The 442,743-nt window shown below is 67.7% G+C and carries 428 protein-coding genes, 5 tRNA genes, 1 other RNA gene, 1 pseudogene and 1 riboswitch (1 of these 436 only partly in view); of the genes and pseudogenes, 177 read left to right on the top strand and 258 right to left on the bottom strand.

Annotated elements, in window-relative coordinates; translation table 11 throughout:
* The 4 genes from ACSFA5_RS23145 to ACSFA5_RS23130 form a co-directional block, all read right to left on the bottom strand.
* On the bottom strand, positions 1-453 hold the 5' portion of the coding sequence (locus ACSFA5_RS23145) for a sulfonate ABC transporter substrate-binding protein (RefSeq protein ID WP_435446377.1). Its footprint begins 504 nt before the window's first position; the window shows 453 of its 957 coding nt (coding positions 1-453); its start codon is at positions 451-453; its stop codon lies off the left edge, out of view.
* A gap of 31 nt (positions 454-484) precedes the next feature.
* Positions 485-1,534 carry a sulfonate ABC transporter substrate-binding protein gene (locus ACSFA5_RS23140; RefSeq protein ID WP_435446376.1) on the bottom strand — a complete coding sequence of 350 codons (1,050 nt, stop codon included), beginning with the start codon at positions 1,532-1,534 and terminating at the stop codon, positions 485-487.
* 181 nt (positions 1,535-1,715) lie between these two features.
* Positions 1,716-2,300: an NADPH-dependent FMN reductase gene (ssuE, locus tag ACSFA5_RS23135; protein WP_435446375.1), complete on the bottom strand. Its 585-nt coding sequence runs from the start codon at positions 2,298-2,300 to the stop codon at positions 1,716-1,718.
* Positions 2,301-2,306: 6 nt separating this feature from the next.
* Positions 2,307-3,359 (bottom strand): sulfate ABC transporter substrate-binding protein, encoded by a 1,053-nt coding sequence (locus ACSFA5_RS23130; RefSeq protein ID WP_435446374.1) that lies wholly within the window; start codon positions 3,357-3,359, stop codon positions 2,307-2,309.
* A gap of 147 nt (positions 3,360-3,506) precedes the next feature.
* Here ACSFA5_RS23130 and ACSFA5_RS23125 point away from each other — a divergent pair, with 147 nt between their 5' ends.
* Both ACSFA5_RS23125 and mnmC1 read left to right on the top strand, forming a co-directional pair.
* Complete coding sequence (locus ACSFA5_RS23125) at positions 3,507-3,782, top strand: oxidative damage protection protein (protein ID WP_435446373.1); 276 nt, start codon at positions 3,507-3,509, stop codon at positions 3,780-3,782.
* A 14-nt stretch (positions 3,783-3,796) separates the two neighbouring features.
* Positions 3,797-5,545 (top strand): FAD-dependent 5-carboxymethylaminomethyl-2-thiouridine(34) oxidoreductase MnmC1, encoded by a 1,749-nt coding sequence (gene mnmC1 / locus ACSFA5_RS23120; protein ID WP_435446372.1) that lies wholly within the window; start codon positions 3,797-3,799, stop codon positions 5,543-5,545.
* Positions 5,546-5,560: 15 nt separating this feature from the next.
* Here mnmC1 and ACSFA5_RS23115 read toward each other — a convergent pair whose 3' ends face one another.
* A complete protein-coding gene (locus tag ACSFA5_RS23115; protein WP_435446371.1) occupies positions 5,561-5,890 on the bottom strand; it encodes an antibiotic biosynthesis monooxygenase family protein in 330 nt (109 codons plus the stop codon).
* Between the two features lie 128 nt (positions 5,891-6,018).
* Between ACSFA5_RS23115 and ACSFA5_RS23110 the strand changes: the two genes are divergently transcribed.
* Together ACSFA5_RS23110 and ACSFA5_RS23105 are read left to right on the top strand one after the other, a co-directional pair.
* The gene (locus tag ACSFA5_RS23110; protein ID WP_435446370.1) at positions 6,019-6,918 is read left to right on the top strand and encodes a transglutaminase family protein; all 900 of its coding nucleotides are present in this window, start codon (positions 6,019-6,021) and stop codon (positions 6,916-6,918) included.
* 178 nt (positions 6,919-7,096) lie between these two features.
* The gene (locus ACSFA5_RS23105) at positions 7,097-8,629 is read left to right on the top strand and encodes an alpha/beta hydrolase family protein (protein ID WP_435446369.1); all 1,533 of its coding nucleotides are present in this window, start codon (positions 7,097-7,099) and stop codon (positions 8,627-8,629) included.
* A 56-nt stretch (positions 8,630-8,685) separates the two neighbouring features.
* Here ACSFA5_RS23105 and ACSFA5_RS23100 read toward each other — a convergent pair whose 3' ends face one another.
* The gene (locus ACSFA5_RS23100) at positions 8,686-10,176 is read right to left on the bottom strand and encodes a sensor histidine kinase (protein ID WP_435446368.1); all 1,491 of its coding nucleotides are present in this window, start codon (positions 10,174-10,176) and stop codon (positions 8,686-8,688) included.
* A gap of 73 nt (positions 10,177-10,249) precedes the next feature.
* Positions 10,250-10,975 carry a response regulator transcription factor gene (locus ACSFA5_RS23095; protein ID WP_435446367.1) on the bottom strand — a complete coding sequence of 242 codons (726 nt, stop codon included), beginning with the start codon at positions 10,973-10,975 and terminating at the stop codon, positions 10,250-10,252.
* Positions 10,976-11,074: 99 nt separating this feature from the next.
* Between ACSFA5_RS23095 and ACSFA5_RS23090 the strand changes: the two genes are divergently transcribed.
* The 4 genes from ACSFA5_RS23090 (at position 11,075) to msrA (ending at position 13,729) form a co-directional block, all read left to right on the top strand.
* A complete protein-coding gene (locus ACSFA5_RS23090) occupies positions 11,075-11,725 on the top strand; it encodes a cytochrome b/b6 domain-containing protein (protein ID WP_435446366.1) in 651 nt (216 codons plus the stop codon).
* Between the two features lie 23 nt (positions 11,726-11,748).
* On the top strand, positions 11,749-12,540 hold the full coding sequence (locus ACSFA5_RS23085) for a molybdopterin-binding protein (protein ID WP_435446365.1): 792 nt from the start codon (positions 11,749-11,751) through the stop codon (positions 12,538-12,540).
* A gap of 109 nt (positions 12,541-12,649) precedes the next feature.
* Positions 12,650-12,916 carry a pentapeptide MXKDX repeat protein gene (locus ACSFA5_RS23080; RefSeq protein ID WP_435446364.1) on the top strand — a complete coding sequence of 89 codons (267 nt, stop codon included), beginning with the start codon at positions 12,650-12,652 and terminating at the stop codon, positions 12,914-12,916.
* A gap of 111 nt (positions 12,917-13,027) precedes the next feature.
* Entirely contained in the window at positions 13,028-13,729 is a 702-nt protein-coding gene (gene msrA, locus ACSFA5_RS23075; RefSeq protein WP_435446363.1) for a peptide-methionine (S)-S-oxide reductase MsrA, read from the top strand.
* Between the two features lie 28 nt (positions 13,730-13,757).
* On the opposite strand, the gene ACSFA5_RS23070 is transcribed toward msrA, so the two are convergent.
* From ACSFA5_RS23070 to ACSFA5_RS23020, 11 genes are all read right to left on the bottom strand, one after another.
* Positions 13,758-15,056 (bottom strand): acetyl-CoA hydrolase/transferase family protein, encoded by a 1,299-nt coding sequence (locus ACSFA5_RS23070; protein WP_435446362.1) that lies wholly within the window; start codon positions 15,054-15,056, stop codon positions 13,758-13,760.
* Positions 15,053-16,078, bottom strand: coding sequence for a class I fructose-bisphosphate aldolase (locus ACSFA5_RS23065; RefSeq protein WP_435446361.1), 1,026 nt, complete (start codon positions 16,076-16,078; stop codon positions 15,053-15,055). The genes ACSFA5_RS23070 and ACSFA5_RS23065 overlap by 4 nt, the downstream gene beginning before the upstream one ends.
* Positions 16,079-16,128: 50 nt before the next feature.
* On the bottom strand, positions 16,129-17,178 hold the full coding sequence (locus tag ACSFA5_RS23060) for a GntR family transcriptional regulator (RefSeq protein ID WP_435446360.1): 1,050 nt from the start codon (positions 17,176-17,178) through the stop codon (positions 16,129-16,131).
* Between the two features lie 48 nt (positions 17,179-17,226).
* Complete coding sequence (locus ACSFA5_RS23055) at positions 17,227-18,417, bottom strand: ABC transporter substrate-binding protein (RefSeq protein WP_435446359.1); 1,191 nt, start codon at positions 18,415-18,417, stop codon at positions 17,227-17,229.
* A gap of 10 nt (positions 18,418-18,427) precedes the next feature.
* Positions 18,428-19,519, bottom strand: a complete 1,092-nt coding sequence (locus ACSFA5_RS23050; RefSeq protein ID WP_435446358.1) for a CobW family GTP-binding protein — start codon at positions 19,517-19,519, stop codon at positions 18,428-18,430.
* Entirely contained in the window at positions 19,516-19,821 is a 306-nt protein-coding gene (locus tag ACSFA5_RS23045) for a hypothetical protein (protein ID WP_435446357.1), read from the bottom strand. Before ACSFA5_RS23045 ends, ACSFA5_RS23050 begins: the two co-directional genes overlap by 4 nt.
* A 16-nt stretch (positions 19,822-19,837) precedes the next feature.
* Positions 19,838-20,593: an SDR family NAD(P)-dependent oxidoreductase gene (locus tag ACSFA5_RS23040; RefSeq protein WP_435446356.1), complete on the bottom strand. Its 756-nt coding sequence runs from the start codon at positions 20,591-20,593 to the stop codon at positions 19,838-19,840.
* Between the two features lie 18 nt (positions 20,594-20,611).
* The gene (locus tag ACSFA5_RS23035; RefSeq protein ID WP_435446355.1) at positions 20,612-21,391 is read right to left on the bottom strand and encodes an SDR family NAD(P)-dependent oxidoreductase; all 780 of its coding nucleotides are present in this window, start codon (positions 21,389-21,391) and stop codon (positions 20,612-20,614) included.
* Between the two features lie 12 nt (positions 21,392-21,403).
* Positions 21,404-22,840: an MFS transporter gene (locus ACSFA5_RS23030; protein ID WP_435446354.1), complete on the bottom strand. Its 1,437-nt coding sequence runs from the start codon at positions 22,838-22,840 to the stop codon at positions 21,404-21,406.
* A 46-nt stretch (positions 22,841-22,886) separates the two neighbouring features.
* Complete coding sequence (locus tag ACSFA5_RS23025; RefSeq protein ID WP_013541066.1) at positions 22,887-23,765, bottom strand: polysaccharide deacetylase family protein; 879 nt, start codon at positions 23,763-23,765, stop codon at positions 22,887-22,889.
* 269 nt (positions 23,766-24,034) lie between these two features.
* A complete protein-coding gene (locus tag ACSFA5_RS23020) occupies positions 24,035-25,207 on the bottom strand; it encodes an NAD(P)/FAD-dependent oxidoreductase (RefSeq protein ID WP_435446353.1) in 1,173 nt (390 codons plus the stop codon).
* 40 nt (positions 25,208-25,247) lie between these two features.
* On the opposite strand from ACSFA5_RS23020, the gene ACSFA5_RS23015 reads away from it, so the two are divergent.
* A complete protein-coding gene (locus ACSFA5_RS23015; protein WP_435446352.1) occupies positions 25,248-26,141 on the top strand; it encodes a LysR substrate-binding domain-containing protein in 894 nt (297 codons plus the stop codon).
* Between the two features lie 18 nt (positions 26,142-26,159).
* Here the strand turns inward: ACSFA5_RS23015 and ACSFA5_RS23010 are convergent, their stop codons facing one another.
* Positions 26,160-27,188 (bottom strand): aldo/keto reductase, encoded by a 1,029-nt coding sequence (locus ACSFA5_RS23010; RefSeq protein ID WP_435446351.1) that lies wholly within the window; start codon positions 27,186-27,188, stop codon positions 26,160-26,162.
* Positions 27,189-27,324: 136 nt separating this feature from the next.
* Between ACSFA5_RS23010 and ACSFA5_RS23005 the strand changes: the two genes are divergently transcribed.
* Positions 27,325-27,777, top strand: a complete 453-nt coding sequence (locus tag ACSFA5_RS23005; RefSeq protein ID WP_435446350.1) for a GNAT family N-acetyltransferase — start codon at positions 27,325-27,327, stop codon at positions 27,775-27,777.
* On the opposite strand, the gene ACSFA5_RS23000 is transcribed toward ACSFA5_RS23005, so the two are convergent.
* Positions 27,755-28,231: a helix-turn-helix domain-containing protein gene (locus tag ACSFA5_RS23000; protein WP_435446349.1), complete on the bottom strand. Its 477-nt coding sequence runs from the start codon at positions 28,229-28,231 to the stop codon at positions 27,755-27,757. The genes ACSFA5_RS23005 and ACSFA5_RS23000 overlap by 23 nt on opposite strands.
* A gap of 78 nt (positions 28,232-28,309) precedes the next feature.
* Here ACSFA5_RS23000 and ACSFA5_RS22995 point away from each other — a divergent pair, with 78 nt between their 5' ends.
* Positions 28,310-29,173 (top strand): class I SAM-dependent methyltransferase, encoded by an 864-nt coding sequence (locus ACSFA5_RS22995; protein ID WP_435446348.1) that lies wholly within the window; start codon positions 28,310-28,312, stop codon positions 29,171-29,173.
* 146 nt (positions 29,174-29,319) lie between these two features.
* On the opposite strand, the gene ACSFA5_RS22990 is transcribed toward ACSFA5_RS22995, so the two are convergent.
* Positions 29,320-29,877 (bottom strand): hypothetical protein, encoded by a 558-nt coding sequence (locus ACSFA5_RS22990; protein ID WP_435446346.1) that lies wholly within the window; start codon positions 29,875-29,877, stop codon positions 29,320-29,322.
* Entirely contained in the window at positions 29,874-30,452 is a 579-nt protein-coding gene (locus ACSFA5_RS22985; protein WP_435446345.1) for a ComF family protein, read from the bottom strand. The genes ACSFA5_RS22990 and ACSFA5_RS22985 overlap by 4 nt, the downstream gene beginning before the upstream one ends.
* 281 nt (positions 30,453-30,733) lie before the next feature.
* Here ACSFA5_RS22985 and ACSFA5_RS22980 point away from each other — a divergent pair, with 281 nt between their 5' ends.
* The 8 genes from ACSFA5_RS22980 (at position 30,734) to ACSFA5_RS22945 (ending at position 40,281) form a co-directional block, all read left to right on the top strand.
* On the top strand, positions 30,734-31,738 hold the full coding sequence (locus ACSFA5_RS22980; protein WP_435446344.1) for a MurR/RpiR family transcriptional regulator: 1,005 nt from the start codon (positions 30,734-30,736) through the stop codon (positions 31,736-31,738).
* Positions 31,735-32,697 carry an isoaspartyl peptidase/L-asparaginase family protein gene (locus ACSFA5_RS22975; RefSeq protein WP_435446343.1) on the top strand — a complete coding sequence of 321 codons (963 nt, stop codon included), beginning with the start codon at positions 31,735-31,737 and terminating at the stop codon, positions 32,695-32,697. The genes ACSFA5_RS22980 and ACSFA5_RS22975 overlap by 4 nt, the downstream gene beginning before the upstream one ends.
* A gap of 44 nt (positions 32,698-32,741) precedes the next feature.
* Positions 32,742-34,619 carry a dipeptide ABC transporter ATP-binding protein gene (locus ACSFA5_RS22970; protein ID WP_435446342.1) on the top strand — a complete coding sequence of 626 codons (1,878 nt, stop codon included), beginning with the start codon at positions 32,742-32,744 and terminating at the stop codon, positions 34,617-34,619.
* Between the two features lie 96 nt (positions 34,620-34,715).
* Entirely contained in the window at positions 34,716-36,269 is a 1,554-nt protein-coding gene (gene gsiB, locus ACSFA5_RS22965) for a glutathione ABC transporter substrate-binding protein GsiB (RefSeq protein ID WP_435446341.1), read from the top strand.
* Between the two features lie 85 nt (positions 36,270-36,354).
* On the top strand, positions 36,355-37,275 hold the full coding sequence (gene gsiC / locus ACSFA5_RS22960) for a glutathione ABC transporter permease GsiC (RefSeq protein ID WP_435446340.1): 921 nt from the start codon (positions 36,355-36,357) through the stop codon (positions 37,273-37,275).
* Between the two features lie 123 nt (positions 37,276-37,398).
* Positions 37,399-38,325 carry a glutathione ABC transporter permease GsiD gene (gene gsiD, locus ACSFA5_RS22955; protein WP_435446339.1) on the top strand — a complete coding sequence of 309 codons (927 nt, stop codon included), beginning with the start codon at positions 37,399-37,401 and terminating at the stop codon, positions 38,323-38,325.
* Between the two features lie 20 nt (positions 38,326-38,345).
* A complete protein-coding gene (locus ACSFA5_RS22950) occupies positions 38,346-39,446 on the top strand; it encodes a P1 family peptidase (RefSeq protein WP_435446338.1) in 1,101 nt (366 codons plus the stop codon).
* A gap of 16 nt (positions 39,447-39,462) precedes the next feature.
* Entirely contained in the window at positions 39,463-40,281 is an 819-nt protein-coding gene (locus ACSFA5_RS22945) for a M55 family metallopeptidase (RefSeq protein ID WP_435446337.1), read from the top strand.
* Between the two features lie 25 nt (positions 40,282-40,306).
* On the opposite strand, the gene ACSFA5_RS22940 is transcribed toward ACSFA5_RS22945, so the two are convergent.
* On the bottom strand, positions 40,307-41,947 hold the full coding sequence (locus ACSFA5_RS22940; RefSeq protein WP_435446336.1) for a methyl-accepting chemotaxis protein: 1,641 nt from the start codon (positions 41,945-41,947) through the stop codon (positions 40,307-40,309).
* A 411-nt stretch (positions 41,948-42,358) separates the two neighbouring features.
* Between ACSFA5_RS22940 and ACSFA5_RS22935 the strand changes: the two genes are divergently transcribed.
* Genes ACSFA5_RS22935 through ACSFA5_RS22905 form a run of 7 tightly spaced genes read left to right on the top strand, consistent with a single transcriptional unit; the run spans position 42,359 to position 48,919 of the window.
* A complete protein-coding gene (locus tag ACSFA5_RS22935) occupies positions 42,359-44,137 on the top strand; it encodes a nitrite/sulfite reductase (RefSeq protein WP_435446335.1) in 1,779 nt (592 codons plus the stop codon).
* Complete coding sequence (locus tag ACSFA5_RS22930) at positions 44,134-44,529, top strand: DUF934 domain-containing protein (protein ID WP_435446334.1); 396 nt, start codon at positions 44,134-44,136, stop codon at positions 44,527-44,529. Before ACSFA5_RS22935 ends, ACSFA5_RS22930 begins: the two co-directional genes overlap by 4 nt.
* Before the next feature lie 13 nt (positions 44,530-44,542).
* Entirely contained in the window at positions 44,543-45,175 is a 633-nt protein-coding gene (locus ACSFA5_RS22925; RefSeq protein WP_435446333.1) for a phosphoadenosine phosphosulfate reductase domain-containing protein, read from the top strand.
* Between the two features lie 40 nt (positions 45,176-45,215).
* The gene (cysD, locus tag ACSFA5_RS22920) at positions 45,216-46,169 is read left to right on the top strand and encodes a sulfate adenylyltransferase subunit CysD (RefSeq protein WP_435446332.1); all 954 of its coding nucleotides are present in this window, start codon (positions 45,216-45,218) and stop codon (positions 46,167-46,169) included.
* Positions 46,169-47,506 (top strand): sulfate adenylyltransferase subunit 1, encoded by a 1,338-nt coding sequence (locus ACSFA5_RS22915; protein ID WP_435446331.1) that lies wholly within the window; start codon positions 46,169-46,171, stop codon positions 47,504-47,506. Before cysD ends, ACSFA5_RS22915 begins: the two co-directional genes overlap by 1 nt.
* 43 nt (positions 47,507-47,549) lie before the next feature.
* Complete coding sequence (gene fdxA, locus ACSFA5_RS22910; protein ID WP_007839295.1) at positions 47,550-47,879, top strand: ferredoxin FdxA; 330 nt, start codon at positions 47,550-47,552, stop codon at positions 47,877-47,879.
* Complete coding sequence (locus tag ACSFA5_RS22905) at positions 47,837-48,919, top strand: NAD(P)/FAD-dependent oxidoreductase (protein WP_435446330.1); 1,083 nt, start codon at positions 47,837-47,839, stop codon at positions 48,917-48,919. The genes fdxA and ACSFA5_RS22905 overlap by 43 nt, the downstream gene beginning before the upstream one ends.
* Before the next feature lie 6 nt (positions 48,920-48,925).
* Here the strand turns inward: ACSFA5_RS22905 and ACSFA5_RS22900 are convergent, their stop codons facing one another.
* Entirely contained in the window at positions 48,926-50,239 is a 1,314-nt protein-coding gene (locus ACSFA5_RS22900) for an aspartate aminotransferase family protein (protein ID WP_435446329.1), read from the bottom strand.
* Positions 50,240-50,352: 113 nt separating this feature from the next.
* On the opposite strand from ACSFA5_RS22900, the gene ACSFA5_RS22895 reads away from it, so the two are divergent.
* Complete coding sequence (locus ACSFA5_RS22895) at positions 50,353-51,093, top strand: TetR family transcriptional regulator (RefSeq protein WP_435446328.1); 741 nt, start codon at positions 50,353-50,355, stop codon at positions 51,091-51,093.
* On the opposite strand, the gene ACSFA5_RS22890 is transcribed toward ACSFA5_RS22895, so the two are convergent.
* Positions 51,080-52,021 (bottom strand): LysR family transcriptional regulator, encoded by a 942-nt coding sequence (locus tag ACSFA5_RS22890; protein WP_435446327.1) that lies wholly within the window; start codon positions 52,019-52,021, stop codon positions 51,080-51,082. The two genes, ACSFA5_RS22895 and ACSFA5_RS22890, sit on opposite strands and share 14 nt — an antisense overlap.
* A gap of 84 nt (positions 52,022-52,105) precedes the next feature.
* Here ACSFA5_RS22890 and ACSFA5_RS22885 point away from each other — a divergent pair, with 84 nt between their 5' ends.
* The 3 genes from ACSFA5_RS22885 to ACSFA5_RS22875 are packed head-to-tail and all read left to right on the top strand — an operon-like array spanning position 52,106 to position 55,325.
* Entirely contained in the window at positions 52,106-53,116 is a 1,011-nt protein-coding gene (locus ACSFA5_RS22885) for a Bug family tripartite tricarboxylate transporter substrate binding protein (protein ID WP_435446326.1), read from the top strand.
* On the top strand, positions 53,113-54,354 hold the full coding sequence (locus tag ACSFA5_RS22880) for a Rieske 2Fe-2S domain-containing protein (protein ID WP_435446325.1): 1,242 nt from the start codon (positions 53,113-53,115) through the stop codon (positions 54,352-54,354). The genes ACSFA5_RS22885 and ACSFA5_RS22880 overlap by 4 nt, the downstream gene beginning before the upstream one ends.
* Complete coding sequence (locus ACSFA5_RS22875; protein WP_435446324.1) at positions 54,351-55,325, top strand: PDR/VanB family oxidoreductase; 975 nt, start codon at positions 54,351-54,353, stop codon at positions 55,323-55,325. The genes ACSFA5_RS22880 and ACSFA5_RS22875 overlap by 4 nt, the downstream gene beginning before the upstream one ends.
* Here ACSFA5_RS22875 and ACSFA5_RS22870 read toward each other — a convergent pair.
* Complete coding sequence (locus tag ACSFA5_RS22870) at positions 55,314-57,224, bottom strand: adenylate/guanylate cyclase domain-containing protein (protein ID WP_435446323.1); 1,911 nt, start codon at positions 57,222-57,224, stop codon at positions 55,314-55,316. The two genes, ACSFA5_RS22875 and ACSFA5_RS22870, sit on opposite strands and share 12 nt — an antisense overlap.
* A 366-nt stretch (positions 57,225-57,590) precedes the next feature.
* Between ACSFA5_RS22870 and ACSFA5_RS22865 the strand changes: the two genes are divergently transcribed.
* Entirely contained in the window at positions 57,591-58,931 is a 1,341-nt protein-coding gene (locus ACSFA5_RS22865) for a purine-cytosine permease family protein (RefSeq protein WP_435446322.1), read from the top strand.
* Here the strand turns inward: ACSFA5_RS22865 and thiD are convergent.
* Entirely contained in the window at positions 58,870-59,724 is an 855-nt protein-coding gene (gene thiD / locus ACSFA5_RS22860) for a bifunctional hydroxymethylpyrimidine kinase/phosphomethylpyrimidine kinase (protein WP_435446321.1), read from the bottom strand. The two genes, ACSFA5_RS22865 and thiD, sit on opposite strands and share 62 nt — an antisense overlap.
* A gap of 185 nt (positions 59,725-59,909) precedes the next feature.
* Here thiD and ACSFA5_RS22855 point away from each other — a divergent pair, with 185 nt between their 5' ends.
* The 7 genes from ACSFA5_RS22855 (at position 59,910) to ACSFA5_RS22825 (ending at position 65,486) form a co-directional block, all read left to right on the top strand.
* Entirely contained in the window at positions 59,910-61,001 is a 1,092-nt protein-coding gene (locus ACSFA5_RS22855) for an FAD-dependent oxidoreductase (RefSeq protein ID WP_435446320.1), read from the top strand.
* Positions 60,998-61,201, top strand: a complete 204-nt coding sequence (thiS, locus tag ACSFA5_RS22850) for a sulfur carrier protein ThiS (protein WP_435446319.1) — start codon at positions 60,998-61,000, stop codon at positions 61,199-61,201. Before ACSFA5_RS22855 ends, thiS begins: the two co-directional genes overlap by 4 nt.
* Positions 61,202-61,221: 20 nt before the next feature.
* Positions 61,222-62,031, top strand: coding sequence for a thiazole synthase (locus ACSFA5_RS22845; RefSeq protein WP_435446318.1), 810 nt, complete (start codon positions 61,222-61,224; stop codon positions 62,029-62,031).
* The gene (gene thiE / locus ACSFA5_RS22840; protein WP_435446317.1) at positions 62,028-62,966 is read left to right on the top strand and encodes a thiamine phosphate synthase; all 939 of its coding nucleotides are present in this window, start codon (positions 62,028-62,030) and stop codon (positions 62,964-62,966) included. The genes ACSFA5_RS22845 and thiE overlap by 4 nt, the downstream gene beginning before the upstream one ends.
* Before the next feature lie 5 nt (positions 62,967-62,971).
* A complete protein-coding gene (locus tag ACSFA5_RS22835) occupies positions 62,972-65,098 on the top strand; it encodes a TonB-dependent siderophore receptor (protein ID WP_435446316.1) in 2,127 nt (708 codons plus the stop codon).
* An 83-nt stretch (positions 65,099-65,181) separates the two neighbouring features.
* Positions 65,182-65,257: transfer RNA gene (locus ACSFA5_RS22830), tRNA-Asn, on the top strand.
* Positions 65,258-65,410: 153 nt separating this feature from the next.
* Positions 65,411-65,486 (top strand) — tRNA-Asn (locus ACSFA5_RS22825).
* A gap of 92 nt (positions 65,487-65,578) precedes the next feature.
* Here ACSFA5_RS22825 and ACSFA5_RS22820 read toward each other — a convergent pair.
* Positions 65,579-65,896 carry a YnfA family protein gene (locus tag ACSFA5_RS22820; RefSeq protein WP_435446315.1) on the bottom strand — a complete coding sequence of 106 codons (318 nt, stop codon included), beginning with the start codon at positions 65,894-65,896 and terminating at the stop codon, positions 65,579-65,581.
* 351 nt (positions 65,897-66,247) lie between these two features.
* Here ACSFA5_RS22820 and ACSFA5_RS22815 point away from each other — a divergent pair, with 351 nt between their 5' ends.
* From ACSFA5_RS22815 to ACSFA5_RS22800, 4 genes are all read left to right on the top strand, one after another.
* Entirely contained in the window at positions 66,248-66,649 is a 402-nt protein-coding gene (locus tag ACSFA5_RS22815) for a GreA/GreB family elongation factor (RefSeq protein WP_435446314.1), read from the top strand.
* 161 nt (positions 66,650-66,810) lie between these two features.
* The gene (locus ACSFA5_RS22810; protein ID WP_435446313.1) at positions 66,811-67,698 is read left to right on the top strand and encodes a CsgG/HfaB family protein; all 888 of its coding nucleotides are present in this window, start codon (positions 66,811-66,813) and stop codon (positions 67,696-67,698) included.
* A gap of 238 nt (positions 67,699-67,936) precedes the next feature.
* Positions 67,937-68,614, top strand: a complete 678-nt coding sequence (locus tag ACSFA5_RS22805; protein WP_435446312.1) for a response regulator — start codon at positions 67,937-67,939, stop codon at positions 68,612-68,614.
* Between the two features lie 124 nt (positions 68,615-68,738).
* The gene (locus ACSFA5_RS22800; protein ID WP_435446311.1) at positions 68,739-70,508 is read left to right on the top strand and encodes a sensor histidine kinase; all 1,770 of its coding nucleotides are present in this window, start codon (positions 68,739-68,741) and stop codon (positions 70,506-70,508) included.
* A gap of 20 nt (positions 70,509-70,528) precedes the next feature.
* On the opposite strand, the gene ACSFA5_RS22795 is transcribed toward ACSFA5_RS22800, so the two are convergent.
* From ACSFA5_RS22795 to ACSFA5_RS22775, 5 genes are all read right to left on the bottom strand, one after another.
* Complete coding sequence (locus tag ACSFA5_RS22795; RefSeq protein ID WP_435446310.1) at positions 70,529-70,831, bottom strand: hypothetical protein; 303 nt, start codon at positions 70,829-70,831, stop codon at positions 70,529-70,531.
* Positions 70,832-70,859: 28 nt separating this feature from the next.
* Entirely contained in the window at positions 70,860-72,344 is a 1,485-nt protein-coding gene (locus tag ACSFA5_RS22790; protein WP_435446309.1) for a DegQ family serine endoprotease, read from the bottom strand.
* 73 nt (positions 72,345-72,417) lie between these two features.
* Positions 72,418-73,770 carry an ATP-binding protein gene (locus tag ACSFA5_RS22785; protein WP_435446308.1) on the bottom strand — a complete coding sequence of 451 codons (1,353 nt, stop codon included), beginning with the start codon at positions 73,768-73,770 and terminating at the stop codon, positions 72,418-72,420.
* Positions 73,767-74,426 (bottom strand): response regulator, encoded by a 660-nt coding sequence (locus ACSFA5_RS22780; RefSeq protein WP_435446307.1) that lies wholly within the window; start codon positions 74,424-74,426, stop codon positions 73,767-73,769. Before ACSFA5_RS22780 ends, ACSFA5_RS22785 begins: the two co-directional genes overlap by 4 nt.
* A gap of 63 nt (positions 74,427-74,489) precedes the next feature.
* Positions 74,490-75,260 (bottom strand): IclR family transcriptional regulator domain-containing protein, encoded by a 771-nt coding sequence (locus ACSFA5_RS22775; RefSeq protein WP_435446306.1) that lies wholly within the window; start codon positions 75,258-75,260, stop codon positions 74,490-74,492.
* A gap of 164 nt (positions 75,261-75,424) precedes the next feature.
* Here ACSFA5_RS22775 and pobA point away from each other — a divergent pair, with 164 nt between their 5' ends.
* A complete protein-coding gene (pobA, locus tag ACSFA5_RS22770) occupies positions 75,425-76,606 on the top strand; it encodes a 4-hydroxybenzoate 3-monooxygenase (RefSeq protein WP_435446305.1) in 1,182 nt (393 codons plus the stop codon).
* A gap of 41 nt (positions 76,607-76,647) precedes the next feature.
* Here the strand turns inward: pobA and ACSFA5_RS22765 are convergent, their stop codons facing one another.
* Positions 76,648-78,978 (bottom strand): xanthine dehydrogenase family protein molybdopterin-binding subunit, encoded by a 2,331-nt coding sequence (locus ACSFA5_RS22765; protein ID WP_435446304.1) that lies wholly within the window; start codon positions 78,976-78,978, stop codon positions 76,648-76,650.
* A 225-nt stretch (positions 78,979-79,203) separates the two neighbouring features.
* Here ACSFA5_RS22765 and aat point away from each other — a divergent pair, with 225 nt between their 5' ends.
* Genes aat through ACSFA5_RS22750 form a run of 3 tightly spaced genes read left to right on the top strand, consistent with a single transcriptional unit; the run spans position 79,204 to position 81,574 of the window.
* Positions 79,204-79,959: a leucyl/phenylalanyl-tRNA--protein transferase gene (gene aat, locus ACSFA5_RS22760; RefSeq protein ID WP_435446303.1), complete on the top strand. Its 756-nt coding sequence runs from the start codon at positions 79,204-79,206 to the stop codon at positions 79,957-79,959.
* A gap of 4 nt (positions 79,960-79,963) precedes the next feature.
* Positions 79,964-80,713, top strand: coding sequence for an arginyltransferase (locus tag ACSFA5_RS22755; RefSeq protein WP_435446302.1), 750 nt, complete (start codon positions 79,964-79,966; stop codon positions 80,711-80,713).
* A 30-nt stretch (positions 80,714-80,743) separates the two neighbouring features.
* On the top strand, positions 80,744-81,574 hold the full coding sequence (locus tag ACSFA5_RS22750) for an IclR family transcriptional regulator (RefSeq protein WP_435446301.1): 831 nt from the start codon (positions 80,744-80,746) through the stop codon (positions 81,572-81,574).
* 86 nt (positions 81,575-81,660) lie between these two features.
* Here ACSFA5_RS22750 and ACSFA5_RS22745 read toward each other — a convergent pair whose 3' ends face one another.
* The 8 genes from ACSFA5_RS22745 to ACSFA5_RS22710 form a co-directional block, all read right to left on the bottom strand.
* Positions 81,661-82,866 carry a serine hydrolase gene (locus ACSFA5_RS22745; RefSeq protein WP_435446569.1) on the bottom strand — a complete coding sequence of 402 codons (1,206 nt, stop codon included), beginning with the start codon at positions 82,864-82,866 and terminating at the stop codon, positions 81,661-81,663.
* A gap of 117 nt (positions 82,867-82,983) precedes the next feature.
* Positions 82,984-84,522: a 2-isopropylmalate synthase gene (locus tag ACSFA5_RS22740; RefSeq protein ID WP_435446568.1), complete on the bottom strand. Its 1,539-nt coding sequence runs from the start codon at positions 84,520-84,522 to the stop codon at positions 82,984-82,986.
* A gap of 58 nt (positions 84,523-84,580) precedes the next feature.
* Positions 84,581-86,284, bottom strand: a complete 1,704-nt coding sequence (gene leuA, locus ACSFA5_RS22735) for a 2-isopropylmalate synthase (RefSeq protein ID WP_435446300.1) — start codon at positions 86,282-86,284, stop codon at positions 84,581-84,583.
* Between the two features lie 206 nt (positions 86,285-86,490).
* Complete coding sequence (gene pssA, locus ACSFA5_RS22730; RefSeq protein ID WP_435446299.1) at positions 86,491-87,315, bottom strand: CDP-diacylglycerol--serine O-phosphatidyltransferase; 825 nt, start codon at positions 87,313-87,315, stop codon at positions 86,491-86,493.
* A 187-nt stretch (positions 87,316-87,502) separates the two neighbouring features.
* On the bottom strand, positions 87,503-88,519 hold the full coding sequence (gene ilvC / locus ACSFA5_RS22725; protein ID WP_435446298.1) for a ketol-acid reductoisomerase: 1,017 nt from the start codon (positions 88,517-88,519) through the stop codon (positions 87,503-87,505).
* 55 nt (positions 88,520-88,574) lie between these two features.
* The gene (locus ACSFA5_RS22720) at positions 88,575-88,838 is read right to left on the bottom strand and encodes a DUF4282 domain-containing protein (RefSeq protein ID WP_435446297.1); all 264 of its coding nucleotides are present in this window, start codon (positions 88,836-88,838) and stop codon (positions 88,575-88,577) included.
* Between the two features lie 52 nt (positions 88,839-88,890).
* Positions 88,891-89,382 carry an acetolactate synthase small subunit gene (gene ilvN / locus ACSFA5_RS22715; protein ID WP_435446296.1) on the bottom strand — a complete coding sequence of 164 codons (492 nt, stop codon included), beginning with the start codon at positions 89,380-89,382 and terminating at the stop codon, positions 88,891-88,893.
* Between the two features lie 104 nt (positions 89,383-89,486).
* Positions 89,487-91,271, bottom strand: a complete 1,785-nt coding sequence (locus ACSFA5_RS22710) for an acetolactate synthase 3 catalytic subunit (RefSeq protein WP_435446295.1) — start codon at positions 91,269-91,271, stop codon at positions 89,487-89,489.
* 281 nt (positions 91,272-91,552) lie between these two features.
* Here ACSFA5_RS22710 and ACSFA5_RS22705 point away from each other — a divergent pair, with 281 nt between their 5' ends.
* The 6 genes from ACSFA5_RS22705 to ACSFA5_RS22680 are packed head-to-tail and all read left to right on the top strand — an operon-like array spanning position 91,553 to position 95,021.
* Complete coding sequence (locus ACSFA5_RS22705) at positions 91,553-92,119, top strand: RNA polymerase sigma factor (RefSeq protein ID WP_435446294.1); 567 nt, start codon at positions 91,553-91,555, stop codon at positions 92,117-92,119.
* Positions 92,116-92,541, top strand: coding sequence for a DUF3619 family protein (locus ACSFA5_RS22700; protein WP_435446293.1), 426 nt, complete (start codon positions 92,116-92,118; stop codon positions 92,539-92,541). Before ACSFA5_RS22705 ends, ACSFA5_RS22700 begins: the two co-directional genes overlap by 4 nt.
* 32 nt (positions 92,542-92,573) lie before the next feature.
* A complete protein-coding gene (locus ACSFA5_RS22695; protein ID WP_435446292.1) occupies positions 92,574-93,410 on the top strand; it encodes a DUF3106 domain-containing protein in 837 nt (278 codons plus the stop codon).
* A gap of 12 nt (positions 93,411-93,422) precedes the next feature.
* On the top strand, positions 93,423-93,995 hold the full coding sequence (locus ACSFA5_RS22690; protein ID WP_435446291.1) for an RDD family protein: 573 nt from the start codon (positions 93,423-93,425) through the stop codon (positions 93,993-93,995).
* Positions 93,992-94,399: a diacylglycerol kinase gene (locus ACSFA5_RS22685; RefSeq protein WP_435446290.1), complete on the top strand. Its 408-nt coding sequence runs from the start codon at positions 93,992-93,994 to the stop codon at positions 94,397-94,399. Before ACSFA5_RS22690 ends, ACSFA5_RS22685 begins: the two co-directional genes overlap by 4 nt.
* A 31-nt stretch (positions 94,400-94,430) precedes the next feature.
* Positions 94,431-95,021 carry an LOG family protein gene (locus ACSFA5_RS22680; RefSeq protein WP_435446289.1) on the top strand — a complete coding sequence of 197 codons (591 nt, stop codon included), beginning with the start codon at positions 94,431-94,433 and terminating at the stop codon, positions 95,019-95,021.
* 44 nt (positions 95,022-95,065) lie between these two features.
* Here the strand turns inward: ACSFA5_RS22680 and ACSFA5_RS22675 are convergent, their stop codons facing one another.
* Together ACSFA5_RS22675 and ACSFA5_RS22670 are read right to left on the bottom strand one after the other, a co-directional pair.
* On the bottom strand, positions 95,066-95,404 hold the full coding sequence (locus ACSFA5_RS22675; RefSeq protein ID WP_435446288.1) for a P-II family nitrogen regulator: 339 nt from the start codon (positions 95,402-95,404) through the stop codon (positions 95,066-95,068).
* On the bottom strand, positions 95,401-97,098 hold the full coding sequence (locus ACSFA5_RS22670) for an NAD+ synthase (protein WP_435446287.1): 1,698 nt from the start codon (positions 97,096-97,098) through the stop codon (positions 95,401-95,403). The genes ACSFA5_RS22675 and ACSFA5_RS22670 overlap by 4 nt, the downstream gene beginning before the upstream one ends.
* 19 nt (positions 97,099-97,117) lie before the next feature.
* On the opposite strand from ACSFA5_RS22670, the gene ACSFA5_RS22665 reads away from it, so the two are divergent.
* The gene (locus ACSFA5_RS22665) at positions 97,118-98,272 is read left to right on the top strand and encodes a GNAT family N-acetyltransferase (protein ID WP_435446286.1); all 1,155 of its coding nucleotides are present in this window, start codon (positions 97,118-97,120) and stop codon (positions 98,270-98,272) included.
* A gap of 82 nt (positions 98,273-98,354) precedes the next feature.
* Here the strand turns inward: ACSFA5_RS22665 and ppa are convergent, their stop codons facing one another.
* Positions 98,355-98,882 carry an inorganic diphosphatase gene (gene ppa / locus ACSFA5_RS22660; protein ID WP_435446285.1) on the bottom strand — a complete coding sequence of 176 codons (528 nt, stop codon included), beginning with the start codon at positions 98,880-98,882 and terminating at the stop codon, positions 98,355-98,357.
* Between the two features lie 253 nt (positions 98,883-99,135).
* Between ppa and ACSFA5_RS22655 the strand changes: the two genes are divergently transcribed.
* Together ACSFA5_RS22655 and ACSFA5_RS22650 are read left to right on the top strand one after the other, a co-directional pair.
* Entirely contained in the window at positions 99,136-101,652 is a 2,517-nt protein-coding gene (locus ACSFA5_RS22655) for a sodium-translocating pyrophosphatase (RefSeq protein ID WP_435446284.1), read from the top strand.
* Positions 101,653-101,700: 48 nt separating this feature from the next.
* The gene (locus ACSFA5_RS22650; RefSeq protein WP_435446283.1) at positions 101,701-103,602 is read left to right on the top strand and encodes a YhgE/Pip family protein; all 1,902 of its coding nucleotides are present in this window, start codon (positions 101,701-101,703) and stop codon (positions 103,600-103,602) included.
* A gap of 91 nt (positions 103,603-103,693) precedes the next feature.
* Here the strand turns inward: ACSFA5_RS22650 and ACSFA5_RS22645 are convergent, their stop codons facing one another.
* Complete coding sequence (locus ACSFA5_RS22645; protein WP_435446282.1) at positions 103,694-104,323, bottom strand: TetR/AcrR family transcriptional regulator; 630 nt, start codon at positions 104,321-104,323, stop codon at positions 103,694-103,696.
* 129 nt (positions 104,324-104,452) lie between these two features.
* Here ACSFA5_RS22645 and ACSFA5_RS22640 point away from each other — a divergent pair, with 129 nt between their 5' ends.
* Positions 104,453-105,298: a metal-dependent hydrolase gene (locus ACSFA5_RS22640; protein WP_435446281.1), complete on the top strand. Its 846-nt coding sequence runs from the start codon at positions 104,453-104,455 to the stop codon at positions 105,296-105,298.
* A 31-nt stretch (positions 105,299-105,329) separates the two neighbouring features.
* Here the strand turns inward: ACSFA5_RS22640 and ACSFA5_RS22635 are convergent, their stop codons facing one another.
* The 8 genes from ACSFA5_RS22635 to ACSFA5_RS22600 form a co-directional block, all read right to left on the bottom strand.
* The gene (locus tag ACSFA5_RS22635) at positions 105,330-105,917 is read right to left on the bottom strand and encodes a hypothetical protein (RefSeq protein ID WP_435446280.1); all 588 of its coding nucleotides are present in this window, start codon (positions 105,915-105,917) and stop codon (positions 105,330-105,332) included.
* 254 nt (positions 105,918-106,171) lie between these two features.
* On the bottom strand, positions 106,172-106,402 hold the full coding sequence (locus ACSFA5_RS22630; RefSeq protein WP_116907419.1) for a hypothetical protein: 231 nt from the start codon (positions 106,400-106,402) through the stop codon (positions 106,172-106,174).
* Positions 106,389-106,751: a hypothetical protein gene (locus tag ACSFA5_RS22625; RefSeq protein ID WP_435446279.1), complete on the bottom strand. Its 363-nt coding sequence runs from the start codon at positions 106,749-106,751 to the stop codon at positions 106,389-106,391. The genes ACSFA5_RS22630 and ACSFA5_RS22625 overlap by 14 nt, the downstream gene beginning before the upstream one ends.
* 26 nt (positions 106,752-106,777) lie before the next feature.
* A complete protein-coding gene (locus ACSFA5_RS22620; RefSeq protein WP_435446278.1) occupies positions 106,778-107,698 on the bottom strand; it encodes a DUF6999 family protein in 921 nt (306 codons plus the stop codon).
* The gene (locus ACSFA5_RS22615; protein WP_435446277.1) at positions 107,682-109,598 is read right to left on the bottom strand and encodes an iron-containing redox enzyme family protein; all 1,917 of its coding nucleotides are present in this window, start codon (positions 109,596-109,598) and stop codon (positions 107,682-107,684) included. The genes ACSFA5_RS22620 and ACSFA5_RS22615 overlap by 17 nt, the downstream gene beginning before the upstream one ends.
* 4 nt (positions 109,599-109,602) lie before the next feature.
* The gene (locus ACSFA5_RS22610) at positions 109,603-110,547 is read right to left on the bottom strand and encodes a fatty acid desaturase (RefSeq protein WP_435446276.1); all 945 of its coding nucleotides are present in this window, start codon (positions 110,545-110,547) and stop codon (positions 109,603-109,605) included.
* On the bottom strand, positions 110,525-111,301 hold the full coding sequence (locus tag ACSFA5_RS22605; RefSeq protein ID WP_435446275.1) for a sterol desaturase family protein: 777 nt from the start codon (positions 111,299-111,301) through the stop codon (positions 110,525-110,527). The genes ACSFA5_RS22610 and ACSFA5_RS22605 overlap by 23 nt, the downstream gene beginning before the upstream one ends.
* A 9-nt stretch (positions 111,302-111,310) precedes the next feature.
* Positions 111,311-112,885: a phospholipase D family protein gene (locus ACSFA5_RS22600; RefSeq protein WP_435446274.1), complete on the bottom strand. Its 1,575-nt coding sequence runs from the start codon at positions 112,883-112,885 to the stop codon at positions 111,311-111,313.
* A gap of 131 nt (positions 112,886-113,016) precedes the next feature.
* Between ACSFA5_RS22600 and ACSFA5_RS22595 the strand changes: the two genes are divergently transcribed.
* A complete protein-coding gene (locus tag ACSFA5_RS22595) occupies positions 113,017-113,574 on the top strand; it encodes a peroxiredoxin (protein WP_435446273.1) in 558 nt (185 codons plus the stop codon).
* A gap of 67 nt (positions 113,575-113,641) precedes the next feature.
* Complete coding sequence (locus ACSFA5_RS22590) at positions 113,642-115,075, top strand: aldehyde dehydrogenase family protein (protein WP_435446272.1); 1,434 nt, start codon at positions 113,642-113,644, stop codon at positions 115,073-115,075.
* A gap of 33 nt (positions 115,076-115,108) precedes the next feature.
* On the opposite strand, the gene ACSFA5_RS22585 is transcribed toward ACSFA5_RS22590, so the two are convergent.
* Together ACSFA5_RS22585 and ACSFA5_RS22580 are read right to left on the bottom strand one after the other, a co-directional pair.
* Positions 115,109-116,029: a ZIP family metal transporter gene (locus ACSFA5_RS22585; RefSeq protein ID WP_435446271.1), complete on the bottom strand. Its 921-nt coding sequence runs from the start codon at positions 116,027-116,029 to the stop codon at positions 115,109-115,111.
* Between the two features lie 11 nt (positions 116,030-116,040).
* Positions 116,041-116,676, bottom strand: a complete 636-nt coding sequence (locus ACSFA5_RS22580; protein ID WP_435446270.1) for a superoxide dismutase — start codon at positions 116,674-116,676, stop codon at positions 116,041-116,043.
* Positions 116,677-116,869: 193 nt separating this feature from the next.
* Here ACSFA5_RS22580 and ACSFA5_RS22575 point away from each other — a divergent pair, with 193 nt between their 5' ends.
* From ACSFA5_RS22575 to moeA, 5 genes are all read left to right on the top strand, one after another.
* Positions 116,870-117,568 (top strand): hypothetical protein, encoded by a 699-nt coding sequence (locus ACSFA5_RS22575; RefSeq protein ID WP_435446269.1) that lies wholly within the window; start codon positions 116,870-116,872, stop codon positions 117,566-117,568.
* A gap of 78 nt (positions 117,569-117,646) precedes the next feature.
* Positions 117,647-118,930: a serine hydrolase domain-containing protein gene (locus ACSFA5_RS22570; protein WP_435446268.1), complete on the top strand. Its 1,284-nt coding sequence runs from the start codon at positions 117,647-117,649 to the stop codon at positions 118,928-118,930.
* A gap of 57 nt (positions 118,931-118,987) precedes the next feature.
* The gene (gene moaA / locus ACSFA5_RS22565) at positions 118,988-120,142 is read left to right on the top strand and encodes a GTP 3',8-cyclase MoaA (RefSeq protein WP_435446267.1); all 1,155 of its coding nucleotides are present in this window, start codon (positions 118,988-118,990) and stop codon (positions 120,140-120,142) included.
* Complete coding sequence (mobA, locus tag ACSFA5_RS22560) at positions 120,139-120,798, top strand: molybdenum cofactor guanylyltransferase MobA (RefSeq protein WP_435446266.1); 660 nt, start codon at positions 120,139-120,141, stop codon at positions 120,796-120,798. The genes moaA and mobA overlap by 4 nt, the downstream gene beginning before the upstream one ends.
* On the top strand, positions 120,795-122,114 hold the full coding sequence (gene moeA / locus ACSFA5_RS22555; RefSeq protein WP_435446265.1) for a molybdopterin molybdotransferase MoeA: 1,320 nt from the start codon (positions 120,795-120,797) through the stop codon (positions 122,112-122,114). The genes mobA and moeA overlap by 4 nt, the downstream gene beginning before the upstream one ends.
* Here the strand turns inward: moeA and ACSFA5_RS22550 are convergent.
* The 13 genes from ACSFA5_RS22550 to ACSFA5_RS22490 form a co-directional block, all read right to left on the bottom strand.
* Positions 122,111-122,602, bottom strand: coding sequence for a GAF domain-containing protein (locus ACSFA5_RS22550; RefSeq protein WP_435446264.1), 492 nt, complete (start codon positions 122,600-122,602; stop codon positions 122,111-122,113). The genes moeA and ACSFA5_RS22550 overlap by 4 nt on opposite strands.
* Before the next feature lie 28 nt (positions 122,603-122,630).
* Complete coding sequence (locus ACSFA5_RS22545) at positions 122,631-123,620, bottom strand: acetamidase/formamidase family protein (RefSeq protein WP_435446567.1); 990 nt, start codon at positions 123,618-123,620, stop codon at positions 122,631-122,633.
* 20 nt (positions 123,621-123,640) lie between these two features.
* Complete coding sequence (locus ACSFA5_RS22540) at positions 123,641-124,351, bottom strand: ABC transporter ATP-binding protein (RefSeq protein ID WP_435446263.1); 711 nt, start codon at positions 124,349-124,351, stop codon at positions 123,641-123,643.
* Positions 124,341-125,066, bottom strand: a complete 726-nt coding sequence (locus ACSFA5_RS22535; protein WP_435446262.1) for an ABC transporter ATP-binding protein — start codon at positions 125,064-125,066, stop codon at positions 124,341-124,343. The genes ACSFA5_RS22540 and ACSFA5_RS22535 overlap by 11 nt, the downstream gene beginning before the upstream one ends.
* Positions 125,063-126,157, bottom strand: a complete 1,095-nt coding sequence (locus ACSFA5_RS22530) for a branched-chain amino acid ABC transporter permease (protein WP_435446261.1) — start codon at positions 126,155-126,157, stop codon at positions 125,063-125,065. The genes ACSFA5_RS22535 and ACSFA5_RS22530 overlap by 4 nt, the downstream gene beginning before the upstream one ends.
* A gap of 38 nt (positions 126,158-126,195) precedes the next feature.
* Complete coding sequence (locus tag ACSFA5_RS22525) at positions 126,196-127,062, bottom strand: ABC transporter permease subunit (protein ID WP_435446260.1); 867 nt, start codon at positions 127,060-127,062, stop codon at positions 126,196-126,198.
* Between the two features lie 37 nt (positions 127,063-127,099).
* Complete coding sequence (locus tag ACSFA5_RS22520) at positions 127,100-128,323, bottom strand: urea ABC transporter substrate-binding protein (RefSeq protein WP_435446259.1); 1,224 nt, start codon at positions 128,321-128,323, stop codon at positions 127,100-127,102.
* Between the two features lie 46 nt (positions 128,324-128,369).
* Positions 128,370-129,770, bottom strand: a complete 1,401-nt coding sequence (locus tag ACSFA5_RS22515; RefSeq protein WP_435446258.1) for an amidase — start codon at positions 129,768-129,770, stop codon at positions 128,370-128,372.
* A 127-nt stretch (positions 129,771-129,897) separates the two neighbouring features.
* The gene (locus ACSFA5_RS22510) at positions 129,898-131,334 is read right to left on the bottom strand and encodes an amidase (protein ID WP_435446257.1); all 1,437 of its coding nucleotides are present in this window, start codon (positions 131,332-131,334) and stop codon (positions 129,898-129,900) included.
* A 49-nt stretch (positions 131,335-131,383) separates the two neighbouring features.
* Positions 131,384-131,620 carry a hypothetical protein gene (locus ACSFA5_RS22505; RefSeq protein ID WP_435446256.1) on the bottom strand — a complete coding sequence of 79 codons (237 nt, stop codon included), beginning with the start codon at positions 131,618-131,620 and terminating at the stop codon, positions 131,384-131,386.
* Between the two features lie 118 nt (positions 131,621-131,738).
* On the bottom strand, positions 131,739-132,674 hold the full coding sequence (locus ACSFA5_RS22500; protein WP_435446255.1) for a helix-turn-helix domain-containing protein: 936 nt from the start codon (positions 132,672-132,674) through the stop codon (positions 131,739-131,741).
* A gap of 69 nt (positions 132,675-132,743) precedes the next feature.
* Positions 132,744-133,193 (bottom strand): ribonuclease HI, encoded by a 450-nt coding sequence (rnhA, locus tag ACSFA5_RS22495; RefSeq protein WP_435446254.1) that lies wholly within the window; start codon positions 133,191-133,193, stop codon positions 132,744-132,746.
* A 39-nt stretch (positions 133,194-133,232) separates the two neighbouring features.
* Positions 133,233-134,009 carry a class I SAM-dependent methyltransferase gene (locus tag ACSFA5_RS22490; RefSeq protein WP_435446253.1) on the bottom strand — a complete coding sequence of 259 codons (777 nt, stop codon included), beginning with the start codon at positions 134,007-134,009 and terminating at the stop codon, positions 133,233-133,235.
* Between ACSFA5_RS22490 and gloB the strand changes: the two genes are divergently transcribed.
* Both gloB and ACSFA5_RS22480 read left to right on the top strand, forming a co-directional pair.
* Positions 134,008-134,787, top strand: coding sequence for a hydroxyacylglutathione hydrolase (gene gloB / locus ACSFA5_RS22485; RefSeq protein ID WP_435446252.1), 780 nt, complete (start codon positions 134,008-134,010; stop codon positions 134,785-134,787). The two genes, ACSFA5_RS22490 and gloB, sit on opposite strands and share 2 nt — an antisense overlap.
* A complete protein-coding gene (locus ACSFA5_RS22480) occupies positions 134,784-136,382 on the top strand; it encodes a transglycosylase SLT domain-containing protein (protein ID WP_435446251.1) in 1,599 nt (532 codons plus the stop codon). The genes gloB and ACSFA5_RS22480 overlap by 4 nt, the downstream gene beginning before the upstream one ends.
* Positions 136,383-136,418: 36 nt before the next feature.
* Here ACSFA5_RS22480 and ACSFA5_RS22475 read toward each other — a convergent pair whose 3' ends face one another.
* From ACSFA5_RS22475 to dnaX, 8 genes are all read right to left on the bottom strand, one after another.
* Positions 136,419-137,600 (bottom strand): low temperature requirement protein A, encoded by a 1,182-nt coding sequence (locus ACSFA5_RS22475; protein ID WP_435446250.1) that lies wholly within the window; start codon positions 137,598-137,600, stop codon positions 136,419-136,421.
* A 76-nt stretch (positions 137,601-137,676) separates the two neighbouring features.
* A complete protein-coding gene (locus ACSFA5_RS22470) occupies positions 137,677-138,513 on the bottom strand; it encodes an ABC transporter permease (RefSeq protein WP_435446249.1) in 837 nt (278 codons plus the stop codon).
* Positions 138,513-139,328 (bottom strand): ABC transporter ATP-binding protein, encoded by an 816-nt coding sequence (locus tag ACSFA5_RS22465; protein WP_435446248.1) that lies wholly within the window; start codon positions 139,326-139,328, stop codon positions 138,513-138,515. The genes ACSFA5_RS22470 and ACSFA5_RS22465 overlap by 1 nt, the downstream gene beginning before the upstream one ends.
* Before the next feature lie 55 nt (positions 139,329-139,383).
* The gene (locus ACSFA5_RS22460) at positions 139,384-140,421 is read right to left on the bottom strand and encodes an ABC transporter substrate-binding protein (RefSeq protein ID WP_435446247.1); all 1,038 of its coding nucleotides are present in this window, start codon (positions 140,419-140,421) and stop codon (positions 139,384-139,386) included.
* Between the two features lie 181 nt (positions 140,422-140,602).
* Entirely contained in the window at positions 140,603-140,995 is a 393-nt protein-coding gene (locus ACSFA5_RS22455) for an MAPEG family protein (RefSeq protein WP_435446246.1), read from the bottom strand.
* A gap of 15 nt (positions 140,996-141,010) precedes the next feature.
* Positions 141,011-141,601, bottom strand: a complete 591-nt coding sequence (gene recR, locus ACSFA5_RS22450) for a recombination mediator RecR (protein WP_435446245.1) — start codon at positions 141,599-141,601, stop codon at positions 141,011-141,013.
* A gap of 7 nt (positions 141,602-141,608) precedes the next feature.
* A complete protein-coding gene (locus tag ACSFA5_RS22445) occupies positions 141,609-141,941 on the bottom strand; it encodes a YbaB/EbfC family nucleoid-associated protein (RefSeq protein ID WP_007836669.1) in 333 nt (110 codons plus the stop codon).
* 76 nt (positions 141,942-142,017) lie between these two features.
* Positions 142,018-143,907 carry a DNA polymerase III subunit gamma/tau gene (dnaX, locus tag ACSFA5_RS22440; RefSeq protein WP_435446244.1) on the bottom strand — a complete coding sequence of 630 codons (1,890 nt, stop codon included), beginning with the start codon at positions 143,905-143,907 and terminating at the stop codon, positions 142,018-142,020.
* 133 nt (positions 143,908-144,040) lie between these two features.
* On the opposite strand from dnaX, the gene ffs reads away from it, so the two are divergent.
* Positions 144,041-144,137, top strand: an RNA gene (gene ffs, locus ACSFA5_RS22435) — signal recognition particle sRNA small type.
* Positions 144,138-144,231: 94 nt separating this feature from the next.
* On the opposite strand, the gene ACSFA5_RS22430 is transcribed toward ffs, so the two are convergent.
* From ACSFA5_RS22430 to ACSFA5_RS22420, 3 genes are read right to left on the bottom strand one after another with little or no spacing between them, the layout of a single operon-like run.
* On the bottom strand, positions 144,232-145,470 hold the full coding sequence (locus tag ACSFA5_RS22430; protein ID WP_435446243.1) for a TIGR03862 family flavoprotein: 1,239 nt from the start codon (positions 145,468-145,470) through the stop codon (positions 144,232-144,234).
* On the bottom strand, positions 145,467-148,727 hold the full coding sequence (locus ACSFA5_RS22425) for a UvrD-helicase domain-containing protein (protein WP_435446242.1): 3,261 nt from the start codon (positions 148,725-148,727) through the stop codon (positions 145,467-145,469). Before ACSFA5_RS22425 ends, ACSFA5_RS22430 begins: the two co-directional genes overlap by 4 nt.
* Positions 148,724-151,369, bottom strand: coding sequence for a PD-(D/E)XK nuclease family protein (locus ACSFA5_RS22420; RefSeq protein WP_435446241.1), 2,646 nt, complete (start codon positions 151,367-151,369; stop codon positions 148,724-148,726). The genes ACSFA5_RS22425 and ACSFA5_RS22420 overlap by 4 nt, the downstream gene beginning before the upstream one ends.
* Positions 151,370-151,528: 159 nt before the next feature.
* Between ACSFA5_RS22420 and trxA the strand changes: the two genes are divergently transcribed.
* Together trxA and rho are read left to right on the top strand one after the other, a co-directional pair.
* Entirely contained in the window at positions 151,529-151,861 is a 333-nt protein-coding gene (gene trxA / locus ACSFA5_RS22415; protein WP_042578306.1) for a thioredoxin TrxA, read from the top strand.
* 179 nt (positions 151,862-152,040) lie between these two features.
* Complete coding sequence (gene rho / locus ACSFA5_RS22410; RefSeq protein WP_435446240.1) at positions 152,041-153,306, top strand: transcription termination factor Rho; 1,266 nt, start codon at positions 152,041-152,043, stop codon at positions 153,304-153,306.
* A 54-nt stretch (positions 153,307-153,360) separates the two neighbouring features.
* Here rho and ACSFA5_RS22405 read toward each other — a convergent pair whose 3' ends face one another.
* Entirely contained in the window at positions 153,361-154,428 is a 1,068-nt protein-coding gene (locus ACSFA5_RS22405; protein ID WP_435446239.1) for an oxidoreductase, read from the bottom strand.
* Between the two features lie 183 nt (positions 154,429-154,611).
* Here ACSFA5_RS22405 and ACSFA5_RS22400 point away from each other — a divergent pair, with 183 nt between their 5' ends.
* The 3 genes from ACSFA5_RS22400 (at position 154,612) to ACSFA5_RS22390 (ending at position 158,037) form a co-directional block, all read left to right on the top strand.
* A complete protein-coding gene (locus tag ACSFA5_RS22400) occupies positions 154,612-154,881 on the top strand; it encodes a type B 50S ribosomal protein L31 (RefSeq protein WP_435446238.1) in 270 nt (89 codons plus the stop codon).
* A gap of 76 nt (positions 154,882-154,957) precedes the next feature.
* Entirely contained in the window at positions 154,958-156,697 is a 1,740-nt protein-coding gene (locus ACSFA5_RS22395) for a hypothetical protein (protein ID WP_435446237.1), read from the top strand.
* Complete coding sequence (locus tag ACSFA5_RS22390; RefSeq protein WP_435446236.1) at positions 156,694-158,037, top strand: MATE family efflux transporter; 1,344 nt, start codon at positions 156,694-156,696, stop codon at positions 158,035-158,037. The genes ACSFA5_RS22395 and ACSFA5_RS22390 overlap by 4 nt, the downstream gene beginning before the upstream one ends.
* Positions 158,038-158,060: 23 nt before the next feature.
* On the opposite strand, the gene phoR is transcribed toward ACSFA5_RS22390, so the two are convergent.
* The 7 genes from phoR to pstS are packed head-to-tail and all read right to left on the bottom strand — an operon-like array spanning position 158,061 to position 164,709.
* Positions 158,061-159,401 carry a phosphate regulon sensor histidine kinase PhoR gene (phoR, locus tag ACSFA5_RS22385; protein WP_435446235.1) on the bottom strand — a complete coding sequence of 447 codons (1,341 nt, stop codon included), beginning with the start codon at positions 159,399-159,401 and terminating at the stop codon, positions 158,061-158,063.
* 50 nt (positions 159,402-159,451) lie between these two features.
* The gene (gene phoB / locus ACSFA5_RS22380; protein ID WP_435438081.1) at positions 159,452-160,144 is read right to left on the bottom strand and encodes a phosphate regulon transcriptional regulator PhoB; all 693 of its coding nucleotides are present in this window, start codon (positions 160,142-160,144) and stop codon (positions 159,452-159,454) included.
* 27 nt (positions 160,145-160,171) lie between these two features.
* Positions 160,172-160,873, bottom strand: coding sequence for a phosphate signaling complex protein PhoU (phoU, locus tag ACSFA5_RS22375; protein ID WP_435446234.1), 702 nt, complete (start codon positions 160,871-160,873; stop codon positions 160,172-160,174).
* A gap of 10 nt (positions 160,874-160,883) precedes the next feature.
* A complete protein-coding gene (gene pstB, locus ACSFA5_RS22370; protein ID WP_409168336.1) occupies positions 160,884-161,666 on the bottom strand; it encodes a phosphate ABC transporter ATP-binding protein PstB in 783 nt (260 codons plus the stop codon).
* Positions 161,667-161,679: 13 nt separating this feature from the next.
* The gene (gene pstA, locus ACSFA5_RS22365) at positions 161,680-162,564 is read right to left on the bottom strand and encodes a phosphate ABC transporter permease PstA (protein WP_435446233.1); all 885 of its coding nucleotides are present in this window, start codon (positions 162,562-162,564) and stop codon (positions 161,680-161,682) included.
* Positions 162,561-163,643, bottom strand: coding sequence for a phosphate ABC transporter permease subunit PstC (pstC, locus tag ACSFA5_RS22360; protein WP_435446232.1), 1,083 nt, complete (start codon positions 163,641-163,643; stop codon positions 162,561-162,563). Before pstC ends, pstA begins: the two co-directional genes overlap by 4 nt.
* A 31-nt stretch (positions 163,644-163,674) precedes the next feature.
* On the bottom strand, positions 163,675-164,709 hold the full coding sequence (pstS, locus tag ACSFA5_RS22355) for a phosphate ABC transporter substrate-binding protein PstS (RefSeq protein WP_435446231.1): 1,035 nt from the start codon (positions 164,707-164,709) through the stop codon (positions 163,675-163,677).
* A 262-nt stretch (positions 164,710-164,971) separates the two neighbouring features.
* Here pstS and ACSFA5_RS22350 point away from each other — a divergent pair, with 262 nt between their 5' ends.
* Positions 164,972-166,492: a Ppx/GppA phosphatase family protein gene (locus ACSFA5_RS22350; protein ID WP_435446230.1), complete on the top strand. Its 1,521-nt coding sequence runs from the start codon at positions 164,972-164,974 to the stop codon at positions 166,490-166,492.
* A gap of 10 nt (positions 166,493-166,502) precedes the next feature.
* On the opposite strand, the gene ACSFA5_RS22345 is transcribed toward ACSFA5_RS22350, so the two are convergent.
* The 3 genes from ACSFA5_RS22345 to ACSFA5_RS22335 all read right to left on the bottom strand — a co-directional run bounded on the left by ACSFA5_RS22345 (position 166,503) and on the right by ACSFA5_RS22335 (position 170,464).
* A complete protein-coding gene (locus ACSFA5_RS22345; protein WP_435446229.1) occupies positions 166,503-166,964 on the bottom strand; it encodes a SixA phosphatase family protein in 462 nt (153 codons plus the stop codon).
* 285 nt (positions 166,965-167,249) lie between these two features.
* Positions 167,250-169,388 carry a polyphosphate kinase 1 gene (gene ppk1 / locus ACSFA5_RS22340; RefSeq protein WP_435446228.1) on the bottom strand — a complete coding sequence of 713 codons (2,139 nt, stop codon included), beginning with the start codon at positions 169,386-169,388 and terminating at the stop codon, positions 167,250-167,252.
* Between the two features lie 188 nt (positions 169,389-169,576).
* Positions 169,577-170,464, bottom strand: coding sequence for a GNAT family N-acetyltransferase (locus ACSFA5_RS22335; RefSeq protein ID WP_435446227.1), 888 nt, complete (start codon positions 170,462-170,464; stop codon positions 169,577-169,579).
* A 166-nt stretch (positions 170,465-170,630) separates the two neighbouring features.
* Between ACSFA5_RS22335 and ACSFA5_RS22330 the strand changes: the two genes are divergently transcribed.
* Positions 170,631-172,310 (top strand): FAD-dependent oxidoreductase, encoded by a 1,680-nt coding sequence (locus tag ACSFA5_RS22330; RefSeq protein WP_435446226.1) that lies wholly within the window; start codon positions 170,631-170,633, stop codon positions 172,308-172,310.
* Between the two features lie 61 nt (positions 172,311-172,371).
* Here ACSFA5_RS22330 and ACSFA5_RS22325 read toward each other — a convergent pair.
* From ACSFA5_RS22325 to ACSFA5_RS22315, 3 genes are all read right to left on the bottom strand, one after another.
* Positions 172,372-172,448 (bottom strand) — tRNA-Arg (locus ACSFA5_RS22325).
* A 185-nt stretch (positions 172,449-172,633) separates the two neighbouring features.
* Positions 172,634-172,710: transfer RNA gene (locus ACSFA5_RS22320), tRNA-Pro, on the bottom strand.
* 47 nt (positions 172,711-172,757) lie between these two features.
* Entirely contained in the window at positions 172,758-173,462 is a 705-nt protein-coding gene (locus tag ACSFA5_RS22315) for a glutathione binding-like protein (RefSeq protein WP_435446225.1), read from the bottom strand.
* Between the two features lie 133 nt (positions 173,463-173,595).
* Here ACSFA5_RS22315 and ACSFA5_RS22310 point away from each other — a divergent pair, with 133 nt between their 5' ends.
* Positions 173,596-173,853, top strand: a complete 258-nt coding sequence (locus ACSFA5_RS22310) for a hypothetical protein (RefSeq protein ID WP_435446224.1) — start codon at positions 173,596-173,598, stop codon at positions 173,851-173,853.
* Positions 173,854-173,920: 67 nt separating this feature from the next.
* On the opposite strand, the gene ACSFA5_RS22305 is transcribed toward ACSFA5_RS22310, so the two are convergent.
* The 18 genes from ACSFA5_RS22305 to ACSFA5_RS22220 all read right to left on the bottom strand — a co-directional run bounded on the left by ACSFA5_RS22305 (position 173,921) and on the right by ACSFA5_RS22220 (position 187,502).
* On the bottom strand, positions 173,921-174,244 hold the full coding sequence (locus ACSFA5_RS22305; RefSeq protein WP_435446223.1) for a hypothetical protein: 324 nt from the start codon (positions 174,242-174,244) through the stop codon (positions 173,921-173,923).
* Positions 174,245-174,392: 148 nt separating this feature from the next.
* Positions 174,393-174,815, bottom strand: a complete 423-nt coding sequence (locus ACSFA5_RS22300; protein WP_435446222.1) for a hypothetical protein — start codon at positions 174,813-174,815, stop codon at positions 174,393-174,395.
* A 209-nt stretch (positions 174,816-175,024) separates the two neighbouring features.
* Positions 175,025-175,222, bottom strand: a complete 198-nt coding sequence (locus ACSFA5_RS22295; RefSeq protein ID WP_435446221.1) for a hypothetical protein — start codon at positions 175,220-175,222, stop codon at positions 175,025-175,027.
* A gap of 69 nt (positions 175,223-175,291) precedes the next feature.
* Positions 175,292-175,591, bottom strand: coding sequence for a hypothetical protein (locus tag ACSFA5_RS22290; RefSeq protein ID WP_435446220.1), 300 nt, complete (start codon positions 175,589-175,591; stop codon positions 175,292-175,294).
* A gap of 71 nt (positions 175,592-175,662) precedes the next feature.
* Complete coding sequence (locus ACSFA5_RS22285) at positions 175,663-175,923, bottom strand: hypothetical protein (RefSeq protein WP_435446219.1); 261 nt, start codon at positions 175,921-175,923, stop codon at positions 175,663-175,665.
* A gap of 209 nt (positions 175,924-176,132) precedes the next feature.
* Complete coding sequence (locus ACSFA5_RS22280) at positions 176,133-176,399, bottom strand: hypothetical protein (RefSeq protein ID WP_435446218.1); 267 nt, start codon at positions 176,397-176,399, stop codon at positions 176,133-176,135.
* A gap of 52 nt (positions 176,400-176,451) precedes the next feature.
* A complete protein-coding gene (locus ACSFA5_RS22275) occupies positions 176,452-177,402 on the bottom strand; it encodes a cupin domain-containing protein (RefSeq protein ID WP_435446217.1) in 951 nt (316 codons plus the stop codon).
* Positions 177,399-178,694: a Zn-dependent hydrolase gene (locus ACSFA5_RS22270; protein ID WP_435446216.1), complete on the bottom strand. Its 1,296-nt coding sequence runs from the start codon at positions 178,692-178,694 to the stop codon at positions 177,399-177,401. The genes ACSFA5_RS22275 and ACSFA5_RS22270 overlap by 4 nt, the downstream gene beginning before the upstream one ends.
* On the bottom strand, positions 178,694-179,575 hold the full coding sequence (locus ACSFA5_RS22265) for an alpha/beta fold hydrolase (protein WP_435446215.1): 882 nt from the start codon (positions 179,573-179,575) through the stop codon (positions 178,694-178,696). The genes ACSFA5_RS22270 and ACSFA5_RS22265 overlap by 1 nt, the downstream gene beginning before the upstream one ends.
* Positions 179,576-179,586: 11 nt before the next feature.
* On the bottom strand, positions 179,587-180,762 hold the full coding sequence (locus tag ACSFA5_RS22260; RefSeq protein WP_435446214.1) for a pyridoxal phosphate-dependent aminotransferase: 1,176 nt from the start codon (positions 180,760-180,762) through the stop codon (positions 179,587-179,589).
* Positions 180,759-181,592 carry an SDR family oxidoreductase gene (locus tag ACSFA5_RS22255; RefSeq protein WP_435446213.1) on the bottom strand — a complete coding sequence of 278 codons (834 nt, stop codon included), beginning with the start codon at positions 181,590-181,592 and terminating at the stop codon, positions 180,759-180,761. The genes ACSFA5_RS22260 and ACSFA5_RS22255 overlap by 4 nt, the downstream gene beginning before the upstream one ends.
* Before the next feature lie 52 nt (positions 181,593-181,644).
* Complete coding sequence (locus ACSFA5_RS22250) at positions 181,645-182,379, bottom strand: GntR family transcriptional regulator (protein ID WP_435446212.1); 735 nt, start codon at positions 182,377-182,379, stop codon at positions 181,645-181,647.
* Positions 182,380-182,449: 70 nt separating this feature from the next.
* On the bottom strand, positions 182,450-183,289 hold the full coding sequence (locus ACSFA5_RS22245) for a TauD/TfdA dioxygenase family protein (RefSeq protein ID WP_435446211.1): 840 nt from the start codon (positions 183,287-183,289) through the stop codon (positions 182,450-182,452).
* 41 nt (positions 183,290-183,330) lie between these two features.
* A complete protein-coding gene (locus tag ACSFA5_RS22240) occupies positions 183,331-184,104 on the bottom strand; it encodes a class II aldolase/adducin family protein (RefSeq protein WP_435446210.1) in 774 nt (257 codons plus the stop codon).
* Entirely contained in the window at positions 184,104-184,856 is a 753-nt protein-coding gene (locus ACSFA5_RS22235; protein ID WP_435446209.1) for an ABC transporter permease, read from the bottom strand. The genes ACSFA5_RS22240 and ACSFA5_RS22235 overlap by 1 nt, the downstream gene beginning before the upstream one ends.
* Before the next feature lie 8 nt (positions 184,857-184,864).
* Complete coding sequence (locus ACSFA5_RS22230) at positions 184,865-185,623, bottom strand: ABC transporter permease (protein ID WP_435446208.1); 759 nt, start codon at positions 185,621-185,623, stop codon at positions 184,865-184,867.
* Entirely contained in the window at positions 185,620-186,471 is an 852-nt protein-coding gene (locus tag ACSFA5_RS22225) for an ABC transporter ATP-binding protein (RefSeq protein ID WP_435446207.1), read from the bottom strand. The genes ACSFA5_RS22230 and ACSFA5_RS22225 overlap by 4 nt, the downstream gene beginning before the upstream one ends.
* 23 nt (positions 186,472-186,494) lie before the next feature.
* Entirely contained in the window at positions 186,495-187,502 is a 1,008-nt protein-coding gene (locus tag ACSFA5_RS22220; RefSeq protein WP_435446206.1) for an ABC transporter substrate-binding protein, read from the bottom strand.
* Positions 187,503-187,640: 138 nt separating this feature from the next.
* Between ACSFA5_RS22220 and iaaH the strand changes: the two genes are divergently transcribed.
* A complete protein-coding gene (gene iaaH, locus ACSFA5_RS22215; protein WP_435446205.1) occupies positions 187,641-189,083 on the top strand; it encodes an indoleacetamide hydrolase in 1,443 nt (480 codons plus the stop codon).
* A gap of 79 nt (positions 189,084-189,162) precedes the next feature.
* Entirely contained in the window at positions 189,163-189,495 is a 333-nt protein-coding gene (locus ACSFA5_RS22210; protein WP_435446204.1) for a hypothetical protein, read from the top strand.
* Here the strand turns inward: ACSFA5_RS22210 and ACSFA5_RS22205 are convergent.
* Genes ACSFA5_RS22205 through ACSFA5_RS22180 form a run of 6 tightly spaced genes read right to left on the bottom strand, consistent with a single transcriptional unit; the run spans position 189,416 to position 196,044 of the window.
* Positions 189,416-190,210, bottom strand: a complete 795-nt coding sequence (locus ACSFA5_RS22205) for an ABC transporter ATP-binding protein (protein WP_435446203.1) — start codon at positions 190,208-190,210, stop codon at positions 189,416-189,418. The genes ACSFA5_RS22210 and ACSFA5_RS22205 overlap by 80 nt on opposite strands.
* The gene (locus tag ACSFA5_RS22200) at positions 190,203-192,017 is read right to left on the bottom strand and encodes a branched-chain amino acid ABC transporter ATP-binding protein/permease (protein ID WP_435446202.1); all 1,815 of its coding nucleotides are present in this window, start codon (positions 192,015-192,017) and stop codon (positions 190,203-190,205) included. Before ACSFA5_RS22200 ends, ACSFA5_RS22205 begins: the two co-directional genes overlap by 8 nt.
* Positions 192,014-192,874 carry a branched-chain amino acid ABC transporter permease gene (locus ACSFA5_RS22195; protein WP_435446201.1) on the bottom strand — a complete coding sequence of 287 codons (861 nt, stop codon included), beginning with the start codon at positions 192,872-192,874 and terminating at the stop codon, positions 192,014-192,016. Before ACSFA5_RS22195 ends, ACSFA5_RS22200 begins: the two co-directional genes overlap by 4 nt.
* Positions 192,874-194,106, bottom strand: coding sequence for an amino acid ABC transporter substrate-binding protein (locus ACSFA5_RS22190; protein ID WP_435446200.1), 1,233 nt, complete (start codon positions 194,104-194,106; stop codon positions 192,874-192,876). The genes ACSFA5_RS22195 and ACSFA5_RS22190 overlap by 1 nt, the downstream gene beginning before the upstream one ends.
* Positions 194,107-194,156: 50 nt before the next feature.
* A complete protein-coding gene (locus ACSFA5_RS22185; RefSeq protein WP_435446199.1) occupies positions 194,157-195,011 on the bottom strand; it encodes a fumarylacetoacetate hydrolase family protein in 855 nt (284 codons plus the stop codon).
* A 46-nt stretch (positions 195,012-195,057) separates the two neighbouring features.
* Positions 195,058-196,044 (bottom strand): VOC family protein, encoded by a 987-nt coding sequence (locus tag ACSFA5_RS22180; protein WP_435446198.1) that lies wholly within the window; start codon positions 196,042-196,044, stop codon positions 195,058-195,060.
* Between the two features lie 137 nt (positions 196,045-196,181).
* On the opposite strand from ACSFA5_RS22180, the gene ACSFA5_RS22175 reads away from it, so the two are divergent.
* From ACSFA5_RS22175 to ACSFA5_RS22160, 4 genes are all read left to right on the top strand, one after another.
* Entirely contained in the window at positions 196,182-196,871 is a 690-nt protein-coding gene (locus ACSFA5_RS22175; RefSeq protein WP_435446197.1) for a GntR family transcriptional regulator, read from the top strand.
* A gap of 160 nt (positions 196,872-197,031) precedes the next feature.
* Positions 197,032-198,177, top strand: coding sequence for a DSD1 family PLP-dependent enzyme (locus ACSFA5_RS22170; protein ID WP_435446196.1), 1,146 nt, complete (start codon positions 197,032-197,034; stop codon positions 198,175-198,177).
* A 121-nt stretch (positions 198,178-198,298) separates the two neighbouring features.
* Entirely contained in the window at positions 198,299-199,570 is a 1,272-nt protein-coding gene (locus ACSFA5_RS22165; protein WP_435446195.1) for an acyl-CoA dehydrogenase family protein, read from the top strand.
* A gap of 51 nt (positions 199,571-199,621) precedes the next feature.
* A complete protein-coding gene (locus tag ACSFA5_RS22160) occupies positions 199,622-199,846 on the top strand; it encodes a hypothetical protein (protein ID WP_435446194.1) in 225 nt (74 codons plus the stop codon).
* Positions 199,847-199,861: 15 nt separating this feature from the next.
* On the opposite strand, the gene ACSFA5_RS22155 is transcribed toward ACSFA5_RS22160, so the two are convergent.
* Together ACSFA5_RS22155 and ACSFA5_RS22150 are read right to left on the bottom strand one after the other, a co-directional pair.
* The gene (locus tag ACSFA5_RS22155) at positions 199,862-200,176 is read right to left on the bottom strand and encodes a hypothetical protein (protein WP_435446193.1); all 315 of its coding nucleotides are present in this window, start codon (positions 200,174-200,176) and stop codon (positions 199,862-199,864) included.
* Positions 200,177-200,541: 365 nt separating this feature from the next.
* Positions 200,542-201,372, bottom strand: coding sequence for a crotonase/enoyl-CoA hydratase family protein (locus tag ACSFA5_RS22150; protein ID WP_435446192.1), 831 nt, complete (start codon positions 201,370-201,372; stop codon positions 200,542-200,544).
* 97 nt (positions 201,373-201,469) lie between these two features.
* On the opposite strand from ACSFA5_RS22150, the gene ACSFA5_RS22145 reads away from it, so the two are divergent.
* Both ACSFA5_RS22145 and ACSFA5_RS22140 read left to right on the top strand, forming a co-directional pair.
* A complete protein-coding gene (locus tag ACSFA5_RS22145) occupies positions 201,470-203,362 on the top strand; it encodes a PhoX family protein (RefSeq protein ID WP_435446191.1) in 1,893 nt (630 codons plus the stop codon).
* A 17-nt stretch (positions 203,363-203,379) separates the two neighbouring features.
* Positions 203,380-203,778, top strand: a complete 399-nt coding sequence (locus ACSFA5_RS22140) for a DUF488 domain-containing protein (protein WP_435446190.1) — start codon at positions 203,380-203,382, stop codon at positions 203,776-203,778.
* A 10-nt stretch (positions 203,779-203,788) separates the two neighbouring features.
* On the opposite strand, the gene ACSFA5_RS22135 is transcribed toward ACSFA5_RS22140, so the two are convergent.
* Positions 203,789-204,397, bottom strand: a complete 609-nt coding sequence (locus ACSFA5_RS22135) for a glutathione S-transferase family protein (RefSeq protein WP_435446189.1) — start codon at positions 204,395-204,397, stop codon at positions 203,789-203,791.
* Between the two features lie 126 nt (positions 204,398-204,523).
* Here ACSFA5_RS22135 and ACSFA5_RS22130 point away from each other — a divergent pair, with 126 nt between their 5' ends.
* The gene (locus ACSFA5_RS22130; protein ID WP_435446566.1) at positions 204,524-205,000 is read left to right on the top strand and encodes an Lrp/AsnC family transcriptional regulator; all 477 of its coding nucleotides are present in this window, start codon (positions 204,524-204,526) and stop codon (positions 204,998-205,000) included.
* A gap of 23 nt (positions 205,001-205,023) precedes the next feature.
* Here ACSFA5_RS22130 and ACSFA5_RS22125 read toward each other — a convergent pair whose 3' ends face one another.
* Positions 205,024-205,926 carry an SDR family oxidoreductase gene (locus tag ACSFA5_RS22125; protein WP_435446188.1) on the bottom strand — a complete coding sequence of 301 codons (903 nt, stop codon included), beginning with the start codon at positions 205,924-205,926 and terminating at the stop codon, positions 205,024-205,026.
* 165 nt (positions 205,927-206,091) lie between these two features.
* On the opposite strand from ACSFA5_RS22125, the gene ACSFA5_RS22120 reads away from it, so the two are divergent.
* A complete protein-coding gene (locus tag ACSFA5_RS22120) occupies positions 206,092-206,991 on the top strand; it encodes a CoA transferase (RefSeq protein WP_435446187.1) in 900 nt (299 codons plus the stop codon).
* Positions 206,992-207,009: 18 nt separating this feature from the next.
* Here the strand turns inward: ACSFA5_RS22120 and ACSFA5_RS22115 are convergent, their stop codons facing one another.
* Complete coding sequence (locus ACSFA5_RS22115; protein WP_435446186.1) at positions 207,010-207,918, bottom strand: hypothetical protein; 909 nt, start codon at positions 207,916-207,918, stop codon at positions 207,010-207,012.
* On the opposite strand from ACSFA5_RS22115, the pseudogene ACSFA5_RS22110 reads away from it, so the two are divergent.
* Positions 207,888-208,556, top strand: a pseudogene (locus ACSFA5_RS22110) (DUF1294 domain-containing protein); the annotation flags it as partial. The gene ACSFA5_RS22115 and the pseudogene ACSFA5_RS22110 overlap by 31 nt on opposite strands.
* A gap of 161 nt (positions 208,557-208,717) precedes the next feature.
* Here ACSFA5_RS22110 and ACSFA5_RS22105 read toward each other — a convergent pair.
* Complete coding sequence (locus tag ACSFA5_RS22105; protein WP_435446185.1) at positions 208,718-211,129, bottom strand: YgiQ family radical SAM protein; 2,412 nt, start codon at positions 211,127-211,129, stop codon at positions 208,718-208,720.
* Between the two features lie 141 nt (positions 211,130-211,270).
* On the opposite strand from ACSFA5_RS22105, the gene ACSFA5_RS22100 reads away from it, so the two are divergent.
* On the top strand, positions 211,271-212,227 hold the full coding sequence (locus ACSFA5_RS22100) for a bifunctional helix-turn-helix transcriptional regulator/GNAT family N-acetyltransferase (RefSeq protein ID WP_435446184.1): 957 nt from the start codon (positions 211,271-211,273) through the stop codon (positions 212,225-212,227).
* A 145-nt stretch (positions 212,228-212,372) separates the two neighbouring features.
* Here ACSFA5_RS22100 and ACSFA5_RS22095 read toward each other — a convergent pair whose 3' ends face one another.
* From ACSFA5_RS22095 to ACSFA5_RS22080, 4 genes are all read right to left on the bottom strand, one after another.
* Positions 212,373-213,155: a 3-hydroxybutyrate dehydrogenase gene (locus ACSFA5_RS22095; protein ID WP_435446183.1), complete on the bottom strand. Its 783-nt coding sequence runs from the start codon at positions 213,153-213,155 to the stop codon at positions 212,373-212,375.
* A gap of 48 nt (positions 213,156-213,203) precedes the next feature.
* A complete protein-coding gene (locus ACSFA5_RS22090) occupies positions 213,204-213,953 on the bottom strand; it encodes an acetoacetate decarboxylase (protein WP_435446182.1) in 750 nt (249 codons plus the stop codon).
* Between the two features lie 70 nt (positions 213,954-214,023).
* Complete coding sequence (locus ACSFA5_RS22085) at positions 214,024-215,229, bottom strand: patatin-like phospholipase family protein (RefSeq protein WP_435446181.1); 1,206 nt, start codon at positions 215,227-215,229, stop codon at positions 214,024-214,026.
* Between the two features lie 73 nt (positions 215,230-215,302).
* A complete protein-coding gene (locus ACSFA5_RS22080) occupies positions 215,303-215,752 on the bottom strand; it encodes a CHRD domain-containing protein (RefSeq protein ID WP_435446180.1) in 450 nt (149 codons plus the stop codon).
* 129 nt (positions 215,753-215,881) lie between these two features.
* Between ACSFA5_RS22080 and ACSFA5_RS22075 the strand changes: the two genes are divergently transcribed.
* Complete coding sequence (locus ACSFA5_RS22075) at positions 215,882-216,433, top strand: DUF924 family protein (RefSeq protein WP_435446179.1); 552 nt, start codon at positions 215,882-215,884, stop codon at positions 216,431-216,433.
* Positions 216,434-216,439: 6 nt separating this feature from the next.
* Here the strand turns inward: ACSFA5_RS22075 and ACSFA5_RS22070 are convergent, their stop codons facing one another.
* Complete coding sequence (locus tag ACSFA5_RS22070) at positions 216,440-217,366, bottom strand: YihY/virulence factor BrkB family protein (protein ID WP_435446178.1); 927 nt, start codon at positions 217,364-217,366, stop codon at positions 216,440-216,442.
* Between the two features lie 85 nt (positions 217,367-217,451).
* Here ACSFA5_RS22070 and ACSFA5_RS22065 point away from each other — a divergent pair, with 85 nt between their 5' ends.
* The 4 genes from ACSFA5_RS22065 to ACSFA5_RS22050 are packed head-to-tail and all read left to right on the top strand — an operon-like array spanning position 217,452 to position 220,156.
* Positions 217,452-218,057: a chromate transporter gene (locus ACSFA5_RS22065; protein ID WP_435446177.1), complete on the top strand. Its 606-nt coding sequence runs from the start codon at positions 217,452-217,454 to the stop codon at positions 218,055-218,057.
* Positions 218,054-218,653, top strand: a complete 600-nt coding sequence (locus ACSFA5_RS22060; protein WP_435446176.1) for a chromate transporter — start codon at positions 218,054-218,056, stop codon at positions 218,651-218,653. Before ACSFA5_RS22065 ends, ACSFA5_RS22060 begins: the two co-directional genes overlap by 4 nt.
* Positions 218,654-218,697: 44 nt before the next feature.
* Positions 218,698-219,666, top strand: coding sequence for an aldo/keto reductase (locus tag ACSFA5_RS22055; RefSeq protein WP_435446175.1), 969 nt, complete (start codon positions 218,698-218,700; stop codon positions 219,664-219,666).
* 13 nt (positions 219,667-219,679) lie between these two features.
* The gene (locus ACSFA5_RS22050; protein WP_435446174.1) at positions 219,680-220,156 is read left to right on the top strand and encodes a DUF3237 domain-containing protein; all 477 of its coding nucleotides are present in this window, start codon (positions 219,680-219,682) and stop codon (positions 220,154-220,156) included.
* 4 nt (positions 220,157-220,160) lie between these two features.
* Here ACSFA5_RS22050 and ACSFA5_RS22045 read toward each other — a convergent pair whose 3' ends face one another.
* Positions 220,161-220,682 (bottom strand): GNAT family N-acetyltransferase, encoded by a 522-nt coding sequence (locus tag ACSFA5_RS22045; RefSeq protein ID WP_435446173.1) that lies wholly within the window; start codon positions 220,680-220,682, stop codon positions 220,161-220,163.
* A gap of 172 nt (positions 220,683-220,854) precedes the next feature.
* On the opposite strand from ACSFA5_RS22045, the gene ACSFA5_RS22040 reads away from it, so the two are divergent.
* The gene (locus tag ACSFA5_RS22040; protein ID WP_435446172.1) at positions 220,855-221,025 is read left to right on the top strand and encodes a hypothetical protein; all 171 of its coding nucleotides are present in this window, start codon (positions 220,855-220,857) and stop codon (positions 221,023-221,025) included.
* Between the two features lie 93 nt (positions 221,026-221,118).
* Positions 221,119-222,327 (top strand): NAD(P)/FAD-dependent oxidoreductase, encoded by a 1,209-nt coding sequence (locus ACSFA5_RS22035; RefSeq protein ID WP_435446171.1) that lies wholly within the window; start codon positions 221,119-221,121, stop codon positions 222,325-222,327.
* Between the two features lie 9 nt (positions 222,328-222,336).
* On the opposite strand, the gene rlmB is transcribed toward ACSFA5_RS22035, so the two are convergent.
* From rlmB to ACSFA5_RS22015, 4 genes are read right to left on the bottom strand one after another with little or no spacing between them, the layout of a single operon-like run.
* The gene (gene rlmB / locus ACSFA5_RS22030; protein WP_435446170.1) at positions 222,337-223,083 is read right to left on the bottom strand and encodes a 23S rRNA (guanosine(2251)-2'-O)-methyltransferase RlmB; all 747 of its coding nucleotides are present in this window, start codon (positions 223,081-223,083) and stop codon (positions 222,337-222,339) included.
* 22 nt (positions 223,084-223,105) lie between these two features.
* Complete coding sequence (locus ACSFA5_RS22025; RefSeq protein ID WP_435446169.1) at positions 223,106-224,086, bottom strand: hypothetical protein; 981 nt, start codon at positions 224,084-224,086, stop codon at positions 223,106-223,108.
* Positions 224,087-224,090: 4 nt separating this feature from the next.
* Entirely contained in the window at positions 224,091-224,585 is a 495-nt protein-coding gene (locus tag ACSFA5_RS22020; protein WP_435446168.1) for a hypothetical protein, read from the bottom strand.
* 51 nt (positions 224,586-224,636) lie between these two features.
* A complete protein-coding gene (locus ACSFA5_RS22015) occupies positions 224,637-225,347 on the bottom strand; it encodes an ABC transporter ATP-binding protein (protein WP_435446167.1) in 711 nt (236 codons plus the stop codon).
* A gap of 36 nt (positions 225,348-225,383) precedes the next feature.
* Between ACSFA5_RS22015 and ACSFA5_RS22010 the strand changes: the two genes are divergently transcribed.
* Positions 225,384-226,019 (top strand): arylesterase, encoded by a 636-nt coding sequence (locus ACSFA5_RS22010; RefSeq protein WP_435446166.1) that lies wholly within the window; start codon positions 225,384-225,386, stop codon positions 226,017-226,019.
* Between the two features lie 77 nt (positions 226,020-226,096).
* Here the strand turns inward: ACSFA5_RS22010 and ACSFA5_RS22005 are convergent, their stop codons facing one another.
* Positions 226,097-226,300, bottom strand: coding sequence for a hypothetical protein (locus ACSFA5_RS22005; RefSeq protein WP_435438625.1), 204 nt, complete (start codon positions 226,298-226,300; stop codon positions 226,097-226,099).
* A 114-nt stretch (positions 226,301-226,414) separates the two neighbouring features.
* Positions 226,415-227,608: a PLP-dependent transferase gene (locus ACSFA5_RS22000; protein WP_435446165.1), complete on the bottom strand. Its 1,194-nt coding sequence runs from the start codon at positions 227,606-227,608 to the stop codon at positions 226,415-226,417.
* 109 nt (positions 227,609-227,717) lie between these two features.
* On the opposite strand from ACSFA5_RS22000, the gene ACSFA5_RS21995 reads away from it, so the two are divergent.
* Together ACSFA5_RS21995 and ACSFA5_RS21990 are read left to right on the top strand one after the other, a co-directional pair.
* Positions 227,718-228,566 (top strand): helix-turn-helix domain-containing protein, encoded by an 849-nt coding sequence (locus ACSFA5_RS21995; protein WP_435446164.1) that lies wholly within the window; start codon positions 227,718-227,720, stop codon positions 228,564-228,566.
* An 87-nt stretch (positions 228,567-228,653) separates the two neighbouring features.
* The gene (locus tag ACSFA5_RS21990; protein WP_435446163.1) at positions 228,654-229,106 is read left to right on the top strand and encodes a VOC family protein; all 453 of its coding nucleotides are present in this window, start codon (positions 228,654-228,656) and stop codon (positions 229,104-229,106) included.
* A 15-nt stretch (positions 229,107-229,121) separates the two neighbouring features.
* Here ACSFA5_RS21990 and ACSFA5_RS21985 read toward each other — a convergent pair whose 3' ends face one another.
* From ACSFA5_RS21985 to ACSFA5_RS21890, 20 genes are all read right to left on the bottom strand, one after another.
* Positions 229,122-229,646, bottom strand: coding sequence for a phosphoribosyltransferase (locus ACSFA5_RS21985; protein ID WP_435446162.1), 525 nt, complete (start codon positions 229,644-229,646; stop codon positions 229,122-229,124).
* Between the two features lie 17 nt (positions 229,647-229,663).
* A complete protein-coding gene (locus ACSFA5_RS21980; RefSeq protein ID WP_435446161.1) occupies positions 229,664-230,995 on the bottom strand; it encodes an adenylosuccinate synthase in 1,332 nt (443 codons plus the stop codon).
* Between the two features lie 24 nt (positions 230,996-231,019).
* Positions 231,020-232,180: an ATP phosphoribosyltransferase regulatory subunit gene (locus ACSFA5_RS21975; protein ID WP_435446160.1), complete on the bottom strand. Its 1,161-nt coding sequence runs from the start codon at positions 232,178-232,180 to the stop codon at positions 231,020-231,022.
* 44 nt (positions 232,181-232,224) lie between these two features.
* Entirely contained in the window at positions 232,225-232,413 is a 189-nt protein-coding gene (locus tag ACSFA5_RS21970; RefSeq protein WP_435446159.1) for a DUF2065 domain-containing protein, read from the bottom strand.
* A 13-nt stretch (positions 232,414-232,426) separates the two neighbouring features.
* Positions 232,427-233,326: a protease modulator HflC gene (gene hflC, locus ACSFA5_RS21965; protein ID WP_435446158.1), complete on the bottom strand. Its 900-nt coding sequence runs from the start codon at positions 233,324-233,326 to the stop codon at positions 232,427-232,429.
* Between the two features lie 16 nt (positions 233,327-233,342).
* Positions 233,343-234,707, bottom strand: a complete 1,365-nt coding sequence (hflK, locus tag ACSFA5_RS21960) for an FtsH protease activity modulator HflK (RefSeq protein WP_435446157.1) — start codon at positions 234,705-234,707, stop codon at positions 233,343-233,345.
* 74 nt (positions 234,708-234,781) lie between these two features.
* Positions 234,782-235,951 (bottom strand): GTPase HflX, encoded by a 1,170-nt coding sequence (gene hflX / locus ACSFA5_RS21955; RefSeq protein WP_435446156.1) that lies wholly within the window; start codon positions 235,949-235,951, stop codon positions 234,782-234,784.
* Positions 235,952-236,006: 55 nt separating this feature from the next.
* A complete protein-coding gene (gene hfq / locus ACSFA5_RS21950; protein WP_435438615.1) occupies positions 236,007-236,252 on the bottom strand; it encodes an RNA chaperone Hfq in 246 nt (81 codons plus the stop codon).
* Positions 236,253-236,424: 172 nt separating this feature from the next.
* A complete protein-coding gene (gene der, locus ACSFA5_RS21945; protein ID WP_435446155.1) occupies positions 236,425-237,768 on the bottom strand; it encodes a ribosome biogenesis GTPase Der in 1,344 nt (447 codons plus the stop codon).
* A 54-nt stretch (positions 237,769-237,822) separates the two neighbouring features.
* A complete protein-coding gene (gene bamB, locus ACSFA5_RS21940) occupies positions 237,823-238,965 on the bottom strand; it encodes an outer membrane protein assembly factor BamB (protein WP_435446154.1) in 1,143 nt (380 codons plus the stop codon).
* A gap of 7 nt (positions 238,966-238,972) precedes the next feature.
* Positions 238,973-239,665, bottom strand: coding sequence for a YfgM family protein (locus ACSFA5_RS21935; RefSeq protein WP_435446153.1), 693 nt, complete (start codon positions 239,663-239,665; stop codon positions 238,973-238,975).
* A gap of 6 nt (positions 239,666-239,671) precedes the next feature.
* Positions 239,672-240,982, bottom strand: coding sequence for a histidine--tRNA ligase (hisS, locus tag ACSFA5_RS21930; RefSeq protein ID WP_435446152.1), 1,311 nt, complete (start codon positions 240,980-240,982; stop codon positions 239,672-239,674).
* Between the two features lie 16 nt (positions 240,983-240,998).
* Positions 240,999-242,288: a flavodoxin-dependent (E)-4-hydroxy-3-methylbut-2-enyl-diphosphate synthase gene (ispG, locus tag ACSFA5_RS21925; protein WP_435446151.1), complete on the bottom strand. Its 1,290-nt coding sequence runs from the start codon at positions 242,286-242,288 to the stop codon at positions 240,999-241,001.
* Positions 242,285-243,250: a helix-turn-helix domain-containing protein gene (locus ACSFA5_RS21920; protein WP_435446150.1), complete on the bottom strand. Its 966-nt coding sequence runs from the start codon at positions 243,248-243,250 to the stop codon at positions 242,285-242,287. Before ACSFA5_RS21920 ends, ispG begins: the two co-directional genes overlap by 4 nt.
* Positions 243,243-244,097, bottom strand: a complete 855-nt coding sequence (gene pilW / locus ACSFA5_RS21915; protein ID WP_435446149.1) for a type IV pilus biogenesis/stability protein PilW — start codon at positions 244,095-244,097, stop codon at positions 243,243-243,245. The genes ACSFA5_RS21920 and pilW overlap by 8 nt, the downstream gene beginning before the upstream one ends.
* 4 nt (positions 244,098-244,101) lie before the next feature.
* Positions 244,102-245,250 (bottom strand): dual-specificity RNA methyltransferase RlmN, encoded by a 1,149-nt coding sequence (rlmN, locus tag ACSFA5_RS21910; RefSeq protein WP_435446148.1) that lies wholly within the window; start codon positions 245,248-245,250, stop codon positions 244,102-244,104.
* Between the two features lie 20 nt (positions 245,251-245,270).
* Positions 245,271-245,696 carry a nucleoside-diphosphate kinase gene (gene ndk / locus ACSFA5_RS21905; RefSeq protein WP_435446147.1) on the bottom strand — a complete coding sequence of 142 codons (426 nt, stop codon included), beginning with the start codon at positions 245,694-245,696 and terminating at the stop codon, positions 245,271-245,273.
* A gap of 153 nt (positions 245,697-245,849) precedes the next feature.
* The gene (locus tag ACSFA5_RS21900) at positions 245,850-247,700 is read right to left on the bottom strand and encodes a pseudouridine synthase (protein ID WP_435446146.1); all 1,851 of its coding nucleotides are present in this window, start codon (positions 247,698-247,700) and stop codon (positions 245,850-245,852) included.
* Positions 247,697-248,491 (bottom strand): SMC-Scp complex subunit ScpB, encoded by a 795-nt coding sequence (gene scpB / locus ACSFA5_RS21895; protein WP_435446145.1) that lies wholly within the window; start codon positions 248,489-248,491, stop codon positions 247,697-247,699. Before scpB ends, ACSFA5_RS21900 begins: the two co-directional genes overlap by 4 nt.
* Before the next feature lie 129 nt (positions 248,492-248,620).
* Entirely contained in the window at positions 248,621-249,619 is a 999-nt protein-coding gene (locus tag ACSFA5_RS21890) for an RluA family pseudouridine synthase (protein WP_435446144.1), read from the bottom strand.
* A gap of 50 nt (positions 249,620-249,669) precedes the next feature.
* Here ACSFA5_RS21890 and ACSFA5_RS21885 point away from each other — a divergent pair, with 50 nt between their 5' ends.
* Positions 249,670-250,476 (top strand): outer membrane protein assembly factor BamD, encoded by an 807-nt coding sequence (locus ACSFA5_RS21885; RefSeq protein ID WP_435446565.1) that lies wholly within the window; start codon positions 249,670-249,672, stop codon positions 250,474-250,476.
* A 30-nt stretch (positions 250,477-250,506) separates the two neighbouring features.
* Here the strand turns inward: ACSFA5_RS21885 and ACSFA5_RS21880 are convergent, their stop codons facing one another.
* Positions 250,507-252,591: a DNA repair helicase YoaA gene (locus ACSFA5_RS21880; protein ID WP_435446143.1), complete on the bottom strand. Its 2,085-nt coding sequence runs from the start codon at positions 252,589-252,591 to the stop codon at positions 250,507-250,509.
* Positions 252,588-252,791, bottom strand: coding sequence for a YdcH family protein (locus tag ACSFA5_RS21875; RefSeq protein ID WP_435446142.1), 204 nt, complete (start codon positions 252,789-252,791; stop codon positions 252,588-252,590). Before ACSFA5_RS21875 ends, ACSFA5_RS21880 begins: the two co-directional genes overlap by 4 nt.
* A 107-nt stretch (positions 252,792-252,898) precedes the next feature.
* Between ACSFA5_RS21875 and ACSFA5_RS21870 the strand changes: the two genes are divergently transcribed.
* Positions 252,899-253,669 (top strand): PP2C family protein-serine/threonine phosphatase, encoded by a 771-nt coding sequence (locus ACSFA5_RS21870; RefSeq protein WP_435446141.1) that lies wholly within the window; start codon positions 252,899-252,901, stop codon positions 253,667-253,669.
* A gap of 28 nt (positions 253,670-253,697) precedes the next feature.
* On the opposite strand, the gene ACSFA5_RS21865 is transcribed toward ACSFA5_RS21870, so the two are convergent.
* From ACSFA5_RS21865 to ACSFA5_RS21830, 8 genes are all read right to left on the bottom strand, one after another.
* Positions 253,698-254,360 carry a hypothetical protein gene (locus ACSFA5_RS21865; RefSeq protein WP_435446140.1) on the bottom strand — a complete coding sequence of 221 codons (663 nt, stop codon included), beginning with the start codon at positions 254,358-254,360 and terminating at the stop codon, positions 253,698-253,700.
* Positions 254,357-255,457 (bottom strand): cell division protein ZapE, encoded by a 1,101-nt coding sequence (gene zapE / locus ACSFA5_RS21860; RefSeq protein ID WP_435446139.1) that lies wholly within the window; start codon positions 255,455-255,457, stop codon positions 254,357-254,359. Before zapE ends, ACSFA5_RS21865 begins: the two co-directional genes overlap by 4 nt.
* A gap of 13 nt (positions 255,458-255,470) precedes the next feature.
* Positions 255,471-256,901: a dihydrolipoyl dehydrogenase gene (gene lpdA / locus ACSFA5_RS21855; protein WP_435446138.1), complete on the bottom strand. Its 1,431-nt coding sequence runs from the start codon at positions 256,899-256,901 to the stop codon at positions 255,471-255,473.
* A 14-nt stretch (positions 256,902-256,915) separates the two neighbouring features.
* Complete coding sequence (odhB, locus tag ACSFA5_RS21850; RefSeq protein WP_435446137.1) at positions 256,916-258,178, bottom strand: 2-oxoglutarate dehydrogenase complex dihydrolipoyllysine-residue succinyltransferase; 1,263 nt, start codon at positions 258,176-258,178, stop codon at positions 256,916-256,918.
* Between the two features lie 54 nt (positions 258,179-258,232).
* Positions 258,233-261,112: a 2-oxoglutarate dehydrogenase E1 component gene (locus ACSFA5_RS21845; protein WP_435446136.1), complete on the bottom strand. Its 2,880-nt coding sequence runs from the start codon at positions 261,110-261,112 to the stop codon at positions 258,233-258,235.
* 179 nt (positions 261,113-261,291) lie between these two features.
* Positions 261,292-263,205, bottom strand: coding sequence for a propionate--CoA ligase (locus ACSFA5_RS21840; protein WP_435446135.1), 1,914 nt, complete (start codon positions 263,203-263,205; stop codon positions 261,292-261,294).
* Positions 263,206-263,353: 148 nt separating this feature from the next.
* The gene (locus tag ACSFA5_RS21835) at positions 263,354-263,959 is read right to left on the bottom strand and encodes an isochorismatase family protein (protein ID WP_435446134.1); all 606 of its coding nucleotides are present in this window, start codon (positions 263,957-263,959) and stop codon (positions 263,354-263,356) included.
* Positions 263,960-263,993: 34 nt separating this feature from the next.
* Entirely contained in the window at positions 263,994-264,644 is a 651-nt protein-coding gene (locus tag ACSFA5_RS21830; protein WP_435446133.1) for a TetR/AcrR family transcriptional regulator, read from the bottom strand.
* Between the two features lie 112 nt (positions 264,645-264,756).
* Between ACSFA5_RS21830 and ACSFA5_RS21825 the strand changes: the two genes are divergently transcribed.
* Positions 264,757-266,388 (top strand): 4-hydroxyphenylacetate 3-hydroxylase family protein, encoded by a 1,632-nt coding sequence (locus tag ACSFA5_RS21825; protein WP_435446132.1) that lies wholly within the window; start codon positions 264,757-264,759, stop codon positions 266,386-266,388.
* Positions 266,389-266,398: 10 nt separating this feature from the next.
* The gene (locus ACSFA5_RS21820) at positions 266,399-267,193 is read left to right on the top strand and encodes an alpha/beta fold hydrolase (RefSeq protein ID WP_435446131.1); all 795 of its coding nucleotides are present in this window, start codon (positions 266,399-266,401) and stop codon (positions 267,191-267,193) included.
* A gap of 18 nt (positions 267,194-267,211) precedes the next feature.
* Here the strand turns inward: ACSFA5_RS21820 and ACSFA5_RS21815 are convergent, their stop codons facing one another.
* Positions 267,212-268,294 (bottom strand): PQQ-dependent sugar dehydrogenase, encoded by a 1,083-nt coding sequence (locus tag ACSFA5_RS21815; protein WP_435446130.1) that lies wholly within the window; start codon positions 268,292-268,294, stop codon positions 267,212-267,214.
* A gap of 289 nt (positions 268,295-268,583) precedes the next feature.
* Here ACSFA5_RS21815 and ACSFA5_RS21810 point away from each other — a divergent pair, with 289 nt between their 5' ends.
* Entirely contained in the window at positions 268,584-269,159 is a 576-nt protein-coding gene (locus ACSFA5_RS21810; protein ID WP_435438589.1) for a C40 family peptidase, read from the top strand.
* A 78-nt stretch (positions 269,160-269,237) separates the two neighbouring features.
* Here the strand turns inward: ACSFA5_RS21810 and lpdA (ACSFA5_RS21805) are convergent, their stop codons facing one another.
* From lpdA (ACSFA5_RS21805) to aceE, 4 genes are read right to left on the bottom strand one after another with little or no spacing between them, the layout of a single operon-like run.
* Complete coding sequence (lpdA, locus tag ACSFA5_RS21805) at positions 269,238-271,067, bottom strand: dihydrolipoyl dehydrogenase (RefSeq protein WP_435446129.1); 1,830 nt, start codon at positions 271,065-271,067, stop codon at positions 269,238-269,240.
* Entirely contained in the window at positions 271,064-271,657 is a 594-nt protein-coding gene (locus ACSFA5_RS21800) for an Ntn hydrolase family protein (RefSeq protein WP_435446128.1), read from the bottom strand. The genes lpdA (ACSFA5_RS21805) and ACSFA5_RS21800 overlap by 4 nt, the downstream gene beginning before the upstream one ends.
* Positions 271,654-273,327, bottom strand: a complete 1,674-nt coding sequence (aceF, locus tag ACSFA5_RS21795; RefSeq protein ID WP_435446127.1) for a dihydrolipoyllysine-residue acetyltransferase — start codon at positions 273,325-273,327, stop codon at positions 271,654-271,656. Before aceF ends, ACSFA5_RS21800 begins: the two co-directional genes overlap by 4 nt.
* A gap of 49 nt (positions 273,328-273,376) precedes the next feature.
* A complete protein-coding gene (gene aceE, locus ACSFA5_RS21790) occupies positions 273,377-276,091 on the bottom strand; it encodes a pyruvate dehydrogenase (acetyl-transferring), homodimeric type (RefSeq protein WP_435446126.1) in 2,715 nt (904 codons plus the stop codon).
* A 218-nt stretch (positions 276,092-276,309) separates the two neighbouring features.
* On the opposite strand from aceE, the gene ACSFA5_RS21785 reads away from it, so the two are divergent.
* The 5 genes from ACSFA5_RS21785 to ACSFA5_RS21765 all read left to right on the top strand — a co-directional run bounded on the left by ACSFA5_RS21785 (position 276,310) and on the right by ACSFA5_RS21765 (position 283,278).
* Complete coding sequence (locus tag ACSFA5_RS21785; RefSeq protein WP_435446125.1) at positions 276,310-278,850, top strand: PAS domain-containing sensor histidine kinase; 2,541 nt, start codon at positions 276,310-276,312, stop codon at positions 278,848-278,850.
* Positions 278,847-279,479 (top strand): response regulator transcription factor, encoded by a 633-nt coding sequence (locus ACSFA5_RS21780; RefSeq protein ID WP_012747279.1) that lies wholly within the window; start codon positions 278,847-278,849, stop codon positions 279,477-279,479. Before ACSFA5_RS21785 ends, ACSFA5_RS21780 begins: the two co-directional genes overlap by 4 nt.
* Positions 279,480-279,559: 80 nt before the next feature.
* Positions 279,560-280,411 carry a bifunctional methylenetetrahydrofolate dehydrogenase/methenyltetrahydrofolate cyclohydrolase FolD gene (gene folD / locus ACSFA5_RS21775; RefSeq protein ID WP_435446124.1) on the top strand — a complete coding sequence of 284 codons (852 nt, stop codon included), beginning with the start codon at positions 279,560-279,562 and terminating at the stop codon, positions 280,409-280,411.
* Between the two features lie 128 nt (positions 280,412-280,539).
* Complete coding sequence (locus ACSFA5_RS21770) at positions 280,540-282,588, top strand: M3 family metallopeptidase (protein ID WP_435446123.1); 2,049 nt, start codon at positions 280,540-280,542, stop codon at positions 282,586-282,588.
* 30 nt (positions 282,589-282,618) lie between these two features.
* Complete coding sequence (locus ACSFA5_RS21765) at positions 282,619-283,278, top strand: glutaredoxin domain-containing protein (protein ID WP_435446122.1); 660 nt, start codon at positions 282,619-282,621, stop codon at positions 283,276-283,278.
* Positions 283,279-283,323: 45 nt separating this feature from the next.
* Here the strand turns inward: ACSFA5_RS21765 and rpiA are convergent, their stop codons facing one another.
* Complete coding sequence (gene rpiA, locus ACSFA5_RS21760; RefSeq protein WP_435446121.1) at positions 283,324-284,034, bottom strand: ribose-5-phosphate isomerase RpiA; 711 nt, start codon at positions 284,032-284,034, stop codon at positions 283,324-283,326.
* A gap of 40 nt (positions 284,035-284,074) precedes the next feature.
* Between rpiA and ACSFA5_RS21755 the strand changes: the two genes are divergently transcribed.
* Positions 284,075-285,151, top strand: coding sequence for a quinone-dependent dihydroorotate dehydrogenase (locus ACSFA5_RS21755; RefSeq protein ID WP_435446120.1), 1,077 nt, complete (start codon positions 284,075-284,077; stop codon positions 285,149-285,151).
* A gap of 21 nt (positions 285,152-285,172) precedes the next feature.
* Here the strand turns inward: ACSFA5_RS21755 and ACSFA5_RS21750 are convergent, their stop codons facing one another.
* The 14 genes from ACSFA5_RS21750 to uvrB all read right to left on the bottom strand — a co-directional run bounded on the left by ACSFA5_RS21750 (position 285,173) and on the right by uvrB (position 296,492).
* Complete coding sequence (locus ACSFA5_RS21750) at positions 285,173-285,907, bottom strand: phage holin family protein (protein WP_435446119.1); 735 nt, start codon at positions 285,905-285,907, stop codon at positions 285,173-285,175.
* A gap of 48 nt (positions 285,908-285,955) precedes the next feature.
* Positions 285,956-286,252, bottom strand: a complete 297-nt coding sequence (locus ACSFA5_RS21745) for a glycine zipper domain-containing protein (RefSeq protein ID WP_007828200.1) — start codon at positions 286,250-286,252, stop codon at positions 285,956-285,958.
* Positions 286,253-286,382: 130 nt separating this feature from the next.
* Positions 286,383-287,486 carry an NAD(P)/FAD-dependent oxidoreductase gene (locus tag ACSFA5_RS21740; RefSeq protein WP_435446118.1) on the bottom strand — a complete coding sequence of 368 codons (1,104 nt, stop codon included), beginning with the start codon at positions 287,484-287,486 and terminating at the stop codon, positions 286,383-286,385.
* Positions 287,487-287,522: 36 nt separating this feature from the next.
* Entirely contained in the window at positions 287,523-287,645 is a 123-nt protein-coding gene (locus ACSFA5_RS21735; RefSeq protein WP_435446117.1) for a stereocilin, read from the bottom strand.
* A gap of 187 nt (positions 287,646-287,832) precedes the next feature.
* A tRNA-Val gene (locus tag ACSFA5_RS21730) sits at positions 287,833-287,907 on the bottom strand.
* Between the two features lie 60 nt (positions 287,908-287,967).
* On the bottom strand, positions 287,968-288,690 hold the full coding sequence (gene dnaQ / locus ACSFA5_RS21725; RefSeq protein WP_435446116.1) for a DNA polymerase III subunit epsilon: 723 nt from the start codon (positions 288,688-288,690) through the stop codon (positions 287,968-287,970).
* The gene (gene fdx, locus ACSFA5_RS21720; RefSeq protein WP_435446115.1) at positions 288,690-289,028 is read right to left on the bottom strand and encodes an ISC system 2Fe-2S type ferredoxin; all 339 of its coding nucleotides are present in this window, start codon (positions 289,026-289,028) and stop codon (positions 288,690-288,692) included. Before fdx ends, dnaQ begins: the two co-directional genes overlap by 1 nt.
* Before the next feature lie 9 nt (positions 289,029-289,037).
* Positions 289,038-290,903, bottom strand: a complete 1,866-nt coding sequence (gene hscA / locus ACSFA5_RS21715) for a Fe-S protein assembly chaperone HscA (protein WP_435446114.1) — start codon at positions 290,901-290,903, stop codon at positions 289,038-289,040.
* 6 nt (positions 290,904-290,909) lie between these two features.
* Positions 290,910-291,428, bottom strand: a complete 519-nt coding sequence (hscB, locus tag ACSFA5_RS21710; RefSeq protein ID WP_435446113.1) for a Fe-S protein assembly co-chaperone HscB — start codon at positions 291,426-291,428, stop codon at positions 290,910-290,912.
* 63 nt (positions 291,429-291,491) lie between these two features.
* Positions 291,492-291,815 carry an iron-sulfur cluster assembly protein IscA gene (gene iscA / locus ACSFA5_RS21705; RefSeq protein WP_007828190.1) on the bottom strand — a complete coding sequence of 108 codons (324 nt, stop codon included), beginning with the start codon at positions 291,813-291,815 and terminating at the stop codon, positions 291,492-291,494.
* A 1-nt stretch (position 291,816) separates the two neighbouring features.
* Positions 291,817-292,236, bottom strand: a complete 420-nt coding sequence (iscU, locus tag ACSFA5_RS21700) for a Fe-S cluster assembly scaffold IscU (protein ID WP_435446112.1) — start codon at positions 292,234-292,236, stop codon at positions 291,817-291,819.
* A gap of 50 nt (positions 292,237-292,286) precedes the next feature.
* Complete coding sequence (locus ACSFA5_RS21695) at positions 292,287-293,507, bottom strand: IscS subfamily cysteine desulfurase (RefSeq protein ID WP_435446111.1); 1,221 nt, start codon at positions 293,505-293,507, stop codon at positions 292,287-292,289.
* Between the two features lie 75 nt (positions 293,508-293,582).
* A complete protein-coding gene (gene iscR, locus ACSFA5_RS21690; RefSeq protein ID WP_093237517.1) occupies positions 293,583-294,119 on the bottom strand; it encodes a Fe-S cluster assembly transcriptional regulator IscR in 537 nt (178 codons plus the stop codon).
* 255 nt (positions 294,120-294,374) lie between these two features.
* Entirely contained in the window at positions 294,375-296,492 is a 2,118-nt protein-coding gene (uvrB, locus tag ACSFA5_RS21685) for an excinuclease ABC subunit UvrB (protein WP_435446110.1), read from the bottom strand.
* A gap of 105 nt (positions 296,493-296,597) precedes the next feature.
* On the opposite strand from uvrB, the gene ACSFA5_RS21680 reads away from it, so the two are divergent.
* From ACSFA5_RS21680 to ACSFA5_RS21670, 3 genes are all read left to right on the top strand, one after another.
* The gene (locus ACSFA5_RS21680) at positions 296,598-297,794 is read left to right on the top strand and encodes an amino acid aminotransferase (protein ID WP_435446109.1); all 1,197 of its coding nucleotides are present in this window, start codon (positions 296,598-296,600) and stop codon (positions 297,792-297,794) included.
* 157 nt (positions 297,795-297,951) lie between these two features.
* Complete coding sequence (locus tag ACSFA5_RS21675) at positions 297,952-299,391, top strand: polyhydroxyalkanoate depolymerase (RefSeq protein ID WP_435446108.1); 1,440 nt, start codon at positions 297,952-297,954, stop codon at positions 299,389-299,391.
* 20 nt (positions 299,392-299,411) lie between these two features.
* A complete protein-coding gene (locus ACSFA5_RS21670; RefSeq protein WP_435446107.1) occupies positions 299,412-300,047 on the top strand; it encodes an RnfABCDGE type electron transport complex subunit B in 636 nt (211 codons plus the stop codon).
* A gap of 69 nt (positions 300,048-300,116) precedes the next feature.
* On the opposite strand, the gene ACSFA5_RS21665 is transcribed toward ACSFA5_RS21670, so the two are convergent.
* From ACSFA5_RS21665 to scpA, 7 genes are read right to left on the bottom strand one after another with little or no spacing between them, the layout of a single operon-like run.
* Positions 300,117-300,614, bottom strand: a complete 498-nt coding sequence (locus ACSFA5_RS21665; protein WP_435446106.1) for a VOC family protein — start codon at positions 300,612-300,614, stop codon at positions 300,117-300,119.
* Positions 300,611-301,648 (bottom strand): biotin synthase BioB, encoded by a 1,038-nt coding sequence (gene bioB / locus ACSFA5_RS21660; protein ID WP_435446105.1) that lies wholly within the window; start codon positions 301,646-301,648, stop codon positions 300,611-300,613. The genes ACSFA5_RS21665 and bioB overlap by 4 nt, the downstream gene beginning before the upstream one ends.
* Positions 301,648-303,696, bottom strand: a complete 2,049-nt coding sequence (locus ACSFA5_RS21655; protein WP_435446104.1) for an acetyl-CoA carboxylase biotin carboxylase subunit — start codon at positions 303,694-303,696, stop codon at positions 301,648-301,650. The genes bioB and ACSFA5_RS21655 overlap by 1 nt, the downstream gene beginning before the upstream one ends.
* A gap of 20 nt (positions 303,697-303,716) precedes the next feature.
* Positions 303,717-305,261, bottom strand: coding sequence for an acyl-CoA carboxylase subunit beta (locus ACSFA5_RS21650; protein ID WP_435446103.1), 1,545 nt, complete (start codon positions 305,259-305,261; stop codon positions 303,717-303,719).
* Between the two features lie 53 nt (positions 305,262-305,314).
* Positions 305,315-306,364, bottom strand: coding sequence for a methylmalonyl Co-A mutase-associated GTPase MeaB (meaB, locus tag ACSFA5_RS21645; RefSeq protein WP_435446102.1), 1,050 nt, complete (start codon positions 306,362-306,364; stop codon positions 305,315-305,317).
* Positions 306,358-306,849 (bottom strand): GNAT family N-acetyltransferase, encoded by a 492-nt coding sequence (locus ACSFA5_RS21640; RefSeq protein WP_435446101.1) that lies wholly within the window; start codon positions 306,847-306,849, stop codon positions 306,358-306,360. The genes meaB and ACSFA5_RS21640 overlap by 7 nt, the downstream gene beginning before the upstream one ends.
* 14 nt (positions 306,850-306,863) lie before the next feature.
* Positions 306,864-309,026 carry a methylmalonyl-CoA mutase gene (gene scpA / locus ACSFA5_RS21635; RefSeq protein ID WP_435446100.1) on the bottom strand — a complete coding sequence of 721 codons (2,163 nt, stop codon included), beginning with the start codon at positions 309,024-309,026 and terminating at the stop codon, positions 306,864-306,866.
* A gap of 127 nt (positions 309,027-309,153) precedes the next feature.
* Here scpA and ACSFA5_RS21630 point away from each other — a divergent pair, with 127 nt between their 5' ends.
* Positions 309,154-309,795: a GntR family transcriptional regulator gene (locus tag ACSFA5_RS21630; RefSeq protein ID WP_435446099.1), complete on the top strand. Its 642-nt coding sequence runs from the start codon at positions 309,154-309,156 to the stop codon at positions 309,793-309,795.
* Between the two features lie 14 nt (positions 309,796-309,809).
* On the opposite strand, the gene ACSFA5_RS21625 is transcribed toward ACSFA5_RS21630, so the two are convergent.
* Both ACSFA5_RS21625 and dusA read right to left on the bottom strand, forming a co-directional pair.
* Positions 309,810-310,595: an IclR family transcriptional regulator gene (locus tag ACSFA5_RS21625; RefSeq protein ID WP_435446098.1), complete on the bottom strand. Its 786-nt coding sequence runs from the start codon at positions 310,593-310,595 to the stop codon at positions 309,810-309,812.
* 148 nt (positions 310,596-310,743) lie between these two features.
* Entirely contained in the window at positions 310,744-311,745 is a 1,002-nt protein-coding gene (gene dusA, locus ACSFA5_RS21620; RefSeq protein ID WP_435446097.1) for a tRNA dihydrouridine(20/20a) synthase DusA, read from the bottom strand.
* Between the two features lie 258 nt (positions 311,746-312,003).
* Between dusA and ACSFA5_RS21615 the strand changes: the two genes are divergently transcribed.
* From ACSFA5_RS21615 to ACSFA5_RS21585, 7 genes are all read left to right on the top strand, one after another.
* Complete coding sequence (locus tag ACSFA5_RS21615; protein WP_435446096.1) at positions 312,004-313,176, top strand: acyl-CoA dehydrogenase family protein; 1,173 nt, start codon at positions 312,004-312,006, stop codon at positions 313,174-313,176.
* 6 nt (positions 313,177-313,182) lie between these two features.
* Positions 313,183-314,316, top strand: a complete 1,134-nt coding sequence (locus ACSFA5_RS21610; protein WP_435446095.1) for an acyl-CoA dehydrogenase family protein — start codon at positions 313,183-313,185, stop codon at positions 314,314-314,316.
* Positions 314,317-314,377: 61 nt separating this feature from the next.
* Positions 314,378-315,256, top strand: coding sequence for an enoyl-CoA hydratase-related protein (locus ACSFA5_RS21605; protein ID WP_435446094.1), 879 nt, complete (start codon positions 314,378-314,380; stop codon positions 315,254-315,256).
* A gap of 218 nt (positions 315,257-315,474) precedes the next feature.
* Positions 315,475-316,998 (top strand): acyl-CoA synthetase, encoded by a 1,524-nt coding sequence (locus ACSFA5_RS21600; RefSeq protein ID WP_435446093.1) that lies wholly within the window; start codon positions 315,475-315,477, stop codon positions 316,996-316,998.
* Between the two features lies 1 nt (position 316,999).
* Positions 317,000-317,998, top strand: a complete 999-nt coding sequence (locus ACSFA5_RS21595; protein ID WP_435446092.1) for a phosphotransferase family protein — start codon at positions 317,000-317,002, stop codon at positions 317,996-317,998.
* Between the two features lie 5 nt (positions 317,999-318,003).
* Positions 318,004-318,330, top strand: a complete 327-nt coding sequence (locus ACSFA5_RS21590; protein WP_435446091.1) for a DUF6285 domain-containing protein — start codon at positions 318,004-318,006, stop codon at positions 318,328-318,330.
* The gene (locus ACSFA5_RS21585; protein WP_435446090.1) at positions 318,327-319,466 is read left to right on the top strand and encodes an acyl-CoA dehydrogenase family protein; all 1,140 of its coding nucleotides are present in this window, start codon (positions 318,327-318,329) and stop codon (positions 319,464-319,466) included. The genes ACSFA5_RS21590 and ACSFA5_RS21585 overlap by 4 nt, the downstream gene beginning before the upstream one ends.
* A gap of 46 nt (positions 319,467-319,512) precedes the next feature.
* Here the strand turns inward: ACSFA5_RS21585 and ACSFA5_RS21580 are convergent, their stop codons facing one another.
* The 8 genes from ACSFA5_RS21580 to ACSFA5_RS21545 form a co-directional block, all read right to left on the bottom strand.
* Positions 319,513-320,649 (bottom strand): acyl-CoA dehydrogenase family protein, encoded by a 1,137-nt coding sequence (locus ACSFA5_RS21580; protein ID WP_435446089.1) that lies wholly within the window; start codon positions 320,647-320,649, stop codon positions 319,513-319,515.
* 57 nt (positions 320,650-320,706) lie between these two features.
* Positions 320,707-321,675, bottom strand: coding sequence for an NADPH:quinone oxidoreductase family protein (locus ACSFA5_RS21575; protein ID WP_435446564.1), 969 nt, complete (start codon positions 321,673-321,675; stop codon positions 320,707-320,709).
* 20 nt (positions 321,676-321,695) lie between these two features.
* A complete protein-coding gene (locus ACSFA5_RS21570; RefSeq protein WP_435446088.1) occupies positions 321,696-322,562 on the bottom strand; it encodes a MaoC/PaaZ C-terminal domain-containing protein in 867 nt (288 codons plus the stop codon).
* Between the two features lie 37 nt (positions 322,563-322,599).
* A complete protein-coding gene (locus ACSFA5_RS21565; RefSeq protein WP_435446087.1) occupies positions 322,600-323,394 on the bottom strand; it encodes an enoyl-CoA hydratase/isomerase family protein in 795 nt (264 codons plus the stop codon).
* Positions 323,391-324,431, bottom strand: coding sequence for a DUF7064 domain-containing protein (locus ACSFA5_RS21560; protein ID WP_435446086.1), 1,041 nt, complete (start codon positions 324,429-324,431; stop codon positions 323,391-323,393). Before ACSFA5_RS21560 ends, ACSFA5_RS21565 begins: the two co-directional genes overlap by 4 nt.
* Positions 324,432-324,529: 98 nt before the next feature.
* On the bottom strand, positions 324,530-325,498 hold the full coding sequence (locus ACSFA5_RS21555) for an NAD(P)H-dependent flavin oxidoreductase (RefSeq protein WP_435446085.1): 969 nt from the start codon (positions 325,496-325,498) through the stop codon (positions 324,530-324,532).
* A 10-nt stretch (positions 325,499-325,508) separates the two neighbouring features.
* Positions 325,509-326,282, bottom strand: a complete 774-nt coding sequence (locus ACSFA5_RS21550; RefSeq protein WP_435446084.1) for an SDR family NAD(P)-dependent oxidoreductase — start codon at positions 326,280-326,282, stop codon at positions 325,509-325,511.
* A 58-nt stretch (positions 326,283-326,340) separates the two neighbouring features.
* Positions 326,341-327,987: a long-chain-fatty-acid--CoA ligase gene (locus ACSFA5_RS21545; RefSeq protein ID WP_435446083.1), complete on the bottom strand. Its 1,647-nt coding sequence runs from the start codon at positions 327,985-327,987 to the stop codon at positions 326,341-326,343.
* 239 nt (positions 327,988-328,226) lie between these two features.
* On the opposite strand from ACSFA5_RS21545, the gene ACSFA5_RS21540 reads away from it, so the two are divergent.
* A complete protein-coding gene (locus ACSFA5_RS21540) occupies positions 328,227-329,396 on the top strand; it encodes a thiolase domain-containing protein (RefSeq protein WP_435446082.1) in 1,170 nt (389 codons plus the stop codon).
* A gap of 1 nt (position 329,397) precedes the next feature.
* Positions 329,398-329,796, top strand: a complete 399-nt coding sequence (locus tag ACSFA5_RS21535) for a Zn-ribbon domain-containing OB-fold protein (protein WP_435446081.1) — start codon at positions 329,398-329,400, stop codon at positions 329,794-329,796.
* Positions 329,797-329,863: 67 nt separating this feature from the next.
* Here the strand turns inward: ACSFA5_RS21535 and ACSFA5_RS21530 are convergent, their stop codons facing one another.
* The 5 genes from ACSFA5_RS21530 to ACSFA5_RS21510 all read right to left on the bottom strand — a co-directional run bounded on the left by ACSFA5_RS21530 (position 329,864) and on the right by ACSFA5_RS21510 (position 334,920).
* Positions 329,864-330,883, bottom strand: coding sequence for a Bug family tripartite tricarboxylate transporter substrate binding protein (locus ACSFA5_RS21530; RefSeq protein ID WP_435446080.1), 1,020 nt, complete (start codon positions 330,881-330,883; stop codon positions 329,864-329,866).
* 36 nt (positions 330,884-330,919) lie between these two features.
* Positions 330,920-332,119, bottom strand: a complete 1,200-nt coding sequence (locus ACSFA5_RS21525) for a CaiB/BaiF CoA transferase family protein (RefSeq protein WP_435446079.1) — start codon at positions 332,117-332,119, stop codon at positions 330,920-330,922.
* Positions 332,120-332,132: 13 nt separating this feature from the next.
* Positions 332,133-333,023, bottom strand: a complete 891-nt coding sequence (locus ACSFA5_RS21520) for a CoA transferase subunit A (RefSeq protein WP_435446078.1) — start codon at positions 333,021-333,023, stop codon at positions 332,133-332,135.
* A gap of 14 nt (positions 333,024-333,037) precedes the next feature.
* Positions 333,038-333,832, bottom strand: a complete 795-nt coding sequence (locus ACSFA5_RS21515; RefSeq protein ID WP_435446077.1) for a CoA-transferase subunit beta — start codon at positions 333,830-333,832, stop codon at positions 333,038-333,040.
* Between the two features lie 146 nt (positions 333,833-333,978).
* Positions 333,979-334,920 (bottom strand): FadR/GntR family transcriptional regulator, encoded by a 942-nt coding sequence (locus tag ACSFA5_RS21510; protein ID WP_435446076.1) that lies wholly within the window; start codon positions 334,918-334,920, stop codon positions 333,979-333,981.
* 137 nt (positions 334,921-335,057) lie between these two features.
* Here ACSFA5_RS21510 and ACSFA5_RS21505 point away from each other — a divergent pair, with 137 nt between their 5' ends.
* Together ACSFA5_RS21505 and ACSFA5_RS21500 are read left to right on the top strand one after the other, a co-directional pair.
* Entirely contained in the window at positions 335,058-337,301 is a 2,244-nt protein-coding gene (locus ACSFA5_RS21505; protein ID WP_435446075.1) for an acyl-CoA dehydrogenase family protein, read from the top strand.
* Between the two features lie 119 nt (positions 337,302-337,420).
* On the top strand, positions 337,421-338,392 hold the full coding sequence (locus tag ACSFA5_RS21500) for a Bug family tripartite tricarboxylate transporter substrate binding protein (RefSeq protein ID WP_435446074.1): 972 nt from the start codon (positions 337,421-337,423) through the stop codon (positions 338,390-338,392).
* 18 nt (positions 338,393-338,410) lie between these two features.
* On the opposite strand, the gene ACSFA5_RS21495 is transcribed toward ACSFA5_RS21500, so the two are convergent.
* A complete protein-coding gene (locus ACSFA5_RS21495) occupies positions 338,411-338,914 on the bottom strand; it encodes a nitroreductase family protein (protein WP_435446073.1) in 504 nt (167 codons plus the stop codon).
* Positions 338,915-338,989: 75 nt separating this feature from the next.
* On the opposite strand from ACSFA5_RS21495, the gene ACSFA5_RS21490 reads away from it, so the two are divergent.
* Genes ACSFA5_RS21490 through ACSFA5_RS21455 form a run of 8 tightly spaced genes read left to right on the top strand, consistent with a single transcriptional unit; the run spans position 338,990 to position 347,165 of the window.
* Positions 338,990-340,309, top strand: coding sequence for a Rieske 2Fe-2S domain-containing protein (locus ACSFA5_RS21490; protein WP_435446072.1), 1,320 nt, complete (start codon positions 338,990-338,992; stop codon positions 340,307-340,309).
* 10 nt (positions 340,310-340,319) lie between these two features.
* The gene (locus tag ACSFA5_RS21485) at positions 340,320-341,288 is read left to right on the top strand and encodes a PDR/VanB family oxidoreductase (protein ID WP_435446071.1); all 969 of its coding nucleotides are present in this window, start codon (positions 340,320-340,322) and stop codon (positions 341,286-341,288) included.
* Positions 341,289-341,302: 14 nt separating this feature from the next.
* The gene (locus tag ACSFA5_RS21480; RefSeq protein ID WP_435446070.1) at positions 341,303-342,028 is read left to right on the top strand and encodes a FadR/GntR family transcriptional regulator; all 726 of its coding nucleotides are present in this window, start codon (positions 341,303-341,305) and stop codon (positions 342,026-342,028) included.
* Positions 342,029-342,072: 44 nt separating this feature from the next.
* The gene (locus ACSFA5_RS21475) at positions 342,073-343,053 is read left to right on the top strand and encodes a Bug family tripartite tricarboxylate transporter substrate binding protein (protein WP_435446069.1); all 981 of its coding nucleotides are present in this window, start codon (positions 342,073-342,075) and stop codon (positions 343,051-343,053) included.
* A gap of 11 nt (positions 343,054-343,064) precedes the next feature.
* A complete protein-coding gene (locus tag ACSFA5_RS21470; protein ID WP_435446068.1) occupies positions 343,065-344,357 on the top strand; it encodes a CaiB/BaiF CoA transferase family protein in 1,293 nt (430 codons plus the stop codon).
* A complete protein-coding gene (locus tag ACSFA5_RS21465; protein WP_435446067.1) occupies positions 344,354-345,535 on the top strand; it encodes a thiolase C-terminal domain-containing protein in 1,182 nt (393 codons plus the stop codon). The genes ACSFA5_RS21470 and ACSFA5_RS21465 overlap by 4 nt, the downstream gene beginning before the upstream one ends.
* Positions 345,532-345,999 carry a Zn-ribbon domain-containing OB-fold protein gene (locus ACSFA5_RS21460; RefSeq protein ID WP_435446066.1) on the top strand — a complete coding sequence of 156 codons (468 nt, stop codon included), beginning with the start codon at positions 345,532-345,534 and terminating at the stop codon, positions 345,997-345,999. The genes ACSFA5_RS21465 and ACSFA5_RS21460 overlap by 4 nt, the downstream gene beginning before the upstream one ends.
* 14 nt (positions 346,000-346,013) lie before the next feature.
* On the top strand, positions 346,014-347,165 hold the full coding sequence (locus ACSFA5_RS21455; RefSeq protein WP_435446065.1) for a CaiB/BaiF CoA transferase family protein: 1,152 nt from the start codon (positions 346,014-346,016) through the stop codon (positions 347,163-347,165).
* On the opposite strand, the gene ACSFA5_RS21450 is transcribed toward ACSFA5_RS21455, so the two are convergent.
* The 3 genes from ACSFA5_RS21450 to ACSFA5_RS21440 all read right to left on the bottom strand — a co-directional run bounded on the left by ACSFA5_RS21450 (position 347,160) and on the right by ACSFA5_RS21440 (position 349,256).
* Complete coding sequence (locus tag ACSFA5_RS21450) at positions 347,160-348,008, bottom strand: helix-turn-helix transcriptional regulator (protein WP_435446064.1); 849 nt, start codon at positions 348,006-348,008, stop codon at positions 347,160-347,162. The genes ACSFA5_RS21455 and ACSFA5_RS21450 overlap by 6 nt on opposite strands.
* 28 nt (positions 348,009-348,036) lie before the next feature.
* On the bottom strand, positions 348,037-348,816 hold the full coding sequence (locus ACSFA5_RS21445) for an acetoacetate decarboxylase family protein (protein ID WP_435446063.1): 780 nt from the start codon (positions 348,814-348,816) through the stop codon (positions 348,037-348,039).
* A gap of 98 nt (positions 348,817-348,914) precedes the next feature.
* Positions 348,915-349,256, bottom strand: coding sequence for a response regulator (locus tag ACSFA5_RS21440; protein ID WP_435446062.1), 342 nt, complete (start codon positions 349,254-349,256; stop codon positions 348,915-348,917).
* A gap of 231 nt (positions 349,257-349,487) precedes the next feature.
* Between ACSFA5_RS21440 and ACSFA5_RS21435 the strand changes: the two genes are divergently transcribed.
* Positions 349,488-349,871, top strand: coding sequence for a response regulator (locus tag ACSFA5_RS21435; protein ID WP_435446061.1), 384 nt, complete (start codon positions 349,488-349,490; stop codon positions 349,869-349,871).
* A gap of 14 nt (positions 349,872-349,885) precedes the next feature.
* Positions 349,886-350,281 carry a hypothetical protein gene (locus tag ACSFA5_RS21430; RefSeq protein ID WP_435446060.1) on the top strand — a complete coding sequence of 132 codons (396 nt, stop codon included), beginning with the start codon at positions 349,886-349,888 and terminating at the stop codon, positions 350,279-350,281.
* Positions 350,282-350,323: 42 nt separating this feature from the next.
* Here ACSFA5_RS21430 and ACSFA5_RS21425 read toward each other — a convergent pair whose 3' ends face one another.
* Positions 350,324-351,247 (bottom strand): GntR family transcriptional regulator, encoded by a 924-nt coding sequence (locus ACSFA5_RS21425; RefSeq protein WP_435446059.1) that lies wholly within the window; start codon positions 351,245-351,247, stop codon positions 350,324-350,326.
* Between the two features lie 178 nt (positions 351,248-351,425).
* Between ACSFA5_RS21425 and aptA the strand changes: the two genes are divergently transcribed.
* The 6 genes from aptA to ACSFA5_RS21395 are packed head-to-tail and all read left to right on the top strand — an operon-like array spanning position 351,426 to position 358,996.
* A complete protein-coding gene (gene aptA / locus ACSFA5_RS21420; protein WP_435446058.1) occupies positions 351,426-352,790 on the top strand; it encodes an omega-aminotransferase AptA in 1,365 nt (454 codons plus the stop codon).
* 20 nt (positions 352,791-352,810) lie between these two features.
* Positions 352,811-353,911: a C45 family autoproteolytic acyltransferase/hydrolase gene (locus ACSFA5_RS21415; RefSeq protein WP_435446057.1), complete on the top strand. Its 1,101-nt coding sequence runs from the start codon at positions 352,811-352,813 to the stop codon at positions 353,909-353,911.
* A 35-nt stretch (positions 353,912-353,946) separates the two neighbouring features.
* On the top strand, positions 353,947-355,560 hold the full coding sequence (locus ACSFA5_RS21410) for an ABC transporter substrate-binding protein (RefSeq protein ID WP_435446056.1): 1,614 nt from the start codon (positions 353,947-353,949) through the stop codon (positions 355,558-355,560).
* Positions 355,561-355,578: 18 nt separating this feature from the next.
* Positions 355,579-356,523, top strand: a complete 945-nt coding sequence (locus tag ACSFA5_RS21405; RefSeq protein ID WP_435446055.1) for an ABC transporter permease — start codon at positions 355,579-355,581, stop codon at positions 356,521-356,523.
* On the top strand, positions 356,520-357,335 hold the full coding sequence (locus tag ACSFA5_RS21400) for an ABC transporter permease (RefSeq protein WP_435446054.1): 816 nt from the start codon (positions 356,520-356,522) through the stop codon (positions 357,333-357,335). Before ACSFA5_RS21405 ends, ACSFA5_RS21400 begins: the two co-directional genes overlap by 4 nt.
* Entirely contained in the window at positions 357,332-358,996 is a 1,665-nt protein-coding gene (locus ACSFA5_RS21395) for an ABC transporter ATP-binding protein (protein ID WP_435446053.1), read from the top strand. Before ACSFA5_RS21400 ends, ACSFA5_RS21395 begins: the two co-directional genes overlap by 4 nt.
* A 183-nt stretch (positions 358,997-359,179) precedes the next feature.
* On the opposite strand, the gene ilvB is transcribed toward ACSFA5_RS21395, so the two are convergent.
* Entirely contained in the window at positions 359,180-360,973 is a 1,794-nt protein-coding gene (ilvB, locus tag ACSFA5_RS21390; protein WP_435446052.1) for a biosynthetic-type acetolactate synthase large subunit, read from the bottom strand.
* 65 nt (positions 360,974-361,038) lie between these two features.
* On the opposite strand from ilvB, the gene ACSFA5_RS21385 reads away from it, so the two are divergent.
* Complete coding sequence (locus tag ACSFA5_RS21385) at positions 361,039-361,533, top strand: Lrp/AsnC family transcriptional regulator (protein ID WP_435446051.1); 495 nt, start codon at positions 361,039-361,041, stop codon at positions 361,531-361,533.
* Between the two features lie 27 nt (positions 361,534-361,560).
* Here ACSFA5_RS21385 and ACSFA5_RS21380 read toward each other — a convergent pair whose 3' ends face one another.
* Positions 361,561-362,550, bottom strand: a complete 990-nt coding sequence (locus tag ACSFA5_RS21380) for an OmpA family protein (RefSeq protein WP_435446050.1) — start codon at positions 362,548-362,550, stop codon at positions 361,561-361,563.
* 345 nt (positions 362,551-362,895) lie between these two features.
* Between ACSFA5_RS21380 and ACSFA5_RS21375 the strand changes: the two genes are divergently transcribed.
* Positions 362,896-364,122, top strand: coding sequence for a PQQ-dependent sugar dehydrogenase (locus tag ACSFA5_RS21375; protein ID WP_435446049.1), 1,227 nt, complete (start codon positions 362,896-362,898; stop codon positions 364,120-364,122).
* 63 nt (positions 364,123-364,185) lie between these two features.
* Here the strand turns inward: ACSFA5_RS21375 and ACSFA5_RS21370 are convergent, their stop codons facing one another.
* From ACSFA5_RS21370 to ACSFA5_RS21355, 4 genes are all read right to left on the bottom strand, one after another.
* The gene (locus ACSFA5_RS21370; RefSeq protein WP_435446048.1) at positions 364,186-365,028 is read right to left on the bottom strand and encodes a dienelactone hydrolase family protein; all 843 of its coding nucleotides are present in this window, start codon (positions 365,026-365,028) and stop codon (positions 364,186-364,188) included.
* A 150-nt stretch (positions 365,029-365,178) separates the two neighbouring features.
* Positions 365,179-366,144 carry a Bug family tripartite tricarboxylate transporter substrate binding protein gene (locus ACSFA5_RS21365; RefSeq protein ID WP_435446047.1) on the bottom strand — a complete coding sequence of 322 codons (966 nt, stop codon included), beginning with the start codon at positions 366,142-366,144 and terminating at the stop codon, positions 365,179-365,181.
* Positions 366,145-366,197: 53 nt separating this feature from the next.
* Entirely contained in the window at positions 366,198-366,566 is a 369-nt protein-coding gene (locus ACSFA5_RS21360) for an AtuA-related protein (protein ID WP_435446046.1), read from the bottom strand.
* Positions 366,563-367,954, bottom strand: a complete 1,392-nt coding sequence (locus tag ACSFA5_RS21355) for an acyclic terpene utilization AtuA family protein (RefSeq protein WP_435446045.1) — start codon at positions 367,952-367,954, stop codon at positions 366,563-366,565. Before ACSFA5_RS21355 ends, ACSFA5_RS21360 begins: the two co-directional genes overlap by 4 nt.
* Positions 367,955-368,036: 82 nt before the next feature.
* On the opposite strand from ACSFA5_RS21355, the gene ACSFA5_RS21350 reads away from it, so the two are divergent.
* Positions 368,037-368,966, top strand: a complete 930-nt coding sequence (locus tag ACSFA5_RS21350) for a LysR family transcriptional regulator (protein WP_435446044.1) — start codon at positions 368,037-368,039, stop codon at positions 368,964-368,966.
* 26 nt (positions 368,967-368,992) lie between these two features.
* On the opposite strand, the gene ACSFA5_RS21345 is transcribed toward ACSFA5_RS21350, so the two are convergent.
* Positions 368,993-369,961, bottom strand: coding sequence for a Bug family tripartite tricarboxylate transporter substrate binding protein (locus ACSFA5_RS21345; RefSeq protein WP_435446563.1), 969 nt, complete (start codon positions 369,959-369,961; stop codon positions 368,993-368,995).
* A 104-nt stretch (positions 369,962-370,065) separates the two neighbouring features.
* Here ACSFA5_RS21345 and ACSFA5_RS21340 point away from each other — a divergent pair, with 104 nt between their 5' ends.
* Together ACSFA5_RS21340 and ACSFA5_RS21335 are read left to right on the top strand one after the other, a co-directional pair.
* Positions 370,066-370,947, top strand: a complete 882-nt coding sequence (locus tag ACSFA5_RS21340) for a class I SAM-dependent methyltransferase (protein WP_435446043.1) — start codon at positions 370,066-370,068, stop codon at positions 370,945-370,947.
* A 124-nt stretch (positions 370,948-371,071) separates the two neighbouring features.
* Complete coding sequence (locus ACSFA5_RS21335) at positions 371,072-371,461, top strand: DUF427 domain-containing protein (RefSeq protein WP_435446042.1); 390 nt, start codon at positions 371,072-371,074, stop codon at positions 371,459-371,461.
* A gap of 122 nt (positions 371,462-371,583) precedes the next feature.
* On the opposite strand, the gene ACSFA5_RS21330 is transcribed toward ACSFA5_RS21335, so the two are convergent.
* A complete protein-coding gene (locus ACSFA5_RS21330; RefSeq protein ID WP_435446041.1) occupies positions 371,584-371,964 on the bottom strand; it encodes a helicase SNF2 in 381 nt (126 codons plus the stop codon).
* Positions 371,965-372,126: 162 nt separating this feature from the next.
* Positions 372,127-372,780, bottom strand: a complete 654-nt coding sequence (locus tag ACSFA5_RS21325) for a TetR/AcrR family transcriptional regulator (RefSeq protein ID WP_435446040.1) — start codon at positions 372,778-372,780, stop codon at positions 372,127-372,129.
* 155 nt (positions 372,781-372,935) lie between these two features.
* Here ACSFA5_RS21325 and ACSFA5_RS21320 point away from each other — a divergent pair, with 155 nt between their 5' ends.
* The 9 genes from ACSFA5_RS21320 to ACSFA5_RS21280 all read left to right on the top strand — a co-directional run bounded on the left by ACSFA5_RS21320 (position 372,936) and on the right by ACSFA5_RS21280 (position 382,455).
* Complete coding sequence (locus tag ACSFA5_RS21320) at positions 372,936-373,787, top strand: uracil-DNA glycosylase family protein (protein WP_435446039.1); 852 nt, start codon at positions 372,936-372,938, stop codon at positions 373,785-373,787.
* Positions 373,766-375,427 carry a GMC family oxidoreductase gene (locus ACSFA5_RS21315; RefSeq protein ID WP_435446038.1) on the top strand — a complete coding sequence of 554 codons (1,662 nt, stop codon included), beginning with the start codon at positions 373,766-373,768 and terminating at the stop codon, positions 375,425-375,427. The genes ACSFA5_RS21320 and ACSFA5_RS21315 overlap by 22 nt, the downstream gene beginning before the upstream one ends.
* Positions 375,428-375,455: 28 nt before the next feature.
* A complete protein-coding gene (locus tag ACSFA5_RS21310) occupies positions 375,456-375,776 on the top strand; it encodes an NIPSNAP family protein (RefSeq protein WP_435446037.1) in 321 nt (106 codons plus the stop codon).
* A gap of 68 nt (positions 375,777-375,844) precedes the next feature.
* Positions 375,845-376,897 carry a BMP family ABC transporter substrate-binding protein gene (locus tag ACSFA5_RS21305; protein WP_435446036.1) on the top strand — a complete coding sequence of 351 codons (1,053 nt, stop codon included), beginning with the start codon at positions 375,845-375,847 and terminating at the stop codon, positions 376,895-376,897.
* Positions 376,898-376,922: 25 nt separating this feature from the next.
* Positions 376,923-378,473 carry an ABC transporter ATP-binding protein gene (locus tag ACSFA5_RS21300; RefSeq protein ID WP_435446035.1) on the top strand — a complete coding sequence of 517 codons (1,551 nt, stop codon included), beginning with the start codon at positions 376,923-376,925 and terminating at the stop codon, positions 378,471-378,473.
* Positions 378,470-379,519, top strand: coding sequence for an ABC transporter permease (locus ACSFA5_RS21295; protein ID WP_435446034.1), 1,050 nt, complete (start codon positions 378,470-378,472; stop codon positions 379,517-379,519). The genes ACSFA5_RS21300 and ACSFA5_RS21295 overlap by 4 nt, the downstream gene beginning before the upstream one ends.
* Positions 379,516-380,418: an ABC transporter permease gene (locus tag ACSFA5_RS21290; RefSeq protein WP_435446033.1), complete on the top strand. Its 903-nt coding sequence runs from the start codon at positions 379,516-379,518 to the stop codon at positions 380,416-380,418. Before ACSFA5_RS21295 ends, ACSFA5_RS21290 begins: the two co-directional genes overlap by 4 nt.
* 8 nt (positions 380,419-380,426) lie before the next feature.
* The gene (locus tag ACSFA5_RS21285; protein WP_435446032.1) at positions 380,427-381,935 is read left to right on the top strand and encodes an amidohydrolase family protein; all 1,509 of its coding nucleotides are present in this window, start codon (positions 380,427-380,429) and stop codon (positions 381,933-381,935) included.
* Between the two features lie 127 nt (positions 381,936-382,062).
* Positions 382,063-382,455, top strand: coding sequence for a VOC family protein (locus ACSFA5_RS21280; protein ID WP_435446031.1), 393 nt, complete (start codon positions 382,063-382,065; stop codon positions 382,453-382,455).
* Positions 382,456-382,502: 47 nt separating this feature from the next.
* Here ACSFA5_RS21280 and ACSFA5_RS21275 read toward each other — a convergent pair whose 3' ends face one another.
* From ACSFA5_RS21275 to ACSFA5_RS21260, 4 genes are all read right to left on the bottom strand, one after another.
* The gene (locus ACSFA5_RS21275) at positions 382,503-382,919 is read right to left on the bottom strand and encodes a hypothetical protein (protein ID WP_435446030.1); all 417 of its coding nucleotides are present in this window, start codon (positions 382,917-382,919) and stop codon (positions 382,503-382,505) included.
* Between the two features lie 79 nt (positions 382,920-382,998).
* Positions 382,999-384,123: a 3-deoxy-7-phosphoheptulonate synthase gene (locus ACSFA5_RS21270; RefSeq protein WP_435446029.1), complete on the bottom strand. Its 1,125-nt coding sequence runs from the start codon at positions 384,121-384,123 to the stop codon at positions 382,999-383,001.
* 107 nt (positions 384,124-384,230) lie between these two features.
* On the bottom strand, positions 384,231-384,461 hold the full coding sequence (locus ACSFA5_RS21265; RefSeq protein WP_435446028.1) for a hypothetical protein: 231 nt from the start codon (positions 384,459-384,461) through the stop codon (positions 384,231-384,233).
* A 114-nt stretch (positions 384,462-384,575) separates the two neighbouring features.
* The gene (locus ACSFA5_RS21260; protein WP_435446027.1) at positions 384,576-384,863 is read right to left on the bottom strand and encodes a hypothetical protein; all 288 of its coding nucleotides are present in this window, start codon (positions 384,861-384,863) and stop codon (positions 384,576-384,578) included.
* 646 nt (positions 384,864-385,509) lie between these two features.
* Between ACSFA5_RS21260 and ACSFA5_RS21255 the strand changes: the two genes are divergently transcribed.
* Entirely contained in the window at positions 385,510-385,779 is a 270-nt protein-coding gene (locus ACSFA5_RS21255; RefSeq protein ID WP_435446026.1) for a hypothetical protein, read from the top strand.
* 232 nt (positions 385,780-386,011) lie between these two features.
* Here the strand turns inward: ACSFA5_RS21255 and ACSFA5_RS21250 are convergent, their stop codons facing one another.
* A complete protein-coding gene (locus tag ACSFA5_RS21250) occupies positions 386,012-386,335 on the bottom strand; it encodes an antibiotic biosynthesis monooxygenase family protein (protein WP_435446025.1) in 324 nt (107 codons plus the stop codon).
* Between the two features lie 115 nt (positions 386,336-386,450).
* Between ACSFA5_RS21250 and ACSFA5_RS21245 the strand changes: the two genes are divergently transcribed.
* The 7 genes from ACSFA5_RS21245 to ACSFA5_RS21215 all read left to right on the top strand — a co-directional run bounded on the left by ACSFA5_RS21245 (position 386,451) and on the right by ACSFA5_RS21215 (position 392,978).
* Entirely contained in the window at positions 386,451-387,359 is a 909-nt protein-coding gene (locus ACSFA5_RS21245) for a LysR family transcriptional regulator (protein WP_435446024.1), read from the top strand.
* A 207-nt stretch (positions 387,360-387,566) separates the two neighbouring features.
* On the top strand, positions 387,567-387,926 hold the full coding sequence (locus ACSFA5_RS21240; RefSeq protein ID WP_435446023.1) for a DUF2845 domain-containing protein: 360 nt from the start codon (positions 387,567-387,569) through the stop codon (positions 387,924-387,926).
* A 320-nt stretch (positions 387,927-388,246) separates the two neighbouring features.
* On the top strand, positions 388,247-389,374 hold the full coding sequence (locus ACSFA5_RS21235) for a GNAT family N-acetyltransferase (protein ID WP_435446022.1): 1,128 nt from the start codon (positions 388,247-388,249) through the stop codon (positions 389,372-389,374).
* Positions 389,371-390,222: a PA4780 family RIO1-like protein kinase gene (locus ACSFA5_RS21230; RefSeq protein WP_435446021.1), complete on the top strand. Its 852-nt coding sequence runs from the start codon at positions 389,371-389,373 to the stop codon at positions 390,220-390,222. The genes ACSFA5_RS21235 and ACSFA5_RS21230 overlap by 4 nt, the downstream gene beginning before the upstream one ends.
* 34 nt (positions 390,223-390,256) lie before the next feature.
* Positions 390,257-391,186 (top strand): ABC transporter substrate-binding protein, encoded by a 930-nt coding sequence (locus tag ACSFA5_RS21225; protein ID WP_435446020.1) that lies wholly within the window; start codon positions 390,257-390,259, stop codon positions 391,184-391,186.
* A 72-nt stretch (positions 391,187-391,258) separates the two neighbouring features.
* Positions 391,259-392,461 carry a GAF domain-containing sensor histidine kinase gene (locus ACSFA5_RS21220; RefSeq protein ID WP_435446019.1) on the top strand — a complete coding sequence of 401 codons (1,203 nt, stop codon included), beginning with the start codon at positions 391,259-391,261 and terminating at the stop codon, positions 392,459-392,461.
* A 28-nt stretch (positions 392,462-392,489) separates the two neighbouring features.
* Entirely contained in the window at positions 392,490-392,978 is a 489-nt protein-coding gene (locus tag ACSFA5_RS21215; RefSeq protein ID WP_435446018.1) for an SET domain-containing protein, read from the top strand.
* A 52-nt stretch (positions 392,979-393,030) separates the two neighbouring features.
* Here the strand turns inward: ACSFA5_RS21215 and ACSFA5_RS21210 are convergent, their stop codons facing one another.
* From ACSFA5_RS21210 to ACSFA5_RS21170, 9 genes are all read right to left on the bottom strand, one after another.
* Positions 393,031-393,363, bottom strand: coding sequence for a DUF1090 family protein (locus tag ACSFA5_RS21210; RefSeq protein WP_435446017.1), 333 nt, complete (start codon positions 393,361-393,363; stop codon positions 393,031-393,033).
* Positions 393,364-393,405: 42 nt separating this feature from the next.
* Entirely contained in the window at positions 393,406-394,140 is a 735-nt protein-coding gene (locus tag ACSFA5_RS21205; RefSeq protein WP_435446016.1) for a vWA domain-containing protein, read from the bottom strand.
* The gene (locus ACSFA5_RS21200; RefSeq protein ID WP_435446015.1) at positions 394,044-395,129 is read right to left on the bottom strand and encodes a magnesium chelatase ATPase subunit I; all 1,086 of its coding nucleotides are present in this window, start codon (positions 395,127-395,129) and stop codon (positions 394,044-394,046) included. The genes ACSFA5_RS21205 and ACSFA5_RS21200 overlap by 97 nt, the downstream gene beginning before the upstream one ends.
* A complete protein-coding gene (gene cobN, locus ACSFA5_RS21195; protein ID WP_435446014.1) occupies positions 395,126-398,962 on the bottom strand; it encodes a cobaltochelatase subunit CobN in 3,837 nt (1,278 codons plus the stop codon). Before cobN ends, ACSFA5_RS21200 begins: the two co-directional genes overlap by 4 nt.
* A gap of 19 nt (positions 398,963-398,981) precedes the next feature.
* A complete protein-coding gene (cobW, locus tag ACSFA5_RS21190; protein ID WP_435446013.1) occupies positions 398,982-400,049 on the bottom strand; it encodes a cobalamin biosynthesis protein CobW in 1,068 nt (355 codons plus the stop codon).
* Between the two features lie 107 nt (positions 400,050-400,156).
* On the bottom strand, positions 400,157-400,834 hold the full coding sequence (locus ACSFA5_RS21185; RefSeq protein WP_435446012.1) for an energy-coupling factor ABC transporter permease: 678 nt from the start codon (positions 400,832-400,834) through the stop codon (positions 400,157-400,159).
* Positions 400,835-400,880: 46 nt separating this feature from the next.
* Positions 400,881-402,428, bottom strand: coding sequence for a PepSY domain-containing protein (locus ACSFA5_RS21180; protein ID WP_435446011.1), 1,548 nt, complete (start codon positions 402,426-402,428; stop codon positions 400,881-400,883).
* An 8-nt stretch (positions 402,429-402,436) separates the two neighbouring features.
* Entirely contained in the window at positions 402,437-404,629 is a 2,193-nt protein-coding gene (locus ACSFA5_RS21175) for a TonB-dependent receptor (RefSeq protein ID WP_435446010.1), read from the bottom strand.
* A gap of 129 nt (positions 404,630-404,758) precedes the next feature.
* Positions 404,759-405,034, bottom strand: a riboswitch (cobalamin riboswitch).
* 37 nt (positions 405,035-405,071) lie between these two features.
* Positions 405,072-405,305 carry a hypothetical protein gene (locus ACSFA5_RS21170; protein WP_435446009.1) on the bottom strand — a complete coding sequence of 78 codons (234 nt, stop codon included), beginning with the start codon at positions 405,303-405,305 and terminating at the stop codon, positions 405,072-405,074.
* Between the two features lie 169 nt (positions 405,306-405,474).
* Between ACSFA5_RS21170 and ACSFA5_RS21165 the strand changes: the two genes are divergently transcribed.
* Positions 405,475-405,879, top strand: coding sequence for a hypothetical protein (locus ACSFA5_RS21165; RefSeq protein WP_435446008.1), 405 nt, complete (start codon positions 405,475-405,477; stop codon positions 405,877-405,879).
* 26 nt (positions 405,880-405,905) lie between these two features.
* Here the strand turns inward: ACSFA5_RS21165 and ACSFA5_RS21160 are convergent, their stop codons facing one another.
* The 3 genes from ACSFA5_RS21160 to phbB form a co-directional block, all read right to left on the bottom strand.
* Complete coding sequence (locus ACSFA5_RS21160) at positions 405,906-407,612, bottom strand: cation:proton antiporter domain-containing protein (protein WP_435446007.1); 1,707 nt, start codon at positions 407,610-407,612, stop codon at positions 405,906-405,908.
* Positions 407,613-407,715: 103 nt separating this feature from the next.
* Positions 407,716-409,059, bottom strand: a complete 1,344-nt coding sequence (locus ACSFA5_RS21155; RefSeq protein ID WP_435446006.1) for a dicarboxylate/amino acid:cation symporter — start codon at positions 409,057-409,059, stop codon at positions 407,716-407,718.
* A 125-nt stretch (positions 409,060-409,184) separates the two neighbouring features.
* The gene (gene phbB / locus ACSFA5_RS21150) at positions 409,185-409,922 is read right to left on the bottom strand and encodes an acetoacetyl-CoA reductase (RefSeq protein WP_435446005.1); all 738 of its coding nucleotides are present in this window, start codon (positions 409,920-409,922) and stop codon (positions 409,185-409,187) included.
* Between the two features lie 227 nt (positions 409,923-410,149).
* Here phbB and ACSFA5_RS21145 point away from each other — a divergent pair, with 227 nt between their 5' ends.
* Together ACSFA5_RS21145 and ACSFA5_RS21140 are read left to right on the top strand one after the other, a co-directional pair.
* Positions 410,150-410,797, top strand: a complete 648-nt coding sequence (locus tag ACSFA5_RS21145; RefSeq protein ID WP_435446004.1) for a DJ-1/PfpI family protein — start codon at positions 410,150-410,152, stop codon at positions 410,795-410,797.
* Complete coding sequence (locus ACSFA5_RS21140; protein WP_435446003.1) at positions 410,794-411,324, top strand: CinA family protein; 531 nt, start codon at positions 410,794-410,796, stop codon at positions 411,322-411,324. The genes ACSFA5_RS21145 and ACSFA5_RS21140 overlap by 4 nt, the downstream gene beginning before the upstream one ends.
* Positions 411,325-411,365: 41 nt before the next feature.
* Here the strand turns inward: ACSFA5_RS21140 and ACSFA5_RS21135 are convergent, their stop codons facing one another.
* From ACSFA5_RS21135 to ACSFA5_RS21115, 5 genes are read right to left on the bottom strand one after another with little or no spacing between them, the layout of a single operon-like run.
* A complete protein-coding gene (locus ACSFA5_RS21135) occupies positions 411,366-412,376 on the bottom strand; it encodes a tripartite tricarboxylate transporter substrate-binding protein (protein ID WP_435446002.1) in 1,011 nt (336 codons plus the stop codon).
* A 42-nt stretch (positions 412,377-412,418) separates the two neighbouring features.
* Positions 412,419-413,279 (bottom strand): HpcH/HpaI aldolase/citrate lyase family protein, encoded by an 861-nt coding sequence (locus ACSFA5_RS21130; protein ID WP_435446001.1) that lies wholly within the window; start codon positions 413,277-413,279, stop codon positions 412,419-412,421.
* The gene (locus ACSFA5_RS21125) at positions 413,276-414,457 is read right to left on the bottom strand and encodes a CaiB/BaiF CoA transferase family protein (RefSeq protein WP_435446000.1); all 1,182 of its coding nucleotides are present in this window, start codon (positions 414,455-414,457) and stop codon (positions 413,276-413,278) included. The genes ACSFA5_RS21130 and ACSFA5_RS21125 overlap by 4 nt, the downstream gene beginning before the upstream one ends.
* A gap of 18 nt (positions 414,458-414,475) precedes the next feature.
* Complete coding sequence (locus tag ACSFA5_RS21120) at positions 414,476-415,378, bottom strand: HTD2 family dehydratase (RefSeq protein WP_435445999.1); 903 nt, start codon at positions 415,376-415,378, stop codon at positions 414,476-414,478.
* A 12-nt stretch (positions 415,379-415,390) separates the two neighbouring features.
* Positions 415,391-416,389, bottom strand: a complete 999-nt coding sequence (locus tag ACSFA5_RS21115) for a tripartite tricarboxylate transporter substrate binding protein (RefSeq protein ID WP_435445998.1) — start codon at positions 416,387-416,389, stop codon at positions 415,391-415,393.
* Positions 416,390-416,479: 90 nt separating this feature from the next.
* On the opposite strand from ACSFA5_RS21115, the gene ACSFA5_RS21110 reads away from it, so the two are divergent.
* Positions 416,480-417,391 (top strand): LysR family transcriptional regulator, encoded by a 912-nt coding sequence (locus ACSFA5_RS21110; RefSeq protein ID WP_435445997.1) that lies wholly within the window; start codon positions 416,480-416,482, stop codon positions 417,389-417,391.
* Positions 417,392-417,842: 451 nt separating this feature from the next.
* Here ACSFA5_RS21110 and ACSFA5_RS21105 read toward each other — a convergent pair whose 3' ends face one another.
* Together ACSFA5_RS21105 and yghU are read right to left on the bottom strand one after the other, a co-directional pair.
* The gene (locus ACSFA5_RS21105; RefSeq protein WP_435445996.1) at positions 417,843-418,433 is read right to left on the bottom strand and encodes an NADPH-dependent FMN reductase; all 591 of its coding nucleotides are present in this window, start codon (positions 418,431-418,433) and stop codon (positions 417,843-417,845) included.
* 22 nt (positions 418,434-418,455) lie between these two features.
* A complete protein-coding gene (gene yghU / locus ACSFA5_RS21100; RefSeq protein WP_435445995.1) occupies positions 418,456-419,340 on the bottom strand; it encodes a glutathione-dependent disulfide-bond oxidoreductase in 885 nt (294 codons plus the stop codon).
* Between the two features lie 28 nt (positions 419,341-419,368).
* On the opposite strand from yghU, the gene ACSFA5_RS21095 reads away from it, so the two are divergent.
* Complete coding sequence (locus ACSFA5_RS21095) at positions 419,369-420,001, top strand: glutathione S-transferase family protein (protein WP_435445994.1); 633 nt, start codon at positions 419,369-419,371, stop codon at positions 419,999-420,001.
* Positions 420,002-420,035: 34 nt separating this feature from the next.
* Here the strand turns inward: ACSFA5_RS21095 and ACSFA5_RS21090 are convergent, their stop codons facing one another.
* Positions 420,036-421,214, bottom strand: a complete 1,179-nt coding sequence (locus ACSFA5_RS21090) for an acetyl-CoA C-acetyltransferase (RefSeq protein ID WP_435445993.1) — start codon at positions 421,212-421,214, stop codon at positions 420,036-420,038.
* A gap of 53 nt (positions 421,215-421,267) precedes the next feature.
* On the bottom strand, positions 421,268-423,028 hold the full coding sequence (gene phaC, locus ACSFA5_RS21085; RefSeq protein ID WP_435445992.1) for a class I poly(R)-hydroxyalkanoic acid synthase: 1,761 nt from the start codon (positions 423,026-423,028) through the stop codon (positions 421,268-421,270).
* Positions 423,029-423,163: 135 nt separating this feature from the next.
* Here phaC and ACSFA5_RS21080 point away from each other — a divergent pair, with 135 nt between their 5' ends.
* Positions 423,164-423,496 (top strand): hypothetical protein, encoded by a 333-nt coding sequence (locus tag ACSFA5_RS21080; protein ID WP_435446562.1) that lies wholly within the window; start codon positions 423,164-423,166, stop codon positions 423,494-423,496.
* On the opposite strand, the gene pgeF is transcribed toward ACSFA5_RS21080, so the two are convergent.
* From pgeF to ACSFA5_RS21065, 3 genes are read right to left on the bottom strand one after another with little or no spacing between them, the layout of a single operon-like run.
* Complete coding sequence (gene pgeF, locus ACSFA5_RS21075) at positions 423,428-424,198, bottom strand: peptidoglycan editing factor PgeF (protein WP_435445991.1); 771 nt, start codon at positions 424,196-424,198, stop codon at positions 423,428-423,430. The two genes, ACSFA5_RS21080 and pgeF, sit on opposite strands and share 69 nt — an antisense overlap.
* 5 nt (positions 424,199-424,203) lie before the next feature.
* Entirely contained in the window at positions 424,204-424,842 is a 639-nt protein-coding gene (gene maiA, locus ACSFA5_RS21070) for a maleylacetoacetate isomerase (RefSeq protein ID WP_435445990.1), read from the bottom strand.
* 33 nt (positions 424,843-424,875) lie between these two features.
* Positions 424,876-425,805, bottom strand: coding sequence for a tetratricopeptide repeat protein (locus tag ACSFA5_RS21065; RefSeq protein ID WP_435445989.1), 930 nt, complete (start codon positions 425,803-425,805; stop codon positions 424,876-424,878).
* Between the two features lie 111 nt (positions 425,806-425,916).
* Here ACSFA5_RS21065 and ACSFA5_RS21060 point away from each other — a divergent pair, with 111 nt between their 5' ends.
* The 4 genes from ACSFA5_RS21060 to ACSFA5_RS21045 all read left to right on the top strand — a co-directional run bounded on the left by ACSFA5_RS21060 (position 425,917) and on the right by ACSFA5_RS21045 (position 428,330).
* On the top strand, positions 425,917-426,618 hold the full coding sequence (locus ACSFA5_RS21060) for a fumarylacetoacetate hydrolase family protein (protein WP_435445988.1): 702 nt from the start codon (positions 425,917-425,919) through the stop codon (positions 426,616-426,618).
* Between the two features lie 17 nt (positions 426,619-426,635).
* A complete protein-coding gene (locus ACSFA5_RS21055) occupies positions 426,636-427,187 on the top strand; it encodes an NUDIX hydrolase (protein WP_435445987.1) in 552 nt (183 codons plus the stop codon).
* Between the two features lie 14 nt (positions 427,188-427,201).
* On the top strand, positions 427,202-427,684 hold the full coding sequence (locus ACSFA5_RS21050) for a CreA family protein (protein WP_435445986.1): 483 nt from the start codon (positions 427,202-427,204) through the stop codon (positions 427,682-427,684).
* Positions 427,685-427,820: 136 nt separating this feature from the next.
* Entirely contained in the window at positions 427,821-428,330 is a 510-nt protein-coding gene (locus tag ACSFA5_RS21045) for a murein hydrolase activator EnvC family protein (protein ID WP_435445985.1), read from the top strand.
* 75 nt (positions 428,331-428,405) lie between these two features.
* Here ACSFA5_RS21045 and ACSFA5_RS21040 read toward each other — a convergent pair whose 3' ends face one another.
* The 3 genes from ACSFA5_RS21040 to ACSFA5_RS21030 all read right to left on the bottom strand — a co-directional run bounded on the left by ACSFA5_RS21040 (position 428,406) and on the right by ACSFA5_RS21030 (position 430,847).
* Positions 428,406-430,322, bottom strand: a complete 1,917-nt coding sequence (locus ACSFA5_RS21040; RefSeq protein ID WP_435445984.1) for a hypothetical protein — start codon at positions 430,320-430,322, stop codon at positions 428,406-428,408.
* Positions 430,323-430,483: 161 nt separating this feature from the next.
* Complete coding sequence (locus ACSFA5_RS21035) at positions 430,484-430,612, bottom strand: hypothetical protein (protein WP_435445983.1); 129 nt, start codon at positions 430,610-430,612, stop codon at positions 430,484-430,486.
* A gap of 4 nt (positions 430,613-430,616) precedes the next feature.
* Positions 430,617-430,847 (bottom strand): hypothetical protein, encoded by a 231-nt coding sequence (locus ACSFA5_RS21030; protein ID WP_435445982.1) that lies wholly within the window; start codon positions 430,845-430,847, stop codon positions 430,617-430,619.
* A gap of 227 nt (positions 430,848-431,074) precedes the next feature.
* Between ACSFA5_RS21030 and alkB the strand changes: the two genes are divergently transcribed.
* On the top strand, positions 431,075-431,731 hold the full coding sequence (gene alkB / locus ACSFA5_RS21025; protein ID WP_435445981.1) for a DNA oxidative demethylase AlkB: 657 nt from the start codon (positions 431,075-431,077) through the stop codon (positions 431,729-431,731).
* Between the two features lie 5 nt (positions 431,732-431,736).
* Positions 431,737-433,575, top strand: coding sequence for an ABC transporter ATP-binding protein (locus ACSFA5_RS21020; protein WP_435445980.1), 1,839 nt, complete (start codon positions 431,737-431,739; stop codon positions 433,573-433,575).
* Between the two features lie 3 nt (positions 433,576-433,578).
* Here ACSFA5_RS21020 and ACSFA5_RS21015 read toward each other — a convergent pair whose 3' ends face one another.
* A complete protein-coding gene (locus ACSFA5_RS21015; RefSeq protein ID WP_435445979.1) occupies positions 433,579-434,643 on the bottom strand; it encodes a LacI family DNA-binding transcriptional regulator in 1,065 nt (354 codons plus the stop codon).
* 113 nt (positions 434,644-434,756) lie between these two features.
* Here ACSFA5_RS21015 and ACSFA5_RS21010 point away from each other — a divergent pair, with 113 nt between their 5' ends.
* The 5 genes from ACSFA5_RS21010 to ACSFA5_RS20990 are packed head-to-tail and all read left to right on the top strand — an operon-like array spanning position 434,757 to position 440,896.
* Entirely contained in the window at positions 434,757-435,785 is a 1,029-nt protein-coding gene (locus ACSFA5_RS21010; RefSeq protein ID WP_435445978.1) for a TRAP transporter substrate-binding protein, read from the top strand.
* A 6-nt stretch (positions 435,786-435,791) separates the two neighbouring features.
* Positions 435,792-437,687, top strand: coding sequence for a TRAP transporter large permease (locus tag ACSFA5_RS21005; protein ID WP_435445977.1), 1,896 nt, complete (start codon positions 435,792-435,794; stop codon positions 437,685-437,687).
* Between the two features lie 52 nt (positions 437,688-437,739).
* Positions 437,740-438,279 carry a VOC family protein gene (locus tag ACSFA5_RS21000; RefSeq protein WP_435445976.1) on the top strand — a complete coding sequence of 180 codons (540 nt, stop codon included), beginning with the start codon at positions 437,740-437,742 and terminating at the stop codon, positions 438,277-438,279.
* A 2-nt stretch (positions 438,280-438,281) separates the two neighbouring features.
* A complete protein-coding gene (locus ACSFA5_RS20995; protein ID WP_435446561.1) occupies positions 438,282-439,553 on the top strand; it encodes a ribulose-bisphosphate carboxylase large subunit family protein in 1,272 nt (423 codons plus the stop codon).
* 5 nt (positions 439,554-439,558) lie between these two features.
* Positions 439,559-440,896: a four-carbon acid sugar kinase family protein gene (locus ACSFA5_RS20990; protein ID WP_435446560.1), complete on the top strand. Its 1,338-nt coding sequence runs from the start codon at positions 439,559-439,561 to the stop codon at positions 440,894-440,896.
* Between the two features lie 332 nt (positions 440,897-441,228).
* Here the strand turns inward: ACSFA5_RS20990 and ACSFA5_RS20985 are convergent, their stop codons facing one another.
* The 3 genes from ACSFA5_RS20985 to ACSFA5_RS20975 form a co-directional block, all read right to left on the bottom strand.
* Complete coding sequence (locus tag ACSFA5_RS20985; protein ID WP_435445975.1) at positions 441,229-441,597, bottom strand: hypothetical protein; 369 nt, start codon at positions 441,595-441,597, stop codon at positions 441,229-441,231.
* A complete protein-coding gene (locus ACSFA5_RS20980) occupies positions 441,594-442,193 on the bottom strand; it encodes a hypothetical protein (RefSeq protein WP_435445974.1) in 600 nt (199 codons plus the stop codon). Before ACSFA5_RS20980 ends, ACSFA5_RS20985 begins: the two co-directional genes overlap by 4 nt.
* Before the next feature lie 57 nt (positions 442,194-442,250).
* Positions 442,251-442,743: ShlB/FhaC/HecB family hemolysin secretion/activation protein (locus tag ACSFA5_RS20975; RefSeq protein WP_435445973.1), on the bottom strand; the 493-nt coding region annotated here is incomplete at its 5' end.

Here is a 442,743-nt window from a genome sequence, read left to right as displayed (position 1 = left end):
GACGATGAAGTAATGCACGTTCGAGCCCTTGTTGAGCGCGATTTTCTTGCCCTTCAGGTCGGCCACGGTCTTCACGGCGGAGCCCTTGGGCACCAGCACGGCCTCGGTCTGCGGGCGGTGCTGCGTGGCGGCCACGTAGGCCAGCGGCGCGCCGGCGGCCTGCGCGAAGATGGGGGGCGCTTCGCCCACGTCGCCGAAGTCGATGGAGCCGACGTTCAGCGCCTCGAGCTGCACCGGCCCGGCGGTGAACTCGGTCCACTTGACCGTGACGCCCAGGGGCGCGAGCCGCTTCTCGAGCGTGCCGCGTCCCTTGAGGATGTTGAGCGTGCCCTTCTGGTTGCCGATGCGGAACTGCCGCGCGGGCGCCTGTGCCAAGGCGGCGAACGAAGGCAGCACGATGGCGGCTGCGGCGCCCTGGATCAGGCGGCGACGGGGAACGGAAATGCGTGTCATGGCGGTGTGCTTGAAAGAGGTGGAGACCGGTTCAGGGCTGCGCGGTCACGATGGCGTCGCTGACCTTGATGGCCTTGGGAATGAGCTTCAGCGCATGGAAGGTGTCGGCGATCCTTTGCTGGTCGGCCGCGACGGCCGGCGTGATCGGCTTCACGTTGAACTCGTAGCGGCGCAGCGCCAGCTCGACCACGTCGACCGGCAGGCCCTGCAGCGGCGCGATCAGCTCGGCCGCCTGGCGCAGGTTCTTCTTGAGCCAGATGCCCTGCTCCACCGAGTCGGCGAACAGCGCGTCGATGACCTTGGGATTGTTCTTCACGAAGGCGCGTTCGCCCAGGTAGTACTGGTAGTTGTTGACGACGTCGGGCGTGCCGGCACCGCCCCCGGTGCCGTCTGCCAGCACCCGGGCGCCGGTGGCCTTCTCGGCGGCGGCCTGGAACGGATCCCAGATCACCCAGGCGTCGACGTTCTTGCTCTCGAAGGCGGCGCGGCCGTCCGCGGGCGCCAGGTAGATGGGCTGGATGTCGGAGAGCTTCAGGCCGTTCTTCTCGAGCTGCTTCACGAGCAGGTAGTGCACGTTGCTGCCCTTGTTGAGCGCCACCTTCTTGCCCTTGAGGTCGGCGACCGACTTGATGGGCGAGTCCTTGGTGACGAGGATGGCCTCGGCGCGCGGCGCGGCCGGGTCGAAGCCGAAGTAGACGAACTTCGCGCCCGCGGCCTGCGCGAAGATGGGCGGCGCCTCGCCGACGAAACCCACGTCGACGGCGCCGACGTTCAGGCCTTCGAGCAGCTGCGGGCCGGCCGGAAACTCCACCCACTTGACGCCGAAGCCCAGCGGCGCGAGCCGCTTCTCCAGCGAGCCCTGTGCCTTCTGCAGCACGAACAGGCTGGCCGACTTCTGGTAGCCGATGCGCAGTTCGCCCTTGTCCTTGCCCTGGGCATGGGCCGACGCGGCGGAGATGAAGCTCACGATGAGCGCGATGGCACTCACCACAAGGGCGCTGATCAGCAGATCGCGCAGGCCGCGCAAGAAGGAGCGCGGCGGTACTTCGAGCACGGAGTCTTCGGTGGCGACGGGGTTCATGCGTGGATTCCTTGGGTTCCAGAAACTTCAGGCCAAAGCGCTCCCTCAGCGGCTCTGAAGGCAGCTGGGAAATCTTTAGTGAAACACCGAGGAACCGGCTTTGCCGGTCCTCAGGTGTTGCCCCCGGCAGGGGGAAGGCGCCGCGACACGACGTGCGCGCAGCCTGGGGGCGAGCCTTGTTTCAGACGCTACATCGCACGCGCGAGAACGGCACCGACTCGAAACCGTGCACCGGCGGCAGCTTCAGCCCTTCGGTGGCGAGCACCTCGACGGCCTCGTTGAGACGCTCGGCCAGCTCGGGGTGCACCTGGTAGGCGTTCTCGGGCGTCAGCGTGATCTGCGAATCGCTGGCATACACGCCCGGCAGGATGTGGCGCGCCGACAGCGACTGCAACACGGGCCGCAGCGCGTAGTCGAGCGCGAGCATGTGGTGCGGGCTGCCGCCGGTGGCCAGTGGCAGCACCGTCTTGCCCTTGAGCGCGTTCTGCGCAAGCAGGTCCAGAAAGACCTTCAGCACGCCGCTGTAGGCCGCCTTGTAGACCGGCGTGGCCACCACGATGGCGCGGGCCTCGGTCACCTTGGCGATCGCGGCGACGATGGCCGGGTGGTTCCAGTCGGCCAGCAGCAACGCCTGCGCCGGAAGGTCGCGGATCCAGAGGCGCTCGATGCGCGCGTGGCGGCTCGCCAACCGCTCGCCCACCGCCTCGAGCAAGGCGGTGGAACGCGAGGGTGCGGAAGGGCTGCCGGCAATCAGAAGAACGGACACGGCGATTTACTTTTGCTTGGGTGCGTAGATCTGGTCGAAGGAGCCGCCGTCGGCGAAATGCTCCTTGTCGGCCTTCGCCCAGCCGCCGAAGGCCGAGTCGATGGTCACCAGCGTCAGCTTGGGAAACTGCTTGTCGTACTTGGCCTTGGCGGCGTCGGACGTCGGGCGGTAGAAGTTGCGACCGGCAATGTCCTGGCCTTCGTCGGAGTACAGGTACTTCAGGTATTCCTCGGCCACGGCGCGCGTGCCCTTCTTGTCGACCACCTTGTCGACCACCGCCACGCTGGGCTCGGCCAGGATGGAGATGGACGGCACCACGATCTCGAACTTGTCGGGGCCGAATTCCTTCAGCGCCAGGAAGGCTTCGTTTTCCCAGGCCAGCAGCACGTCGCCCACGCCGCGTTGCACGAAGGTGATGGTCGAGCCGCGCGCGCCGGTGTCCAGCACGGGCACGTTCTTGAACAGGTTGCCGATGTATTCCTTGGCCTTGGCGTCGCTGCCGTACTTGCGCTTGGCGAATTCCCACGCGGCCAGGTAGTTCCAGCGGGCACCGCCCGAGGTCTTGGGGTTGGGGGTGATCACCTGCACGCCGGCCTTGGTCAGGTCGTCCCAGTCCTTCAGGCCCTTGGGGTTGCCCTTCTTCACCAGGAACACGATGGTCGAGGTGTAGGGGGCGGAGTTGTGCGGCAGGCGCTTCTGCCAGTCGGGCTTGACGAGGCCACCGTGGGTGACGAGCGCGTCGACGTCGCCGCCCAGCGCCAGCGTGGCCACGTCGGCATCGATGCCGTCGATGATCGAGCGGGCCTGCTTGCCCGAGCCGCCGTGCGACTGCTTGACGGTCACTTCCTGGCCCGTCTTGGCCTTCCAGTACTTGGCGAAGGCCTGGTTGTAGTCCACGTACAGCTCGCGCGTCGGGTCGTAAGACACGTTCAGCAGCGTCACGGGGCCCTTGTTGGCAGCCGCGGCGCCTTGCGCGAACGTCGGCAACGCCGACAGGGCCAAAGCACCGGCCACGCCGGCACCCAGGGAAAGCTTGATAAAGTCGCGGCGAATGCTCATGGTGTCTTGCTCTGAAAAGGCATATCGATGAAGCTGTGTATTCTCAATACGGCATATAGAAACTGGAACGACCAAGTTCTCAGTTCTAAATAGCTAAATCAACTAAGCACCCGCTTACCCCACTTTTCCCGTTCAAAGGCAATCGAAATGGCACGCATGGTTCAGTGCATTAAACTCGGCAAAGAGGCCGAAGGGCTCGACTTCCCGCCCTACCCAGGCGATCTGGGCAAGCGCCTGTGGGAAAACGTGAGCAAGGAGGCCTGGGCCGCCTGGCTCAAGCAGCAGACGATGCTGGTCAATGAAAACCGGCTCAACCTGGCCGACCTGCGCGCCCGCCAGTACCTGGCACGCCAGATGGAAAAGCATTTCTTCGGCGAAGGCGCCGACGTCGTCCAGGGCTACGTGCCGCCCCCGGCCGCCTGAGCCCCTTCCCCGCCGTGGCCGCCGAACCGGCGCAAGCGCGCCCTGTGTTCCTGGACGGTTGCGGATTGCCCAAGGCGTGGGCCGGACAGCCGCAATGGCTGATTCTCGAAACCGGCTTCGGCCTGGGCCTCAATTTCCTGACAACGTGGCACGCGTGGCGCTCCGACCCCGAGCGGCCGCGCATGCTGCATTTCGTGTCGGTCGAGCCGCGCCCGGTTTCGGCTGACGCCTTGCTGCGCGCCGCCCAGGCGCACCCCGAACTCGCAGCGCTTGCCACGGAGGTGGTCGCGCAATGGCACGGCCTGCTGACCGGCTTTCACCGGCTGGCGTTCGACGACGGCCATGTGCTGCTCACCCTGTGCGTCGGCGATGTGCAGCCGATGCTGCGCGCCCAGCGCTTCGAGGCGGACAGCCTCTTCCTGGACGGCGCCGGCGCGCAGCAGGACCCGGCGATGTGGTCGGGCGACACGCTGAAAGCCGTCGCGCGCTTTGCGCGGCAAGGCACGGGCATCGCCACCTGGAACGCGGCACATCCTGTGCGCGATGCGCTCGCGCAGGCCGGCTTCACGATCGTCGAGGCGGCCGATGGCCTGCGCGGCGTGTTCGCACCCGCCTGGACGGTGCGCCGGCGCGGGCCCGCGCCGCAGCGCATCGACGCACCGGGCCGCTGTGCCGTCATCGGCGCCGGGCTGGCGGGCGCCGCTGTCGCGGCGAGCCTGGCGCGGCGCGGCTGGCAGGTCACGGTGCTGGACGCCGCCGTGCAGCCGGCCGGCGGCGCGTCCGGGTTGCCGGTGGGCATGCTCGCGCCGCACGTGTCGCCCGACGACGCCTTGCTGTCGCGCCTGACGCGTGCCGGCATCCGCGCCACCTGGGCCGAGCTGACGCGGCTGCTGGAAGAAGGCCACGACTGGCGCGCCACCGGCGTGCTGGAGCGCCGGCCGGACGGCGATGTGCGCGTGCCCCCGGGATGGAGCGCCGACGGTCCCAATGAATCGTGGCCTGCGAATGCCGACCGGTTGGAGGCGGCAGGCCTGCCGGGCGATGCGCCGGCACTCTGGCATGCGCGCGCGGCCTGGGTGCGGCCGCACCGGCTGATCGCGCAGTGGCTGCGTCAGCCGGGCGTCGTGTTTCGTGGCGGGGCCCGCGTGGCGCGCCTGGCGCACGACGCAAGCGGCTGCCAACTGTTCGATTCGTCCGGCGAGTTGCTGGTCGACGCGGACCGCGTGGTCGTCTGCGCCGGCTTCGAGTCGGGGCAATTTGCGCCAGGACTTCCTCTGCAACCGGTGCGTGGCCAGGTCGCCTGGGGACGGATGACCGAAAGCATCGCCCTGTCCGCCACGCCGATCAACGGCGACGGCCATCTGGTCGCGCAGGTGCCGCACGGCGACGGCCACCCGATCTGGCTGGCGGGCGCGACCTTCGACCGCGACAGCACCCGCCTGGCCCCCAGCGCGGCGGACACCGAGGCGAACCGCGCACGCCTGGCGCGGCTGCACCCGGCGGCGGCCTGCGCGCTGGCCCCGGCCTTCGACCACGCCGAAGTCCGCACCTGGGTCGGCATTCGCTGCGCCTCGGGCGACCGCCGTCCGCTGGTGGGTGCCATCGATGCGCAGGCACCGGGCCTGTGGGCCTGCACCGCGCTGGGTTCGCGCGGCCTGAGTTTCGCGGCGCTGTGCGCAGAACTGCTCGCCGCGCAATGGCATGGAGAGCCGCTGGCTTTGCCTGCAGCGCTGGCCAAGGCACTCGGCACGCAAAGGCTCTGAGCGAGCGCCCCGAACTCAGGCCACCACCACGGGTGCCAGCAGGTGATCGATCCGCTCGTCGCCATAAGTGCGCACCACCTGCGAAATCACGACCTTGTACCCATCGAGCCAGTTCGCCTGCCCGGCCTTGGCCTGCTGGTGCACGGGATGCCGGATCAGCGCCTGCAGGCTTTCCAGCGACTCCCAGTAGTACACGTTCGACACCAGCCCGTTGCCCGCGTTCTCCCAGGTCTCCTCGCCCAGGTAGCCGGGCAGCGATTTCGCGGCTTCGGCGATGGTCTGGTCCAGGCGGTGGAACGTGTCGTCGAATTGCTTCTTGGCGAAGATGAAGGTGGCGCAATACATGGTTCCCCTGTGAGCGAAAGGATGAGGGCGAGCGGGCCGGAACACCGGGCGGGCGGCGATTGTGCGGCATGCGTGCCCCTATTCCACTATTCGCCCGCTTGCCTTGCGCAGGCCCCAGAATGCAACGCATGGCCACCCAGTACGACATCCTGCACACCACCGTCTATCGCTACAACAAGCCGGTCACTTTCGGCCTGCACCGCGTGATGTTCCGCCCCCGCGACAGCCACGACCTGCGCGTGCTGGCCACCGACCTGCAGGTGAGCCCGCAGGCGTTCACCCGGCTCATTCAAGACCCTCACTCGAATTCCGTGGCCCTGGTACAGCCCATGGGCGAGGCGACCGAACTGCGCATCGTGTGCTCGTTCACCATCGAGCACGTGCCGGCGCAGCAAGACCAGCTGGCGCTCGACCCGGCCGCCGAGTTCCTGCCCTTCGCCTACACGCTGCAGGAGCGCCTCGACCTGGAGCACTACCTGCGCCCGCACCACGAAGACGACAACCAGGGCACGCTCATTCGCTGGGCCCACCAGTTCCTGCACACCGACAAGCCCAACAGCACCCGCGAAGTGCTCACCCGCATGAACGCGCACATCGGCCAGAGCCTGGCGTACAAGGCCCGCGACGAGGAAGGCACGCAACCACCGCTGGAAACGCTGGCGCTGGGCAGCGGCAGCTGCCGCGACTACGCGCTGCTGATGATGGAAGCCACCCGCCGCCTGGGCATTGCCACGCGCTTCGTGTCGGGCTACATCTACGATGCCGCGCTCGACAACGCGGCCCACGCCCAGGGCGACTCGATGACCGGCGCCGGCACCACGCACGCCTGGCTGCAGGCCTACCTGCCGGGCGTCGGCTGGCTGGCCTTCGACCCGACCAACAACCTGATGGGCAGCGGGCAGCTCATTCGCGTGGGCGTTTCGCGCGACCCGGCGCAGGCCGCGCCCATCTCGGGCAGCTGGTATGGCGACGCCGAGGCCTACGAAGGCCTCGAGGCGACGGTGGTCGTCACGCGCCGCAAGAACTGACACCGTCCCTGTCGCGCAGGCGATAGCCGCTGCGGGAAACCCCGCAGCGCCACACACCCCAAGCACCCTACGCTGCGCCGCCGGCTCAGCGAAATAGCACGGTCGTTCTTTGCGACCGGGTGAGAGGTGCTGCGTCGGTTTTTCTTCCCAAGACCCACAAGAACGGAGAGAGACACCCATGCATTCAGCGCGCCTGACACTTCTTGCCCTGGCAGCCAGCCTCGTCGTCGCATCCTGCGGCGGTGGCAGTGGCAGCGGCGGCGGCAACGGTTTTGCCTTCACGCCTGTCCCGCCAGCCCCTGCACCGAACCCGCCGGCGCCGCCACCGCCGCCCCCCGCACCCGCTCCCGAAGAAACCCGCGTGCAGGACAGCCGCACGTCCTTTGCACCGGCGGACCCCACGGCCACCACCTTCGCCGCACTGGCCGCCGACGTCAGCGACACGGTCGTCAACAGCAGCACCAGCCGCTGGGCCGGCATGCTCGGAGGGGCCCAGTACCACGTCGAGGTGCCCGCCAACTGGAACGGCGAGCTCGTGATGTATGCGCACGGCTACGCCGGCGAAGGCAACGTGCTGAGCGTCACGGACCCGTCGATCCGCCGCTACCTGATCCAGAACGGCTACGCCTGGGCCGCCTCCAGCTACAGCAAGAACTACTACGACGTGCGCGTGGGCGTGGAAGACACCAACGCGCTGGCGCTGCAGTTCGCCGCCATCGCCAAGGCCAACGGCCGCACCCTGGCCGCGCCGTCCAAGACCTTCATCACCGGCCACTCGATGGGCGGCCACATCACGGCGGCCGCCATCGAGGACGAGGCCTACGCCACCGCCAACCACAAGGTGAAGTACAACGGCGCGGTGCCGATGTGCGGCGTGGTGGGCGACACCGAGCTGTTCGACTATTTCGCGGGCGCGCAGGTCGCGGCCCAGGCGCTGGCGAGCCTGCCGAAGTACCCCACCCCCAACTGGGCCGACATCGCCGCGCAGGTGGGTGCCCGGCTGTTCACCAACTTCACCACCTCGCCGCCCGACATCAGCACCACGGCGACCGGCACCAAGTACGCCTCGGTGATCCAGAACCTCACCGGCGGCCCGCGCCCGATGTTCGACCTGGGCTTCAAGTCGGGCGGCTCCTTCGCCGCCGTGTGGGGCGTGTTCGGCAGCGACGGCACGGTCACCGGCATCCTGAACAAGAACACGCTGGACACCAACCGCTTCACCTACACCATCGACGCCGACATCCCGGGAACCAACACGCTGAACGCCTCGGTGCTCAAGCTCACCGCGGCGACGGACGCGAACCGCCTGCGCACCGACGGCCTGCGCTGGATTCCCAAGGCCAACGGCGAATTCAAGATTCCGGTGGTCACGCTGCACACCCTGGGCGACCTGTATGTGCCCTTCAGCATGGAGCAGATCTACAACAAGCGCGTGGCCGCCAAGGGCAACAGCCAATGGCTGGTGCAGCGCGCAGTGCGCGGCATCACGCATTGCGACTTCACGCTGAAGGAGCAGGTCGAGGCCTTCGACGCGATGGTCCAGTGGGAGCGCAACCCGTCGGTGAAGCCGGCCGGCGACGACGTGCTCACGCCGGCCACGGTGGCCGACGTGCACTACGGCTGCACGTTCACGCGCCCGCTCGGCACGGTCGACGAGAGCACGACGAGTTCGGCAACGCGCCCGGGCGCTGCGGCCGCGCGCCCCTGCTGAATCGGGGGACTGCGCACGGCGCGCGTGCGGGGGCCTGACGAACCCCTGAGGCCCCGTCAGGCCCCCGCCACGCCGCCGAGCTGAAAGCGGAACACCGCCCCCTTGTCGGGCTGCTGCACCAGGCGGATGTCGCTGCCGTGCAGCTGCAGGATGCGCTTGACGATCACCAGGCCCAGCCCGCCGCTGCTGGCGCTGTCGGTGCGCGAGCCGCTCATGAACACGGGCCGCATGAACAGCGCCTTCTGCAGGTCGCCCGGAATGCCCGGCCCCGTGTCGCTCACATGCACCGTCACGCCCGCGTTCTCCGCGCGCAGCTGCACCGTGATCTCGCCGCCCGCGGGCGTGTGGCGAATGGCGTTGTCCAGCAGGTTCGTCAGCACGCGCTCGATCATGCCGAGGTCGGCCGACACCACCGGCAGGCCCGGCGCGATGTCGGGCTTCAGGCGCTGGTGGCGCGCCTCGGCCGCCAGCTCGAACTTCTGGAACACGTCCTGCACCAGGTCGGCCAGCGCGAAGTTTTCTTTCTCGGGCTTGACCACGCCGTATTCGAGCCGCGCCAGCTCGAACACTTCCTGCGCCAGGCGGCCGACCTTGCGGCTCTGGCCCAGCGCAATTTCCAGATAACGCCGTCGCTCCGCTTCGTCGAGCGTGCCGGCCTTCAGCAGCAAGGTCTCCAGATAGCCGTGCAGCGAGGTGAGCGGCGTGCGCAGGTCGTGCGAGATGTTGGCGAACAGCTCACGGCGCTGCTGGTCCTGCAGCGTGAGCTCGCGCCATTGCTCGGCGATGCGCCGCGTCATCTGCGTGAAGGCCTGGCCCAGCTGCGCGATCTCGTCGGTGCCTTGCGACAGGCGCTCCAGCGTGGGCGTTTCGCTCTCGAGCGAGGCGATGCCCTCGGTCTCGAAGCGCTTCACCGCCGTGGTCAGTTCGCGCAGCGGGCGCGTGATGAGCCGGAACGCCGCCAGGCCGGCCAGCAGCCCGAGCAGCGCCACCAGGCCCATCGACCACAGCATGGTGCGCAGCACGTTGTCGGCTGCGGCGTTGGCGACCAGCGCGTCGAGGTCCTCGCCCTGCAGCACCACGTACACATAGCCCGCGTCGCGTCCGCCCATGCGCAGCGGCGCCACGCTGAACACCTTCGACGCCGTCGGGCTGCGCGGATCGTCGCCGGCGATGGGCAGCGGTGCGCCGGCCAGCAGCTTGCGAACGGGGCCCAGATCGACCTTGTCGCGCTTCAGGTGGCCGGGCGGCGCGGCCTGCGCCTCGATGCGGCCGTCCAGCCCCAGCAGGTAGACCTCGACGCTGGGGTTGACCGCCATCAGCTTGTCGAACAGGTCCTTCACCGCGTCCTGGTTCAGGCCGCCGGGCTTCATGAGCTCGGTGTTCTCGGCGATGTGGGCCGCCAGGCCGCTCGACAGGCGCTGGACCACTTCCTGCTCGTGCAAGCCGCGCGAGCGCACCTGCAGCCACACCGAAGCGCCGCAGCACACGAGCAGCAGCACCGCGAACACGGCCGAAAGCCTGCGCGAGAGCGTGGCCCAGGCGATCATCGGTGCACCCTTGGCGCTGCGCGCCTTCCCGCCGAGCGGGAGCGAGCTTGCTCGGGGCGGCCCGGCGCGGCGCTCACGACACGTCCTCCGCGCTGCCGGAGGCCGACAGCTTGTAGCCGCGCCCCCACACCGTCAGGATGCGCCGCGGCTCCGCAGGGTCGGCCTCGACCTTGGTGCGCAGGCGGTTGATGTGCGTGTTCACCGTGTGCTCGTAGCCGTCGTGCTGGTAGCCCCACACCTGGTTGAGCAGGTCGAGCCGCGAGAACACCTTGCCCGGGTTGCGCGCGAAGAAGTACAGCAGGTCGAACTCGCGCGGCGTGAGCTCGATGGGCTTGCCGTCCAGGCGCACCTCGCGCGCCAGCGGCTCGATGTCCAGGTTGCCCAGCGTGAGGCTGCCCGACTCCATGCGCGCATTGCGCGCCAGCGCATCGGTGCGCCGCAGCAGCGCCTTCACGCGCGCCACCAGCTCCAGCACCGAGAAGGGCTTGGCCAGGTAGTCGTCGGCGCCCAGCTCCAGCCCCAGGATGCGGTGCACCTCGCTCGAGCGGGCGCTGATGATGATGATCGGCGTGTAGCGCGTCATGGCGCGTGCGCGGCGGCAGATTTCGAGCCCGTCGACGCCGGGCAGCATCAGGTCGAGCACCAGCGCGTCCCAGTTGCCCCGCTCCAGCTCGCGCAGCCCGGCGTGGCCGTCGGCGGCGTGCTGCACCTCGTAGCCCTCGTCGCGCAGGTGCATGCGCAGCAGTTCGGCGATGTGGGCGTCGTCCTCGACGATCAGCACGCGTTTGGGGGTGTCCATATGGAGCCGATTGTCCTGCGATACGGCTCGGGGAGTTATCACGATTAATTGAACTTTGCGTGATGAATCGGCCATGGGGTGCGCCCAACAATCCGCTCCATGAACAGCACAGCCATCGCCCCTCTTGCCGCACCGGTGGACGCACGGCCCATCCACCCGCTTTGGATGCGCATCACGCACTGGCTCAATGCGCTGGCCGTGGTGATTCTGGTGACCAGCGGCTGGCGCATCTACGACGCGGCGCCGTTCTTCCCCTTCACCATCCCCACCGTGGTCACGCTCGGCGGCTGGCTCGGTGGTGCGCTGCAGTGGCACTTCGCGGCCATGTGGCTGCTGGTGTTCAACGGCTTCGTGTACCTGGCGGTGAACATCGCGAGCGGCCGGCTGGCGGCCAAGTTCTTCCCTGTGACGCCGAGCGGCGTGCTGCACGACGCGCTGGCCGCGCTGAAGGGCAAGCTCTCGCACGCCGACCCGCGCCGCTACAACAACGTCCAGAAACTGGCCTACCTGTTCGTGATGCTCGACCTGGTCGTCATCGTGCTGTCGGGCCTGGTGCTGTGGAAGTCGGTGCAGTTCGCGGTGCTGCGCGACCTGCTGGGCGGCTACGAGTTCGCACGCCGCATTCATTTCTTCGCGATGGCGGCCATCTTCGCCTTCGTTGTCGTGCACCTGGTGATGGTGGCGCTGGTGCCCCGCACGCTGCTCACCATGCTGCGCGGCCGCACGCCACGGCACCTGCCCAAGGCCTGAACCGCACCCCCCGGACCCGTCTCATGAACATCTTCAAAGCCCCCACCCTCACCGGCGTCGACGGCGACGCCGTGCTGCGCGAAGCCCGCACGCTGATCGCGAAGAAGCTCGACCAGCCCGCGCGGCGCGCCTTCCTGCAGCGCTCGCTGACACTCGGCGGCCTGTCGCTGCTCACGGGCTGCAGCATCAGCGACAACACCCAGGTCGAAGCGGCGCTCACGAAGATCTCGCGCTTCAACGACAAGGTGCAGGGCCTGATCTTCAGTTCGAGCCAACTGGCACCGACCTACACCGAGGCTGAAATCACGCGCCCCTTCCCTTTCAACGCGTACTACGGCGAAGACGAAGTGCGCGAGGTGGACGAGGCCAGCTACAAGCTCGAAGTGACCGGCATGGTCGCCGACAAGCATGCCTGGACGCTGGCCGAGCTTCGCGCGATGCCGCAGCACGACCAGATCACCCGGCACATCTGCGTGGAAGGCTGGAGCGCCATCGGCAAATGGGGCGGCGTGCGCTTTGCCGACTTTCTGCGCCACATCGGCGCCGACACCACCGCCAAGTACGTCGGCTTCAAGTGCGCCGACGACTACTACACCAGCATCGACATGCCCACCGCGCTGCACCCGCAGACGCTGCTCACGCTGAGCTACGACGGCCAGCCCCTGCCGCCCAAGTACGGCTTTCCGATGAAGCTGCGCATGCCGACCAAGCTTGGCTACAAGAACCCGAAGCACATCAAGGCGATGTTCGTCACCAACACCTACTCAGGTGGCTACTGGGAAGACCAGGGCTACAACTGGTTCGGAGGGAGCTGAGGGGCCGCCACAGCCGCTCGACTGCCGAAGAAAGCGCGAGGCCGAATGCACTTGTCGTGTAACCAGGCCGATCTTTGAAACGAAATCCAAACACTACCCAGGACTCCCAATGAACAAGCTCACCGCAACCCTGCTCGCAACCTGCATGGCCTTTGCCGGCGCCTCGGCCTTCGCCGCGGACGAAATGGCGAAAGACGGCATGGCCAAGGACTCGATGTCCAAGGACGGCATGAAGAAAGATTCGATGGCCAAGGACTCCATGTCGAAGGACGGCATGAAGAAGGACTCGATGGCCAAGGACTCCATGGCGAAGGATTCGATGTCCAAGGACGCCATGAAGAAAGACAGCATGGGCAAGGACGAGATGAAGAAGTAAGCGCCCTTCCCGAGCGCCGCAAACGACATTGACGCCCGGCCGGTTCGGCGTCAATGTCGCGAGAACCCGCTTTCCACTGCCTACCAAGGCATTCCTCAAGGAACTCACCTCATGAAATCCATCGCACTCACTGCCGGCACGCTGGCCGCTGCCGCCCTGGTGTGGCACGCGGTGCCCTCCTTCGCCGAAACCGCCCGCCGCGTGCCTGCCCCCACCGCCGACCTGACGGCGCCGGCCGCCGCCAAGACCGAGACCGCCGTGTTCGCGGGCGGCTGCTTCTGGGGCGTGCAGGGCGTGTTCCAGCGTGTCAAGGGCGTGAGCAATGCCGTGTCGGGCTACGCCGGCGGCGACGCCAGGACGGCGCGGTACGACGAAGTGGGCTCGGGCCGCACCGGACATGCCGAATCGGTGCGCATCACCTACGACCCGCAGCAGGTCAGCTACGGCAAGCTGCTGCAAATCTATTTTTCGGTGGCGCACGACCCGACAGAGCTGAACCGCCAGGGCCCCGACAGCGGCACGCAGTACCGCTCCACCGTGTTCGCCGAGAACGCCGACCAGGCCCGCATCGCCAAGGACTACATCGCGCAGCTCAACCAGGCCAAGACCTTCGGCAAGCCCCTGGCGACCACCATCGAGACCGCCAAGCCCTTCTATGCGGCCGAGGACTACCACCAGGACTACCTGACGCTGCACCCGAGCCAGCCCTACATCGCGATCAACGACATGCCGAAGATCGACGACCTGAAGAAGCTGTTCCCGGAGAGCTACAAGGCCACGCCTTCGCTGGTGAAGGCGGCCAAGGCGGGCTGACCGCCCCGGCCCGGCGGGCCTGGCAGGCCTAAAGCAGCTTCAGCCGCTGCGCCTGCTCGGTCAGTTCCGCCCGGAAGGCCGGGTGCGCGATGCCGATCAGCTCGCGCGCGCGCTGCTTGGCCGACTTGCCGCGCAGCTGCGCCACGCCGTACTCGGTGACCACGTAGTTGATGTCGTTCTTGCTGGTGCTTACGTGCGTGCCGGGCGACAGCGACGGCACGATGCGCGAAATGGTGTCGTCCTTGGCCGTCGAAGGCAGCACGATGAAGGCCTTGCCGCCGCGCGAGCGATTGGCCGCGCGCACGAAGTCCGACTGCCCGCCCGTGCCCGAATACGGCGCGTAGCCCAGGCTCTCGGAGCCGCACTGCCCCAACAGGTCGATCTGCATCGTCGCGTTGATGGCGATGAGGTTGTCGTTCAGCCCCGCCAGCGCCGGGTCGTTGGTGAAATTCACCGGGTGCATCTCCAGCGCCGGGTTGCGGTCCATGAAGCGGTAGAGCTTGCTCGAGCCCAGTGCGAAGGTGGCGATCGACTTGCCCGGCAGGTAGTTCTTGCGCCGGTTCGTGACCGCCCCGCTTTCCACCAGCGTGAGGATGCCGTCGCCGATCATCTCGGTGTGAATGCCCAGGTCCTGCTTGCCCGTGAGCTGCATCACCACCGCGTCGGGAATGCCGCCGTAGCCGATCTGCAGCGTGGAGCCGTCGTCAATCAGGTCGGCCACGTACTTGCCGATGGCTTCCTGCACCATGCCGATCTTGGGCAGGCCGACCTCCATCACAGGCGCTTCGTTTTCCACCAGCGCGGCCACCTGCGAGATGTGCACATGGCAGGCGCCGCAGGCAAAGGGCACGTTCGGGTTCACCTCCAGCACCACGGCGCGGGCCCGGGCGACAGCGGCCATGGTGTAGTCGGCGCCCAGGCTCAGGGCGAAGTAGCCGTGCGCGTCCATGGGCGAGGCCATGCTGAAGACCACGTCGGCCGGTATCTGTCCGCGCTCGATCTGCGCGGGAATCTCCGAGAAGTAGTTCGGCAGGAAGTCGATCCAGCCCGCCTGCCCGCCCGCGCGCGTGGCGCCGCCGAAGAACAGCGCCACGTGGCGCACATGCGCGACGGTCTCGGGGTCGAGGTAGGCGTACTTGCGCATCGCCAGAATCTGCGCCACCTTCACGTCGCGAAAGTCGCGGCGCTGCTCCGACAGCGCCGCGAGCAGCGTGGGCGGCTCGCCGACGCCGGTGGGCACGACGATCATGTCGCCGTTGCGCACCTGGCGCACGGCATCGGCGGGAGCGGCCAGCTTCTGGCGGTACAGGTCCTGGGGCGTCGTCATGCGCGGGTCTGTGCCTGTTCTTGGTAGTCGCCACGGCGCGCGGCCTGGTTGGCGCGGGTGCGAAGCACCAGCGCCTGCTGCGCCGCGGCCACGTTGGCGGCATCGCCCTTCCACGCATCGAGCGCGGGCTGCTGCACTGCGCGCGAGAACGAGAAGGTCAGCGCCCACGGCATGCGCGACCTGAACCTGAGGTTCATTGCATTCAGCCGGGCAGAAGCCAGCTGCGCCGACTGGCCGCCCGAGAGAAAGGCCACGCCTGGCACCGCAGCGGGCACGGTGCGCAACAGGCAGTTGACGGTGGCTTCGGCCACCGCCTCGACCGGGTCCTGCACGGCGGCCTTCTGCCCCGGCAGCACCATGTTCGGCTTCAGCAGCATGCCTTCGAGCAGCACGCCCTGCGCGCGCAGGTGCACGAAGGTCTGGTGCAGCACTTCTTCGGTGACCTCGGCGCAGCGTGCGAGCGAATGGTCGCCGTCCATCAGCACCTCGGGCTCGATGATGGGCACGATGCCGGCCTCCTGGCACAGCGCGGCGTAGCGTGCGAGCGCATGGGCGTTGACGTCGATGCAGGCGCGCGTCGGCAGGCCCTGTGCAATGGCGATGACGCCGCGCCACTTGGCAAAGCGCGCGCCCATCGCAGCGTATTCGGCGAGCCGCTCGCGCAGGCCGTCCAGGCCTTCGGTGACGGTCTCTCCCGGGTGCGCGGCCAGCGGCTTCGCCCCCATGTCGACCTTGATGCCGGGGATGATGCCCACGCCCTCCAGCGCCTTGGCGAAGGGCAGGCCCGCGTTCGTCTTCTGGCGGATGGTCTCGTCGAACAAAATGGCGCCGCTGATGCTGTCGCCCAGCCCCGGTGCGGTGACGATCAGCTCGCGCCAGTCGCGCCGCGCCGCCTCGGTCTGCGGGATGCCCAGCGCCGCGAAGCGCTTGTTGCAGGTGGCGTTGCTCTCGTCCATGGCGAGCAAGCCCTTGTCGCCGGCGACCAGCGCGCGGGCGGTGGCTGTCAGTGTCTGTGCGGTCATGAGTGGGTGTACCTCCGTTGAGAAGATCGTACGCCTCGCACCGCCCGCGGTCAGGCCACGCGCACGAGATAGTCGGGGAATTGCGGTTCGGGCAGCACCGCCAGAACCTTCAGTTGCTGCTGGGTGCGCTTGCGCGCGGCCTGCAGATGCGCCGCGAGCGCCTCGGCCGCCAACGCGAACTGGCGTGCGCAAAGATGCTCGACGATCGCCCGGTACTCGTCCAGCAGCAACGCATTCGTCGATTGCTCGAACATGCGCACGAAGGTGCGGTTGACGATCAGCGGCATCTGGCACTGCCGAAGGATGCCGCGCATCTTGGTGTTGGGATGCTTCGAGAGGCAATCCCCATGGATCTGGCTTTCGATGCGCAGCAGTTCTTCCGTGCCGACGGCCTCGGGATCGCTCAGGGATGCGCGCAGGCCGAGCAGAAACTGTTCGTCGAGCTTCGGTGCGCTGTCCAGCAACGCGGCCGGCGCAAGCAGCAGCAGCACCTCGTAGTCCTGAGCAATGGCGCGCGCCGTGAGCGGGCCGGCCAGCCAGGCCGCATAGGCGCTCTTTTCGACCAGGCCGCGGTCCACCAGCCGGCTCAACACCTCGCGCAACGCCACCCGGTTCACGTTGAAGTGCTTCATGGCCCGCGCTTCGTCGATGCGAAAGTGACCGAACACGACGGCGGCGGAAATCGATCGCTCGAACTCGCCGAGGATGCGCTCGCTTTCCGAGGGAATGAAGATGGTTGCGCCCTGAGCGCCCTGCGCGTCCTGCCCGAGCGAAGCTTCGTCGATGGCCAGCCGCTGGGGCGCCACCTGCTGGCCGCGCGGCGCCACCATGTAGCCGCGGCCCGAGAATTTTTGCAGCAGCCCTTCTTCGTGCAGCAGATGAAAAGCCTTTCGCACCGGGACGCGGCTGGTGCCGAACACGTCGGCCACCGGCCCCTCCAGCAGCACCAGGCCGCGCACGATGCGCTTGTCGGCAATGGCCTGGCGCAGCCGGTTGCGGATCACCTCGTAGCGCAACTTCCGCTCGCCGGCTTCGGCGGCTGGGGACACCGAGGGGTCGGGTTCGATGGTCAGCCCCCGGTCGCTGGCTCGCGGACTCATTTGCTTTTCGTCACTGTCGTGCAGTCCTGTCTCTTGTCTCGATGGTGGTCAGCCGCTGCGCAGGAACTCGGTCCATTTGCGCACCAGGTAGTTGTGCTCGTCCATGACGGTGTCCCAGACGGCGACGTTGCTCATTCGCTGGGTGTAGGAGCCGCCGTCGCGCAGGCTGCCGCGGCGGATCAGGATACTACCGTCAGGCCCCGGAAGGTCTTCGCTGGCCGGCTCGCCTTCGTACCAATAGCCCCATTCCGCCGCGCTCAAATGCGCGCGCGAGCGCTGCGGGTTGGAGATGTAGAAGCCCTGCCGCGCCATCGCCGCGCCGGCCCAGCCCGAATGCCACCAGTTCAGGTAGCGGTAGGCCGCGTCGAGCTTCGGGCCCTGTGCGCGGCGAGCGATGCCCATGCCGCCGTACCAGGCGCGGTAGCCCTCCCTGGGGCAGGCCAGCCTGTAGGCCAGCCCGGCTTTCTCGTAGGCCACGATGGACGGCGACCAGTTGCTCTGGATGGCCACGCGGGCATCGATCATCATCCGCGCGGCATCGGCGTAGTTGGCCCAGAAACCGCGGAACAGGCCGGCCTTCTTCTTGGCCATGAGCAGCGCAATCATCTGGTCGATCTCTTCGATCTCCAGGTTGCTGATGTCGCGAAACGCCATCTCGCCGCTCGCGCGCAGCGCCAGCACCGCGTCGAGCGCGCCGATGGCGGCGTCCGCCTGCAGCGCCACACGGCCGGTGCATTGGGGCGACACCAGCCACGACCAGCTTTCCTGCGTGGTGTCGAACAGCTGCGAGACCTCGCCCGGCAGGTAGACGAAGCTGTCCGCGTTGTGCGTGAGCGGCAGCATGCTGATGCGCGCGCTCGGCGCGTCGCCCACGCTGCCGTCCGCCTGCACGTACAGGCGCGTGACCGGGTTGCAGCCTTGCCCGTAGCGGGAATCCGGTGCGAGCCGGCCGGTCTTGGGCAGGGCGTTGACTTCCGGCCAGTGCGCGATGCGCTCCAGTTCGATCGCCTGCAGCGCGCCGGCCGGCCACAGGCAGTCGACGCTGTGGAACCACTGGTCGTACACGTCGAAGCTGCCCTGCTCCATCACGGCTTGGCGCTGAGCGTCGAAACCGTCGAGCACTTCGAAATGAATGCGCAGCCCCAGGTCCGCCATGGCCTGCTTGCGCACCGCCTCGGTCAGCGTGACCGAGGTGCCCAGGACGCGCAGCTCGGTTCTCTTGGACGACGGTGTGGGCATGGCTACGCTTTCAAGATGGAAAAACACCCGCCGGCAGGTCGGCCGGCGCGTAGAAGCGCTCGAACGCCCGCCACGACGCGGTCACGGCCTCCTCGGACAACCCCTGCGTGATGAACACGAGGCGGGAACGTCGATCTTCGTCGGGCCAAGCCTCGAGGTGTTCCGGAGGATGCATCAAATGCCCGATGCCGTGCAAAACCGTGGGCTGTCCATGCGCGAATCCATCGGCCGCGATGCCCAGCAGTCCCTTGATGCGCAGCAACCGGTCGCCATGCCGATGCACCAGCAGGGTCAGCCAGACGGTGAGCGTGAACCATTCGATGGGGCGCTCGAACACCATGCAGAAAGAAATTGCGTGCGTCCGCTCCAGGTGTTGCGCGTGGTCGCCGCCCAGGCGCGCGGGTGCGAGCTTCTGGCCGGGTGGCGCGCGCATGGTGCCCGCGCTCACGCGTGCAATCCATCGTGCGGTGTCGTCGGACGCTTCATGCGCAAGGTCGCCGTGCCAAGGCGCCGGCCCCGTCGGTGCTTCGAGTTGCCGCGCCAGGGGGTTGAGCGCTTGCAGCGTGTCGCGCAACGCCTTCGCCTGGTCCGCCGTCACCAGGTCGGTCTTGCTGAACCACAGCGTATCTGCCGCGGCAACCTGCGCGGTCCATTCGGGGTGCAGCGCCTGCTGCTGCCCGGCATGCACCGCATCGACCACGGTCGACACAAAAGCCGGCCGGAAGTGATGGCGCAGTTGCGCATCGCCCAGCAACGTGGCCAGCACCGGCCCGGGCGTGGCAAGGCCCGTGGTCTCGATCACCACGCGGCGGAACGGCGGCAGCTCCCCGCGCTGGCGGCGCGAGAACAGGCGAATCAGCGCCTCCTTGAGTTCGCCCCGGACCGAGCAGCAGATGCAGCCGTTGTCCAGCAGCACGGTGTCGGTGTCGATGGCGCCGACCAGCAGGTGGTCGAGCCCGACGTCGCCGAACTCGTTGATGAGCACGGCCGTGTCTCCGGCTGCGCTCCCCTGCAGCCAGCGCCGCAGCAGCGTGGTCTTGCCGCTCCCTAGAAAGCCGGTGAGGATGCCGACGGGCAGCACGTCGAAGGCGACATCCGTCATGGCGCGTCCCGACCTGCGTCCGGCGCGGGCCACGGCATGGCCAGCGGATCGATCTCGCGGCCCAGCAGCTGCTCGGCCGCGCCCCACAGCGCTCTGAAGTCGGGCACCAGCACGCTCGCGCCCGTCGGCCCGAGCAGCACATACGACTGCCCATGGAAGTCCTGCAGCTCCAGCCTGAACAGCTTGAGCAACCGGTTGGCCCGCGCGATCTGGAGCAGGCGCTGGCGCCGTCCCTGCACGGCGCCGCCGGCCGCATGGCTCCAGTGCGCCGCGCCTTGCATCAACCCGCACATTCCGCACATGGTCGGCCGCCTTTCTTCAGGGCATCACGTCGCCGGAGTTCGGCCCCAGCGTCTGGCCCACGTACAGGTTGCCACCGGGGTCGGACGCCAGCAACACGGCGGTCGGCGCCACCTCTTCCGCACGCCCGAAGCGGCCCAGCGGAAGGCTGGCTTCCTTGGCCCGCTTCCAGTCGGCGCTGATGCCGTCGACCAGCGGCGTGGCGATCGGTCCGGGTGCAATGGCGTTGACCAGCACGTTGGCCGGCGCCATCTCCAGCGCCAGCGATTTGGTGAAGCCGATCACGCCCGCCTTGGCTGCCGCGTAATGGCACAGCTCCACACCGCCCTTGATGCCCAGCTGCGACGCCACGTTGATCACACGGCCCCAGCGCTGCGCGCTCATGTGCGGGATCGCCCTGCGCGCGCACAGGAACACGCTGCGCAGGTCGACCCGCATCATGTCGTCCCACATTTGCGTGGACATGCTGGCGCACGGCGACTGGGTCAGCATGCCGGCGTTGTTGACCAGGATGTCGATGCCGCCCCAGGCTTCGACACAAGCGTCGATGGTGCGGTTCGCCACCGCTTCGTCGCTGATGTCGCCCACGACGATCTCGACGCGGCTGCCGGCGTCGCGGCAGCGGTAGCCCACGTCTTCGACGCGCGCGCGGTCGAGGTCGGCCAGCAACAGATGGGCGCCGGCGCGCGCATAGGCCAGCGCAATGGCCGCGCCGATGCCGCTGCCGGCGCCGGTCACCACGGCGCGCCGTCCCTGCAGGAGTGCTTCGTTCATGTCGGTTACCTCGGGGGTTCAGCCGGGCCAGCGCACGGTCAGGCCGCCGTCGGCAATCACCGATTGGCCGGTGATGTAGGACGCATCGTCGCCGGTCAGGAAGCGGATCAGCGTTGCGACTTCGCGCGCCCTGCCGACGCGCCCCAGCGGAATGCCCTTGGCTGCGTGCTTCAACCCCTCGGGCCCCAGCGAGTTGTCGGGGTCCAGCGATTGCGGCGTTTCGACCAGCCCGGGAATCACGCAGTTGCAGCGGATGCCGCGGGGCGACAGTTCCATGGCCACCGCACGGCACAAGCCGGTGACGCCCGACTTCGCGGCCGAGTAGTGCACATGGTTTTCCCACCCGTACACGCCGCCGGCAATCGACGACACCGCGACCATCGAGCCGCCATCGCTCATGTGGCGGGCCGCGGCGCGAAAGGTGCGCATGACGCCGCTCAGGTCGACGTTGATCACGTCCATCCATTGCGCGTCGCTCATGGCCGTGAGCGACGACTGGCGCAGCAGGCCGGCGTTGGCGACCGCATGGTCGATGCGCCCGAAGCGCTCGATGGCGACTTGGGCGAAGCGCTCGACCTGCTCGGTATCTCCCACGTCCACAGCCACCATGGCGCAGCGGCCGCCAGCCTCGGCCACCAGCCGCTCGGTCTGCGCCGGGTCGTGCGGGTCGCCCGGAAAATAGCCGCCCACCACCGCCACGCCGGCCTGCGCGTAGGCCACCGTCAAGGCCTGGCCGATGCCGCTGGCCGCGCCGGTGACCAGCGCCACCTTGCCCGCGCCCGATGTCGATGAAGTCATGTCGCGCGCTCCTTACTTGACGGACGTCGGGTCGACGTGCGGCACCAGCATCATCACGACGCCGGAAATCACGCAAGGCACCGCGCCCCAGTAAACCGCCGCCTGCACCCAGTCGGCACCGTGCGACAGCGTGTAGGTCACGCCGAAGCCGGCCGCGATGGCGCCCACCTGCCCCATCGCATTGACGAACGACCCGGCGGTGGCGCGGATGTGGCTCGGAAAGCTCTCGCCGACCAGGAAGAGCACGGCCGCATAGGGACCGATCAGGAAGAACAGGCCCAGCGAGTACAGCGGCACGATGCGCCAGAAATCGCCCTGCGGTGCCTGCAGCATCAGGTAGAACGCGATGCCGCCCAGAACCCAGCCGATGGCGACGGCGGTGCGGCGTCCGATGCGGTCGCCCAGCCAGCCGTGGAACATGTAGCCGAGGAAGCCGGCCAGGTTGGACAGGATCAGCACCTGCAGCGCGTTGGAAAAATCGATGCCCTTGCCCGGCGTGCCGCCCGACCCGCCGAGCACCGAGGTGCCCAGCACGGCGAAGATCACGATGGCGAACCAATTGAGAAAGAAGCTCAGCGCCAGCGACAGCGTCGGCCGCAGGGACGCGCCCTTGAACATCGCGGAGATGCCGGTGTGATGCCGCGCGCCCAGGTCGATGCCTTGCGCCTGCGCCAGCCGTTGCGCATCGCCCGCGCGCCCTTCCTGCTGCAGTTGCGCGATGCGCTGGCCGGTCAGGAACTGCGGGGTTTCGACCAGCCTGCGCCCGAGGATCGCGATGACGACGGCGGGGAACATGGCGAACACGAAAGACAGCGCCCAGCCGCCGCCCGTGCCGAACCAGCGCTCACCCAACGGATACAGCACGGCCACCAGCACCGCGGTAAGCACCGCGCCGACCGGCCATCCGCCCTGCACCAGCGAATAGATGAAGCCGCGCCGCTTCGTCGCCGCCGGGTCGGTGTGCACCAGCGAGAACAGTTCGCTGAGGTAGGTGGCGTTGATGCTCTGCTCGGCGTAGCCCAGGCCGGCCAGCGAGCGCACCAGGATCAGCAGTACGAAGCCCATGCCGGCCGACACGCCGATCACCCAGCCCGCAAACGCCGTCAGTCCCGAACACAGCGCCGCGCCGGCCACGGCGATGATGATGCCCTTGCGCCGCCCCAGCTTGTCGGCGATGGGGCCGATGCCGAACGCGACGATCACCGTGCCCAGCGTGACCCAGGTGTTGAGGTGGGTCTGCTGGTCGGCCGTCCACTTGAAGTGATCGCCGAGCCTGGGCAGCAAGGTGCCGAACAGAATGAAGTCGTAGACGGCGAAGACCCAGGCGAAGAAGCACACCCAGGTGGCGTAGGTCACCTGCTTTTTCGTGACGACGGGCGGCGTCCAGGCGGTCGCTGCAGCGGCTTGGGCGGCGGCCGCCGCGGCATGGGGAGGCGTAGAGGCGTTCATGGCTGTTGTTCGTTTTCTGTAGGGGGTGCCGTGCGATGCGGGTGGCTCAGCCGCGCGGGCTGCGGCGCAGGAAGTCGTCCGCGATCTGGTCGCAGGTCATGAAGCGCACGCCGTCGTGGGCCTTGAAATGCTCGATCAGCCGCTCGAGCATCAGCAGCACCTGCGGCCGGCCGGACACGTCGGGATGGATCGTGATCGGGAACACCGCGTAGTCGTGCTCGCGGTAGACCCAGTCGAACTGGTCGCGCCACATCTGCTCGATGTCGCGCGGGTTCACGAAGCCGTGGCTGTTGGGCGACTTCTTGATGAACATCATCGGCGGCAGGTCGTCCAGGTACCAGTTGGCCGGAATCTCGACCAGCGAGGTCTCGGTGCCGCGCTCCAGCGGCTTCATCCAGGTGTCCGGGTGCTTGCTGTAGTCGATGCGGGTCCACTTGTCGCCCACGCGCACGTAGTACGGATGAAAGTCGTTGTGCATCAGGCTGTGGTCGTACTTGATGCCCTTCTTGATGAGCAACTCGTTCGTGATGGGGCTGAACTCCCACCACGGCGCCACGTAGCCGGTCGGCGCCCTGCCCGCGAGCCGGGTGATGACGTCGATGCTCTTGTCGAGCACGGCCTCTTCCTGCTCGGGCGTCATCGCAATCGGGTTCTCGTGGCTGTAGCCGTGGATGCCCAGCTCGTGGCCGGCGTCGACCACCGCCTTCATCTGGTCCGGAAAGGTCTCGGCCGAGTGGCCGGGCACGAACCAGGTGGTGGTGAGGCCGTATTTCTTGAACATCTTCAGGAGGCGCGGCGAGCCCACCTCGCCGGCGAACATGCCGCGCGAGATGTCGTCGGGCGAGTCTTCACCGCCATACGAACCGAGCCAGCCGCCGACGGCGTCCACATCGACGCCGAAGGTTACGAAGATTTCCTTGGTCATGTTCACTCCTTGAAGTTGAGGGAAGAAAGCACGGGGTCGCGCTGCGCGCCGACGTGAAACGCAAGGTCACTTGCGGCTATTTTTGTACTTTGATATCAAAGTACATTTTTTGGAATGTAGAACCTTTTGTTCTTTCTTATTTAGGTGTTAACCCTTGGCTTTTGGGCGCAAGGCAGCGCAGCGCGGCCGGCGGCATGCGGCGCTGAAGTGCTTGGAGGAGAGGAAATCTGATCGCGCGACGCGGCTCGTTCGCGGTCGCGGCGGAGCCGTCAGATCACGTTCTTTTCGAGCAGCGGCGTGTTGTCCAGCACGCGCATGAACGACAGCGCGGACAAGTCGAGGCTGCGGTAAGCACCGAATCGAATCAGCTCCGCCACCCCTCGCCCCACCGCCGGGCACTGCTGCAGCCCATGGCCCGAGAAACCGTTCGCGAAGTACAGGTTGTCGCAGCCCGGGTGCCGCCCGAGGATCGCGTTGTGGTCGAACACGTTCATTTCGTAGTAGCCGGCCCACGCACCGGTCATGCGGATGGCCTCGAAGGCCGGCACGCGCGCGGCCAGCGCGGGCCAGATGAAACCGTCGAAAGCCTGGTAGTCGACCTCCAGCGGCATGTCGTCGGGGTCCTGGTCTTCGGGCGGCGCGAAGCCGAAGATGAACTGGCGGCCTTCAGGCCGCAGCCAGATGCCGGACGTGTCGATCACCAGCGGACAGCCGGGCAGCGTGTGGGGACACGAAAAGCTGAACACGCTGCGGCGGCGCGCGTGCACCGGCAGGTCGATGCCCGCCCACTGCGCGACCTTCGCGGCCCAGGCGCCCGCCGCGTTGACGACGACGTCGGCCTGCAGCGTCTCGCCGGCGCCGAGCTGCACGCCGGTCACGCTGCGCCCCTCGAGGCGAAGCCCCGTCGCATGCGCCTGCACATAGCGCACGCCCTGCGACGTGGCCTTCTTGCGGAAGGCCTGCAGCAGGCTGTAGCCGTCGTACCAGCCCTCGCCCGACAGACCGAGCGATGCCAGCGCCACGCCGTCGGTGGAAATCCACGGAAAGCGCGCCCTCAGTTCAGCGGGCGTCATCAGCGCCACGTCCACCGCATGCGCCTTCTGCATCGCGTGGTTCTCGCGCAGCACTTCGACGCCCGCGGGCGAGGCCAGGTAGAGGTAGCCGGGTTCGACCAGGCCGATGTCGGGCACGTTGCCGCCCACGCGCAAGGTCTCGCCCAGCGCGCGGAAAAACGCGATGCCGTACAGCGACATCTCGATGTTGATGGCCGTGGAGAACTGCTGCCGTATCGAGCTGGCCGACAGCGCCGAAGAGGCTTGCGTATAAGAAAAATCGCGCTCCACCACCGTGACGTCGAAGGCCTCGCCCTTCGGGTCCGCGGTCAGAAAATATGCGATGGCCGAGCCGATGGCCCCGCCGCCGATGATCGCTACACGACGCATGAAATGCCTTTCGTTGCTGCCCGCCCGCAGAATAGCGCCGATGAGAAAAGACATTCCCAACCTGGGCGCGCTGCAGGCCTTCGAGGCCTCGGCGCGGCTGGGGAGCTTTACCCGCGCGGCCACCGAACTGGCGCTCACGCAAAGCGCGGTCGGCCGCCAGGTGGCCATGCTCGAACAGCGCCTGGGCGTGCCGCTGTTCTCGCGCGTGCGCCGGCGCCTGACGCTCACCGACACGGGTCGCGAATATGCGGCGCGCATCCGCCACCACCTCGACCAGATCCGCCGCGACACGCTGGAGATCAGCGCCGGCCACGAAATGGGCTTCGTGCTCGAGCTGGCCGTGGTGCCGACCTTCGCCACGCAATGGCTCATTCCGCGGCTGCCCGATTTCAGCCGGCTGCACCCGAACATCACGGTGAACCTGTCGGCGCGTTCGCAGCCCTTTTCCTTTCAAGAAAACGCGTACGACGCGGCCATTTATTTCGGCGACCAGTTCTGGCCCAACACGCGCGGCGGGCTGATCTTTTCCGAAGGCGAGATGGTGCCCATCTGCAGCCCCGCCTTTCGCGACGCGCACGGGCCGTGGGACGAGGCCGGCTTCGAGCGCTGCCGCCACGTGCACCTGAGCACGCGTGCCCATGCCTGGCGCGACTGGTACGCGCAGCAGGCGTGGGAGTACACGGTGCACGCCTCGCGCGGACCGCGCTACGAGCTCTTCACCATGGTGGTGGCGGCCACGGCGGCCGGCATGGGCGTGGGCCTGGCGCCGCGCATTCTGGTCGAGCACGAACTGCGCACCGGCGAACTCGTGATTCCGGTGGACCGGCACCTGGACGTGCGCCAGGGCTACTACTTCGCTTACCCCGAAGGCCGGCCGGCCTCCGGGGCGCTGGAGCATTTCAGGCAGTGGGTGCTGGGGCTCACGCCCGGTTGACCCGCCGCTCGAACGGGCTCAGACCGGGTTCGGGTTGCGCTCCAGAAAGCCCTGCTGGTGCCAGTAGGGATAGGTGCGCGGCGTCGCGCTGGCCGCGTCCAGTTCGGCAACCTGCGCGAGCGTGAGGTTCCAGCCCACCGCACCCAGGTTCTGCCGCAGTTGCGCCTCGTCGCGCGCGCCCACCACCACGCTGGACACCGTCGGGCGCTGCAGCAGCCAGTTCAGCGCCACCTGCGGCACCGTCTTGCCGACTTCGGCTCCCACCTTTTCCAGTGCATCGACCACGCGGTACAGCAGCTCGTCGGGCACCGGCGGGCCCATGTCGGCCGTCACGTGCAGTCGGCTGTTGGCGGGCAGCGGCTGGCCGCGGCGGATCTTGCCCGTGAGGCGGCCCCAGCCCAGGGGGCTCCACACCACGGCGCCCACGCCCTGGTCCTGTGCCAGCGGCATCAGCTCCCATTCGTAGTCGCGGCCCACCAGCGAGTAGTACGCCTGGTTCGCCACGTAGCGCGAATAGCCGTAGCGCTCGGACACGGCCAGCGACTTCATCAGATGCCAGCCCGAGAAGTTCGACACGCCGATGTAGCGCAGCTTGCCCGCGCGCACCAGGTCGTCGAGCGTGGAGAGCGTTTCTTCCACCGGCGTGCTGGCGTCGAAGCCGTGCAGCTGGAACAGGTCGATGTAGTCGGTGCCCAGGCGCCTGAGTGCGTCGTCGACCGCGCGCACCAGGTGGTGGCGGGACGACCCCACTTCGTTCGCGCCCTTGCCGCTGCGGAAGGTGGCCTTGGTGGAGATCAGCAACTGGTCGCGCGCCCGGCCCTTGATGGCCTCGCCGAGCACCGACTCGGCCGAGCCGGCCGAATAGATGTCGGCGCTGTCGAACATGTTGACGCCCGCGTCGAGGCAGATGTCGATGAGCTTGCGCGCCTCGGCCACGTCGGTGCTGCCCCACGCGCTGAAGAACTCGCCCTTGCCGCCGAAAGTGCCGGTGCCGAAGCTCAACACGGGGACCTTGAGGCCCGATTTGCCCAGATGACGGTATTCCAAAGTGGTGCTCCTTCGCGCATGCGGATTCATGAAACCGGCACGCCGACCGGCCTGCCATCGAGGGCCATTGTTGGGCGAAGCATTGAACCCTGCGCCCGGGTGGGCTTTGCTGATTTCGGCTAAGTAATATCGGGCGATGCAGATCTCTCTTGAAAGCCCTGACCAGGCCGACGTCATCCACCTCATCGACGAGCTGGATGCGTACCAGAAACCGCTGTACCCGCCCGAGTGCCATTACGGCATCGACATTGCGGCGCTGTCCGCCGCGAACGTGCTGTTCGCTGTCGCGCGCAATGACGAAGGCATGGCCGTCGGCTGCGGCGCCGTCGTCGTGGGGGCCGAGTTCGGCGAACTCAAGCGCATGTTCGTGCGGCCCGAGAACCGCGGGCAAGGCGTTGCGGTGAGGCTGCTGGGCTTTCTGGAAGGCGAAGCGACCGCGAAGGGCTGCACGACGTTCATGCTGGAGACGGGGCCCAGCCAGTCTGAGGCGCTGTCCTTCTATGCACGATCCGGCTACGAACGGCGCGGACCGTTCGGGGCGTACGCGCCGGATCCGTTCAGTGTGTTCATGCAGAAGACGTCGGTCTGAGCGTCGGCCTGAGCGCCGTCTTCAGACCGGCCTTCTTCTTTTTCGTCGTCCGGTCGCCGAGCGCCCCGGCCTGGGCCGCCCGCAGGATGCGCCGGAACTTGGGGCATTCCATGTGGCTCGGCGCGGAACACACGGCGGCATGCCGCAGGCCGTCGCGCATCACGCTGAGGTTGCGGATCGTCCGGTCGAGGTCGTCCGCCTTGGCCGTGAGCATCAGCCGGTCGATGCACGGCTGGCCATCGGCGCCGAACATGCGCGCGATCTCGTCCAGCGAGAAGCCGGCCGTTCGCCCCAGCGCGATCAGCACCAGGCGCTCCAGCACGCCCGCATCGAACAGGCGCTTCAGGCCGCGCCGTCCTGTCGAAACGATCAAGCCTTTCTCGTCGTAAAACCGCAATGTGGAGGCCGGCACGCCCGAGCGCTGTGCGACCTCGCTGATATCCAGATGCATCACTCTCTTGACCTCAAGTCGACTTGAGCTTGCATAGTGCGGTTTCCGCCTTCGCAAGGCAAGCCAAAAAAGGAAACGAACATGACCACGCAGCCCTCCGGCACCGAGCAGGCCCGACTCTGGAACGGTCCCTCCGGACACACCTGGGTCGACATGCAGGCGACGCTCGACCACCTCTTCCAACCCTTCGAAGACCTGTTGGTCGAAGCGGTCGCAGACGCCGGCGCGCACCATGTGCTCGACGTCGGCTGCGGCACCGGCGCGACCACGCTCGCCATCTCGCGTTCGGCGCGCTCGCAAGGCGCCGAAGGCCGCAGCACAGGCATCGACATTTCGCAACCCATGATTGCCACGGCCCGCTCGCGCGCTGAACGGCAAGGCACCCAGAGCACCAGCTTCGTCTGCGCCGACGTGCAGGCCCACGCTTTCGAGGCGGGCGCGTTCGACATGCTGGTGTCGCGCTTCGGCGTGATGTTCTTCGACGACCCGGTGCGCGCGTTCTCGAACCTGCGGCGCGCCGCCACCGACCACGCATCGCTGAAGTTCATCGCCTGGCGCAGCGCCGCCGAGAACCCGTTCATGACGACCGCCGAGCGCGCCGCCGCACCGCTGCTGGACCTGCCCGCGCGCCAGCCCGGCGCGCCGGGGCAGTTCGCCTTTGCCGAGCGGCAGCATGTGCTCGGCATCCTGCAGCAAAGCGGCTGGCAGGACATCGATATCGCGCCCATCGACGTGCCCTGCACGCTGCCCGAGAAGGACCTGCGGGGCTACCTGAGCCGGCTCGGCCCGGTCGGGATGAAGCTTCGGAGCGCGGACGAGCGCACGCGCGAGAAGGTCATCGACACGGTTCGCGCGGCGTTCGATCCGTTCGTGCACGGCAACGAGGTGCGCTTCACCGCCGCGTGCTGGTCGATCGGTGCGCGCGCGGGCAAAGGCGCGGCTTGACCGAAGCGTGCGCTCGGCAGCCTGACGGCTTGGCAAGAGCGGACTGGATCGTGAAGAGCCGAGCGCATTGCACTCAAAAGCAGCAGAGCCCCTGCGGAGAATCTGCGGCCTTCCTCGCTCAAGCAATACAGGCCGGCCGGCCGCGGTCAAGCAAAGATCGAAGCCTGCTCGTGCTTCAGCGCATCGAGGCGCTCCGAAAGCCGAATCTTCTCATCGGCCCTGTGCCGGGCATGGTCTGACATGCAGCAGGTCAGCAATTCGAGGTCTTGCGCAGTGCCGACATTCTTGAAGACCTTGTCCTTGTGCACATAGACCACGGACTTCTTCTTGCGTGCCAGCAGCTCGATCACATTGCTCAACGTCCCCGTGCTCTTGCCGTCCCAGACCATCAATCCGAAGTCTGCAAGCCTGGCCATCTGCAAGTCCTTGGCCGTGAAGAACGCTCGCGAACCTGGCGCCAAGGACGTTCCGGCCACGTGAGTCGGCCAGCCACCGACGTTGTTTCGAGGAACCGGACCGCTGCAGTAGACGGTCGCGTTCTTGGCGCCGATGTCGAGCAAATGAAACTGGATGGCCGCATCGGCACCGTCTGCATCGCCGACAACGATGTCGAAACCGGATTCGACCACCTTGTCGATGCGCGCCTTCACCCGAGCGTCGACGCGCTTGATGGTGATCGAGCCGGCGATGAAAACGGTCGTCATGCGGATCTCCAGGTGAACGCTGCCACGTAAATACCCCGGACTTTGGGGCACGCCCGCAGCACTGTACATGCCTTCTCCATCGAGGCGCCAGTGTGGAAAAGATCGTCAACCAAGAGCACGTTCCAGCGTCCCTCGGGCAGCACATCGCGAATCCAGAGGCTGTCTCCGATGGCCGCCAGCTTCTGCGCCTTGCTTTTCATGTCCTTCATCGAGGGGCCGACTTGCGTCTTGCGCAGCAAGCCCGTGAACACAGGCTTCCCGACAAGCTGCCCCAGTGCGCCGGCCACTGCGGCGACCGGCTGGCGCGGCCTGGCTGTCGATGCCGGCATGGGAACGACGAGTTCGACGGCGGTAAACAGTGGGTAGATGTGCGTGGCAATGGCCTGCGCGAGGGGCAGGGCCTGAGTGAAGTCGTTTCTGTTCTTCAACAGAAAAGTGGCTTCTCCCGCATCCGTTCGCACCGTTGTGAACTGCGGGTGCCCCCACTCGTTGTCGCCGGCGTATTCACTTTTCAAACTGTGTTTGTCCAGTACATACCCGTCGTCCCACGGCCCGGTGATTTGCTTCAAATTCACTTGCACGACTCCCCTCCGCTGCTTTTTTGATCTGGCGAGCACCGTCGCACGACACAGGGCATGGACGGGCTCCAGCCAACTCAAAAAACTCGCGTTGGCGTGGCATTCATCGCAATCGAAGCCTTTCGATCGGAGGCGCTCACCAGTAACCTAGGGAAATCCCTCGGTCCTGGCCCGTTACTTGCGATCACGATCAAAAATGACCGAAAATTTTCTTATCTGACTTATATTTGTAAACTGGTTTTCAAAAAACGCACACTTTCGGGCACCTCGCACCCCTCATGAGCACCACCGTCGACACCCCAGGCACCACCGTGGCCCAGCGCATTGCGCAGGCGTTGCCACGGCTGACGCGTTCGCACCGCCAGGTGGCCGACTACGTGCTGGAGCACCCGCTGCAAGTGGCCACGCTGCCCATCGACGAGCTCGCCGCCGCGGTGGGCGTGTCGGTCGCCACGGCCAACCGCTTCGCGCGGGCGCTGGACTTCGACGGCTACGCCACCTTCCGCGCCGAGCTCGTGCGTGGCTTCGAGTCGCTGGTGGCGCCGGTGGAGCGCCTGCGCGGCAACCTGGAGCGCCCGACCACGGTGGCCGAGGTGTTCGCCACCGCGCTGGACGAGAGCCGCCGCAACATCGAAGCCACGCGCCAGACGCTGGACTACGCCGCCTGCGAAGCCGCGGTGGAGCGCATCGGCAAGGCGCGCTCCATCTACATCGGCGGCTTCGGCGCCAGCGCCTGGCTCGCAGGGCTGCTGCAGCACGGGCTGGACGGCTCGTGCAACGACGTGCGCATGCTCTCCAGCGTGAGCGGCGTCACGCATGCGGCGCGCACGCTGATGCATGCCGGCCCGCAGGACCTGTTCATCGGGCTGACCTTTCCGCGCTACCTGACCGACACGGTGGCGCTCGCGCAGATTGCACGCGCCCAGGGCTGCGCAGTGCTCGCGCTGACCGACCGACCGAGCTCGCCCATTGCCCCGCTGGCCGACGTGGCGCTGTACTGCCAGACCGAAACCAACTACCGCCCGAACTGCGAGACCAGCGTGCTCGCGCTGATCGAGGCGCTCACCAGCGCCGTCTCGCTGCGCGCGCCCGACCCGGTGCAGTCGGCCGGCCGCATCCTGCACGCGGTGCGCCCTTGGCTGCACGGCGCCAACGGGCTGCCGCGCATCAGCGGCCCCGACACCAGCGCGCGCCTGCACGACACGCCCGGCACCGCCGACAAACCCGACGCTCATGCCCTGAACGGCGAGCGCAACGGCAAGAAAAAGAAAGCTCCCCGATGACCCCGTCTCATGTGCCCGTGATCGCCATCCACGGTGGCGCCGGCACCATCAGCGCCGCGACCACCAGCGCAGAGCAAGCCCAGGCCTACCACGACGCGCTGAAGAGCATCGTGGCCGCCGCGCAAGCCGCGCTGCTGAAAGGTGCCTCGGCACTCGACGCCACCTGCCTCGCGGTGGAGCTGCTCGAGGACTGCCCGCTCTTCAACGCCGGCCACGGCGCAGTGTTCACGCACGACGAAACCCATGAGCTGGACGCCGCCGTGATGGACGGCGCCACGCTCGCCGCCGGCGCCATTGCCGGCGTGTGCCACATCCGCCGCCCGGTGCGCGCCGCGCGCGCCGTGCTCGAAGACGGCGCCCACGTGCTGCTGGCCGGCGCGGGCGCCGAAGCCTTCGCGCGCGAGCACGGGCTGGAGATGGTCGAGCCCTCGTTCTTCTCCACCGATGCGCGCCGCCAGCAGCTCTACCGCGTGCGCGACACGGGCCGCGTGGTGACCGACCACGAAGGCGCCTCGATGGCCGCGGCCCCGCTCGACGAAGACAAGAAGATGGGCACCGTCGGCGCGGTAGCGCTCGACATGCACGGCCACCTGGCCGCCGCCACGTCCACCGGCGGCATGACCAACAAGCGCGTGGGCCGCATCGGCGACTCGCCGTTGATCGGCGCGGGCACCTATGCCGACGACCGCACCGCCGCGGTGTCGTGCACCGGCAGCGGCGAAATGTTCATTCGCGTCGCCGCCGCTTACGACGTGTGCGCCCGCATGGCCTACGGCGGCGCCACGCTGGCAGCCGCCACGCACGCGGTGGTGCAGCAGTCGCTGCCCGCGCTGGGCGGCACCGGCGGGCTGATTGCCGTCGACCGGCACGGCAACCTGAGCCTGGCCTTCAACACCGAAGGCATGTACCGCGGCCACGCGCGCGGCACCGACGCGCCGCACACGGCCATCTTTGCCTGACAGCCTGACTGACGCCGCGCGTTCCCCTTTTCTCTCGCATTCCCATGTCCACCCCTTCCCTCGCCCTGCCGGACGGCCGCGTTCTCGCCGTCGACGACCTCACCGTTCGTTTCTCGACCTCCGAGCGCACGGTCGATGCCGTGAAAAAGCTGTCCTTCCACATCGACCACGGCGAAACGCTCGCGGTGGTGGGCGAATCGGGTTCGGGCAAGTCGGTCACCTCGCTGGCGCTGATGCGCCTGGTGGAGCACGGCGGCGGCCGCATCCTCGACGGGCGCATGGCGTTTCGCCGCCGCAACGGCGAGGTGCTCGACCTGGCGCAGGCACGCGACCAGACGATGCGCGGCATCCGCGGCGCGGATATCGCCATGATCTTCCAGGAGCCGATGACCTCTCTGAACCCGGTGTTCACCGCCGGCGACCAGATTGCCGAGGCCATCCGCATCCACCAGGGCAAGAGCAATTCGGCCGCGCGCGCGGAGGCGCTTCGCATGCTGGACCTGGTGCGCATTCCCGAAGCGCGCAACGTGCTCGACCGCTTTCCGCACCAACTGTCGGGCGGCATGCGCCAGCGCGTGATGATTGCGATGGCGCTGTCGTGCAAGCCGCAGCTGCTGATTGCCGACGAGCCCACCACGGCGCTGGACGTGACGATCCAGGCGCAGATCCTGCAGCTCATTCGCGAGCTGCAAAAGGAAATGCACATGGGCGTGCTCTTCATCACGCACGACATGGGCGTGGTGGCCGAAATTGCCGACCGCGTGCTGGTGATGTACCGCGGCGACAAGGTGGAAGCCGGCACGTCGGACGCCGTGTTCGCGGCGCCGCAGCACCCCTACACCCGCGCCCTGCTGTCCGCGGTGCCCAAGCTGGGTGCCATGCAGGGCACCGACCTGCCGGCCAAGTTCGAGCTGCTGCGCACCGACGATTCGACCGACACCACGCCTGCCGAGGCCGCCACGCCGCAAGACACGGTGCGCGAAGGCGCGGGCCCGATCCTACGCGTGCGCGACCTGGTCACGCGCTTCGACGTGCGCAGCGGCATCTTCGGGCGCGTGAAGCGCCGCGTGCACGCGGTGGAAAAGATCAGCTTCGACCTGTATCCCGGCGAAACGCTGGCGCTGGTCGGTGAGTCGGGCTGCGGCAAGTCGACCACCGGCCGCTCGCTGCTGCGCCTGGTGGAGAGCCAGAGCGGCGCCATCGAGTTCGGCGGCCAGAACATCCGCGAGCTGCCCACGCGCGAGCTGCAGGCGCTGCGCCGCAACATCCAGTTCATCTTCCAGGACCCGTTCGCTTCGCTCGACCCGCGCGTGACGGTGGGCTTCTCGATCATGGAGCCGCTGCTGATCCACAACATCGCCAAGGGCGCCGAGGCGCAGCAGCGCGTCGACTGGCTGCTGCAGAAGGTCGGCCTGCCGGCCGAGGTGGCGCAGCGCTACCCGCACGAGTTTTCGGGCGGCCAGCGCCAGCGCATTGCCATTGCACGCGCCCTGGCGCTCAACCCCAAGGTGGTGGTGGCAGACGAATCGGTGTCGGCGCTGGACGTGTCCATCCAGGCGCAGATCGTCAACCTCATGCTCGACCTGCAGCGCGAACTGGGCGTGGCCTTTCTCTTCATCTCTCACGACATGGCCGTGGTCGAGCGCATCAGCCACCGCGTGGCCGTGATGTACCTGGGCCAGATCGTGGAAATCGGCCCGCGCCGCGCGGTGTTCGAAGACCCGCAGCACGCCTACACGCGCAAGCTGATGGCCGCGGTGCCGGTGGCCGACCCGTCGCGCCGCCACAAGCCGCGCGCACTGCTCGAAGGCGAGATTCCCAGCCCCATTCGCGCCGTGGGCGACGAGCCCGTGGTGCCGCCGCTGGTGCAGGTGGCCCCCGGCCATTTCGTTGCACGCCACGCCGTAGGCGGGGCTTTTTGATTCTTCACGCCGTAGGCGGCGCCTTCTGATCCCGACCTGATTTTTTCAACCGGCAGGCCTCCCTGCTTTTTTCCACGAACCGACTGGAGTTCTTCCATGACGCAATCTTCTTCCTCCCTGCGATGGGCATCCGCACTGCTGGGCCTGGCCGCGCTCGCCGCATCAGGCACGGCACTGGCCGCCAAAGACGTGGTGCTGTCGATCGGCTACCAGCCGGAAACGCTGGACCCGTACAACACCAACACCACCATCACCACGGCGGTGACCAAGACCTTCTATGAAGGCCTGTTCCAGTTCGACAAGGACCTGAAGGTACAGAGCGTGCTCGCCGAGAGCTACGACGTGACGAAGGACGGCCTGGTCTACACCATCAAGCTGCGCAGCGGCGTGAAGTTCCACGACGGCACCGACTTCAACGCCGAAGCGGTGAAGTTCGTGCTCGAGCGCGTGCTCAATCAGGACAACAAGCTGCTGCGCTACAACCAGTTCAACCGTGTGAGCAAGGTCGAGGCGGTGAACGCCACCACCGTGCGCATCACGCTGAAGGAGCCCTTCGGCCCCTTCATCAACTCGCTGGCGCACGCCTCGGCCGCCATGATTTCGCCCACCGCGCTGAAGAAGTGGGGTAACAAGGACATCGCCTTCCACCCCGTGGGCACCGGCCCCTTCGAGTTCGTCGAGTGGAAGCAGACCGACGCGGTCAAGGCCAAGAAGTTCGACGGCTACTGGAAGAAGGGCTTCCCCAAGGTCGACACGGTGTCGTGGAAGCCGGTGCTCGAGAACAACACGCGCGCGGCCATGCTGCAGACCGGCGAAGCCGACTTCGCGTTCCCCATTCCCTACGAGCAGGCCGAGCTGCTGAAGAAGAGCGACAAGCTCGAAGTGGTGGCCACGCCGTCGATCATCACGCGCTTCCTGGCCTTCAACATGCTGCAGAAGCCCTACGACAACCCGAAGGTGCGCGAGGCCATCGGCTACGCCATCAACAAGGAAGCGCTGGCCAAGGTCGCGTTCGGCGGCTATGCCTTTCCCGCGCAGGGCGTGCTGCCCCAGGGCGTGAAGTACGCCGAGAAGATGGCGCCCATTCCCTACGACGTGAAGAAGGCCAAGGAACTGCTGGCCGAAGCCGGCTACCCCAACGGCTTCGAGTCGGTGCTGTGGAGCGCCTACAACAACACGACCAGCCAGAAGACCATCCAGTTCGTGCAGCAGCAGCTCGCGCAAGTGGGCATCAAGCTGCAGGTGCAGGCGCTCGAAGTGGGCCAACGCACCGAGATGGTCGACGCATGGCCCGATGCCAAGACGGCCAAGGTGCGCATGTACTACACGGGCTGGTCGTCGTCGACCGGTGAAGCCGACTGGGGCCTGCGCCCGCTGTTCGCCTCGGAAGCCTGGGCGCCCAAGCTGAACAACATGTCGTTCTACAAGAGCGACGTGGTCGACAACGCACTGGCCAAGGCACTGGTGACGGTGGACGAAGCCGAGAAGGCTGCGCTGTACAAGACCGCGCAAGAGCAGATCCGCAAGGACCTGCCCCGCGTGCCGATGGTGACGGAGCAGAACCTGTCGGCGAACTCCAAGCGCCTGTCGGGCGTGTTCGTGATGCCCGACGGCAACATCAACATCGACGCCATCGCGGTGTCGAACTGATCGCGCGTTCTTTCGTTTCCTGACTGACTGACCGTCCGACGGGCGGAGGCATGTTGCCCCCGCCCGTACGCGACCACCGCACCCCATGCTGAATTACTTTCTCAAACGACTGTTGGGCCTGATCCCGACACTGCTCATCGTGGCGGTGCTGGTGTTCCTGTTCGTCCACATGCTCCCCGGCGACCCGGCGCGCCTTGCCGCCGGCCAGGAGGCCGACGAACAGACCGTGGCCATGGTGCGCGCGGAGCTCGGCCTGGACAAGCCGCTGCCACAGCAGTTCGTGAGCTTCTTCACCCACATGGTGCAGGGCGACTTCGGCACCTCGATCCGCACGCGGCGGCCGGTGTCGGTGGAGATCGGCGAGCGCTTTTTCCCGACGGTGATGCTCACCATCACCAGCATGGTGTGGGCGGTGATTTTCGGCATGGGCATCGGCATTGTTTCTGCCGTGTACCGCAACAAATGGCCCGACCGCATCGGCATGACGCTGGCCGTGTCGGGCATCTCCTTTCCTGCATTTGCACTCGGCATGCTGCTGATGCAGATCTTCTCGGTCCAGCTCGGCTGGCTGCCCACGGTGGGCGCCAGCACCTGGAAACACTACATCCTGCCCTCGGTCACGCTGGGCGCGGCCGTGGCGGCCGTGATGGCGCGCTTCACGCGAGCCTCGTTCGTCGAGGTGATCCAGGAAGACTTCGTGCGCACCGCGCGCGCCAAGGGCGTGCACGAGTCGGGCGTGATCTTCAAGCACACGCTGCGCAACGCGCTGATTCCTGTGGTGACGATGATGGGCCTGCAATTCGGCTTTCTGCTGGGCGGCTCCATCCTGGTGGAGGCGGTGTTCAACTGGCCCGGCCTGGGCCGCCTGCTGGTGGACGCGGTGCAAATGCGCGACTACCCCGTCATCCAGACGCTGGTGCTGCTGTTCTCGCTCGAGTTCATCCTGATCAACCTCGTGGTCGATGTGCTGTACGGCTACATCAACCCCACCATTCGCTACAAATGACCTCCCCCAGGCTACGCGCACTTCGTGTCGCTTCTCCTTCCCCCTCACCGGGGGCAACACCTGCGGCCCGGCAAAGCCGGTTCCGCGGTGTTCCACGAAAAAGCGCTGCAACGAACGACTGACATGACTCAAGCTCCAGGCGTTTCCGCCGACATCATTCTTCCGACCTCCCCGGTCGCCACCCTTCAAAGCGCCGGCAAGGTGCGCACGCCGTGGGGCGAATGCCGGCGCCGCTTCAAGAAGCAGCCGTTGGGCATCGTGGCCGCGCTGTTCGTGGCGCTGCTGGTGTTCATCGCGGTGTTCTCGCCGTGGATCGTGCCCTTCGATCCCGAGAACTTCTTCGACTACGACATGCTCAACAGCGGCCCCTCGGCCACGCACTGGATGGGCGTGGACCCCTTGGGCCGCGACATCTTCAGCCGCATCCTGGCGGGTGCGCGCATCTCGCTGATGGCGGGCTTTCTGTCGGTGCTGGTGGGCGGCTTCATCGGCACGGCCTTCGGCCTGCTGGCGGGCTACTACGAAGGCTGGTGGGACCGCATCGTGATGCGCATCTCGGACGTGCTGTTCGCCTTTCCCGGCATCCTGCTGGCGCTGGGCGTGGTGGCCATCCTGGGCAGCAGCATGACCAACGTGGTGGTGGCGGTGTCGGTGTTCAGCGTGCCGGCCTTCGCGCGACTGGTGCGCGGCAACACGCTGGTGCTGAAGCAGCAGACCTACATCGAGGCCGAGCGCAGCATCGGCGCGTCGGACTGGACCATCATCGTGCGGCACATCCTGCCGGGCACCATCTCGTCGATCGTGGTGTATTTCTCGATGCGGGTGGGCACCTCGATCATCACGGCGGCCAGCCTGTCGTTCCTGGGCATGGGGGCGCAGGCACCTACGCCCGAGTGGGGCGCGATGCTGAGCGAAGCGCGCGCCGACATGGTGACCTCGCCGCACGTGGCGCTGTTCCCCAGCCTGGCCATCTTCTTCACCGTGCTCGCCTTCAACCTGCTGGGCGACGCACTGCGCGACGCGCTCGATCCCAAGATCGACCGCCAGTAAATTCCCGGTTTCCGGCTCCCATGTCTTCCAGCACGCAGCACGCCCCCCTTCCCTTCATCGGCCACCTGCTCCAGGGCGAACGCAACGCGATCACCGACGTGGCGGGCGTCACGGTCGGCCACCGGACGTTGAGCGACGACGGCGTGCAGACGGGCGTGACGGTGATCCGCCCGCACGCCGGCGACCCGTTCCGCGACAAGGTGCCGGCCGCCGCCGTGGTGCTCAACGGCTTCGGCAAAAGCGTGGGGCTGGTGCAGCTCGAAGAGCTGGGCGTGCTGGAAACACCCATCGCGCTGACCAACACCTTCTCGGTGGGCACGGTGGCCACGGCGCAGATCCGCGATTGCGTGGCGAACAACCCCGAGACCGGCCGCGCGCTGCCCACGGTGAACCCGCTGGTGTTCGAGTGCAACGACGGCTACCTGAACGACATCCAGCGGCTGGCGGTGAAAGAGGCGGACTACCTGCAGGCGCTGCAAGGCGCCTGCGCCGATTTTGCGCAGGGCTCGGTCGGCGCGGGGCGCGGCATGTCCAGCTTTCAGCTCAAGGGCGGCATCGGCAGTGCCTCGCGGCGTGTGTCGTCGCGAAGCGCCGGCCCCGGTTCCCCGGGCTCTGCGTGCGGCTGCCACACGGTCGGCACGCTGGTGCTGGCGAACTACGGGCGCCAGCCGCAACTGCTGCTGGCCGGCCATGCGGTGGGCGAGCGGCTCGCCGCGCTGCAAGCCTCGCACCGACCCGCGCCGCTGGACGAAGCCGAGAAGGGCTCGATCATCATCGTGGTGGCCACCGACGCGCCACTCGACGCGCGCCAGCTGCGCCGCCTGGCGCTGCGCGCGGGGGCCGGACTGGCCCGCACAGGCTCGGTCTTCGGCCATGGCAGCGGCGACATCGTGCTGGCCTTTTCCACCGCCTACACCGTGCCCGACCGCGTCGAGCGGCCGATGCCGGCCGTGGCGATGCTGCACGACGCACTGCTCGACGGCTTGTTCCAGGCCGCGGCCGACAGCACCGAGCAGGCGATCCTTCATGCCCTGTGGCGCGCCACGCCCGTGACGGGGCGCGACGGCAACCACCGCGCCGCGCTGGCCGAGCTGCTGCCTCCGTCTTCCCTCTCTTCCTGAACCGAGCCCAACGCCCATGAAAGTCCTGATCTCCACCGACATCGAAGGCGTCGCCGGCGTCTACCACCCCGAGCAGACCCGCCCCGGCAACCCCGAGTTCGAGCGCGCGCGCCTGCTGATGACGCAGGAAGCCAACGCGGCGATTGCCGGCGCGTTCGACGCAGGCGCCACCGAGGTGCTGGTGAACGACTCGCACGGGGGCTTTCGCAACATGCCGCCCGACGTGCTCGATCCGCGCGCCCGCGTGGTGCAGGGCAAGCCGCGCTACCTGAGCATGGTGGCCGGCGTGGAAGAAGGCGTGGACGCGGTCTGCATGGTGGGCTACCACTCGCGCGCGCAGGGCCGCGGCATCCTGGCGCACACCATCAACAGCTTCGCCTTCGCGAGCATCGCGCTCAACGGGCAGGAGCTGGGCGAAGCCGGGCTCTACGGCGCGCTGGCCGGCGAGTACGGCGTGCCCGTGGTCATGGGCAGCGGCGACGATGTGTTCATCGCCGAGAACCGGCCGCTCTTTCCGCATGCGACCTTCGTGGAAACCAAGAAGGCCACGGGCTTCGGCAGCGGCATTTCGCTGTCGCCCGAGCAGTCGCGCCGTGCCATCCGTGCCGGCGTGGAAGAAGCCTTGGCTGCACGTGCCGGCGCGAAGCCGCTGGTGCTTGCAGGGCCGCAGGCCGTGACGCTGCGCACCCAGTCGACCGCGCTGACCGACCTGTTCTGCCAATGGCCGGCGTTCGAGCGCGTGGACGGCGTCACGCTGCGCTTCACCGCCGCAACCGTGGAAGCGGCGGTGCGCATGCTGAACTGCTGCTCGGCGATGTCGTCGATGCTGCGCTGAGGCGGCACCCAGGCGACCTTGCGCTCTACTGGAAAGCGACGTCGCGCATGCCGATGCCGCGCGTTGCGCCCGACGCGACTGCGCGCGGGGCATGGCCCAGGGCGGGAGCGCCGCTGCCCTGCTCCAGCTTGAACTGACCCACGATCTGCGACAGGCTGCCCGCCTGCTCCTGCAGCGACTGCGCGGCGGCCGAGGCTTCTTCCACCAGCGCGGCGTTCTGCTGCGTGGCCTGGTCCATCTGCGTGATGGCCTGGTTGATCTGCTCGATGCCCGAGGTCTGCTCCTGGCTGGCGGCGCTGATCTCGCCCATGATGTCGGTCACCCGCTTCACGCTGCCCACGATCTCTTCCATGGTGCGCCCGGCGTCGGCCACCTGGCGGCTGCCCTCCTCGACCTTTTCCACCGAATCGCCGATCAGCGTCTTGATTTCCTTGGCCGCTGCCGCCGAGCGCTGCGCCAGGCTGCGCACTTCGGACGCCACCACGGCGAAACCGCGCCCCTGGTCGCCCGCGCGGGCCGCTTCCACCGCGGCGTTCAGCGCCAGGATGTTGGTCTGGAACGCAATGCCGTCGATCACGCTGATGATGTCCACGATCTTCTTGGACGACGCATTGATCGAGCCCATGGTCTCCACCACCTGGAACACGACGCTGCCGCCGCGCACGGCCACTTCCGAGGCCGAGGTGGCCAGCTGGTTGGCCTGGCGCGCGTTGTCGGCGTTCTGCTTCACCGTGGAGGTCAGCTCCTCGATGGAGGCCGCCGTCTGCTCCAGCGAACTCGCCTGCTCTTCGGTGCGCGAGGACAGGTCCTGGTTGCCGGTGGCGATCTGCGTGCTGGCGGTGGTCACGTTCATCACCACCCCGTGCACCTGCGACAGCGAGCCCTGCAGGGCGCTGCGCATCAGGTCGAGCGCGCGCAGCAGGTGGCCGGTTTCGTCCTTGGCGTAGCCGGCTTGCGGGGCGCCGGTCAGGTCCATGTCGGCGATCGACTGGGCGATGGTCTCGGCGCTGCGCAGCGGCAGCACAATGCTGCGTGCCAGCATCCAGGCCAGCAGCGCACCGGCCACCAGGCTGACGGCGGAGCACACGATCAGCAGCGTGCTGGTTTGCGCGCGCAGGTCGTTGGCGCGCGCGGCGGCCGCGTCCAGGTGGTCGCGCTGCATGTCCACCACCTGCTGCACACCGGCGATGTAGCTGACCGACGTGGGCTGGAACTGGTTGTCGAAGGCGCGGTTGGCGCCGGCCAGGTCGCCCGTCAGCTTGAGCTTGCTGACTTCTTCACGCGAGGCGAGGTAGGCCTTGCGCAGGCTGCCGACCTTTTCGAGCAGCGCCTTCTCGTCGGGCTTGACCAGCTTGCCTTCGATGAATTTCTGCAGCTCGTTGGTGTCCTTGATGGACTTGGCCGTGGCCGGCGCGAAGTAGTCGATCAGGCTGGAGTCGCTGCTCTTGGCGATCGCCGCGGCGCGCTGCACGCCCGAGGTGGTGTGGCGCAGCCAGTCGGAGCCGGCGCGCTCGGTCTTCACGTTGTCCTGGATCATCGTGTCGATCTCCTGGCTCAGTTGCTGCAGCTTCAGCACCGCGGCCAGGCTGGTGGCCAGGAAAAGCGCCAGGATGGCGCCCAGCACGATGGCAAGGCGCTTGCCAATTGAGACGTTGCTCAAGAACATGATCGGACTCCGGGACTCAAGGGGAATGGAAAGATGGCCGTCGCGACACGCGCGGCGGCATCGAATCTGAAAGAAGCGGCCACCGCGGCCGCTCTCCTTGGCTGGATATCGGCAGTTCGGGTGAAAACTTGAGGCCACGATGGCCAAACGTGCGCCGCCGGCTGCGAGGGATTCGTTCTGTTCCTAGAATTCCCGGGTCGGACACGCCTTTTGCGGCCCGCCGCCTTATCCGGAATAAGCATCCAACCGTCCTGCAACCCGCATGGACACTGGTGAATAAGCTTATCCGCATAAAGCGCGAACCAAAAAATAGTTTGTTTCCATAAGGCGAGCTTTCAGAATCTCGGCTTCTTGCTGGGGCGCCCCGTTTCACGTTCGGCACCGCACTTCCTCAAGACACACGCACGCACGATGTACCAATACACAGAATTCGATCGCCAGTTCGTTCATCAACGAGCCGCCCAGTTCCGAGACCAGCTCGAGCGCTGGCAAAAGGGCCGCCTCCATGAAGACGAGTTCCGCCCGCTTCGGCTGCAAAACGGCTGGTACGTCCAGCGCTACGCGCCCATGCTGCGCGTGGCAGTGCCCTACGGCGAGCTCTCGAGCCGCCAGATTCGTGTGCTGGCGCGCATTGCCCGCGAATACGACGAGCCGGAAGCCGAGGTCTACAAGAAGGCGCTCGAAATCCAGGGCGGCATGGGCAGCCACAAGCTCCCCACCCACTACGCCCACTTCTCGACGCGCCAGAACGTCCAGTACAACTGGATTCCGCTGGCCAGGTCGGCCGACGTGATGGACCTGCTGGCGTCGGTCGACATGCACGGCATCCAGACCAGCGGCAATTGCATTCGCAACATCACCAGCGACGAGCGCGCCGGCATCGCCGTGGACGAAATTGCCGATCCGCGCCCGTTCGCGGAAATCATGCGCCAGTGGAGCACGCTGCACCCCGAGTTCGCCTTTTTGCCGCGCAAGTTCAAGATCGCCATCACCGGCGCCACCGAAGACCGCGCGGCCACCGGCTGGCACGACGTGGGTCTGCACGTGGTCAAGAACGAGGCCGGTGAAGTCGGCTTTCGTGTGCAGGTGGGCGGCGGCATGGGCCGCACGCCCATCATCGGCACGGTGCTGCGCGAGTTCCTGCCGTGGCAGCAGATCATGAATTACCTCGAAGCGGTGATTCGTGTCTACAACCGCTACGGCCGCCGCGACAACATCTACAAGGCGCGCATCAAGATTCTGGTGAAGGCCGAAGGCCAGCGCTACATCGACGACGTGGACGCCGAGTACAAGCAGATTCTGGAAGTCGACGGGGCGCCGCACACCATCACGCAGGCAGAGTACGACCGCGTGGCCGCTTCCTTCGTGCCGCCGACGCTGGCCACCCGCGTGCTGCAAAGCGCCGAAAAAACCGATGCCGAGCTGCGCGCCCGCGCCGCCGACGACGTTCAGTTCGCACGCTGGCTCGCGCGCAACGTGGCGCCGCACAAGAACCCCGCGCTGCGCGCCGTCACGCTGTCGTTCAAACGCCTGAAGCAGGCCCCCGGCGACGCGGATGCCGACCAGCTCGACACGCTCGCGCAACTGGCCGACCGCTTCTCTGCCAGCGAAGCCCGCGTGACGCACGACCAGAACGTGGTGCTGCCCTGGGTGCATGCCGAAGACCTGCATGCGCTGTGGCTCGCCGCCCGCGCCGCCGGCCTGGCCAGCGCCAACGTGCACCTGCTGACCGACATGATCGCCTGCCCCGGCGGCGATTTCTGCGCGCTGGCCAATGCACGCTCCATTCCCATCGCCGAAGCCATCACCGAGCGCTACCAGGACCTGGACGAGCTCGACGACTTGGGCGAGATCGACCTGCACATCAGCGGCTGCATCAATTCGTGCGGCCACCACCACAGCGGCCACATCGGCATCCTCGGCGTCGACAAGGACGGCAAGGAGTGGTACCAGGTGTCGCTGGGCGGCTCCGACGGCTCCGCGCTCAGCGGCGCGCCGGTGGCCGGCAAGGCCGTGGGCCCCTCGTTCTCGGCGGCCGAAGTGCCCGGCGTGATCGAGGCCGTGCTCACCACCTACCGCGACACCCGTGTGTCGGGCGAGACCTTCATCGACACGCTGCGGCGCGTGGGGCCCGACCCGTTCAAGGCCGCGGCCAACGGTGCGCGTTTCAAGGTGGAGGAAGCAGCATGAACAAGACGCTCAATATCCTCTCGGCCGAAGACCACATCGACGACGGCGACCCCAAGGTGCTGCAGCTCGCCAACGATGCCGACCCGTTCGCCATCGAGGCCTGCCTGTCGGACATCGAGCGCATCGACCTGAACTTTCCGAAGTTCACCGACGGCCGCGCCTACAGCCAGGCCTTTTTGCTGCGCCGCCGCCTGGGCTTCACGGGCGACATCCGTGCCACGGGCGATGTGCTGATCGACCAGCTGGTGCAGATGGAACGCACCGGCTTCTCCAGCGCCGTGCTGAAGGAAGGCGTGGACGCCTCCGACGCGCAGCGCCAGTTCGACCGCTTCTCTGCCTTCTACCAGGGCGATGCGGTGAAGACCGCGCCGCACTTCGTGGCCGGCAACTGAGAAAGTTTTCGACATGAGCATCGCCACGGACATCGACTTTGCACGCATCAACACCGAACTCGGCCGCAACGCCGAGGGCCTGGTGGACTGGGCCGTCGGCCTGGGCCAGCCCGCGATCATCACCACCAACTTCCGCCCGTTCGAGGCCGTGATCCTGCACATGGTCACGCGCGCCAAGCGGGACGTGCCGGTGATCTGGATGGACAACGGCTACAACACCGAAGCCACCTACCGCTTTGCCGACGAGGTGACGAAGCAGTTGGGCCTGGACCTGCACATCTACCTGCCGCGCCGCTCGCGCGCGCACCGCGAAGCGGTGGAGGGCACCACGCCCGCGCTCGACGATCCGCGCCACGCCGCGTTCACGCAAGAAGTGAAGCTGGAGCCCTTTGCCCGCGCATTGCGCGAAACGGCACCGAAGGTCTGGTTCACCGCGCTTCGGGCCACCGACACGGCGGTGCGCGCGCAGATGGACCCGGTGTCGGTCAACCCCGATGGCCTGATCAAGGTCGCGCCGCTGCTGCATTGGTCGTCCAAGGAGCTGTACGCCTACTGCGAGGCGCATGGCCTGCCCAACAACTTCGACTACGTGGACCCGACCAAGGGCGAAGACAACCGCGAGTGCGGATTGCACCTCGCGCACTGAGCGCCACGCCTCACCGACTCTCCGCATTGAGCCCCCTTTGATGAACGCCCGTACCGAAACCGAACTGCTGCAGCCCTCCATGCACTCTCCCGCGCGCCTGTCCGACACGCACCTCGATGCGCTGGAGGAAGAAACCATCTTCATCCTGCGCGAAGTGGCGGCCGCCTTCGAGCGCCCCACCCTGCTGTTCTCGGGCGGCAAGGACTCGCTGGTGCTGCTGAAGTGCGCGGAAAAGGCGTTCGGCGCGGGCCGCATTCCCTACCCGCTGCTGATGATCGACACGGGGCACAACTTCCCCGAAGTCACGGCCTATCGCGACCAGCGCGCCAGGGAACTGGGTGCCGAACTCATCGTGCGCAACGTGGAAGACTCGATGAAGCGCGGCACCGTGCGCCTGGCCCACCCGGGCGAGTCGCGCAATGCGCACCAGTCGGTGACGCTGCTCGAAGCGATTGAAGAGTTCCGCTTCGACGCGCTCATCGGCGGCGCCCGCCGCGACGAGGAAAAGGCGCGCGCCAAGGAGCGCATCTTTTCGCACCGCGACAGCTTCGGCCAATGGCAGCCCAAGGACCAGCGCCCCGAGCTGTGGACGCTGTTCAACACGCGCCTGGCCCCGGGCGAGCACTTTCGCGTGTTCCCCATCTCGAACTGGACCGAGCTCGACGTGTGGCAGTACATCGAGCGCGAGCACGTCGGCCTGCCGTCGATCTACTACACGCACAAGCGCGAAGTGGTCGAGCGCCGCGGCCTGCTGGTGCCGGTGACCGAACTGACCCCGCCGCGCGACGGCGAAACGGTGCAGGTGCGCGACGTGCGCTTTCGCACCGTGGGCGACATCACGACCACCTGCCCGGTCGAGAGCCTGGCGGCCGATGCCGGCGACGTGGTGCTGGAGACGCTCACGGTCGACGTGAGCGAGCGCGGGGCCACGCGCATGGACGACATGACTTCGGAAGCTTCGATGGAGAAGCGCAAGAAAGACGGGTATTTCTGATGAGCACGACGACAGCCACCACCAACGAAGCCGCCATCCACGGCGACACCGGCACCGCCCTGCGCTTCATCACCTGCGGCTCGGTCGACGACGGCAAGAGCACGCTCATCGGCCGCCTGCTGGTGGACAGCAAGACCGTGCTGCAAGACCAGCTGGCCGGCGTGCAGCGCGGCGGCGAAACCGACCTGGCGCTGCTGACGGACGGCCTGTCGGCCGAGCGCGAACAGGGCATCACCATCGACGTGGCCTACCGCTACTTCTCGACCGCGAAGCGCAAGTTCATCATCGGCGACGCGCCGGGCCATGAGCAGTACACCCGCAACATGGTCACGGCCGCCTCGGCCGCCGACGCCGCCGTGGTGCTGGTCGACGCGACCAAGCTGGCCTGGGCCGCGGAAGTGGAAGACGGCACCGTGGTCTCGCGTGAACTGCTGCCGCAGACGCGCCGCCACACGCTGCTGTGCAACCTGCTGCGCGTGCAGTCGATCGTGTTCGCGGTGAACAAGCTCGACGCCATTGCGGACGCCGGCCTGGCCTTCGAACGCATCTCGACCGCGCTGAACGCCTTTGCCGAAGCGGCCGGCGTGCAGGTGGCGGCCATCGTGCCGATCTCGGCCCTGAAGGGCTGGAACGTGGCCACGCGCCATGCCGACTGGGTCGGCTACGAAGGGCCCAGCCTGCTCGAGCTGCTCGAAGAGCTGCCGGTCACGGTGCAGGACGAGGCCGTGCCCTTCGCGTTCCCGGTGCAGTGGGTCGAAAAGTTTTCTGCGTCCGCCGACACCTCGCAGGGCCGCCGCGTGTTCTGGGGCCGCGTGGCCTCGGGCCATGTGGAACCCGGCCAGCGCGTGACCGTGCTGCCGAGCAACCAGACCGCCACCGTGGCCCAGGTGCTGAACCACACGCGCCAGCCGCAGGCGGTGCATGCGGGTCACAGCGCGGGCATCGTGCTGGACCGCGAGGTCGACGTGTCGCGCGGCGACTGGCTGCTGGCGCCCGAGGCCTTCGAGCCGGTGCGCGAAATCACCGCCACCGTGGCCTGGCTGGACGACGAACCGCTGGTCGCGGGCCGCGTGTACTGGGCGCTGCAGGGCCATCGCTGGGTCAAGGCCAAGGTGGCGCGCATCGTCGACCGGGTGAACATCACCACGCTCGAATCGGAGCCGGCCACGCAACTGGAAGCCAATGCCATCGGCGACGTGGTGCTGGCGCTGCAGCAGCCGCTGGCGGTGCTGCCCTTCTTGCAATCGCGTGCGCTGGGGTCGCTGGTGCTGGTCGATACGGCCTCCCACAAGACCGCTGCGGCCGTGCTTGTGCAGCCCGCCGCCGCGAAGGCCTAAAATCTCGGGTTTTCCCCGATCACTTTCTGACGTCAAAAAACAAATGACCCACGTCGTCTCCGAAGCCTGCATCCGCTGCAAATACACCGACTGCGTGGACGTTTGCCCCGTCGACTGCTTCCGCGAAGGTCCCAACATGCTGGTGATCGACCCGGACGAGTGCATCGACTGCGCGGTCTGCATTCCCGAATGCCCGGTCAACGCGATCTACGCCGAAGAAGACCTGCCGGCCAACCAGATCGCCTTCATCAAGATCAACGCCGAGCTGGCCTTGGCCGACGGCTGGAAGAGCATCACCAAGCGCAAGCCCGCGCTGCCTGATGCCGAAGAATGGAAAGACAAGACGGACAAGGTCGGGGAGCTGGTGCGCTGAACCAGCCCACCGCCCCTGCCGTTGCCGCCATCGAAACCGACGCCCTGATCGTCGGTGCCGGCCCTGTCGGGCTGTTCCAGGCCTTTCAGCTGGGCCTGCTTGAAATTTCCTGCCACATCGTCGATGCACTGCCCGCCGCGGGCGGCCAGTGCGTGGCGCTGTATGGCGACAAGCCGATCTACGACATTCCCGGCACGCCCCTGACCAGCGGGCGCGACTTGGCGCAGTCGCTGCTCGCGCAGGTGGCGCCGTTCAAGCCGCAGTTTCACTTCGGCGAGCAGGTCGCCACGCTGGAGCGGCAAGCCGACCAGCGGCTGCTGCTGACGACCTCGGCCGGCACGGCCTTCCTGGCGAAAACCGTGTTCATCGCGGCGGGCGTGGGCGCCTTCGTGCCCAGGCGCATGGCCATCGACGGCATCGCGCAATTCGAGGGCACCTCGCTTTTCTATCACCCCGAATCGCTGGACCGCTTCGCGGGGCAGACCGTGGTGGTGAATGGCGGCGACGACATCGCGCTGGAAACCGCCGTTGCGCTCGCGGCCATCGCGAAGCAGGTCACGCTGGTGCACCGCCGCGACGGCTTCCAGGCCGACGAGGCGAACATAGCCGCCATGCGCGCCCTCGTGGCCTCAGGCAAGCTGGCCTTCCACGTCGGCCAGCCCACCGCCTTCGACGGCAAGCAACTGCAGATCACCACGCCCGACGCCAGCACGCTCGACGTGCCGCTGGACGCGCTGGTCGCCTGCCTGGGCATTTCGCCGCGCCTGGGGCCCATCGCCGACTGGGGCCTGGAACTGGAGCGCAAGCAGGTGCCCGTCGACACCGAAAAGTACGAGACGCGCGAACGCGGTGTGTTCGCGGTCGGCGACATCAACACCTACCCGGGCAAGAAGAAGCTCATCGTCTGCGGCTTCCACGAAGCCACGCTGGCCGCCTGGGGCGCCACGGCCATTGTTTTTCCGGGCAAGGCCGTGCCGCTGCAGTACACGACCACCAGCACGCGCCTGCACGAGCTGCTGGGCGTGGCCAAGCGCAGCTGAGCCGAATCAGGCGCGGGGCAGCAGCGCCCCGTACGCGCCGATGAAGCTGCCGATGGCGGCGACGAAGCGGTCGATGTCCGCATCCGCCACCGGCAGCGACAGCACGACGAACCCGCGCGGCGAGGCATAGATGCCCTGGGCCAGCAGGTGGAAGAACAGCAGCTGGCGCAGCCGCCCGTCGACACCGGCCAGGTCTTCGCTGCGCACCACCTCGCCCTTCACGAAATGCGCATTCATCAGCGAACCCAGGCCGGTGAACTGCAGCGCAATGCCCTCCTTCTCGCACAGTGCGTTGAGCCGCGCGCGCATCGCCTCGCCGCGCGCGGCAAGTGCGCCGGCCGCCTCGGGCGGGAACAGCTTGGTGAGCCCCGCGTAGCCCGCCGCCATCGTCATCACGTTGTTGTTGAAGGTGCCCGAGTGCGACAACGGCCCGGTGCGCGGGTCGAACAGCGCCATCACGTCGGCCCGGCCGCCGAACGCGCCGAAGGACATGCCGCCGCCGATGTACTTGCCCAGCGTGGTCAGGTCCGAGCGGATGCCCAGCTGGTTGGCCAGCCCGTGCGGCGCAAGGCGCGACGTCATCACCTCGTCGAATATCAGCAAGGCGCCCACGCGCGTGGCCGATTCGCGCAGGGCCTGCAGGAAGTCGAGCCGGCCCGGAATGCAGCCGCTCGCGCCCTGCATCGGCTCGACCAGCACGGCGGCCACGTCGGCGCCGTGTTTCTCGATCTGCTCGCGCGCCGCCTGCGCGTCGTTGTAGGGCAACACCAGGAAGTCGAACGGCACCGTCGTCGGCAGCGGTTTGACGCCGAAACCCAGCACACCGCCGTGGTAGCCGCCCGAGAACACCACGATCTTGCGGCGGCCCGTGAAGTGCAGCGCCGCGGTGAGCGCCATCAGGTTCGCCTCGGTGCCCGAGTTGGTGAAGCGCAACTGCTCGACCTGCGGGAAGCGCTGGCAAATGAGCTGGGCCAGCCGGCCTTCGAGCAGGTTGTGGCCCGTGAGGTTGATGCCGCTCTTCATCGCCTCGATGACCGCGTCGCGAATCTCGGGGGCGGAGTGGCCGTAGACGCCGGCCGTGTACTCGGCGATGAAGTCGGCATAGCGGTGGCCGTCGGCGTCCCACAGCGCGGCGCCCTCTCCCTTTGCGATGGTCAGCGGGAACGGGGCGTAGAACAGCACCGAGCGGCTGTTGGCGCCCGGCATGTAGCGCGCCTGTTCGTCGAACTGGCGGCGGCTGGCCGGGTTACCGTCGACGAAGCGTCGGTGGGCTTGGCTGACAGCCTGGTCGATGGCCTGGTCGATGGCGGAATGCGTCATGGCGAAATGTTCTCCGGGTGATGTGGCGCAGGTCACTGACTCTTATTTTTATTGATCACTGCTCAATTAATATTATTTATACAGCCAATTGCACTGCCGCACAATAGCGGCCAATGCCGACACAGACAAAGAAGAAAGCCTCGCCCAAGACGGCCGGCCGCCCCCTCGGCGGCGCGGCCCTGACGAAACAGCGCATCGCCGAAGCCGCGCTCGAACAGATCGACGAGTTCGGCCTGGGCGCCTTCAGCATGCGCGAACTGGCGGCGCGGCTGGGCGTGTACCCGGCCACCGTGCACTGGCACGTGAGCACGCGCGAAGCGCTGCTGGCCGAGGTGGCCGCCGCCGTCATGGCGCAGGTGGCGCCGCCGCCGGGCAAGCTGGCCTGGCAGGCGTGGATCGCCGAGCTGTTCCGCCGCAGCCGCGCCGCCGTGCGCCTGCACCCCAACGTGGCGCAGCTGCTGGGCGCCCAGCTGGTGTCGAACGGCAGCCTGCCGATCGAGCTGGTCGAAGGCGTGCTGGCGGCACTGACCGAAGCCGGCTTCGAAGGCGAGGCGCTGCTGGAGGCCTACAACTGCGTGATCGCGGCGATGCTGGGCTTCCTGACGATGGAGTTCTCGCCCCTGCCCGCCGACAACACCCAGGCCTGGGCCGAAGAGCTGCGCGAGCGGGTGCACACCATTCGCCCGCTCGACCATCCGGTGCTCACGCGCAACCTGCCGCTGATGGCCAACAAGGCCTTCATCCTGCGCTGGGACAACGGCACCACCGTGCCGCTGGAAGGCAGCTTCGAGCGGCACATCCAGATCACCGTCGACGGGCTGGAGGCGTTCGCGCGGAGGGTCAGGCCGGGCTGAGGGGCGTTGCGTCAGCCTCGTTGCCGCGCCCGATGCGCAGCAGCGCGTCTTTCAGCCACAGCACGCCGGCATCGGAATTGGAGCGCCGGTTCCAGCACACGACCGAGCGGTAGCCCTGCAGATCGAACGGCAACGGGTGCACCGCGAGCACATCGCGGAAGCGGTCGGCCACGCGCAGCGGCATCACGGCGACATGGTCGGTGTGCGCCAGCAGGTCGACGATCTGGCCGAAGCTGGTCATGGCTACGCTCATGGTGCGCGTGCGCCCCATGCGCGCCAGCACCTGGTCGATGAGGTCGTCCAGCGCCGAGCTGCCATACCCCAGGAAGACGTGCGGCGCACCGCAGAAGGCGTCGAGCGTCGCTTCGGCGCCCAGTGCCGGATGGCCTCGCCGCACCGCGACCACATAGCGGTCTTCGTACAGCAGCGCAGATTCGCAGTCGCTCGGCGGCTCCAGGCGCGGCAGCACGGCGATGTCGAAGTCGCCCTTGCGCAGGCGCTCGGTCAGCGTCAGGAAGGAGCTGGTCTCCCAGTAGATGCGCACGAGAGAACCGCACGCCACCAGCTCGTTGGCGAGCGTGGGCAGCAGCAGGTGGCTGGCGTAGTCCCCGCCCGAAATGCGAAAGATGCGTTGTGATGCCGCCGGGTCGAAGCCCTCGCCCGGCTCCAGCATGGCCGACAGGTCGGCCAGCACGCGCTCCACCTGGCCGGCCAGCGCCTGCGCGCGCGCCGTGGGTTCCACGCCGTGCGCGGTGCGGGTGAACAGGGGGTCGCCGAAGGTGTCGCGCAGCCGGTTGAGCGAGGCGCTCACCGCCGGCTGGCTCAGGAAGAGCCGGGTCGCCGCGCGCGACACGCTGCGTTCGCGCATCAGCGCATCGAAGGTCCGCAGCATGCCGACGTCGAGGCTGCGGATATCACGTAGGGCCATATCTCATATCCAAAGCTTCGAATTGCCCGCGGGGCGGGCTGTCCGTATCGTCCAGCGCACAAGTACAACACGACTGGAGACACGATGAATCGGTTCAGACCCTCGCCGCGCGGGGGGCCCACGCGCCGCCGCACGCTCGGCATCCTCGGTGCCGGGCTTGCCACGCTGGCGGCCGGCTCCGCCTTTGCGCAGGCCCCGCGCTTTCCGAGCCGCGTGGTGCGCATCGTTCCCTTCGGCTCGCCCGGCGGGCCGATGGACGTCATTGCGCGCATCTATGCAGAGAAGCTCAAGACACGCTGGAGCCAGCCGGTGATCGTCGAGGCCAGGCCGGGCGCCAGCGGCACCATCGCCGCCGACATGGTCGCCAAGGCCGCGCCCGACGGCTACACGGTGCTGCTCACGCTGCCGCTCACGCACATCAACAACGTGGTGCTTCAGCCCCGGTTGCCCTACGACCCGGTGAAGGACTTCGAGCCGCTGTCGCAGCTGGCCACGGGCGGGCCGATGCTGATTGCGCGCGCCGCGGCGCCGTTCTCGAACGTGCGCGAGTTCGTGGCCTACGCCAAGGCCCACCCCGGCGTGTCCTACGGCACCTGGGGCAACGGCTCCAACGCGCACCTGTTCGGCGAGCTGCTGGCGCGCCAGACGGGCATCGACCTGGTCCACGTGCCCTACAAGGCGGAAGCCGCGGCGCACAACGACATGTTCGGCGAATCGCTGGGCGTGGCCTGGGCCAACCCGTCGACCGCGCGCGCACTGGCGCAGGCCGGCAAGATCAAGGTGCTGGGCATCACCGGGCGCAAGCGCGTGCGCTCGATGCCCGACGTGCCGACCTTCACCGAGCAGGGCTTTGCCGGCTTCGACCTCGACAGCTGGATCGGCATGTACGCCCCCGCCAAGACCCCGCAGCCCGTGCTCGACGAATGGTCGAGCGCGTTGCGCGACATCACGAAGATGCCCGACGTGCAGGAGCGCCTGGTCGGCTTCGGCTTTGAACCCCTGGGCAGCACGCCTGCCGAGTTCCGGGCCAACTACAAGGCCGACTTTCCCCGCGTCGCGGACCTGATCAAGGCCGCAGGAGTCACCCCCGAATGAGCGCCGTCGCACCCTCCTCCCCCTCGTCCTCCACGCCTGCCGCAGGAGAGTGGCAGGCCGTCGTCATGGATACCGGCACGGCCTACGGCCGCAAGCCGCCGAGCCACAAGCCGGAACTCACCGAAGTTGGCGCGGGCACGCCCATGGGCGAGTTGCTGCGCCGCTACTGGCACCCGATCGGCCTGGCCGCCGATGCCGGCGACACGCCGCGCCAGGTGCGCGTGCTGGGCGAAGACCTGATCCTGTTTCGCGACAAGAGCGGCCGCGCGGGCCTGGTGCACTGGCGCTGCGCGCACCGCGGTGCTTCGCTGTACTACGGGCGCGTGGAAGAAGAAGGCATTCGCTGCTGCTACCACGGCTGGATGTTCGACGTGCAGGGCCACTGCGTCGACCAGCCCTGCGAGCCCGACGGCGGCGCGCGCAGCCGCGCCCGGGTGCGCCAGCCCTGGTACCCGGTGCAGGAACAGTACGGCCTGGTGTGGGCCTACCTGGGCCCGGCCGACAAGAAGCCCGTGCTGCCGCGCTACGACTGCCTGGAGACCATGGACGAAGGCGAAACCCTGGAGGCCGACGGCAACAGCATCGGCGGCGGCGGCCCGCAGGTCATTCCGTGCAACTGGCTGCAGCACTACGAGAACGTGGCCGACCCGTTCCACGTGCCGGTGCTGCACGGCAGCTTCAGCGGCACGCAGTTCGTGGCGCTGATGGGCCAGATGCCCGAGGTGAGCTTCGAGAGCACCGAGACCGGCGTGACGATCACCTCGATCCGCACGCTGGAAGACGGCGCCACCTTCCGGCGCGTGGCCGGCCCCGTGCTGCCGACGCTGCGCGTGGTGCCTAACCCGCGCGTGGCCGCCTACGGACGGGTGGAATCCATCGGCTGGGTGCTGCCGATCGACGACCACAGCTTTCGCATCTACACCGTGGGCCGCGTGAAGACCCCGGGCGACCTGGCCCGCGTGCGCTCGCGGCTGAACGGCAAGCTGTGGGAAGACCTGAGCGAGGCCGAGCACCGCGCCTTTCCGGGCGACTACGAGGCGCAGGTGAGCCAGGGCGCGATCACCGCGCATTCGGAAGAACACCTGGCCACGTCGGACCGCGGCATCGTGATGCTGCGCCGGCTGCTGCAGCGTCAGCTCGACGCGGTGCGCGAGGGCCGCGACCCGGCCGGCGTGAGCTTCGACCCCGCGGCGGCACCGGTGCGCTTCGAGGCCGGCAACTTTCTCGTGCGCGAATGAGCGGCGCGACGGACGCAGGCATCGCGGTTCGCGTGGCGCGCAAGACCGTCGAGGCCGAAGGCGTGGCGGGCTTTCGCCTGGTCGCCGCCGACGGACAGCGCCTGCCGGCCTTTGCACCGGGCGCGCACATCGAGGTAACGCTGCCCGGCGGCCTGGTGCGGCCGTACTCGCTGTGCAGCGCATCCGCGCAGGACGACCACTACGAGATCGGCGTGCTGCGCGACGCCGGCTCGCGCGGCGGCTCACAGGCGATGCACGACACCGTCCATGAAGGTGCCGTGCTGCAAATCAGCGCGCCGCGCAACCACTTTCCGCTGGACGAGCGCGCTGCACACAGCCTGCTGCTGGCGGGCGGCATCGGCGTGACGCCGCTGCTGTCGATGGCGCAGCGGCTGGCCGCACTGGGGGCAGACTTCGCGCTGCACTGCTGCAGCCGAACGGCTGCGCGCGCACCCTACAGGCGGCGGCTGCAAGACAGCGCATTCGCGCGCCGGGTGCTCTTCCACCATGACGACGGACCACCGCTGCAGCAGCTGGACCTGGCCGCGACCATCGGCCAGTCGGCCCTCGGCAAGCACCTCTATGTGTGCGGCCCGCAAGGGTTTCTCGACGCGGTGCGCACGACCGCGCGCAGCCTGCAATGGGCAGAAGGGCAAGTGCACTTCGAGTACTTCTCGGGCGCCGCGCCATCGGCCGATGGCCAAGGCAGCTTCGAGGTCGAACTGCGCAGCTCGGGCCGCGTGGTGCGCGTGCCCGAATCGCTCAGCGTGGTGGACGCGCTCGCGGCCGAAGGCATCGGCATTCCGGTGTCGTGCGCGCAGGGCGTGTGCGGCACCTGCCTCACGCGCGTGCTGGCAGGCCACATCGTGCACAACGACCTCTACCTCACCCCTGCGGAACAGGCCGCCAACGACCAGTTCCTGCCCTGCTGCTCGCGGGCCCGCTCAGCGCGGCTGGTGCTAGATCTCTAGCAGCTCGTAGAGCACCATGCGCGTTTGCCGGCCGCGCAGTTCGGCCAGCTCCTCGATGCGCCGCGTTGCGAGCCGCCCGCCGAGCCCCTCGAAGGTCGCCTGCGAAATGAGCGTGCGCGTGCCCATGTCCTTGTTGGCGCCCTCGATGCGGCTCGCCACGTTGATCACGTCGCCCACGGCCGTGTACGACAGCCGGTCGCTCGAACCCAGCACGCCCGCGATCGCCATGCCGGTGTGAATGCCGATGCGGGTGCGGAACTCGCGCATGCCTCGGGTGCGCCACCGGGCATTCAGTTCGTTCATCTCGGCATGCAGTTCCAGGGCGGCCGTGCAGGCGCGGTATTCCGCGTCTTCCAGGTCCGACGGCGCGCCCCACAGCACCATGATGCCGTCGCCCATGAACTTGTCGACCACGCCGCCGTGCCGCGCGAAGATGCGCGCCGCCAGGTTGAAGTACTCGGTCAGCTGCTTCACGAGCACGTCGGCATCCAGCGACTCCGAGATGGAGGTGAAGCCCTCCACGTCGGTGAACATCGCGGTGATGCGGCGCGGCGAGCCGCTGGGCGCGAGCGCATGCCCCTCGGCGATGAGCTGCTTGACGACGTCCACCGGCACGAACTTGCTGAAGGCCTTGAGGCTGCGCGCCGATTCGTCCAGCGCCTGGTTCAGGTGCTGGATCTCCAGCACTCGGCTCGATTCGAGCGGCAGGTTGTCCAGCTCCAGTCGTCCGATGCGGCGCGCCACGCGCGCGAGGTTCTCGATGGGCATCGTCACCAGCTTGGACAGCCGCAGCGCGATGAACAGCGCCACCGCCAGGAAGCTCAGCGTCAGCAGCAGGGCCAGCGCCACGGCGCGCTGCAGGCCGCCGAGCAGCACGTCTTCATGCTCCCAGCTCACCAGCAGCCAGCCCGTGGGCGCGATGCGCGAGGTCTGCGCCATGTAGCGCTCGCCTTCGTGCACGAACGAAAAGGCCGAGTCGTCGGTGCCGGCCACCGTGCCGTCGGCCAGGATGTGCGCATGCAGAGCGCCCAGCACGCCGCTGTCGGGCAGCGCCAGCCGCCGCACCGGGTCGGGGTGGTCGCTGCGCGCGAGCACATGGTCGTCGGCGCTCAGCAAGGCGCTGTCGCCGTGGCCCGTGCCGCCGAACACGCGCATTAGGCGCGACAGGTGGCCCAGCGACACATCGGCTCCAAGCACCAGCGCCTGCACACGGCCCTCGTCGTCGCGCCGCAGGCTGGGCAACGCGTAGGTGATGTTGAGTTCGCCGCTCTCGGCGTCCACGAAGGGGGCGGTCCACAGCGCGCGCCGCACCGCCAGGGCCTGCACCACCCATTCGCTGCGCGCGGGGTCGTGGTTGCTGCGGAAGGCCTCGATGCGCGTGGTGGCGTAGCGCTCGCGCGGGTCGCCGTCGCCCACCGCGTCGGGCGGTGCCTTGAACGCCCAGGTCTCGGTGCCGAAGGCCGCGTCGCGCAGCACCTGCCACACCGCGGAGACGGGATAGCGCTCGGCCATCATCTGGTGCCCGTCGTCGCTCACGACGCCGATGCTGTCCAGCTCGGGCGATTGCTCCAGCGCGGCCCACAGCAGCTCGGCCGTCTGCTCGCCGTCCTGGCCCGCGGGGTGCAGGCCGGGCGTGTGGCCGAGGGCACGCACCAGCGCCTCGGTCTTGCCCAGAAAGGCGAGCACGTTGTCTTCGACGCGGTCGTGGTTGACCTTGTGCGCCGATTCGCCGACGCGCGCCACCAGCCGCTGCGCGCCCCAGTAGCCGAAGGCCACCAGCAGCAGCGACTGCACCAACGCGACCAGGCAGATGATGGTGCCCACGTCGACCCTGAAGCGCCGCATGCGCGCAGGCGGCGATGCCGCCCTTTCGTCCGGACGACCCAAATCGTCTGCCATGGCAGTTCCCCTGTCTCGCTCCTGCATCCGCTCCCTGTTCTTTTTCGACGCCTGCGGGCAGCCGGTGGCTCCCTCGGCCGAAGGTGGGCGCCATTCTGGCCCCACTTCGGCGAGGCACGGCGCGTTCCCGAGGGTGATTTGCGGCAGGGGATAAAATCCGGCCCGCACCGCAGTTCGCCGCGGTGCATTGCTAGGGGTGTCGAGCCGGAACGCGTTCCGGGGCTGACTGAGAGAGTCCCTTTGAACCTGACTGAGGTAATCCTCGCGCAGGGAAGCTGGTCCGGCGGCCTGTCGCGTTGTCTCGCGCGACGGCCGAGCCGCTGGAGCCTCGCCCACCTGCCAAACCTTTTGCACTGGAGCAAACGGATGGCACAAGACAACCACATCGGATCCTTCCCCGCCAACGAGGCGCTCACGCCGCTGCCCGCGTCGCAACGCGTGTTCGGCTGGCACGACCACGCCTCGCTGTGGTTCAGCCTGGGCGTGGGCCTGCTGGTGATGCAGATCGGCGCCTACCTGGTGCCGGCCGTGGGCACGCGCGACGCGGCCTTGGCCATCGTGCTGGGCTCGTGCCTGGGCGCCGGCCTGCTGGCCTGGACCGCGCGGCTGGGCTGCGAGAGCGGACTGGCCAGCGCCGGCCTGATGCACGCCACCTACGGCAGCACCTTCGCGCGGCTGCCGGTGCTGCTGAACATTGTGCAACTGGTGGGCTGGACCACCTTCGAGCTGGTCATCATGCGCGAGGGCACCCAGGCCATCGGACAGGCGGCCTTCGGCCCCGCGCTGGGCACGGCGTGGGGCGGCGTGCTGACCACGCTGCTGTGGGGCGCGGTGCTGTTGGCGCTGCTCGCGGGCTCGATGGTGAAGCTGGTGCGCCGCTTCGTGAGCCGCTTCGGCCTGCCGCTGGTGGTGCTGTCGCTGCTGTGGCTCAGCTGGCAGTTCGCCACCCGGCTGCAGGCCAAGGGGCTGGACGCCTTCTGGGCGCGGCCCGGCGACGGCAGCTTGGGGCTGTTCGGCGCGCTGGATCTGGTCATTGCCATGCCGGTGTCGTGGCTGCCGCTGGTGGCCGACTACGCGCGCCACGGCAAGCGCAGCGCGGGAGGCTTGAGCAGCGCCTTCAGCGGCACATGGATCGGCTATGCGCTGGCCAATGTCTGGTGCTATGCGCTGGGCGTGATGGTGGTGAGCGTGGCCGAGCCGGGCACCGAACTCGTGATGGCGCTGCTGCTGGCGCAGGGCGGGCTGGTGGCGCTGGGCCTGATCCTGATCGACGAGCTCGACAACGCGTACGGCGACGTGTATTCGGGCTCGGTCTCCACGCACAGCATGCTGCCGCGCTGGAGCGTGAAGCGCTGGGGCCTGCTGCTGGCCGCGCTGTGCATCGCACTGGCGCTGGTGCTGCCGATGCACACGCTGGAGCCCTTCCTGCTGCTGCTGAGCTCGGTGTTCGTGCCGCTGTACGGCGTGATCATCGGGCGCATGGGCAGCGGCCGTTCGGTGTCGCTGGCAAGCGGGCGCAAGGTCGATGTGATTGCGGCGCTGATCTGGATCGCGGGCATCGCGGCGTACCACGCGCTCGCCAAGTGGGCGCCGCAGTTCGGCTCGGCCCTGCCGACGCTGGCCGCGACCTTCGCGCTCGCCTGCCTCAGCCGGCCGAGGCCTGCAACGGCAGGCGGTGCATCGGCACTGGCGCGAAACCGTGGTTGAGCGGGCCATGACCGGCACCGACCTTCACGCCCGCGCCGGCCGCCATGGCGCCGAGGATGTAGGCGCGCGCCTGCTCGACCGCATCGGGCAGCGTCGCGCCCAGTGCCAGGTGCGCGGCAATGGCGGACGACAGCGTGCAGCCCGTGCCGTGCAGGTTGCGGCTGGCGATGCGCTTCGAGGCCAGGCGCTTTCTTTGGCCACCGGCTTGCAGCAGCACGTCGACCACGTCGTCGCCGGGCAGGTGGCCTCCCTTGAGCAACACGGCCTTCGCGCCGAGCGCCAGCAGCTCGTCGGCCGCGGCGTCGAGCGCGTCTATGCCGTCGATGGCATGGCCGATCAACAGGGCCGCTTCGTCGAGGTTGGGCGTGACGACCAGCGCGCGCGGGAACAGCTCGCGCACCAGCACCTGCACCGTCTCGGCCGCGATCAGGCGGTCGCCGCTGGTGGCGACCATCACGGGGTCGAGCACCACGTTCTTCAGCTGGTAGCGGTCGATGGCCCAGGCCACCACCTCGACCACTTCGGGGGCGTGCAGCATGCCGAGCTTGACGGCATCGACGCCGATGTCTTCCACCACGGCCTGGATCTGCGCTTTCAGGAACTCGGGCGGCACACCGTGGATGCCCGACACGCCCAGCGTGTTCTGCGCGGTGAGCGCGGTGATGGCGGTCATGCCGTAGCAGCCGAGGGCCGCGAAGGTCTTCAGGTCGGCCTGGATGCCGGCGCCGCCGCCGCTGTCGGAGCCGGCGATGGAGAGCACGCGTGCGTAGCGCTGGGTGGGTGCTTGGGTCATGTCGAAAATTATCGGCGACGTGCGCTTTGTCCAGCGCCGCGGCTGCCTTGCTCCCTCTCCCCTTGGGGAGAGGGTTGGGGTGAGGGCATGGGCCTTCGCAAGCATCCGGCGTTGGCCATCGCCGCTGGCCCTCACCCCAGCCCTCTCCCCAAAGGGAGAGGGAGCAACAACCGCAGAGCAAGACCATGAGCCTTCCCTTTCAATCGGCCGCCATCCTCGGCGCCGGCCTCATGGGCCGGCTGCTGGCCGTCACGCTTGCGCAGGCCGGCTGCAAGGTCGACCTGTTCGAGGCCGGCAGCCCCGAAGCCGAAGGCGCGGCGGCGCGCGTGGCGGCCGCCATGCTCGCGCCGCTGGCCGAATCGGCTGTCGCACCAGTGCCGGTCGTGCGCATGGGCCAGCATGCGCTGTCGCGCTGGCCCGAACTGCTCGCGTCGCTGGCGCAGCCCGTGTTCTTCCAGCGCGAAGGCACGCTCGTGCTCTGGCACCGTCAGGACGCCGCCGAAGCCGCGCGGCTGGCGCGCGTGCTCGCGAACACCGGCACCCAGGTGCCCGAGCTCGCGCCGATGCGCACGCTCGACGGCCCCGCCATCGCCGCGCTGGAGCCTTCGCTGGGCCCGCGTTTCGCGCAGGGCCTGTTCCTGCCGGGCGAAGGCCAGCTCGACAACCGCGCCTTGCTGGCCGCGCTGCTCGCCACCCTGCAGGCCGACCCTCGCGTGTCGCTGCACTGGCAATCGCCGCGCGCACCTTCGGACTTCGCGCCGGGCACGGCCGGCCAGCCCGACTGGGTCGTCGACTGCCGCGGCCTCGGCGCCAAGCCCCAGTGGAACGCGCTGCGCGGCGTGCGCGGCGAGGTGATCCGCGTGCATGCGCCCGAAGTGAGCCTGCGGCGCCCCACCCGCCTCGTGCACCCGCGCTATCCGCTCTACATCGCGCCCAAACCCGACCACCTGTTCGTGATCGGCGCGACCGAGATCGAGTCGGACGACATGTCGCCCGCCAGCGTGCGCTCCACGCTCGAACTGCTGAGCGCCGCCTACGCGGTGCACAGCGGCTTTGCGGAAGCGCGCATCGTGGAGATCGCCACGCAATGCCGCCCGACGCTGCCCGACAACCTGCCCGCCGTGCGCCGGCCGCAACCCCGCGCGATGCAGATCAACGGGTTGTACCGCCACGGTTTCATGATCGCGCCCGCCTTGCTCGACGTGGCGATGGAACTGCTTACGACCGGGCGTTCCGCCCTCGCGCAGGACTTCGGCATGGAGACCCCGGACACATGACGATGAACATTCTGATCAACGACCAGCCCTTCGCGCTGCCCGACAACGCCCTGCTGACCGACGCGCTCGCCGCGTCGAACGCCACGCCGCCTTTCGCGGTGGCCGTGAACCGCGAGTTCGTGCCGCGCTCGGCCTACGCGGCGCGCGCGCTGCGGCCCGACGACCGCATCGAAGTGATCCGCCCCGTGACGGGCGGCTGAAAAAGATGGAGACGACGACCATGACCCTGAACGACCCGCTGGTTCTCTACGGCGAAACCTTCCAGAGCCGCCTGCTGCTCGGCACCGCGCGCTACCCCTCGCCCGACCTGCTCGAAGCGGCGGTGAAGCGCGCGAAGCCCGCGATGCTCACCGCATCGCTGCGCCGCCAGACCGCTCACCAGGGCTCCGGCGGCAACGACACCGGCAACGGCTTCTGGGCACTGCTGCGCGAGCTCGCCGTGCCGGTGCTGCCCAACACCGCCGGCTGCCACAGCGTGCAGGAGGTGGTCGCCACCGCGCAGATGGCGCGCGAGCTGTTCGACACACCGTGGATCAAGCTGGAGCTCATCGGCGACGACTACACGCTGCAGCCCGACACGCTGAACCTGGTCGATGCCGCCTCGCAGCTGATTCGCGACGGCTTCAAGGTGCTGCCGTATTGCACCGAAGACCTGGTGCTGTGCCAGCGGCTGGTCGACATCGGCTGCCAGGCCGTGATGCCCTGGGCCGCGCCCATCGGCACCGGCCGCGGGCCCGTCAACCCCTACGCGCTGCAGGTGCTGCGCGACCGGCTCAAGGTACCGATGCTGGTCGACGCCGGCCTGGGCCTGCCGTCGCATGCGTGCCAGGTGATGGAGTGGGGCTACGACGGCGTGCTGCTCAACACGGCTGTCGCATTGGCGCAGGACCCGGTGGCAATGGCCGGCGCCTTCGCCGATGCGGTGCAGGCCGGGCGAACGGCGTACCGCGCCGGCGCCATGGCAGCGCAGGACGCCGCGCAGTCCAGCACGCCCGTGCTCGGCACCCCCTTCTGGCACCACGCGCCATGAGCACCGCCCTCGACCCCCGCGCCATGGCGCAAGCCATCGTCGCGACCCACGGCCTGCGCTTCGGCGCCATCACGTCGGCGCCGGTCAGCGCGCCGGTCTTCTCGTCGGACGACCCGATTTATCGCGGTGCCAAGCAGGGCTGCACGGCGCTCGGCTTCATCGAGATCGATGCCGAATGCCTGGCCCTGGCCTGGCGCGCGCAGACGCAGCGCCGGGGCAACTTCGACGCCGCGCTCTGGCCCGACGCGCCGGAAGACTTCGGCCTGCGGACGTTTCCGCCGGCCGCGCGCGCCGATGCGTTTCCGCCCTGCCCCGAACGCCTCGGCCTCTACGCCGTGCTGCCCGATGCGCAGTGGGTCGGCCGCATGGCGCGCGCCGGCGTGCCGACGGTGCAACTGCGCTTCAAGTCCGACGATGCGGCGGCCGTCGAGCGAGAAGCGCAGGCCGCCGTCGATGCGGTGCAAGGCACGGGCGCCCTGCTCTTCATCAACGACCACTGGCAAGTCGCCATCGCGGCCGGCGCGTACGGCATTCACCTCGGCCAGGAAGACCTCGACGCGCTCACGCCCGACGAGCTGGCGCAGTTGCGCGCCAGCGGCCTGCGGCTGGGCGTCAGCACGCACGGCTATGCGGAGATGGTGCGCGCCGACCGGGTGAGCCCGAGCTACATCGCGATGGGCGCGGTGTACCCGACCACGCTCAAGAAAATGGCGACTGCGCCGCAGGGCGTCGCCCGGCTGGCCGCCTACGCGCGCCTGCTGCGCGGCTACCCGCAGGTGGGCATCGGCGGCATCGACGCCGTGCGGCTGCCCGAGGTGCTGGCCACCGGCGTCGGCTCCGTCGCCGTGGTGCGCGCGCTGGTCGCGGCGCAAGACCCCGAGGCCACGGCCGCGCAATGGATGGCGGCAATGCGTGCCGAAGCGGCACGCCACTGAACCCGATGAAACAACACACACTCTCCCCCCTTTCGTGCGCCATTGCCGCCGCTCTTCTCGTCACCGCCTGGAGCGCTCATGCGCAACAGGCCGCGCTGCGTGAAGTCACCGTCAACGACGCGGCCGCCGCGCCGCAGGCCGACATCAGCGGCTTCGGCGACGTGCCGCTGCGCGAGCTGCCGATCTCGGCCACCGTGGTCGACAGCAAGCAGTTGCGCGACAGCGGCGCACGCCGGCTCGCCGACCTCACGCAGTTCGACGCCTCGGTCACCGACGCCTACAACGCCGCCGGCTACTGGGACTACCTCACGGTGCGCGGCTTCGTGCTGGACAACCGTTTCAACTACCGGCGCGAGGGCCTGCCGATCAGCGCGGAAACCTCGATTCCGCTGGACAACAAGGAGCGCGTGGAAATCCTGCGCGGCACCAGCGGCATCCAGGCCGGCACCAGCGCGCCGGGCGGACTGGTCAACTACGTCGTGAAGCGGCCGACCGAACAGGACCTGCGCACGGTGCGCATCGAGACCACGAGCCGCGGCAGCGTGCTGGGCGCCGTCGACCTCGGCGGGCGCTTCGGCGAGAACCGCGAGTTCGGCTACCGGCTCAACGTGGCGAGCGAAAACCTCAAGCCGCTCACGCACAACCTGGACGGCAACCGCAACCTGTTCTCGCTCGCGGCCGACTGGCGCATCACGCGCGACTCGGTGCTGGAGTTCGAGGTCGAGCAAAGCCGCAAGACGCAGCCGAGCCAGAACGGCTACAGCCTGCTGGGCAACGTGCTGCCCGCGCCGGTGGACCCGCGCATCAACCTGAACAACCAGCCGTGGTCGCAGCCCTCGGTGTTCAAGGCGCTGACGGGCACGGTGCGCTTCAGCCAGGCGCTGAACGCCGACTGGCGCTGGAGCGCGCAGATCGGCCAGCAGCGCCTGAAGAGCGACGACCGGCTGGCCTACGCCTTCGGTTGCAGCGCCGAAGGCAACTACGACCGCTACTGCGCCGACGGCACCTTCGACGTGTACGACTTTCGCAGCGACAACGAGCGCCGCACGCAAACCGCGGGCAGCCTGAACCTCAAGGGCAACGTGGCGACCGGCAGTGTGAAGCACGAGCTGGGTTTCGGGCTGCTGCAAAGCCGCGTGCGCAACCGGTTCGGCAACCAGGCCTACAACTACGCGGGCACCGGCAACATCTGGGGCACGGCCATCGTGCCGGCGAACCCGGACGCCACCACGCCGCAGACCAACCGCGACGAGCGCTCGACCGAGCTGTCGGTGCAGGACGCGATCCGCTGGAACGACCGCTTCACCACCTGGCTCGGCGTGCGGCACACGCGGCTCGACCGCAGCAGCATCGGCAACGACGGCTCGAACACGACGGGCTACAGGCAAGGCGTGACCACGCCGTGGCTGGCCGCCAGCTACACCGTGCAGCCGGGGCTGCTGGGCTACGCAAGCTGGGGCCAGGGCGTGGAGTCGCAGGTGGTGCCGAACCGGGCCGACCAGTACGGCAACGCGGGGCAGGCCTTGCCCGCGCTGCGCTCGCGACAATGGGAACTGGGGCTGAAGGGCGGCACCGACGCCTTCAACTGGCAGCTGGCGTACTTCGACATCTCGCGCCCGATGACCAACATCGACCAGTGCGGCCCCTTCTGCGACGTGCGCAACGACGGGCGTGCGGTGCATCGCGGCCTGGAGGCCGGCGCGCAATGGATGCAGGGGCCGTGGCGACTCGGCGGCAGCGTGACGCTGATCGATGCGAAGCGCCGCGACAGCACGGCGAACCCGGCGCTCAACGGCCAGTCGCCGACCAACGTGCCCAAGCAGGTGCTGCGCGCTCAAGCTGCCTACCGCGTGGCGGCAGTGCCGGGCCTGGAGGTTGCGGGGCAGCTGTCGTACGAAGGACGGCGCAACGTGCTGCCCGACGGCTCGGTCACGCTGCCTTCATGGACGCGCGTCGATGCGGTGCTGCGCTACGACACCCGGCTGCGCGGCGTGAACACGACGTGGACGCTGGCCGTGGACAACCTGTTCGACCGCCGCTACTGGAAGGAATCGCCGTACCAGTTCAGCCACGTCTACCTGTTCCCAGGCGCACCGCGCACGCTGCGCCTGGGGTTGACCGTGGCGCTTTGAACCCCGCGAGGCTCGCAAATTGGGTGAGGCTGTGATCGGCGCTTGAGAAGGCCGAAAAAATCACGCTATAATCTAAGGCTTGTTCCTCGATAGCTCAGTTGGTAGAGCGCCGGACTGTTAATCCGTAGGTCCCTGGTTCGAGCCCAGGTCGAGGAGCCACAAAAAGCCGCAAGGCCACTGGATGCTCCGCTACTCAAAAGGTAGCGGGGCATTTTCATTTGCGTCGTCGCATCGAAGGTGTTGCACAACGTCAAAAAATCGAGGCGTCGAGTTCAGAATCGGCAAATCCATTGCATATAATTTAAGGCTTGTTCCTCGATAGCTCAGTTGGTAGAGCGCCGGACTGTTAATCCGTAGGTCCCTGGTTCGAGCCCAGGTCGAGGAGCCAAAACAAACCACCCCGGTGGTTCCTGAATGCCTCGCTACTCTCAAGGTAGCGAGGCATTTCCTTTTGTGGCACAGCTTGGGCTTGCTGCGCGCTCATCGCGGCTGGAACGCGATGAGCCCCATGCCGACGAAGCACACCGCCACGCCGGCCGCATCCCACGGCGTCGGGCGTGTGCCGTCCACCGCCCACAGCCACGCGATCGCCACGCCGATGTACACCCCGCCGTACGCCGCATAGACACGCCCCGCCGCTGCGTCGTGCAGGGTCAGCAGCCATGCGAAAACGGCAAGGCTGATGGCCGCGGGCACCAGCAGCCACACCGAGCGGTCCTGCTTGAGCCAGAGGTAGGGAAGGTAGCAGCCGATGATTTCGGCCAGGGCCGTCGCAACGTAGAGCAGAAAGGTTCGCATGCACGAATTGTGCGGGGACGCACTGCGCTTACCGGCAAGGCACGTGAGGCCATTGCTTGGTGGCTTCGTGCCAGCGCACCTACACTGGCCTGAATGTCCCCCTGGTCCACGTCCTGCAAACACCCTGCGCCACGCACAGCGCTGCCCCTGGCAGCGGCCGTTCGTCGCACGGGTGCCGCCGCAGCGGCGACCACGGAAGTCTTGCGACGCATCGGCGCACTTTCCTGAGCCCGGCGGTCCGCTACCTTCCTTCTTGATGCGCGAACCATTGACCGTCGGGCACCCGCCGCGCGGTCGCGACGCCGCTCCCTTCCTCTTTCGGAACGGCGACGCCTTCAATTGGAGTGCTTCATGCTTGCAACCATTCACGGGGAGCGCACGCTCACCAAACTCGACGTCGTTCGCCTCGAAAAACTGACCGGCCATGCGCTTCCCGCGGCGCTCGCCGAGCTGCTCGATGCCGCGGACGTGCTGCCCTCGCGCGAGATGCCCGCCGACGTCGTCACCATGAACTCGCAGGTCGAGGTCGAAGACCCGTCCACGCGGGAGCGCCAGAAAATCACCGTCTGCTATCCCGGCGACGCACAGCCCGGCGCCGGCTTCGTCTCGGTGCTGTCGCCCGTGGGCATCGGGCTGCTCGGCGTGAAGAGCGGCGCGCTCGCCACATGGGACATGCCCAACGGCGCGCAAGGCGCGGTGCGCGTGGTCGCCGTGTTGTTCCAGCCGGAGGCCAGCGGCGACTACGCGGCGTGACTTTCGGCACTGGTGCGCCGAACGCCCGGGCCATATCGTGGCGCGGTCGCCGGCGGCGCGTCGAATCAGGAGGCCGTGCAGGCCGTGGCAACGCCATCTTCGGTTTCGAGAAGCAACGCCCGCCAGGAGCGCGGCATTCTTTTCACTCGACAGATCGGGACATGGCTTTTCTCAAACTTTCTCTCGCAAGCGCACTCGCCGGCATGCTGGCCCTTTCGGGCTGCCAGACCATGGACATGCAGATGGGCAGCCCGTCGGCCAAGACCGTGGCCACCGGCAGCGCCGCAGGGGGCGCCACCTCTGGCGAAAGCAGCCAGCTCGAGCGCTGCGAATCACCGCTCGGCACGGTCTCGCTGATCGAGAACCAGAGCGCCGGCTGGTACACCGTGCTGACCGGCGAATACAAGCTGCCTCCCACCGCCAACCTGCTGCGCCTGCTGGTGCAGCAATCGAACTGCTTCGTCGTCGTGGAACGCGGCGTGGCCGGCATGAACGCCATGACGCGCGAGCGCGCGCTGCAGCAGTCGGGCGAAATGCGCGGCGGCAGCAACTTCGGCCGCGGCCAGATGGTCGCTTCCGACTACGGCCTGTCGCCCGAAATCGTGTTCAGCAACAGCGACGCGGGCGGCCTGGGCGGCGCGCTCGGCGGCCTGGTGGGCGGCGGCCGCGGCCGTGCCATTGCCCAGCTCGGCGCGAGCATGCAGACCAAGGAAGCCAGCGCGCTGCTGACCCTCATCGACAACCGATCGGGCGTGCAGGTGGCTGCCGCCGAAGGCAGCGCTTCCAAGACCGATTTCGCGGGCTTCGCCGGTCTGGGCGGCCTCTCGGCGGCCGGTGGCGTGGGCGGCTACACGCGCACGCCGCAGGGCAAGGTGATTGCGGCTGCGTTCATGGACGCGTTCAACCAGATGGTGCGTTCGCTGCGCAGCTACAAGGCGCAGACCGTGCGCGGCCAGGGCCTCGGCGGCGGCGGCCGCCTGGGCGTGGACGGCGGCGCCGCGCCGTCGCAGACCTCGGCACCGGCCGCCACGACCCGCCGCCGCAAGTAGGCGCGCGACCTGCCGGCGCCGCGCCCGTCCAGGCCACTGGGCGGGCGTTTTACTTGGTGGACGGGAGCCCCTGCGGAAATCGGTAGCCCGCCTCCCCCGTATATAGGATGGGCAGTGCGCGGACCGGGCTCTACGCTTTGCGTCATCCCGCCACCCTCTCCGCCCAGGACGTCCCTTTCATGCGCCTCGCCCTCCCGTCCTGTATGCGTGCATACAGCCTTCCCGCACCGGCGCGCGCATGACCGCGGAGATACAGGTTGCCCTGGTCGAAGACGACACCGGCATGCGCGAGCGCATCTCGCGCGTGGTCGATGCCGACCCTTCTCTGAGCCTGGCCTACAGCGCTTCCAACGCCAGCGAGATCCTCGCCTGGCTGATCGACAACCCGGTCGACGTGCTGCTCGTGGACCTCGGGCTGCCCGACCATCCCGGCCTGAAGGTGATCAGCCAATGCCGCCACATGCAGCCGGCCTGCGCGGTGATGGTGCTGTCGATCTTCGGTGACGAGGCCAACATGGTCCAGGCCTTCGAGGCCGGCGCCAGCGGCTACCTGCTGAAGGACGGCACCGAGGCCGACCTGGCCACCCACATCCGGCACCTGCGCGCGGGCGGCTCGCCGATGTCGCCGGTGATCGCACGCAAGTTGCTGCGCCGCTGGCAGGCCCATTCGGGTCCGGCCACGCCGCTTCCGACGGCAGCCGCCAAGCCCGCCGTCACGCCCGAGCGGTTGTCTCCGCGGGAGTTCGAGGTGCTCGACCTGGTCTCTCGTGGCTTCACCTATGTCGAAGTCGGGGTGCAGATGGGAGTCTCGACGTCGACGGTTCAAACCCATATCCGCAACATTTACGGCAAGCTGGATGTGCACAACAAATCGGAAGCCGTGTTCGAGGCCCGCAGCCTCGGTTGGCTTCCCTAGGGTGATCGCGGGAGGGCTCCGCGGGCCGCTGCTCGCAGCACTCTGGGCACTGTGCGCGTGGGCCGTTCAACCCGCGCATGCCGACGAAGCCACGCCCGCCAGGCCGCGGGCCGACACGCTGACCGTGAAAACAGCCGACGCCGTGCTCGAGCCCGACGGCCTGCCCCGCCAGACTCGCCGCGTGCAGTTGCCGTTTCGCTGGGACCACGAGTTTCCCGGCCTGGGCGGCAAGGCCACCTACCGCATCGACCTGCCCGCCACCGCCGTGCCGGGCGACGAGCCCGCCGCGCTGCTGATGTCGGGCGTGGGCAACCAGGTGAGCATCTCGTTCAACGACGCGCTCGTGGGCAGCTACGGCACGCTGGGCGACCCAGGCGACGACGCGGCAAAAAGCAACCTTCTGGTGCCCGTGCCGGCCGCCCTGCATCGCGAGGGCCAGGCGCAGTCGCTGGTGGTGCGCACCACCGTCCAGCGCCAGCGCGGCGCGGGGGTGGCCAGCATCCAGTACGGCACGCAGGCCACCCTGGCCGCGCTGTACCGCTCGCAGCAGATCTGGCGCAACACCTCGGCCATCGTGTACGCCGTCAGCCTGCTGCTGATGGGCGGCCTGGCAGGCGGCCTGTGGCTGCGCCAGCGCGATGCGCTCTACGGCTGCTTCGCGCTCGCCGCGCTCTCGGGCGTCGCGCGCAACCTCGACCGTGTGTGGCCCGACCTACCGGTTCCCTGGCCGCTCTGGGGTGCGGTGGTGGCGGTCTGCTACGCCTGCCACATCGGGCTCATTGCGCGCTTCGTGCTGCTGGTGCTCGATCGCAATCCGCCGTGGCTGGTGCGGGCTATCTACGCGGCCCTGGCGCTGTCGGTCGCGCTGGCCTGCGCCTCTTTCGCCTTCGCACTTCCGGCGCTGTGGACCGCCGGCCTGGCCATCCTGCAGCTCACTAGCATCGTCTGCCTGCCCTACGTGGTGTACGGCGCGATGGTGGAGCGGCGCCGCATCGCCGCGGTGCTGATGGCGGCGGGCACGCTGGCCATCCTGGCCGGCGCGCACGACCTGCTGCTGGTGCGCATGGCCCTCTTCGGCGGCGCCTACTACACGCTGACGGCGCACGCGATGTTCTTCTTCGTGATGATCCTGGCGGGCCTCGTGGTCGAGCGCTACAGCCGCACGGTGGACGACTACAGCGCGCTCAACGCCAACCTCGCGGCCCGTGTCGCGGAGCGCGAAGACCAGTTGCGCGGCGCCTTCGAGACCGTGCGCCAGCAGCAGCAGCAGCAAGCCGTGCTGCTGGAGCGCCAGCGCATCATGCGGGAGATCCACGACGGCGTGGGCTCGCAACTGGTGGGCCTGCTCAACCTGGTGACCCAGCCTGCGTCCGACCGCGGCGTGGTGGAAGAGCACGTGAAGCTCGCGCTCGACGAGATGCGCATGGCCGTCGACTCGCTGCAGCCCACGCACGACGACCTGCCCACCGTGCTGGCCACATTGCGCTACCGCCTGCAGCCGCGCCTGGACGCCGCGGGCATCGAGCTGGTGTGGGACGTGGCCGTGATTCCCGCCCTGGCGCCTTTCGCCGCGCAGGCCGCCCTGCAGCTGCAGCGCATCCTGCTAGAGGCCTTCACCAACGTGCTGAAGCATGCGGGCGCCACGCGCATCGTGATGCAGGCCAGCTGGAGCGGAGAGACGTCGCCGCCGCTGGTGCGCATCGTGCTCACCGACAACGGGCGCGGGCTCCCCACGGCAGCCGCGGCGCCTTCGGACCCCCGACACGCGGGTCATGGCATCGCCAACATGCGTGCGCGCGCGCAGTCCATCGGCGCGCGGCTGCACATCGAGACAGTGGACGAAACAACCGGCGGAACCCGCGTGCTGCTGGACTGGCCCTGCGCCCTTCCCTGACGCGCGGGTGAAACGCGGCGTCAGCGCAGCGCGAACGCCAGCGTGACAGCGCCGAGCGCCAGCAACGCGAGCCCGGCGATGAAGACCATCTCGCCCCAGGCCTCCAGCCGCGCGCCGGCGCGTTGTGTGCGCATCGAGATGAAAGACAGCAACGCGCTGGCCAGGAAGACCAGCGCGTCGACCGCCAGCAGGCGGTCGATCAGCAGGCGCATGTCGTCGCGCGGACCGAGGTGGCCGATCGACATCACCGTCATGCACACGCCGATCATGGTGGCCGACGTGGGCAGGATGTGCGCCGAAAGGCTCTTTGCGGAAGACGTCATCCCGAATGCCGATCAGGGCCGGGGCTTTTCAGCCGATTCGCACCGGCACGAATATCTTGTTCTCGCCGCGCTGTATCAGCAGCGCCACCGACTTGTTGGTCGCCTTGGCCACTGCCTCGCGCACCTGCTCCACGCTTTGCGCCGGCGTGCCGTTGATGGCCAGCAGCACATCGCCCGCCTGTACGCCCGCCTGCGCCGAGGGGCCCGCGGCGTCTTCGATCAGCAGGCCGATGTCGATCGAGGCCTCGCGCTTTTCCTGCGGCTGCAGCGGGCGCAATGCCAGGCCCAGCTTGCCCTGCCCGGCCGCTGCATCGGCCTTGGCGACCTGCGCCGGCTTGTCGCTCGCATCGCCGAGCCTGGCCTGCAGTTCCTGGCGTTCGCCCTGGCGCCACACCTCGAGCGTGACCTTCTTGCCCGGCGCCTGCTGACCGATCACCGCGGGCAGGTCACCCGAGGACACGATGCGCTGGCCGTCCACGCTGCGGATCACGTCGCCCGCCTTCAGGCCGGCCTTGTCGCCGGGGCCGCCCTTCTCGATGTTCGAGACCAGCGCGCCTTCGGGCTTGTCGAGCTTGAACGACTCGGCAAAGGCCTGGTTCACCTCCTGCACGGCCACGCCGAGACGCGCATGCGTGGCCTTGCCGGTGGCGACGATCTGGTCCTTCACCTGAATGGCCACGTCGATCGGAATGGCGAACGACAGGCCCTGGTAGCCACCGCTGCGGCTGTAGATCTGTGAGTTGATGCCCACCACCTCGCCGCGCGTGTTGAGCAGCGGGCCGCCGGAGTTGCCGGGGTTCACGGCCACATCGGTCTGGATGAAGGGCACATAGCTGTCGTCGGGCAGCGTGCGACCCTTGGCGCTCACCACGCCGGCCGTCACGGTGTTCTCGAAGCCGAAGGGCGAGCCGATGGCCAGCACCCATTCGCCGACTTTCAGGTCCTTGGTGTTGCCCAGTGCCAGCACCGGCAGGTTCTTCGCGTCGATCTTCAGCACCGCGATGTCGGTCTTGGCGTCGGCGCCCAGCACCTTGGCGCGGAACTCGCGGCGGTCGGTCAGCTTGACGGTGACTTCCTTCGCGTCCTTCACCACGTGGGCGTTGGTGATGATGATGCCGCCGGGGTCGACGATGAAGCCCGAGCCCTGCGCGCGCACCGGCACGTCGCGTTGCTGCTGCTTGCCTTGCGGGCCCATCTGGCCCTGGAAGCGGCGGAAGAACTGGAACATCGGATCCTCGGGGTCCACGCCCTGGATCTCGGCGGCGGCCTCGTCGTCCGACGCCTTCATGGTGCCGGTGACGCTGATGTTGACCACGGCCGGGCCGTCGCGCGTGGTGATGGTGGAGAAGTCGGGCAGCGTGACCATGGCCGCAGGTGCGGATACGGCAGCGGTGGTGGCCGGTGCGCCCACGGCACGGGCGCTGGTGTAGGCACCGGCACCGAAGGCACCGATCACACCCGCGCTCGCCAGGGCAATCACCAGGGCGCGGGGCGAAGTCAGACGGGAGTTCATGGGTCGGGTCCTTTCAATGCGTATCAACGCAAACACGATGAAAGGAATGTCGTCGCGCTGGCTTAAGCGCCGCTTAAACGCGATCGAACGCCGCTCGAACGACCGAACGAGCGAAGACCACGCGCACGCGCAGTCCACCGAGGCTGGGCGATTCGTCGAGCGCCACCGTGGCGCCGTGCAACTCGGCAATCGACTTCACGATGGCCAGGCCCAGGCCGCTGCCGGGCGCCTGCGCCTCGCCGGAGCGGTAGAAGCGGTCGAGCACGCGTTCGCGCTCGGCGGGCGGCAAGCCCGGGCCGCTGTCGTCGACGGTGAGTTCCACCGCGTCGTTGCGCTGGGCGATGGCGATGTCGACTCGCCCCTCCACGGGCGTGTACTTGACCGCGTTCTCCAGCAGGTTGCGCAGCAGCATGCGCAAGGCCTCGGGCTGGCCCTCGACCACGGCGGCATCGGCATGCGTGATGCCGATGTCGATGCCGCGCGCCTGTGCCGCCGCCACGGCGTCGGACACGGCAAGGCGCGCCACCTCCGACAGATCGACCGGCTCGGGCTTGGCGCCGGCCGCCATGCTGGCCTCGTGGCGCGCCAGCGCGAGCATCTGTTCGACCAGCCGCGTGGCGCGGTCGATGCCCGCCACCAAGCGGCTCACGGCCAGGTCCCGCGATGCGCCGTCGGGTGCGCGCTGCAGGCCCTGCACCTGGAGCTTCAATGCGGCCAGCGGCGAGCGCAGCTCATGCGCGGCATCGGCCACGAAGTGCTTCTGCGCATCGAAGGCGTGGCGCACGCGGCCGAACAGCAGGTTCAGCTCCTGCACCAGCGGGCGCACCTCCTCGGGCAGGCCCTCTTCGCTGACCGGGGACAGGTCGTCGGCCTGGCGCGACGCCACCTGCTTGCGCACGCGCGCCACCGGCGCGAGCGAGCGGCTCACCACCCACCACACGACCAGCATCAGCAGCGGCGCCATCAGCGCCACCGGCGCGATGGTGCGCAGGGCCAGCGTGCCGGCCATGTGGCGGCGCGCCGCCATGTCCTGCGCCACCTGGATCACCAGCCCGCGCGTCTGCATGGAGAACACGCGGTAGGTGGTGCCGCGCGCTTGCACATCGGCAAAGCCCAGCACCGCGAGCTGCGGCAGCGCGGCCTCTTCCGCCGACTCGAAGACGCGCGTGCCGTCGGCCGTCCACACCTGCACCACGAATTCGAAGTTCTGCTCGCCGGTGCCGATGCCGCCGACCGCCGCGCTCGGCGGCAGGCCCGCGCGCAGCGACAGCGCCATCTGCTGCATGTGGTAGTCGAAGATGTCGTCGGCCTCGGTGAGCACCGTGCGGTACGCCACCAGCGCCTGCGCACCCGCGGCCAGCACGATGGCCGCGAGCAGGAACCCCAGCAGGCGTGCGCGCAGCGAGCCGGTCAGGCTGCGCCTCACAGTTTCGGCACCATGTAGCCGACGCCGCGCACGTTGCGAATGAACTCGGCGCCCAGCTTCTTGCGCAAGCCGTGCACATACACCTCGACCGCGTTGCTGCTGATCTCGTCCTTCCAGCTGTAGAGCTTTTCCTCGAGCTGGGCGCGCGACAGCACCATGCCCGGACGCGCCAGCAGGGGCTCCAGCACGGCCCATTCGCGCGCCGACAGCACCACCGCCTGGCCGGCCACCATGACCTCGCGCGTGGCCGGGTTGATGCTCACGCCCATGTGCTCGTACACCGGCTCGGCACGCCCCGCCGCGCGGCGCAGCAAGGCGCGGATGCGGGCCAGCAGCTCATCGAGGTCGTAGGGCTTGAGCACATAGTCGTCCGCGCCGGCGTCCAGGCCTTCGATGCGCTGCTGCACCGAGTCGCGTGCGGTCGCGATGAGCACCGGCATGCGCTGCTTGCGCGCGCGCAGGTTGCGCAGCACTTCCAGTCCGTCGCGGCGCGGCACGCCCAGGTCGAGCATCACCAGGTCGTACTGCTGGGTGCGCAGCGCCGACTCGGCGGCCTCGCCGTCTTTCACCCAATCGACCGCGTACTGCTCGGCACGCAGCAGGTCGAGCACGGCTTCGCCGATCATCACGTCGTCTTCGAGGAGGAGCAGTCGCATGGTGGGGGTCTCCGTGGTTCGGATGCGAAAGGTTCGAGGCGGGCGCCGTGCCGAAAGTTCAGGTCACAGCAAGGAGCGCACTTCGCGCGCGGCTTCGAACAGCAGCGGCAGCATGTCGCGCTGCAGCGCTTCTTCCTGGTAGCGCGTGCCGGACAGCACCACGTTCAGCGCGGCCACCGTGTGGCCCTGCATGTCGCGCAGCGGCACCGCCAGCGCCTGCACGCCGAGCTCATGCTCTTCGCTGGCAAAGCAGTGGTCGTTCTTGCGTGCGCGCGCCACCAGCTGGCGCAGGCCGCGCGCCTGCGTCACCGTCTGGGGCGTGAGGCGCGCCAGGTGGCGGCCCTTGAGCCATTGCGTGAACTGGGTGGGCGGCATCGCGGCCAGCAGCACACGGCCGGTGGAGGTGGCATGCGCCGGCAGGCGCGCACCCAGGTGCAGGCCATAGGCCAGCACGCGCGTCGGCGTGCCGTAGCTGCCGCTGCGCGCCACGATGACCACCTCTTCCCCGTCGAGCACCACGGCGGAAAACGATTCGCCCGTCTGCGCCGCCAGCCGGTTCAGCGTGGGCTGCAGCGCGCGCGGCAGCCGCGACGACGCGAGGTAGCTGCCCGAGAAGCGCAGCACCTTGGGCGCCATCCAGAAATAGCTGCCGTCGGTTTCCAGGTAGCCCAGGTGCGCCAGCGTCAGCAGGTGGCGGCGGGCCGCGGCACGCGTGAGGCCGGCGCGCTCGGCGGCCAGCGTGGCATTGAGGCGCTGGCGCTCGGTGTCGAAGCTTTCGAGCACGGCCATGCCCTTGGCGATGCCCTCGATGAAGTCGGCTTTGGCGATGGTCATGCGTCGGTGGTGCGTCAGGATGTTCGCAGGTGAACGGTGCCCGGATGGAAGTGTTGCGCGATCATCGCGCACGCGTTCGCATGATCGCACACAGCCTCCATGGCCGCCGCCACAAAACCGCCCCCTCGCCCTACGCTCGGTGAAACCATTTCGGAGACACGAACATGCGCACCCAGGTCGCGATCATCGGCGCCGGCCCCGCCGGCCTTCTGCTCGGGCAGCTTCTGCACAAGGCAGGCATCGACAACGTCATCGTCGAACGCCAGAGCGGCGACTACGTGCTGGGCCGCATCCGCGCCGGCGTGCTCGAGCAGGTGACCATGGACCTGCTGGCGCGGGCCGGTGTCGACGCCCGCGCCAGGGCCGAGGGGCTGCCGCACGAAGGCATCGAACTGCTGTTCAAGGGCGCGCGCCACCGCATCGACATGCACGGCCTCACGGGCGGCAAGCAGGTCACGGTGTACGGGCAGACCGAGGTGACGCGCGACCTGATGGAAGCGCGCACGGCCGAAGGGCTCACCACCATCTACAGCGCGGTCAACGTCAGCCTTCACGACTTCGACTCGGGCAAGCCGCGCGTGCGCTACGAGAAGGACGGCCAGACGCACGAGCTCGAATGCGACTTCATCGCCGGCTGCGACGGCTACCACGGCGTGAGCCGCGCGAGCGTGCCGGCCGACGCCATCCAGACCTACGAGAAGGTCTACCCCTTCGGCTGGCTGGGCGTGCTGGCCGACGTGCCGCCGGTGTCGCACGAGCTCATCTACGCCAACACCGAACGCGGCTTTGCGCTGTGCAGCATGCGCAGCGCCACGCGCTCGCGCTACTACGTGCAGGTGCCGACCGAAGAGCGCGTGGAAAACTGGAGCGACGAAGCCTTCTGGAACGAACTGCGCGCGCGGCTGGACCCCGAAGCGCGCGAGCAGTTGGTGACCGGCCCTTCGATCGAGAAGAGCATTGCGCCGCTGCGCAGCTTCGTGGCCGAGCCGATGCGCTTCGGCGCGCTGTTCCTGGCCGGCGACGCGGCGCACATCGTGCCGCCGACCGGCGCCAAGGGGTTGAACCTGGCGACAGCCGACGTGGGCTACCTCTCGCGTGCGCTCGAAATCTTCTACGCGGAGAAGTCGGCCTCGGCGCTGGACCGCTATTCCGACCTGTGCCTGCGCCGCGTTTGGAAGGCCGAGCGCTTCTCGTGGTGGTTCACTTCGCTGATGCACCGCTTTCCGGAAACGGGCGCCTTCGGCCAGAAGATCCAGGAGGCCGAGCTCGACTATCTGGTGCACTCGCACGCAGCCTCCACCTCGCTGGCGGAGAACTACGTGGGGCTGCCGCTGGAAGACTTCTAGGCTGTCACGGGGCTTCAGGGCCAGGCCCGAGCCTGGCTTGCTCAGTCGACCGTCTGCATCGCCTGCCACACGCGCGCCGGGCTCAGCGGCATGTGCAGGCGCGGCGCGCGCGTGGCCAGGCCGTTGCGCGCGAAGGCATCGGCCACCGCATTCACGATGGCCGGCGTGGCGCCGATGGTGCCGAGCTCGCCCACGCCCTTCACGCCCAGCGGGTTGTTCTTGCATGGCGTCGACTCGTCCATTTCCATGTTGAACATGGTGTCGACGATGTCGGCACGCGGCGCGGCGTAGTCCATCAGGCTGCCGGTGACGGGCTGTCCGGTTTCGTGGTCGTACACCACCTGCTCGTACAGAGCCTGCCCGATGCCTTGCACCGCGCCGCCTTCGAGCTGGCCGCGCACGATCATCGGATTGATCACGCGTCCCACGTCGTTGACCGAGCTGTAGGCGACCACACTGATTTCGCCGGTCGGCGGATCGACCTCGACCTCGCAGATATGGCAGCCGTTGGGCCAGGTCGGGCCGGACACGGTGCTGGTGGACTCGACGAAGATCTCGCGCCCGGCCTGCTTGCCGGCCAGCGTGAACAGGTCGAGCTCGAGGTCGGTGCCGGCCACGGTGAACACGCCGCGGCTGTAGGTGATGTCGTCGATGGCGGCTTCGAACTCCTGCGCGGCGAGTTCGCGCGCCTTGTCGATGGTGCGCTCTGCGCCGATGCGCACTGCCGAGCCGCCCGTGAACAGCGAGCGCGACCCGGCGCTGCCGAAGCCGTCGCCACGGTCGGTGTCGCCGAGCACCACGCGCACCTTGTCGATGGGTACGCCGAAGGCATCGACCGCCAGCTGCGCGAGCGAGGTGGCAATGCCCTGCCCCATGGCGTTGACGGCGGAAAACACCTCGATCACGCCGTCGGCCTGCACCGAGACCGTGACGCGCTCTTCGAACACGTTGCCGCCGGTCCATTCGAGGAAGGTGGCAATGCCCAGGCCGCGGTGCTTGCCGTTGCGCGACGACTCGGCCGCGCGGGCCTCGAAGCCCTGCCAGTCGGCGAGCGTGAGCGCCTGGTCCATCACCGACTCGAAGTTGCCGGTGTCGTAGGTCTGCGCCATCGGGTTCTTGTACGGCATCTGCTCGGGGCGGATGAAGTTGCGTCGGCGCAGCACGATGCGGTCGATGCCGGTCTGGCGCGCGGCCTCGTCCATCAGGCGCTCGATGGTGAAGATGGCCTCGGGCCGCCCCGCGCCGCGGTAGGCGCCCGTGGGCGCGGTGTTGGTGAGCACCGCCTTGAAATGGAAGTCGATGGTCTGGATGTCGTAGACGCTGGTCTGCACCCAAGGCCCGATGAGCAGCTGGATCGCAACGCCGGTGCCTGTGGCGTAGGCACCGACGTTGGCGAGTGTCCTGATGCGCAGCGCCAGTATCTTGCCCTGGGCGTCGAGCGCCATTTCGGCACGCGCCTCGATGTCGCGGCCGTGCGCGCTCGACAGGAATTCTTCGCTGCGATCGGCCACCCATTTCACCGGGCGCTCGACCTGCAGCGCCGCGAAGGCGACCGCGATGTCTTCGGGATAGGCGCCGGTCTTCATGCCGAAGCCGCCTCCGACGTCGCCCACCACCACGCGCACCTTTTCCTTGGGCAAGCCGATGGCCGCGCAGACGGAATCGCGAACGCCCGAAGGCATCTGCGTGCTCATGCGGATCGTGAGGCGGCCGGTTTCGCCGTCGCGCGCGGCGAGCACGGAACGCGGCTCGATGGTCAGGGCGACCACGCGCTGGTTGTTCACGTCGAGCGCCACCACGTGGGCGGCCTTGGCGAAGGCGGCTGTGGCGGCCTCGCTGCTGCCGTGGCGCATTTCGGCGGCGATGTTGCCGGTCGCTTGTTCGCAGAGCAACGGTGCGCCTTCGGCAGTGGCATTTGCGAGGTCGACCACCATGGGCAGGTCTTCGTAGTCGACCATGATGGCTTCGGCCGCGTCGCGCGCCTGCTGCACGGTGTCGGCCACCACCGCCGCCACCGCTTCGCCGACGAAGCGCGTGCGCTCGTGCGCCAGGGCGTATCGCGGCGGGCTTGCGCTGTCGCTGCCGTCGGCCCGCTTGAAGCCCGCGGCGCCGGGCATCGGCTTGACGCCGGCCTGCGCCATGTCTGCGCCGGTGATCACGCGCAGCACGCCGGGCATGGCCGCGGCAGTGCTGGCGTCAATAGAAAGTACGCGTGCGTGCGGGTACGGGGAACGAAGAAAAACGAGGTGCGCCTGGTTCGGCAGCGTGACGTCGTCGGTGTAGCGTCCGGCGCCTGACAGCAGGCTTTCGTCTTCGAGGCGGCGTACCGCCTGGCCGCTGCCGAAGCGGGTGGGGTTGGGTTCAGTGGTCAACGTGGTCCTCTTGTGCCGATCCCCATGCAAAGCAGCCATGCCTGCCGGATCCGCCGTGGTAGTGCAAATGCAAGCTGAGCACTATATGGTTTTCAACGGGTCTTGTGGGTGTGTGATCCCGATGGTTGCATCGCGCGGCAGCGGCGTCTGTCGGACAGCCCCAGTACATACGCAATTTCCCCGGCATCGGATTCGGTCTTTCGCAAGCCGTGTATACCTGCACCCATGCGACAACTTCCCTGGCTCGAACCCGGCGATGCCCTCCCCGACCCCGCATCGGCCTGGGGCACTGCCGACCCCGTGCCCGGACTCCTGGCGGCGGGCGGCTCGCTCGACGTCGATACTTTGATGCAGGCCTACAGCCACTGCGTCTTTCCGTGGTTCAGCGAGGACCAGCCCATCCTGTGGTGGAGCCCGGACCCGCGCATGGTGCTGAAGACGGCCGACTTCAAGCTGCACCGCTCGCTTCGCAAGACCCTGCTGCACTTTGCGCAGACACCGGGCTGCGAAGTGCGGATCGACCATGACTTCGCGGCCGTCATCCAGGCCTGTTCGCGCGCGCCGCGGGTCGGCCAGTCGGGCACGTGGATCGTGCCGGACATGGTGAGGGCCTATACGAATTTGCACCTTGCAGGCCACGCCCACAGCGTCGAGACGTGGATCGACGGCGAGTTGGCCGGCGGGCTCTACTGCGTGGCGCTGGGTCGCGCGGTGTTCGGCGAATCGATGTTCACGCGCCGGCCGGACGCATCGAAGATCGCGCTGGCCGCGCTGGTGTCGCTGTGCCGGCGGTCCGGCGTCCAGATGATCGACTGCCAGCAGAACACAGCGCACCTCGCGAGCCTCGGAGCCCATGAGATGGCGCGCAAAAACTTCGTCGCGCACGTGGCTCTGGCGCGACAACAGGAGGGCCCGCGGTGGCAATTCGACCCCGTATACTGGTCCGAACTCCTCTCCCGCGCGACTTCCTCCCCGATGTGACGACGTGACGCACCTCAAGGACCTTCCGCTTCACACCCTGCAGTTCTATGCAACGGCGCCGTATCCCTGCAGCTACCTGCCGGATCGCCAGGCCCGGTCGCAGGTGGCCACGCCCAGCCACCTGATCCACAACGACGCCTACTCCGACCTGGTGCTCAGCGGCTTCCGGCGCAGCGGCATGTTCACCTACCGGCCCTACTGCGACGGTTGCCGCGCATGCATCCCGCTGCGGGTGCTGGCCAACAGTTTCCACCCCACGCGCAGCCAGCGCCGTGCCCTGAAGCAGCATGCCGACCTGCAGGCACGCGTGCTCAAGCTGTGCTTCATGCCCGAGCACTACCAGCTCTACCTGCGCTACCAGAACGGGCGGCATTCCGGCGGCGGCATGGACCACGACAGCATCGACCAGTACACCCAGTTCCTGCTGCAGAGCCGGGTGAACTCGCGGCTGGTGGAGTTCCGGGAAACGCTGCCCGACGGCAGCACCGGTGCACTGAAGATGGTGTCGATCCTCGATGTGCTGAACGACGGCATCTCGGCGGTCTACACCTTCTACGAACCCGAAACGAGCACCGGCTACGGCACCTTCAGCGTGCTCTGGCAGATCGAGCAGGCGCGCAAGCTCGGCCTTCCGCACGTGTACCTCGGCTACTGGATCGAGCACAGCCCGAAGATGAACTACAAGGCGCGCTTCTCCCCGCACGAAGTGCTGGTCGACGGCCATTGGCAGGCGTCCGCTGATTTCACAAGGTAAAATGGCGACCGGTCTTCACCGCAAAGCGCCATGAGAAAAAACCAATCCGACATTCCCGCCGTTCCAGTGATTCAGGTGATCGAGCGCATGTTCTCGCTGATCGATGTGCTGGCATCCCGCGAAGAGGCGATGTCGCTGAAAGAAATCAGCGAAAAGACCGGGCTTCACCCTTCGACCACGCACCGCATCCTCAATGACTTGGCGGTCGGGCGTTTCGTCGACCGGCCCGAAGCCGGAAGCTACCGGCTGGGCATGCGCCTGCTGGAGCTGGGTAACCTGGTGAAGGGCCGGCTCAACGTACGCGACGCCGCGCTGGGCCCGATGCGCGAGCTGCACAAGCTCACGCAGCAGCCCGTGAACCTGAGCATGCGCCAGGGCGACGAGATCGTGTACATCGAGCGCTCTTACAGCGAGCGCTCGGGCATGCAGGTGGTGCGCGCCATCGGTGGGCGCGCGGCCTTGCACCTGACCTCGACCGGCAAGCTGTTCCTGGCGGCCGACGATCCCCAGCGCGTGCGCAGCTACGCCACCCGCACGGGCCTGGCGGGCCACACGCGCAACAGCATCACCCAGCTGCCGGCGCTCGAGCGCGAACTGTCCAAGGCGCGCCAGTACGGCATTGCCCGCGACAACGAAGAGCTGGAGCTGGGCGTGCGCTGCATGGCTGCGGGCATCTACGACGACCAGGGCAAGCTGGTGGCGGGACTGTCCATTTCCGCGCCAGCCGACCGGCTGGACGAAGGCTGGCTGCCGAAGCTGCAGGCCACGGCCAACGAGATCTCGGGCGCGCTGGGGTTCAAGGACGGCATGGCCGCAACGCCCGCGCCTTCTACAGCCACCGCGCCGCAGACGGGCGCCTGACCCGCACAGCAAGGTCCTCTGCCCAAAAAACAAACAGGCCCTGAGAAGGGCCTGTTTGTTTTTGGGGGGAGTCTATCGACTGGGTATCAGCCAGCCACCTGGTAAGCAGCGACAGCGCGCGCGGCCGGTGAGCCTGCGGCATGCGTCGCCTCGACCCAGCGACGAACCCGTTCGGCGTCCGCGATGCGGCTGTATTTGCCGGCCGAATCCAGGAACACCATGATCAGCTTGCGACCGGCCACGCGGGCCTGCATCACGAGGCACTGGCCGGCTTCGGAGATATAGCCAGTCTTTTGCACACCAATTTCCCAGTCCGGGCTTTTCACCAGGCGATTGGTGGTGTTGAACTGCAGCACGCGGTTGCCGACTTCGACCTGGTATTCAGGCGAGGTGGACAGTGAACGCACCGTGGCGTCGGAATAGGCTGCATTGACCAGCAGGGCCAGGTCTTGCGCGCTCGACTGGTTGCGGCTGGACAGGCCGGTGGGCTCCGCGTAGCGCGTGTCCTTCATGCCGAGCATCTTGGCCTTGGCGTTCATGATGCTCACGAAAGTCGAAAGGCCACCCGGGTAGGTGCGGCCCAGCGCATGCGCGGCGCGGTTTTCGCTGGACATCAGCGCCAGGTGCAGCAGTTCGCCGCGCGACAGCGTGGTGCCGACCGTCAGGCGCGAGCTGCTGCGCTTTTCGGTGTCGACGTCGTCCTGCGTGATGGTGATCAGCTCTTCGTTGGGCAGATGGGCCTCGCTGATGAGCAACCCGGTCATGAGCTTGGTGAGCGAGGCGATCGGCAGCACGGCGTGGTCGTTCTTGCTGAACAGCACTTCGTGCGTGTCCTGGTCGATGACCAGGGCCACGCTCGACTTCAGGTCGAGCACGTCTTCGGTGCCATGCAAACCGGCCATCTGGCCGAAGGACTGGCGCGCGGGCGCTTCGACGCGAACCACCGAGCGGCGCTGCACGGCGACCACGGTCTTGCCGTTCTTTCTCTGCAGCGTCGCCACCACGTTGCGGCCGCCGCGAACGACCTTGTCCGCTTTTTCGGCCCGACCGCGCTGTGCGATGACGGGCGCTGCGCCACGTGCCGTTTTGGACGATGCGTTGCGCTTGACTTCGACCGGCACCGGCCCCTTCGCCTTCTTGGCGACGGCGGTCTTGGTGGCGGCGGGCTTTTCTTTCTTCGCGGCCTGGGCACCAGGCAGCAAAAACGCCGTGGCACAGAGCGCGACGGCGAGGAATCGGAAGGCGGGTAGAAACCGCTGGCTGGAAACTCGGCGGAGGCGGGCTTCAGGCATTAATAAATCTCCAGCGGCGACATACAAGGACCGCAGTGTATCGAAATCAAAAAAGGCACGCAATATCAGTTACTTGCATCCTCTTCTTCAATCGAATAGCAAGGATCGCCTGACAACCTAACCTTGTGCCGCAACTCTCTCAGCTTGGCTCTGTAACTTATTGAGGGCACTCAGATAAGCCTTCGCCGAAGCCACCACGATGTCGGGGTCTGCACCCACACCGTTCACCACCCGCCCTGCATTTTGTAACCGAACTGTAACTTCTCCCTGGCTTTCCGTCGAGCCGCTGATGGCATTTACAGAGTAAAGAACCATCTCGGCGCCGCTTTTGACCAGCGACTCGATCGCCTTCAGGGAAGCATCAACCGGGCCATTCCCGTCGGATTCGCCGGTGACTTCCTTGCCCTGGACGGTGAAAACGACCTTCGCCTGGGGGCGCTCGCCGGTTTCGCTGTGCTGGGAGAGAGAGACGAAAGCAAACTGCTCACCAACGTTCGACACCTCTTCCGCGCTGACGAGCGCAAGGATGTCTTCGTCGAAAATTTCCGACTTGCGGTCGGCCAGTTCCTTGAAACGCAGGAAGGCGGCGTTGATTTCGCCCTCGCTCGCCATGGAAACGCCCAGCTCCTGCAGTCGTTGCTTGAACGCATTGCGCCCGCTGAGCTTGCCCAGCACGATCTTGTTGGCGGCCCAGCCGACGTCTTCGGCCCGCATGATCTCGTACGTGTCGCGGGCCTTGAGCACGCCGTCCTGGTGAATGCCCGAGGCATGCGCGAAGGCATTGGCGCCCACCACGGCCTTGTTGGGCTGCACCACGAAACCGGTGGTCTGGCTCACCATGCGGCTGGCGGCCAGGATGTGCTGGGTGTCGATGTTGATGTCGAGCCCGAAGTAGTCCCTGCGGGTCTTCACCGCCATGACGACTTCCTCGAGCGAGCAATTGCCCGCGCGCTCGCCCAGGCCGTTGATGGTGCATTCCACCTGTCGCGCGCCGCCGATCTTCACGCCGGCCAGCGAGTTGGCCACGGCCATGCCGAGGTCGTTGTGGCAATGCACCGACCAGATCGCCTTGTCGCTGTTGGGAACGCGCTCGCGCAGCATCTTGATGAAGTTGCCGTAGAGCTCTGGAACGGCGTAGCCCACGGTGTCGGGCACGTTGATGGTGGTGGCGCCCTCGTTGATGACCGTCTCGAGCACGCGGCACAGGAAGTCCGGGTCGCTGCGGTAGCCGTCTTCCGGGCTGAACTCCACGTCGCCCATCAGGTTGCGTGCGAAGCGCACGGCCAGTTTGGCCTGCTCGTGCACCTCGTCGGGCGACATGCGCAGCTTCTTTTCCATGTGAAGCGCGGAGGTCGCGATGAAGGTGTGAATGCGTCCGCGAGCCGCGCCCTTGAGGGCTTCCGCGGCGCGTGCAATGTCGCGGTCGTTGGCGCGCGAAAGGCCGCACACCGTCGAGTCCTTGATGACGTCTGCAATGGCCTTCACAGCCTCGAAGTCGCCGTTCGAGCTGGCGGGAAAGCCGGCTTCGATGACGTCGACCTTCAGCCGCTCCAGCAACTTTGCGATGCGCATCTTCTCGTCGCGCGTCATCGAGGCGCCTGGCGATTGCTCGCCGTCACGCAAGGTGGTGTCGAAAATAATGAGTTGGTCGGTCATCGTGGATCTCCGTTGTTCGTTCCCACCTTGCGCTCTTGGCCAAGGTCGCAGCCTGCCTTCAGGCGATTTCAGCCCTCGATTGTGCGCTGTGGGCGTCCCGGCCCCGCGCACGCTGCACGCCCGAGACGATCGCCTTCAACGACGCCGAGATGACGTTGGCGTCGATGCCCACGCCGAACAGCGTCTGGCTTTCGTCGACACGCAACTCGAGGTAAGCCACCGACTTCGCATCGGCGCCGGCGCCGATGGCGTGCTGGTGGTAGTCCATCACGCGCACCGTGTGGCCGGTGGCCTTGCTCAGCGCCTGCGTGAAGGCATCGATGGGGCCGTTGCCGCGGCCTTCGATGGCGTGCACTCCACCGTCCCACGGCAGGTCGCCGCGCAGCACCACGGAGGCGTTGGCGCCCTCGCCTTCCTCCTCGATCACGCGGTGTTGCAGCGACTGCGCCGTCTCGATGCCGTATTCGCGCACGAACAGCTGCCAGAGGTCGGCAGCCGTAAGTTCCTTGCCAGCGACGTCCATGACGCCTTGCACGGTCTGCATGAATTCCATCTGCAGGCGGCGCGGCATCTCGATGCCGTACTCGCTCTCGAGCAGATACGCCATGCCGCCCTTGCCCGACTGGCTGTTCACACGGATCACCGCTTCATAGCTGCGCCCCACATCCTTCGGGTCGATGGGGAGATAGGGCATGTCCCAGATGTCGCCTTCCTTGCGCGCGGCGAAGGCCTTCTTGATCGCGTCCTGGTGCGAACCCGAGAACGAGGTGTAGACGAGGTCGCCCACATAGGGGTGGCGCGGATGCACCGGAAGCTGGTTGCAGTGCTCGACCGTGGCACGAATCTCGTCGATGTTCGAGAAGTCCAGCCCGGGAGAAACGCCTTGGGTGTACAGGTTGAGCGCCACGTTCACGAGGTCGAGGTTGCCGGTGCGCTCGCCGTTGCCGAACAGGCAGCCTTCGATGCGCTCGGCGCCGGCCATCAGGGCCAGTTCGCCGGCAGCGGTGCCGGTGCCGCGGTCGTTGTGCGGATGCACGCACAGCACGATGGAATCGCGGCGCGCAAGGTTGCGGTGCATCCACTCGATCATGTCCGCGAAGATGTTCGGCGTCGAATGCTCCACCGTGGTCGGCAGGTTGACGATGCACTTGCGCTGCGGCGTCGGCGCCCAGACGTCGGTGACCGCATCGACCACGCGCTTGGAGAACACGACATCGGTGCCCGAGAACATTTCGGGCGAGTACTGGAAGGTCCAGTGCGTGTTCGGCTGCTTCGCTGCGAAGTCGTTGAACATGCGCGCATGGCTGCTGGCAAGCTCGACGATCTGGTCTTCGTTCATGCCGAGCACCACGCGGCGCATCACCGGCGCCACGGCGTTGTAGAGGTGCACGATGGCGCGCGGCACGCCTTGCAGCGCTTCGAAGGTGCGTGCAATGAGGTGGTCGCGGGCCTGCGTCAGCACCTGGATCGTCACGTCGTCGGGAATGCGGTCTTCCTCGATCAGCTTGCGCACGAAGTCGAATTCGACCTGCGAGGCCGAGGGAAAGCCGACTTCGATTTCCTTGAAGCCGATCGCCACGAGGGTTTCGAACATGCGCATCTTGCGCGCGATGTCCATGGGCTCGACCAACGCCTGGTTGCCGTCACGCAGGTCCGTCGACAGCCAGATGGGCGCCTTGGTCAGCACGGCATCGGGCCAGGTGCGGTCCTTGAGGCCGATCGGGGCGAATGCGCGGTATTTGCTTTGAGGTTGCTTGAGCATGTCGATTCTCTGAGTGGTTGGAATTCAACCAGCAACCCCAAAAACAAACGGCCCGTTGCTGGTGCGAACGGGCCGTGGTGATGGGATTAGCGCGTGCGCTACCTTCTCCGCCCGTGAGGGAGGGCTAGTAGAGCCAGCAGCGAAATCTTGGTCATGAGGATTGCGAATGTAGCACAGCCTTCGCGGGCCTGTGAAGGCCCAGCGCGTCAGTTGTGCAGGCCCCGCTCGTCAGGCTCTTCGGTCGATGTGCTGATCACGCTCGCCGGCTGGCCCTTGGCCTTGCGCCAGCCATAGACCACGTAGCCGCTGAGGCCGTAGATGACGAACAGGCTGAACAGCACGGTGGGCGGATGGATGTTGATGACCGCGATGCCGAGCGCGATCAGCACGATCGCGGCAAAGGGCACGCTCTTCTTCATCTGGATGTCCTTGAAGCTGTAGAACGGCGCGTTCGTGACCATCGTGAGGCCCGCGTACAGCGTGAAGGCAAAAGTGACCCACGTGATCTGCGTCCACGACAGATACAGCACTTCGCCGCCGCGCTTGCCCCATTCGTCCACGAGCCAGATGAAGCCCGCCACCAATGCTGCAGCGGCGGGCGACGGCAGGCCCTGGAACCAGCGCTTGTCGACCACGCCCGTGTTCACGTTGAAGCGCGCCAGCCGCAATGCGGCGCACGCGCAATACACGAACGCCGCGATCCAGCCCCAGCGTCCGAGTCCCTTGAGCGACCACTCGTAGGCGATGAGCGCCGGCGCGGCGCCGAACGACACCATGTCGGACAGCGAATCCATCTGCTCGCCGAACGCGCTTTGCGTGTTGGTCATGCGCGCGACGCGCCCGTCCAGGCTATCGAGAATCATGGCGGCGAACACGCCGAGTGCAGCGAGGTCGAAGCGCGCATTCATGGCCATCACGACCGAGTAAAAACCGCCGAACAACGCGGCGAGCGTGAACAGGTTCGGCAGGATGTAGATGCCCTTGCGGCGTTTGCGCGGCTGCACCACGTCGGGAACCGTATCGTCATGCATTGAAATTGCCTCCGTCCCTCGTGGGCACTGAGCGGTCAGCTATCCAATCGATAGCATCTTGGTCTGTGAGTCGCATGGCTTGCAGTGTAGTTCAGGGGACCTCTTGGACCCCCTTCAAACAAAAGGGCCACCGCGACGGGTGGCCCTTGGGGAAGCGCCCCCGGGAGAGCGCGTTTGGACCGAAAGATCAGTTGCGCGTCTGGTCGACGAGCTTGTTCTTCTTGATCCAGGGCATCATCGCGCGCAGCTTTTCGCCGACGACTTCGATCTGATGCTCGGAATTCAGGCGGCGGCGGCTGATGAGCGCCGGCTGGCCGGCAGCAGCTTCGAGCACGAAGCTCTTGGCGTATTCGCCGGTCTGGATGTCCTTGAGCACTTGCTTCATGACCTTCTTGGTCTCTTCCGTCACGATGCGCGGGCCCGTGACGTACTCGCCGTACTCGGCGTTGTTCGAGATCGAGTAGTTCATGTTGGCGATACCGCCTTCATAGATCAGGTCGACGATCAGCTTGAGCTCGTGCAGGCATTCGAAGTACGCCATTTCGGGCGCGTAGCCGGCTTCCACCAACGTTTCGAAACCAGCCTTGATCAGCTCGACCGTACCGCCGCACAGAACCGCTTGTTCGCCGAACAGGTCGGTCTCGGTTTCTTCACGGAAGTTGGTCTCGATGATGCCGGCCTTGCCGCCGCCGTTGGCGGTGGCGTAGCTCAGCGCGAGGTCACGCGCCTTGCCGGTCTTGTCCTGGTGCACAGCCACGAGGTGGGGCACGCCGCCGCCTTGGGTGTAGGTGCTGCGAACCGTGTGGCCCGGGGCCTTGGGAGCGACCATCCACACGTCGAGATCGGCGCGCGGCTGAACGAAACCGTAGTGCACGTTGAAGCCGTGCGCGAAGACCAGCGAAGCGCCTTCCTTGATGTGCGGGGCCACGTCGTTCTTGTAGACGTTGGCGATCTGCTCGTCGGGCAGCAGGATCATGACCACGTCGGCCGCCTTCACGGCGTCGGCGACTTCGGCGACCTGCAGGCCGGCCTTGCCGACCTTGTCCCACGAAGCACCGCCCTTGCGCAGGCCGACCACGACCTTGACGCCGCTGTCGTTCAGGTTCTGCGCGTGCGCATGACCTTGCGACCCATAACCGATGATTGCGACCGTCTTGCCCTTGATGAGGCTGAGGTCGGCGTCCTTGTCGTAGTAAACCTTCATGATGCGTCTTTCCTATTTAGTCTCGATGCACCCCCCGGTACGGGGGTGCGTTCACTCACAGTTGGCCGGAAGAATTCCGGTCCTTCATTTGCTGGTTGATGGACACGAGGTTGTCGTGAATGCGGAACAGCAGGATCAGCAATTCGCTGTAGACGCGAACCATGATCGCGCCGAACACAAGAACACCGATGGCCATGAGGATGCGGCCCTGGAACAATGACACGACGGTCATCACGAGCACACCCAGCAGTCCGAGGAAATACAGTATCCGGATGATGATGGGCGTCACCATCTTGTCGAATCCCAGCAAGTCTTGCATTCACCTTCTCCTCATGTGTTGTAAACGATGGAACTGAGGGGATCTGCACCCCCTACACGCGCAGAATGCGCTCGCCGCGCCCGATGCCGCTGGCACCGGTGCGGACAGTCTCGAGGATAGCGCTACGCTCGATCGCTTCCAAGAAAGCGTCGTTCTTGCCGTGGTCGCCGGTGAGTTCGATGGTGTAGCTCTTGTCGGTCACGTCGATGATGCGGCCGCGAAAAATTTCGGCCATGCGCATCATTTCCTCGCGCTCCTTGCCGACGGCGCGCACCTTCACCATCATGAGCTCACGCTCGGTGTATGCGCCTTCGGTCAGGTCGACGACCTTCACCACTTCGATGAGACGGTTCAGGTGCTTGGTGATCTGTTCGATTGTTTCGTCTGAACCGTTCGTGACGATGGTCATGCGCGAGAGGCTCGGGTCCTCCGTGGGCGCCACCGTCAGCGATTCGATGTTGTAGCCGCGGGCCGAAAAAAGGCCCACCACGCGGGAAAGAGCACCGGGCTCGTTTTCCAGCAGCACTGCAATGATGTGTTTCATGTTTGCGTGACTCCTCTTTTCGCCGCCCTCCCCCGCGCACGGTAATGCGCGGGCTCGGCGAGCAATAGATTCGTCAGTAAAGAGTTAAGCGAATGCGCCGCAGATCAAAGATCTTCGGAGCCCAACAGCATCTCGGTGATGCCCATGCCGGCCTTCACCATCGGAAACACGTTTTCGGTCGGATCGGTACGGAAGTCCATGAACACCGTGCGGTCCTTGAGCTTGCGCGCTTCGCGCAGCGCAGGCTCCACGTCCTGTGGACGCTCGATCAGCATGCCGACGTGGCCATAGGCCTCGGCGAGCTTCACGAAGTTGGGCAGCGCGTCCATGTAGCTGTGGCTGTAGCGGCCGGAGTATTCGATCTCCTGCCACTGGCGCACCATGCCCAGGTAGCGGTTGTTGAGCGAGCAGATCTTGATCGGCGTGTTGTATTGCAGGCAGGTGGAGAGTTCCTGGATGCACATCTGCACCGAGCCTTCGCCGGTGATCGTGAACACTTCCGAGTCGGGCTTCGCGAGCTTGATGCCCATGGCGTAGGGAATGCCCACGCCCATGGTGCCCAGGCCGCCGGAATTGATCCAGCGGCGCGGCTCGTCGAAGCGGTAGTACTGGGCGGCCCACATCTGGTGCTGGCCCACGTCCGACGTGATGTACGCGTCGGCGTCCTTGGTCATGTTCCAGAGCGTCTCGACCACGTACTGCGGCTTGATCACGTCCTTGTTGCCGCGGTCGTACTTGAGGCAGTCGCGCGAGCGCCAGGCCTCGATGGTCTTCCACCACTCGGCCAACGCGCCGGCGTCGGGCTTGGTGGTGCTCTCGCGGATCATCGAGATCAGTTCGGTGAGCACGTCCTTCACGTCGCCGACGATAGGGATGTCGACCTTCACGCGCTTGGAAATGCTCGACGGGTCGATGTCGACGTGGATGATCTTGCGTTCGTTCTGCGCGAAGTGCTTGGGGTTGCCGATGACGCGGTCGTCGAAGCGCGCGCCCACCGCCAGCAGCACATCGCAGTTCTGCATCGCGTTGTTGGCTTCGATGGTGCCGTGCATGCCCAGCATGCCCAGGAACTTGCGGTCGCTCGCCGGGTAAGCACCCAGGCCCATCAGCGTGTTGGTGACCGGGTAGCCGAGCATGTCGACCAGCGTGCGCAGTTCGTTGCACGCGTTGCCCAGCAGTACACCACCGCCGGTGTAGATGTAGGGGCGCTTGGCGGCCAGCAGCAGCTGCAGCGCCTTGCGGATCTGCCCGCCGTGCCCCTTGCGCACCGGGTTGTATGAACGCATCTCGACCTTGTCGGGATAGCCTGCATAGGGCGTCTTCTTGAAGGAGACATCCTTGGGCACGTCCACCACCACCGGGCCTGGACGGCCGCTGCGTGCGATGTGGAAGGCCTTCTTCATCGTCATGGCCAGATCCTTTGGATCCTTGACGAGGAAGTTGTGCTTGACGATGGGGCGGGTGATGCCGACCGTGTCGCATTCCTGGAACGCGTCGAGGCCGATGGCTGCCGTTGGCACCTGCCCCGAGATGATCACCATCGGGATCGAGTCCATGTACGCAGTGGCGATGCCGGTGACCGCGTTGGTCAGGCCGGGACCGGAGGTGACCAGCGCCACGCCGACTTCACCGGTGGCGCGGGCGTAACCGTCCGCCGCATGAACCGCCGCCTGTTCGTGGCGCACCAGCACATGCTGGATGGTGTCTTGTTTGTAGAACGCGTCGTAGATGTAGAGAACCGCGCCACCGGGATAGCCCCAGATGTACTGGACGCCTTCGGCCTGCAGTGCCTTGACCAGCACTTCAGCGCCCATGAGTTCTTGCGTCGGGTTGCCTGCGCCTGAAGACGCGGCTGCTGCAGAAGCGATTTCCGCCTTGGACATTTCCATGATCAACCTTTGTTTATTTCGGGAACGAAATACCTTGGGTGCCCCTTGCCAACCCTTGTGAGGTCGCGCCAGGACTTGAGGCCAAAGCCATGGGCGGACTGATGTTCCGCCGGACCGTGACCCGTTTGCCTTTTGACTTGCAGTGCGGATTATGGCATTTCCCGGTCGTTCAGATTCGCTTCAGCTGGCTTGTAAAGCGACAAAGGCATAATTCGTGGCGACAAACCTCCGCGATTGCTAGACCCTTTCCCCACGCGGCGCGCCCTGCGCCCCCTTCTCGCTTGGCCACTGAACAAGAACTCTCCGACTTCCTGAAAAGCGTCGAACGACGCGCTTTCAAGCGCTCGGTCTACCACGTGCGGGACGAAGAAGCGGCGCTCGATATCGTGCAGGACAGCATGATGAAACTGGCGCAGCACTACGGCGACAAGCCGCCGGGAGAGCTGCCGATGCTGTTCCAGCGCATCCTGTCGAACTGCACGCTCGACTGGTTCCGCCGCCAGAAAACCCGTCGCGCCCTGTTCTCCAACCTCAGCGACTTCGAATCGGTCGACGACGATGGAGATTTCGACCTGCTGGAGAACTTCGTCTCGCCAACCGACTCTAGGGAAACTGAGAGCGCAGAGGACACCACGCGCCGCGCCCAGGTCTTCCACGAGATCGAAGAACAGATCGCGGCTTTGCCGGGCCGTCAACGCGAGGCTTTCCTGATGCGTTACTGGGAGGAAATGGACGTCGCAGAGACGGCCGCCGCGATGGGCTGCTCCGAAGGCAGCGTCAAAACCCATTGCTCGCGAGCCGTTCACGCTCTGAGCAAGGCGCTCAAGGCCAAGGGAATATCGCTATGAATACGAAGGTTTCAACCACATCATCCGCTGCTGCCGAGGACCGGTTCGGCGAGCGCCTGACAGCTCGCCTTTCGGTCGGCAACCGCGAGTTGCCGCACGACATCGGCGAGCGGCTGCGCGTGGCTCGCGCCCAAGCCGTGGCCGCCCGCAAGCTGCCCCCGCAATTGCGAAGCGCGCCGGTCGTGGTGCAGTCGGGCCATACGGCCACGCTGGGCGGCGGCTGGTGGACCCGCATCGGCTCGGTGGTTCCGCTGATCGCGCTCGTGGCCGGCCTCATCACCATCAGCGTGATGCAGGACGATGACCGCGCCAGCGAACTGGCCGAGGTGGATTCCGCACTGCTCACCGGCGACCTCCCTCCCGCGGCTTATACCGATCCCGGTTTCGCCCAATTCCTGAAGTCCGACAGCGCCTCCGACTGAATCTTTCCCGACTGAAATCTTTCACCGACCGAATGCGACGCCGTTCCTCCTCCAGCGCGAACACTCCCCATCCGACGCGCCCGCTCCCGGCGGGCGCGGTCGTTTGGGCTGGCGCGCTTGCAGTCGCAGCCTTCGGCCTGACGCTTGCCCACGGCCAACCTCGCACCGAGGCGGCCGCCCGATCCGCGAACGGCCCGGCAACGGCCACCTCTGCGGCAGCTTCCAGCCCAAAGGCCGTCTCCACGACCAAGCCGCTCTGGAGCGAGCTCACCGCAGAACAGCAACAGGCCCTGAAGCCGTTGGGCGTGCACTGGAACACGCTGAACGCCGGGCAAAAGAGAAAGTGGCTGGCGCTGTCGCGCAATTTTTCCAGCATGTCGGCGGACGACCAGACCACCCTGCACAGCCGCATGATCGAGTGGGCCGCACTCAGCAACCAGCAACGCACCCAGGCCCGCCTGAACTTCGCCGAGGTCAAGCGCATTCCGGCTGACGAGCGCAAGGCCAAGTGGGAGCAGTACCAGGCTTTGAGCGAGGAAGAAAGGCGCAAGCTCGCCGAACTTGCGCCGGCCAAACCACGCGGTGCGGCCGTCCCCGTGCGGCCGGTCTCGGCGCAGAAACTCGTACCGGTGCCCGCCCTCACGCCCGGCGGCCAACACACGCCCCGGATCCTGCTGGCGCCGCCCGCACCTGTCGGCGCGCCTGCCACGATCATGGTGGCGTCGCCGCTGGAACGCGCGCCAGCTACTGCAACACCCGCTGTGTCCGTCTTACCTGCCGCGCCCTCACCGTCCAAGTCGACCTCGCCGCCAGTTCCGGCCGAAGCCCAGGTGCCGGCGCCAGCCGATGCGCCCTCTTCGTCTCCCTGACACAAGGCTTCGATGGTCTCCAGTTCTCCCGAGGCGTCGGGCACCGATCCTGATTCGCCCATCGCGCCCGTCGCGCCTGCAAACACCGCTCCTGTTTCGATAGTTCCCGGCCTCTGGCGCCGAATGGCTTGCTGGCTCTACGAAGGCATGCTGCTGTTCGCCGTGGTCTTCGTCTCGGGCTGGCTTTTCAGCACGCTGGGCCAGATGCGCGACGCCATGGATTCGCGGCGCCACCTGTTCCAGGCTTTTCTTTTCGTGGTTTTCGGCGTGTACTTCGTCTGGTTCTGGACCAAGGGCCAGACCCTCGCCATGAAAACCTGGAACATCCGCATCGTCGATCTGCACGGTCGCCCCCTCACGCAGCGCCGCGCCCTGGCGCGCTACATGCTGAGCTGGATCTGGTTCCTGCCGCCGCTGGCCGCCATGGCGCCGTTCAAGCTGTCTGGCGGCGAGTCGACCGTGCTGATCGTCGGCTGGGTCGCCATCTGGGCCCTGCTCTCACGTTTTCACCCCGAGCGCCAGTTCTGGCACGACGCCTGGGCCGGTACGCGGCTCGTCACCTCCCCACCGATGAGCCGCCGATGAGTGCCTTGCCCAAGCTTCCCGATCCCGCTGTCAACCCACAAAAGGCACGCAAAGGCTTCGAGCGCGTCTTTCACGCCACGCTTATCTCCCTGCAAGGCCTTCGCGCCGGCTGGAGCGAGCCCGCGTTCCGCCAGGAAGCCATCCTGTCGATCGTGATGATTCCGGTGTCTTTCTGGCTCGGGCGCAGCTGGGTCGAAGTCGCGCTGCTCGCGGGCAGCGCGGTCCTGGTCATGATCGTCGAGTTGCTCAACACCGCCGTGGAAGCCGCCATCGACCGCATCGGCCCCGAGTGGCACGACCTGTCCAAGCGCGCCAAGGACATGGGCAGCGCCGCCGTGCTGCTGTCGCTCGCGCTGTGCGGGGGCATCTGGGTCACCGCGCTTTGGCAACGCTTCGTGTCATGAGAAGGCCTGCCGGCTGCGGCATGATGGCGGCATGAATCCTGAATTTTCGATCTGTGTGTATTGCGGCTCGCGCCCCGGCGAGCGCCCCGAGTTTTCCCAGGCCGCGCAAGCGGTCGGCCAGTGGATCGGCCAGCACCGCGGCCAGCTGGTCTACGGCGGCGGCCGCACCGGCCTGATGGGCACGGTGGCCGAGGCCACCCGCATGGCCGGCGGCCGCGTCGTCGGCATCATCCCCAAGGCGCTGGTCGACAAGGAACTGGCCAACCCGCTGTGTGACGAGCTTCATGTGGTCGACACCATGCACGAGCGCAAGGCCATGATGGGCGAGCGTGCCGATGCCTTCGTGGCCCTGCCGGGCGGCATCGGCACCTTCGAGGAGCTGTTCGAGATCTGGACCTGGCGCCAGCTCGGCTACCACGACAAGCCGACCGGCATCCTCAACACCGCCGGCTACTACGACGGTCTGCTGGGCTTCCTGGCGCACAGCGTGCGCGAGGGCTTCATGGGCGATTGGCAGATGCAGCTGATTCGCACCGGTACGGATGCGACCGAACTGCTCACCGCGCTGCGCGCCGAAGTACCGCTGCATCCGAGGGAAGACAGGCTGTCGGAAAACCTCTGACACCCGCTTCGAAAAACAGCCCCCGTCGCCGGGGGCTTTTTTATTCAGACGGCGTTTTCGTTCTCTTCGCCGGTGCGGATGCGCACGATGCGGTCCACGCTGGTAACGAAGATCTTGCCGTCGCCGATCTTGCCGGTGCGCGCGGAACTGACGATGGCCTCGATGCAGCGCTCCACATCGCCCTCGTTCACGACCACTTCGACCTTCATCTTGGGCAGGAAGTCGACCACGTACTCGGCGCCGCGGTACAGCTCGGTGTGCCCCTTCTGGCGGCCGAAGCCCTTGACCTCGGTCACGGTCAGGCCGGTGACGCCCACTTCGGCCAAGGCCTCGCGCACGTCCTCGAGCTTGAAGGGTTTGACGATGGCGGTGATCTGCTTCATGGTTTTCGTGCTCCGGCGGTTTCGTTGAATTTGCTGGTGATAGGGTAACGCCAATCCTTGCCGAAGCTTCGGTGGGTGACCCGGATGCCTACCGGCGCCTGGCGCCGCTTGTATTCGTTGATCCTGATGAGCCGCGCAACCCGCTCGACCACCGCGCGGTCGTAACCCGCTGCAATGATCTCGTCGATGCCCTCGTCGTCCTGCATGTAGCGTGCCAGGATCCCATCGAGGATGTCGTAGGGCGGCAGGCTGTCCTGGTCGGTCTGGTCGGGCCGCAATTCGGCGCTGGGGGGCCGGGTGATGATTCGCTCGGGGATCGGCTGCGCGCCGGTGCCGTACGGGTCGTGGGCATTGCGCCAGCGAGCCAATGAGAACACCGTGGTCTTCAGCAGGTCCTTGATGACCGCGAAACCGCCCGCCATGTCGCCGTAGAGCGTGCAGTAGCCGGTGGCCATTTCGCTTTTGTTGCCGGTGGTGAGCACGATCGCGCCGAACTTGTTCGACAGCCCCATCAGCAGCGTTCCGCGGATGCGCGCCTGGATGTTTTCCTCGGCCGTGTCCTCGGGCCGGCCTCTGAACTCATCGGCCAGCGCGCCCTTGAAAGACTCGAAGGTGTCCTTGATGGAAATTTCGTCGTAGCGCACACCCAGCCGCGCGGCCATGTCGCGCGCATCGATCCAGCTGATGTCGGCGGTATAGGGCGAAGGCATCATCACCGCACGCACTTTGTCCTTGCCCAGTGCATCGACAGCAATGGCAAGCACCAATGCAGAGTCGATTCCACCCGAAAGGCCCAGGATGGCGCCCGGAAAACCGTTCTTGCCGATGTAGTCGCGCACGCCCAGCACCAGCGCGTCCCAAAGCTGTGCCTGCGCCTCGCGCGGGGCCGCAATGGCGCCGGGCTGAGCCACGAACGCTACGTTGCCCTGCGCAGTGCGCTCGAGCTCGGCGAAAAGCAGTTTTTCCTGGAAGCTCTCGGCCTGCATGGCCGCAGTGCCGTCGGCCTGCAGCACGAACGAAGCGCCGTCGAACACGACCTCGTCCTGCCCGCCAACCAGGTGCGCATAGACGAGTGGCAGGCCCACGGCCCGCGCGCGGTCGGCCATGCGCGCCACGCGCTCGCCCTCCTTGCCCACGTGGTACGGCGAGGCATTGATCACCGCCAGCACTTCGGCCCCGCCCTTGCGGGCCAGTTCGGCCGGCTCGTCGAACCAGGCGTCCTCGCAGATCAGCAGGCCGACCGACACACCGTCCGCCTCGAACACGCAGGTGCCCTGCCCCGGCGTGAAGTAGCGGCGCTCGTCGAACACCTGGTAGTTCGGCAGTTCGCGCTTGGCATAGGTCTCGAGGATGCGGCCTTCCTTGATGACGCTGGCCGCGTTGTGGCGCAGTTGCACGGCCACCGAGCGGCTGCGCAGGCTGCCGCCTGTGGGATGCCCCACCACCACGACCATGTCTTTGAGGTCGGCCAGAGCGGCGGCAATGCCTTTCACGGCATCATCACAGGCTTCGGTGAAGGCGGGACGGAGGAACAAGTCCTCCGCCGCATAGCCGGCAATCGAGAGTTCGGGCGTCAGCAAGAGGCGCGCGCCCTGCGCATGGGCCTGGCGCGCGGCGTCGACGATCTTCTTCGCATTGCCGGCGAGGTCGCCCACCACAAAATTGAGTTGCGCGATGGCGAGCTTGAGCGTCATACAAAAGGAAGAAAAAGGCTTGAACGATTATGTCATTCGGGTTCTGTCGTCGCCGTCGGACGTGAGCCCGCAAGCGTGGAACGCGCTGCTCGCCGCCGAGGTCGAGCCCTCGCCTTTCATGCGTCACGAATACCTCGCGGCGCTGAACGACAGCCGCAGCGCCACGCCCGAGAGTGGATGGACGCCGCGGTTCGTCACGCTGTGGCAAGGCGACACGCTGCACGCCGCGTGCCCGTTCTACGTCAAGGACCATTCGTACGGGGAGTACGTGTTCGACTGGGCCTGGGCCAACGCCTACGAGCAGCACGGCCTGGCCTACTACCCGAAAGCCGTGGTCGCGGTGCCCTTCACGCCCGTGCCCGGCACGCGGCTGCTGGCTCGCGATGCTGCCAGCCGCACTTTGCTGGTGCAGGGCCTGGTGGCGCTGTGCAAGCAGGAAGAACTGTCGTCGCTGCACCTGCTGTTCGGGGCCGAGGCCGACATCGCCGCCTGCACCGAGGCCGGCCTCATGCTGCGCAACACCGTGCAGTTTCACTGGACCAACGCGCAGTACGCCGACTTCGACGCCTTCCTCGCCAGCCTCTCCCACGACAAGCGCAAGAAGATCCGCCAGGAGCGCCGCAAGGTGGCCGACGCGGGCGTGAGCTTTCGCTGGTCGCGCGGCACCGACATCTCGAAGGCCGATTGGGACTTCTTCTACCGCTGCTACGAGCGCACCTACCGCGAGCACGGCAACCCGCCCTACCTCACGCGCGACTTCTTCCGGCGCATGGCCGACACCCTGCCCGAGGCCTGGCTGCTGTTCGTGGCCAAGCGCAATGGCAAGCCCATGGCCGCCAGTCTGATCGCGCTCTCGACCCAGCCCGATGCGCCGCTGGTCGCCTATGGCCGCTACTGGGGCGCGCTGGAGCGGGTCGACTGCCTGCACTTCGAGGCCTGCTATTACCAACCGCTGGACTGGTGCATCGCGCATGGGGCGCAGCGCTTCGAGGGCGGCGCCCAGGGCGAGCACAAGATGGCGCGCGCGCTGATGCCGGTGAAGACCACCAGCGCGCACTGGCTGGCGCATCCGTCGTTTGCCGACGCGGTCGAGCGCTTCCTGGAACGCGAGGGTGCGGGCATCGAGAACTACATGGACCATCTGGGCGAGCGCAGCCCGTTCAAGTCCGCCTGATCCCGGCCCTGGTTGTGCCGTTCGGGACTGCCGCCCGGGGTGGCGTGACACCCCTCGGACGCTGCCTCACGGCAGCAACAACTTACTTTTGGTAGGCCGCGATGCCGTCCAGAATTTCCTTCTTGGCCGAATCGATGCCTTCCCAGCCCAGCACCTTGACCCACTTGCCGGCTTCCAGGTCCTTGTAGTGCTCGAAGAAGTGGCTGATGGCCTTCAGGCGCATCGGGTTCACGTCATCGACCGACTTCCAGTGGCTGTAAATGGGCAGCACCTTGTCTGTGGGCACGGCCAGCACCTTGCCGTCGACGCCGGCTTCGTCTTCCATCATCAGGATGCCCAGGGGGCGGCACGGCACCACCACGCCCGGCAGCAGCGGGTACGGCGCGATCACCAGCACGTCGACCGGGTCGCCGTCGCCCGACAGGGTCTGCGGCACGTAGCCGTAGTTGGCGGGGTAGTACATGGCCGTCGTCATGAAGCGGTCCACGAAGATCGCGCCCGATTCCTTGTCGACTTCGTACTTGATCGGGTCGGCGTTCATCGGGATTTCGATCACGACATTGAAGGCGTCGGGAACGTTCTTGCCGGGGGAGACTTTGTCGAAGGACATGACGTTTTTCGAGTAGTTGGAAAGTATGAGAGGGACGGGGACAAACCCTGAGTTTACTTTCCGTGTCACCGCACGGTCGCACACACGCTCGTTTTTGCCTGTAAATTGCAACCGTTGGCCAATCGGCTCCGCACCCCAGGTGCAGCGAGCTTCGAGGAAGCAACGCGGCGGAAAACATGTCCCGTACGCGTTGCACGCAGGGTCCATGGTGTCCGTCTCCACAAGTCTTGACGAACGAATGGAGAAGCAAAGCATGATTGGCAACACCCCCTTGATACTGGCCATCGTCTGCGGCCTCGTGGCCGTGGCCTATGGGTTCTGGGCCCGAAGCTGGATTCTGGCAAAGGACCCCGGCAACGCCCGCATGCAGGAGATCGCAGCGGCCATCCAGGCCGGCGCCTCCGCCTACCTTGCCAAGCAGTACACGACCATCGCGGTGGTCGGTGCGGTTCTCGCCGTTCTCATCGCCCTCTTCCTTGACCTGACCACCGCAGTCGGCTTCGTGGTCGGCGCGGTGCTCTCGGGCGCCTGCGGCTTCATCGGCATGAACGTGTCGGTGCGCGCCAATGTGCGCACGGCGCAGGCGGCCACGCAGGGCATCGGCCCGGCATTGGACGTGGCGTTTCGCGGCGGCGCCATCACCGGCATGCTGGTGGTCGGACTCGGCCTGCTGGGCGTGACCGGCTTCTACTGGTTCCTGGCCGGCAGCGCGCCCACGGCGGACCACACCCTGGCGGCCATCCTGAACCCGCTGATCGGCTTTGCCTTCGGCTCGTCGCTGATCTCGATCTTCGCGCGCCTGGGCGGCGGCATCTTCACCAAGGGCGCCGACGTCGGTGCCGACCTGGTGGGCAAGGTGGAGGCCGGCATTCCGGAGGACGACCCGCGCAACCCCGCGGTGATCGCCGACAACGTGGGCGACAACGTCGGCGACTGCGCCGGCATGGCGGCCGACCTGTTCGAGACCTACGCGGTGACGCTGATCGCCACCATGGTGCTCGGCGCGCTGATGGTCACCACGGCACCGACCAACGCGGTGCTGTACCCACTGGCGCTGGGCGGCGTGTCGATCATCGCGTCGATCATCGGCTGCTTCTTCGTGAAGGCTTCACCGGGCATGGTCAACGTGATGCCCGCGCTCTACAAGGGGCTGGCGGTGGCGGGCGTGCTGTCGCTGATCGCGTTCTGGTTCGTCACGAGCTGGATCATTCCGGACAACGCCATCGCACCGAGCGGCAGCCAGCTCAAGCTGTTCGGCGCCTGCTTCGTGGGCCTGGCGCTCACCGCGGCGCTGGTGTGGGTGACCGAGTACTACACCGGCACGCAGTACAAGCCCGTGCAGCACATCGCGCAGGCCTCGACCACCGGCCACGGCACCAACATCATCGCGGGCCTGGGCGTCTCGATGCGCTCGACGGCCTGGCCGGTGATCTTCGTCTGCATCGCGATCCTGGCGTCGTACTCGCTCGCCGGCCTGTTCGGCATCGCGGTCGCGGCAACGTCGATGCTCAGCATGGCGGGCATCGTGGTAGCGCTCGACGCCTACGGCCCCATCACCGACAACGCAGGCGGCATCGCCGAGATGAGCGACCTGCCCGCCAGCGTGCGCGCCGTGACCGATCCGCTCGATGCGGTCGGCAACACCACCAAGGCCGTGACCAAGGGCTACGCCATCGGCTCGGCCGGCCTGGCATCGCTGGTGCTCTTTGCCGACTACACCCACAAGCTCGAGAGCTTCGGGCTGAACATCAGCTTCAACCTGAGCGACCCGATGGTGATCGTCGGCCTCTTCATCGGCGGCCTGATTCCCTACCTGTTCGGCGCGATGGCCATGGAAGCCGTGGGCCGCGCGGCCGGCGCGGTGGTGGAGGAAGTGCGCAGGCAGTTCCGCGACATCCCCGGCATCATGGAAGGCACCGGCAAGCCCGAGTACGGCAAGGCCGTGAGCATGCTGACCGGCGCGGCCATCAAGGAAATGATGATCCCGTCGCTGCTGCCGGTGGTGGTACCGATCGTCGTGGGCCTGGTGCTCGGACCGAAGGCGCTGGGCGGGCTGCTGATGGGCACCATCGTCACGGGCCTGTTCGTCGCCATCTCGATGTGCACCGGCGGCGGCGCGTGGGACAACGCCAAGAAGTACATCGAGGACGGCCACCACGGCGGCAAGGGTTCCGAGGCGCACAAGGCGGCCGTCACCGGCGACACCGTGGGCGACCCCTACAAGGACACAGCCGGCCCGGCCGTGAACCCGCTGATCAAGATCATCAACATCGTGGCGCTGCTGATCGTGCCGCTGGTGGTGAAGTTCCATACCGGCGATGCGGCGGCCGCCGTGCCGACCAAGATCGAAACGCCACCTGCCGCCATGGCACCTGCCGCCGCCGTGACGCCGTCGACACCCGCGGCCGTGGTTGCGGCGGGCGCAGTGTCGGCGGCCGAAGCCGCCGCGGTGAAGGTCGAGAACGGCGTGGTGAAGTTCTACTTCGCGAGTGCCAGCGCCGAGGTCGCGCCCAATGCCAGGGAGGCGCTCGCCGACGTCATCAAGGCAGTGCAGAGCGGCAGCACGGTGCTGGTGAGCGGCTACCACGACGCCAGCGGCGACCCCGCGAAGAATGCCGAGCTGGCCAAGCAGCGCGCCATGGCCGTGAGCGACGCGCTCAAGGCCGCCGGCGCGCCCGAAGACAAGATCGAGCTCGCCAAGCCCGAGCAGTCGCAGGCCGACGGGCCGCCCTCCGAGGCGCGCCGCGTCGAGGTCAAGGTCAAGCCCTGACGCGCGCTCCCAGGCCGACCGCCATGGCGCCGCGTACACACTAGCGCCATGCATTACCTCCACGCACTGTTCTCCGGCACCTGGGCCATCGCACGGGCCGAACTGGCGATCGTGCGGCGCTTTCCGCGCATCCTGCTGGCGGTGGTGGCGGTCGGCGTGGTGCCTGCGATCTATGCGCTGATCTACCTCACGAGCGTGTGGGATCCGGCGGGCCACACCGCCGACCTGCCGGCGGCCATCGTGAACCAGGACCGGGGCGTGACCTACATGGCGCAGTCGGTGAACGTGGGCGACGAACTCACGCGCACCCTGCTCGAAAAACGCGCCTTCGGCTTTCGCACCATGACCGACCCCGAGGCCGCGCGCGCGGAAGTGCGCCGCGGCACGCTCGCCTTCGCGCTGCTGATTCCGGCGGACTTCAGCGCCAACGCCGTGCCCGGCACGCACCGCGGGGCGGGCCAGTTGGTGGTCTACACATCGGAAGGCAACAACTACAGCTCGGCCGGCCTGGCCCGGCGCTTTGCGGGCGAACTGGGGCACCAGGTCAACGAGATGCTCAACGAGCAGCGCTGGGAGCTGGTGCTGAACGCGGCCTCCGGCTCGCAGCAACGGCTGGAGCAGCTCAAGCAGGCGCTGCTGCAGCTGCGCGACGGCAGCCAGGCGCTGGCCACCGGCGCCATCCAGTACAGCGCGGCGGCCCAGCAGGTGGGCAGCGGGTTCAGGCAGGTCAATGGCGGCATCCGCACCATCCAGTCGAAGCTGCCGGCCGACCCGGACCTGCGCGCGCTGAAGTCCGGCGCGCAGCAGCTCACGGCGGGGCAGCGCGAACTGGGCAGCGGGCTCGCGCAGATCAGCGATGGCCTGGACCAGTTGAACGCAGGCGCTGGCCAGTTGGGTGACGGCGCACGCAAGATGCAGAAGGATTCGGCCGACATTCCCTTCGTCGGCGACCGGCTCGCCCGCGGCGCTAGCGAGCTGGCCGCCGGTGCGGACAAGCTGCGCGGCGGCCTCGGCCAAGCCCAGGCCGCGATGAACAAGGCCGAGGACGGCAACCAGAAACTGGTGACCGGCGCCGCCGCGCTCGAAGGCGGCGTGGGCAGGCTCACCGACGGCATGGGCGCGCTGTCTGCCGGCATTCGCACCCTGGCCGGCAAGCTGCCCGAAGACCGCAAGCTCGACGAGTTCGTGCAGGGCGGCGCGCAACTGTCGCAAGGCGCGCAGCGTCTGCTGACCGGCGTGCGCACCATCGAGGCCGCCCTGCCCGCCTCCATCACCCGCATCCAGGGCAGTGCCTCAGGCCTGGCCGACTCGGTCGAGCCGAAGGTCGAGGTGGTGGCCCCGGTGGCCAACAACGGCAGCGCCTTCGTGCCCAACATGGTGTCGGTGGCGCTGTGGATCGGCGCGGTGATGGCCGGGTATCTGTTCAACATCCGCATCGTGCTGACGGACCACACCCACTACCCGAAGCTGGCGAAGACACTCGGCAAGATCACCATGCCGGCGCTCGTCGTGCTGCTGCAGGTGGCGCTGGTGCTGGCCACGCTGCTGGGCGTGCTGCAGGTGCAGGCACCGCGCGTGGGCGCGCTGGCGCTCACCATGGTGCTGGCCTCGCTGGTGTTCCTGGTGGTGCTGTTCGCCATCCTCCATGTCTTCGGCGACTTCGGCCGCATCCTGACGGTGCTGCTGCTCACGCTGCAGCTGTCGGCCGGCGGCGGCGTGCTGCCGGTGGAGCTGTCAGCCGGCTTCTTCCGCGACGTGCACAGTTGGCTGCCCTTCAGCTGGGTGGTGCAAGCCTTTCGCGCCGTGATGTTCGGCGCCTTCGACAACGGGTGGGCGCACGCCTGCGGCGTGGTGCTGCTGTCCGGCGCGGTAGCGGTGGGGCTGATGGCGATCTTCGGCAAGTGGAAGGACGTGCTGCTGGCCGACTACAAGCCGACGATCCAGGTTTGATCCACGTGACATCGGCTGGCTACCGCCCGCTGGCACGGCTTCTGATGCCCTGAATGGCCGCCACGCCTCGCGCCATCGACGCGAAGCGGGCTCAGCGTTGGCTCTCCGCCGCCACCGCGCGCACCAGCCGCGTGGCCGGCGCCACCAGCTCGCGCAGGTCACCCGCGCGGTCCTGCTCGATGGCCTGCAGCACCAGTTCGTTGATGCCGCCGACCACCGTCATCGCCATCTCGCTGGTCAGGTGCGCCGCGGGCTCCTGGGCGCTGCCGCTGTTGTTGATCGCCCCCTGGATGAAGTTGGCGATTTCGTCGTTCACCCGGCGCCGCACCACGAGGCCCGGCATGCCAAGGCCCAAAATCTCGACGAACAGCGTGCGCAGCAGCACCGGGTCTTGCGCAAGGTAATCGAAGTACGCCGTCATGGCCTGCTCGACCTGCGCGTGCCACGGCTGCACAGGGTCGAAGGCCTCGCTCACCGCCTTCAGCGCCAGGCGGCTCGCCGTTTCGTAGAGCGCGATCAGGCACTCGGTCTTGGTGCTGAAGTGTTCGTAGAAGGTGCGGCGCGACACGGCGGCCTCGCGCACGATGTCGGCAATGGTCGTGTCCGCGTAGCCCTTGGCGGCCACGGCCTGCGCCATGCCCTGCAGCAGGCGCGCGTAGTGCTCGCTCCCGGGCCCGTCCACAGACTTGGAAGGCGCTGGCTTTTCGATGGTTTCGCTCATTGACCGTACATTTTCCTACGCTCCGGTACTTGACAGTACCGATTCACGATTGCAACATGGCAGCATGCGGTACGAAGTTGTACCAATCTTCCAGCCCACGCATGCCGTGGCTTTTTTGAGGCTTTTTCAATGACCGAACTCGTTGTCCGCCGTCTGCTGATCGACCTGCAATCGCCCTTCGCCCGCAACTGGTGTGGCGGCGATGCATTCTCGACCGCTTTCTTCAATGCCCTGTCGATGAGTTTTCCCTTCGGCGAACAGTTCTTCATCGATGCCGTGCGCGACGCCGTGGCCACGCTGCCGCCCGAGGTGCAGGACAAGCACCGCGCCGAGGTGCGCGGCTTCATCGGCCAGGAGGCGACGCACCGGCGCATTCATTCGCTGTTCAACAACCACCTCGAGAGCCAGGGTTTGGTGGACGGCTGGACGGCGCGCGCCAGCAAGCGCATGACGCTGATGGAAAACACCGATCCGCGCCACGCGCTGGCGGTGACGGCGGCCACCGAGCATTTCACGGCGATGTTCGCCGAATGGCTGCTGGCCCATCCGCGGGTCCTCGAAGGCGCCGAGCCCCGGCTGCGCACCATGTGGCTGTGGCACAGCGCGGAAGAACTGGAACACAAGAGCGTGGCCTTCGACATCTACAAGGCCGCGGGCGGCTCCGACGCGTGGCGCAAGCGCTGGTTCCGCCGCGTGACGATGATGTTCCTGGGCGACCTGATGCGCCAGACCCTCGACAACCTGCGCCACGAAAAGCAGCTGTGGAAGTGGTCGACCTGGAAGAGTGCCGCGCGCATCCTGCTGAGCCGCGACGGTCTGCTGCGCGGCAACGTGGCCGGCTGGCGCAGCTACCTGCGCGCCGACTTTCATCCGGCGCAGCAGGACAGCACCCTGTCGGAACGCTGGCTGGAGGACAACCGCGCGCAGTACACGCCCGTGGGCGCAGCGCACGAACCGACCGCGGCGGCTGCGTAAGCAGCCTCCACGGGCACGGCAGAGCCAGGAATCAGTAGAAGCTGGCGCGGTGCGGCGCGCCGTTGCCGGTCGGCTTGTGCTCCGGGCGCAGCGACAGGTCGTGCAGGGTGTCGAAGTCGGACGGGGCGTCAGGCACGCGCATCACGGTTTCCAGCTCGTGCATCGACGTGACCCAGCGGCCGGCCGCCGACTCGGCAGGCTCGTCGTTGGCGAACACGCCATCGCGGATGTAGAGGGTTTCGCCTTCGGGGCGCTCGGCGTGCAACTCGATCAGGCGCGCGATCGCGAAGTTGTACGTCACCAGCTTCTCGCGCGTCTTGCGGTCCTTGCCACCGCAGTTGAACGAGCCTTCGGCGGCGATGACGATGCAGGAGCCGTCCACGCCCCCGTCCATCTCGATCTCGTTGCCCGAGCGCCAGATGGCGTTGGGCAGTCGCACCCTCACCTTGTCGATCACCAGGTCGCGTTGCTTGTTGAGGCTGCCCAGCGGTGGCACCAGCGAACGCAACTGGCGCAGGCGCTCGGCAAAGTTGTCGTCCATGAGGAACTCGACATGGTGCGTGGCGCTCCCCGAGGAGCGCTTGACCACCTGCATGATGACGTGGCGCGGCTTAGCCATGGCGGCACCCTTTTGCAAGCGTTGAAATCCATGTCCCGCGCGGAGAATCGATGGCGTGGCTGCAATTCATTGGGAATCGACTACAAATTAGAACTTTGGAGTAAATGCAATTACTTGCATCATTTGTTTCTAACTGTATAGCGATTCAAGCCATCGTGGAAGCTATCCGTGACTTTATGCACACGGGCATGTCGCCAAAACGTCTTCCTGCCGTGCTAACGGGTTACCCCGTCAGTGGCGCAACTCCAACGGGCCTATTCGAGGGATTCGTCGAGCGCCTTGCAAGAAGGCGCGCAAACGGTTTGCGACTTGCCCAGCACCTGGCGCGTGCGCAGCTGCGAGCGCACCCGGTGCTTGCCGCACATGAAGCACGACATGGTCGCGCCGCTGAACGACGCGGAGGCACGAAACGGCGAACCCGGCGCCTTGGTCTTGTAGCGCAGGCCGTCCGCCACCACTGCCGTTTTCACTTCACCCTTCGCCATGCGTCTTTTCCTTGCTGGTCGGTTCCGCACGGCGCATGGCGCGTGCAATGGCTTCACGGGCGCTGAATTCAGCAGCCAGCGAAGCGTCGAGCGCCGAGCGGCAAAGCCCGGCGTGCTGGTAATTGAGGTTTTCGTACACCTCGGCCGCGGCCGGAAAGGCGTCGAGCAGTCGGCCGAGTTCGGCCCCCTGCTCCACGTCCTCGAACTCGTGCACCAGATGCTCGACGACGGAGCGGTACTGCTCTGCGCCGACGGGCACGGCGCTGTGCTCGAGTTTTTCCAGCAGTTGAGCCAGTACGTGGGTCACTGCCAGATCGGTCTTGGGAGACGGATTATCGGTGGTGTTCATGAGTTCCATCTGGGGGCAGCATACGCCTATGCAAGTGGCTGCTCGTAGAGGGTCGTCTCCGGCGCCCCCGCCTGCTGCACGTTCTGCGCCGCCTGCATGCGCTGGAGCAGGCTGTGGAGCATCTCGGTCGACAGCCCATGGATCACCAGCCGGTGCCCCGCGCGAAGTGTCGACAGCGGCACCAGCGGATGCTTGTTGTTGACCAGGATCAGGTGTTCCGGCGCATTCAGGATGGTCGCCGTGTAGATGCCGATGGTTTCGTCCAGTTGCAAGGAGTTGGCCGCGCGCCAGAAATCGTTGTCCGTGAGCATCAGCTGGTACAGCGGCGTGAACAGCTCGATGGCGCTCTGCAGGTCCAGGAAGTTCAGCTTGCCTTGCGGCATGTCCTCCAGCCGCAGCCCCGGCGCCTTGATCATCGAGAAGTCGACGTTCTCGGCCTTGCACAGCGCCAGCCCCTTGTCGCGCAACGCCGTGTTCAGCCGGATCACGAAGTTGAACAGGTTCAGGTCGTGCTTCAGGAACATCTCGTCCTTCAGCGCGTCGATGTCGGCCGGCTCCAGCGGGTTCGTGGCCACGGGTGCCGGCGAATTGCGCCCGATGAAAGCCAGCACCTGAGACCCCAGGTGAAAGTGCCGAAGGATCAACCAGTTGGCCTCGGGCGACACGAAGCGCTTCAGCCCCCATGCCAGGAACCGGTGCAGCAGCATCGAGTGCGACCAGTTGCGCGGCACGAACACCTTCACGATCTGGATCAGGATGATCGTCAGCCGCGCAATCGGCCGCAAAAACGGCAGCAGGTACTGCCGTGACCCCGAGCTCGAATCGGCCAGCCACGCCGCCTTCACGTTGTCGGGCAGCGGCGTGCTCTGGTCGAGGTACAGCGCTAGCCAGGGGCTGGGGTCGCGCTCGTCGTGCGCCTGGGTCAGGAAATCAGGTGTTCGGTCCATGGGGCATTCGCTCGGTGATGTGCTGGAACTGCATCAGGTACAGGGCCGCCGTGTGGCGCGCGGTGTCGGTGATCTGGCGCGCGGCGCGGGCCTGCCCCTCCACGGCCATCACCATCTCGACCGCGGTGAGCCAGCGGCTCAGGTGGTGCTCGTCGTTGTGGCCGTGGTATTCGAGGAAGCGGAAGGCATCGGGCTGCAGCTTCAGGCTGGCCTTGAGCAACGGCAGCAGCGCCGGCACGATGCGCTGGCCCGTGCCCTCGATGATGTAGATCGCACCCAGCAGCCCGATCGGGTCGCGCGTGGCGGCCAGGCCGTGCAGGTAGGCGTTGAGCGCCTCGCCGCCGGGGTTGCGGCGCAGGTCCTCGATGCGCTCGACCGTGCCGCCGGCTTGGCGGTAGTCGCTGAAGAGGATGTTGAAGTCGTTCTGCTCCTCGCCCGCGTGCACGTCGATCAGCGAGGCCAGCATCCGGTACGGCTCGCTCAGCGAGGCCGCGCCTTCGCGCATCCACAGGCTGCCTTCGCGCACCTGCGGTACCCACTGTTCCATCCAGTTCAGGTAGTCGGGCACAGCGAAGCGGCGCTCCCGGATCTGGCGGACCAGCGGCGTGCGCCACACACGCGAGCGGTAGTCGTGCCAGATGGCGGCCAGTTCGGTCAGCAAGGCGCCCAGGCCTTCGGGCGCGGCGGCCGGGTCGTGCGGGGGCGCGATCACCAGGTCGTCGTCCGGCACTGCTGCCGCACGGGGCGCCAGCGCCACCGGCGCGGCATTCACCGCCTCGACCTCGAGCAGCATGTACGCCGCCATGAAGCGGCCCGACTCCGGCACGTAGCAGAAGATCTGCTCGCCCGGCTTCAGCGTCTTGGTGTGCAGGAACTCGGCCAGCATCACGAGGATCGACGCCGCGCCGGTGTTGCCGCGCCATGCCAGGTTGCTCCACCAGCGTTCGCGCGGAATCGACAGGTCGGCCTTGGCCATGAGGTCTTCGACCACCGGAATGAATTTTTCCGACGAGTAGTGGCAAAGAAAGTGATCGACACGCTTCGGGTCGACCCAGCCGTCGCGCACCAGACCCGCGTATTCATGGATGCCGATGTCGAACAGGTGCGGCAGCAGCCGGATGTCCTGCCGCAGCGACAAGGCGCCCGCCGCTTCGGCTTCGGCCCAGGAGCCGAAGTCGAGATGACCGCGGGCGCGGTCTTCGGTCAGGCCCATCTGCATGCACACCGGGTAGTCGCCCGAGAAGGCGCGCTGGTGCACCCACTTCAGCTTCAGCCGCAGCCCCGGCGCGCCGGCCAGCGCGGGCCTGCCGTCCGACAGCAGCAAGGCGCCCGCGCCATCGGAGAGCATCCAGCGCAGGAAGTGCGAGTCGAAGTCGGCTTCGTAGCCGCGCGCCGCAAAGCGCGATCGCTTGAACAGTCGCGACGGCATCTCGCTGGCCACCGCCATGGCCGTGCGGTGCGCGCCCAGTTCGATGCCCTGCGCGGCCGTCTGGATCGCCGACACGCCCGCCGCGCAGATGCCATGCACCGAGTGCGTCTCCATCGGCTGCGCCGCCAGTTCGCCCTGGATCATGTTGGCGAAGCCCGGCATCAGCGTGTCGCCGCCCGAAGACCCGCTGGCCAGCAGCGACACGCGCGACAGCTCGGCCCCGCCGCGTCGCAGGCAGTCGCGAATGGCGCCGGCCGCCAACTGCGCGTTGGTGTGCTGCGTGACGCCCTCCGCATCGATGGCGTAGTGCCGGGTGAGGATGCCGTTCTCCGCCAGGATGCGCCGCTTGATGCGCTCCGACATGCGGTTCAGCGGCGCGATGTACGCGTCCATGCGGTCGTTGGGAATAGGCTCGCCCGGCATGAAATAGCCGGCGCTCTCGAGGTAGACGCGTTGGAATGAAACGGGCATGGGTTCAGGAGATGGATGAATCGGGAGGTATCAGCGGGCGGCTGCGAAAACGCGGCCACACGGTCCCCAGCACGAACACGCGCGCCATGTAGGGAACCAGCCCGCCCTCGTTGAGCACGGGCGCGACCTGCGCGCGGTAGCGCGTGTGATGCAGGTGCGTGAGCTCGGACCAATGGGCATGCGGGTTCTCGTGGTGTGCGGTGTGCAGGCCGATGTTGAACAGCAAGGGGTTCACCAGCCCCTCGAAATTGCGGGCGTAGTTCAGCTGGCTACCCGGGGTATCGCCGGGCGCCTCCTTGGGTGATGTCTTTCGGCCGTCCGCGTGGGCGTGCTGCAGGTAGTTGGTGGCCAGCAGCCAGTGCAGGCCATGCAGCTGCGGCACGATCACGAAGACCAGCGCGCGGCGCCAGTCGAGCGCCAGCAGCACCGCCCAGCTTCCCAGCCACAGCGCGTACTGCGCGATGCAATAGCGCCACGCGCCGCGCCGGTGCTGACGCAGGCGCGCGAGCCACGCGGCAAACACCGGCGCCAGCACCCACACCGCCTGGAACGGGTGCATCAGGTACCCCCCCAGGTGATTGGTGTCGCCACCGAAGCGGTAGGTGCGCGCCACGTCCTTCGGCCCGTGCCGATGGCGATGATGGTTGGCGACGTGCGCCGGCCAGAACACGAAGGTCGGGTGGCCCTGCAGCAGCGTGATCCAGAAGTCGGTGAGGCGGTTCATGCGCCGGCCGCGCCACATGCGCAGGTGCACATGGTTGTGATGAATCACGCCGATGCCGAGCGTGAGAAACAGCATCGGCGCATACAGCACGACGTTGAAGCCGTGCACCCACTGCCAGGCCGCCAGCGCAGGCAAGGCCACGAGGTAGGCCAGGCTCTGCCAGTCCCGCCCGTGGCGCAGCCTCGGCAAGCGATGGCGCGCGTCAGGCGGTCGTGGTAGCGCCATGCTTCTTGTCGAAAGCCTTGAAAAGCGGCTCGGCCGCATCAGCCGCGATGCGGGTGCGGAACAGCCGGTCCATGAAGGTGAACTGAAAACCGTAGTTGCCGTTGTGCACCGCATGGTGCAGGTGGTGCCGGCGGCTCGCTGCGAACCAGTGGCTGTACGACACGCGCGTGAAGAAATCGTAGTTCGAATGCCCGACGCAATTGAAGAACAGGCTGAACACCGGCACCGACGCCAGCGCCCAGAAGCTGAAGTCGTGCACCACCATCGGCAGCAGGATCACGTTGCCGAGCATCAGCGCCTCGATGGGGTGAAAGCTGTAGGTGGCCCAGGGCGTGGTCACGAAGGAGCGATGGTGCGGCCCGTGAAAGCGCCGCAGCCAGCGCGTGTGCAGCAGCCGGTGGTTGACCCAGAAATGCACGTCGTTCCACACCGCGAGCACCGGAATTTCGAGCGCGATCTGCCGCCAGCCCGCATCGCCGTCGAGCCGCGCCCAGCCCAGCTGCAGCAGGCCCCACGGAAACACCATGCCCAGCCCGAAGATCAGCACCGACACGCCCGACTGCCCCAGCTCGCGCCGCAGTTGCCCCGGCTGCAACGGCCGCGGATCAAGCACGCGCCCCACACCCAGCGCCGGCAGCACGCGCTTCGTCAAAAGCCAGGTGAGCCCGCCGAAACCAAGATAGATACCGCCGAAAAAAAGGACGCCCCACAGCATGACCTGCGGGGCGGACAACGAGGTGAAAGTCTGCGCCATCCCCCGAGGCTACAACAGCATTTCGGGAACGATGGGTGCAATGAGCATGTTGTAGAAGCGCTGGAAGAAACCCGACTCCGGCTCGTAGGTCAGCACGACCTCTTTCTCGCCGTCGTTGGTGAGCCACTGCAGCGTGCCGGTGTCCTTGGCCAGGCGCAGCCGGTAGGAGTTCTGCAGCTTGCTGATGTTGATGATGCGCAGCATCTCGCGTGCCAGCTGCGGACTGTCGACCACCAGCCCCATCTCGGTGTTCTGGCTGGCCGAGCGCGGGTCGAGGTTCATCGAGCCGATGAAGATGCGCTTCTTGTCGATGGCGGCGGTCTTGGCGTGCAGCCGGCCCAGCGACTTGCCGAACATGCCGAACCGCTCGCCCTTGCTGGTGCGCTGCGGGCTCAGCTCGTACAGGTCGGCGCCGCTTTCGAGCAGCCGCTGGCGGTAGCGCGCATAGCCGGTGTGCACCAGCGGCTCGTCGTTGGCGGCCAGCGAGTTGGTCAGCAGCGTGAGCTTCACGTTGCGCCTGGCCAGGTCTTCGAAGGCGGCCATGCCGCGCTCGCCCGGCACGAGGTAGGGCGAGGTCAGGTCGACCTCGGTCTTGGCGTCCAGCAGCAGGGCCCACACCTTCATCGTCACGCTGGTGGCGATGGCCTCGTCGGCCGTCATGGTCGCGGGCTTGGTGGGCGGGTCGGCAATGGCGCGGGCCTCGCCCCACAGCAGGCCCATGCGGCCGCCGTCCAGCTCCTCGCCGATGGGGCCATAGCCCAATATGTCGGACGGCGGCAGCACGATCTTCGGCGGCGGCGCGGCCATGCCGACCCAGCTGTCGAAGTCGGCGGTGCCGGGCTTGTGGCCGCCCTCGCCCGTCACGATGTCGGCGATGGGCCAGGCCTGCACGCTGTTCCAGTAGGCGTCGAAGATCGATTCGAGCTGCGGCACCACCTTGCCGACCACCAGCGCGTCCATGTCGATGAAGTTCTGGGCCTCGCTCAGCACGAAATACTCGTCGGCGATGTTGCGCCCGCCCACCACCGCCATCACGCCGTCGGCGATGAAGAGCTTGTTGTGCATGCGGTGGTTGAGCCGCACGATGTCGAACGGCGAGGCCGCGAAGCGCGACAGGAAGCCGTTGCGCGCGCAACAGAACGGGTTGTACAGGCGCACGTCCACGTTGGGCGTTTCGGACAGGGCCAGCAGCAGTTGCTGGCTCTTCACGGTGTACAGGTCGTCGACCAGCACCCGCACCTTCACGCCGCGCGCCGCCGCTTCGCGCAGGGTGCGCAGCAGCAGGCGGCCCACCGCGTCGTTCTCGAGCTGGTAGTACTGCACCACCAGCGAGCGCTGGGCCCGCTGCGCGAGCTGTATGCGCGCATCGAGCGAGTACACGCCCAATGGCATCAGCCGGAAGCCCGAATGCTCGCCCGGCGGGGTGGACGCGTCGACGATCTTCGCCAGCGTGGTCGAGGCATCGGCGGACGCGGAAAACTCCGCCGGCCGTTCCCGCGCCGGCTGCAGGGAGCCGCAGGCGACCAGCGCCGCGGCCAGAGCGCCTGCAAGCGCCATGCGCAGAAGTGAGGTCCAGGCGGTCATGATCGAGATTTCCCTTGCGTTGTGGTCTTGTCGTTGTCTTCTGTACGCCCGCGGGGCAGTGCCGGTTTCAGGCAAGCCCCTGCGTTCATGCCGCGGCCTAGAATTCCCGCCACACCGCACCGGAGTACATCATGGCCCGTCAGACCCCCTCGCGCATCGCCCTGATGACTGTTTTTGCAGCCCTCGCCCATTCCACTGCCTGGGCCGCGCTGGACATCGGCGACCCCGTGCCCCGCTTCACCGCCGACGCCGCCCTGGGCGGCAAGACCTTCCGCTATTCGCTGAACGACGCGCTCGCCAAGGGGCCGGTGGTGGTTTACTTTTTTCCGGCCGCCGACTCCGCCGACTGTTCCATCGAGGCGCACGCCTTCGCCGAGGCCGTCGACAAGTTCACCGCCCTGGGCGCCACCGTGATCGGTGTTTCTGCGGACGACATCGGCACGCTGTCGAAGTTTTCGGTCAAGTCGTGCCAGAGCCGCTTTCCGGTGGCCTCGGACGAAGCCAAGACCGTCATCCAGGGTTTCGACGCGCTGATGCAGACCCGGCCCGACTTCGCCAACCGCCTGTCCTACGTGATTTCGACCGACGGCAAGGTCGCCTACTACTACCAGAACCTGAACCCCGACAAGCATGTGGAACGCACGCTGAACGCCGTGCGGGCGCTGCCTAAAGCCACCGCCGCCAGGTAGCGTCCGCCCAGGGGTCGCCGCCTTGCCCGGCCACGGATTTCGCGCGCTTCGCGCAAAATCCTGCCCCATGCAGCTCAACTACATCGCCAACGCGGACGTTCCGTCCTCCTCCGGCCGCACCCTGCCGGTCATCGACCCTTCCGACGGACAGCCCTTCGACGAAATCCAGCGCAGCAACGCCGCCGACATCGACTCCGCCGTGCGCGCCGCACGCGACTGCTTCGAGGGTGTGTGGCACAAGGTCAGCGCCGCCGACCGCAGCCGCCTGCTCTACAAGCTCTCGCAGAAGATCGCCGAGCACGTCGACGAACTCGCGCTCATCGAGCAGCGCGACTGCGGCAAGCCCGTGAAGCAGGCCCGCGCCGACGCCGTGGCGCTGGTGCGCTACTTCGAGTTCTACGCCGGCGCGTGCGACAAGCTGCACGGCGAGACCATCCCCTACCAGGACGGCTACAGCGTCTTCACCTGGCGCGAACCGCACGGCGTCACCGGCCACATCATTCCGTGGAACTACCCGATGCAGATCTTCGGGCGCAGCGTGGGCGGCGCGCTGGCCGCAGGCAACGTGTGCGTGGTGAAGCCGGCCGAGGATGCGTGTCTTTCGCTGATTCGGGTGGCGCAGCTGGCGGCCGAGGTCGGCTTTCCGGCGGGCGCGCTCAACATCGTGACGGGCTACGGCCACGAGGTGGGCGACGCGCTCGCGCGGCACGAGGGCATCGACCACATCAGCTTCACAGGCAGCCCGAAGATCGGCACGCTGATCCAGCAGGTGGCGGCCGAGCGGCACTGCCCGGTCACGCTCGAGCTCGGCGGCAAGAGCCCGCAGATCGTCTTTGCCGATGCCGACCTGGACGCGGTCGTTCCGGTGGTCATCAACGCCATCGTGCAGAACGCGGGCCAGACCTGCTCGGCCGGTTCGCGCGTGCTGATCCAGCGCGACATCTACGAGCCCCTGCTCGAGCGCCTGGGCCATGCCTTCGAGGCGCTGCGCGTCGGTCCCGCCGCGATGGACCTCGACGTGGGCCCGCTGATTCGCCAGACGCAGCAGCAGCGCGTGTGGGACTTCCTGAGCGATGCCCAACACGCCGGCATTCCGATGGTGGCGCAGGGCGTCGTGGTCGACGAAGCGCCCGAAACCGGCTTCTACCAGGCCCCGACGCTGCTGCGCGACGTGCCCGTGGGCCATCGCCTGGCGCAGGAAGAGGTGTTCGGACCGGTGCTGGCCGCCATGTCCTTCACCGACGAAGACGAGGCGGTGGTGCTTGCCAATGCCACGCAGTTCGGCCTGGTGGCCGGCGTGTGGACAAACGACGGTTCGCGCCAGTTCCGCATGGCCAGGCGCGTGCGCAGCGGGCAGGTGTTCATCAACAACTACGGCGCGGGCGGCGGCGTGGAACTGCCCTTCGGCGGCGTGAAGTCTTCGGGCTACGGCCGCGAGAAGGGCTTCGAGGCGCTTTACGGCTTCACCACGCTGAAGACCGTCGCCGTCAAGCACGGCTAGAACCTGGCGCTCCCCCAGGCTGCGAAGGCAACCCTACCCCAGCGCGGTGTCGAGCAGCATCATCAGCACGAAGCCGATCATCAGCCCGCTGGTGGCAAAGGCCTCGTGCCCCTTGCGGTGCGACTCCGGAATGATCTCGTGGCTGATGACGAACAGCATCGCGCCCGCAGCGAAGCCCAGGCCCCAGGGCAGCAGCATCGCCGAATGGCCGACCACCGCGGCGCCCAGCACCGCGCCCAGCGGCTCGACCAGGCCCGAGGCCATGCCGATCAGCACCGCGAACACGCGGCTGTAGCCCGCAGCCAGCAACGCCACCGCGACGACCAGGCCTTCGGGCACGTCCTGGATCGCGATGCCGGTGGCCAGCGCGTCGGCGCGAAGGCCGTTGTTGGCCGCATAGCCCACGCCGATCGCCAGGCCCTCGGGCACGTTGTGCAACGCAATCGCGAAAACGAAGAGCCAGGTGCGGCGCAACTGTTTCGCGCTCTGGCCTTCGCGGCCCTTGATGAAGTGCTCGTGCGGCAGCATGCGGTCCATCAGCATCAGCACCGCGCCGCCCAGCAGGATGGCCGAGCCGATCACCCCGCCCGCTGCCCAACTGCCGCCGCCGAACGCGCCGATGGTCTTGGCGGCCTCCAGCCCCGGAATGATCAGCGAGAAGGCGCTGGCCGCCAGCATCACGCCGGCACCGAAGCCGAACAGCGTGTCCTGCAGCCGGTCGGGCAGCTTCTGCGAGAACAGCACCGGCAGCGTGCCCAGCGCCGTCGCCAGTGCGGCGACCGAGCCGCCCACCAGCGCGCTCCACACCAGCGGATCGGCGCGCACGAAATGCCAGAACTGCGACACCGCCACCAGCAAGCCTGCCGCGACGATGGTCAGGCCGATGCGTTCGCGCATCGGACGTGCCGGCTTCGGCTGTGCGCCGGCTACCTTGGCCTGCAGCGGGTCGTTCATGGGCCCGCTCCTCAGTCGCCGGTCGCGGCGGCGTGGCGCCGGGCCACCTCGGCCCAGTTCACCACGTTGTAGAACGCCGCGATGTACTCGGGGCGGCGGTTCTGGTACTTGAGGTAATAGGCGTGCTCCCAGACGTCCAGCCCCAGGATGGGCGTGTGGCCCGAGCCGATGCCGCGCATCAGCGGGCTGTCCTGGTTGCCGCTGCTTTCCACAGCCAGCTTGCCGCCAGCGCCTACCGACAGCCAGGCCCAGCCGCTGCCGAAGCGCGTGAGCGCAGCCTTGGTGAAGGCGTCCTTGAAGGCGTCGAGACCGCCCAGGTCGGCATCGATGGCCTGGGCCAGCGCGCCGGTGGGGGCACCGCCGCCGCCCTGGCCTACCGGCGCCATCACCAGCCAGAACAGGCTGTGATTGGCATGGCCGCCACCGTTGTTGCGCACCGGTGCGCGCAGCACCTCGGGCAGTTGCTCCACGCTGGCGATCAGTTGCTCGACCGGGGTTTGCGCATGCGGCGTGTCTTTCAGCGCCGCATTGAGGTTGTTCACATAGGTCTGGTGGTGCTTGCCATGGTGGATTTCCATCGTCTGCGCGTCGATGTGCGGTTCGAGCGCATCGAAGGCATAGGGCAAGGCTGGCAAGGTGTACGGCACGGGCTGAGGCTCCTGGGTTGGAAGAGCCCTTTGCGTTGTCGACTTGGTGCGTACTCAGGCACCCAAATGATAAGAATTCTCATTGGCCGCGTCAAGACATCGGCGCCACGTTGACGAAAACCAGCCAAAAGCGGCAAGCTTTCGGTAACGATCGATACACTGCCTGCGGTATGTCTTCAGGGAGATTCCAACGATGAAATTCAGGCACATGCGTCCCCTTGCACCGCTTCTGCTGGTCCTGGCCACCGGCCTGGCGGGCGCGCAGACCGCCACTCCCCCGGCGGGCGACTACATCTTTCAATACGGCGGCGGTGCGCTCCACGTCAAGCCGAACGGGCACTTCGAAATCGCCACCATCGGCGCCAACGCCCACACCTGCGCGCTCGACGGCACCATCGTGCGCGGCAAGGCCAAGATCGACGACACCGCCTGCGTGGTGAACTTCGCCCTCGACGCCGACAAGGTGAAAGTCACCACCAACGGGTCCGACCAGTGCCGCGAAAGCTGCGGCGCGCGCGCCAGCTTCGAGGGCACTTACACCCGCCCCACCCCGGGCTGCACCGACAAGGCGGTGGCCAATTCGCGCAAGACCTTCAAGCGCCAGTACGACGCCAAGGACTACGCCGCCGCCCGAACCACCCTGGCGCCCGTGCTGTCGGACTGCGACAAGACGCTCGACTGGATCACCACGGGCTGGATCCGCAACGACCTCGCGCTCACGCAGTTCAAGCTCAGCGACCGCGCCGCCTGCCTGAAGAGCCTTCAACCCCTGGCCGAGGACGCCGCCCTGACAGACGACGGCATCAAGGGCAACTACCCGCCGGCCGACGCCGAGATCTACCTGCCCGTGGTCCGCGCCACCCGCACGAACCTGAAGCTCTGCCGCGGATAACCCCGGGCGGGCTCGCGACAGACGGCGCTCAAGACCGTCGTGCCGGTTTTGCATTCACAACAAGACGGAGACATATCCATGAGATTCCTGAAACGCACCCTGTGCACGGCCGTGCTGGGCCTCGGCCTGGCCATTCCCCTGCTGGCCGCCGCGCAGGCGCTGCCCACCGCCACGCCCGAGCAGGTCGGCCTGTCGAGCGAGCGCCTGCAGATGCTCAGCGACGTGCTCAAGGCCGACGTGGCCGCCGGCAAGATCCCGGGCGCGGTGCTGCTGGTGGCGCGCCAGGGCAAGGTGGCCTGGTTCGAGCCGGTGGGCAAGCTCGATGCGGCCACGGGCGCACCGATGCAGCGCGACGGCATCTTTCGCATCTACTCGATGAGCAAGCCCGTCACCACGGTCGCCGCGATGATGCTGGTGGAAGACGGCCGGCTGAAGCTCGACGACCCGGTGTCCGCCTACCTGCCGGAGTTCGCCACCATGACGGTGGGCGTCGAAAAGCCCGGCCCCGACGGCAAGCCGGTGCTCGACACCGTGCCCGCGCGCCGCCCGATCACCGTGCAGGACCTGATGCGCCACACCTCGGGCCTGACCTACGGTTTCTTCGGCCCGGGCCTTGTGAAGCAGGCCTACAACGCCGCCGGCCTGGGCACCGGCGACCCGACGCTGGCCGAGTTTTCGCAGCGGCTGGCCAGGCTGCCGCTGGCCTACCAGCCCGGCACCACCTGGGAGTACAGCCAATCGACCGACATCCTGGGGCGCGTGATCGAGGTGGTGTCGGGCCAGTCGCTCTACCAGTTCGAGAAAACCCGCCTGCTCGACCCGCTGGGCATGAAAGACACCAGCTACTACGTGCCCGAGGCGGCACGCCAGCCGCGCATTGCCGAGCCGCTGCCCACCGACCGCAGCTTCGGCGTGGGGGCCGACTTCAACGATCCGCGCATCGTGCGCAAGTACGAGTCGGGCGGCGGCGGGCTGGTGTCGACCGCGAACGACTACGCGCGCTTTTTGCAGATGCTGCTGAACGGCGGCTCGCTCGACGGCAGGCGCTACCTCGGTCCGCGCACCGTGGCGCTGATGACCTCCGACCATGCCGACGCGGGCGCCGGCATCGTGCCCGGTCCGCTGTACCTGCCGGGCCCGGGCTACGGCTTCGGCCTGGGTTTCGCGGTGCGCCGCAACGACGGTGAGGCACCGTACCCGGCGGCCGGCGGCGAATACAACTGGGGTGGCGCGGGCGGCACCTACATGTGGGTCGACCCGAAGAACGAGATGTTCGTGGTGCTGATGCTGCAGTCGCCCAGGTACCGCACGCACTATCGCAGCCTGGCGCGCAACATGGTCTATGCGGCAGTGCTCAAGTAGCCTGCGGCGCGTGGGCTCATGGGCGATGGCGCAAAATCGCCCTCTCCCCCCGCCCCTATGAAGAACAGCAGCAGCACCGTCATTCCGATCTCCGCCGTCGGCCATGCGCACCCCGCCGTGGCCGTGCCGGAGGTGAGCGTGCCTGCCACCGGCCAGTTGCTCGACCGCCTGGGCCGCCCCCTGACCGACCTGCGCATCAGCGTGACCGACCGCTGCAACTTCCGCTGCAGCTACTGCATGCCCAAGGACGTGTTCGACAAGGACTACCGCTACCTGCCGCACAGCGCGCTGCTGAGCTTCGAGGAAATGACGCGGCTGGCCCGCCTGTTCGCCGGCCACGGCGTGCGCAAGATTCGCCTGACCGGCGGCGAGCCGCTGCTGCGCAAGAACATCGAAGGACTGATCGAGCAGCTCGCCGACATCCGCACGCCCGGCGGCGAGCCGCTGGCGCTCACCCTCACCACCAACGGATCGCTGCTGCAGCGCAAAGCCGCCGCGCTGCGGGCCGCGGGCCTGCAGCGCGTGACGGTGAGCCTGGACAGCCTGGACGACGCCGTGTTCCGCCACATGAACGACGTCGACTTTCCGGTGGCCGACGTGCTGGCCGGCATCGACGCGGCGCGGGCCGCGGGCCTGGGCCCCATCAAGGTCAACATGGTGGTCAAGCGTGGCACCAACGAACAAGAGATCCTGCCGATGGCGCGCTACTTTCGCCAGCACCACGGCGGCCAGGTGGTGCTGCGCTTCATCGAATACATGGACGTGGGCGCCACCAACGGCTGGCGCATGGACGAGGTGCTGCCCTCGGCCGACGTCATCGCGCGCATCCATGCCGAGTTCCCGCTGGTGCCGCTCGAGGCCTCCACGCCCGGCGAGACGGCCCAGCGCTGGGCCTACGCGGACGGCGGCGGCGAAATCGGCGTCATCAGCAGCGTGACCCAGGCCTTCTGCCACGACTGCAGCCGCGCGCGCCTGTCGACCGAAGGCAAGCTGTACCTGTGCCTGTTCGCCAGCGCGGGCCACGACCTGCGACCGCTGCTGCGCGGCAGCACGAGCGACGACGAGCTGTCTTCCGCCATCGGCCACATCTGGCAGGGCCGCGCCGACCGCTATTCCGAGTTGCGCGCCCTGCGCGGACCGGACGACGAGCACAGCGGCAGTGCCGGCGACAAGGCCCCGCGCCGCGTCGAGATGAGCTACATCGGCGGATGAGGCCGGCCGTGGCCACGCCCGCGCAGCCCGCCATCGTGCCTGCCGACATCACCGGCTTGCTGCTGGCCGGCGGCCGCGGCTCGCGCATGGGCGGCGTCGACAAGGGCCTGCAGCTTTTCCGCGGCGAGCCGCTGGCGCTGCATGCGGTGCGCCGCCTGCGCCCGCAGGTCGGTGCGCTCATGGTCAACGCCAACCGCAACCGGGCCGCCTATGAAGCCTTCGGCGCGCCGGTGTGGCCCGACAGCCTGGCCGACTACCCGGGGCCGCTCGCCGGCTTCCTGAGCGGCCTTGAACACTGCACCACGCCCTGGCTGCTGACCGTGCCTTGCGACACCCCGTTGTTTCCGCTCGACCTGGCGGCCCGGCTCGCTGTCGCAGCGGCTGCTGAAGATGCCGAGATCGCGATGGTCACCGCCCCCGAAACCGTCGACGGAGATGCTGCCGCCGCGCTGCACCCGCAGCCTGTCTTCTGCCTGTTGCGCGCCGACCTGCACCACAGCCTGCGCCGCTACACAGAAGCCGGCGGCCGCAAGGTCCACGCCTGGACCGCGCAGCACCGCACGGTGCGCGTGCCCTTCGACGGCCCCGGCGATGCGCCCGAGGCCTTCTTCAACGTCAACACCCTGATCGAGCTGCACGCGCTCGAGAACCGATGAGCCGCATCGAAGACATCGCCGCCGCCCTGCCGGGTTACGACGCAGCGGACCTGAGCGTCGAAGCGGTCCATGCCTTTCTCGCGCGACTCACCGCGCCGTGCGTCGTGACCCAGAGCGAGAACGTGGCGCTCTTCGATGCGCTGGGCCGTGTGCTGGCCGAAGACATCGTCTCGCCCCTGAGCGTGCCGCCGCACGACAACTCCGCCATGGACGGCTATGCCTTCGACGGCACCCTGCTGCACGACGACGCGCTCAGCGACGCGTCCGTCACCGTGCGCGCGGTGGGCACGGCGCTGGCCGGCGCGGCCTGGCGCGGCGCGCTGGGCGCAGGCGACGCCGTGCGCATCATGACCGGCGCGATGATGCCGGCCGGGCTCGACACCGTGGTTCCGCAGGAGTTCTGCAACGTCGAGGGTGACCGGGTGCGCTTTCCGGCGCATGTGGTGCGCCGCGGCGACAACCGCCGCTTTGCCGGCGAAGACCTCCTGCAGGGCCAGCCCGCGCTGCGCCGGGGCGAGCGCCTGTCGCCCGCCGCGCTGGGCATGGTCGCCAGCCTGGGCCTGCCCGGCGTGACCGCGCTGCGGCGGTTGCGCGTTGCGTACTTCTCGACCGGCGACGAAATCCTGAGCCTGGGCGACGCCCCCCGCGAAGGCGCGGTGTACGACAGCAACCGCTACACCGTGTTCGGTCTGCTCTCCAGGCTGGGCTGCGAGGTGATCGATCTCGGCCTCGTGCGCGACGACCCCGCCACGCTGGCCGCCACGCTGCGGCGCGCGGCGCGCGAGGCCGATGCCATCGTCACCAGCGGCGGCGTGAGCGCCGGCGCGGCCGACCACACTCGCGACGTGATGCAGCAGCTGGGCGACATGGCTTTCTGGCGCGTCGCGATGCGCCCGGGCCGGCCGCTGGCCGTGGGGCTCATTCCAAGGGAGGGGTCCGACGCCTCGGCGCAGCCGGCCCTGCTGTTCGGCCTGCCGGGCAACCCGGTGGCCGTGATGGTGACCTTCCTGGCCTTCGTGCGGCCGGCCCTGCTGCGCCTGATGGGCTGCCGCGAAAGCGCATGCGCGCCACCGCCCTTGCTGCGTGCGCGCAGCACGGGCCCCATCCGCAAGAAGCCGGGACGCACCGAGTACCAGCGCGGCTTCGTCAGGTCGGTGAACGGGGCCTTGCCCGAGGTGACAGTGGCCGCCAACCAGGGCTCCGGCGTGCTGAGTTCGATGGTCGAGGCCAACGGGCTGGTGGTGCTGCACCACGCCCAGGGCAACGTCGCGGCGGGTGACGAGGTCGACGTGATGGTGTTCGACGGGGCGATCTAAGCCGCAGCGTCGTTTTCTCGCGCCCGTTCCTCCAGCTTCGTCACCACCTGCTGCGCCAGGAAGCGCAGCTGCTCGAGGTCTTCGGGGCTGATTTCGCGCGGCTTGGTGTCGATCACGCATACCGTGCCCAGCGCTTCGCCGTTGCTCGTCACCAGCGGCGCGCCCGCATAAAAGCGGATGCCGGGGTCGCCGGTGACCAGCGGGTTCGCCTTGAAGCGTTCGTCCGCCAGCGCATCGTTGACCACCATCACCTCGCCGGGCGCCTGGATCGCATGCGCGCAGAACGCATGCGCCCGGGGCGTTTCCCTCGCCTCGAGCCCCACCCGAGACTTGAACCACTGCCGCCGTTCGTCGATCAGCGTGATCAGCGCGATGGGCGTTCCGCACATCTGCGCGGCGAGGCGGGTGATTTCGTCGTAGGCGGCCTCTTCGCTCGTGTCGAGAATGGCCACGCGGCGCAGTTCGGCCAAACGTGAGGTTTCAGTCATGCCGCGATTATCGGGCCCTCGAAAGTACTCAGGGCGCCAGGTAAGTCTTCGAAATGCCCGCCCCCACCGTGTACTTCGGGTCCACGAAGTTGCCCAGCCGCACCTTGCCGCACTGGCTCAGCATCATGTAGGCGTCCCAGCGGTCGTAGCCGTATTCGGCCTCCATCCACAGCACCAGCTCCTTGTAGGCGATGCGGGTCGCGTCTTCCAGCGGACGGGCGCTGCCGATGGCCATGATCATCTCGGCCGTCTCCAGCCGCGGCCATTCGAGCGTCCAGCCCTTGACGAGGTCCACGCGGATGGTCGTGAGGCTCGGGTACTCCACCGCCGTGCCGCAGACCTCGCCGTCGCCCTGGCAGGCGTGCGCGTCGCCGATGAACAGGCGCGCCCCCGCGGTGCGCACCGGCAGGTAGGTGATGCTGCCCGGGCCCATGTCGGGCAGGTCCATGTTGCCGCCGTGCTGGTCGGGCGTGAGGCTGTTGATGGAGTCGATTTCGGGCGAGCAGCTCAGCGTGCCGATGTGCGGCTTGTAGGGCAGCGTGACGCGCTTGCTCCAGTACACGCCCTCCTCGTCCACGTCGATCTTGCGGGTGATCTCGGGCAGCGGGTCGTTCAGCAGCGCGGTGAAGGCCGTGCCGCTGAGCGCGCCGAACGACGGGATCATGCAGCAGGTGCCGCGCGGGTTGGGGCCGCGCGGCGCCATCGACTCGATGTGCACCGCGAGGGTGTCGCCGGGTTCGGCACCCTCGACCATGATCGGTCCGTTCTGCGGGTTCACGAAGGGCATGGTCAGCACCTTCGAGGGCAGGTCTTGCTCCGTCTTTATCTTGCCGTCGAAGGCGTCGCGCGTTTCCACCACGATGCGGTCGCCGGGCTTCACCGTCATCACGGGGCTGGAGTACGGGCCGATGGTGAAGTGGAAGGTGCCCTGCTTCGCCTCGGTGAGTTCATGCGTGACGATGCTGCGTTCGCGGCCGATGCCGCGCGTGTGCATGATCGATCGGTCAAGCCAGCTCAGGGAGTTCATGGGGTTGTCCTTCAGATCATCAGGTGGTTGCGCACGGTTTGCGCGTTCATGTGGCCCGCTTCGATGCGGCCCACCACGCGGCCCTTCTCCATCACATAGGCGCGCTCGCCCACGTCCAGGATGGTGTCGAGGTTCTGTTCGACGAACAAAATCGTCGTGCCCAGGTCGCGCCGGACGGCGCGCAGCACATCGCAGATCAGCTGCACGATGGAAGGCTGGATGCCTTCCGACGGCTCGTCGAGCAGCATCAGCGCCGGGTTGCCCACCAGCGCGCGGCCGATGGCCAGCTGCTGCTGTTCGCCGCCCGACATGGTGCCGGCCAGCTGGTTGCGGCGCTCCGCGAGCTTGGGAAAGTACTGGTAGACCAGCTCGGGCAGCTTCTTGCCCCGGGGTCCGCCGACCAGCTCGCCCACCATCAGGTTCTCCGCCACTGTCATGCGCGCGAACACGTCGCGGCCCTGCGGCACGTAGCCGATGCCCAGCCGCGCGCGCACATCGCTCGGCAGCGCCGATATCTCCTGCCCGCGCAGTTGCACGCTGCCGCCGCGCGTGCGCAGCAGGCCCATCAGGCAGCGCATGGTGGTGGTTTTGCCCACGCCGTTGCGCCCGATGAGGCTCACGATCTCGCCCTTGCGCACCGTGAGGTCCACGCCCTGCAGGATCGGCGTGGCGCCGTAGCTCGCGTGCAGACCCTTCACGTCGAGAACGATCTCAGTGTTCATGTGTCTTCCCCAGGTAGATCTCGGCCACGCGCGGGTCGGCGATGACCTCGCCGATGGAGCCCTCGGCAAACACCTTGCCGAAATGCAGCACCGTCACCCGCTGCGCGATCTGGCGAATGAACGCCATGTCGTGCTCCACCACCAGCACCGTCATGCCCTCGGCGTTGAGCTTCTGGATCAGCTCGCCGGTCTTGAAGGTTTCCTCGGGCGAGAGGCCCGCCGTGGGTTCGTCCATCAGCAGCAGCACGGGCTTGAGTGCCAGCGCCATGCCGATTTCCAGCCACTGCTGCTGGCCGTGCGCCAGCTCGCCCGCGAGCTTCTTCGCATCGGCGGCCAGGTCGAGCAATTCGAGCAGCCGGTCTTCCTCGCGCGTGAGTTCGGCGCGGCCCGCCACGTGGTGCTGCAGCGCGATGTGGATGTTCTGCCGCACCGGCAGTTCCTTGAACACGCTGGGCGCCTGCATCTTGATGCTCATGCCCTGCTGCACGCGCTGGAACGGGCGCTGGCGGGTCACGTCCGCGCCCTGGAAGGCGATGTGGCCCGACGTGGCCTCGTGCGTGCCCACGATCAGCTTGAACAGCGTGCTCTTGCCCGCGCCGTTGGGGCCGATCAGGCAATGGATCTCGCCCTGCGTCACCGACAGGTCGACATCGGACACCGCCGCGTGGCCGCCGAAGTGCTTGGTGAGCGCGCGGGTCTGCAGCAAGGGGGTCATGCGCGCACCTCCTGCGCGTCGGGCACGTTCTGCACCGCACGCGCTTTCAAGGCGCTGCCGCCGCGCCTGCCGAACACGCGCCGCACCGCCTGCACCACGCCGATGACGAAGCCCTGCGGCGCCACCATCACCGTGCACAGCAGCATCGCGCCCATCAGCAGCAATGCCGCCTGCTGGCTGTAGACCGTGATGGTCTGGAAGGCCCACAGCACCAGGAAGGAGCCGACCAGCGTGGCCGTGATGTCACCACGCCCCGAGAACGCCACCCACACGATGGGCATGGCCGCCGCCGGCAGCCCGATGCTGGCCGGCGTGATGAACTGGCCCCACGAGGTGTAGAGCACGCCGCTCAGGCCCGCCAGCGCCGAGCCGATGACGAAGGTGGCCAGCTGGTACTTGCGCACGTCGTAGCCCAGCAGTTCGGCGCGCTGCGGGTCTTCGCGCACCGCGACCACCACGTGGCCGAAGCGCGAGTTCAGCAGCATGCGCAGGCCGACGTACACCACCACGATCAAGCCCACCACCAGGTAGTAGAGCGGCATGCCGTCGAAGTACAGCGTCTCGCCGCCCGGCAGCGGCAGGTTCAATGGCGCCATGTCCTTCATGCCGTTGAAGCCGTTGAGCCGCGCACTGCCGATGTGCCATTCGGGCCCCGCCGTCTGCCCCAGGAAGAAGGCCAGCACCAGCGTGGCCGACAGCGTGACGATGCCGAAGAACACGCCGCCCACGCGCCCCCAGATCATGAAATAGCCCAGCACCGCCGCCGCCAACGCCGCGAGCACCAAGGCCCCCAGCAGCGCCAGGAAGGTGGTACCCGCCTCGCCGCCCAGGTTGATGGCGAGCACCCCGTAGCCGTAGCCCGCGATGCCGAAGAACAGCGTCTGCCCGAAGGACAGCATGCCGCCGTAGCCCCACACCAGGCACAGGCCCATGGCCATGAAGACCCACGTCAGCAGGTAGGCCATGTTGCCCACGTCGTAGGCGTCGGCGACCACCGGGTACAGCAGCACCGCGGCGAGCACCGCCAGGAAGGGAAGCCAGAAGACGCGCGTGGTACCCAGCGTCTGCGGGCCGTTGATGAGTTGGAACATGAAAGGTGACTCCGTCGATTTCTGCGGGTTCAGCGCGGTCAGCGGGTTTTGCGCGCCAGCCAGCCCGACACGCCCTCGGGCAGGATGCGGATGACGACGATCACCGCGAGCAGCATGCCGATCTGTCCCACGATCTGCCCGCCCCAGCCGTTCAGCCCGGTGCGGATCACCGCCAGCAGAATGCCCGCCGGCGCGGTGCCCAGCAGCACGTTGGCGCCGCCCACCACCACGGTGACGAAGCTCTCGACCAGGAAGGCCGCGCCCATGGTCGGGATCAGCGTCATGGTGGGCGCATAGAGCGCGCCGCACAGGCCGGCCAGCGCCGCCCCGATGCCGAAGCTCAGCGCATACACCCGCCCCACGCGCACGCCGGTGGCCTGCGCAATGGACGCGTTCTGCATCGTCGCGCGCGCATGCACGCCGAAGCGGGTGCGCATGAAGATGAAGTAGATGCCGCCCAGCACCGCCACGGCCGCCGCGAACAGCACCATGCGGTACACCGAGAAGGTGTAGCCGCCGACCACGAAGCTGCCTTCGGGCGTGCCGATGCCCGTGACCGACGAGCCCACCGTCAGCAGCATGCCCTGCGTGACGATCAGGCTCAGGCCCCAGGTGGCCAGCAGCGAATCGAGCGGGCGCTTGTAGAGCTTGCGCACCAGGCTCCACTCCAGCAGCACGCCGATGAGCCCGGCGGCCAGCGTGCCGCACAGTTGCGCGAGCGGCAGCGGAAAGCCCGCATGCACCAGGCCCACCGTCACGTAGGCCCCGCACATGATGAACTCGCCGTGCGCCATGTTGATCACGCCCATCATCCCGAACACGATCGCCAGGCCGGCGGCCGACAGGATGAGGAACGCGAACACGTCCGCGAACTGGTAGAAGAACGAAAAGATTTCGGCGAACACCGCAGGGTCCTCTGAACGCTGATGAAGGGCGCGGGTGTCAGGACTTCTTCGGCAGGTCCGAAGGCGTGTACTGCTTCTTGTCGTTGTTCTTCGTCAGGTCGCAACCGATCTTGCCCAGCCAGTACGGCTGGATGGTCCCGTAGTCCTTCAGCACGTTGACCTTGTGCTTCTCGTCCACCGCAATCAGGCGCATCTGGTGCGAGGCGTGCTGGCTCTTGGCGTCGATGCAGACCTTGCCCTCGGCAGCGTCGATGCAGGCCTCGCCCGCCGCGATCACCTTGCGCAGGTCGGCCAGCCTGGTCGACTTGGCCTTCTCCACCATGGTCTTGTACATGTAGAGCGTGTTGTAGGCGTTGTAGCCCATGTCGTTGATGTACGGCTCGTTGGGGAACTTGGCGTGCCAGCGCTTCTTGAAGTCGGTGGCGGCGGGCGAATCGATTTCCTCGAACCAGTTGGCCGTGGCGTGCATGCGGTTGAGCGCCGGCGGCGCGAAGCGCTTGTGCTCGAAGCCCAGCATCACCTTCACCGACGAGCCCATCGGCAGGTTCAGCTTGGCCGCGGCCGCCTGCTCGAAGAACGAGTCTTGCGCCGCGCCCACGTTGAGCATCAGCAGCCAGTCGGGCTTGGCCTTCTGGATGTTCTGGATGGTCTGCGCGAACTGCGACACGCCCAGCGGAATGAACTCCTCGCCCACCACGGTGCCGCCGATGTCCTTCAATATCGAGCGGTTCCACTCGGCGCTGATCTGGCCGAAGTTGTAGTCGGCCGCCACCACGTAGACCTTCTTGCCGAACTTCTCGACCATGTAGGGAATGAGCGTGGAAAACTGCTGCTCGGGCACCGCGCCCATGCTGATCATGTTGGCGTCGCACACGCCGCCTTCGTACTGGTTGGTATAGAAGTAAGGCGTCTGCGTGCGGTCGACGATGGGGCGCACGGCCTCGCGCGAGGCGGATGTGATGCCGCCGATGAGCACGTCGACCTTGTCCTTGCTCAGCAGGCGCCGCGTGAACTCCTGATAGCGCGCGTTGTCGCCCTGCGGGTCGAGGTGGATCAGCTCGATCTGGCGGCCCATGATGCCGCCGGCCTTGTTGATTTCTTCCACGGCCAGCAGCGAGCCGTTGAGCTTGGGCTTGCCCATGAAGGCGAGGTCGCCCGAGACGTCTTCCATCAGCCCGACCTTCAGCGGATCGGCGGCCCATGCGGAGGTGGCCAGGGCCACCGTGCAACCCAGGGAGACAAGCGCGTGACGTAGTTTCATGGTGATGTGCTTTCGAGGGATGTGACGAAGAAAAGAAGAAAGACGCTCAAAGCGCCGGGTGCCTGCGGTGCCAGTCGGTCGCCTGCTGGAAGGCCGCGCCCGCGCGCACCAGCAGCGCCTCGTCGAAGTGGCGCGCCACGAACTGGAAGGCCACCGGCATGCCCGCGGGCGTGACGCCGCCGGGCAGCGTGATCGTCGGGCTGCCGGTCATGTCGAAGGGGCAGGTGTAGCGCAGCATCGCGGACATCAGGTCGGCGTCCACGCCCATCTGCGACATGCGCTCCATGGTCGGCGACGCGATGCCCGTGGCCGGAATCAACAGCAGGTCGATGTCCTGGAACAGCGCCCTCACCTTGCCGCTGAAGTCGTGGCGGCGCAGCACGATCTTCTGGTAGTCGACACCGCGCTGCGCCAGCCCCAGCTCGACCAGGCCGGCCACTGCCGGGCCGTACATGTCCTTGCGCGAGGGGTAGGTCTTCTCGTGCACCACCGCGGCTTCCATGCCGCACAGCGGGAACCAGTCTTCGATGGCCTGCGCGGGGTCGGGAAAGTTCACTTCGCGCACCTCGGCACCGAGTGTCTTCACGGCCGCGATGGCGGCGTCGAGCACGGCGCGCGTCGGCGCATCGACGCCTTCGGTGGTCCAGCGCGTGTCGATGCCCACGCGCAGGCCGGCCAGGCCGTGGCCGATGTCGGCAAGGTAGTCGGGCACGGGCAGCAGGCTGGCGGTCGGGTCCTTCGCGTCGGCACCGGCAATGGCACCGAGCATGGCGCCCGCGTCGGCCGCGCTGCGCGTCATCGGGCCGATGTGGTCGAGCGTGGCGGCCAGCTCGAAGGCGCCGTAGCGGCTCACGCGGCCCCAGGTCGGCTTCAGGCCGGTTAGGCCGTTGGCGGCCGAGGGAAAGCGGATGGAGCCGCCCGTGTCGGTGCCCAGCGCGCCGTAGCACAGGCCCGCCGCGGTGGCCACGCCGGAGCCGCTGGACGACACGCCCGGCCAGTGCGCCGCGTTCCACGGATTGACCGGTGGCGACACCGAGGGGTGGTGGTCGGCATAGGCGCTTTCGGTGAGCTGCAGCTTGCCGAGGATGACCGCGCCCGCCTCGCGCAGCTTGCGCACCACGGTGCCGTCTTCGGTGGGCACGAAGTCGGTGTAGAGCGTCATGCCGGCGGCGGTGGGCACGCCTTGCGTCCAGCACAGGTCCTTCACGCCCACCGGCACGCCCTGCAGCGGGCCGCGCAGCTGCCCCTTGGCGATCTCGGCATCGGCGCGCCCGGCTTCGGCCAGGGCCGAGTCGGTCATCACGCGCACATAGCTCTTCAGGGCGCCGTCGACCTGGTCGATGCGCGCGAACTGCGCCTTCGTCACCTCCACCGAAGACAGTTCCCGGGACTGGATGAGGCGGCCGACTTCAAGAAGCTCGAGGTAGTGCAGATCGTTGCTCGACATGGCGGGAGGACTCCGGTCGTTGTTGAAAAGGAAGGGCTCTGGCAGTGCGTTGAAAGCAGGTACCGAAGTTATCGGTCGGCGGCGGCAGGCGCTTTGCTCACAGCGCCATTGCGATGTGCTGGTTCGGTCAGCCGGTGGTTTCCAGCGCAGACGAGCCCAGAACCGGCGCGCGCCGATGGAAGTCGGTGGCAAGCTGGAACGCATGGCCGGCGCGCAGCAGCGTGGCCTCGGCGAAGGGCCGGCCGATGATCTGCATGCCGATGGGCAGGCCATCGGGGTCGAAGCCGCAGGGCACGTTCAGCGACGGCAGGCCCGTGAGGCTGGCCACACCGGTGAATTGCATGATGGCGGACAGCATGTCTTCGGGCTGCCCCGGAACAATTTCCACGCAGGTTTCGCCCATGCGCGTGGCCACGAACGGCAGCGACGGGCAGACGAACACGTCCACCTGGCGGAAAGCCTCGAGGAATTCGCTGCGCAGCAACGCACGGTAGCGCTGCGCCTGCAGGTAGTGCGTGGCCAGCAGCAGCTCGCCGGCTTCCAGCAAAGTGCGCACGTCGTCGCCATAGTCTTGCGGCCGCTCGCGCAACGTGCGCTGGTGGTAGGTGCTGGGCTCGGCCGACTCGATGGTGAGCTGGGCCGAGATGTTGCCGTGGATGTTGCGAATATCGACATCCACCAGCTGCGCGCCCAGGTCGACGAAGGTGGCCAGCGCCTCTTTCACCGCGTCGTGCACGGGAGCTTGCAGGTGCTCGAAGAAGTAGCCCGGCACGATGCCGATGCGCAGGTGCTTGCAGCCGCCGGCCAGGTCTTTCAGGCAGTCGTCGGTGGCGCGTGGCCCGCTGCCGGCGTCCTTCGCGTCGAAGCCGGCGATGGCGCCGAACATCAACGCACAGTCTTCCACGGTGCGCGTCATGGGACCCACGGTGTCCATGCTCCATGCGAGCGGCACCACGCCGTGGTTGCTCACGCGGCCGTAGGTCGGCCGCAGCCCGACGATGCCGTTGATGGCCGACGGCAGCCGGATCGAGCCGCCCGTGTCCGTGCCGATGGCACCGAAACAGAAGCGCGCCGCCACCGCCACGGCCGAGCCGCCGCTGGAGCCCGCCGGAAAACGCGTCGGGTCCCAGGGGTTGCGCACGGCGCCGTGATGCGGGTTGGCCGAGGTGCCGCCCCAGGCGAACTCGTGCATGTTGGTCTTGCCGATGAACACCGCGCCGGCCTGCCGCAGCCGCGTGGCGACCGTGGCATCGGCCTGCGGCAACCAGTCGGACAGCACCTTGCTGCCTGCCGTGGTGCGCGTGCCGCGCACGGCGACGTTGTCTTTCAGCGCGATCGGAATGCCCTGCAGCGGGCCGAGCTCATGCCCCGCGCCCGAGAGCAGTTCGGCCGCGCGCGCCACCTGCATCGCCTGCTCTTCGAACACGGTGATGAACGACTTGAGCACGCCGTCGTGCTGGCGGATGCGGGCCAGCGAAGCCTCGACCAACTCGACCGGCGACAGCTTGCGCTCCCGCACCATGCGCGCGGCCTGCGAGAGCGTGAGTTCGAGCACGTCGCTCATGGAAGAACCTCTGCGCTGCGCGCTTGCCTGGGGCGGCCCGGCGCGGCGCTCATGCAGCCTCCTCGGGCTGTTCATGCGCGTGCGTGAACGCGGTGACCGGCATCAGCGACTGGTAGGCAGGCTCGCTCATCTTGCGGCTCAGTTCGTTGGCCGCCGGAATCCAGGCGGACAGGATCGCCTCGACCGCCGCGAGGCGTTCGGCGCTCAGGTTCAAAGCGGCGCAGCGGGCCAGCGCCGCCATGTCGGCGTGTGCTGCGGCGTGTGCTGCGGGGGGTGGGGTTTGCATCGTCGTCTCCATGCGTGAAGGGCTGGCTTCACGATAGGGAGCAACGGCGATGAAGGCTTGGCTGCCGACGCCAATCCGATGGCCTGGAACCGCCAGCCGCGCGGTCCGTGGCGCGGGCTCAGTGCCGGCGCAACAGCGTTTGCGGCGTCAAGCCGTAGGCCTTCTTGAAGACCCGGCAGAAGTGCGACATGTCGCTGAAACCGTACTGGAACGCCGCCTGCGTGACCTGCCGCACGCGCCCTTCCATCAGCGCGCGGTGGCTGGCTTCGAGCCGTTGCTTCCACAGCCACTGGATCGGCGTGGTGCCCTGCTTGGCGAACACCCGCGCCAGCGTGCGGGCCGAGACGTTCTGCGCGCGGGCGATCTGCGCCACATCGAGCTCGCAGTCGTCCAGGTGCGCCACGATGTAGTCGCGTGTTTTCTGCAGCAGTGCACCATGCGCGGAGCGCGCCGCATCGCTGCCTTCGGCCTGCACCTGCAACGCGGCCGAGAGCATGTCGAGCAGCGAGCTCGCCAGGCTGGCCTGCATGCCGTCGCGTCCCGACAGTTCGAGCACCACCGCCTCACGGATCATGGTGCCCAGCAGCTTCGCCACGGGATGGCCCCCGGCCAGGTGCATGGCAGTGAGGTGATGGGCCTCGGGCACACGGCACAGCAGCTGCATGCGCGGAATGCGCACCAGCAGCGCCGATTCGGGCGCGAGGTCGAAGGTGAAGGGCCGCGCGGCGTCGTACAGCACGATGTCGCCGTTGCGCTGCACCACGCTGCGGCCCGACTGCGACAGCACGCCGTGGCCCGACACCATCAGGCTGAGCATGAAGTCTTCGTTGGGCCCGCTGCGCAAGTGCTGGGCGTCACGCTCCCACAGGCACTGCGGGGAAGACATTTCGGCCAGCATGAGGCTGCCCAGCGAACGCACCGAAAAGCGCGCATTGAAATGTGCGCGGTCGGGCACCAGGCTCTTGGCGGGAATGAAATGCTTGCAGACCACGTCGCTCCAGTAGTCGAAGCGATGGCCGGGGTCGACCGCGTCGGTGGTGTAGTCGAGGTTCATGCTGCAAAAAACACTCTAGCAACATCCATGCCCCTTGCGCAGGGGGGCCGACCCGGGGTCGGCCGCGCATCAAAGTCGGCCGAGTGCCTTGTCCACGCCCTTGTTGGCCAGCATGTCGGCGCGCTCGTTGCCCGGGTCGCCCGAGTGGCCCTTGACCCAGCGCCACTCGATCTGGTGGCCGCCCTCGGCCACCAGCTTGTCCAGCCGCTGCCACAGCTCGACGTTCTTCACGGGCTGCTTGCTCGCGGTCATCCAGCCCTTGGCCTTCCAGCCGCGAATCCACTCGGTAATGCCCTTGCGCACGTATTGGCTGTCGAGGTACAGCAGCACCTTGCAGGGCCGCTTGAGCGCGGCCAGGCCTTCGATGACGGCAGTCAGCTCCATGCGGTTGTTGGTGGTGTCCAGTTCACCGCCGAACAGGTCTTTCTCGGTGGCGCCGGACTTGAGCCATGCGCCCCAGCCGCCGGGGCCGGGGTTGCCCTTGCAGGCACCGTCTGTGTAGATCACGACTTCGTTCAAACTGACTTTCCTTGTGTATTCGTTGTCGGCATTTTCTTTTCAATTGCCGGGCTCGCCGGCCTCGTTGCGGTGCACCTTGCCCGCAATGGGCACGGGCGCCGTGGTCCGGGCGGCGGCGCGGCGCCAGTCGGCGCTGAGCAGGCGCATGCCGCGCACGCGCTTCACCGCGACCAGGAAGTAGGCCGCGCCGAAGATCGGCCACCAGCGCTCGCCGGCCGCGTCCATCCAGCGCGCGCGCTCCAGCCAGGCCTCGCTGCGCACGGCCGGCCGGTAGATGCCGAAGCGGCCCGACTCGACCTCGAAGCTCAGCAGCCGCAGCCAGTCGCGCATGCGCCAGTAGCCGATGAACTCCCCGCCCTCGGGCAGGTAGAGATCGCCCACGCCCAGCTTGCGGTAGAGGTGCGCCCGGCGCTGCCGCATGCCCCACAGGCTGGCCGGGTTGAGCCCGCAGATCACCACGCGGCCTTCGGGCACCAGCACCCGCTCCACCTCGCGCAGGGTGGCGTGGGGGTCAGGGCTGAGCTCCAGCGCGTGGGGCAGCACCACCAGGTCGAGGCTGTTGGCCGCGAACGGCAGTGCCGCGAAGTCGGCCAGAAGCGTCCCTCGGGCGCCGCGCGCCGGGTCGTCCAGCGCCAGCCAGCGGTGCGGCATGCGGTTGGTGCGCAGGGCGTCGACCTCGGCCGCGCCCAGCTGCAGCGCGTGATAGCCGAACACGTCGGCCACCGCCTGGTCGAACTGGGCCTGCTCCCAAGCCAGAAGGTAGCGCCCCGGGGGGGTCGCGAACCAATCGTGCAAACCTATAATTTGACCGCTCATGACCCTCGTTCCGCTGCCCGCCTTCGCCGACAACTACATCTGGATGCTGCACGACGGGTCCCACGCCATCGTGGTGGATCCGGGCGATGCCCAACCGGTGTTCGACGCGCTGGCGCGCCACAAGCTGCAGCTCGCCGCGATTCTAGTCACGCACCACCACGCCGATCACACGGGCGGCGTGGCCGCATTGCACGCGGCCACCGGCGCGCCGGTGTGGGGCCCCGCGACCGAGCGCATTCCCGAGCCTTTCACGCCGATGGCGCAGGGCGACGTGGCCGAGGTGCTCGGTCTGCGCTTCCAGGTCATCGACGTGCCGGGCCACACCGCCGGGCACATCGCCTACTTTCTTCCGGCGGCGCCTTCCCAGGCGCCGTTGCTCTTCTGCGGCGACACGCTGTTCTCCGGCGGCTGCGGCCGACTGTTCGAGGGCACGCCCGCGCAGATGCTGCATTCGCTCGACGCGCTGGCAGCGCTGCCCGCCGACACCCGTGTCTGCTGCGCCCACGAGTACACACTTTCTAACCTGCGTTTCGCCCTCGCCGTGGAACCGGGCAACACCGAACTGAGTCACTACTACGCGCACTGCGAAAGCCTGCGCGCGCAGGGGCAGCCTACGCTGCCCTCGCAACTGGCCGCCGAACGCCAGATCAACCCTTTTCTTCGCAGCCGCGAAGCCACTGTCCTTCGAGCGGTGCGTGCCCACGCCGAGCTGGCTGCCGACGCAGCCGAAGCCGACGTGTTCGCCGCACTGCGCCAATGGAAAAACGACTTCCGATGAAATTTTTCGCTGCCACCTGCCTTGCAGGTTCACTGGTGCTCGCGGGCTGCGCGGGCACGAACAACGGCTCCGCACCCTCTTCTTCGTCCCAGGCCGGCGGCACCGGCGCCTCGGCCCCGGTCTATCCCGGCAATGCCCTCTCCCCCCTTGCCAACGGCAGGGCGCAGTCGCAAAGCGTCGTCAACCTCGCCCCGCCCGTGGACATGTGGGACCGCATTCGCCGTGGCTTCAAGATGCCCAACCTCGAAAGCGACCTGGTTCGCGACCGCGAGCAGTGGTACGCCAGCCGGCCCGACTACATCCAGCGCATGACCGCACGCTCGGACAAGTACATCTTTCACATCGTCGAGGAACTCGAGCGCCGCAACATGCCGACCGAGCTCGCGCTGCTGCCCTACATCGAGAGCGCCTTCAACCCGCAGGCCGTGTCGAGTGCGCGCGCGGCGGGCATGTGGCAGTTCATGCCGGCCACCGGCAACGACTTCGACCTGAAGCAGAACATCTTTCGCGACGACCGCCGCGACGTGCTGGCCTCCACCCGCGCCGCGCTCGACTACCTGCAAAAGCTCTACGGCATGTTCGGCGACTGGCAGCTGGCCCTGGCCGCCTACAACTGGGGCGAAGGCAGCGTGAGCCGCGCCATCGCCAAGAACCAGCGGCTCGGCTTGCCCACCACCTACAGCGACCTGACGATGCCGGCCGAAACCCGCCTGTACGTGCCCAAGCTGCAGGCCGTGAAGAACATCGTGGCGAACCCGCAGGCCTTCAACACCGAGCTGCCGGTGATCGCCAACCACCCGTACTTCCAGAGCGTCACGCTCACGCGCGACCTCGACGTGGAGCTGGCCGCCAAGCTGGCCGACGTGCGGCTGGACGACTTTCGCGCGCTGAACCCCGCCGCGCACAAGCCGGTGCTCATTGCCTCGGGCACGCCGCAGATCCTGCTGCCCTGGGACAACGCGGCCGTGTTCCAGCGCAACTTCGACGCCTACTCGCAGGGCCAGTACGCCAGCTGGACCGCCTGGGTCGTGCCCACCACCATGACGGTGGCCGACGCGGCCCAGCGCTCGGGCATGAGCGAAACCGATCTGCGCGCCATGAACAACGTGCCCCCGCGCATGCTCATCAAGGCCGGCTCGACGCTGATCGTGCCGCGCAGCGCGCGTGTGAAGGAAGACGTGGCGGCGGTCGTGGCCGACGGAGGCCACCTGAGCTTCCAGCCCGAAATCGTCACCCGTCGCACCACCGTGAAGGCCGGGCGCGCCGACAACGTGGCCAGCATTGCGCGGCGCTACAACCTCAAGCCTGCCAACGTGGCCGAGTGGAACGACGTGCAGCAGAACCACGCGTTCAAGCGGGGCTACAGCGTGGTGGTGTACCTGCCGATTCGCGCGAGCGTCGCGGCCCGCGTCGGCACCGGCATCCGGCCTGTCGTCCACACGGCCACGGCCACTCCCGCGACCTCGCGGCGCGGCGCGGCACCCTCGAAGGCAGCGGCGCCGCGCGGCTCCAACGTGGTGAAGGTGCCGGCCAGCAGCAAGCAGCAGGTCGTGCGCGAGAAGCGCGGCGGCACGCCGGCGAAAAAGCAGCGCTGAGCCTCGCGTCTCGCTGCCTTTTCCGCCGTCGCCGCTTCAGTGGGTCGTGGCGGCCCACGCCCTGCGGCGCACCACCGCTTCGAGCGCGGCCACGGCAATCAGGATGACCGTGGTCAGCGTGCCCACCGCCATCACCGTCAGGTGCGAGCCGAACACGGCGAGCACGGCCAGCAGGCCCAGCCCGTACAGGTGCGACTGCGGCAGAAAGCCGCGCACCACGCGCTTGAACAGCGCATTGCCGAACAGGTAGAGCGCCGGCCCGCCGATCAGCGCACCCAGGTACTTCAGCTCGGCATGGTGCGCGCCCTCGCCGATCGTCAGTTCATCGGCGACGGCGCACACGATGATGCCGGCCACCAGGATCACGTGCGTGTAGTGGAACTTGGCGCCGATGCCGCCCGGGTCCGGCGAATGCTCGATGACGTGGGTCGCCTCCCTGGCGCTGGTGTCGAAGTACATCCACCACATCGCCAGGCTGCCTGCAAAGCCCACAAGCAGCGCGAACAGGTCGGCGGCATGCCATTCGGCGTGGTGCCCGAAGGCGATGCCGGTGGCCAGCACCGACTCGCCCAACGCCACGATCACGAACAGCTGGCAGCGCTCGGCCAGGTGGCCGCCGTCGATGGTCCAGTCGCTCGTGGACGAACGCCCCAGGCCCGGAAAGCGCAGCCCGATCATCGGCGCGATGTACTCGCACAGCACGCCGCCGAACCACAGCGCAAGGCGCAGCGGCCCGTCGGCCAGGCCGCCCGAGATCCAGAAGGCGCCCGCCACGCAGTTCCAGGCCAGCAGCCGGCGGAAGTTGGGCGTGAGCGGGTCGTCGCGGCCGATGGCGATCAGCATGCAGAAGGTGCGCCCCGCCTGGATGCCCACGAAGCACAGCGCGAACACCAGCCCGCGCTCGGCAAAGGCACCGGGCAGCGCCGAGGCCATCACCAGGGCCAGCAGCATGATCGCGAAAAGCACGCCGCGGATGCGCAGCGTGCCGGGGTTGAACCAGTTGGTGGTCCACGCCGTGTACTGCCAGCCCAGCCACACGGCGAACCACATCACCAGCGTCTGGAACGCACCCAGCAGCGTGAGGTGGTCCAGCAGATAGTGGGAAAGTTGCGTGACCGAGAACGCGTAGACCAGGTCGAAGAACAGCTCTTCGTTCGACACCCTGGCCGCCTGGTCGCGCGAGCGCAGGGTGGTGGCCCGCCTGTGGTCCTGATTCATTGCTCAACCCCGTGGATTCGTTGCAGCGCCCGCGGCGCCGCGCGGGATCATCGCACGCAAGACCGCGCCGCACGCACTACAGTTTTTCGGTTTCGCCCGACCGGGGTTGCCACTTCATGAGCCGCTTCTCGACCAGGCCCACGATGCCGTCGAGCACCAGCGCAAAGGCGGTGAGCACCACGATGCCGGCGAACACGGTGTTGACGTCGAAGGTGCCCTCGGCCTGGAGAATCAGGTAGCCCACGCCGCGCGCCGAGCCCAGGTACTCGCCCACCACCGCACCCACGAAGGCCAGCCCGACCGACGTGTGCAGGCTGGAAAACACCCAGCTCGTCGCGCTCGGCAGGTACACGGTGCGCAGCAGCTGGCGCTGGTTGGCGCCCAGCATCTTCGCGTTGGCCAGCACCACCGGACTCACCTCGCGCACGCCCTGGTAGACGTTGAAGAACACGATGAAGAACACCAGCGTGACGGCCAGCGCCACCTTGCTCCAGATGCCCAGGCCGAACCACAGCGCGAAGATGGGCGCAAGAATCACGCGCGGCATCGAGTTGGCGGCCTTGATGTAGGGGTCGAGGATCAGGCTCGCCGTGGGCGCGAGCGCCAGCCACAGCCCGCAGGCCAGCCCCAGCACGGTGCCGATGCCGAAGGCCAGCACCGTCTCCAGCAGCGTGGTGCCCAGGTGCAGGTAGATGTCGGCGTTGCCCTTGAGCCCTTCGGGAAAGAACACGTTGGCCGGCACCGCGAACGGCAAAAACCAGCTCCAGATGCGCCCCGCCACCTGGATGGGCTCGCCAACGAAAAAGGCAAACTGCTGGTTGCGCGAGGCCACGTGCCACGCCACCAGAATGACCACCAGCAGCGCCAGCTGCCAGAAGCGCGCGTTGCGTTCGTTGAGTCCGAGGCGGGCCATCAGGCGGCCTTTCTCAGTTGCTGCGCATAGCCCTTGAGCACCTCGTCGCGCAGCACTTCCCAGATCTGCGTGTGCAGCTCGACGAAGCGCGGCTGCGTGCGCACCTCGGCCACGTTGCGCGGGCGTGCGAGGTCGATCGCGAATTCGCCGATGGGGTGCGTGGCCGGCCCGGCCGACAGAACCACCACGCGGTCGCTCATGGCAATGGCCTCGTCGAGGTCGTGCGTGATGAAGAGCACCGCTTTCTTCTTGGCGCTCCAGAGTTCGAGCACCTCGTTCTCCATCAGCTGGCGCGTCTGGATGTCGAGCGCGCTGAAGGGCTCGTCCATCAGGATGATGTCGGGGTCGAGCACCAGCGTCTGCGCCAGTGCCACGCGCTTGCGCATGCCGCCGGAGAGCTGGTGCGGGTAGCGGTCGCCGAAGCCCGAGAGGCCTACGCGCGAAAGCCACGCCTCGGCCTGCCGGCGCGCCTCGGCATCGGGCACGCCACGGTACTGCAGCCCCACCATCACGTTGTCGACGGCGCTGCGCCAGGGCATCAGCGCCTCGGTCTGGAACATGTAGCCCGCGCGCGCGTTGACACCCGCGAGCGTCTTGCCGAAGACCTTCACGGTGCCCGACGAAGGCGCGAGCAGGCCCGCGCCCACGTTCAGCAGCGTCGACTTGCCGCAGCCCGTGGGCCCGACCACCGACACGAACTCCCCCGCCCTGATGCGCAGCGTGGTGTCGGCCACCGCCGTGTAGCGCTGGCCGGGGTCGTCCTTCGAGTGGAAGGTGCAGCAGATGTCGAGGAGTTCGAGTGCGTGGTCTTGCATCGTCGGGCGGGGAAGAAAAAACCCGGCCAAGGCCGGGTCGCGGGGACGTTCGTCGTCAGGCTTTGAACCTGTCTTTCGCGCGCCTAGCAAAATCGTTGGTGTAGGTTTTCGCAAGGTCGATCTTGTCGGCCTTCACGGAAGTGTCGAAGCTCGCGATGGCGGTGAGCGCCGTCTTGGGGCCGTCGGTGGGCACGAGGCCGTCGGTGGCGATCGATTCGCGCACCTTGTCGAAGGACGCGAGGTACAGCGCGCGGTCGCCGAGCAGATAGGTCTCGGGCACCGTCTTGATGATGTCGCCCGGCCCCGCCGTCTGCAGCCACTTCAGCCCGTGCACGATGGCATTGGCCAGCGCCTGGCAGGTGTTGGGGTTCTTCTGGATGAAATCGGCCGACGCGTACAGGCAGGCCGCCGGCATCGTGCCGCCGAACACCTGCTGCGTGCCCTTGAGGGTGCGCGTGTCGCTGATGATCTTCACGTCGCCCTTCTGCTCGAGCATGGTCATCACCGGGTCGGTGTTGCTGATGGCGTCGATCTGGCCCGAGCGCAGCGCGGTGAGGGCACCGGCTGCCACGCCCACGCCGATGAAGCTCACGTCGCTGGCCTTCAGGCCGCCGCGCGACAGCACCAGGTTGGCCACCATGTTGGTCGACGAGCCCGGCGCCGAGACGCCGATCTTCTTGCCCTTCAGGTCTTGAATGCCGGTGTAGCCCGCCATGTTTTTGGTCGACACGCCCACCGCGATCTGCGGTGCGCGGCCCTGCAGCACGAAGGCCTGGAAGAACTGGTTCTTGGCCTGCAGGTTGATCGTGTGTTCGTACGCGCCCGAACAGACATCGGCCGAACCGCCGACCACCGCCTGCAGCGCGCGCGCGCCGCCGGCGAAGTCGGAGATTTCGACCTCGAGCCCTTCGGCCTTGAAGTAGCCCAGCTGCTCCGAAATGGTGAGCGGCAGGTAGTAGAACGCCGCCTTGCCGCCCACGGCGATGGAGATCTTCGTCTTCTCCAGCTTCGCCTGCTGCGCAAAGACACGCGGCAACGCGATGGTTGCGGCGGCAATGGCGGAGGCTGAAATGAGGGTGCGGCGATGAAGCATGAAACGGTGCCTGTTACGGGGCTTGCGGACTCTGTGATTCGTGTGAACTGAATCGAGCTTAGGGGCCGCACCACGCCACTGCATCGGGGTCATCCCGTGCGGGTTTTCACGTAAGCACGAAGGCCTCCAGGAGGCCCGTGGCAAACCGCTCTTCTGCGCTTGTCTTGCGCGCCCACCGCGCTCAGCGCGCGAGGAAAAGAATCGCTATGTTCACCAGGAACGCCAGCGCCCAGACCGCGCTGCGAGCGCCGCCGATGCCCTTGATGTAGAGCCCCAGGTAGATCACGCGCAGCACCACGTAGGCCACGGCGAGCATGTCCAGGCGCGACTGCGCGGCGCCGAGCTGGTGCGCGATGATCACCGCGCCGACGAAGAACGGCAGGCCTTCGAAGCTGTTCGCCTGCGCACTGTTGGCGCGTGCGCGCCAGCCGCTCTGCTTCGCGGCCCAGTCGCGCGGGTGCTGGTTGTCGCGCGGCCCGAAGCTGCCTGCCTTGGCAAGCCACGCCGAAAAATACGGCAGCACGCAGGCGATCAACACGCACCAGTAGGCGACGGTGAGCAATGAGAAGGTCATGTGAAGGGGCCTGTGTTACCTGCGGTCGACCAGGGCGTGGGCGATGGTGCCGAGGTCCACGTATTCGAGTTCGCTGCCGGCCGGCACGCCGCGCGCGAGGCGCGTCACGGTCAGGTCGTGCTGCTTGAGCGCTTCGCCGATCACATGCGCTGTGGCTTCGCCCTCGGCCGTGAAGTTCGTGGCCAGGATGACTTCGCTGACCGTGCCGTCGCGGGCGCGGTCGAAGAGCTTCTGCAGGCCGATGTCGTTGGGCCCGATGCCGTCGAGCGGGCTGAGCTTGCCCATGAGCACGAAGTAGTAGCCGCGAAACGCACCGGTGCGCTCCAGCGCGGCCTGGTCGGCAGGCGTCTCGACCACGCAGAGCTTGGTACCGTCGCGCCGCGAATCCATGCAGACATTGCAGATCGGCGCTTCGGTGAAGGTGTTGCACAGCTCGCAGTGCCGCACATGGCCCGCAGCCTGTTGCAGCGCGCGCGCAAGCAACTGCGCGCCGTCGCGGTCGTGCTGCAGCAGATGGAATGCCATGCGCGAGGCCGACTTGACGCCGACACCCGGCAGGCGGCGCAGCGCATCGACCAGCGCGTCGAGCGAGCTTGCGTCTGCCATGTACCGCTTAGAACGGCAGCTTCATGCCGGGCGGGAGGCCGGGCATGCCGGCCGTAAGCTTGCCCATTTTCTGTTCGCTCGTTTCCTCGGCCTTGCGCACGGCGGCGTTGAAGGCCGCGGCCACGAGGTCTTCGAGCATGTCCTTGTCGTCCGCCAGCAGGCTGGGGTCGATGGTGATGCGCTTCACGTCGTGCTTGCAGGTCATGACGACCTTCACCAGACCGGCGCCCGATTCGCCCTCGACCTCGATGTGCGCCAGTTCTTCCTGGGCCTTCTTGAGGTTGTCCTGCATTGCCTGCGCCTGCTTCATGAGGCCGGCGAGTTGTCCCTTGTTGAACATCGTGTGGTCCTAGTCGATTGAGATGGGTTGGAAAGTGGGGGAAGGATAAGAGAGACGGGCCGTCAGTCCGGTGCTATCAGACCGGCTTCAGCGTGCCGGGAACGATCTTCGCATCGAAGTCGCGCATCAGCGCCTGCACCTCGGGGTCGCTCAGGATGGCGTCTTCGGCCACCCGCTGGCGCTCTTCGGAGGCCTGCTTGTTACGGCGCGCGGGGCTGTCGACCACGCCGCCGATCTCGATGGCCAGCTTGACATCGTGGCCGATGGCTGCGAGCGCAGTGGTCAGCTTCTCGCGGCTGGAAGGCTGGCTGAGCGTTTCCCGCTCGATGCGCAGCAGCCACTGGTCGGTGTCGCGACCAATCAGTTGCGACTGCAGCGCCAGTTCGCGCGCCAGTGCCGTGATGGCCTCGGACGCGACCAGCTGGGTGACCGTGGCGTGCCAGAAATCGCCGTCCTCGCTGGGGGGAATGGGCGTGAAGGTGCCGCGTTGCCCTTCGGCGTTCGGCACGTCGCGCGCACCCGCCGGGGGCTGCACGCGAATCGGTACGCCGTAGACGTTGGCAGGTGCGTCCGTGTGCGCCGCACGGGGGTCGGCATGCCGGGGTTCGTCGACCACCGAGAGGCGTTGGCCTGCGGGGGCTGGCGCGATGGGGGCGACGGGGGCGGGAGGGACGGAGGCCGGCGGCTCTGCGGGAGGACTAACGGCGGCGGAAGCGTGTGCGGGTGGCGGGGCAAGGGGAACGGCGGGCGTGGTTGCCGATGCAACGGGCGCGGCGCGTGCCGGAGCCTGCGGCACGACCGCCGCAGCTTCATTCAGAGTTTTTTTTTCCGTGGAGGCTGTCGAAGCAGCCGCGTGGGACGGTTTGAAGGCCAGCAGCCGCAACAGCACCATGGTCAACGCGGCGTACTCGTCGGGCGCCAGGCCCAGCTCGCCGCGGCCGTGCAGGCAGAGGCTGTAGAGCAGTTGCGTTTCGTCGGCGGGCATCAGCGCGGCGAGGCGCGCGGTGTCTGCCGCGTCGGGGTCGGTCGCCGAGTCGGCCGATTCCGCCCGCGAGGGCACGGCCTGCAGCACCGCCATGGCCTGCAGCACGGCCGTCATTTCTTCCAGCGTGGAGGCGGCGGACATGCCGTCGACGCGCAGCGCCTCCGAGGTTTCGACCACCGTCTTGCCATCGCCTTGCGCCAGCGCCTCGATCAGGCGGAACACATAGCCGCGATCGACGCTGCCGAGCATCTGGCGCACGCCGGTTTCGAGCAGCTCGCCGTTGCCGAAGGCGATGGCCTGGTCGGTGAGCGACAGCGCATCGCGCATCGAACCACGCGCCGCGCGGGCCAGCAGGCGCAGCGCCTGCTGCTCGGCCGGCACCTGCTCGGTCTGCAGCACGCTCGTCAGATGTTCCAGCACCGTCTCGGGCGCCATCGGCCGCAGATTGAACTGCAGGCAGCGCGACAGCACCGTGACGGGTACCTTCTGCGGATCGGTGGTGGCCAGCACGAACTTGAGGTACTCGGGCGGCTCCTCGAGGGTCTTCAGCATCGCGTTGAACGCGGTGTTGGTGAGCATGTGCACTTCGTCGATCATGAAGACCTTGAAGCGGCCCTGCACCGGCTTGTAGACGGCTTGCTCGAGCAGCGACTGCACCTCGTCCACGCCACGGTTGGACGCCGCGTCGAGCTCGGTGTAGTCCACGAAGCGGCCCGAATCGATGTCGCGGCAGGCCTGGCAGACACCGCACGGCGTGGCCGTGATGCCGCCCTGCCCGTCCGGCCCCTGGCAGTTGAGCGACTTCGCCAGGATGCGCGAGACCGTGGTCTTGCCCACGCCGCGCGTGCCGGTGAACAGATAGGCGTGATGCAAGCGTTGCGTGGTCAGTGCGTTCTCGAGTGCCTGCACCACGTGCCCCTGGCCGACCATCTCGGCGAAGGTTTTGGGGCGGAACTTGCGGGCGAGCACGAGATAGGACATTGCGGGCATTCTAAAAGGCCCAAGGCGCCGATCCGGGCCGCCGGCCAAGAAACGCCATGCGACACCCCGGCGCTGAAAAGGGTTGTCGGCGCGGCATGAAGTGCGCGAAAAACTGAGGGTTAGAATGCAAGTTGACGGGCCTCCCTGCATGGTGAAGTGGCCAACCGGGTCAGGTGGGGAACCAAGCAGCCCTAACTGCGTAGTCAGTGCCAGGGGTAAGGCTCGTCAACCTCTTCAGCAGCCTCGTTTCAGTCCGTGCGAATTGAAACGAGGCTTGCAAATTCACTCAGCCAGGCAGCAGAAACACCCAGCGCTTCAGGGCCTTCACAGGCCCAGCCGCTGGATCGCGCCGCGCGCAGCCGCCGCGCCGCTGGCCATCGACGCGGTGAGCAGGTAGCCGCCAGTCGCCGCTTCCCAGTCCAGCATCTCGCCCGCCGCAAACACACCCGGCAGCGCATTGGCCATCAACTGCGCATCGAGCGCGTCGAAGCGCACGCCGCCGGCCGTGCTGATGGCCTCGTCCACCGGCCTTGTGGCGACCAGCTTCAGCGGCACCGCCTTGATCGTGGCCGCCAGTTGCGCTGCGTCCTGCATCGCTTCGCGGCTCAGCGTTTCGTGCAGCACGCCGGCCTTGATGCCCTCCAGGCCCAGCCGGCTCTTGAGGTGGCTGCTCAACGAACGCGCACCGCGTGGATGCGTCACCGCCGCCAGCACCTGCTCTGCAGTGCGGTCGGGCAGCAAGTCCAGCAACAGCGTCGCGCTGCCCTTGGCTGCAATCTCATCGCGCAGCAACGCCGAGGCCGCATAGACCAGGCTGCCTTCGACGCCCGTGGCGGTCGCCACGAACTCGCCCTTGCGCGCGAAGTGCCGGCCCTGGCTGTCGGTAAAGGCAATCGCCACCGACTTGAAGGGCTGGCCGGCGAAGCGGCTGGAGAAATGCTCGCTCCAGCCCGCGCCGTCGAAGCCGGAATTGGCGGCCAGCAGCGGCGCCACATCCACGCCCTGTGCCTGCAGCCACGGCGCCCAGGCGCCGTCGGAACCCAGTCGCGCCCAGCTCGCGCCACCCAGCGCCAACACCACCGCATCGGCCTTCGCCGTGACATCGCCACCGGGTGTCGCGAACCGCAACGCGGCCAGGTCCATCGCCCCGTCGCCCTGCCAGCGATGCCGCATGTGAAATTGCACGCCCGCCGCGCGCAGCCGCTGCAGCCAGGCGCGCAGCAGCGGCGCCGCCTTCATGTCGGCCGGGAACACGCGCCCCGAGGTCCCGACGAAGGTCTCGACACCCAGCCCCGCCGCCCATTCGCGCACCTGCTGCGGACCGAACTGCGCAAGCATCGGCTCGAGCTGCGCGCGCCGCTCGCCGAAGCGGCTCATGAACACGGCCAAAGGCTCGGAGTGCGTAAGGTTGAGTCCGCCGCGCCCGGCCAGCAGGAACTTGCGGCCCACCGAGGGCATGGCGTCGTACACATGCACCTGCGCACCGGAGGCGCTCAGCACTTCGGCCGCCATCAGGCCGGCAGGTCCGCCGCCGATCACGGCAACGGTAGAGGAAACAGTCATTCGAGATTTACCAGTTCGCCCTGCCCGGTCAGGAACGCGACGCGCACCGTGGCACCGGGGTAGGCATGTTGCACTGCGGCGCGGTAGCGCTGCATCTGTGCGATCAGCGCGGCGTCCCGTTCGGGGCGCGCCGCGGATTTGTAGTCGAGGATCCACCAGGCGCCGCCGTCGCGCTCGCGCACCAGACGGTCGATGCGCAAGGTCTCGCCTTCATGCACCAGCGTGACTTCATTGCCATGCCAGTCGACCCTGCGATCGTCCCACACCCAGGCGCCCTCACCCGCGCGGATGCGCTGGGCCAGTGCCGCCGCGCCGCGCGCCTGCTGCGCGTCGAGCATGAATTCGCGCGCCGCCGCACGCACATGCGCCGCCGGCAGCGCCTCGCCCGGCACGGCCCATTCGAGCAGCCGGTGCATGGCCTGGCCGAAGGCGGCGGCGCGCGCGTCGACGGTCGCGTCGGCGGCCTTCTTCGCGGTCGGCGGCTCGGCGAATACTGGCACCGCAGGCATCTGCTTCATGCCGAAGGTGACCGCGCCCGTTGCCGCAGGCAACGCCACCAGCGGCTCGTCGGCTTCGGTGGGCTCGCACAACGGCGCCAGCCGCGACCACCAACTGCTTTCGTTGGCCCGCGCGGGACGCACCGACGACAGCACCAGCCGCTCTCGCGCCCGCGTGGTCGCCACGTAAAGGCCGTTGAGCTCTTCGCGATGCCGCGCGCGCTGTTCTTCCTCGAGCAGCGACACCGCGCAGGCGGGCGGTGCCTTTTCGCTGGCGAGGAACACGAAGCGCGTGGGCGCGCTGTCGCTGCCCTTCCATTCGACCAGCACGCCCATGGTCTGGGCACGCGGTGGCGCGGCGTCGCAGTCGAGCATCAGCACCGTGTCGGCCTCGAGGCCCTTGGCGCCGTGCACGGTCAGCAGTTGCACCGCATCGGGCGCGGCCACGGTCGGTGCGCGCACCCCGCCGGCGCGCAGCGCACGCACCAGCGCGTAGGGCGTGACGAAGCGCGCGCCATCGATGTCGAGCGACGCCGTCAGCACGCCGCGCAGGTTGGCCAATACGCCCTGGCGCATGGTGGCAGGCACGGCGGCGCCGAATTTCGCGAGCAGGTCGCCGTCGTGAAAGATCGCGTCCAGCGCGTCGTGCGGCGGCTGCGTCATCAGCCAGCGCTGCCACTTCTTGAGCTTCACACCCGCCTCGGCCAATACCGTCGGCAGGCTTTCGTCCTTCTGCACCAGCGCGAACCAGCTGACCATGCCGCGCTCGCGCTGGCGCAACGCCAGCTGCACCAGCACCTCGTCGCCGATGCCGAACACGGGCGACTTGAGCGCGCGCGCCAGCGACAGGTCGTGCGCGGGCGACACCAGCGCGTCGATGAGCGCGACCACGTCCTGCACCTCGGGCGCGTCGTGCAGCTCGTTCTTCTCGGGCTGCTGCACGGGGATGTGGCGCTGGCGCAAGGCGTCCTGCATGGCGGACAGGCGGCTGCGACGGCGTGCCAGGACCATGATCTGCCGCGGCGGCGTGCCGTCGGCGATACGCTGCGCCACCCATCGGGCGGCCTGCTCGCATTCCTTCTGAAGCAGTTGCTCCTCGGGCAGCACGCGCGGCGTGACCAGGCTGTCGCGCCAGTGCAGCATGCCGTCGTCCGCCGGTGCCGCTTGGGCCGATTCACCGAGCGCATCGCGGTCGATGGCCGGCAGCTTGAGCAGCTCGCCCTCGTCGCCGCGTTCGGTGGTGTGGGCGCGATAGCCGTCGAACTCGCCGGCCTCCTGCGCGGCCAGCATCGCCGCATTGACCAGGCCGACCACCTTGCGCGCGTTGCGGTGGGTGTGGTCGCAGTTCAGCAGTTCGCCGCCCAGCCCTTCGCGCACGAACTTCTTGGCCGCGATGAACACCTGCGGCTCGGCCCGGCGAAAGCGGTAGATGCTCTGCTTCGGGTCGCCCACGATGAACACCCGTGGCGCGCTGCTGCCCGCGCCCACGTAGGCGCTGAGCCAGCCGTAGAGCGCCTGCCACTGCAGCGGGTTGGTGTCCTGGAACTCGTCGATCAGCAGGTGCGCGATGCGCGCGTCGAGCCGCTCCTGCACCCAGCCCGACAGCGCCGACTGCCCGAGCAGCAACTGCGCGGCCTGCTCGACGTCGTTCATGTCGACCCAGCCGTGGGCACGCTTGACGTCGGCAAAGGCAGCAATCAGCAGGCGCGTGAGACGCGTCATGCGCTGCTGGTAGAGCCAGGCCGCGTGCTGCGCCTGCGCGCCGCACAGCACCTGCAGCTCGGCCTCGGCCTCCTGGGCCGCAGGGAATTTCTGCAGGTTCTTGTTGAGCCGGTCTTCGGTCGCGACGAAGAAGCTTTTGCGCAGGTGCGCGAGCGCGGACGACAGCGATGCAGCCGCAGGCTCGCCGGTGCCGAACACGTCGATGATGGCTTCAGCGGCCTTCTGTGGCGTCTTGTTGGATTCGCGACCCAGCGCGGCGGCGCGGTCGAGCCAGCGACGTCGCACAGGCTCTCCGCGCAACGCATCGGTCGGCACCTCCAGGCCTTCGAGCGACGGATAGAACGCACTGAAATGCTGCACGGCGTTTTCCGCGTCGGCCAACGAAAACTCGACGCGCTTGGACAGCGCCTCGCCCAGCGCCTTGGCCGTCTGCGAACGGCCGTGCGTGGCGACGACGGCGTAGTAGTCGGCCAGAGCGTCCTTGTCGGCGGTCACGGCCTCGAAGAAGGGGCGCCACGTGTGGCCGCGCGCCTCGGCATCGTCTTCGAGCAGCTCGTAGTTGGAAGGCAGCCCCAGTTCGCGCAGCACCGCGAGCGGCGCATTGCGCAGCAGGCCCGCGAACCAGGCGTGGAAGGTGCGGAACTGCACCGGCCGGCCGCCTTCGAGCAGGCGCCGATAGAGGCCCTTCAGGCGCGGTACGGCGGCCAGTGCGGCTGCAGGCTCGACGCCACGGATCACGAGTTCGCGCACCAGTTCTTCCGGCGGGCGCTCCGCGAAGTCTTCGAGCCACAGGTCGAGCCGCTCGCGCATTTCACCGGCGGCCTTTTTCGTGAAGGTGATCGCCAGGATTTCGTGCGGCTCGCAGGCGGATTCACCCTCTTCGAGCAGCGCGCGCAGGATGCGCGACACCAGCATCCAGGTCTTGCCCGCGCCGGCGCAGGCCTCCACCGCAACGGAGCGGCGCGGGTCGCAGGCGACGGTGTAGAAAGCCTCGCGCGCGACGTGGCGGCCGTTGTGTTCGTATGCCGCGCCGTTCATTTCGCATCGCCTCCGGCCGCCGCGCCGCCCCGAGGCGCAGGCGCTTCTCGCTCGGGGGACGGCAAAGCACACGCAGTGGCAAGCCGGGGGGCTGCATCGCCCCAGAAGTCCTTGCGGCACAAGCCGCGCGCCACGCAGTAGTCGCACACGGCGCCCTCCCCCAGAGGCGGCAACGCGGCGCCCTGCGCGATGCGGGTGAAGTCTTCGATGATGCCGGCCACCAGGGCGTCGCGCGCCTCGACCACAGCGGGCTGCTCGACGGTCTGCGTGCCGGACGATTTCTCGCCCACGTTCACGTAGGCCGCGCGCAAGGTGTCGTCGGCCACCAGCGCGGCATAGAACGCGAGCTGCGTGTCTTCGGTCGGGTCTTTCACACGCTCCTTGGTCACCGCAGAAGACTCGGTCTTGTAGTCGATCACGAAGGCCTGGCCGTCGGGCATGCGGTCGATGCGGTCCAGACGCCCCACCAGCCGAAGGGTGCCCAGCGACTGCTCCTTCCAGGGCTCGGACTCGACGAAGACCGCGCCGCCCGCCTCGTGGCCCGTGAGCCAGTTGAGATAGCCGTCGCGCACGGCGGGCCAGGCTGCGGCAAAAGGCAGGAACTCGGCGTCGGACAGCGCCATTTCGCGGGTGGCGCGCTGCGCGACGCTTTCGATGAACGCCAGGCGCTCCTGCGCATCCTGCGTCGGCGTTTCGATCAGCGCGTCATGGAAATGACCGAGCACGGCGTGCAGCCAGTTGCCGAAGTCGCGCTTGTCCACCTCGGCGTCGAGCTCGTCGGCGCTGCGCAGGCCCAGCTGGCGCAGCGCGAAGAAACGGTAGGGGCAGCGGCGCAGGTCCTCGTACACGCTGGTCGAGATGTTCTCCAGCGGCAGCATCGCGCCAGAGGGCGTCGGGTACGCGGTCGGCTGCACCGCAACCTCGCGCGGCAGGCGCGGATCGGCGGAAGGCTGCAGGGCATGGTCGAGCCGCAAGGCCTGCACCAGCGGGCTGGGACTCACCGGCTCGCCGGTGGCGTCGGACTGGCGCCAGAGCAGCTCGCAGCACGGGTTGCGCAAGGCCGCGGCCCACGCCGCGCGCTGTGCCGCTTCGAGCACTTCACGCAACGGCAGGCCGAGTTCGAGGCGTTGTGCCGCGCTCCAGTTGCCGGGCGGCTCGGGCGATGCGGGCAGGCGCCGGTCGTCGCAGCCGGGAATGACCACGGCGCCGAACGCGCGGCCCAGCAGTTGGTACAGCGGGAGCACGACGACTCGCGAGGCCTGGTCGCCGGCGGGCGGCACGAAGCTGGCGTCTTCCAGCACGTCACGGACCCAGGCGGTGAACTCGGCGAGCGTGTGGCGCCCGCCCGGGAACTCGTCGTCGTCGCCGTGCGCGCCGGCATCGAGCCACAGCGCGCCGATGACCTTGCCGCCGGCGAAATCGTCGACCAGCAGTTGCCAGTGGTCGCCCGCCTCGAGCAGTTCGCGCAATGCCCGCAACCATTCGGCCAAGGCGCGCGAGCGTGCCATCGGCATGCGACGCGCCTCGACGGCCTCGGTGAAGGGCAGCAGCGCCACGTCCTGCGCCTTCTCGCTGCGCGCCACCAGCGCGCACCAGGCGGACCAGTCGCGCAGGCCCTCGCGGCGCAGGCGGGCTTCGAGCGACTGCACGGCCGGGGCGTCACCGTCGGCGCCGCCCTTGAGCCACTCGAGCACCTGGTCGCTGCCGGCGTCGTGGGCGCAGGCGCGCAGCGCGCTCATCAGCGTGGCGGCGGCGCGAGTGGTCGACAGCTTCCAGCCGGTCTCGTCGTGCGTGATCACGCCTTGCGCGGCGAGCTGGGCGTTGATGCGGCGGGTGAGCGCCCGGTCGGTCGCAATCAAGGCGACGGGGGCGCGCTCTTCGGCCAGGTGGCGCAGCACGCAGGCGGCGGCAAGCTGGGCTTCGTCTTCGGGGTCCAGCGCCACGTGGGAAGCAGCCGGCTCCCCAGGCGTGCCCGGTGGCACGAGCGAGAAACGCAGGGCGTCGTCACCCCACAGAGCGCACAGCGACTGGGTGAGCGGGTCGGTCTGGAAGCCTTCGAGAACGATCAGCGCATCGACCTGCGCGCGCGTGGATTCGCGCATCAGCACGTCGGTCGCGTAGCCCGACGTCGAGACCCACGCGACGGCGATGCGGATCAGCGCGCTTTCCGTGCGGAACCACTCCGACTCGCTGCCCGCCTCGGCCACGCTGGCGGCACGCTGCGCCCAGTCGCCGGCACGTGCCTCGGGCGTTTCGGCTGCGGCCAGAGGCGCCAGTTGGTAGGCCAGCTCGACCACGCGCCCGGCCAGGGCGAAGCGCTCGGCGGTGAAGCCGGACTGCGAGAGCAGAGCCTGGGCCGTGACGAGGTCGCGCGCCATGTCGTGCGCGATGTCGTAGCCGGTGGCAACGAAGCCGCCCGCGCTGCGCGCCCAGTTGTGCGTTGTCTCGAAGCGAGGCACGAAGCCGGCGCTGCCGCAACGCGCCCACATGCCGCGCGCCACGCCCATCAGCTGCGCATAGGGCACCAGCACCACAGTGCGGGCGGCATGCAGCCGGCGGTCGGCGAGCGCCCGGACGATGCGCGCGACGACGCCGTCGGCGGGATCGCACCACAGGGCCTGTACAGGGTGGCCTTCGTTCATGTTCTATCGAGGGGGTTGGAGAGCGCGTGGACGTGACGGACAAGGGCTTTGGCTATCGCTGCCATAGCATGCCTGCACGGCACGCCACCCCTTGGTTTCTGTCACAATGACCAGCACTTTAGCTGCACCGAAACTCTCTGCGCACCAAGGACACATCACATGGCCAGCGAACTCATCAAACACATCTCCGATTCCTCTTTCGAGGCCGACGTGCTCAAGTCCAGCCAGCCCGTGCTGGTCGACTACTGGGCCGAATGGTGCGGCCCCTGCAAGATGATCGCCCCGATCCTCGACGAAGTGTCGGCCACCTACGAAGGCAAGCTGCAGATCGCCAAGCTGAACGTGGACGAGAACCGCGACATCCCCGCCAAGTTCGGCATTCGCGGCATCCCCACGCTGATGCTGTTCAAGGACGGCCAGCTGGCCGCCACCAAGGTCGGCGCCATGAGCAAGGCGCAACTCACGGCCTTCATCGACCAGCAGCTCGCCTGAGCGAAATCAACCGGCCAGCGCGCAATGCGTTGGCCGGCGCGCTTTTCCTGTCATAATCTCCCACAGATCACCGGTCCTTCCAGGCAACCGGTTCGAGTTCCCCGGTTAGTGAAGCAGTTCTCGCTTCACATTCAACCTCCCCCCGTTTTCCGTTCGATTACCCCGCGAGGGGTCATTCCATGCACTTAAACGAACTCAAGGCACTCCACGTGTCTGAAGTCCTCAAGCAAGCTGAAGCGCTTGAGATCGAAAACGTCGGCCGCATGCGCAAGCAGGAGCTGATGTTCGCGATCATCAAGAAGCGGGCCAAGGCGGGCGAGCAGGTCTTCGCCGACGGTGTGCTCGAAATCCTGCCCGACGGCTTCGGCTTCCTGCGCAGCCCGGACACCAGCTTCACGGCCAGCACGGACGACATCTACATCTCGCCCAGCCAGGTGCGCCGTTTCAACCTGCACACCGGCGACATGATCGAAGGTGAAGTGCGCACGCCCAAGGACGGCGAGCGCTACTTCGCGCTGACCAAGCTCGACAAGGTCAACGACGGTCCGCCCGAGCAGAACAAGCACAAGGTGATGTTCGAAAACCTGACGCCGCTGTTCCCCAAGGAACAGATGAAGCTGGAACGCGACGGTGTCAAGAGCGAAGAGAACATCACGGGCCGCATCATCGACATCATCGCCCCCATCGGCAAAGGCCAGCGCGCCCTGCTCGTGGCGCCGCCCAAGAGCGGCAAGACGGTGATGATGCAGCACATCGCCCACGCGATCAGCGCCAACTACCCCGACGTGCACATGATGGTGCTGCTCGTGGACGAGCGCCCTGAAGAAGTGACCGAAATGCAGCGCACCGTGAAGGGCGAAGTCATTGCTTCGACCTTCGACGAGCCCGCAGCGCGCCATGTGCACGTCGCCGAAATGGTGATCGAGCGCGCCAAGCGCCTGGTCGAACTCAAGAAGGACGTGGTGATCCTGCTGGACTCGATCACCCGCCTGGCGCGCGCCTACAACAACGTCGTGCCCTCCTCGGGCAAGGTGCTTACCGGCGGTGTCGATTCGAACGCACTGCAGCGCCCCAAGCGCTTCCTGGGCGCCGCACGCAACGTGGAAGAAGGCGGCTCGCTGACCATCATCGGCACCGCGCTGATCGACACCGGCAGCCGCATGGACGAAGTGATCTTTGAAGAGTTCAAGGGCACCGGCAACTCCGAAATCCACCTGGACCGCCGCCTGTACGAAAAGCGCGTGTTCCCCTCGATCCAGCTCAACCGCAGCGGCACGCGCCGCGAAGAGTTGCTGCTGGCGCCCGAGATCCTGCAGAAGACCCGCATCCTTCGCCAGCTCATGTACAACATGGACGAGATCGAGTCGATGGAGCTGATGCTCAAGAACATGAAGGCGACCAAGACCAATGTCGAGTTCTTCGACATGATGCGTCGCGGCGGCTGAGCACCACGCTCTGTCGCAAAAGCGCGTTGGCCCTTACGGGTCAACGCGCTTTTTTCATGGGCGCGCGGTGTCGATCGCGCGGCCCTCATGGGCGCTCTGGCGGCCGATGTCCAGCAGCTCCATCAATGCGACCGCCTGCTCCGGCGGCACGGGGTTCGGTCCCTGGCCCAGGATCGCGTCGCGCACCGCGGCGTAGTAGTCGACATAGTTGCCCGAGCGCGTGGGCACGGCACGCGTGCTGGTCGTCCCGTCGCAGCCGATCAGCGTGAGTTCGCCGTCGAGCGGATCGGCGCCCCACCCTTCGGACGGTGGCCGCTGGCCGGCACGCAGCGCATCTTCCTGGGTGTCGACGCCGTGCTTGACGTAGCTCCCGCGCGTGCCGTGAAGGATGTAGCGCGGCGCGGCGTGCGCCGCCAGCGTCGTCGAATGCAGCACCACGCGCAAAGGCGCATGCGGGCCGCTGTCGTAGCGCAGCACCGCATGAAAGTAGTCTTCGACCACTGCGCCATCGCGCAGGACGGCCTTGTCGAGCTGGAGCGTGTCGGGGCGGCCGAACAACTGCACGGCCTGGTCGACCAGGTGGGCGCCCAGGTCGACCCAGAGGCCCGAACCCGGCACGGCCTGCTCGCGCCAGCGCACCTTCACCTCGGGCCGGAAACGGTCGAAATGCGACGCCAGGTACACAGGGCGGCCCAACTCGCCGCTGGCCAGAACGTCTTTCAGCGTCAGGAAATCGGCGTCGAAACGCCGGTTCTGGTAGACGCTCAGCACACGCTCGTGACGTTGCGCCAACGCCTCCAGCGCCCGGGCCTGCATCGCGTCGAGGGTGAAGGGCTTGTCCACCACCACGTGCTTGCCTGCCTCCAGCGCCGCCTTGGCGACCGGAAAGTGCTCGGCATTCGGTGTGGCCACTACCACTAGGTCGATGTCCGCCCGGGCCGCGAGCGCCGCCACGTCAGGCACCACGGCCACGCCCGGCCAATCGGAGTGCACCTTGTGCGGCTGCGAACTGGCCACGGCCGCCAGTTCGAGCCCCGGCACGGCGGAAAGTACCGGGGCATGGAAGGTCTGGCCGGCAAAACCGTAGCCGACGAGGCCGGCACGCAGGGGTCTGAAAGTCATGGAGGCGTCCCGGTTTGCTCGAAAATGGGGCAGTATGCGATAATCATGGGCTCCGCGAAAAGTGCGGCTGGGCAGCTTGGTCCGGCCTCCCCGGCTTGTCTGGGGCAGCGCGCCAGACGACTGGCATGCTGGTGGCTCTCGCATCGACCGCGCATTGATTCCAACAGCGCAAAAGGAAACACCATGGCAAAAGAAGGCATCCACCCCAATTACCGCGACATCCTGTTCGTCGACATGTCGAACGGCTTCAAGTTCGTGACCCGTTCGTGCGCGAACACCAAGGAAATGGGCAAGACCGACGACGGCCGCGAGCTGCCCATGTACAAGCTGGACACCACCAGCGAATCGCACCCGTTCTACACCGGCACGCAAAAGTCGGTCGACAACATGGGCGGTCGCGTCGAGAAGTTCCGCAACCGCTTCGGCAAGACCACCGGCACGGCTTCGAAGTAAAGCACGCGCTTTTGCGTAGAGGGCAGCCCGGTTTACCGCGCTGCCCTTTTTCTTTCCGACTCCCGCCCTTCGCCACTTGAACCAGCCCACCCCCGCCATCGTTGCCCAGAATGCCGTGCGCCGCCTGCCGCGCATCGCATTGCTCCTGTTGTGCGCGGCTTATCTGCTGCCGGGCCTGGTCGGCCGGGGCCCCTGGAAGAGCGCGGACATCACCGCCTTCGGCTACATGGCCGAACTGGCCCACACCGCCGAAGGCATCGCGCGCTGGTTCGATCCGATGCTGCTGGGCCTGCGCCCGGAAACGCCCGCGCTGCTCCCCTACTGGATCGGTGCCCTGGCCATCAAGATCGCCCCGTCGTGGCTGAACCCCGACCTGGCCGTGCGCATCGTGTTCGCGTTCCTGTTGTGGGGCGCATTCACGGCCACCTGGTACGCCGTGTATTACCTGGCCCGCACCGCGCGCGCGCAGCCCGTGGCCTTCGCCTTCGGTGGCGAGGCGCGCCCGACCGACTATGCGCGCGCCATTGCCGACGGCGGCCTGCTTGCGCTGATCGCCTGCCTCGGCCTGGCCCAGCTCGGCCATGAAACCACGCCCGCGCTGGCGCAGCTCTTCTTCGCCTCGTACCTGTTCTACGGCGTTGCCGCATTGCCCTACCGCCGGGCCGGCCCGGTGACGGCACTGGCCGTGGGCACGCTCGGCATCACCCTGAGCGGCGCGCCCACCGTCGGCCTTGCATTGGCCACCGGAAGCGCGCTCTATATCGCCTACGAGCGCCGTCTGGTGGCCGCGCGCCTCGCCAAGGACGCATTCAGTGGCGACGACAGCAGCCCCGGCTACACGCGCGGCGCCTTCCTCACGATGGTCGGCGTCACGGTGCTGGCCGCCGTGCTGGTGTTCGCCCTGAAGCTGCCGACATGGAAGATCACCATGACCGGCGGCTCGCTGTTCGGCGACGTGCGCAGCCAGGCCAAGCTCCTGCTGTGGTTCACCTGGCCGGTCTGGCCGCTGGCCCTCTGGACACTGTGGCGCTGGCGGCGCCAGCTCACGGCACGCCATGTCGCGTTGCCCTTCTGGTTCGCGCTGGTGCCCCTGGCCGCCACCTGGACCACCGACTTCTCGGACCGCTCGCTGCTGCTGGCCCTGCCCGCCTTCGCCACGCTCGCCGCGTTTGCCCTGCCCACCTTCCGGCGCAGCGCGGCGGCGCTGATCGACTGGTTCAACGTGCTGTTCTTCAGCGGCCTGGCCGTGCTGGGCTGGGTCTACTGGATCGCGATGCAGACCGGCGTGCCGCCCAAGCCGGCCGCCAGCGTGGCGCGCCTGGTACCCGGGTTCGTGCCCGAGTTCTCGCTGATTGCCGTGGTGCTGGCGGTGGCCGCGACCATTGCCTGGTGCTGGCTGGTGCGCTGGCGCACCGGGCGCCACCGTGCGGCCCTGTGGAAGACGCTGGTGCTGCCGGCCGGCGGCACCGCGCTGTGCTGGATGCTGCTCATGACGCTCTGGCTGCCGCCCATCGACTATGCGCGCAGCTACGTGCCGCAGGTCGACGCTGTGGTCCAGCGCGTCGGTCGAAACGGCTGCGTGGCCGAACTGGCCCTGAGCCGCGCCCACATCGCGGCGCTGCGCCACCACGGCCAGCTCGACGTCAAGCCGCTGCTGCTGGACAACAACTGCCCGTGGCTGCTGGCCAGTCCCGAGACCATCGAGCGGCTGCACACCATCATTCCGTTCGACCAGTGGCGCTTTGCCGGCACGCTGCGCCGCCCCAGCAGCGCGGCGGACGACCTTCTTCTGTACCAGAAGATCCCGCCGCAGTGAGCGGCGAACGGGGCCTGATCGCGCGGCACGCCGGTACGGTGCTGGTCGGCCAGTTGGCCGTGATGGCCTTCGGCGTGACCGACACCATCATTGCGGGCCGCTATTCCGAAAACGCACTGGCCGCCCTGTCGGTCGGCGCAGCCGTCTTCATCAGCGTGTACGTGTCGTTGATGGGTGTGCTGCAGGCCTTGCTGCCGATCTGGGCGGAGCTGCACGGCGGCGGCCGCGGCGCGGAGGTCGGCCGTTCGGTGCGGCAATCGCTGTACCTGGCCAGCATCGCCATCGTGATCGGCATGGCGGTCCTGCTGTCGCCGGGCGCCGTGCTCCGGTGGACCCAGGTGCCGCCCGAGATGCGCGGCGAGGTCGAGGCCTACCTGATCGTGCTGGCCTTCGGCCTCGCGCCCGCCCTGCTGTTCCGCCTGTTCAGCACGCTCAACCAGAGCCTGGGCAAGCCACAACTCGTGACGTGGCTGCAACTGGGCTCCCTGCTGGTGAAGCTGCCGCTGTCGGTGTGGTTCACCTTCGGCGGCGCGGGGCTGCCGGCGATGGGCCTCGTGGGCTGCGGCTGGGCGACGCTGTGCGTCAACTGGGCCATGCTGGGCTGCGCCGTCTGGCTGCTGCGCAGCAGCCCCCTGTACCGCGGCTACCGGCTGTGGGAGCGCCTGGAGGCGCCCGACTGGCGCACGATCCGCCACTTCGCGCGCATGGGCGTGCCCGCGGGCCTGGCGGTGCTGGTCGAGGTGACCTCGTTCACGCTGATGGCGCTGTTCATCGCCCGCCTCGGCACGGCCGCTGCAGCCGCGCACCAGATCGCCGCCAACCTGATGGCGGTGGCCTACATGGTGCCGCTGTCGCTGTCCATCGCGACCAGCGCGCGCGTGAGCTTCTGGCTCGGCGCGGGAGACGCGGCCAAGGCCCGGCACGTCTGCCGGCTGGGGTTCGAGCTGACCGTGCTGTGCGCGCTGCTGTTCGCGGGGACCCTGGTTGCGCTGCGTTCGCAGCTTGCCAACGTGTATTCGGACAACCCCGCCGTGGTGGCGCTGGCCGCGGCATTGCTGCTGCCCGTGGCGGCGTTCCACCTGTCGGACGCCGTGCAGACGCTCTGCGTGTTCGTGCTGCGCTGCTACCGCGTGACGCTGGCGCCGCTGCTCATCTACTGCGCCATGCTCTGGGGCCTGGGGCTGGGCGGCAGCTACCTGCTGGCCTACCGCGGCATCGGCCCCTGGCCGGCCATGCAGTCGCCGCTGGCGTTCTGGGTCATGAGCGCCGGCGCGCTGGCGCTGACGGCATTGATGTTCATCGCGCTGCTGCGCCGCACGATGGCACGGCAGCCGGCCTGAATCGCAGCCTGAATCGCCTCCGGCTACCTGACCAGCACACGCGCTTCCCGCACGCGCGCGGCCGGAAACACCAGCGCGAAGCGCGAGCCCTTGCCCACCGTGCTTTCGATGCGCAACTCGGCGCCGTGCCGCTGCGCGATGTGCTTCACGATCGCCAGCCCCAGCCCCGTGCCGCCCGTTTCGCGCGAGCGGCTGCGGTCGATGCGATAGAAGCGCTCGGTGAGCCGCGGAATATGCTCGGCGGCAATGCCCGGGCCCGTGTCCTTCACGGCATATTCGCCGCGCCCGTCGGGCAGCACCCGCCAGCTCACGGCCACCTCGCCGCCACCCGGTGTGTAGCGGATGGCGTTGCTCAGCAGGTTCGACATGGCGCTTTGCAGCTCGGTCGGCGCGCCCGACACCTCGGACTCCGCATCGCTGGTGAAAGACAACCGGTGCCCCAGCGGCGCCAGCCGGCCCGAGAGCCCGCGCCCTTCGTCCTCGCAATGCGCCAGCAGCGCGCGAATGCGGATCCACTGGTTGCCCGAAGGGGCCGCGCTGCCTTCCAGCCGCGACAGCGTCAGCAGGTCGTTCACCAGCGTTTCCATGCGGTGCGACTGCTGCCCCATCAGCGACAGGTAGCGCATGCGCTCGTCCGCATCGAGCGGCAGGTTCTGCAGCGTTTCGACAAAGCCGGCCAGCACGGTCAGCGGCGTGCGGATTTCATGCGAAACGTTGGCCACGAAGTCGCGCCGCATCGCCTCGGCCTGCTCCAGCGCCGTGATGTCGCGCGTGAGCAGCATGCGGCGGTTGCCCGCATAGGGATGCACCTGCACCGACAGCCGCATCGCATGCCCGCGCTGGTGGGCGTGATGGCCGATGCCGGGCGCGTCGATGACCACGTCGCGGCTGTAGTTCCACGAGGCCAGGTAGGCCACGAAGGCCGGGTCGCGCACCAGGTTCGCCAGGTGCTGCGCCAGGTCGCGCTCGGCGTCGATGCCGAACTGGGCCGCCGCCGTCTGGTTGCACCACTCGATGCGGCCCTGCTCGTCGAGCAGCACCACGCCGTTGGGCGACGCCTGGATGGCCGCCAGAAATTCCTGCAGCCGGTCTTCGGCCTGGCGGGTCTGCTGCTCGCGCTCGCGCAGCAGCTTGCGGATGCGCTCCGACAACTCGCCCCACACACCCGGTCCACGCGTGGGCAGGCCCGCCGCATCGTTGCGCAGCACCTGCAGCAACCGCTCGGCGCGCCAGGCGTCCAGCGCCAGCCACAGCAAAGCGCCCAGCCAGGCACCCAGCCAACCGTATTTCCAGCCGAAAACGGCGATAACGCCCGTCGCTATTGCGAGAGACGCTATTAAAAATGTAGCAATACGAAAAGGCATCGCGGGCGATTATCCGCGCCTGCCATCGGGCGACGCCGACGGCACGGCGCTCAGACCGTGACCTGGGCCGTCAGGCGATAGCCCGCGCCGCGAACGGTTTCCACCATCGGCGCGGCCGCGCCCAGCGATTCGCGCAGGCGCTTGACGTGCACGTCGACCGTGCGTTCCTCGATGTAGACGTGGTCGCCCCACACCTTGTCGAGCAGTTGTGCCCGGCTGTGCACGCGCTCGGCGTGCTGCATCAGGTAGGCCAGCAGCTTGAACTCGGTCGGCCCGACCTTCAGCGCGCCGCCCTGCCAGGTCACGCGGTGCGTGGAGGTGTCGAGCGCGAGCTCGCCGATTTCCACGCGCTCCGTGACCACTTCAGGGGCCCGGCGGCGCAGCACCGCACGGATGCGCGCCAGCATTTCCTGCGTGGAAAAGGGCTTGGTGATGTAGTCGTCGGCACCGGCGTCCAGGCCCGCCACCTTGTCAGGCTCGTCGCCGCGCGCGGTCAGCATCAGGATCGGAATGGCCTTGGTGCGCGGGTCCTTGCGCCACTGGCGCGCGAGCTGCAGGCCGCTCTGGCCGGGCAGCATCCAGTCGAGCAGGATCAGGTCCGGCAGGAGCGCGTCGATCTCGCGCTGGGCTGCAGCGCCGTCTTCCGACCAGATCGGCTCGAAGCCGTTGTGGCGCAGGTTGACGGCAATCAGCTCGGCGATCGAGGACTCGTCTTCGACGATCAGGACTCGGGGTTTCTTCATGTTGTTTGAGGGAGTCTGCCGCCGCCGTTACAGGAGCGCCGACTCGATTTCCTGCATCGAAGTGTGCCGCACATCGGCGCCCTTGACGATGTAGATGATGAATTCGGCGATGTTCTTGGCGTGGTCGCCGATGCGTTCGATGGCCTTGGCCAGGAACAGCAGGTCCAGGCTGGCGGAGATGGTGCGCGGGTCTTCCATCATGTAGGTGACCAGCTTGCGCACGAAGCCGTCGAACTCCTTGTCGATCAGGTCGTCGTCCTTCAGGATCGACACCGCGGCGGCGGTGTCCAGGCGCGCGAAGGCGTCGAGCGCCTTGCGCAGCAGGCCCGAAGCCAGGTCGGCCGCAATGCGCAGCTCGGTGGTGGGCAGCGCGCGCGCCGAGCCGCTCTCGATGATCGACTTGACCATGCGCGCGATCTTGTTGGCCTCGTCGCCCACGCGTTCCAGGTTGGCGGTGGTCTTGCTGATCGCAATCAGCAGGCGCAGGTCGCGTGCCGTCGGCTGGCGGCGCGCGATGATCGACGAGAGCTCGCGGTCGATGTCGATTTCCATCGCATTGACACGGTTCTCGGTTTCCATCACGCGGTCGGCGGCTTCCACGTCGAACTGCAGCAGCGCGTACACGGCCGTGTGGATCTGCGACTCGACCATGCCGCCGAGTTCCATCACGCGCGACGACACGCCGTTGAGTTCGCTGTCGAACTGGCTGGACAAATGTTTTTCAGTCATGGTTGTCTCCTTAGCCGAAACGGCCGGTGATGTAGTCCTCGGTCTCCTTGCGCTGCGGCTTGAAGAACATCTGTTCCGTCGCGCCGAACTCGATCAGGTCGCCCAGGTACATGTACGCGGTGTAGTCGCTGCAACGCGCGGCCTGCTGCATGTTGTGGGTCACGATGACCACGGTGTACTCGTTTTTCAGCTCGGCGATCAACTCTTCGATCTTCGCGGTGGAGATCGGGTCGAGCGCGGAGCAGGGTTCGTCGAGCAGCAGCACCTCGGGCTTGATGGCAATGCCGCGCGCAATGCACAGGCGCTGCTGCTGGCCGCCCGAGAGGCCCGAGCCGCTTTGCTGCAGCTTGTCGCGCACTTCGGTCCACAGCGCGGCCTTCTTCAGGGCCCATTCGACGCGGTCGTCCATGTCGCTGGCCGAGAGGCTCTCGAACAGCTTCACGCCGAAGGCGATGTTGTCGTAGATCGACATCGGGAACGGCGTGGGCTTCTGGAAGACCATGCCGATCTTGGCGCGGATCAGCGCCACGTCCTGCTTGGACGTGAGCAGGTTCTCGCCGTCCAGCGCAATGGTGCCTTCGGCACGCTGCTCGGGGTACAGCTCGAACATGCGGTTGAAGGTGCGCAGCAAGGTCGACTTGCCGCAGCCCGACGGGCCGATGAAGGCCGTGACCTTGTTCTCGGGAATCTCGAGGTTGATGCCCTTGAGCGCGTGGAACTTGCCGTAGTAGAAGTTCAGGTCCTTGACCGAGAGCTTCGAGCGCGAGGGTTGGGGTGCGACGGTGGTAGGCATGAAAGCTTCTTCTTCAGTGTTTGTTGCGCGTCAGCACACGCGCCAGGATGTTGAGGGCGAGCACGGCGACGGTGATCAGGAACACGCCGGCCCAGGCCAGCTTCTGCCAGTTCTCGTACGGGCTCATCGCGAACTTGAAGATCGTGACCGGCAGGCTGGCCATCGGCTGGCTCACGTCGGCGGTCCAGAACTGGTTGTTCAATGCGGTGAACAGCAGCGGCGCGGTTTCACCCGCGATGCGCGCCACGGCCAGCAAGATGCCCGTGACCACACCGGCGCGTGCGGCGCGCAGCGTGATGCTCAGAATGACCTTCCACTTCGGCGCACCCAGCGCGTAGGCGGCTTCGCGCAGGCCCGGGGGCACCAGCTGCAGCATGTTCTCGGTGGTGCGGATCACCACTGGGATCACGATCAGCGCGAGTGCGAGCGCACCGGCCAGCCCAGAGAAGCTCTTGAAGTAGGCCACCACCACCGCATAGACGAACAGGCCGATCACGATCGACGGCGCCGACAGCAGGATGTCGTTGACGAAGCGCGTGACCGAGGCGAGCCAGCCCTTGGTGTTGTATTCGGCCAGGTAGATGCCGGCCATGATGCCGATCGGCGTGCCCACGAAGGTCGCGAGCCCCACCATCACGAACGAGCCGAAGATGGCGTTCGCAATGCCGCCCACCTCGTTGGGCGGTGGCGTCATTTCGGTGAAGGTGGCGAGCGCCAGGCCGCCCAGCCCCAGGCGCAGCGTTTCCCACAGGATCCACACCAGCCAGAACACGCCGAACACCATCGCGGCGAGCGACAGCGTGAGCGCGATCTTGTTGACGCGGTTGCGCGAAGCAAAACGCGCCTGGCGCATCTCGGTCAGCGCCTGTGCGTTCATGAGGTTTTGAGCAGTGCTCACGATTTGGTCCCTTCGCTCTTCTTCATCTGCGCCAGCAGCACCTTCGAGAGCGTCAGCACGACGAAGGTGATGAAGAACAGGACAAGGCCGAGGTACATCAGCGCGGCCTGGTGCAGGCCCGCGCCGGCTTCGGCGAATTCATTGGCCAGTGCCGAGGTGATGCTGTTGGCAGCCTCGAACACCGACAGCGAGTTGAGCTGGTTCATGTTGCCGATCACGAAGGTGACCGCCATCGTTTCACCCAGCGCCCGGCCCAGGCCGAGCATGATGCCGCCGATCACGCCGGCCTTGGTGTAGGGCAGCACCACCTTGGAAACGACTTCCCAGGTGGTCGAGCCGAGGCCGTAGGCCGACTCTTTCAGCAGCGGCGGCGTCACTTCGAACACGTCGCGCATCACCGAGGCGATGAACGGAATGATCATGATCGCCAGGATGATGCCGGCCGACAGAATGCCGATGCCCACGGGCGGGCCCGACACCAGGGCGCCGAGGTACGGCACGCCGGCGAACAGCTTCTGCAGCGGCTGCTGCACCCAGGTCGACAGGATCGGGCCGAACACCAGCAGGCCCCACATGCCGTACACGATGGACGGCACGGCTGCGAGCAGCTCGATGGCGGTGCCCAACGGCCGCTTGAGCCAGTTGGGCGAGAGTTCGGTCAGGAACAGCGCAATGCCGAAGCTCACCGGCACGGCGATCACCAGCGCGATGAACGAGGTGGCCAGCGTGCCGTAGATCATGACCAGGCCGCCGTACTCCTCCTTCACCGGGTCCCATGTGCTGTTGGTGAGAAAGCCGAGGCCGTACTTGGAAATGGCGGGCCAGGCGCCGACGATCAGCGACAGCAGGATGCCGATGAGCATCGCGAGCGTCAGCAGGGCGGCGCCCTTGGCGGCCCAGCCGAACAGGCGGTCGGCCATGGGGCCGGAACGCGGTGCCTTCACGGGCGGCGGTGGGGCGGTGGCGCGACCGCGCTCGGCCGAGAGGTCGAGAGAGGTGGCAGCGGCGGGAAAGGTGGATGACACAGGTCGCTCCGGCAAAGACGAAAGCGGCGCGTCCTTGAGCGAGGAGTTGCTCATGGGCGCGCCGGTCTGGGCTGATGGGTTGGATTTACTTGAACGCGACGGCCTTGCCCGACGCGTCCTTCACATCGCCCCACGCCTTGGCGATGGTGGCCTTCACGGCGTCAGGCATCGGCACGTAGTCGAGGTCGTCGGCCGTCTTGTCGCCGCTCTTGTAGGCCCAGTCGAAGAACTTCAGCACGGTGGTCGCATTGGCGGGCTTGTCCTGCACCTTGTGCAGCAGGATGAAGGTCGCGCCGGTGATGGGCCATGCGCCCTTGTCGGCCTGGTTGGTCAGCACCTGGTAGAAGCTCTTGTTCCAGTCGGCGGCGGCGGCGGCGGCCTTGAAGGCGGTGTCGTCGGGCGAGACGAAGTTGCCGGCGGCGTTCTGCAGCTGGGCGTAGGTCATCTTGTTCTGCTTGACGTAGGCGTACTCCACGTAGCCGATCGAGTTGGGCAGGCGGCTCACGAAGGCGGCGACGCCTTCGTTGCCCTTGCCACCCGCACCGGTGGGCCAGTTCACGGCCGTGCCTTCGCCGACCTTGGTCTTCCACTCGGCGTTGACCTTGCTCAGGTAGTTGGTGAACAGAAAGCTGGTGCCCGAACCGTCGGCGCGGCGAACCGGGGCGATGGCGGCGTCAGGCAGGGCCAGCGAACCGTTCAGCGCCTTGATGGCGGGGTCGTTCCACTTGGTGATCTTGCCCAGGTAGATGTCGCCCAGCACCTGGCCGTTGAGCTTCAGTTCGCCCGGCTTGATGCCCACGATGTTGACCACGGGAATCACGCCGCCGATGACGGTGGGGAACTGCATCAGGCCCTTGGCTTGCAGTTCGTCGTCCTTCAGGGGAGCGTCGGAAGCGCCGAAATCGACGGTCTTGGCTTCGATCTGCTTCAGGCCGGCACCCGAGCCGACCGACTGGTAGTTGATCTTGACGCCGGTGGCCTTGTTGAAGTCCGAAGCCCACTTGGCGTACAGCGGTGCGGGGAAGCTGGCGCCGGCGCCGGTCACGTCCTGTGCGAAGGCGGGAATGGTGAACATCGCGGCCAGCAGGCCGGCGGTTGCAAATTTGAACGTCGTTTTCATGAAGCTTCCTTTAGAAGTAAGAAGTAGTCCCTTTGAGGGCTTGGCACGGACTCTAAAAACCTTGTGTGACATCGGTGTGACACCCCGCTGTCGAGGGAAAATGCCGTGATTCACCCCGTGGCGCGTGTGACGCTGTCACATAACCGTCATGTGCCGCGCCTAGCCTTGCGAGCCTCGCCGCTGCGCGAAAACGGGAGGCCGCGCGCGCTGTCACGGCGCTACGATCGAACTCCAGGGCACCCGCCTTCTTCATCAGAACAACATGCAAAACGGCACCCGCCTCGCAGCAGTCGACCTGGGCTCGAACAGCTTCAGGCTCGAAATCGGACAGGTCGACCACGGCCAGATCCAACGCACCGAATACCTCAAGGAAACCGTGCGCCAGGGCAACGGCCTGGACAGCGCGCGCAACCTGACGACCGAAGCCATGCAGCGCGGCTGGGACGCCCTGGCCCGCTTCGGCGAACGCCTGGCCGGCTTCAAGCGCTCGCAGGTTCGGGCCGTGGCCACGCAAACGCTGCGCGAAGCCCGCAACCGCGAAGAGTTCCTGTTGCGCGCACGCACCATCCTGGGCTTCGGCATCGACGTGATCCCGGGCCGCGAAGAAGCCCGGCTGATCTACCAGGGCGTGGCGCACATGCTGCCGCACACCGACGCCTCGGACAGCGAACGCCGGCTGGTGGTCGACATCGGCGGGCGCTCTACTGAAATGATCATCGGCCAGGCCTTGGTGGCCGACCGCATGGAGTCGTACCGCGTCGGCAGCGTCGCCTGGTCGATGAAGCATTTCGGCGAAGGCCAGTTCACCGCCGCCGCCTTCCGCGCCGCCGAAGTGGCCGCCAAGGCGGTGCTCGACGACGCGCTCGCCAGCTATACCCGCGACCAGTGGGACGTGGCGTACGGCGCCTCGGGCACCATCGGCGCCGTCGGAGACGTGCTGGCGGCCTCCGGTGCCGAGCCCGGAAAGGTCACGCGCGAAGGCCTCGACTGGCTGCTCGACCGCCTCCTGAAGGCAGGCAGCGTCGACAAGCTGCGCATCGACGGCATGCGCGACGACCGCAAGGCCGTCATCGGCGGCGGCGTGAGCGTGCTGCGCGCGGTGTTCGACCTGCTCGGCATCGACGAAATGAAGGTTGCCCAGGGCGCGCTGCGCCACGGCGTGCTCTATGAACTGCTGGAACGCGACGACAGCGTGGCCGACATGCGCACCGCCACGGTGGCGCGGCTGGCGAATCGCTTTGCCGTCGACACGGCGCAAGCCAGGCGCGTGGGCGACACGGCCGCGGCATTGTTCGTTCAACTGGCACCCGCCGCGCGAGGCAGCAGCACGGCCAACCGCGCGGGCCGCGCGCTGCGCAAGCTGGGCTGGGCGGCGCAGCTGCACGAAATTGGCACGCAAATTTCGCACAGCGACTATCACAAGCACGGTGCCTACATCCTCGACAACACCGACGCGCCCGGGTTCGCGGTGAACGAAATGCATGCGCTGGCGCAACTGGTGCTGGGCCAGCGCGGCAAGCTGCGCAAGCTGGAGGCAGCGCTGGACGACGAGACCTTCGTCATGCAACTGCTGGCGCTGCGCCTCGCGCTCATTCTTTGCCATGCGCGCCGCGACCCCGATCCGCAGGCGCTGCATCTCGCGGCGCTGGGCGCACGGGCCTTCACGATCGTGTGCGCGCCGGACTGGGCCGACGCCTATCCGCAGTCGGCGCACCTGCTGCGCGAGGAAGTGCTGGCCTGGCAAAAAACCAGCAGCTGGCGCGTGGAGCTCAGCGGGGCCTGAGCGAAGAAAGCTAGAGCAGCTCGGGCGACTGCACCGTCACCACGATGGTCTGCACGTCGCCGTCGCGTTCGCGTGTGCGGATCCACCACAGCGCGCCCTTGCGCACCGGGCAGCTGTCCTGCTTGAGGCCCAGCAACAGCGAGATCGCCTGCCCCACCGAGGGCTGATGGCCGATCATCAGCACCACCGACTTGCCGCTGGGCCAGCCGGCCGCGCCGAGCAGTGCTTCGGGCGTGGTCTCGGGCGACAGTTCTTCCCGCAGCTTGAACTTGCGGCCCAGGGCCATCGCCGTCTGCTCGCAACGGCGCGCCGGGCTGCAGATGATGCGGGTGCCGTCGGGCAGTTGCCGATCGAGCCAGCTGGCCATTCGCTTGGCCTGCTTCTCGCCGCGTGCGGTGAGCGAGCGTTGCATGTCGTCGCAACCCTCGGTCCAGTCCTCGGCTTCGGCGTGGCGCCAGAAGATCAAGTCCATGGTCATCGTCTTTCGGTCGTTAGGGTCTGTCATCGATCAAACGCCCGCGCGAGACCCTGCTGCGCGGTGCATTGCAAGGCGCCCTGAACGCCGCGTAGCACCGCTACGCAAGTGAAGGGCAACGCCGCAATGCGCCGCGCAGCAGGGTCTCCCTCCGGGCTGGCCCCGCCATACGGCGTCCGCTTTGTCGGCCGGCTTGCCCATGGTTGACCATGGACTGCGCCGCCCTCCTCACATCCACCGCATGGCGGGGCCAGCGCGCGGGCGTTGGATCGATGACAGACCCTAGTTACTGGATGCATCTCTGAGATGCCCTAGTGATGCGTAACGGTTCATGAGCGCGGCCTGCGCGCCGTGCGCCTCGATGGCTCGCGAGGCGCCCTCTTCGCCCGGATGCGTGTCGCGGTCGACCCGCGTGTAGGTGCCGTCCGCGCCCAGGTCCCACGCGTCGCGCCCGTCGTGCAGGTACGCCACCAGGCATTCGTCGATCAGCCGCTGGCGCAGGCCCGGGTCGGTCACCGGCCAGGCGAGCTCGATGCGCCGCATCATGTTGCGGTTCATCCAGTCGGCGCTCGACAGGTAAAGCGACTCGTCTTCGCCGTTGCGGAAATAGAAGACCCGCGAATGCTCCAGGAAGCGCCCGATCACCGAGCGCACGCGGATGTTGTCGGTCAGCCCCGGCACCTGCGCGGCCAGCGTGCAGGCACCGCGCACGATCAGGTCGATCTTCACGCCCTTCTGCCCCGCGCGGATCAGCGCACCGATGATTTCCTCGTCGGTCAGCGCATTCATCTTGGCCACGACGCGCGTCGTCTGGCCGGCCGCAGCGGCCACGCCCAGCGCATCGATCTGCGCCACGATGTTCTTGTGCAGGTCGAACGGCGCCAGCCACATGCGGTTGAGCTTGGGCAACCGGCTCTGGCTGGCCAGGTGCACGAACACGGCCTCCATGTCGGCCGTCAGCAGCGGGTCGGCCGTGAGGTGGCTGATGTCGGTGTACAGCCTGGCGGTGCGCGGGTTGTAGTTGCCGGTGGACAGGTGGCCGTAGCGGCGCATCTGCTTGCCTTCGCGGCGCGTCACCAGCAGCATCTTGGCGTGCGTCTTCAGGCCGACCACGCCGTACACCACCTGCGCGCCGATCGACTCCAGCATTTCGGCCCAGTTGATGTTGGCCTCTTCGTCGAAGCGCGCCTTCAGTTCCACCACCACCGTGACTTCCTTGCCGCGGCGCACAGCCTCGCGCAGCAAGTCCATCATCTCGGAGTCCGCGCCGGTGCGGTAGATGGTCTGCTTGATGGCCAGCACCTGCGGGTCGAGCACCGCCTCGCGCAGGAAGGCGAGCACGCCCTCGAAGCTCTCGAAGGGCTGGTGGATCAGCACGTCGCTGCGCTGCAGCCGCTCGAAGAACGACTGCGAGGGCGACAGCGTGACCGGATAAGAAGCCGGATACGGTGCAAAACGCAGTTGCGGCTCTTCGAGCAGGTCGGCCAACTGCGTGAGCCGGGCCAGGTTGACCGGGCCGTGCACGCGGTACAACGACTGCGGCGGCAGGTTGAACTGCGCCAGCAAAAAGCTCGCGAGCGACTCGGCGCAGCTGGCCGACACCTCCAGCCGCACGGCCTGCCCGTAATGGCGGTGCTGCAGCCCCTGGCGCAGTGCAGTGCGCAGGTTCTTGACGTCTTCCTCGTCCACCGCCAGGTCGGAATGCCGCGTGACGCGGAACTGCGAGAAGTCGCCCACCTCGCGGCCCACGAACATGCTCGCCAGGTGCGCGCGCACCACGCTCGACAGCGCGACGAACAACGTCTTGCCGTCCGACACCTTGGCCGGCATCCGGATCAGGCGCGGCAGCACGCGCGGCACCTTGACGATCTGGATCGGGTTTTCACGCCCGAAGGCGTCCTTGCCGCCCAGCCGCACGATGAAGTTCAGCGACTTGTTGGCCACCTGCGGAAACGGGTGCGCCGGGTCGAGCCCGACCGGAATCAGCAGCGGGCGCACCTCGCGCTCGAAATACTCGCTGACCCACTTGCGCTGCGCCGGATTGCGCTCGCCGTGCGAAATGATGTGGATGCCATGCGTGGCAAAGGTCGGCATCAGCTCGTCGTTGTACAGCGCGTATTGGCGCGCCACGAGCTTGTGGGCCGCCTCGGCCAGCCGCTCGAACGAATCGACCGTGTAGGTGCCCTTGTGGTCGCCTGCGCTGCCCGCGATCAGGTGCGGCGCGGCGCGGACTTCGAAGAACTCGTCGAGGTTCGACGACACGATGCACATGTAGCGCAGCCGCTCGATCAGCGGCACCTCGGGCCGGTGCGCCCAGTCGAGCACCCGTTCATTGAACGAGAGGATGCTGTGGTCACGGTCGAGCAGCGTGAACGTGGGCGCCGCGACGGCGAGCGACCGGTCTGCGGGGGCGGATGGCATGGGCACTGATTCTGGAGCAAGGGGCACGGGAGCACACGTAAGCGGAAATGTGACAGTGTCCACACCGTTTGTGACGTTCTCATGACACCCCCGTGACGCATCCGACCCCGTTGTCGCATGCGCCTTGTGCGGTTCCATCATGCCCGGAGGCAATGCGGTCCCGTTGCCGGACGGGACGGCCGCCGGTTTCATGCGCCCAGGAAATGCTTGCGGTAGCGCGCCGGCAGGTCGTCGATGCGCATGAGCATCGGCAGGTCGGCGGCGTTGAAGTCCGGGTCCCAGGCGGGCGCGCCCAGGACCTTGGCGCCCAGGCGAAGGTAACCCTTGATGAGCGCGGGCGGCTCCACGTCGAGCGTGCTGTCCAGCCGTTCGACCGGCAGCGGCAGGCGCGGCTGCACCTGGTACTGGATGGGCGCCATGTGCTTGGCCGACACCTGGCGCCAGATGCTGGCCGCCGCGTCGCCGTTGGTCACGCCGTTGTGTGACATCGGGATGCTGGCGCAGCCGATCATCGTGTCCAGCTTGTTGCGGTGCATGAAGCCGGCCAGCGCACCCCACAGCGCGAGGATCACCCCACCCTGGCGGTGCTCGGGGTGCACGCAGCTTCGGCCCAGCTCGACCATGCGTTCGCGCAGGTCGCGCAACCGGGTCAGGTCGAACTCGGTGTCGCTGTAGGTGCTGCCGACGCGGCGGGCCTGCGCCGGCGTGAGCACGCGGTAGGTGCCGACGACCTGCTGGGTGAGTTCGTCGCGCACCAGCAGGTGTTCGCAGAAGTCGTCGAACAGGTCGATGTCGTGGCCGGCCAGCGGCGACGAGACGCGGGCGCCCATTTCGCCGACGAACACGTCGTAGCGCAGGCGCTGCGCGGCGCGCACGTCGTCGAGGTGGCGGGCCCAGCCGACCGTGATGCCCTGTCTGGACTCGACGGGCGGCGGCAGGATGACGACCGGGGCCTGGGGCACCGGAGCGCGCACCACGGTGGCGACACTGGCAGCGGTGACAACGGGCGCGGGCCACAGCGCTGCGCGCAGGCCGATCTGCGACAGCGGAAACGTCGGGTTGGGCAGTTCTTTCATGGGGAACCCTTTCTGCCGAGGGAGTCTGCGCACGTGGAATGAAGCGTGCATGTCAGGAGGATTGCAGGCGCATGACGGTGGTTACAGCACTGACATCGCGTGGAAGGCCACGCTGGCGCTACTTGGTCGTCTAATGCGGTTCACACGCGACATGGAGCTTTACCGCATGGCCACCGAAGCAAACGGCACCGACACCAGCCGCCTCCACCAGACCTTTCCCGTCTTGAGCGACACCGAGATTGCGCGCATTGCCCGCTTCGGCAGCGTGCAGCAATTTGCGCGCGGCACCCGGCTCTTCACCGCCGGCGAAACCGGGCCAGGCATGTTCGTGCTGCTCAAGGGCGTCGTGACGGTCACGCAGCGCGACGGCCTCGGCCACGTGGTGCCCATCGTGCGGCAGGGTCCGGGCGAATTCCTGGCCGAAGTCGGCCAGCTGAGCGGCCGCCCTTCCCTGGTCGACGGCCACGCCGACGAGGACGTGGAAGCGCTGCTCGTCTCGCCCGCGCAACTGCGCGCACTGCTGGTGGCCGAAGCCGACCTGGGCGAGCGCATCACGCGCGCGCTCATCTTGCGGCGGGTGGCGCTGATCGAATCCGGCGCCAGCGGGCCGGTGCTCATCGGCGCGCCGCAGTCGCCCGACATGGCGCGGCTGGAAAACTTTCTGCGCCGCAACGGCTATCCGTACCACGTGGTCGATGCCAATGAAGACCCCGACGCCGCCGCGCTGCTGGCGCAGTACGGCGCCGGCCAGCTGCTGGCCGTGTGCCCCGACGGCTCGGTGCTGGTGAACCCGACGGACGAAGGGCTGGCGCGTTGCCTGGGCATGCTCGACACCGCCGAGCACGACGCCCTGTACGACGTGGCCGTGGTCGGTGCCGGCCCGGCGGGCCTGGCGACCGCGGTGTATGCGGCCTCCGAAGGACTGCGCGTGATCGTGCTCGACTGCCGCGCCTTCGGCGGCCAGGCCGGCGCCAGCGCGCGCATCGAGAACTACCTGGGCTTTCCGACCGGCATCTCGGGGCAGGCGCTGGCAGGCCGCGCGTTCGTACAGGCGCAGAAGTTCGGCGTCGAGATGCTGATCCCGGCCAAGGTGCTGTCGCTGGACTGCGCGCGCGACAACGCGCTCGAGTGCCTGCGCATCGCGCTGGCCGACGGCCGCACGATCAACGCGCGCACCGTCGTCGTGGCCAGCGGCGCACGCTATCGTCGCCCCGAGGTGCCGCGCCTGGCCGAATTCGAGGGCCGCGGCATCTGGTACTGGGCTTCGGCCATCGAGGCGAAGATCTGCGCGCAGCAGGAAGTGGCGCTGGTCGGCGGCGGCAATTCCGCAGGCCAGGCCGCGGTGTTCCTCGCGCGCCATGCGGCCAAGGTCAACGTGCTGGTGCGCGGGCCGTCGCTGGCGGCCAGCATGTCGCGCTATCTCATCGACCGCATCGAGGCCACGCCCAACATCTCGCTGCAGCCGCACACCGAGCTCGTGCGCCTGCACGGCGGCCCCGACGAAGGCCTCACGGGCGCCACATGGCGCTGTCACACCACGGGTGTCGAGCATGACTGCCCCGCGCGCAACATCTTTCTTTTCGTGGGCGCCGAGCCCGAGACCTCATGGCTCGAAGGCTGCGGCGTGTCGGTCGACAAGCACGGCTTCGTGTTGACCGGCGAGGCGGCGAGCAGCGGCTTTCCGGCGCGGCGTGCCACGGCGCTCGAGTCCAGCGTGTCGGGCGTGTTCGCCGTGGGCGATGTGCGGTCGGGCTCGGTCAAGCGCGTGGGCGGGGCCATCGGCGAAGGCGCGGCCGCGGTGGCGCTGATTCATCAGCACCTGTCGCAGGTATCTGCCGTGGCATGACCCCGTGCGGCGGGTTTCTCGCCGCGACTCAGGGCGCATTGCACTGTGCTGGGGGATGGTTTGGCCTGCCCGGAGGGGATCGAACCCCCGACAACCTGCTTAGAAGGCAGGTGCTCTATCCAACTGAGCTACGGGCAGATTTGAGGCCGGAAAGAAGCGAGGAAAATCAATGACTTAGACGTCGTTGTTTCCAGCCGGCAGCGGCGGATTCTACCCAGTTCCATGCCTTGCCCCGCGCTGCGAGACGTTTGTTGGGCGCCGCTCGAGGCCCGAAACGAAAAATGCACACAGCCCTTTGGGAACTGTGTGCATATCGATTTCTATGGTCGGGGCGAAAGGATTCGAACCTTCGACCCTCTGGTCCCAAACCAGATGCGCTACCAGGCTGCGCTACACCCCGCCAAGCCTTCGATTCTAGCCCGAATATTGGCCCGGTCTGGGAGTTTCTCAGCGTTTCTCGTACTGCGTCTTGCCGAAAAGAACTTCTCGCTCCTTGTCGCCGGTGATCGGCTGGCGCAGGTCGGCCAGCACTTTCACACCGCGCTGCACGGCGGGGCGCGCGGCGATGCCGTCGAACCAGGCCTTCAGATGCGGGTGGTCGGTCAGCGTGATGCCCTGGTTTTCCCAGCTGCGCAACCACGGAAAGATGGCGATGTCGGCAATGGAGTAAGTCTTGCCGGCGATGAACTTGTTCTTGACCAGTTGCTTGTCGATCACGCCGTAGATGCGCTTGGCTTCGTTGCTGTAGCGCTCGATGGCATAGGCGATCTTCTCGGGCGCATACAGGCGGAAGTGATGGGCCTGGCCCAGCATGGGGCCGACGCCGCCCATCTGGAACATGAGCCACTGCAGCACGTCATAGCGTTCGCGGTCGCCCGTGGGCAGGAACTTGCCGGTCTTGCCCGCAAGGTAGACGAGGATGGCGCCCGATTCGAACAGCGAGATCGGCTTGCCGTCCGGGCCGTCGGGGTCGGTGATGGCGGGGATCTTGTTGTTGGGGCTGATCCGAAGGAACTCGGGCGCGAACTGGTCGCCCTTGCCGATGTTCACGGGGTGCGCGTGGTACGGCAGGCCGCACTCCTCCAGCATGACGTGAATCTTGTGGCCGTTGGGCGTGGGCCAGGAATAGACCTCGATGGGCGATGCGGGCATGTCTGGCACTCCGGTGGGTGTGATGCGAGCCGGCAGCTTATACGGGCGAGTTCGAACGCGCGCGGCGCTGGGAATTTTTCGATTGGCACAAAAGTATTCTTTTACGAGAATCAGGAAACTCCGCACCCCCACCATGCCGCTCGACTACCTCTGCAGCCTCGACAGCGCCCAACTCCCTCTCGAGACAAGAAACAAGACGGAGATCAGCCGAATTTCGAAACTTGTCGCCGTCGGGCTTCTTCGAGCGGAGATCAAGCCGGATTTCTTCGGGAAAGAACGCACCGTGGCGCCCGAGTCCGCGACGGTGCTCGCCATCACCGATGCAGGCCGGGCAAAGATCGCCCGACTCAGGCTCGGCTTTCAGGACACCGTGCCCGGAAGCCTCATGTGAGCGTGTGTCGGCGGTCTCGCCGCCGCCCGCTGGATGGGCCGGGTTCGCAGCGACAATCGCCTCGGTCTCAATGCAGGTCGCGCCGGGGCCCCGCCTTCGAAGTCGCATTCCGCATTCCCCACCCCAGCCCCGCGACGCTGTAAGCCCTCTCCTCGAGCGCAAAGAACCTGCACAGCCCGTTGCTCGTATCGAAGTGCCCGCCGTGCGTGCGGTGCACCGGGCGCCCGTCGAGCAATTGGTAGGTGACGCCCCCCACCATCGGGCTGTACTGCTTGTGGAGGCTGATGCGCAGGAAGAATGTCGTGTATTCGACGACCGTGCCCTGGCGGTCGTTGGCATCGACCACGTCGAACCTCGCGGTTTCGCGGGTCACTTTTTCGTAGGTTGCCATGGCTCTTCTCCCTCGTCAGGTGGAAAAAGCGGCCTGCAAGGAATGCCGTGTCGTGAAAGGTGACACCGCCCCGGAATCAGGCCATCTGCATGCTTTACGCAGTGGCCGCCGAAGTGGATTCGCTTCGCCCGGCGAGCGACGGAAAGGCTCAGACCGGCCGCACGTCGAAGAACGCCTCGTCGGTGTCTCCCAGGTCGCGAAAGCCCGCCGTGCGCGCCGCGTCGTAGGCCTTGGCCCAGCGCTTGGCCATCGCGATCTCGGCCTTCGACAGGTCGCTTTCGCTCGATTCGCTCACGTTCTGGAATGCACGCAATGCCGCGACGACATCGCCGCCGAGTTGCTTGTCGATCTCGCGCCGGAAGCGCTGCTCGGCCACCTTCGCGGCTTCGGCCGCCGGGTGTGGGTAGTCCGCGAGCCGCACGGTGTACGTGACGCGCGCTTCGACCTCGATGTCTTCGAACCGGAATGGCGCCTCGCTCGCTTCTGCCCGGGCAGCAGGTGATGGCGCAGGCAACGGCCGTGCCGGTTGTGAAAGCGGCCGCAACACCGTTCCGCGGTGCGGCACCGCCATGGGCAACACCGACGCAGTCGCGCGCGGAAAGAAAAGCTCAAATTGATTCATGGTTCATCGCCCTGCGCGTCGTGCGCTCACCAAAGGCCTGCTGCCAAAAGACTGTACGAATATACAGTTTTAAATTGCAGTTAACCAGCCCATGGCTGAGGGGCGCGGGCGCGAATCAGCCCGTCGGACCGAACGGCCGCTTGCTGCCTCTTCGCGACTCAGCGGCCGTCGTAGAGGGTTCGCCAGACGTTGCAGCCACTCGGGCACACAGGGCCCGACTGGCTGGCGTTCATCTGCGTTTCAACAACGGGTGAGGCGGAGAGGGAAACACCGGCAGGGTCGCTGCCCGGCGCTGGCACACCGCCCATGACAACGGCAGTCAACCCGGCAGCAACCACTTTTGTAACCATCAGCATGTTTGTCTCCAACAGTGGGTCACAGGTCCAACATAGACCTGTGGGAGACAAAAACCGCGGGGACTTACCCTAGTTGGTCGATGCCGGACCACCGGGCGGCGAAGGCAGATCGCCCTCTCGCAGCTTGCGGCCCACCCACATCGTTCCGTTCGCATGGTCGGCGGCGCCCACCTGGATACCGCCGACGGTTCGAAGCGCACCGGTGCCGTCGTCGGTGGCGGGGCCCTCGCCCGTGTACTCGCCCGGAACCAGCAGCCGGCCTTCCTTCAGGAAATCGGCGATGCGAAGTTCCCGCATGGCACGGCCCCAGTGCCACTGCTTCTTGATGTCGTAGGGGGCCGGTCTGGCCGGTGGTCTGGATTTCTTCATGTCGTTCAGTTCGCGCAAAAAACTGGCGCCAGCATAGCCGCGCCAGCTCACGCCCCACCACGCGACAGTGCCTACTCGGCGCAAGGCCTCCTGCCGTCCCTTTGCATCAGCGGCGCGGGCTCGGTCGCCTCGCCCGTCTCCACATAGTTGGGTTCGACCGGATGCACGATGACGGCCGCGGGCTCTCCGTCGAACTTCACCAGCAGGTATTCCCCGCTGGCCCCGGTGATGCCGCCGAACTTGCCGTGAAGCTCGATGCGCCCGCCGCGTCGTGCGGGCACCTTGAAACGAACGCGAATGTAGGGCAACCCTACGCGGAAATACTCGACCATCTGAACTCCCCGAAACTTCCCGATCCAGCCGGCGCAGCCGATAAAAGGCCTCATCGGCCTGCAATGCAGGCGGAGTGACATCCACGACTGCACGCCGCAATGTCCTCGTTCAATCGTGGGGAAGCATGTCGGCCAGAGCCTACGCTTGCTGACATCCGTTGGACATCCGCCAATTGGCTTACAGGGGGGAGCGGCGCGCCGCGCAAGCGCTAGTCGAATTCGCCGCCGGTGCCGGCTTCGACCAGGGCCGGGTCGTCGGCCTCCTCGCGGGGGCCGATGTTCAGGTCTTCCGACAGGCCTCGCAGCACCGCGTAGCCGGCCTGCAAGGCCTCGGCATAGGTGGGGAAGCCCTTGGCGGCCTCCATCAGCGACTCGAACTCCATCGAATTGTCGAAGGACTCCAGCAGCACCCAGAAATAGTCGCCACCGTCGTGTTGGTCCACGGACAGGGCGATGGAGATAAGTTGACCAGCCATGCCCGCATGGTGACCCGCCCGAATGACGGATCGAAGAAAGGGCCGTGACCCTCTATTCGGCCTGCTCCAGAAACTCGAACCCCATGGTTCGCGCGTGGTAGTGCAGCCCGCCGTCCTGCACGATCAGGAAGCGCGCGCCCTGCGGCCCGGCGTTGTGGTGCGAATGCGGCGCGCCCGGCGGCGTCACCAGCGTGGCCCAGGGCTCCCACGGGCACTGCGCGTCACCCACGACCGAGTGGCAGCCCTCGCCCTGCACCACCAGCGTGACGGCGGCCGAGTTGTGGCGGTGCGTGCGCTGGTGCGTGCCTGGCGCCAGCGTGTTGAAGCTCAGCGTCAGCGTGGGCGTGAGGTTGCGCGCGGCGGCCTGCCGGTCGGACGAGAAAATCAGCGCCCGACCCGAGGTGTCGTCGCGCGTGCCGCTCGCGAAGATCAGCGCGAACTGGCGCTCGATTTCCGCGGCCGGATAGTGCACGGCATCGATGGTCGCCTTGGCCAGCGGCGCAGGTTGCGCGCGCTCGAACGCCAGCTGCGGCTCGTTGCCGACGGTCCACAGCAGCGCGCCTTCGGCACCGGCTTCGAGCCGGTAGCCCTTCGCGCCGGGCAGCAGAAAAACATCGCCCGCGCCGAACGCAAAGCCGTCGGTGCCGCCGGCCAGGCGGCCGCTGCCCGAAATCACGTACCACACCGACCCGGTGGCGCACACGTCCAGCGGCAGCAGCGCGTCGCGTGCGGCAACGCGCACATAGCGCGCGAGCATCAGCGGCGTGGTGGCCGCGAAGCCGCAGCCCAGCGCACGCGACTGGTCGCAATCGAACACGCCGAAGCGTTCTTCCGCAGGCGGCGAAAAGAGCCGCGCCGGTACCGCGGGCAGCTTCACATCGAAGGCATTGCCCGAGTTGAAGAAGCGCGCCCGTGCCTGCGCGGCGCTGGCCGGCGCGCGCGGATGCTGCATCGGCAGGTCTGCCATGTCCATGGCAGCGGTGGCAGTGACAGTGGCATTCATGGCAAATCGCCCTCCTCGCCTGTGGCACCGGGCAACGCATACGGCAGCAACACCCGCAGCAGCACGTTCGCCCCCGCCGCCACGTGCGCAGGCTCGGCCCACTCGTGTTCCGCATGGCTCACGCCGTCGCGGCAGGGAATGAAGATCATCGCGCTCGGGCACAGCGGCGCCATGTGGCGCGCGTCGTGGCCGGCCGCCGAAAGAAGGGGCATGTGCGGCTCTCCGATGCGCTCTGCGGCGTGCGCAATCGCCTGCTGCAGCGCGGGGTCGAATTCATTCGACGGCGCATCGACCAGCGGCGTCACCGTCACCCGGCACGGCAGCGCGAACAGCTCGCACGAGGCCGCGAGCCGCTGGCCCAGAAGCTCCAGCACCGTGTTGTCGGGGTGGCGCAGGTCGATGCGCAACGTCACGCGCTCGGGCACCACCGACGGCGCATTGGGCTCGACCTGCAGCCGGCCGATGGTGAATTTCACCGCGTCGTCGTGCCCGCCGATCTGCGCGTACAGCACCATCGCCATGCGCGAGAACGCCGCCAGCGCATCGCGCCGGTCCGCCATCGCGAGCGTGCCGGCGTGGCCGCGCTCGCCCTCGATGACGATGTCGAAGGTCTTCTTGCCCTGGATGCCGGTGACGACGCCGATCACGCATTCCTCGGCCTCCAGGATCGGCCCCTGCTCGATGTGCGCCTCGACATAGGCCGCCAGCGGAAAACCCAGCGAGCGTCGGCGCAGCGTAGGAAACGCCGCGTGCAAGGCATCGAGCGCGGCGGCCACCGAGACCCCCTTGGCATCGCGCACCGCACGCACGTCTTCGAGGCTGCGCACGCCGGCAAAGGCTTCCGAGCCCATCATGCCGGGCGCGAAGCGCGAGCCCTCCTCGTTCATCCACGCCACGCACACGATGTCCACCGGCGGACGCACGCCGCGTTGCGACAGCGTGGTCAGCACCTCCAGCGCGGCCGCCACGCCGTACACGCCGTCGAAGCGCCCGCCGCCGGGCTGGCTGTCCAGGTGGCTGCCGGCCAGCACCGGCGGCGCGTCGCGGTCGGCGCCGGGCAGCGCGATGAACAGGTTGCCGGCCGCGTCGGTCGAAGGCTCCAGCCCGGCAGCGAGCGCCCAATCGATCATCGTGCGCCACGACGCGATTTCTTCCGCGCTCAGCGCCTGCCGGTCGACACCGCCGCCCGGCGTGGTACCGATGCAGGCCAGCGCCATGAGCCGGTCCCAGAGCCGGTCGGCATCGATGCGCCAGATGCCCTGCTGCGCGGCGACAGTCGCTCGGGCGTTCATCAGTCGGTCTTCATGATCTGGCTGGGCAGCGCGCGCGGGTCGCGCGGCTTCCACTGCCCGGCCTCGACCTGCGCGAAAAACTCGGCCAGCAAGGCGTTGAACGCGGCGGGCTCTTCCAGGTTGAGCGTGTGGCCGGTCTTGGGCATCACGGCCAGGCCGCACGCAGGCACCGTCTTCTTCAGGAAGATGCCGGGTTGCAGGCAGTGGTCGTCCTCGTCGCCGACCACCACCAGCGATGGCACCGTCATTGCGCGCAGGTCGCTCTCCAGGTCGTAGATCGACGGGCGGCGCGCCTGCACGCCGCGCATGGTGTTGGCCGCACCCACGGCGTCGTGCTCGCCGAGCCAGGTCGCGAACTCCTGCCAGCCGCGCGGGTCCTTGTTCTGGAACTGCACGCGGCTCGCGCCCAGCGAATAGGTGCGGGCGAATTTCTCGGAGCCTTGCGCTTCGAACTGTTTCGCGACTTCGAGCGAAACGCCGCGAAAGTAGTCTTCGTGCGCCTTCTCGGCGCCATAGCCCGCGCCGGCAATCACCAGCGAGGCTGCGCGCGTCGCATGGCGCAGGCCGAAGTGCAGCGTCGCGAAACCGCCCATCGACAGCCCCACGATGTGGGCGCGCTCCAGCTTCAGCGCGTCCATCACGGCCACGATGTCGTCGGCCGCGGTGGCCTGCGAATAGCGCTCCACGTCGGCCGGCACGTCCGAAGGCGGATAGCCGCGCGCGCCGAAGGTCACGCACTGGTGGCGCCGCGCAAAGTAGCGCATCTGCGGCTCCCAGCTGCGGTGGTCGCCGCCGAACTCGTGCACGAACACGATGGGCGTGCCGCTGCCGGCGGTCTCGTAGTACAGGCGGATGCCGTCCGCGGTGGTGGCGAAACTCATGGTTCGGCCTTTCAGAAGAGCGCCGCGGTGGCAGGCAGGCTGCGTGCGCGTTCCACCGCCTGCGGCAACACGTTGCACAGCGCCTGCGCCCAGGCCTTCGGCACGGTGGTCGATATCTTGATGAAGCGGTGGCCGAAGCGCGGCGTGTGGTACGTGCCCTGGCGCACCATGATGTCGTGCTCGCCCAGCGCGGTGACCAGCGCCTCGGGCGTCACGCCCGCCTTGCTGCACTCGACCACGATGAAGTTGGCCTGCGACGGAAACACCGGCACCTCGAAGCCCGGCAGTTTGGCGAAGGCGTCGACGATCAGCTGCTGGTTCTCGCGCTGCTGCGTGATGACTTCGGCCATCCATTCCTCCTTCACGCCCAGGCCCGCGATGGCTGCGCGCTGTGCGAGCACGCTGGCGCCCAGCGGCGCCTGCGAGTGCGGCAGGATGCGCGCCAGCAACTCGGGCGACGCCACCAGCGCGCCCAGCCGCAGGCCGGCAAGGCCCAGCCATTTCGAGAAGCTCACGATGGTCACGGTGCCTTCCGGATAGAAGCGCGAAGCCAGCGTGTGGCTGTCGGCAAAGTCGCGGTAGGTGCAGTCGTGAATGAGGATGGCGCCGATCTCGCGCGCACGGTCCGCGAAGGCGCGGATCTCGTCTTCGGTGTAGGTGGTGCCCAGCGGATTGTTCGGGTCCACCAGGTAGATGACCGACGTGTTCTCGTCGGTGGCCGCGGCCAGCGCCTCGGCCGACAGCTTGAAGCCGTACTCCGGTCCGTAGATCGGAATCTCGGTGATCACCGCGCCGGCCTTGGCCGCGAACTGCAGCGGCCACTTCCAGCCCGGGTCGGTGGTCACGAAACCCTTGCCCGCAGCGCAGAACGCACGGCACGCCAGCGCCAGCGCCGAGACAGCCCCGTCGGTCACCACGGCCAACTGGTCCGGCACGCCCAGGTCTTCAACGATGGCCGAGCGCAGCGCCTCCATGCCCAGCGGCGGCGCATAGGCATGAAAGCTCTCGTCGTCGATGGCGTCGTGCAGCGCCTTCTTCACGGCGGGATGCAGCGGAAAGTGGTTGGTGTTCTGGCCCAGCCACATCAGGCCGGGGTTGGTGAAGAGCTTGTCGAAATACCGGTTGCGGGTTTCGGCCTCGCTCGTCACCGCGGGCACCGCCGCTGCGGGGTTCAGTGCCGCGTTCATGCCACGAGCCTTTGCGCCTGCTCGGCGGCCATGGCCTTCTTGCTGGTCTTGATGATCGAGCCGCGGGAAGCGATGCCGCCGTCGATGGTCACCACCGTGCCCGTGATGTAGCCCGCGCGCGGCGAGGCCAGGAACACCATCAGCTCGGCCACTTCTTCCGGCGTGGCCGGGCGCCCGCCCGGGTAGTTGTCGAACAGTTCTTCCCAGCGGCCTTCGTCGCCGTGCGTGTCGAAGGCGCGGCGCTTCATGAGCTTGACCATGCGGTCGGTCGCCACTGGACCGGGGTTCACGCCCACCACGCGGATGCCGTCGTCCAGGCTCACGCCGCCCAAGGCGCGCGTGAAGGCCATCACGGCCGCGTTGCCGGTGGAGCCGGCGATGTAGTTGGCGTCCCAGTTCTCGCCGGAGTTGCCGATGTCGTTCACGATCACGCCGCCGCCCGCGGCCTTCATGCGCGCGTAGTAGATCTGCGTGAGTTCCATGTAGCCCAGCACCTTGAGCTGGAAGCCGCGGCGCACCACGGCGAAGTCGAGCGACTCGATGGGGCCGGCCGGAATGTCGCCCGCGTTGTTCACGAGGATATCGACATGGCCCACCGCCTCGGCCAGCTGCTGCATGGCGCCGGGCGCGGCCAGGTCCATGGGGTGGATGCGCACGTTGATCGGGTAGATCTTCTCGATCTCTTCCTTGGCCGCGGCCAGCGCCACGCCGTCGCGCGCGGCCAGTTGCAGGTGGCAGCCTTCGGCCGCGAACGCATGGGCGGCTGCGAGGCCGATGCCTTTGGACGCGCCGGTGATGAGTACGGTCTTGCCTTCGAGTTCGAGTTTCATGATGAAGTGATGTCCGGGAATGCGGTCGAAAAAATGGGGGTTGAAAAGGGGCTCAGGGCGTGCCGCCGTCCTGCTCGGACAGCGCCGCGATCAGGTCGACGATGTCGTCCTCGAGCAGGCTCACATGGTCGATGGCCGACGAAAACGCCGCGCCGGGGTCGTTGCGCCGAATGGCGTCCAGGATGGCGCCGTGCTCGCCGATGGTGGCGGTCATGCGCCCGGGCTGGAAGGTGACGTAGCGGCGGTACACGCGCACCCGCTTGCGCAGCGCGCGCGTCTGCTCGGCCAGGTAGTGCGTGTTCGAGGCCTCGTACAGCGCGTCGTGAAAGTCCTGGTTCACGTCGTAGAAGCGCGAGTGGTCGCCCGACGCCAGGATGCTGGTCAGCTCGTCGTGCAGCGCGCTCATGCGCGCCTTCTGCAGTTCGGTGGCGCGGCGCGCGGCGAACTTGGCGCACAGGCCTTCCATCACGGCCATCATCTGGAACATCTCGATGAGCATGGGCAGCGAGATGCGCGCCACGCACACGCCGCCCTGGCGGCTGCGCAGGTCGACCAGGCCCGTGGCGGCCAGCGCCTTGAGCGCCTCGCGCACCGGCGTGCGCGACACCTTGAAGCGCTCGGCCAGCTCGGCTTCGTCCAGCCGCGCGCCGGGCTTCATCACGCCGCTGACGATCAGGTCTTCCAGCGTGTCCTTCAGCTCGTCGGACAGCGTGGCGCCCTTGCCGCGCTGGCGCTCGCGTCCGCGCAGCATCGCGGGCTCCGCCATCTCGGGTTCGTTCGGTTCCATGGTCTTGCCTTCCTTGTTGTGTTTGTCTTGCAGGTCTTCGTGTCGCGGGGCGCTTCGGCGAACCGCCGGGTCAGAACGGGCGGTCGCCGGCCACCGTGGTGCGGTGCATCACGCGGCGGTACACGTTGTCTTCGTACGGCGTGGCGCGGTGCATGGTGCAGCGGTTGTCCCACACCAGCAGGTCGCCCGCGAGCCACTTGTGGCGGTAGCTGAACGCGGGCGAAATCGCGTGCGCATTCAGCTCGGCCAGCAGCGCCGTGCTTTCGTCGGCGGGCAGGCCGTCGATCTGCTTGACCACGTCTTCGCCCACGTAGAGCGACAGGCGGCCGGTTTCGGGATGCGTGCGCACCAGCGGGTGCACCACGTCGGGCGTGGCGGCCAGCTGCTCGGGCGTGAGCGGGTTGCGGTCTGCAAAGGCCTTGCCGTAGTAGTTGGCGTAGCTGTGCGTGGCCGTCATGGGGCGGATGCGCGCCTTGGTGCCGTCGTCCAGCGCCTCATAGGCGGCGTGCATCGAGGCGAAGAAGGTGTCGCCTTCCACCGGCGGCACTTCCAGCGCGTAGAGCAGCGCGCCCATCGAGGGCTCGGCCTTGTACGACAGGTCGGAGTGCCAGTTCCAGCCCTCCTTGTGGTTGCCGATGGGCTTGCCGTTTTCCGACACGTTCGACAGCACGTAAACCTCGGGGTGCTCCTTCTTCAGGAACTGCGTGAGCACGTGGCCCAGCAGCGGGCCGAAGCGGCGCGAGAACGCCACGTGCTGCGACTCGTTGAAGTGCTGACCGCGAAACAGCAGCACAGAGCGCTGGTTGAGCGTGTCGCGCAGCACGGCGAAGTCCGCGTCGCTCACGGGTTCGCGCAGGTCCAGCCCCGTGACTTCGGAGCCGATGAAGGAGGTGAGGTTCTCGAGTTGCATGGTCGAAATGTTCTCTGGGGGGAAGATGAAAAGAACGGCTTTCAGAGCCTGTAGTCGGGCTGCGTGCGCGCCAGCATGCGCAGGAACGCAGGCCATTCGCGCGTGCCGGGCGGCAGGATGTCGCCGGCGAATTCGGTGAACTGGCGCGCCGCCAGCGCGCTCACTTCGGGCTGCGGGTACACCAGCGATTCGCCGGGCGCCACGCCACCTTGCGCAAGCAGCTGCACCTTGGCCGCCTTCTCGAAGTAGTACATGAGGATGAAGGCCTCGGGAATCGTGCGGCCCACGGTCAGGATGCCGTGGTTGCGCAAGACCAGGGTGTTGTGCGGGCCCAGGTCGCGCACCAGCCGCTCGCGCTCGCCGGTTTCCAGCGCCACGCCTTCGTAGTCGTGGAACGCGGTGTGGCCCTGGTAGCGCATCGCGAACTGGCTCAGCGGCGAAAGGCCGTTCGGCATGGCCGCGATGGCGGTGCCCGCGTCGGAGTGCGTGTGCAGCACGCACAGCGCGTCGGGCCGGCCCGCATGAATGGCACTGTGAATCACGAAGCCGGCCTGGTTGACCTCGGCCTCGGTGTCGTCGATCTTGTGGCCGTCCAGGTCGATCTTCACCAGCGAAGACGCCGTCACTTCCGAGAACAGCAGCCCATACGGGTTGATCAGGAAGTGATGTTCCGGCCCCGGCACGCGTGCCGAGATGTGGTTGTAGATGAGGTCGTCCATGCCGAAGTGCGCCACCAGCCGGTAGCAGGCGGCCAGCTGCACGCGCAGCTCGTCTTCGGTGTCGGGGTAGGCCGCGGGGTTGGTCTTGATCGCCATCAGCGCCACCACACCAGTTTCTGGTCGATCCAGATGAGCAAGCCATAGAAGACCATGCTCGCCACCGATGCGACCAGCACCGCCGACCACACGCTCAGCAGGTCGACCTGCTGCGTCGATTCGTAGATCATTCGCCCGAGCCCCGCATAGGCGCCCAGCATCTCGCCGACGATCGCGACGATCATGCTGCGCGGCACGCCGATGCGCAGGGCCGTCACCACCGAGGGCATGGCCACCGGCAGGCGCAGGCGCCACACGATCTTCATGGGCCCTGCGCCGAAGCTGCGCATCAGGTTCACCGCCGCGAGGTCGGCCTGCTTCAGGCCGTGCAGCGCGTTCACCAGCATGGTGAAGCCGACCGCCAGCGCCACCAGCGCGATCTTCGAGGCCGCACCCAAACCGAACCAGATCAGGAACAGCGGCGCATAGGCCACCGTGGGCACCGCGTTCACCGCCACCGCCAGCGGCATCACGATGCGCTCCAGCGGCGGTGCCAGCAGCAGCGCCACGGCCAGCAGCAAGCCCAGCACGCTGCCCAGCGCATAGCCGCCGAGCGCCTCGCCCAGCGTGGCCAGCAGCGCGGCCATCAGGCGGGCCGTGTCGGTGAACGCGTGCTGCACGATCGCGCCCAGGCTGGGCAGCACGAAGGGAGGAATCCTGAACAACAGGATTGCGCCTTCCCACACCGCCAGCAGCACGACGATGCTCAGCAGCACCGGCACCGCGCGCGACGCCGTCAACCGTTGCTTCATGGAAGCCTTCAACTTTCGCTGCGCCACCATACGAGCCTCCTTTCCACGAAGGTGAGCAGCCCGTACAGCAGCGCACCCATGAGCCCGCAGGCAAACATCACCACCCACAGGCGCACCACGAGGTCGGCGTTCATCGCTTCCATGAGCATCACGCCCAGGCCCACGGTTTCGCCGAACCACTCGCCCACCACCGAGCCGATGAGGCTCAGGCCGATGGCCACGCGCAGCCCCACCATGATCTGCGGCAGCGCCGAGGGCACGGCCAGCTTGAAGAACATCACGAAGTGGTTGGCGCCGAAGCTGCGCATCAGCGCAATGCGCTGCGGGTCGCACGACTTCAGCCCGCGCAGCGTGTTCACCGTGACGGGAAAGAACGTCAGGAAGAACGCGGTCATCACCTTGGCCAGCAGCGAGTTGCCGAACCAGATGACGATGAGCGCACCGAAGGCCACCACCGGCACCGTCTGCGACACCACGAACAGCGGGAACACCGAGCGCTCCATCCAGCGCGAATAGGTGAACACGGTGCCGCAGAGGCAGCCGAACACCGCGCCCATGGCAAAGCCCAGCACGGTTTCGAGCAGCGTGCGGCCGAAGCCGCGCGCCAGCTGAGGCCACACCGACCAAGCGTCCTGCGCGATGGCGCTGAGCGCCGGCAGGTAGCGCGGCGACGGCGCGAAGGCGTGCACGCACAGCTCCCACACCAGCGCCAGGCCCACGAAGGCCAGCGCGGGCGAGCGCAGGGCGCGCTGCAGGTGTGCGTTCACGAGGCGGTGCCCTCCTGCGCGAAGGTCTTCTGGCTTTCTTCCTCGATCTCGGCCAGCAGCCGCTGCTTCAGGCCGATGAACTCGGGCGTGAGCACCACCGACGGGTCGCGCGGGCGCGGCAGGTCGATCACGGTTTCGCTCTTTATGGTGCCGGGGCGCGCCGTCATCACCAGCACCCTGTCGCCGAGCAGGATGGCCTCGTCGATGTCGTGCGTGATGAAGAGCACCGTGCGGCGGTGGCGCGCCCACAGCTCCAGCAGCCAGTGCTGCATGCGGGTGCGCGTGAGCGCGTCGAGTGCGCCGAAGGGTTCGTCGAGCAGCATCAGGTCGCGCTCGAACAAGAAAGTGCGCATCAGCGCCACGCGCTGGCGCATGCCGCCCGAGAGCTGGTGCGGGTGGTGGTCGGCGAAGCCGGCCAGGCCGAACTCCGGCAGCATGGCGCGGGCGCGTTCGCGCGCCTCCTTGCGCGTCACGCCTTCCACCTCGAGCGCGAGGATGGCGTTGTCCAGCACGGTGCGCCACGGAAACAGCAGGTCGCGCTGCGGCATGAACGACACCTTGCCCAGCAGCTGGCCGTCGCGCTGCGGCGCGCCGCCGAACAGCAGGGAGCCGTCGTCGTCGGGCGGCAGCAGGCCCGCGATCATGTTGAAGAGCGTCGACTTGCCGCAACCCGAGGGGCCCACGAGCGTGACGAACTCGCTCTTCGCGATCCGCAGGTTGACACCCGACACCGCGACGGTCTGGGCCTGCGCGTCGCCGAAGCGCTTCCACACGTTGACCAGTTCGAGCATGGGCGGCGCCGCGTCGGGCGCGGCGGGCGGCGTCACTTCGTGAGGCATGAATTTCATGGCGTCAGGGGTCGCGGTGCGGCTCAGAACTTCTTGTCGGCAGCAGGCACCTGCGTCCAGAAGCTGGCGTCGTAGGCCTTCGACAGGTCGGCCGGTGCCTTCAGCGCCTTGTAGCCCACGAGCTGCGTCTGCATCTTCTCGACGGTCGGCAGGTCGATGGCCAGGATGCCGTCGGTGCCGCCCTTGCCGGCCTTCACGAGCTTCTCGAACTCGTCGAGCATGGCTTCCTGGTGCGGGCGGTTCAGGCTGGGCGAGGCGGCCATGATGATGTCGATGGCCTCCTTCTTGTTCTGCAGCGCGTACTTCCAGCCCTTGACGGTGGCGTTCATGAAGGCCTGCACCTGCTGCGGCTTCTCGTTGCGGTACTTCTCGGACACCAGCACGGTGTCTTGCTGCACCACCACGCCGTAGTCGTCGGGCTTGATGAGCACCAGCTTGTCGCCCAGGCCCTGCTCTTTCAGCGTGTTGAGCTCGTTGTAATACGTGGCGGCGGCCACGTCGAACTGCTTCTCGACGAAGGGGGCCAGCGAGCCCGACTGCGGCACGATGGTCAGGTCGGCCTGCTTCACGCCGGCCGAGGCCAGCATCGAGTACAGCGTGTACTGCGTGCCTGTGAACCAGGTGGCCACCTTCTTGCCCGCGAAGTCCTGCACCTTGGTGATGCCCGAGTCCTTGTAGGCGACGTAGGTGAAGGGCGTCTTCTGCACGGTCACGCCGATGCACACCAGCGGCAGGCCCTTTTCGCGGGCGAGCAGCACGGTCTCGGTGCCGCCGGCCAGGCCGAAGGTGTCGTTACCCGAGGCCACCAGCGTCTCGACGTTGAGGTTGGGGCCGCCGGGGTTGATCGTCAGGTCGAGGCCGGCCTGGTCGTAGAAGCCCTTGGCCTTGGCCACGTAGAAGCCGGCGAACTGGGCCTGCGCCAGCCACTTCAGGCGCAAGGACACCTTTTCGGCGGCGGAGGCCGGCAGGGCCGACAGAAGGGCCATCGACGCAGCGACGGCAGCCAGGAGACGCAAGGACTTGAAAGACATGTTGAAAGCCTCTTGAATACAAAAAACTCTTTAAGCAGTATCCATGCCATGCGATTCCAGGGGGTTTTTGGCCTCAAGACGCCGAAATTGGCCCGGAACATGCACCGGCGTGCACCTCTTGCCCCAATTCGAACCCTCATGAACCGAATCCATGCGCTGACCGATCTTTCCGCGCGACAGGCCGCCGAGCAGATGTCCAGCGGCGATCTGCGTGCCGCCGACTACGCACAGGCGCTGCTGGAACGCGCCGAAGCCACCGTGTCTTTCGGCGCCCTGCTGCACGTCGAACCCGACGCGCTGTTGGCGTCCGCCGCGTCACTGGATGCAGGACCCCGCCCCGCGCCCGGCACCCTGCCCCTGTACGGCGTGCCGCTGGCCTTCAAGGACAACATCGACGTCGCTGGCATGCCCACCACCGCCGGCAGCCCGTGGATGGCCGACCACCGCCCGCGCATCCACGCCGGCGTGACACAGCGGTTGCTGGACGCGGGCGCGCTCGTGCTCGGCAAGACCAACCTGCACGAGTGGTCGCAAGGCGTCACCGGCCACAACCACGGCTTCGGGCCCTCGCGCAACCCGTTCGATGCGGCGCGCATCACGGGCGGCTCCAGCGGCGGCAATGCAGCGCTGCTGGCCCTGCGGGCCGTGCCGGCGGCCATCGGCACCGACACCGGCGGCTCGGTGCGCGTGCCGGCCGCGCTGTGCGGCCTGGTGGGCTTTCGCCCGACCGTGTACCGCTGGCCGGACGAAGGGCTGGTGCCCATCTCGCCGACCTTCGACACGGCCGGCGTGATGGCGCGCTGCGTGGACGACTGCGTGCTGGTCGACCACGCAGTGGCTGGCGGCCCGTTGCGCATCGCCGCCACACCGCTGGCAGGCGTGCGCCTCGGCGTGCCCGAGGCTTATTTCTGGCAAGACGTCGATCCGCCCGTGGCCGGCCTGGCCCGCGAAAGCCTGGAGCGGCTGCGCGCCGCGGGCGCGGTGCTGGTGCCGTGCGACCTCACCGAAGCCGGCGCGCTGTTCCAGCAAGGATCGATGTCGATCTCCCTCTACGAGATCCTTCCCGCGCTGGCCGCCTACTTCGCGCGCCACGACCGACCCTTCGACGCCCGCGCGCTCACCGACGCCGTGGCCAGCCCCGACGTACGCCCGCTGTTCGAGCGCCTGTTCGGCGACACCGCCGTCACGCCCGAGGCCTACGCACACGCGCTGCACACCCTGCGCCCGCGCATGCAGGCGGCCTACCGCGAATGTTTCGCCCGGCACGACCTGGCGGCGCTGGTGTTCCCGACCAGCCCGCTGACCGCCGCGCGCATCGGCGAGGACGTGGAAGTCACGCTGTGCGGCCGCCCGGCCTCCGCCTTCTCGGCCTACATCCGCAACACCGGCCCGGCGGGCATGGCCGGGCTTCCGGCGCTGAGCCTGCCGATGGGCCTCACCTTCGACGGCCTGCCCGCCGGGCTGGAACTGACGGGCGCGGCAGGCGACGACACGGCCCTGCTCGCGCTGGCACTGGGTGTGGAAGCCGTGCTGCCACCGCCCCCTGTCGCTGCGGTTGTGCAGAAGTTGGCAAACGGCTGAAACGGGCGTCGCTAAAACACTACGTGGCTTCGCGTAACAAGCCTTCACGGCAGGGGGTGGGATCGGCGATGCTCGATGCATGCCCATCGCAACCCCTGCCACTCCAGCACCGCCGCGCAGGCCCCTGCGCCCGGGCTGGCGCAACGCCGCGCTGATCTACACGGTCACCGGCGTGGTGTGCCTGCTGGCCAGCGCGGTGGCGCCGGACAGCGACGTGGGCATGCTCGTGGCCATCGCGGGCGGGCTGCCCTGGTCGCTGAGCCTGCTCACGCTGGGCCTGTCGCCGGGCGTGGCCAGCACCGCGCTGGCGATGCTGGCCGCGAGCTGGGCGGTCAATGCCGGGCTGCTGTGGTGGCTGGCACTGCGGCGCCCGCGTCCACCGCGCCACCCGGCGCCGTCGCACCTGACGTAACGCCGGCTTCTTCCAGCCCCAGGTAGGCGCGCCGCAACTCCGGGCGCGCCATCAGTTCCTCCGGGCGGCCCAGCGCGACGATGCGCCCTTCTTCCAGCACCGCGGCGCGCTCGGCCACGTCCATCGCCATGCCCACGTTCTGCTCCACCAGCAGCACCGCGATGCCCTCGGCATGGATGCGCCGGATGGCGGTGAACATGTCGAGCACCACGCTCGGCGCCAGGCCCAGCGAAGGCTCGTCGAGCAGCAGCAACTTGGGGCGCGCCATGAGCGCACGGCCGATGGCCACCATCTGCTGCTGGCCACCCGACAGCGAGCCGGCCGGCTGCGACAGCTTTTCCTTCAGCGCGGGGAACAGCGTGCACACATGCTCCATCGAGCGCGTGCGCTCCAGGCGCGCCGCGCGCAGGTAGCTGCCCAGCTCCAGGTTCTCGCGCACCGTCATCTCGGTGAACAGGCGCCGCCCCTCGGGCACCAGCGCGATGCCCTGCGCGCAGAAGCGATGCGGCGCCAGGCGGGAGATGTCCTGCCCTTCGAAGCGCATGCGCCCCGCGCCGATGCGGTGCAGCCCCGCCACGGCGTTGATGAGCGTGCTCTTGCCCGCGCTGTTGGGCCCGACGATGCACAGCAGCTCGCCCTTGCCGATGGACAGCGACACGTCCCACAGCGCGGTCGCCTGCCCGTAGGCGACACGGATGGCTTCGAGTTCAAGCATGGGCGAGCTCCCTTTCGATGCCGGTGGCCGGCGGCGTGTGCTGCGGTGCCGCTTCGGGCGACATCGCCTGCCCCAGGTAGGCCGACACCACCTCGGGGCGCTGCATCACGTCGTGCGGCGCGCCTTCGGCCAGCACCTCGCCGCGGTTGAACACCACGATGCGGTCGCACAGCGCCATCACCGCGCGCATCACGTGCTCGACGAAGACGATGGTCGCGCCCTGGTCGCGAATGCGGCGAATGAGCGCCACGGCCTCGTCGATTTCCGACGGCGTGAGGCCCGACAGCACCTCGTCGAGCATCAGCACCTGCGGCCGCGAGGCCAACGCCCGCGCGAACTCCAGGAACTTGCGCTGGTGCAGGTTCAGCTCGGCCGGCAAGGCGTGCGCGCGCTCGGTGAGGCCGGTGAAGGCCAGCCACTGCCACGCCTCGGCCTCGGCCGTGCGGCGGTCGAGCGCGGCGGCACCGAACATCGCGGGCAGCGCCACGTTCTCCAGCACCGTGAGGTGCGCGAAGGGCCGCGGGATCTGGTACGTGCGCGCAATGCCGCCCTGCGCGATGCGGTGCGCCGGCACGCCGGAGATGCGCCGTCCCTCGAACTCGATGAGCCCGGCCGTCACCGCGTAGTGCCCGCTCGCGACATTGATGAAGGTCGACTTGCCCGAGCCGTTGGGCCCCAGCAGCCCGAGGATCTCGCCGCGCCGCACTTCGAGGCTCACGCCGCGCAGCGCGTGCACGCCCTTGAAGGACTTGCGCACGCCTTCGGCACGAAGGAGCACCTCGCCGGCGATGCCGGTGATGCCGGCGGGCTTCTTCGCTTCGGCGGCCACAGGCGCAAGGGCCGGCGCCGAAGAAGCCGCAGGCGCGCCGCGCCTCGCGCCCCACCACTTCAGCACCTGCCCCAGCAGACCTTGCGGCATGAACAGGATCACCACGATCAGCACCAGCCCCGTCAGGCCCTTGCCGATGATCGCGCTGTCGCCGCCCGTGAAGGCGTAGAGCAGCAGCGTGATCGCCGTCGCGCCGACGATGGGCCCGGCCCAGTGCCGCGTGCCGCCGAGCACCGCCATCAGCACCACGGTGAGCGGCATCGCGATGGTGAAGGTGTCGCCCGTGGTCACGTACGAGATGAAGAGCGCATGCACCCCGCCCACCACGCCCGCCAGCCCGCACGACAGCGCGAAGGCCCCGAGCTTGTAGCGGTAGGTGGGCACGCCCATCACCTCGGCCACGTCTTCGTCGTCATGGATGGCGAACAGCCCCGTGCCGAAGCGCGAGTGGTACACCGCCAGCGCGGCCAGCACCGTGACCACGGCCACGCTCAAGGCCAGCAGGTAGAAGGTGCCCGAGGCGGTCGGCCCGATCTGCGGCACGGCCACCGCGCTCATGTACACGCCCGGGCCGCCGTCGATGGGCGTGTTCAGGATGATGGTCGCCACCACGAAGGTGGCGGCCAGCGTGAGCAGCGAGAACAGCTCGGCGCGCACCGCCTGCACGCGAAAGGCCACCGCGCCCAGCAGCGTGCCGGCCAGCGCGGCCACCACGGCGGCGGCCGGCAGCGTCCACAGAAAGGGCACGTCGAAGCGCGTCGCCAGCGTGGCCGTGGTGTACATGCCGATGCCGAAGAACGCCCCGTGCCCGAACGAAAAATACCCCGAATAGCCCGACAGCAGGTTCCACGACGTGGCCAGCGCCACCCAGTGCAGCACCAGGTAAAGAATGGATTCGTAGAACGCCGGCAGCCCGAGCCACGGCACCACGGCCAGCCCCGCGCCGGCCGCAAGAATCAGCAGGACCGAGCGCTTCATGCCACCCTCCCCGGCCGCACCAGCAGCACGAACATCAGCAGCGAGAACGACACCAGCGGCGCCCACGAGGGCGCGGTCACGGTCATGGTCACGGCCTCGGTCACGCCGATGATGCAGCCGGCAATCAGCGGCCCGAGCGGGCGGCCCAGGCCGCCCAGCATCACGGCCGCGAACACCACGCCGATCCACGCGTAGATCTGCGAGGGCGACAACGTGTACGCCAGCGCAATGCACACACCCGCCACGCCGGCCAGCGCCGCGTTCAGGCCCGAGAGCATCAGCGCCAGCGCGTGCTGGTTCACGCCGAAGGCGGCGGCAATGGGCGCGTCTTCGGCCGCGGCGCGCATCGCCTTGCCCAGGTCGGTGCGGCGCAGCGCGAGCCACACCGCCAGCGAAATGCCCACGCCCAGCCCCAGCGTGATGAGCTCGGGCACCGGCAGGTACAGCGGGCCGATCTGCAGCTTGTGCTCCGCGTAGCTCGACTCCAGCTTGCGGTAGTCGGCCGTCCAGGTCCACTGCAGCAGCGCCTCGATGATCACGGTGATGCCGAAGGTGACCAGCAGCGAGTTGAACGGGCTCACCCGAAAGCGCGTGAGCACCCAGTGCAGCGCCGCGCCCAGCACGAAGAACAACGGCACGATGACCACCAGCGTCAGCAGCGGGTCGACGCCGCGATGGCTCGACAGTTCGTACGTGAGGTAGGCGCCCAGAAAGGCGAGCGCGAAGTGCGCCAGGTTGATCTGCCGCAGCATGCCCCACGACAGGCTGAGGCCGAGCCCCAGCAAGCCGTAGAGCGCCCCGGTGAACAGGCCCGCCAGAATGGACTGGGCCAGCAGCGTGGCACTGGGAAAGCTCATCAGCCGGTCACTCCGCGCGTCTGCAGCTTGGCGCCGGGGGCGGCCCACTCCTTGGGCCACACCACCACCCACTTGCCGTTCTGCACCTGCTTCACCTTGCCGAGGTCGTCGCCGAAGTTGCCGCGCTCGTTGAAGCGCAGCTTGCCCTGGATGGTGTCGACCTTGTTGGCGCGCAGCCAGGTGGCCATGGCCTTGTCGTCCAGGCCCTGGGTCGCGACCACGGCGGCTTCGATGATCTGCCAGGCCGAGAACGAGGCCGCGGCCTGCGTCTCCACGGCCGTGTCGGGCATGCCGGCCTTGGCCGCGCGCTCGCGGTAGAGCTTGACGAAAGCGGCGGCGGTCGGGTTGTCGGTGAACGGTGGGTGGTCTTCGAAGATGGTGGTGGCCAGCGCGCCGTTGGCCTCGGGCGCCTTCAGCATCGGCGCGGGCGCGGGCACGTGATAGAAGTGATGCAGCGGTGCGTAGTCGATCTTCTTCATCGCATCGAGCAGCTGGTTGCCTTCCAGGCCGATGGCGCCGTTCCAGATGAAGTCGGGGTTGGCCTCCTTCAGCCGGCCCGCGATGGGGCCGAAGTCGCGGTTGCCGAAGTCCCACTCCAGGAACAGCACTTCCTTCAGCCCGCGCTGCTTCGCCACCTCGCGCGCGCCCAGCGCCACGAAGTGCACCGACGGAAATTTGCTGGTGACGATGGCAATGGTCTTGGGCGGCTTGGGCGACGTGGCCAGCGCATCGAACACCGTGGCGGGCATCGTCTTCTCGGGGTCGGGGCCGAGCGACCAGGCGGGAAACTGCTGGTCGTACCTGGCCATGCTGGGAATGCCGAAGGTGTGGTGCACCAGCGTCTTGTTGTAGCGCTGGGCCACGCCCATGGCCGACAGAATGGCGCCGGTGGCATACGGGCCGATGAGCAGGTCGACCTTGTCGGCCGTGACCAGTTGCTCGTACAGCGTGCGCGCGAGGTCGGGCTTGGACTGGTCGTCCTTCAGCACCCACTCCACCGGCCGGCCCAGCAAGCCGCCGCGCTGGTTGAGCGACTCCACGTAGATTTCGCCCGTGAGCTTGTGCACCAGCCCCGTGGCCGAGAGCGGCCCGGTCAGCGCCAGCGTGCCGCCCACGCGAATGGGCTTGCCCGCGGGCTGCTGCGCGGCGGCGGTGCGGCTGAACAGCGCGCCGGTGCCGAGGGCACCGACAGCGCCGGCGGCCGCGACGAAGGAACGACGATCGATGCTCATTTTTTGTCTCCGGTGATGGTTCTTTTGCAAGCGCGGCGCGGTGCCTTGCTTCAGTCCCCGTCGACGACGGGGTTCGAAAGCAGGCCCACGCCCTCGATCTCCACCTCGCACACGTCGCCGGCCTTCATGAAGACCTGCGGCTTGCGCGCCAGGCCCACGCCCGAGGGGGTGCCGGCGATGATGATGTCGCCCGGCTGCAGCGCGAAGGGCTCGGAGCACACCGACACCAGCGTGGCCACGTCGAAGATCATGTCGCGCGTGTTGGCGTCCTGCAGCACCGTGCCGTTCAGGCGCGTCTGCAGCTTCAGGCCGGCGGCGCCCGCGGGCAGTTCGTCGGCGGTGACGAACTCGGGGCCGAAGGCGCCCGAGCGGTCGAAGTTCTTGCCCATCATCCATTGCGCGGACTTGAACTGGTAGTCGCGGATGGAGCCGTCGTTGAACACCGAGTAGCCCGCCACGTGGTTCAGCGCGTCGCCCTTCTTGATGTAGCGCCCGGCCTTGCCGATGACCACCAGCAGCTCGCCTTCGTAGTCGAACTGCGTGGACACGTGGGGGCGCACGATCGGCTGGTTGTGGCCGACCCACGACGACGCAAAGCGATGGAACAGCACCGGGTAGGTCGGCGGGTCGAACTTGCTTTCCGCCGCATGGTCGATGTAGTTGAGGCCGACCGCAATGGCCTTGGAAGGCGACTGCACGGGCGCCAGCCAGTCGATGTCGGACAGCGGCAGGCGCGTGCGCGCGGTGTCGCCCGCCTTCCTCGCGGCGGCCATGGCCTCGGGGCCGCCGCGCAGCAGTTCGTCGAGCGTGGCAGGCAGGCCTTCGGCCGTGAGGTTGACGACCTCTTTGTCGAGACGCAGGCCGAGGGCCGGCTTGCCGTGGTGGTTGAAGGCGAGAAGACGCATGGGAGTTCCTTGTGATGCGGGTTGCTTGAAAGAAGAAAGGCCGGTCTCAGGCCTTGGCTTTCGCCTCGGCCTCGACCTCGAAATTGGTGACGAAGTCCTCGGGCACCTTGGGGCCCCAGGCGTAGAAGGAGTCTTCGGGCGGATGGTCGGCATGGGGCCAGTCGAAGTCGCCGGGCACGAAGTCCATGTCGCAGGAGTACTCCGAGTAGCTGCCCCACGGGTCGCGCACGTAGTGGAAGTAGTTGGAGCCGAGCACGTGGCGCCCCACGCCCCAGCCGCGCACGTGGCCGGCGGCGTACATCTGCTCCATGCCGCGCCCGACCTCGTCGATGTCGGCGACGTCCCAGCTCAGGTGGTGCAGGCCGGGGCCGGTCGAATGCGCCATGGCGACCAGGTGGTGGTCGCTGCCGTGCGCGCCGTGCATGAAAACGATGAGGTCGCCCGAGCGGTCGGTCACGCGCAGGCCCAGGGCTTCCTCGAAGAAGCGCACCGCTTCGGCCACCCTGGCGCTGAACAGCAGGATGTGCGAGAGCCGGCGCGGGTGCACCTTCGGAATGCGCGCACGGTTCGGCGACGCCCCGGTGCCGACCGGCGCGCGCGGCCTCGGCACGGGCACGCTGCCGGCGTCGGGCGCGCTCTTGGCGGCCACGACGAGCTGCACCGGGTAGCCCTCCGGATGCAGCACCCACAGGCCGCGCTCGTCACCCAGCGCATGCGGTGCGCAGCGCGGCACGCCCAGGCGCTCGATGCGCGCGGCGATGGCGTCGAAGTCTTCCGCGAAGCAGGCAAAGCGCAGGTACTGCAGCTTCTTCACGCCGTTCGCCTGGAAGAGCGAACCCCAGGCGTGGGGATGGCTGGCCGTGTACAGGTCGAGCCGGTCGCCCTCGCGCTTCGGCTGCAGTCCGAAGGCCCCGTAGAAGCGCTCGGCCTCGTCCAGGTCGGGCACGGTGAAGACGAAGGCATCGAGCGAATGAACGCTGTGCAGCGCCGCGCGGTGCGGGCTTTTCTGGGTGCGAAGCTGGATCTCGGCCATGGGGGATGTCTCCGTTCGGCTGTCCACATCGGGACAAATAATATATTCTTTGGTCGTTAGTCTATTGTTTGGCTGTTTATCCATCATTAGGGTTAACAAGTAACATCGACCGTTTTTCGCGGTGCGACGGGAGTGCAATGAACGAGAAAACGAAGGGCCTCGGCCAGACGCGCCAGGTCTTTGCCGAGCTGCGCACGGCCATCGTGGGCGGGCGTCTGCTGCCGGGCTCCAAGCTCAACATCGCCGCGCTGGCGGAAGAGCTGGACGTGAGCGCGGGCGCGGTGCGCGAAGGGCTGGCCATGCTGGAGGCCGAGGCGCTGGTGGTGTCGGAGCCCGCGCGCGGCTACCTGGTGAGCCCGATTTCGCCGGAAGACCTCGAAGAACTGGTGAACGCGCGCATCGAGATCGAGAAGCTCTGCCTGGCCGAAGCCATTCGCCACGGCGACCTGGCCTGGGAAGGCAGCGTGGTCTCGGCGCACCACCGCCTGTCGCGGCTGGCCGAGCGCGACGCGGCCATGCCCACGGTGCTCAGCACCGAATGGACCGCGAGCCATGCGGAGTTTCACAACGCGCTGGTGTCGGGCTGCCCGAACGGCTGGCTGCTGCGCATGCACCAGATGCTCTACCAGCAGAGCGAGCGCTACCGGCAGTTGTCGGCGCCGCTGTCGAAAGAGTCGCGCGACGTGGGCGCCGAACACCAGGCGCTGCTGGATGCGGTGCTGAACCGCGACATCCAGGCCGCGCAGGCGCTGATGGGCGAGCACCTGCAGACGACCGGGCGGCTGCTGATGGCCGCGCTGAAGGCGAGCCCGCCCGTCGACCGGTAGCTTTCGCCGCATCGGCACCGGCTCGGCACCGTCGGCCGGGCGTTTGGGAAACTACGAGGCATCGCACCGACCGTTCGATGCGATCATTCCGCGCCGAATACCGCCCCCCGGCCCCCGGCCCGCACCGCGGGCCCCCTCTTCCCACAAAGGCTTTTTCTCGATGTTCCAGGACCTGCAAGTCAACGCGCCCCTCATCGGCGTTCCCGGCGGCCGCCATCTGCTCGACACCCCCGCGCTGCTGGTCGACCTGCCCGCCATGACGCGCAACATCGAACGCATGGCCGCCTTCGCCAAGGCACGCGGCGTCAACCTGCGCCCGCACGTGAAGACGCACAAGTCGGTCGAGATCGCGCGCCGCCAGGTGGCGGCCGGTGCCGTGGGCGTGAGCTGCGTCACGCTGGGCGAGGCCGAGGTGATGGTCGAGGGCGGCATTCCGGGCGTGCTGATCACCTCGCCGGCCGTCACACCGAGCAAGATCGCGCGGCTCATCAAGCTGGCGCAGCGCGCGCGCCCCGGCGACGTGATGGTGGTGGTCGACAACCCGCGCAACCTGGCCGACCTGGCGCAGGCCGCGAGCGGCCTCACGCATCCGCTGGACGTGCTGGTGGACTACGGCGCCGGCTACAACCGCACCGGTGCCGCCACGCAGGCGAAGGTGCTCGAACTCGCGGCGCTGGCGGCCGCCGAACCTCGCCTGCGGCTGCGCGGGCTGCAGTCGTATGCCGGCAACCTGCAGCACATCGCGGCGCGCGCCGAGCGCAGCGCCGCGGCGGCGGGCCTGCGCGAAACCGTGGCCGGCATCGTCGCGGGGGCGAAGCGCCAGGGGCTGCATTTCGAGATCGTCACCGGTGCGGGCACCGGCACGCACGACCTCGATTCGCAAGAGAACGCGTTCACCGAACTGCAGGCGGGCTCCTATGTGTTCATGGACGCGGAGTACACGCAGGTGCTCGCCGACGCCGGGCAGGCCTCGCCCTTCGAGGTGTCGCTGTTCGTGCAGGCGGCGGTGGTCAGCACCAACGCGCCCGACTGGGTCACGGTCGACGCGGGCACCAAGTGCTTCTCGACCGACAGCGGCGCGCCGCTGGTGGCGCGGGGCGTCGATGCATCAACCCGCTATGCCTTCTTCGGCGACGAGCACGGCAAGCTGATGGTGCCGCCAGGCGGGCGTCCCGCGCTGGGCGCGCGCGTCGAGTTCGTCACGCCGCACTGCGACCCGACGGTGAACCTGCACGACACGTACCACGTGGTCGACGGCGGCACGCTGGTGGGCATCTGGCCGGTGGACGCGCGCGGCAAGCGCTAGGGTCATCGCGCACGGCATAAGAAAACGCGAAAAGCGTATTTCACAAATGCCGCGGTGCAGGGGACAGTCGCCCGCCTGTTTCCCTTCTTTCCGGGCGCGCGTCATTGCCGCCCCCGCCCCCATGGAATCCACCCAAGAAACGACGCGCCCCGCAGCGCACGTCGCCAGCGCGCACGCGCCCGGCTCGCAACAACTCGCCGAGCGCTTCCGCCCCGTCTTCCAGCGCGTCGCCGAACGCGCGACGCAACGTGAAATCGACCGCGAGCTCGCCTACGAGCCCGTGGCGTGGCTCAACGCAGAGCGCTTCGGCGCGCTGCGCGTGCCGCTGGAGCACGGCGGCATCGGGGCGTCGGTCGAGCAGCTGTACGACCTGCTGATCGAACTCGGCGAGGCCGACTCCAACCTGCCGCAGATCCTGCGCGCGCACTTCGGCTTCATCGAGCGGCTGCTGGCGGAAATCGACCCCGCCCTGCACGGCCCGTGGATGCGCCTTGCAGCCGAAGGTGTGGTGTTCGGCAACGCCACCACGGAGCTCGGCGACGGCGCCATCGGCACCATGCAGACCACGCTCAGGCGCGACGAAGCGGGCGAAGGCGATGCATGGCTGCTCGACGGAGACAAGTACTACAGCACCGGCACGCTGTACGCCGACTGGATCGCGGTGTCGGCCCAGCGGCTGAACGGCGACGGCAGCAGCGACCGCGTGATTGCGCTGGTGCCGGCCGAGGCGCTGGGCGTGGAGCGCGTGGACGACTGGCGCGGCTTCGGCCAGCGGCTGACGGCCTCGGGCACCACGCGCTTTCGCAACGTGCGCGTGAAGCCCGAGAACGTGCTGCTCTATGTGCGCGACCAGCCCACGCCGATGACCGCGCACTTCCAGCTCACGCACCTGGCCACGCTGGCGGGCATTGCGCGCGCCATCGTGCGCGACGCGGTGGCCTTCGTGCAGCCGCGCAAGCGCGTCTACACCCACGGCAGCGGCAGCACGCCGCGCGAAGATCCGCTGGTGCAGCAGGTCATCGGGCAGCTCGCGAGCACGGCGTTCATCGCGGCGTCCACCGTGCAGGCGGTGGCGCGCGGGCTCGGCGAGATCGACCGCTACCGCGTGCGCGGCGAGACGGTTCCGGAAAGCCTGTTGTTCGAAGTGGAACTGAACACGGCCAAGGCGCAGGCCGGCATCGTCGATGCGGTGCTGCAGGCGGGCACGCGGCTGTTCGACATCGGCGGCGCCTCGGCGCTGCAGGAAGACCGGCGTCTCGACCGGCACTGGCGCAATGCACGCACCCTGGCCTCGCACAACCCGACGATCTACAAGGGCCGCGTGGTGGGCGATCACCTGCTGAACGGCGCCAGGCCGACTTTCTACTGGGCGGTGGGCGCGATCGCGTCCTGAAGCGCGGGGGTGCAGCGCTTAAAGTCTCCGGTCTTTCGACTGGACCCTTTCATGCGCCGACTGCTGCTTGCCCTTGTTCCCGTGGCCCTGGCCGCCTGCACCACACCCGTGACGGGGGTGGTCCGGCTGTACGACGGCATCCTGCGCGCCGGCAGCCAGCCCGAGGCCGAGGCCTACTGCCGCAAGGACGGGAATCCGATCCGCTTCCTGGAACAGGCCGATGCGCCGAACACGCCGGTGGCGCCGAGCGAGGGCGTGCTGTTCAGGTGCGATTGAGCGCGGACTGCGCCTTCAGACGCGCGGCAGCGCAGCCAGGAAGGTGGACACGACGATCGCCGCGGCACGATCGAGTTGCAGGATGTCCGCCACCTCGAATGCGTGCGCCGTGGTGCGTCCGCTGGCGCCGCCCGGCTTGCGGATCTCGACAAGCACTTCGGCAGCCAGTTCGCGATCGCTGCGCGGCACCCCCTCGGAATCCATCACCCATTCGTCGACCTGGTCGAACGGAATGCTGCGAAAGACCCCGACGATGGGGATGTACTTGTAGCGATCCTCGCCCACCAGGATGGGCACGCTGAGGTTACAAAAAAACGTAGTGATCGACATGCAGGATCGCTGTCGCGAAACTAAAGCATCCAATTGTTGATGAGCGCGGCGTCGGGGGCCATCCTTCCAAAGTCACTGGGGAAGAAGACGTGACCTTCTGCACACAAATTGTCTCCGAATTCATTCATCTTCCCCATAAAACAACTACTTTATTCTTACATAGCGGCGCGTAAAAGGCACTTTCCATCGCTGCCGACCGTTGCAACGGCGTGAAAAAGCGAGCGCGCACGGAAAGACCGGCGCGGCTTTGCCTTGAGGGGAAAAGAGACAGAGGGGCCGCGAGGTTGCGCGAAGACGGGACCCAGCGGACTGCTGGATTACCCGAGAGCGTCGGCGCACCGCAACACAAGGCGGCGGGGCAGGCGTCAGTCGGGCTCGGTGAACTTCGGCGCGCGGCGCTCGATGTTGGCCTTCACGGCCTCGACCTGGTTCGGGCTGCCGATCAGCGCCGACTGCTCGAGAGACTCCGCCAACAACAGTTGCGCCGCGCTCTGCGACGCGCTGCCATTGAGCAGCCGCTTGCCGGCACGGATGGCCTCGGGGCTCTTCTGCGCGATGTCGTGTGCAATTTGCAGGGCCTCGGCCAGCGGGTCGGCGGCCAGGCGGGTGGCGAAGCCGATGCGCAGGGCCTCCTCGCCCGAGAAGATGCGCCCGGTGTAGGTGAGTTCGCGCACCACGTCGCTGCGCGCCAGCTCGCGCATGAGCACCATGCCGGCCATGTCGGGCACCAGACCCCACTTGATTTCCATGACCGAGAGCCTGGCGTCGGGCGCCACGATGCGGATGTCCGCGCCCAGCGCCACCTGCAGGCCACCACCGAAGGCCACGCCGTGCACGGCAGCAATCACGGGCACCGGCACGTCGCGCCAGACCATCGCCACCTGCTGGGCCGCATTGGCGATGCCGTGGGTGCGCACCAGCAGGTCGGCCCCCGCGGCCCCCTCGCCCAGCACGTCGGCACCGGCGCCTTGCTGCATGCGCTGGAACGAGGCCATGTCCAGCCCCGCGCAAAAGGCCTTGCCGCGGCCCGAGATCACCACCGCGCGCACCGTGCGGTCGCTACACAGCGCCTGTCCGGCCTTGATCAGTGCGTCGAACATCGCGGGGTCGAGCGCGTTCAACTTGTCGTCGCGGGCGAGCTGCAGTTGCACCACGCCGTCGGCGTGGCGGGTCGTTGCGATGCGGTCGGCGTTCATTCGGTGTCTCCTGGGCGGTGGTCGCCTCAGTATCGCGCCGTGCGGCGCTGGGCGATGATGGCGGCTGTCGCCTGCACAACACACTGAACACCTCGCCATGCCATTGGACCGCCGCCAGTTTCTTCTTCAATCGGGTTCGGCCGCCGCCGTGGTGGCGCTGTTCGGACAAGGCTGCACCACGGCGCTGTCGCCGGCGCCGGCCGTTCGCGGCGGCGTGCTCGGCTTCACCGGCGTGCCGGCCTCGCTGCGCGACGGGATCGTGATACCGCCCGAGTACGAATGGCAGTTGCTCTACCCCTGGGGCACGCCCACCGGCGTGGCCGGCCGGATGCCGGCCTTCGCGCCTGATGCCGGCAACAGCGCCGACGACCAGGCGGTGCAGGCCGGCATGCACCACGACGGCATGCACTTCTTCGCGCTCGATGCGCTCGGCGAGCGCGGCCTGCTCGTGATGAACCACGAATACACCGACGAGGCGCTGCTGCACACCGGCGGCATCAAGGCCGCTGCAGGTGCGCCGGGCTGGACCGCCGACAAGGTGCGCAAGTCGCTGCACGCCATGGGCGTCTCGGTGATCGAAATCCGCCGCACCGCGCAGGGCTGGCAGCAGGTGCAGCCTTCGCCCTTCGCGCGCCGCGTGCACGGCTACACGCCGATGCGCATCGCCGGCCCGGCCGCGGGCACGCCGCTGATGCGCACCGCCGCCAACCCGGCAGGCGACGCGGTGCTCGGCACCTTCGCCAACTGCGCGATGGGCGTCACGCCCTGGGGCACCTACCTGACCTGCGAGGAAAACTTTCACGGCTACTTCGGCGGCCCCAAGGAAGCCGCGCAGGCCATGACGCCCGCGCAGCGCCGCTACGGCACGGTGCCGGGCGCGCAATGGGTCGAGTACTGGCGCTTCGACGAGCGCTTCGACCTGAGCCGCCACCCGAACGAGCCGCACCGCTTCGGCTGGGTGGTCGAGATCGATCCGTTCGACGCGACCGCCACGCCCGTCAAGCGCACCGCACTGGGCCGCAAGCGGCAGGAAAGCGCCACCTGCACCGTCGCGAAGGACGGCCGCCTGGTGGTCTACATGGGCGACGACTCGCGCTTCGAATACATCTACAAGTTCATCAGCCGCGACAAGGTGCGTCCGGGCACGGACGCCGCCGCGCGCGCGGCCAACCGGCACCTGCTCGACGAGGGCACGCTGCATGTGGCGCGCTACGACGCGGGCGGGCGCGGCCAGTGGCTCGAACTGACGCACGGCCGCGACGGGCTGGACGCAGCGCACGGCTTCGCCGACCAGGCCGAGGTGCTGGTGCATGCCCGGCTGGCCGGCGACGTGGTCGGCGGCACGCAGATGGACCGGCCCGAATGGATCGCCGTGCATCCGCAGTCCGGCGAGGTGTACGTCACGCTCACCAACAACAGCCAGCGCGGCGACGCCGGCAAGCCCGGCCCCGATGCGGCCAACCCGCGTGCGAACAACTTCTTCGGCGGCATCCTGCGCTGGCGCGAAGACGGCGGCGATGCTGCGAGCGGCGCCTTCGCCTGGGACCACTTCGCGCTCGCGGGCGACCCGTCGCAGCCCGGCAGCGGCGCGCGCTATCCCAGCGCCGATGCCGACATGTTCGGCGCACCCGACGGCCTGCATTTCGACCGGGGCGGGCTGCTCTGGATCCAGACCGACATGAGCGGCCAGGCCATCGGCAAGCCGCCCTACACCTCGCTGGGCAACAACCAGATGCTGTGCGCCGACCCGGCGTCGGGGCGCATCAAGCGCTTTCTCACCGGGCCGAACGGCTGCGAGATCACGGGCTGCGTGGTCACGCCCGACAGGCGCACGCTGTTCGTGAACATCCAGCACCCGGGCGAGGCGCGCGACGACGGCGACGGCGGCCACAACAGCGCATGGCCCGACGGCACCGTGCCGGGCAGCGCGCGGCCCCGGTCGGGAACGCTGGCGATCCGCCGGCGCGACGGCGGCATTGTCGGCACCTGAACCCAGGGAACGAACCCATGAGCATCCGCATCGTCCGCCTGGGCACACCGCGCGCACCCGGCGAAGGCCTGCGCGTCGGCACCGTGCGCCGCCCGCCGCGCGGCGTTCCGAAGACCGAGTTCGCCTCGCAGGACTGGTACGACGTGTGGTTCCCGAACCTGGCGCCCTCCGCGGAGACGATGAAGCAGGCGCAGGAGGCACAGGCGAGCGGTTCGCCCGCGCAATGGAACGCCTTCGTGCGCAAGTTCAAGGCCGAGATGGCCGAACCGGACGCGAGCCGCAGCCTCGACCTGCTGGCGGCGCTGTCGCACGGCACGGCGCTGGCGGTCGGCTGCTATTGCGAGCACGAATCGCACTGCCACCGCGGCGTGCTGCGCAGCCTGCTGGCCGAACGCGGCGCGGACATCGCGGACTGAAACTCGTCGTTCAGACCTGCGGTGCGCCGAGGAACACGGGCAGGTTTTCCGCCCGCGCGGCATGCGCCGCCAACGCGGGAAAGCCGCCGGGCGAGACGAGTTCGGGCAGCATCAACTGCGTGAAGGACCACGCCACGGCGCTCGACACGCCGGCCTGCGTCATCGTCTGCTCTTCGGCCGACAGCGGCGAAGCGGCCACCTCCTTTTCCAGCCCCGAATACGCGGCCATCAATTGGCCGCGCACCCGGTCGACCCACGGCTGGTGCAGCTTCTCGGCAGGCCGCAGGTGGTGCTCGTAGACGATCTGCACGGTCTTCTCGCAGGCCGCGAGCGCGAGCCCCGTGAGACGCAGGGCACGCAATCGTCGGCCGGGGTCGGCGGGCATCAGGCTGCGCCCGCTCAGCGACTGGGCGTGGTCGATGATGAGCGTCGAGTCCATCAGCACCGTGCCGTCGTCGCACACCAGCGTGGGCGCCTTCACCACCGGGTTGATGTCGCGAAACTGCTCGAAGGTGCCGAAGACCGAGACAGGCCGGTGAACGAAAGGCACGCCGAGCAGGCGCAGCGAAATGGCGGCGCGCCGCACATAGGGTGAGTCGAGCATGCCGACGAGTTGCATGGGTTCTCCTGGAAAGATGAGAACCACGATACCGGGCGCGCCGCGCGCGCAGAAGGGCAATCCATCGAAAATCGCGGCCGCGAACCGATCGAGCATCGGTCCCGACATTCCTTGACTTCTGCCACCATGAACATCGACAAGAAAGACCGGCTGATCCTCGAAGCGCTGCAGACCGATGCGCGCCAGAGCCTGGCCGCCATCGGCAAGCGCATCGGCCTGTCGCAGCCGGCCATGAGCGAGCGCGTGCGCAAGCTCGAGGAGGCCGGCGTGATCGAGGGCTACGGCGCGCGCGTCAACCTGCGCGCGCTGGGCGTGGGCCTGCAGGCCATCATCCGGATCGAGACCACGCACGCGGGCATCGCCAGGTACCTGAAGCTGTTCGAGGCCATGCCCGAGGTGCTGAGCGCCGACCGCGTGACGGGTGAAGACTGCTTCATCGTGCGCTGCGCGATCGCCGAGCCGGCCGACCTGGAGCGCGTGGTGGACGCGCTGGCGGTCGATGGCGCGGTGACCACGTCGCTGGTGCTGTCGAGCCCGGTGAACAAGCACGTGACGGTGCACGCGGCCAGGTCGGCGGGATCGGCGATGGCGCCGAAGAAATAGGCCGAGGCAGCGAGCCCCGCAGGTCAGCGCTGGGCCTTGTCCTTCTGGTTCTGCGCCTCGATGCGTTCGCGCGCGGCCAGCCAGTCGGCGTCGCTCCACTGGCGCAGTTCGTAGAAGTTGCCACCGGTGGCCAGCGCATTGCCGCCGTCCATCATGATGCTCTGGCCCGTGAGCCAGTCGCACTGGCCCGGCGCCATCAGGAAGGCCGCGAGGTTCTGCAGCTCGCTCATGCGGCCGGTGCGCGCCATCGGGTTGTGCAGCTTGCTGCGCGCGCCGGGCTCTTCGCCCGGGTTCAGGCGCTTGCTCATGCCTTCGGTGGGAATCTCGCCGGGGCCCACGGCGTTCAGGCGGATGCCGTGCCGCGCCCATTCGACCGCGAGCGACTTGGTCATCACGTCGATGCCGGCCTTGCTCATGGCCGAGGGCACCACGTAGGGGCTGCCGTTGTCGACCCAGGTGGTGATGATGCTCATGACGCTGCGGTAGGCGTCGCCGCTTTTCCACTCGCCCGCCTTGGCCTGCGCGACCCAGCGCTTGCCCACGGCCTGCGTCACGTAGAAGCTGCCGTGAAAGACGATGTTGGCGACGGCATCGAAGGCGCGCGGCGAGAGGTTCTCGGTGGGCGAGACGAAGTTGCCCGCCGCGTTGTTGACGAGCCCGGTGAGGCCGCCGCTGTCGAACAGGCTCTGCACCATGTCGTCGACCTGCTGCGCGATGCGGATGTCCACGCCGAAGGTGTCGATGCGCCGGCCCGGGAACTGCTGGCGCCATTCGGCCGCCGTTTCTTCGCAGACCGCCTGGCGCCGCCCGCAGATGGCGACGTCGGCGCCCAGGCTCAGGAAGCGCTCGGCCATCGCACGGCCGAGGCCGGTGCCCCCGCCGGTCACCAGGATGCGCTGGCCGCTCATGAGGGAAGCTTCAAACATGTCTGTCTCCTGTTCGTTGAGGCAGCGGCAAGGTGGATGGCTGCCACGCCCGGATGCTACGCGCGGGACGGCACGGCAGCTTGCGGGAAGTGGCTTCTTGCGGGACTTCGGGGACAGGCGCCCCGGGTGAGAATGTGTGAAACAAGCTCCCTGGAGACAAGACCGATGCCGAGTTCTGCCAACGCCGCCAACGCCGCCAACGCCGTCGATGCCCCTGCCGCGCCGCTCGAAGGCGTGCGCATCGTGAGCCTCGCGCTCAACCTGCCCGGCCCTGCCGCGCTGCTGCGCTGCCGCGAGATGGGCGCTACCTGCCTCAAGCTGGAGCCCCCGGGCGGCGATCCGATGGGGCTGTACAACCGGCCCGCCTATGCGGCGCTGCACGAGGGCGTCGAGGTTCGCACCGTCGACTTGAAGAGCGAAGCCGGGCAGCAGCAGCTGCATGCCGAGCTCGCGAAAACCGACGTGCTGCTCACCTCGTTCCGCCCTTCCGCGCTCGACAAGCTCAAGCTCAGCTGGGCCACGCTGCACGCGCGCCACCCGTCACTGTCGCAAGTGGCCATCGTCGGGGCGCCGGGCGAGCGCGCCGAGGAGCCGGGGCACGACCTGACCTACCTCGCGGAGAGCGGGCTCGTCACGGGCACCGAGTTGCCGCCGACGCTGTACGCCGACATGGGCGGCGCGCTGCTCGCGAGCGAGGCGGTGCTCAAGGCCATGCTTCTGCAGTCGCGCAAGGCGGGCGGCGTGTACCTCGAAGTGGCATTGAACGCCTCGGCCGACTGGCTCGCCCTGCCCCGCACCTGGGGCCTGACGCAGCCGTCGGGCGCGGTCGGCGGCGCGCATGCGGGCTACCGCGTGTACCCCTGTGCCGACGGGCGTGTCGCGGTGGCCGCGCTGGAGCCGCACTTCGCGGCGCGCCTGTGCGAGGCGGCGCAGATCGCATCGCGCGACATGATGGCGCCGGCCACGCACGAGGCGCTGGCTGCGTGGCTGGCAGGCCGCACGCGGGCCGAGCTCGACGCCATGGGCCGCGAGCGCGACGTGCCGCTGCTCACGCTGGCCGGCTGACGGAGCCCGCCGGGCCGTTCACTTGGGCGCGCCATCGCGCTGCCGGTCTTCGCGCTTGAGGGCGAGGTAGGTGTCGAGGTCGACCTCGTGCAGCTGCCGCGGGTACTGTTCGGCGCCCGCGAACCAACGACGCTGTCGGCGGTCGAGCTGCTCCGCCCCCGGCCCCGGCGCCGCGAGGTAGGCGTCCAGCGTCAGGAAGTAGCGCATCGCATTGCGCTCCACCAGCCCGCGCAGGCCGCGGATGTAGTCGGGCTGCCCTTCGGGCGTCTTGCCCACCACGGTGAAGCCCACCTTGTCGCTGCCGAAGGTCGCCAGGTAGGCCATGGTCCCCAGCCGCACCATGGCGTTGTGGTCGTAGCTGTAGCTGAAGTGCAGAAAGCTCTTGCGTTCGTCCAGCGCAATGGCCTCCAGCGTGACGTGGTAGTTGCTGGTGCCCAGCGGCCCGCTCTGGGCCGTCAACTCGACCGACAGGTGCTCGGGCGTGGCGCTGGCCACGCGGTAGACGAAAGGCAGCTCGAAGGCCTGGTCGATCGGCTTGTCGTAGCTGCGCACCACGTACAGGGTGAGCGTCTCGCGCCCCTGCGCTGCGCCGGCTGCCACGCAGCGCCGGTTGTTGATGTGCAGGGTCAGCACGTCGCACCAATGGGCCGAGCCCTTGAGCGTGGCGCTGATCTCCGAGAGCGGATGCTCGACCACCGCGTACACGTCGCCTTGCAGGCCATCGGCCGTTTCCACGGAATCGAGCTGCACGGGCCGCCCGAAGCTGCTGTGGTCGAGCTTGTCGCTCAGCCGCTGGTGGGTGGCGCGCAGCGCCTGGGCGCTCGACGGCTCGGGCGCCGCGGCACTTGCCAGCAGCGAGGCCGAGAGCAGCAGTGCCCCCGCCAGGAGGTGCGTCCATGAAGCCGGCTGTGGGGGCGAACTGCTCATGGGGCCACACCATACAACGGCGCGGCCCCGCCTGTGCGGCACACCGCGCAACGGCGAGAATCCGGCCCATGAAACGCCAAGGCACGCTCGTTCGATGGGAAAAGGACCGGGGCTTCGGCTTCATTCGCAGCCCCGATGTTTCCGCCGATGTGTTCGTGCACCTACGCGACTTCACCGACCGCGGCACCACGCCGCAGGTTGGCATGCGGCTGACGTTCGAGGAGATCCATGTCGGCGGCAAGGGGCCGCGTGCCGTGGCGGTGCAGGCGACGACCGCCGTGCAGCAGCAGCCCCAGCCCCAGCGTGCGCAACAGCCCCGGGCGGCCGGCTCGCACCGCCCGCCCACCGCCCGCCCCACCGCAAGGCCCACGGCCCGCCCCGCCGACCGCCCGAACAGCCGCCGCCGCGACGCCGCGCCCTCTTCCTCGTCGCTGCCGATGGCCCTGCTGCTCGCGGGCTACGCCGCGCTGCTGGGCTACGGCGTATGGACCGCGCGCATTCCGCCGATCGCGCTGGGCGTGTTGCTGCTGCTCAGCCTGCTGACTTTCTTCATCTACGGCTTCGACAAGAACGCCGCCGAAACGGGCCGCTGGCGCACGGCGGAAAACACGCTGCACCTGCTCTCGCTGGTCGGGGGCTGGCCGGGCGCGTGGGTGGCGCAGCGGCTGTTCCGCCACAAGGTGCGCAAGACGAGTTTCATGGCCGGCTACTGGGCCACCGTGCTGGCCCACATGGCAGCCGTGGGCGCCTGGGTGGGCAAAGCTGCTGCCGGCGGGTCTGCCGGCCTTCTGAACAGAACTCAGCGCGGCTTGCGGATGCTGCCGCGCACCGGGCCGGCGGCCTTGCGCGGGGCCGGCGCCGAGCCGTTGTCGCGCGGCGGCAGGCCGGTGTGCTGCGTGAGGATGCGGCCCTTCATGGGTTTCACCGGCGCCAGCCTGACCGGCGCGGCCTTCGCGGCCGCTGGCGCTGCCGTCGAGTTCTTGCGCCGCGCGCTGGTGTAGCCGCCGTCGGTGAGCGGCTGCCACGTCGGAATCAGGTGCTGCTTGCCGTTGCCGATGAGGTCGGCGCGGCCCATGTTCTTCAGGGCTTCGCGCAGCAGCGGCCAGTTGTTGGCATCGTGGTAGCGCAAAAAGGCCTTGTGCAGGCGACGGCGCTTGTCGCCGCGCACGATGTCCACCGTTTCGCTCTCGCGCGTGATCTTGCGCAGCGGGTTCTTGTTGGTGTGGTACATCGTCGTGGCCGTGGCCATCGGGCTCGGGTAGAAGGTCTGCACCTGGTCGGCGCGAAAACCGTTCTTCTTGAGCCAGATCGCGAGGTTCATCATGTCCTCGTCGCTGGTGCCCGGATGCGCGGCAATGAAGTACGGAATCAGGTACTGCTTCTTGCCCGCCTCGGCCGAGAACTTCTCGAACATCTGCTTGAACTTGTCGTAGCTGCCGATGCCGGGCTTCATCATCTTCGTGAGCGGGCCCTGCTCGGTGTGCTCGGGCGCGATCTTCAGGTAGCCGCCCACGTGGTGCTGCACCAGCTCCTTCACGTACTCGGGCGACTGCACGGCCAGGTCGTAGCGCAGGCCGGAGCTGATCAGGATCTTCTTGATGCCCTTCAGCGCCCGCGCGCGGCGGTAGATCTTGATGAGCGGGTCGTGGCTGGTGTTCAGGTTCGGGCAGATGCCCGGGTACACGCAGCTGGGCTTGCGGCAGGCCGACTCGATCTCGGGGCTCTTGCAGCCCACGCGGTACATGTTGGCCGTGGGGCCGCCGAGGTCGGAGATGGTGCCGGTGAAGCCCTTGACCGAATCGCGGATGGCCTCGACCTCCTTGATGATCGAGTCTTCCGAGCGGCTCTGGATGATGCGGCCCTCGTGCTCGGTAATGGAGCAGAAGGTGCAGCCGCCGAAGCAGCCGCGCATGATGTTCACGCTGAAGCGGATCATTTCCCATGCGGGAATCTTGGTCGCGCCGTCGTGGCTGCCGTTCTCGTCGGCATAGCTCGGGTGCGGGCTGCGCGCGTACGGCAGGTCGAACACGTGGTCCATCTCGGCCGTGGTCAGCGGGATGGGCGGCGGGTTGATCCACACGTCGCGCGCCGTGGCGCCCTCGCCGTGGGCCTGCACCAGTGCGCGGGCGTTGCCGGGGTTGGTCTCGAGATGCAGCACGCGGTTGGCGTGGGCGTAGAGCACCGGGTCGCTGCGCACCTGCTCGTACGACGGCAGGCGAATCACCGAATGGTCGCGCGGCGGCACCTTGATCTTCGCGCGCGAAACCAGCGCCGGGTTGGGCATGAAGGTCAGCGGCTTGATGGCGGGGTTCACCACGGACGCGAGGATGGGCGCGCCCGAGGCTGCGGCTTCCGCGGCCTTGGCGACGGCTTCGGCCTCGTCTTCCTTGGCGCAGGTGGCGCCGTTGGCCTTGGCCTGCTCGGACACCATCAGGTAGGGGTTGACGTGCGCCTCGACGCGACCGGGCTCATCGACGCTGGTGGAGTTGATCTCGAACCAGCCCTCGGGCGTTTCGCGCCGCACATAGGCGGTGCCGCGCACGTCGGTGATCTGCTGCACCGGCTCTTTCGCTGCCAGGCGGTGCGCGATCTCGACGATGGCGCGCTCGGCGTTGCCGTACAGCAGCAGGTCGCACTTGGCGTCGACGACGACGGAACGGCGCACCTTGTCCGACCAGTAGTCGTAGTGCGCGATGCGGCGCAGCGAACCCTCGATGCCGCCGAGGATGATCGGCACGTCGTTCCAGGCTTCCTTGCAGCGCTGCGAATACACGATGGCCGCGCGGTCGGGGCGCGAGCCGCCGACGTCGCCCGGGGTGTAGGCGTCGTCGCTGCGGATCTTGCGGTCCGCCGTGTAGCGGTTGATCATCGAATCCATGTTGCCGGCGGTCACGCCGAAGAACAGGTTCGGCTTGCCCAGTGCCTTGAAGGGCTCGGCGCTCTGCCAGTCGGGCTGCGCGATGATGCCCACGCGAAAGCCCTGTGCCTCGAGCATGCGGCCGATCACCGACATGCCGAAGCTGGGGTGGTCCACGTAGGCGTCGCCCGTGACCACGATGATGTCGCAGCTGTCCCAGCCGAGTGCGTCCATTTCCTTGCGCGAGGTCGGCAGGAACTTGGCCGTGCCGAAACGCGCCGCCCAGTACTTGCGGTAGCTGGTCAGCGGCTTGGCGGCACGCGCGAAAAAGGAGACGTCGACGGGGGCGTTCATCGGTGGGGGACGGCAGCGCTGTGGGAGCGCCGTGGTGGGCAACCCTCGATTTTAGGGTTTTCCACCATCCCTGTCGCGACAAACATCCGGTGACCGCGCCGCCGGGAGGCCTTCCATTGGTTGCCGCAGGCAATCGATCGAATGACAATGGCAACCATGTCAGAGCATCCACCTATCGTCGATGCCGCCGCCGTCAAGGCGATCCGGCAGTTCAACCGCTTCTACACGCGCCGCATCGGCGCGCTCGACCCTTACCTCGGCAGCCCCATGTCGTTGACCGACGTGCGCGTGCTCTACGAGCTGGCGCACCGCGAAACGGCTGTGGCGAGCGAGATCGGCCGCGACCTCGGACTCGACGCTGGCTACGTCAGCCGCATCCTGCGGCGCTTCGAAACCGAAGCTTGGCTCACACGGGCGCCGCATCCGCGTGACGCCCGCCAAAGCGTGCTGCGCCTGACCGGCACAGGCCACGCCGCCTTTGCGCCGTTGCAACAGAGGTCGCGCGAAGAGGCCGCGGCACTGCTGGCGCCGTTGGCGCCCGCGCAGCGCCGGCAGTTGGTGCAGGCCATGGGCACGATGCAGTCGCTGCTCGACCCGCAGACCGCGCCGGCCACGCCCCAGGCTGCCGTGCTGCGCGACCTGGCGCCGGGCGACATCGGCTGGGTGGTGCAGCAGCATGGCGAGATCTACGCGCGCGAGTACGGGTGGAACAGCCAATTCGAGGCCCTGGTCGCCGGTATCGCGAGCGAGTTTCTGCTCAAGTTCCAGCCCGAATGGGAGCGCAGCTGGATCGCGGAACTCCACGGCGAGCGGGTGGGCGCGATCTTCGTGGTGCGCAAGTCGCCCACCGTCGCCCAACTGCGCATGCTGATCCTGGCGCCCGGCGCGCGCGGGCTGGGGCTGGGTGGCAAGCTGGTGGACGAATGCATCGCCTTTGCGCGCCGCAAGGGGTACAGGAAGATGGTGCTATGGACCAACAGCTGCCTGCTGGCCGCGCGCGGCATCTATGCGAAGCGGGGGTTCAAGCTGGTGCAGTCCGAACCGCACGAGGGCTACGGCAAGCAGCTTGTAGGGGAGATCTGGGAGCTGAAGCTGTAGCGGTTGCTCCGGTCTTGCTCCTTCCCCTCCCGGGGGAAGGCTGGGATGGGGGCAGGCCTTCGATGAGGCGCCGCGTTTGGACCAACGCCGTCGTACCCCCACCCCGACCCTCCCCCGGAAGGGGAGGGAGAAATTCAATTCGACGTCACTGCATGAACCAGCCGTGGCTCACGACCAGCGACTGGCCCGTCAGCGCATTCGTCGGAAAGCCCGCGAACAGCAGCGCCACGCGTGCCACGTCTTCCGTGGTCGTGAATTCCCCGTCGACCGTCTCCTTCAGCATCACGTTCTTGATGACTTCCTCTTCGCTGATGCCCAGCGTCTTGGCTTGCTCCGGAATCTGCTTCTCGACCAGCGGCGTGCGCACGAAGCCGGGGCAGATCACGTTGGCGCGCACGCCGTGCTTGGCGCCTTCCTTCGCGACCGTCTTGGCCAGCCCGATGAGGCCGTGCTTGGCCGTGACGTAAGGGGCCTTCAGCAGCGAGGCCTCCTTCGAGTGCACCGAGCCCATGTAGATCACGCTGCCGCCGCGGCCCTGCGCGTACATGTGCTTCAGGCAGGCCTTGGTGGTGAGGAAGGCGCCGTCGAGGTGGATGGCGAGCATCTTCTTCCAGTCGGCGAAGCTGAACTCTTCCACCGGATGCACGATCTGGATGCCGGCGTTGCTGATCAGGATGTCGATGCCGCCGAAGGCGGCCGCGCCCTCTTCCACCGAGGCATTGACCTGGTCTTCGTTCGTCACGTCGACCGCCACGCCGATGGCCTGCGCGCCCGTGGCCACGAGCTCGGCCGCGGTGGCGTCCGCCGCTTCCTTGTTCAGGTCGGCAATGATGATCTTGGCGCCTTCCTGTGCGAAGAGGATGGCGATTTCCTTGCCGATGCCACTGGCAGAGCCGGTGATGTAGGCGACCTTGTCCTTGAGTTGCATGTGGAGTGTCCTTGGTTGGGAGTCGGGGTTGAGAAGTGACAGAAGGAATCAGGCGAGATAGTCGTGTTCGACGGTACCGAGCGCAAGCGTCATGTCGGCGATGTAGTGCACCGCCGACTCGACCTTCAGCACCGGCAGGTCGGCCACCGGCGCCAGCGCATGCGGGTGCAGTTCGAGCGACGCCGGCCCGCCCCATGCGCCGTGCAGCGTCACGTCGACCATGTGATAGCGCACCAGTTCGCAGATGCGCGCGGTGCCGTCGACGTGCGGAATGATCTTGAGCAGGAAGTTGGGCTGCGCGATGCCCGCGAGGATCGGCTCGGCATCCAGCGTGCGGTGCTTGAAGCCCATCGTGGCCCTGGCCACGCGCACCTTGCCGTAGTCGAGCGTGCCCACCACCACGTCGGTCTCGTAGTCGAGCACCGGCGAGGCGAGCTTCTTCGGGAAGCCCCAGAGCTCGCGGCCACCGGCGATGGGCGGATGGTCGTTGAGGTACATCGCATGCACGTAGGCGCCCTTCTCCAGGCCCTTGGCCGTGCGCAGCTGCACCGGAATGACCTGGCCCGACTCGGTGTAGTCGCCGAAACCGGTGGAGTCGGGCATGCGGATGAATTCGTACTTGACCAGCGGCTCGACCACCTCGAGCGGCTCGGGCACCACGGCGCGCAATGCGTCCATGTCGGTGCGGTAGGTGACGATGAGAAATTCGCGCCGCATGAACCGGTACGGACCCGGCGGAAACGCGGGACTGGTCAGCGGCATGGCGAACGCCGTTCGCCGCACATCTTCGATGTTCATGAACATTTCCTCCTGTTGAAGTGACGCGCCCAGTCTGGCGCGCGTTTCTTAGTGGAAGCTGAACTGCGACCTACACCGACAGGCCGGGCCGCTTGACGCGCCCCGTGCCGTGCTCGCCCAGGTCGAAGGTGGTCACGCCGTTGACCGTGGCGTCGGCGCGCAGCGTCTCCGGATGCGCCAGCGTGACGCGCATGTCGCGCGCGCCCGAATCCCAGTGCTCTTCCACCGCGGCACGCGAGAACTCGTAGTCCTTCGATTCGAGCTCGTAGGGCTTGTCGCGGTAGATCAGGTGAAAGATGTCGATCGGCTCGTGCGTGAGCTGCGATTGCACCGCGAGCACGCTGGGGTCGTTGCGCAGGCCGGCCGGCAGCTTGGTGATCAGGTCGGCAATGGCCTGCTGCAGGTTCATGTTGGCGGCCATCGCGTCGGTGTTCATGCGCGTGCGGCTGGAGTAGGTGATGTCTTTTTGCCGCTCCAGCACGCCCGCCATGGTGCGCGGCATTTCGCCGCGCGCATTGAACAGGTCCACCTGCAGCACCACCAGCGGCTCGGTGCGCGGGTGCGTGTCGAGCACGTACTGCAGCGGCGTGTTCGACACGATGCCGCCGTCCCAGTAGTCTTCCCCGTCGATGGTGATGGGCGCGAAGCCCGGCGGCAGCGCGCCGCTGGCCATGATGTGCTCGGGCCCGATGCGCTGGCGCGTGTTGTCGAAGTACACCGAGTTGCCGGTGCGCACATTGACCGCGCCCACGCTGAAGCGGGCTTCGCAGTCGTTGATGCGGTCGAAGTCCACCAGCCGTTCGAGCGTGGACTTCAGCGGCGAGGTGTCGTAATAGCTGAGCAGCGGCGCCGCGCCGCCCATGAGCAGGGCCGGCGCATAGCGCGGCTCGAAGAAGCCCGGAATGCCCACCAGCGAGGCCATGGTGGCGCTGACCTGGTTCTGCGTGGCGCGGTCGCCCATCCACGATGGCAGGCGCTGAGAATGGCCTGAGGACACCAGGTGCCAGAACTCGCGCAGCCGGTCGACCCGCTGCCCGGGCGCGTTGCCAGCGATCAGCGCCGCATTGATGGCCCCGATGGACACACCGGCGATCCAGTGCGGCTCCAGTTCGGTTTCGCTGAGTGCCGCGAACACGCCTGCCTGGTAGGCGCCGAGCGCGCCCCCGCCCTGCAGCACCAGGGCCTTGCGGGCACTGCGCATGTCTTCGCGTCGCGAAGAAAAAGGGTTGAGGGGGCGGGAGGCGGCACGTGGTTTTTTCTTCGAAGGTGTCGTCATGCATTGATTTGACACCAGCCGTGCGACACCAACCTGACCAGCGGCTTCATCGGCACGAGCCCCCGCCGCGGGATCACATCTTCGGCAACAGCTGCCCGCGAATCTCGCCGCCCGGGTTGGCCGCCGTGTGCACGTTCGCGTACCACTTGCCCGAGACCAGGTCGGCAGCCTGCGCCGGCGTGAGGGTGGCCTGGCCTTCGATCGGGCTCGCCGGGTTGGCGAAGGGCAGCACCACGCCGGCGTTGGCGCCCGCGGCCGCCGGGCCGTGGAAGTGCGCCATGGTGGCGGGGCCGCTCAGGCCGGTGTAGGTGATCTTGTACTTGAGCACGTTGGTGTCGCGGTCGAGCCAGGCTTCGGCCATGCCGCTGCCGCGCGTCATGTTGGGCGGGACTTCGCTGGCTGCGTTCATCGCGCCGCTGAAGCTCGCGGTGTTCGACTTCGACATCATTCCGCAGCCGACCAGCGCGGCACTGGCCACCCCGGAAATGAGGGCTGCGCGCAAAAAAGTGCCATATCTGTTCATGAGCGTGGTCTCCTGGGTTGTGAAAGCATTTGCAGCATAGGCAGCACCGCCTGGCTTGTCTTGTCGGCCATCGTCCCGACTTGGGCGGGCTCCTGTAGCCCGGCACAGGGGCTGAAAGACAATTCACCCATGACTTCCTTCCCCCTTCCGAGCGCCCGCGACGTGGTCGATTTCTGGCGCCAGGCCGGTCCCGAGCGCTGGTTCGCCAAGAACGCCGCGTTCGACGCCGAATTCATCGCCCGCTTCGCGCAGGCCCACCAGGCCGCGGCCCGCGGCGAGCTCGATGCGTGGCAAGCCGATGCCGAGGGTGTCCTTGCCCTGCTGGTGCTGCTCGACCAGTTCCCGCGCAACGCGTGGCGCAACAATCCGCACATGCTGGCGACCGACGGCAAGGCGCTGGCCGTGGCGAAGAAGGCCGTCGACGCCGGCTTCGACCGGACGCTCGACCCCGCGCTGCGCCCCTTCTTCTACCTGCCCTTCATGCATTCGGAAACGCTGGCGGAACAGGAGCGTTCGGTCGAACTCAATGCGGCGCTGGACGCCAACACGCAGCGTTTCGCGGTGCTGCACCGGGACATCGTGGCCCGCTTCGGCCGCTTTCCGCACCGCAACAAGCTGCTGGGCCGAGAGGCCACGGCCGAGGAACAGCAGTACCTCGACCACGGCGGCTTCGCGGGCTGAGCCGGCTCACGCGTCGGAGTGCACCGCCAGGGGCACGTCGCGTGTCGGCGACGGGTTCAGCTCGCCGACGCCCTTCATGTCCTTCATGGAGCCGAAGGTGCGTGCGTAGACCCAGGTGAACTCGGCCCCCAGCAGGAAGATCTGCGCCGAGTAGTACACCCACACCAGCACCACCACCAGCGAACCCGCCGCACCGTAGCCCGACGCCACGCTGCTCTTGCCAATGTACAGCCCGATGAGGTGCTTGCCTACCGTGAACAGCAGCGCCGTCACCGCCGCGCCCACCCACACGTCGCGCCACTGCACCCGGGCGCGCGGCATGATCTTGTAGATCATCGCGAAGATCACGGTCACCATCGCAAAGCTGAAGACGAAGTTGACCACCTGCGCCGTGCTCTCCCAGGCGCCGAACATCGGCGACCACCACTTGCCCAGCGCGGCGAGCGCGGCGCTCGCCACCAGCGACACCATCAGCAGGAAGCCGATGCCCATGATCATGCTGAATGACAGCAGCCGCACGCGCAGCATGTTGAACAGGCCCCCGCTCCTGGCGCGCGCCGGTGCGCGCCAGATGCGGTCGAGCGCGTCCTGCAGTTCGCCGAACACCGTGGTGGCGCCCACCACCAGCAGGCCGATGCCGATCACCGTGGCGACGATCCCCTCGGTCGGCTTGTTCACCGCCTGCAGCATGCCCTGCACCGCCGCTGCGCCCTGCGCCCCCATCAACCCCGAGAGCTGCGCGAAGATCTCGCCGCGCGCCGCCTCTTGCCCGAACACCAGGCCTGCCACGGAGATCACGATCAGCAGCAGCGGCGCGATCGAAAACACCGTGTAGTACGCCAGCGCGGCGCCCATGCTGGGGGCGTAGTCGTTCAACCACGAATTGAAGGCTCGCCTGCAGAGGTCGAAGAGTGCGCGCAGTTGCATGATCATGCGTAAGTGTCCGTCGGGTGGCCGCCGGCATCCTGTCAGTGCGATGCCCGGTGTGTTGAAAGCCTGCCAACGATAATCGCTCCACATGCATCCGTCTCCACCAGCCTCCGGCACGGCGGCACCGCCCGCCGCCCCAGCCGTCGCGCATCCGCAGTCGCCGCGCGACCTGTTCGTTTCATTCACCTGGCTGGCGCTGCAGGGCTTCGGCGGGGTGCTGGCCATCGTGCAGCGCGAGATGGTCGAGAAGAAGAAATGGCTCACGCCCGAGCAGTTCCTCGAAGACTGGGCCGTGGCGCAGGTGATGCCCGGGCCCAACGTGATCAACCTCGCCCTGATGATCGGCGACCGCTACTTCGGCCTGCGCGGGGCGCTGGCCGCCGTGGCGGGCATGCTGACCATTCCGCTGGTCGTCATCCTCGCGCTGGCGGTGCTCTACGCCCACTACGCGGGCAACCCGCAGGTGGCGGCCGCGCTGCGCGGCATGGGTGCGGTGTCGGGCGGGCTGATTGCCGCCACCGGCATCAAGCTGGTGCCGCAGTTGCGCAAGCACCCGCTGGGCTTTGCCACCTGCCTCGCGTTCATGACGCTGGTGTTCCTGGCCATCGCGGTGTTCAAGGTTGCGCTGGGCTGGGTGCTGCTGGTGGTGGGCGGGGTGGCCTGCGTATGGACCTGGAAGAAGATCGCGCCATGACCATTGCAATGCAGTGGCACGACTGGCTGGCCCTCTTCGGGCAGTACCTGCTGCTGTCGCTGCTGTCGATCAGCGGCGCCATCACCACGGTGCCCGACATGCACCGCTACCTCGTGGCCCAGCACGGCTGGCTGACCGACGCGCAGTTCAGCTCGTCGGTGGCCATCGCGCAGGCCGCGCCTGGGCCCAACGTGCTGTTCGTGGCGCTGATGGGCTGGAACGTGGGGCTCAACGCGGGCGGCGGCATCGGTGCCGGGCCCGGGGCCTGGGTGCTCGGCTTCTTCGGCCTGATGGTGACCATGGTCGGCATCATGCTGCCCAGCACCACCCTCACCTACTTCGCCACGCGCTGGGGCCACCGCAACCGCACCCGCCGTGAAGTGCGCGCGTTCAAGCAGGGCATGGCCCCCGTGGTGGTGGGCCTGCTGGTCGCCACCGGCTGGGTGCTGTCCGCGGGTAACCATGCTGGCAATGCGCCTGCCTGGCACCTGTGGGCGCTCAGCGGCGTGGCCGCGCTTATCGTCTGGCGCACGCGCATCCACCTGCTCTGGCTGCTCGGCGCCGGTGCGGTGCTGGGCGCCGTGGGCTTCGTCTGACCGCTCAACCCTTTTCCCCTTCCCTTCTTCAGGAACACTTCGACATGTCGCAACTTCGCCCGCTCGGCCGCTCCGGCCTCCTGGTTTCCCCGCTCGCCTTCGGCGGCAACGTGTTCGGCTGGACCGTGGACGAGGCGGCCTCGTTCAAGCTGCTCGACGCCTGGCTGGACGCGGGCTTCAACTTCGTGGACACCGCCGACGTGTATTCGGCCTGGGTGCCGGGCCACACGGGCGGCGAGTCGGAAACCATTATCGGCAAATGGCTCAAGCAGACCGGCAAGCGCAACCGCGTGGTGCTGGCCACCAAGGTCGGCAAGCCGATGGGCGAAGGCAAGGTGGGCCTGTCGCCCGCGTACATCCGCCAGGCCGTCGAAGCCTCGCTCAGGCGCCTGCAGACGGACCACATCGACCTGTACCAGTCGCACGACGACGACGCCGGCACACCGCTCGAAGACTCGCTGGGTGCTTTCGACGAACTGATCAAGGAAGGCAAGGTGCGCGCCATCGGCGCATCGAACTACACCGCGCCCCGGCTCGAGGAGGCGCTGGACGTGTCCGAGCGCCTGGGCATCGCCCGCTACGAGAGCCTGCAGCCGCTGTACAACCTGTACGACCGCGCGGTGTTCGAGGACGCGCTGGAGCCGCTGTGCGTGAAGCGCGAGGTGGGCGTGATCAACTTCTACGCGCTGGCCGCCGGCTTCCTCACCGGCAAGTACCGCACCGAGGCCGATGCGTCCAAGAGCGCGCGCGGTGCCAATACCACCAAGAAGTACCTCAACGAGCGCGGCCTGCGCATCCTCGACGCGCTCGACAAGGTGGCCCAGCAGTACAACGCCAAGCCGGGCCAGGTCGCCATCGCATGGCAGATCGCACGGCCGGGCGTGACGGCACCCATTGCCAGCGCGACCTCGATCGCCCAGCTCGAAGAGCTGGTTGTGGCCACGCAGTTGAAGCTCGACGCCGGCACCATCGAGATGCTCGACCGCGCCAGCGCCGAAACCACCGCTGCCTGACAGGGCACCGGCGATGAGCGTCTTCGATTCCATCGCCGCGCCCGCGCTCGAGCACTTCGCCGACCTGCGCGTCGAGGTGGGCGTGCCGCAGGTGCTGGGCAACAGCCCGCGCGGACTGCGCCGCATCGTGCCGATCACGGGAGGCGAGGCCGTCGGCCACGGCTGGCGGGCGCGCGTGCTGCCCGGCGGCAGCGACTTCCAGCTGATCGTGAGCGACACGCTCTCGGAACTCGACGCGCGCTACGGCCTGGAGACGGATGCGGGCGACCTCGTCTACGTGCAGAACCACGCGGTGCGCGCGGCCTCGCCGGAGGTCATGGGCAGGCTGCTGCGCGGCGAACCCGTGGACGCGTCGCAGGTCTACTTCCGCTGCAGCCCGCGCTTCGAGACCGCCTCGCCTTCGCTGAAGTGGATCAACGAACGCATGTTCGTGGGCGCGGGCGCGCGCCATCCCGCCGAGGTGGTGATGCGCTTCTACGCGCTGCTGTAGCCGTTCAACCGTCGACCGGATTCAGCGGCGTCGCCAGGATGCGCTGGTAGAACGCCACGTCCAGCCAGCGGCCGAACTTGAAGCCGGCCTGGCGCACCGTGCCCGAGTGCTCGAAACCCAGGCGTTCGTGCAGCGCGATGCTGCCGGCGTTGGCCGCATCGATGGCGCCGACCATCACATGCACGTCGCGCGCGATCGCCTCGGCCACGATGGCTTCCATCAACGTGCGGCCCAGGCCCTCGCCGCGGTGGGCGCTGTCTACATACACCGAGTGCTCCACCGTGTACTTGTAGGCGGGAAAGGCGCGGAAGGCACCGTAGCTCGCGAAGCCCAGCAGCTTGCCGTCGTCGTCGACGGCACCGATCACCGGGAAGCCGCCCGCGCGTTTGGCGGCGAACCACGCGACCATGTTGGCCAGCGTGCGCGGCTTGTAGTCGTACAGCGCGGTGGAGGTGACGATGGCGTCGTTCAAGATGGCAAGAATCGCCGCGGCGTGCGCTTCTTCGGTGCAGGGGATCAGACGCATGGGGTCCTCGTTGGAAGTTTCACTGAGTGCCGCTCAATATAAGCCGGCGGGTCCTGTGTGCCGGTGCCATCCCGGAGTAGGCAGCATCCCACATGCACTGGCGACACACACCGGTGAAGCGCACGGGCTGCGTCGGGATACTGCGTGCATCTCAATTTCTGGAGGAACGACGATGTCTTTCGCGCTCTACATGATCGGTTTTCTGATTTTCCTGGGGGGACTCGTCTGGGGTGCTTCGGTGGCCGGCGTGCCCACGCTGTACATCGGCATCGGCGCGATGATCCTGCTGGGCATCGGCATCTTCAGCGCGGTCGGCCGCACGCGCGGCAAAGACCCGTCCTGAGTTCACACGGGCTTCACGCCGCGCGCACACGCGGCAGCTAACTTCGATCGCGCACTGCAGGAATGCGGTGCGCATCGAAACCGTTGGCTGCCCATGCACACTTCTTCCCGTCTTTTTTCCCCTCTCTCTTTCTCTTCCACCGCACCAGAGCCTGCCTCGTCACCTGTCGCGGGTCACGGCATCGGCAACCTCAAGGTCGACCTGCTCGTGGTGGGTGCGAGCTTTGCGGGCCTTGCATGCGCGCGGGCCGCGGCCCTTGCCGGGCTCAGCGTGATGGTGCTGGAGAAGAAGACCCGTGCCGGCGCCAAGCTGCACACCACCGGCATCATCGTCAAGGACGCCGTGGACAGTGTTCCCTGGCTGGCCGAAGTGCCGCCCGCGCTCGTGCGCCGCATCGACGGCGTGCGGCTCTACGCACCCGACATGCGCCATGTCGACCTGCACGCGCCGGGCTACTGGTTCTGGGCCACCGACGCGCCCTCGCTGCTCGACTGGATGGTCGACTCGGTGCGGGCCTGCGGCGTCGACGTGCGCCTGGGCACGCTGTTCGAGCAGGCGCTGTGGATCGACGGCCGCTGGGAGGTGCCGGTGACGCAAGGCCCCTGCATCACGGCCAGCTACCTCGTGGGCGCCGACGGGCCGCATTCGCGCGTGGCCAAGGCGCTCGGCCTGTCGCGCAACAGGCACTTCCTGTACGGCATCGAGCATGAGTACCAGGGCGCCCGCATGGCGCCCGACCTGCTGCATTGCTTCGTCGACCGCCAACTCGCGCCGGGCTACATCGGCTGGGCGCTCGACGGGGTGGGTGTCGCCCAGATCGGCCTGGCGCGGCGCATGGGGCGCCACACGGCGGGCGATGCCGGCGCGCTGAAGCTCGACCCGCTGCTGCGCAAGATCGCCGCCGTGGTCTCGCCCGGGGAGACCCCGCCCGTCGCGGTGCGCGCCGGAATGATCCCCTGCGGCGGCGTGCTGCCGGTCGTCGCGCGGGAACGGGCTTTGCTGGTGGGCGATGCGGCGGGCATGGTGTCGCCGGTGACGGCGGGCGGCATCCACACCGCGCTGCAGCACGGCGAAGGCGCGGGCAAGGCGGTGGCGCGCTTCGTGCGCGGCGAGGTCGGCGACCCCGCCACGTGGTTCGTGCGCGGCTACCCCGGCTTTAGGCTCAAGCGCACGCTGCGCTGGGCCTTCGACCGGTTCCAGAGCGACTGGCTGTTCAACCGCATGCTGGGCACGCCGCAGCTGCGGCGCGTGGCTGAACTCGTCTACTTCCACCGCAAGGGCGCACCGCTGCCCAGGGGCTGAGGCGGGCGATCAGGCGCTGCGCTGGCGCATCGCCTCGTAGAGGCACACGCCGCTGGCCACCGAGACATTCAGGCTCTCGACCGCGCCTGCCATCGGAATGCTCACCAGCTCGTCGCAGGTCTTGCGCGTGAGTTGCCGCATGCCCTCGCCTTCCGCGCCCAGCACCAGCGCCAGCGGACGCTTGAAGTCGCTCTGGTAGATCGTGCCCGGTGCATCGTCGCTGGTGCCCACGCACCAGATGTCGCGTTCCTTGAGTTCGTTGAGGGTGCGTGCGAGGTTGGTGACCATGAAGTACGGCACGGTCTCGGCCGCGCCGCTCGCCACCTTGGCCACGGTGGCGTTGATGCCGGCCGCATGGTCCTTGGGCGCGATGACCGCATGGGCACCGGAGCCGTCTGCCACGCGCAGACAGGCGCCGAGGTTGTGCGGGTCGGTCACGCCGTCGAGCACCAGCAGCAAGGGCACGGTGCCGGCGGCCTCGAGGCCTTCGAGCAGCTCGTCGAGCGAATGGATCTGCGCGGCGGGTTCCACGCGCGCCACCACGCCCTGGTGGCCATGGCTGCCGCTGAGCTTGGACAGCCGCAGGCCGTCGGCCTCGACCAGCCGCACGCCGGCGTCCTGCGCACGCGCTATGAACTGTTTCATGCGCGCATCGCGCCGGCTGGTGTCGAACATCACTTCGAGCACCGACTTGGGCGCGGTCTTGATGCGCACGCCCACGGCATGGAAGCCGAAGATCACTTTGGGAGAAGACATATACCCCCGATTATCCCTACCCTCAGGCGATCGGCAGGCCGCTGAGGGCGCGGGTGCGCTCGTCGTGCAGTTCCTGCACCGCCCGCGCGCTCGGATGCACGTTCTCGAGCTTGCCCACGCTCTCCAGATACTGGCAGGCAGCGTGGCCGTCGGCAGCCTTCTCGTAGTGCGCGATCCAGGCGTCCCGCTCGGCCAGACGGTCGGGCGACACCGGCCACACGCCGCGGCGCGGCCGCACGTGCTCGTCGATGCCGATGCGCCAGGGCTTGGCGCTCAGGCGGGCGCGAAAGCAGTTCTGGTTGCGGCACATGCGCGCGTAGACCTTGTCGACACCCAGCGCATGGAAGCAGTCGGCCACGGCGATGTCAGCGGCATTGAACACATCGTGCATGGCCAGCAGGCGAAAGCCCGCGGGTGTGCGGTAGACGCGCAGGTGCCAGTCGGGGTGCTGGTGCATGAAGCGCCCGATGCGCTCGGCTGCCAGCTTCTCGGGCGCGGGGTTGCCGCTGGGCTCGCCGCGCTTCTTGCGCCGTCCGATGACCCAGGCCACGGCGAAGACCACGAAGAATGCGATCAGCCCGCCCAGCCAGGTCTTGGCGGCCCAGCCGCCGACCACGCCGGCAATGAGCGCCGGCACCAGCGCAAAGAGAAACAGGCTGCCGCGCAGCGGCGCCTCGAAGTCGATGTCGACGAACATCACGTCGGGCGTGTTGAGGCAGCGTGCGCCGTAGGTGTTGCGCGTGACGACGGTGTCGCCCTGGCGCTCGACGATCTCTTCCCGGATCGGCACGCCGTCGGCGCCGTTGTAGGCCCTCTTGCGCTCGCGGCGGTCGAGCTTTTCACCCCCGGCGATGCGGTCGAACGCCTCGCGGGTGCGCTGGTCCGCGTGGGCCTGCGCGGCCAGCGGGCTTTCGTCGGACCAGCCGTAGCGGCGCACGGTGATCTGCTTGCCGTCGACACGCTCCTGGATGCGGCCTTCGGCCCAGTGCTGCGGAACGATCATCGCCTCAGAGCTCCCGGCCGAAATACAGCCACACCATGAGCGCCGCCAGCACGACGATCACCACCGGCAGCCACTTGTAGCCGCTGCCCTGCACGCGGCCCGGCTCGTCCGTCGACCGGCGGGGCATGGCCGTGGGCAGCGGGCCGAAACCGCCGACCGCCGGGTCGTCGTGCTGGTCGACCAGCCGCTTGGCCGCGGTCAGGCCCAGGCCGGTGGCTTCGCGCGTGAGACGCACGGCCTCGACCTTGTTGCCCTGCGCCAGGGCCTTGAGCGCGGACGACGGCATCGACGCGAAGCCGCGGTCCTGCATGGCGACGTCGGGGGCGCCGCGCCCGCCGGCGGTTTCCTCGTCCCCCGCTTCCATGCGTGCGGCATGGCGATCGACCGCTTCCTTGGCCGACTTGAGGTCCATGCCCGTGCGGTCGCGCACGATCTTGATGGCCTCGATCAGCCTTCCGCTCTGCAGTGCGCGGACGGCGTCGGGGGGAAGTTCTTCCATGCGGTCTCCTCGGATGTTCTTTGCTATTTATTTCATAGCTTATCGCGCTTGTCAGACGGGCGCTACGGCAGCTTTTTCATTAATCGCGACGCGCCCGGCCTCGATGGTGATGCGGCGTTCGCACCGGGCCGCGATGCCCTGGTCGTGCGTGACCAGCACGAGCGTGGTGCCGAGTTCGCGGTTCAGGTCGAACATCAGCCGCATGACCTGCTCGCCGGTGGCGAAGTCGAGGCTGCCCGTGGGTTCGTCGGCCAGCAGCAGAGCCGGCTGCACCACGAATGCGCGGGCCAGCGCCACGCGCTGCTGCTCGCCGCCGGAAAGCACCTTCGGGTAGTGGCCCAGCCGCTGCCCGAGGCCGACCCGGCCCAGCATCTCGGTGGCGGCCTTGCGCGCATCCTTGCGGTTGGCCAGCTCCAGGGGGAGCATCACGTTCTCCAGGGCGCTCAGGTTGCCCAGCAGCTGGAAGCTCTGGAACACGAAGCCCACGCGCTGGGCGCGCACCGCGGCGCGCTCGTCCTCGTCGATGGCGAAGATGTCCTCGCCGGCAATGCGCACCGTCCCACGCGTGGGCGTGTCCAGCCCGGCGATGATCGACAGCAAGGTGCTCTTGCCGGAGCCCGAGGCGCCGACGATGGCGGCGGTTTCCCTCGCCCCGAGGGTGAAATCGATGTCCTGCAGAATGTCCAGCGTACCGGTCGAGTCGGTGACGGACTTGAAGACATGCTCGACGGCAACAATGGCATCAGACGGGGGTTGGGACATGGAAAGGCTTTGGTTTTGAATCGACGTGACTTTATCTTGACCACCACCGCGCTCGGCAACGCGGGGCTATGGACGAGCGCGGCGCAGGCCCAGGTTTCGACAGCGGCAGGCAAGCCGGTGATCCTGGTGCTGGGCGATTCGCTCAGCGCAGAGTACGGCCTGAAGCGCGGCGAAGGCTGGGTACCCTTGCTGGAAAAAAGGCTTGCGCAGCAGAAGGTGGCAGCAACCGTGGTCAACGCCAGCATCAGCGGCGACACGAGCTCGGGCGGGCGCGCGCGTTTTCCTTCGCTGCTCACACAGCACAAGCCCAGCCACGTGGTGGTCGAGCTCGGTGCCAACGACGCCTTGCGCGGCCTGCCGCTGTCGGACACGGAGAGCAACCTGCTGCAGATCGCCAAGACCGCGCAGGCCGCGGGCGCGAAGGTGCTGATCGTCGGCATCCAGGTGCCGCCCAACTACGGCGGCGACTACACGCGGCGCTTCGAGGCGGTGTTCTCGAAGGTGGCGAGCGCGACGAAGTCGGCGCTCGTGCCCTTCCTGCTCAAGGGCGTGGCCGATGCGCCCGATGCGATGTCGCTCTTCCAGGCCGACCGCATTCACCCGACGGCGGCGGCGCAGCCGCAGCTGCTCGACAACGTCTGGCCCGAACTGCGCAAGCTGCTGCCGAAGTAAGAGACCGCCGCACCAGATAAAAAGCCGCCGCAGGCTCAGGCCTGCGGCGGCTTTTCGATCGGTACGCCAAAAACGGATCAACCGTTCTTGGTGGGCAACTCGGGCACCGTGGGTGCATCGCGCTCGAGCGAGGCCACATCGGTTTCCGGGTCTCCGGGAGCCAGACCGTCGCTGCTCGGTGAGAGTTTGCGATTCGCCTTTTCCCGGAGCTTTTCTTCCTTCTTTTTTCTCTTGGCCAGCTCTTTCTGGCGCTTCTCGTAGCCGTAATTGGGTGTTGCCACTGCTTCTCCTTGGGCGAGGCAGTCAGGGTGACTGCGCGTGGCCTACTGTAAGCGATAACGGTGCAGTCCCGAGACGGTACCCAAGGCGGGCCTCAAGGACGCGGAAGCGATCTTTTACATCCTGGCCAGCGCCTGCTGCAGATCGGCGCGCAGATCCTCCACGTCCTCCAGGCCGACCGAGAAGCGAACGAGCGTGCCCTTGTAGGGCCAGCGCGCCACGCTCGCGTCGCGCATCAGGCCGATGTCGTAAGGCACCACGAGGCTGATCGGCCCGCCCCACGAGTAGCCGAGGCGGAACAGCCTGAGGCTGTCGCAGAAGCGGTCGACCTGCTCGGTGCTGTAGCGCTCGTCGAACACCACGGAAAACAGGCCCGCGGCCAGGTCGGTCTCGCCGCACAGCGCGCGCCAGTGGACATGGCCCGGCGAGTCCTCGAGCGCCGGGTGCAGCACCTGCGCAATTTCGTCGCAGCCGTTGAGCCAGCCGGCCAGTTCGCGCGCGGCGCGGTCGTGCGCGGCGTAGCGCAGCGAGATGCTGGGCAGCGAGCGCAGCAGCGTCTCGACGTCGCCCACGCCGATGCCGAAACCCATGCGCATGTGCGTGAGCTTGAGCGCACGGTGCAGCCGCTCGTCGCGCGTGATCACGCTGCCCATCAGCACGTCGCCGCCACCGCTCGGGTACTTGGTGAGCGCGTGCACCGAGATGTCGACGCCCTGCCCCGAGTCGTTGAAATCGAAGGGTGCGAAGGCCAGGCCGGCGCCCCAGGTGTTGTCGAGCGCGGTCATGACGCCGCGCGCGCGGCAGATGTTCACCAGCGCGGGCAGGTCGGGGAACTCCATCGTCACCGAACCCGCCGCCTCGACCCACACCAGCCGCGTGCGGTGCGACAGCTTGGCCGCGAGGTCGGCCGGGTTCATCGCGTCGTACATGCGGTGCGTGATGCCGAAGTTGGCCAGCTCGCCGGTGGCCAGCGCCTTGTTGGGGCCGTAGGCGTTGTCGGGAATGAGCACCTCGTCGCCGGTCTTCAGGAACGCGAAGGCCACCAGCGTGATGGCGGCCAGCCCGCTGGGCACGAGCAGGCACTCGGTGCCGCCTTCGAGCGTGGCCAGGCGCTCCTCGAGCGTGAAGGTGGTGGGCGTGCCGTGCAGGCCGTAGGTGTAGCCGGCCTTGGTCTTCCAGTCGCGCGCGCGCATGGCGGCCACATCGGCGAAGAACACGGTCGACGCCTTGAACACGCCGGGCTGCGGCGCGGAGAAGGTGGCGGGCGGGGTGTAGGGGTGGTGGATCAGGGTCGTGGAAGGCTTGCTCATGCGGCAATGCTAGCGTCCCTGGAGAGCACCCACCTGGCCTTCAGCCGACGGTTGCGTCGCACAATGCGCCATCGGGCGACAGCACGCCCCCCCAGGAGCAGCCTTCGGCATGCAGCTGACGCGTCCCCCTCTTCCCCACTTGCGGCCCTTCGTGCGCCTGCTGTGGGCCTCGGCGCCCGACGGTGCGCCCGCACAGCGCCCGGGTGCGCGCGAGCATGTGCTGCCGACCGGTGGCATGCACCTCGTGTTCCGGCTCGGCGGGCCGCCGCTGCGGCTGTTTCGCGACGACGCCGATGCGCACGGCTTCACGGTGGGCCACGCGATGGTGGGCGGAACGCGCTGCGCATTCTTCGTGCGCGATGTGTCGCTGGAGACGCGATCGGTCGGCGTCATGCTGCAGCCGGGTGCGGCCAGGGCGCTGCTTGGTGCGCCGGAAGATGCGCTGGCCGATGCGCATACGCCGCTCGACGCGCTCTGGGGCGCGGACGCAGGTTTCGCACTGGAGCAGCTTCACGGCGCCGGCGCTCCCGCGCGGCAGCTCGCGATCGTCGAAGCCCTGCTGACGGCACGCCTTGCCGAGCGCGCGATGCATGGCATGCACCCCGCAGTGGCGCACGCGCTGTCCAGCCTGTCGAGCGCCGGCGCCCATGGCGACGCGGCGCAAGCAGGCGCCATCGGCGCGCTGGTGAAGCACAGTGGCTACAGCCACCGGCGCTTCATCGCGCTCTTTCGCGGCATGACGGGCCTGGCGCCCAAGCAGTACGCACGCATGCTGCGCTTCGACCGCGTGCTCGCGCTGTCCGCCATGAACCCCGCCCTGCCCTGGGTCGACCTCGCGCTGCAGGCCGGCTACAGCGACCAGGCGCACTTCAGCCGCGACTTCCTGGTCATTGCCGGCATGTCGCCCCAGGTGTACCGGCGGGCGGCGCCAAGGGCCTCGCGGCATGTGCGCATCTGACGGCATGCGGGCAGGTCAAATTTGTTCAAGACCTGAAGAACGGCGGCAGCCAGAATCGCGACTATCCCCACCCTGACGGACGAACCCATGGCCATCCACGAACTGTTTCCGTACCTCTGCGTCCACGACGCCGGCGCAGCCATCGACTTCTATTGCAAGGTCTTCGAGGTGAAGGAGATCTTCCGCCTGACCGAACCCAGCGGGCGCATCGGCCACGCGGAGCTGGACTTCCACAACGGCGCGATCCTGATGCTCTCGGACGAGTTTGCCGAGTTCGACATCCACAGCGCAAAGACGCTGGGCGGCACGGCCGTCACGCTGCACCTGCATGTGGACAACGCGGACACGGTGGTGGCACGCGCCGTGGCGGCCGGCGCCACGCTCGACATGGCGCCGCAGGACCAGTTCTACGGGGAACGCTCCGGCGTCTTTCGCGACCCCTTCGGCCATCGCTGGAACGTGGGGCACAGCATCGAGAAGCTGACGCCGCAAGAGATGCAACGGCGCTACACCGCGATGATGCTCAACCCCGCCGGATGACCCGGCGGGCCCGCATCAGACCGACCACTTCTCGATGAGCTTCTCGGGGCCCATGGCGTCGTAGCCTTCGAAGGGCTGATGAATCCACGGGTTGGTGGCCAGAAACTCCACCTGGTAATCGGGAGTGAAGGTCGACAGCGCCTTGGTCCAGATCACGGCGCTGCGCAGCTCGGTGATCGGCGGGTAGTTGTTGCGCAGCATGTCCATCACGGCATGCAGCGTGTGGCCCGAATCGGCCAGGTCGTCGACCAGCAGCACCTTGCCCGCGATCTCGCCCTTGGGCGTGGTGATGAAGCGGGCGATGTCGAGGTGGCCCTGCACCGTGCCGGCATCGGCGCGGTACGAACTGGTCGACATGATGGCCAGCGGCTTGTCGAAGATGCGCGAGAGCACGTCGCCGGGGCGCATGCCGCCGCGCGCCAGGCACAGGATGGTGTCGAACTGCCAGTCCGACTGGTGGACCTTGATCGCGAGCTTCTCGATCAGGTTGTGGTACTCGTCGTAGCTGACGTAGAGATGCTTGCCGTCTTCGGTCAACATGGGTTTTCGTTTCCTCTTCAGTCGGCCAGATAGGGGTGACGCATCATGATCGTGTGATCGCGGTCGGGGCTGGTCGACACCATGTGGATCGGCACCCCGGTGACCTGCTCGATGCGCTGAAGGTACAGGCGCGCGTTGACCGGCAGCTTGTCGTATTGCGTGACGCCGACCGTGCTCTCGGTCCAGCCTTCGAGGGTTTCGTAGATCGGCGTGCAGCGTTCGATCTCGTCCGCGCCCATCGGCAGGATGTCGGTGATTTCGCCGTCCAGTTCGTAGCCGGTGCACAGCTCGAGCTTTTCGAGGCCGTCCAGCACGTCGAGCTTGGTGATGCACAGGCCCGACAGTCCGTTGACCTGCGCCGAGCGCTTGAGCAGCGCGGCATCGAACCAGCCGCAACGGCGGCTGCGGCCGGTGGTCACGCCCTTTTCGGCACCGATGGTGCTCATGTGGTAGCCGGGGGTGCCGGGCGTGGTCCAGTCGAGCTCGGTGGGGAAAGGACCGCCGCCCACGCGCGTGCAGTAGGCCTTGGTGATGCCCAGGATGTAGTGCAGCATGCCCGGCCCCACGCCCGAACCGGCGGATGCATTGCCTGCCACGCAGTTGCTGGAAGTGACGTACGGGTAGGTGCCGTGATCGACGTCGAGCAGCGTGCCCTGTGCGCCTTCGAACAGCAGGTTGGCGCCGTTCCTGTGGGCGTCGTTCAGCTCGCGCGAAACGTCGGCCATCATGGGCTTGAGCAGTTCGGCGTGCCGCATCGCTTCGTTGAAGACTTCGTCGAAATCGATGGCCGGTGCGCTCAGCACCTGGGTCAGCACATGGTTGTGCAGGTCGAGCAGCACGCGCAGCTTGGCCGCGAAGCGGTCGGGGTGCTTCAGGTCCTGCACGCGCAGCGCGCGACGCGCGATCTTGTCTTCGTAGGCCGGGCCGATGCCGCGGCCGGTGGTGCCGATTTTTTCGATGCCGCCCTTTTCACGGTAGGCCTCGCGTGCGATGTCCAGCGCGGCGTGGAACGGCAGGATCAGCGGGCAGGCCTCGCTGATGCGCAGGCGCGAACGCACTTCGACACCGGCCTTCTCCAGCCCTTCGATTTCCTCGAACAGCTTGGCCGCGGACAGCACCACGCCGTTGCCGATGTAGCACTTGACGCCGGGGCGCATGATGCCGCTCGGGATCAGGTGCAACGCGGTTTTCACACCGTTGATGACCAGCGTGTGGCCCGCGTTGTGGCCGCCCTGGAAACGGACCACGCCTTGGGCGCTTTCCGTCAGCCAGTCGACAAGCTTGCCTTTGCCTTCGTCGCCCCATTGGGTACCGACGACGACCACGTTTCTTCCGGTGGTTACGCTCATGCTCGTTCCATTAACTTCAAAAATTCAGATCGCTCGGACATCCCACTGGCCTGCATGCTCGACGAGCTCGCGGTCACAGTGGAATTCATCGATTTCGCTGCCATGACCCGGCAGCACGCAGACTACCGTTTCGCCGGCCTTGCGCAATTGGGCAATGGCCTGACGCAGGCCGGCCGCGTCGCTCCAGGGTGCACGGATGGCGGCGCGCAGCGGGCGGGCCGGCAGCACGCCGACCAGTTCGCGCACGTCAAGGCTGAAGCCGACGGCCGGCCGGTTGCGCCCGAACACGGCGCCCACTTCGTCGTAGCGGCCGCCGCGCACCAGGGAGTCGACCGCGCCGGGCACGTAGATGCCGAAACGCATGCCGCTGTAGTACGCGTAGCCGCGCAGGTCGGCCAGGTCGAAACTGATCTGACGGCCCGCCACACCCTCGAGGCCGGCAGCAAGATGCTTCAGGTCGGCCAGAGCGGCGGCCACGGCTGGCGTGCCCTTCAAGGCCTTGGCGGCCTCGTCCAGCACCGACGCGTCGCCGTACAGCTGGACCAGGGCGCGCAGCCCGTCGCGGGAAGCGGCAGGAAAATCCTTGGTGAGCGAATCGAGCTCGCTCGCGTCCTTGGCGGCCAGCGCCGCGTGCACGCGCGCCAGAACGGCGGCATCGACCGGCACGTCGGCGAAAAGGGCTCGCACGATACGCGCATCGGCCAGGTCGACGATCACGCCCTCTTCCAGGCCGGCGGCCTGGAGGCAGTCGAGCGCCAGCAGGAGAGTCTCGGTGTCGGCCTCGAGGCCGGCATGACCGTAGATTTCGGCACCGAACTGCAAGGGCTCGCGGGTGGCATGCGGCCGGTCGGGCCGGGTGTGCAGCACCGGGCCGCAGTAGCACAGGCGGGTCACGCCGTCGCGGTTCAGCAGGTGGGCGTCGATGCGCGCCACCTGGGGGGTGGTGTCTGCACGAAGGCCCATGCTGCGGCCCGAGAGCTGGTCGACAAGCTTGAAGGTTTGAAGGTCGAGCGCCTCGCCGGTGCCCGAAAGCAGCGACTCGAGGTGCTCGAGCAGCGGCGGCATCACCAGCTCGTAGCCATAGCCACGGGCGGTATCGAGCAGCTGGCGTCGAAGTTCTTCGATGTGGCGCGCCTCGGAAGGCAGCACATCGGCAATGTGATCCGGGAGGACCCAGGCGGACATGGGGATCGGGGGCGTGGTTAAACCGGGATTCTACCGGGACCGCGCTACCCCAGGACCCAGAGCAGCGTCAAACCCAGCAGGATGCTGCAAAGTCCAAAGAAACGAAGCTGGCCGTCGCGCAGCTGCATGAGCTGCCCGAAACCGCGCCGCCATCCCCCCGGCGAAACGAAGGGCAGGATGCCTTCGATCACCAGCACGAGCGCAAGGGCGCTCCAGAAGACGTCGGCGCTCACGGCTCCGGACGAATCAGCGGCGAGGGGCGCTGGCGGCCGATCCCGAGCCCTGCATGGCGCGGAAGAAGTCCGACGACGGGTCGAGCACCATCACGTCGCTCTTCTTGTTGAAGCTCTGCTTGTAGGCATCGAGGCTGCGATAGAACTGCGCGAACTGCGGGTCGCGGCCAAAGGCCTCGGCATACGCGGAAGCAGCCTGGGCATCGCCCTCGCCCTTGATCTTTTGCGCATCGCGATAGGCATTCGCCACGATCACTTCCCGCTGGCGATCGGCATCGGCGCGAATCTTTTCGCCCTCGGCCGTGCCGGTCGAACGCAGTTCGTTCGCCACGCGCTTGCGCTCGGCCTCCATGCGGCGGTAGACCGATTCGGTGATCGCTTCCACATAGTCGACACGCGTGATGCGCACGTCGACCACGTCCACGCCCCAGGGCTTGGCACCCTTCACCACCGACAGCACTTCGCGCTGCACGTCTGCCATCAGGGCTTCGCGGCGCACCGAAATCAGGTCGCGCACGGTGCGCTTGTTGATGTTTTCCTGGAACGCATTGCGAACCACACGGTTGAGCTGCATGGCACCGGCGTTCTCGTCGAGACCGACGTTGCGGATGTAGGCCCGCGGATCGCTGATGCGCCAGCGCACGTACCAATCGATCACCACGCGCTGCTTTTCAGCCGTCAGCATGGGCTCGGTGTCGATACTGGACAGCGTCAGCAGACGCTTGTCGATGTACGACACGTTCTGGAACGGCGGCGGCAGCTTGAAGTTGAGGCCGGGCTCGGTGATCACGTCCTTGATCTGGCCGAGGGAATAGACCACACCGAACTGGCGCTGATCGACCACGAAAAGGGTCGAGCTCAACAGCACGAGAAGGACGAGGATCGACGAGGCGATGAATCCGATTCTGTTCATTTTCTTCCTGCCCTTTTCAGCGCACGTCGCGTTCACGCGAACGACCGTCACGCACGCGGGTGTCGTTCGTGGTCGGCGCCACCGGTATCACCGACGACTGGGCCGGCGCCGTGCCGGCCACATTGGGGTTGGCAGCATCGACCGGCGTTGCCGCGGTGTTGTTGCCACCCATCTGCATGAGCTTGTCCAGCGGCAGGTACAGCAGGTTGGAGCCCTGCTTGCTGTCGACCAGCACCTTGGTCGTGCTTGCATAGATCTGCTGCATGGCGTCGGTGTACATGCGGTCGCGCGTGACCTGGGGCGCCTTCTGATATTCGGTCAGCACGGCGCTGAAGCGGCCGGCGTCGCCCTGTGCCTGCGCCACGATGCGCGCCTTGTAGGCCTCGGATTCCTCCTTGAGGCGCGAGGACGTACCCGTGGCCAGCGGCACGACCTGGTTCGCGTAGGCTTGCGCATCGTTCTTGGCGCGCTCACGTTCCTGGCCCGCCTTGAGCACGTCGTCGAATGCGGCCTGCACCTGCTCCGGCGGGCGCACCCCACCCTGCTGCAGGTTGATGCCGACGACTTCGACGCCGATCTTGTAGCGATCCAGAATGGTCTGCATCAGCTGACGCACGCGAGGAGAGATCTGGTCGCGCTCCTCCGCGAGAGCGGCATCCATCTTCATCTTGCCCACCACCTCGCGCACGGAGCTTTCGGCAACCTGGACGATGGTCTCGGCAGGCGACTTGCTCTCGTAGAGCCAGGCTTGCGCATTGCTCAGGCGGTACTGCACGGCGAACTTGATCTCGACGATGTTCTCGTCTTCGGTCAGCATGGCCGATTCGCGCAGCCCGGTGGAACGCACGATGGCGTCACGGCCCACGTCGGTCGAACGGATCTGCGTGGTCACCACCAGCTCGTGACGTTGAATGGGGTAAGGCAGGCGCCAGTTGAAGCCCGCGTTCACCGTCGACTTGTAGCGCCCGAACTGGGTTACCACGGCCTGCTGGCCTTCGTTCACGATGAAGAAACCCGTGCCTAGCCAGATCAGGATCGCGACTGCAGCCACGAGGCCGAGGCCGAATCCTGCGTTCTTCATGTCGGGCTTGAAGCCATTGCCGCCACCGCCGCTGCTGCCGCCGTTAGGACGATTGCCGCCACCCTTGCCGCCGAAGAAACCGCCAAGCTTGCGATTGAGGTCGCGCCAGAGTTCATCGAGGTCGGGCGGGCCCTGGTTGGGCCCCTGGCCGCGGGGACGGTTGTCGTTGTTGTTGCCCGAAGGCGGGGGGGTCGGTGCGCCCGGAGGATTGGCATCGGGGGGCCGGTTCCCGGCCGGGCGATCGCCGTTGGAGGACGGCTCGTCGCCACGCCCCCATCGGCCATCGTTCAGATTGAACATGCCCAGAAACCCTCTCCACGCTGGCTTTGAATTCATTCGCTTCGTTCTCTTGTCAGTGGCGGGATTGTGCCCAATCAATCGGCGGAATCGTGCAATTCAGCGTCCGCCTCAGGGGTCATCGTATCGGCTACGGAGCCCGACTGCCGTGCGAGCTCGGCGCGCAGCAGCGGCACGCCCTCCCCGCTCTTGGCGCTGAGGAAGATGCGCGGGACCTGCACGCCGTCGATTTCCATCTCGTCCTGCAGATGCAGCGGATGTTGCGCGCTTTCAAGGGCGTCGAGCTTGTTGAACACCAGAAGCTGCGGAACGGTGTCAGCGCCGATGTCGCGCAGGACCGACTGCACCTCAGCCATCTGCTCGGGGTAATGGGGGTTGGAAGCGTCGATCACATGCAGCAGCAGGTCGGCATCGACTGCCTCCTGCAGCGTGGCCTTGAACGCATCGACCAGGCCGTGTGGCAGGTCGCGGATGAAGCCTACGGTGTCGGAAATGGATACCTGCCGACGCGCGTCGCCCAGATAGAGATTGCGCGTGGTCGTGTCGAGCGTGGCGAACAGCTGGTCGGCCGCATAGGCTCGGGCCTTGACCAGCGCATTGAACAGCGACGACTTGCCCGCGTTGGTGTAGCCCACCAGCGAGATGTTGAAGGTCTCGCGGCGCTCGCGCTGGCGACGCTGCGTGCCACGCTGCTTCTGCACCTTCGCAAGACGCTCGCGCGTGCGCTTGATCGACTCATTGATCATGCGGCGATCGAGCTCGATCTGCTTTTCGCCGGGGCCGCCTCGCACACCCGCGCCGCCGGTCTGGCGCTCCAGGTGGGACCAGCGGCGAACCAGGCGCGTACTGAGGTACTGCAGGCGAGCGAGCTCGACCTGCAGCTTGCCTTCGTGCGAACGTGCGCGCTGGGCGAAGATCTCGAGAATGAGGAAGGTGCGGTCGTAGACGGCAACGTCGAGCTGACGCTCGAGGTTGCGCTGTTGCGCAGGACTAAGGGACTGGTCGAAAATGACTTCGCTGGCCCTGTGCAGGGCAGCCAATTCCTTGATTTCCTCGGCCTTGCCGCTGCCAACGAACAACGCGGCGTCGGGGGCCTTGCGCTTGCACGCAATACGGGCGACAGGCGTAAGGCCTGCGGTCTGCGCAAGCAGGCCGAGTTCCTCGAGTTCGCTGTCGAAATGGGGCAGCCCGAAATCGACACCGACGAGAACGGCGGCGCCTTCCTGGCGGGGGATCAGTTCAGACAAGCGGGATCAGAATAGGGAAAAAGCGCGGCAACCGGGGCCGCCGCGCTCCGCGCGATCAGGCAGCGGCGTCTTCGCTCTCGGAGGCCGAGAAGTTGACGGCACGACCCGGCACGATGGTGGAAATGGCGTGCTTGTAGACCATTTGCGTCACCGTGTTGCGAAGCAACACGACGTACTGGTCAAAAGACTCGATCTGGCCTTGCAGCTTGATACCGTTGACCAAATAAATGGAAACCGGCACGTGCTCGCGACGCAAAGTGTTCAGAAACGGGTCTTGCAGAAGTTGCCCTTTATTGCTCACGATATTCTCCGTGTTCAAGAGTAGTTGTTGGAGATATGACCTTAACACAGGGTTTCCGCGCTGCAGCAACCGGGGTCAAAAGCCTTGAGAAAATAACGTCTCTCAAAAGACGGAACTTCCGTGACAGCGTCAAGTCAACAGCCGCCATCGGCGGCCAAGATACTGTCGCCGCTCAGTCGTCCTTGTCCGCAAACGGATTCGTCGAGCTCTTGAACTGGATCCGCAGCGGCGTGCCCACCAGCTCGAACTCCTTGCGGAAACGCCCTTCGAGGAAGCGCTTGTAAGCGTCCGTCACGTGCTCCAGCGAATTGCCATGGATCACGATCACCGGCGGATTCATGCCCCCCTGATGCGCATAGCGCAGCTTCGGTCGGTACATGCCGCCGCGCTTGGGCGCCTGGAACTGCACCGCCTCCAGCAGCAGACGGGTCAGCACCGGGGTCGACATCTTGCGGGTGGCCGACTTGTGGGCCTGCGCGATCGCCTGCCACACGGGGCCCAGGCCCTGACGCTTGATGGCCGAAATGAAATGCAGTGCCGCGAACTTCAGAAACGGCAGCCGGGTCTCGATCTGCCGCTGGATCTGCTCGCGCTGGTAGCTGTCGACCGCATCCCACTTGTTGATGGCGATCACCACGGCACGTCCGCTCTCGAGGATGTAGCCCGCAATGTGCGCGTCCTGATCGGTCACGCCCTGCGTGGCATCGAGCAGCAACAGCACGACGTTGGCCGACTCGATGGCCTGCAGCGTCTTGACCACCGAGAACTTCTCGATCGCCTCGAACACCTTGCCCTTGCGGCGCAGGCCGGCCGTATCGATCAGTTCGAAATGCTGGCCGTTGCGCTCGAAGGGCACGGAAATGGCGTCGCGCGTCGTGCCCGGCATGTCGAAGGCCACGAGGCGCTCTTCACCGAGCCAGGTGTTGATCAGCGTCGACTTGCCCACGTTGGGTCGGCCCGCGACGGCCAGCTTGATCGGCTTGTTGACGTCGTCTTCACCGGTCTCGTCCTCGGGGTCCGGCAGGTTCAGCGGTGCGAGCGCAAGCTCGACCAGGTCGCGCATGCCCTGCCCGTGCGCCGCGGACACGCCGTAGACGTCGCCGAAGCCGAGTTCGTAGAAATCCACGAGCTTGGTGCCGTCGAGCATGCCTTCGGCCTTGTTGGCCGCCAGCACACAGGGCTTGCCGAGTCGTCGCAGTTCGTTGGCGATGTCATGGTCTTGCGCCGATAGGCCTTCGCGGGCATCGACCACGAAGATCACCACATCGGCCTCGGCCACGGCCTGCCGCGTCTGCTTGGCCATTTCCTTGTAGATGCCGCTGCCCGCGTCGGGCTCGAAGCCACCGGTGTCGATGACGATGAACTCGTGCTTGCCCAGGCGGCCGTTGCCGTAATGGCGGTCGCGCGTGAGCCCGGCAAAGTCGGCGACGATGGCGTCGCGCGTCTGCGTCAGGCGGTTGAAGAGGGTCGACTTGCCCACATTGGGGCGCCCGACCAGGGCCACGACCGGCTTCATGGCCGGCCTTTCGATGGCGCGGTTTTCATGATCGGGCCTTGCAAAAAGTAAAAGTTATTCAGGGCGATAGCCAAACACGCCACCCTTGGCAGTCACGACCACGACCGTGTTGCCGGCCAGGACCGGCGTGACGGTGATGGCGGAGCCATCGGGCGTGACGCGATTGAGCAGCGCGCCGTCTTCGCGAGACACGAAATGCAGCGTGCCGGTGCCTTCGCCGATGATGAGCGAGCGGCCCACGGCCAGCGGCGCGGTCAGGTCGCGGTTCTTCAGGCGGGTCATCTGCCAGGCGCGTTCGCCATCCGCACGACGCCATGCCACGACGCTGCCGTCGGATTCGGTGCCGTAGACGAAGCGGTCGTCGCCGCTGAGGCCGTCCGCGCCCGAAGCCGGCTTGCTCCACACCAACGAACCACGCACGGTTTCGACGCAGCCCACGCTGGCGTAGTAAGCCCGCGCGCAGACCGTGTCGCCGAATCGGCTCACGCTGCCGGTCAGGTCGACCAGGCGTTCCACGTCGTTGGTGCCGCGCGGTGCCGCGATGGGCGACTCCCAGCGCGAAGTGCCGTTGGCCGGGTTGATGCCCACCAGACGACCGCCGATGCCGGCAACCAGCGTGTCGCCCACGGCGATCAGCACGCCCGACTTGCGCAGCACGAGGTTTTCGCCGGTACGCTGCTGGATCCAGAGGCGGCGGCCGCTCTGGCCGTCCCACGCACTGAGGCTGCGGTCGGCGGTTTGCACGAACACGCGGCGGCCAGCGACCAGCGGCGCAGTGAAGGCCTGCGCCGACAGCTTCTGCTTCCACAGGACCTTGCCGTTCTCGATCGCGACCAGCTCGTTGTTGGTGGTGACTACCGCGGCCATGGTGCCGTCGCTGCCGACACCGGCTGCCAGAGGAGCCCCGACGCTGGCGCGCCAGGTTTCGCGACCGGCGCGGGCGTCGATGGCCACCACCGTGCCGTCGCTGCCGGCCACCGTGACCGTGTCGCCGCTGATGTCGGTGGTGAGGGGGAACTTGACCTCGGGAATGCGCACCGTCCAGGCCTGGCGAACGCCCACCAGGGCCGGGTTGGCCGGAAGCTCTTCGGGCTTAGGCTTGCCGCTGCCGGAGCAAGCCGCGAGGAACGCTACCAAGACAAGAGCTGATCCCGCACGCAGGGCGGTCGATTCAGGCACGAAACGCTTGAAATTCATGATGCGGTCAGGGAGTTTTGGGGGCTGCGGGTGTGACCGTGACGACTGGCGCCAGGCTCTTGGGGTCGACGCCGACGGCGTTGAGCTTGATCTCGATCAGGCGGCGGTAGTCGGAGGTGGCGCCAAGGCCAGTCCAGGCCTTGCGGTATTCGGCTTGCGCTTCGGTGCGCTTGCCCTGGGCCAGGTAGATGTCGCCCTTGCGGTCGGCCACCAGCGGTTCGAATTCCTTCGGCACGTTGCCATCGAGCTGCTTGAGCGCATCGTCGTACGACTTGGCGTCCAGCAGTTCGGCCGACAGACGCAGCCTGGCAATGGCCTGGTAGCCCGGGTCGATGGCGCTCTGCGCCACCCACGTGAGCGCGGCACGGGAGCCTTCGGTATTGCCCTTCTCGTACAGCGTCTTGGCGACCAGCAGGCCGGCCTGTTGCGCGTACGTGGTGGAGGCGAAGCGCTCCTTCATGTCGCCCAGCACGCGCTGGATGCGCTCGACGTCGCCGGACTGCGTGCTGCGTTCGACCTCGTCGTAAAGGGCTGCGGCCTGCGTTGCCTTGCTGCGCTGGTAGTACTGCCAGCCGTTCCAGGCCACGAAGGCGCCGGCGACGAGCAGCACGGCCCAGGTGATCAGGGTGCCGTAGGTGTTCCAGAAATGCTTGAGCTGGTCGAGCTGTTCCTGTTCTTCGAGGTCGAGAGGGGTTGCCATGCGCTGTCAGATGTTGGGAGCCGGCGATTGTAGGGTGACGGCCCAGGCGGCCACTTCTGCGAGGGGCCGTGCGGTCTGCGCAACGCTTGCGTCGCGCAGCGCTTTCAGAGTCACTTCGCCGCGTGCAAGTTCATCGGCACCGAAGATCAGTGCGTGGCGGGCGCCGCTGGCGTCCGCCTTTTTCATCTGCGCCTTGAAGCTTGCAAGCCCGTCGGCGGTGGCCGCGTGCATCTGCACGCGCACGCCGGCTTCGCGCAGCTGTTGCAGCGTGCGCAGCACGACGGGCATCGAGGCGGCGTCGGGCACGATGGCGTAAGCATCGGGGACCGGCGCAGGCACATCGGCGCCCTGCTCCTTCAGAAGGTCGAGCACGCGCTCCACGCCCATGGCCCAGCCCACCGCCGGTGCGGGCTTGCCGCCGATCTGGGCGATCAGGTCGTCATAGCGGCCGCCGGCGCACACGGTGCCCTGCGCGCCGAGCCGGTCGGTCACGAACTCGAACACCGACAGGTTGTAGTAGTCCAGGCCGCGCACCAGGCGCGGGTTGATCGTGAAGGCGATGTCGTTGGCCTTGAGGATGGACTGCAACCCCTCGAAGTGCGCGAGCGATTCAGCGCCGAGGAAGTCGATCAGCTTCGGGGCCGATTCGACGATCTCCTTCATCGCCGGATTCTTGGTGTCGAGAATGCGCAGCGGATTGCTGGGCAGGCGGCGCTTGCCGTCTTCGTCGAGCTTGTCGGCATGCTGTTCGAAGTGGGCGATGAGCTGTGCGCGGTGCAGTGCGCGCTCCGCAGGCTGGCCCAGGCTGTTGAGTTCGAGCCGCACGTCGGTCAGGCCGATGGCCCTCCAGAGCGCGCTCGCGAGCAGGATCAGTTCGGCATCGACATCGGGGCCGGCGAAGCCCAGGGCTTCGGCGCCGATCTGGTGGAACTGTCGGTAGCGTCCACGCTGCGGCTTCTCGCGACGGAACATCGGGCCTGTGTACCAGAGGCGCTTGGGGCCGTCGTAGAGCATGTTGTGCTCGATCACCGCGCGCACGAGGCCCGCGGTGTTTTCGGGCCGCATGGCCAGATGTTCCGCCTGGCCGTGCTTGTCGGAACGGTCCTCGAAGGCGTACATCTCCTTCTCGACGATGTCCGTCACTTCGCCGATGCCGCGCACGAACAGCGCCGTGTGTTCGAGGATCGGCGTGCGCACGTTGCGGTACGCATAGCGCCCCATCAGGTCGCGCACGGTGGCCTCGAGCCACTCCCAGCGCGCCGATTCGGGCGGCAATATGTCGTTCATGCCTTTGACGGCATTCAATTTTTCAGCCATGGATTCCGCGGAGGTGTCAGGCCGCGACGGCGCGCTCGCCGCCGAAGCGCTTTTCGATGTAGGTTTCGACGAGCTGGTGGAACTCGTTGGCAATATTGTCGCCGCGCAGCGTGAGGGCCTTTTCGCCGTCGATGAAGACCGGTGCGGCGGGCGCCTCGCCGGTGCCGGGCAGGCTGATGCCGATGTCCGCGTGCTTGCTCTCGCCGGGGCCGTTGACGATGCAGCCCATGACGGCCACCTTCATCGCTTCCACACCCGGGTACTTCGTGCGCCAGACCGGCATCTGCTGGCGCAGGTAGTCGTCGATCTGCTTTGCCAGCTCCTGGAAGGTGGTGCTGGTGGTGCGTCCGCAGCCGGGGCAGGCGGTGACGCTGGGCACGAAGATGCGCAAGCCCAGCGCTTGCAGGATTTCGTTGGCGATCAGCACTTCCTGCGTGCGCGACTCGCCCGGCTGCGGCGTGAGCGACACACGAATGGTGTCGCCGATGCCCTCCTGCAGCAGGATCGACAGCGCCGTGGCCGAGGCCACCGTGCCCTTGGTGCCCATGCCGGCCTCCGTGAGGCCCAGGTGCAGCGAATAGTCGCAACGCTTGGCGAGCTCGCGGTACACCGAGATCAGGTCCTGCACACCGCTCACCTTGCACGACAGAATGACCTGGTTGCCCGCCATGCCCATCGATTCGGCCAGCTTGGCGGACTCGATGGCCGAGGTGATCAGCGCCTCGTACATCACCTGCTTGGCGTCCCAGGGCTGCGCGCGCTGGCTGTTGATGTCCATCAGGCTGGCGAGCAATTCCTGGTCGAGGCTGCCCCAGTTCACGCCGATGCGCACCGGCTTGTTCCAGCGCATCGCGGCGTCGATCATCTGGCCGAACTGCTTGTCCTTCTTGTCGCCCTTGCCTACGTTGCCGGGGTTGATGCGGTACTTGCTCAATGCCTCGGCGCAGGCCGGATAGTCGGTGAGCAGGCGATGGCCGTTGTAGTGGAAGTCGCCAATCAGCGGCACGTCGATGCCCATGCGGTCGAGCTGCTCGCGGATGTAGGGCACCTGCGCCGCGGCTTCAGGGGTGTTGACCGTGATGCGGACCATTTCCGAGCCGGCAATGGCCAGCTCCTTCACCTGGATCGCGGTGCCGATGGCATCGACGGTGTCGGTGTTGGTCATGGACTGCACGCGCACTGGAGCGTCGCCGCCCACGGAGACCACGCGCGAACCCCAGACCACCTGGGCCTGGCGCGAACGGCGTGCCTTGGGCGCGGCGGCCTCGATGGGACCCACGGCAACGGGAAGGCAATCGTTTGTCATGACTTCACCTCGAAACGCGCCACGCCGCCATTCTTGGTGACGGGCTTCAGGTCGAAAGGCTGACCGTGAACCTGCACGTCCACACTCGACGCGCGGCCGACCACGACGGACAGCGGCAGTGTGCCCGACACGCCGAGCGTTTCGCCCGCCTTCAGGCTGCGGCGCAGCAGTTGCTTGCCACCGGCCTCCGTCACTGTGACCCAGCACTCCTCGCGTGCCACGAGAACCAGTTGCTGGCTGCTGCTCGCGGCGGGCGCCGAGGGCGCCGATGCTGCGGCGACAGGTGCCGCAACCAAGGGGGCGCCGTTCGAAGCGGCCGGCGCTTGACCGACCGGCCCGCTCGGTGCCACGGCCTGCGCGGGAACGGTTCCGGCGACCACGCCGGAGCCATCCGCAGAGGTCGCGCCATTCGCAGAACCTTCGGTGGTCGAACCGGCGTCGGAGCCGCTCTTTGCCGTCAGGCGCGACACCGAAGCACCGACCTGGTCGAAGACCGACTGCGGCAGCCAGAACAGCGCGCCTGCACCGATCAGCAGCAGCACCACGACCGTCACCAGCGCGCGCGACGGCAGGCCGCTCGAACGGTTGCTGCTGCTGCCGTTCCAGCGCGGCGTGCCCGACGAAACGTGACTCTTGAGCGTGCGGTCCGACTCGGCCAGCGACACCCTCTGCGTGGAAGGAAGCTTTGCGAGCACGGGCGCCGGATCGATACGCAGTGCGCGGCACACGCTGCCGGCCAGCGCGCGAGCGAAGACCGCATCGGGCAGCGAGGCGATGTCGTCCGCCTCGAGCGCCAGCAACTTCTGCGGTGGCACCTTGAGCGCGGCCGCCACCATCTCGATGTGCAGGCCGTGGGCCTCGCGCGCCTCGCGAAGCAGATCGCCGGCCGTCTTGTGCGTGGTGTCGCCTTCCTCGAGCGTCTGTGCCACGGAAGTGCCGAACTCCAAAACCCGATCAGTCATTTAAATTCCCGCGTTCGTACGCGATTGCCTCCCGCGACTGTGGGAAGCGTCGTTGCAGTTGACCGCCCAGCTGCGCGGCAGCCTCGCGGTTGTTGAGCTTTCGCTCGATATTGATGCCGAGCGCGAGCGTTTCGGCGCTGGCCGATGCGCTGTTGTTGACGCGGCGAATGTAGAACTGTGCACGCGACCACTCTTCGCGCTGCGCGAGCACCGAGGCCAGGTTGAAGCCGACCACCGGGTTGCCGGCGTCGATCTCGTAGGCCTGCATGAGGCTGCGCTCGGCCTGCACGCGCTGGCCGGCCTTGAGCTCGCACACGCCCTGGGTCATCAGCGTCTTGGCGCGGTCGGGGTAGCTGGGTACCGCCAGCGCCTCGTTGAACTGCGCCGCGGCATCGCCGTAGCGGTTCTGCTGGCACAGCAGCCAGCCGTAGTTGTGGCGTGCGTTCGCATCGCGCGGGCTGATGGCGATGGCGCGGCGGAAGCTGTCCTCGGCCATCCCGGCATCGTCCAGGCGCATGTACACGAGGCCGCGCAGGTTGTAGGCGTCCGCGTTGTTGGGGTCGGCGACCAGCGCCTGCTTGATTTCGTCGAGCGCCACCGTGGTCTGGCCATGTTCGAAATAACCCGAAGCGAGCTCCATGCGCAGACGCGCGCGGCGCTGGCGGGAGCTTTCGTCCGACTCGGTCACGACCTCGACGCCCCTGCCCGAGCTGCTGTCGGCCAGGCTGGTGGTGGTCGTGCGGGTGTTCACGCAGCCCGAGAGCAAAAACGCCACGGCGACGCCGGCAAAGCTCGCGGCAAACAGCCGCTGCGCGCTCACGGTCGTCATCGGAAAGGCCATGCTCATGGGGTCAGTGCTCCTGGGGAATGGTCTTGCGAACCGGATGCATCACGATGGGACGCTCTGCCGCACGGCGCTGCGCCATGCGTTCGGCCGCACGGGTGCGGTCCTTGACGTCGCCGGCGAGCTGGCCGCAGGCGGCGTCGATGTCGTCGCCGCGCGTCTTGCGCACCGTGGTCACGAGCCCGGCTTCGCTCAGCGTCTTCGCGAAAGCGAGAACGCGCGGCTGCGGCGATCGCAGCAGGCCGGACGCCGGAAACGGATTGAACGGAATCAGGTTGAACTTGCACGACACGTCGTGCGTGCGCACGAGTTCGATCAGCTGGCGCGCATGCTCGGGCTGGTCGTTCACGCCATCGAGCATGCAGTACTCGAAGGTGATGAAGTCGCGCGGCGCGTGCGCCAGGTAGCGCTTGCAGGCCTCGAGCAGTTCGGCGATAGGGTACTTGCGGTTGAGCGGCACGAGGTCGTCGCGCAGCGCGTCGTTCGGTGCATGCAGCGACACGGCCATGGCCACGGCGCAGTCGGTGCCCAGACGGTCGATCATGGGCACCACGCCGGACGTCGACACCGTCACACGGCGGCGCGACAGCCCATAGGCGTTGTCGTCGAGCATGGTGCGCAGTGCGGGCACCAACGCCGAGTAGTTCTGCAGCGGCTCGCCCATGCCCATCATCACCACGTTGGAGATGACGCGCTCGCTGCGCTTGAGGTGCTTGCGAAGAAAATGCTCGGCAAACCACAGCTGGGCGACGATTTCGCCCGTGCTCAGGTTGCGGCTGAAGCCCTGATGCCCGGTCGAGCAAAAGCGGCAACCGACCGCACAGCCGGCCTGGGACGACACGCACAGGGTGCCGCGGTCGTCCTCTGGAATGAATACGGCTTCGACGGCATTGCCGTCACCGACGTCGAACAGCCACTTGATCGTGCCGTCCTTGGATTCGTGCTGCGTGATGACCGGCAAGGCCTCCACGCGCGCGGTGGTCGCGAGCTTCTCGCGCAGCGACTTCGCCAGATCGGTCATCTGGGTGAAGTCGCTCGCGCCACGCTGGTGGATCCAGCGGAACAACTGCGTGGCGCGGAATTTTTTCTCGCCGAGCTTTTCGCAGAACGCAGTCAACCCCTCGAGATCGAATTCGAGCAGGTTGACTGTGGTCATGGAATCGGTCGAGATGGGCTTCAGCGTGCGTAGACGTTGAGGCCCGCGAAGAAGAAGGCGATTTCGTTCGCTGCGGTTTCAGGCGCGTCCGAACCGTGCACGGCGTTGGCGTCGATGCTGTCGGCGAAGTCGGCGCGGATGGTGCCGGCGGCCGCCTTCTTGGGGTCGGTGGCGCCCATCAGGTCGCGGTTCTTGGCGATGGCGTTGTCGCCTTCGAGCGCTTGCACGAACACGGGGCCAGAGATCATGAACTCGACGAGGTCCTTGAAGAAAGGACGTTCCTTGTGCACCGAGTAGAACTGCTCGGCTTCGTTGCGCGACAGGTGCACCAGCTTGGCGGCGACGACCTTGAGGCCGGCGGCTTCAAAGCGGGAAACGATCTTGCCGATGACGTTCTTGGCAACTGCGTCGGGCTTGATGATGGAGAGGGTACGTTCGATAGCCATTGAAATGCTTCCTGGAGCTTTGATTTTGAAGTGTTTTGTCACAACTGCAACGCATTCGTTGCGTCACCTGTCGACAAAGCCTCTGATTTTAACCGGCGCAGCCTTCGTGGTTGGTGAAAACCCCGCGAAAGGCCGCGCTCCGGCGGCTGGCTTTCAGCGCCCTCGGCGCCGTCCGCCGGCCTGCCCTGCCGGACCGCCGTAGCCACCACCGCCGCTGCGGCGACCCTGGCCCGGGCGCTGTTCCTTGCGCTGACGCGAGAAGCTGTCGGCACCGATGTAGCCGAGCGACGTCTTCATCGGATCGGGCTGATTCGCACCGCTGGGTTGACGGTCGTCGCCCTGGCGATTGCCGCCACCGCCCTGGCGGTTGCCACCATTGCCGGCATTGCCGTTCCCGCGGCGCGCCTGGCCTTGCGGCGGACCGCCGTTGCCGGGGCCGGGCCCACGGTTGACACGGCCGCCGCGATCGCCCCGGTCACCGCGCGGTGCACGACCGTCGCCCAGCGGGCTCGGAATCGGGGCCTCGCGGGCGCCCTGGTCACGGCCGTCGCGCATGTCGCGCGGCTGGCCGCCACCGGCACCGCCGTTGCGGTTGCCGCGGCGCTTCTTGTTGCGGCCATTGCCGCCGCCGTCCTGTCCGGGTCCCCGCACCTGCTGCGAATCGGGCCGCGCCGCCGCGCCGCCGGACGCCTGGAACAGCGCACGGATGTCACGCTCGTCGAGCTCCATCCAGGCGCCGCGCTTCAGGCCGCGCGGCAGCACCATTGCGCCGTAGCGGATGCGGATCAGCCGGCTGACCGCATGGCCCACCGACTCGAACAGGCGGCGAACCTCGCGGTTGCGGCCTTCGGAAATGGTCACGCGGTACCAGCAGTTGGCACCCTCGCCGCCACCGTCCTCGATGGTGCCGAACTGCGCCATGCCGTCGTCCAGGCGAACGCCGTCGAGCAGCTTCTTCTTTTCTTCGGCGGTGAGCGCGCCCAGCACACGCACCGCGTACTCGCGCTCCAGGCCGAAGCGCGGGTGCATGAGCTGGTTGGCCAGATCGCCCGAGCTGCTGAACAGCAGCAGGCCTTCGGTGTTCAGGTCGAGCCGGCCGACCGACTGCCACTTGCCTTGCTGCAGGCGCGGCAGCTTGCGGAACACAGTCGGGCGGTTCTGCGGATCGTCGTGCGTCACCACTTCGCCCACGGGCTTGTGGTACGCGATGACGCGTGGCGGCGGGGGCGCGATGCGGAAGCGGATCGGCTTGCCGTTGATCTTGACCTGGTCGCCGAACTGGATGCGCTGGCCGATGTGGGCCGGTTCGTTGTTGACGGAAATGCGGCCCTGGAGAATCAGTTGCTCCATTTCGAGCCGCGAACCGAGGCCCGCCTGGGCCAGCACCTTGTGCAGCTTGGGCGAGTCGGCCTCGGGGAGCAGCACGCGCTTGAGCGGTGGTACCTCCGGGCTTTCTTCGTCGGCGTCGAACTGGCCGGAAATGACGTCGGCGAAGCGGATCGGCTCGGGCGGCAGCGCATGGCGCTGCTCGCGCTCGGCGGCGCGGCGGGCACGGTCGAGGTCGTCTTCTTCCTCGTCGGGCTCCTCCTCGTCGTCTTCGTCCTCGTCGCTACCGTCGTTACGGGCAACCTGCTCGGACTGCGTCGCCTGGCGGGCCTGCTGCGCGGGCGCCGGCTCGGCGGTTTCTTCCGCGGCAGCAGCGACGGGCGCCTCGACCTTGGCCGCTACAGCCTCCACCGGCCCGGCGACCGCAGGGGCCTCTTCAGCCAAAGCCGGCGCGTCGGTTGCAGCCGCAGCGTCGTCCGCCACCTTCTTCTTGCGAGGCGCGCGCGGCTTCTTGGGCGCTTCGGCTTCCAGAGGCGCGGATTCAGGCGTCGCGGCCTCCGTCGCTACGGCTTCAACCGCCTCACCTGCAGCCTTCTTGGGCGCGGTCGCACGTTTCTTCTTTTTGACTTCGGGTTCGGCAGGCAGCATGGCCGCGTCTTCGGTGTCGGGTGTGCTCATGGGGTTTTTCCGGAGGAAGGAGCGTGGGGGCCGGCCTCGTCCACAGACGGGGCATCGGGTTCTGGGACCGGTGGCTCGGCGTGAGCGGACGCGGGTTCCGGCTCGGCCGTGGATTCGGCTTCGGGTTCTGTTTCTGTTTCTGGGGCAGACAAGGCTTCGGGCGCCTCGGCGACTCGCGCTATTTCCGCGACGTCGACCATTTCCGGCGCCGCATCCATCGGCAGGCCCTGCTGCTCGCCGGAGGCCCGCTCGAGCGCATCGACCAGGGCCGCCTGCTGCGCCGGCGTTTCGATCAATGGCAACTGGTCGAGCGAGGCCAGTCCCAAGTCGTCGAGAAACTGGCGCGTGGTGGCGTACAGACCCGGCCGGCCCACGGTTTCACGGTGGCCGATGACCTCGACCCAGCCGCGGTCCTCGAGCTGCTTGAGGATCAGCGAATTGATCGTCACGCCGCGAATGTCTTCCATGTCGCCGCGCGTGGCCGGCTGGCGATAGGCAATGATGGCCAGCGTCTCGAGGGCGGCGCGCGTGTAGCGCGGCGGCTTCTCGGGGTGCAGGCGGTCGAGATGGTCGCGCATTTCGGGCCGGCTCTGAAAGCGCCAGCCGCTGCCGACGCTCACAAGCTCCAGGCCGCGCTGCGCCCAGTCTTCCTGCAATTCAAGCAACAGCACCTTGATGGTGTCCACACCCAGTCCGTCGTCGAACAGCACGCGCATGTCGCGCACCGGCAAAGGCTGGCTCGAACAGATCAAGGCGGTTTCGAGAATGCGCTTGGCATCCGCCGTATTCATGGTTCGCGTTATCCGGGAAAAGGCGCCTCGGGGACGCTTGTTCAGAAGGATGAAAGGAGTTGGCGCTGCAGGCACACGGCAAATGCAGCGCGAGGCCGGCCTCGGGTGGCCGGCGAGGCCCTCGGGCCGTCAGGCGCGATTGTAGTCCAGGCCCCAGGACTGCAAAGCCTGCGCCAGGTCCGGCGGCGGCGCGGAACGGAACTCGAGCGGCGCCTGCGTGACCGGATGCACGAAGGCCAGCCTGAACGCATGCAGCGCCTGGCGGGTCAGTCCGGCGCCCGGCGCGCCGCCGTAGAGCGCGTCGCCGACCAGCGGATGGCCGATCGACGCCATGTGCACGCGAATCTGGTGGGTACGGCCGGTTTCGAGGGTGCAGCGCACCGCGCAGGCTTCGGTGTTGCTGTCGAGCCGCTCGATCAGCGTGCGCGCCGTCTTGCCCGAGTTCCGCTCGAGATCGACCACGGCCATGCGCAGCCGGTTGCGCGGATCGCGGCCGATGGGCGCGTCGACCTGCCGGGCCGCGGCGCCCGCCCACGGCTTGTGCCCGATCGCCAGGTACTGCCGCTTGACGTCGCGCGCGGCGATCAGCGCCACCATCGCGTCCATGGCCGCCCGGGTGCGCGCGACCACCATCAGTCCGCTGGTGTCGCGGTCGAGCCGGTGCACGATGCCCGCCCGCGGCAGCAGCACGGCCTTGGGGTCGAGCGCCAGCAGGCCGTTGAGCAGCGTGCCGCTCCAATGGCCGGGGGCCGGGTGCACGACCAGACCGGCGGGCTTGTCGATGATGCGCAGGTGCTCGTCCTCGTGCACGGTGACGATGTCCATCGCCTCGGGCCTGAAAGCCTGGCTCTGAGGCGTCGGCCGCAACTCGATGCGGCCGGCCTGCCCGGCTTTCACCGTGGCCGAGACCTTTTTGAGCGTGTGCCCTTGCACCTCGACCGCACCGGCTTCGATCAGCTGCTGCAGGTAACTTCGGGAAAATTCGGGCACCAGCGCGGCAAGCGCGCGGTCGAGCCGCTGGCCGTGTTGGGCGGCGTCGATGACGAAGGGCCGCAGCTCGCTGGGCTCGATCGGGTCGGCGCCCTCGTCGAGTTCGGCCGCCTCCGCTGACTCGGGGGTATTGCTCAAAGGGTCGGCCGATATAATTGAGGGTAACTGTTTCACGAAAGCCGTATGTGATGTTTCGCGCCAAATTATCGGTCCCCACCTGGATCGCGCTCAGCGCGACGGCTCTGCTGGCAGCTGGCTGCTCGTCGACCTCCGTCGACAAGACCGCCAACTGGAGTCCCAACCGCATCTACTCCGAAGCCAAGGAGGAAGCCGGTTCGGGTGCCTACGACAAGGCTGTGCCGCTCTACGAGAAGCTCGAAGGCCGCGCCGCCGGCACGCCGCTCGCTCAGCAGGCCCAGCTCGAAAAGGCCTACGCCCAGTACAAATCGGGTGAAAAGGCCGCCGCCATCTCGACCATCGACCGCTTCATGAAGTTGCATCCGGCGAGCCCCGCGCTCGACTACGCGCTGTACCTGAAGGGCGTGATCAACTTCAACGACGACCTGGGCATGTTCGCCTTCCTGACGCGCCAGGACCTGTCCGAGCGCGACCAGAAGGCCGCCAAGGAATCGTTCGAGTCCTTCAAGGACCTCGCCACGCGCTTCCCCGATTCGCGCTACGCGCCCGACGCGCGCCAGCGCATGAACTACATCGTGAACTCGCTCGCGCAGTACGAGGTTCACGTGGCGCGCTACTACTACTCGCGCGGCGCCTACCTGGCAGCCATCAACCGCGCGCAGATCGCGCTGGCCGACTACCGCGAAGTGCCGGCGCTCGAGGAAGCCCTGTTCATCATGGTCAAGTCGTACGACGCCCTCGGCATGAAGGACCTGCGCGACGACGCACAGCGCGTGTTGACCACCAACTATCCGCAAAGCACCTACCTTGCGAACGGTTTCAAGGGCAAGGACGACCCTTGGTGGAAGGTCTGGTAAAGCCGGAATACGCGCCGTGGCGCGCTCAGGTCAATTCTTGAGCGCGTCCAGCGCGTCGTTGAAATCCGACTCGTTTTCGAGCCGCCGCATCGGCGGCAGCGCCGCCAGCAACCGGCGGCCGTAACCCATTGCGACCAGGCGCGTATCGCAGATCGCCAGCACGCCGCTGTCGGTTTCCCGCCGGATCAACCGCCCTGCTCCCTGCTTGAGCGCAACCGCCGCTTCGGGCAACGAATAGTCGGCGAACGAACTGCGGCCCTGCGCCTCGAGGCGCTGCGAGCGCGCCTCGACCAGCGGATCGTTCGGCGGCGGAAACGGCAGCTTGTCGATCACCACCAGCTGCAGCGCATCGCCCGGCGCATCGAAGCCCTCCCAGAACGACGCCGACGCCACCAGCACACAGCCCGCGCGCCCGGCACTCGCGCCTTCGCGGAAGCGGTCCATCAGCACGCGCTTGGGCAGCTCGCCCTGCACCAGCACCTCGGGCCGCAGCGCGGCATCGAGCAGCTCGAACTGCTGCTTCATGGCATCGCCGATGGTGCGCAAGGCCCGCAGCGTGGTGGTCAGCACCAGCGTACGCCCGCCGAGTTCGGTGGCGCCGTGCGCGGCGAGTTGCGCGACCTTCTGGCTGTGCGAAGGGTCGTTGGGCTTCGGAAAGGCGCGCGGCACATAGAGCGCTGCCTGCGAGGCGTAGTCGAAGGGGCTGTGCACGCGCAGCACCTGCGCGTCCTGCAGGCCGCAGGGTTCGGTGAACCAGCGCAAGGTGGGCTCGTCGCCCAATGTGGCGGAGGTGAAGACCCAGGCGCGGCCGCCGTTTCCCTGCCCCGGCGTCTCGCTCGCCTGGCGTTCACCGTAGGCATCGAGACCGTCGTCATCGTCATCGTCACCGTCCAGGTCGGCCTGATCGTCCACGATCTTGAGCACCCGCTTGCGCATCGCCTCGGCGATGTCGAGCGGCGACTCGATCAGCCGCAGCTGCGAGCCCACATCGACCCAGCGCACCGAGTCGACTTCGCAAGGCAGCGCGAAGCGCGCGGCTCGCTTGGCGAGTTGGCGGGTTCGCTCGTGCAGCCGCACGAAGTCGGGCGAGATCTCGCTGACCGTGGCGAGCCCTTCGGCCGCCGTTTCGAACGAATGCTGCAGATCGTCGAGCGCGCGCTGCCATGCATCGGGATCGACCCCTTCCGGCGACGCGCCCAGCCAGCGCAGCTTGGCCCCGGGCCATTGCTTGCCGACCACCAGGCGCAGCTCGCGTGCGGCGCGTTCGACGCCGGCGGCCAGCTGCTGCCAGTCGACCAGCCCGCGCGCGTGCTGCAGCCCCGCGCCGAGCATGTCGCGCGCGAAATCGAGCGCCTGGCCGCTGCCGAGCTGCGCGCCGAGGAACTGGACGCCGGTTTCGTTGAGCTGGTGCGCCTCGTCGAACACCACCACGCTCACGGTCGGCAGCAACTCCGCCATGCCCGTCTCGCGCACGGCAAGGTCGGCGAAGAACAGGTGATGGTTGATGACCACGATGTCCGCCGCCAGCGCCTCGCGCCGCGCCAGGTTGACGTGACAGGGCTTGAACTGCGGGCACTGCGCGCCCAGGCAGTTCTCGCGCGTGGACGTGATCAGCGGAATGAGCGGCGAGCGCTCGTCCAGGCCCGGCAGCTCGGCCAGGTCGCCCGTGCGCGTGGCCTTGGACCATTGCTCGATCTTGGCCAGCGTGCGCAGGCTGCCGCGCTCCGGCAGCGATGCGTCGTGGCGCGCCATGTCCAGCCGGTGCAGGCACAGGTAGCTGCCCCGCCCCTTGAGCAGCGCCGTGCGCACCGGCAGGCCGAAGGCTTCGACCAGGCGCGGCAGGTCGCGGCCGAACAGCTGGTCCTGCAAGGTCTTGGTGGCGGTCGAGAGCAGCACGCGCTCGCCGCTCAGCAAGGCCGGCACGAGGTACGAGAAGGTCTTGCCCACCCCCGTGCCCGCCTCGACCACCAGCACACCGCCCTCTTCGATGGTGCGGGCCACGGCGATGGCCATCTCGGTCTGGCCCGAGCGTTCGCGAAACTGCTCGGCGGCACGCGACAGCACGCCGCCCTGCGCGAAGGCGTCGCGCACCTTGTCCTCGAGCGCGCCGGTCACGCGGGCTCTTTCGGGTCGAGCACGTTCTCCAGGCGCGCAACCTGGTCACGCAGCGCAAGGCGGCGTTTTTTCAGGCGCCGCAGCAGCAGCTCGTCTTGCGGCGAGCTCTCGGACAAGCGGTCGATGGAGGCGTCGAGATCGGCATGCTCGATGCGCAGTTCGATCAGTTGACGGGAAAGGGAGTGAAGATTGGAGTCCAACGGTGGGGCGCGCACACTGATTTTTCGCGGCGCATGTTCATTCGATAATACGTCCTGACACGAATCCCAGCGACGACAGAAACACGCGCCTCAGGCGCCTATGCCTCATGACTCAAGGCTTTCGACTTGCCGCGGCCACCGGACTCCACAAGGGAGACCGGCCGTACCAACAAGACCAGGTGCTGGTGATGAGTCACCCGCGCGTGCCGGGCTGCGTGCTCGGTGTGGTGGCCGACGGCATGGGCGGGCGCAGCGGCGGCCGCAAGGCCTCCGACCAGGTGCTGATGACGGCACGCCAGCTCTTCACGCGCTACCAGCCCGGCCGCGACGACCCGCAGGCCGTGCTCAAGCAGATCCTGGAAGACTCGCACACCGTCATCAAGCTCACCGCCGTGTCCAGCGAACAGGAGCCGCACAGCACGCTGGCGGCCTTCCTCATGAACCCCAAAGGCGACTGCGCCTGGATTCATGCAGGCGATTCGCGCATCTATCACTTCCACGACGGCGAGCTCGTCAGGCGCACGCGCGATCATTCGTACGTGCAGGTGCTGATCGACCGCGGCCAGATCACCGAGGCCGAGGCCAACATCCACCCTCAGGGCAACATCCTGCTCGGCTGCCTGGGCATGACGACCACGCCGCCGCCGGTCGACCCGTACTACATCCCGAAACTGGCGCCCGGCGACCTGCTGATGGCGTGCAGCGACGGCTTGTGGCATTACTTCACCCCCGAAGAACTGGCGAGCGTGCTGTACGCGCATCCGCCGCGCGACGCAGCTGAGATCCTGGTCGGCGAGGCGCGGCGCCGGGCCCGCGGCACCGGCGACAACCTCTCGATCGCGGTGCTGAAGATCGAAGCGCTTCCGGCAGCCACCTGAGCGGCTGATCGCCCGCCAGCCCTGGAACTCAGGGCGCGGGCGACGAAGCCGCAGGCGTCGGCAGCGGCGCACCGCGCGGCTTGCTGCGGTCGGCGTTCTGGCGCTCCCGGCTGGCCCGATGCTCCTCGGCACGCTTCTGCTTGTCCTGAAAACGCTGCACGACGGCGGGCGCCTCGCTGCGGCGCTGGGCCGCCTTGGCCTGCTCGTCAGCATGGGCCTTCAGCTTGGACTCGAGCTGGCGTTCACGCTCCGCGCCCTGTGCCGCCGTCTCGGCCCGGCTGGTGGCGTGGTCGGCCGCGCGTTGCTCGCGGTCTTTCTGGGCCTGGCTCGACTGCTCCTGCTTCTCGCGCGTGTCCTGCGGACGCTGCTGGCCGGCCTTCTGGTCGAGCTTCTGCAGTTCGGCCGCGCCGCTGCGCTGTCGCTGGATGTCGTTGATCGCGGTTTCCTGGCGCTTGATGTTGTCGGCTTCCTTGCGGCGCCGCTCACGGCTCTCACGCAGGCAGTCTTCCACCGCGAACTTCTTGTAGCAGACAGCCCGCTCTTCCACGAAGCGCCTCTCCACGGCCTCGCGCTCCGTCGACAGCCTGCGCTTCTCGACCTCGAGGTCGGTGGTGCCCGCCGCGGCGTTGAACTGCGCCCACAGCGGCAGGCTGGCCAATGTCATGAGCAGGGCAAGGACGATTTTTTTCATGTGAGTCGGGTGTCGACGATGCGGCGTTCCAGGGCAAGAAACTCGCTCGACTGCATTTCAGTGAGCCGGGAGACCGTGCGCGGAAACTCGTGCGCCAGCGGCCCCTCGGTGTACAACGCCTCGGGCGGAACCTCTGCCGACATGATGAGCTTGCAGCGCCGGTCGTACAAGACGTCGATCAACCACGTGAAACGGCGTGCCTCCGAGGCCATGCGCACCGGCATGTGCGGCACGTCGGACAGCAGCACCGTGTGGAACTGGCTCGCGATCTCGAGATAGTCGTTCTGCGAGCGCGGGCCGCCGCACAGCGTCTTGAAATCGAACCACACCACGCCGCCGGCCTTGCGCCGCGCGCGGATCTCGCGCTGCTCGATGTGCAGGATCGGACTCTCGTCGGCCGTCTCGGCCAACTTGTCGAAGGCCTTGCGCATTTCTTTGTCGGCCGCCGCATCGTTGGGCGTGAGGTACATGCGCAGCTGTTCGAGCGTGCGGCGCCGGTAGTCGGTGCCGTTGTCCACGCTCAGCACCTCGAGCTTCTCGTTCAGAAGCGCGATGGCGGGGAGGATGCGGTCGCGGTGCAACCCATCCGGATACAGGTCGTCGGGCTTGAAGTTCGAGGTGGTGACGAAACCCACACCGTTCTCGAACAGCGACGCCAGCAAGCGATGAAGAATCATCGCGTCGGTGATGTCCGCCACATGGAACTCGTCGAAGCAGATCAGCTTGTAGCGCTTGGAGATGCGCAAGCCCAGTTCGTCGAGCGGATTGACCGTGCCCTGCAGTTCGCGCAGCTCGCGGTGCACTTCGCGCATGAACTCGTGAAAGTGCAAGCGCGTCTTGCGCCGCAGCGGCACGGCGTTGAAGAAGAGGTCCATCAGGAAGCTCTTGCCCCGCCCGACGCCACCGTACATGTAGACGCCGCGCGGAAGCTCCGGCCGGTTGATGAACTTCTTCAGCGCATTCGAACGCTGGGCCTTGTACTCGGCCCATTCGTTGGCGCAGCGGTCCAGCGCCTCCACGGCATGCAGCTGCGCGGGATCGCTGTGGAACCCGCGCGCGGCGAGCTCCGCCTCATAGGCCTGTTTGACGCTGGTCAAGAGAAACGGCGGATCAGAAGTTCAGCGTGCGCTTGTCCACGGCGAGTGCCGCTTCCTTCGTGGCTTCCGACAGCGACGGGTGCGCGTGGCAGATGCGTGCGATGTCTTCGGCGCTGGCCTTGAACTCCATCGCCACGACGGCTTCGGAAATCAGCTCGCTGACCTGCGGGCCCACCATGTGCACGCCCAGGATCTCGTCGGTCGTGGCGTCGGCCAGGAACTTGACCATGCCGGTCGTGTCGCCCAGCGCGCGTGCGCGGCCGTTCGCCAGGAACGGGAAGGTGCCGGCCTTGTAGGCGCGGCCTTCGGCCTTGAGCTGCTGCTCGGTCTGGCCGACCCATGCGATTTCCGGGTGCGTGTAGATGACCCAGGGCACGGTGTTGAAGTTGACGTGCCCGTGCTGGCCGGCAATGCGCTCGGCCACGGCAACGCCCTCTTCCTCGGCCTTGTGCGCCAGCATCGGGCCGCGCACCACGTCGCCGATCGCCCACACGTTGGGCAGGTTGGTCTTGCAGTCGCCGTCGACGTTGATCGCACCGCGCTCGTCGAGCGCCAGGCCCACGGCTTCGGGGTTCAGGCCAATGGTGTTGGGCACGCGGCCGATCGACACGATCAGCTTGTCGACGTCCAGCACCTGGGCTTCGCCCTTGGCGTTGGTCCAGGCGATGGACACGCCCTTCTTGCCGGACTTGATTTCGCCGACCTTCACGCCGAGCTCGATCTTCAGGCCCTGCTTGTCGAAAGCCTTCTTGGCTTCCTTGGCGATCTGCTCGTCCACCGCGCCCAGGAAGGTCGGCAGCGCTTCGAGCACCGTGACTTCCGAACCGAGGCGGCGCCACACCGAACCCATTTCGAGGCCGATGACGCCGGAGCCGATCAGCGCCAGCTTCTTGGGCACGCCGCCCATGCGCAGCGCGCCGTCGTTGGAGAGGATGTTTTCCTCGTCGAACGCAGCACCCGGCAGCGCGCGGGCATTGGAGCCCGTGGCCAGGATGATGTGCTTGCCAACGATGGTTTCTTCAGCGGCGCCGGCCACCTTGATCTCGTAGCCGCCGTCGGCGGCCTTCACGAACGAGCCACGGCCGTGGAAGGACGCGATCTTGTTCTTCTTGAACAGGTACGTGATGCCGTCGTTGTTCTGCTTCACGACCTGGTCCTTGCGGGCCAGCATCTTGTCGATGTCGAGCGACAGGCCCGACACGTTGATGCCGTGGTCCGCAAAGCCGTGGCCGGCATGCTCGAAGTGCTCGGACGACTGCAGCAGCGCTTTCGACGGAATGCAGCCGACGTTGGTGCAGGTGCCGCCGAGCGCGGGGCCGCCCTTGGCGTTCTTCCACTCGTCGATGCAGGCCACGTTGAAGCCGAGTTGAGCGGCGCGGATCGCGGCGATGTAGCCGCCGGGGCCGCCCCCGATGACGACGACGTCGAATTGTTTGTTTGCCATCTGGTTCTTTCGCCTCAGATGTCGAACAGCAGGCGCGACGGGTCTTCCAGCGCTTCCTTCATGGCGACCAGGCCCAGCACGGCTTCGCGGCCGTCGATGATGCGGTGGTCGTAGCTCATGGCCAGGTAGTTCATCGGACGGATCACGATCTGGCCGTTCTCCACCACCGCGCGGTCCTTGGTGGCGTGCACGCCCAGGATGGCCGACTGGGGCGGGTTGATGATCGGGGTCGAAAGCATCGAGCCGAAGGTGCCGCCGTTCGAGATGGAGAACGTGCCGCCGGTCATGTCTTCGATGCCCAGCTTGCCGTCTTGCGCCTTCTTGCCGAACTCGGCGATCTTCTTCTCGATGTCGGCAAAGCTCATCTGGTCGGCGTTGCGCAGGATGGGCACCACCAGGCCGCGCGGCGAACCGACGGCGATGCCGATGTCGAAGTAGCCGTGGTACAGGATGTCGTTGCCGTCGACCGATGCGTTGATCACCGGGTACTTCTTCAGCGCATGCACCGCGGCCTTCACGAAGAAGGACATGAAGCCGAGCTTCACGCCGTGTTCCTTGGTGAAGCTGTCCTGGAAGCGCTTGCGCAGGTCCATGACGGGTGCCATGTTCACTTCGTTGAACGTGGTCAGGATGGCGTTGGTCGACTGCGATTGCAGCAGGCGCTCGGCGATGCGGGCGCGCAGGCGGCTCATCGGCACGCGCTGTTCCGGGCGCTCGCCCAGGTCGGGCGCGCCGGTGGGTGCGCTCACCTGTTGCAGGGCGGGCTTGGCGGCCGGCGCGGGGATGGCGGCGGCAGCGGGCTTGGCACCCGAGGCGACCGCGCCGAGCACGTCGCCCTTGGTGACGCGGCCGTCCTTGCCGGTACCGGACACGTCACCGGTCTTCAGGTTGTTGTCGGCCAGCAGCTTGGCTGCGGCGGGCATGGCAACGTCGGACTTCGAACCACCGGTGGCGACAGCAGCGGCGGCTGCCGGTGCTGCAGCGGCCGGGGCGGCCGCGGGAGCAGCAGCTGCCGGTGCGGCTGCCGAGGCCTTGCCTTCGGTGTCGATCTTGGCGATCACCTGCTCGGCGAGCACCGTGGCGCCATCGGGCTGCACGATCTCGGTCAGCACGCCGGCCGAAGGCGCGGGCACTTCCAGCACGACCTTGTCGGTCTCGATCTCGATCAGGATTTCATCGACGGCGATGGCGTCGCCGACCTTCTTCTTCCAGGTGAGCATGGTGGCTTCGGCCACGGATTCGGAAAGCTGGGGGACTTTGACTTCTACGATAGACATGTGGAGTGAGCTCCGTTTTGTTCTTGAGGGTGTTCGTGTGAAAAGGAACGGGTTTTACTTGGTCAGCACGAAGCCCTTGAGCTTGCCGAACGCGCCATCCACGAGCGCCTTTTGCTGTTCCTGGTGCAGGTGCGAGTAGCCCACCGCCGGAGATGCCGAAGCGGCACGGCCGGAGTAGCCGAGCTTCTGGCCGTCCTGCATGTTTTCGTGGATGTAGTGCTGCACGAAGAACCAGGCGCCCTGGTTCTGCGGCTCGTCCTGGCACCACACCACGTCCACGAGGTTGGGGTACTTCTTGATTTCCGCGGCAAACGCCTTGTGCGGGAACGGATAGAGCTGCTCCACGCGGATGATGGCCACGTCGTCGGTGCCCTGCTCCTCGCGCCTCTTGGCCAGGTCGTAGTAGACCTTGCCCGAGCAGGCGACCAGGCGCTTGACCTTCTCGGCCTTCAGGCCCTTGCTGTCCGGAATGACGGTCTGGAAGCTGCCCTTGGTGAATTCGGTCAGCGGCGAGGTGGCGTCCTTGTTGCGCAGCAGCGACTTCGGCGTGAGGATGACCAAAGGCTTGCGCAGGTTGCGCACCATCTGGCGACGCAGCACGTGGAAGATCTGGCTGGCCGTGGTGGGCTGCACCACCTGCATGTTGGTGTCCGCGCTCAGCTGCATGAAGCGCTCCAGGCGTGCCGAGCTGTGCTCGGGGCCCTGGCCTTCGTAGCCGTGCGGCAGCATCATGGTCAGGCCGTTGACGCGGCCCCACTTCACTTCGCCCGAGGCGATGAACTGGTCGATCACCACTTGCGCGCCGTTCACGAAGTCGCCGAACTGGGCTTCCCAGATCACGAGCGTGTTGGGGTCGTTCGAGGCGTAGCCGTATTCGAACGCCAGCACGGCTTCTTCCGACAGGATCGAGTCGATCACGACGAACGGGGCCTGGTTCTCGGCCACGTTCTGCAGCGGCGTGTAGGTGCCGGTGTCGAACTTCTCGCGGTTCTGGTCGTGCAGCACCGCGTGGCGGTGCGTGAACGTGCCACGGCCCGAGTCTTCGCCCGACAGGCGGATCGGGTAGCCCGAAGCCACCAGCGAGGCGAAGGCCATGTGCTCGCCCATGCCCCAGTCGACGTTGACGTCGCCGCGGCCCATGGCGGCGCGGTCGTCCAGCACCTTCTTCACCAGCGGGTGCACCGTGAAGCCTTGCGGCACGGTGGTGATCTTCTCGGCCAGGCGCTTCCACTCGCTCGAGGGAATGGCGGTGTCGCCGGCGTCGGTCCACTTCTTGTTGAGGTAGGGGCTCCAGTCGACGGCGAACTTGCTCTTGAAGTTGGTGAGCACGGGGTCGACCGTGTTCTTGCCTTCGTCGAAGGCCGCGCGCTGCGCCTTGACCATGTCGTCGCCGAGCGTGTCGCCCAGGCCTTGCGTGGCCAGCTTGTCGGCGTACAGCTTGCGCGTGCCGGGGTGCTGGGCGATCTTCTTGTACATCAGCGGCTGGGTGAGCGAGGGGGTGTCCTGCTCGTTGTGGCCCAGCTTGCGGAAGCAGATGATGTCCACGACCACGTCCTTCTGGAACTCCATGCGGAAGTCCAGCGCGAGCTGCGTGGCGAGCACCACGGCTTCGGGGTCGTCGCCGTTCACGTGCAGCACCGGCGCGTCGACCATCTTGACGATGTCGGTGCAGTACAGCGTCGAGCGGCTGTCGCGCGGGTCGCTGGTGGTGAAGCCGATCTGGTTGTTGATGACGATGTGCACCGTGCCGCCGGTGGAGTAGCCACGGGTCTCGGCCAGTGCCAGCGTTTCCATCACGACGCCCTGGCCTGCGAAGGCCGCGTCGCCGTGCACGATCACAGGCAGCACCTGCTTGCCCAGCGGGTCGCCGCGGCGGTCCATGCGGGCACGCACCGAGCCTTCGACCACGGGATTCACGATTTCAAGGTGCGACGGATTGAACGCGAGGCTCAGGTGCACCGGGCCGCCGGGGGTGGTCACGTCCGAGCTGAAGCCCTGGTGGTACTTGACGTCGCCGCTGGGCAGTTCTTCGGGGGCGGTGTGGTCGAACTCGGCGAACAGGTCGGCCGGCATCTTGCCGAGCGAATTGACCAGCACGTTCAGGCGTCCGCGGTGGGCCATGCCGATCACGATTTCCTGCACGCCCTTGACGCCGGCCTGGTTGATCAGCTCGTCCATCGAGACGATGAAGCTCTCGCCGCCTTCGAGCGAGAAGCGCTTCTGGCCGACGTACTTGGTGTGCAGGAAGCGCTCGAGGCCTTCGGCCGCGGTCAGGCGGTTGAGCACGTGCTTCTTCTGCTCGGCGCTGAGCTTGGGATTCGTGCGGGCGCTTTCGAGGCGCTGCTGCCACCAGCGCTTGTGCGTGTGGTCGGTGGTGTACATGTACTCGGCGCCCATCGTGCCGCAGTACGTCTCGCGCAACGCGTTCAGCAGGTCGCGCAGGGACATGGTGTCCTTGCCGAAGAAGGTGTTGCTGGTGTTGAACACCGTCTCGAGGTCGGCGTCGGTGAAGCCGTAGAACGCGGGCTCGAGCTCCGGAATGGACGGACGCTCGGCGCGCTTGAGCGGATCGAGGTCGGCCCAGCGGGCGCCGACGTTGCGGTAGGCGGCGATCAGCTGCTGGACGGCGGTGCGCTTGCGCCCGAGTTCGGAGTCGGCGCCGCTGGCCACCACGACCTTGGTCGTGCCCTGCTTCGCGCGTTCGGCGAAGGCGTTGATGACCGGCAGATGCGGGACATCGCGGGAGTTGGTGCCGTCGGCGGCGGGAACGTTCTGCAGGGCATCGAAATACGAACGCCAGTTGTCGGGCACGCTGCCGGGGTTGGAGAGGTAGTTTTCGTACATCTCTTCGACATAGGGCGCATTGCCGCCGAAGAGGTAGGTGTTGCCTTGATAGGCGCTGTACGCCGATGGCGTAGAGGAGGAATCGCTCATGATCCGCTGACCTTCGCTTCCCTGAAGGAAGCACTAGCTGGTTAAGAAACCTTCCGCGACACGGCTGAACCGATTGGCGGATGCGACTGTGGCTGGGGAAGGGCCTGAGTACCTTGGCATTGTGCCACGTCAACCATATGACGATTCAAAGGGGCCGTGCAACCCCCTTGCGGTCTAACTCAGGGGGAAGAGAGTAACTGTTTGATCTGCTGCAGCGTCGCGGGGTCGTCGATGGTGGTCAGGTCGCCGGGGTCGCGCTGCTCGCACACGGCCTGGATGGCGCGGCGCAGCAGCTTGCCGCTGCGGGTCTTGGGCAGGCCGCCCACGAAACGCACGCGCGCGGGCCGCGCGAGCGCGCCGAGCTGGTCGGCCACCACCTTCATGATCTCGCCTTCGAGCTTGAGCGCCGCCTGCGCATCGGTCACGGCGAGGCCGTCCTTCGGCACGACGAAGGCCATCGCCACCTGCCCCTTCAGCGCGTCGGCCACCCCGACCACCGCCACCTCGGCCACGTTGGCGTGCCCGGAAATGCTCTCCTCGATCTCGCGCGTGCCCAGGCGGTGGCCCGCCACGTTGATCACGTCGTCGGTGCGCCCGAGGATGTAGAAATAACCGTCGGCGTCGCGAATGCCCCAGTCGAAGGTCGAATAGACCATCTTGCCGGGCACGCTTTTCCAGTACGTATCGACGAAGCGCGCGTCGTCTTTCCAGATGGTCTGCATGAAGCCGGGCGGCGTCGGGCCTTCGACCACGACCACGCCCTTCTCGTTGGCGCCAGTCAGTTCCTCGCCGGTCGACTCGTGCAGGATCTTGATGCGGTAGCCGTACATCGGCACGCCGGGGCTGCCGAACTTGCTGGCCTTGGGCTCGACGCCGTTGGCGATGGTGATCATCGGCCAGCCCGATTCGGTCTGCCAGTAGTTGTCGATGATCGGCACGCCCAGGCCCTCGCTGATCCAGCGCGCGGTGGGCTCGTCGAGCGGCTCGCCCGCCAGGAACAGCGCGCGCAGGCTCGACAGGTCGTATTTCTTCAGCAGCGCCGGGTCCTGCTTCTTGAGCACGCGCACGGCCGTGGGCGCGCTGAACATCACCGTCACCTTGTACTTTTCGACCAAGCGCCACCAGATGCCGCCGTCGGGCTGCTGGTCGATGCCCTGCGTGGGCAGGCCCTCGTACAGGATCGTCGCCATGCCCGCGATCAGCGGGCCGTAGACGATGTAGCTGTGACCCACCACCCAGCCGATGTCGCTGGTCGAGAAGTACGTTTCGCCGGGCCGGCCGTCGAAGATGTGCTTCATGCTCGCGGCCAGCGCCACGGCGTAGCCGCCCACGTCGCGCTGCACGCCCTTGGGCTTTCCGGTGGTGCCGCTGGTGTAGATGGTGTAGCTGATGTCGGTCGAGGCCAGCCAGGTGCAAGGCACCTCGGAATTCAGGTGCTTTTGCCGCAACTCGGCCGCCAGATGGTCGCGTCCTGCTACCAGACTCATAGCAGCAAGACCTCGGTCGGCGAGCAGCACCGCCAACGGCTTGTGCGCGGACAGCCGGATCGCCTCGTCGAGCAGCGGCTTGTATGCGATGACCTTGCCGCCGCGCGAGCCCGCGTCGGCGCTCACGATCACCTTGGGTTCGGCGTCCTCGATGCGCGTGGCCAGCGAGCCGCTGGCAAAACCGCCGAACACCACGCAGTGCACCGCCCCGATGCGCGCGCAGGCCAGCATGGCGAAGGCGGCCTCGGGAATCATCGGCATGTAGATGAGCACGCGGTCGCCCTTGCCCACGCCCAGCTCGATCAGGCTGGCCGCGGTGCGCTGTACCTCGGCGTGCAGCTCGGTGAAGCTGTAGCTTTGCTCGACCCCGGTTTCGGTCGAAACGAAGATCAGCGCAGGCTGGTCGCCCCGCGTCGACAGATGCCGGTCGACGGCGTTGTGGCACAGGTTGGTCGTGCCGCCCACGAACCAGCGCGCAAACGGCGGGTTGCTGGCGTCGAGGATCTGTTGCGCGGGCGTGTGCCAGTCGATCAGCTTCGCCTGCTCGGCCCAGAAGGCCTCGGGCGCGTCGACGGACTGGCGATGGAATTCTTCGTAGCGGCTCATCGGGTTGTCTCCTGTTCATGTGCATTCCGTTCCGGCGGGCTCCGCCAAAACTGAATTCATAATTATGGAGACCGATCTTGCAGCAAGCTGACGGCCGCTACAACCGGGTGCTGCCCGCTCCGGCCCGCCTGCGCGGGCTGCTTTCAGCTCAGCGGATCAGCGCTTGCAGCTCATGGAATGCCGGGTGCTCGGCAGTGCGCAGCCATTCGAAACCGACCATCTCGGTGGTCACCAGCTCGGCACCGGCACCGGCCAGCCGGTCGAAGGCGGCGTCGCGGTTGCGCTCGGTGCGCGAGCCGCAGGCGTCGGTGACGACCCAGACATCGAACTCGTCTTCCAGCAGATCGAGCGCCGTCTGCAGCAGGCAGACATGGGCTTCGCAGCCTGCGATCACGATGGTGTTGCGCTCTTCGGCCGCAGCCTGGGGCTTCTGCAGGTGCTTGGGCAGGCTGCGGGCATTGCCCTGCGGCGCGGCCTTGGCCGGCGCGCGCAGCCATTCGCCGAGCCCCTCTTCCACGCCGCTGAAATGCATCTTGGCCAGCGTTTTCCTGCAGAGCGCGCGAATGTCCGGCAGGTTCTCGCCCAGCTTGGACGGGTTCTGCTCGGTGCCCCAGACGGGCACCTCGACCAGTTGCGCCAGCTTGCCGAGGCGCACCGCATTCTTCGCAACGGCCTCGTTCTCGAAGACGGCAGGCATCAGCCGCGCCTGGTAGTCGATCAGCACGAGTTGGGATTGCGAAGCGTCGAGCAGCATGAACAGGTTCTTTCTTGGGGGAGTTTGGACGGGGCTAAACCGTACCACCGAAAACACCGCCTGCGCCCGCCGCGCCGCCGATGCGCCCGACGAGTTGCGCCACGTAGGTCTTGAACAGCGCGTCGGCCGACTGCCTGAACATGCGGATGCGACCCGTGTGCTGCATCAGCAGCAGGCCGACGCCGTGCGCGAACAGCGAGGTGTTCTCCTGCAAGGCAAGGTCTGCCGCCAGCCCCATCGCCTGCAGCGCGTCTTCGCAGGGGCGCAGCGCCTGGTGCAGGTGGTCGTTCAGTTCGTGGTCGAGCTCGCTGGTCAGCCCGCGTGGCCGCATGCCCTGCACCAGATAGAAGCCCAGGTCGAGCTCGCGCGGGTTCGCAGCGTAGAAATCGAACCAGGCCTGGGCCTTGGCGGCGAGCGTCAGGTCGGGGTGACCCTCGGTCGGCGGCGCGTCGGCCACCGCGGTTTGCAGCCGCTGGATGGATTCGTCGAGCAGGGCCGCGTAGATCGCTTCCTTGCTCTCGAAGTACGAGTAGATCGCGCCTGGCGTATAGCCGGCCTTTCGGGCAATTTCGCGCACGCTCGCGCCTTCGATACCGGCGTCCAGAAACACGGCGCGGGCGGCGTCGAGCACGAGCGCGCGGCGGACGTCGGTGAGCGCCTGGCGGCGCTGGAGCTTGGCTTGCATCGGCGGGACTATAGCCCCGTGACCCAGTGCCCCTTCGATTTTTTAAGCATTGATCGAAAAATTGAACAGTGTTCAAATTCGTGACCAGAACACGAACTTCGGAGACAACACGATGAATGCCCCGCTTCCCGCCGCCGCCCTCATGTCCGGCGCCGACTACCGCGAATCGCTGCGCCGCTACCGCCCCACGGTGTTCGTGGACGGCCGCCGCGTCGACTGCGTGGCCGACGAGCCCGCGTTCCAGCCCGGCATCAATGCCATCGCCCTCACCTACGACTACGCCCTGAAAAAGGAATACGAGCCGCTGATGACGGCCGTGCAGCACACCAGCGGCAAGCGGGTGAACCGGCTGTCCCACATCAACACCGGCTCGGGCGACCTGCTCAACAAGCTAGAAGCGGTGCGTCTGGTCTGCCAGGAAACCGGCTGCGCGCAGCGCTACCTGACGCACGACGCGCTCAACGCCATTGCCCAGGTGTCGGCGCGCATCGACGACGCGCGCGGCAGCACCGAGCACACCGCCCGCTTCCACGAGTACCTGCACCGCGTGCAGGACCAGGACCTGACGCTGGGCGTGGCCATGACCGACGCCAAGGGCGACCGAAGCCGTCGGCCGCACGAGCAGGCCAACGTCGACAGCTACCTGCACGTGGTCGAGCGCAACGCGCGCGGCATCGTCATCTCGGGCACCAAGGCCATCGTGACCGGCGCGCCCTATGTGCACGAACTGCTGGTCATGCCCTGCCGCAACATGGGCCGCGAAGACGCCGATTTCGCCGTGTGCTGCGCCGTGCCGCTCGATGCACCGGGCCTCACCATCGTGGCGCGCCCGGCCGGGAGGCCCGGAGAGAAGCTCGAGCACGGCGACGCCCTCTTCAGCCGCAAGTACGGCCAGAGCACCGGCGTGTGCATGTTCGACCGTGTCTTCGTGCCGTGGGAGCGGGTGTTCTACGCCGGCGACAACGGCACCTGGGAGCATTCGGGCCACCTGACCTACAGCTACGCCACCCACCACCGCCACAGCTGCATCGGCGCCCGCGCGGGTTTCGGCGACCTGCTGATCGGCGCCGGCGCGCTGATGTGCGAGGCCAACGGCTTCGACCCGGGCAAGGAAAGCCACCTGCGCGAGCAGATGGTGGAGCTCATCACCATCACCGAGAGCTTCTTCGCCTGCGGCGTGGCGGCCAGCGTGTACGGCAAAGCCGACGAACACTGCGAGGTGTTCATGCCCGACCCGGTGTTCAGCAACATCGGCAAGCTGCTGCTGGCCACCAAGATCTACGACATGCACCGCATCGCGCACTACGTGAGCGGCGGCCTGATCGTCACCCTGCCCGGCCCGGACGAAGACCACAACCCCGAGACCGCCGCCCGCCTGTCGGAGGTGCTGCGCGCCAACCCGGCCATTCCGTACGAACAGCGCATCGAGACCGCCCGCTTCATCGAAGACCTCACGGCCGGCTACCAGGGCGGCTGGTACAGCGTGATCAGCCTGCACGGCGGCGGCTCGCCGGCGGCCATGAAGCAGGAGATCTGGCGCAACTACCCGGTCGGCTCGAAGGTGGAACTGGTCGAGCGCATCCTCGAGCGCGGCATTGCCGCCGACGGCTCGCCCGCCGCCGCGCCGCACGACCCGGGCCGCGCCATCACCCGCAACCGCCAGCCCGGCAAGTGCTGCGACACGGGCTGCACGACGCCGGGGCAACCGGTGATGGTCGACCTGCCAAGCTCGTTGCGCGCCTAGACTTGCGCGCATGAAGTTCATCTCGAAACGGTTGTGCCTGGCGGCACTGGGCCTGGGCGCGGCGCTCCTGGTCGCGGCGTGCGGCGGGATGCGCGAAGCCTCCGTGCCGCTGGCGACTTCGCTCGACAAGAGCAGTTGCACCCGCAGCGCCGACACGCTGCTGGTGATGCTCCCCGGCCTGTACTCGACGCCCGACGAGTTCGAACGCGAAGGCTTCGTGCGTGCCGTGCGCGACAACCGCATCGCCGCCGACGTGATGCTGGTCGACGCGCACATCGGCTACTACAACGACAAGACCATCCTCGAACGCCTGAGCGCGGACGTGGTGGCACCCGCGCGCAGCCAGGGCTACCAGCGCATCTGGTTCGTCGGCATTTCGCTTGGCGGCTTCGGCGGCCTGCTCTATGCGCAGACGCACCCCGGCGAGCTGGCCGGCCTGGTCACGCTTGCGCCGTACCTGGGCGAACGCGTGCTCGGCACGGACATCGCCAACGCAGGCGGCCTTGTGAAGTGGAGCGGCCCGCTGGTCGACGCAGCGGCCGGCACCCCGCGCACACCGAACGAAACCCAGCTGTGGCAATGGCTGCGCGGCTATGCGGGTTACACGCAAACCGCAGGCGCGCGCCCGCCGCTCTACCTGGGCTACGGCACGGAAGACCGCTTCGTCTTCAGCCACCGCCTGCTGGCCGCGGCCTTGCCGCCGGAGCGCGTCTTCACGACCGAAGGCGGCCATGACTGGCCGCAGTGGACGCGCCTGTGGCAGCGCATGCTGCCGACCTTGCCGCTGCCGGGCTGCCCCGGTTGAAGCACAGCCGGCGACGGCTCAGTTCGGCTTCAGGCGCAGCAGCTTGCCGTCGGCCTCGTCGGTGAGCACGTAGAGCAGCCCGTCCGGGCCCTGCTTCACATCGCGGATGCGGGCCCGGCCGTCGGCCAGCAGCTTGTGCTCCGCCACCACCTTGCCGTCCTTGAGTTCGATGCGGTCGAGGTAGCCGAACTTGAGCGAGCCGACGAACAGGTTGCCCTTCCAGGCCGCGCCATAGCGGTTGCTGTTCAGGAACGCCATGCCGGACGGCGCGATCGACGGCACCCAGTAGTGCAACGGCTGCTCCATGCCGTCTTTCGCGGTGATGCCGTCGCCGATCTTGCCGCCGCCGTAGTTCTCGCCGTAGGTGATGACAGGCCAGCCGTGGTTGCGCCCGGCCAGCGGAGTGTTGATTTCGTCCCCGCCCTGCGGGCCGTGCTCGGTCATCCAGAAGCGACCGTCGGGCGCGAGCGCGGCGCCCTGCCCGTTGCGGTGGCCGTAGCTCCAGATCTCGGGCAGCGCGCCCGCCTTGCCGACGAAGGGGTTGTCCTTGGGCACGGTGCCGTCCTTGGCGATGCGCACGACCTTGCCCAAGTGGTTGTCGAGCTTCTGCGCGTCTTCCTTGCGGCTGAAGCGGTCGCCCAGCGTGAGGAACAGCGTGCCGTCGCGCGCCTCGACGATGCGGCAGCCGAAGTGCGCGCTGCTGGCCACCTTGGGTTGCTGGCTGAAGATGACTTTCAGCGCCTCGAGCTTCGTGCCGTCGGCCGACAGATCGGCGCGTGCCAGCGCGGTGCTGTTGGCCGCGCCGCTGGCGGCGGGCTCCGAGAAGCAGAAGTACAGCGTGCGGTTTTTCTCGAAGCCCGAGTCGGCCAGCACATCGAGCAAACCGCCCTGTCCGCTGGCGGCGATGCGCGGCAGGCCCGCAATGGGTGCGCCCACCTTGCCGTCCGCCGCGATCATGCGCAGGCGGCCCGGTTTCTCGGTAACCACGAAGCGGCCACCCGGCAGAAAGGTGACACCCCATGGATTTTCCAGACCCGACGCGACGGTTTCCGGTGCCGGCTGTGCCAAGGCGATGCTGCAGAAACCGGTTCCCAGGAGCATCGCCAGGGCGCCTGAAGGACGAAAAAATGGCTTGCTTCGAAAGTTCATGGCTTTTCCTGGGAGTTGGTGCGATCTTGACGAAAGATAGCCACTCGATCCAGGCATGGCCGGAATCCACCCGCAGCGAGAAGGTCCACTGACGGTCAACCGCTTATGGTCAATAAACGTTCGCCGTTACATTTTTTCTTGAGCCGAATCGAAAATTTCAATGTAAATCAATGACTTACATACGCTTTTGCTCATTCTTTTTAAATTGACATAACCGCGCGTCATCAATATCCTACGCGCCATGCGTTTTTTCGTCCTACCCGCGTCTCTCCTCTTTGCCGTCGCTGTTCACGCAGCCCCTCAACAGGATAAAACCGACGACGAGTTGGCACGAATGCTGGCCGACAAGGGCCTGATCGGGCAGCTCAAGCAGGTTCGCCAGACCGTCACGGAGCGCACGTCCGACCTGGTCGTCACGGCCATCGGTTTTCTCGGCGTTCCGTACCGCCGCGGCGGCAACACCGCCGAATCGGGTTTCGACTGCAGCGGCTTCGTCCGCGCCATGTACAACCAGACGGTCGGCCACATGCTCCCCCGTCGCGCCGAAGAGCAAGCCGCCGCCACCGAGAAGATCGACGCCAGCCAGCTCAAGCCTGGCGACCTCGTGTTCTTCAACACCATGCGCCGCGCCTTCAGCCATGTCGGCATCTACGTCGGCGAAGGCAAGTTCATCCACTCCCCCCGCTCCGGCGCCCAGGTGCGCGTGGAAGACATGAACGGCAGCTACTGGCAACGCCGCTTCGACGGCGCCCGCCGCGTGCTCGGCGGCCCGGCGGACGAAGTGAAGGCCGCGGCCCTGGCCCGCACCGGCGACTGAGCTTTCGAACTCCAGACGAAAAAAATCCCGCAGCAGCGGGATTTTTTATGGGCGCTCGGTCAGCGCCCCCTGCGGCAATCAGCTCTTCTTCGCCGGCGGCAGGTCCGTGCAGGTGCCGTGCGCCACTTCTGCCGCCATGCCGATGCTTTCGCCCAGCGTCGGATGCGGGTGGATGGTCTTGCCGATGTCGATCTCGTCCGCGCCCATCTCGATGGCCAGCGCGATCTCGCCGATCATGTCGCCCGCATGCGTGCCGACGATGCCGCCACCCAGGATCCGGTGCGTCTCGGCGTCGAACAGCAGCTTGGTGAAGCCTTCGTCACGCCCGTTGGCGATGGCACGGCCCGACGCGGTCCACGGGAAGTGGCCCTTCTTGACCTTGATGCCTTCTGCCCTTGCCTGGTCTTCCGTGAGGCCCACCCACGCCACCTCGGGGTCGGTGTAGGCCACGCTGGGGATCACGCGGGCGTTGAACGCGGCGCTGGACAGCTCCTTGTCGCCCTTCTGCTCTCCGGCAATCACCTCGGCCGCCACGTGGGCCTCGTGCACCGCCTTGTGCGCCAGCATGGGCTGGCCCACGATGTCGCCGATGGCGAAGATGTGCGGCACATTGGTGCGCATCTGGATGTCGACCGGAATGAAGCCGCGGTCGCTCACCGTGACGCCGGCCTTCTCGGCACCGATCTTCTTGCCGTTGGGGCTGCGGCCCACGGCCTGCAGCACCAGGTCGTACACCTGCGGCTCCTTCGGCGCGTTTTCGCCCTCGAAGGTGACCTTGATGCCCTCCTTGGTCGCTTCGGCGCCCACCGTCTTGGTCTTCAGCATGATGTTGTCGAAGCGCGGCGCGTTCATCTTCTGCCAGACCTTCACCAGGTCGCGGTCGGCGCCCTGCATCAGGCCGTCGAGCATTTCGACCACGTCCAGGCGCGCGCCCAGCGTGGAATACACGGTGCCCATTTCGAGGCCGATGATGCCGCCGCCCAGGATCAGCATGCGCTTGGGGTCGGTGCCCATCTCGAGCGCGCCGGTGGAGTCCACGATGCGCGGATCGCCCTTGGGCATGAATGGCAGGCTGACCGACTGCGATCCGGCCGCGATGATGGCGTTGCGGAACTTGACGGTCTGCTTCTTGCCGGTCGTGTCCCAGCTGGTGCCGGTGCTTTCCTCGACTTCCAGGTGGTACGGGTCGATGAAGTTGCCCACGCCGCGCAGCACCGTCACCTTGCGCATCTTGGCCATGGCCGTGAGGCCGCCGGTGAGCTTGCCCACCACCTTGTTCTTGTGGCCCAGCAGCTTGGCACGGTCGACCGTGGGCGCGGCGAAGCTCACGCCGAGGTCGGCGAAATGCTTGACCTCGTCCATGACCGAGGCCACGTGCAGCAGCGCCTTCGACGGGATGCAGCCGACGTTCAGGCACACGCCGCCCAGGGTGGCGTAGCGCTCGATCAGCACGACCTTCAGGCCCAGGTCGGCGGCGCGGAAGGCGGCCGAGTAGCCGCCGGGGCCAGCACCGATGACGACCACGTCGCACTCGACATCGATCTTGCCGCCGTAGGTGGAGGCCACGGGTGCGGCGGCAGGTGCCGGTGCCGGGGCAGCCTTGGCGGCGGGTGCCGCTGCGGCCGGGGCAGGCGCCGGTGCAGCAGGCGCAGGCGCGGCCGCAGCGGCACCGTCCACCTCCAGCGTCAGCACGACCGAGCCCTGCTTGACCTTGTCGCCCACCTTCACGGCGATGGCCTTCACCACGCCGGCGTCGGACGACGGAATCTCCATCGAGGCCTTGTCCGATTCGACCGTGATCAGCGACTGCTCGGCCTTGACCGTGTCGCCGACATTGACCAGCACCTCGATCACCGCGACTTCGTCGAAGTCGCCGATGTCGGGCACCTTGATTTGTTGTTCGCTCATTTGGACACTTTCAGTTTGAGTGTGAGAACGTCGACCGGAGGGGCCGAATTGCGATCGAATTCGCAGGCGGCGGCAATGCCTGCCTCCGCCACGTCGCGCGACGTGCGCAACTTGATGTCATATGCCGCGTGCATGGCGCCCAGAGCAAAGCTGCGTCCCGAGCCGATGGCCCAGAACTGCTTGAACTCGAACACCTCGCGGTAGCTGTAGACGCCGTAGATGCCGCTCTGGTTGGCCATCAGCATCGTGAACTGGCTCGACTCGTAGGGCTCGTGCTCGTCTTCCTTGGTCTGCATGAAGAACGAGTCTTTCAGCACCGCATGCAGCCGCGTGAAGGTGCGAAAGATCTCGTGCTTGCTGCCGAACAGCAACTGCTCGCGCGGTTGCGCGGCCAGCGCATGCTGCAGCACCAGGAAGTGCGCAGCAGCGCCGGCCACGGCGAACAGGCTCTGGCCCGCCGCCTCCTCGACGGTGAAGATCTTCTGGTTCGCCTCGGCGCGGTGCGAGAGCCGCGTGTCGCCGAAGGTCACCAGGGAATCGGCTGCCATCGTGACCTGGCCGCCCTTGCGGACGGCCACTACGGTGGTCATAGCAGGATTCGGCGATAGTCCGCGAGCACCTGGCCCAGGTAGGCGTTGAAACGCGCAGCCAGGGCGCCGTCGATCACGCGGTGGTCGTACGACAGCGACATCGGCAGCGTGAGACGCGGCACGAACTGCTTGCCGTCCCACACCGGCTTCATCTGGCCCTTCGAGAGGCCGAGGATGGCCACCTCAGGCGCGTTGATGATGGGCGTGAAGTGCGTGCCGCCGATGCCCCCGAGCGAGCTGATCGACATGCAGCCGCCCTGCATGTCGCCCGAGCCGAGCTTGCCGTCGCGCGCCTTCTTGGCGAGCTCGCCCATCTCCTGGCTGATCTGCAGGATGCCCTTCTTGTCGGCATCCTTCAGCACCGGCACCACGAGGCCGTTGGGCGTGTCGGCCGCGAAGCCGATGTTGTAGTACTGCTTGTAGACCAGCTGGTCGCCGTCCAGGCTGGTGTTGAACTCGGGGAATTTCTTCAGCGCCGAGACCACCGCCTTGATGACGAAGGCCAGCATCGTGACCTTCACGCCCGACTTCTCGTTCTCCTTGTTGGTGGAGACGCGGAAGGCCTCGAGCTCGGTGATGTCGGCTTCGTCGTTGTTGGTGACGTGCGGAATCATCACCCAGTTGCGGTGCAGGTTCGCGCCGCTGAGCTTCTTGATGCGCGACAGGTCCTTGCGCTCGACCGTGCCGAACTTCGTGAAGTCGACCTTGGGCCAGGGAATGAGGCCCAGCGCGGCGCCGTCGCCACCACCGGCCGGTGCCTTGGCCGCGGAAGCCTTGGTGCTGGCCTGGCCGCTCATCACGGCCTTGGTGAAGCTCTGGACGTCGTCCTGCGTGATGCGGCCCTTCGGACCGGACCCCTTGACCTCGTCGAGAGGCACGCCGAGTTCGCGGGCGACCTTGCGCACCGACGGCGAGGCGTGCGGCAGCTTGCCGCTGGGCGTCGTGGTCGGGTCGTGTGGCGCCGCGGCGGCCGGGCTCGCGGCGGGTGCCGGCGAAGCGGCGGCGGGTGCCGCAGCGCTGGCAGTTGCGGTGGCCGGTGCGGCCGCCGCAGCCTGTGCAGGCGCAGGCGCAAGCGCTGCGGCACTGGCCGCACCTTCGAGCACGGCGATCAGGTCGCCGATGTTGACGGTGTCGCCGACCTTGACCTTGAGCTCCTTGAGCACACCGGCGCCCGACGACGGGATTTCCATCGAGGCCTTGTCCGACTCCACCGTGATGAGCGACTGCTCGGCCTTCACCGTGTCGCCGACCTTCACGAGCAGTTCGACGACCGCGACGTCCTTGAATTCGCCGATGTCGGGGACCTTGATCTCGATCGGGCCCGAGGCGGCAGGCGCTGCGGCCGGCGCAGGCGCTGCAGCCGTCGGCGCGGGCGCGGCGACGGCGGGCGCCGCAGCCGGGGCTGGCACAGGCGCAGCGACAGCACCCGCCTCTTCAGCCTCGAGCACGAGCACCACCGAGCCCTGCTTGACCTTGCCGCCGACCTCGACCTTGATTTCCTTGACGACACCCGCCGTCGACGACGGGATCTCCATCGAGGCCTTGTCCGATTCGACCGTGATGAGCGACTGCTCGGCCTTGACCGTGTCGCCCACCTTCACGAGCACCTCGATCACCGCGACTTCATCGAAATCGCCGATGTCCGGCACCTTTACTTCCACTGCTGCCATATCGTTGTCTCCCGCCGTAAGGCGCCGTTCGTTCGTTGGTTGTTGATGTTCAAGCGTAGAGCGGGTTGACCTTGTCGACATTGATGCCGTACTTCTTGATCGCTTCCACCACCTTGGCCACCGGCACGGTGCCGTCTTCGCTCAGCGCCTTGAGCGCGGCCACCACGATGTAGTGGCGGTTGATCTCGAAGTGCTCGCGCAGCTTGTTGCGGAAGTCGCTGCGGCCGAAACCGTCGGTGCCCAGCACCTTGTAGGTACGGCCCTTCGGGATGAACGGACGAATCTGCTCGGCGTAGGCCTTCATGTAGTCGGTGGATGCCACCACCGGGCCGCTCGATGCTGCGAGCTGCTCGGCCACGAAAGGCACGCGCGGCGTCTGGTCGGGGTGCAGCAGGTTCCAGCGGTCAGCATCCTGGCCGTCGCGCGTGAGCTCGTTGAAGCTCGGGCAGCTCCACACCGAAGCCGACACGCCCCACTCTTTTTCGAGCAGCTCTTGCGCGGCAAAGCTTTCGCGCAGGATGGTGCCGCTGCCCAGAAGTTGCACGGTCGGCGCCTTGGCCTTCAATGCGGGGCCCTCCTTGGCCAGGTACATGCCCTTGATGATCTGCTCTTCGGTGCCAGGCTTCAGGCCGGGCATCGGGTAGTTCTCGTTGAGCAGCGTGATGTAGTAATACACGTTGTCCTGCTTCTCGACCATTCGCTTCAGGCCGTGGTGCAGGATGACGCCCACTTCGTGCGCGAAGGTCGGGTCGTAGCTCACGCAGTTCGGGATGGTGTTGGCCAGGATGTGGCTGTGACCGTCTTCGTGCTGCAGGCCTTCGCCGTTGAGCGTGGTGCGCCCCGAGGTGCCGCCCAGCAAAAAGCCGCGGGCCTGCATGTCGCCGGCCGCCCAGGCCAGGTCGCCGATGCGCTGGAAGCCGAACATCGAGTAGTACACGTAGAACGGCACCATGATGCGGTTGTTCGTGCTGTACGACGTGGCCGCCGCGATCCAGCTCGACATGCCGCCGGCTTCGTTGATGCCTTCCTGCAGGATCTGGCCGGCCTTGTCTTCCCTGTAGTACATGACCTGGTCCTTGTCGACCGGGGTGTACTGCTGACCGTGCGGGTTGTAGATGCCGATCTGGCGGAACAGCCCTTCCATGCCGAAGGTGCGGGCCTCGTCCACCAGGATGGGCACCACGCGCGGGCCCAGGGCCTTGTCGCGCAGCAGTTGCGTCAGGAAGCGCACGTAGGCTTGTGTGGTCGAGATTTCGCGGCCTTCGGCCGTGGGCTCCATCACCGACTTGAAGACGTCCAGCGACGGCACCGTGAAGCTCTCTTCGGCCTTGGTGCGGCGGTGCGGCAGGTAGCCGCCGAGGGCCTTGCGACGCTCGTGCAGGTACCTCATCTCGGGCGTGTCGTCGGCCGGCTTGTAGAACGGCAGCTCGGCGATCTGGCTGTCCGGAATCGGAATGTTGAAGCGGTCGCGAAAGGCCATGATGTCCTCGTCGCTCAGCTTCTTCGTCTGGTGGACGTTGTTCTTGCCTTCGCCGATCTTGCCCATGCCGAAGCCCTTGACGGTCTTCACGAGCAGCACCGTGGGCTGGCCCTTGTGGTTGTGGGCGGCATGGAAGGCGGCATACACCTTCTGCGAGTCGTGGCCGCCGCGCTGCAGGCTCCACACCTCGTCGTCGGTCATGTGCTCGACCATCTTCAGCGTGCGCGGATCGCGGCCGAAGAAGTTCTTGCGCACGTAGGCACCGTCGTTGGCCTTGAACGACTGGTAGTCGCCGTCGTTGCACTCCATCATGATCTTGCGCAGCGCGCCGTCATGGTCCTTCGCGAGCAGTGCGTCCCAGCCCTTGCCCCAGATCAGCTTGATCACGTTCCAGTTGGCGCCGCGGAATTCGCCTTCGAGCTCCTGGATGATCTTGCCGTTGCCGCGCACCGGGCCGTCCAGGCGCTGCAGGTTGCAGTTGATGACGAAGACCAGGTTGTCGAGGTTCTCGCGCGCCGCCAGGCCGATGGCGCCCAGCGATTCGACTTCGTCCATTTCGCCGTCGCCGCAGAACACCCACACCTTGCGGTTCTCGGTGTTGGCGATGCCGCGTGCGTGCAGGTACTTGAGAAAGCGCGCCTGGTAGATGGCCATGAGCGGGCCCAGGCCCATCGACACCGTGGGGAACTGCCAGAACTCCGGCATCAGCTTGGGGTGCGGGTAGCTCGACAGGCCCTTGCCGTCCACTTCCTGGCGGAAGTTGAGCAGTTGCTCTTCGGAAAGGCGGCCTTCCAGATAGGCGCGGGCGTAGATGCCGGGCGACACGTGGCCCTGGATGTACAGCAGGTCGCCGCCGTGGTTTTCGCTCTCGGCGTGCCAGAAATGGTTGAAGCCGGCACCGAACATGCTCGCCAGCGATGCGAAGGAGCCGATGTGGCCGCCCAGGTCGCCGCCTTCGGCCGGGTGGTGGCGGTTGGCCTTGACCACCATCGCCATCGCGTTCCAGCGCATGTAGGCGCGCAGGCGCTGTTCGATCTCGAGGTTGCCGGGGCTGCGGGCTTCCAGGCCGGGCTCGATGGTGTTGACGTAGCCGGTGTTGGCCGAGAACGGCAGGTCCACGCTATTCTGCCGGGCATGTTCGAGCAGTTGCTCGAGAAGGAAGTGGGCCCGCTCGGGGCCTTCGCTCTGGATGACGGAGGACAGTGCATCCATCCATTCACGGGTCTCCTGGGCGTCCGCGTCGTTCGCGGCCGAGCCGTACAGGTTCTCTGGATTTGCCGACATGCTTGTCTCTCCTTTTAGGGCTGTGGCGGTAATTTAGTGCGCTATGCGATCAGCGCGGCGGAGTTTCTCATAGAAACATCGAGATTTCAAATAGTGCGCATTCATTTCTCAATGTGATATTTCGGCAACTTACTGACGCTGGAAGGCAACCATACGGGAGCCCATGGCACCACCGCTTTCCCCATCGTTTCCAAGGGGGCTTCACCTAAACTCGGCCCATGCCTTTTTCCTCCCCGCTGGCGGTCGCCCGCAGTGCCGTGAACGCGTCGCCCCTGTCCTGGTGGCGCAAGTGGTGGCGCCGGCAAACACCGGTGCTGCAGGACGCCGTCGCCATGCTGGCGCCCATGGCGGCCGTGCTTCTTTTTCTGGCCGCCATCGTCTCGGCGTTCTGGTACCTGCGAACCGAAGAGGTCGAGCGCGAGCAGGAGTCGGTGCGCCGCGACGTCGAATATGCGCAGCAGCGCATGCGCCTGCGCTTGCTGGAGCGCCAGGAGCAGTTGATGCGCATCGCGCGCGATGCCTCCAACCGCGAGATCGACCCCGTCGAGTTCACCAGCCGGGCCGAGTCGCTGGTCAGCCAGTTCCCCGAGCTGCAAACGATCACCTGGATAGACGACCGCCGCCGCTTCAAGGCCGGCTATGCCGCGCCCAGCGTGCACCCGGCGCAGCAGCACCTGATCGGCGACGTGCTGCGTCCCGGCGACATCGAGAGCAACTACGCGCTGGCGCGCGAGCTGCGCCAGCCTGTGTATTCGCAGCCCGTGGCCGGCGGCGAGCCTGCAGCCATGCTGCAGCTGCACATTCCCCTGTTCGACCAGGGCCTGTTCGCGGGTGTGGTCCTCGGCGAGTTCTCGGTCGACGGCCTGCTGCGCTACGGCATGCCTTCCGAGGTGCAGGCACGCTATGCGGTGTCGCTGCTCGACGCCAAGGGCCATGTGATCGCCGGCAACACCGCCAGCCTGAAGGACAGCGGCACCCGCCTGCTTCCCTGGACCGAACGCACCAACGAGTACGAAGTACCGGTGTCTCCCGTGGGCAATGCGCTCGTGCTGCGCGCCCAGGCCTACCGCACCTCGCAGGGCGTGGTGGGCAACGGCCTGTTCTGGCTGGTGTGCGCGCTCAGCGTGCTCACGAGCTGGATGCTGATCGGCACCTGGCGCCACACGCGCCGCCGCCTGCAGGCCCAGCAGCGGCTGGTGGCAGAGACCAACTTCCGCCGCGCGATGGAAAACTCCATGCTCACCGGCATGCGCGTGCTCGACCTGCAAGGCCGCATCACCTACGTGAACGCCGCCTTCTGCGCCATGACGGGCTGGAGCGAGGAAGAACTGGTCGGCCAGTCGCCGCCCTTCCCCTACTGGCTGGAGTCCGACCGCGAAGTGATGAACGAGCGGCTGGAAGAAGAGCTCCACGGCCGCGCCCTGCCCGGCGGCTTCCAGGTGCGCGTGAAGCGCAAGAACGGCAGCGTGTTCAACGCGCGGCTCTATGTGTCGCCGCTGATCGACGCGCGCGGCCACCAGACCGGCTGGATGACGTCGATGACCGACATCACCGAGCCCACGCGCATCCGTGAGCAGCTGTCGGCCTCGTACGAACGCTTCACCACGGTGCTCGAGGCGCTGGACGCGGCCGTGTCGGTGGCGCCCATCGGCAGCGAGGAGCTGCTGTTCGCCAACAAGCTGTACCGCCTGTGGTTCGGCTCGGACACCGTGGGCCACCTCGGCATGGTCGCGCAGGCGGGCGTGCCGGCCTCGAACGCGCACGACGAGGGCCTGGACGACGTCGACCCCTACGCGGGCCTGCCGATCGACACGCTCACCGCCGCGCAGGCCGCCAACAACGAGATCTTCGTGCCGCACCTGGGCAAGTGGCTCGAAGTGCGCTCGCGCTACCTGACCTGGGTCGACGGCCGGCTGGCGCAGCTCGTCATCGCCACCGACATCACGCCGCGCCGCGACGCGGAGGAGCAGGCCGCCGCGCAGGCCGACAAGGCCCAATCGGCGAGCCGCCTCATCACGATGGGCGAAATGGCGTCCAGCGTGGCGCACGAGCTCAACCAGCCGCTGACGGCCATCACCAACTACTGCAACGGGATGATGTCGCGCATCAAGGGGCAGACGATCGACACCGAGGCGCTGCTGGCCGCGCTCGAGAAAACCTCCAAGCAGGCGCAGCGCGCGGGCCAGATCATCCAGCGCATCCGCTCCTTCGTGAAGCGCAGCGAGCCCAACCGCACACCGGCCGACGTGGCCACCATGGTGAGCGAGGCGGTAGAACTCGCGGGCATCGAGCTGCGCCGGCGCAACGTGCGCCTGAACCATTACGTGGCCGCGCGGCTGCCGGTCGTGCGGGTCGACCCGATCCTCATCGAGCAGGTGATGGTCAACCTGCTGAAGAACGCGGCCGAGTCCATCGATATCGCCGACCGGCCGCTGGCGCGCCGCAGCGTCGAGCTGCGGGTGCTGCCCAAGGTCATCGAGGGCCACAACGCCATCGAGTTCTCGGTGCAGGACACCGGCAAGGGCCTGGCACCCGAAGTGATGGACCGGCTGTACGAAGCTTTCTTTTCCACCAAACCCGAGGGCATGGGCATCGGCCTCAACCTGTGCCGCACCATCGTCGAGTCGCACCGCGGCCGGATGCAGGCGGAGAACATCTACAATGGTCCGGATGTGATCGGATGCCGTTTTTCCTTCTGGATTCCGGTGTTGGACGCTATCAGTTCCGTAGCTAGCGACGAGACAAAGGTACCTGCATGAGTTTGATTCCGAAGAAGGGCACGGTCTACGTCGTCGACGACGACGAAGCCGTACGCGATTCGCTGCAATGGCTGCTCGAAGGCAAGGACTACAGAGTCCGCTGCTTCGATTCCGCCGAATCCTTTCTCTCCCGATACGACCCGCGCGAAGTCGCCTGTCTGATCGTCGACATCCGCATGGCCGGCATGACCGGCCTCGAACTGCAGGACCGGCTGATCGAGCGGCGCTCCCCGCTGCCCATCGTGGTCATCACCGGCCACGGCGACGTTCCCATGGCGGTCGACAGCATGAAGAAGGGCGCGATGGATTTCATCCAGAAGCCCTTCAACGACGAAGAACTCGTCACGCTGGTCGAGCGCATGCTCGAACATGCGCGCGGCGCCTTCACGCAGCACCAGCAGTCGGCCAGCCGCGATGCGCTGCTGTCCAAGCTCACCGGCCGCGAGGCGCAGGTGCTCGAACGCATCGTGGCGGGCCGCCTGAACAAGCAGATCGCCGACGACCTGGGCATCAGCATCAAGACGGTCGAGGCGCACCGCGCCAACATCATGGAAAAGCTCAACGCCAACACCGTGGCCGATCTGCTCAAGATCGCCCTCGGCCAGGCGGCACCAGCGGCCAAGGCCTAGCGAGCAGCTATCTCTTCGATAGCAATGAATGTCCACCACGCCTGCGCAAGCGGGCGTTTTTACTTGGAAAATCAGAACCGATGACCGCCCAACTGATCGACGGCAACGCCCTCGCCAAAACCATTCGCGCCGAAGTCGCCGGCCGCACCGCCGCGCTCAAGGCCCGAGGCGTGAACCCGGCCCTGTCCATCATCCTCGTGGGCGAAGACCCTGCAAGCCAGGTCTACACGAAGCACAAGGTCAACGACAGCGCCCAGACCGGCCTTCAGGCCACGCTCGAGACCTACCCCGCCGACATGAGCGAAGCCGATCTGCTGGCGCGCATTCGCACCCTCAACGACGACCCGAATGTGCATGGCATCCTGGTTCAGTTGCCGCTGCCCAGGCACATGGACAGCCAGAAGGTCATCGAGACGATTTCGCCCGCCAAGGACGTCGACGGCTTCCATGTCGCCAGCGCCGGCGCGCTGATGACCGGCGCCCCGGGTTTCTGGCCCTGCACGCCGCACGGCTGCATGAAGATGCTCGAATCCATCGGCTACGACCTGCGCGGCAAGCACGCCGTGGTCATCGGTCGCAGCAACATCGTCGGCAAGCCGATGGCCATGATGCTGCTCGCCAAGAGCGCCACCGTGACCATCTGCCACAGCGCCACGCAGGACCTGGGCGCCATCACGCGCCAGGCCGACGTGATCGTCGCCGCGGTGGGCAAGCGCAACCTGCTCACCGCCGACATGGTGAAGCCCGGCGCGGTGGTCATCGACGTGGGCATGAACCGCAAGGAAGACGGCAAGCTGGCCGGCGACGTCGATTTCGACGGCGTGAAGGAAGTGGCCGGCTGGATCACGCCCGTGCCCGGCGGCGTCGGCCCCATGACGCGCGCCATGCTGCTCGCCAACACCCTTGAAGCGGCCGAACGCGCCGCAACGTAAGGACCATTCCGTTGCTCGCTCACTGCGTGTAGCCGCCTCCCCCTCAAGGGCACCACCAGCGGCCCGGCAAAGCCGGTTGCACGGTGGTTCCCCAAACGGCTTCGCTACGCTCGACCAGGACCTCTCACATGACCAACCCCCTCCTCGACTTCAACGATCTTCCGCTGTTCGACCGCATCAGGCCCGAGCATGTCGCGCCCGCCGTCGATGTGCTGCTGGCCGATGCCGACGCCGCGCTGCAGGCGGTGACCGCGCCCGAATTCCCGGCCGACTGGAATGCCATCTCGAAGGTGCTCGACGTGGCCTCCGAACGCTTCAGCCGTGCCTGGGGCGCCGTGGGCCACCTGAACGCCGTGGCCGACACGCCCGAGCTGCGCGCCGCCTACAACGAGGCCATGCCGCGCGTCACCGCCTTCTGGACGCGCCTGGGCTCGGACGAGCGGCTGTACGCCAAGTACAAGGCCATCGACGTTTCCACGCTCAACGCCGAGCAGCGCCAGGCGCATCGCAACGCGGTGCGTAACTTCGTGCTGGGCGGTGCCGAGCTGCAGGGCGACGCCAAGAAGCGCTTCGCCGACATCCAGGAACGCCAGGCAGAGCTGAGCCAGAAGTTCAGCGAAAACGCCCTCGACGCGACCGACGCCTTCGCGTACCACGCCGCGTTCGGTGAGCTCGAAGGCGTACCCGAAGACGTGGTGAGCGCCGCACGCTCGGCCGCCGAAGCCGACGGCAAGGACGGCTACAAGCTCACGCTCAAGATGCCGTGCTACCTGCCTGTGATGCAGTCCGCCAAGAGCAGCGCGCTGCGCGAAAAGCTCTACCGCGCGTACGTCACGCGTGCCAGCGAATTCGGCGACGCCGCCTTCGACAACACGGCGCTGATCACCGAGATCCTGGCGCTGCGCGAAGAAGAAGCCAAGCTGCTGGGCTACAACAATTTCGGCGAGCTGTCGGTCGTGCCGAAGATGGCCGAATCGCCCGAGCAGGTCGTGAAGTTCCTGCGCGACCTGGCCGTCAAGGCCAAGCCCTACGGCGAACGTGACCTGGCCGACCTGCGCGTCTTCGCGTCGGAACAACTGAGCATCACCGACCCGCAGCCCTGGGACTGGAGCTACATCGGCGAGAAGCTCAAGGAAGCGCGCTACGCTTTCAGCGAACAGGAGGTCAAGCAGTACTTCCCGGCGCCGAAGGTCATGGCCGGCCTGTTCAAGATCGTCGAAACGCTGTTTGAAGTGGCGATCCGCCGCGACAGCGCGCCCACGTGGCACCCGAGCGTGGAGTTCTACCGCATCGAGCGCGCCGGCCAGAAGGTCGGCCAGTTCTACCTGGACCCTTCCGCACGCGCCGCCAAGCGCGGCGGCGCCTGGATGGACGACGTGCGCGCCCGCTGGCTGCGCCCGGACAACGGCGTGCTGCAAACGCCCATCGCGCAACTGGTGTGCAACTTCGCCAGCGGCGTGGACGGCAAGCCGCCGCTGCTCACGCACGACGACGTGACCACCCTCTTCCACGAGTTCGGCCACGGCCTGCACCACATGCTCACGCAGGTGAACGAGCGCGACGTCTCGGGCATCAGCGGGGTCGAGTGGGACGCGGTCGAGCTGCCGAGCCAGTTCATGGAAAACTTCTGCTGGGAGTGGGACGTGCTCAAGCACATGACCGCCCATGTCGATACCGGCGAGCCGCTGCCGCGCGCGCTGTTCGACAAGATGACGGCCGCCAAGAACTTCCAGAGCGGACTGCAGACGCTGCGCCAGATCGAGTTCTCGCTGTTCGACATGCTGCTGCACACCGAGTACCGCGCCTCGGCGGCCAAGACAGGCGACGTGATGGCGCTGCTCGGCACGGTGCGCAGCGAAGTGGCCGTGATGCCTTCGCCCCCTTTCAGCCGCACGCCGAACACGTTCAGCCACATCTTCTCGGGCGGCTACGCGGCCGGCTACTACAGCTACAAGTGGGCCGAGGTGCTGAGCGCCGATGCCTACGCGGCCTTCGAGGAAACCGTGGGCGCCGACGGCGAGCCGAACATCGAGACCGGCCGCAAGTACCGCCAGGCGATCCTGGAGGCCGGCGGCAGCCGCAGCGCGATGGACTCGTTCAAGGCCTTCCGCGGCCGCGAACCGCAGCTTGATGCGCTGCTGCGACACCAAGGCATGGCGCAGGCCCAGCCCGCTTGATGCGGCGCTGAAGCTTGCGATACTCGGGCGATGCACACGACCCCTTACAAATTCTCACTGCATCGCCTGGGCGCACAGGTGGCCGGCGGTTGCCTCCTGCTCGTTGCCGCGGGCGCCATGGCGCAGTCGGTCTACCGCCAGGTCGACAAGAACGGCAAGGTCACTTTCTCGGACCGCGCGCCCGCCGCGAGCACCGAGCCCGCATCGGGCGCGCCAGGCAGCCCCACCTCACCAGCCAACACCGGCGGGCTGCCGTATGAGCTCAGGCAAGTGGTGCAACGCTACCCCGTCATGCTCTACACGCGTGATGATTGCAGCCCCTGCGCAATGGCCCGCACGATGCTCGTGACGCGCGGCGTCCCGTTCGACGAACGTTCGGTCAAAAGCAATGAGGACATCGAGGCATTCCAGCGGCTGAGCAGCCAGCGCACGATGCCGCTGCTCACCATCGGCGCGCAACAACTCAATGGTTTTTCGGACACCGAGTGGTCGCAGTACCTGGACGCCGCGGGGTATCCGAAGAGCAACAACCTGCCCGCAGGCTACCGCAACGGGTTGGCTCGGCCTCTGACAGCACAACAGGAAGCGTTGCCAGCGGCGCGTGCCCCTGCATCGCAGGCCGCGCAGCCCTCTGCGCCCCCTGTTTCGAGCGAGCCGAGCCCGAGCAACCCGGCCGGCATCAAGTTCTGACCCTGGCGGTCGGGGCCCTCGCGGCAGCAGGACGCCAGGCAAACCTCAGTCGAACCTCAAAGTCTTCACGCCCGCCGAGGTGCCCAGCAGGCAGACATTGGCCTTCTGGTGCGCGAAGACGCCGACCGTCACCACGCCCGGCCACTGGCTGACTTCAGACTCGAAGGTCAGCGGCGCGGTGATCCGCAGGCCCGTCACGTCGACGATGTGCTGCCCGTTGTCGGTCACCAGCGGCAGCCCGTCCTTCTCGCGCACCTGGGCAATGCCGCCCATGGCGGCGAACTGCCGCATCACGCGGCGCACTGCCATCGGAATCACTTCGACCGGCAGCGGAAAGGCGCCCAGCGTCTCGACAAGCTTGGACGCATCGGCGATGCAGATGAACCTGCGCGACTGGGCGGCCACGATCTTCTCGCGCGTGAGCGCGGCCCCGCCGCCCTTCACCATGAACCCGCGGTGGTCGATTTCGTCGGCCCCGTCGATATAGACGGCCAGCTCTTCCACCTCGTTGCTGTCGAACACCGGAATGCCCAGCGCGCGCAGGCGCTCGGTCGAGGCCACCGAGCTGGAGACGGCGCCCTTGATCTCGTCCTTGATGGTGGCCAGCGCGTCGATGAACTTGTTCACCGTGGAGCCGGTGCCGACGCCGACGATCTCGCCCTTGACCACGTAGGCCAGCGCGGCGCGGCCGACCTGGGCCTTGAGTTCGTCCTGAGACAGTGGGTTTGAAGGGGTTGCAGGGGCGGGTGCGGTCATCGCGGAGAATCCTTGGCTCATAGAAGTCCAGAATTATCCGATGCCCCTGCTGATGCCCTCCTCGCTCTACGGCCTGGCCCGCCCTTTCCTGTTCGGTTTCGACCCCGAGCACGCCCATGAAATCACGCTCGACGGGCTGGCGCGCACGCAGAACACGCCGCTGGCCTGCGCCTACTCGGCATCGCGCGTGAACGACCCCATCGAGCTCGCCGGGCTGACATTTCCGAACCGCGTGGGCCTGGCGGCCGGGCTCGACAAGAACGCCCGCTGCATCGACGCCTTTGCCGCGATGGGCTTCGGCTTCGTCGAGGTCGGCACGGTCACCCCGAAGGCCCAGCCCGGCAACCCCAAGCCGCGCATGTTCCGGCTGCCGCAGCGCGACGCGCTGATCAACCGGCTCGGCTTCAACAACGAAGGGCTCGACGCCTTCCTGGCGAATGTGCAGAAGGCGCGCTTTCGCAAGGGCGGCGGCGCCAAGGCGCCGATGCTGCTGGGCCTGAACATCGGCAAGAACGCCGCCACGCCGATCGAGCGCGCGGTGGACGACTACCTCGCCTGCCTCGACGGCGTGTACCCGCACGCCGACTACGTGACGATCAACATCTCGAGCCCGAACACCGCCAACCTGCGCTCGCTGCAGAGCGATGAAGCGCTCGACGCTCTGCTGGGTGCGGTGGCCGAACGGCGCGAGGCGCTGGCCGCACGGCACGACAAACGTGCGCCGCTGTTCGTGAAGATCGCGCCCGACCTGGACGCAGCCCAGGTTGCCGTGATCGCAGCCACGCTGAAGCGCCACGGCATGGACGGCGTGATCGCCACCAACACCACGCTCGCACGCGATGCGGTGAAGGGCCTGCCGCATGCCGATGAAGCCGGCGGCCTCTCGGGCGCGCCGGTGCGCGAATCGAGCAACCGCGTGATTTCGCAGCTTCGTGCGGCGCTGGGCGCGGGCTTTCCGATCATCGGGGTGGGCGGCATCCTGAGTGCAGCCGACGCCACGGACAAGATCGCCGCGGGTGCGGACGTGGTGCAGATCTACACCGGCCTGATCTACCGCGGCCCCGGGCTGGTCCGCGAAGCCGCCCAGGCGCTGCTGCGCGATCGCAACAAGGCCTGAGCTTTCGGCTTTTCTTTTCGCTCAGCGCATGCGCCAGAGCACGGGCGCAATGAACGCGGCCCAACGCAGCAGTCGCTTCGGCCGGATCACCACGACGGCCGCCGCGGCGACAACACCCGCGGCCACCGGGTGGGCGCGAGCGATGCGCAACGCTGCGGCGCCGGCTGATTCGTTCGATGGGGGCGCCTCGCGCTCGCGCGCACCGCCTGCACCCTCCGCGGCGGCCGGCTGGGTTTCTCGCCCCCCCTGCAACGTCGCGATGCGTTGGCGCTGACGCTCCATGCGCGCGAGCAGTTCTTCGCGCGTAGCGGGCCTCGCGGGACGAGGCGCCTCTTCGTCCTGATGCGGGTCCTTGCCAAGGCCGAACTGGTCCTGGACCCAGGTCCAGTCACGTTCGAATTCATGGCGCGCCGGCACGAAGCTGTTGGACGCGTTGCGCAACGTCAGCAGCAAGCCGACAGCCGCTGCCAGCCACAGCACCACCCACACACCCGCGACCGACCAGGCGGCCGTGATGCGGTACGGCGTTTCCCAGAAATGGACCACCACCGCCACGGACAGCAAGGCCACCGTGACCGTGGTCAGCCCCAGCACGGCGACCACGAGGAGGAGCATCAGCTTGAGGCGCTGCTTCTCGTCCTCCCAGGCCATGCGCAGCAGTTGCACTCGGTCTTCGGCCGCAAGGGCGCCCTCGGCCGCTGCGATGCGCAACCGACGAATCCGGGCGTCCAACCCGAACAGGGACAGCAGCCTCATGGGCTGGCTCCGGTCATCCCCGACTGAAGGCTGCGGTGCGAGTTCAGGTCAGCGGCGGCCAAGCAACAGACCCACCAGCACGCCGACGGCCAGTGCGGCACCGGCGATCTGCCACGGTTCGTCGTGGGCGTAGGCGTTGGCGGAGTTGGCCGCTTCGCGGGCCTTCTTGGCGGCGAGCTTGCTCTTCTCTGCGGCGAGTTCGCGTGCGATGGCCAGCTTGGTGTCGATGCGCTGGCGCAGCGCCTTGATGTGGGGAACCGAATCCAGGTCCTTGCTTGCCAGCACGCCGCGCACGTCGCTTGCAATGTCTTCGGCTGCTGCTTCAAGATTTTGGGATGCACTCATTGGAAACTTTCCTCCGTGATGACACCGGCACCGCGCCGGCGGCTTCACGCCAGCAAATGGCGTGCTGTCATGTTACAGGCACAAAAGACCCTCATGCGCGACGGAAGCGCAGACTTTGACGCTGTTCGCGTCACGCGTCCGCCAGCAAGTCGGCCACATGGCGCCCGATGGCCAGGCTGCTCGTGAGCCCCGGCGATTCGATGCCGAACAGGTTGACCAGGCCTGGCACACCGTGCGATGCGGGTCCGTCGATCACGAAGTCGGCGGCCGGCTCGCCGGGACCAGAAATCTTGGGCCGCATGCCCGCATAGCCCGCAACCAAAGCCCCGTCGGGCAGTGCAGGCCAGTACTTGCGCACCTCGGCATAGAAACCGTCGCCACGCGTTGGGTCCACGACCAGGTCGCCTGCCGATTCGACCCACTGCACGTCCGGGCCGAACTTTGCCTGGTTGCCCAGGTCGATCGTCAGGTGCACGCCCAGGCCGCCCGGTTCGGGCACCGGATAGACGAGGCGACCGAAGGGTGCGCGCCCAGACAGGGTGAAGTAGTTTCCCTTGGCGAAATACGCCGTCGGCACCGACGAAGACCGGAGCCCCTCGAAGCGACGGGCCAGTGCCGGCGCCCCGAGTCCGGCCGCGTTGACGACACTGCGGCACCTCAGCGCAGTGCCGTCCTGCGCGATCAGGACAATGCCGCTGCCGCTGCATTCGGCACGCAGCACCGGCGATTTCAACGCCAGCATGCCGCCGGCGTTCTCGAGGTCCCCGAGCAGGCTCAGCATCAACGCGTGGCTGTCGACGATGCCGGTACTCGGTGAATGGAGCGCCGCAACGCAATGCAATTGCGGCTCCAGCTGGATCGCCTGCTGCGCGGTCATCAGTTCGAGGTCGTCGACGCCGTTGGCGGCGGCTTTGGCTCGAATCACATCGAGCTGGGCCGCCTGCTCCAGCGACGTCGCGACGATGAACTTGCCGCAGCGCCGGTGCGGCACGCCCCGCTGCGCTGCATAGGCGTAGAGCAGTTCCTTGCCCTCGACGCAAAGTCTCGCCTTCAGCGAACCCTGCGGGTAGTAGATGCCTGCATGAATGACCTCGCTGTTGCGCGAACTGGTTCCAGTGCCGACGGCGCCTTCGGATTCCAGCACCAGCACTTCTCGGCCTGCGAGCGCCAGTGCGCGCCCTACGGCCAAGCCCACCACCCCGGCGCCGATGACGGCGCAATCAATTTCGTCCATCGTGCGAGCTTAGCGCGGCTCGCACGCCGCGCTCACTCACAGCACGCTGGGTGGCGGCTCGGGATCGGTGGTTTCGTCGGGCGGCGTGCTCGGCCCTTGATCGGGTTCTATGGGCAGGTCCGGCGTGAGCGGAGTTGGAAGGTCGGGATGGGTGGCCATGGTGTTGCTCCTTTTCCCCAGGTTGTAGGCTTGTCCAACCGAAGCTGCGCCAGCCCCTGGCTGCACTTGCCGTCGGCGGGAGCCGACAGGCCGGCCGCTGGCGACGCGACGCCGAAATCTCACCGCAAGGCAGAAGCGAACAGGCAACAAAAAAGCGACCTGGAAATCCAGGTCGCTTTTTATGATTTGGTGGGCGGTGGAGGTTTCGAACCTCCGACCCCAGCAGTGTGAATGCTGTGCTCTACCCCTGAGCTAACCGCCCTGAGACACTGCTTTTGAGTTCAGTGTCTTGAACACGTATCGCGTTGTGCGAAGCCTCAGATTATGCCACAGCTTTTTCGCCGTCCTGGCGAAAAACGGTTCGGCCACCGCTGGATTTGTCGAGCTCGCACAACACGAGCTCGTGCGAGGCCAGCTCCTGCTCGCCCGCAACGATCACGGGCAGCGCGAACTGACTCAGGTCGATGGCCACCACGGTGGTGCCCAGCGCGGGCTCGTTGGAGGCCACGTCGATCAGCAGCGCGTCCTGCCCGCGCGTGAGGTTGATGTAGACATCGGCCAGCAGCTGCGCATCGAGCTTCGCGCCGTGGAAAGTGCGGTTCGAACGGTCGACACCGAAGCGGTCGCACAGCGCGTCGAGCGAATTGCGCTTGCCCGGGTACACCTGCTTGGCCATGGCCAGCGTGTCGGTCACTTCGCCGACAAAGGTGCGCAACGGCGGCAGGCCGGCGCGCTCGAACTCCTTGTTCAGGAAACCGACGTCGAAGGCCGCGTTGTGAATAATCAGCTCGGCGCCGCGCAGGTACTCGATGATGTCGTTGCCCAGCGTGGCGAACTTCGGCTTGTCGCGCAGGAAGTCGGTGGTCAGCCCGTGCACCTTGAGCGCGTCCTCGTGGCTCTCGCGCTCGGGGTTGAAGTAGATGTGCAGGTCGTTGCCGGTGAGCTTGCGGTTGAACAGCTCCACGCAGCCGAGCTCGATGACGCGGTCGCCGTTCTCCGCGGAGAGGCCGGTGGTTTCGGTATCGAGAACGATCAGTCTGGACATCAGTGATTTTCCTTGGCGTGGTTGATCGAGTACTTCGGAATCTCGATGGTCACATTCTGCTGTGCCAGGATCGATTGGCAACTCAGCCGCGACTGCGGCTCCAGGCCCCAGGCGCGGTCGAGCAGGTCTTCTTCGCCTTCTTCCGCCTCGTTGAGCGAATTGAAGCCCTCGCGCACGATGACGTGGCAGGTCGTGCAGGCGCAGCTCATCTCGCAGGCGTGCTCGAGGTTGATGTGGTTGTCGAGCAGCGCCTCGCAGATCGAGGTGCCGGCAGGCGCGGTGATTTCGGCGCCCTGCGGGCAGTACTCGGGATGCGGGTAGATCTTGATCGTGGGCATGTTGTTGTTCTACAGAGATTCGACCTTGCGGCCGGACAGCGCGCGCGCAATGCCCGCGTTCATGCGCTGGGCGGCGAAGGCCTCGGTGTCGTCGGCCAGCTTCTTGGTGGCGGCCTCGATGGCGGCCGCTTCGTTGCTCGCCCTGGCGGCTTCGCGCAGCCGCGCCATCGACGCGTCGATGGTCGCGCGTTCCTCGTCGCCGAGCAGGTCGCCATCGGCGTCGAGCGCGCTTTGCGTGGCCAGCAGCATGCGGTCGGCGTCGACGCGCGATTCGACCAGCGCGCGAGCCTGCATGTCCTGCTGCGCGGTCGAGAAGCTCTCCTGCAGCATGGTCGCGATCTGGTCGTCCGACAGGCCGTACGACGGCTTGACCGTCACGCTGGCTTCGACGCCGCTGCCCTGCTCCTTCGCGCTCACGCTCAGCAGGCCGTCGGCGTCGACGGTGAAGGTCACGCGGATGCGCGCCGCGCCGGCCGCCATCGGCGGGATGCCGCGCAGCGTGAAACGCGCAAGGCTGCGGCAGTCGGACACCAGGTCACGCTCGCCCTGCACCACGTGCAGCGCCAGCGCCGTCTGGCCATCCTTGTAGGTCGTGAAGTCCTGCGCCATCGCCGTGGGAATGGTCTGGTTGCGCGGCACGATGCGCTCGACCAGTCCACCCATGGTCTCGATGCCGAGCGACAGCGGAATCACGTCGAGCAGCAGCAACTCACCCGCGCCGTTGTTGCCGGCCAACTGGTTGGCCTGGATGGCGGCGCCGAGGGCCACGACCTCATCGGGGTTCAGGTTGACCAGCGGCTCGCGGCCAAAGAATGCAGCAACGGCCGTGCGAATCTGCAGCATGCGCGTTGAACCGCCAACCAGCACGATGCCTTGCAGATCGTCGGGCTTGAGCCTGGCATCGCGCAGTGCCTTGCGAACGGCGGCAATGGTGCGGTCTGTGAGCGATTGCGTGGCCGCGTAGAACTGTTCGCGCGCCAGCTCGAAGGTGACTGTTTCGCCCGCGACGCTCGCGCTGAATGCAGCCGATGCCGACTCGGTCAGCGCCTCCTTGGCGGCGCGCGCAGCCACCAGCACCGCGGCCTTGTCGGTGTCGCTGCCGGCTTGCAAGCCGGTCTGCTCCAGCACGAAGCCGGCCAGCGCGTGGTCGTAGTCGTCGCCGCCCAAGGCCGAGTCGCCACCGGTGGCAATCACTTCGAACACGCCCTGCGTCAGTCGCAGGATCGAGATGTCGAAGGTGCCGCCGCCCAGGTCGTACACCGCGTAGACGCCTTCGCTCGCGTTGTCGAGGCCGTAGGCAATGGCAGCGGCCGTGGGTTCGCTGATCAGTCGCAGCACATTGAGGCCGGCGAGCTGCGCGGCGTCCTTGGTCGCCTGGCGCTGGCCTTCGTCGAAGTAGGCCGGCACGGTGATGACGGCGCCATACAACTCGTCGTCGTCGAAGGTATCTTGGGCGCGATAACGCAGCGTGGCCAGGATCTCCGCGCTGATCTCGACCGGTGACTTCTCGCCTGCCAGGGTCTGCACCGTCACCATGCCGCCGTCGTTGCTGCCGATGCGGTACGACATGGCCTCGCGGTTGGCGATGTCGGCCAGGCCGCGGCCCATGAGCCGCTTCACCGAGGTGATGGTGTTGGCCGGGTCCTGCGCGCGCGCGGCAAGGGCGTCGAAGCCGATCTGCCGGCGGTCGCCCTCGAGGTAACGCACGGCCGAAGGCAGCAGCACGCGGCCCTGGGCGTCGGGCAGGCACTCGGCCACGCCATTGCGCACAGACGCCACCAGCGAGTGCGTGGTGCCGAGGTCGATGCCCACGGCAATGCGGCGCTGGTGCGGGTCGGGCGCCTGGCCGGGTTCGGAAATCTGAAGAAGAGCCATAAGGGCCTATTGTCCCAACTGATCGAATTTGGCTTCGACGTCGTGGCCGAAGCGCTCAATGAACATGAGGGCTCTCACTTGCTGCGCGGCGGCGAGGTGGTCGTGCTGCACGTCGATGAGCCCGCCGAGCGAAGACAGCGCACGTGCGCGGGCAGCGTCGACCTCGGCCTGAAGCTTGTCGAGCGCGGCGGCGTCCTCGACCTCGTCGAGCGCCTCGCGCCATTCCATTTGCTGCATCAGGAATTCAGGCGGCATCGCCGTGTTGTTCTCCGCGTTCAACGGCGCATCGTGCAGCTCGCAGATGTAGCTGGCGCGGCGCACCGGGTCCTTGAGCCGCTGGTAGGCCTCGTTGATGCGCACCGACCACTGCATGGCCACGCGCTGCGCCGCAGCGCCTTGCGCGGCGAAGCGGTCCGGGTGGGCTTCGCGCTGCAGTTCTTTCCAGCGCGCGTCGAGCGCGGCGCGGTCCTGCGCAAACGTCGCCGGGACGGCGAACAGTTGAAAGTCGGTGTCGTTCAGGTTCATGGCAAGAAAAAACCGCCAGCACATGACATGGTGGCGGCTGTGGTCGCGGTCAGCGACGGTGCATCAGATGCGAAAACTCTCGCCGCATCCGCAACGGTCGCGTTCGTTCGGGTTGATGAACTTGAAGCCTTCGTTCAGGCCTTCGCGCACGAAGTCGAGCTGCGTGCCGTCAATGTAGGCCAGGCTCTTCGGGTCGACCAGCACCTTCACGCCGTGGTCTTCGAACACCACGTCTTCAGGCGTGAACTCGTCCACGTACTCGAGCTTGTAGGCCAGGCCCGAGCAGCCGGTGGTCTTCACGCCCAGCCGCACGCCCACGCCCTTGCCTCGTTTGCCGAGGTAGCGGGTCACGTGTCTCGCAGCGGCTTCGGTCAGCGTGACGGCCATGTCAGTGAACGGCTTCCACAGCAGCTTCGGTCTTCTTCGCGCCGTGCTTGGCCTTGTAGTCGTTCACCGCCGCCTTGATGGCGTCTTCTGCCAGGATGGAGCAGTGGATCTTCACCGGCGGCAGCGCCAGTTCTTCGGCGATCTGCGCGTTCTTCAGTGCAGCCGCTTCGTCGAGCGTCTTGCCCTTGACCCATTCGGTCACGAGCGACGACGAGGCGATCGCCGAGCCGCAGCCGTAGGTCTTGAAGCGTGCGTCTTCGATCACGCCCGTTTCGGGGTTGACCTTGATCTGCAGCTTCATCACGTCGCCGCAGGCCGGCGCGCCGACCATTCCGGTGCCTACCGAGTCGTCGCCTTTTTCGAAGGAGCCGACGTTGCGTGGATTTTCGTAGTGGTCGATGACCTTGGAAGAATATGCCATGGTGTACCTCTCAAACTTTGTTCAATCGTGGAGCCTTGGGCTGGCCTGGGTCAGTGGGCCGACCACTGGATCGTGCTGATGTCGACGCCGTCCTTGAACATCTCCCACAGGGGGCTCAGCTCGCGCAGCTTCGCGACGTTGTGCTTGATGGTCGAGATCGCGTAGTCGATTTCTTCTTCGGTCGTGAAGCGGCCGATGGTCATGCGCAGGCTGCTGTGGGCCAGTTCGTCGCTGCGGCCCAGGGCGCGCAGCACATAGCTGGGTTCCAGGCTGGCCGAGGTGCAGGCCGAACCCGACGACACCGCCAGGCCCTTGATGCCCATGATCAGCGACTCGCCTTCGACGTAGTTGAAGCTCATGTTCAGGTTGTGCGGCACACGGCGTTCGAGGTCGCCGTTGATGAACACCTGCTCGACGTCCTTCAGGCCGTTCAGCAGGCGCTGCTGCAGGTGGCGCGCGTGGGCGATGTCCTGCTTCATCTCGAGCTTGGCGATGCGAAACGCCTCGCCCATGCCCACGATCTGGTGCGTGGGCAGCGTGCCCGAACGCATGCCGCGCTCGTGACCGCCGCCATGCATTTGCGCTTCGAGGCGAATGCGCGGCTTGCGGCGCACGTACAGCGCGCCGATGCCCTTGGGGCCATAGGTCTTGTGCGAAGCGAGGCTCATCAGGTCGATGGGCAGCGCGGTGATGTCGATCTCGACCTTGCCGGTGGCCTGCGCCGAGTCGACGTGGAAGATCACACCCTTTTCGCGGCAGACATTGCCCAGCGCGACCACGTCCTGGATCACGCCGATCTCGTTGTTCACGAACAGCACGCTGGCCAGGATGGTGTCGGGGCGAATGGCCGCCTTGAATTTCTCCAGGTCGACGAGACCGTTTTCCTCGACGTCGAGGTAGGTCACCTCGAAGCCCTGGCGCTCCAGTTCACGCATGGTGTCGAGCACGGCCTTGTGCTCGGTCTTCAGCGTGATCAGGTGCTTGCCCTTGCCCTTGTAGAACTGGGCCGCGCCCTTGAGCGCGAGGTTGATCGACTCGGTGGCACCCGACGTCCAGACGATCTCGCGCGGATCCGCATTGATCAGGTCAGCCACCTGGCCGCGCGCCTTCTCGACCGCTTCTTCGGCCTCCCAGCCCCAGGCGTGGCTGCGAGATGCCGGATTGCCGAAGTGTTCGCGCAACCAGGGAATCATGGCGTCGACCACACGGGGGTCAACCGGCGTGGTGGCGCCGTAATCGAGATAGATCGGGAAATGAGGAGTTACGTCCATGGCTGGCTCGTGCTGGCGTGGGGGTTGTTTTTTGATCTGGCGCCTCTTGGCGGCGCCCGCAGGCGCTACCGACACTCAGGACTTGGCGAAGACGTTGCCGAGGGCGAACACCGAATTCGGCGCATTCACGCGAATCGGCTTGACCACTGGCTGGGCCGAGATCGCACGCTTGACGACCGGCTTGTTCTCGATCTGCACGCCCTTGGCGATCTGGTCGTCCACCAGCTTCTGCAGCGTGACGGAATCGAGGAATTCGACCATGCGCTGATTCAGCGAGGCCCAGAGTTCGTGCGTCATGCAGCGACCGGCTTCGCCGAGGCAGTTTTCCTTGCCGCCGCACTGGGTGGCATCGATGGGCTCATCGACAGAAACAATGATGTCGGCCACGGTGATGTCCGCCGCCTTGCGCCCGAGGCTGTAACCGCCGCCGGGGCCGCGGGTCGACTCGACCAGCTCGTGACGGCGCAGCTTGCCGAACAGCTGTTCGAGGTACGACAGCGAAATCTGCTGCCGTTGGCTGATTGCAGCCAGCGTGACCGGACCGGTGTTCTGACGCAGCGCCAGATCGATCATTGCTGTAACCGCAAAGCGGCCTTTGGTAGTGAGACGCATCGCAAGCTCCTTCAAGTGCTTACCGTTGAAATGACACCGTGGTCCCGGACCGCGGTGACTTCGTCTCCGCCCTGCCCGACCCCAGACACTGGTGAACCAGTCGGTAGGAGTCGGTCCTTCATCGCGAAGTTCTTTTTATGTTGTTGACTGTTTCGGTCAAGTATAACAGAAGCCCCGAAGTCTGCTCGGGTAAACCCCAGCGCGGCTCGCTTGAAGAATGCGACCCGCAGAACTAGCGCAAACCGGGCACCAAGCCTACTGTGGCAAAACCGCGATGTTGTCGCCACCGGACGCTCCGAACGCCCGCTCCCGCAGCAGCGCCAACTGGTCGCGCACCCGGGCGGCCTTCTCGAATTCGAGGTTCCGGGCGTGCTCCAGCATCTGCTTTTCGAGCCGCTTGATTTCCCGGGCGATGTCCTTCTCGCTCATGTCCTCCACCTTGGCGCGCTCCAGGTCGAGCTTGGCCATTTCCTTGCCGGTCTTCTCACTGTAGACGCCGTCGATCAGGTCGCGCACCTGCTTGACGATGCTGCGCGGCGTGATGCCGTTGGCCTCGTTGTGGGCAACCTGCCGCGCGCGCCGGCGTTCGGTTTCGTCGATGGCCTTCTTCATCGAATCGGTCATGCGGTCGGCGTAGAGAATGGCCTTGCCGCTCAGGTTGCGCGCTGCGCGGCCGATCGTCTGGATCAGCGAGCGCTCGGAACGCAGAAAGCCCTCCTTGTCCGCGTCGAGGATCGCGACCAGCGACACCTCCGGAATGTCCAGCCCCTCGCGCAGAAGGTTGATGCCCACCAGCACATCGAAGGTCCCCAGGCGCAGGTCGCGCAAGATTTCGACCCGCTCCACGGTGTCGATGTCGCTGTGCAAGTAGCGCACCTTCACGCCGTTGTCGCCCAGGTAGTCGGTCAGCTGCTCGGCCATGCGCTTGGTCAGCGTGGTGATGAGCACGCGCTCGTTCTTGTCGACGCGAATGCGGATCTCGCCCAGCACGTCGTCCACTTGGTGGGTGGCGGGGCGCACCTCGACCTCGGGGTCGATCAGCCCGGTGGGCCGCACCAGCTGTTCGACCACGTTGCCCGCATGGTCCTTCTCGTACTGCGCCGGCGTGGCCGAAACGAAGATGCACTGGCGCATGCGTGTCTCGAACTCTTCCAGCTTGAGCGGCCGGTTGTCCAGGGCGCTCGGCAGGCGAAAGCCATATTCGACCAGCGTGGTCTTGCGTGCCCGGTCGCCGTTGTACATGCCGCCGAGCTGCCCGATCATCTGGTGGCTCTCGTCGAGGAACATCAGCGCGTCCTTCGGCATGTAGTCGGTCAGCGTCGCGGGCGGCTGGCCCGGCGCCGCCCCCGACAGGTGGCGGGTGTAGTTCTCGATGCCCTTGCAGTGGCCGATCTCGGCGAGCATTTCAAGGTCGAAGCGTGTGCGCTGCTCCAGCCGCTGCGCCTCGACCAGCTTGCCCGCGCCGACCAGTTCCTTCAGCCGGCCCGACAACTCGATCTTGATGGTTTCCACCGCCGCCAGCACCTTGTCGCGCGGCGTCACGTAGTGGCTCGACGGGTACACCGTGAAGCGCGGCACCTTCTGCCGAATGCGCCCGGTCAGGGGGTCGAAGAGCTGCAGCGACTCGATCTCGTCGTCGAACAGCTCGAAGCGGATCGCCAGCTCGCTGTGCTCGGCCGGAAACACGTCGATGGTGTCGCCCCGCACGCGGAAGGTACCGCGCGAGAAGTCCTGCTCGTTGCGCGTGTACTGCATGCGGATGAGCCGCGAGATCAGATCGCGCTGGCCGACCTTGTCGCCCACGCGGGCGATCAGCCGCATCTCCATGTAGTCCTCGGGCGTGCCGATGCCGTAGATGGCGCTCACCGTGGCCACGATCACGGTGTCGCGCCGCTCCAGCACGCTCTTGGTGGCCGACAGCCGCATCTGCTCGATGTGCTCGTTGATCGACGAGTCCTTCTCGATGAACAGGTCGCGCTGCGGCACGTAGGCCTCGGGCTGGTAGTAGTCGTAGTAGCTCACGAAGTACTCGACCGCGTTCTTCGGGAAGAACTCGCGAAACTCACTGTAGAGCTGCGCCGCCAGCGTCTTGTTGGGCGCGAAGATGATGGCTGGGCGGCCCAGTTGTGCAATCACGTTGGCCATGGTGAAGGTCTTGCCCGAGCCGGTCACGCCCAGCAAAGTCTGGAAAACTTCGCCGTCTTTCACACCCGCCACCAACCCCTCGATGGCCTTGGGCTGGTCCCCGGCCGGCGGATAGGGCTGGAAAAGCTCGAACGGCGAGCCCGGGTAGCGGACGAATTCACCCTGTTTCGCCGGACCGATCGGGTCCAGTTTCTTCAGGTCTGCTATGGCTTCGTTGTTCTCTGGCATGGCTGTTCCCGACAGGTGGCGATGGCCCCGGTAAAATTCAAGGCAACCGGAAAGCGTAGCGCAAACCCGGTTGCCAGCGAAGCTTTCATCCCAAAGGACCTTTCCATGTCTATGTTCACCGCGGTCGAAATGGCACCGCGCGACCCGATCCTCGGCCTCAACGAGCAGTTTGCCGCCGACACCAACCCCGCCAAGGTCAATCTCGGCGTCGGCGTCTATTACGACGACAACGGCAAGCTGCCCCTGCTGCAGTGCGTGCAGGCGGCCGAGCAGAACATGATGAAGGCGCCCACAGCGCGTGGTTATCTGCCCATCGACGGCATCGTCGCGTACGACAACGCCGTGAAGGCGCTGGTCTTCGGCGCCGACAGCGAACCCGTCACCTCCGGCCGCGTGGCCACCATCCAGGCCATCGGCGGTACCGGCGGCCTGAAGGTCGGCGCCGACTTCCTGAAGAAGCTCAACCCCAGCGCCAAGGTGCTGATCAGCGACCCGAGCTGGGAAAACCACCGCGCGCTGTTCACCAACGCGGGCTTCGAGGTCGAAAGCTACCCCTACTACGACGCCGCCAAGCGCGGCATCGACTTCAACGGCATGCTGGCCGCCCTGAACGCGGCGCCCGCCGGCACGGTCGTCGTGCTGCACGCCTGCTGCCACAACCCGACCGGCTACGACATCACGTCCGAGCAGTGGGACCAGGTGGTTGCGGCCATCAAGGCCAGGAACCTCGTGCCCTTCCTCGACATGGCCTACCAGGGCTTCGGCTATGGCCTGACCGAAGACGGCGCGGCCGTCGGCAAGTTCGTCGATGCCGGGCTGACCTTCTTCGTGTCGACCTCGTTCTCCAAGAGCTTCAGCCTGTACGGCGAGCGCGTCGGCGCCCTGTCGGTGCTGTGCGAGAGCAAGGAAGAAGCCGGCCGCGTGCTGTCGCAGCTGAAGATCGCCATTCGCACCAACTACAGCAACCCGCCGATCCACGGCGGCGCCGTGGTCGCCGCGGTGCTCGGCACCCCCGAGCTGCGCGCCCTGTGGGAAAAGGAACTCGGCGAGATGCGCGTGCGCATCAAGGCGATGCGCCAGAAGCTGGTCGATGGCCTCAAGGCCGCCGGCGTGAAGGAAGACATGAGCTTCATCACCACCCAGATCGGCATGTTCAGCTACTCCGGCCTCAGCAAGGACCAGATGGTGCGCCTGCGCAATGAATTCGGCGTGTACGGCACCGACACCGGCCGCATGTGCGTGGCCGCGCTGAACAGCAAGAACATCGAGCACGTTTGTGCCTCGATCGCCAAAGTCATCTAGGTGACAGCAAAATGTGAGGGAATCGCCCTCGCGACGATTCCTTCACACTCTTGGCGGGAATGAGCCTCGCGGCAGGGTCGGCATAGGGGTTAGGCCCCCTGCACCGCGGCGAATGCGCTGATATATTGCACTGCAACATTCCACTCCGACACCAGCGATGCTCTATCAACTCTACGAAGCCCAGCGTTCCTTGATGGAGCCCTTCTCGGACTTCGCCCAGGCCGCCTCCAAACTCTACGGTCAAGGCGCCGTGTGGGGCCAGATGCCCATGGCGCAGCGCATGGCCGCGGGCTACGACCTCATGTACCGCCTGGGCAAGGACTACGAGAAGCCCGAATTCAACATCAAGTCGGTGAAGGTCGACGGCGAAGACGTCGTCATCCAGGAAGCCATCGCGCTCGACAAGCCTTTCTGCGAGCTGCGCCGCTTCAAGCGCTTCACCGACGAGCCGCACATTCTCAAGACGCTCAAGAGCCAGCCCGTGGTGCTGATCGTGGCGCCCCTGTCGGGCCACTACGCCACGCTGCTGCGCGACACCGTGCGCACCATGCTGCAGGACCACAAGGTCTACATCACCGACTGGAAGAACGCGCGCCTGGTGCCGATGTCGGAGGGCGAGTTCCACCTCGACGACTACATCAATTACGTGCAGGAGTTCATCCGCCTGCTGCAGGCCGAGTACGGCAACTGCCACGTGGTGAGCGTGTGCCAGCCGACCGTGCCGGTGCTGGCCGCCGTGTCGCTCATGGCCAGCCGCAAGGAGCCGCTGCCCCTGACGCTGACGATGATGGGCGGCCCCATCGACGCCCGCAAGTCGCCCACCGCGGTCAACAACCTCGCGATGAACAAGAGCTACGAATGGTTCGAGAACAACGTGATCTACCCGGTGCCCAAGGGCTTCCCCGGTGAAGGCCGCCGCGTGTATCCGGGCTTCCTGCAGCACACCGGCTTCGTGGCCATGAACCCCGACCGCCACGCCACCAGCCACTACGACTACTTCAAGGACCTCATCAAGGGCGACGACGCCAGTGTCGAGGCCCACCGCAAGTTCTACGACGAGTACAACGCCGTGCTCGACATGGACGCCGACTACTACCTCGACACGATCCGCACCGTGTTCCAGCAGTTCGAACTCGTCAACGGCACCTGGGACGTCAAGAACCCCCAAGGACAGATCGAACGCGTGCGTCCTCAGGACATCCGCACCGCCGCGCTGCTGACGGTGGAAGGCGAGCTCGACGACATCTCCGGCTCGGGCCAGACCGAAGCAGCGCACAGCCTGTGCACCGGCATCTCGGACAGCAAGCGCGAGCACTACGAAGTCAAGGGCGCGGGCCACTACGGCATCTTCAGCGGTCGCCGCTGGCGCGAGCTGGTCTACCCGAAGGTGGTGAAGTTCATCGCAGCCAACGACCAGCCGCAGAGCCGCGCGGGCAACCGCGGCGAGCTTGCCGCCGAAGACACGGTCAAGCCGACCCGTCGGACCGCCGCCGTTGCAGCCAAGAAGGCGCCAGCGAAGAAGGCCGTGAAAACCGTGGCCGTCGCCGTCAAGAAAACCGCCGCGCGCAAGAAGCCCCGCGCCAGCGCTGCGCGCTGAAGCGCGCACACCAACCGCCAGTGATCGGACTCGCCGCACGCATCAACGACGCACTGCCTCAAACGCAGTGCACCCGGTGCGGCTACCCCGATTGCGCAGGCTACGCCCAGGCCGTGGCGGCTGAAGAAGCGGGCATCAACCAGTGCCCGCCGGGTGGCGCGCAAGGCATCGAGCGCCTGGCGCTCATCACCGGCCGCCCCCTGCTCCCCCTCGACCCGCAGTTCGGCACCGAAGGCCCGCGCGCCATGGCCGTCATCGACGAGGCCTGGTGCATCGGCTGCACCCTGTGCCTGGACGCCTGCCCGACCGATGCCATCGTCGGCATCAACAAGCGCATGCACACGGTGATCGAGGCGCACTGCACCGGCTGCGAACTGTGCATCCCGGTCTGCCCCGTCGATTGCATTTCGCTCGAGAACGAGACGCCGGGCCTCAGCGGCTGGCAGGCGTGGTCCGCCGAGCAGGCCGACAGCGCGCGGCGCCGCTACGAAACGCACGGCAAGCACCGCAACACCGACGCCCGGTTGGCTGATGAAAAGCCGGCCGAAGCACAAGCCCCGCAAGACGCCGGCGACCGCAAGCGCTCCATCGTCGAAGCCGCCCTGGCGCGTGCGCGCGCCGCCTCGCTGCAACGCCAGCAAGCCCCAAAGCCGTGACGTCGTGCACCTGCACACCCGCGCGACGCGGGCCTGTGCGGTCGCAACGCCAGAACTGAAAAACCGCGCTCAGCGCGCAGCCGCGAACGTGCCGAAGGCGCTGACCACCTCGGGCGGCGCCTGCACCATCTCGATCAGCACGCCCTCGCCCGCGATCGGAAATTCGTCGTTCGCCTTCGGGTGCAAAAAGCAGATGTCGAAGCCGGCCGCGCCCTTGCGGATGCCGCCCGGCGCAAAGCGCACGCCCTGCGCCGTGAGCCATTCGACCGCCCTGGGCAGGTCGTCGATCCACAGGCCCACGTGGTTCAGCGGCGTGGTGTGCACGGCCGGTTTCTTTTCGGGGTCCAGCGGCTGCATCAGGTCGACCTCGACCTTGAACGGGCCCACGCCCATCGTGCAGATGTCCTCGTCGACGTTCTCGCGCTCGCTCTTGAACGTGCCCGTGACCTCGAGCCCCAGCATGTCGACCCACAACTTCTGCAGCCGCAGCTTGTCGGGGCCGCCGATGGCGATCTGCTGGATGCCCAGCACCTTGAATGGACGCGGGCTGGCGATGGTGTCGGTCATGCGGCACATCCTTCTTCGCTTGTCGCCTGGACCTGGCGGGCCCGGAGGCCGAGCCTGCGCAGCAGCACCGTGTCGGCCTCGACATCGGGGTTGCCGGTGACCAGCAGCTTGTCGCCGTAGAAGATCGAGTTCGCGCCGGCCATGAAGCACAGCGCCTGCACCGCATCGCCCATCTGCTGGCGCCCCGCCGACAGCCGCACGCGCGCCGTCGGCATGGTGATGCGCGCGACCGCGATCATGCGCACGAAGTCGAAGGGGTCGACCGGTTCCGAGTCGGCCAGCGGCGTGCCGGGCACGCGCACCAGGCTGTTGATGGGCACCGACTCCGGGTACGGGTCCAGGTTGGCCAGCTGCGCGATGAGCCCGGCGCGGTGCACAGGCGCCTCGCCCATGCCCACGATGCCGCCGCAGCACACGCTGATGCCGGCGCTGCGCACGTGGGCCAGCGTGTCGAGCCGGTCCTGGTAGGTGCGCGTGTCGACCACGTCGGTGTAGTACTCGGGCGCGGTGTCCAGGTTGTGGTTGTAGTAGTCCAGGCCCGCGGCCTTGAGCTGGTGCGCGTGGTGCGGCTCCAGCATGCCCAGCGTGGCGCAGGTCTGCAGGCCCAGGCCCTTCACGGCCTCGACCAGCACGGCCACCTTTTCCACGTCGCGGTCCTTGGGCGCGCGCCATGCGGCGCCCATGCAGAAGCGGGTGGCGCCGGCGTCCTTGGCGGCCTGCGCGGCGCGCACCACCTCGTCGACCTCCATGAGCTTCTGCGCCTTCACGCCGGTGTCGAACTCGGCCGACTGCGGGCAGTAGCCGCAGTTCTCGGGGCAGCCGCCGGTCTTCACCGACAGCAACGTGGCCAGCTCGATGTCGCCGGCGGGAAAGTGCTGACGGTGCACGGTCTGTGCCTCGAACAACAAGTCCATCAGCGGCTTGTCGAGCAGCGCCTGGATGGCCTCGACGGACCAGCGCACGTCGGCCGTCGGCGCCGTGGCCTTCGACGGCCGGTGCAGCGTGATCGCCTGTTGCAGCTCGGCGGCACCCATCAGTTGAACTCCATGATGATCTGGTCCACCGCGAGCGACTCGCCCTTGTTCGCGGAAATCTTGCCGACCACGCCGTCCTGCGTGGCGAACAGCACGTTCTCCATCTTCATCGCCTCGATCACCGCGAGCTTCTCGCCGGCCTGTACGTGTTGTCCCGGCTGCACCGCCACCTCGACCAGCAGGCCCGGCATCGGCGACATCAGGAACTTGCTCAGGTCCGGCGGCGCCTTGTAGGGCATCAGCGCCAGCAAGCGCGCGCCCAGCGGCGACAGCACCATCGCCTCGATCTGCGTGCCGTCGTGCGACACGCGCAGCGCCAGCGGGTTCTTGCCCGCGCCGCGCTCCACCTGCGCGGTGAAGGGCTTGTCGTTGACCATGCCCGTCACGCGTATCGCACCCAGCGCAGAGCTGCTGTCGATCTTGTAGCTCTTGCCGGCCACGGACACCGCGCTCGCACCGGTCTTGCCCTGGAAGTCGCTGACCGACACCGGGTGGTGCACGTGCTTGCCTTCGGGCCCCATCTCGACCACCACGAACTGCTCGCCCACCTTCACGCCGTGGCCTTCGAGCTGACCGCTGATGCCCGAGGCACGCGCGCGATAGCGGCGGTGCACGTAGGCCGCCAGCGCGACCAGGAACGACGGATCGGTGTGCGGCACGTCTTCCGCGTGGAAGCCCTTGCCGTAGTGCTCGGCGATGAAGCCGGTGTTGAAGTCGCCCGCCACGAACTTCGGATGCGCCAGCAGCGCCGCCTGGAACGGAATGTTGCTGCTCACGCCACGGATCACGAAGCCGTTGAGCGCCTCGCGCATGAGGGCAATCGCATGCTGGCGGTCCTTGCCGTGCACGATGAGCTTGGCGATCATCGAGTCGTAGTACATCGGGATCTCGCCGCCGTCGTACACGCCCGTGTCCACGCGCACGCCCTGCAGATGCTCGGTGTCGCTCGCGAACATGGTCTGTGCCGGCGGCTGGAACTTCACCAGCCGGCCGGTCGAGGGCAGGAAGTTGCGGAACGGGTCTTCGGCGTTGATGCGGCACTCGATGGCCCAGCCGTCGCGCTTCACCTGCTCCTGCGTGAGCGGCAGCGGCTCGCCGGCCGCCACGCGAATCATCAGCTCGACCAGGTCCAGCCCGGTGATGCATTCGGTCACCGGGTGCTCCACCTGCAGGCGCGTGTTCATCTCGAGGAAGAAGAAGCTCTGGTCCTTTCCGACCACGAACTCCACCGTGCCCGCGCTCTGGTAGTTCACCGCCTTGGCCAGCTGCACGGCCTGCGCGCCCATCGCCTTGCGCGTGGCGTCGCTGATGAAGGGCGAAGGCGCCTCTTCGATCACCTTCTGGTGGCGCCGCTGAATGGAGCATTCGCGCTCGTTCAGGTAGATCACGTTGCCGTGCGAATCGCCCAGCACCTGGATCTCGATATGGCGCGGCTCCTCGACGAACTTCTCGATGAACACGCGGTCGTCGCCGAAGCTGTTGCGCGCCTCGTTGCGGCACGAGGTGAAGCCCTCGAAGGCTTCCTTGTCGTTGAAGGCCACGCGCAAGCCCTTGCCGCCGCCGCCGGCCGATGCCTTGATCATCACGGGGTAGCCGATGCCATGCGCAATCTCGACGGCGCGCTCGGCCGTCTCGATGGCGTCGTTCCAGCCTGGAATCGTGTTGACCTTGGCTTCGTTGGCGAGCTTCTTGGACGCAATCTTGTCGCCCATCGCCGCAATCGAGTAGTGCTTGGGCCCGATGAAGACGATGCCCTCTTCCTCGGCCTTGCGGGCGAAGGCTTCGTTCTCCGACAGGAAGCCGTAGCCCGGGTGCACCGCCTCGGCGCCCGTCTGCTTGCAGGCCGCGATGATGCGGTCGGCCTGCAGGTAGCTCTCGCGGCTGGGCGCGGCGCCGATGTGCACGGCCTCGTCGGCCATCTCGACGTGACGGGCTTCCTTGTCGGCGTCGGAGTAGACGGCGACGGTGAGGATGCCCATCTTCTTGGCGGTCTGGATGACGCGGCAGGCGATTTCGCCGCGGTTGGCGATCAGGATTTTCTTGAACATGTTCTTCTTCTCCGTCCCGCTCAGAGCGGAATGTTCCCGTGCTTGCGCCACGGGTTCTCGAGCTTCTTGTCGCGCAGCATCACCAGCGAGCGGCAGATGCGCTTGCGCGTTTCGTGCGGCAGGATCACATCGTCGATGTAGCCGCGTGCGCTGGCCACATAGGGGTTCGCAAAGCGCGCCTTGTATTCGGCTTCGCGTGCAGCCAGCTTCTCGGGGTCGTTCTTGTCCTCGCGGAAGATGATTTCCACCGCGCCCTTCGCGCCCATCACCGCGATCTCGGCGCGCGGCCACGCAAGGTTGACGTCTCCGCGCAAATGCTTCGAAGCCATCACGTCGTAAGCGCCGCCGTAGGCCTTGCGCGTGATGACGGTGATCTTGGGCACCGTGCACTCCGCGTACGCGTACAGCAGCTTGGCGCCGTGCTTGATGATGCCGCCGTACTCCTGCCCCGTGCCGGGCATGAAGCCGGGCACGTCGACGAACGTGACGACGGGGATGTTGAAGCAATCGCAAAAGCGCACGAAGCGCGCGGCCTTGATGCTGCTCTTGATGTCCAGGCAGCCCGCCAGCACCAGCGGCTGGTTGGCCACGATCCCGATGGTCTGGCCCTCCATGCGCGCGAAGCCGATCACGATGTTCTTCGCGTACTCGGGCTGCAGCTCGAAGAAGTCGCCGTCGTCCACCACCTTCAGGATCAGTTCCTTGATGTCGTAGGGCTTGTTCGGGTTGTCGGGCACCAGCGTGTCGAGCGAGTAGTCGGGCCGGTCGGCCGGGTCGCCCTGGCCGTTGTTGCCCAGGCGCACCGGCGGCTTTTCGCGGTTGTTCAGCGGCAGGTAGTTGTACAGGCGGCGCAGCATCATCAGCGCCTCGACGTCGTTCTCGAACGCCATGTCGGCCACGCCGCTGCGGGTGGTGTGGGTGATGGCGCCGCCCAGTTCCTCGGCCGTTACGCTCTCGTGCGTCACGGTCTTCACCACCTCGGGGCCGGTGACGAACATGTAGCTCGAGTCCTTCACCATGAAGATGAAGTCGGTCATGGCGGGCGAATACACCGCGCCGCCCGCGCACGGGCCCATCACCATGCTGATCTGCGGCACCACGCCCGAGGCCATCACGTTGCGCTGGAACACGTCGGCGTAGCCGCCCAGCGACGCCACGCCTTCCTGGATGCGCGCGCCGCCCGAGTCGTTCAGCCCGATGACCGGTGCGCCGACCTTCATGGCCTGGTCCATCACCTTGCAGATCTTCTCGGCATGGGCTTCGCTGAGCGCGCCGCCGAACACGGTGAAGTCCTGGCTGAACACGAACACCAGGCGCCCATTGATCATTCCGTAGCCGGTGACCACGCCGTCGCCGGGAATCTTATGCTCGGCCATGCCGAAGTCGACCGAGCGGTGCTCGACGAACATGTCCCACTCTTCGAAGGTGTTGTCGTCCAGCAGCAGCTCGATGCGCTCGCGCGCGGTGAGCTTGCCCTTGGCATGTTGCGCGTCGATGCGCTTCTGCCCACCGCCGAGGCGCGCCTTGGCGCGGCGCTGTTCGAGTTGTTCAATCAGTTCTTGCATGGTGTGTTCCGAAGCTGTGGTCCTGAATTGCTTTGCGATGTGATCTGCAACCGTCAAGGGCGCGCGGTGATGGCCGCCGCCGCGAGCAGGCTGCGCGCCGCCGTGGAGGCCGGCAAGCTGCCCTGCGCCACCTGTTGCGTGAGCTGCGGCAGGAGCTCGCGCACCTGCGGGTGGTGCCTGAAAGCCTGTTTGAGCCCGGCGTCGATGCGCTCCCACATCCACGCGGTGGCCTGCTTTTCGCGGCGTGTGGCGAGCTTGCCGTTGGCGGTCTGCAGTTGCCTGAACTGGGTGACGGCGCTCCAGAAGGCGTCGACGCCGGTGCCTGCGAGCGCGCTGAGCTGCAGCACCTTGGGCAGCCAGAAGCGCACCTCGGCGCCGCTGTGCGCGTCGTGCACCGCATGCGCGTGGTCCGGGTTGCCCTGGTGGCCGAACAGCCGAAGGGCGGAGGTGATCTGCGCCTGCGCGCGCGTGGCGGCGTCCTTGTCGATGTCGGCCTTGTTGATGACCACGAGGTCGGCGATTTCCATCACGCCCTTCTTGATCGCCTGCAGGTCGTCGCCGGCGTTGGGCAGTTGCATCAGCACGAACATGTCGGTCATGCCGGACACCGCCGTCTCCGACTGGCCCACGCCCACGGTCTCGACGATGACCACGTCGTAGCCCGCGGCCTCGCACACCAGCATGGCCTCGCGCGTCTTCTCGGCGACGCCGCCCAGCGTGCCGCTCGACGGGCTCGGCCGGATGTAGGCGCGCTCGTGCACCGACAGGCGCTCCATGCGTGTCTTGTCACCGAGGATGGAGCCGCCCGACACGGTGGACGAGGGGTCGATGGTGAGCACCGCCACGCGGTGGCCCTTGTCGATCAGCAGCAGTCCCAGGGTTTCGATGAAGGTCGATTTGCCGACGCCGGGCACGCCCGAGATGCCGAGACGAAAGGAGTTGCCGGTGCGCGGCAGCAGCGCGGTGAGCAGCTCGTCGGCCTGCGCGCGGTGGTCGGTGCGCGTCGATTCGAGCAGCGTGATGGCCTTGGCGATGGCACGGCGCTGCGCCATGCCGGGCGACTCGGTCAGCGCGCTTTCGAGGCCCTGCACGGTGTTCAGCACGCACCCTCCGACCGCACCGACGGCTCCGACGCCACTCGCCAGCGGTAGTGCAGGTCGACGCCCTCCTCGCCTTCGAGCACGAAACCGTGCCGCAGGTAGAAACGGTTGGCGTCACTCTCCACCAGCGCGGTGAGCGCGATGTCGCGCTGCTGTTCGCGCGCCTGCGCCTTGGCCCAGTGCAGCACCCATTCGCCGATGCCCAGGCCCTGGAAGCCGGTGCGCAGGTAGAGATGGTCAAGGCGCAGCGCGTCGGCGCCCTCGGGCTTGAGCGTGACGAAGCCCACGCGCTGGTCGCCGTCGAGCACGATGTGGTGCATAAAAGGCACCACGAAACCCGCGCTCAGGCGCTCGCGCGAACGCTCGGGGTCGAAGCGGCCCACGCGTTCCAGGCTGGGGCGCATCGCATCCACACGCAAGGCCAGCATGGCCTCGAAATCGCTGGAATCCACCGGCTGCAGCGACAGCCGCGACAAGAGATCGCTCACGTCGATGCTTTTCTTCAGGCCGCGACGGCCGCGCGAATCTGCTCCAGCACGTCCTTGGCGCTGGCCGGAATGGGCGTGCCCGGTCCGTAGATGCCCTTGACGCCGGCCTCGTACAGAAAGTCGTAGTCCTGCCGCGGAATCACGCCGCCGACGAACACGATGATGTCGTCCGCGCCCTGCTTCTTCAGCTCTTCGATGATGGCCGGCACCAGCGTCTTGTGGCCGGCGGCGAGCGTGCTCACGCCCACGGCATGCACGTCGTTCTCGATGGCCTGGCGCGCACATTCTTCGGGTGTCTGAAAGAGCGGGCCCATGTCGACGTCGAAGCCCAGGTCGGCGAACGCGGTGGCCACCACCTTGGCGCCGCGGTCGTGCCCGTCCTGCCCGAGCTTGGAGATCATCACGCGCGGGCGGCGGCCCTGTTCTTCTGCGAAGGCGTTGATCTCCGTCTTCAGCGCTTCCCAGCCTTCGGCCGAGTCGTAGGCGGCTGCGTACACACCGGTCACCTTCTGCGTGTCCGCGCGATGGCGCCCGTAGATCTTTTCGAGCGCGTCCGAGATCTCGCCCACCGTGGCGCGCAGGCGCACGGCATCGATGCTCAGCGCCAGCAGGTTGCCGGTGCCGTTCTCGGCGGCGTCGGTCAGCGCGTCGAGCGCGGCCTGCACCTTGATGGTGTCGCGCGAGGCGCGAATGGTCTGCAGCCGCGCCACCTGCTGGTCGCGCACCCTCACGTTGTCGATCGACAGGCTGTCGATCGCGTCTTCGGTCTTGAGCTTGTACTTGTTCACGCCCACGATCACGTCGCGGCCGGAGTCGATGCGTGCCTGCTTCTCGGCCGCCGCCGCCTCGATCTTGAGCTTGGCCCAACCGCTGTCGACCGCCTTGGTCATGCCGCCCATGGCTTCGACCTCCTCGATGAGGGTCCAGGCCGCGTCGGCCATGTCCTGGGTGAGCTTCTCCATCATGTAGCTGCCGGCCCAGGGGTCGATCACGCTGGTGATGTGCGTCTCTTCCTGAATGATCAGCTGCGTGTTGCGCGCGATGCGCGAGCTGAACTCGGTGGGCAGCGCAATCGCTTCGTCCAACGCGTTGGTGTGCAGGCTTTGCGTGCCGCCGAACACCGCGGCCATCGCTTCGATGGTGGTGCGCACCACGTTGTTGTACGGGTCCTGCTCGGTCAGGCTCCAGCCCGAGGTCTGGCAGTGCGTGCGCAGCATCAGGCTCTTGGGGTTCCTGGGCTCGAACTCTTTCATGATGCGGCACCACAGCAGTCGCGCCGCGCGCATCTTGGCCACTTCCAGGTAGAAGTTCATGCCGATGGCCCAGAAGAAGCTCAGGCGCCCGGCGAAGCCGTCCACATCGAGGCCCTTGGCCAGCGCGGTCTTCACATACTCCTTGCCGTCGGCCAGCGTGAAGGCCAGCTCCAGCGCCTGGTTGGCGCCGGCTTCCTGCATGTGATAACCGCTGATGGAGATCGAGTTGAACTTGGGCATGTGCTGCGCCGTGTACTCGATGATGTCCCCGATGATCCGCATGCTCGGCGCGGGCGGAAAGATGTACGTGTTGCGGACCATGAACTCCTTGAGGATGTCGTTCTGGATGGTTCCGCTCAGCAGCTCTTTCGACACGCCCTGCTCTTCGGCCGCGACCACGTAGCCGGCCAGCACCGGCAGCACGGCGCCGTTCATCGTCATCGAGACACTCACCTTGTCGAGCGGGATCTGGTCGAACAGAATCTTCATGTCCTCCACCGAATCGATCGCCACGCCGGCCTTGCCGACGTCGCCGGTTACGCGCGGGTGGTCGCTGTCGTAGCCGCGGTGGGTGGCGAGGTCGAAGGCCACGCTCACGCCCTGCCCGCCGGCGGCCAGCGCCTTGCGGTAGAAGGCGTTCGATTCCTCGGCGGTGGAGAAGCCCGCGTACTGGCGGATGGTCCAGGGGCGCACCGCGTACATGGTGGCCTGCGGGCCGCGCAGGTAGGGCTCGAAGCCGGGGAGCGTGTCGGTGTATTTCAGGCCCTGCAGGTCGGCCGCGGTGTACAGCGGCTTGACGGTGATGCCGTCGGGCGTGATCCAGTTCAGCGCGCTCACGTCGCCACCCGGCGCGGACTTGGCGGCGGACTTGGCCCAGGCACCGAGGTCGGCGGGCTTGAAGGTGGGTTCGGGAGTGCTGCTCATGAGGGGGCCGTTCGCAGTGTCTGCTGGGTATTCGCAAATTCGCCTGCACGGATTTGCAAGCCGGGCGCGAGTCTAACCCATCCATAATTATTAATTCAAACGTCTTTTTTGAAGTACAGTCCGGCCCATGTCCGCCGTCACCCTCACCCCCCGCGCCCTCTATGAAGAGGTGGCCGAGCTGCTGCGCCAGCGGATTTTCCGGCGCGAGCTGGAGCCCGGCAGCTGGATCGACGAGCTCAAGCTGGCCGAGGAATACGGCATCAGCCGCACGCCGCTGCGGGAAGCGCTGAAGGTGCTGGCGGCCGAGGGCCTGGTGACGATGAAGGTGCGGCGCGGCGCCTACGTCACCGAGGTGTCCGAGCAGGACCTGGCCGACGTGTACCACCTGCTCTCGCTGCTGGAGAGCGACGCCGCGGGCGTGGTGGCCGAGCGCGCCACCGACGCGCAACGCGCCCAACTCAAGGCGCTGCACGCGGAACTCGAGGCCGCGGCCACGCCCGAAGACCGCGAGCACTTCTTCGCGGTGAACGAGCGCTTCCACATGCAGCTGCTGTCCATCGCCAACAACAAGTGGCGCGACCAGATGGTGGCCGACCTGCGCAAGGTGATGAAGCTCAACCGGCACAACTCGCTGCTGAAGGCCGGCCGCATCGGCGAATCGCTGGCGGAGCACCGCGCGGTGATGGCGGCCATCGAGGCGCGCGATGCCGACGCCGCCATGGCCCGCATGCGGGAACACTTTCAGAACGGCCTCGAAGCCGCTGCATAGGTTCGCCTTGCGCTTCAGTCCAGGTTGAGGGTGCCGGCCTCGCCAGCGATGCGCTGGGCGGTTTGCAGCAGCAGCGGCACGATGCGCGCCACCATCGCGTCCTTGGGCAGCAGGTAGGCCGGGCCGCCGCAGCTGACCGCGTAACGCTCGCCACCCGGGCCCTTGAGCGCAAAGCCGAGCGCGTGGATGTGCGGATTCCAGTCGCCGAAGGAGCCGCAGTACCCGAACCGCGCGTACTCGTCGAGGCCGGCCATCAGGCGCGGCTCGATGGCGCTCCAGTTTTCCCCGCTTTCCAGCCGGATCTGCTCCAGCAGAACCGCCTGCTCGGGCTCGGGCAGCGAGGCCAGGTAGGCCCGGCCGGCGGCCGAGGTCGCGATGGTCATGCGCGTGCCGACCTCGATGCGCGAACTGATGACCACCGAGCGGGGCCGCAGCGAGTCGATGACCAGGATGTCCACGTCGTCGCGCACGCCCAGGTGCACGCTCACCCCGGCCGACTCCGACAGCTGCGCCAGGTAGGGCCGCGCCATCGTGCGCAGATCGAAATGCCGCAGGTAGCGGCTGCTCATGTCCAGCAGCGCCGGGCCCAAGCTGAAGCGTTCGCTGTCCTGGGACTGTCGCAAGTACCCGGCGCTCACCAGCGTGGCGGTGAGCCGGGACACCGTGGCCTTGGGGATGCCGGTGGCGTCCGCCAGTTCGCGATTGCCTGTGGGGGCCGCCGCCATGCCTATGACCTTCAGCAGGGCCAGGCCCCGGGCGAGCGCACTTACCTCTTCTTTGCCGCCAATCGCGTCATTCATGTATCCGAACCTTTTTTATTTCCCTGAACTCCTTATTTTTCAGCAAAAAACGGTTGACGCGCCACTTATCAAGAAGTAGCGATTTTGAAACGATGTTTCAGTTCGAAGGAATGCACGGCCGCAAAGGCCGTGGCTGGCCTGTTCCGGCTCAGGCGGCCTGGGTGACAGCTTCGTGCGCCAGGGCCATGACTTCGTGCGCCGGACGCGTCTTGAGCTTGTGGTCGCTCCAGACCTGGCGCCAGCGGCGCGCGCCCGGCAGGCCGTTGCGCAGGCCCAGCATGTGGCGCGCGATCGACCACCAGTTCGTGCCGTGCTCCGCCGCGTCGCGGGCCATGTAGTCGCACATCAGCGACTCGACCTCTTCGCGCGTCAGTGGCTGCGGCGCGGCGCCGTAGAACTCGGCGTCCCACTCGGCCAGCCACCACGGGTTGTGGTACGCCTCGCGCCCCACCATCACGCCGTCGAGCAGGCGCAGGTGCTCATGCACTTGCGCGTTGACCGAGATGCCGCCGTTGATCGAGAACTTCAGCGCCGGAAAGTCGTGCTTCAGCCGGTGCACCAGTTCATAGCGCAGCGGCGGAATCTCGCGGTTCTGCTTCGGGCTCAAACCCTGCAGCCACGCATTGCGCGCATGCACGATGAAGGTCTCGCAACCCGCCTCGCTCACCTTGCCGACGAAGTCGCGCACGAACTCGTAGCGCTCGATCTTGTCGATGCCGATGCGGTGCTTCACGGTGACCGGAATGTCGACCACGTCGACCATCGCCTTCACGCAATCGGCCACCAGTTGCGGCTCGTTCATGAGGCAGGCGCCGAACGCGCCGCGCTGCACGCGCTCGCTCGGGCAGCCGCAGTTGAGGTTGACCTCGCCGTAGCCCCATTCCTCGCCGAGCTTCGCGCAGTGCGCCAGGTCGGCCGGCTCGCTGCCGCCGAGTTGCAGCGCCAGGGGGTGTTCTTCGGCGTTGAAGCGAAGGTGCCGGGGCACGTCGCCATGAATCAGCGCGCCCGTCGTCACCATCTCGGTGTACAGCAGCGCTTGGCGCGACAGCAGGCGATGGAAGTACCGGCAGTGGCGGTCGGTCCAGTCCATCATCGGCGCGACGGAAATGATTTTTTCTCTTGAATTCAACAACTTATCGCGATCATTCATACGCTTGGAACCCCTCGTGCGCACGCTCGTGTGATCGGCTGCAGCGGGCCGGGTAGTTTCGCACGCGAGGGCGTTTCAAGGGTTCGCATACAGAGAGAGCCCATCGATCCGGGCCTTCGAGTCCTTCATGGCAGCCAAGCGCGGGCAACACCCCGGACGGCCCCACATTACGACACGATCAAATCGCAATGGTTGATCCAATGCGTCAATCGGCGATATGATGCCTTCATTCAACTGTCAGGCACCGCCACCACCTCGATGGATCTAGACCTCACCGCCAGCCAGGCCGCATTCCGCGACGAAGTCCGCCGCTTCGTGAAAGAGCGGCTTCCCGCCGACATCCGCGAACGCCTTCGCCTGGGCCATCCGCCGCGCAAGCAGGACACCGTGACCTGGCAGCGCATCCTCAACAAAAAAGGCTGGGCCGCGCCGCACTGGCCGCGCGAGTTCGGCGGCGCCGAGCTCGGCCAGGCCGAGCGGCTCATCCTGCTCGACGAGCTGTTCCGCGCGCCCGCCCCGCTGCCGCAGGTGTTCAATGTCGGGATGCTCGGTCCGGTGCTGCTGAAGTTCGGCACCGAGGCGCAAAAGCGCTTTTTCATGCCCAAGCTCGCCAACCTCGACATCTGGTTCTGCCAGGGCTTTTCCGAGCCCGGTTCGGGCTCGGATCTGGCCTCGCTGCGCACCTCGGCCAAGCGGGAAGGCGGCGAGTACGTCGTCAACGGCCAGAAGATCTGGACCACCACCGCGCACCTGGCCGACTGGGTGTTCGCGCTGGTGCGCACCGACAACGAAGGCAAGAAGCAGCACGGCATCTCGTTCCTGCTGGTCGACCTGCGCACGCCGGGCATCACGATCCGCCCCATCACCTCCATCGACGGACAGCACCACCTCAACGAGGTGTTCTTCGACGAGGTGCGCGTGCCTGTCGACAACCTGGTCGGCGAAGAAGGCCGCGGCTGGGACTGCGCCAAGTACCTGCTGATGAACGAACGCACCGGCATCGCCAACGTGGGCCTGTGCCGCGAGCGGCTCGACTACGCCCGCGAACTCGCCGGCAAGCTCACGCAGGCCGGCAAGCCCCTGCTCGACAGCCCGAAGCTGCGCAGCGAAATGGCCATGCTCGACGCCGAGATCCGCGCACTGGAAATCACCAACTGGCGCTTCCTGCTGTCCCCGGACACGGCGCAGAAGAACCCTGGCTTCGCTTCCGTGCTGAAGCTCAAGGGCACCGAGCTGCAGCAGGACATCGCCCTGTTGCTGCAACGCATTGCGGGCCCCTCGGCCATGGAGCGGCGCCCGCACGACGGCGACGGCGCCGACCATTGGGCCGGGCCGCTGGCCATGCGCTACTTCTACAGCCGCGCGGCCAGCATCTACGGCGGCACGAGCGAGGTCCAGAAGGACATTCTTTCCAAGACGATCCTGGGGTAGGTCACGATGAACTTCGAACTCAATGAAGAGCAGCAAGCGCTTCAAGGCAGCCTCGCCCGCCTGATGGGCGATGTCTACGGCTTCGAGCAGCGCCGCGCCGTCGCGGCCACGCCGGCGGGCTGGAGCCAGCCGGTGTGGCAGCAACTGGCCGAGCTCGGCCTGACCGCCCTCCCCCTGCCGCTGGCGCACGGCGGCTTCGGCGGCGGCGCGGTCGACCTGCTGCCGGTGATGCAGGAGCTGGGCCGTGCGCTGTCGTTGGAGCCCTTCCTGTCATCGATCGTGCTGGGCGCCACCGCCGTTCGGCTCGCAGGCGACGACGCGCTGCAGGCGCAACTGCTGCCCGACGTGGCGAGCGGCGAAGTGCGCCTGGCCTGGGCGCACGACGAGGAAGGTGCGCGCCAGGCCCCGCTGTGGATCGAGACCGCGGCGCGCCTCGACGGCGGCCGGTGGCTGCTCGACGGCGCCAAGTGCAACGTGCTGCACGCCACCGCCGCGCACCGCTTCGTGGTCAGTGCTCGCGTCGCAGGCGCGCCCGACGACGAGCGCGGCATCGCGCTGTTCCTGGTCGACGCCAACGCCAAGGGCTTGGCCTGCCGGTCGCACCGCATGGTCGACGACACGCCGGGCGGAGAGCTCCGCTTCCAGGCGGCTGCGGCCCTGCCGCTTGGCGATCCGCGCGATGCCGCCGCCGGACTGCGCGCGCTGGCGGGCACCCTTGCAATGGGCACCGCGGCCGTGTGCGCCGATGCCGTCGGCGCCATGGAGTCGGCCTACAAGCTTGCGATCGACTACCTCCATACCCGCAAGCAGTTCGGTCGCCTGATCGGCGAAAACCAGGCCCTGCGCCACCGTGCGGCGGAGATGCTGGTGAGCCTGGAGATGTGCCGCAGCATGGCCATGGCCGCGGCGCTGGCCGCCGACGACCTCGACGCGCCCGATGCGCACGCCGACCTCGCCCGCGCCAAACTGATGATCGGCCGCCACGGCCGCGGCCTCTGCCATGCCGCCATCCAGGTGCACGGCGGCATCGGCATGACCGAGGAATACGCCGTCGGCCACTGCCTGCGCCGCGTCACGCTGATCGATCAACTCTTCGGCGACATGGACGCGCAGGCGGCAAAGCTGGCGGCCATGGCATGAACGCAGCGCCGGGCCGCCCCAAGCAAGCGCGCACCGCAGCGCGAAGCACGAAGGCACGTCAATGAGCGACCCGGTCTTCGAGACGATCCGCTGGGACCTGTCGGGCCCGGTGCTCACGCTGACCTTGTACCGCCCCGAGAAGATGAACGCCATGACGCGCGCAATGCGGCGCGAGCTGTGCCGCGCGCTCGACCTGGCCGACGCCGACGACGCCGTGCGCGCCATCGTTTTCACCGGCGCGGGCCGCACGTTCTGCGCCGGCTTCGACCTGTCGGAAGGCAGCCGCGCCTTCGACACCGCATCGCCGGCACGCGCGCCCGAGCCCGGCGACGAGGCAGGCCGCGACGGCGGCGGTGTGCTCGCGCTGCGGCTGTTCGCCTGCACCAAGCCGCTGATCGGCGCCATCAACGGCGCGGCCGTCGGCATCGGCGCATCGATGCTGCTGCCGATGGACGTGCGCATCGCATCGAGCGACGCGCGCTTCGGCTTCGTCTTTGCGCGCCGCGGCATCGTGCCCGACGCGTGCGCCAGCTGGTTCCTGCCCCGCGTGGTGGGCATCTCGAAGGCGCTCGCGTGGAGCCTGGGCGGCCAGGTGTTCGACGCCGCCGAAGCCTTGCGCGGCGGCCTGGTGAATGAGGTGTGCGAGCCCGCCGAACTGCTGATGCGCGCGCAGGCCCTGGCGCTCGACATCGCCGACAACGCCGCGCCCGTGTCGGTGGCGCTCACGCGGCAACTGATGTGGCGCATGCTCGGCGCCGTACACCCTATGGAGGCGCACCGCCTGGAAAGCGCGGCGCTGCAGGCGCGCGGCGGCTCGGCCGACACCGCGGAAGGCGTGGCCTCGTTCAAGCAGAAGCGGCCCGCGCGCTTCCCGGACAAGGTGAGCACCGGCATGCCGGGTTTCTATCCGTGGTGGACGGAACCGCCGTTCTCCGCCTGAAGGCCCGCGCGCCTTCGCCGAACACCGCTCCGCGCGCCGGACCGGGCGCTGATCCAGTTCGTTTCCACGGGCCTGCTCCAGCGTGCTCGCAACCTTCGTCGTCGCCTCCTGCATGGGGGGTACCACCCTTGCCACGGCGGCGGGGCGAGACTTATCATATGTTGAACCATTGACAACAGCGGTACTTTTTGGACCGCAGACCCCGGAGACACGACGACATGAGCCAGGTGATCCTCGACCAGCGCAGCATGGCGCAGGGCGCGCTGATGCAGCGCGCCCTGCGTGCCGCGCGCGGTTTCGATGCGGCGGGCGTGCGCGAGGGCGACGCCGTCGCGCTGCTGCTGCGCAACGACTTCGCCTTCTTCGAAGCGCAGCAGGCCGCCGCCGCGCTCGGCGCCTATGCGGTGCCGATCAACTGGCACGGCAAGCCGGAGGAAGTGCTCTACATCGTGGGCGACGTCGAACCCAAGGTGCTGGTCGGGCATGCCGACCTGCTGGCGCCGATTCGCGAGCGGATTCCCGTCGGCACCATCGTCATTACCGTGCCGACGCCGCCCGAGGCCGCACGCGCCTTCTCGCTCGCGCCCGAGGCGACGCAGCCGCCCGCCGATGCGACCGAATGGAACGCCTGGCTCGAGGCCTTCACCCCCTGGGACGGCCCGCCGCGCCGCAGCCGCGCGACCATGATCTACACCTCGGGCACCACCGGGCGCGCCAAGGGCGTGAAACGCAATGCGGCCACGCCGGAACAGGCGGCCGCCTACGTCGACCTGCTGCGCAGCGTCTACGGCCTGCAGCCGGGCGTGCGCGCGCTGATCGGCGGGCCGCTGTACCACGCCTCGCCCAACGCCTATGCGCGCCAGGCCCTGCCGATCTGCGACGTGCTGGTGATGCAGACCCGGTTCGACGCCGAGGCCGTGCTCGCCGCCATCGAGCAGCACCGCATCAGCCACATGGTGGCCGTGCCCACGATGTTCGTGCGCATGCTCAAGCTGCCCGAAGACGTGCGCCGGCGCTACGACCTGAGTTCGCTGAAGTGGGTGACGCACACCGGCGCGCCCTGCTCGGGCGAAACCAAGCGCGCGCTGATGGACTGGTGGGGCCCGGTGGTCTACGAAACCTACGGCGGCACCGAGGTCGGAACCGCCACGCTCAGCACGCCCGAAGACGGGCTGGCGTTTCCGGGCAGCGTGGGCCGCCTCACGCCCGGCGCGCGCATGGCGCTCTACGGCGAAGACGGCCGGCCGGTGGCGCCCGGCGAGATCGGCGAGATCTTCGTGCGCGTGCCCGCCTATGCCGACTTCACGTACCACAACCACCCCGAGAAGCGCCAGGAAGTGGAACGCGACGGCCTCATCAGCTGCGGCGACGTCGGCTACGTGAAGGACGACCACCTCTACCTGTGCGACCGCCGCTCCGACATGGTGATTTCCGCCGGCGTGAACATCTATCCGGCCGAGATCGAGGCCGTGCTGCTGCAGTGCCCGCTGGTGCGCGATTGCGCGGTGTTCGGCATTCCCGACGAGGAAATGGGCGAATCGCTGGCGGCAGCCGTGGAGCCGATGCCCGGCACCGCGCCCGACGCCGCCGGTCTTCGCGCCTTTCTGGAAGCCCGCATCGCGAAGTACAAGGTGCCGCGCCGTTTCGACTTTCATGCCGCGCTGCCGCGCGAGGACAGCGGCAAGATCTTCAAGCGCCGGCTGCGCGATCCGTTCTGGCAGGCCGCGGGCCGGAAGATCTGACGTGCACGCGGCACACGACATGGGGCGGCGCCTCGCCGCCGCGCTGCAGCGCCATGCGGGGCTGCACGGCAGCGTCGACGACCTGCGCCGGCTCACCGGCGGCGCCACCAAGACGACCTGGTCCTTCGACCTGCTCACCGCCGGCGGGCGGCGCCCCATGATCCTGCAGCAGACGCCCGCCCCACCCCCGCCCACCGCCCGCGCGGCGCCCAAGCTCGATGCGGCCGAAGACGCGCGCCTGATGATCGCGGCGCGCGCGCACGGCGTGCCCGCGCCCACGGTGCTGGCCATCCTCGACGTGCACGACGGCCTCGAGCGTGGCTACGTCACCGAACGCATCGAGGGCGAGACGCTGGGCCGCAAGCTGGTGTCCGACCCGGCCTGTGCCGGCGCGCGCGGCGTGATGGCGGCGCAGTCCGGCGCCATCCTCGCGACGATCCATGCAATGCCGGTCGCCGACCTGCCCTTTCTGCAGCGGCTGTCGCCCGCGCAGGAGCTGGACGTGTACGGCGACCTGCTGGCGCGCACCGGATTTCGCCATCCCGCGCTCGCCTATGCGATGCAGTGGGTGCGGCAGAACCTGCCCACTGACTGGAACGACGCGCTCGTGCATTCGGACTTTCGCACCGGCAACCTGATCGTCGGGCCCGACGGCATTCGCTGCGTGCTCGACTGGGAGATCGCGCGCATCGGCGACCCGATGCAGGACCTGGGCGTGCTGTGCATGCGCACCTGGCGCTTCGGCGGCGAGGGCGAAGCCGGCGGCTTCGGTTCGCGCGAAGACCTGTACGCGGCCTACGAGCGTGCGAGCGGCACGCCGGTGGACCCTCGTCGCGTGCGCTTCTGGGAGGCGTTTTCCAACCTCAAGTGGGCCATCGGCTGCGTGCGGCGCGGGCTCTCGGTGCGCGCCGACGGCAGCCCCGCGAGCGTGGAACTGTGCGCGGTGGGCCGCCGCATGGAAGAGCCGCTGTGGGACTTCTTCCAACTCGTCGAGGACTGACCCGCATGCCGAACTCCGTACCCACCGCCGGCACCCTGCTGCAGGCGGCCGCCCGCTACCTCGAAGACGAATTGCTGCCCACGCTGGAGGGCTACCACCGCTTCCAGGTGCGCGTGACGCTGAACGTGCTGCGCATCGTGGAGCGCGAGCTGCGCCTGGACGGGCCGCAGGACGAGGCGGCGGCCTCGGCAGCGCGCCTCGCGCTGGCCGAGGCCATCGGGTCCGGCCAGGTCCCCATCGACGCCGCCCTGGCCGCGCAGCTGCGCCAAGGCCTGGGCGAGGCGCTCGCCATCAACAACCCCAAATGGACACACACCGAAAGCCCCCGATGAATTTCACCGAAGAACAGATGGCCTTTCGCGACGGCGTGCGCCGCATGGTCGAGCGGCACGTGGCACCCATTGCCGCCGAGATCGACGAGAACCACCGTTTTCCCGAAGAGCTGATTCCGATCTATGGCGACATGGGCCTGCTGCAGCTCTGGGTGCCCGAGGCATACGGGGGCCCCGGCGCCAACCTCACGATGGTGTGCATCGCGCGCGAGGAAATCTCTCGCGTGTCGGAGTCTTGCGCGCTCATGGCGGGCATGAACACGATGTTCGCGCTGCCGATCATGCATTTCGGCACCGACGAGCAAAAGACCCGCTTCCTGCCGCTGCTGGCCGAAGGCCGTACCGTCACGGCCATTGCCATCTCGGAGCCCGACTGCGGCAGCGACGTGGGCGGCATGCGCACGCGCGCCGTGCGCGACGGCGACAGCTACGTGCTCAACGGCCAGAAGCAGTGGTGCACCTTCGGCAGCCGCGCCGACTACATCCTGGTGTTCGCCAAGACCGGCGAGCGCGGCGGCGCCGACGACATCAGCCCGTTCATCGTGGACGTGAAGAACAGCAAGGGCCTCGCCTTCGGGCGCAACGAACGCAAGATGGGCATGAAGGGCACGATCAACGTGCCGGTGTACCTGGACAACGTGCGCGTGCCGGTGGAGAACCGTCTCGGAGAGGAAGGCAAGGGCTTTCGCTCGGCCATGCGCGCGCTCGACCTCAACCGCCCGGCCATCGCCGCTGCGTCGGTGGGCCTCGCACAAGGCGCGTTCGACGCAGCGCTGGCCTATGCCAAGCAACGCAAGCAGTTCAAGCGCGCCATCGTCGAGTTCCAGGGCATCCAGTTCATGCTCGCCGACATGGCCATGCAGATCGAGGCCGCGCGCTGCCTCGTGTACGAGACCGCGCGCCTGGCCGACATCGGCGACTGGGAGCAGTTGCCCAAGTTCGCGAGCATGGCCAAGTGCTTTGCGAGCGACATGGCCATGAAGGTCACGACCGACGCGGTGCAGGTGTTCGGCGGCTACGGCTATGTGCGCGACTACCCGGTCGAGAAGATGATGCGCGACGCCAAGCTCAACCAGATCTTCGAAGGCACGAACCAGATCCAGCGCGTGGTGATCGCGCGGGAGCTGATGCGCTGAACCGGCAAGCGTTGCCGGCGCAGGCCAGCCGGCGGGCCCTGCCCGCTCAGGCCAGCAACTGCCGGGCGATCATGTTGCGGTGGATTTCCGAGGCACCCTCGTAGATCCGCAGCACGCGCAGGTCGCGGTACACCCGCTCGACGATGGTGCCGCGGCAGTAACCCGAGCCGCCGAAGATCTGCAGCGCCTTGTCGGCGATGCGGCAGGCGGCTTCGGTGCAGATCACTTTCACCATCGAGGCCTTCATGCGCGCGTCTTCGCCGCGCGAGGCGCGCCACACGGCTTCGAACAGCACCATGCGCGCGGCATGCAAGTCCATCGCCATGTCGGCGATCATGTGCTGGATCGCCTGGTGCTCGCCGAGCGCCTGGCCGAAGGTGACGCGGGTCTTGGCGTGCTCGATGGTCTCGTCCAGCGCGATCTGCGCGGGGCCCAGCGCCTGGCAGCCGACGTTCAGGCGCCCTTCGTTCAGGCCCGACATCGCATACGACAGGCCGCGCCCTTCCTCGCCCAGCAGGTGCTCCACCGGGATGCGGCAGTCGGTGAAGGAAATTTCGCACAGGCTGTCATCCATCCAGCCCATGGTGGGCATCGTGCGCGTCACCTGGAAGCCCGGCGTGGTGGTGTCGAGCAGGAACGCCGAGATGCCCTTCTTGCCCGCAGAGCGGTCGGTCGAGGCCAGCACGGTGATCGAGTGCGCGTGGTTGGCGTTCGAGATGAAAGTCTTCACGCCGTCGAGCACGTAGTGGTCGCCGTCGCGCCGCGCGGTGGTCGTCATCTTGGCGGCGTCGGAGCCGGCGTGCGGCTCGGTGATCGCGATGCAGTTGCGCGAGCGGCCGGAGGCGATCTCGGGCAGCCACTTCTTCTTGATCGCTTCCGAGCCGTGGTCCACCACGATGTGCACGCCCGGGCCGAGCGCGGAGCGCACGAAGGGCCAGAACTGCGGCGGCAGGCGCGCCAGCTCGAGCTGCACCGCCACGCTGGTCAGGTGGTCGACCGGCATGCCGCCGTACGCCTCGGGAATGGACATGCCGTAGAAGCCCATCTCGCGCAGGGTGGTTTCCACCTGCTCGGGCACTTCGCCGGTCTCCTGGTAGCGCGTTTCCAGCTTCAGCAGCGCATCGACGGCGTCGCGCGTGGCAACTCGCATCTCTTCCGCTTCGGGGGGCAGGTCGAAATCCATGATATCTCCTTTGGTAGAACCATTGATTATGACGCACCCGCGTGCCGAATGCACGCCTCAGCGGCGCATCACCAGGATCGCCTTGCCCGAGGTCTGCCGCTGCTCCAGTGCCGCGAGCGCGGACTGCGCGTCTTCGAAGTCGAACACCGAGGCCTCCAGCGGGCGCAGGCGCCCTTGCAGGTACCAGGCCTGGATCTCGTCGGCCAGTTGCCGGGCCAGGCCGGGGTCGCGCTTGCGCACCTCGCCCCACAACACGCCGACTGCCGACGCGTTGGCCAGCAGCAGGCGGTTGGCCGGCAACTGCGTGAGCGCGCCGCCCGCGAAGCCGACCACCAGCAGCCGCGCACCGAAGGCCAGGCAGCGCACGCTTTGCGCGCCGGTCTCGCCGCCGACCGGGTCGCAGACCACGTCGACACCGCTCGGCGCTAGCTTGCGCACCTCGTCGACCCACTTCGGGTCGGTGTAGTCGACGGCCGCGTCCGCGCCCAGTGCCACGCAGGCATCGCGCTTGGAAGCGCTGCCCGCGGTGGCGATCACGCGCGCGCCCATCAGCTTGCCCAGTTGCACCGCGGCGCTGCCGACGCCGCCGGCGCCTGCATGCACCAGCAGCGTTTCGCCGGACTGCAGCCGCCCCGCGTGGCGCAGCGCGTAGAGCGAGGTCGGGTAGTTGCCGCGCAGCGCCAGGGCCGCGCCGGGCGGCACGTCGACGGCGATCGGCATCGCCTCGGCGCGCGGCACCAGTGCGTATTCGGCGAAGCCGCCGAACTTGCCGACCGGCGTGGCGCAGGCCACGCGCGTGCCCGCGCCTTCGCCGCCCACGACGGTGCCCACGACCTCCACGCCTGGCGTGAACGGCAGCACAGGCCTGGTCTGGTACCGGCCTTTGACGGCAAGCGTGTCCAGGAAGTTGAGGCCCGCCGCCTCCACCTTCACCAGGTACTGGTCGTCCGCCGGCACGGGCACCGGCACTTCGGCCAGCCGCATCTGCCCCGGATCGCTCAGGGCTTCGACCCGCCAAGCCCTCATCGTCACCGCCACCGTCTCCGTCACCGCAGCGCAGCCCGGCCGTTGGTCAGCACGAGCACGTCGCGCTCCACCACGCGGGCACGAAAAGCGATGTCGCTGCCGTCGCGCCAGCCTTCGAGGCGGATAGTTTCGCCGGGATACACCGGCGCCGACAGCCGCGCGCGCATGGCCGACAGGCGCGTCGCATCGAAATCCGCATATGCCGCGACCAGGCCACGCCCGGCAATGCCCCAGGTCGCGAGTCCGTGCAGGATGGGCCGCGCAAAGCCGGCCTTGGCGGCGAACGCGGGTTCGGCGTGCAGCGGGTTGATGTCGCCAGAAAGCCGGTACAGCAAGGCCTGGTCGGCGCGCGTGGGCAGGTCGAGCACCAGTTCGGGCGCCGACTCGGGCATGGCCGCCGCAACGGGCGCTGCCTCGTCGGCCTGGCCGTCGGCCTTGGAGAATCCGCCGTCGCCGCGCAGGAAATAGACGCTCTCGACCGTGGCCAGCGGCTGCCGGTCGGCGTCGAAAAGCTCCTTTTCCACATGCAGGATCGCGCCCTTGCCTTCGCCCTTGTCGACCACCCGCGTGACGCGCGTGCGACCTGTCACCGTGCCCGAAGGCGGCAGCGGCGCATGCAGGCGCACCGACTGCTCGCCGTGCACGAGTTTCATGAAGGCGATGCCGATCTCCCTGCGCTCGCGCATCCAGAAGCCGGGCGAAGCCAGCACGGCGGCCATGGTGGGCAACGCCACCAGGTCTTTCTCGTACACGAAGCGCAACTGCTTCTCGTCGAGCGGGTCGGCGCCCATGCCCAGGCCGAGGGCGTAGAGCATGGTGTCCTTGGGGGTGTAGGCGTGGTGCACATCGCCGGATTGCCAGTCGCGTGCCTTGCGGTAGTCGAGCATCTGTTCTGCCTTCTCTTTGGGTGTGGGGCTGTGTGGTTCAGGCGGCGGCTGGCGGCCAGCGGAACTGGGCCGGCTCGCGCGCGGTGAAGCGGCGCACCGCCTCCTTGGCGTAGTCGCTGTTCGACGCCAGCGCCTGGCCTGCGGATTCGATGTCGAGCACGGTCTGCAGGTCGCTGGCCAGCGAGCCTTGCAGCGCCCGCTTGGAGATGCTCATGGCCACGGGCGAGGCCCCGGCAAAGCTCTGCGCTATGGCGCGGGCGCGCGGCATCAGGCCGTCGGCGGGCAGCACCTCCATGGCGATGCCCAGGCGCTGCGCCTCGGCCGCATCGATCTCGCGCGCCGAGAAAATCAGCTCCTTGGCGCGCTGCAGGCCCACCACGCGCGGCAGCGTGTAGAAGGCGCCCATGTCGGGAACGAGGCCGATGCGCTGGAACACCATGCACAGCCGCGCACGGTCGCTCAGCAGCACGATGTCGCACATCAGCGCGATGCTGAAGCCGGCGCCGAAGGCCACGCCGTCGACCGCCGCAATCACCGGCCGGTCGAGCGCCATCAGCTCGGTGCACACGCGCGTGTAGCGCGCCATGCCGGCGCGCCGTTGCTCGGGCGTGCGCGGACCGCCCTCGCCCATTGCCTTGACGTCGCCGCCGGCACAGAAAGCGCCGCCCGCGCCTGTGACGATGAGCACGCGCACCGCGTCGTCGGTGCGAATGCCGGCCAGCAGTTCGCCGAGTTCGTCGGCCATGGCGGGGCTGATGGCGTTCTTCGACTCGGGCCGGTCGAGTGTCAGCGTGGCGATGCCGTCCTCGACGGTGCAGGTCAGCGTCTTCATGCGGCGGGCTCCTCGCGCACCGAGATGGGGGTGCCGTCCACCATCACGTCGCAGTACTCCGACATGCTCAGCGCCGTGCGCCCCTCGCAGCGGTAGGTGGTGATGCCTTCGGTGATGCGGGTGTAGGCGCCCGGCACGCCGCTCGCGCTTTTATGGCGCAGCGGCACCATGGCGCCGACCTCGCCTTCGAGCGTGTAGCTGCGCTCGGCGGTGCGCACCTGCGCGGTGAAGCGCACCGGGTAGTACTTGTCGTCGTAGACGGTGGCGATGCGGCCGTCGATCACCGGCTCGTAGCGGCCATTGCGCAGCACGTTGCCGCTCACGTTGTTGGGCCGGCCGCCGCGCTGCCCCTTGACCGACAGCAGCACGCCGAAGTCGCGGTCGAAGGTGACGGGCAGCCATTTGTACCAATAGAAGCTGTGCCAGTGGCGCGGCCCCCACGACTTGTCGCGGTAGCCGAAGCCGTCGATGGGGTAACGCTCGCCGTCCACCGTGATGTGGCCGCGCACCGCCATGCTCTGCTCGGTGTGGCCGCGATAGACCGAATGCTCGGGGTCGACCTCGAGCCGGCTGCCGTCGAGCGCGACGATTTCGCCGCCGTGCATCGGCGAGACGCCTTCGTAGTCGAGCGCGATGCTCGCGCGGCGCTTGGGGTAGCGCTTGAAGGCGCTGCTCGGGTCGGCCATGGCGTGCGGGTCGTCCATGATCAGCAGCTCGCCCTCGTAGCTCACGCGCAGGCGCTTGAAGGGCTCGAGCACCTCGAAGCGCATGCCGCCGGCGTCCATCGCCTCGTTGTGGGCGATGGCCGGGCGGCCGTGCATGAAGCCGACGCGGCCGTCGGGCAGGTAGACGCAGCAGCTCATCTCCGCATGGCCTTCGTTGGGCCGGTTGCCCAGGCGCATCCACGCGCCGATGCCGCGCGCGGTGTCGAATGCATTGAAGTACATGCTCTCGTTGTAGTTGCCGGCGGCTTCGGGCGCGTGGGTGTATTCGTCCTGCGGGTCGAGGTGCAGTTTGCTGTCGGGGGGCATGTACATGGAGGTTTCCTTTTTCGGGGGGCAAGGGCTTCGGCGATGCACGCGCAGCACGGTGCGAAAACCGGACGACCCGCGGCGCCGCATGGGGGCGGCCCGTTCTAGAAGAACGATGCCGCGCGCGCGAGCTGCTGGCGGCACTCGGCCACCATGCGCTCCAGCAGCGCGGCGCAGGTGGGCACGTCGTCGATCAACCCGATCACCTGCCCGGCCCAGACCGGGCCGGCGTCCAGCTCGCCGGTTTCGAGCGCCGCCTTGCCGCGCGCCCCCGACACCAGCACACGCACATCCTCGAAAGCGCACCCGCCGGGCCGGCGCTCGGTCGCGATGACCTCCTCGGCCACCGCGTTGGCGAACACGCGCGCGGTGTTGCCCATGCTGCGGAACATCAGGCGCGTGTCGCGCTCGCTGCCGTTCACCAGCGCCTGCTTGATGCGGTCGTGCACCGGCGCCTCCTGCGTGCAGACGAAGCGCGTGCCCATGTTCACACCTTCTGCGCCCAACACCAGCGCGGCCGCCATGCCGCGCCCGTCGGCAATGCCGCCCGAGGCGATGACCGGGATCTTCAGCGCGCGCGTCGCGGCCGGAATCAGCACCAGCCCCGGCACGTCGTCCTCGCCCGGATGGCCGGCGCATTCGAAACCGTCGATGCTGATGACGTCCACGCCGCGCTTTTCGGCCGCCAGCGCGTGGCGCACCGAGGTGCACTTGTGCAGCACCGCGATGCCGTTGCGCTTGAGGAGGCCGACCACCTCCGCGGGCACGTTGCCGGCCGTCTCGACGATCTTCACGCCGCTCTGGACGATGGTCGCGAAGATGCGCTCGTAAGGCGGCGGGTTGACGCTGCGCAGCATCGTCACGTTCACGCCGAAGGGCTTGTCCGTCATGCCGCGGCAGCGTTCGATTTCGTGCGCCAGGTCTTCGGGTGTGGGCTGCGTCAGCGCGGTGAGCATGCCCAGGCCGCCGGCGTTCGAGACGGCCGAGGCCATCTCGGCGCGGCCCACCCACTGCATGCCGCCCTGCACGATCGGGTAGCGAATGCCCAGCAGTTCGGTCAGGCGAGTCTTCATGGCCCGCTGCTCAAAGGCTGATATGGAAGCCGCCGTTCACCCCCAGGTGCTGGCCGGTGATGTACGAGGCGGCATCGGACATCAGGAAGCACACCGTCTTCACCACCTCCTGCGGCGTCGACCAGCGGCCCAGCGGAATCTGCGCGAGCATGCCGTCGCGGAATTTCTCGCCGCGCACCACCTCGGTCATCGGCGTCTCGACCACGCCGAAGCAGATGGAGTTGGTGCGGATGTTGTGCTTGCCCCATTCGCGCGCTGCCGTCATCGTGATGCCCAGCATGCCGGCCTTGGCCGCCGCGTAGTTGACCTGGCCGATGGAGCCCTTGCGCCCCGCGTCCGACGAGATGTTGACGATCGCGCCGCCGGTGGTGTCGCCGCTCTTGGCGCGCGCCACCATGTGGCGGCCCACGGCCTGCAGCCAGAAGAAGGTGCCGGTCAGGTGCACGTCGATCACGTCCTGCCACTGCTGGGGCGTCATCTTCTCGATCATGGCCGGGCGGGTGATGCCCGCGTTGTTCACCAGGCCGTGCACGCCACCGAAGCGGGCGACGGCCGCCTCGACCGCACTGGCGGCGAGCGCGGCATCGGTCACGCTGCCGACCACCTGCTGCACCCGAGCGGCCGGCAACTCGGCCATGGCGGACTTCAGGCTGTCGGGGTTCAGGTCGAGCGCGACCACGTTGCCGCCCAGGTCGATGACCAGTTCGGCAATGGCCTTGCCGATGCCCTGCCCCGCGCCGGTGACGACGATGGTGCGACCTTCGAGAGTGACGAGATTCTGCATGGGATGTCCGCTCAATTTAGTTTGGTTGAACCAATGATAGATGGCTTCGCGCCGCCGATCAAGCTGCGGTCGGCAGCGCCTTCGCGCGTTCGGCGTCCTGAAGCTGGCGCCAGGCGATCTTTCCGGTGGCCGACTTGGGCAGCTCCGCCACGAACTCGATCAGCCGGGGGTACTTGTAGGCGGCCATGCGGTTCTTCGACCATTCGATGATGTCGGCCTCGCGCACCCGGCCGGCCAGCGCGTCGCGCAGCACCACCACGGCCTTGACGGTTTCGCCGCGGTAGGGGTCGATGGCGGCGATCACGCAGGCTTCGGCAATGGCCGGGTGCTCGTGCAGCATCGCTTCCACCTCGGCCGGCCAGACCTTGAAGCCCGAGGCATTGACCATGCGCTTGAGCCGGTCGACGATGAAGAAGTAGCCCTCTTCGTCGCGCCGGCCCAGGTCGCCGCTGCGCACGAAGCGCTTGCCGTCGATCTCCAGGCTGGCCGTGCGCGTGGCCTCTTCGTTGCGCCAGTAGCCGACGAAAACCTGCGGCCCCGCCATCACGATCTCGCCCACTACGCCCGGCGGCAGCTCGGCGAGCGTGTCGGGGTCGATGATTCGCAGGTCGGTGTTGAACAGCGGCACGCCCAGGCACTGGCGCTTGAACGCGGCCGGCGGGTTGCCCGACACGTGCGCGGTTTCCGACAGGCCGTAGCCTTCGAGAAAGTCCAGCCCCGTCAACGCCTTCAGCCGCTCGCCCACCGCCTCGGGCATGCCCGCGCCGCCGCCGCCGATGCGCCGCACCGAGCTCAGGTCGTATTCGGCCAGGCGCGGGCTGGCGAGAAAGTCGATCACCATCGTGGGCATAGCGGTCCAGTGGCTCACGCGGTGGCGCGCGATCAGTTCGGCCGCCTGTTCGCGGTTCCAGCGCTGCATCAGCACCAGCGTGCCGCCGCCGTAGATGGGCGCATTCAGCAGGTTCTGCATGCCGGTGATGTGGAAGTACGGCAGCGCCACCAGTTGCACCGAATGCGGCACCAGGCCCATCCAGTGCGCCACGATGACGGTGCTGGCCGTGAGCGTGCGGTGCGTGTGCATGCAGCCCTTGGGCGCACCGGTGGAACCCGAGCTGTAGAGAATGAGCGCCAGTGCATCGGGCAGGTGCTCCAGCGGAGTGGCGTGGCCCGAGGCCGCGGCGAGCACGCGGCGCAGGCCGATGGTGCGGGCCAGGTGGTGCGCCGGTTCGGGCTGCGCCTCGGCCGGCCCGGGGTTGCCCACCACGATCACGCGGCGCAGTTGCTGCGCGGCGGGCACGGCCAGCAGTTCCGCCACGTTGTCGGCGCCGCAGAAGGCCGCCACCGCATCGGTGTCGCTCAGGTAGTGCGGCAGCTCCTCGCGCTTGTTCATCGGGTTCACCGGCACCACCACGGCATTGATGCGCAGGACGGCGTAGTAGGCGGCGATCCAGCCGCGCCCGTTCTGCATGTAGATGAGCACGCGATCGCCGCGTTGCACGCCCAGGTCGTTCTGCAGGAAGGCCGCGATGCGCTCCACCTGCTCGACCAGCTCGGTGTAGCTCAGGCTGCCGAAGTCGTCGACCAGCACCGGGCGTTGCGGGTAGCGCATGGCCGACACCTGCAGGTTGGCGTACAGGTTGGTGGGCGGAATGTCGATGTCGCGCGGCAGGCCGCGCGGCCACGTGCTCAGTTCATGCGGGGTCATTCTGTTTTTCTCTTTCTGGCGTTCGTCGTCGCGCGCCACCGGTCCGGTCGCAGCAGACGGCGCAAGCCGACTTTGCGAACCTCGCAGGGAGGTTGCGATTCATCGACAAGCGCTTCTGCCTGTTGATTTAATTTGGTTGAACCAATGATAATGATGGGACCGAGCCAGCGTCAAGCGCGCCGAGCCGCAGGCGTCGGTCGATTTCATGGTCCCGCAAAGGGAAGAACACGGAGCAATCAATGAGCATCAAACGACAGGCCTGCATCGCGGGCGCTTTCGAACACCCCACGCGCAAGGCGCCCGACAAGACCGTCGCGCAGCTGCATGCCGAATGCGCGCGCGGCGCCCTGGCCGACGCCGGCCTCTCGCTGCAGGACGTGGACGGCTACTTCTGCGCCGGCGACGCGCCCGGCCTCGGCCCGCTGAGCATGGTCGACTACCTGGGCCTGAAGGTGCGGCACGTCGACACCACCGACACCGGCGGCTCCGCCTACCTGATCCAGGTGTCGCATGCGGCGCAGGCCATTGCCGCGGGCAAATGCAACGTCGCGCTGATCACGCTGGCCGGGCGCCCGCGCAGCGAGGCCAGCAGCGTGGGAACGGGTCCGCGCAACGTGACCGCGGCCACGCCCGACGTGCCCTGGGAGATGCCCTATGCGCCCATCACGGTGAACATGTATGCGCTGGCCGCAGCCCGCCACATGCACGAGTTCGGCACCACCAGCGAGCAGCTCGCGTGGATCAAGGTGGCCGCCGCCGCGCACGCGCAATACAACCCCCACGCGATGCTGCGCGACCCCGTCACGGTCGAGGAAGTGCTGGCCTCGCCGATGATTTCCGACCCGCTGCACAAGCTCGACTGCTGCGTGGTGAGCGACGGCGGCGGCGCGCTGCTGGTGGTGCGCCCCGAGATCGCGCGCGCACTCAAGCGCCCGGTGATCAGCGTCCTGGGCGCGGGCGAAACGGTGAAGGGCCAGGCCAACGGCCAGGTCGACCTCAGCTACTCCGGCGCGGCCGTCTCGGGCCCGATCGCCTTCGCCGAGGCGGGCGTGACACCGGCGGACATCCAGTACGCATCGATCTACGACAGCTTCACCATCACCGTGCTGATGCAGCTGGAAGACCTGGGCTTTTGCAAGAAGGGCGAAGGCGGCAAATTCGTGATGGACGGCAACCTGATCTCCGGCATCGGCAAGCTCCCGTTCAACACCGACGGCGGCGGCCTGTGCAACAACCACCCGGCCAACCGCGGCGGCATCACCAAGGTGATCGAGGCGGTGCGGCAATTGCGCGGCGAAGCGCACCCCAAGGTGCAGGTGCCCAACTGCGGGCTCGCACTGGCACAAGGCACCGGCGGCCTGCTCGGCTCGCGCCACGGCAGCGCCACCCTGATCATGGAGAGAAGCTGATATGACCACGATGTCCCAAGACCGCCCGCTGGGCGCACCGATCGTCGATGCCGCCACCGAGCACTACTGGAATGCAGCCAAGGAAGGCGTGCTGCGCATCAAGCGCTGCACCGCCTGCGCCAGGATCCACTGGTATCCGCGCGCGCTGTGCCCTTACTGCCTGGGCGACACCGAATGGGAAGACGCCTCGGGCCTGGGCACCATCTACAGCGTGAGCGTGACGCGCCGCGCCGGCCCCATCGCCTACGCCATCGCCTACGTGACGCTGGACGAAGGCGTGACGATGTTGACCAACATCGTCGACTGCGACCTCGATGCGTTGCGCATCGGCGACCGGGTGAAGCTGAGTTTCAAGCCGGCCGAAGGCGGCTTCGCCGTGCCGATGTTCACGCCGGCCTGAACCTGCGCCGAACGAAAAAATGCCGCAGCATGCTGCGGCATTTTTTCGGCGCTGCGGAAGGCGCCGGCTAATCGGCCTTGATGTTCGCCTCGCGGATCACCGAGGTCCACGTCGCATATTCCTCGGTGATGCGCGCGCCCAGTTGCTCGGGCGTGCTGCCGGTCGCGGCGGCGCCCGCGGTCTCGAACTTTTCCTTCACCTCCGGCAGCGCGAGCGCCTTGACGATGGCCTCGTTGAGCTTGGCCACCACCTCGCGCGGCGTGCCGGCCGGCGCGAACAGGCCGAACCACACCTCGGGATTGAACCCCGCCAGCGTGTTCGCAATGGGCGGCGCGCCCGGCGCCAGCGGCGAGGGTTGCAGCGAGCTCACGCCCAGCAGCCTCACCCTGCCGTCCTTGATGAACGCGTTCATCTGCGACGAGCTGGTGCTCAGCAGCAGCTTCGATTCGCCGGTGAGGATCGCCTGCGTGGTCGGCGCCTGCCCCTTGTAGGGAATGTGCGTCATCTGGATGCCGGCGCGGCGGCTGAAGAGCTCGGTGGCCAGGTGGCCGAACGAGGCCGGCCCGGCGGTCGCGAAGTCGAGCTTGCCGGGGTTGGCCTTGGCGTAGTCGATCAGCTCCCGCACCGTCGTGGCCGGTACCGAAGGATTGACCACCAGGATCATCGGCTGCAGCGACACCAGCGAGACCGGCGCAAAGTCTTTCAGCGGGGCGTAGTCGGCGTCTTTCGATACCTGGGGCGAGATGACCAGTCCGTTGTTGGGGAACAGCAGCGTGTAGCCATTGGCCGGCGCCTTGGCGACGAACTTGGTGCCGAGCACGGCCGACGCACCGGCCTTGTTCTCGATGATCACGGGCTGCTTGAGAAAGCGCTGCATCGGCTCCTGCAGCACGCGCGCCAGCACGTCGGTGGTGCCGCCCGGGGGGTACGGCACCACGATCGTGATCGGCCTGGTCGGAAAGTCCGAGTGCGCAGGTTGCGCGGATTGCGCGGATTGCGCGATACCGGCCTGCGGCAGCGCCATCGCCCCCGCGGCCAGCAGCGCGGCCCACAGCGCCTTCGACAGGCGCTTCAACTTGCTCTTCATCTCGTTGTCTCCTTTTTTTATGAACGGACTTGCGGCTCAGCCGCGCACGTGCAGCGTGCGACTCTCCCGCAATGCGGCGATGCGTTCCTCGCTCAGTCCCAGCAGGCTGCCGAGCAGCGCCGGGCCGTCGCCGCCGAGCGCGGGCACGCTGTTGCGTGCGTGCGCGGCGGTGCGGGCGAAGCGGAAGGCGGGGTTCGGCACCTGGAACGGACCCGAGCCGTCGTCGATGGTCTGGAAGGCCTGGCGCTCCTGCAACGGCGGCAACTGCATGGCTTCGCGCACCGTGAAGTAGCGCGAGCACGGCACGCCCGACGCGTTCATGGCCGCCTCGCACTCGGCCGCGCTCTGCGGCGCGGCCCAGTCGTCGAGCAGCTGCATGAGCTCGCCCCAGTGATGCTCGCGGTCCTGGCTCACAGCAAAGCGCGGGTCGGTGATCCACTCCGGATGGCCGGTGCAGCGCGAGAGCGCCTCGAAGTTGAGCTGGCTCACCGGCGCGATCAGCAGGAAACCGTCTTTCGCCTTGGTGGGCCGGTAGAGCGGCCGGCGGCGCTCGGCCGGGAACTGCGCCTCCTGGCATTCGTAGACCAGCATGCCCAGCATGGCGTCCATCAGCGACAGGTCGACATGGTCGCCCTCCCCCGTGCGCGCCGCGCGGTACAGCGCGCTCTGAACCGCACCGAAGGCCAGCGAGCCGCCCAGCACGTCGGCTACGAAGATGCCGTTCTTCAGCGGCCGCTCGACGTCGCCTTCCTGGTAGTCGAGGTTGGCCATGTCGTAGCCGCTGGCCGCGTGCAGCACCGGCGCATACGCGCTGCGGCCGGCCCAGGCGCCCTCCTGGCCGAAGCCCGAGATCGAGCAATAGACCAGCTTGGGGTTCAGCGCCGAGAGCGACTCGTAGTCCAGCCCCAGGCGCTTCATGACGCCGGGGCGGTAGTTCTCGACCAGCACGTCGCACTTGGCGACCATCTCGCGAATCAGCGCGATCGCCTCGGGCTTCTTGAGGTCGAGCGCCAGGCTTTTCTTGCCGGCGTTCAGTTGCGCGAAGTAGGTGCTCCGGCCCTCACGGCGCGGTGCGCGCAGGCGGATGTAGTCGCCTTCGGGCGGCTCGACCTTGATGACCTCCGCACCGAGGTCGGCCATGAGGCGCGTGCAATACGGGCCCGACATCATGGCGGTGAAGTCGAGGACGCGCACGCCGTCGAGAATGCCGGGCTTGGCGGCGGGGGTGGTGCTCATCGGGGGGCCTTGTTCATGCGAGGTTCGATTCGGACACCGCGAGGCCGGCGAGCCGGGCGCCGCCGAGTGCATCGAGGTAGGCGGCATGCGCGCCCGCATCCCGGGCGTAGCGCGCCAGGTAGGCGGCAAAGGCCTCTTCGCTCGCGCTGGCCTTCACGTAGTCCTTCAGGTGGCGTTCGTCGGCGCGGTAGAGCGTGGGCGACGACGTCGGGTGCGCGCCGTAGGGCGCCTCCACCACGGCATCGACCATCACGCCGGGCAGCTTGGTCAGGTGGTTCGAGCGGCGAATGGTGTCGCTCGACACGATGCGGTCGACCGAGACGATCACATGGCGCGAGGCCTGCGCGAGCATGGCGTCGAAGAACGGCGTGGCCAGGTACTGCACGTTGCCGTATTCGTCGGCCTGCTGGGCATGCAGCAGGCACACGTCGGGCTTGATGGCGGCGGCGGCCAGCATCTTGCGCTCGCCGGGCTTGGAGGGCAGCGGCCAGTAGTGCTCGGGCGTGTGGCGCGGCAGGTCGGTGCCCAGGTCGGGAATCGCCGTCCACGGCATGTCGCAGATGCCCGCGCGCAGGCCGCCCGCGATGCCCGGGCCGTCGAGCTCGTACACCTTCAGCGTGCCGGCCTCGGCCTGGCGGCGAAAGTGCGGCGCCAGGCCGAACTGTTCGAAGCTGATGAACACGCAGGCCGTGCTGCGCGCGCAGCCTGCGCCGATCAGCATGTCGGGTGCGATGGAGCCGGGCGCCGGAATCAGGTCGAGGTTGCGCGCGCCCTTGCGAATCAGCGCGCGCACCAGCGCCATCGGCTGGCCGTTGAAGATCCAGCCGCCCAGGCCGACCTTGTCGCCGTCTTTCACGACGGCCACGGCCTCGTCGAGGGAAATCAGTTTGCTTTTGTTGCTCATGGGGAGGTGCCTCTTCAGGGGAACTTGCGGCGCAGGGTTCCGCGGATGTCGATGCGGGTGCGAAGAAGCCGCAGCTCCTCGGCGGTCGGCAGCACGGTGACAGGCGGCGTGCCGTCCACGCGCATCTCGAAACCGGTGGCGGCCTGGATCTGGTCCAGCGTGACGCCGGGGTGGACCGAGCGCACGCGCATGGCCTTGGTGACCGGCTCGAAGTCGAACACGCCCAGCGGCGACACCACGAGCTTGGGCCCGCCCGCGGGCAGTCCGGCTTCTTCGCGGGAGTTGCCGCCCTCCATGTGGCCGGGGCCGCACAGAAAATCGACACGCGGCACGAAGGCGCTCTTGTCGTGCCGCGTCAGGGCCACGTAGAAGCGCTTGGCCAGGCCGCACAGCGCGCTGATGCCGACCGTGCCGGGTCCGCGCACCTTGGGCTTGGCGTGGTCGCCGACCACCACGGTGTTGATGTTGCCGAAGCGGTCGACCTGCAGCGCCGAGAGAATCGCGAAGTCGAAGAAGTGGATCTTCCAGTCGATGAAGTCGATCATGTTCGGCAGGTCCATCCAGGCCTCGGAGGACTCGATGTTCTCGGAGTCGGCGGTGGACAGCAGGTGGTCGCGCACCGGGTTGACCATGCCGCCGGGCCCCGAGATCCACCAGAGCCTGGGTGCCTGGATCTCGCGCGCCAGGTTGCAGGCGGCCAGCTGGATGTCGGAGTTGGTGCCGATGATGACCTTTTCGCCATCCTCGAAGTCGCGTGCCAGCAGTACCGCGAGAAACTCGCCGGTAGACGGCTTGTCGTCTGTTTGCATTGTTTGCTTCATTTTGGTTGAACCATTGCAAAATGGTAGAAGCCGCGCCGGGGCCTGTCAAGCGGGATTGGCCGGGCTGGGCGCAAAAAAAGACCGCATGCCCTGCGGCATGCGGTCCCGGCGGCGGCGCTTGCGCGTCGCGGAAATCAGCGGACGGTTTTGGCGGCGGACTTTGCGGCAGGCTTTGCAGCGGCCTTTGCGGCGGGCTTTGCGGCGGGCTTCTTCACTGCCGGCTTCGCTGCCGTCGACTTCACCGCCGGCTTGGCACGCGCCCTCGGCGTCGCGGGCGCCTCGTCCTCCGGCTCGTCCACGGCCTTCGAGAGGTAGCTGCGCTGCAGGCGCTTCAGGATGGACTCCATTTCCGCCACGGCGGCGTCCGAATCCTTGGCGGCGAGGTGCTTCAGGAAGCGGCGGCGCGAGGGCAGTACATAGGCGTTTTCATAGTGCCCCACCTGCCCGATGAACTCGGCCAGCACGTTGAGCACGCCGTTCATCACGATCACCATGATGGGGTTGCCCGTCATGCGCGCGAGGATGCGGTGGAACTCCAGGTTGGTGGCGGCGCGCGCGGGAAAGTCGTCCTTGCGCGTGGCCTCCTCGGCGGCATCGATGTTGTCGCCCAGCGCCTCGATGTCGGCCGGCGTGGCTCGCGCGCAGGCCTCGCGCACGAGGATCGACTCGAGCCAGATGCGCGCCTCGGTGAGCTGCGCCGGCTGGATGGCGCCCATGTGGTACATGTCCATCAAGCCCGTGGCGATGGCGTCTCCGCTGCGCCCGCTGATGAAGGCGCCGCCGCTGGCGCCCTTCTGCAAGCGGATCAGCCCGGCATGCTCCAGCGAGCGCAGCGCCTCGCGCAGCGTGTTGCGCGACACGCCGAACTGCTCCGACAGCGCGCGCTCCGACGGCAGCCGCGTTCCCACCTTGAGCCGGCCTTGCGAGAGCTCGTTGCGGATCTGCTGCGCGATCTCCTCGAAGGCACGCGCGGAGCGTATGACCTTGAACTTGGCGGCCGACGCGGGCGCGCCGGCCGGCAGCTCGGCTTGAGCCTGGGCCTGGGCCTGGGCCTGTTGCGAATCTTTGGTGCTCATGGCGATCCCCTGAAAAATTGTAAAAGTTGGACCTTTGAGCCAATGATAAATGCGGGTCTTTTCCTGCCCGCGGTTTTCCTCGCTTCCCAACTGATAATAGAATGGTTCGACCATTGATTTCATTTCGGAGACGACAGATGCCGCAGCAGAACCTGCCCAGCGACGAAGAACGAGCCATGTTGCGCGACTCGGTGCGCGGCTTCCTGGCAAGGCACTGGCCCGCCGCCACCGCCGTGGAATGGGCCAAGGACCCCGGCCGCGTGCAGGAGGCCTGGCGCCAGCTCGCCGACCAGGGCCTGACGGCGCTGGGCACCGACGCGAGCGAAGGCGGCCTGCGCGAGATCGCCATCGTCATGGAAGAAATGGGCCGCGCGGCCTGCCCGGTGCCGGTGCATCACGTCGCGCTGCTGCACCTGGCTCGCCCGCGCACGGCCGCAGGCGACGAGCCCGCCCTGCTCGATGCGGCGCGCACCGGACAGGCACGCGTGGTGCTGGCGCTCGGTGCCTTCGACGGCGACCGCAGCGCGGGCGCCGCCACCGTGGCCGGCAATGCCGTGTCGGGCGAACTGTCGTTCGTCGAGCTCGCGCACGGCGCCACCCACTTCGTCGTGGCCGTCACCGGCCCCGCCCTCGCGATCATCGACGCGACAGCGCCCGGCGTGCGCATCGACGCCACCCCCGCGATGGGAACCGACGGCCTGTGCCGCATCACCCTTTCCGATGTGGCCGCGACACTCGTCGACATTCCGGTGCAGGCGCTGCACGACCTGCAGCTCATGGCCCGGCTCGCGCTGTGCGCCCGCGCGACCGGCGCCGCCACGCGCGCCTTCGAGATGGCCGTGGCCTATGCCGGCGAGCGCAAGCAGTTCGGCCGCCCGATCGGCAGCTTCCAGGCCATCCAGCACAAGCTGGCGGACAACCAGATCGCGCTGCTGGGCGCGCGGCTCACGCACGCCAACGCCGCGCGGCAGCACGACATCGGTGCCGGGTCCTGGCGAGTGTTCGTCTCGTCGGCCTGCGCGCTCGCGGGCGCCACGCTGCGCAGGGTGGCGCTGGAGACCCAGCACACCTTCGGCGCGATCGGCTACAGCGAGGAGCACGAGGCGCCACGCCATTTCAAGCAGGTGCACCTGGACGTGCTGCGCCACGGCGGCGCCCGCCTGGCCAGGGAGGAGCTGGCGGAGCACTTTCTCGGCGAGGTGCCGAATGCCTTGCCGGAGTACGACCTCGGCCCCGAAGGCAATGCCTTTCGCGAGGAAGTCCGCGCCTGGCTGAATGTGCACTGGCCGGCCGGGCGCAAGGCCGCGCACGACCGCCTTCCCTTCAAGCAGCGCGAGCACGATCGTGCATTCGCGCGCGAGCTCGGCGAGACCGGCTGGATCGGCCTCGGCTGGCCGCGCCGCTTCGGCGGCCAGGCGCGCGGCGCCTTCGAGCAACTGGCCTTCGTCGAGGAAATGGAACGCGCCGAGGCGCCCCGCGCGGGCGCGCCGGTGCAGTCGGCCATGCTCCACGTGCACGGCACGCCGGCGCAGCAGGACCGCTACCTGCCCGAGATCCTGCGCGGCGAAGCGATCTACGGCATGGGGTACAGCGAGCCCGACGCGGGCTCCGACCTGGCCTCGATGCGCACGCGCGCCGTGCGCGACGGCGACCACTACGTGATCAACGGCCAGAAGATCTGGACCACCACCTACTGGGGCGAGTACATGCTGCTGGCCACCCGCACCGACCCCGATGCCAGTCCGCCGCACGCCGGCCTGAGCCTGTTCATCGTGCCGATGGACACGCCCGGCATCACCGTCAAGACCTCCACCACGATGTACGGCGGCAGCTTCGCCAACGTGTTCTACGACGACGTGCGGGTGCCCGCCGACGCCATGGTCGGCGAGCTCAACGGCGGCTGGAAGGTGCTGGTGGGCGCGCTGGCCACCGAGCGCGGCTTCATCGGCGGCGGCATCGTGATGAAGGTGGCGCATGCCTTCGAACTGCTGTGCGACCACATCCGCGGCGCGCAGCTGGACGGCCGGCCGATGCGGCGCGACCCGCTGGTGCGCGAGCGCATCGGCGAGCTCGCCGCGCAGATCGAGGCCGGCCGCCAGATGATGATGCACTGCGCCGAATGCGTGAACGCGGGCGAGACGCCGCTGCACGACGCGGCGGCCAGCAAGGTCTATTCGGGCGAACTCATGGAGCGCTTCGGGGAAGTGGCGCTCGACATCCTGGGCATGGAGGGCGCGCTTTCCGAGGGCAGCCCGGGTGCGGTGCTGCAGGGCCGCATCGAGCAGAACCTGCGGCATTCGCTGATGTGGGTCATCAGCATCGGCACCAACGAGATCCAGCGCACGCTGATCGCCCAGCGCGGGCTCGGCCTGCCGCGCTGAAGCGCGCGGCAGTCTCGGCGCCGGCGCGTCGGCGTGCCTTGTGCGGGTCGGCGCCGATTGATCATTCGAACCACATTATGTATGGTTCAACCAATTCAATATTATCAGGAGACAACCCGATGAATCCGTCCCGCCGCCGCACTTTGAACACGGGCCTGGGCCTGCTGGGTGCCGCCGCACTGGCGCCCTTCGCCCGCGCCGAGCAGCCTTACCCGAACAACGTCATCAAGTTCATCATTCCGACACCGCCGGGCGGCGGCCACGACACGATGATGCGGGTCATCGGGCAAAAGCTCACCGAGGCCTGGGGCCAGCCGAGCATCGTGGAGTCGAAGGCCGGAGCCAGCGGCGCGATTGCCGCGGCCAGCGTGGCCAAGGCGGCACCCGACGGCTACACGCTGCTGGTGAACTACAGCGCGTTCATCAGCAACCTGGTGCTGCAGCCCACGCAGATCTACAAGATGTCCGAGTTCGCGCCCGTCAGCATGCTGGCGCTGACGCCCATCGCCATCGGCGTGCGCGAATCGCTGGGCGTGACCACGCTGAAGCAGCTGGTCGACCTCGCCAGGTCGAAGCCCGGCAAGATTTCCTACGGCTCGTACGGCCAGGGGTCGGGCGGCAACTTCGTGGGCGAGCTGCTCAACATGGCGGCCGGCATCGACACGGTGCACGTGCCCTACAAGGGCGAGGCACCGGCGCTGCAGGACCTGATCGGCGGGCAGATCGACACGGCGGTGGTCTCGCTGGGCGGCGTGTCGCGCTACCCGGGCAAGATCCGCGCGCTGGCAGTGGCCAGCCCGACCCGCTTTCCGCTCTACCCCGATGTGCCCACCTTCGCCGAGGCGGGCTTTCCGGCCGTGAACATGCCGGGCTTCGGCGCACTCTTTGCGCCGGCTGCCACGCCCAAGCCGATCCTCGACAAGCTCACGGTGGAGATGGCACGCATCCTGAAGATGCCCGACGTGGTGTCCAAGCTGCTCGAACTGGGCTTCGAGCCCGTGGGCTGGGCCCCCGAGAAGCTCACGCGCTTCCTTGCCGAGCAGCTCACGCTGACGCAAAAGCTGGTGGCCACGGGGCGCATCAAGCTCTGAGCGCGGGCGCGGGCTCGCTCAGTCCTCGATCCAGCGGCAAGCCTCGTCGGTCGCCGCGCGCGCGGTGCGAAAGCGGTTCGCCGGATGCGCCGGGTCCTCGTAGCCGAACGAGATGCCGCACACCACCTGCCGGTCTGGCGGAATCTCGAACCAGCGGTGCAGGAACTTCGCGCGCGACGCAATCGCAGCCTGCGCGATGCTGGCCATGCCACGGCTGCGCGCGGCGAGCATGAAGTTGCTGACGTACGCGCCGCAGTCCAGCACGCCGTAGGTGCCGAGCACCGCCTCGGTGGTGATCAGCGCCATGTGCGGCGCACCGAAAAATCCGAAGTTGAGCGCAGCCTGCCGCGCGGAGGCCTCGCGGTCGCCGTGCGCAATGCCCACGCTGTCGTACAGCTGGAAGCCGCATTCGCGGCGCCGATCGCGGTACGCAGGGCGATCGTCACCGAATATTCTATGGTTGATCCATTCTAAAGGTCTTTGCCCAAAACCTTTGCGCTGCGGGAAGTCCGACCTTAGCATTGGTCCTACCAATTTGGTCATCCAAAGTGGACACACCACCTGCCGTGTCCCCCGCCCCACAAGGAATTTGCGCCCATGCTCTCGCACGAAGACAACGAAACGCTGGTCCGCGTCGGCCCCGACACCCCGATGGGTCGGCTGATGCGCCTCTACTGGATTCCCTTCCTGCCCACGCGCGACCTTCAGGTCGACGGCCAGCCGCAGCGCGTGCGGCTGCTCGGCGAGGAGCTGCTGGCCTTTCGCGACAGCGAAGGCCGCATCGGCCTGATCGACCACGCCTGCCCGCACCGCGGCGCGCCGCTGGTGTTCGGGCGCAACGAAGACTGCGGCGTGCGCTGCATCTACCACGGGTGGAAGTTCGGCGTCGACGGGCATGTGCTCGACACGCCCGCCGAGCCCGCGCAGAGCCGGCTCAAGGAAACGGTGCAGATCAAGAACTACCCCTGCCGCGAGCGCAACGGCATCGCCTGGGCCTACATGGGCCCCGACCGCGACAACCTGCCGCCGCTGCCCAACCTCGAATGGAACCTGGTGCCCGAGGAGAACGTGTACATCAGCTTTCGCGTGCAGGAGTGCAACTGGCTGCAGGCCGTGGAGGGCGAGATCGACTCGGCCCACGCGCCCATCCTGCACGGCCGCATCGACGCCCAGGGCGCCATCAGCGACTGGACCGCCAAGAAGGACCTGCGCCCCACCTTCGAGTGCAAGCGCCAGGACTTCGGCATGAGCGTGGCGTCCCGCCGCGTCCTCGACGAGAACACGCACTACTGGCGCGTGAACCAGTTCATGCTGCCCTTCTATACGCTGGTGCCGCCGCAGTCGCAGTACCCGGAGCTCAGCGGCCACGCCTGGGTGCCGCTGGACGACGAGCACACGCTGTGCATCATGTTCTCGTACCACCCGACGCAGAAGTTCTACGAGAAGACGCGCAAGCTCTTCGACAACGGCCACGCGGGGCGCGAAACCGGACACCCCAGCGTCAACGCCTACGCACCGCGCCCGCCCACCGAGCCCTACGCGAAGTACTGGACCAGGTTCAACCTGCAGAGCGCGTTTCTCTTCAACTACGACGCGCAGACCAAGACCTGGTTCTCGGGCCTGCCCGGCCTGTGGGTGCAGGACGCGGCCTGCCAGTCGGGCGTGGCCCCCATCTACGACCGCTCCAGGGAGCACCTGGGCATGAGCGACACCGGCATCGCCATGACGCGCCGCCTGCTGCTGGAGACGGTGCGCAACCTCTCGGTGCGCGAGCAGCGCCCGCCGCGCATCGAAGACCCCGACCTGCCGATGGTGCGCGCGGTGTCGCTCACCGTGCCGGCCGGGCAATCGTGGAGCGAGTCGGGCCGCGAACTGATGACGGCGCGCCTCGGCGCGGACTTCGGCTACACGCCCTGAGCGGGACACGATGAACAGCACACCCCCGATCCGGCTTCGCCTGCGACAGATCAGGCTGGAGGCCGAGGGCATCGCCTCCTACGAATTCGTGCCGGCCGGCGACGCGCCCCTGCCCGCCTTCACCGCCGGCGCGCACATCGACCTGCACCTGCCGCAGGACATGGTGCGCAGCTACTCGCTGGTGAACGCACCGTCGGACCAGGGCCGCTACGTGATCGCGGTGCAGCGCAACAGCGAAGGGCGCGGCGGCTCCGCATGGATGCATTCGGCGCCGCGCGTGGGCGATCTGTTTCGCGCCACGCCGCCCGGCAACGACTTCGCGCTGGCCGAAGACGCGGCGCAATCGGTCTTCATCGCGGGGGGCATCGGCATCACGCCGGTGCTGTCGATGCTGCACCGGCTGGACGCGCTCGGGCGCCGCTGGCGCCTGCACTATGCGAGCCGCTCGCCGCAGCAGGCCGCGTACATCGACGCATTGCAGGCGATGGACGGCATAAAAAACGGCCTGGGCGAAATCGACCTGTGCTTCGGCTCCTTGCGCACCGACCGGCTCGACATCGCCGCCATCGTGCGCAATGCCCCGCCCGAAGCCCACCTCTACTGCTGCGGACCGGCGCGCATGATCGACGCCTTCATCGCGGCCTGCGCCTCGCACGCGCCGCACACGGTGCACTTCGAGCGCTTCGCCGCCAGCAGCGAGGCCGCCACCGAAGGCGGCTACGAGGTGGTGCTGAACCGCAGCGGCCAGCGCCTGACGGTGGCGCCGGGCAAGACCATTCTGGACACCCTGCTCGACCATGCCATCGACGTGACCTACGCCTGCACCGCCGGCGTGTGCGGCACCTGCCGCACGCCGGTGATCTCGGGCGACCCCGACCACCGCGACGACTTCCTGAGCGCGCAAGAAAAGCAGTCGAACGACACGATCATGATCTGCTGCTCGGGTTCGCGCTCGAAGACGCTGGTGCTCGATCTCTGAACCGGAGGCACGCCATGCCGACAAGACTGGAACCGACCGCCGAACCGCACGAAGCCAGCGGCAGCCACGGCGTGATCGCGGGCATCCTCGCCTACCTGCGCGACCGGCGCCTGCAGCCCGGCGACCGGCTGCCTTCGGAGCGCGACCTGGCCGAGCGCCTGGGCGTGGGCCGCAACGCGGTGCGCGAGGCGCTGGCCACGCTGGCCACGCTGCGCATCGTGGAGTCGCGGCCCAACTCGGGCATCTACCTGCGGCACGTGGAGCGCGAGAGCAGCTTCGAGGCGCTGGTGATGCTGGCCGACATGGGCGCCACGCCCACGCCCACCGAGGTGGCCGAGACCATGGAAGTGCGCGCGCATCTCGAAGTGCTGGCGGCAGGCCTGGCCTGCCAGCGCCGCACCGATGACGATCTGACGCGCATGGAACACGTGCTGCGCCGCACCGACGAAGTGCTGGCGCAGCAGGGCAACATCGCCGCGGCGGACACCGAGTTCCACATCGCGCTGGTCGATGCCACCCACAACTCGGTGCTGGTGCGCGTGCTCAACGCGTTCTACCGCTTCACCGGCCGCCGCCGCGAGGCGATGTTCGCCGACCTGGCGCAAGGCAAGGCCTCGCTGCGCGAGCACCACCGCCTGCTGGCGCACATCCGGCAGCGCGATTCGGCCAAGGCGCAGTTGCTGATCCTGCGGCACATGGACCGCGCCCGCAGCTACTGGTCGGCCGTGCTCGGCGACTGACCGCACCCCACCCTCGATTCGATGAAAAAACCAGGAGACCTCCGATGACCGCCCCCCCTTTCCCCCGCTTCCACCGTCGCGCCCTGCTGTGCGCGGCCTGCCTGTCGCTCGCCGTGCCGGCTTTCGCGCAGAGCGCTTTTCCCCACAAGCCGATCCGCATGATCGTGCCCTACGCCGCCGGCGGAAGCACCGACCAGCTCGCGCGCGCCGTGCAGCAGTCGATGAGCGAGACGCTGGGCCAGCAGGTCATCGTCGAGAACAAGCCCGGTGCCGGCGGCACCATCGGCGTGGACTACGTGGCCAAGGCCGCGCCCGACGGCTACACGCTGGTGTTCGGCAACACCGGGCCCAACGCGGTGGTGGCGCTGATGCGCAAGGTGCCCTACGACCAGGCCAAGGACCTGCGCTCCATCTCCACCGTGGCGATCACGCCGATGATCCTGGCCGTGCCGGCCGACAGCCCCGCCAGGACGATGAAGGAATTTCTCGCCTACGCCAAGAAGAACGGCAACACGCTCAACATAGGCTCGGTCGGCAACGGCTCGCTGTCGCACCTCACGGCCGAATACTTCAACGAGGCGGCCGGGCTGCGCATGCAGCACATTCCCTACAACGGCGGCGCGCCGATGATGACCGCCTTCGCGGGCGGCCAGCTGCAGGCCGCGTTCGTCACCGGCCTGGACGGCGCCACGCTCGTCGCTTCCGGCAAGGTGCGCTACCTCGCCGTGGGCACGCCGAAGGCCACCGACACCGTGCCCGGCCTGGCGGCCATCGCCGACGACGTGCCGGGCTTTCGCAGCTCGGCCTGGTTCGGCGTGCTCGCGCCCAAGGACACGCCCGACGACGTGGTCGCCAAGCTGCATGCGGCCATCGTCGCGGCGGTGGCGCGCCCCGAGGTGCGAAAGATGTTCTCCGAGCGCAACGTCGAGGCGCGCAGCAGCACGCCGGCCGAACTCGACAAGCTCATTCGCGACGAGACCGCCCAGTGGGGCCCGGTCGTTCGCAAAGCCAACATCCAGATGTGAGAACACCCTTCATGCTCGACAACCTCGAAACCGATTTCCCCGAACACCAACCCCGTCCCGCCGGCGCGCCCCAGGCGCTGGCCGGCATCAAGGTCGTCGACTTCACCCACTTCATCGCCGGCCCGTTCGCCACCATGATGCTGGGCGACATGGGCGCCGACGTCGTCAAGATCGAGGCGCCCGGCCGCGGCGACGACTTTCGCCAGTACCCGCCGGTGCACCCCGACCTGGCGCAGGGCGCGCCCTTTCTCTGGTCGAACCGCAACAAGCGCAGCGTGGCGCTGGACCTGAAGACGCCCGAGGGCCTGGAGGTGGCGCGCGCGCTGGTCGCCACGGCCGACGTGGTGGTCGAGAACTTTTCCGCGGGCGTGATGGCGCGATTCGGCCTCGACTACGAGAGCTGCCGCAAGACCAACCCCGAGCTCGTCTACTGCTCGGTGTCGGCGTACGGCCGCGACGGCGCCTTTGCCGACCGGCTCGGCTTCGACCCGATCGCGCAGGCCGAGAGCGGCTTCGTCTCGATGAACGGCTACGCCGACCGCGAGGGCGTGCGGGCGCTGTCGCCGGTGATGGACATCAGCACCGCCATGATGGCGTGCAACGCGATCCTGGGCGCGCTGGTGGCGCGCGAGCGCACGGGCAAGGGCCAGTCGATGGAAGTGGCGCTGTTCGACAACGCGGTGCTCATGACCGGCTATGCCACGCTGCAGCACGTGTTCAGCGGCGCGGAGCCGCAACGCCACGGCAACACCAGCCCCGACACCTGCCCCTCGGGCGTGTTCGAGGCCAGCGACCGGTCGTTCTACATCAACTGCGGCAACAACAAGATCTTCCAGCGGTTGATGGCGCAGGTGCTCGAGCGGCCCGACGTGGCCGAAGACCCGGCCTTCGCGACCGGGCGCGAGCGCACGCTGCGGCGCGACGACCTGTTCGCGCTGCTGGGCAAGGCCTTCGCCGAGCAGCCCTGGTCGCATTGGCAGGGCCGCATGCGCGCGGCCGGCGTGCCCTGCGGCGAGGTTCGCACCGTGGGCGAGGCCATCCGCTCGCCCGAGGCGCGCGACCGCCGGCTGGTGACGCGCATCCCGCATCCGAGCGTGGGCTGGGTGCCGAACATGGCGCTGCCGATCCGCTATTCGCACACGCCCATCGCCGACCCGGTGGCGGCGCCCACCGTCGGGCAGCACACGCAGGAGGTGCTGCGGCAGACGCTGGGCTACGACGAGAGCCGGCTCGCGGCACTCGCCAGCGCGGGCGCGTTCGGGCCACCCGCGGTGCGGCACGAGACCGCCGCCGCGCCGGCATGACGCCGCGCTCGCTGCGCGGCAGAGTTGCCGTCGTGGGCATCGGCGAAACCACGTACCACAAGCACGGCCAGTCGCCCGACGCCGAGTTCAAGCTCGCGCTGAAGGCCATCCTGGCCGCCTGCGCGGACGCCGGCCTCGACCCGCGCGAGATCGACGGCTTCGCCTCGTACAGCGACGAGCGCAGCGACCCCTCGCGGCTCGCGGCGGCGCTCGGCACGCGACAGTTGCGCACGGCCACCATGCAATGGGGCGGCGGCGGCGGCGGCTGTGCCGCGGCGGTCGCGAACGGCGCGGCGGCCATCGCGGCCGGGCTGGCCGAGTGCGTGGTCGTGTTCCGCGCGCTGGCGCAGGGGCAGCACGGCCGCTTCGGGCAGGTCGCCGGCAGCCACACCGTCTCGGGAGAAAAGGCCTACCTCATGCCCTACGGCGTGCTCTCGCCGCCGCAGCGCTTCGCCATGCGCGTGCGCCGCTTCATGCACGAACACGGCGTGAAGCAGGAGGCGCTGCGCGCCATCGCGCTGGCCTCGTACCACCATGCGCAGGCCAACCCGCGCGCGGTGATGCACGGCCGGCCGCTCGACGCCGACACCTACGACGCTTCGCGCTGGATCGCCGAGCCCTTTCATCTGTACGACTGCTGCATGGAGAACGACGGCGCCGCCGCCGTCGTGCTGGTGGCGGCCGAGCGCGCCAAGGACTTCGCGCAGAAGCCGGCCTACCTGCTCGGCGCGGCCAGCGGCTCCGGCTACCGAACCGGGGCCATTCCACACAATTCGCCGGCCTACGGCAGCGCGAGCTTCGACACCGTGGCGCCCGATCTGTACCGCATGGCCGGCATAGGGCCGTCCGATGTCGGGGTGGTGCAGAGCTACGAAAACTTCACCGGCGGCGTGGTGATGGCGCTGGCCGAGCACGGCTTCTTCGAGCCCGGGGAGGCGAACGACTTCCTGACGCTGGACAACCTCACCGCGCCCGCCGGCCGGTTGCCGCTCAACACCAGCGGCGGCAACCTGGCCGAGTGCTACATGCACGGCTTCGAGCTGGTGCTGGAGGCCGTGCGGCAGGTGCGCGGCACCTCGACCAGCCAGGCCGCGCGCAGCGACGTGGCGCTGGTCATCGGCGGGCCGATGGTCACGCCGGTGAGCAACCTGCTGCTCGCATCGGAGAACGTGCTGTGAACGACGCATCGACAACCCCCTACCTCCCCGCGGGCCTTCCCGTTCCGGTGCCCGAGCCCGACGGCCTGTCCGCGCCGTACTGGCAGGGCTTGCGCGAAGGCCGGCTGCGCGTGCAGCACTGCGCGCAGTGCGGCACCTGGCAGTTCGGCCCCGAGTGGCTGTGCCATCGGTGCCACGTCTTCGACCCCGCCTGGGAAGACGTCGCGCCGCGCGGGCGCATCTTCAGCTGGGAGCGCGTGTGGCACCCGGCACACAGCGCGCTCAAGGCACGCGGCGCCTACCTCGTGGTGCTGGTCGAGCTGCCGCATGCGGGGCAGGTCCGCATGGTCGGCAACCTGCTCGGCGACCCGATGCAGGACGTGCGCATCGGCACGCAGGTCGAGGGCGTGTTCGAGCAGCACGCCGATGCGCAGCCGCCTTTTGCGTTGCTGCAATGGCGCTGCGTGCAGGACGACGGCACATGACCACAAGCACCCCCATGAACCAACCCACCCCGCACGACCCGAACAACACCCTGCCTGCCGCGCGCGGCCCGCTGGCCGGCCTGAAGGTGGTCGAATTCGCCGGACTCGGACCGGGCCCCTTCGCCTGCATGCTGCTGTCGGACATGGGCGCGGATGTGGTCACCATCGACCGGCCGGCGCGCAAGTTCGCGGACCGCACCGACATCACCGGCCGCGGCCGCACCGTGGTGCTCGCCGACCTCAAGAACCCCGCGCAGCGCGAAGACGTGCTGCGGCTGCTGGACAACGCGGACGTGCTGGTGGAGGGCTTTCGGCCCGGGGTCATGGAACGCCTCGGCCTGGGTCCCGACGCGGTGGCGCGGCGCAACCCCCGGCTGGTCTACGGCCGCATGACCGGGTGGGGCCAGGAAGGGCCGCTCGCGCAAGCCGCCGGCCACGACATCAACTACATCGCGCTGACCGGGGCGCTCCACGCGATCGGCCCGGCGGGCGGTGCGCCGGTGCCGCCGCTCAACCTCGTCGGGGACTACGGCGGCGGCAGCCTCTACCTGGTCGTCGGCATCCTGGCGGCCCTGCACGAGGTTCGCCGCTCCGGCCGCGGGCAGGTGGTCGACGCCGCCATCACCGACGGCGTGAATTCGCTGATGAGCCTGTTCGCGACCGGCGCCCTGCGCAGCACGTTCACCGAAGCGCGGGGCAGCAACGTGCTGGACGGCGGCGCGCCCTACTACGGCACCTACGAAACCGCGGACGGCAAGCATGTGTGCATCGGGCCCATCGAGCCGCAGTTCTTCGCCGAGCTGTGCGAACGCCTCGAGGTGCTGCCCGCGTTGCGCAACGCGCAGAACGACCGCGAACGCTGGCCCGAACTTCGCAACGAACTCGGTCGGATATTCCGCTCGCGCACCCGCGACGCATGGACCGCGCTGCTCGAGGGAAGCGACGCCTGCTTCGCGCCGGTGCTTGCATTGAGCGAAGCCCCGCAACACGCCCACCAGCTTGCACGTGGCGCATTCGTCGAGCTCGACGGCGTCAGGCACCCCGCGCCGGCACCACGCTTCTCGCGCACGCCGTCCGCCATCCAGGGGGCCGCGCCCACGCAAGCCCGCGCGGCGGAGGAAGTACTCGACCGATGGCTCGCGCCGGGTGCTGCACAGTCCTCATAGCCCCCGGAACGGCCAAACCGAAGACTGCTCGGCCGGCGTGCGCTGCCGCACGGCCATGTAGTTGCCCGGGGTCACGCCGAAGCAGCGGCGGAACCAGCGCGAGAAATGGGCCTGGTCGGCAAAGCCGCACTGCGCCGCGACCTCGGCCGCGGCCCAGCCTTCGCGCAGCAGTCCCTTGGCCCGGCCGATGCGCGCAAGCCGCGCGTAGTGGGCGGGCGTCATGCCCACGGCCACGCGAAACAGGCGATGGAAGTGCTCGCGCGACACGCCCAGCCGCTGCGCCAGCGCACCGGGGTCGATGCGGCAGGCGTCCTGCGTGGCAAGGGCCTGGCACACCGCCTCGACGCGGGCGTCGCCGATCTGCCGCCGGACGGCGACCAGCCCGGGGCCGGTCTGCGCGCGAACGATCCGCGCCAGCAGGCGGCCAGCCTCGCGGCCGTCTTGCGTGCCCGCAGCGGTGGCCAGTGCCTGGGCAGTGGCTTCGTCCCTCCACACCCCGCAACGCAGAACGCCTCTTTGCGCATCGGGCCAGCCGAGCCGTGCGGCCACCCATTCGTGCGGCACGTACAGCATGACCATGCGAAAGCCCTGTGCGCTGACGCCGGCCGTGTGCAGCATGTCGGGGGCCATCAGCACCAGGTCGCCGGCTTCGGCCACCTGCCGTTCGCCCGCGCAGGTGAATTCGCAGCGGCCTTCCAGGATGGCGCCCACGCTCCACTCCGCATGCCAGTGCAGGTCGAAATGCGCCTGGGGGTCGGCGGCGAACATCGCCTCGACCTGCGCGCCATCGTCCATCGGCAGGCTGACGACATGGGAAGCGACGGGCGCGATCGGCGGGTTCATCCCGCGAAGGTTATCGCCATGCAAGCGCTCACGCAGCGACGGCGCCGCGCACGGTGATGCCCATCCAGCCTGCGCTGGCGGTGGTCGCGCGCACGTCGCCGAGCAGGGCCAGTTCCTCGACCGGGTGCGCGTGGAATTGCAGCGTGGCGGTGCCGCCGCTCCAACCCGACTCGACGCGCTCGACGATGTCCGCGCGCAGGCAACGCGGGATTGCCACGCTGCCCGGCTGCGTCAGGTCGGGCCAGCCCACAGCGCCGACGGTCGGCGCGGCCAGGAAGCCCAGGCGCTCGGCCGTTTCGCCCGTGAGCGTCACCGAGGCATCGACCAGCCGCCGCTCCTTCACGCTCAGGCTCGCGCCCAGCCGGCTGCCCGCCGACAAGGGCGCGGCGGCGGGGTGGATCAGCGGCAGGCTGCGCGTGACCCAGGTCTGGCCGATCTTCTTGGGCCAGCCCTGGAGCCATCCGCGCAGCATCGAGATGTCCTGGTCCACGTAGATGAGCGGGCAATGAAAGCGAGGAATTTCGCCGGGCCCGGCCGCCACTTCGAGCACGACGATGGTCTCGCGGTACTGGGCGTAGATGGGGTCGAGCATTTCGTGCCCGTCGTCGCCGCAGGCCTGCCAGTCGGCGAAATGCACGCAGCCCCGCCCCGTGGCCGTGCCGAACGCGGGCGGCAGCAACGCGCCGCCCAAGGCGGCATCGAATTCGAAGGCGACATTGACGAGCCAGCCGGCGTAGTGCCAGGGCGGCGCCTGCACGAGCGCGCTGCGCCCGGAGGAAGTGAACGGAGGCGTGAAAGACTGCGGCATGGAAGGTCTGCGAGTTCAAGACCGCCGCACGATACGGCCCCACCCGCCGCCCGGTCTTGTACGCCAGTGATGCGCACACCGACCGACCGCTCAGCCCGTCAAGGCTCGACCAGCGCCTGCGAACGCTCCAGCACCGCCGTCAGCTGCTCGACCGTGTAGGGCTTGCGCAGCCACACCGTGCCCTTCATGACCGTGGCCGGCTCCGATTGCCCGGTCACGAAGATCACCGGCACCCGGTGATCGCTCAGCAATCGTTCGGCGAAGTCGTGGCCCGACAGCGCGGGCAGGCCGATGTCGACCAGCACCACGTCGAAGGCACCGTCGAAGAAGCGCGCAATGGCGGCTTCCGCGCTTTTCACGCCGGTGGCCCAGTGCCCCATGGCTTCCAGCAGTTTCAAGGTGGTGGCCAGCGTGTCGGCGTCGTCCTCGACCAGGAGCACACGAAGCTTTTTTTGTTCTTCCGAGGATGAAAGCGGTTCGGTTGTCATTGATTTGCATTTTTCCAGACAAAGCGTCGCCATGCCGTGCCCAGGGTGGTCTTCGCACAGGGATCTACGACAGATGGCGGCGTTGTCCGACTCGGCACCCCGCCTCGAAAGAGACAATTGCGAGCCCGGCACGAGACAAGCCGGCCATGACTACGAGACCGAAGCGCCTTTTTCGCCCGCACGATGACCCGCATCTACCTGATTGAAGACAACCCCCTGATCGCCGACACCCTGACCGACGGGCTGCAACACTTTTGCGAATGCGATGTCATCGGCAACGCCACGACCTCCGACGACGCCATCCACTGGCTCAAGGAAAACCCTGAGGGGTGGGATGCGGCGGTCATCGACATCTTCCTGGCCCAGGGCAACGGGCTGACCGTGGCGCAGTACCTGAAGGAGCACAAGTCCCCGGCGCAGCGCACGGTGGTGCTCATGAACTATGCGAGCTCCGAGGTGCGCGAAGGCGCGCTGTCCGCGGGGGTCGATGCGGTGTTCGACAAGTCGCTGCAGCTCGAGGCCTTCTACGAGTTCTGCAAGCAGCTGGACATCTCGCCGCGCCGTTGAAGCAGACTCGGGGCATGACCATGTCCACGCCGCCCAGGCTCGACGCCACCGGGCTGAAGCAACTCGCACTGGCGCCTGCCCCTACCGCCGCGCCCTGCCCCTGCCGCCTTCGAGGCGCCACCGCCTGGGAAAGCATCACCGAAGAGCGCTGGCCCGTCGCACTGATGCAGCAGGTCGGCACGCTGCGCGACCCCGAACTGAGCGAGCCGACCTTCGAGGAATGGCACCCGAACGGCACGCGCTACGACTCGCCCGATGCGCCGATTTCGGTGCGGCACTTTCCGTACAACCGCTGCGACGTGTACCGCTGCACGTCTTGCACGCGGCTGGTGCTGCGCTACACCGAGTTCGGTGGCTACTACGTCGATCACCGCGTGCGCGGGGTCGATGCGGCGCTGATCGCCGGCTGACCGGACCGATCGAGCGCCCTCGCCCACGAGGTGCGCGGCCCGTCAGTCGCCCAGCACACCCAGCACGCGGCGTTCGAGCAGGTCGCTGGCGCGGCTCAGGTGCAGCCGCATGTGGTCGGCCGCGGTGGCCAGGTCGTTGCGCTCCACCGCGTCCAGGATCTCCAGGTGCTCGTGACACGACTTGTGCAGCAGGTCGATGTTCACGAGCGGGTAGTCCGACAGGTCCGACATGCGGCGCAGCCGGTTCTGCTGGCGCACCGCGTCCAGGAAGAAGCGGTTGCCCGAGGCGCTGGCCAGCAGTTCGTGGAACTGCGCGTTGGCCTCGAAGAAATCCATCCACGAATAGCGCGAGGCATGCGCCAGCAGGCCCTGCTGGCGTTCCCTGCAGGCCAGCAGCCGCTGCTGGTCGACCTGGAACCCGGGCTCGCGCAGGCCGGCACATTCGACGGTCAGGCGAAACCGGTAGCTCTCGCGCTCGCTCTCGACCGAGTCCAGCGTTTCGGTGAACTCCCAGCGCTGGTAGTGACGCCCGCGCAGCACGCCGTCCTGCAGCAGCGTGGTGAGCACGGTGCGCAGCAAGGGGCGCGGCACGGCGTAGCTCTGCGCCAGTTCCAGCTCGTTGACGCGGGTGGGCAGCTTGCCTGCGAGGCGGTCGCGCAGCAGGCGGTAGTAGAGCGTCTTCTCCTCGTCCTCGGGCATCTCGCGCCGCGCGCGGCCCAGCGTCTCGCGGTCGGCGACCAGGGTGTAGCCGCGGTTGGGCACGTGGGCCAGCAGCGCGCGTTCATGCAGAAAGCGCAGCGCGGCGCGCACCGGCGTGCGCGAAATGCCGAGCCGGCCGGCCAGGTCGGCCTCGGTCATGTGGCGGCCGTTTTCGTAGCCGCCGGCCAGCGCCTGGTCGAGGATGTAGCGGCTCACGCGCTGGGTGAGCGGCGGGATCTGAGGAACGGGCGAGATCGGTCTGTCCATCTGTTAGGCCATCGAAGGGTCTGCGCAATCGCAGGGGCTGCAGGCCGATCATCGCCGGGTCTTTGTATTTTTGACGGCAAAAAACCATGTACATCTCATGCCAAAAATACAATTTGAGTTTCAAGATCGGCTCCACGACGACCCTAGAGCCGGGTCGCTTCCCAACGGAGAAAACCTCGTGGCCCCAGCCGACACCCTGTCTTCGCGCACTGCATCGCCCGCATCCCTCGAGGCGTTCTGGATGCCCTTCACCCCCAACCGCAAGTTCAAGCAAGCGCCGCGCCTGATCGTCGGCAGCGAAGGCCTGCACTACGACCTGGCCGACGGCCGCCGCGTGCTAGACGCCATTGCCGGCCTGTGGTGCGTGAACGCCGGGCACCGCAACCCGCGCATCAGCGCGGCGATGAAGGCGCAGATCGACGTGCTCGACTACGCCTCGAACTTCCAGATCGGCCACCCCGGCGCCTTCGCGCTGGCCGAGCGCCTGGCGCAGATGGCGCCGGCCGGCATCGACCATGTGTTCTTCACCAACTCGGGCTCCGAGTCGGTCGACACCGCCTTGAAGATTGCCCTGGCCTACCACCGCGCACGCGGCGACGCGGGCCGCTACCGCCTCATCGGCCGCGAGCGGGCGTACCACGGCGTGGGCTTCGGCGGCATCTCGGTGGGCGGCATCGGGCGCCAGCGCAGCACCTTCGGGCCGCTGCTCAACGGCGTGGACCACCTGCCGCACACGCACGACCTGGCGCGCAACGCCTTCTCGCGCGGCGAGCCCGCGCACGGCATCGACAAGGCCGACGCGCTGGAGGCGCTGCTCACGCTGCACGACGCATCGACCGTGGCCGCCGTCATCGTCGAGCCCGTGGCCGGCTCCACCGGCGTGCTGCCGCCGCCGCGCGGCTACCTGAAGCGCCTGCGCGACATCTGCGACAGGCACGGCGTGCTGCTGATCTTCGACGAGGTCATTACCGGCTTCGGCCGCCTGGGCGCCAACTTCGCGGCCGACCTCTTCGGCGTGACGCCCGACCTCATCACCACCGCCAAGGGCCTGACCAACGGCGCGGTGCCCATGGGCGCGGTGCTGATGCGCGGCGCGGTGCACGATGCGTTCATGCAAGGCAGCGTCAGCGCCGTCGAGCTCTCGCACGGCTACACCTACTCGGGGCACCCGCTGGCCTGCGCGGCCGCCATGGCCACGCTCGACGCCTACACCGAGGACGGCCTCATCGCCCAGGCCGGCGCGCTGTCGCCCTATTTCGAGGAATGCCTGCACGCGCTGCGTGGCCTGCCCGGCGTGGCCGACGTGCGCAACGTGGGCCTGCTCGCCGGCGTCGAGTTGCAGGCCTGGGCCGCCGGCCCCGGCACCCATGCGCAAGCCGTGGCGCAGCACTGCCTGGACAGCGGCGTGCTGGTGCGCTCGGTGGGCGACACCATCGCGCTGTCGCCGCCCCTCACCATCGAGCGCAAGCACGTCGACCAGATCGTCGACAGCCTGCGCGCCGCCATCGCACAAACCGCGCAGTCCACGGACGTGGCCGCCTGAAACCTCTGAAAGAGCCATTCATGGACATCGAATCCTTCCCCCTCTACGACATCGAAGGCGACGCACTCCAGTGCGGCCAGCAGTACGGCCGCGCCGCCGGCGACCGCATCGACCTGAGCCTGCGCACCTACCGCGCCGCCTTCGAGCGCGTGGGCCTGAGCTGGGACCGCACCCGCGCGCTGGCGCGCCGCTTCATGCCGGTGATCGAGGCTTTCGACGCCGGCATGCTGCGCGAAATAGAGGGCGTGGCCGAAGGCGCCGGCGTGCCGGCCGAGGACATCGTGGCGCTCAATGCGCGCAGCGAAATGCTCTACGCCTTCCAGCAGCTCGAAGCCACCGAGCCGCCCGACGGCTGCACCGGCGTGGTGGTGATGCCTTCGGCCTCGCGCGACGGCAAGCTCATTCATGCGCAGAACTGGGACTGGCGCGTCGAAAGCCTGGAGCTCGGCGTGGTGCTGCGCATCCAGCCGGCCAAGGGCCCGGCGATGCTGACCTTCGCCGAAGCCGGCACGCTGGCACGCGCCGGCCTCAACAGCGCGGGCATTGCCGTGACCGGCAACTTCATCAAGGCCGACGGCGACGGCAAGCAGCAAGGCGTGCCGCTCGCGCTCATTCGCCGCGGCATCCTGCAGTCGGAGCTGTACGCCAACGCGATGGGCGTGGTGTGCCGCACGGCGCGCTCCATTTCCAACAACATGATCCTCACGCACGCCGACGGCGAAGCCGTGAGCCTGGAGACCTGCCCCGACCAGGTGTTCTGGCAGCAGCCCGAGGCCGGCATCCTGGTGCATGCCAACCACTTCAAGACGCCGGCCGCGCTGGCCCGCGTGGTCGACCGCAGCCTGGAGACCACGCCCGACTCGCTGTACCGCGACCGCCGCGTGACCGAAGCCCTGCACCTGCAATGCCAACGCGCCGGCGGCCTCACGGAACAGGACGTGCTCGACGCGCTGCAGGACCGCTTCGGCGCACCGCGCGCCGTGTGCCGCAGCCCGAGCGCGGGGCCCGGCGGCGCCTCGTCGGCCACGGTGGCGACCATCGTGATGGACCCGGCGGCACGAAAGATGCGCATCGCACCGGCGCCGTTCAGGGCCCATCGCTTCACCGAATATTCCCTCTGATCCGTTTCCGCCCAGCCCACGCCAGGAGTGTTGCCATGAACGTACCCGTGCCCCCCTCTCGCCCACCCTCTGCATGGCGCACCGCGGCCCTGGCGCTGGGCCTGGGCGCCGCCGCTGCAGCCGCTGCCTCGGCCTCGGCGCAACCGGCCGCCGGCGCCGGCCAGACGCTGCGCATCCAGATCAACTCCGACATCCGCACCACCGACCCCGGGGGCAACCGCGACGACAACACCGACAACGTGCTGCTGCACGTGGGCGAAGGGCTGGTCGCGCTGCGCGAAGACACCTCCGTGGGCCCGATGCTGGCCAGCAAGGTCGACACCTCCGCCGACGGCCTGACCTACACCTTCACCCTGCGCGACGGCGTGAAGTTCCAGAACGGCGCCACGCTCGTGGCCGACGACGTGGTGTGGAACTGGCAGCGCTACCTGAAGCCCACCAGCGGCTGGCGCTGCCTGCCGGAGTTCGACGGCAAGGGCATGACCAAGGTGCTGGCCGTGGAGGCGCCGAATCCGAAGACGGTGGTCTTCAAGCTCGAACGCCCCAGCGCCCTCTTCCTCACCATGATGGCGCGCCCCGACTGCGGCAGCGCCGCCATCGTGCACCGCAGCTCGGTCGCCCCCGACGGCACGTGGAAGGAGCCCGTGGGCACCGGCCCCTACAAGCTCAAGGAATGGAAGCGCGGCCAGTACGTCGAGCTCACGCGCTTCGACGGCTACACCTCGCGCGCCGAGCCGCGCGACGGGCTCACGGGGGGCAAGAAGGCCGAAGTCGAGAACCTGCGCTTCGTCGTCATTCCCGACTCGGCCGCCGCCAAGGCCGCGCTCTACAGCGGCGGCATCGACGCCTTCATCAGCCCCAGCCCGTCGGACGTGATCGAGATGCGCAAGCGCACCGACGTGCTGGTCGACACCACGCCGGTCATGACCATGGTCGCGCTGCTGCTGCAGACCAACGACGCGGTGCTGAAGGACGTGCGCGTGCGCCGCGCGCTGGCGCTGTCGCTCGACACCCCCGAAATTGCGCGCACCGTGACCGAAGGCCTCTCGGGCGTCAACAACTCGGTGGTGCCCTCGTCCAGCCCCTACTACGACGCGGCGCAGGCCGGGGGCTTCAAGCGCGACCTCGCGGCCGCGAAGAAGCTGCTCGCCGAGGCCGGCTACCGCGGCCAGCCGATCCGCATGCTCGCCAACAAGCGCTACGAGGCGCTGTACTCGGCCGCCGTGCTGGTGCAGGCCATGGCGTCGGAGGCGGGCATCAACATCGAGCTCGAAGTGCTCGACTGGGCCACCCAGCTCGACCGCTACACCAAGGGCCAGTACCAGAGCATGGCCTTCATCTACTCCGCGCGCATCGACCCCTCGCTCAACTACGAAATGGTGTCCGGCGACAAGGCCGCGCAGCCGCGCAAGGTGTGGGACAGCCCGTATGCGCAGACGCGCCTGACCGAGTCGATGGTGTCGCGCGACAAGGCGCGCCGCCAGGTGCTGTTCGACGAAATGCACAAGCAGATGCTGCAGGACGTGCCGATGATCGTGCTGTTCAACGCCAGCGACGCCACCGCCATGCGCAAGAGCGTGGTCGGCTTCAAGGGCTGGGCGCCGGCCAAGCCGCGCTTCTGGAACGTGCGGCTGGCAGCCGCCGGTTGAGCCAGAGACCGCATCTTCATGCTCGCCTACCTCCTGCGCCGGATCGCCATGACGGTCCCGACGCTGCTGCTGGTCTCCATCGCGGTCTTCACGATGATGAGGCTGATTCCGGGCGACCCGGTGCTGCTGATGCTCGGTGAAGGCGCCGACCCGTCGCAGCTCGCGCTCATGCGCCACCAGATGGGGCTGGACCAGCCCCTGCCCGTGCAGTACGTCGTGTGGCTGCGCCATGCGCTCACCGGCGACCTGGGTGTGTCGACCACCAACGGACTGGCGGTGCTGCCGCTGATCTGGGAGCGCTTTCAGGTGAGCGCCGTCATCGTGCTGGTCGCGGTGGCGCTGGCCTCGCTGATCGCCGTGCCCGCCGGCCTCGTCGCCGCCTGGCGCAAGGACAAGCCGACCGACCTGGCCATCATCGGCGCGGCCACGCTGATGCTGTCGGTGCCCAGCTTCTGGCTGGGCCTGCTGCTCCTGATGTTCTTCGGCCAGTACCTGGGCTGGCTGCCGGTGGTGGGCTACGTGCCGCTGTCGGAGAACTTCTCGCAGGGCGTGCTCTACGTGATTCTTCCGATCGTCACGCTGCTGCTGGTGGAGACCGGCGTGCTCACGCGCATGTCGCGCGCCAGCACCATCGAGATCTTGCGGCTCGACTACGTGACGCATGCGCGCGCCAAGGGCGTGCCCGAGTCGCAGGTGCTGCGCCGCCACGTGCTGCCCAACGCCTTCAACCCCACGCTCACCATGATCGGCCTGATCCTGGGCCACCTGCTCAGCGGCATCGCGGTGCTGGAAACGGTGTTCACGCTGCCCGGCCTGGGCCGCCTGATGATCGATTCGATCTTCGCGCGCGACTACCCGGTGCTGCAGGGCTGCCTGCTGTTCACCGCCTGCATCTATGTGGTGATCAACCTGATCGTGGACATGTGCTACCCCCTCTTCGACCCCCGGGTCTCGGTGCAGTGAAGAAGCTCAAGACCCATACCCTCATCGGCGGCGTGCTCATCGCGGTGCTGCTGGTCCTGGCCGTGGTGGCGGCCGTGTGGACGCCCTACAACCCGCTGGGCATCGACCTGCGTTCCAAGCTGCAGCCGCCGTCCATGGCGCACTGGCTGGGCACCGACGAATTCGGCCGCGACGTGGCCAGCCGCGCCATGCAGGGGGCCGCCACCAGCTGCCTGGTCGCATTGCTCACGGTGACACTGGCCACCGCCATCGGGCTGGTGGTGGGCGTGGTCGCGGGCTTCGTGCGCGGCTGGACCGACCGCGTGCTGATGGCCTTCAACGACACGCTGCTGGCCTTTCCGGGCCTGCTGCTGGCGCTGGGCGTGATGGTGATCGTCGGCGCCAACAAGTGGGGCATCGTGCTGGCGCTGAGCATGGCCTATGCGCCCTCGGTGGTGCGGGTGGTGCGCGGCAACGTGCTGTCGCTGCGCGAGCGCGAATACGTGGAGGCCTCGCGCATGATCGGCAACAGCGAGATCTACACCATGTGGCGCCACATCCTGCCCAACTGCGTGGCGCCCGTGGCGGTGCTGGCCACCAGCATGTTCGGCTGGGTGCTGCTGTCGGAAAGCGCGCTGAGCTTTCTCGGCCTGGGCGTGCCGCCGCCCGCGCCCACCTGGGGCAACATGCTGGCGAGCGCGCGACCCTACATGGCCTCGGCCGTGTGGTTGTGCGTGGTGCCGGGCCTGTGCATCGCGCTCACGCTGCTGGGCATCAACCTGTTGGGCGAATCGCTGCGCGACCGGCTCGACCCGCGCACGGAGAAGGCATGAACATTCCACCGAACCCACCCGTGCTGTCGGTCGAGCACCTGAAGATCGAGCTGCGCCATGGCACCCAGCCGCTGGTGCACGACCTGTCCTTCGACGTGAAGCCCGGCGAGTTTCTTGCCGTGGTCGGCGAATCGGGCAGCGGCAAGACCATGGCCGCGCGCGCCATCCTGCAACTGCTGCCACCGGGCATTGCGCAGACCGGCGGGCGCATCGTGTTCGACGGCGAAGACCTGAGCATGCGCGACGTGAAGGCGCTGCGCCCCATTCGCGGCCCCGGCATCGGCATGGTGTTCCAGGAGCCGATGGTCTCGCTCAACCCGGTGCACCGCATCGGCGAGCAGATGGCCGAGGGGCTGCGCATGCACACGAAGCTCTCGGCCGCGGAGATTCGCGCGCGCATTCTGGACATGCTTCACCGCGTGCAGATTGCCGACCCCGAACGCTGCATGCACGCCTACCCGCACGAATTTTCGGGCGGCATGCGCCAGCGCATCATGCTGGCCAGCGTGATGCTGCTGAAGCCGCGCCTGCTGATCGCCGACGAGCCCACCACCGCGCTCGACACGCTGAGCCAGCGCGAAGTGCTCGACCTGATGGTGGGCCTGGCGCGGGACAACGGCACGGCCGTGCTGCTCATCACGCACAACCTCGGGCTGGTGGGCCGCTATGCGCAGCGCGCCATCGTGCTGGAGAAGGGCCGGCTGGTGGAGGCCGGCGACGTGCCCGCCATCCTCGTCGAACCGAAGCAGGCCTACACCCGCAAGCTGGTCGATGCGCTGCCGCGCCGGCAAGCCGCCAAACCGCACGCCGCCGTGCAGCAGCAGCCGCTGGTGCAGGTGCGCGGCCTGTGCGTGAGCTACCCCGGCGCGCGCGCCGGCCTGTTCAAGCGCCATGCGCCGCAGCGCGTGATCGACACGCTGGACCTGGACATCCACCCCGGCGAGATGGTCGCGCTGGTCGGCGGCAGCGGCTCGGGCAAGACCACGCTGGGCCGAGCCATCTTGCGGCTGGCGCCGTCGCAGAGCGGGCAGATTCTGTTCCGCGGCGAAGACGTGCGCACGGCCGACCGCGCCGCGCTGCACCGCTTCCGGCTCGCCTGCCAGCTGGTGTTTCAAGACCCGTTCTCCTCGCTCGACCCGCGCATGCGCGTGCAGGACATCGTGGCCGAGCCGTTGCGCCACCTGCCCTCGCTCGACGCGGCGGCACGCGTGCGGCGCATGAAGGAAACGCTGGGCGAAGTGGGCCTGGACGGCCTGGGCGCGCGCTACCCGCACGAGCTGTCGGGCGGGCAACGCCAGCGCGTGGCCATTGCCCGTGCGCTGGTGCGCCGGCCCGCCTTCGTGGTGGCCGACGAGCCCGTGTCCGCGCTGGACATGACCATCCAGGCGCAGGTGCTGCGCCTGTTCCAGAGCCTGCAGGCGCACCACGGCTTCGCCTGCCTCTTCATCAGCCACGACCTGGCGGCCGTCGAGCAGATCGCCGACCGCGTGATCGTGATGGAGCGTGGCCGCATCGTGGAGCAAGGCCCGCGCGATGCGGTGTTCGACGACCCGCGCCATGCCTATACGCAGGCGCTGCTCGCGGCGACGCCGCGGCCCCTGGCCACCCTTGCCACCCTGGACATCGCCGACACCCCTGTTTCCGAGAAAGCCTTCGCGTGACGTCTTCTTCGCCCTGCTCCCGGCGCGACCCGGCCGCACCTTCGACGCTGCCGTTCGCTGGCCGCGCGCGGGCCGCACGCTGACAGCGCCATGTAAACGCCCAAGCCTTGCATCGAGGCCGGCCTCGCCACGCTGCATGCCGCCCTCTCCCGCAGGCAGGAGAGGGGACAACGCAAACAAATCTCAGGCCTCCTCGTACCACCGGTCCTTCGCCAGCATCACCCGGTGGTGCCCGTGCCCCGACGGCATCATCGGAAAGCAGTTTTCCTGCGCCGCGACCTGCACGTCGAGAAAGAACGGCCCGTCGCTCGCCAGGCATTCGTCCAGCGCGGCTTGCAACTCGGCCGGGTCGCTCACCCGCCGCGCGCCCCAGCCGAACGCCTTGGCCAGCGCCACGAAGTCGGGCAGCGCCTCGTTCCAGCTGTGGCTCAGGCGGTTGCCGTGGTTCAGCTCCTGCCACTGGCGCACCATGCCCATGTAGCCGTTGTTGCACAGCACCAGCTTCACCGCCGCGCGGTGCTGCACGGCCGTCGACAGCTCCTGGATGTTCATGAGCACCGACGCGTCGCCGCTCACGCACACCGCCAGCGCCTGCGGGTGGCCGATCTGCGCGCCGATGGCGGCCGGCAGGCCGTAGCCCATGGTCCCCGCCCCGCCCGAGGTGAGCCAGTGGCGCGGGCTGTCGAAGCGCAGGTACTGCGCGGCCCACATCTGGTGCTGGCCCACGTCGGTCGAGACGATCGTGTCGCGCCCGCCCGCCTCGATGGCGCGCTGCAGGGTCGACATCAACTGCTGCGGAAGGATGGCGTCTTCACGCGGCGCGAAGGCCAGGCAGTCTTCGGCGCGCCAGCGCTCGATGCGCGCCCACCACGGCGCGAGCCGCTGGGGCGCGAAATGCTCGGGCAGCAGTTCCAGCAGGCCTTCGAGCACAACGCCGCAGTCGCCCACCATCGGCACGTCGACCTGCACCACCTTGTTGATGCTGCCGGGGTCGATGTCGATGTGGATCTTGCGGGCGTGCGGGCAGAACTCGTCGAGCTTGCCGGTCACGCGGTCGTCGAAGCGCGCGCCCACGCACACCACGAGGTCGGCCTCGTGCATGGCCAGGTTGGCCTCGAGCATGCCGTGCATGCCCAGCATGCCGACGAACTTCGGGTCGGACGCGGGGAACGCGCCCAGCCCCATCAGCGTGAGCGTGCACGGCGCATGCAGCAGGTTCACGAGCCGGGCAAAGGCCTCGCACGCAGCGGGCCCCGAGTTCACCAGCCCGCCGCCGCCGTAGATCACCGGGCGGCGCGCGGTCGAGAGCAGGTCGGCGGCGCGCTGCATCATGGCCTTGGGCGGCAGCGGCGCGCGGTGGGTGCGCAAGGGGCGCAAGGGCCGCGACGGGGCGGCCTCGGTCTTGCGGCCCAGGCGGTCGAGCTGGATGTCTTTCGGCACGTCGAGCAGCACCGGGCCCGGGCGGCCGGTGGTGGCGATCTCCAGCGCGCGGCGCACCAGCGCAGGCACCTCGTCGGCCGAGCGCACCTGCTTGTTCCACTTGGTCACCGAGCGCGACATGCCCAGCGCATCGCTCTCCTGGAAGGCCTGCGTGCCGATGACGGCGGTGGCCACCTGCCCGCTGATGCACAGCACCGGCACCGAGTCGCTCATGGCGTCGAGCAGACCGGTGATGGTGTTGCCCACGCCCGGCCCCGAGGTGACCAGCACCACGCCCACGCGGCCGGTGCTGCGCGCATAGCCTTCGGCCGCATGCACCGCCGCCTGCTCGTGGCGCACCAGCACATGGCGCAGCCGCGGCTCGCCGTGCAGCGCGTCGTACAGCGGCAGCGCGGCACCGCCGGGGTAGCCGAAGAGGGTGTCCACGCCGCACTCGACCAGCGTGTCGAGCAAGGCTTCGGCGCCGTTGCGGATGCGGGCTGGCGCCTCGGTGTGGAGGGACAGGGTGGGCGTAAGGGGTAGGTCGAGCAGTCGCATGCCGTCGATTCTTCCGGTTTCAGCGCAAAATAAGCATCTTTCTTTTGGCTCTTTGAGCGCGATTCATGAAAAACAATCGGCAAACCATCGGTGACGGCGAAGGATCTTTCGACAAGACCGATCTGGCGATCCTGCGGGTGCTGCTGCTCGACTCGCGCAAGACGCTGCAGGACATCGGAAACGAGGTCGGCCTGTCGCCGACCAGCTGCTGGACGCGCATCAAGAAGCTGGAGGCCACTGGCGTCATCAAGCGCTACACGGTCGACATCGATCCGGCCAAGCTCGGCTACCACGACTCGGTGATCGTGCAGGTCACGCTGGAGAGCCACACCGACGAAACCCTGTACGACTTCGGCCGCACGCTGGCCACCATTCCCGAGATCCAGGAGGCCTACCTGGTGTCGGGCGACTACGACTACTACATCCGCATCGCCGTGCGCGACACGCGCGACTACGAGCGGCTGCTGCGCGAAAAGCTCTACAAGATTCCGGGCATCCGGCACAGCAAGTCGCACTTCGTGCTGCGCGTGCTGAAGGAAGCCAGCGTGCCCATCACTTGAAGGTGGCGCCAACGCGCGGGACGCGCATCAAAGCCTTACCAGCTCCACGCGACGGTTCTTCGCACGCCCCGCCTCGTTGTCGTTCGGCGCCACCGGCTCCGACGCACCCGCACCGCGCGTGGTGAAGCGGCGCGGGTCCACCCCCGCCTTCACCAGCACCGCGATCACGGCCAGCGCGCGGCGCCTGGACAGGTCGTCGTTGTGCTTCGCCTCGCCCTGCGCATCGGTGTGCCCCACCACCGACAGCTTGAGCGGCGGGTTGCCGCGCATGAGCCTGGTCATCTCGTCGAGCGTGGGTTGCGACTCGGGCTTGATGGTGTCCTTGTCCAGGTCGAACAGGATGCCGTAGAGGTTCACGCGCCCCGTCTCGGCCAGGCTCTTCTGCATGGCCGTGGCGTCGACGAACACGATTCGGTTGTCTTCCATCGCCTTGGTCTCGACCACCCGCACGAAGGCGTGGTTGCCGACGTCGGGGTTGTGCTCGGCCAGCGCGATGCTGGCGTACACGGTGCCCGTGGGCCCGGCCTTCTTCGCGAGCAGGTAGCGCCCGCTCACCCCGAAGTAGTTGCGCGCGTAGTCGCCACGGCTGCCCAGGCGCGGCCACTCGGGGTTGTCGAAGGCCAGCGCAAAGTCGTAGGGCGTGTTGGTGTCCACGCTGTTGGGGCGCGGCTTGTAGCACGACGCGTTGGCCGTGCCGCAGGTGAACAGCACCTCGAAGCCCTTGGCCTTCAGGCTGGACTCGTAGTTGCGCTGCACCTCGAGCAGCGAGCGCTCCTTGGGCAGCTTGTAAAGGTAGAGCGTGACCTTGCCTTCGACCTGCAGCAGGTCGGGCTTGCCGCCGGCCCAGTTCTGGAAGGGCTCCTTGATGAGGCCGACCTCGTCGTAGGCGGCGGCCTTGTAGCCGTCGAGCACCGCGCCTTCGTAGCGGCCGACCAGGGGGTGGTCCTTGGCGGGTTCGGCGGCGAGTGCGCCCAGGCAAAGCAAGGCTGTGGCAGCGAAGAAGACGAGCTTTTTCATCGGAGACGTCGGGGAGAGCGGCAACGTGTCGGATGCTAGGGCGGGCGTCGGCTGCCGGGCATTCGACGGATGGTCTATGCCGTTGCGGGTGCTGTGGCCTGAACCGCGCACAAACTGGAGCAGTTGAGATCGCTGCTGTGGTGCTGCCGTGGCGAGGGGATCGAATGGACTGCTGGCGACGGGCCGACGCATCTGTAGAACATGCTCTGGATTGCGGCGGATCTGGCGCGGGAGGCGGCGGAGCTGTTTCAGCTGTGCGCGGGCAATTGGGGGCCGGAGAGTTGATGCTGGCACTGCTTTTACAGTCGCCGGATACTCTTCGGACTGCCCACTGACGAGCGAAGCATGCAACTCCAGAAATTCGGACTCCTTCCTTGGCTGCTCCTCGGTGCAGCGCCCGTGGTTGCGCAGATCAACGCCGGAACGCTGCCCCCCACCCCATCGCCTGCGTTCAAGCTCACGAAGGTCGCGCAGTTCGATCTGCCATGGCGCATCGCCTTCCTGCCGGACGGACGCATGCTGGTCACAGAGAAAATCGGCAAGCTCTACCTCACGACCCAAGCCGGACAGAAGCTCGAAGTCGCTGGCGTGCCGCCCGTGCTGTCCCAAAACCAGAACGGCTTGCTCGGCGTGTACGTGGCCCCGTCCTATTCGAGCGACGGGGCGATCTACCTGACCTATTCGGAGCCCGGACAGGACCCGGGCACCTCGAGCCTGGCGCTCGCCCGCGCGACGCTCAAGATCGGCGCCGGCACCGCCTCGCTGGAAGAACTGAAGGTCGTCTGGCACGACCCGATCAAGGGCAAGGGGGGCCAGGTCGGCGCTGCCGTGGCCTTTTCGCCCGACCAGAAATTTCTCTTCCTCACGGTCGGTGACCGGCAGCGCTTCACCCCCGCCCAAGACCCGAACCAACCGGCCGGCAAGATCCTGCGACTGACCCTGGACGGCAAGCCCGCACCCGGCAACCCGATGGAGGGCAAGACCGGCGCACGGTCGGTGCCGGTGATCGATCCGCCAAGAGACACGGAGGCCGCCAGGACCGCGCCGGTCGTGCGCACCCATGTTTTCGACGGCCCCAACCTGACGCCGTCCGAGACATGGACCTCGGGGCATCGCACGCCCTACGGCCTGGCGTTTGCGCCGGACGGCCGCCTTTGGGAGCTCGAGCATGGGCCGCGCGGCGGCGACGAACTCAACCTGATCGAGCCGGGCAAGAACTACGGCTGGCCGCTCGTGTCCTATGCGGTGAACTACGACGGTGTGCCCATTGCGAGCCCCGACACGCGCCCCGACCTCGCCAGGCCGGTGATCTACTGGACGCCTGTGCTCGCGCCCGGCAACCTGATGTTCTACAGCGGCGCGATGTTTCCGAAGTGGAAAGGCTCGGCGTTCGCGACCGGCCTCGTCAGCCGTGCCCTGCACCGCATCGAGGTGCACGGCGCGAGCGCGACGCCGGCAGAGCACTGGACGGTCGGCTTTCGCGTTCGCGGCGTCGAGCAGGCGCCGGACGGCGCGCTGTGGTTGATCGAGGACGACCACGAGGGCGGGTTGTATCGGCTCACGCCGAAGTAACCACGCCGAAGTGATCGCATCGAGTTCAACACGCCAACGTGGTGGCGCGTGGAATTGCTGCGATCAGGCCAGCGCCGTGCTGAACGTCGCCAGCAGGCGCGTCCAGGCGCGTTCGGACTGGGCAGCGTTGTAGACCTGTGTGTCGGGCGGGCACCAGCCGTGGGCTGCCGGGTACACCTCCACCTCGGCCGAAAGCTTGGCGCTGTCGAACGCGGCGCGCAGCGTGACCTTGGCTTCGGGGTCTTTGGTGTCGTCGTTCTCCGCCACCGCAATCAGATAGCGCGCCTGCGTCTGGGCCACCAGGCGATGGGGGCTGTCGGGCGCCGCGGTCACCATGGCGGCGCCGTGGAAGGTTCCGACCGCGCCCACGCGGCCGGGCGCCACGAAGGCGGTGCGCACCGCAATCGGGCCGCCCATGCAATAGCCGGTGGTACCCAGCTTGCGCGCCTTGTCCACCTCGCGCTGGGCATCGAGCCAGGCCACGAAGGCTTTTCCGTCGCTCAGGTGCATGGCCGGCGTCAGGGCCTGCATCAGCGGCATCACTTCGGCGATGGGCGTCTGGCCGCCCTGCGCCGCGGTGGGCGCCTTCTTCTGCCTGTAGAAGGGGTTCACCACCAGCACGCTGTAGCCCGATTCGGCCAGCCGCCGGCCCATTTGCCTGAAGGCCGGGCGAAGGCCGAACACGTCGGGCCACACCAGCACGCCGGGTGCCGGGCCCGATGTGGGTGCGACAAAGTAAGCGTCGCAGCTGCCGTCCGCGGTGGTGATGGTCACCTCGCGCTCGGCCACGGCCGCGGCGTCGGCCACGCTGGGCAGCGCGGTCAGCAGGCCGGCGGATGCGGCCCACGTACCGAAGTCGCGGCGGGTGTACTTCTTGAGCTCTTCCTGGTCGTTCAGATCACACACGATGGGTTTACCTCATTGGGGTTACGTCGAACGTCAGCTTGTGCCACGAATCGGCACGGCCAGCAAGCAGGCACGTGTTTTCCCGGATGCCCCGAGTCCGATGCCGCCGCTCGTGCCACAGCACCGAACGGGCCGGCAGTCACGATCGGCTTACTCCGCCTCGATGCCCGCAGCCTTCACGATCCGCCCCCACTTCTGCGACTCGGCGGTCTGGAACTTGCCCAGTTCCTCCGGCGAGGTCGTGAACACCTCGGTGCCGGTCGGCTCGTAGAAGCCGGTCTTCGCGGCTTCGCTCTTCGCAGCCTTCACCAGCAGTTCGTTCAGCCGCTTGACCACGGCGGGCGGCGTCTTCGCGGGTGCATAGGCCGCGAACCAGTAGCCCATTTCGTAGCCCTTCACGCCGGCCTCGGAAATGGTGGGCACGTCGGGCGCCAACGGCGAGCGCGCGGCGCTGGAAATGCCCAGCGCGCGCAGCTTGCCCGCCTTCACCTGCGGCAGGCCGGTGGCGGTGTCGGTGATCATCATGTTGATCTGGCTGCCCAGCAGGTCGGTCACGGCCAGCGTGTTGCTCTTGTAGGGCACGTGCAGCAGCTTGATGCCGGCCATCTGCTGCAGCAACTCGCCCGCCATGCGGCTGGACGAACTGCCGCTGCCGAAGCTGTACTTGCCCGGGTCTTTCTTCGCCAGCGCGATGAACTCGGCCACGCTCTTCGCGGGGAACGCGGGGTTCACCACCATGATCTGCCCGCCCTTGCCCAAGGCGGCGACGGGCGAAAAGTCTTTCACCGGGTCGTAGGGCAGCTTCTTGAACAGGTGCTCGTTGGCTGCGTGCGTGGTGTTGGTGGTGATGAGCACCGTGTAGCCGTCGGCGGGCGCCTTGGCCACGGCCTGCGAGGCGATGAAGCCGCTGGCGCCGGCCTTGTTGTCGATGATGACGGCCTGCTTGGTCTCGGTGGCGATCTGGTTGCCGAGCGCACGCGCGATCTGGTCGGTGGCGGTGCCGGCCGCAAAGGGCACGACGAAGGTGATGGCCTTCTCGGGAAAGGCCTGCGCATGGCCCAGCAGCGGCACCAGGGCGAGCGCGACGGTCAGCGCGGCAAGGGGAAATCGTTTCATTGTTTTGTCTCCGGATGGAATGGGTGAGTGGAATAAAAAAGAAACGGGTGTCGCTACGGCCCGGCCAGCAAAGGCACGAGCGCGCGCGGCACGCGAACAGGCATGTCGAGCAGCAGGAAAGACAGCGCCTTGCCATGCGCATCGAGGTTCAACGCATCGTTCACGCCGCCGTCGAGCACGGCGTCGAGCACGAAGTTCATCGCGTGCAATTTGGGCAGCACGAAGCGCTGCACCTGCGAGGGCGCGCGGTGGCGAAACTGCGCGGCCACGCGCTCGGGCGTGAGCTGCGCGACCAGCAGGTCGAACAGGTCCGCATGCCAGGCGATGACGCTGATGTTCGAGCGGTCGCCCTTGTCGCCCGTGCGGCCATGGGCGGCGCGGTACAGGGGCACTTCGACCATGTCTTGTTCGGTGGTGTTCATGCGAGGGCCTCCGCGTTCAGCAGTTCGAAACGAACCGGAATGGCATCGCGCGGCAGCAGGCACGACAGCGTGTTGAGCCGCGGCGTGAGCGCGGTGCGCACACCGCCGCCGCCCGCGGGGCCGCAGGTGTAGAGCGCCATGACTTCGCGCGCCAGGCGCTCGGCCTGCGCGCGATCGGTGTGCGTGGCGGCGACGCGCAGGCGCACGTCGCGCAGGCCGGCGTCGGGCGTGTCGGCCAGCGCGCGGCCGGCGTCGTCGCCGAGGATGCTGAGCGCGCCTATCAGGTCCACGCGCAGCGCGAGCCCCGGCAGGCGTTTTTTCAGCACGTCGGCCGCGAGCCGCGCACGCGCTTCGGCGCGCGGCCCTGCATAAGAGATTTCGCCCTCGGCCAGCCAGCCGCCTTCGTGGCAGACGTTGACCTTGTAGCGACCGGGCCGTTCATGGCCGCGCACGCCGGAAAGTTCGACGCGGTCGGCGCCCGGCAGCGCGCGCACTTCGGCATCGGCGATGTCGGCCACCACGTCGGGCGTCAGGTAGGCGGCGGGGTCGTGCACCTCGTAGAGCAGTTGCTCCTTCACGGTCGCTTCGCTCACGAGGCCGCCGGTGGCGTCGGCCTTGCCGATGGTGCAGCGGCCGTCGGCATCGATCTCGGCGATGGGGAAGCCCACGTTTTCGAGCCCCGGCACGTCCTTGTAGCCGGGGTCGGCAAAGTAGCCGCCGCACACCTGCGCGCCGCATTCGAGCAGGTGGCCGGCCATGGTGGCGCGGCCCAGGCGGTCCCAGTCGTCGGCGCGCCAGCCGAAGTGCGACATGGCCGGCCCCACGGTGAGCGAAGGGTCGGCCACGCGGCCGCACACCACGATCTGCGCGCCCGCGTCGAGCGCGGCGGCTATGGGCTCGGCGCCGATGTAGGCGTTGGCGCTGACCACGCGCAGCCCTTGCATCTGCGCGCCCAGCGCTTCGTTCAGCAACGCGCGGTGCTCGGGGCCCGACAGGTCGTCGCCCTCCACCACCGCAATGCGTGGCACGCCCACGCCCAGTTCGCGTGCCATGCGGGCGATGTGCCGCGCAGCCGCACGCGGGTTGGCCGCGCCGAAGTTGCTCACGATGCGGATGTCGTGCGCCAGGCAGCGCACCAGCACCGGCCGCAGCATGTCGTCGAGCAGCGGCTCGTAGCCCGCGTCGGGGTCGGCGCGGCGGCGCAGCTGGGCCAGCGCCAGCGTGCGCTCGGCCAACGTCTCGAAGATCAGGAAGGCGCGCCGGCCTTCGGGACCGCCGGCCAGCCGCGCGATCAGCGTGTCGACCACGGGCCCCGCGGCGTCGGTGCGATCGCCAGAGAAGCCGGCGGCGCAACCGATCAACAGCGGGGGCGTTTCTGTAGCGTTCATTGGCGTGCACTGTAGGCAGCGCCCCGTCATCCGTAAAATCGAAAATTCAGATCGATTGATCCGCTTTTCAAATGACCCGTCCATGACCGCCAGAAAGACGCCCGACCTGTCCACGCGCCAGCTGCGCGCCTTTCTTGCGCTGGCCGAGCACCGCAACTTCACGCGCGCGGCGCAGGCCAGCCACCTGTCGCAACCGGCGTTCAGCGCGCTCATTCGCACGCTCGAAGACGCGGTGGGCACGCGCCTGTTCGACCGCGACACGCGCAGCGTGCAGCTCACGCCGGAAGGCCAGCTGTTCGAAGGCTCGGCGCGCCGGCTGCTGGACGACATGGGCAGTGCCATGAGCGACCTGGCCGACCACGTGGAGCGCCGCAAGGGCCGCGTGCGCGTGGCCGCCCTGCCCTCGCTCGCGGCGGGTTGGCTGCCGGCGGTGTTCGCGGAGTTCATGCAGGCCTGGCCCGGCATTCGCATCGACCTGGACGATGCGCTGTCCGACGCCTGCATCGCGCTGGTGCGCAGCGGCCAGGCCGACTTTGCGCTCGCGGCTTCGGGTGCAGGCGCGGGGGGCGCGGCGGGCAGCGACCTGCGCGCGCGCAAGCTGTGCAGCGACCGATTTCATTTGGTGTGCCGCGCCGACCATCCGCTGGCGCAGGAGCCGCGCCTCACGGTGAAGAAGATCGCGCCCTGCCCCTTCATCCAGATGGCGCGCAACAGCAGCGTGCGGCAGGCGCTCGACGTCGCCCTGCATCCGCAGCGGCTGAACGCGGTGTTCGAGGTGGAGCACCTGGCCACCGTCATGGGGCTGGTCGAGGCGGGGCTGGGCGTGAGCGTGGTGCCGGCTCTCACGCTGTTCCACTTCCAGCGCGAGACGCTGGTGACCAGGCCGCTGCCGGTGGCGGCCCTCACGCGCACGCTGTACCTGGTGCAACGGCGCGAGGGCAGCCTGTCGGTGGCGGCGCAGACGCTGCACGACCTGATCGTGCAGCGGCTTGGGTCATTGAAGCTGGACTGAGGCAGCCGCCAAACGGCCGTGCCGGCTCACTGGTCGAGCCGAATGCCCACCCTTGCAATGATCGCGCCCCACTTGCGCCCTTCGCTGTCGATGAAGGCCGCGAATTCCTCGGGCGAGCCACCGCCCGCCACCAGCCCCTGGTTGGCCAACAGCTCGCGCACGGCCGGCTCGCGCAGCACGGTGTTGACGTCGGCGTTGATGCGGCGCACCACCTCGCCCGGCGTGCCGCTGGCGGTGAAGAAGCCGTTCCACGCGAGCGACTCGAAACCCGGATAGCCAGCCTCCGCCACCGTGGGCAGGTCTTTCATGAGTTCGGAGCGCCGCGCGCTGGTCACCGCGATGAGCTTCACGCGCTGCCCCTGGATCAGCGGCAACAGCGCAGGCGCCACCGTGAACAGCGCCTGCGTGTCGCCCGCGGCCAGCGACAGGCCCGCGGGCGGCGAGCCCGCGTACGGCACGTGCACGGCCTCGATGTGCGCCACGCTGCGAAACAGCTCCATCGTGAGGTGCGACGAGCTGCCCGCGCCCACCGACGCATAGCTGAACCGGTTGCCCCGCTTCTTCGCCCACTCGACGAATTCCGCCAGCGTGTTCGCCGGGTTGTTCGCCTGCACAGCCAGCACGTTGGGCTGCGAGGTCGTGAGCACGATGGGCACCAGGTCGTGCGCCGGCGCATAGGGCATGCGCGCGTACATGTAGGGGCCGAAGGCGATCGGCCCGTTGAAGCCGATGCCCAGCGTGTAGCCGTCGTGCGGCGCCTTGGCCACCGCGTCCATGCCGATCAGGCCGCCCGCGCCGGCCTTGGTCTCGATGACCACGGGCTGCTTCCACATCACGCGCAGGCGGTCGGCCAGGGTGCGCGCGATGAGGTCGAGCGAGCTGCCGGCAGGCGCGGGGACGACGATGCGCACGGGCTTGCCCGGCCAGTCCTGCGCCCAGGCGCCGACGGCCAGCAGGCTGGCGAGCAGGAAAGTGGCGAGCTTGTTCTTCTTCACTTCGGTCATTCGGTGGCGGGGCAGGATCGCGCGAAGTTTTATCACCGAATGCGCCCGCATCGCCCTTGCCGGCAGGCGGAGGCCGATTCCCGCATGATCCGGCGATGACCTCTTCCAACCTGTTTTCCCCGCGGCGCCGCGGCCTCGTGGCCGCCGCCGCGCTGCTGCCGCTGGCGGGCACCGCCGGACTCGCAAAAGCCCAGGCGGTCAACGCCGCCAGCTTGCCGCCCAAAGCCGTCGAAGCCTTGCGGGCGGCGGTCGACGGCCCGCAGCGCAGCCCCGCCAACCGGGCCCGCGACGGCGCGCGGCACCCGCTCGAAACGCTGGCCTTCTTCGGCATCCGCCCCGACGCGACGGTCATCGAAATTGCGCCCGGCGGCGGCTGGTACACCGAGATCCTCGCGCCTTACCTGCACGACCACGGACGCCTGTATGCCGCCCACGAACCGGCCGGCGGCACGCCCGGCCAGCAGCGTGCACGCGCCGCCTTTCGCGACAAGCTCGCGCGCGAGCCGAAGGTGTATGGCCGCGTCGTGCTCGGCACGCTGCCCACCGCAGCCTTCACGGACATCCGCCCGCCCGGCGGCGCCGATGCGGTGCTGACATTCCGCAACATCCACAACTGGATCGAGGACGGGCACTTCGACGAGAGCCTGCGCGCCTTCTTCGACGTGCTCAAGCCCGGCGGCGTGCTGGGCGTGGAAGAGCACCGCGCTGCGCCGGGCACCCCCCTTGCCCGCGTGATCGCGAACGGCTACGTGCCGCAAGAGCTGGTGATCGAGCGCGCGAAGGCGGCAGGCTTCGAATTCGCGGGCAGCAGCGAGGTCAACGCCAACCCGCGCGACACCAAAGACCATGCGAAGGGCGTGTGGTCGCTGCCGCCCACGCTGCGCGGCGGCGAGGCCGACCGGGCGAAGTACCTGGCGATCGGCGAGTCGGACCGGATGACGCTGAAGTTCGTCAAGCCTCGCGGGTCCGGCAAATAGCCCAGGGCTTTAACCACGCTGAGAGCAGGCCGATTTTCGGGGGGCTTCAAACCGGCGCGGCATCGCGGCAAGATGCGCATCCGCCGATTCCTGCGTCACCCAGACCGAGAGAAGGAGCAAGCCCATGTTCGCCACCCCCGAACGCACCATCAAGACCCCCGGCCCGGACCACCCGATCGCCATTGCGAAGAACCCGCTTCGCGTGGTGGTGTCGGTCGACGGCCACGTCATTGCCGACACGCGCGACGCGCTGACGCTGCGCGAGGCGCACTTCGGCACCGTGCACTACATCCCGCGCAAGGACGTGCGCATGTCGCTGCTGGAGCGCACGTCGCACGCGACCTACTGCCCCTACAAGGGCGAAGCCGCCTACTACAGCATTCCGGCCGGCGGCGAGCGCTCGGTGAATGCGGTGTGGACCTACGAAACACCGTATGAGCACGTCGCGCAGATCAAGGACCACGTGGCGTTCTACGCAGACCGCGTCGGGCCGATCGAAGAGCGCGTCGTGTAGGCGGCCGCCCCCTCTTCCTACCCACCCCACCCTCGGACAACAAAAAGCCGGGCCCCGCTTTCGCAGGGTCCGGCTTTTGTGCGTGTGCCCTCGCCAGCGGCAAGGCAACGTCGTTCGGTCGATTACAGCGGCAGTGCGTCACCGCGTGCAGCGGCACGGGCGGCGGCACGCACGGTGGAGCGGTCGATGCCGCTGGCCAGCACCGGGGCCACACGCGAGCTCACGCCTTCTGCGTACGGGTTGTCGCTGTGTGCGGCGGCCACGGCTTCGGCGCGGACGGCCGCGCGGCTGGTGGTCGAGGCAATCAGTTGCACCGGGCCCTGGTTGGCGCCGTCGGCGTAGGGGTTCGCGCGGTGCGCGGCCACCACAGCCTGGCTGGCGACGTCGGCGCGGCTGACGGCCGAGGTCAGTTGATGCACGCCGTCGTAGCTTTCGGCGTGGGCGGCACCGGCGGCGGCCAGAAGAGCGATGGCGATGGCGGAGAGGAGCTTCGAGGCGGTCATTTGGATTTCCTTCAATTGGTTTCGGTTTTGGTTCCCTGGATCAGCTGAAGGGCTGGTCCATGGGAAGAATTGTGCGCCGATACCCTGGGGAAAACCCTGGTGAAAAAGAACCGCGGTGTTCATGTGACGGAAACAATCGCGGCGCGCCGAGACCGCGATCGGTCAGTCGATCAGCACGCCGCCGAGCACCGTGCCCACGATGCTTTCCAGCGCCTGGTCGTAGTGCGCGGAGGTGAGCTTCTTCACCTGCAGCACGGCATTCACGATGGGCTCGTAGTCGGCATAGAACTGGGTCGCGGCCCACAGCATGAAGAGAAAGTGCCGCGGGTCGATCTTGCGGATCTTCTTGGCGGCCATCCAGGCCTCGAACACCTCGATGCTGGCGGCGGTGCTCTTCGCGATGTGCGCACGGTCGGCCGCCGACAGGAACGCACCGCCGCGCACCACCTCGTTGGCGAACAGGCGCGCCTCCAGCGGGTTCTTGCGGCCCAGCTTGAGCTTGGCCTGCACATAGGCACGCAAGGCCACGGCGGGCTCGGTGTCGACCTGCAGGATCTGCAGCGCGCTGTCCCACTCTTCCAGCAGCGGCGCGAAGGTGGCGCTGTAGAGCTCTTCCTTGGTGGCGTAGTAGTAGTAGACGTTGGCCTTGGGCAGGCCCGCGACGGTGGCGATCTCGGCGATGCGCGCGCCGTCGAAGCCCTTGGCAGCGAACACCTCGCTGGCGGCCTTGAGGATCTTGCGTTTGTTGGCCGCCCTGATCTCCCGATCCGCGGGGTTTTCCGGCAGGGGGGATCGGGGAGTTTTTGTGTCGCGCATGGGCAATGGTGTCGCTGGTGAGCGGGCTCAAATTCTAGAGGGCGCCCCGAAATGGAGCACGGGCGGGCACCAAAAAAATTCTGACCAACTCGTCAATTTATTCCTTAGAATTTCCTGACGAACTGGTCAGCTTTTTTGAAGTTTGAATGTAACCCATGCCCCAAGCCCTGCGCACCGCACTGCAAGAAACACTGGCGAACTGGCCCGACGACCTGCCTGATGCTTGGCGGGCCGCGCTGGGCGATGTGACACTCGATTTCGAGGGCGTCGACGCGGCGCTCGAACTGCAGGCGTGGGAGCCGATCTTTCCGGCGCGCAAGGGCCGGCAGCTGGCCGGCAGCCCCAAGGGCGCGCACATGCTCAAGGCCTTCGACAGCGTGCCGCCCGCGCAGGTGCGCTGCGTGGTGCTGGGGCAGGACCCGTATCCGTCGATCGACATCGCCACCGGCCGCGCCTTCGAGGTGGGCAACGTGGCCGAGTGGCGCGAGCTCGACAAGATGTTCACCCGCAGCATCCGCGCCTGGGTGCAGATGCTGGCCGAGGCACGCACCGGCGACGCAGGCTACGGCGGCAGCTTCGCCAACTGGCCGCGCACGCTGCGGGCGATCGAATCGGGCGCGCTGCCCTTCGAGACGCCCGCCACGCTGAGCGACCGCTGGATCGACAGCGGCGTGCTGCTGCTCAACACCTCCTTCACGCTCAGCCGCTTCCAGGTGGGCATCGACCCGCACCAGTCGCGCGGCCACCTGGTGGTGTGGAAGCCGCTCATCCAGGCCGTGCTGTCGTACCTGCGAAAGCGCGGCGAGCCGGTGGTGTTCATGGGCTTCGGCGTCTCTGCCGTCGATGCGTTCCAGGCGGCCGGCATCGCGCAGGGCCGGGACGGCAACGTTGCCTGCATCCTGCGCGAACACCCCGCCTACGCGGAGGCGGTGCTGGGCCTGCCCAACCCCTTCGCCCTGTGCAACGCCCATCTCGCCGAGATGGCGTGCGACCCCATTCCCTGGTGACGGCCAGCAACCCCATGAACGACAAGAACGACTACGACTACATCATCGTGGGCGCCGGTTCCGCGGGCTGCGCGCTCGCCGCCCGGCTCAGCGCCCGCCCCGCCACCCGCGTGCTGCTGCTGGAGGCCGGCGGCAAAGACTCGAACCCCCTCTTCCGCCTGCCGATGCTCATGGGCAAGCTGTTCCAGTCGGGCATCTACAACTGGCACTTCCACTCCGAGCCCGAGCCCAACCTCAACGGCCGCAAGATCTACTGGCCGCGCGGCAAGGTGCTCGGCGGCACCTCGACCATCAACGGCATGATCTACGTGCGCGGCGGCAAGCAGGACTACGACGGCTGGGCCGCCATGGGCAACCTGGGCTGGTCTTACAAGGACGTGCTGCCCGCCTTCAAGCGCTCCGAGGGCCACATCCAGCGCGACGGCGTGTTCCACAACGCCAAGGGCGAACTCACGGTCTGCCGCGCGCGCGGCTGGAACGCATTGCTCGACGTGTTCTGCCTGGCGGGCCAGCAGGCCGGCTACCCGCTGAACGACGACTTCAACGGCGCCAGCCAGCTGGGCTTCGGGCGCTACGACTTCACCATCAAGCAAGGCAAGCGCTGGTCCACGTCCTTCGCGTTCCTGCGCCCGGCATTGAAGCGCAGCAACCTCGAGGTCGTGACCCGCGCGCTCACGCACAAGGTGCTGGTAGAGAAAGGCCGCGCCGTGGGCGTGGCCTGCGACGTGCTCGGCCAGATGCGCACCGTGCGCGCCCGCAAGGAGGTGATTCTTTGCGCGGGCGTGGTCGGCTCGCCGCACCTGCTGATGCTCTCGGGCATCGGCCCGCAGGAAGAACTGGCCAGGCACGACATTCCCGTGCTCAAGGCATTGCCCGGCGTGGGCGGCAACCTGCAGGACCACGTCGACTGCGTCATGTCGTACGAGTGCAAGCAGCCCGTTTCGCTCTACAAGGACCTGCGCGCCGACAAGATCGCGTTCTCGGTGGTGCGCGGCATGCTGTTCGGCGAAGGCATCACCACCACCTTTCCGTACGAAGCCGGTGCCTTCATCAAGACCCGGCCCGAGCTCGATCACCCCGACGTGCAATTGCACTTCATGCCCGCGCTGGAGAAAACGGCCAACCTGTATTTTCCCAACCCGTTCAAGAAATCGACGGTGGAGGCCAAGCACGGCTTCACGCTGCGCGTGGGCCCGGTCAACCCGAGCAGCAAGGGCCGCATCCGCCTGCGCTCGGGCCGTCCGACCGATGCCCCGCTGATCCAGCCCAACTACCTGGACACCGAGTTCGACCGCCAGACCATGGTCGACGCCATCCGCGCCACGCGCCAGGTCATCGCGCAGCCCGCGTTCGATGCCTACCGCGGCAAGGAACTCGCGCCCGGCCCCGAGAAGCAGAGCGACGAAGACCTCGTCGCCTGGCTGCGCGCCACCGCCATGACCACCTTCCACCCGGTGGGCACCTGCAAGATGGGCAATGACGCCATGGCCGTGGTGGACCACCGGCTCAAGGTGCACGGCATTGCCAACCTGCGCGTGGCCGACGCTTCCATCATGCCGGTCATCTCGAGCGGCAACACCAATGCCCCGGCCATCATGATCGGCGAGAAGTGCGCCGAATTCATCCTGGCCGGGCAGTGACACCCGGCACAAGACCACGGAGCATTTCATGATCGTCGAACACCGCCTCTACACCTTCCGCCCCGGCACCATCGAGCAATGGCGCGAGAAGTACGAAAGCGAAGGCCTGCCCGTGCAGAAGCGCCACCTGAACCGCTTCGTGGGCCTGTACATCTCCGAGATCGGCCGGCTGCACACCTCGGTGCTGATGTGGGCCTACGACAGCCTGTCCGACCGCGAGGCGCGACGCGCCGCAATGTATGCGGACCCCGACTGGCAGTCGTTCATCAAGAGCGTGTGGGCGCTGGACGCCATCCAGAGCCAGGACGTGATGATCATGAACCCCGCGCCCAGCTCGCCCACGCCCTGAGTTCGCTTGCCCACTTGCCGCTCGCTCGTTCTTTCCTTCGCCCTTTCCTCAACCCCAGAGATATCCGCATGACACACCACGCACCCTCCAGCGCCAGGCCCGCTCGCCGGCAGATCCTCAAGGCCGTCGCCGGCATGGGCGGCGTCGCCATGGCCAGCGCCCTGTATCCGTTGATCGCCAATGCCAAGGGCGGCCTCATCGCGCTGGTGCACACGCAGGCCGCGGGCGACGCCAGCGCGGTCGACGCAATGATCGCGCGCCTCAAGGCGCTGGGCAAGGAAACGGGCATGCAGACCCGCGCCATCTACGCGAAGGACCCGTCGACCTACGAGACCATTTTTCGCACACTGGCCGACGCGGGCGCGGCCGTCATCGTGTCGACCTTCAACGAGGTGAGCGAGCCCTTCAAGGCGCTGGCGCCCAAGTACCCGAAGACGCAGTGGCTGCAACTGTTCGGCGACGAAATGAAGCCCTCCCTCGCCAACGTGACCACCGTGTCCTACGACTACTACCTGGGCACCTACCTGGCCGGCATTTTCGCGGGGCGCATGTCGACCACGGGCAAGATCGGTTTCATCGGCGGCATGTCGATTCCGCCGCTCAACGCCGACTACAACGCCTTCAAGGCCGGCGTGCTGTCGGTGCGCAAGAACGCGGCCGTCACGGTCGCCTTCGCGGGCTCGTTCCAAGACCCGGTCAAGGGCCGCGAAATTGCCACGCAGATGTTCAACGGCGGCATCGACTTCATCCAGACCGACGCGGCAGCCACCGACGCGGGCATCATCGCCGCGGCCAACGACAAGCCCGGGCGCCTGGTGAGCTGCCTCGACCCGGCGCAGTACCCGCAAGGCCCGAAGTCGCTCGTTTCCATCGTCAGCCTGCACTTCGGCAAGTCGCTGTACGACGAAGCATCGAAGATCCTGAAGACCGGCAAGGGCGGCGCGCACCTGAACACCGGGCTGGGCACCGGCGTGGTGGGTCTCGAACTCTCGCCCGTTTTCCAGAAGGAAGGCGACAAGGCCGTGGCCGCCAAGGCCGAGCAGGTGATGGCCGAGATTCGCACCACGCAGGCGGCCATCCTGAACGGCTCCCTCAAGGTCGCGTTCAACACCGTGCTCTGACCCTTTCGACGTTCGCGACGTACCCATGAACCCCAGTTCCCCGAGCAGCGAGACATGCCCGGCGCCCCCCGCGCTGGTGCTGGACGGTGTCACCGTGCAATACGACACCGTGAAGGCGCTGTCGGGCGTGTCCATCGCTTTCGCGCAAGGACAGATTCATGCGGTCGTCGGGCAGAACGGCGCGGGCAAGACCACGTTCGCCCGCGTGTGCTCGGGCCTGGTGAAACCCACGCAAGGCCGCGTGCGCATCGGCGAGCACGAGATCCGCACCGGCCACGTCAACGCCGCGCGCGCGGCCGGCGTGGAACTGGTGCACCAGAGCTTTGCGCTGCCGGCGTCGTTCACCGTGGCGCAGGCGATGGAGTTCGGCTCCAGCCGGCACCGCGGCCTGTTCACCTCGCGCCAGCTGGCCCGGCGCTGGCAGGCGCACCTGGACGGGCTGGGCCTGTCGGTGGGCCCGCGCGAAGTCATTCGCAACCTGCCGATCGAGACGCAGCAGGGCATCGAGATCGCGCGCGCGCTGGTGACCGATGCCAAGGTGCTCATCCTGGACGAGCCCACCGCCGTGCTCGCGCCGGCCGGCGTGGAGACCCTGTTCGAACGCATCCGCATCTTGAAGAAGCGCGGCGTGACCGTGGTGCTCATCCTGCACAAGATCCGCGAAATGATGGCCATCGCCGACACCGTGAGCGTGCTGCGCCGCGGCGAGCACGTGACCGGCCCCGTGCCGTGCAGCAGCATCGGCGCCGCCGAGCTGAGCCAATGGATCATGGGCGACGCGAAAGTGCCGCTGCAGGCCGAGGCCCGACCCGCATCGCGGCGCGACCTCACCGCGCCCACCGTGCTGCGGCTGAAGAACCTGTCGACCAAACCGGACGCCGAAGGTGCCGCGCTGGACGACGTGAGCCTGGAAATCCGCGCCGGGGAAATCATCGGCATCGCCGGCGTCGAGGGCAACGGCCAGCGCACGCTGGTGCGCGCCATTGCCGCACTGGCGCAGACCGCCAGCGGCAGCATCGCGCTGGCGGGCCGCGACGTGACGCACACCGACCTGGCCACGCGGCGCGCGGCGGGCCTGCGCATCATCCCGTTCGAGCGCAACGTGGAAGGCCTTTCCCTGAACAGCAGCCTGTGGGAGAACTGGTCGATGGGCCGGCTGCTGCAGGGCGGACTGCTCTCCTTCGTTCGCCCGCGCAAGCTGCAGGCCGAATGCGACGCCGCGCTCACGCAATGGGACGTGCGCTACGCCCACTGCGGCCAGCCGGCCGGCTCGCTCTCGGGCGGCAATGCGCAAAAGGTGATTTTCGCGCGCGAGGTGGACGCGAGCGCGCGGCTCATCATTGCGGCGCAGCCCACGCGCGGCCTGGACATCGGCGCCACCGCCTCGGTGTGGAAGGCACTGCGCGAGGCGCGCGACCGGGGCGCCGCGATCATCCTGGTTTCTTCCGACCTCGACGAGCTGTTCGACATCAGCGACCGCGTGCTGGTCATGCTGCGCGGCAAGGTCGTGGGCGACTACGTAGGGCCCTTCGACCTGCGCGAAGTCGGCCAGGCGATGGTGGGAGCGCACGCATGATGGGCCGCTTGTTTTCGCCCGCACGCCTGCTGCCGGTGCTGCGCGTGCTGCTGTTCGTGTGCTTTGCGCTGGTGTTGTGCGCGCTGGCCTTCTACGGCGCCGGGCTGGACGTGGGCGAACTCTTCACCGGCATTCTCGACGGCGCCTTCCTGCGCGAGGGCGCCATCCACCAGGGCCTGCGCTGGGCCATGCCGCTGTTCATCACGGCCACGGGCGTGGCCATTGCATTCCGCGCGGGCTTTTTCAACATCGGCGCGCAGGGGCAGTTCTATGTCGGCTCCATCCTCGCGGCGTTCACCGCCGAATGGCTGGGCGGTGCGCCCGCGTGGGTGGTCGTGCCGGGCTGCCTGCTCGCGGGCATGGTGGGCGGCGCGCTGTGGGCCATGTGGCCGGGGCTGCTGCGGCTGCGCTCGGGCACCGACGAGGTCATCACCACGCTGATGGGCAACTTCCTGGCGGGCCTGCTGCTGGTGTACGTCACCTCCGGCCCGCTGAAAGACCCTTCGGGCTCGGGCCAGCAGGCGTCGAGCCGGCCCATTGCGGACGGCTACCGCATCTCCGATTCGCTGGGCGTGTCGCCGCTCATCTGTGCGCTCACGCTGGCGGTGTTCGTGCTGTCGTGGCTGCTGGCCAACCGCACGGCACTGGGCATCGTGGCCAACCTGGCGGGGCGCAACCCGACGATGGTGGCGTGGCAGGGCGCGCGGGTGAGCCGCATCGGGCTTTTCAGCTTTCTGGTGAGCGGCGCGCTCGCGGGGCTGGCCGGCGGCATCGAGCTGCTGGGGCCCAACGGCCGGCTGGCCAGCGGCTTCCTGCCGGCGCACGGGTTCACGGCCATCCTCATCGCGCTGGTGGCGCAGCTGTCCATCGTGGGCACGGCCGTGTCCGCGCTCTTCTTCGGCGCACTGGCCTCGGCGGCGCTGTACCTGCCGGTGATGGTCGGCATGCCCGCGGCGGCCATCGAGGTCATCAACGCGACCATCGCGCTCTTCATCACGTCGCGCGCCCGTTGGCTCGACAAGCTCTTCATCCGAAAGCCCGCATGACCGACACGCTGGTCTCCATCCTGATCTCGGGCACGCCGCTCGTCTACGTCACGCTGGCGGGGGTGCTGGCGCAGCGCGCGGGCATCTGGAACCTGGGTCTGGAGGGGCTGATGATCATCGGCAGCTGCGCGCTCATCGTGGGCATCGTGCAGACCGGCTCCTTCGTGCAGGCCATGCTCATCGCCGCCGCGCTGTGCGTGGCGGCCTCGGCGCTGCTGTGGTACGTGGTCGAGAAGCTCAAGGCCAACCCGATCATCGCGGGCCTGGGGCTCACCGGGCTGGGCCTGGGCGGCACGTCGCTCGCCATCCAGGCGCTGTACGACAGCGAAGCCACGGTCACAGCGCCCTTCGGCATTCCCAGGCTCGACAGCCTGTTCGACGCCGACCTGGGCCACCTGGGCGGCCTGTCGGTGTTCGTGCTGTTCATGCCCGTGGCCGTGTGGCTGGTGTGGCTGCTGCTGGAGCGCACGCGGCTGGGCTTGCGGATGTCGGCCTCCGGCGAGCACCCCTTCGCCGCGCGCAGCGTGGGCGTGAACCCCGCCCGCATGCGCCTGCTGGCGCTGGCACTGGGCGGCGTGCTGTGCGCCATCGGCGGGGCGGAGCTGGCCGGCGGCAGCCTGCAGATCTTTTCGCAGAACATGACGGCGGGCCGCGGCTTCATGGCGTTCGCGGCCGTCATCTTCGGTGCCGGCAGCGCGCTGGGCGCTACCGCGGCGGCGCTGTTCTTCGCGGTGGTGTCGGCCCTGGGCATTCGCGCGCAGCTGGCGTACGGCGGCGCCATTTCCAACGACCTGCTGCAGGCCCTGCCCTACCTGGCCACCATCTTCGGCGTGTGGCTCAGCACCAAGTTGCGCGGCGGGCTGGGGTCGATACGGGGCACGGCGGAGATGCGGGATTGAACGCACCCATGAACGCCACCCTCATCCGCGGCGCGGAAGTGCTGGCCGTCGGCGGCCCGCAGGGCGACCGGCCCGTGCACGCCGACGTGCTGCTGCGGCACGGCAAGATCGCCGCCATCGGCACCGACCTGCCGCTGCCCGATGCCCACGAAGTGCTGGACGTCATCGACGGGCGCGGCAAGCTGCTGATGCCCGGCCTCGTCAACGCGCACACCCATTCCAGCGAGACCTTCTTCAAGGGCCGCTACGAGCGCATGCCGCTCGAGCTGTGGCTGCTGTACGCGTACACCTACCTCTCGGGCAGCCCCATCGGCGACCGCCTGCTCTACCTGCGCACGCAGGTGCTCGCCATCCAGTCGCTGAAGAACGGCGTGACCACGCTGTGCGACGACTTCTTCGACCCGATGGCGCACAGCATCGAGCGGCTGGGCATCGTCTTCCAGGCCTACCGGGACGCGGGCATTCGCGCCAACGTGTCGAGCGCCGTGCTGAACACCGCCGTGCTCGACTCCACCCCCTTCGGCCACGAGGTGTTTCCCGAGCACCTGCGCGCGCAGCTGAAGTTCGGCGCACCCACCACCGTGGCCGACTACACGGCCTATTGCCAGGAAGCCTTCCGCCGGTTCCACGGGCAGGCCGACGGCCGCATGCGCTTCGCCATCACGCCGTCGGCGCCGCAGCGCTGCACCACCGACATGCTGCAGGCCTGCCACGCGCTGGCCGTGCAGCACGGCGTGCCGCTGCACACCCACCTGCTCGAAACCAAGGTGCAGGCCGTGGCCGGCCAGATGTTCTATGGCAAGACGCTGCTGGCGCACATGCACGACATCGGCGTGCTCGACCGCCACGCCACGCTGGCGCACGCCATCTGGATCACCGACGCCGACATCGCGCGCATGGGCGAGGCGGCGTGCGCGGTGGTGCACAACCCGCTGAGCAACCTCAAGCTGGGCTCGGGCCTGGCGCCGGTGCGCAAGTTGCTGCACGCGGGCGTGGCCCTCGGCCTGGGCACCGACGGACTTTCGTCGAACGACAGCGCGCGCGTGTTCGACCTGATGCGCTTCGCGGCGCTGATGCACAACGTGAACGGCACGCCGCCCTCGCAATGGCTCACCGCCTTCGAGGTGCTGAAGATGGCCACGCTCGATGGCGCGCGCACCGCGATGCTCGACGACGCCACCGGCTCCATCGAGGTGGGCAAGGCCGCCGACCTGGTGTTGTTGGACCTGGCCAACGACAACTTCCGCCCGCGCAACGACATCGTGAAGCAGCTGGCCTACTGCGAGAACGGCAGCGCCATCGATCTGGTGATGGTCGGCGGGCATGTCGTGTGCCGCAACGGCCAGCTCACGACCGTGCGCGAGCAGGACGTGTGGGCCGAGCTCGGCGAACTGCTGCCCGCGTACCTGGCAGAACACGGCCGGTGGGAGGTGGCGAACCAGGTGTTCGAGCCGTACTTCGCCGAGGTCATTCGCCGGTGCAACGAGGTCGACGTGGGCCTTCATCGCCACGCTTGAATCCGCTGTGCAAGCGATGGGCTTTGCGTTGACGGGTGCATCGCGCGAGAAGGGGCGTGCGGCTGGGTAGAGTGCGGTTCGCTCGGACATCGATCCGATCCTTTTTCACCGCATTCCTCCATCGACCATGAAGTTCGGCTACACCATCGCCTACGTTCCCGACGTTGCGCAGTCCCTGCAATTCTTCGCGCAAGCTTTGGGCTTTGCGACCCGCTTCCTTCACGAGTCGGGCACCTACGGCGAGCTGGAGACGGGCGAAACCACCCTTGCCTTCGCGTCGCACGAACTCGCCGCATCGAACTTTTCGCAGGGGCATGTGGCTGCATCCGAATCTGCGAAGCCGCTAGGCATGGAACTCGGCTTCGTGACGGACGACGTGCCGGCGGCGCATGCGCGGGCCGTGGCGGCGGGCGCGGCGGAACTCTCTGCGCCTGTCACCAAGCCGTGGGGCCAGGTGGTGTCTTATGTGCGCTGCCCAGATGGCCTGCTGGTCGAGTTGTGCTCGCCTGTGGGCGGTTGAGCGCGGCGCGGGGCGTACACCAGTTCTGGCATGCGTGATCTCGGGTGCTACGGCTTCACCGCACTCGGCTGACGGGTGTCGGGAGTGGAAACTGTCGTGCCGGTGTCGTCTTCGATCCATCCACGCCACGTGCCACGACCCCACGAGGTCTTGACTTCGTACTGGATCACATACGTTCGGCCGGCAAGCGCCACGAACCTGAGGCGGGTGTGGTCGGCCCGTATCTGCGGGATCGTCCTGAGGCCGACCACCACTGCGTGCTCACCGGGCGAAAGCTCCCAACGGTCTACCGGCCGAAGGACGTGCGGCACCACCACTCCGTCGATCGAGGCGAAATAGCTCGCTGCGCGCGGGCCTGACTTGACGATGGCAAGGCTGGACAACGGTTGGGTCTCGGTGCCAGGAATACGGTACGGGGCGGCAGAGCAGCCTGCGAGGATCGCGGCGGTCAATGCAAGGGCCAAGCGGCAATTTCTCGGATTCATCCAAATTTCTCAGTTTTTTTCGGCTGCGCGAGCGGTCGCAAGCAGCCCTCTTGCCCGCTCACCCCTTCAACACCCGCCGTCGCACCTTCACCGCCGAAGCCAGCCCTTCGAGCACCGGCACCGTCTGCGCAAAGCCGATGCAGGCATCGGTGATCGACACACCGTGCTTCAGCGCCACGCCGGGCTTGAGGTCCTGCCGGCCTTCTTCGAGGTGGCTTTCGATCATGAGGCCCGTGATGCGATGCTCGCCCGCCGCAATCTGCGCCGCCACGTCCGCGGCCACCACGATCTGCCGTTGATGCTGCTTGCTGCTGTTGCCGTGCGAGACGTCGACCATCACCTGGGGGCGCAGGCCGTTGGCCACCAGTGCCTCGCAGCTGGCCGCCACGTCCGCGGCCGAATAGTTGGGCGCCTTGCCGCCGCGCAAAATGACGTGGCAGTCGTCGTTGCCGCGCGTCTCGAAGATCGCCGCCATGCCCATCTTGGTCATGCCCATGAAGGCATGCGGCGCGCGGGCCGCGAGGATGGCGTCGGCGGCCACCTTCACGCTGCCGTCGGTGCCGTTCTTGAAGCCGACCGGGCAACTCAGGCCCGAGGCCAGCTGCCGGTGGCTCTGGCTCTCGGTGGTGCGGGCGCCGATGGCGCCCCAGGCGATCAGGTCGGCAATGAACTGCGGGCTCAACAGGTCGAGAAACTCGGTGCCGGTCGGCAGGCCCAGGGTCGTCAGCTCGAGCAGCAGGCGCCGCGCGCGCTCCAGCCCCTCGTTGATGGCAAAGCTGCCGTCCAGGTGCGGGTCGTTGATGTAGCCCTTCCAGCCCACGGTGGTGCGCGGCTTCTCGAAGTAGGCGCGCATCACGATGAGCAGGTCGTCCTGCAGCGAATCGGCGACCGCCTTCAGGCGCTGCGCGTATTCGATTGCCTGGTCGTGGTCGTGGATGGAGCACGGGCCGACCACGACCACCAGCCGGTCGTCTCGGCCGTGCAGCACATCGGCAATGGCCGCGCGGCTGCTTTCGACCAGCGCCAATGTGTTGTCGCGCACCGGCACGCGCTCCTGCAGCAGCGCGGGGGTCATGAGCGGGCGAACGGCGCCGATGCGCACGTCGTCGATGCGCGTGGTGTCGAGCGTGCTGTCGCGGGAGCCGATTTCGGCGTCGTGGAGGGGGTCGTCGAGGCGGGGCATGGTGGTGGGCTTTGATCGGGTACTGAGCTGCCTCGATTGTCCTCGCTCGGGCGCCCCGCCTTGAACGCACCGCCTCGCTCACCGCGCCACGGGCGCTCGCGATGGCGTCAGCGCGTGGGGCCGTACGCGAGCACGCCGGAATCCTCGTTGGCGAACCACCGGAACACGTGCGAGCGATAGTCCTGTGTCGTTCGCATGTGAAGGAACCCTGCTTCGGCGACACCCCGTTCGTCGACCGGTATGCCGGCGGCGCGCATCGCAACGATCGCTTCGTCGGGCGCCGTGTCGCACGGGAGCTTCAGGGTGATGGTCGCGCTGTGCCATGTGGACCTGTTCATCGCGTTCCCCTCGGGTTTTGACGCGCCAGTACAACGCGGTGCGCCGTGAGGCGCAATCCATCTTTTGGGGTATTCCAACGGGCGGCAGGCCCCCTTCGCAGTTTCGAAGTGCAGCTACGACGAGGCTGCGGTCCTCCTCGGCCACGCAGATGTGTCCGGCGTGTTGCTCCTGGCAGGCAGCAGCGGGACACCTGCAGCCGATCGCGCTACGGAATAGGTGATTTCGTGAGGATGAAACGGCACCCCCGCTTCCCTGCCCCGAAGCTTGACCCTGACAAAGTCGCCGCTCATGCCGGTGATGATTCCCGGCTGGCCATTCACCTCGACGGCGCCACCGCGTCGCGCCGGCACACCGAATTTTTCGCGAATCGCGGTCAGGTTGTCTGGCTTCTTGATCTTCATGACAGGTTCCTTGTGACCTGGGATGGCCGGACTTTGCTGTCCGGCTGCACCCACGCCTTTTTCTATATTTAGAACCAAAGGTATTACTTTTTTGGCACTTGAACGTCGGACAAGGCGCTGTGACGATGTGCTTCAAGCTGCGCAGCTACCTCTCGCCTACGTCTGGCAAGGCTGCGGGACAGCGCCTTCCGTGCGGGTTTTTCTGGCTGGAAAGCCGCCCGCACCCAGGCGACGCGCCTTGGCCGGATCGCGCTCGGGCAACGGGGCCTGCGGATCGTCAATTTCGTGACTCGAAGATTGCGCGATCGACGCTCACCCGGCGCTTGCTGCGCCGGGGTCTACGCCGAACGGCAGAAGCTGCATTTGTTGGCGTGAATCGAGACTTCGTGACGCACGCAGCGACCGCTCGGCATGCGCTGTTCTCTACAGTGAATGCCCCTGTCACTCAACACCCCGCCAAGGGGACAAGGAAGGCGCAACACACAGCAAGCCGAATGAATGATGAATCGCTACGCCTCGCGGCGGGTTGTCGGTGCTGCCAAGCAACGATGCAAAAGCGAGGTATCAAAAGGCGACGGCCGGGGTGTTCGAGCACTCCGGCCGTCTAACCAAAGACGTGCAACCAACTCTAAAGGAACGCACAAAAATGGCTACCAAGACTATAGCCCGGCCTCGCACGCCGGTATCTCCCGACGGCACCGCCCAAGACCCGGCGGACCTGCTCGAAAACACGCTCACTCAACTCGAATCTCTGCTGTGGGTCTGCCACGGGGAAGACATCGACTGGCACACCGGCGAAGGGCCTCGGCATCTGGACAACGTGCTCTGGCTGGCGGCTGAACTGGCGCGCAAGGCCGGGGAGTTGTTTCAGATGAGGGAGAAGGCACGCAGAGATGCGCCTGAAGCTGGCGGCTAGCGGCGGGTCTGGCGGGCTGTGAATTTCACAGTCCGCCTATTGCGTGAGGAACGAAAATTCCGGCCCAACTATCTACGCCCTCCGGGCCCTGCGCTCAGCCCATGTGCATTCGGTTCTCCAAAGAAGTTGAAACAGTCGCACGACTGCGCCGAGCCAAGGAGGTTGACGTTGCCTGTTGCTGGATTGCTCGGCGTTGCGAACGGTCACATCCGCCTCGCCATCCTTTTCGTATTCAAGCATCGCCGCGACGCGTGGCGGGCTTTCTGTTGGCGCTGTCCCGAACGACGTTGCAAACCTGCACACGGTACTCCGAGAAGAACACCTGCCGCCCTATTTTCTTGGCCTCCACGTGCTCGGGATGGGTCGCCCAAGCCCGCAGGCCTTCCTCGGATTCAAACTCGACGATCGTCACGCGTTCGCCATCTGCGGCAGTGAACCCCTTGTGCGAGATGTAGCCGGCAATGCCCTTGGCAAGTTCGCTCATCCGAGCGGCAGATTGTTGGTATTCAACTTGGGATTCGGCGTTCAGTCTGGATCTGAAAACGGTCACGATCATGGGGCGCCTTTGCAAGGAGAGGTGAGGCTTCGACAATGAAGTGGTCGCAGTTTAGGAATAGGATTTCATTCCGTAAAATGAATAATTTCGACGATTTCATTCTCTGATTCAGAACATGGACCTTTCCGATCTGCGCGTTTTCCAAGCCGTTGTTACGGCCGGCGGCATCACGCGAGCGGCCGCGCTGCTGCATCGCGTTCCCTCCAACGTCACGACGCGCATCAAGAATCTTGAAGACGACCTCGGCGTCGCGCTCTTCAGTCGGGAAGGGCGGCGTCTCCAGCTGTCGCCACAGGGCAAGGTGCTGCTCGAGTTCTCAAACCGCCTGCTGTCGTTGGCCGAGCAAGCGCGTAGTGCCATGCACGAACAGGTGCCGCGCGGCGTACTTCATCTGGGCTCCATGGAAAGCACGGCAGCCATCCGTCTACCGTCGCTTCTCGGGCAAATCCACGAGCGCTACCCGGAGCTGTCGATCGAACTTTGCACAGGCGCGCCGCGTCCGCTGACGATCCGCGTGTTGTCGGGGGAACTCGACGCAGCACTGGTCGCTGAACCGGTCTCCGATCCGCGGTTGAACAGCCTCGCGGTGTGTACGGAGCAACTGGTCATCATTGGTCCTGTCGGTCACCCGCCGATTCGCTCCGCCCACGACATCCGCAACGGCACGCTGTTGGTTTTCGAGCCCGACTGCCCCCATCGTCAACGATTGGAAGCCTGGTGCGCCCGAGACGACATGGCGCCGCGACGAATCATCGAGGTCGGCTCCTACCACGCCATCCTCGGGTGTTGCGTGGCAGGCATGGGCGTTGCGCTCATTCCCGCCGCCGTGTTGGACACCTACACCGAGCGCGCGAGGCTTTCGGAGCACAAGCTCAAGGGTGATTTCCGGACGGTGAAGACGATGCTCATTTGGCGAAAGGACTCGCCGCAGCCCAACGTAAAGCTATTGGCGGACCTGATCCGGGAGAAGCAACGCGGCCAGTCAAAATCATCGGCGCAGATTGTCAAGCGCAAGACAGCTTGAGGGCTCGAGAGCACACTTGTACGCTTTGAATCGAACGACTGCTTCGGAGTACGGCGACTGCCAGAAGTTGACGGCGTAGCGGCCCATGCACACAGCAGCGCTGCTTGACGCGAACGACCGGCGCATGGACAAGCCCCCACGCGCAGTACGCCGAACAGCAGCCTGCCTCTGGCAAGGCTAAAGTGTCCACCCCCACGAGCCTGCCCCATGCATCCCTTCGCCGCGCGCGCCCTCCTCCTCCTTCTTGCCACCGCTGCCTGCATCCCGTGTGCCTCAGCCCAATCGCTCAGTTGCGGCGGCCGGCTCTCCGGCGCAGGCGACTCCAAGTTCTCGGTCGTGCAGAAATGCGGTGAGCCGGTGTCACGCGAATTCGTCTGCGTACCGCGCCCGCAGGTCGTATGGATCCCGTCGCAATACCCCGGCGGCCCGGCCCAGCAGGTGGTCACGCAGCAGTGCGTGCCGATGGAAGACTGGACGTACTACCGCGGCGAAGGCAACTTCCTGGGCATCGTGCGCTTCTTCAACGGGTCGGTGGAGTCGGTGCGCGATGGGGACCGGGTGCGGTAGCCCGCATCGCCTTCGAGGCTGTTCAATGCCGCAAACCACACGGCACTTCACAGCGCGCTGCAACGTCGCTACATTCGTCGCTTCGACAACCCCACAGAAAGCGGAGGTGCGCCATGGAAGACACTGCAATTCAAGCCCCTACCAACGTGCGGTTTGTCGGGCCTCATCTGAACTGATCGTTTACACGCTCGCCATGTAGCCCAGTCTGCCCGCGCGGCCATCCCAGGCCGCGTCTCGCAAGCCGCCCCCGATTCCAACGCCCCGCCACCGGCACGCATGTGCCGTCGGCGCTCCGTTCATTTTTCGAATCAAGGCTCACCATGCTTGAAACCCGCGCCGCAACGGCCTGCGCACTCGCAGCCGCGCGGCATACAGAGACCACTGTTTTCGATCCCCAGCGCGCAAGCGAGGACTGCTGGACCCGCGCCCTCGCCTACTGGCGCCTGCGCCATGCCGAAGACCAGCCGGGCGAGCCCGTGCCGGACGATGCGGACACCCGGCACGCCGTGCTTCGGGCAGACCCGCTGGTCGTGGTCCACCGCGTGCTGGCCGTCGGGCCGCACGGCGAATTCATCGGCAGTTTGAACGCAAGCTTCCGCCGCGAAGGCACACCCGGGCACGAGGCGTTCGCGCCTTTCATCGACGCCTGGGGCGGCGTGCTGCGCGCGCAGCAGCGGCGCGGCGTGGCCACTGCCCTGTTGCGCGCACTGCTGGCGCTGATGCAGGCGCACGGCAAGTCCGTCGCCACGTTCAGGACGCACCTGAGCGAAGGCCACGCCTTCCTGCAGGCCATCGGCGCCGCGGAAAAGCACCGCGCTGTCGAGAACCGCATGGCCTTCGCCGGTCTCGACTGGCAAGCCCTGACCCGCTGGCGTGCCGAAGGCTTCGCACCCGCGCACGGCCTGCGCGCCGAGGTGCATGCGGGCCGCGTGCCCTTCGAGCGGCTTGCCACGCTGATGGCGCCGATGTCCGCATTGCTGGACGACGCGCCCACCACGGGCCTCGAGCGCCCGCCGATGCGCTACGACCTGGAAGGCTACCGCACCTGGTATGCCGAGCTGGACCGCCGCGGCGGCGAACACTTCCTCGTGCTGCTGCTGGCAGGCGACGAGCTGGTCGCGGTGTGCGACGCCAACTGGAGCCAGCGCTTGCCCGAGCGCATGTACCAGAACCTCACCGCCGTGGCCCGTCCCTGGCGCGGCAAGGGCCTGGCCAAGGGCGTGAAGGCCGCGATGCTGCAGCTCGTGCGGGCGCGCCACCCCGAGGTGACGCTGGCCGTCACCAGCAACGCCGAGGTCAACGCGCCCATGCTCGCCATCAACCGCCAATTGGGCTTTGCGCCGCACAGGCATGATGGGCTCTACCAGATCGGCACCGAAAGCCTGAGGAACTTCCTCGCGGCACGGCCTCTGGCTCTACAACAGGATTCCCAGGAGGCACGGCCATGAAAGCACCCCCCAGACTGCAGGCATTGATCGACGAGGGCCTGATCGACACCGTGGTGCGCCAGCTCATGAGCGGCAAGGAGGCCATGGTGTACGTGGTGCGCTGCGGCGACGAAACGCGCTGCGCCAAGGTCTACAAGGAGGCCGACAAGCGCAGCTTTCGCCAGGCCGTGGACTACACCGAGAACCGCCGCGTGAAGAACACCCGCGAGGCGCGCGCCATGGCCAAGGGCACCAAGTTCGGCCGCCAGGTGACCGAGGCCATCTGGCAGAGCGCCGAGGTCGATGCGCTCTACCGCCTGGCCGCCGCCGGCGTGCGCGTGCCCACGCCGCACAACTTCCTCGAAGGCGTGCTGCTGATGGACCTGGTGACCGACGCCAACGGCGACGCCGCCCCGCGACTGAACGACGTGGCGTTTTCGCCTGAAGACGCATTGCGCCACCACGCCAGCCTGCTGCGCGAGGTGATGCGCATGCTGTGCGCGGGCGTGGTGCACGGCGACCTTTCGGAGTTCAACGTGCTGCTGGCCGAGGACGGCCCCGTCATCATCGACCTGCCGCAGGCGGTGGACGCCGCGGGCAACAACCACGCCAAGCGCATGCTGCTGCGCGACGTGGAAAACCTGCGCAACTTCTTCGGCCAGTACGAGCCCGGCCTGCTGCGCACGCACTACGGCGACGAGATCTGGGCGCTGTACGAGCGCGGCCTGCTGCGGCCCGAGACCGAGCTGACGGGCAGCTTCGTGCGCGAGACCGGACCGGTCGACCTGGGCAACGTGCTGCGCGAGGTGGAAGATGCGCGCATGGAAGAGGCGGCGCGGCTGGTGCGGATGCAGACGCCGCGACAATAGGCGCCCCCCGCCTGGCCCCGCCCCACACGCTTCGATGAACTCCCCCGCCCTGCACTGGCACCAGCCGCTTTCCAGCACCGTGCGCCAGATCGCGAGGGCTGCGGCCTTTGTGGCGCTGGGCTTCGGCGCGGTGGCGCATGCCGCGGGGGCCGTCCGCCTCGAAGACGACCGCGGCACCACGCTCGAACTGCAGGCGCCGGCGCGGCGCATCGTGTCGCTGATGCCCTCGCTGACCGAAACGGTGTGCGCCCTGGACGCCTGCGACCGGCTGGTGGGCATCGACCGCCATGCCAACTGGCCGGCCTCGGTGAAGGGCCTGCCGCAGGTCGGCGGCATCGACGACGCGAACATCGAGCGCATCGTGGCGCTCAAGCCCGACCTGGTGCTGCTGCGCCCCCGCAGCCGCGCCGCCGAGCCGCTGGAGCGCCTCGGCATCAGGGTGCTGGCGCTCGACGCCAAGACCCATGCCGACCTGCGCCGCGTGATGGAAACCGTGGCCCGCGCCACCGGCCGCCCCGGCGCGGGCGAGGCCTACTGGCGCAAGCTCGACGCCGGCCTGGACGCCGCCCGGGCGCGCGTGCCGGCCGGCTGGCAGGGCCGGCGGGTGTATTTCGAGGTGCATGGCGGCATGGCGGCGGCCAGCGAAAGCTCTTTCATCGGCGAAACCCTGGCCCGCCTCGGGCTGGGCAACGCGGTATCGGGCACGCTGGGGCCGTTCCCGAAGATGAGCCCCGAGTTCGTGGTGCGCGCCAACCCCGACGTGCTGATGGTCTCGGCGCTGGGCGAAATCTCGGCCATGGCCGCCCGGCCGGGCTGGTCGGCCATGTCGGCCATCCAGCGCGGGCGGGTCTGCAGCTTCGCCTCGGCGCGCTTCGACCTGATGATGCGCCCCGGCCCCCGGCTGGACGAGGCGGCCGACGCCATCGTGGGCTGCCTGGTCTCGCTGGGCGAGCCGAAGCCCTGACATGTCCCAAGACATGGTCCTCTGAAGTACCATTTCCGGACTTTGACGCCCGCCGACTCCCTTCCTCCCGCAATGCTTCCAGTGGCCGACGTCGATACCGAAGAAGCCATTGCGCGGGCCGTGGCGGCCATCGGGCGCATCAGCGCGGTGCCCTCGCTGCTCAAGGTCATCTGCCAGAACACCGGCATGGGCTTTGCCGCCGTGGCCCGCGTGACCGACGGCACCTGGACCGCCTGCGCGGTGGAAGACACCATCCAGTTCGGCCTGAAGCCCGGCGGCCAGCTGCAGGTGGGCACCACGCTGTGCAGCGAATCGCGCATGGCCCGGCTGCCGGTGGTGATCGACCACGCCAGCACCGACCCGGTGTATTTCAACCACCACACGCCGCGCCTGTACAACATCGAGAGCTACATCTCGGTGCCCATCATCCACAGCAACGGCGAGTACTTCGGCAACCTGTGCGCGATCGACCCGCGCCCGGCCGCGGTGTCCGACGCGCGGGTGGTGGCCATGTTCACTGCCTTTGCCGACCTGATCGCGCGCCAGCTGGAAAGCGAAGACCTGCAGGCGCTGACCGAAACCGCCCTTCGGTCCGAGCGCACCACGGCCGAGCTGCGCGAGCAGTTCATCGCGGTGCTGGGGCACGACCTGCGCAACCCGCTGTCGGCGGTGGGCGCCACGGCCGAGTTGCTGATGCGCCGCAGCACGGAGCCCGACCTCGTCAAGCTCGGCACCCGGCTGAAGGCCAGCACGCGGCGCATGTCGGGCCTGATCGACGACGTGCTCGACTTTGCGCGCGTGCGGCTCGGCTCGGGCGTGGGGCTGAGCATCCGCGAGGCCGACTTCCTGGCCTCGGGGCTGAAGGACGTGATCGACGAAGTGCGTGCGGCCCACCCGAAGCTGGACATTCGCGACGACATCGCCATCGACTGCGCGGTGCGCTGCGACCAGGGCCGCATTCAGCAGGTGCTGTCCAACCTGCTCGGCAACGCGGTGGCGCACGGCGCGCCAGACCGGCCCATCACCGTGCGAGCCGCCATCGAGGGCGACAAGCTCCTGCTGTCGGTCGCCAACGGCGGCGCCCCCATTCCGCCGGACGACCTGGCGAAGATCTTCCAGCCCTACTGGCGGCCCGCGCACAGCAAACCCGGCGGCGGGCTGGGGCTGGGCCTGTACATCGCGTCGGAAATCGTGGCCGGGCATGGCGGCACGATGCAGGTTACGTCGAGCGCCGCCGAAGGCACCCGGTTTTTGGCCACACTGCCGACCGCATGAGCGACCCCCTCGTTTTTTCTTTTTTCCCATGAAGCATCGCAAGCAAACCTCGTCCACCCCTTTCGTGCGGGTGGGCCCCAGCGGCGTGCACGGCCTGGGCGCCTTCGCCACGCGCGACCTGCCGGGCGAAGCCTTCCTGGGGCTGTACGAAGGCCGCCGCTACACCAAGGCCGAGATCGCCACCAAGGCCTGGGACGACCAGCTCACCTACCTGTTCACGCTGACGAACCAGGAAACCATCGACGGCGCCAAGGGCGGCAACGCCACGCGCCACCTGAACCACTCCTGCGAGCCCAACTGCGAGGCGGTCGAGGAATACGACGAAAGCGGCGAACTGGTGCTCAAGTTCCAGACGCTGGTGGCGGTGGACGCGGGCGACGAGCTGTTCATCGACTATTCGCTGACGGCGGACGACGGCTCGCCGCCTTCCAAGTACCCGTGCCATTGCGGCTCGGCGAGCTGCCGGGGCACCATGCTGGCGGCGCCCGAGGAAGCAGTCGCTCCCCCGGCGCTGTAAGCCGCGGCTGGCGGGCGCTCACCCGGAGGCACGCGGCGCGCCGGCGTGGCGTTCAGGGCGACTCGCTCTTCAGCTGACGCAGTTGCTCCTCGGCGCGGTCGAGCTGTGCGCGCAGCGACTTGATGTCCTGCTCCAGCTTGTCGATGCGCGCCGCGCGGCTCCCGGTCGGCGCGGGCATCTTGCACCGAGCCTGCATCGCACCCAGCGCCTCGGCCAACTGCTGCCGGCGCAGCATCTGGCCCCGTGAGCGGGCGAGATCGATGTCGCGCTCGAGCGACGCCTCTTCTGCCTGGCAGGCCGCAGCGTCCGGCGCCGCCGCGGGTTGGGCGAAAGCGGGCACCGCCACGGTCAATACAAGAAGCAGGAAGCAGGTTTTGAAACGCATGCCGCACGGTAACGCAACGGCGATGCAAAACGCCGGTCAGCCCTACACGGTGAGGTAACGCGCGTCCCACCGCGCCGCGAGTTGCCGCGCGCGGTGCAGCGGCAGGCGGGCCGCCTCGAAGTCGACCACGCAGGCGACATCGGCGGCTTCCGGGCGCTGCGGGCTTTCGCTGGAGCGGCCGTCGGTCAGCAGCCACAGCCAGCGCTGGCGCGACGCGCTCTTCGCCAGCAACTGCCCGGCGCGTTGCACGCCCAGCGCCAGCGGCGTGCCGCCACCGGCCGCGATGGGCGCGACCCAGTCGTCGTTCCAGGCGCTGGCGCGGCGCGGCGGCAGGCGCAGCTCGACCACCTCGCCGGCAAAGCACAGCAGCGCGACATGGTCGCGGCGCTGGTAGGCCTCGTGCATCAGCGCGAGCAGCAGGCCCTTGGCGCGCGCGAGGTTGCCGTCGTTGCGCATCGAGGCCGAACAGTCGAGCAGCAGGCAATGCAGCGCGCCGCTGCGTGCCTGCTGCGGACGGCGGCGCAGGTGCTCGGGGCGCAGTTGCGACGCGCCACGGGCCGCGAAGGTGCGCGGCCAGTCGAAGGCGGCGCCCTGCGTGGCGGGGCCGTGCCATGCATCCCTTAGCGAGCCCTGCCTCCGGTCACCCTGGCGTGCGCCAGCGGGTGCGGTGTTCCGGAGGCTCAGGCTTTTTTTGCGGCGGACTGCTGCGCCGAGATCAGCGGGCGCAGCGGCTTCACGCGCTCGATGCCGACGGGCTCGGGGGGCATGGCGCCCCAATCGCTGTCGCTGTCGCTGCTGTTGTTGCCGCTGTCGTTGTTCGCGGCCGCGCCTGTGTTCCCTTGGGCGGATTGACTGGCGGGCGCAGGCGCCGCGGCCGGCGGCGCGCTCTCGGTGACAGGCTTGCGCCGGTGCAGCAGCACCGCCTCGGCCACGCGCTGCACATGTTCACCGGAGATCGACGCAGCCCCATCCCACGCCGCCAGTGCGCGGGCGGAGCGCAGCATCACGAGGTCGGCACGCAGGCCGTCGACGCCGGCCTCGATGCACAGCGTGCTCACCGCTTCATGCACCACATCGCCATAAGGCAGCGCCGACGCGTCGGCCACCCGCGCCCGTGCGCGCACCAGCGCGGCGGCCAGCTCGGCTTCTTCCTGCGCGTGCTTCGCGCGAAAGCCCTGCGGGTCGGCATCGAAGGCCAGCCGCGCGCGCACGATCGCCTGGCGCTCGGCGGCGTCCTCGATGTTGCGCAGCTGCACGCACAGGCCGAAGCGGTCGAGCAGCTGCGGGCGCAGCGTGCCCTCTTCCGGGTTCATGGTGCCGACCAGCACGAAGCGCGCCGCATGCCGGTGCGAGATGCCGTCGCGCTCCACCACGTTCACGCCGCTGGCGGCCGCGTCGAGCAGCGAGTCGATCAGCGCGTCGGGCAGCAGGTTGATTTCGTCGACGTACAGCACGCCGCCATGCGCGCGCGCCAGCAGGCCTGGCGCGAACTGGAGCGCATGGCCGGCCAGCGCCTGGCCCAGGTCGAGCGTGCCGACCAGGCTTTCCAGGCTCGCGCCCAGCGGCAGCGTGACGAAGGGCGCGCCCGGCAGCAGCTCGGCCAGCGCGCGCGCCGCCGTGGTCTTGGCGGTGCCGCGCGGGCCTTCGATCAGCACGCCGCCCAGGCCCGGGTCGACCGCGGCCAGCAGCAGCGCCTGGCGCAGCAACGGCTGCCCGGCAATGGCGGCAAAGGGGAAAGGCACCGGCATCGGGGCGGCTGTGGTCATCGGGGGAGTCCTTCCATCTGCTGCTCGTGGTCGAGCAGCAGGTTTTCCAACTGGTTCTTGTAGTCGCCGGGCTGCTGCCACAGGCCGCGCCGCATGGCCTCCAGCAGGCGGCTCAGCATGTCGTGCAGCGCGCGCGGGTTGTGCTGGGTCACGAAGTCGCGCGTGGCCGCGTCGAGCACGTAGGCGTCGGCCACCATCGCGTACTGGTGGTCGCCGACCACGCGCGCGGTGGCGTCGAAGCCGAACAGGTAGTCCACGGTGGCGGCCATCTCGAAGGCGCCCTTGTAGCCGTGGCGCTTCACGCCGTCCATCCACTTGGGGTTGACCACGCGCGAGCGAATGACGCGGCTGATTTCTTCCTTCAGCGTGCGCACGCGCGGCGCCTGCGGGTTGCCGTGGTCGCCGTGGTACATCGCGGGCTGCTGCCCGCTCAGGTGGCGCACGGCGGCGGCCATGCCGCCCTGGAACTGGTAGTAGTCGTTGGAGTCGAGTAGGTCGTGCTCGCGGCTGTCCTGGTTCTGCATGACGACGTTCATGGCGCGCAGGCGGCGCACCAGCGCGTCGGCCGCCGGCACGCCGTCGCTGCCCTGGCCGTAGGCATGGGCGCTGCCGCCCACGTAGGCCTTCGCCAGGTCGTCGTCGGTCTGCCAGTCGCCCTGGTCGAACAGCGGCTGCAGGCCCGAGCCGTAGCTGCCGGGCGCCGAACCGAACACGCGCCAGCCGGCCTGCAGGCGCGCTGTATCCGGTGAAACGCCCTGCGCTTCGAGCGCGGCGGCCTCGCGCAGGATGCGCGCGCGGATCGGGTTGCGCTCGGCGTCTTCGTCCTCCTGCGCGGCCACTGCCTGCACCGCGGCGTCGAACATCTGCACGGCATTGGGAAAGGCGTCGCGGAAGAAGCCCGAGATGCGCAACGTCACGTCGATGCGCGGCCGGCCGATGCCCACCGTGGGCAGCACCTCGAAGTCGACCACGCGCTGGCTGCCCGGCGCCCACTTGGGCCGCACGCCGATGAGCGCGAAGGCCTGCGCCAGGTCGTCGCCGCCGGTGCGCATGGTGGCCGTGCCCCAGACCGACAGGCCCATCGCCACCGGGTAGTCGCCGTGCTCCTGCAGGTGGCGCTCGACCAGCTGCGCGGCGGACTTCAGGCCCAGCATCCAGGCGGTGGGCGTGGGAATGGCGCGGGTGTCGACCGCGTAGAAATTGCGCCCGGTGGGCAGCACGTCGGGCCGGCCGCGCGAGGGCGAGCCGCTCGGGCCCGGGGGCACGAAGCGGCCTTGCAGGGCGCGCAGCAGTTGCCGCAGCTCTTGCGGTCCGCATGCGTCGAGCGCGGGTGCCAGGCTGAGCGCGATGCGGCGCATGACAGCCGCCGTCCGCGGCAAGCCGGGTGGGCATGCGTCCTCTTCGAGCAGCCGCTGCGCGAGCAGCTCCAGCCGTTCGCGCGTGTCGCCCTGGTGCCGCCACGCTTCGTTGCTGACCGACTGCAGCAGCGCGGGGCGCGCGCCCTGCCAGGGCTTGGCCGCATCGATGTCGAGCGGGTCGAAGGCCTCGCCCGGCAGCAGGTCGGTGGCCAGCGCGCCGAGCAGGCCCGCGTTGTCGCCCGCGCCGTCCAGCGCCGGGTAGCGGGCCAGCGCCAGCAAGGTGTCGCGCCGCAGACGGCCTTGCGGCGAGGCGCCGAACACATGCAGCCCGTCGCGAATCTGCGTTTCCTTCAGCTCGCACAGGTACGCATCGACGCGCGCGAGCACGGCGTCGTCTTCCGCGCCCGGCATGCCGAGTTCTTCGACCAGGTGCTGCGCGCGCACGACAGCGAGGATCTGCGCGCGCAGCACCTTGGCGCGGCGCGCGTCGACCAGCAGCGCGTCGTAGCACTCGTCGACCTGGCGCTCCAGGTCTTGCAGCGGGCCGTGGTTTTCGGCACGCGTGAGCGGGGGCATCAGGTGGTCGACGATGACCGCCTGCGTACGCCGCTTGGCCTGCGCGCCCTCGCCCGGGTCGTTGACGATGAAGGGGTACACGTTGGGCAGCGGCCCCAGGATGGCGTCGGGCCAGCAGGTCTGCGACAGCGCCAGGCTCTTGCCCGGCAGCCACTCGAGGTTGCCGTGCTTGCCGACGTGCACCACCGCGTCGATGGAGAACACGTCGCGCAGCCAGAAATAGAAGGCGAGGTAGCTGTGCGGCGGCACCAGCTCGGCGTCGTGGTAGCTCGCGTAGTCGGCCACGCCCAAGGTGCTTTGGGTGCCCAGCGCGCGCGCCGGCTGGATGCCGACGAACACGCGGCCCAGCCGCAGGCCGGCGATCATGAAGCGGCCCTGCCGCACCATCGGGTCTTGTTCCGGCGTGCCCCAGCGCGCGTCGATGGCGGCGGCCATGCCGTCGGGCAAGGCCGCCAGGCGTGCGTTGTAGTCGGCCAGCGCGTAGCTTTGCCACGCGGGGCGCGAGGCCCATTGTTCGGGGTCGTTGGCAATGCCTTGCTGCAGCTTGCGCATGAGCGCATCGCCGTCGTCGGGCATCGCGTCGGCCGCGCCCAGCCGGTAGCCTTCGGCCTGCATCGCGCGCAGGATGCCGATGACCGAGGCCGGCGTGTCCAGCCCCACGCCGCTGCCGATGCGGCCTTCGCTGCCCGGATAGTTGGCCAGGATCAGCGCCACGCGCTTGTCCCCGGCGCGCAGGCTGCGCAGCCTGCACCAGCGCCGCGCCAGCTCGGCCACGAAGGCGACGCGGTCGGGCTCGGGCTGGTAGTTGACCACCTCGGTCTGCGTGAGCTCGCAGCGGTGCGACAGGCCCTTGAAACTGATGGCGCGCGTGATGATGCGGCCGTCCATTTCGGGCAGCGCGATCTGCATCGCGATGTCGCGCGGGCGCAGGCCCTGGCTGTCGGCCAGCCAGTCTTCGCGGTTGCCGCCGCTCACGATCACCTGCAGCACCGGCGCGTCACCGGCCAGGGCGATGCCTTCGCCCGCTTCGTTCTGCGCGCCCTGCCCCAGCGCCGCGAACGCCGTGGTGTTGAGCACCAGCTGCACGTCGTGCGCGGCGCACAACTCGCGCAACGTCGACAGGCACAGCGGGTCTTTGAGTGAGTCGAGCGCCACGGGCAGCGGGTTGAGGCCTTCGGCGCTCAGCGCGGCGGCCAGCGCATCGAAGGCCGCCGTGTTGCCCGACAGGAGGTGCGACCGGTAGAACACCAGCGCCACCACCGGCGCGCCCGCCTGCCAGCCGGCGCGCAGGTCGTCGATGCCGGCCACGGTATGGGCTGCGTTCATCCCGCCCATGCCGCGCGGCACATGCAGCGCCACCTGCGGCAGGCTGCGCGGCGGCAGCGGCGCCTGGCCGTGGCCCAGCCCATGGAACGCCACCGAGCGCAGGAACTGCATCGCATTGCCCGCGCCACCGCTGCGCGTGTACTGCCACAGCTGGCGGCTCACCTCGCGCGGCACGGTGCCGCGCGCGAGCAGGTCTTCGTCTTCCTGCAGGTCGCCCGAGAACATGGCGAGCTGCTGGCCTTTGCGCCTGGCGAGCTTCTCCAGCTGCTGCAGCCCGTAGGCCCACGCCGACTCCGCCCCCAGGTGGTCGACCACCACCACGCGCGCATGCTGCAGCACCTCGTCGATGTACAGGTCGAGCGAGGCCGGCTGCCGCAGGTACATGAGGTTGGCCAGACGCAGCGACGGATAGCCGGGGTCGGTGGCCGCAAGCGCCGTGCGCGCCGCGGCCAGCAGCGCGAGCGTGGTGTCGGCCGAGCTGAGCACCACGATGTCGCCCGGCGTCTGGTCGAGCCGGGTGACCACGCTGTCGTCTTCGACGAAGCGGCCGGGCTGGGTGCTCAGCAGGTGCATGCGTTGGGCCTGTGGCGCGTCAGGCAGCCACCGCGCTCACCTCGTCCAGCGCCTTGCGCAGCACCGCCTCGTCCAGGTCTTCGCCAATGAACACCAGCCGCGTGCGCTGTGCCTCGCCGTCGCGCCAGCGGCGGTCGAAGTGGTGGTCGAAGCGGCGGCCCACGCCCTGCACCAGCAGGCGCATCGGCTTGCCAGGGATGGCGACGAAGCCCTTCACGCGGTAGATGGTGTGCTGCTCGACCAGCCGGTTCAGCACGGCCAGCAGGCGGTCGCGGTCCACGGGCGGCAGCTCGATGACGAGCGAGTCGAACTCGTCGTGGTCGTGCTCCTCTTCGTGGTCGTGGTGGCTTTCGCGCAGGTGGATGGTGGCCTCGGCCGCGCGGCCCTGGCCCAGCAGCAGCGCCAGCGGCAGCCGGCCTTCGGTGGCGGCGACGATCTTCACTTCGGGCGGCAGCTCTTCGCGCACCAGCGCCTCGACCTGCGCGCGCGTGGCGTCGTCCATCAGGTCGGTCTTGTTGAGCACCACCAGGTCGGCGGCGGAGAGCTGGTCTTCGAACAGCTCGTGCAGCGGCGACTCGTGGTCGAGGTTGGGGTCGGCGCGGCGGGCCTCGTCCACCTGCTGCGGATTGGCCGCGAACTGGCCCGAGGCGGCGGCCGGGCCGTCCACCACCGTGACCACCGAGTCGACGGTGAAGATGTTGGCGATGCCAGGCCACTGGAAGGCCTGCACCAGCGGCTTGGGCAGCGCCAGGCCGGATGTTTCGATGATCACCGCGTCGATGTCGCCGCGCCGCTCGGCCAGCTGCAGCATCACGGGCAGGAACTCTTCCTGCACGGTGCAGCAGACGCAGCCGTTGGCCAGCTCGTACAGCGCGCCTTCGCGCTCGTTGCCTTCATCGTCGCAGCCGATGCCGCAGCCGCGAAGAATGTCGCCGTCGATGCCGAGCTCGCCGAACTCGTTGACGATCACCGCGATGCGGCGGCCCTCGGCGTTGCCCAGGATGTGGCGCAGCAGCGTGGTCTTGCCGCTGCCCAGGAAGCCCGTGACGATGGTGACGGGAATCTTGGCGTTGCTTGCTTGTGTCATGGGAGAGGTTCTTTCAGCGGCCATGGCCACCGCGATGAATGGCAAGGGCGCCCGCGGCACTTGCCGGGGCGCCCTCGAAAAAAAGAAAGCGCGACGGGCCTGGCGAATCAGGCGGCGCCGTACAGGCGGCGCTCGACGAAGGCCGTGCCCTGCAGGCGGCGCCAGGCCTTGGCGGCTGCCAGCACGCCCAGGTCGACCAGCGGCTCGACCAGCACGACGGTCATGTAGGCCGCGCCGAAGCTGGCGATCTGGCCCACGTTCTCGAGCCCCGTGCCGCGCCCGTAGAGCGCCCAGAAGCCGACCCACACCACGATGCCGCCCTGGTAGGCCACCGACAGCTTGAAGGCCTGCTGGTAGCTCAGGTCCACATAGGCCACGTTCCTGGGAACGATGCGCTGCGCCAGCGCGGCGGTCGCGAACAAGGGCACCAGCAAGGTGGTGACGTTCATGCCGAACTGCGGAATGTCCTGCGGCTCGAAGAACAACCCCTGGATGAGCAGCCCGCCCGCCAGGCCGATGGCCGCGGGCGCCAGGCCGAACACCAGCAGCAGCGTGGTGCCCAGGATCAGGTGCACCTCGGACACGCCCACCGGGTGGTGAGGCAGCACCTCGAAGAAGCAGAACACCAGCGCCACGGCAATGGCCGAGCGCACCGCAAGGGCGGCAAGGCCGTCCTTGACGGCGGTGTCGAAGGCCACCTTGCCTGTGCAGGCCAGCGCGGCGGCTGCCGTCGCATAGCTGAGAAAAATCTTGGATCCGTCCACCAGACCTGGTTCGATGTGCATCGAGCACCTCCTGAAATGCACCGCAGTGCGAAAGTTGATTGTTGGTTCATGGGCTGGCTTGCGCAAGCCCCTTCGAAACGGGGGAAGGCCGCGGCTTGCGCCGCAGCCGTCGCCAGCCGATCACCACGCCGCTGGCCGAGGCCACCGCGCCGACGATGGAAAGCAGCCACATCACGACGTCCCAGGCCGGCCGGTAGTGAATCAGCCAGGGAAAGTCCAGGCTGTGCGCGGCGTTGAAGAGCCAGCGGCGAAGCCGTGAATCGGCGTCGTTGCTGCCTGCGACCTGGCCGCCGGCGGGAGCTATGTAGATCCAGCTGCGCGCCGGGTCGTCGAACTGCAGCCGCCACACGGGCAGCACGCGCTCGCGGTGGTGGCCGTACCAGTGGAAGTCTTCGCGGGTCTGGAGCTCGGCCTGCGCCACGGCGGCGCCGGGCCGCAGTCGGGCGGCGGCGCGCACGATGTCGTCCTTGCCGATCGATGCCGGGGCGCCCGTGCCCGCGTCGACCACGCGCACACGCGCCTTGGCGTCGCGCAACTGAAGCAGCGGCCGGCCGTCGAACCACAGCAGCACGGCCTCGCGCGGGGCAGCCTCGCCCTCGCCCGCCGGCAACAAGGCCGGTGGCCAAGGGAACGGCACCGTACCGGCCCCGGTGTAGCGCGCCAAGGCAGCGGCGTCGAGCGGCCCGCGCTGGAACCAGCCGTTGGGGTTCATCGAGAGCCAACCGCTGACGATCCAGGTCAGCACGAAGAAGCCGCCGATCAGCCCGGCGATGTGGTGCCACGCCATCCAGCCCGAATAAGGCGTGACCGCCCCGTTGCGGAACCGGCGCCGCACGCGCACCCGCAGGATGCCGATGACCATGCCCGTCACGGCCGAGACGATGCACGCCGCCGACAGCCACACCACCACGTCGTGCCACAGCGGCGGATCGGCCCGCAATGGGGTGAAGTAGATCCAGTGCGGCACCGAGCCCAGCCAGTTCCAGAAACGCTCCGGGCGCGTGGTGTCGCGCACCACCTCGCCGTTGCGCTGCGACACGTACAGCTCGGTGCCGGCCGCGTCGCCGACCTCGATGCGGTGCAGCGGGCGCAGCGGGTTCAGGCCCTGCGGCACGGTCCACTGGTCGCGCTCCAGCGTCTCGGCCCAGCGCGCGCCGGCGTGGCCCGAGAAGGCGCGCGCGATGGCCTCGGCCTGCGCGGCGTCGACCGGGCCGGGCACGCGGCCATCGCGCGCGGACACCGTGTGCCGGCCGCCGCGCGCATCGACGATGCGCCAGACCGGCCCGGCGTCGCTGCCGCCCTGCATTTCAAGCCCCATGCGCCGCGGGGGCTGCATGCGCACGTCCTGGGGCAGCACCTGCAGCGCGGCCACGGGCGAGACCTGCGCCTGCTCGAAGCGCAGCGGCGCGAGCCCCGCCAGCCGCTCCTCGTCCGTGAGGTTGGGGTACCCCACGTACATCATCACCACGCCCGAGACGAACCACATGACGAACAGCAGGCAGCCGCCGATGCCCAGCCACCGGTGCGTCCAGTAGAGCCCGTGCCGGATGCGCGGCCAGGCGCGGCGCCATGCGGAGGTCATGACGGAATTCATGCAGAACCTCAGAAGTCGACCAGCGCCGACAGCTCGAACGAGCGCGGCCGGCCCAGCAACCACTGGTTGCCGCCGTTCGAGAACGACACCGGGTACTTGCGGTCCGCCAGGTTGTAGGCGCGCAGCGCCAGCTTGAGCGTCGGGTTCGCCTGCCAGCTCACCGAGGCGTCGGCCACGGTGTAAGAGCCGATCTTGCGTGTGTTGGCCGCATCGACCTGGCGCGCGCCGACGTAGCGCACGCCGAGAGCGGCCTCCCACTGCGGCTGGAAGCGCCAGCTGAGCCACAGGTTGGCGGCCTCTTCGGGCACGCCGTTGGGCGTGTTGCCCGCGCGCGAGACCAGCCCGCCGTTCACGACCTCGTTGAAGTCCTCGTAGCGCGCGCGCAGCTTGGCCACGTTGGCTTCGAGCCGCAGCGTGGACGTGAGCGCCAGGTCGAGCGTGGCCTCGATGCCTTCTGACGACTGCTTGCCGATCTGCTGTGTCTTTGTCGGGTCGTTCGCGTCGCGCGAGAGCAGCTTGTTCTTCTCGATGCGGTAGGCCGCCACGGTCCAGGCGCCGCGGGCGTCGGCCAGCTGGCGCTTGTAGCCGACCTCCACCTGCTTGCCGGTGCTCAGCTCGAAGGGCACCTGCGTGGCCGAGGTGCTGATGAGCGAGGTCAGCGGGTCGGCCGCGCGCGCCACCTGCGCGTAGAACGACTGCGACGCGTCGGGCGCGTACACCACGCCGAGGCGGCCGGTGGCGTACTCGAAGGTCTTGCCCAGGTTGTTGGCGGCGTTCTGCAGGTCGGTGCGCGCCACCTTGGCATGGTCCCAGCGCAGGCTGCCCACCACCGACCACTGTTCGTTGAAGGCCAGCTTGTCTTCGGTGAAGAAGGCGTAGGTGTCGGTCTTGGTCTTGTAGCGCGGCGTGTAGGCCACGGGCGAGGCGTAGGTGCCGGGGTTGAAGGCGAAGGGGTCGACCACCGAGCGGCCGCCGTAGGGCGAGTCGTTGGTGTGCTGGAAGTCGATGCGGTTCACGTCGAAGCCCACCAGCACCTGGTTGGCCAGCCCGAACACGCTGTGCTTGAGGGTGGCGTCGGTGCGGTTGCCGATCTGCTCCTGGTCGTGGCCGATCTCCAGGTAGTCGCCGCGCGTCACGCGGCGCGTGGTGGCGTTGAAGGTGTAGGTCTCGCTGTTGCGCCAGTGGCGCTTGCTCTCCAGGCGGTAGAGCTGGTTGCGCACCGTCACGGCGTCGTTCGGCGTCCACTGGGCGTCGAGCCGGGTCCATTTGTCGCGGTACTTGATTTCGGCGTCGTCCAGGTTGTAGTTCTGGCGCAGCGTCTGGCTGTTCAGGCGCCCGTCGATCAGCGGCACGCCGTAGTAGCGCTGCGGCGACTGGCGGCCCTCGTCGTGCGAGAGCGTGAACTGCAGCTGCGGCGACACGTCCAGCCGCACGGCCGCGCCCACGGCCAGGCTCTCGGCCTCGCCGCGCTGCATGAAGCCGTCGGTGGTGCGGTGGCTGATGTCGAAGCGGTACGACAGTTTGTCGTTGATCGCCCCGCCGCTGCCGAAGGCCACCTGGCGGGTGGCGTCGGAGCCCACCGTGACCAGCGCCTCGTTCTGGATCGGGCCGCGCGTGGGCTTCCTGGGCACCACGTTGATGGCGCCGCCGATGGCGCCTTCGCCGTACATCACCGAGGCCGCGCCGCGCAGCACCTCGATGCGCTCGACCGACCAGGTGTCGAACGGAAACGTGACTGTGCCGGCGCCCGCATACAGGCGCGTGCCGTCGAACAGCTGCATCACCGAGCCGTGGCCGGTGAAGCCGCGCGCCGCCATCGCGGTGCCGCCGTTGCCGGGGCCGGGGGAACCGGTGATGCCGGTGGCGCGGGTGGCCGCGTCGACCACCGATACGTCGCCGCGCGCGCGGATGGTGTCGCCCGTCAGCACCTCGATGCTGGCCGGCGTTTCCAGCGGAGTGAGGCCGAGCCGGCTGCCGGTGGACGTGGGCTCGTCGATGGCCAGCGGGGCGTGGCGGTCGGCCTCGATGCGTACCGGGTTCAGGCTCTGGCTCTGGCCGGCCGTTTCGCCCGACTGGGCAAAGGCCGCGCAGGGCCCGAAGGCCAGGCCCAGCCCGATGGAAAGGCCTGAAAGGCGCCTGCGATAAAGCGGCGCGCGCGCGTGAATGCCCGGGTGCCTTCGCGCCCGTGTTGCTCGACTCATGTGACTTCTCCTCCGGCCTGCGTCCCCGCAGGCTTCCGACCGATGAAGGACGCGAGGGGAGAGGCGACGGGGCTGCCACGGTGCGCGCGAGCGCGAAGCGGCAGGCCCGGACACGCACTCCCGCTGCGTCCGAAGGCGGTTGCGAAGGCCGGTATCCGGGCTCGCGGAGCGCCGACGCGTGCTGAATGGAGCACACGACGACCGAAACCCTCGCCTTCCCACGCCGAAGCGCAGTGACTGCCGAGCCTTCAAGAAAGAGGCTCGCGCGTGAGGGTTTCCAGATCCGCTGACCGTTGCGGGGGCAGCGCAGGCTTTGACGCGTCTTCAACGACGCGGCGCACCTGCTTCCCGTTTAACCCTGGGCCATGCGACATGAACCCGGGGCACCTTCGAACCGTGGTGGGGTGCAATTATCAAAAGTTAACGCACCCAACCGGCGGAATTATAGGGAGCCGAGCGTGCTGTCGGGTCCGAACAGCCGCCGCATCGCGGCCACGCCCGCCACCAGGGCGCTCGAATAGCTGCCGTACGGCTCCGAAGCGGCTTCGAGGGGCGTGTAGACATGGGCCCGCTCGGGAGCACCGGGCAGTGCGTCCGCTGCTTCCATCAGCACCCAGTGGTATTCGCCCGGTTCCAGTTCGTGGACGGTGAGCGCGATGTTTCTGGGCGAGGGCATGGCGGTGTGAAGGTAGAAAAAAGGTGCTGACTGTTGAATGCCTGGGGCGCTTGCACCGTTGACAGCTCCCGGGCTTCTCCTACAGAGCACGCCCGTGACGCGACCTAATGTTTTTGCTCGAGGACCCAAGGCGGGTCCTTGTTCTCGAAAACCATACGCAGGAGGCAGCATGAAATCATTCAGCCTGGACCCGAGCATGCGGGCGACCCTTGGCGGCGCGTTCTATCCGACGGGCTACTCGATGGTGATGTTCGCGAAGCTGGAAGACGCGAGCCGCGTCGGCCAGCAGCTCGTGGACAACGGCATGAGCAGCGACGACATCTTCCTGCTTCCGCCGCAAGCCGTGCTGTCGCAGATCACGCCGACCGTCGAGCTTGCCGACGACCCGCTGCCCTCGGCCGGCACCGAAGGCGCCACCGTGCGGGCCTACACCAAGCTCGCGAAGGAAGGCCACGCGGCCTTGCTGGTCAAGACCGACGACCGTGAAACCGCCGACAAGCTGATGGAGGCGGTGCGCACCGTGCCTTACGCCATGGCACAGCGCTACCGCGCCCTGGTCATCGAAGACCTCTGACATCGGCGCGTCGGCAGGCGAGTGCGTCAAGCCGGCACGGCCATCGACACGGCGCGCTGAACCACGTCGCGGGCCATGGCCTGGGCCAGTTCGTGTTCGCCGAGGAAAACGGTGGCCGAGGTTTCCTGCGTGAGCAGACGCGCCTCCTGCTCGTTGTGGCTGCGGATCACGGTCTGGATGGTGGGGTTGAGCGTGCGCGCGGTTTCCATCATCTGGCGCACGTTCATGGCGTCGGGCGTGGCGACCACCAGCACGCGGGCGCGCGCAATGTGCGCCTGGATCAGCACCGCCGGGTCGGCCGCATCGCCCCACACGGCAGGGGTGCCGGCCTCGCGCAGCTTTTCGACCAGCTCTCGGTTCTGCTCAGCCACCACGTAGGGAATGTCGTGCGCGTCGAGTTCCTGCGCAATGCGCCGCCCCACCCGGCCGTAGCCCACCAGCACCACCTGCCGTGACAGGTATTTGGCCTCGGTGGTCACGGGCAGCTCGGCCAGCGGGTCGTCGCGCGACGCCAGGCCGCGGGCGAACGACGAATGGGCGTGCAGCCATTTCTGCAGGGGCACGATCAGGCTGAACCACAGCGGATTGGTGGCAATCGAAATGAGCGCACCCGCCAGCACCAGGCTCTGCCCTTCCACAGGCAGCAGCCCCAGCGACACGCCCAGACCGGCCAGGATGAAGGAGAACTCGCCGATCTGCGCCAGGCTGGCACTGACCGTGAGCGCCGTGCCCAGCGGGTAGCGAAACACCAGCACCAGCGCGCAAGCCGCAATCGACTTGCCCAGCACGATGACCAGCACCACCGCCAGCACCTGCAGGGGCCGCTCGATGAGCACCGAGGGGTCGAACAGCATGCCGACCGACACGAAGAACAGCACGGCGAAAGCGTCGCGCAGGGGCAGCGACTCCTGCGCGGCGCGGTGGCTGAATTCGGACTCGCGCATCACCATGCCCGCGAAGAAGGCGCCCAGCGCGAACGACACGCCGAACAGCGCCGCCGACGCAAAGGCGATGCTCACCGCGGCGGCCACCACGCACAGCGTGAACAGCTCGCGCGAGCCGGTGCGCGTGACCTGCCAAAGAATCCACGGGAACACGCGCCGCCCGACGACGAGCATCAGCGCCACGAAGCCACCGACCTGCAGCAAGGTGAGGCCCAGGGTTTGCCACAGCGGATCGGCCGGGCCGGACTGGGTGCTCTGCCCGCCCAGGGTGCCAGCCAGCGGCGGCATGAGCACCAGCACCAGCACCATGGCCAGGTCTTCGACGACGAGCCAGCCGATGGCGATGCGGCCGGTGAACGAATCGAGAATGCCCAGGCTTTCGAGGGCGCGCAGCAGCACGACGGTGCTGGCCACGGACAGCGCGAGCCCGAACACCAGCGCCTGGCCCCAGCTCCAGCCCCACCACAGAGCGAGCCCCCCGCCCAGCAGCGTGGCCACGGCAATTTGCGCGAGCGCGCCGGGCAGCGCGATCTTGCGCACGGCGAGCAAGTCGTCCAGCGAAAAATGCAGGCCCACGCCGAACATGAGCAGCATCACGCCGATTTCGGCCAGTTGCGCCGCAATGCTCGCGTCGGCCACGAAGCCGGGTGTGAAGGGGCCGATGATGACGCCGGCGAGCAGGTAGCCGACGAGCGCGGGCAGCCGCAGCCTGGCCGCCAGGAACCCGAACACGAGCGCCAGCCCGAGGCCGGCCGCGATCGTGTTGATGAGGGAAACACTGTGGGGCATCGCTGCATTCTGCAGGAACGATGTCTGTCCCTTCGTGTCAGCCGGCCATCTTGTCGACGCTGCCGGTTGTTGTGCTACGTCTTGTTTTTGACGACCTTCCGTCTCAGCCGGACATCTTGCTGGTCCGAGCCGCTTCGATCGCCTCGGGGTCCTGCGCTTCGACCCATGTCTCGTTGTTGAGCGCCGCGTGCAGACGCTTCTCGTCGAGCTCGTTGGTCCACTTGGCGACCACCAGGGTGGCCACGCCGTTGCCGATCAGGTTGGTCAGCGCGCGTGCCTCCGACATGAAGCGGTCGATGCCCAGGATGAGCGCCAAGCCTGCCACCGGCACATGCCCCACCGCCGACAGCGTGGCCGCCAGCACGATGAAGCCGCTGCCCGTGACACCCGCCGCGCCCTTCGAGGTGAGCAGCAGCACCGCCAGCAGCGTGATCTCCTGCACCAGCGTCATGGGCGTGTTGGTGGCCTGTGCGATGAACACCGCCGCCATCGTCAGGTAGATCGAGGTGCCGTCCAGGTTGAACGAGTAGCCCGTGGGAATCACCAGGCCCACCGTGGTCTTGTTCGCGCCCGCGTTCTCCATCTTCTCCATCATGCGCGGCAGCACCGACTCGCTGGACGAAGTGCCCAGCACGATCAGCAGCTCTTCCTTGATGTACTTGATGAACTTCCAGATGCTGAACCCGTGGAAGCGCGCAATGAGCCCCAGCACTACGAAGATGAACAACAGGCACGTCAGGTAGAACGTGCCCATCAGCTTGCCCAGCGAGAACAGGCTGCCCAGGCCGTACTTGCCGATGGTGAAAGCCATTGCGCCGAAGGCACCGATGGGCGCCAGCCTCATGATGTAGTTGACGATGCCGAAGAGCACGTGCGAGCCCTTCTCGATCACGTCGAACACCAGCGTGCCGCGCCCGCCGAACCTGTGCAGCGCAAAGCCGAACATCACGGCGATCAGCAGCACCTGCAGGATCTCGCCCTTGGCGAAGGCGTCCACCAGCGTGCTGGGAATGATGTTGAGCACGAAGTCGACCGTGCCGGTCATCTTGCCGGGGCCGGTGTACGAGGCGATGGCCTTGGTGTCCAGCGTGGCCGGGTCGATGTTCATGCCCGCGCCGGGCTGCAGCACATTCACCAGCACCAGGCCGACCACCAGCGCGATGCTGCTGACCACCTCGAAGTACAAGAGCGCCAGGCCGCCGGTCTTGCCGACCTTCTTCATGTCTTCCATGCCGGCGATGCCCACCACCACCGTGCAGAAGATGATGGGCGCGATGATCATCTTGATCAGCTTGATGAAGCCGTCGCCCAGCGGCTTCATCGCCTCCCCTGCCGCCGGGTAGAAGTGGCCGAGCAGCACGCCGATGATCACCGCGGTGATCACCTGCACGTAGAGGGAGCGATAGATCGGGAGCTTTTTGGCGGGTGTACTTGTTGTGTTTTCCATGGATGCCTCCGGAGGGTTCAAGACTGTAGGGAGCGATTGGGCCGCTTTCCATTCGTAGAAGCCACATGCCCTGAACAAAAAAACCCGCCGAGGCGGGTTTTTTCTTCAGGTGGCGGTCAGCATGCTCAGTGCATGTGCAGGCCGCCGTTGACCGAGAAGTCGGCCCCCGTGCTGTAGCCGCCTTCGTCGGTGGCGAGCCACGCGATGATCGAGGCAATTTCGCTCGGCTCGCCCAGGCGCTTGACCGGGATGGTGGCCACGATCTTGTCGAGCACTTCCTGGCGGATCGCCTTGACCATGTCGGTGCCGATGTAGCCCGGGCTCACGGTGTTGACCGTCACGCCCTTGGCGGCCAGCTCCTGCGCCAGCGCCATGGTGAAGCCGTGCATGCCGGCCTTGGCGGCCGAATAGTTGGTCTGGCCGGCCTGGCCCTTGGCGCCGTTGACCGAGCTGATGTTGATGATGCGGCCCCAGCCCTTTTCGACCATGTCGCCCACCACCTGCTTGGTGACGTTGAACATGCTGTTGAGGTTGGTCTCGATGACCGCGCTCCAGTCCTCGGGCGTCATCTTGAGGAACATGCGGTCGCGCGTGATGCCGGCGTTGTTGACCAGCACGTCGATGGCGCCGTGCGCTGCCTTGGCGGCGGAGAAGGCCTCGACGGTGGATTGCCAGTCGCCCACATTGCCGACCGACGCGTGGAAGTCGAAACCTTCGGCTTTCTGTTCGGCCAGCCATTTGGCGTGGTCGCGCGTCGGGCCGCAACCGGCAATCACGGTGAACCCGTCCTTGTGCAGACGTTGGCAGATGGCTGTTCCGATGCCACCCATGCCCCCGGTGACATATGCAACTTTCTTGCTCATAAGATTTCCTTGATGTGTACGTAGCAAAAGCCTGAACGGCCGCCTTCACTCTAGCGAGTTTCAAGCCACGTCCCTCTGAGGAAAACACTGAGCCAAGCTTGCAACCAGCTGTCACGAAGCGGCGTTCGTGTGCAGGCCCTATCCTCGCATCTCCGGCATGCCCGCACGCGCTGCGCACGCTCTTGCGCGGGGCCCCACACACCCAGCACATTCAGGAGTTCTAAAGTATGAATTTCGGCATCATCGTCTTCCCCGAGGTCGAGGAACTCGACTTCGTCGGCCCCTGGGAAATGCTCACCATGTGGAGCAAGCTGGCCGGCGGCCCGGCCCAATGCCTGATCGTGGCCGAGAAGCGCGAGCCGGTGGTCTGCGCCAAAGGGCTGTCCATCAACCCGCACGTGTCCTTTGCCGACTGCCCGCCGCTCGACTACCTGCTGGTGCCCGGCGGCATGGGCACCCGCCGCGAGGTCGACAACCCCGCCATGACCGGCTTCCTGGCCGACCGGGCGCCCGGCTGCAAGGCCCTGCTGTCGGTGTGCACCGGCGCCTTCGTGCTGCACGCCGCCGGCCTGCTCTCGGGCAGGACCGCCACCACCCATTGGGGGTCGCTCGACCGCCTGCGCGCGCTGGGCGACGTGAAGGTGGTCGAACAGCGCTTCGTGCAGGACGGCGATGTCTGGACATCGGCGGGGGTATCGGCCGGTACCGACCTGATGCTGGCCTTCATCGCCCACACCGCGGGCGAGGAAGCGGCCGCCAAGGTGCAGCTGCAGTCCGAGTACTACCCGGCGGACACTGTGTACGGCAGCACGGCCAGCCATGCGCGCGCGCCGGCCTACGTGAAGCGGCCGGGCACGCCGTTCAAGACGCCATGAGCACGATGAGCGCCGTACCGGCTCTCGAACCGCTCGCCGTGCTGGCCGCGCGCATCGGCGAAACCCTGCGCGCACGCGGGCAGACGGTGGCGGTCGTCGAATCTTCGGCGGGCGGCCTGGTGTCGGCCGCCCTGCTCGCGGTTCCGGGCGCCTCGGCCTACTTTCGCGGCGGCGCGGTCGTCTACTCGCGCCGCGCCGGCCGGGCCCTGCTGGGCCTGACGGCGGAAGACATGACCGGCATGCGCGGCGAAACCGAGCCCTACGCGCTTTTCGTGGCAGGGAGGATGCGCGACACCCACCACACGACCTGGGGCATCGCCGAAAGCGGTGCGGCCGGGCCGGCGGGCAGCCCGTACGGCGACGCGCCGGGGCATGTGTGCCTGGCCGTCGTGGGCGCGGCCGCGGTGAGCAAGACCGTCGAGAACGGCGACACCGACCGGCCCAGGAACATGGAGGTGTTCGCGCGGCAGCTGCTGTCGCTGTTCGACGAGACGCTGCGGGCGCAGCCCGAGGCCCCACCCGCCTGAACCGCAGGAACCTCAGGAACCCGGCTGCACCGCCCGGAGGGTCAATCCGCCTGCACGCCCGCCGCGCGGATCACCTTGCCCCACTTCTCCACCTCCGCCGCGAGGTGCGTGCGCAGGCTTTCCGGGGTCTGCTTGTCCAGCGGCACGATCTCCGAGCTGAGTTCGGCCAGGCGGTGCTTGACCATGTCGTCCTGCAGCGCGGCGCGCAGGGCCACGTTCAGTTTCTCGACCACGGCCGGCGGCGTGCCCTTGGGGGCATACACGCCGTGCCACACCCGCACGTCGAAACCCTTCAAGCCCTGCTCGTCGAGCGTCGGAATGTTGGGCATGCTCGACAGCCGCTTGGGCGTGGTCACGCCGAACACCTTCACGCGGTTGCCGTCCTTGATGACCGGCGCGGTCTGCGTGGTCTGGTCGCACAGCAGGTCGACCTGCCCGCCCATCAGGTCGTTCAGCGCCGGACCCGCGCCCTTGTACGGCACGGTCGTCAGCTGCACGCCGATCTGGTTCATGAACAGCAGCCCGCACAGCTGCGACACCGCGCCCACGCCCGCGTTGGCCAGCGTGACCTTGTCCTTGTTGGCCTTCACGTAGGCCAGCAACTCGGGGTAGGTGCTGGCGGGAAAGTCCTTGCGCGAGAGCAGCGTCATCGGCACGTCGAGCACCTGGCCGATGTACTCGAAGTCTTTCAGCGGGTCGTAGTTGAGCTTCTTGTAGAGCGCGGGCGCGGTGGCCATGCCCATGTGGTGGATCAGGATGGTGTAGCCGTTGGGCGCCGCGCGGGCCACGCGCGCCGGCGCGATGGTGCCGCCCGCGCCCACCGTGTTCTCCACGATCACCGTCTGCCCCAGCGACTTGCCCATGGGAATGGCCAGCATGCGCGCCACCACGTCGGTCGGTCCGCCGGCGGAGTACGGCACGACCATGACGATGGGCTTGTCGGGCCAGGCGGCCTGCGCCGCCGCGGGCAATTGCGCTTGCGCGGCCAGCAGGCAGGCGCCCACCGAGGCGGCGATCAGGGTCTTGGATTTCCAGCTTGTCTTTGCTTTCACTTTTTTGTCTCCTGGGGTTATGGGTGTTCGTCAGGGGTCCGCTCAGGGCACCCCTTGGGCGTCGAGTGCCAGCAGGCGCTCGGCCAGCCGCACCACCGGCGCGTCGACCATGCGGCCTTCGAGGCTGACCACGCCGCCGCCGGATGCGCGCGTGGCGTCGATCACGCGGCGCGCCCAGGCCAGTTCGGCGGCGCTCGGGCCGAGCGCGGCGTGCACGGGCCCGACCTGGTCGGGGTGGATGCACAGCTTGGCGCCGAAGCCGCCGCGCCGGGCGCGCGCGGTGTCGATGGCCAGCCGATGCGGGTCCCGCCAGTCGGCCGTCACCCCGTCGATGGGCGCGGGCAGCCCGGCGCGGCGCGCGGCCAGCAGCAGCGCGAGGCGCACCGGCACCAGCTCGGCTTCGTCCGCGTCGCAGGCCAGGCCCAGGTCGGCCCGGAAGTCGAGGTTGCCGAAGGCCAGGCGCAGCACCTGCGGGCCGGCGGCGAGTTCATCGGCCGCATCCAGCCCTGCCGCCGATTCGATCAAGGGCACGAGCACGCCCTTCGGACCGATGGCTTCGGCGATGCGCGACAGGTCGGCCGCACGCTCTGCCTTGGGCAGCACGACGCCCGCGATCAGGCCCTGCGCCACCAGCGCGGCTGCCTGCACGCAGTCGTCGGCGTGCCACGGCGTGCCGGCAGCATTGATGCGCACAAGAAGGCGCGCACGCTGCTGCGGCGGCAGCGCGGCGAACGAAGCCGAAAGCCCGTCGCGCGCCGCCGCCTTGCGCTCGGGCGCGACCGCGTCTTCCAGGTCGACGATCACACCGCCAGCGCCCGTGGCCAGCGCGCGCGCATGCCGCTCGGGGCGGTCGGCCGGCACGAACAGGAAGGTGCGGGCCAGTGTCAGCGATGCCCGGCTCATACGGCCTTCGCCTCGCGCAGCGCCGCGATGTCCGCCTCGCTGCGGCCCAGGCCGCGCAGGATGGCGTCGGTGTGCTCGCCGACCGCCGGCACCGGGTCCATGCGGTACTCGAACGCGCTCTGGCGGCCGGCCGGCAGCAAGGCCGGAATGTCCCCGGCGGGCGAGCCCACCTGCCGCCAGCGGTCGCGCGCCTTCAGTTGCGGGTGCGCCCACAGCCCGGCCATGTCGTTCATGCGCGCGTTGGCGATCTGCGCCGCGTCCAGCCGCTCCAGCACCTGCGCGGTGTTCAGCGCGCCGAAGGTCTCCACGACGATCGCGCGCAGGGCCTCGCGGTTCTCGTTGCGCCGCGCGTTGCTGTCGAAGCGCGCGTCGCTCGCAAGCCCCGCCTGCAGCAGCACCTTGTCGCAGAAGGCGCGCCACTCGCGCTCGTTCTGCAGGCCCAGCATCACCGTGCCGCCGTCGCCTGCGGGGAACGGGCCGTAGGGGTAGATGGTGGCGTGCGAGGCGGCGCTGCGCGGCGGCGGCGGCGCGCCGTCGTAGGCGTAGTACATCGGGTAGCCCATCCATTCGGCCAGCGACTCGAGCATCGACACGTCGATGTGCGAGCCCTTGCCGGTCTTGCCGCGCTGCAGCAGCGCGGCCAGGATGCCGGTGTACGCGTACATGCCGGCCGCGATGTCGGCGATGGAGTTGCCCGACTTGCACGGATCGTCCGGCGTGCCCGTGACCGACAGGAAGCCCGCCTCGCTCTGGATCAGCAGGTCGTAGGCCTTCTTGTCGCGGTACGGACCGTCCTCGCCATAACCCGAGATGTCGCAAACGATGAGCCGCGGGTGCTTCGCCTGCAGTGCCTCGGCACCGAGCCCCATGCGCGCCGCGGCGCCGGGCGCGAGGTTCTGCACCAGCACGTCGGCATCGGCCAGAAGCTCCTGCAGCACCGCCAGCGCGGCGGGTTGCTTCAGGTCGAGCGTGAGGCTTTCCTTCGAGCGGTTCACCCACACGAAGTGCGAGGCCTCGCCGCCCACGCGGGCGTCGTAGGCGCGCGCGAAATCGCCCACCCCGGGGCGCTCCACCTTGACCACGCGCGCGCCCAGGTCGGCCAGCTGGCGGGTGCAGAACGGCGCGGCAATGGCGTGTTCGAGCGAGATGACGGTGATGCCGTCCAGGGGTCTTGTCATGTCCGTGGGTCTCCAGAATCAGGCGAGCACGGCCGTGGCCTGCATCGTGAGCCAGCCGTCGGCGTCTTCGCTCCATAACTCGAAGGTTTTCGCGAAGGTCTTGCCGTCGCTGCTCGCCACGGCCGGCTTGCCGTGCACGCGGAACGGCGCGGTGTCGAAGGTCGGGCGCACCGCGCGGAACTCGAAGCGCGCCAGCTGCGCGCCGGGCACCTGGCGGCGCAGCAGGTCGACCAGCAAGGTGGCGATCAGCGGACCGTGCACGATCAGGCCCGGATAGCCCTCGACCTGCGTCACGTAGCGCCGGTCGTAGTGGATGCGGTGGCCGTTGAAGGTGAGCGCCGAGTAGCGGAACAGCAGCACGTCGTCGGGCGCGATATCGCGGCTGAAGGCGGCGTCCTTCGGCGCGGGCACGGGCGGCGGGCCTGCTTCGCCGGGCTGCGCGGCGGCGCGGTAGACGATGTCGTGTTCCTCGGTCAGCGCCAGGCCGCGTTCGTTGCGCACCTCGTGGCGCACCAGCACGAACACCAGCTCGCCGGTGCGGCCGGCCTTGTGCGTGACCGAGGCGATGGTCGAGGTGCGCTCCACCTTGTCACCCACCTGCAGCGGGTTGCCCGGCTCCCACGCGAGCCGCCCGCCGGCCCACATGCGGCGCGGCAGCGGCACGGGCGGCAGGAAGCCGCCGCGCTTCGCATGGCCGTCTTCGCCGAGCTCGGACTGGCGGTGGTGCGGCAAGAAGTACAGCCAGTGCCACAGCGCGGGCAGGTGCGTGCCGGCGACCGGCGGCGGGTCGTCGCGGTCCAGCGTGGCGGACAGCGCGCGCACGGGCGCGGCGGTGATGTCGTCGGCCAGCGTTTCGCTGCGGCCCTGCCAGGCCTGCAGCTTCGCCAGCGCTTCGGCGTCGATCAGGGGTGTGTCGTTCATCGGGTTCTTCATTCAGTCGACCGCGGCGCCGGAGGCCTTGACGATCCGCGCCCACTTGGCAAGGTCGTCCTGCAGCAGCGCCGCGAAATGGTCGGGGGTGGTCGGCGGCGCAATCTCCACGCCCTGCTGGTCGAGCTTGTCGCGCAGGTCCTTCGAGGCCAGCGCCTTGCGCGTGGCCTCCTGCAAGGTGGCCAGCACGTCGGGCGGCACGCCGGCGGGCGCGAACAGGCCGATCCACAGCGTGCCGTTGTAGCCGGGCACGGCCTCGGCGATGGTGGGCACGTCGGGCAGCACGGCCGAGCGCTTGTCGCCGCTCACGGCCAGCGCGCGCAGCTTGCCGGCCTTGATGTGCGCCAGCGCCGAAGGCAGGCTGGCGAACACGATGGGCAGTTGCCCGCCCAGCACGTCGTTGAGCGCGGGCGCCACGCCCTTGTACGGCACGTGCTGCAGCGAAATGCCCGCCATGCTGTTGAGCATTTCGCCCAGCAGGTGGTTGAGCGTGCCGTTGCCGGCCGACGCGTACTGGTAGTTGGCGCCCTTCTGCCGCGCGAGCTTCAGGAACTCGGCGAAGTTCTTCGCCGGGAACGACGGGTTGACCAGCAGCACGTTGGGCACCGCGCCGACGAGGCCCACGGGCTTGAAGTCTTTCACCGGGTCGAAGCCCGGGTTCTTGTACAGCGCCGGGTTGATGGCCTGGCTGCTGCTGATGGTCATGAGCAGCGTGTAGCCGTCCTTCGCTCCCTTGGCGACCAGCTGCGTGCCGATGTTGCCGCCCGCGCCGGGCCGGTTGTCGACCACCACGCTGGCGTTGTGCATCACCTCGCCGAGCTTCTGGCCCACGAGGCGCCCGACGATGTCGTTGGTGCCGCCGGCCGCCTGCGGCACCACCAGCGTGACGGGGCGCGAAGGGTACGGCTGGGCGACGGCCGGGACCGTGTGGACAAGGGTTGCTGCAGCGGCGAACACCAGCAGTGCGAGTGCGCGAAGGCGCGGGGTTTTTGTGGTCTCCATGCTGCATGGTCGTTCGCCCTCCCCTTGCGCGCAATCTGCGATTTCGGAACCCAGCCTTCTGTTATTCCGAAGGCTTGGCTACCATCGCCCATGCTGTTCGACCTGACCGACCTTCGCCTCTTCGTGGCCGCCGCCGAGCTCGGCAACCTCACGCGCGCCGCCGAGCGCCAGCACCTGTCGCTGGCCGCGGCGAGCGCGCGCATCAAGTCGCTGGAAACGCAGGCCGGCCTGCAGCTGCTGCAGCGCGAGGCGCGCGGCGTGCGGCTGCTGCCGCCGGGCGAAGCCTTTCTTCATCACGCGCGGCTGGTGCTGCACCAGACCGAGCAACTGCGCGCCGACCTGCTCGAGTACGGCGGCGGGCTGCGCGGCCACCTGCGGGTGTTCGCCAACACCACGGCCGTGACCGACTTCCTGCCCGAAATACTGCCCGGCTTCCTGGCGCGCAACCCGCGCATCAACGTTGACCTTCAGGAAAAACCGAATGCTCAGATTCCGCGCGGCGTGCTCGACGGGCGCGCCGACATCGGCATCGTCGCGGGCCGGGTCGACACGCTGGGGCTGGAGGCCATCCACTTCAGCACCGACCGGCTGGTGCTGGTCACCGCGCGCAAGCACCGCTTCGCCAGGCGCCGCAAGATCTCGTTCGCCGAGACGCTCGACGAAGACGCCATCGGCATGCAGCAGGGCAGCACGCTGCAGGCCTTTTTGGCGCAGATCACCGACAACCTGGGCAAGCGGCAGAAGCTGCGCATCCAGCTCGGCAGCTTCGACGCCATGTGCCGGATGATAGGCAGCGGCGTGGGCATCGGCGTGGTGCCGGAATCGGCGGCGCGCCGCAACCAGGAGAGCATGCAGCTCGCGCTGGTCGAGCTCAGCGACGCGTGGTGCGTGCGCGAGCGGTATCTGCTGGTGCGCGACCGGGCGGCGTTGCCGATCTATGCACAGGCGCTGGTCGACACCTTGTGCCGGCACTATGCGGGTGAGCCGGCCGGTCCGGCCTGAACCGCGCGCGCGGCCTGAAAGGGGCTAAAAACAGCGACTTGCGGTCGATTTGTAAACAAGTCTGTTCCATCCCCATTTTCCGTGGACAACTTTGGGGGTAAGTCACGAGGAGCTTTGTAAAACCGACCCAAGTTGTTGTTTTACAAGGACATTCCTTAATCTGCTTAAAATTTGGGCAGTGAACAAGTAAGACCGCCTTCACGCCGATATTTCAGCCGAAACGTCCCAAAACCGGCTTCAGCGAAGGCTCAGCGAACACAAAAGTCCGCATAAACCAGCCACTTGCCCGCGCGCTGCGAGAAAAGCAGTGTCATCCCCATTTTCGGTGCACAACTTTGGGGATAACGCATGTGCTTCCTTGTAAACCCATCGCAAGTGGTTGATTTACAAGGAAATTAATCAATCTGCTCAAAATTTGAGCGGTGAACAAGTGGAATCGCTGTTCACCGAATCAATACGGCGGCGCCTTGCGTGCCCGCTGGGCCCGTGCCGCGTCGGTCCACCACGCCAGGTCGTCCGCGAAGCGGCCGAACGAGCGGTCCAGCGATTCGCCCGCACTCCCGGTCGGCTTGCCGTCGGCGTCCAGCGTCTGCGAAATCGGCCCGACGGCGAGCGTGCTGGACACCACGACCATGCCCATCTCCGACAGGATCGAGTGCCACACCGTGCCCGAGCGCACGCCCGAGAAACGCCCTGCCGAGTAGCTGGCCACGGCCGCTGGCCGCCAGAACCACTCTTCGAGAAAGTGGTCGGTGAGATTCTTCAGGCCCGGCTGCGGGCCCCAGTTGTATTCGCCGGTCACGAAGACGAAGGCATCGGCCGCGCGAATCTTGCCGGCCAGCGCTTCCATGGCCGCGGGCGCGGTGCCCTTCGGGTATTCCTTGTACATGCGGTCGAGCATGGGCAGGTCGACCGCCTTGGCGTCGATCAGTTCGGCCTGCGCACCGCGTGCGTTCAGCGCGGCCACGATGTAGTCGGCCAGGCGAACGCCCATGCGGTCGGACCGGTACGAGCCGTAGAAGACCAGGATCTTGTCGCTCATGGAGTTCCCTTTTTTGCCGGGGTCAGGCCGGCTTGGCGAGCTTGTCCTGCGTCTGCGTGTCGAAGTCGGCCGCGTCGTGGCGCTCGTGCAGCTGGCTGTCGGGCTGCCCCCAGGCGCGGTTGACCATGCGTCCGCGTTGCACCGCCGGGCGCTGCGCGATCTCGTCGGTCCAGCGCAGCACATTCTTGTACTCGCTCACCTGCAGGAACTCGCCCGCCTCGTAAAGCTGCCCCTTCACCAGCGTGCCGTACCAGGGCCACACCGCCATGTCGGCGATGGTGTAGTCGTTGCCCGCCAGGTAGCGGCTCTCGGCCAGCCGGCGGTCGAGCACGTCGAGCTGGCGCTTCACCTCCATGGCGAAGCGGTCGATCGCGTACTCGATCTTCGTGGGTGCGTAGGCGTAGAAGTGACCGAAGCCGCCGCCCAGGTACGGCGCGCTGCCCATCTGCCAGAACAGCCACGACAGGCATTCGGCGCGGGCCGCACGCCCGCTCGGCAGGAAGGCGCCGAACTTCTCCGCCAGGTACTGCAGGATGGCGCCCGACTCGAACACCCGCACCGGCGCGGGCTCGCTGCGGTCGAGCAGCGCGGGAATCTTGGAGTTGGGGTTCACCGCCACGAAGCCGCTGCCGAACTGGTCGCCCTCGTTGATGCGGATCAGCCAGGCGTCGTACTCGGCGCCGGTGTGGCCCAGTGCCAGCAGTTCTTCCAGCATCACCGTGACTTTCACACCGTTGGGCGTCGCCAGCGAATAGAGTTGCAGCGGATGCCGCCCCACCGGCAAGTCCTTGTCCTGCGTGGCGCCGGCGATCGGTCGATTGATGTTCGCGAAGCGCCCGCCGCTTTCCTTGTTCCAGGACCAAACAGTGGGGGGCGTGTAGACGGCCGTGGTGGTCGTGTCATTCATGCAATGCGTTCCAGGAGTGCTACAGACGATGATCATTCTCTACGACTGCGCCACCGCACCGAGTCCGCGGCGCGCGCGCATCCTGCTTGCCGAGAAGGGCATTGCGCACGACACCGTGCAGGTCGACCTGGCCCATGGTGAGCAACTGGGTGACGCCTACCGCGCGATCAACCCGCAATGCACGGTGCCTGCGCTGCGCACCGAAGAAGGCACGCTGCTGACGGACAACGCGGCCATCGCGGCCTATGTGGAGGCGCAGTATCCGCAGCCGCCGCTGATGGGCGTCACGCCGCAGGAAAAAGCCGAGATCGCCAGCTGGACCTGGCGTGTGGAATTCGAAGGCCTGATGGCCATTGCCGAGACCCTGCGCAACGGCTCGCCGGCCATGGCCGACCGGGCGCTGCCCGGACCGGTGAACTACGCGCAGATTCCCGAGCTGGCGCAGCGCGGGCTGGTGCGGGTGCAGCAGTTCTTCGCCACGCTGAATGAGCGGCTGGCCGGCCGCGAGTTTCTCGCCACCGACCGCTTCAGCCTGGCCGACATCACCGCCGTGGTGGCGGTGGACTTTGCCCGCGTGGTGCGCGTCAAGCCCGGGGAGCAGCACCCCGAGCTGATGCGCTGGCGCGCTGCGATGGCGCAGCGAGCGTCTATGTCGCGCTGAACGGCAACCGACGGGGTGCCTGGCGCCGGGGCGATCAGCGTTCGATCGTCAGCGCCACGCCCATGCCGCCGCCGATGCACAGCGAGGCGATGCCCTTCTTGGCGTTCTGGCGTTGCATTTCATGCAGCAGCGTCACCAGGATGCGGCAGCCCGACGCGCCGATGGGGTGGCCGATGGCGATGGCGCCGCCGTTCACGTTCACCTTGTTCACGTCCCAGCCCATTTCGCGGTTCACGGCGCAAGCCTGTGCGGCGAAGGCTTCGTTGATTTCGAGCAGGTCGAGGTCGGCAGCCTTCCAGCCGGCGCGTTGCAGCGCCTTGGTCGACGCGGGCACCGGGCCCATGCCCATGATGGCGGGGTCCAGGCCGGCGGTGGCGTAGCTGGCGATGCGGCCCAGCGGCTTCAGGCCGAGCGCGGCGGCTTTCTTGGCCGTCATGACCATCACGGCGGCGGCACCGTCGTTCAGGCCCGAGGCGTTGCCCGCGGTCACGCCGCCGGCCTTGTCGAAGGCGGGGCGCAGGCCGGCCAGCACTTCGGCGCTGCTCTTGCGGTTGATGAACTCGTCCTGGTCGAAGACGATGGCGTCGCCCTTCTTCTGCGGAATGCTCACGCCGACGATCTCGTCCCTGAACTTGCCGGCGTCCTGCGCGGCGGCGGCCTTGGTCTGCGAGCCCAGCGCCAGTTCGTCCTGCGACGCGCGGTCGATGTTGAACTTCTTGGCCACGTTCTCGGCCGTGATGCCCATGTGGTACTGGTTGTAGACGTCCCACAGGCCGTCCACGATCATGGTGTCGACCAGCTTCCAGTCGCCCATGCGCTGGCCGTTGCGCGAGTTGGGCAGCACGTGGGGCGCCATGCTCATGTTCTCCTGGCCGCCGGCAATGACGATCTCGCTGTCGCCCGTGGCCACGGCCTGGGCCGCCAGCATCACGGCCTTCAGGCCCGAGCCGCACACCGCGTTGATGGTGAGCGCCGGCGTTTCCTTGGCGCCGCCGCCCTTCAGCCATGCCTGGCGCGCGGGGTTCTGGCCGGCGCCGGCCGCGAGCACCTGGCCCATGATGGCCTCGCCGATCTGGTCGGCGCTGAGGTTCGCGCGTGCAATCACTTCCTTGATGACGATGGCGCCCAGCTCGGTGGCCGCGATGCCGGCGAGCGAGCCGCCGAATTTGCCGACCGCCGTGCGCGCAGCCGAAACGATGACGATGTCTTCCATGAGGTTCTCCGTTGAAGTGATCTGAAATTCGAGGTGTGCGAGCTGTCGCGCGCTCAGGCCCTGGCCTTGACGTAGCGGCCCGGTGCCGGCTCGATGGCCTTGTAGGCCTTCGCGTTGCCATAGCCCTTGGGCGCTGCAATCTGCTTGCCCGCGTGGCCCTTGAGCCATTGTGCCCAGTCGGTCCACCAGCTGCCGGGATGCTCCTGCGCGCCGGCGAGCCACTCGGGCTGCGTTGTCGGGAACTTGCCGTCGTTGCGCACCCAGTGGCTGCGCTTGTTCTTGGCGGGCGGGTTGATCACGCCGGCAATGTGGCCCGAGGCGCCCATCACGAAGCGCTTCTTGCCCGGCAGCAGCTGAGTCGACGCATACGCCCCGCCGATCGGCACGATGTGGTCTTCGCGCGAGCCGTAGATGTAGGCCGGAATGTCGATGGCGCCCAGGTCGATTTTCTCGCCGCACACGGTGAGCGCGTTGGGCTGGGCCAGCTTGTTCTCGTGGTACGTGTTGCGCAGGTACCAGGTGTAGAACGGGCCCGGCAGGTTGGTGGCGTCGCTGTTCCAGTACAGCAGGTCGAAGGGCGGCGGCGTTTCGCCCTTCAGGTAGTTGCCCACCACGTAGTTCCACACCAGGTCGTTGGGCCGCAGAAAGCTGAAGGTCGAGGCCAGGTCGCCGCCGGGCAGCAGGCCGCCCTTGCCGAGCTGCATTTCGCGGTAGGCCACCATCGGCTCGTCCACGAAGATATCGAGGATGCCGGTGTCGCTGAAGTCCAGGAAGGTGGTCAGCAACGTGACCGACGCGGCCGGCTTCTCGCCGCGCGCGGCCAGCACGGCCAGCGCGGTGCTCAGGATGGTGCCGCCCACGCAGAAGCCCAGCGTGTTGATCTGCTTGCTGCCGGTAATGTTCTGCACCGTGTGGATCGCCTCGATGGCGGCGTTCTCGATGTAGTCGTCCCAGGTGGCCTTTTCCATCGACGCATCGGGGTTGCGCCAACTCACCACGAACACGCGGTGGCCCTGCTCGTTCGCATAGCGGATCAGCGAGTTCTCGGGCTGCAGGTCGAGGATGTAGAACTTGTTGATGCAAGGCGGCACCAGCAGGAACGGCCGCTCGTACACCTTGGCCGTGAGCGGCTTGTATTCGAGCAGCTGGAAGAAGTCGTTCTCGAACACCACGGCGCCCTCGGTGGTGGCCACGTTGCGGCCCACCTCGAAGGCGCTCTCGTCGGTCATGCTCACATGGCCCTGCTTCACGTCGTGCATCAGGTTGCGAATGCCCTTGGCAATGCTCTCGCCCTGCGTGTCGATGGCCTTCTTCTGCGCATCGGCGTTGAACGCGAGCGAGTTGCTCGGCGACGATGCGGCCATCCATTGCTCGACGGCGAAGCGCAGGCGCGCGCGGGTCTTTTCGTCGGCGTCGATGGCCTCGGCCATGCCGAGCATGGTGCGGCCGTTGAGCAGGTACACGGCAGCCGAAAAGGCCGACAGCGGGTTGCTGCCCCAGGCATCGCCCGCGAAGCGCTTGTCGCCGTCGGGCTTGGCGTTGAAGCCCTGGCGCCAGAGTTCGGTGGCCTCGGCCACGTACTGCTGCTGAAGGGCCTGCAGCTTGTCGGGCGCGATGGAGAACTTGGGCAGCTCGGGCATCTTCATGCCGCCGGGCATTTCAGGCAGCTGCCACAGCGGCGTGCCGCCGGGACCGAAGGCCGAAGTCCCCTGCGCGGCAGGCTGCTGGAAGGACGCCAGCGCCTTGTTCCATCCTTCGGAAAGTGCCTGCTGAAAGGGCGCGAACGCGTCGGCCCCCGTGGTTTGCTTCATCATGTCTCCTGGTCCTACCTGAATCGATACGGATGGCTGGCGTGTTTTGAGTATCCTGCATTCACCGGGCCCTCACAACGCATTCACAACGCATTCGCCGCGCCGTCGCGCCCTTTCACTTACCAACTGAAACTTCTCGTGTTTATCCATCTGATCGTCATCGGCTGGCTGTATGTCGTCGTCATGATGGCCGTGGCCGAAGCCACCAACACCAACGGCACGGTGCTGGGCGCCATCTTCACATTTCTTTTGTACGGATTGGGCCCGGTGGCACTGGTGGTTTACCTGATGGGCACGCCGGGGCGCCGGCGCGCCATCAAGCAGCGAGAGGCCGAGGCGCAAGAGGCCGCGCGCCGCGCAGCCGCCGATGCGCGCGCGGCCGCCGCCCCGAAAGACGCAGGCTCAGACCTTCCAGACCAGGCCGGCGAAGCGCCCGCTGACGCCGTCGCGCCGGTGCGAAAAGAACCTTGAGGGGTTGCCGACGGTGCACCAGGCGTCGGTGCCGTCGTTGCCATGGACCGATGAAATGCCCGCCGCGCGCAGCCGCTGACGCGCCAGCGCCGGCAGGTCAGCCAGCCATTTGCCGGGTGCAGGCGCGGGCCGGAAGCACGAAGCAGCTTCGGCCGCATGCGCCTCGAAGGCGGCCTTGACCTCGGGGCCGACCTCGAAGGCGCCGGGGCCGATGCACGGGCCGACCCACGCCATGACGTTGCCCGCGCCTTCCGCGCCGAAAGCCTTGACGGTCTGCTCGAGCACACCGCCCGCGAGCCCCCGCCAGCCGGCGTGCGCAGCGGCCACGCGGTGGCCCGCTTCGTCGGTGAAGAGCACGGGCAGGCAATCGGCCACCATGATCGTGCAGGCCAGCCCGGTGGTGGTGGCGGTGCTGGCATCGGCCGCGGTGCCGTCGCGCACCACGTCCTGCGCATCGTCGAGCGCCACGACGCCTGTGCCGTGCACCTGCTGGAGAAAGACCGGACGCGCGCCGATGTCGCTGCACAAGCGGTTGCGGTTGCGTGCCACATGCGCGGGCTCGTCGCCCACGTGGTCGCCGAGGTTCAGGCTCTCGTAGCGCCCCAGCGACACACCGCCGTCACGCGTGGTGCACACAGCCCGCACGTTCGCCGGTGCGGGCCAGTCTGGCACGAGCCAGCGCGCGTTCCAGTGCCCGTTCACGGCGCTCAGGCTTCCGCGTCGGGCGCCTGCGAAGGCTGCGCGCGCTGGAAGGCTTCGAGCTGCATGCAGGCCTCGAAGGCGGCCATGCTGCGCGGCAGGCCGCTGAAGTCGCAGTCGAAGCGGCGGCCGTTGAAGATCTGCGGCACCAGGCAGCAGTCGGCCAGGGTCGGCGTGTTGCCGTAGCAGAAGGTGCTGCCCGGATGCAGCGCGAGCTGGCGCTCGAAGGCCAGCATGCCGTCGCGCACCCAGTGGCGGTACCAGGCGTTCTTGGCCTCGTCGTCGAGCTTGAGGTCTTTGACGAGGTACTTGAGCACGCGCAGGTTGTTCAGCGGGTGGATCTCGCAGGCGATCGATTGCGCCAGTGCGCGCACATGGGCGCGGCCGACCGGGTCGCTCGGCAGCAGCGGCGGTTCGGGGTGGGTCTCGTCGAGGTATTCCATGATGGCCAGCGATTGCGAGAAGCGCTCGCCCTCGTCTTCGAGCAGCGGCACCAGCATGTCGGCCGAGATGGCGGAGTAAGGACCGGTGCGGTGTTCGCCGCGCGCGATGTGCACGGGAACGTAGTCGTAGGCCAGGCCCTTCAGGTTGAGGGCAATGCGCACGCGGAACGAAGAGGAGGAGCGAAAGTAGTTATGCAGCTTCATGATTTTCCAAGGATAGCGCTCCTGCGGCCGGCTTCAGGCGCGCGGGTCAGCAGCGGATTGCGCCTGCAGCACGCAGCGCAGCTCGTGCAATTCGGCCTTGGGCGCCGTGGCGGCGCGCCATTCTTCGAGCACGCGGCGCGCGGACGCTTCTTCGCGCGATGCGATGCCCAGGCGCCACGGCCCGAGCGTGCCGGGAGCCTCGTCGGCCCCGTGGTTGTGCAGGCCCTCGCCGAAGGGCCGCCCTTCGGAGCAGGCACGGCACAGCACCTGCATGCTGTCGGTCCAGTTCTCGGCAGCGGCGCCGGCGGCTTCGAAACGCTGGATGAGCGCAGCGATGTCTTCCTGGGTGGCACCTTCTACCGAAACCTCGTAGGTCGAAAAATCCGACGGCGCAATGAGCTCGAGCGCGTCGAACACCGGCACCTCGCGCTCGCCGCGCAGCCGGTAGCCGTTGGCCGCGCCGTCGTGCAGCACGAGGTCGCCGTAGCGGTGCCCGCACGCGGGCGTCGGCACGTTGCGCAGGATGGCGCGGGCCGGGTCGATGCGGTCGGCCCAGACCACCTCGGTGCCCTCGTCGCCGTGCACGCGGATCGGCGTGAGGCCGACGAAATGGTCGATCGGCCCTTCGCCGTCCGCCATGCCGATGCCGTATTGCCGCCAAGCGCGCCGCGCCGTCGCCCAGTCGCCCAGCGCGGTGGCGGCAATGCCCAGGTTCCAGAGGGCGCCTTCGTTGCGCGGCTCGCACTGCACCGCGCGGGCGTTGGCGTGCAGCGAGGCGGCCCAGTAGCCGCGGTACTTGTGGATGAGACCGGCGTTGTACCAGGGCGCGGCCCAGTACGGATGCACGGCGCTGGCCTGGGCATAGGCTTCGAGGGCGCCGTCCTGGTCGCCGTCGTCGTCGCGCTGGCGACCGAGTTCGTTGAGGGCGTTGGCTTTGCCGGCTTTGCCGAGTCGCAGGGGCATGGTGAAAACGAGCGGGCGCAGGGAGATGGGCGGGACGTCTATTGTGAGCCCCTCGCCTCTGGCACACTGCCGGCTTCCCCCTTAGGTTTCGCTGAAAAAGGACACGTCGCAATGGCTTCCGAGTTTGTCTTCGCCCCGCCCGCCACCGTTTCGGTTCCCGTGGCCGGCCAGCCCGCCCGCTTTCCGGTGCACCGCATCTACTGCGTGGGCCGCAACTACGAAGAGCACGCCAAGGAAATGGGCTTCACCGGTCGCGAGCCGCCCTTCTTCTTCATGAAGCCGGCCGACGCGCTGGTGGTGGTCGACGCAGGCCGGACCGGCACCATGGCCTACCCGTCGCTCACCAGGAACCTGCACCACGAGATCGAGCTGGTGGTGGCCATCGGCACCGGCGGCAAGAACATCTCGGCGGCCGATGCGCACAAGCATGTGTTCGGCTACGCGGTCGGCCTGGACATGACGCGCCGCGACCTGCAGAACGAAATGAAGAAACAGGGCCGCCCCTGGGACATCGGCAAGAGCTTCGAGCAGAGCGCCCCCATCGGCCCCATCGTGCCCGTGGCGCAGGCCGGCGACGCCGAGAAGGCCGAAATCTCGGTGCAGGTGAACGGCACCGATCGCCAGCGCAGCACCGTGGGCAAGCTGATCTGGAACGTGGCCGAAACCATCGAGCACCTGTCGGCCGCATGGGAGCTGCAACCCGGCGACCTGATCTTCACGGGCACGCCCGAAGGCGTGGCCGCGGTGGTGGCCGGCGACACGCTCGTGGGCGAGGTCGCGGGCCTGCCGACGCTGACCGTCAAGATCATCTGAACGCGGCGGCCGGCGTCATGCTTCTGCGCGTACCCATCAAGCATTGCAAGAACTGCGGCACCGCGGTGCTCTACCGCGTGCCGGACGACGGCGACACCAAGCAGCGCGCCGTCTGCCCGGCCTGCCACACCATCCACTACGAGAACCCGCTGAACGTGGTCGGCACCATCCCCGTGCTCGGCGACAAGGTGTTGCTGTGCAAGCGCAACATCGAGCCGCGCTGGGGCAAGTGGACGCTGCCGGCCGGCTTCATGGAACTCGAGGAAAGCACCGCGCAGGGCGCCGCGCGCGAGACCGACGAGGAGGCCGGCGCCAACTACGTGATGGAAGGCCTGTTCTCCGTCATCAGCGTGGTGCGCGTGGGTCAGGTGCACCTGTTCTACCGCGCCCGGCTGCTGGACGACAAGTTCGACCCCGGCCACGAGACCATCGAGGCGAAGCTCTTCACCGAGGAAGAAATTCCCTGGGACGAGATCGCCTTTCGCACGGTGCGCGAGACGCTCGAGCATTATTTCGAAGACCGGCGCCGCGGCAGCTTCGACCGCGTGCACACGTTCGACATCGTTTGAACCCCCACCTTTTCATGACACACCGCTTCAACCTGGTCCATGCCGCCCTCGGCCTCGGCTTCGCCCTGGCCGCTTCCGCGCACGCGGAAACGGTGGGCGAGGTGGACACCGCCTTCAAGCTCATCGGCCCCGACCACAAGATCGTGGTCGAGGCCTACGACGACCCCAAGGTCACCGGCGTGACCTGCTACGTGTCGCGCGCCAAGACCGGCGGCATCAAGGGCGCGGTCGGCCTGGCCGAGGACAAGGCCGAGGCCTCCATCGCCTGCCGCCAGGTCGGCCCGGTGAGCGTCACGCAGCCGCTGCCCAAGCGCGAAGAGGTGTACAGCGAGCGGCTGTCGATTCTGTTCAAGCGCCTGCGCGTGGTGCGCATGGTGGACCCCAAGCGCAACACGCTGGTGTACCTGACCTACTCCGACCTGCTGATCGACGGCTCGCCCAAGAACAGCATCACCGCGGTGGCCATCGACCGCGGCACGCCGATTCCGCTGAAGTAGCCGCGGCGCCAATCACCCCTTCGCGCCCGGTTGTTCCGGGGGCCGGGGCACCGGTTTGCTAGCATGGCCGCTCTCTGGCCGCCCGCGAGCCCGATCGCAGGAACCCTCTTCAACGAACCCGTTCCCACACAGCGCCATGCATCTTCAGACTTTTGTTTCCCGTACCGCCGCCCTGGCCCTGGTTGCCCTGAGCCTCGCGGCCTGCACCACGACCGACCTCAACACGCCGCGCACGGGCCAAGGCCCGGTCGTCGCGCCGCCCGCGCAGCGCCAGGCGCTGTTCGTGCGCCCCGCCACCGGCGCGACCATTGCGCGCTTCGACGGCGTGCGCATCAAGGGCATCGACATCGCCGGCAACGCGGGCGACCCCATCGTGGCCTCGGCCGACGGCCGCGTGGTGTACGTGGGCGGCGAACTGCCGGCCTACGGCAACATGATCATCGTCAAGCACAACGAGACCTACCTCACGGCCTACGCGCACCTGCAGACCATCGGCGTGAAGGAAAACCAGGTGGTTCGCCAGGGCGAGAAAATCGGCGAAATGGGCAAGAGCAACACCGACCGCGTGAAGCTGCGCTTCGAGGTCCGCAAGAACGGCAATGCCGTGAACCCGGAGCCGTACCTCAACGGACTGCTGCTGCAGTAACCGGCCCCAGCACACGGGCCCCGCGCACATGAAAAAAGCCCCTTTCGGGGCTTTTGCTTTTTTGCGAACGCAGCCTCAGTTCTGGTCGCGCAGCACCACGTCGCGCCAGGTGGCGTCGCGCGTGCTGACGAACATGTTCTTGTAGGCGATGCCGCTTTGGGTCGGCAGGTTGAACGTCTTCGACGCAGCACCTGCGGCCGAAGGCGCCACGTCGGCCTGGTCGCGCACGCCGGTCGTCGGCCCCGTCATCAGGCTCAGGAAGAACTCGGCCGCAAAGCCGGGGTTCAGGCCCGTGGCGCTGACCGAGAAGTCGGCGCCGCCGGTGTAGGCGGCCAGCGCAGGCGTGGCCGTGAAGCTCGGGTACGCGGCAGCCGTGGCTTCGGCCAGCGTCATGGGCCGCGCATGGAAGCGGTGCTTGTAGACGATGTCGAAGCCGCTGAACTTGGCCACCGTGGTGCCGTCGACCTCGTACGCCGTGAAGGTGTACTCGGGCGTGGCCGGAATCGCCGCGATGTCGCTGTCCGACAGGCCGGCGGTGCCCGGAATGTTGCTGCAGTTCGACGCCAGGTAGTAGATGTTGTTGGTGGCCGACCCCTGCAGCGGCCAGGTGCCGCCGGCCGCGCGCATGTGGCGCAGGCCCCCCACCGGCAGCCCCGGGCCCGTGACGACCACTGACGCGGCCGTGCCGCTGTTGGTGGTGTTGGTGTCCTGGATGGAGAACTGCATCGACGTGCTCACGCAGCCCGTGGCCTTGTCCTTGCTCGCCTGGATGTGCGGGTCCAGGTCGAACACGCGCCCGTCGCCGCGCAGCCGCCACGCGCCGTCGGTGCCCTTCACGATCTGCATGCCCTGGTTGTTGCTGAAGGCCACGCCGTTCTTGTCGCGGTGCGTGAACTCCACGAAGGCGCGCGGGCTCGTGTTGTTCGCGTCGATGGTGTAGTTGATGCGGTTGATGACCACGTCCGTGAAGCTGGCGCCGACCAGGTTGGTGTCCGCCGCCGCTTCGTTGGCGAACTGCTGGCCGCTCTGGTCCGACGACCTGAAGCCGTAGGTGCCGGTGACGGGGTTGGTGCCGTCCGTCATCAGCGTCAGCAGCACGCCGGGTGCCGCCGGTCCGTTGGCGAACTTGCCCACGAAGTCGCTCAGCACCTTGCGGATCAGCGTGATGTCGTCGGCCGCGGTGTCCAGGCCCGCACCGCTCAGCGGCGTGGTGCCGGCGTCCTGCGCGGCCTTCACGGCCAGGTCGTCGGTGATCTGCTGCTGCGTGACGATGTTGGTGATGGTGGCCACGTTGGTGGCCGGGTCCACGCTCACGCGCAGCACGTCCAGCGCCTTGTCCAGCGCGCTCGACAGCGGCGTGAAGGCGGTGCGCAGCAGGTCGATGCTCGAATCGACGCCCAGCGCCAGCAGCACCGGCAGCAGCTTGGCCTTCAGCGCGTCGGACTCGGCCTTGAGCTCGGTGGCCGAGAGCCCGGAGAACTCGCCGCCGTCGAAATACTTCGCGGCCACCTGGCCGGCGATGTTGGCCACCACCAGGTCGGTCAGCGGCGTGATGTTGATGGTGCCGTTGGCATCGGCGGCGGTGGCGGCCGAATGGATCACGGTGCGCTGGCCACCCACCACGCCCTCGGCGCGAAACACGAAGGGCCCGGTCATGCCGCTCACGTCGACGAGGTAGTTGCCGTCGACCAGTTGCACGGTCTTGGTCGCGCCCTTGGCGTCCTTCACCGTGACGGTACCCGACAGGGGCAAACCGGAGGCCGCGGTGCCCGAGAACGTAACAGCCGCGGCCGGCGGATCGCTGGCGGGCGGATTGCTGGCCGGCGGGGTGGCGGTGCCACCGGCGACCGGGAATCCGGCGAACCCGCCACCGCCACCACCCCCGCCTCCGCCGCATGCGGCCAGCGAGATCAGCAACGCCGCCGCGCACGCGCTGCGCGTCGTCTGGAAGAGCCTGGCGGCTGTTGCCGGGGTCACAGGATTTGTTTTCATGAGTGTTTTCAGGTGAAGAGGGGCAAACAAAAGAATCAACTCGTAACACGAGTGTTGCGATTCTTCTGTGCCCTCCTTCGTGCCGCCATCCTGTGTTTTGAGGATGCGACAGCCACGCGCATGTGGCCTTGCGAGGCCTGTGCCCTCCCCGCGCCCGGCCTCTAGAGCAGGCTCTCGGGCACCAGCGGCGCCAGCAGGTTCAGCCGCCAGCGCGCCCAGAAGTCGGTTTCCGGCTCCTGGTGCAGCAGGGTGTCGGCCGCGTCCCCCGAGGCCGGGCTCACCCACTCCATGACTTCAGTGCTCCCGAGCCGGCCCCCACTGCCGCACGAAATGGCCCGCGCGCACCGTGGCCCGCTCGACCGCGGAATCCCAGGACAACTGCTGTGTGATCACCAGGGCGCAGCGCGGAATGCCTTGCAGGCTCAGCTCGCAGATGCCGGCGTAGGTGCCGCTGGGGGTGCGCATGAGCTCGATCCAACCCGTCCAGCCTTCTGGAACATTCAGGGCGAGTCGGGCACTGTCCATGATGAATACACCATAACCCTTCTGTTACGCGGTGCCAAGAATTTAAACCCTAAGCACTACTTGCGGCAGAGGGAGTCCGAGGCTAAAGGCTGCGTCCGCGCGCTGCATCCCCCGAATATGGGAGCCCGGCATGCGGGTGCGGCATGTGGACCGACGCGCTTGCGGGCGCACACGGGCGGCACACGGGCGGCACATGCCGCCGCTTTTCAGCAAAGATCGAGGGGCACATGACCACCACGACCCTCGCCCTGTTCGACGACCCGCCGCGCGCGGTGCGCGAAGCGCTCGGGCCCGGCGCCTTCGTGCTGCCCGGGTTCGCCCTGCCCTTCGTGGGCACGCTGCTGCCGGCGATCGAAGCGCTGACCGGCCGCGCGCCCTTCCGCCACCTGGTTACGCCGGGCGGCTTCACCATGTCCGTCGCGCTCACCAACTGCGGCGCGCTGGGCTGGACCAGCGACCGGCGCGGCTACCGCTACAGCCCCACCGACCCCGACACCGGCCGGCCCTGGCCGCCCATGCCAGAACCCTTCGCGCGCCTGGCGCGCGAGGCGGCCGCGGCGGCGGGCTTCGACGGCTTCGCGCCCGACGCCTGCCTGGTCAACCGCTACGTGCCCGGCGCGCGGCTGTCGCTGCACCAGGACAAGGACGAGCGCGACCACGGCGCGCCCATCGTCTCGGTGTCGCTCGGCATGCCGGCCGCGTTCCTGTTCGGCGGGCTGGCGCGCGGCGACAGGCCGGCGCGCGTGCCGCTCGCGCACGGCGACGTGGTGGTGTGGGGCGGTGAAGACCGGCTGCGCTACCACGGCGTGCTGCCGCTGAAGGACGATGCGCACCCGCTGCTGGGTGCGGTCCGCATCAACCTCACCTTCCGCAAGGCCGGCTGACACGCATGCAGACCTCCGACAAGACACTGGCCCCCGGCAACGCCATTCGCGAACTGTATGTAGCGCTATGGCACTTCGCCGCCGGCGCGCGCGGGCAGTTGCTGGGCGCCACCGGGCTGCTGGCCTGCTCGCAGCTGATTCGCCTGGCGCTGCCCTACCTGGCGGGCCAGGCCATCAACGCGCTGCAGCGCGGCGACCTGCCCGGCGCGGGCCGGTGGATCGCGACGCTGGCCAGCGTGTACGTGGGGGCCTGGGTGCTGCACGGGCCCGGCCGCATCCTGGAGCGCAACGTCGGCATGAAGGTGCGCGAGCGGCTGGCCGACGAGCTGTACGCGCGCATCGCCGCCGCGCCGCTGGCGTGGCACGACGGCCACCATTCGGGCGAGCTGCAGCACCGCGTGCACCAGGCCAGCCGCGCGCTGTCCGACTTTGCGCAGAACCAGTTCATCTGGCTCACCAACGCCGTCAACTTCGTCGGCCCGCTGGTGGCGCTGGCGCTGCTGTCGCGCACCAGCGGCGCGACGGCGCTGGCGGGCTACGTGCTGATCGGCCTGGTCATCGTGCGCATCGACCGCGCGCTCATGAAGCTGGCGCGCGCCGAGAACGACGCCGACCGGCGCTACGTGGCGGCGCTGCTCGACTTCGTGGGCAATGCCTCCACCGTGATCGGCCTGCGCCTGCAGGGCGCGTCGCGGCTGCTGCTGCGCCGTCGCATGGCCGCCATTTCGCTGCCGCTGAAGCGCACCGTGGTGCTGAACGAAGGCAAGTGGTTCGCGGTCGACCTGATGGGGCTGGCGCTGACCTGGGGCCTGGTGGTGGTCTACGTGTGGCAGGCGCGCGCGCCGGGGCAGACCGTGATGCTGGGGGCGGTGTTCATGATCTACCAGTACGCGCAGCAGGCGGCTGGCGTCGTCACTTCGGTGGCAGCCAACTTCAGCTTCTTCGCGCGCATGCACACCGACTACAGCAGCGCCGAGCCGATCTGGCAGGCGCCATCGAGCGGCACAGGCGGCGCCGGCGACGAGCACGCCACGCCGCCCGAGCAGGTACCGGAGCGCGAGCGCATCGTGGCCGACGCGCAGTGGCGTCAGATGGACATTCAAGGCCTGCAATGGCGCTACGCCGCCCGCGGTGCGGTGCCCGAAGCCGGCAACGGCGAACCCGCGCGCAGCGGCCTGCACGACGTGGCGCTCACGCTGCGCCGCGGCCAGCGCGTGGCGCTGGTGGGCCCCAGCGGCGGCGGCAAGAGCACGCTGCTGCGCGTGCTGGCCGGGCTTTATGCGCCGACGAGCGGCACGCTCTCTTTCGACGGCCGGCCCATGGACTGGGCGCAGCTGCGCCGCCTGGCCACGCTGATCCCGCAGGAGACCGAGCTCTTCGAGGCCACCGTGCGCGAGAACCTCGCCTTCGGCCAGCCGCACGACGACGCGCTGCTGAACGCCGCGCTGCACACCAGCACCTTCGACGAGGTGCTCAAGGCCAACCACGGCCACCTCGACACGGCCGTGTCGGAGCGCGGCTTCAACCTGTCGGGCGGACAGCGGCAGCGGCTGTGCCTGGCGCGCGGCGTGCTCGCGGCGCAGGGCAGCTCGCTGCTGCTGCTCGACGAGCCCACCAGCGCACTCGACGCCAACACCGAGGCCCGCGTGCTGGCGCGCATCGCCGACGCTTTCCCCGACGCCTGCGTGATCGCGTCGATCCACCGCCTGAGCCTGCTGGAGCGCTTCGACACCGTGGTGCTGATGGAGGCCGGCCATGTGCTCGACCACGGCCCGCGCGACGCGGTGCTGGCACGCCAGCCCCTGCTGCAGCGCATGGCGGCACCGGCCGGCGCGCACGCTTGAGAACTACGGAAGGTTCTCGCGGAAGATGACCTGGCTGCGCGTCGTTTCCACGCCGCCCAGCGGCTCGCGCTTGTCGCGCAGGTTGGTGAAGATGCGCACGCAGTTCATCAGCGTGGTGTGCGGGCTCTGCGTGATCACCGCGTCCATGCTGCCGTCGATCAGCAGCGCGCGCGTGTCGGGCGTGAGCCCATGGCCGATGAAGACCACCTTCTGCTCGCGCCCCGCCTCCTTCAGCGCGCGCGCCACGCCGTCCGACGCGCCGCCGATGTTGTAGATGCCGCCCAGCTCCGGGAACTGCTCCAGCAGCGCGCGGGTCTGGCGGTGGTTCTTGCCCGCGTCGTCCTGGCCTTCCCGCAGGCCCACCACCTCGAGCCGCGGAAACATCTCGTCGATGACGTGCAGGAAACCGGCCTCGCGCTCCTCGTGCGCCTTGTAGCTCAGGCTGCCTGCAATGAGCGCCACCTTGGCCGTGCGTGCGCCGATGAAGCGCCCGATGAGGTAGCCCGCCGTGCGCCCGGCCGCGCGGTTGTCCAGCCCCACGAAGGCCGCGCGCTCCGAGTTCGACAGGTCGGAAATCAGCGTGACCACCGGCAGCCCGCGCGCCGCGAGCGCGGCCACCGCCTCGCGCACCGCCGGATGCTCGAGCGCCATCATCGCGATGCCGTCGCAGCGCTGGCCGTGGCGGCGCAGCGCGTCGGCCAGCTCGTGCGGATTGAAGCTCTCGATGAACACCGTGCGGCACTGCACGTTGAACGGCGCCCAGTGCTCCTGCGCGTAGCCCACCATGTCGCCCAGCATGCGAATGAAGCGGTTGGTGCCGGCAGGCAGCAAAAACACCAGGCGCAGCGGCGGCGGCGTGAGCGCGGCGTACAGCGCGGGGCCCGGCAGGTAGTCGAGCTCGCCCGCAGCCTTGAGCACGCGCTGCACCGTGGCGTCGCGCACGCCGGGGCGGCGGTTGAGCACGCGGTCGACGGTGGCGGTCGACACCTGCGCGGCGCGCGCGATGTCGACCACGCGGGCGCGGCGCGCATCAGGCGGCAAGGAATCGAGTGAAGGGTTTTCCCGCATACATCAAAAACCATCAGGCAGAAGTTTGACCCGGATCATGCATGCTTCTATCTTCAATGGGCCTTGAAGACCATGGTGCATCAGATTGCATCAAACGCATAACGGAGACAGACATGACATCGCCGAACCGCATGACCCGCCGGAGCGCCCTGCGCGCCCTTTCCGCCCTCCCCGCCGCCGGCATCGTCACGGCCGTGCCGCGCATCGCGCGCGCCGCCGAGTTCTCGTACAAGTACGGCAACAACCTGCCGCTCGGCCATCCGCTGAACGTGCGCGCGCAAGAGGCGGCCGACCGCATCGCCAAGGAAACCAGGGGCCGCGTCGAGATCAAGATCTTTCCCAACAACCAGCTCGGCGGCGACACCGACATGCTCGCGCAGGTGCGCTCGGGCGGCATCGAGTTCTTCACGCCGTCGGCGCTCGTCATCGCCACGCTGGTGCCGGTGGCGGCCATCAACGCGGTGGGCTTCGCGTTCAACGACTACGCGCAGGTGTGGGGCGCGATGGACGGCAAGGTCGGTGCGCACGTGCGCGGCGCCATTGCCAAGTCGCGCCTCTACGCTTTCGAGAAGATGTGGGACAACGGCTTTCGCCAGACCACCAGCAGCAAGGCCGCAGTAGCGAATGCCAAGGACATGGACGGCCTGAAGATCCGCGTGCCCGTGAGCCCGCTGTCGATCTCCATGTTCAAGGGCCTGGGCGCCGCGCCGGCCAGCCTGCAGTTCAGCGAGGTGTATTCGGCGCTGCAGACGAAGATCGTCGACGCGCAGGAAAACCCGCTGCCCATCATCCAGGTGGCCAAGCTGTTCGAGGTGCAGAAGTTCTGCTCGCTCACCAACCACATCTGGGACGGCTACTGGTTCGTTGCCAACGGCCGCGCCTGGGACGCCCTGCCCGACGACCTGAAGACCATCGTGGCGCGCGCCATCAACGACGCCGGCATGCAGCAGCGCGAAGACATCAAAAAGCTCAACGAATCGGTGGTCGGCGACCTGCAGGCCAAGGGCCTCACCATCAACCGCCCCACCGCCGACAGCTTTCGCGCCAGGCTGCGCGAGTCGGGCTTCTACGGTGAATGGAAGGGCCGCTTCGGCCCCGAGGCCTGGGCGTTGCTCGAAGGCACCGTCGGCAAGCTGGCTTGAGCGTCCATGGTGCATGAATCGACTGTCGAGGCGGCTGCTCTCTCGGGTGCCGGCGCGTCGGCCAACCTGTCGAGCGGCATCGCGTCGCGCGCCGACCGCGTGCTCGGCGGCGCCGTCGAGGCGGTGGCCGCGCTGCTGGTGCTGGCCGAGATCTGCGTGCTGTTCGCGGGCGTGGTGTCGCGCTATGTGTTCCACGCGCCGCTGGTGTGGTCGGACGAACTCGCGTCCATCCTCTTCCTGTGGCTGTCGATGCTGGGCGCCGTGGTCGCGCTGCGGCGCGGCGAGCACATGCGCATGACGGCACTGCTGCAGAAGGTGACGCCCTCCACCCGCGCCCTGCTGGACGCCTTCGCCATCGCGGCATCGGTCGCGTTCCTGGTGCTCATCATGTGGCCGTCGATCGACTACGCGCACGAAGAGTCGTTCATCGTCACGCCCGCGCTGGAGATCAGCAACGCCTGGCGCGCGGCGGCCATTCCGGCGGGCATCGGCATCATGCTGGCGATGGCCTTGCTGCGCCTGCTGCGCGTGTGCACCGGCCGGCAGATTGCCGTGGCGGTGCTCGGCATGGCCGCGCTGGTGGGCGCCTTCTGGCTGGCAGCGCCGCTGTTCGCGGGCCTGGGCAAGTTCAACCTCGTCATCTTCTTCGTGGTGGTGGTGGCGGCCACCGTGCTGTCGGGCGTGCCCATCGCGTTCTCTTTTGCGCTGGCCACCTTCGGCTACCTGGCGCTCACCACGCGCACGCCGCTGCTGGTGATGGTGGGGCGGCTCGACGAAGGCATGTCGCACCTCATCCTGCTGGCGGTGCCACTGTTCATTTTTTTGGGTGCGCTCATCGAGATGACCGGCATGGCGCGCGCCATGATCCAGTTCCTGGCCAGCCTGCTGGGCCACGTGCGCGGCGGGCTGTCTTATGTGCTGATCGGCGCCATGTACCTGGTGTCGGGCATCTCGGGCTCCAAGATCGCCGACATGGCGGCCATTGCGCCCGTGCTGTTTCCCGAGATGGTCAAGCGCGGCGCCAAGCCCGGCGACCTGGTCGCGCTGCTGTCGGCCACCGGTGCGCAGACCGAGACCATTCCGCCGTCGATCGTGCTCATCACCATCGGCTCGGTCACGGGCATCTCCATCGCGGCGCTGTTCACGGGCGGCCTGCTGCCGGCCGTGGTGCTGGGGGCCGCGCTGTGCGTGGTGGTGTGGTGGCGCTACCGCCGCGAAGACCTGAGCGGCGTGCAGCGCTACAGCAAGCGAGAAATCGGCAAGCTGCTGATGGTCGCGCTGCCCGCGGTGCTGCTGCCCTTCGTGATTCGCGCGGCCGTGGTCGAGGGCGTGGCCACCGCCACCGAGGTTTCGACCATCGGCATCGTGTACTCGGCGCTCGTCGGGCTCTTCGTGTACCGGCAGTTCGACTGGAAGCGGCTCAAGCCGATGCTGATCGACACCGCCTCGCTCTCGGGCGCCATCATCTTCATCGTCGGCTGCGCCACGGCCATGGCGTGGGGCCTGACGCAGTCGGGCTTCTCGCAGGACCTGGCGCGCGCGATGGGCGCGCTGCCCGGCGGGGCCTACGGCTTTCTGGCGGTGTCGATCGTCGCCTTCATCGTGCTGGGCAGCGTGCTCGAGGGCATTCCGGCCATCGTGCTGTTCGGGCCGCTGCTGTTCCCCATTGCCAAGGCCGCGGGCGTGCACGAGGTGCACTACGCCATGGTCGTCATCTTCTCGATGGGCATCGGCCTGTTCGCGCCGCCCTTCGGCGTGGGCTATTACGGCGCGTGCGCCGTGAGCAAGGTCAACCCCGACGAAGGCATCAAGCACATCTGGGGCTACATCGGCGCGATGCTGGTGGGCCTGGTGATCGTGGCCGCGTTCCCGTGGTTCTCGACCGGCTTCCTGAAGTTCTGATGACCACCACCACAACAACACACTCACATCCACATTCACGGAGCCACACCCCATGAGTCGATTCCTCGGCGAGATCCGCCAACTGGGCTATGTCGTGCACGACATCGAAGCCGCCATGGACTACTGGAGCACCACGCTCGGCGTGGGCCCCTGGTTCTACAACCCCAAGGTGCCCATCAAGAACTACCGCTACAAGGGCGAGGCGCACGAGCCGCACAACTCGGTGGCGCTGGCCAACTCGGGCTATGTGCAGGTCGAGCTCATCCAGACGCGCAACGACGTGCCCTCGATGTACCGCGACTTCCTGCAGGCCGGGCGCACCGGGCTGCAGCACGTCGCCTACTGGACGGCCGACTACGACGCCGACCTGGCACGCCTGACCGCGCAAGGCTTCAAGCCCGTGATGAGCGGCGAAGTTGGCGAGCGCGGGCGCTTCATCTACTTCGACACCGAGTACCACCCGGGCACCGTCATCGAGCTGTCGGAAGTGGCGGGGCCCAAGGGCCGGATGTTCGACCTGATCCGCAGCGCGTCCGAAGGCTGGGACGGCAGCGATCCCGTGCGGCCCTTTCCCGACCTGAGCAAGCTGTGAGCGTGACGGCACCCGAGCGCATTCGCGCGCGCTACCTCATCGAGACGCCGCACGACCTGGCCGCCGTGGCCGAGGTGATGGCCGGCGAGCAGTCGTGCGGCACCTTCACGCGGGTGGAAGGCGAGACCGACGCGCTGCGCGCGCGGGCACGCGCCACGGTGGAGGCCATCACCGAACTCGCGCCGGCCGAGGCGCCATCGCTGTCCAATGCCCTGCTGGAGCGCAAGGGCGCGAAGGGCCCCTGGCGGCGCGCGCATGTGGACATCGCGTTTCCGGTGGCGAACATCGGCGCGAACCTGCCAACGCTCGCGGCCACGGTGTCGGGCAACCTGTACGACCTGGGCGAGGTGACCGGGCTGCGGCTCGAGTCGCTGCAGGTGCCTGCCGCGTACCGCGCGCAGTTCGACATGCCGCGTGTGGGCATCGCCGGCACGCGGCGCGCGACCGGCGTGGCGAGCGGTGCGCTGGTCGGCACCATCATCAAGCCGAACGTGGGGCTTTCCGCACCCGAGACGGCCGAGCTGGTCGACCGGCTGTGCGCCGCGGGCGTCGACTTCATCAAGGACGACGAGGTGTGCGCCGACCCCGCGCACGCCCCGCTCGCCGAGCGCGTGCCCGCCGTGATGGCCGTCGTGCGCGCGCACCGGCAGCGCACCGGCAAGCATGTGATGGTGGCCTTCAACATCACCGACGAAACCGACGCGATGAAGCGGCATGCCGACCTGGTCGAGCGCGAAGGCGGCTCGTGCGTGATGGCCAGCCTGAACTGGTGCGGGCACTCGGGCATGCAGACGCTGCGGCGGCACACCGGCCTGGCCGTGCACGGGCACCGCAACGGGTACGGGGCGCTGTCGCGGCATCCGCTGCTGGGCATTTCGTTCCAGGCTTACCAGACGCTGTGGCGTCTGGCCGGTGTGGACCACATGCATGTGCACGGGCTGCAGGGCAAGTTCTCGCAGCCCGACAGCGAGGTTGTCGGGTCGGCACGGGACTGCTACACGCCGCTGACCGACGCAGCGGACGACCGCGTGATGCCCGCGTTCTCGTCGGGCCAATGGGCCGGCACCGTGCCTGCGACCTGGGCGGCCATCGGCAGCGACGACCTGCTCTTCATGGCGGGCGGCGGCATCCTCGCGCACCCCGATGGCGCGGCGGCGGGCGTGACGAGCATCCGGCAGGCGTGGTCGGCCGCGCGCGCAGGCGTGCCGCTCGCGGACGCGGCCAAAGGCCAGCCAGAGCTGGCACGCGCCCTCGCCTTCTTCGGCAAGCCATGAGCCAAATGAGCCCGCGCCCGGCGGTCGTCTACTACGGCGACGACTTCACCGGCGCGACCGACACCCTAGGGACCGCGGCGCGCGCGGGGCTGCGTGCGCTGCTGTTCCTGAAGACGCCCGACGCCGCGCGGCTCGGCAACGTGGGCCCGCTCGACGTACTGGGCATCGCGGGCGCCGCGCGCGCGATGACGCCCGATGCCATGCAGGCCGAGCTGCGGCCCGTGGCCACCCTGTTCCGCTCGCTGGGCGCGCGCGTGCTGCACTACAAGACCTGTTCGACCTTCGACAGCGCGCCGCACATCGGCTCCATCGGCGCGGCCGTGCGTGTGCTGCGCGCCGCCGTCGAACAGCCGTGGACTGCCATCGTCGGCGGGCAACCGAACCTGGGGCGCTATTGCCTGTTCGGCAACCTGTTCGCGGCGGCGGGAAGCGGCGGCGAGGTGCATCGCATCGACCGGCATCCGACGATGAGCCGGCATCCAGTCACGCCGATGGACGAGGCCGACCTGCGGCTGCACCTGGCGAAGCAGGGTCTGACGGATGTGCGTTCGATGCCCTTCACTGCGGCATCGCACGGCAGCGATGCGCTGGACAGCGCGCTGCGCCACGCGTTGCATTCGCCGCCCGCGGACGCCGTGCTGTTCGACGTGGCCGACGCAACGCAACTGCGGGCCATCGGCGAAGTGCTGTGGGCCAGGGCGCAAGGCGCCACGCTGCTGGCGGCGGGGCCGAGCAGCGTGGTGGATGCGCTGGCGATGGCCATGTCTTCGTTGAGCGGGGACGGGGACAGCGTCCGCGCCCCGGCTGCGCGGCCCGGCGTGACACCGGCGAAGGGCCCGGTGCTGGTGCTCGCGGGGAGCCTGTCGCCCGTCACGGCGCGGCAGGTGGCGGCGGCGAAGTCGTTCGACATCGTGTGGCTGGACGCGCAGAAGCTCGCGCAACGCGACGCAGCCGCCGTGGCCGATCACGCCGAGGCCATCGTCCGAAGCCTCTCGCGCGGCCATCACGTGCTGGCCTGCACCCGCGCGCCCAACGCGATGCCTTCAGGCGCCGAACTGGACGCCCAGGCGCTGGCGCGCGCGGGGGGCGATCTGCTGGCGCAAGTGCTTGCGACCGTGCCGCTGACCCGCATCGGCGTGGCCGGCGGCGACACCTCCAGCCACGGCGTGCAGGCGCTGGACGCGTGGGGGCTGTCCTATGTCGCCGACATGGGCGCCGGCGCGTCGCTGTGCCGCGTGCGCAGCGACGACGCGGCGCTCGACGGCATGGAAGTCATGCTGAAAGGCGGGCAGATGGGAACGGAGGATGTGTTCGAGCGGCTGGTGCATGGCGTGGGCAGCTGAGTCGGGATGCCGTTCGGTTGCCTGCACATGGCGCGGTTCGTCAGAATCAGTCCGTGGTGCGTCGACGCATGCCGGGAATGGCCACCCTTGACGGACCACGATCGCTATTCCTGCTTCGGAAAATCGTTGCTCATCACTCTCCCGATGGTGGCGAACAGTTCCTGGCGCAGACCTTCGTATGCCGCCTTGTTCTCGCTCAGCAGCGTGTCATAGGAGAAGTAGCTTGGACTGCCCCGGTTTGACGTCGTGGAGTTCCACGTGATGGGGTGTCTCAGGCATGCGACTTGCCGCACCGATGCGCGTTCTGTCGTCGAAGATTCGCTCGGCGATGCTCAAAGCCGAGGCTGGCAGGACAGCGCTCCGATCAACCACCACCCGGAAACTTGCGCTTTGCCGTCACTGGTCTTTGAGATCTCGTACCTTGCGATGAACCGCCCCTGATGCGTCAGAGAAACCTCCCCGTGCTCGGTTTCCCTGTTCAAGTTGGAGGCAACTGCCCGATATGGGCCGGCTGGTTGACTCCGAGTGCACGCAGCCAATGCATACGTCACGTCTCGGTAGACGAGCACCGGGTCGCGGTCGATCTCTTTGGAAACCCGGTACTTGGCTTCGGACTTGAGGTCGTTCACGTCGCGATAGCCGAGGATGGAGCATCCCGCCGATAGCACGGCAAGCAGAGCAATTGCGGCGGCGATCCTCATGGCTTGGGCCCTTCAAGGTTCACCACGGTCGAGCCACCCCTCTCGACAGCATCGCTGATGCGCTTGCCGATGACGTAGTACTCCTTGTCGAACGGCGCAAAACGTTTGTCCTGACGGTATTCCGAAACGTGGACCGTGATCGTTTCGTCAGGCGCCGCTGTCTCGACGATGACGTATCGCTTACCAGCTTCAAACGTGACATTCGAGAACTTGGTGAAATAGGCGCGAATGGCGCCACCGTTGATGGTCAAGTCATGGGCTCCCACTGGAACCTTCAGTTCCGAAAAAGCCATGTCTCTCGGAAGCGGCCTCGCGCGGGTGAATGAGTAAGGCGTTTGCTCCAACTTCTTGCCGTCGATCACAAGAAGTCGATAGGGGCTGAAAACAGCGACGTCGTCGATGGGGCGCGGTTGCGCCGAGAGCACCGCATAGGGCTCGCCGGGCTGAACGAGCTGGTTGTCGTAGGCGCTGACAGCGGCCTCGACATCTGCCCGGCTCTGTGCCGCCATGGCGGTCTTCTGCTCGGTTGAGCAACCGATCAGGATCGCGACGAGACCGGCCAACAGGCCGAGCTTGCAGATGGTTGGTATTTTCAAGGGAACGACTCTTTGCAATTGATGGATGGTGAACCGCGTACTTGTGGGCCGAAGCCCTCAGAAGCTTGCGTTGAGGTTGAAGCCCAGCGTGACCTTCGCAGTGCGATAGCCCTCGGGCTTGCTGACGGGCGCGCCGACGAAGAAGTCGTAGCTCAACTTGGTCCACTGGCCGCGCACGCCGATGACGGCGCCGGTCAGGCTGCGGCCGAGAAGGTCGGCGGTCGAACGTCCGCCGACATGACCGTAGTCCATGCCTGCGTACAGCTCGGCCCCGCTCTGCCCCATCGCCCAGCCGATGTCGTTGCGCAGCAGCCAACCGCGCTCGCCCAGCAGGCTTGTCTCGCCATCGAAACCACGCACCGTGTAGCGCCCACCGATGGAGAAGCGGTCTTGCGGCGTCAGCGGCGTGCGATTCCACTGCGCGCGGATCAGACCGGAGTAGCGCAGCTTCTGCTCGCCCAGCTTGAACGGCGCATTGAGGCTGATGTCGGCCGTGTACAGCTTCAGGCGCGAGGTGCCTTCGCCGAACTCTTCTTCCGGCGCAATGCGC

The organism is Variovorax monticola (assembly GCF_051216855.1).
GTDB lineage: Bacteria > Pseudomonadota > Gammaproteobacteria > Burkholderiales > Burkholderiaceae_C > Variovorax.
The sequence above is the reverse complement of the archived record's forward strand: the minus strand, read 5'-3'. Positions and strand labels throughout refer to the sequence as shown.

Excerpts from the sequence above, each read along its gene's own strand:
- ACSFA5_RS23140 (WP_435446376.1), bottom strand. The coding sequence starts at position 1,534 with ATGAACCCCGTCGCCACCGAAGACTCCGTGCTCGAAGTACCGCCGCGC.
- ACSFA5_RS23130 (WP_435446374.1), bottom strand. The coding sequence starts at position 3,359 with ATGAGCATTCGCCGCGACTTTATCAAGCTTTCCCTGGGTGCCGGCGTG.
- ACSFA5_RS23125 (WP_435446373.1), top strand. The coding sequence starts at position 3,507 with ATGGCACGCATGGTTCAGTGCATTAAACTCGGCAAAGAGGCCGAAGGG.
- ACSFA5_RS23115 (WP_435446371.1), bottom strand. The coding sequence starts at position 5,890 with ATGTATTGCGCCACCTTCATCTTCGCCAAGAAGCAATTCGACGACACG.
- ACSFA5_RS23110 (WP_435446370.1), top strand. The coding sequence starts at position 6,019 with ATGGCCACCCAGTACGACATCCTGCACACCACCGTCTATCGCTACAAC.
- ACSFA5_RS23105 (WP_435446369.1), top strand. The coding sequence starts at position 7,097 with ATGCATTCAGCGCGCCTGACACTTCTTGCCCTGGCAGCCAGCCTCGTC.
- ACSFA5_RS23100 (WP_435446368.1), bottom strand. The coding sequence starts at position 10,176 with ATGATCGCCTGGGCCACGCTCTCGCGCAGGCTTTCGGCCGTGTTCGCG.
- ACSFA5_RS23095 (WP_435446367.1), bottom strand. The coding sequence starts at position 10,975 with ATGGACACCCCCAAACGCGTGCTGATCGTCGAGGACGACGCCCACATC.
- ACSFA5_RS23090 (WP_435446366.1), top strand. The coding sequence starts at position 11,075 with ATGAACAGCACAGCCATCGCCCCTCTTGCCGCACCGGTGGACGCACGG.
- ACSFA5_RS23085 (WP_435446365.1), top strand. The coding sequence starts at position 11,749 with ATGAACATCTTCAAAGCCCCCACCCTCACCGGCGTCGACGGCGACGCC.
- ACSFA5_RS23080 (WP_435446364.1), top strand. The coding sequence starts at position 12,650 with ATGAACAAGCTCACCGCAACCCTGCTCGCAACCTGCATGGCCTTTGCC.
- msrA (WP_435446363.1), top strand. The coding sequence starts at position 13,028 with ATGAAATCCATCGCACTCACTGCCGGCACGCTGGCCGCTGCCGCCCTG.
- ACSFA5_RS23070 (WP_435446362.1), bottom strand. The coding sequence starts at position 15,056 with ATGACGACGCCCCAGGACCTGTACCGCCAGAAGCTGGCCGCTCCCGCC.
- ACSFA5_RS23065 (WP_435446361.1), bottom strand. The coding sequence starts at position 16,078 with ATGACCGCACAGACACTGACAGCCACCGCCCGCGCGCTGGTCGCCGGC.
- ACSFA5_RS23060 (WP_435446360.1), bottom strand. The coding sequence starts at position 17,178 with ATGAGTCCGCGAGCCAGCGACCGGGGGCTGACCATCGAACCCGACCCC.
- ACSFA5_RS23055 (WP_435446359.1), bottom strand. The coding sequence starts at position 18,417 with ATGCCCACACCGTCGTCCAAGAGAACCGAGCTGCGCGTCCTGGGCACC.
- ACSFA5_RS23050 (WP_435446358.1), bottom strand. The coding sequence starts at position 19,519 with ATGACGGATGTCGCCTTCGACGTGCTGCCCGTCGGCATCCTCACCGGC.
- ACSFA5_RS23045 (WP_435446357.1), bottom strand. The coding sequence starts at position 19,821 with ATGTGCGGAATGTGCGGGTTGATGCAAGGCGCGGCGCACTGGAGCCAT.
- ACSFA5_RS23040 (WP_435446356.1), bottom strand. The coding sequence starts at position 20,593 with ATGAACGAAGCACTCCTGCAGGGACGGCGCGCCGTGGTGACCGGCGCC.
- ACSFA5_RS23035 (WP_435446355.1), bottom strand. The coding sequence starts at position 21,391 with ATGACTTCATCGACATCGGGCGCGGGCAAGGTGGCGCTGGTCACCGGC.
- ACSFA5_RS23030 (WP_435446354.1), bottom strand. The coding sequence starts at position 22,840 with ATGAACGCCTCTACGCCTCCCCATGCCGCGGCGGCCGCCGCCCAAGCC.
- ACSFA5_RS23025 (WP_013541066.1), bottom strand. The coding sequence starts at position 23,765 with ATGACCAAGGAAATCTTCGTAACCTTCGGCGTCGATGTGGACGCCGTC.
- ACSFA5_RS23020 (WP_435446353.1), bottom strand. The coding sequence starts at position 25,207 with ATGCGTCGTGTAGCGATCATCGGCGGCGGGGCCATCGGCTCGGCCATC.
- ACSFA5_RS23015 (WP_435446352.1), top strand. The coding sequence starts at position 25,248 with ATGAGAAAAGACATTCCCAACCTGGGCGCGCTGCAGGCCTTCGAGGCC.
- ACSFA5_RS23005 (WP_435446350.1), top strand. The coding sequence starts at position 27,325 with ATGCAGATCTCTCTTGAAAGCCCTGACCAGGCCGACGTCATCCACCTC.
- ACSFA5_RS22995 (WP_435446348.1), top strand. The coding sequence starts at position 28,310 with ATGACCACGCAGCCCTCCGGCACCGAGCAGGCCCGACTCTGGAACGGT.
- ACSFA5_RS22990 (WP_435446346.1), bottom strand. The coding sequence starts at position 29,877 with ATGACGACCGTTTTCATCGCCGGCTCGATCACCATCAAGCGCGTCGAC.
- ACSFA5_RS22980 (WP_435446344.1), top strand. The coding sequence starts at position 30,734 with ATGAGCACCACCGTCGACACCCCAGGCACCACCGTGGCCCAGCGCATT.
- ACSFA5_RS22975 (WP_435446343.1), top strand. The coding sequence starts at position 31,735 with ATGACCCCGTCTCATGTGCCCGTGATCGCCATCCACGGTGGCGCCGGC.
- ACSFA5_RS22970 (WP_435446342.1), top strand. The coding sequence starts at position 32,742 with ATGTCCACCCCTTCCCTCGCCCTGCCGGACGGCCGCGTTCTCGCCGTC.
- gsiB (WP_435446341.1), top strand. The coding sequence starts at position 34,716 with ATGACGCAATCTTCTTCCTCCCTGCGATGGGCATCCGCACTGCTGGGC.
- gsiC (WP_435446340.1), top strand. The coding sequence starts at position 36,355 with ATGCTGAATTACTTTCTCAAACGACTGTTGGGCCTGATCCCGACACTG.
- gsiD (WP_435446339.1), top strand. The coding sequence starts at position 37,399 with ATGACTCAAGCTCCAGGCGTTTCCGCCGACATCATTCTTCCGACCTCC.
- ACSFA5_RS22950 (WP_435446338.1), top strand. The coding sequence starts at position 38,346 with ATGTCTTCCAGCACGCAGCACGCCCCCCTTCCCTTCATCGGCCACCTG.
- ACSFA5_RS22945 (WP_435446337.1), top strand. The coding sequence starts at position 39,463 with ATGAAAGTCCTGATCTCCACCGACATCGAAGGCGTCGCCGGCGTCTAC.
- ACSFA5_RS22940 (WP_435446336.1), bottom strand. The coding sequence starts at position 41,947 with ATGTTCTTGAGCAACGTCTCAATTGGCAAGCGCCTTGCCATCGTGCTG.
- ACSFA5_RS22935 (WP_435446335.1), top strand. The coding sequence starts at position 42,359 with ATGTACCAATACACAGAATTCGATCGCCAGTTCGTTCATCAACGAGCC.
- ACSFA5_RS22930 (WP_435446334.1), top strand. The coding sequence starts at position 44,134 with ATGAACAAGACGCTCAATATCCTCTCGGCCGAAGACCACATCGACGAC.
- ACSFA5_RS22925 (WP_435446333.1), top strand. The coding sequence starts at position 44,543 with ATGAGCATCGCCACGGACATCGACTTTGCACGCATCAACACCGAACTC.
- cysD (WP_435446332.1), top strand. The coding sequence starts at position 45,216 with ATGAACGCCCGTACCGAAACCGAACTGCTGCAGCCCTCCATGCACTCT.
- ACSFA5_RS22915 (WP_435446331.1), top strand. The coding sequence starts at position 46,169 with ATGAGCACGACGACAGCCACCACCAACGAAGCCGCCATCCACGGCGAC.
- fdxA (WP_007839295.1), top strand. The coding sequence starts at position 47,550 with ATGACCCACGTCGTCTCCGAAGCCTGCATCCGCTGCAAATACACCGAC.
- ACSFA5_RS22905 (WP_435446330.1), top strand. The coding sequence starts at position 47,837 with ATGGAAAGACAAGACGGACAAGGTCGGGGAGCTGGTGCGCTGAACCAG.
- ACSFA5_RS22900 (WP_435446329.1), bottom strand. The coding sequence starts at position 50,239 with ATGACGCATTCCGCCATCGACCAGGCCATCGACCAGGCTGTCAGCCAA.
- ACSFA5_RS22895 (WP_435446328.1), top strand. The coding sequence starts at position 50,353 with ATGCCGACACAGACAAAGAAGAAAGCCTCGCCCAAGACGGCCGGCCGC.
- ACSFA5_RS22890 (WP_435446327.1), bottom strand. The coding sequence starts at position 52,021 with ATGGCCCTACGTGATATCCGCAGCCTCGACGTCGGCATGCTGCGGACC.
- ACSFA5_RS22885 (WP_435446326.1), top strand. The coding sequence starts at position 52,106 with ATGAATCGGTTCAGACCCTCGCCGCGCGGGGGGCCCACGCGCCGCCGC.
- ACSFA5_RS22880 (WP_435446325.1), top strand. The coding sequence starts at position 53,113 with ATGAGCGCCGTCGCACCCTCCTCCCCCTCGTCCTCCACGCCTGCCGCA.
- ACSFA5_RS22875 (WP_435446324.1), top strand. The coding sequence starts at position 54,351 with ATGAGCGGCGCGACGGACGCAGGCATCGCGGTTCGCGTGGCGCGCAAG.
- ACSFA5_RS22870 (WP_435446323.1), bottom strand. The coding sequence starts at position 57,224 with ATGGCAGACGATTTGGGTCGTCCGGACGAAAGGGCGGCATCGCCGCCT.
- ACSFA5_RS22865 (WP_435446322.1), top strand. The coding sequence starts at position 57,591 with ATGGCACAAGACAACCACATCGGATCCTTCCCCGCCAACGAGGCGCTC.
- thiD (WP_435446321.1), bottom strand. The coding sequence starts at position 59,724 with ATGACCCAAGCACCCACCCAGCGCTACGCACGCGTGCTCTCCATCGCC.
- ACSFA5_RS22855 (WP_435446320.1), top strand. The coding sequence starts at position 59,910 with ATGAGCCTTCCCTTTCAATCGGCCGCCATCCTCGGCGCCGGCCTCATG.
- thiS (WP_435446319.1), top strand. The coding sequence starts at position 60,998 with ATGACGATGAACATTCTGATCAACGACCAGCCCTTCGCGCTGCCCGAC.
- ACSFA5_RS22845 (WP_435446318.1), top strand. The coding sequence starts at position 61,222 with ATGACCCTGAACGACCCGCTGGTTCTCTACGGCGAAACCTTCCAGAGC.
- thiE (WP_435446317.1), top strand. The coding sequence starts at position 62,028 with ATGAGCACCGCCCTCGACCCCCGCGCCATGGCGCAAGCCATCGTCGCG.
- ACSFA5_RS22835 (WP_435446316.1), top strand. The coding sequence starts at position 62,972 with ATGAAACAACACACACTCTCCCCCCTTTCGTGCGCCATTGCCGCCGCT.
- ACSFA5_RS22820 (WP_435446315.1), bottom strand. The coding sequence starts at position 65,896 with ATGCGAACCTTTCTGCTCTACGTTGCGACGGCCCTGGCCGAAATCATC.
- ACSFA5_RS22815 (WP_435446314.1), top strand. The coding sequence starts at position 66,248 with ATGCTTGCAACCATTCACGGGGAGCGCACGCTCACCAAACTCGACGTC.
- ACSFA5_RS22810 (WP_435446313.1), top strand. The coding sequence starts at position 66,811 with ATGGCTTTTCTCAAACTTTCTCTCGCAAGCGCACTCGCCGGCATGCTG.
- ACSFA5_RS22805 (WP_435446312.1), top strand. The coding sequence starts at position 67,937 with ATGACCGCGGAGATACAGGTTGCCCTGGTCGAAGACGACACCGGCATG.
- ACSFA5_RS22795 (WP_435446310.1), bottom strand. The coding sequence starts at position 70,831 with ATGACGTCTTCCGCAAAGAGCCTTTCGGCGCACATCCTGCCCACGTCG.
- ACSFA5_RS22790 (WP_435446309.1), bottom strand. The coding sequence starts at position 72,344 with ATGAACTCCCGTCTGACTTCGCCCCGCGCCCTGGTGATTGCCCTGGCG.
- ACSFA5_RS22780 (WP_435446307.1), bottom strand. The coding sequence starts at position 74,426 with ATGCGACTGCTCCTCCTCGAAGACGACGTGATGATCGGCGAAGCCGTG.
- ACSFA5_RS22775 (WP_435446306.1), bottom strand. The coding sequence starts at position 75,260 with ATGACCATCGCCAAAGCCGACTTCATCGAGGGCATCGCCAAGGGCATG.
- pobA (WP_435446305.1), top strand. The coding sequence starts at position 75,425 with ATGCGCACCCAGGTCGCGATCATCGGCGCCGGCCCCGCCGGCCTTCTG.
- aat (WP_435446303.1), top strand. The coding sequence starts at position 79,204 with ATGCGACAACTTCCCTGGCTCGAACCCGGCGATGCCCTCCCCGACCCC.
- ACSFA5_RS22750 (WP_435446301.1), top strand. The coding sequence starts at position 80,744 with ATGAGAAAAAACCAATCCGACATTCCCGCCGTTCCAGTGATTCAGGTG.
- ACSFA5_RS22745 (WP_435446569.1), bottom strand. The coding sequence starts at position 82,866 with ATGCCTGAAGCCCGCCTCCGCCGAGTTTCCAGCCAGCGGTTTCTACCC.
- ACSFA5_RS22740 (WP_435446568.1), bottom strand. The coding sequence starts at position 84,522 with ATGACCGACCAACTCATTATTTTCGACACCACCTTGCGTGACGGCGAG.
- leuA (WP_435446300.1), bottom strand. The coding sequence starts at position 86,284 with ATGCTCAAGCAACCTCAAAGCAAATACCGCGCATTCGCCCCGATCGGC.
- pssA (WP_435446299.1), bottom strand. The coding sequence starts at position 87,315 with ATGCATGACGATACGGTTCCCGACGTGGTGCAGCCGCGCAAACGCCGC.
- ilvC (WP_435446298.1), bottom strand. The coding sequence starts at position 88,519 with ATGAAGGTTTACTACGACAAGGACGCCGACCTCAGCCTCATCAAGGGC.
- ACSFA5_RS22720 (WP_435446297.1), bottom strand. The coding sequence starts at position 88,838 with ATGCAAGACTTGCTGGGATTCGACAAGATGGTGACGCCCATCATCATC.
- ilvN (WP_435446296.1), bottom strand. The coding sequence starts at position 89,382 with ATGAAACACATCATTGCAGTGCTGCTGGAAAACGAGCCCGGTGCTCTT.
- ACSFA5_RS22710 (WP_435446295.1), bottom strand. The coding sequence starts at position 91,271 with ATGGAAATGTCCAAGGCGGAAATCGCTTCTGCAGCAGCCGCGTCTTCA.
- ACSFA5_RS22700 (WP_435446293.1), top strand. The coding sequence starts at position 92,116 with ATGAATACGAAGGTTTCAACCACATCATCCGCTGCTGCCGAGGACCGG.
- ACSFA5_RS22695 (WP_435446292.1), top strand. The coding sequence starts at position 92,574 with ATGCGACGCCGTTCCTCCTCCAGCGCGAACACTCCCCATCCGACGCGC.
- ACSFA5_RS22690 (WP_435446291.1), top strand. The coding sequence starts at position 93,423 with ATGGTCTCCAGTTCTCCCGAGGCGTCGGGCACCGATCCTGATTCGCCC.
- ACSFA5_RS22685 (WP_435446290.1), top strand. The coding sequence starts at position 93,992 with ATGAGTGCCTTGCCCAAGCTTCCCGATCCCGCTGTCAACCCACAAAAG.
- ACSFA5_RS22680 (WP_435446289.1), top strand. The coding sequence starts at position 94,431 with ATGAATCCTGAATTTTCGATCTGTGTGTATTGCGGCTCGCGCCCCGGC.
- ACSFA5_RS22675 (WP_435446288.1), bottom strand. The coding sequence starts at position 95,404 with ATGAAGCAGATCACCGCCATCGTCAAACCCTTCAAGCTCGAGGACGTG.
- ACSFA5_RS22670 (WP_435446287.1), bottom strand. The coding sequence starts at position 97,098 with ATGACGCTCAAGCTCGCCATCGCGCAACTCAATTTTGTGGTGGGCGAC.
- ppa (WP_435446285.1), bottom strand. The coding sequence starts at position 98,882 with ATGTCCTTCGACAAAGTCTCCCCCGGCAAGAACGTTCCCGACGCCTTC.
- ACSFA5_RS22655 (WP_435446284.1), top strand. The coding sequence starts at position 99,136 with ATGATTGGCAACACCCCCTTGATACTGGCCATCGTCTGCGGCCTCGTG.
- ACSFA5_RS22650 (WP_435446283.1), top strand. The coding sequence starts at position 101,701 with ATGCATTACCTCCACGCACTGTTCTCCGGCACCTGGGCCATCGCACGG.
- ACSFA5_RS22645 (WP_435446282.1), bottom strand. The coding sequence starts at position 104,323 with ATGAGCGAAACCATCGAAAAGCCAGCGCCTTCCAAGTCTGTGGACGGG.
- ACSFA5_RS22640 (WP_435446281.1), top strand. The coding sequence starts at position 104,453 with ATGACCGAACTCGTTGTCCGCCGTCTGCTGATCGACCTGCAATCGCCC.
- ACSFA5_RS22635 (WP_435446280.1), bottom strand. The coding sequence starts at position 105,917 with ATGGCTAAGCCGCGCCACGTCATCATGCAGGTGGTCAAGCGCTCCTCG.
- ACSFA5_RS22630 (WP_116907419.1), bottom strand. The coding sequence starts at position 106,402 with ATGGCGAAGGGTGAAGTGAAAACGGCAGTGGTGGCGGACGGCCTGCGC.
- ACSFA5_RS22625 (WP_435446279.1), bottom strand. The coding sequence starts at position 106,751 with ATGAACACCACCGATAATCCGTCTCCCAAGACCGATCTGGCAGTGACC.
- ACSFA5_RS22620 (WP_435446278.1), bottom strand. The coding sequence starts at position 107,698 with ATGGACCGAACACCTGATTTCCTGACCCAGGCGCACGACGAGCGCGAC.
- ACSFA5_RS22615 (WP_435446277.1), bottom strand. The coding sequence starts at position 109,598 with ATGCCCGTTTCATTCCAACGCGTCTACCTCGAGAGCGCCGGCTATTTC.
- ACSFA5_RS22610 (WP_435446276.1), bottom strand. The coding sequence starts at position 110,547 with ATGGCGCTACCACGACCGCCTGACGCGCGCCATCGCTTGCCGAGGCTG.
- ACSFA5_RS22605 (WP_435446275.1), bottom strand. The coding sequence starts at position 111,301 with ATGGCGCAGACTTTCACCTCGTTGTCCGCCCCGCAGGTCATGCTGTGG.
- ACSFA5_RS22600 (WP_435446274.1), bottom strand. The coding sequence starts at position 112,885 with ATGACCGCCTGGACCTCACTTCTGCGCATGGCGCTTGCAGGCGCTCTG.
- ACSFA5_RS22595 (WP_435446273.1), top strand. The coding sequence starts at position 113,017 with ATGGCCCGTCAGACCCCCTCGCGCATCGCCCTGATGACTGTTTTTGCA.
- ACSFA5_RS22590 (WP_435446272.1), top strand. The coding sequence starts at position 113,642 with ATGCAGCTCAACTACATCGCCAACGCGGACGTTCCGTCCTCCTCCGGC.
- ACSFA5_RS22585 (WP_435446271.1), bottom strand. The coding sequence starts at position 116,029 with ATGAACGACCCGCTGCAGGCCAAGGTAGCCGGCGCACAGCCGAAGCCG.
- ACSFA5_RS22575 (WP_435446269.1), top strand. The coding sequence starts at position 116,870 with ATGAAATTCAGGCACATGCGTCCCCTTGCACCGCTTCTGCTGGTCCTG.
- ACSFA5_RS22570 (WP_435446268.1), top strand. The coding sequence starts at position 117,647 with ATGAGATTCCTGAAACGCACCCTGTGCACGGCCGTGCTGGGCCTCGGC.
- moaA (WP_435446267.1), top strand. The coding sequence starts at position 118,988 with ATGAAGAACAGCAGCAGCACCGTCATTCCGATCTCCGCCGTCGGCCAT.
- mobA (WP_435446266.1), top strand. The coding sequence starts at position 120,139 with ATGAGGCCGGCCGTGGCCACGCCCGCGCAGCCCGCCATCGTGCCTGCC.
- moeA (WP_435446265.1), top strand. The coding sequence starts at position 120,795 with ATGAGCCGCATCGAAGACATCGCCGCCGCCCTGCCGGGTTACGACGCA.
- ACSFA5_RS22550 (WP_435446264.1), bottom strand. The coding sequence starts at position 122,602 with ATGACTGAAACCTCACGTTTGGCCGAACTGCGCCGCGTGGCCATTCTC.
- ACSFA5_RS22540 (WP_435446263.1), bottom strand. The coding sequence starts at position 124,351 with ATGAACACTGAGATCGTTCTCGACGTGAAGGGTCTGCACGCGAGCTAC.
- ACSFA5_RS22535 (WP_435446262.1), bottom strand. The coding sequence starts at position 125,066 with ATGACCCCCTTGCTGCAGACCCGCGCGCTCACCAAGCACTTCGGCGGC.
- ACSFA5_RS22530 (WP_435446261.1), bottom strand. The coding sequence starts at position 126,157 with ATGTTCCAACTCATCAACGGCCCGCAGACGCTGGGTACCACGCGCGTC.
- ACSFA5_RS22520 (WP_435446259.1), bottom strand. The coding sequence starts at position 128,323 with ATGAAACTACGTCACGCGCTTGTCTCCCTGGGTTGCACGGTGGCCCTG.
- ACSFA5_RS22515 (WP_435446258.1), bottom strand. The coding sequence starts at position 129,770 with ATGTCGAGCAACGATCTGCACTACCTCGAGCTTCTTGAAGTCGGCCGC.
- ACSFA5_RS22510 (WP_435446257.1), bottom strand. The coding sequence starts at position 131,334 with ATGAGCGACGTGCTCGAACTCACGCTCTCGCAGGCCGCGCGCATGGTG.
- ACSFA5_RS22505 (WP_435446256.1), bottom strand. The coding sequence starts at position 131,620 with ATGCAAACCCCACCCCCCGCAGCACACGCCGCAGCACACGCCGACATG.
- ACSFA5_RS22500 (WP_435446255.1), bottom strand. The coding sequence starts at position 132,674 with ATGAACCTCGACTACACCACCGACGCGGTCGACCCCGGCCATCGCTTC.
- gloB (WP_435446252.1), top strand. The coding sequence starts at position 134,008 with ATGACCCTCGTTCCGCTGCCCGCCTTCGCCGACAACTACATCTGGATG.
- ACSFA5_RS22490 (WP_435446253.1), bottom strand. The coding sequence starts at position 134,009 with ATGAGCGGTCAAATTATAGGTTTGCACGATTGGTTCGCGACCCCCCCG.
- ACSFA5_RS22480 (WP_435446251.1), top strand. The coding sequence starts at position 134,784 with ATGAAATTTTTCGCTGCCACCTGCCTTGCAGGTTCACTGGTGCTCGCG.
- ACSFA5_RS22475 (WP_435446250.1), bottom strand. The coding sequence starts at position 137,600 with ATGAATCAGGACCACAGGCGGGCCACCACCCTGCGCTCGCGCGACCAG.
- ACSFA5_RS22470 (WP_435446249.1), bottom strand. The coding sequence starts at position 138,513 with ATGGCCCGCCTCGGACTCAACGAACGCAACGCGCGCTTCTGGCAGCTG.
- ACSFA5_RS22465 (WP_435446248.1), bottom strand. The coding sequence starts at position 139,328 with ATGCAAGACCACGCACTCGAACTCCTCGACATCTGCTGCACCTTCCAC.
- ACSFA5_RS22460 (WP_435446247.1), bottom strand. The coding sequence starts at position 140,421 with ATGCTTCATCGCCGCACCCTCATTTCAGCCTCCGCCATTGCCGCCGCA.
- ACSFA5_RS22455 (WP_435446246.1), bottom strand. The coding sequence starts at position 140,995 with ATGACCTTCTCATTGCTCACCGTCGCCTACTGGTGCGTGTTGATCGCC.
- recR (WP_435446245.1), bottom strand. The coding sequence starts at position 141,601 with ATGGCAGACGCAAGCTCGCTCGACGCGCTGGTCGATGCGCTGCGCCGC.
- ACSFA5_RS22445 (WP_007836669.1), bottom strand. The coding sequence starts at position 141,941 with ATGTTCAACAAGGGACAACTCGCCGGCCTCATGAAGCAGGCGCAGGCA.
- dnaX (WP_435446244.1), bottom strand. The coding sequence starts at position 143,907 with ATGTCCTATCTCGTGCTCGCCCGCAAGTTCCGCCCCAAAACCTTCGCC.
- ACSFA5_RS22430 (WP_435446243.1), bottom strand. The coding sequence starts at position 145,470 with ATGACTGTTTCCTCTACCGTTGCCGTGATCGGCGGCGGACCTGCCGGC.
- ACSFA5_RS22425 (WP_435446242.1), bottom strand. The coding sequence starts at position 148,727 with ATGAACGGCGCGGCATACGAACACAACGGCCGCCACGTCGCGCGCGAG.
- ACSFA5_RS22420 (WP_435446241.1), bottom strand. The coding sequence starts at position 151,369 with ATGAACGAAGGCCACCCTGTACAGGCCCTGTGGTGCGATCCCGCCGAC.
- trxA (WP_042578306.1), top strand. The coding sequence starts at position 151,529 with ATGGCCAGCGAACTCATCAAACACATCTCCGATTCCTCTTTCGAGGCC.
- rho (WP_435446240.1), top strand. The coding sequence starts at position 152,041 with ATGCACTTAAACGAACTCAAGGCACTCCACGTGTCTGAAGTCCTCAAG.
- ACSFA5_RS22405 (WP_435446239.1), bottom strand. The coding sequence starts at position 154,428 with ATGACTTTCAGACCCCTGCGTGCCGGCCTCGTCGGCTACGGTTTTGCC.
- ACSFA5_RS22400 (WP_435446238.1), top strand. The coding sequence starts at position 154,612 with ATGGCAAAAGAAGGCATCCACCCCAATTACCGCGACATCCTGTTCGTC.
- phoR (WP_435446235.1), bottom strand. The coding sequence starts at position 159,401 with ATGCCTTTTCGTATTGCTACATTTTTAATAGCGTCTCTCGCAATAGCG.
- phoB (WP_435438081.1), bottom strand. The coding sequence starts at position 160,144 with ATGAAGAAACCCCGAGTCCTGATCGTCGAAGACGAGTCCTCGATCGCC.
- phoU (WP_435446234.1), bottom strand. The coding sequence starts at position 160,873 with ATGACTGAAAAACATTTGTCCAGCCAGTTCGACAGCGAACTCAACGGC.
- pstB (WP_409168336.1), bottom strand. The coding sequence starts at position 161,666 with ATGCCTACCACCGTCGCACCCCAACCCTCGCGCTCGAAGCTCTCGGTC.
- pstC (WP_435446232.1), bottom strand. The coding sequence starts at position 163,643 with ATGAGCAACTCCTCGCTCAAGGACGCGCCGCTTTCGTCTTTGCCGGAG.
- pstS (WP_435446231.1), bottom strand. The coding sequence starts at position 164,709 with ATGAAAACGACGTTCAAATTTGCAACCGCCGGCCTGCTGGCCGCGATG.
- ACSFA5_RS22350 (WP_435446230.1), top strand. The coding sequence starts at position 164,972 with ATGCAAAACGGCACCCGCCTCGCAGCAGTCGACCTGGGCTCGAACAGC.
- ACSFA5_RS22345 (WP_435446229.1), bottom strand. The coding sequence starts at position 166,964 with ATGGACTTGATCTTCTGGCGCCACGCCGAAGCCGAGGACTGGACCGAG.
- ppk1 (WP_435446228.1), bottom strand. The coding sequence starts at position 169,388 with ATGCCATCCGCCCCCGCAGACCGGTCGCTCGCCGTCGCGGCGCCCACG.
- ACSFA5_RS22335 (WP_435446227.1), bottom strand. The coding sequence starts at position 170,464 with ATGAAAGAACTGCCCAACCCGACGTTTCCGCTGTCGCAGATCGGCCTG.
- ACSFA5_RS22330 (WP_435446226.1), top strand. The coding sequence starts at position 170,631 with ATGGCCACCGAAGCAAACGGCACCGACACCAGCCGCCTCCACCAGACC.
- ACSFA5_RS22315 (WP_435446225.1), bottom strand. The coding sequence starts at position 173,462 with ATGCCCGCATCGCCCATCGAGGTCTATTCCTGGCCCACGCCCAACGGC.
- ACSFA5_RS22310 (WP_435446224.1), top strand. The coding sequence starts at position 173,596 with ATGCCGCTCGACTACCTCTGCAGCCTCGACAGCGCCCAACTCCCTCTC.
- ACSFA5_RS22305 (WP_435446223.1), bottom strand. The coding sequence starts at position 174,244 with ATGGCAACCTACGAAAAAGTGACCCGCGAAACCGCGAGGTTCGACGTG.
- ACSFA5_RS22300 (WP_435446222.1), bottom strand. The coding sequence starts at position 174,815 with ATGGCGGTGCCGCACCGCGGAACGGTGTTGCGGCCGCTTTCACAACCG.
- ACSFA5_RS22295 (WP_435446221.1), bottom strand. The coding sequence starts at position 175,222 with ATGCTGATGGTTACAAAAGTGGTTGCTGCCGGGTTGACTGCCGTTGTC.
- ACSFA5_RS22290 (WP_435446220.1), bottom strand. The coding sequence starts at position 175,591 with ATGAAGAAATCCAGACCACCGGCCAGACCGGCCCCCTACGACATCAAG.
- ACSFA5_RS22285 (WP_435446219.1), bottom strand. The coding sequence starts at position 175,923 with ATGGTCGAGTATTTCCGCGTAGGGTTGCCCTACATTCGCGTTCGTTTC.
- ACSFA5_RS22280 (WP_435446218.1), bottom strand. The coding sequence starts at position 176,399 with ATGGCTGGTCAACTTATCTCCATCGCCCTGTCCGTGGACCAACACGAC.
- ACSFA5_RS22275 (WP_435446217.1), bottom strand. The coding sequence starts at position 177,402 with ATGAATGCCACTGTCACTGCCACCGCTGCCATGGACATGGCAGACCTG.
- ACSFA5_RS22270 (WP_435446216.1), bottom strand. The coding sequence starts at position 178,694 with ATGAACGCCCGAGCGACTGTCGCCGCGCAGCAGGGCATCTGGCGCATC.
- ACSFA5_RS22265 (WP_435446215.1), bottom strand. The coding sequence starts at position 179,575 with ATGAGTTTCGCCACCACCGCGGACGGCATCCGCCTGTACTACGAGACC.
- ACSFA5_RS22260 (WP_435446214.1), bottom strand. The coding sequence starts at position 180,762 with ATGAACGCGGCACTGAACCCCGCAGCGGCGGTGCCCGCGGTGACGAGC.
- ACSFA5_RS22255 (WP_435446213.1), bottom strand. The coding sequence starts at position 181,592 with ATGAAACTCGAACTCGAAGGCAAGACCGTACTCATCACCGGCGCGTCC.
- ACSFA5_RS22250 (WP_435446212.1), bottom strand. The coding sequence starts at position 182,379 with ATGGAACCGAACGAACCCGAGATGGCGGAGCCCGCGATGCTGCGCGGA.
- ACSFA5_RS22245 (WP_435446211.1), bottom strand. The coding sequence starts at position 183,289 with ATGCAACTCGAGAACCTCACCTCCTTCATCGGCTCCGAAGTCACGGGG.
- ACSFA5_RS22240 (WP_435446210.1), bottom strand. The coding sequence starts at position 184,104 with ATGGCGATCAAGACCAACCCCGCGGCCTACCCCGACACCGAAGACGAG.
- ACSFA5_RS22235 (WP_435446209.1), bottom strand. The coding sequence starts at position 184,856 with ATGAAGCAACGGTTGACGGCGTCGCGCGCGGTGCCGGTGCTGCTGAGC.
- ACSFA5_RS22225 (WP_435446207.1), bottom strand. The coding sequence starts at position 186,471 with ATGAAATTCATGCCTCACGAAGTGACGCCGCCCGCCGCGCCCGACGCG.
- ACSFA5_RS22220 (WP_435446206.1), bottom strand. The coding sequence starts at position 187,502 with ATGTCTTTCAAGTCCTTGCGTCTCCTGGCTGCCGTCGCTGCGTCGATG.
- iaaH (WP_435446205.1), top strand. The coding sequence starts at position 187,641 with ATGAACCGAATCCATGCGCTGACCGATCTTTCCGCGCGACAGGCCGCC.
- ACSFA5_RS22210 (WP_435446204.1), top strand. The coding sequence starts at position 189,163 with ATGCCCATCGCAACCCCTGCCACTCCAGCACCGCCGCGCAGGCCCCTG.
- ACSFA5_RS22205 (WP_435446203.1), bottom strand. The coding sequence starts at position 190,210 with ATGCTTGAACTCGAAGCCATCCGTGTCGCCTACGGGCAGGCGACCGCG.
- ACSFA5_RS22200 (WP_435446202.1), bottom strand. The coding sequence starts at position 192,017 with ATGAAGCGCTCGGTCCTGCTGATTCTTGCGGCCGGCGCGGGGCTGGCC.
- ACSFA5_RS22195 (WP_435446201.1), bottom strand. The coding sequence starts at position 192,874 with ATGAGCTTTCCCAGTGCCACGCTGCTGGCCCAGTCCATTCTGGCGGGC.
- ACSFA5_RS22190 (WP_435446200.1), bottom strand. The coding sequence starts at position 194,106 with ATGAGCATCGATCGTCGTTCCTTCGTCGCGGCCGCCGGCGCTGTCGGT.
- ACSFA5_RS22185 (WP_435446199.1), bottom strand. The coding sequence starts at position 195,011 with ATGCGTCTTCTCGCCTTCAACCACCACGGCAAGCCGGCCCTCGGCCTG.
- ACSFA5_RS22180 (WP_435446198.1), bottom strand. The coding sequence starts at position 196,044 with ATGGCCGAGATCCAGCTTCGCACCCAGAAAAGCCCGCACCGCGCGGCG.
- ACSFA5_RS22175 (WP_435446197.1), top strand. The coding sequence starts at position 196,182 with ATGAACGAGAAAACGAAGGGCCTCGGCCAGACGCGCCAGGTCTTTGCC.
- ACSFA5_RS22170 (WP_435446196.1), top strand. The coding sequence starts at position 197,032 with ATGTTCCAGGACCTGCAAGTCAACGCGCCCCTCATCGGCGTTCCCGGC.
- ACSFA5_RS22165 (WP_435446195.1), top strand. The coding sequence starts at position 198,299 with ATGGAATCCACCCAAGAAACGACGCGCCCCGCAGCGCACGTCGCCAGC.
- ACSFA5_RS22160 (WP_435446194.1), top strand. The coding sequence starts at position 199,622 with ATGCGCCGACTGCTGCTTGCCCTTGTTCCCGTGGCCCTGGCCGCCTGC.
- ACSFA5_RS22155 (WP_435446193.1), bottom strand. The coding sequence starts at position 200,176 with ATGTCGATCACTACGTTTTTTTGTAACCTCAGCGTGCCCATCCTGGTG.
- ACSFA5_RS22150 (WP_435446192.1), bottom strand. The coding sequence starts at position 201,372 with ATGAACGCCGACCGCATCGCAACGACCCGCCACGCCGACGGCGTGGTG.
- ACSFA5_RS22145 (WP_435446191.1), top strand. The coding sequence starts at position 201,470 with ATGCCATTGGACCGCCGCCAGTTTCTTCTTCAATCGGGTTCGGCCGCC.
- ACSFA5_RS22140 (WP_435446190.1), top strand. The coding sequence starts at position 203,380 with ATGAGCATCCGCATCGTCCGCCTGGGCACACCGCGCGCACCCGGCGAA.
- ACSFA5_RS22135 (WP_435446189.1), bottom strand. The coding sequence starts at position 204,397 with ATGCAACTCGTCGGCATGCTCGACTCACCCTATGTGCGGCGCGCCGCC.
- ACSFA5_RS22130 (WP_435446566.1), top strand. The coding sequence starts at position 204,524 with ATGAACATCGACAAGAAAGACCGGCTGATCCTCGAAGCGCTGCAGACC.
- ACSFA5_RS22125 (WP_435446188.1), bottom strand. The coding sequence starts at position 205,926 with ATGTTTGAAGCTTCCCTCATGAGCGGCCAGCGCATCCTGGTGACCGGC.
- ACSFA5_RS22120 (WP_435446187.1), top strand. The coding sequence starts at position 206,092 with ATGCCGAGTTCTGCCAACGCCGCCAACGCCGCCAACGCCGTCGATGCC.
- ACSFA5_RS22115 (WP_435446186.1), bottom strand. The coding sequence starts at position 207,918 with ATGAGCAGTTCGCCCCCACAGCCGGCTTCATGGACGCACCTCCTGGCG.
- ACSFA5_RS22105 (WP_435446185.1), bottom strand. The coding sequence starts at position 211,129 with ATGAACGCCCCCGTCGACGTCTCCTTTTTCGCGCGTGCCGCCAAGCCG.
- ACSFA5_RS22100 (WP_435446184.1), top strand. The coding sequence starts at position 211,271 with ATGACAATGGCAACCATGTCAGAGCATCCACCTATCGTCGATGCCGCC.
- ACSFA5_RS22095 (WP_435446183.1), bottom strand. The coding sequence starts at position 213,155 with ATGCAACTCAAGGACAAGGTCGCCTACATCACCGGCTCTGCCAGTGGC.
- ACSFA5_RS22090 (WP_435446182.1), bottom strand. The coding sequence starts at position 213,953 with ATGAACATCGAAGATGTGCGGCGAACGGCGTTCGCCATGCCGCTGACC.
- ACSFA5_RS22085 (WP_435446181.1), bottom strand. The coding sequence starts at position 215,229 with ATGACGACACCTTCGAAGAAAAAACCACGTGCCGCCTCCCGCCCCCTC.
- ACSFA5_RS22080 (WP_435446180.1), bottom strand. The coding sequence starts at position 215,752 with ATGAACAGATATGGCACTTTTTTGCGCGCAGCCCTCATTTCCGGGGTG.
- ACSFA5_RS22075 (WP_435446179.1), top strand. The coding sequence starts at position 215,882 with ATGACTTCCTTCCCCCTTCCGAGCGCCCGCGACGTGGTCGATTTCTGG.
- ACSFA5_RS22070 (WP_435446178.1), bottom strand. The coding sequence starts at position 217,366 with ATGATCATGCAACTGCGCGCACTCTTCGACCTCTGCAGGCGAGCCTTC.
- ACSFA5_RS22065 (WP_435446177.1), top strand. The coding sequence starts at position 217,452 with ATGCATCCGTCTCCACCAGCCTCCGGCACGGCGGCACCGCCCGCCGCC.
- ACSFA5_RS22060 (WP_435446176.1), top strand. The coding sequence starts at position 218,054 with ATGACCATTGCAATGCAGTGGCACGACTGGCTGGCCCTCTTCGGGCAG.
- ACSFA5_RS22055 (WP_435446175.1), top strand. The coding sequence starts at position 218,698 with ATGTCGCAACTTCGCCCGCTCGGCCGCTCCGGCCTCCTGGTTTCCCCG.
- ACSFA5_RS22050 (WP_435446174.1), top strand. The coding sequence starts at position 219,680 with ATGAGCGTCTTCGATTCCATCGCCGCGCCCGCGCTCGAGCACTTCGCC.
- ACSFA5_RS22045 (WP_435446173.1), bottom strand. The coding sequence starts at position 220,682 with ATGCGTCTGATCCCCTGCACCGAAGAAGCGCACGCCGCGGCGATTCTT.
- ACSFA5_RS22040 (WP_435446172.1), top strand. The coding sequence starts at position 220,855 with ATGTCTTTCGCGCTCTACATGATCGGTTTTCTGATTTTCCTGGGGGGA.
- ACSFA5_RS22035 (WP_435446171.1), top strand. The coding sequence starts at position 221,119 with ATGCACACTTCTTCCCGTCTTTTTTCCCCTCTCTCTTTCTCTTCCACC.
- rlmB (WP_435446170.1), bottom strand. The coding sequence starts at position 223,083 with ATGTCTTCTCCCAAAGTGATCTTCGGCTTCCATGCCGTGGGCGTGCGC.
- ACSFA5_RS22025 (WP_435446169.1), bottom strand. The coding sequence starts at position 224,086 with ATGATCGTTCCGCAGCACTGGGCCGAAGGCCGCATCCAGGAGCGTGTC.
- ACSFA5_RS22020 (WP_435446168.1), bottom strand. The coding sequence starts at position 224,585 with ATGGAAGAACTTCCCCCCGACGCCGTCCGCGCACTGCAGAGCGGAAGG.
- ACSFA5_RS22015 (WP_435446167.1), bottom strand. The coding sequence starts at position 225,347 with ATGTCCCAACCCCCGTCTGATGCCATTGTTGCCGTCGAGCATGTCTTC.
- ACSFA5_RS22000 (WP_435446165.1), bottom strand. The coding sequence starts at position 227,608 with ATGAGCAAGCCTTCCACGACCCTGATCCACCACCCCTACACCCCGCCC.
- ACSFA5_RS21995 (WP_435446164.1), top strand. The coding sequence starts at position 227,718 with ATGCAGCTGACGCGTCCCCCTCTTCCCCACTTGCGGCCCTTCGTGCGC.
- ACSFA5_RS21990 (WP_435446163.1), top strand. The coding sequence starts at position 228,654 with ATGGCCATCCACGAACTGTTTCCGTACCTCTGCGTCCACGACGCCGGC.
- ACSFA5_RS21985 (WP_435446162.1), bottom strand. The coding sequence starts at position 229,646 with ATGTTGACCGAAGACGGCAAGCATCTCTACGTCAGCTACGACGAGTAC.
- ACSFA5_RS21980 (WP_435446161.1), bottom strand. The coding sequence starts at position 230,995 with ATGAGCGTAACCACCGGAAGAAACGTGGTCGTCGTCGGTACCCAATGG.
- ACSFA5_RS21975 (WP_435446160.1), bottom strand. The coding sequence starts at position 232,180 with ATGTCCGCCTGGGTCCTCCCGGATCACATTGCCGATGTGCTGCCTTCC.
- hflC (WP_435446158.1), bottom strand. The coding sequence starts at position 233,326 with ATGAACAGAATCGGATTCATCGCCTCGTCGATCCTCGTCCTTCTCGTG.
- hflK (WP_435446157.1), bottom strand. The coding sequence starts at position 234,707 with ATGTTCAATCTGAACGATGGCCGATGGGGGCGTGGCGACGAGCCGTCC.
- der (WP_435446155.1), bottom strand. The coding sequence starts at position 237,768 with ATGAAGCCGGTCGTGGCCCTGGTCGGGCGCCCCAATGTGGGCAAGTCG.
- bamB (WP_435446154.1), bottom strand. The coding sequence starts at position 238,965 with ATGAATTTCAAGCGTTTCGTGCCTGAATCGACCGCCCTGCGTGCGGGA.
- ACSFA5_RS21935 (WP_435446153.1), bottom strand. The coding sequence starts at position 239,665 with ATGGCAACCCCTCTCGACCTCGAAGAACAGGAACAGCTCGACCAGCTC.
- hisS (WP_435446152.1), bottom strand. The coding sequence starts at position 240,982 with ATGGCTGAAAAATTGAATGCCGTCAAAGGCATGAACGACATATTGCCG.
- ispG (WP_435446151.1), bottom strand. The coding sequence starts at position 242,288 with ATGACAAACGATTGCCTTCCCGTTGCCGTGGGTCCCATCGAGGCCGCC.
- ACSFA5_RS21920 (WP_435446150.1), bottom strand. The coding sequence starts at position 243,250 with ATGACTGATCGGGTTTTGGAGTTCGGCACTTCCGTGGCACAGACGCTC.
- pilW (WP_435446149.1), bottom strand. The coding sequence starts at position 244,097 with ATGAGCATGGCCTTTCCGATGACGACCGTGAGCGCGCAGCGGCTGTTT.
- rlmN (WP_435446148.1), bottom strand. The coding sequence starts at position 245,250 with ATGACCACAGTCAACCTGCTCGAATTCGATCTCGAGGGGTTGACTGCG.
- ndk (WP_435446147.1), bottom strand. The coding sequence starts at position 245,696 with ATGGCTATCGAACGTACCCTCTCCATCATCAAGCCCGACGCAGTTGCC.
- ACSFA5_RS21900 (WP_435446146.1), bottom strand. The coding sequence starts at position 247,700 with ATGAGCACACCCGACACCGAAGACGCGGCCATGCTGCCTGCCGAACCC.
- scpB (WP_435446145.1), bottom strand. The coding sequence starts at position 248,491 with ATGAATACGGCGGATGCCAAGCGCATTCTCGAAACCGCCTTGATCTGT.
- ACSFA5_RS21885 (WP_435446565.1), top strand. The coding sequence starts at position 249,670 with ATGTTTCGCGCCAAATTATCGGTCCCCACCTGGATCGCGCTCAGCGCG.
- ACSFA5_RS21870 (WP_435446141.1), top strand. The coding sequence starts at position 252,899 with ATGACTCAAGGCTTTCGACTTGCCGCGGCCACCGGACTCCACAAGGGA.
- ACSFA5_RS21865 (WP_435446140.1), bottom strand. The coding sequence starts at position 254,360 with ATGAAAAAAATCGTCCTTGCCCTGCTCATGACATTGGCCAGCCTGCCG.
- lpdA (WP_435446138.1), bottom strand. The coding sequence starts at position 256,901 with ATGGCAAACAAACAATTCGACGTCGTCGTCATCGGGGGCGGCCCCGGC.
- odhB (WP_435446137.1), bottom strand. The coding sequence starts at position 258,178 with ATGTCTATCGTAGAAGTCAAAGTCCCCCAGCTTTCCGAATCCGTGGCC.
- ACSFA5_RS21845 (WP_435446136.1), bottom strand. The coding sequence starts at position 261,112 with ATGAGCGATTCCTCCTCTACGCCATCGGCGTACAGCGCCTATCAAGGC.
- ACSFA5_RS21840 (WP_435446135.1), bottom strand. The coding sequence starts at position 263,205 with ATGAGCCGCTACGAAGAATTCCATCGCCAGTCCGTCGACGCGCCCGAG.
- ACSFA5_RS21835 (WP_435446134.1), bottom strand. The coding sequence starts at position 263,959 with ATGCTGCTCGACGCTTCGCAATCCCAACTCGTGCTGATCGACTACCAG.
- ACSFA5_RS21830 (WP_435446133.1), bottom strand. The coding sequence starts at position 264,644 with ATGCAAGCCAAGCTCCAGCGCCGCCAGGCGCTCACCGACGTCCGCCGC.
- ACSFA5_RS21825 (WP_435446132.1), top strand. The coding sequence starts at position 264,757 with ATGAATGCCCCGCTTCCCGCCGCCGCCCTCATGTCCGGCGCCGACTAC.
- ACSFA5_RS21820 (WP_435446131.1), top strand. The coding sequence starts at position 266,399 with ATGAAGTTCATCTCGAAACGGTTGTGCCTGGCGGCACTGGGCCTGGGC.
- ACSFA5_RS21815 (WP_435446130.1), bottom strand. The coding sequence starts at position 268,294 with ATGCTCCTGGGAACCGGTTTCTGCAGCATCGCCTTGGCACAGCCGGCA.
- ACSFA5_RS21810 (WP_435438589.1), top strand. The coding sequence starts at position 268,584 with ATGCGTTTTTTCGTCCTACCCGCGTCTCTCCTCTTTGCCGTCGCTGTT.
- lpdA (WP_435446129.1), bottom strand. The coding sequence starts at position 271,067 with ATGAGCGAACAACAAATCAAGGTGCCCGACATCGGCGACTTCGACGAA.
- ACSFA5_RS21800 (WP_435446128.1), bottom strand. The coding sequence starts at position 271,657 with ATGACCACCGTAGTGGCCGTCCGCAAGGGCGGCCAGGTCACGATGGCA.
- aceF (WP_435446127.1), bottom strand. The coding sequence starts at position 273,327 with ATGGCAGCAGTGGAAGTAAAGGTGCCGGACATCGGCGATTTCGATGAA.
- aceE (WP_435446126.1), bottom strand. The coding sequence starts at position 276,091 with ATGTCGGCAAATCCAGAGAACCTGTACGGCTCGGCCGCGAACGACGCG.
- ACSFA5_RS21785 (WP_435446125.1), top strand. The coding sequence starts at position 276,310 with ATGCCTTTTTCCTCCCCGCTGGCGGTCGCCCGCAGTGCCGTGAACGCG.
- ACSFA5_RS21780 (WP_012747279.1), top strand. The coding sequence starts at position 278,847 with ATGAGTTTGATTCCGAAGAAGGGCACGGTCTACGTCGTCGACGACGAC.
- folD (WP_435446124.1), top strand. The coding sequence starts at position 279,560 with ATGACCGCCCAACTGATCGACGGCAACGCCCTCGCCAAAACCATTCGC.
- ACSFA5_RS21770 (WP_435446123.1), top strand. The coding sequence starts at position 280,540 with ATGACCAACCCCCTCCTCGACTTCAACGATCTTCCGCTGTTCGACCGC.
- ACSFA5_RS21765 (WP_435446122.1), top strand. The coding sequence starts at position 282,619 with ATGCACACGACCCCTTACAAATTCTCACTGCATCGCCTGGGCGCACAG.
- rpiA (WP_435446121.1), bottom strand. The coding sequence starts at position 284,034 with ATGACCGCACCCGCCCCTGCAACCCCTTCAAACCCACTGTCTCAGGAC.
- ACSFA5_RS21755 (WP_435446120.1), top strand. The coding sequence starts at position 284,075 with ATGCCCCTGCTGATGCCCTCCTCGCTCTACGGCCTGGCCCGCCCTTTC.
- ACSFA5_RS21750 (WP_435446119.1), bottom strand. The coding sequence starts at position 285,907 with ATGAGGCTGCTGTCCCTGTTCGGGTTGGACGCCCGGATTCGTCGGTTG.
- ACSFA5_RS21745 (WP_007828200.1), bottom strand. The coding sequence starts at position 286,252 with ATGAGTGCATCCCAAAATCTTGAAGCAGCAGCCGAAGACATTGCAAGC.
- ACSFA5_RS21740 (WP_435446118.1), bottom strand. The coding sequence starts at position 287,486 with ATGGACGAAATTGATTGCGCCGTCATCGGCGCCGGGGTGGTGGGCTTG.
- ACSFA5_RS21735 (WP_435446117.1), bottom strand. The coding sequence starts at position 287,645 with ATGGCCACCCATCCCGACCTTCCAACTCCGCTCACGCCGGACCTGCCC.
- dnaQ (WP_435446116.1), bottom strand. The coding sequence starts at position 288,690 with ATGTCCAGACTGATCGTTCTCGATACCGAAACCACCGGCCTCTCCGCG.
- fdx (WP_435446115.1), bottom strand. The coding sequence starts at position 289,028 with ATGCCCACGATCAAGATCTACCCGCATCCCGAGTACTGCCCGCAGGGC.
- hscA (WP_435446114.1), bottom strand. The coding sequence starts at position 290,903 with ATGGCTCTTCTTCAGATTTCCGAACCCGGCCAGGCGCCCGACCCGCAC.
- hscB (WP_435446113.1), bottom strand. The coding sequence starts at position 291,428 with ATGAACCTGAACGACACCGACTTTCAACTGTTCGCCGTCCCGGCGACG.
- iscA (WP_007828190.1), bottom strand. The coding sequence starts at position 291,815 with ATGGCCGTCACGCTGACCGAAGCCGCTGCGAGACACGTGACCCGCTAC.
- iscU (WP_435446112.1), bottom strand. The coding sequence starts at position 292,236 with ATGGCATATTCTTCCAAGGTCATCGACCACTACGAAAATCCACGCAAC.
- ACSFA5_RS21695 (WP_435446111.1), bottom strand. The coding sequence starts at position 293,507 with ATGGACGTAACTCCTCATTTCCCGATCTATCTCGATTACGGCGCCACC.
- iscR (WP_093237517.1), bottom strand. The coding sequence starts at position 294,119 with ATGCGTCTCACTACCAAAGGCCGCTTTGCGGTTACAGCAATGATCGAT.
- uvrB (WP_435446110.1), bottom strand. The coding sequence starts at position 296,492 with ATGCCAGAGAACAACGAAGCCATAGCAGACCTGAAGAAACTGGACCCG.
- ACSFA5_RS21680 (WP_435446109.1), top strand. The coding sequence starts at position 296,598 with ATGTCTATGTTCACCGCGGTCGAAATGGCACCGCGCGACCCGATCCTC.
- ACSFA5_RS21675 (WP_435446108.1), top strand. The coding sequence starts at position 297,952 with ATGCTCTATCAACTCTACGAAGCCCAGCGTTCCTTGATGGAGCCCTTC.
- ACSFA5_RS21665 (WP_435446106.1), bottom strand. The coding sequence starts at position 300,614 with ATGACCGACACCATCGCCAGCCCGCGTCCATTCAAGGTGCTGGGCATC.
- bioB (WP_435446105.1), bottom strand. The coding sequence starts at position 301,648 with ATGGGTGCCGCCGAGCTGCAACAGGCGATCACGCTGCACCGGCCGTCG.
- ACSFA5_RS21655 (WP_435446104.1), bottom strand. The coding sequence starts at position 303,696 with ATGTTCAAGAAAATCCTGATCGCCAACCGCGGCGAAATCGCCTGCCGC.
- ACSFA5_RS21650 (WP_435446103.1), bottom strand. The coding sequence starts at position 305,261 with ATGCAAGAACTGATTGAACAACTCGAACAGCGCCGCGCCAAGGCGCGC.
- scpA (WP_435446100.1), bottom strand. The coding sequence starts at position 309,026 with ATGAGCAGCACTCCCGAACCCACCTTCAAGCCCGCCGACCTCGGTGCC.
- ACSFA5_RS21630 (WP_435446099.1), top strand. The coding sequence starts at position 309,154 with ATGTCCGCCGTCACCCTCACCCCCCGCGCCCTCTATGAAGAGGTGGCC.
- ACSFA5_RS21625 (WP_435446098.1), bottom strand. The coding sequence starts at position 310,595 with ATGAATGACGCGATTGGCGGCAAAGAAGAGGTAAGTGCGCTCGCCCGG.
- dusA (WP_435446097.1), bottom strand. The coding sequence starts at position 311,745 with ATGAATGATCGCGATAAGTTGTTGAATTCAAGAGAAAAAATCATTTCC.
- ACSFA5_RS21615 (WP_435446096.1), top strand. The coding sequence starts at position 312,004 with ATGGATCTAGACCTCACCGCCAGCCAGGCCGCATTCCGCGACGAAGTC.
- ACSFA5_RS21610 (WP_435446095.1), top strand. The coding sequence starts at position 313,183 with ATGAACTTCGAACTCAATGAAGAGCAGCAAGCGCTTCAAGGCAGCCTC.
- ACSFA5_RS21605 (WP_435446094.1), top strand. The coding sequence starts at position 314,378 with ATGAGCGACCCGGTCTTCGAGACGATCCGCTGGGACCTGTCGGGCCCG.
- ACSFA5_RS21600 (WP_435446093.1), top strand. The coding sequence starts at position 315,475 with ATGAGCCAGGTGATCCTCGACCAGCGCAGCATGGCGCAGGGCGCGCTG.
- ACSFA5_RS21590 (WP_435446091.1), top strand. The coding sequence starts at position 318,004 with ATGCCGAACTCCGTACCCACCGCCGGCACCCTGCTGCAGGCGGCCGCC.
- ACSFA5_RS21585 (WP_435446090.1), top strand. The coding sequence starts at position 318,327 with ATGAATTTCACCGAAGAACAGATGGCCTTTCGCGACGGCGTGCGCCGC.
- ACSFA5_RS21580 (WP_435446089.1), bottom strand. The coding sequence starts at position 320,649 with ATGGATTTCGACCTGCCCCCCGAAGCGGAAGAGATGCGAGTTGCCACG.
- ACSFA5_RS21575 (WP_435446564.1), bottom strand. The coding sequence starts at position 321,675 with ATGAGGGCTTGGCGGGTCGAAGCCCTGAGCGATCCGGGGCAGATGCGG.
- ACSFA5_RS21570 (WP_435446088.1), bottom strand. The coding sequence starts at position 322,562 with ATGCTCGACTACCGCAAGGCACGCGACTGGCAATCCGGCGATGTGCAC.
- ACSFA5_RS21565 (WP_435446087.1), bottom strand. The coding sequence starts at position 323,394 with ATGAAGACGCTGACCTGCACCGTCGAGGACGGCATCGCCACGCTGACA.
- ACSFA5_RS21560 (WP_435446086.1), bottom strand. The coding sequence starts at position 324,431 with ATGTACATGCCCCCCGACAGCAAACTGCACCTCGACCCGCAGGACGAA.
- ACSFA5_RS21555 (WP_435446085.1), bottom strand. The coding sequence starts at position 325,498 with ATGAAGACTCGCCTGACCGAACTGCTGGGCATTCGCTACCCGATCGTG.
- ACSFA5_RS21550 (WP_435446084.1), bottom strand. The coding sequence starts at position 326,282 with ATGCAGAATCTCGTCACTCTCGAAGGTCGCACCATCGTCGTCACCGGC.
- ACSFA5_RS21545 (WP_435446083.1), bottom strand. The coding sequence starts at position 327,987 with ATGACCCCGCATGAACTGAGCACGTGGCCGCGCGGCCTGCCGCGCGAC.
- ACSFA5_RS21540 (WP_435446082.1), top strand. The coding sequence starts at position 328,227 with ATGAGCATCAAACGACAGGCCTGCATCGCGGGCGCTTTCGAACACCCC.
- ACSFA5_RS21535 (WP_435446081.1), top strand. The coding sequence starts at position 329,398 with ATGACCACGATGTCCCAAGACCGCCCGCTGGGCGCACCGATCGTCGAT.
- ACSFA5_RS21530 (WP_435446080.1), bottom strand. The coding sequence starts at position 330,883 with ATGAAGAGCAAGTTGAAGCGCCTGTCGAAGGCGCTGTGGGCCGCGCTG.
- ACSFA5_RS21525 (WP_435446079.1), bottom strand. The coding sequence starts at position 332,119 with ATGAGCACCACCCCCGCCGCCAAGCCCGGCATTCTCGACGGCGTGCGC.
- ACSFA5_RS21520 (WP_435446078.1), bottom strand. The coding sequence starts at position 333,023 with ATGAGCAACAAAAGCAAACTGATTTCCCTCGACGAGGCCGTGGCCGTC.
- ACSFA5_RS21515 (WP_435446077.1), bottom strand. The coding sequence starts at position 333,832 with ATGCAAACAGACGACAAGCCGTCTACCGGCGAGTTTCTCGCGGTACTG.
- ACSFA5_RS21510 (WP_435446076.1), bottom strand. The coding sequence starts at position 334,920 with ATGAGCACCAAAGATTCGCAACAGGCCCAGGCCCAGGCCCAGGCTCAA.
- ACSFA5_RS21505 (WP_435446075.1), top strand. The coding sequence starts at position 335,058 with ATGCCGCAGCAGAACCTGCCCAGCGACGAAGAACGAGCCATGTTGCGC.
- ACSFA5_RS21500 (WP_435446074.1), top strand. The coding sequence starts at position 337,421 with ATGAATCCGTCCCGCCGCCGCACTTTGAACACGGGCCTGGGCCTGCTG.
- ACSFA5_RS21495 (WP_435446073.1), bottom strand. The coding sequence starts at position 338,914 with ATGCTAAGGTCGGACTTCCCGCAGCGCAAAGGTTTTGGGCAAAGACCT.
- ACSFA5_RS21490 (WP_435446072.1), top strand. The coding sequence starts at position 338,990 with ATGCTCTCGCACGAAGACAACGAAACGCTGGTCCGCGTCGGCCCCGAC.
- ACSFA5_RS21485 (WP_435446071.1), top strand. The coding sequence starts at position 340,320 with ATGAACAGCACACCCCCGATCCGGCTTCGCCTGCGACAGATCAGGCTG.
- ACSFA5_RS21480 (WP_435446070.1), top strand. The coding sequence starts at position 341,303 with ATGCCGACAAGACTGGAACCGACCGCCGAACCGCACGAAGCCAGCGGC.
- ACSFA5_RS21475 (WP_435446069.1), top strand. The coding sequence starts at position 342,073 with ATGACCGCCCCCCCTTTCCCCCGCTTCCACCGTCGCGCCCTGCTGTGC.
- ACSFA5_RS21470 (WP_435446068.1), top strand. The coding sequence starts at position 343,065 with ATGCTCGACAACCTCGAAACCGATTTCCCCGAACACCAACCCCGTCCC.
- ACSFA5_RS21465 (WP_435446067.1), top strand. The coding sequence starts at position 344,354 with ATGACGCCGCGCTCGCTGCGCGGCAGAGTTGCCGTCGTGGGCATCGGC.
- ACSFA5_RS21455 (WP_435446065.1), top strand. The coding sequence starts at position 346,014 with ATGAACCAACCCACCCCGCACGACCCGAACAACACCCTGCCTGCCGCG.
- ACSFA5_RS21450 (WP_435446064.1), bottom strand. The coding sequence starts at position 348,008 with ATGAACCCGCCGATCGCGCCCGTCGCTTCCCATGTCGTCAGCCTGCCG.
- ACSFA5_RS21445 (WP_435446063.1), bottom strand. The coding sequence starts at position 348,816 with ATGCCGCAGTCTTTCACGCCTCCGTTCACTTCCTCCGGGCGCAGCGCG.
- ACSFA5_RS21435 (WP_435446061.1), top strand. The coding sequence starts at position 349,488 with ATGACCCGCATCTACCTGATTGAAGACAACCCCCTGATCGCCGACACC.
- ACSFA5_RS21430 (WP_435446060.1), top strand. The coding sequence starts at position 349,886 with ATGACCATGTCCACGCCGCCCAGGCTCGACGCCACCGGGCTGAAGCAA.
- ACSFA5_RS21425 (WP_435446059.1), bottom strand. The coding sequence starts at position 351,247 with ATGGACAGACCGATCTCGCCCGTTCCTCAGATCCCGCCGCTCACCCAG.
- ACSFA5_RS21415 (WP_435446057.1), top strand. The coding sequence starts at position 352,811 with ATGGACATCGAATCCTTCCCCCTCTACGACATCGAAGGCGACGCACTC.
- ACSFA5_RS21410 (WP_435446056.1), top strand. The coding sequence starts at position 353,947 with ATGAACGTACCCGTGCCCCCCTCTCGCCCACCCTCTGCATGGCGCACC.
- ACSFA5_RS21405 (WP_435446055.1), top strand. The coding sequence starts at position 355,579 with ATGCTCGCCTACCTCCTGCGCCGGATCGCCATGACGGTCCCGACGCTG.
- ACSFA5_RS21395 (WP_435446053.1), top strand. The coding sequence starts at position 357,332 with ATGAACATTCCACCGAACCCACCCGTGCTGTCGGTCGAGCACCTGAAG.
- ilvB (WP_435446052.1), bottom strand. The coding sequence starts at position 360,973 with ATGCGACTGCTCGACCTACCCCTTACGCCCACCCTGTCCCTCCACACC.
- ACSFA5_RS21385 (WP_435446051.1), top strand. The coding sequence starts at position 361,039 with ATGAAAAACAATCGGCAAACCATCGGTGACGGCGAAGGATCTTTCGAC.
- ACSFA5_RS21380 (WP_435446050.1), bottom strand. The coding sequence starts at position 362,550 with ATGAAAAAGCTCGTCTTCTTCGCTGCCACAGCCTTGCTTTGCCTGGGC.
- ACSFA5_RS21375 (WP_435446049.1), top strand. The coding sequence starts at position 362,896 with ATGCAACTCCAGAAATTCGGACTCCTTCCTTGGCTGCTCCTCGGTGCA.
- ACSFA5_RS21365 (WP_435446047.1), bottom strand. The coding sequence starts at position 366,144 with ATGAAACGATTTCCCCTTGCCGCGCTGACCGTCGCGCTCGCCCTGGTG.
- ACSFA5_RS21360 (WP_435446046.1), bottom strand. The coding sequence starts at position 366,566 with ATGAACACCACCGAACAAGACATGGTCGAAGTGCCCCTGTACCGCGCC.
- ACSFA5_RS21355 (WP_435446045.1), bottom strand. The coding sequence starts at position 367,954 with ATGAACGCTACAGAAACGCCCCCGCTGTTGATCGGTTGCGCCGCCGGC.
- ACSFA5_RS21350 (WP_435446044.1), top strand. The coding sequence starts at position 368,037 with ATGACCGCCAGAAAGACGCCCGACCTGTCCACGCGCCAGCTGCGCGCC.
- ACSFA5_RS21340 (WP_435446043.1), top strand. The coding sequence starts at position 370,066 with ATGACCTCTTCCAACCTGTTTTCCCCGCGGCGCCGCGGCCTCGTGGCC.
- ACSFA5_RS21335 (WP_435446042.1), top strand. The coding sequence starts at position 371,072 with ATGTTCGCCACCCCCGAACGCACCATCAAGACCCCCGGCCCGGACCAC.
- ACSFA5_RS21330 (WP_435446041.1), bottom strand. The coding sequence starts at position 371,964 with ATGACCGCCTCGAAGCTCCTCTCCGCCATCGCCATCGCTCTTCTGGCC.
- ACSFA5_RS21325 (WP_435446040.1), bottom strand. The coding sequence starts at position 372,780 with ATGCGCGACACAAAAACTCCCCGATCCCCCCTGCCGGAAAACCCCGCG.
- ACSFA5_RS21320 (WP_435446039.1), top strand. The coding sequence starts at position 372,936 with ATGCCCCAAGCCCTGCGCACCGCACTGCAAGAAACACTGGCGAACTGG.
- ACSFA5_RS21310 (WP_435446037.1), top strand. The coding sequence starts at position 375,456 with ATGATCGTCGAACACCGCCTCTACACCTTCCGCCCCGGCACCATCGAG.
- ACSFA5_RS21305 (WP_435446036.1), top strand. The coding sequence starts at position 375,845 with ATGACACACCACGCACCCTCCAGCGCCAGGCCCGCTCGCCGGCAGATC.
- ACSFA5_RS21300 (WP_435446035.1), top strand. The coding sequence starts at position 376,923 with ATGAACCCCAGTTCCCCGAGCAGCGAGACATGCCCGGCGCCCCCCGCG.
- ACSFA5_RS21295 (WP_435446034.1), top strand. The coding sequence starts at position 378,470 with ATGATGGGCCGCTTGTTTTCGCCCGCACGCCTGCTGCCGGTGCTGCGC.
- ACSFA5_RS21290 (WP_435446033.1), top strand. The coding sequence starts at position 379,516 with ATGACCGACACGCTGGTCTCCATCCTGATCTCGGGCACGCCGCTCGTC.
- ACSFA5_RS21285 (WP_435446032.1), top strand. The coding sequence starts at position 380,427 with ATGAACGCCACCCTCATCCGCGGCGCGGAAGTGCTGGCCGTCGGCGGC.
- ACSFA5_RS21280 (WP_435446031.1), top strand. The coding sequence starts at position 382,063 with ATGAAGTTCGGCTACACCATCGCCTACGTTCCCGACGTTGCGCAGTCC.
- ACSFA5_RS21270 (WP_435446029.1), bottom strand. The coding sequence starts at position 384,123 with ATGCCCCGCCTCGACGACCCCCTCCACGACGCCGAAATCGGCTCCCGC.
- ACSFA5_RS21265 (WP_435446028.1), bottom strand. The coding sequence starts at position 384,461 with ATGAACAGGTCCACATGGCACAGCGCGACCATCACCCTGAAGCTCCCG.
- ACSFA5_RS21260 (WP_435446027.1), bottom strand. The coding sequence starts at position 384,863 with ATGAAGATCAAGAAGCCAGACAACCTGACCGCGATTCGCGAAAAATTC.
- ACSFA5_RS21255 (WP_435446026.1), top strand. The coding sequence starts at position 385,510 with ATGGCTACCAAGACTATAGCCCGGCCTCGCACGCCGGTATCTCCCGAC.
- ACSFA5_RS21250 (WP_435446025.1), bottom strand. The coding sequence starts at position 386,335 with ATGATCGTGACCGTTTTCAGATCCAGACTGAACGCCGAATCCCAAGTT.
- ACSFA5_RS21245 (WP_435446024.1), top strand. The coding sequence starts at position 386,451 with ATGGACCTTTCCGATCTGCGCGTTTTCCAAGCCGTTGTTACGGCCGGC.
- ACSFA5_RS21240 (WP_435446023.1), top strand. The coding sequence starts at position 387,567 with ATGCATCCCTTCGCCGCGCGCGCCCTCCTCCTCCTTCTTGCCACCGCT.
- ACSFA5_RS21235 (WP_435446022.1), top strand. The coding sequence starts at position 388,247 with ATGCTTGAAACCCGCGCCGCAACGGCCTGCGCACTCGCAGCCGCGCGG.
- ACSFA5_RS21230 (WP_435446021.1), top strand. The coding sequence starts at position 389,371 with ATGAAAGCACCCCCCAGACTGCAGGCATTGATCGACGAGGGCCTGATC.
- ACSFA5_RS21225 (WP_435446020.1), top strand. The coding sequence starts at position 390,257 with ATGAACTCCCCCGCCCTGCACTGGCACCAGCCGCTTTCCAGCACCGTG.
- ACSFA5_RS21220 (WP_435446019.1), top strand. The coding sequence starts at position 391,259 with ATGCTTCCAGTGGCCGACGTCGATACCGAAGAAGCCATTGCGCGGGCC.
- ACSFA5_RS21215 (WP_435446018.1), top strand. The coding sequence starts at position 392,490 with ATGAAGCATCGCAAGCAAACCTCGTCCACCCCTTTCGTGCGGGTGGGC.
- ACSFA5_RS21210 (WP_435446017.1), bottom strand. The coding sequence starts at position 393,363 with ATGCGTTTCAAAACCTGCTTCCTGCTTCTTGTATTGACCGTGGCGGTG.
- ACSFA5_RS21200 (WP_435446015.1), bottom strand. The coding sequence starts at position 395,129 with ATGACCACAGCCGCCCCGATGCCGGTGCCTTTCCCCTTTGCCGCCATT.
- cobN (WP_435446014.1), bottom strand. The coding sequence starts at position 398,962 with ATGCACCTGCTGAGCACCCAGCCCGGCCGCTTCGTCGAAGACGACAGC.
- cobW (WP_435446013.1), bottom strand. The coding sequence starts at position 400,049 with ATGACACAAGCAAGCAACGCCAAGATTCCCGTCACCATCGTCACGGGC.
- ACSFA5_RS21185 (WP_435446012.1), bottom strand. The coding sequence starts at position 400,834 with ATGCACATCGAACCAGGTCTGGTGGACGGATCCAAGATTTTTCTCAGC.
- ACSFA5_RS21180 (WP_435446011.1), bottom strand. The coding sequence starts at position 402,428 with ATGAATTCCGTCATGACCTCCGCATGGCGCCGCGCCTGGCCGCGCATC.
- ACSFA5_RS21175 (WP_435446010.1), bottom strand. The coding sequence starts at position 404,629 with ATGAGTCGAGCAACACGGGCGCGAAGGCACCCGGGCATTCACGCGCGC.
- ACSFA5_RS21170 (WP_435446009.1), bottom strand. The coding sequence starts at position 405,305 with ATGCCCTCGCCCAGAAACATCGCGCTCACCGTCCACGAACTGGAACCG.
- ACSFA5_RS21165 (WP_435446008.1), top strand. The coding sequence starts at position 405,475 with ATGAAATCATTCAGCCTGGACCCGAGCATGCGGGCGACCCTTGGCGGC.
- ACSFA5_RS21160 (WP_435446007.1), bottom strand. The coding sequence starts at position 407,612 with ATGCCCCACAGTGTTTCCCTCATCAACACGATCGCGGCCGGCCTCGGG.
- ACSFA5_RS21155 (WP_435446006.1), bottom strand. The coding sequence starts at position 409,059 with ATGGAAAACACAACAAGTACACCCGCCAAAAAGCTCCCGATCTATCGC.
- phbB (WP_435446005.1), bottom strand. The coding sequence starts at position 409,922 with ATGAGCAAGAAAGTTGCATATGTCACCGGGGGCATGGGTGGCATCGGA.
- ACSFA5_RS21145 (WP_435446004.1), top strand. The coding sequence starts at position 410,150 with ATGAATTTCGGCATCATCGTCTTCCCCGAGGTCGAGGAACTCGACTTC.
- ACSFA5_RS21140 (WP_435446003.1), top strand. The coding sequence starts at position 410,794 with ATGAGCACGATGAGCGCCGTACCGGCTCTCGAACCGCTCGCCGTGCTG.
- ACSFA5_RS21130 (WP_435446001.1), bottom strand. The coding sequence starts at position 413,279 with ATGAGCCGGGCATCGCTGACACTGGCCCGCACCTTCCTGTTCGTGCCG.
- ACSFA5_RS21125 (WP_435446000.1), bottom strand. The coding sequence starts at position 414,457 with ATGACAAGACCCCTGGACGGCATCACCGTCATCTCGCTCGAACACGCC.
- ACSFA5_RS21120 (WP_435445999.1), bottom strand. The coding sequence starts at position 415,378 with ATGAACGACACACCCCTGATCGACGCCGAAGCGCTGGCGAAGCTGCAG.
- ACSFA5_RS21115 (WP_435445998.1), bottom strand. The coding sequence starts at position 416,389 with ATGGAGACCACAAAAACCCCGCGCCTTCGCGCACTCGCACTGCTGGTG.
- ACSFA5_RS21110 (WP_435445997.1), top strand. The coding sequence starts at position 416,480 with ATGCTGTTCGACCTGACCGACCTTCGCCTCTTCGTGGCCGCCGCCGAG.
- ACSFA5_RS21105 (WP_435445996.1), bottom strand. The coding sequence starts at position 418,433 with ATGAGCGACAAGATCCTGGTCTTCTACGGCTCGTACCGGTCCGACCGC.
- yghU (WP_435445995.1), bottom strand. The coding sequence starts at position 419,340 with ATGAATGACACGACCACCACGGCCGTCTACACGCCCCCCACTGTTTGG.
- ACSFA5_RS21095 (WP_435445994.1), top strand. The coding sequence starts at position 419,369 with ATGATCATTCTCTACGACTGCGCCACCGCACCGAGTCCGCGGCGCGCG.
- ACSFA5_RS21090 (WP_435445993.1), bottom strand. The coding sequence starts at position 421,214 with ATGGAAGACATCGTCATCGTTTCGGCTGCGCGCACGGCGGTCGGCAAA.
- phaC (WP_435445992.1), bottom strand. The coding sequence starts at position 423,028 with ATGATGAAGCAAACCACGGGGGCCGACGCGTTCGCGCCCTTTCAGCAG.
- maiA (WP_435445990.1), bottom strand. The coding sequence starts at position 424,842 with ATGAAGCTGCATAACTACTTTCGCTCCTCCTCTTCGTTCCGCGTGCGC.
- ACSFA5_RS21065 (WP_435445989.1), bottom strand. The coding sequence starts at position 425,805 with ATGCCCCTGCGACTCGGCAAAGCCGGCAAAGCCAACGCCCTCAACGAA.
- ACSFA5_RS21060 (WP_435445988.1), top strand. The coding sequence starts at position 425,917 with ATGGCTTCCGAGTTTGTCTTCGCCCCGCCCGCCACCGTTTCGGTTCCC.
- ACSFA5_RS21055 (WP_435445987.1), top strand. The coding sequence starts at position 426,636 with ATGCTTCTGCGCGTACCCATCAAGCATTGCAAGAACTGCGGCACCGCG.
- ACSFA5_RS21050 (WP_435445986.1), top strand. The coding sequence starts at position 427,202 with ATGACACACCGCTTCAACCTGGTCCATGCCGCCCTCGGCCTCGGCTTC.
- ACSFA5_RS21045 (WP_435445985.1), top strand. The coding sequence starts at position 427,821 with ATGCATCTTCAGACTTTTGTTTCCCGTACCGCCGCCCTGGCCCTGGTT.
- ACSFA5_RS21040 (WP_435445984.1), bottom strand. The coding sequence starts at position 430,322 with ATGAAAACAAATCCTGTGACCCCGGCAACAGCCGCCAGGCTCTTCCAG.
- ACSFA5_RS21035 (WP_435445983.1), bottom strand. The coding sequence starts at position 430,612 with ATGGAGTGGGTGAGCCCGGCCTCGGGGGACGCGGCCGACACCCTGCTG.
- ACSFA5_RS21030 (WP_435445982.1), bottom strand. The coding sequence starts at position 430,847 with ATGGACAGTGCCCGACTCGCCCTGAATGTTCCAGAAGGCTGGACGGGT.
- alkB (WP_435445981.1), top strand. The coding sequence starts at position 431,075 with ATGACCACCACGACCCTCGCCCTGTTCGACGACCCGCCGCGCGCGGTG.
- ACSFA5_RS21020 (WP_435445980.1), top strand. The coding sequence starts at position 431,737 with ATGCAGACCTCCGACAAGACACTGGCCCCCGGCAACGCCATTCGCGAA.
- ACSFA5_RS21015 (WP_435445979.1), bottom strand. The coding sequence starts at position 434,643 with ATGCGGGAAAACCCTTCACTCGATTCCTTGCCGCCTGATGCGCGCCGC.
- ACSFA5_RS21010 (WP_435445978.1), top strand. The coding sequence starts at position 434,757 with ATGACATCGCCGAACCGCATGACCCGCCGGAGCGCCCTGCGCGCCCTT.
- ACSFA5_RS21005 (WP_435445977.1), top strand. The coding sequence starts at position 435,792 with ATGGTGCATGAATCGACTGTCGAGGCGGCTGCTCTCTCGGGTGCCGGC.
- ACSFA5_RS21000 (WP_435445976.1), top strand. The coding sequence starts at position 437,740 with ATGAGTCGATTCCTCGGCGAGATCCGCCAACTGGGCTATGTCGTGCAC.
- ACSFA5_RS20990 (WP_435446560.1), top strand. The coding sequence starts at position 439,559 with ATGAGCCCGCGCCCGGCGGTCGTCTACTACGGCGACGACTTCACCGGC.
- ACSFA5_RS20985 (WP_435445975.1), bottom strand. The coding sequence starts at position 441,597 with ATGAGGATCGCCGCCGCAATTGCTCTGCTTGCCGTGCTATCGGCGGGA.